The sequence below is a fragment of the Stenotrophomonas sp. YJH_SMC_16 genome (assembly GCF_059367875.1).
Window position 1 is genome coordinate 170895 of sequence record NZ_JCAFRH010000001.1, and the last position, 455149, is coordinate 626043.

The following is a 455149-nucleotide window of genomic DNA, read 5'->3' on the forward strand; positions in this document are numbered from 1 at the left end:
ACGCGAAGCCAGCACCAGCTCGATCAGGTAGCGTTCCAGCGCCGGCGCCATGTGCAGGTCCAGCACTTCGCGGCGGGCATCGAACACATCCTGCATCGGCAGCTTTTCCGGCGCCGGTGCGGCTTCGCCCAACGCGCCGCGGGCACGCTCGCGGGCCAGGCGCAGGATCTCCGATTCGGCGGCCTGGTCCGGGTAGCCGATGCGCACATGCATCAGGAAGCGGTCCAGCTGTGCTTCCGGCAGCGGGAAGGTACCTTCCTGTTCGATCGGGTTCTGCGTGGCCATCACCAGGAACAGCGGCGGCAGCGCGTAGGTGTGGCGGCCAACGGTAACCTGGCGCTCGCCCATCGCTTCCAGCAATGCGGACTGCACCTTGGCTGGCGCGCGGTTGATTTCATCGGCCAGCAGGATCGGGTGGAAGATCGGTCCGGGTACGAATTCGAAGCGGCCTTCCTGCGGGCGCCAGATCTCGGTGCCGGTCAGGTCGGCCGGCAGCAGGTCCGGGGTGAACTGCACGCGGGCGAAGTCAGCCTCCAGGCGCGAGGCCAGCGCACGGATCGCCGTGGTCTTGGCCAGGCCCGGAGCGCCCTCCACCAGCAGGTGGCCATCGGCCAGCAGCGCGATCAGCAGGCGTTCGACCAGTGCCGCCTGGCCGACGATCTCGGCCGACAGGGCATCGCGCAGCTGGGTGAAGGCGCCATGCAGGCGGGAGGTGGCCGGCGCGGGCGGCGGCGAGACGGTTTCGGGCATCGGCGGTGGCAGGTTCATGGGGGCCTTTGACCGGCGCGGGACGGCACGGGTTCCCGACATCATCGCAGGGTGCCTTGCGATTGGCATCAAGAACGGCTGAACGGCCCATCCACGCATGGCGTGGATCTCCGGGTGGAAACGAAGAAGGGCCGCGCATGGCGGCCCTTCTTCGTTTCGCGGGTGGCGCGGGCTTAGTTCTGCTTGGCCACGCGCAACACCTTCGGCGTCACGAACACCAGCAGCTCGGCCTTGTCCTTGTTGCGGCCACGCTTCTTGAACAGGTTGCCCAGGAACGGCACGTCGCCCAGGAACGGCACCTTGCTGATGCTGCTGCGGTCGGTGAACTCGTACACACCACCGATGACCACGGTCTGCCCATCCTCGACCAGCACCGCAGTGTTGACCTCGCGGCGGTTGATCGACGGCACCGTGCCGTAGCCCTGCAGCTCGATCAGGCGGTCGACTTCATCCTTCTTCACCTGCATGTTGAGGAACACGCGGTTGTCGTTGGTGATGGTCGGGGTCACCCGCAGTTCCAGCACCACTTCCTTGAACTGCACGTTCGGGGTGGAGCCAGCACCACCGGCAGCACCGGTGCCGCTGATGGTGACGTAGCCGATTTCCTTGCCCTGCTTGATCATCGCCTCGCGCTGGTTGGTGGTAACCACGCGCGGGTTGGAGATCACCTCACCTCGCGACTCTTCCTGCATGGCCGACAGCTCCACGTCCAGCAGGTAGCCAGCGTTGAGGATCGACAGCGCCAACGAACCCGGGTTGCTGGCCGTAGCCACCGGCAGGTTCCAGTTCAGGCCGCGCTTGATGGTCGGGCCGCTGGGAACCGGGGCCGGGCCGACGCTGCCACCCGCCTGCCACTCACGGACCGCCTTGGCGTTGGCCAGTGCCGTATCGACCTGCGACTTGCGGGTTTCCTCGTTGGCAGCGAGGCTGCCGCTGAAGTACACGTTGTCGCGGCTGCCGCTGATGCCGAACTTCGCACCCAGCTCGCGGGCGAAGGTATCGGTGGCGATGACAATGCGGCTTTCGATCAGCACCTGGTCGACCGGGCGGTCGATCACGCCGATCAGCTCACGCATGCGCGCGATCTTCTTCGGGATGTCGCTGATCATCAGCGTGTTGGTGCGCTCGTCGGCCACGATACGGCCGCGCGAGGACAGGAAACCACTGTCTTCCTGCGACGAACCGCCACCACCGCCATTGCCGCCACCACTCCCGCCACCGATGCCCTTGGCCTCGGTCAGCGCTTTGAAGATCTGCGTGGCGCTGTGGTAGTTGATCTGGACGTAATCGGTGACCAGGTCTTCGCGGTTCTCGATGGCGATGCGCGCGTCTTCCTTCTCCTGCTCGAACTTGGCCAGCTCAGCCTGCGGAGCGACCCAGATCACGCTGCCATCGCGACGCTTGTCCAGGCCCTTGGCACGCAGCACGATGTCCAGCGCCTGGTCCCACGGCACGTTGACCAGGCGCAGGGTCACATTGCCCTGTACCGAATCGGACGCCACCACGTTGAGATTGGATTCTTCGGCGATCAACTGCAGCACGGTGCGCACCGGCACGTCCTGGAAGTTGAAGGTCACCGGCTTGCCGGTGAAGCCACGCTGCCCCACGGCCTTGGCGGCCTGGGTGACGCTGCCGGCGGTGACCGCGCCCACCGCGGCGGGCGCCTGCCGCGGGCTGATCTCCACCACGTACTCGTTGCCGCTCTGGTAGGCCAGCGACTCCACCGCGCCACCGGTACTGAGCACCAGCTGGGTACCGGCACCGGACGGCTTGGCGTCGATGCGCTGCACCGGCGTGGCGAAGTCGGTGACGTTCATCGGCTTCTGCAGGTTGGCCGGCAGTCGGGCGTTACCGACATCGACCACCACGCTGCTGCCCTGCGTCCGCAGGTCCGGCACCGCGCCCTGGCCGTCGAACTGGACGATCAGGCGCCCGGCGCCATCATCGCCGCGCTTGAAATCGATCTTGGCCACCGACAGGCCCGCCGGCGCTGCCGCCGGTGCCACAGTGGCGCCCACCGGCTTCTCGGCCGGTGCGGCGGCCAGCGCCGGAGCGCAGGCCAGCATCAGCGCGACTCCCAACGCGCTGACACGGTTCAAGGTAGAGCGCCGGATGGGACGCAGCCCCTTGGCTTGGTGAAAGGTCATCGTGCTATCCCCAGTAAACGATCATTGATCTTCAAGCGAGAGCGTTGCCGGCCGTTCCAGCCAGCCGCCCGCGCCATCCGGCACCAGTTCGATCAGCTCCACGTGGTCCTCGAAGACCGCCGTGACCCGCCCGTCGCTCTGCCCAAGGTACCCACCCGGGCGTACCCGGTAGGTCACCTTGTCCGGCCCCATCACCAGCGCCACGGTAGCGGCGCCGGTGCCGATGGTACCGACCATGTCCAGTGCATCCAGCGGGAAGCCTTCCAGCGGCTCCTTGCGCCGGTTCGGATCCGGACGCAATCCGCCATTCCCCTGCTGCGGATTGGTCCAGGCATCGGTGAACGGGTCGCGCAGACCCTGTGCGGAGTATTCGAAGGTTTCGAACTGCTGCATCACCGGCAGCGGCTCCAGCGGCTGCGCCGGTCGGGCACGCTCGCCTTCCACCCACTTTTCAAGGTTCGGTGCATCACCCGGCGTGCTGGTCACATCGCGGCCGCACGCAGCCAGCATCAGCACGACGGCAGCCATCCCACAACGCGCAAAGAGGGAACGGATCACTTCTTCTCCTCCTTGCCGGCGTCAGCCGCCTGCTGTGCCTGCACCTCGGTCTCGTCCAGATAGCGATAGGTCTTGACCGTGCCGGACAGCTCCAGCGCACCGCTGCGGGCGTTGCCGCTGGCCTTGTCCTTGGGCTTGAGGTTGATGTCGTGCATGGTCAGGATGACCACGCGCGGCAGCGACGCCACGCCACTGACGAAAGCACCGAACTGGTGGTAACTGCCCACCATGCGCAGCTTGATCGGCTTTTCGGCGTAGAACTCCTTGACCTGCTCCTGCTCCGGCTCGAACAGCTCGTTGGTCAGGCCGCTGGACAACGCCGTCTGCGAGATGTCGATGATCAGGTCCGGCATTTCGGTCTTGCTGGGCAGCTGCCGCAACATCTGCTGCAGCACCTGTTCCATCTGTGCCAGCTGCTGCTTCAGCGGTGCCAGGTTCACCGCGCGCTCCTGCTGCTTGGTGAACTCGGCACGCAGGTCGACTTCCTTCGATTCCAGGCCGGCCAGTTCCTCGCGCTTGCCACTGATCAGCAGCATCCACGCAACGAACATGATCACCAGCGCCAACAGCGAGCAGAAGACGATCTTGGCCTTCTGCGGCCAGTTGCCGATGTCGTTGAAATCCAGGTTCTTCAGATCGATTTTCTGGCTCATGCGCGATCCCCCTGCAGCGGGGCGTTGAAGGCCTGCGGCGGCTGCGCCAGGCGGCTGCCCTCGGGCTTCGGCGCAGGCTTGGCAGCCGGGGCTGCCGGCTGGTTCGGCGCGGCCGGGGTGGCAGCAGGTGCGTTGACCGGAGCGGGTGCGGGTGCAGGTGCAGGTGCAGCCGGGGCAGCAGCGGGCTGGCCTGCGGCCGGTGCGGCGGGCGCTGCTGCATCCGGGCCGGCGGCAAGCGGGGCTACTGCAGGCGGAGCCGGCGTTGCCACCGAACCGTCTGCGTTGAGGCCTGGCGTACCGGCCACTTCCTCACTCTGTGCCGGCAGCTTCACCTTGACCACGAACACATAGGGCAGCGCCTTGATGTCGGCCAGCGGGCCAACCTTGCCGTCCTTGTCCTTCTCGGGATCACGCGCTTCGATGATCGACAGTTCCGGGTTGGTCATCCAGCCGGAGGTCTCCAGGTTGCGCATGTACGCCGAAACACGGGCGTTGGACTGGGTGCGCCCTTCCAGGGTCAGCACGTCGCCTTCCTGCTTCAGCGCGGTCAGCACCAGGCCATCGGGAATCGTGCGCACCAGCGCATCGAACAGGTGCACCATCTGCGAGCGCTTGGCCTGCAGTTCCTCAATGACCTTCTTGCGGGCCAGCAGGCGTTCCTTCTGCGCGTCGAGGCGGTCGATCTCCTTGTTCTGTTCCTTGACCTTTTCGATCTCGGCTTCCAGATAGGCGTTGCGGTCCATCTGGCCGCTCACCTGGCGGTCGTAATAGAACCAGATCAGCAGCGACAGCAGCAGGCCACCGACAGCGGCCATGCCCAGCATTGCGTAGAACTCGCGCTGGCGTTGCTTGCGCCGCTCGGCGCGCCAGGGCAATAAATTGATGCGTGCCATCAGTCGAAGCTCCTCAGCGCCAGACCGGTGGCGATCATCAGCGCGGGGGCATCCTGGGCCAGCGCATGTGCGTTCACCTTCGGCCCCAGGGTCATCTGCGCCAGCGGGTTGGCGACCACGGTCGGCACGCCCAGCTGTTCCTCGACCATTTCCGGCAGGCCGCCGAGCACGGCGCAGCCGCCGGCCAGCACGATGTGGTCAACGCGGTTGAACTCGCTGCCTGCGTAGAAGAACTGCAGCAGGCGGCTGATCTGCTGGACCGTGGCTTCCTTGAACGGCTCCAGCACTTCCATCTCGTAGCTTTCCGGCAGCCCACCCTGGCGCTTGGCCAGGCCGGCTTCCTCGTAGCTCAGGCCGTAACGGCGCATGATCTCGTCGGTCAGCTGCTTGCCACCGAACACCTGTTCGCGGCTGTACAGGCTGCGGCCGCCGCGCAGGACGTTGAGGGTGGTCATGGTGGCGCCGATATCGACCAGCGCGACCACGCCCTCGATGGACACCGGCAGCTCGCTGGCGACCAGGGCGTAGGCGTTCTCGACCGCGAAGGCCTCCACGTCCATCACCTTGGCCTGCAGGCCCCCCAGTTCCAGGGCCGACTGGCGCAGTTCCACGTTCTCCGAACGCGACGCGGCCAGCAGCACCTGGACCATCTCCGGGTTGTTCGGGATCGCCCCGATCACCTCGAAGTCCAGGTTCACTTCCTCGATCGGGTACGGAATGTAGTTGACCGCTTCCAGCTCGATCTGGGCTTCCATGTCGTTTTCGTCGAGCTCGGCCGGCATCGGGATCACCTTGGTGATCACCGCCGAACCGGCGACGGCGGCAGCGGCCAGCTTGGCCTTGCTCCCCGAGCGGTTCATCGCACGGCGGATGGCCTCACCCACGGCCTCCACTTCCACGATGTTCTTCTCCACCACCGCGTTCGGCGGAAGAGGTTCCACGGCGTAATGTTCCACACGAAAACGGTTGCCACTGCGGGACAGCTGCAAAAGCTTTACCGCAGTCGAACTGATGTCGACGCCTACAAGCGGCGACTGACTTTTTGGGATGAGCCCCACGGTTTCTCCCCTGCCGACGGGCACTTGGACGCAAGACCTGCGCCCGAGCATTAATAACGTATTCTTAGCAAATGGCAACGGCCCTGCTGTGAAGTCCCTCACGGATTCACCATGCAGCCCCTGACTGTTCCCCTTGCGCTCCCCGGCGACGACCCCAGCCGCCACCTTGCGTAATCTATACTCTGCGACCACGAAATTCGCAATCGGAATCTGAACCCGATGACTCGACTCCGCCGCTGGCTGCGCTGGATCTTCCTGATTGTCCTGGTCCTGGCGCTGATCGGCGCGGCCGCCGTAGGCGGTCTGTACTACGCCGTGTCCTCCAAGCTTCCCGACGTGCAGACCCTGCGCGACGTGGAAATGCAGGAGCCGATGTACGTCTACGCTGCCGACGGCAAGCTGATGGCGGTGTTCGGCGAGACCCGGCGTACCCCGATCACCATGAAGGACGTGCCCGAGCGCCTGAAGCAGGCCTTCCTGGCCACCGAGGACGCCCGCTTCTACGAGCACGGCGGCGTGGACTACATGGGCATCGGCCGTGCGGTGTGGCTGCTGGCCACCACCAACGACAAGCGCGTGCCGGGTGGCTCCACCATCACCCAGCAGGTGGCCCGCCAGTTCTTCCTCAGCTCCGAGTACAGCTACACCCGCAAGCTGGCCGAGATCCTGCTGGCGCGGAAGATCGAGTCCGAGCTGAGCAAGGACGAGATCTTCGAGTTGTACCTGAACAAGAGTTTCTTCGGCAACCGCGCCTACGGCGTGGCCGCCGCCGCCGAGTTCTATTACGGCAAGAAGCTGAACGAGCTGGACCTGGACGAGATGGCCTCGCTGGCCGGCATCCCCAAGTTCCCCTCGTCGGGCAACCCGATCTCCAACCCGGAGCGCGCCCGCCAGCGTCGTGACAACTATGTGCTGCAGCGCATGGCCGACCTGAAGTTCGTCAGCCAGGCCGAGGCCGACGCGGCCAAGGCCGTGCCGATGCACGCCACCGCGCATGAGCCGCCGGTGCAGGTCGATGCCCCGTACGTGGCCGAGCTGGTGCGCCAGGAAATGATCGCCCGCTTCGGCGGTGACGTGGTCAACAAGGGCTACCACGTCACTACCACTATCGATTCGACCCTGCAGACCGCCGCCAACCAGTCGGTGCGCGACGGCCTGCTGCTGTACGACCACCGCCACGGCTGGCACGGCGTGGAGAAGCAGGTCCAGGTGGGTGCCGGCGAAGACGCCGCCGCCCTGGCCGAGCACCTGCGTGGCCTGTACGGCCAGGCCGGCCTGCTGCCGGCCATCGTTGCCAGCACCGGTGCCGATGGCAGCGCCACCGTGGTGCTGGCCAACCGCAGCGAGATCGTGCTGCCGGCCGGTGCCGCCAAGTGGACCAACAAGACCCCGGGCAAGCTGGTGCAGCGCGGTGACATCGTGCGCGTGCGTGCCGGTGCCAAGGAAGGTGAGTGGCTGCTGGATCAGCTCCCGCGCGGCCAGTCCGCGCTGGTCTCGCTGGATGCCCACAGCGGCGCGCTGAAGGCGCTGGTTGGCGGTTTCAGCTTCTCCGGCAACAAGTTCAACCGTGCCACCCAGGCCCGCCGCCAGCCGGGTTCGAGCTTCAAGCCCTTCATCTACGCCGCGGCCTTCGACAAGGGCTACAACCCGGCCTCGATCGTGCTCGACGCACCGGTCGTGTTCCGCGACCGCCGCGGCAAGACCTGGGCGCCGCAGAACGACGGCGGCGGCTTCCGCGGCCCGATGCGCCTGCGTGAAGCACTGGTGCAGTCGCGCAACCTGGTCTCGGTGCGCCTGCTTGATGGCATGGGCGTGGACTACGCGCGCAAGTACATCAGCGAATTTGGTTTCGCCGAATCGGAACTGCCGCCGAACCTGTCGATGTCGCTGGGTACGGCGTCGCTCACCCCGCTGTCGGTGGCCCGTGGCTACGCTGTGTTCGCCAACGGCGGCTCGCGCGTGGACACCTGGCTGATTGATCAGGTCAATGACCGCGACGGCAACCTGGTGTTCAAGGAAAATCCTGCCCTGGCCTGCCGCGACTGCGCCGGCAGCAGCGACCAGCCGGTGAACCAGGTGGTGGACGGCTTCAACTTCGGCGCCCCGGCCCCGAAGGTGGACCCGGCCGCTGCGGCCAAGGCCGAAGCCAAGGCCGAGACCCCGGCCGCGCCGGTCAACCCCGATGCCCGCACCGCCCCGCGCGCGATCGACGCCCGCACCGCCTACCAGCTGGTGTCGATGATGCGCGACGTGGTCCAGCGCGGTACCGGTGCCCAGGCCAAGGTACTCGGCCGCGAGGACGTGGGCGGCAAAACCGGCTCCACCAACGACCACCGTGACGCCTGGTTCTCCGGCTTCGGCGGCCCGTACGTGACCACTGTGTGGGTGGGCCGCGACGACTTCCGCTCACTGGGCTACCGCGAATACGGTGGCAAAGCCGCCCTGCCGATCTGGATCGACTACATGCGCACCGCGCTGAAGGACACCCCGATCGCGCAGAACGATCCGCCCAGCGGCATGGTCCAGGCCACCCTCAATGGCGCGACCGAGTGGGTGAAGGTGGAAGACATGGACCGCCTGACCGACTACGACCTGAACCTCAATACGCCGCAGGCCGACGCCGCCGCGTTCGATATCTTCTGAGGAAGGGACAGGTGGGTGCCAACCTTGGTTGGCGCTGCCCTTTGTAGAGCCGAGCCCATGCTCGGCTTCGGGGGCCCGCGGTAGAGCAGCCGAGCATGGGCTCGGCTCTACAGGATCAACGGCACCCGTTTGCCGTGGTAGCTGCCAACCGTTGGTTGGCATCGCCGCGCCATACCCACGCAGATGTCACATCCCTGCGCTACTCTGTACCCAGGTCGCAACAGGGAGTCATCGCATGCACCGCGCCCGTCAGCATGCTGCCAGCCAGACCCGCGAGCGGCGCCACCGCCTCGCCCACGAAGCCGCCCGCCTGATGGCCGAAGGCGGCATCCGCGACTACCACCAGGCCAAGCTGAAGGCCGCCAGCCGGCTCGGCATCCACGACGATGCCTCCCTGCCCCGCAATACCGAGATCGAAGACGCCCTGCGCGAGTACCAGCGGCTGTTCTCCGGGCCCCAGCACGGCAACGAACTGCAACGCCGCCGCGAGGCCGCGATGCGTGCGCTGGAGTTCCTGCACGGCTTCTCCCCACGTCTGGCTGGCCCGGTGCTGGACGGCACCGCCGACGCCAACAGCCCCGTGCAGCTGCACCTGCACAGCGACGACCCGGAGGCCGTGCATCGCTTCCTGGACGAGCACGGCATCCCCGCCGAATCACGGACGCGCCGCCTGCGCATGGACCGCGAACGCTGCCTGGATGTACCGGTGTGGGTGTTCAGTGCCGAGGAACTGACCTTCGACCTGGCCGTACTGCCGTACGACGCCCTGCGCCAAGCACCGCTGTCGCCGGTGGATGAGAAGCCGATGCGGCGCGCGTCTGTCGCGCAGTTGCGGCAGGTGCTGGCCGAGGCGGAGATCACCGCGTACATCGGCGGATGACGGTAGCGCCGGCCCATGGCCGGCGAGCGCAGCGGTACCTGCCAGTGGTAGGTGCGGACCGTTGGTCCGCACCGTGCTTCAGGCAACCGATTGCCGACCGTAGAGCAGTCGAGCGCGGCTCGACTCTACAAAAGCTGCGCTACCTGCTCTGGCAGATGCCGCCCATCATGCTCCCGCTACCAGACGAAACGGGTATCGCGCAGCGGGTCGCTGAGCAACCGCGGCAACCAGGGCGCGGGGGCCCGCTGTGGATACTCCCGCATCATATGCGCATGCATGGCCTGCAGGTCCCGCAGCAAGCCGGCCTGAAAGTAGACGTCGTTGAACGTATCCGACCACCCACTCTTCACCCGCTCACGCTCGCCGCCCTTCAAGAGCGGCATCTGGTCCAGCGGCACGTCCAGGATCGTCGCCAGTGAGGCGTTGATCTGCGCATTCTCCACAGCGGCCTTGCGCACGGGATCCAACCGATCCCGAATCTGCCGGCAGTCGTAGGGAAAGCACCCGCCTGTGACGTTGATGTAGTCAGCGATGTCCGCCAGCATGTCGGCCTTCAGCCGCCACACCACTTCGCTGTCCATCACCTGCCGTACCCGCATCGTGCGAAGCGTACTCGCCCGCACGTCCTCCGGCGTGGTGAACTCGGCCCCCCGCGTGCTGCCAGCGTGGCGCACCAGCACGATGCGATGGATCGCCTCGTGGGTGACGCCCTCGATGCGCAGCGCCGCTGTATCCGGATGTATGCGCGGCGGCGGCACGCCCAGCATCTGCCACATGTACCACAGGACCAGCAGTAGACCGACGATGCACAGACCGCTCATCAGCGTCCACAGATCCAGGTTCCGTGTGTAGTACCGATAGCGCGCCCGCCAGATATAGAACGTGCGATAGCTGATGAAGCCGCTTACCCATCTGTACATTGCCATCTCCTTGGCCAGGACCCCGGCGCGACGGGGTGGATTACGCGCGTCACGCCGGGGCTCCATCGCTTACCAGCCGATGCCCACACCCACGCCCATGCTGCGTTCACCGCTGTTGGTGAACGCACCATTGAGGCTGAAGGTGGCTGAGCCCTTTTCGTTGAGCACGCGCTGGTAGCCCACCGCCATGGCCGATTCGCCTTCGGCATAGCCCACGCCCGCGCCGAGACGGTTGTAGGTGGCCAGGCCGGCGGTGTTCATGGCCATGGCCGTCTGCGCACTGCTCATCGCGGCCATGCGGTTGAAGCGCTTGTCCATCTTGTCCAGGCGGCGTTCGAAGTTGCTGATGGCGCCATCGGTGTACTCGTTGGCGCGGGCCAGCATCTTCTCCAGTTCAGCGGTATCGACCTGTGGCGTGGGCGACGGCGTGTCGTCCTTCTTCGACTTCGGCTGCGGCGTGGGCGACGTGCCCTCGCCTGCCGAAGCCACCTGCGGCGAATCGCCGGCTTCCGGCGTTGGCGTGACCTGTTCGGTGGGTGCGGCCGAAGCCGTAGCCAACGCACGCGACTGCGGCTGGCCGTCGACGCGCTGCTCCAGGCCATCCATGCGGCCATTGAGCTGCTGCTGCACGGCATGCAGCTGGCCACCGTTGACCGCTTCGCGGCTGCCGGCGGCAATCAGGCCGTTGGCCACGTTGGAGATGACCATGCCGTTGGCGCCGGCCAAGGTGAGCTGGGCGGAGCCGTCGCTGCGGGTGGACGGCGCTTCCTGGAAGACCGAGCGGAGCTGGGTTTCAACGCGGTCCATGCGGGAGCCTGTGCTGACTACGGCGGAGTCCAAGGTGGTGAGTGCGTCGTTGACGGTGCTCTGGTGCTGCCCCTGAACGGTGAAGCCGGGGGTGGTGACATTGCCGTTGGCGTCGATGTTGCCACCAAGGGTGGACAGGGCGCCGCGGAGCTGGCCGATGGTGGCTGCGTCGTTGGCGTTGCGGCCGTTGGCTACGTTGACGAGGCGGCGCTGGTATCGGCTGTTTCCGAAGGACGCCGTGTCAGCTTCCGTGGCGATCGCACCCATGCCAATAGCGACAGACCTGACCGCACCGACTTCTGTTCTGCTAACTAAGCCTAGCGCCACGCTATCAGCCCCTGCTGCACGTGACCCAGCACCGAGAGCGAATGCACCTTCTGCCCCCTCCTCAACCAAGGCACCTCTACCCAGCGCAACCGAATTCTTGCCCCAAGCAATCGCATAAGCGCCAAGGGCTGTTCCACCCTCGTTTCCATCCTGCGGTGTCGCCTGCGCGGATTCACCAATCGCAACACCAAACGATCCAGCCTTGGCGTCCTCACTCAGATCATCCCGACCGATCTTAAAGAATCGATGAGTCGATTCCACGCTCGCGATTCGATCATTGGTCGCATAAAGCTGACCACCGTTAACTGCATCAGTACTGAAGGCAGATGAGATGTCACCCGAATCAATCCCAGTCAATCGCGATCCAGCGAAATCGATCGGTCCACCGCGCAGATCAAGTACTTCCTGGAGGGCATGCTTCACACCTCCTTCTGAAATGCTCTTCATACGCTCGATTTCATCCCCATTCCTAGCGATTTCCTGCTTGGCTGCGTACAGCTGACTACCCGTAACTGCATCACGGCTACCTGCAGCAATACGCCCATCGGCCAGATTCGACAGAACCATGCCTTGCGCACCTGCCAGATTCAGCTGACCAACTCCATCCACCCGGGTCGAGGGTGATTGTTGGAACGTCGCACGCAGCTGACCTTCGAGGCCATCTACGCGACTGTCTGACCTGACGACTGCACCATCAAGCGTAGCCAAGGCATCTCCGACATTGTTCTGCACTCCGCCTTGCACACCATAGACAGGAGCAACAATATCGCCTCCTGGGCCAATGCCAGCGCCGCCTCCAAGCGCAGCTAGGGCGTCACTCAACTGACCAATTGTCGATGCGTCACTCTCACTCATACCCCGGGCAACATTTACAAGCCGGCGCTTCAATGCGCCCTCTCCAAAGGAGACCGTTAACACGTCATTCGCGATAGAGCCAGCACCAATCGCGACACTGTTGAATGCACCTTCCGCAACCGAACTTCCGGCGCCGATTGCAACACCCTTTGCCGACTCAACCGATGCCCTTACTCCCAGGGCGAAACCATCTTCAGCGTTAGCCGCGACACTGGCAGCCCTCCCGAGCGCGACGGAGTTCTTACCCTCTGCTACGGCGAAACTACCGAGTGCCACTGCCCCCTCGCCTTCGGCCCTTGTCGAATCACCGACTGCTACTGCAACCAAGCCTGTGACCGCCTCAACGCCCGGTCCACCACTGCCGACTGAAACAAGCTCTCCAGCTTCAGCGAGCTCCTCCAACCTTGCGTTGGTCGCAAACAACTGCCCTCCATTCACGGCATCCGTACTGGTCGCAGAACTGATATCACCCGCCGCCACGCCCGATACGCGCGCACCTTCCATATCCACCAAGCGACGATCAGCACTGAACTTAACCACGCCATCCAGATCCGGATCGAAGTTATCGAAGTCCGCACGCAGCGCATCCAGCTCGACCCGGTTGTCAGCGATACGCCCGTCTTGATCCGTCAGCTGCTGCGCATGCCCGGCCAGGGCCTGTCGCTGCGTCTCCACCAAGGCGTTGGTTGCAAACAGCTGCTGCCCAGTCACCGCATCCGTGCTGCCCACGCTCAGCGTGCCGTTGGCGATGTTGTAGATACGCCGCTTGCCACCGCTCTTGTTTGCGACATCCACGATGGTCCCAGTGTTCTCTGCACCCAAGCGAACGTTGCCGCTCGCAGATACCTGCCCCACCAGTCCGCCCAAGGCATCAGCCTTCTGCACAGCGCCATCGGCCACGCCACGGGCGGCGTCGGCCGCCGTCTTCGCCGCGGTTGCCGCCGTGCGCACGCTGGTCACTTCGCTGTTGGTGGCATTGAGCTGCTGCCCGGTCACTGCATCCGTGCTGGACGCACTGAGCACGCCATTGGCCAGATTCTGCAGTTTGCGCTTGGCGCCACTCTTGTTGGCCACGTCGACGACGGTGCCGGTGTTGTCTGCACCCAAGCGCACGTTGCCACTTGCCGACACCTGCCCCACCAGGCCATCCAGTACCGCCACGCGCGCCTGCGCACCGTCCGCGGTCGCCTTCACAGCAGCCACGCTGGTGTTGGTGGCATGCAGCTGCTTGCCGGTCACCGCTTCACTGCTGGACGTACTCAAGGCGGCATCCGCCACGTTGACCACTTTGCGCTTCAACGAGTCATTGCCCACCGAGACCTGATTGGTCCCAGTCGTTGCTGAGCCATTACCCAGCGCAACCGCGCCTGCATGTGCCGCATTGGCGCGATCACCTAGCGCCAGCGCGCTCTGTGCCTTAGCACTCGCCTGATTACCCAGTGCCGAGGCATACAGGCTGCTGGCAACCGCCCCGCGCCCGACCGCCGTGGCCTGGTTGGCCGACGCGTTGCTCTGGAAGCCCAGAGCGGTGGCGTGCGTGCCTTTGCCAGACGCCTCATGGCCGACGGCAACGCCTCGATCACCCGTTGCGACGGCATCCAATCCAAGCGCCACCGCACCGTTGCCACTGCGGGTTCCAGCACCGATGGACACACCCGCGTTGCCACTGATCTTGTTACCCGCGTCATCCACCGTCGCGCGAGCGTCTGCGCCCATGGCGACGCTCTTGCCGTTGTAGGCTTTGGCGTTGTTGCCCAGCGCGGTACTGATGCCGTAGCTGGCCTGCTCCGCGACAGCTCCCGCGCCAAGGGCCACTGCGCTGGCGTTCAGCCGTGTAGCCGTCGCGTCGGCTGCTGCCTGCGCCTTGCTGACATTGGCGTTGGTTGCATTGAGCTGCTTGCCCGTCACCGCCTCGGTGCTGGTCGTGCTCAGCGCCCCATCCTTCAGGCCAGTGATAGTGCGAACAGCATTGGACTTGTTGCGGACATCCAGCACGGTGCCGGTGTTCTCGCCGCCAAGGCGCACGTTGCCACTGGCCGAGACTTGGCTGACCAGGCTGCTGACCGCATTGGCCTTGGCCAACGCTGTGTTGGCATTGGTATTGGCCGTAGTGGCCATGGACTGCGCTGCCGTGGCCGTCGTCTTCGCCGCGTCGGCCGCCGTCTGAGCAGTCGCCACATTGGCGTTGGTTGCACTGAGCTGCTTACCCGTCACGGCTTCAGTGCTGGATGTAGAAAGCGCCCCATCCTTCAAGCCGGTGATGCTGCGAACAGCATTGGACTTGTTACGGACATCCAGCACGGTGCCGGTGTTCTCACCACCCAGCCTTACGTTGCCACTTGCTGATACCTGGCTGACCAGGCCGCTGACCGCATTGGCCTTCGCCAGCGCTGTGCTGGCGTTGGTGTTGGCCGTGTTGGCGGTGGATTGTGCTGCCGTGGCTGTCGTCTTCGCTCCATCGGCCGCCGTCTGGGCCTTGGTGACGTTGGAGTTGGTGGCATACAGCTGCTTACCAGTGACCGCATCACTGCTGGTCGAGTTCAGCCGCGCATCGGCCACATTGACTACCCGCCTTTTCACGCTGGCGCTACCGACCGAAACGGTGTTGGCCTCTGTGGCAAGCGATCCACGACCAAGTGCCACAGTGCCATTTGCCGATGTCTTTGCACCATAACCAACAGCCACACCGTCGTACTCTGCGAGCGATTCCCCGCCCAGTGCGATTGCACCCGTCCAGCCACTACTGCCCGCGTACGCATCACCACCGATGGCAATCTTGGAGATGCCTGCGCCGGGATTCGTCATGGAACCACTTCCCACGGCAATGGAGTTTTCGGTTTGAGCCTTGGCATTCTGCCCAAGCGCCGTTGCTCCAATCCCGTTGGCCCTACTGTAGGTGCCTACAGCAGTGCCATATCCACCGTTCTCGGTGACCGCATAGTGACCGAGCGCAATGCTGTTATCTCCCCATGCCTCCGAGAGACTCCCAAGTGTCACGCTTCTCGCACCCGCGGCACGGCTGCTGATACCTGCCGCGAGACTATGTTCACCGCTGGCACGTGCTTCCGACCCAAGTGCCATGGACTCCTTGCCGTCGATGACACTCCAGTTGGCCCGCGACGTGTTGCTGTACACATCGCCACGATTGACTGCCCGGGTCTCGAATGCGCGCCCACTGTCGCCAGCCGTTGCGACGAAGGCACTCATTGTCTGTCGTGCCCACCAGGCTGTGTCATCTTCGTCATCCTCGCGCGCGCCAGCAGTCGGCACCACCAGCAACGAAAGAAGCACAAGACCCCCTGCACGAACGGTGGAAGACGCTTTCCCGCGCGATGGCGCCAGTTCGCTGGCCACCACCCAGCACTGACGGGCGCGACTCCATAGACGGCGATAGATACGATTCATTGGATCTCCTTAACAAAGGTGTCAGAAAGAACCCCGCCAGCACCGCTGGCGGGGCTGGGAAGTCAACCGGCGCTGGGCGCCAGGGTCTGCACGTGCTCGCGATAACCATCGCGGGTCAGCCGGTAGCGCAGTTGCAGCGTGTGTCCCGGCTGCACGGGGAAAGGCAGTTCCAGTGCACTGCCCGGATACAGGCTTCGCGACACGTCGTGCGCGGTGCAGCGCGCACCATCGCAGTCCGCGATGCTGGTGATGCCCACGCGCACCGTGCCGGTGTTGCGCAGGCGATTGCCTTCCACCTGCACCGCCATGGCTGCCTGCGCAGGCAGCACATTGACCAGCGCGCCCCAGACCAGGCTGACGCCGATGTTGGCCTGTGCACGCTCACCCTCGCCTGCGCGTTCAATCCCTTCAGGGCCACGCACACCTTCGAAGTACACGCGGTAGGCGGTTTCCTTCTCGACTGGCTGCAGCGGAATCACCCGGATCAGGCGATTGCCGCCACCGGCCAGCGCGAACTTGCCGGGGGTGATGGCGATGGCGGCTTCGCCGGGCTCGACCTCGACCTCGTGTTCCTCTGCGCCGGCGGGATTGACGATGCGCTTGATCGAGGCCTGCACGTACTGCGGCTGGGTGGACTGCGAATAGATGCGGATCTGCGCGCCCTTCTTCACGTCTACCGATGTGCGCATGGGGTGCACGGTGAGATTGGCGTGGGCAGGCATCGCCATCAGCAGCGACAAGGGAAGCAGGCAGCGAATGAGAGGCTTCATCGGGGGCTCCATGGGAATCAGGGCGTGACAGTGGGAACGCGCAGTTCCACCTTGAGATCGCCGTCGTAATAGCCGGGGCGTTTGCTGCTGACCGGCACACGTGGGGTGTCCAGCGTCAAAGGCGTGGGCACGCAGAACACCGGCTGTGTCATGCCGGGTAACAGCACCAGGCGCAGCTTTGCGGTATCGATGCCATGCAGCAGCTGCTCCACGCCGTTGCGCAGGGGTATGGCGCTGCCGTTGTGATCGAGGGTGACGGTGTAGTCCACGCGCTGCGTGGCATCACTGCCGCCGTCGGTATGCCAGACCGAATAGCCGGAAGGCCCCGGAGGACGTGGCCCGCTATCGCGCACGGTGACGCCCAGGTACTGGCTTTGCGAACCCAGTCCGTCGTACAGGCACATGTCGAGTTGAGTTCGGCCGCCGACGGTCTGTGCGATCGGGTCGTACTGCAGGTTCAGGCCAACGTGCGGAGTGACCTGATCGAAGAGCGGGAAGTAGATGGAGACCGCGTTGTAGTCGGTGATGGCAAGTTCGAAATCGAACTTGTACGTTGCGATGCCCGAATGAGAGGGCGTGTGCAGCGAGAGAGCCAGTTGGGCCTTCCATTTTCCTGCAACCAATCTCTCAAGCTGCTGCCTCTGTATCTCCATCGATACAGCAGTGCCTACAGGCTTTCCGAAGCATGGCGTGAAAGTCGAAGACCATATGTAGCGAGTCGAGCTGTCCCAATAGTCCAGGCTGCAGTCAACTGTGGCGTCACCTCGACGCAGATCGGCTGTTACTTCAAGCTCCTCGGTCATTCCACTTCGCTGTTCGGTGAAACGAAGGGGGATAACGCTCTTGAGGTTTGTCGCATTCTCCAGCGTGTCATTGACCGGGCATCTTCCGGTCGCGGCGTCACTGCTCGAGTTGCACGTCAGATAGAGACTCCCGTAGTCAAGCGTCCCAGGCAGCTCATAGCCCAACACAGTCCTCGGCGCCCACAACTCGATATCCCCCGGAATCGCAGAGCGATCCCAGCCCATCACGATGTCGCGATGCTCACTCGTCGGATGCGTCTCCGGCGGCTGCTGCGCCATCGCCCTCGGCGCCAATACCACCAGCGCACACAGCACCGCCATCACCCACCACACCCGGCGGCTCACTGCGCACCTCCTGCGGCCGCGGTCTGCGGCGTGGCGGCAATCAATGCCTGCTCCTGCAGCAGTCGCGTCACCCGTGCCTGATGGCGGATGTCGGCGGGCAGCTGCGCCACGGCCAGCGGTTCGCACTGCACGGCGCCCACCAGCATCACCACGCTGCGGCGCTCGCGCACCTGCAGCGGGCAGTGCAGCAGGCGGTCGTCCTGCAGCAGGTACAGGGTCTTTTCGCGTCGTGGGAAGTCGGCCACGAAGCCTCCGTTGCTGCCGGTGCCGGGCACCGGCGCGTTGAGAATGCGGGCGCCGCGCAGCGGTGCGCCGGCGATGTCGTGGGCGTTGCCGATGAAGGTGTAGGTCACTTCAATCGGCACCGGCATGCGCACCAGCCGCCCGGGCGACAGGAACAGCGGGCGCGCGCCACCGACGCCGCTCACACGCACAGCGGCGATGCTGTCCAGTGCGCTGGCGTCCTGCACTTCGGCGCGGTGCGATTGGTAGGCCGACACCGGCAGCAGGCGGCGCTCGCCCAGCTTCAGCCGCTGCCGGCGCAGGCCGCCTACCTGCAGTTCGGCGGCCACGCCGGTCAGGTCCAGGTCGTCGGTGCCGTCCACCTGCACCGCCAGCCCGGCATCGGCGCCCACGCCTGCGCCCCAGTACAGCCCGCGCGAGCCGATGGCCAGGCCGGAACTGTGCGTAGCGCTGTACGCCACTTCATTGCCACCCTGGTGCTGGTAGCGCGATACCGTGGCGCCGGTCTGGCCGATGCGGTTCTGCAGCTGCCCGCTGAGCGTGGCGCTGTAGCGTTCGTTGTTGTTGCCGCGCAGTTCGCCCGACACTTCGCGGTACTGGTCTTCGTATTCCTGGCGCAGGGTCTGGCCGGCGCTGTAGTTGACGTCCGGTCGTGCGTGCTGCGGCTGGCGCACATCCAGGCCGTAGCGACGCTGCGAACTGCCGTGGTCGCCGCGCTGCAGGCGGTTAAGGCTGAAGTTGAAATAGATGCCGCGGTCGCGGCCATCGCGCAGGCCGCCGCCACTGGTCTGCTGCCACACGCCGATGCGGCTGGAGACACTGAACTCGCCCCAGCGCTGGCTGCGGCTGTAGCTGGCCTGCCAGGTACGGCTGAGCTGCGGCACGCGCGTGGGCTGTGGCATCCACGGCGGCAACAGCGGGTCGAGCCCGGCCAGCGGATCATCCCCCAACCCCGGCTGCAGCGTGCCTGCGCGCCAGGTCTGGCGGCGGGTATAGGCCACGTAGGCGTTGCCGCCCGCCACCGGCAGCGCCATCGAGGCGCTGAGCGAATCAGCACAACCGAGCCGGTCGCGTGCGTCGTCCTCGAACTGGCAGGCACGGCCGCGCATGCGCTGGTGGTACACATTCCACGAGGCGCGGCGACGATAGGACAGCTGATGCTGCTGGCCACGGCTGCCATCGCTGCCGTGCATGCCGCTGAAAGTGCCGCGGATCTCCTGGGTGGCGAACACATGGCGCAGGTCCAGCCGCAGTTCGCCATAGCTGAAGCCGCCGAGGTCGGCGACACCAGCCGTCACTGCCACGTTGCGCGACACCGGCACGCGCAGGCCGGCCATCGCTGCCAGCTCGTCGTTGAAACGGTCGCTGCGGCGCTCGTTACGGCGGCCGCCCTGCATGAACCACTGCACGCTGCTGTCGGTCCAGTCGCCGCCCTTGTCGAACGGCGCGTCCTCGCTGCGCACCAGCACGCCGTCTTCGTAGATGCGCAGGGTGACGGTGTAGTTGCCCAGCGGAAACCGGCGCGTATCGAGCTGGTTGATACCGGCCTGCAGGTAGAAGGTCTGCAGCAGGCGCTCGCCATCGAACGCATCCACCCGTGCATCGCGTGCCAGCAGCACGGTGAGCGGCGTGGCTTGTACGGCGGCCGCCGAATCCACGTAGGCCTGCGTGGTGCCCAGGCGCAGGCCCTGGAAGCGGTCCATCGGCAGCATGCTGAAGCTGAAGGTGCCGCCCTGCGGGCTGCTCAGGTTGCGGCGGTCCATGCGCCCGGCCTGCAGGTAGTGCTGCTGCCCCAGGTCATGGCGGTAATAGGCGTTGTCCAGCTGGAAGTCGCGGTTGGCGTGGCCGCCGCGATAGTGCTGCTGGCTGAAGGTCCAATCGGCAGACAGGTGCCCGCGCTGCAACACGCCCAGCGCGCCCATGCCCTGCGCGGCCAGCGACTGGTAGCCGCGGCCGCCGCTGACGTTGAGCGTGTGCTGGTGCAGGAAGGCATTTTCGGCATTGGCGCTGACCTGGTGGTAGCGCTCGGCGGCCGGTTCGCCGGGAATCCATTGGCGGGCGACGAACAGGCGCACGGCGCCCTCGCCTTCGTCATACAGCGCGCGCACGGCGGTGGGCTCCTCGGGGGGATCGATGTAACCGCAACCGGCGCTGGCGCCGCCATAACGGCAGGCCAGATGGCTGTTGCGCGGCAGCGGCTGCGACAGCGCCGGCAACAACGCGACCTGTGCCTCGGCCGGCAGCTGCAATGCCTGCAGCGCCTCGGCCGGGGCTTCCAGCTGCACGTGTTCCAGGGTCACGCGCACCGGCACCAGCCCGGTTGAACGGCCGAACAGGCGTACCTCGAGTTGTTCGGTCTGGCCTTCGACCAGATCCTCGAAACCGGCGGGAACGCCTCGCGCCGCGACCAGGGGCGTGGCCAACGACAGGGCGAGCGCGACCGCCAGCCGGGTGACGGCGGGTGCGGGAGATTTCATGGGGGTGTTACCGGAAGCGGCCGGCCCGGCATGCGGGCCGGCGCGGGCGCCTTACGGGCTGGTGGTCTTCTGCTGCATGGCGATGGTGACGATGCCTTCGTAGGTACCGCCCTTGGTGATCGGCGCCTGGTTGGTCTGCGCAATGCGCAGCGGCATCGGGATCGATGCGCCCGGCAGCGCGCCGTCGAACAGGTCGGAGGCGGTGAAGTCCTGTGCGGCCACGGTCAGCGCCTTGCCGTTGAGGCTGACGGTCAGTGGTACCGGGGCGCCGCTGCCATCGGTATTGAGCAGCTGCGGGGCGCTGCCGACGCGCACTTCGATGTCCTTGTCTTCGTCGTTGGAGTAGATGCGCACCTGCTGGGTCCAGGGCACCAGGCCGCTGACCGGGTTGTGGACCAGGTTCACGACGGAGTCCAGCGCGGTGCCATCGGCCTTCAGCAGGGCCAGGGTCGGGTCGACGTTGGCCCAGACCTTGATGTCGGCGTCGAACGCGTTGGCGGACAGCGAAACGGTGGCCAGCGCTGCAGCGAGCGTGGCCTTCTTCAGAATGGCGTGCATGTGTGTCTCTCTCGGACAGGGGGAATTTGAAAGCCCCCCTCCCCAAGGAGAAAGGGAGGGAGGCGCCGCCCGTGGAGGTGGTCACGGGCGACGAGAGAATGGTAGGTAGGCCTACCGCACGCAGGCCATGCAACAATTCCTAAATAGCTGGACGTTAAGAAGAATTCTTGAGGGCTTTCAATGTTTGAGGATTATGCAAATTTCCTCACGACTTGAATGCAAGAAACCTCATTGCGTTGCATTTGTAGCGTCGAGTGATACTCGACTATCGCTTGAGGCGCACCGTGTGCGCATGAGTCGAGCACGGCTCGACGCTACGTGTAGAAATCGCGAACGACCTTCAACGCGCGGGCACCACGGCGACGTGCTCCACGTCGATGTCGGTGGGCTTGAAGCGGTGCGTATCCACCTCACCGTGCAGCTCCACCACGGTGGTCGCGCTGACGGCCTGGTGGCTGGGCAGATCCTTGTCGTCGATTTCCACATCGATCTCGCCGGTGGCGTCCTTGAAGCGGTAGCGCTCGTGGCCGATCCTGGCCACCAGCGTGCCCCGCAGCACCACCGGCTGGTCGTCACGCTGGGCGCGCGCCTCGGCAACCGTGGTGACGGCATGGGTGGCGCCCGGGCCGGTGTACTGGGCAAAGGCCCCAGCGCTGAGCAGGCTCAACGTGGTGGCGATGAGCGCAAGGGTGAGTCGTCGGTTCATGGTGTTCTCCATGCAGGGATAAGTGCCCTCAGCTTCCTTCGCCTCGACTGTGACGCCCATGCAATAACTCCGAAAAGATGTGAAAACGACATCCCATGTCAGAAACCATTCATCGTGGACCCGACGCGTCTTTCAGGATCAATTCCGAGCGCATTTTCTGCGGCGTTCCGGCGTGCGCTGGGGTGTTCGCCGAGCCGGTGCGCGGAGTCGTAGTTCAGCTACCGAGGCTTGCTTTTGTAGAGTCGAGCAGGGCTCGACGCTGCACACATGCTCACGCACGACGGGATGGCATCAGGCCGCCTTACGGCGGCCTGACGGGTCCCACTCAACGATGCAATCTCAGAAGAAGATTGCGTACAGGATCAGCAGCGGAATCGGCACGCCCAACAGCCAGAGCAGAATCATTTTCATGGCAGGTCTCCTTGCATGGAATGCGGGTTACAGGTCGCGGCGGCGGCCGCCCCAGGTGGCGCTGAGGCTGGCGAAGAACGCGCCAATCAGCAGGGTGATGAACAGCCACAGCGCGGCATACGCTGCGGCCTTGCGGGCATCGTCGGCCGCCTGCTTGGCGGTGGTCTTGGCTTTCTCCAGCGCGGCACGCATGCGCGTCTGCACATCGGTCACACGGGCCTGCGCTTCGGCCTGGCTCATGCCGGTTTCGCGCGCGATGAGCTGCGACAGGTACTGGGTGTCGGCCGGGTCGAGGCCATCGCCCTGCAGGCTGTTGACGATGATGCGGTTCACTTCGGCGCGCAGTTCGCGACGGTCGCCGGCCGGTGCACGGCCCGGCATCGGGCGCGGCGGCGCCATGCCGGCCTCGCGCGGGCCCGCATTCGGTGCCGGCGGCGGAGCCGCGTTCGGATCCGACGGCGCGCCCGGCGGTGGCGGTGCCGTGGGATCGGCAGCACCGGCGTTGGTGGCATTGCGGAACAGGGAATCCACCCAATAGTTGAGGTCGCCTTCCGGTGCGGCCGCGACGGCGCTACCGGCACCTGCGGCCGCAACGCCGGCCGTGGATGCGGCAGCGCCTGCAGTGGCACCCGCCACCTTCGCGCCCGTGCCGAGCACGCCGCCGATGGCCGAGGTCAGCAGGCCCGCAGTCAGCAGCGTGGCCACGGCCCACGACACGAAGCCGTGCGCGGTATCGCGGAAATAGGTTTCATCGCCATGGATCTGCGTCCATTTGGTGCGCAGGCGGCCGGCCAAATAGCCGCCCAGACCCGATGCGGCCAGTGCGGTGAAGGTGAGCCAGGCGATGCTGGACCAGCCGAAGGTTTCCTTGCTGACGCCTTCGAACGACCACGGCGACACCGAGGAGAGGCCAAGGCCGACACCGAGGATGAGCAGGATGAGGGAGAGTGCGGCGGCAGCGGCGGCACCTGCGAAGATCGCGCCCCAGGAAACGGCGCTTTCTCTGGGAGGGGCGACGATGGGGGCGGTGACGACAGTGGCGACGTCGGGACCAAGCGGGCCGCGCTCGGGTGGGTCGAATCGGGTACTCATCGGGATGGACGCTCCATTTCAGGTGCTGCGGATGCAGCTGGCGTCCTGAGGCTGCGCGAGCGGTCGTGAAGCTGGCGAGACCCTTGAATCACGCGGTCTTGGCGCGGTGAAGCGCGTGCCAACCAAGGTTGGCACCTACCGAAGGCGGATGCGGTGGTAGATCCACGCCATGCGTGGATGGTTTTTCGCGGGCGCCGAAATCGTGCGGACCAACGGTCCGCACCTACCAGGTCCGCGCAAAAAAAAAACGCCCCGCGGATGCGGGGCGTTCTCAGCACAACCTACGCGGGCGATCAGCCCTGGTAGTCGCGCACGTCGCTGCCGGTGTAGACCTGGCGCGGACGGCCGATCTTCATTTCCGGATCAACCTGCTGTTCCAGCCAATGCGACACCCAGCCGGAGGTACGGCCCAGGGCGAACATGACGGTGAACATCTCGGTCGGGATCTGCAGCGCCTTGTAGATGATGCCGCTGTAGAAATCGACGTTCGGGTACAGCTTGCGGGCGACGAAGTACTCGTCCTGCAGCGCGGCCTGTTCCAGCTTCACGGCCACGTCCAGCAGCGGATCCTGCACGCCCAGCTGCTTGAGCACCTTGCTGGTCATCTCGCCGATGACCTTGGCGCGCGGGTCGAAGTTCTTGTAGACGCGGTGGCCGAAGCCCATCAGGCGGAAGCCGGAGGTCTTGTCCTTGGCCTTGACCACGGCGGACTCGACGTTGTCGGCAGTGCCGATCTCTTCCAGCATCTTCAGCACGGCTTCGTTGGCACCGCCGTGGGCCGGACCCCACAGCGCGGTGACGCCAGCGGCGACCGACGCGTACGGGTTGGCACCGGTCGAACCGACCAGGCGCACGGTCGAGGTCGAGGCGTTCTGCTCGTGGTCGGCGTGCAGGATGAACAGCAGGTCCAGCGCCTTGACCACGTCCGGGTTCAGATCGTACTGGCCGTCAGCCGACTCGAAGGTCTGCTTCAGGAAGCGGCTGACATAGTCCAGCGAGGTGTCCGGCTTGTTGGCCGGCAGGCCCTTGCCGTGGCGGTAGATCAGCGCCGACAGGGTCGGCACCTTGGCGATCAGGCGCACGGCGGCCTGGCGGCGCTGTTCGGCGTCGGACAGGTCCAGCGAGGCGTGATAGATGCCCGACAGCTGCGCGATTGCAGCGGTCAGGATCGCCATCGGATGGGCATCCTTGGCGAAGCTGCCGATCAGGGTGTTGATCGAATCGTCGACGTTGGCTTCGGCAGCCAGCTCATCGGTGAAGGCCTTCAGCTGCTCGGCGCTCGGGCGCTCGCCGTTGATCAGCAGGTAGGCCACTTCGACGTAGCTCGACTTTTCCGACAGCTGTTCGATCGGGTAGCCGCGGTACAGCAGCACGCCCTTGTCGCCATCGATGTAGGTGATGGCGGACTTGCAGCTGGCCGTCGCGGTGAAGCCGGAATCGTAGGTGAAATACCCCGTTTCCTTGGTCAGCTTCGCGATGTCGACGCAGTCGTTGCCAAGGGTGGGTTTGATGACGGGCAGAACGACCGACTTATCGCCGGCGTTGAGCGTGACCTGATCAAGATCGGACACTGTGTGCGCTCCTTCATGGGAAGGCGCCTGCCCAAGCGCATTGGTCAGGCACGTGAATGACGTCCTCGGCCTGTGCCGGGGATCAGGTCATTATCGCACAGCAGCATTTGCCCGGCGCTAGACAGAAGTCGTATACGACAGGCGGCCAGACGCCGGCCGTTGAGCGGCCCGGATCGGCAAAAGCGTTGTCACACGAACGCAGTGTTCCGTCCATCCAAACGCCCGTTGGGTTGGCGTTGGGGAAAAACAAACGGCCGCGCAGAGCGCGGCCGTCGGTTCGAAGCTGGATCGACAGATCAGCGCGCGTAGCGCTTCTGGAACTTGTCGATACGGCCCGAGGTGTCGATGACCTTGTGCTTGCCCGTGTAGAACGGGTGCGAAGCCGAGGAAATTTCAACCTTCACCAGCGGGTAGTCGTTGCCGTCTTCCCACTTGATGGTTTCCTTCGTCGCCATGGTCGAGCGGGTCAGGATCTTGAAATCGGAGGTGACGTCATGGAAGACGACGTCGCGGTAGTTCGGATGGATATCGGCCTTCATGGGCTCACACCGTAAATGGGCTGGTGGTCAAGAGCGGCATTATAAGCACCGGTTGCCGCTCGGGGCAACCGGTGCGGGTCAATCGGCTTCAGTCCGCGCCCAGGGCCTGGCGCACCAGGGCCTCGAAACGCTGCTGGTCGTAGGCCATCAGCAGATCGCAGTTGTCCGGCTGGCCGGTCTGGCGGTTCCAGTCGACGATGGTGGCACCGCGGCTGAACGTACCGTTCAGTTCCACGTTCAGCGGACGCGATTCCACCTGCAACTGCCCTTCCGGGTTCAGCGCCCAGGCCATGGCCACCGCATCGGCGGTGTACCAGCGGCCGCCCTTGCTGTCTTCGGACAGGCCACGGGTCTTGCGCGAGATCAGCTCGTAGAAACGGGCGCGATCGGAATCGGCCTGCAGCCACTTCTCGGCGTCCTGCAGCGGCAGGCCGTGGGCGACGGTAGCCTCCCAGTCCGACACCAGCAGGTGCTTGAACGAAGTGAACACCACGTGCGCCGCTTCCGGGTCGAAGGCGATGTTGAATTCGGCCGCCGGGGTGATGTTGCCGTGGCAGGTGACCGCGCCGCCCATCACCACGATGCGCTTGATGCGCTGTGGCAGGGTCGGGTCCAGCTTCAGTGCCAGGGCCAGGTTGGTCAGCGGGCCGAGCATCACCAGCATCAGTTCGCCGGCGTACTGGTGCGACAGGCGCAGGATGGCCAGCGCGGCGTGCTCGGCTTCGGCCTGGCGGCTCGGCGGCGGCAGGTCCACGTCGCCGTAGCCGTCACGGCCATGCACGTGGGCAGCGTCAACGGAGGGATGCAGCAGCGGATCCGGGCTGCCGGCAAACACCGGCACGTCGGCGCGGCCGACGATGTCGCAGAGCTTGAGGGCGTTGCGGACGGTGTACTCGAGGCCGACATTGCCGGCGGCGATGGTCAGGGCGACCACGTCGTGCCGTTCATCGGCGAAGGCCATCAGCAGGGCCAGGGCGTCGTCCACACCGGGGTCGGTGTCGATCAACAGCGGGATCTTGTGGGTCATCGTTGCCGTCTTCAGATCGGCAACGAAGTGTGGACCGGGTTGATGACCGTTGCAAGTACGGGGTGTTGGGGTTCTGGCAGGGCTGCGCCCTGCACCTGCAGAGGCAGGAGCAACGGCAACGGCAACAGCAACGTCGAAAGCTGGTTTCCTGGGGTATGGCGGGGTGGGTCCGGTGGCGGGGGACGCTGCAAGTACGTCCATGTAAGCTCGGTCGCCGCATCCATGCGGCTCACGCCCCCGCAACCGGACCCACCCCGCCTTCGACAGTTCTCCGCAGCTGTTAGTGGGTGTCGACCTTGGTCGACACATCCACGCGATGCGTGGATGAAGATGGAAATGATCGAAAGGCTCTCTGTAGAGTCGAGCCATGCTCGACTCACGCGCGCAGCGCGAACGGCAGCCGAGCGTAGGCTCGGCTCTACAGTAGATCCACGCCATGCGTGGATGGGCATGCCGGGAATGGGGTCAGAGCCCGTGCCTTACGCCGAGGCGTAACGCACGGCGGTGCCGATCCAGCGCTGCACCACGCGGTCGGCCAGCGTGGGTTGCTGGGCCAGCAGGCGCTCGGCCAGGTCGTGCACGCCGGGCAGCAGGCCGGCATCGCGGGCCAGGTCGGCGATGCGGAAACCGGCCAGGCCGGTCTGGCGGGTGCCGAGCAGTTCGCCGGGGCCGCGCAGCTCCAGATCCTTTTCGGCAATGACGAAACCATCGTTGGTTTCGCGCATGGTCTGCAGGCGCTCGCGTGCCATCTGCGAAAGCGGCGCCTGGTACAGCAGCACGCAGCGCGATACCGCCGAACCACGACCGACGCGGCCGCGCAGCTGGTGCAGCTGGGCCAGGCCGAGGCGCTCGGCGTTCTCGATCACCATCAGCGAGGCGTTCGGCACATCCACGCCCACTTCAATCACCGTGGTCGCCACCAGCAGATCGATGTCGCCGGCCTTGAACGCGACCATCGTCGCCAGCTTCTCGGCGGCTTTCAGGCGGCCATGCACCAGCCCCACGCGTACGCCGGGCAACAGCGCCTGCAGCGATTCGTAGGTGGCCTGCGCGGGCGTGGCATCCAGCTCTTCGCTTTCCTCGATGAGCGTGCACACCCAGTACACCTGCCGCCCTTCCTGGCAGGCCAGGGCGATGCGCTCGATCAGCTCCGGGCGACGATCGTTGTTCAATGCGACGGTCTGCACCGGGGTGCGGCCCGGCGGCAGTTCGTCGATGGCCGAGACATCCAGGTCGGCGTATTCGGACATCGCCAGCGTGCGCGGAATCGGTGTTGCGGTCATCACCAGCTGGTGCGGCACGCTGTTGCCGCCTGCGCCCTTGTCACGCAGCGCCAGCCGCTGGTGCACGCCGAAGCGATGCTGCTCGTCGACGATGGCCAGGGCCAGGTCCTGGAACACCACCGCCTCCTGCATCAGCGCGTGGGTACCCACCACCACCTGCGCTTCGCCGCTGGCGACCTGCTCCATCACCTTGGCGCGCGCCTTGCCGGTGACCTTGCCGGCCAGCCAGGCGATGCGCACGCCGAGCGGTTCCAGCCAGCCGCGCAGATTGTTGAGATGTTGTTCGGCCAGCAGCTCAGTCGGTGCTGCCAGCGCAACCTGTTTGCCCTGCTCCACCGCCAGCATCGCCGCCAGCGCGGCGACCACGGTCTTGCCGGAGCCGACATCGCCCTGCACCAGCCGCAGCATCGGGCTGGGGCGCGCGAGGTCCTCGCGGATCTGCTTGAACACGCGCGCCTGTGCGCCGGTCAGGGCGAACGGCAGCTGCTTCAGCAGCGCCTTGGCCAGCTTGCCGGGGCCGGCCAGCGGCGGCGCATGGTGCGCCTGCAGCGCGATGCGCTGGCGACGCAGGCTGAGGTGATGGGCCAGCAGTTCTTCCATCGCCAGGCGGCGCTGCGCCGGGTGCGTGCCTGCGGCCAGCGCGGCCAGATCGGCATCCGGCGGCGGCCGGTGCACGGTCAGCAGCGCGCTGCGCAGCGACGGCAGGCCGAGGCCATCGAGCCAGCCGCTGGGCAGCAGTTCCAGCGTGCCTTCCTCGGGCAGGCGGTCCAGCGCCTGGCCGATCAGCTTGCGCATGGTCATCGGGCCGACGCCTTCGACGGTGGGATACACCGGGTCGAGGCGGTCACCGAGTTCGGGATCGTCGTTGCGGCCCAGGACCTGGTAGCTGGGGTGGACGATTTCCAGGCCGAGCTGGCCCGGTTTGGGCGTGCCGAAGCAGCGCAGCCGGTTGCCGACCGCGAACTGGCCGACCTGCTGCTGGCGGAAGTGGAAGAAGCGCAGCACCAGGGTGCCCCGCCCTTCGTCTTCCACTGCCACTTTCAGCATCGGCCGGTAGCGCATGCCGCGCTCGACCGCGACCACGCGCCCTTCCACCTGCGCCGGCACGCCGTTACGCAGGTCTTCGATGCGGGTCAGCCGGGTCCGGTCTTCATAGCGCAGCGGCAGATGAAGCCAGAGATCCTGCAGGGTGGCCAGGCCACGCGCCTGCAGTTTGGCGGCCACGGCCGGACCGACGCCCGCGAGCATCGCCAGGGATGCTTCGCCGGACGGTGACAGGACCGGGGTGACCGCCGCCTTGCGTGCCACGTGGCGGTCAGTCGATGACCATCACCGCGTCGACCTCGAAGTTGGCGCCCTTCGGCAGGCCGGAGACTTCGATGGTGGAACGGGCCGGGTACGGGGCCTGGAAGTAGTCCTGCATGACCGCGTTGACCTTGGCGAACTCGCCCAGGTCGGTCAGGTACAGGCCCAGGCGCACGACCTTGTCCAGCGAGCCGCCGGCGGCTTCGGCCACGGCCTTGAGGTTGTCGAAGGCGCGGCGGGCCTGTGCTTCGACGTCACCGGCGCCGACGATGTCGCCGGTGGCCGGGTCGAGCGGGATCTGGCCGGAGAAGTACACGGTGTTGCCGGCGCGCACGGCCTGCGAGTACGGGCCGATGGCGGCGGGAGCCTTTTCGGTGTTGATGATCTGGCGGGACATGGGTCGCTCCGGTGCTTGGGGGAAAACAGAGCGGTGATTGTACCGGCTGGGCGCGGCATCGGCTGGGGTCGGATCCGTTTCCCGCCGGGAAACGGATCCGACCCCGTGCGTCGTGTGCGCGGAACATCATCCACGCATGGCGTGGACCTACTGGCGGCGTACCGACTGCACGACCGACAGGCGGCGCAGGCGGCGCATCACTTCGGCCAGGTGGTTGCGGTCGCGTACCTGGATGTTGAACGCCAGCACGGCGGCGTTGAAGTCGCGGTCCAGGTAATCCACGCGCTCGATGTTGGAATGGCTCTGCGCGATGGCGGCGGCCAGCTGCGCCAGCACGCCGGTGCCGTTCTCCACTTCCACCACCAGCGAGGTGTCGTAGTCGCCGGAAACGGTGGTGTCCCAGCCGATCGGCACCCAGCGCTCGGGCGACTTGCGCAGTTCGGCCAGGTTCGGGCAGTCCATGCGGTGCACCACGATGCCCTTGCCGGCGGTGTGGTAGCCCATGATCTCGTCGCCGGGAATCGGCTGGCAGCAGCCGGCGAAGGTGACCACGCCGCGCTCGCTGCCGTTGATCAGGATCTTTTCCTGCGAGTGGTGGCGCGAATGCGGGCCGCCACGCAGTTCGGCGTAGGCCATCAGCGCCTGCGCGGCCTGGGTCGGCATCCAGTTGCCCAGTGCGACCTCGGCCAGCAGCGCCTCCAGGCGTGGGAAACGATGCTCGGCCAGGAACGCATCCAGGCGCCCCTTCGGCAGCCGTTCCAGCGACGAATCCATCGCTTCCAGCGCGCGGTCGAGCATGCGGTGGCCCAGCTGCACGGCGTCCTCGTGCTCCAGCTGCTTGAGCTGGTGGCGGATGGCGGTGCGTGCCTTGCTGGTGACCACGAATTCCAGCCACTGCGGTTTCGGCGTGGCCGAGCGTGCGGTGATGATCTCCACCGACTGCCCCGACACCAGCTTGGTACGCAGCGGCACCAGTTTCTTGTCCACGCGCGAGGCCACGGCCATGTTGCCGACGTCGGTATGCACGGCGTAGGCGAAATCGAGCGCGGTGGAGTTGCGCGGCAGCGCCAGGATCTTGCCCTTCGGGGTGAACAGGTAGACCTCGTCCGGGAACAGGTCGACCTTGACGTTGTCGAGGAACTCCAGCGAGGAACCGGCAGCACGCTGCGAGTCGATCAGCTCGACGATCCAGGCGTGCGCACGGCTCTGCGCGCTGTTGGGTGAATCGCCGCCGAACTTGTAGGTCCAGTGCGCGGCCACGCCGCGTTCGGCGATCAGGTCCATTTCCTCGGTACGGATCTGCACTTCGATCGGCGAGCCATACGGCCCGAACAGCACCGTGTGCAGCGACTGGTAACCGTTGGCCTTGGGGATGGCGATGAAGTCGCGGAAGCGGCCATCCAGCGGTTTGAAGGTGGCATGCACCGACCCCAGCGCGTGGTAGCAGCTGGGCACGCTGCGCACGACCAGGCGGAAGCCGAACACGTCCATCACCTGGTCGAAGGATTTGTTCTCGTCGCGCATCTTGTTGTAGATGCTCCACGGCGTCTTGATGCGACTGACCAGGCGGTGCTCGATGCCTTCCTTCGCCAGCCGCTGCGACAGCTGTACTTCCACCTGCGCCAGCGCTTCACGGCGTACCACCGGCTGGCTGCGGATGTGCTTTTCCAGGATCGCGTGGCGCCACGGATACAGCGCCTTGAAGCCGAGGTTCTGCAGCTCGCTCTTGACCAGGCTCATGCCCAGGCGCTGGGCGATGGGCGCGTAGATCTCCAGCGTCTCGCGGGCGATGCGGCCGCGCGCTTCGCGGCTCTGCGCGCCCAGCGTGCGCATGTTGTGCAGGCGATCGGCCAGCTTGATCATGATCACGCGCAGGTCGCGCGACATTGCCAGCAGCATCTTGCGGAAGCTCTCGGCGGCCGCTTCCTGGCGGTCGCGGAACTTCAGCTTGTCCAGCTTGGTCACGCCGTCGACCAGTTCGGCCACGGCTTCGCCGAACTCGGCAGCCAGCGCCTCACGGGTCAGCGGGGTGTCTTCGATGGTGTCGTGCAGGATCGCGGCGATCAGCGCTTCCACGTCCAGGCCGAGCTCGGCCAGCACCTGGGCCACGGCCACCGGATGGGTGATATAGGGCTCGCCCGACTTGCGCGTCTGCCCAGCGTGCGCGGCGGCTCCGACTTCCCAGGCGCGGCGCAACAGCGGCAGCTGTTCCGGCGGCAGGTAATGGGCGGCGCGTTCAAGCTGGAGGACGTAGTCGGGTACGGCGGCAGCGGGGGCTGCGGCGACCTTGGCAGTGGGGCCTGGGTTCATGCCCGAAGCCTATTCCAGCGCGACGTTTACGGCAAATCCTGAATGCGAAACAGCCCGCACGGGGCGGGCTGTTCGGCGATCCAGCAATGACGTTGATCGATGCGATCAATCGTCGTTCTTGGACATGTCTTCGTCGGCGACCACTTCGGCGGCGGCCCACTCCAGCGCTTCGCGCTCGGCGCGCTCACGCTCGGCCTTCTCGACTTCGTCGATCAGCGCGTTGTCGATCTTGCGGGCGGCGATTTCGCGCAGCGCCAGCACGGTCGGCTTGTCCTCGGTCTCGCTGTTGTCCAGCGTGGCCTGCACGCCGTTGGCGAGCTGGCGGGCACGCTTGGAAGCCATCATGACCAGTTCGAAACGGTTGTTAACGACTTCCAGGCAATCTTCTACGGTGATGCGGGCCATACGGGCTCCCGGCGACCGGTCGGCCGCTCAGTCGAATGAGGGAAAGGGGACGGAGTGTACTGGCAGGGGCTGGACAAAATCAAGCCAACCCTCACCCGATTCTTTTGGAATCAGTCAGTTGCGCCCGAATCAGGGGTCAACAGGGCCTGGATCAGGCCGGCGTGGCGGACCTTCTGGGCCTCCCGGCGCAGGCGGCTGGCGGTGAAGATGGCGCACAGCTCGTCGACGGCGGTGTCGAACACCTCGTTGACGATGACGTAGTCGAACTCGTTGAAGTGCAGCATCTCGTCACGGGCCGCGCCCAGGCGCTGGGCGATGACCGCCTCGCTGTCCTGGCCGCGCTTGCGCATGCGGTCCTGCAGGGCCTGCTTGGACGGCGGCAGGATGAACACGGTGACCGTGCCCGGCACCAGCTGGCGCACCTGCTGTGCGCCCTGCCAGTCGATCTCCAGCAGCACGTCCTGGCCGGCGGCCAGCTGCGGTTCAACTGATTGGCGGGCGGTGCCCTTCCAGTCGCCATGCACCCAGGCATGCTCGAAGAAGTCGCCGGCGGCGATCATTTCCTCGAACTTTTCCGCAGAGACGAAATGGTAGTGCTGGCCGTTCACTTCACCCGGGCGCATCGCACGCGAGGTGAAGGAGATCGACAGGGCGATCTGCGGGTCACGCGCCAGGGTGGCATTGACGATGCTGCTCTTGCCGGCACCGGACGGGGCGGCAACGATGTACAGCGTGCCGCGCGCAACGGCCTCCGACGGCTTCGACGGTGCGCTCATGCGGGGGATCCAACGGGTTGATTTCGCAAAATTTTTCCTCGATGTTCCAGATCCGGCGCGGAGGATCGCGCCAGGACGGCGGGGGCTGCGCGGAACATCCTGGAACCAGGCCCGGCAGACGCTTTCCCCGGGGTGCGGGCACGCAACTTTACCAGAGCCGCCCCGTTGCGCGCCCGCCCGGCAGGCGCCGGGCCTTGTGCCACATGGGCGTGCGGGGGCCTGTGCTATAACCGGGCCGTACCCAACGACAGCCCGGAGGCCTGCGCCTCCCCGCCATCCCAGGAGAACGGCATGCCATCGATGAGCCGCCGCCAGTTCCTGAAAGTGACCGGGACAACCCTGGTCGGCTCCAGTCTGGCACTGATGGGCTTCGCGCCCGGCATCGCGCTCGCGGAGGTCAGGCAGTACAAGCTGACCCGCGCGACCGAGACCCGCAACACCTGTACCTACTGTTCGGTGGCCTGCGGCATCCTGATGTACAGCCTCGGCGATGGCGCCAAGAACGCCGAGCCGAGCATCTTCCATATCGAAGGCGACCCGGACCATCCGGTCAACCGCGGCACGCTGTGCCCGAAGGGTGCCGGCCTGGCCGACATCATCCACAGCAAGTCGCGCCTGCTCTACCCCGAGTACCGCGCGCCGGGCTCGAACGAGTGGAAGCGGCTGAGCTGGGACGATGCGCTGGACCGCATCGCACGGCTGATGAAGGACGACCGCGATGCCAACTTCGTGCAGAAGAACGAAGCCGGGCAGACGGTCAACCGCTGGCTGACCACCGGCATGCTGGCGGCCTCGGCCACCAGCAATGAAACCGCGGTGCTGACCCACAAGGTCGTGCGCTCCCTTGGCATGTTGGCATTCGACAACCAGGCACGTGTCTGACACGGCCCGACGGTGGCAGGTCTTGCCCCGACGCTAGGCCGTGGTGCGATGACGAATCACTGGGTCGACATCAAGAATGCCGACCTGATCCTGATCATGGGTGGCAATGCCGCCGAGGCGCACCCGTGCGGGTTCAAATGGGTGACCGAGGCCAAGGCACACAACAAGGCCCGGCTGATCGTGGTCGATCCGCGCTTCAACCGCTCGGCCGCGGTGGCCGACGTGTACGCGCCGATCCGCACCGGTACCGACATCGTGTTCCTGGGCGGCCTGATCAACTACCTGTTGACCGAGGACCGCATCCAGCACGAGTACGTGCTGAACTACACCGACATGTCGTTCCTGGTGAAGGACGAGTTCGCCTTCAAGGACGGCCTGTATTCGGGCTACAACGAAGAAAAGCGCAGCTACGACCGTTCCAGCTGGGACTACGCCTACGGTGACGATGGCTTCGTGCGCAGCGACCCGACGCTGAAGGACCCGCGCTGCGTCTACACCCTGCTCAAGCAGCACTACGCGCGCTATACCGTGGAGATGGTCGAACGCATCTGCGGCACGCCGGCCGACAGCATCCGGCAGGTCTGGGAGATGATCGCGTCCACCGCCGGCAAGGACAAGGCGATGACCATCCTGTACGCGCTGGGCTGGACGCAGCACTCGGTGGGTGCGCAGAACGTGCGCGCCGGCACCATGGTGCAGTTGCTGCTGGGCAACATCGGCGTGGCCGGTGGTGGCATGAACGCGCTGCGCGGGCATTCCAACATCCAGGGCCTGACCGACATCGGCCTGATGTCCGACCTGCTGCCCGGCTACCTGACGCTGCCGAAGCAGGACGAGCAGGACTACGACGCCTACATCGCCACGCGCACGCAGAAGCCGCTGCGCGCCAACCAGATGTCGTTCTGGCAGAACTACCCGAAGTTCCACGTCAGCCTGATGAAGTCGTGGTGGGGCGATGCTGCCACCGCCGACAACAACTGGTGCTTCGACCATCTGCCCAAGCTGGACAAGCCGTACGACATGCTGCAGGCGTACGAGCTGATGAACGAAGGCAAGATCCACGGCTACATCTGCCAGGGCTTCAATCCGCTGGCCTCGGCGCCGAACAAGGGCAAGCTGATCAGTGCGTTCTCCAAGCTGAAGTTCATGGTCAGCATGGACCCGCTGGAAACCGAGACCATCGCCTTCTGGCAGAACCACGGTGCGCTGAACGACGTCGACCCGAGCACGATCCAGACCGAAGTGTTCCGGCTGCCGACCACCTCCTTCGCCGAGGAGAACGGCGCGGTGGTGAACTCCTCGCGCTGGCTGCAGTGGCACTGGAAGGGTGCCAATCCGCCGGGCGAAGCGCGCAGCGACATCGAGATCATGTCCGAGCTGTTCCATCGCATCAAAGCGATGTACGAGAAGGACGGCGGCGCGTGGTGGGAGCCGGTGCGCGACCTGGCTTGGAAGTATTCCAACCCGGAACTGCCGACGCCGGAAGAACTGGCGATGGAATACAACGGCAAGGCGCTGGCCGATGTGTTCGATCCGAAGGACCCGACCAAACTGGTGCGCAAGGCCGGCGAGCAGCTGGCTGCGTTCGGCGACCTGCGCGACGACGGCAGCACCTCCTCTGGCTGCTGGATCTACATCGGTGCCTGGGGCCCGACCGGCAACATGATGGCGCGGCGTGACAACAGCGACCCCACCGGCATCGGCAACACGCTGGGCTGGGCCTGGGCGTGGCCAGCCAACCGGCGCGTCATGTACAACCGCGCTTCGTGCGACGTGGCCGGGCAGCCGTTCGATCCGCGGCGCACCCTGCTGGCCTGGAACGGGAAGAACTGGGGCAGCGTGGACGTGCCGGACTTCAAGGCCGACGAAGACCCGGCCGGTGGCATGGGCCCGTTCATCATGAACCCGGAAGGCATCGCGCGCTTCTTCGCCAAGGCCGGCATGGCCGAAGGCCCGTTCCCGGAGCACTACGAACCGTTCGATACCCCGCTGCGCAGCAACCCGCTCAGCCCGGGCCAGGCGCAGACGCTCAACAACCCGGCCGCGCGCGTGTTCGCCAGCGACCGTGCCCAGATCGGTTCGCCGGACGAGTTCCCGCACGTGGCCACTACCTACCGCCTGACCGAGCATTTCCACTTCTGGACCAAGCACGGCAAGCTCAACGCCATCATCCAGCCCGAACAGTTCGTCGAAATCGGTGCTGCACTGGCCGACGAGCTGGGCATCAACAACGGCAGCCGCGTGCGCGTGAGTTCCAAGCGCGGCCATATCGAAGCCGTTGCGATGGTGACCAAGCGCATCAAGGCCCTGCAGATCGATGGAAAGACCGTGCACCAGGTGGGCATTCCGATCCACTGGGGTTTCCTCGGTGCGGCCAAACCCGGCTACATCGCCAATACGCTGACCAACGCCATCGGTGACGGCAACTCGCAGACGCCCGAATCGAAGTGCATCCTGGTCAAGGTCGAGAAGGTGTAGGAGACACGCCATGTCACTGCAATCGCTGGACATCATCCGCCGCTCGGCCACCACCACGCCCTCGCCGGAAGCGCGCGGTGCGCACACCGGCCAGGTCGCCAAGCTGATCGACGTGAGCAAATGCATCGGCTGCAAGGCCTGCCAGGTCGCGTGCATGGAGTGGAACGACCTGCGCGACGAAGTGGGCAGCTGCGTTGGCAGCTATGACAATCCGCCGGACCTCAGCGACCAGTCGTGGACGGTGATGAAGTTCCGCGAGTACGAGGACGAGAAGGGCAAGCTGGAGTGGCTGATCCGCAAGGAAGGCTGCATGCACTGCAGCGATCCGGGCTGCCTGAAGGCCTGCCCATCGCCCGGCGCAATCATCCAGTACGCCAACGGCATCGTCGACTTCCAGGAAGAAAACTGCATCGGCTGCGGTTACTGCGTGACCGGTTGCCCGTTCGACGTGCCGCGCATTTCCAAGAAGGACCACAAGGCCTATAAATGCACGCTGTGTTCGGACCGGGTGGCGGTGGGCCAGGAACCGGCCTGCGTGAAGACCTGCCCGACCGGCGCGATCACCTTCGGCAGCAAGCAGGCGATGACCGAACATGCGGCCGGCCGTGTGGAAGACCTGAAATCGCGCGGCTACGAGAACGCCGGCCTGTACGACCCACAGGGCGTGGGTGGCACCCACGTGATGTACGTGCTGCAGCATGTGGACAAACCCGAGCTGTACGCCGATCTGCCCAAGGACCCACGCATCAGCCCGATGGTGGAGGTCTGGAAGGGCGTGGCCAAGCCGCTGGGCGTGCTGGCGATCGCCGCCACCGCCTTCGCCGGCTTCCTGCATTACATCGGCATCGGCCGCAACACGGTCAATGACGAGGAAGAAGAGGAAGCCGAACACGAGGCGAAGCAGATCGAAGAGGAGCAGCGGCCATGAAGTACGCCCCGCACCCGCGCCAGATCATCCGCTACCGTGCGCCGACCCGCATCAATCACTGGATCGTGGCGATCTGCTTCGTGCTGACCGCGCTGTCCGGGTTGGCGTTGTTCCACCCTGCTCTGTTCCCTTTGACCCAGCTGTTCGGTGGTGGACCGTGGACGCGCATCCTGCACCCGTTCGTTGGCCTGGCCATGGTGGTGGGCTTTGCCTTTCTGGCCTTCCGCATGTGGCGCGACAACCTGCCGACCGCCGACGACCGCGCGTGGATGCGCGGCATGCGCGATGTACTGCGCAACGAGGATGAGAAGCTGCCACCGGTGGGCCGTTTCAATGCCGGCCAGAAGCTGTTGTTCTGGGCCATCATCGGATGCCTGTCGGCGCTGCTGCTGACCGGCTTCGTGATCTGGCGGCAGTACTTCAGCCACTTCTTCCCGATCGGGGTGATCCGCTTCTCGGTACTTGCCCATGCGCTGTTCGGCTGGGTGCTGATCTGCGCGATCGTGGTGCACATCTATGCGGCGATCTGGATCAAAGGGTCGGTGCGGGCGATGACCCAGGGCAAGGTGACCTACGGGTGGGCGTACAAGCATCACCGGCAGTGGTTCCGGGACATCCTGCGCGGGCGCCGGGAAGAGGGGTAGCGGCAGGGCCTGCGGCCCTGCACCCGCAGAGGCAACGTCAACGTCAACGTCAAAAGCTGGCTTCCTGAGGGGTGGCCGGGTGGGTCCGGTTGCGGGGGACGCCGTAAACCCGTCCTTGGGGGCTTGGCCGCGGCATCCATGCCGCGGACACCCCCGCAACCGGACCCACCCCGCCTTCGACAGTTTCCCGCTGCTGTCGGAATGGCATGAGCTGCTCTTGGTGGGTGTCGACCTTGGTCGACACGATGAACATGGCAACGACCGAAACCGGTTTTTGTAGAGTCGAGCCATGCTCGACTGCTTTGCTCGACTGCGTTGTTTGAACACGCTGGACGCCAGCGACGACAACGGCGAGGATGGAGGCTGGTTCTTCTGGCTGGCCCTGCATGGCGCAACGCATCCTTGAACCCGGTGAGATCGAGACACTGGCCTCGCGCGATGTTCCGCGCATCATCCTGCCCGATGTCGCTTCCCTGTTCGCCGAGCGCGCGACGCGCCTGCGCAGCCTGGCTGCGCACAGTGCCATCGGCGGTTACCTGCAGCTGCTGGCGGCGTTGGCCGATGCACAGCAGGCGCTGCTGAACGAGCTGACACCACAGCAACGCGAGACGCTGCAGTCGCAGGCACGTGCGCAGCAGTCGAGTGCGGCGGCCGGTGCCGGCATGCCGTTGCGGCCGGCCAACACGCTTCAACTTGATGGACGCTGGCGCGACTGGCTGCGCACGCTGTGCCAGCACTGTGCCGACGAAGCCGGGCTGCCGGCGGAAACCCGCCAGGAGCTGCAGCGCGTCGCCGCTGCCGACGATGCCTGGCTGGAGGCGCAGGCCCATGCCGTGCTGGAGCGTGATGATGCGCCATCGGTGGACGCGGTCGCGGCGCTGCTGGTGATGAACGCACTGCAGGTCTACTGGGCGGTGCTGGCGGACAGCTTCCGCTCCACCGACCTGAAACCGCTGGCCGATGCACCCGGCCTGTGCCCGTTGTGCGGCTCGCTACCAGTGGTCAGCGTGGTGCAGGCACGCCCACCCTATGCGTCCTACCGTTACCTGTCGTGCTCGCTGTGCGCGTGCCAGTGGCACTACGTGCGCGTGCAGTGCAGCCAGTGTGGCACCGCCGGCAAGGACATCGCCTACCGCGCCCTGGCCGATGTGGATGGCGACAGCGGCGAGGCCGTGCGCGAGAGCGCGGTCCGTGCCGAGACCTGCGACCACTGCCACAGCTACCGCAAGATCCTGTACCTGGAAAAGGATCCCTCACTGGAACCGGTCGCCGATGACCTCGGCACGTTGGCGCTGGACCTGCTGCTGGGCGAAGAAGGTTATGCGCGCGCCAGCCAGAATCCGCTGCTGTGGCAATCCGACGGCGAGTGAGGCGATGACAGCCACGCCCTCCACCCCGGCATCGGTTTCCGCGCTGCCCTCGCTGGACCGGTTGCTGCGTCTGCCTGCCTTGGCAGCACTGATCGAGGGCCACGGCCGCAGCCGCATCACCCAGCTGCTGCGTTCGCACCTGCAGGTGCTGCGCGACCGTATCAGCGCCGGCCAGCTTTCGGCCGCGCAGCTGCAGGAAGCGGTTGGCGGTCCGGCGCTGGTCGCGGCGATCGAGTCCGCACTGGCGGCCGATGCCCGGCTGGATCTGCAGCCGATGTTCAATCTGACCGGCACCGTACTGCACACCAATCTCGGGCGCGCATTGCTCCCCGATGCCGCCGTGCACGCGGTCAGCCGCGCGATGACCGCGCCGGTGGATCTGGAGTTCGACGTCATCCGTGGTCGTCGCGGCGACCGCGATGCACGGGTGCAGGCATTGATCTGCGAACTGACCGGCGCTGAAGCCGCCACCGTGGTCAACAACAATGCGGCGGCGGTCCTGCTGCTGCTCAACAGCCTGGCCAACCGCCGCGACGTGGTGGTGTCGCGCGGCGAACTGGTGGAGATCGGTGGCGCCTTCCGCATTCCCGACGTGATGCGCAGCGCCGGTGCGCGACTGCTGGAAGTGGGCACCACCAACCGCACCCATCCGGCTGACTTCGCCAACGCCATCGGCGCGCGCACCGCACTGCTGATGGAGGTGCACGCCAGCAACTACGCGATCACCGGCTTCACCGCCAAGGTCGACACCGCGGCGATGGCGGCAATCGCGCACGAACATGGCCTGCCGCTGGTGGTGGACCTGGGCAGTGGCAGCCTGTGCGATCTGGCCACGTTCGGCCTGCCGCACGAGCCCACTGTGCAGGAAACGCTGGCAGCCGGCGCCGATCTGGTTTCGTTCAGTGGCGACAAGCTGCTGGGTGGGCCTCAGGCCGGCATCATCGCCGGCCGCGCCGACCTGATCGCGCGGATCAACCGCAACCCGCTCAAGCGCGCGCTGCGCATGGACAAGATGGGCCTGGCTGCGCTGGAAGGGGTGCTGGCCCTGTACCGCGAACCGGAGCTGCTGGCACAGCGCCTACCGACCCTGCGCACGCTGTCGCGCACGCAGGACGACATCGATGCGCAGGCCCAGCGCCTGCTGCAGCCGATGCGTGCCTCGCTGGCGGCGGACTACACCCTCGAGCCTGCTTCGATGCACAGCCAGATCGGCAGCGGCGCGCAGCCACAGGCGCAGCTTGCCAGCGCCGGACTGCGCATTGCCAGCGCACGCCGTGGCGGACTGGATCGCCTGGCCAAGCGCTTGCGTCAGCTACCGCGCCCGGTGCTGGGCCGCATTGCCGATGACGCGTTGTGGCTGGACCTGCGCTGCCTGGAACCCGGGGACGAAGCGGCCTTCCTCGCCCAATGGAGCGCGCTGCAGGCATGATCGTCGGCACCGCCGGGCATATCGACCATGGCAAGACCAGCCTGGTACGCGCACTGACCGGCATCGAAACCGATCGCCTGCAGGAAGAGCGTACGCGCGGCATTTCGATCGAACTGGGCTACGCCTATGTTCCGGTGGAAAGCAGGGACGTCGAAGGCCCGGCCGCGATGCTGGGCTTCGTCGACGTTCCGGGCCATGAGCGCTTCGTGCACACGATGGTGGCCGGCGCCACGGGTATCGATGTCGCCCTGCTGGTGATCGCTGCCGACGACGGCGTGATGCCACAGACCCGCGAGCATCTGGCCATCCTGCAACTGCTGGGCGTCGACCGTGGTGCGGTGGCGCTGACCAAAATCGACCGTGTGGATGTAGCGCGCATCGCCCGGGTCGAGATCGAGATCGCTGCGCTGCTGGCCGCGACACCGTTGCAGGATTCTCCTCTGTTCGCCTGCAACAGCACCGCACCCGACGATGCCGGCATCAGCGCACTGCGTACCCAGCTGCACGCGTGGGCGGCGGACGACGCCAGCGCGCGCCAGGCCGAACTGCGCAGCGAGCTGTTCCGCATGCCGGTGGACCGCGTGTTCTCGCTGGCCGGCCACGGCACGCTGGTGACCGGCGCGGTACATGGTGGCATCGCCTTGGTGGGTGAGCATCTGCAGCTGATGCCGGCCGCCACTGAAATACGCATACGCAGCATCCACGCGCAGAACCAGGCCAGCGACCACGCGATGGCCGGGCAGCGCTGCGCGTTGAACCTGGCAGCCATCGCCCGTGACGACATCCGCCGTGGCGACTGGATCGCCGACCCGCGCGCACTGCTGCCCACCACCCGCGTTGATGTGCGGCTGCGGCTGTCCGCGTTGGCCGCACCGTTGCGCGACTGGGCGCCGCTGCATGTCCACTGGGGCACGATGCACCGGCAGGCCCATGTGGTGCTGCTGGAAGATCGTGACCACGGCAATGGACAGCTCGTGCAGCTGGTGTTCGACGCGCCGGTCTGCGCGATGTGCGGCGATCGCTTCATTGCCCGCGACTCGGCGGCAACCCGTACGCTGGGCGGCGGTGTGGTACTCGATCCGGACCCGCCACAGCGGCGGCGGCGCAGCCCTGCACGCCTGGCGTGGCTGGTGGCGCTGGAACAGCTGGCCACCAGCGCAGATGTTGGCCCGCTGCTTCAGCAGGCGGCCACCGGAATTCCATTGGCCGCACTGCAGCGCTACTGCCGGCGCGCCGCCGACCGGATCGATCTTCCTGCAGGCGCACAGCGCATCGCCACCCGCGACGACACGGTGGTCATCCTCGCTGCGCACTGGCAGGTGCTACGCGAACAGGTAATCGCCTCACTGCGTGGCTGGCATGAACGACGCCCTGACGAACCCGGTGTCGACAGCGGGCGCCTGCAACGCAGCACCCTGCCTGCACTGGCAACGAGCCTGTGGAACGCGCTTCTCCAGGACCTGCTGGACGACGGCAGCGTGCAGCGCGTGGGCGCCTGGTGGCGCCTGCCCGGCCATGACCATGCGCCACCGGAACGCGAGCGTCTGCTGCTGGAACGCGTGCTGCCGCAACTGCACGCCGGTGGCTTCGATCCGCCGTGGGTGCGCACCCTGGCCGCCGACATCGGCCTGGCCGAAGACGAGGTCCGCGCCGTCCTGCGCCGCGCCACCACACGTGGCGAACTGTTCCAGGTGGTACCGGACCTGTTCTATGCACCGGCCCGCATTGCCGAGCTGGCCACGATCGTCGCGCAGCTGTCGCAGGCCAGCGGCGCGGTGGATGCGGCCGCTTTCCGCGATGCCATCGGCCTGGGCCGCAAGCGCAGCATCCAGATCTTGGAGTTCTTCAATCGCGTTGGCTACACTCGACGCGTCGGTGACCAGCATCGGCCGCGTGGCGACCTGCAGTGGAACGCAGCCCGCGACTGAGCCCACCGCTACCGCCGTACTTTCGGAAGGCATGCGCATCCGGGCATGCGGCTGGGCTTCAAACCCAGTAGGGGGCGTCGATCGTTCCCTGGTAGGTTCGACTCCTGCTGCCTTCCGCCATTCGTGTTTCCGCAGGAGATGTCGGCATGGCCACGCACGCGCAGTCCCCCGCCCCTTCGACGGCCGATGCCCCACAACGACTGACGTCTCTCGCGCATGGCGGCGGCTGCGGCTGCAAGATCGCGCCGGGCGTGCTGACCGAACTGCTGCGCGGCCTGCCGGCGCTTCCGGCACCGGCTGAGCTGCTGGTTGGTCGCGAGACCAGCGACGACGCCGCGGTGTACCGCCTTGATGACCGCCAGGCGATTGTCGCCACCACTGATTTCTTCATGCCGATCGTCGACGATCCATTCGACTTCGGCCGCATCGCCGCCACCAACGCGCTGTCGGACCTGTATGCGATGGGCGCGCGCCCGCTGTTCGCACTGGCCATCGTCGGCATGCCGATCAATACGCTGCCGCAGGACACCATCCGCGGCATCCTGCAGGGCGGCGAACGCGCCTGCGCCGATGCCGGCATCGTGGTGGCCGGTGGCCACAGCATCGATTCGGTAGAACCCATCTACGGCCTGGCCGCGATCGGCGTGCTCGACCCGCAGCGGCTCAAGCGCAATGCTGATGCCCGCACCGGCGACGTGCTGGTGCTGGGCAAGCCGTTGGGCGTGGGCGTGTACTCGTCGGCGCTGAAGAAGGACGTGCTGGATGCCGACGGCTACCGGCAGATGATCGAGTCGACCACCCGCCTGAACACCGTGGGCGTGCCGCTGGCCGCGCTGGACGGCGTGCATGCCATGACCGATGTCACCGGCTTCGGCCTGCTCGGCCACCTGCTGGAAGTGTGCCGCGCCAGTGGTGTCGCAGCCGAAGTGGACAGCGCACAGGTGCCACTGCTGCCACAGGCGCTGGAGCTGCTGCAGCGTGGCTGCGTGACCGGCGCCTCCAACCGTAACTGGGCCTCCTATGGCACCGAGGTGCACTTCGCCGAGGGGTTGCCAGCATATTGGCAGCCGCTGCTGACAGATCCGCAGACCAGTGGCGGGCTGTTGGTGTCCTGTGCCCCGGAAGCGGTGGATGCGGTGCTGGCCTGTTTCCACGACGCAGGGTTCGTCCAGGCAGCCGTGATCGGCCGCTTGAGCGCTGGAACACCGGGCGTCAGCGTGCGCTGATGCGCGGAAACGACAAGGGCGCCCGAAGGCGCCCTTGTCGTTTCGCCGGGTGCAGCATCACTCGATGTTCTGCACCTGTTCGCGGATCTGGTCGATCAGCACCTTCAGCTCCACCGCGGCATTGGACGTGCGGCTGTCCACCGACTTCGAGCCCAGCGTGTTGGCTTCGCGGTTGAACTCCTGCAGCAGGAAGTCCAGGCGGCGGCCGACCGGCTCACGCTGCTTGAGCACGCGGCGGATCTCGACGATGTGGCTGCCAAGACGGTCCAGCTCTTCATCCACGTCCAGCTTCTGCAGCCACAGCACCAGTTCCTGCTCGGCGCGGCCGGGGTCGACCGGGTGCGGCAGGTCAGCCAGGCGTGCGGCCAGCTTTGCGCGCTGGCCGTCGCGAATGGCCGGAATCAGCGTGCGGACTTCAGTAGCGATGCGTTCGATGCCGTCCACGCGTTCACTGATGGCGGCCGACAACTTGCCGCCTTCGCGCTCACGGGCCTCGACGAAGCCGTCCAGCACCTGGTCCAGCAGGGCCAGTGCCTCGACCTGCAGCGCGGCGGCATCGGTGGCCTCGCCACGGGTCACGCCCGGCAGCTGCAGCAGGTCGGTGAAGCTGACCTGCAGGTTGGGGAAATCGGAGGTCAGGCGGTGGGCCAGGCGGCCCAGCTGGCCCAGCAGGGCCTCGTCCACCTGCAGGTTGGCCGCCGCTTCCGGCGCGCGCAGGCGCATCACCAGATCCAGCTTGCCACGGCTCAGGCGTGCGGCGATGCGCTCGCGCAGCTGCGGTTCGAGCGCCCGCAGTTCCTCGGGCAGGCGGGTGCCGACCTCCAGGAAGCGGTGGTTGACCGAGCGCAGCTCGCAGCCCAGCGTGCCCCACGGGGTGACCCGCTCGCCGCCGGCATAGGCGGTCATGCTTCGAATCATGGATTGTGTCCGGTGCGTGCAAAGGGGGAATGGTACCCTAGCGCCCTCACCAGAGCCCCCTTGCCCGCCCCGTGAAGGCCGCGGGCGTGGCGGCGTACTCCCTCGCCATTACGGAACCCGCACCATGTCCGATTCCCGCCCCAGCGGCCGCCAGCCCGACCAGCTCCGCCCGGTCGTCATCCAACGCGGCTTCACCCGCCACGCCGAAGGTTCGGTGCTGGTGTGCTTCGGTGAAACCCGCGTGCTGTGCACCGCCAGCATCGAGAACCGCGTGCCGGGCTTCCTGCGCGGCAAGGGCGAAGGCTGGGTCACCGCCGAGTACGGCATGCTGCCGCGCGCCACCCACACCCGTAGTGACCGTGAAGCGGCCCGTGGCAAGCAGGGCGGCCGCACGCTGGAGATCCAGCGCCTGATCGGCCGCAGCCTGCGCGCGTGCGTGGACCGCAACGCGCTGGGCGAACGCACCATCACCCTCGACTGCGACGTGCTGCAGGCCGACGGTGGCACCCGCACCGCCGCCATCACCGGCGCCTACGTGGCCCTGGTCGATGCAGTGAACGTGCTGATGAAGCGCGGCGACATCAAGCGCAACCCGATCCTGGGCGCAGTGGCCGCCGTGTCGGTGGGCGTCTACCGCGGCACCCCGGTGCTGGACCTGGACTACGCCGAAGACAGCGACTGCGACACCGACATGAACGTGGTGATGAACGACGGTGGCGGCTTCATCGAGCTGCAGGGCACCGCCGAAGGCCATGCCTTCCGTCGCGACGAGCTGGACGCGCTGCTGGGCCTGGCCGAAAAGGGCGTGACCGAACTGCTGGCCGCACAGCAGGCGGCGCTGTCGGCATGAACCGGCGCCTTGCCCTGACCACCCTGGTGGTGGCCGATTACGACGAAGCCATCGCCTGGTACACCGGCAAGCTCGGCTTCGCACTGTTGGAGGACATCGACCAGGGCCACAAGCGCTGGGTGGTGGTCGGCCCGACCGATGGCAGTGCCGCCGCGCTGCTGCTGGCCCGTGCCAGCAATGAGGAGCAGCGCAGCCGCATCGGCAACCAGACCGGTGGCCGGGTCGCCTTCTTCCTCAACACCGATGACTTCCACCGCGACCACGCGGCGATGCTGGCCGCCGGCGTCGAGTTCCTGGAAGCGCCGCGCGAAGAACCCTATGCAACGGTTGCGGTGTTCCGCGATCTGTATGGCAACACCTGGGACCTGCTGGAGCCCCGTCAATGAAGAAACTGGTACTGGCCAGCCACAACGCCGGCAAGCTGGTGGAGATGCAGGAGATCCTCGCCGACCTGCCGCTGCAGATCACCTCGGCCGCTGAGCTGGGCCTGGGTGACGTGGAAGAGACCGGCCTGACCTTCGTCGAGAACGCGCTGCTGAAGGCGCGCGCCGCCTGCGAAGCAACCGGCCTGCCGGCGCTGGCCGATGATTCGGGCCTGATCGTCGATGCCCTCGGCGGTGCGCCGGGCCTGTACAGCGCGCGCTATGCCGGTCACCCGACCAACGCCGCGGCCAACAACGCCAAGCTGCTGGACGCGATGGCCGATGTTCCCGACGGCCAGCGCAGCGCCCGCTTCTATGCGGTGATCGTGCTGCTGCGCCACGCCACCGACCCGCAGCCGCTGATCTGCGAAGGCCGCTGGGAAGGACAGATCATCCGCGAACTGCGTGGCACCAATGGTTTCGGCTACAACCCGGTATTCCTGGACACCACCCACGGCCTGACCGCCGCGGAAATGGAGCCGGCACTGAAGAACGCCATCAGCCACCGCGCCATTGCCCTGCAGCAGCTCAAGCAACAGCTGGCGACGCTGTACTGACGCCACCCGATCAAACCAGGGAAGCCGGCCAGCGGCCGGCACTACCGAAGAAGCCCATGCCGCACGCCCACGACCACTGCAACCACCTGCCCGGCGAAGCCTGCTCCGCTGACCACGACAGCCCGCCGCGGCTGGTGCCGCCACCGCTGTCGCTGTACGTGCACCTGCCGTGGTGCGTGCGCAAGTGCCCGTACTGCGATTTCAATTCGCACCAGGCCAAGGGCGAACTGCCGTTCGATGCCTACATCGACGCGCTGCTGCGTGACCTGGACCAGGACCTGCCACTGGTCTGGGGCCGGGTGGTGCACAGCGTGTTCTTCGGTGGTGGTACGCCCAGCCTGTTCCCGCCGGAAGCGATCGACCGTTTCCTTCAGCAGGCCAGCGCGCGCCTGCGTTTCGCGCCCAATGCCGAGATCACCCTGGAGACCAACCCGGGCACCGCCGAGCATGGCCGCTTCGACCGCTACCGCGCGGCCGGCGTGAACCGCCTCAGCTTCGGCATCCAGAGTTTCGACGACGCCATGCTCAAGCGCCTGGGCCGCATCCACGACAGTGGCGAAGCCGAGCGCGCGGTGAAGATGGCGCAGGACGCGGGCTACGACAACTTCAACATCGACCTGATGTACGCGCTGCCGGAACAGACCCTGGCCGGCGCCGAGGCCGATCTGGAACGCGCCTTCGCACTGCAGCCGGCGCACATCTCGCACTACCAGCTGACCCTGGAACCGAACACGGTGTTCTTCGCGCGGCCGCCGCAGGGCATTCCCGATGAAGACAACGCCTGGGACATGCAGGAACACTGCCAGGCACTGCTCGCGCAGGCCGGTTTCGGCCAGTACGAAGTCAGCGCCTATGCGCGCCCCGGCCGGCAGAGCGCACACAACCTGAACTACTGGCGCTTCGGCGATTACCTGGGCATCGGTGCCGGTGCGCACGGCAAGATCAGTTCAGGCGCCGAAGAACACGTGCTGCGCCGCTGGAAGCTGAAGCATCCGCAGGCCTACCTGGACAGCGCGGGTACCCCGGCCTCGTTCGGTGGTGACGATGTGATCGCGCCCGAGCGCCTGCCGTTCGAGTACATGCTGAATCTGCTGCGCCTGCACGAAGGTTTCGGCCTGCGCGATTTCGAGTCGCGCACCGGCCTGCCGCGCAGCGTACTGGATGCCCCCCTGGCCGAGGCCGTGCAGCGCGGCTGGCTGGACGTGACGGATGGCCATGTGCAGCCGACCGAGCTGGGCCGCCGCTTCACCAACGATGTGGTGAGCCTGTTCCTGGAAGATTGATGCTCGCCTGGCAGAGCGTCGTGCCGGCCAACGGCCGGCACTACCGTTCATCGGTCGGGCCATGCCCGGCGAACGAAATGCACATCCACCCTAAAGTAGCGCCGACAGCAGCCGACACGGTAGATTCACCAGATCGATCCGCGGGAATCCGGGTACCGCCTGCCGATGTCAGCCGTCTTTTCCATCACTCCTGCCGACAAGAACCGACTGGCCGCCAGCGACCTGCCACCGCGGGTACGTGAGCTGTTGGGCGCGCTGATCGGCCTGTGCCGGCAGACGCTGGCCGCGCCCCTGATCCTGACGGTGGAGGCGCTGGAGCAGAATCTGCTTCACGACGCCGACCGCGCACGCAATCCGCAGCAGCAGGCCGAGCTGATGGCCCAGCGCGGGCAGCTGCATGCGTTCTCCGGCCACTTCGCCGACCGTATGCTCGACGCCGTGGCCGATGCCCTCGCACGGCTGCGCGAACCGGCCAGCGGTGTCAGCACCAGTGCTACGCCGCCAGCGCTGCCGGGCATGCTCGGGCTGTCGCTGGTCGATGAGCATGAAGTGGATCGCGACCTGCTGCTGACCGAGATGGTGCGGCGCGAGACGCTGCGTTCAACCAACACACTGAACCTGCTGGGCCAACGCTTGGGCGTACTGGCGGCGGCGCCGGCCTTCGAGGCCGACACCCTGCCACTGGCACCGCAGGCACTGTGCGCGATGGTGCGCCGGATTGCCGAACAGGACGCGCTGAGCGTCGAGGTACAGCTGGCGCTGTATCGCAGTTTCGAACGGCAGGTGCTGGAACGGCTGGGCGATATCCTTGACCGTGCCAATGCCCTGCTGGCCCAGTCCGGCGTACTGCCGGGGCTGGTCTACACCCCCTACCTGGCACGCTCGTCGAGCACGCGGCGGATCATCACCCAGTCGGTGGGTGGCGGCCGCACTACGCAGCCGGCCAAGCGCGCCGCAGCCCCGCTGACCGGCTGGAACGGTTCGGCACCGGCCGGCTCCTGGTCCAGCCTGGTACAGGACGCCTTCCACGGGGGCGGCGCAGCCGGCCCCGCCACGCCGGGCGTAACCACGTCCACCGGCGGTGCATTGCATGAACTGCTGCAGCAGGCACGGCATGCCAGCCCTGCCCCTGCGGACAGCGGCGCAGTGCCCAGCGCGGCAGTCGACGCAGTCCTCGCGCGCCTGCAGGCCCAGTCCAGTGCCGCAACCGGAGTGGCCGACCTGCAGGCTGCCGTGGTCGCGCAGCTGCGCAGCGAGCATGGTGCGCAGGCCCAGCTGGGCAGTCACGACCGTGACAACCTCGACCTGCTGCGCATGCTGATGCAGCAGGTGCAACAGCAGCAGCGTCCCGATCCGGTGCCGGCCGCCCTGCTGGCGCGCCTGCAGGTGCCCCTGGCACGCGCGGCCATGGCCGACCCGGGCTTCTTCGTGCGCGACGAACACCCCGCGCGTGAGCTGCTCAACCAGATCGCCGAAGTCGGCGCCAACTGGCTGGGCGATGACGATGTGGACCCACAGCTGCTGCAGCGCATGGCGCAAAGCGTGCAGGGCCTGCTGGGGCAGGATGCACGTGCGCCGGAGGCCTTTGCCGCCGCCAACGAAGACGTGCAGCAGCACCAGCGCGCGGCGGCCCATCGTGCCGAACTGGCCGAGCGCCGCCATGTGGAAGCCGCGCGCGGCAAGGAACGATTGGAACTGGCCCGTCGCCAGGCCACCGCACAGATCGACCAGTGCTGCGACACGCAGTCGCCGCCGCGCTTCGTGCAGACCCTGTTGCGCCAGGCCTGGGCCGATGCACTGACCCTCACCCGCCTGCGCCATGGTGACGATTCGCCACAGTGGCAGGAGCGCCTGCAGCAGACCGAGCGCATCGCCGCCATCACCGCACAGGCCATCGACGCCCCTGGCGGCACCGATACCGCGCTGGCAGCGGACGTGGAGGCCGCACTGCTGCAGGTCGGCTACCACGCCGAGGAAGCCGCCGCCGTCGCGCGCAGGCTGGCAACGCCCGGCGGCGAGGATGAAAGCACCTCGCGTACCGAGCTCAGCGCACGCCTGAAGGCACGTGCGCGCCTGGGCGAGCACGCCGGCACGAACAGTGGCACCGCGTCTGCCACACCACGCAGCAGCGCCGAAGAAGCGGCCTACCAGCAGCTGTCCACGCTGCCGTTCGGCAGCTGGTTCGACATCGACACGGGCGATGGCACGCTGCGCCGCCAGCGCCTGTCCTGGTACAGCCTGCTGACCGGCCACGCGTTGTTCGTCAATGCGCGCGGGCAGAAGACCACCGATACCGACCTGGATACGCTGGCACGGCAGATCAGTGCCGGGCGCGCGCAGCTGGTCACCGAAGACAAGGGCCGGCTGGTCGACCGTGCCTGGGAAGCCAGCCTCGGTGCGCTGCGTGCACTGGCCACGGGCCGCGCACAGGAGACCCCCGCATGAAAGCCGTACCGCCGCAGGACACCCGCCGCGCGCCGCGCCGCCAGGTCTCGGACCTGGTGCCGGTCACCGACCAGATGCGCGAGTGCGTGGTCGGGCGCCTCGGCAATGTCTCCGAAACCGGCATGCTGATGCTGGCCAGCGTGCCGCTGCGCGAGGATGCGCTGTACCAGCTGCGCTTCCCGTTGCCACTGGGTGATGGCCGCCAGCAGGCCATCGACGTGGGCGTGCATCTGCTATGGAGCGAGCCCGCGCACGTACCCGGGCAAAGCTGGACCGGCTTCCGCTTCCTCACCCTGTCACGCGAGCATCGGCAGCTGCTGCGGCAGTGGGTGGGCGAGGACAGCGACGAGGGACCGGTTTCGACGGCCTGAGTGCCGGTTCCGGCACAGCGGTTTTTCGCGGTATGCGGCAGAATCTAGGGCCGTTTTCCGTGTCGAGCCACCGCAATGATCCAGCAAGACCCCGGCGCCCTGTATTCCGACCACCTGGCCGTGCTGTGCCGACGTGCCGAACAGGCGCTGGCCCGCGGTGGCTTCGATCACCTGGTGGTGCCCAGCGGCACCCTGCACTACCAGGTGTTCGACGACCGCGACTACCCGTATGCGGTCAATCCGCAGTTCAAGGCCTGGCTGCCGCTGACCCGCGTGCCCAACAGCTGGATCGTGTTCACCCCGGGCAAGCGCCCGGCCGTGATCTTCCACCAGCCCTTCGACTACTGGCACGTGGTGCCGGACGCGCCCAGCGGCTGGTGGGTGGAGCACTTCGACATCCACATCATCCGCAAGCCCGAAGAGGCGCTGGCCCTGCTGCCGGCCGACCCGGCGCGCTGCGCCATCCTCGGCGAGCCGCAGAGCGCGCTGGGCAACTACGTGCCGAACAACCCGGCGCCGGTGGTGAATTACCTGGAATGGCACCGCGGCAGCAAGACGCCGTATGAGATCGCGCTGATGCGCCAGGCGCAGGTGCTGGGCGTGCGCGGCCACCGTGCCGCCGAAGCCGCGTTCCGCAATGGCGCCGACGAATTCAGCATCCACATGGCCTATTGCCAGGCCGTCGGCCAGGATGCCAACGAACTGCCCTACGGCAACATCGTGGCCCTGAACGAACACGCCGCCGTGCTGCATTACACCGAGCTGGGCCGCAAGGCGCCGCAGCCGCTGCGCAGCTTCCTGATCGATGCCGGTGCCAGCGCCTACGGCTACGCCAGCGACATCACCCGCACCTACGCCGCGCAGGGCCACGACGAGTTCGCGGCGATGATCGCCGCCGTCGACGCTGCCCAGCAGCAGATGTGCGCGGCGGTGCGGCCGGGCTTTGACTACAAGCAGCTGCACGTGGACGCGCATCTTTCGCTGATGGGCGTGCTGAAGGACTTCGGCGTGATCAAGGTATCGCCGCAGACCGCGCTGGAGACCGGCGTCAGCGCCGCGTTCTTCCCGCACGGCATCGGCCACCTGATCGGCCTGCAGGTGCACGACGTGGCGGGGTTCGCGGCCAGTGACGAAGGTGGCCGCATCGAGCGCCCGGCCGGCCACCCTTACCTGCGCCTGACCCGCGTGCTGGAACCGGGCATGGTGGTGACCATCGAACCGGGCCTGTACTTCATCGACATGCTGTTGAACGAAGTGAAGGACGCCGGTCATGGCGATGCGATCAACTGGGACCGCGTGGACTTCTTCCGCCCGTATGGCGGCATCCGCATCGAAGACGAAGTGCTGTGCACCGAGGGCGAAGCGGACAACCTGACGCGGCCGGCGTTTGCGGCGGCGAACGGCTGAGCCCCTCGTGGTTGCCCGTTGAATCAAAAGCCGCGCTTGGCCGGGCGGGGTGGGTTTGCAGGACACGCCGTAAACCCATCCATGGGGGCTCGATGGCGCCATCCATGGCGCCAACGGTCCTGCAAACCCACCCCGCCCAGCCCTTGACAGTTTCCTGCCGCGTCCAACCACGGAAAAGAAATAAAGAAAAGCAAAAGCGGGTCGCTCGCTGCGCTCGCTCTGTGCCGACCAGGGTCGACACCTACCAATCGTCGTTCGTTCCAACAACCGCAATTGCCAGTAGATCCACGCCATGCGTGGATGATTCATTCGATGTCTGATAGATGTGCCGACCAACGGTCGGCACCCACCAACAGCCCCGTGAACCTGTCGGAGGCGGGGTACTGTGGGTTTGCGGGGTGTGAGCGGCATGGATGCCGCGACCAAGCCCCCATGGACGGGTTTACGGCGTCCCCGCAAACCCACAGTGCCCCGCCATCCCACGGAATGCCCGCTGTTGCTGTTGCTTCGGATGTTGCCCTGGCTTGAAGCAGGTGCAGGGCTGCAAGCCCTGCCGATAACCCCTTACCCCGCCATCACCGCTTCGATCTCGTCGGCGCTGCGCGCCAGGCCTTCGGTCAGCACACGATGGCCGTCATCGGTGATCAGCACATCATCCTCGGTACGGATGCCGATGCCGCGCCAGCGCGGCTCCACCGTCGTGTCGTCCACGCCGATGTACAGCCCCGGCTCGATGGTGAACGCCATGCCCGGCTCCAGCAGGCGCGAATCGCCCGCCAAGCGGTAGTCGCCCACGTCGTGCACGTCCATGCCGATCCAGTGCCCGGTCTTGTGCCGGTAGAAGCGCTGGTACAGGCCTTCGGACAGGTTCTTTTCCAGCGTGCCCTTCAGCAGGCCCAGCCGCAGCAGGCCTTCGGTCAGGGTCTGTACCGCCGCCAGGTGGCCGGCCTCGTACGGTACACCCGGCTTGGCCTGGGCCAACGCGGCGGCCTGCGCATCGCCGACCAGGTCGTGCAGCGCACGCTGCTCGGCACTGAAGCGGCCATTCACCGGGAAGGTGCGGGTGATGTCGCTGGCATAGCCGCGGTATTCGGCACCGGCGTCGATCAACACCAGCTCGCCATCGCGCGAACGCGCGTTGTTGTCGCGGTAATGCAGGATGCAGCCGTTGCGGCCGGCACCGACGATGCTGCAGTAGGCCGGCACAGCGTCGCTGGCACGGAACACGCGTTCCAGTTCGGCCTGCAGTTCGTACTCGTGGATACCCGCCCTGGCAGCCTTCATCGCCGCCAGATGCGCACGCACGCTGATCTGCGCGGCGTGGTGCATCAACGCCACTTCGGCTCCGGACTTGAACAGGCGCTGCTCGTGCAGCAGGTGGCCCAACTCCAGGAACTCGTGCGGGGGCTGCGCGCCGTGGCGCACCTGCGAACGCACGCGGTTGACCCAGCCGATCAGCTTCAGGTCGAAATCCGCGTCGCGGCCGAAGTGGTAGTAGACGCGCGAACGGCCTTCCAGCAGGCCCGGCAGGATGTCGTCCAGATCGTCGATCGGGTAGGCATCGTCCATACCGTACTGCGATACCGCGCCTTCCTGGCCGGCGCGGCTGCCGTCCCAGGCTTCGCGCTCGGCATCGCGCTCGCGGCAGAACAGGATGGCCTCGCCGTGGCGGCGGCCCGGGATCAGTACCAGCACCGCTTCCGGCTCCGGGAAACCGCTCAGGTACTGGAAGTCCGAATCCTGGCGGAACGGGTAATGGGTGTCGAGGCTGCGCACCTTCTCGGCTGCGGCCGGCAGTACCAGGATCGCGTCCTCGCCGGCCATGTCCATCAGCTGGCGGCGGCGACGCTTGTATTCGCCGGCCGCGATGCCGGTGCGCTGCTTGATGTCCATCAGTTCAGGCGCTGCCGATGGCGCGAGGCCAGCACCACGTCACCGTGCAGCAGCAGCACCGCCACGCGGATGAATTCCTCGATCTCCGACAGGGCTTCGTCGTCATCATCGCCGCCGGCCTCGAAATCCTCGCTGGAGGCGCGGGCCAGGCTGGCCATGTCGGTCAGCGCTTCCTCGCCCTCTTCGGACAGGGCTGGCCGGTTGCCACCACTACCCAGACCGAAGCCGCCCAGGAACGAGCGGGTCCAGCTGAACATGGCATCGGCCTGCGCGGACACGTCATCGTTGTCGGTCAGCAGCAGTTCGAAGGCGAAGTCACGGTCTTCCAGCTGCTTGATGGTGACCTGCAGCAGCTGCGCCAGCACGCTGTCGGCAGCCACCGGCGCCAGGTTGTCGTCGGCCAGCACGCGCGCCGGCCAGTCGTTGCCGGGGGCGCCGCCGGCGGCCAGCCAGCCACACAGCGCGCCGTGCAGCTCGGCAGCGGTGGCGCCCAGGCCCAGTTCCTGGCTGGCGCGGGTAACGTCGTCGACGGAGGGAAGTTCGGTCATCGTGCGGCTCGTTCGGAAAGGAAACCCGGGACGCGCACGCGCGCGCCCGTGAGACCCCGTAGTGTAGCAACCCGACGGCATCCTCTCCGCAGCCGTCCAGCCTTGCTGCGACAACGCTTGACCGCCCTTACCCGGCTTGCCTATCGTGCCCGTATGGAACCCGCTGATCCCCTTGCCCAGCTGCAGGACTTCGCCGCCCGCGTGGAAGCGTTGCTTGAACGCAACCAGCGCCTGGCCGAGGAGAACCGCAGCCTGCGCCACCAGCAGGAACAGCTGGTGGCCGAGCGCTCGACGCTGCTGGCCAAGAATGAGCAGGCACGTTCGCGGGTGGAAGCAATGATCAGCCGGCTCAAATCCCTGGAGCAGCACACATGAGCGCCGAACCGGTCAGTGTCCGCATCCTCGATCGTGAATACACCGTGGGCGTCGGCGGCGATGAACGCGACAGCCTGATGGCCGCCGCGCGCCTGCTGGATGCGCGCATGCGCGAGATCCGCGGCAGCAACCGCATGGCCGCGGTCGATCGCGTCGCCGTGCTGGCCGCGTTGAACCTGGCCCACGAACTGCAGCTGCTGCGCGACGAAAACGCCCGCCAGGCGGTGGCCCTGCAGCAGACGCTGGCCGACCTGAACCGGCGCCTGGACCGCGCCATCGACGGCAACGCCTGAAGGTCGTGCACAACGCGTCTTCTCATATCTGAATTGGCACGGACTGTTGCCGACGAACGGCCTATCCAGATCCTGCGTGCTGGCTATAATGGCCACGCGTTCTCTGCGGTACTCGACGGCATGTGCAAACATTCGCCTTGTCCCTTAAGAACGACACCGGGAGCGCGACAGCGCCGGGAGTGCAGGTCCGCCTTGTAGCGGGAAGCCCGATGGTTCTCCAGCGTTCCCACTTGAGCCCCCGGGTTCAAGGTCGTTTCGCATGCATCGACATTGCGGAGAATGCAATATTCCAGCAAGGGCGGCGTCTTCGGGCGTCGCCCTTGTTCTTTCCGGCACAATGACGGCTGATCCTTGCCGCACGCTGCCATGACCGACCCGCGCCAGGCCCTGCGCCACGACCTGCGGCAACGCCGCCGCGACCTTTCCGCCGCTGAGCGCATCGCCGCCGCCGAATCGCTTGCCGATGCCCTGCTCGCCCTGCCGTTCGCCCCGCGCGAAGGCGCCGTGGCCGGCTACTGGGCGCTGGATGGCGAAATCGCCCTGCACCGCTGGCAGCTACAACTGCCCGAAGGCCTCACCTACTGCCTGCCGGTGCTGGCCGGTGAGGTGCTGCGCTTCGCACCGTGGCGGCCGGGGCAGCCGCTGACCAGCAACCGCTACGGCATTCCCGAACCGGACGTGGCGGTGGAAGACACCCTGGAACCGGCGCAGATGGCGCTGGTAGTGACCCCGCTGGTGGGTTTCGACGCGCAGTGCCGGCGGCTGGGCATGGGGGGCGGCTGGTATGATCGCAGCTTCGCCTTCCGCCACGATCGGCCGGCGCCGCCCTGGCTGGTCGGTGCTGCGTTTGCGGTGCAGCAGGTCGAGTCCTTGCCGGTGGCGTCGTGGGACGTGCCGGTGGATGCGATCTGCACCGAAGACGGCACCCTGTTCCCCTCCGCTGCCCCCGTGAACGCATGACCGCCCGCAAGCGCTACTGGCTGATGAAGTCCGAACCGGACGCCTTCTCCATCGATGACCTGGCCAAGGTCAAGGTCGAACCCTGGAACGGGGTGCGCAACTACCAGGCGCGCAACTTCATGCGCGATGGCATGCAGGTGGGCGACGGCATCCTGTTCTACCACTCCAATACCAAGGTGCCGGGCATCGTCGGCCTGGCCACGGTGGCCAGCACGGCCTACCCGGACGACACCCAGTTCGATCCGAAATCCGACTACCACGACCCCAAGAGCACGCGCGAGAACCCGCGCTGGATGCTGGTGGACGTGGCCTTCGACCGCAAGCTCAAGCAGGTGATCGCGCTGGACGAGATCAAGCTGCACGCTGATGAGCTCGGCGAAGGCTTCCCGCTGGTTGCCAAGGGCAACCGCCTGTCGGTGTTCCCGGTGACGGCCGCGCAGTGGAAGCTGCTGCTGTCGCTGGAAAAGAAATCCTGATTCCCTGCCTGAGAGTTCTCCCATGTCCGAAGCCAAGCGCCTGGCCGCCGAGAAAGCCATCGAGTACGTAGAAGACGGCATGATCGTCGGTGTCGGCACCGGTTCCACCGTGGCCTATTTCATCGATGCCCTGGCCCGCATCCAGCACCGCATCAAGGGCGCCGTATCCAGCTCCGAGCAGAGCACCGCGCGCCTGAAGCAGCACGGCATCGAGGTGATCGAGCTGAACCACAGCGGCAACCTGTCGCTGTACGTGGACGGCGCCGATGAGTGCGACGCCAACAAGTGCCTGATCAAGGGCGGCGGTGCCGCGCTGACCCGCGAGAAAATCATCGCCGAGGCCAGCGAGCGCTTCATCTGCATCGTCGACCCGAGCAAGCAGGTGCCGGTGCTGGGCAAATTCCCGCTGCCGGTGGAAGTGATCCCGATGGCGCGCAGCCTGGTCGCCCGCCAGATCCGCGACATGACCGGCGGCCAGCCGACCTGGCGCGAAGGCGTGGTCACCGACAACGGCAACCAGATCCTGGACATCCACAACCTGCAGATCACCGATCCGGAAAAGCTGGAGCGCGAACTCAACCAGCTGCCGGGCGTGGTCTGCGTCGGCCTGTTCGCACGCCGCCGCGCCGATGTGGTGATCGTCGGCGGCGAGCCGCCGGTCGTGCTCTGACCCTTTCGAAGGATCCTGACGATGTCGCTGTTGCGTTCGCTGCTGATGCTTCCGCTGCTGGCCCTGGCCGGCTGTGCCACCGACGCGGCCCGCCATTGGGTCGAGCTGGATGGCGCCCGCTACCAGGTCGAGCTGGCCACCAACGATGAAACCCGCGCGCGCGGGTTGATGTTCCGCGACCAGATGGCCGCCGACCACGGCATGCTGTTCATCCACGACCGCGAGGAAATGCAGGCGTACTGGATGAAGAACACGAAGATCGCGCTGGACATCCTGTACTTCGACAGCGAGCGCAGGCTGGTCAGCCAGCAGCGCGACGTTCCGCCGTGCTCGGCCGGCGACATGTGCCCGCCGTATCCCAGCGGTGGCCCGGCCCGGTACGTGCTGGAGCTCAATGCGGGCCAGGCCGAGAAGCTGAAGCTGAAGGACGGCACCGCGCTGACCTTCGGCCCGGGCATCGAGTAGATCCTCGCCCTGCGTTGAGGAGGAGCGGTAGGCGCCGACCTTGGTCGGCACTGACTTGCCGCGCGCTGGCTGGCTGTGGTGTGGACCAAGGTCCACACCCACCGGAAACCCATCGCCCCAGGCCGTGACTTTTTCACGCGGCACCGCTTGAAACCGCCTGCAAATGTCGCCAGTCTGTGGTCATGCAGGACCGGATCTCTCTCCCCGACTGGGATGCACTGGCCGACCTCGAAGACGAGGCGCTGCCACTGTTGCCGACCGCACTGCTGATCGCGCGCGATGAATACCCCGATCTGCAGCCGTCCACCTACGACGCGTTGATCCAGAGCCATGTCGACCACCTCCGCTCGGAAGTGGACAGCATCGACAACAGCCCGCTGAAGATGGCAGCGATCAACCGTCACCTGTTCGACGAGCTGGGCTACAGCGGCGACCACGACGAGTACTACGACCCGCGCAACAGCTACCTCAACCAGGTATTCGAGCGGCGCCTGGGCAACCCGATCTCACTGGCGCTGGTGCAGATGGAAGTCGCGCGCCGGCTGGGCATTCCGCTCGATGGCGTGTCCTTCCCCGGCCACTTCCTGGTGCGCCTGCCGGTGGACGACGGCGTGCTGGTGATGGACCCGTTCAACGGTGGCCGCCCGTTGGACGTGGACGAACTGCGCGAGCGGGCCAAATCACACTTGGGTGGGCAGATGCCGGACGACCAGGTGCTGGCGCAGATCCTTGACCCGGCGCCGGCGCGCGCGATCCTGATGCGCATGCTGCGTAACCTGCATGGCGTGTACGCCGAGGCCGGCGAGTGGGACCGCGCTGCACGCAGTGCCGATCGCCTGCTGAAGCTGGCCCCGGAGCAGGACGACGCGCTGCGGGATCGCGGCCTGGCCTATCTGCAGCTGGAATATCTGGCCGGTGCCCGCCACGACCTGGGGCAGTACCTGAAGCGCAATCCCGAGGCCAGCGATGCGCAGTGGCTGCGTGAGAAGCTGATCGACCTGGGCGGGCCTGTGCCGCGGCTGCATTGAGGGAGTCGGTGTGTGGACCAACGGTCCACACCCACCCCAACGGTCCGCACCCACAGAAGGGCCTGCAGGCCCTACCGGTCAATCGACTTCAACCATCTCGAAATCGGCCTTGGTCACCCCGCAATCGGGGCAGGTCCAGGTCTCGGGGATGTCCTCCCAGCGCGTCCCCGGCGCGATGCCCTCCTCCGGCAAGCCTTCCGCTTCGCTGTAAAGGAAGCCGCAGACCACGCACATCCAGGTGCGCAAGGTGGTGGGGGTGGCATCGCTCATCGGATAATCAGGGCTGGATTCACGGGCCGCCATTGTCCCATCGCGGCCCACGCACCGGTAGCCATCGATGACTTCTGCTTCCCCGGCGCCCCGCGGCGTCTACCTGATCACCCCGGACGAGCCCGATACCGCGCGCCTGCTGGCCCTTACCGCGCCGCTGCTGGCCGCTGGCGCCACCTGGCTGCAGTACCGCAACAAGACCGCCAACGACGCGCTGCGGCAGGAACAGGCCACCGCCCTGCAGGCGCTGTGCGCGGAGCGCGGCGTGCCGCTGATCATCAACGACGACCCTGCGCTGGCCAAGGCCGTGGGCGCGGCCGGCGTGCACCTGGGCGGCACCGACGGTGACATCCCCAGCGCGCGCGCCCTGCTCGGCCCCGACGCCATCATCGGCGCCTCCTGCTACGACCAGTTGGCCAATGCCGAGAAGGCCGTGGCTGCCGGCGCCAGCTACGTGGCCTTCGGCGCGTTCTTCCCGACCACCACCAAGATCACCACCAGCCGCGCCCATACCGACCTGCTGCGGCAAAGCGCCGCACTGGGCGTGCCGCGGGTGGCGATCGGCGGGCTGACGCCGGACAATGTCGGTCCCATCATCGATGCCGGCGCCGATCTGCTGGCCGTGGTCAGCGGCATCTATGCCGCGCAGGACCCGGTCGCGACCCAGCGCGCCTACCTCGCCCGATTCGATACGCAGCAGTAATCCCCAGGAAACCCCATGAACCACGACCAGTCCCACGCCCTGTTCTCCCGCGCCCAGGAACTGCTGCCCGGCGGCGTCAACTCACCGGTGCGCGCGTTCAAGTCGGTCGGCGGCGAACCCTTCTTCGTCGAGCGCGCCGACGGCGCCTACCTGTACGACGTCGACGGCAACCGCTACATCGACTACGTGGGCTCGTGGGGCCCGATGATCGTCGGCCACAACCACACCGCCGTGCGCCAGGCAGTGAAGAAGGCGATCGACAACGGCCTGTCCTTCGGTGCGCCGTGCGCAGCGGAAGTGACCATGGCCGAGACCATCACCCGGCTGGTGCCGTCGTGCGAGATGGTGCGCATGGTGAACTCCGGTACCGAAGCCACCCTGTCGGCGATCCGCCTGGCGCGCGGGGCCACTGGCCGCAACTGCATCGTCAAGTTCGAAGGCTGCTACCACGGCCACGGCGACTCGTTCCTGGTCAAGGCCGGCAGCGGCATGCTGACCCTGGGCGTGCCGACCTCGCCGGGCGTGCCGGCCGGCCTGAGCGAACTGACCCTGACCCTGCCCTACAACGACTTCGAGGCCGCCACCGCCCTGTTCGAGGCCCGCGGCAGCGAGATCGCCGGCCTGATCATCGAACCGGTGGTGGGAAATGCCAACTGCATTCCGCCGCGCGCAGGCTACCTGCAGCACCTGCGCGAACTGTGCACGAAGCATGGCGCGCTGCTGATCTTCGACGAAGTGATGACCGGCTTCCGCGTCGCCCTCGGCGGTGCGCAGGCGCACTACGGCATCACCCCGGACCTGACCACCTTCGGCAAGATCATCGGCGGCGGCATGCCGGTGGGCGCCTACGGCGGTCGTCGCGAGCTGATGCAGCAGATCGCCCCGGCCGGCCCGATCTACCAGGCCGGCACGCTGAGCGGCAACCCGGTGGCGATGGCCGCTGGCCTGGCGATGCTGGAGCTGATCCAGCAGCCGGGTTTCCACGCCGACCTGGCCGAGCGCACGGCACGCCTGTGCGCCGGCCTGGAAGCCGCCGCCGCCGAAGCCGGCGTGGCCGTGACCACCACCCGCGTGGGCGCGATGTTCGGGCTGTTCTTCACCAACGAGAAGGTGGAGACCTATGCACAGGCCACCGCCTGTGACATTCCGGCGTTCAACCGCTTCTTCCACGCAATGCTGGACCAGGGCGTGTTCCTGGCACCGTCTGCGTACGAGGCCGGCTTCCTGTCCAGCGCGCACGACGATGCCGTGATCGAAGCAACGCTGGCCGCGGCACGCGTGGCGTTCAAGGCAGCCAAGGGCTGATCGCAAAAAGGGGACGGAGCGGATCAAGTCGTTTGTGTACAAACGACTTGATCCGCTCCGTCCCCTTTTTTCAACCGAAGACGAACTTGCCCTTCATCATCGCGAAGTGGCCGGGGAACGAGCAGAAGAAGGTGTAGTCACCGCCCTTCTGCAGGCCCTGGGTAGAGAAACGCACACGCGTGGTCTCACCACCGCCGATCACCTTGGTGTGCGCCAGCACGCGCTTGTCGGCCTTCGGCAGGTAGCTGTCGGCCAGGGTCATGCGCATGCCCGCCATCGCCACCGGCTGATAGTCGGCGGTGCGGGTCAGCACCCAGTTGTGGCCCATCGCGGTAGTGGCCAGCTTGCCGGTGTGGCGCAGGGTCAGGTCCACGGCGGTGCAGTCGGCGGCGACCTTGATCTCGCGGCTGCTGAAGCTCATCTGGTCGGTGCTGTCGATGCTCACCGCACACACCCGCGCCATCGCCGACGGCGCCAGCATCAGCGCGCCCACTCCCACTGCCACCCTCCAAGCCTTCATCGTTGCATCTCCTGCGGATTCAAGCGCCATTCTAGGCAGGCCCCTGTGGCCGCGTCTGCGACCGTCTGTCGCATGGCTGCTCCAGGGTTTCCCGAGTGTTCACTGCAATGGCATGCTCGGCCGATGCGTATCGATCTGTTGCTGTTGGATGTGGATGGCGTGCTGGTGCAGTACCAGCGCGCGCAACGCGTGCTGCACCTGGCCCAGGCGCTGCAGGTTCCGGCGCAGGCCGTGCAGGCCGCGCTGTATGACAGCGGACTGGAAGCGGCGCATGACAATGGCACGCTGGATGGCCCGGCCTATCTGGCGCAGCTGGGGGAGCGTCTGGGCACGACGGTCGATGTGGCTGCATGGACCGCGGCGCGGCGGGCCGCCAGCCATCCGCAGGCTGCCGTGCTGCAGCGGCTGCAGGCCCTGCAGCTGCCGATGGCGGTGCTGACCAACAACGGCGCGCTGATGCAGCAGGCCTTGCCCGCCCTGCTGCCGGAACTGTTCCCGGCCCTGCGGGAGCGCGTGTTCTGCAGCGCCGGTTTCGGCCTGCGCAAACCCGCACCGGAAGTCTTCCTGCGCACGCTTGAGGTACTCGGCGTGGCGCCTTCGCACACGCTGTTCATTGATGACCTGTTCGCCAATGTGCGCGGCGCACGCGCTGCCGGCCTGCACGCGGAAACCGTGCGCGATGGCCGGGGATTGGGCAAGGTGTTGAAGCGCTATCGGATCGCATGACGCGCTGTAGAGCCGAGCCCATGCTCGGCTCCTGTTGCCTGACATCGCGATGAGCCGAGCGTAGGCTCGGCTCTACAGATGCCTCTGCAGGCTTCAGCGCGCGGCGATGAACGCAGCAATCGCTGCGCGCAGGCGCTTGAGGCCTTCGGCCACTTCTTCGTCGGTGATGTTCAGCGACGGCACGAAGCGCAGCACGTCCGGGCCGGCCTGCAGGGTCAGCAGGCCCTGCTCGGCGGCGTGGTCGAGGATCGCACCGGCCTGGCCGGCAAAGTCCTTGCTCAGCACCGCGCCCAGCATCAGGCCACGGCCACGCACGTCGCTGAACACGCCGAATTCTTCGTTGATGCGCGCAAAGCCATCGCGCAGCGCCTTCGACTGGCGGCTGACATTGGCGGCGATCTCCGCAGAGGCCAGCTTGCGCAGCGCAACGCGTGCGACCGCAGCGGCCAACGGGTTGCCACCGAAGGTGGTGCCGTGCGCACCGAACTGCATGGTTTCGGCCACCTTCGGGCCGGCCAGCATCGCACCGATCGGGAAGCCGCCACCCAGCGCCTTGGCCAGGGTGACCATGTCCGGCACCACGTCGTCCTGCCAGTGCGCGAACAGCGTGCCGGTGCGGCCCATGCCGGCCTGGATCTCATCCAGCACCAGCAGCGCGTTGTGCTGGTCGCACAGCTCGCGCACGCGCTTGAGGAAACCGGACTTGGCCGGCATCACGCCGCCCTCGCCCTGGATCGGCTCCAGCATCACCGCTGCCACGTCACCGGCGGCCATCGCAGTTTCCAGCTGCACCTCATCGTTGAAATCGATGTAGCGGAAGCCACCGGGCAGCGGCTCGTAGCCTTCCTGGTACTTCGGCTGGGCAGTCGCGGTCACTGCGCCCATGGTGCGACCGTGGAAGCTGCCGCGGAAGGTGATGATCACCCGCTTGTCGGCCGGGCGGCCCTGGCTGGAGGCCCACTTGCGGACCATCTTGATCGCCACTTCATTGGCTTCGGCGCCGGAATTGCACAGGAACACGCGCTCGGCGAAGCGGCTGGCCTTCACCAGCTCCTCGGCCAGGTGCAGTGGTGGCGCGCTGTAGAACACGTTGCTGGTATGCCAGAGCTTGCCGGCCTGTTCGACCAGCGCGGCCACCAGGTCCGGGTCGTTGTGGCCCAGGCCGCACACGGCGATGCCGGCGGCCAGGTCGATGAACTCACGGCCCTGGCTGTCCCACACGCGGGCGCCCTGGCCTCGCTCCAGTACCACCTGGCGGGGCTTGTAGACCGGCAGGTAATAGTGCGAAAGGGAGATCAGCGGATCGGTAGCGGCGGTCATGGCAGTCGGCAGGATTCAGGAATCCCCATTCTCGCGCCGGAACCCCTGCGGCACAATGCGCCCATGCGACCGTTTTCCGCCCCCCAGCTGAACCCCGCCACCGAGACCGGCTGGCGCCGCCGGTGGTTCGACATCATCTACCGCCACGACACCCGCCCTTCGCGCAATTTCGACCTGATCCTGGTGGTGGCGATCGTCGCCAGCATCCTGGTGGTGATGATCGACAGCGTGCAGCACCTGCACGCCGAATGGTCCACCGGCCTGTACATCCTGGAATGGGGCTTCACGATCATCTTCACCGCCGAGTACCTGCTGCGGCTGGCGGTGGTCAAGCGCCCGCTGCGGTATGCGGTGAGCGTCTGGGGCATCATCGACCTGCTGTCGATCCTGCCCGCCTACCTGTCGATGTTCATCCCCGGCGCGCAGAGCCTGCTGGTGGTGCGCGCACTGCGCATCCTGCGCGTGTTCCGCATCCTCAAGCTGACCCGCTACATCGAAGAAAGCGGCGTGTTGATGACGTCGCTGTGGCGCAGCCGGCGCAAGGTGCTGGTGTTCCTGTTCACGGTGATCACCATCACCATCATCGCCGGTGCGCTGATGTACGTGATCGAGGGCCCCGAACACGGCTTCACCAATATCCCGGCCAGCATGTACTGGGCGGTGGTGACCATGGCCACGGTCGGCTTCGGTGACATCGTGCCGCAGACCGTGCTCGGCCGCTTCGTCACCTCGGTGCTGATCCTGATCGGCTACAGCATCATCGCCGTGCCCACCGGCATCTACACCGCCGAACTGGCCAGCACCATGCGCGAGGCCGAACAGGCCGCGCGCCGCGATGCGCGTGGCTGCCCGGACTGTGGGCTGGAAGGCCATGAGCCGGATGCACTGCACTGCCGCAAGTGCGGTGGCAAGCTGCCGGATGCGTTCAACCATTGATGCAAGCGCCGGCGATGTACACCGGCGCTCGCCGATCACGCCATGAGCGGGAGCGCTACTGGCGGTTGCTCTGGAAAACGAGCGAGTTGTATTCCTGCATCAGCTTGCTGGCCGAACCGCGCGGCGCCATCGACGGCGAATCAAGCATGCGTCGTTCGAAATCGGTGTAAGGCTTTTTCTCACTGACGCGCTGCAGCCGCTCCTTGCCTTCGCGCCGGAAATTCTCGGCACCACGTTCGAAGCCTTCCCAGTCCGACTTGCCCGGCTCCAGGTCGGCAACCTTGGCGTGCGCTTCATCGGAAATGCGGTTGAAGGCATCCAGGCGTTCGCGGGCCTTGGCCTGATCGAAATCATCCTCGCTCATCAGATCCATGATGGCCTTGGCCTCCAGCATCATCGCCAGGCGGTAGTACTCGCGCGTGCGCCCCTCAGCCTGCTCCAGCGCCTTGAGCTGCTCGCGCTGGGCGGCGTCGTTCTGGCGCTCCAGCTCGGCATTGAACCTTTCGCTTGCAGCCACGAAATCCTTGAAGGCGGCCATCAAGGGCGCGTGCATCTGCTTGCCCTTGGCAAACTGATCGTCCTCGTAGTCCTGCCGATCATAGTAGTCGTGCGCGTCCTTGCTGACCGGCACCAGCGCCTTCAGCGCCTGCTGGTAATGGCCTGCAGCAGCATCGAGTTCGGCCAGCGCCGGCTTGGCAGCGATCGCCCCGGTCACCGGAGCGTCGCACTGCTTCATGTCGTAATCGCTGATCTCGAACGGTCCGTACACGTGCGTCTCGCGCCCGGTCGGGCCAGCGTCGACATCCTTGATCCAGCGCGTGTAGGACTGGATGCTGCCGTGGGTCTTCGAATCCAGCGCGTTGAAGCAGCCGATGTAGGCGTTGAGCTTGGCGGTCAACTGCTGCTGTGTGTCGGACGGCGCCGCGCTGGCGTCCGGCGTGCCGGAGGCAGCGGCGCCGCCCGCAGCTGCGGGGGCCTTGCCACCGCAGGCGGTCAGGATCAACGACAACGAAGCGGCCAGCGCCGCGACGGAAAGAGTGCGTGACATGTGTTCACATCCCTGTTGAAAACGATTACAGCCACGTATTCTAACGCAGCAGGCCAAGGGTCGCAGCCCTCGGCCTCTTCCGGCGATGCGCGATCAATCCAGGAACAGATCCGGCAACAGCGCGCGCGACGGATCCACCGCATAGCCCGAAAGATCGGTAATACCGGCCTGCGCCAGCACTTCATCGTCGATCAGGAACCGGCCGTGGAAGCCGGCCGCTTCGCGCACCAGCACCGCGTGTGCGGCATCGGCCATGATCTGTGGCGTGCGGCAGCCAGCCGCATCCACGCCCGGAATCATGTTGATCGCATCGGTGGCGATGACGGTGCGCGGCCACAGCGCATTCACCGCCACGCCCTGCGGGCCGAATTCCGCGGCCAGGCCCAGGGTGACGAAGCTCATGCCCATCTTCGCCAGCGTGTAGCCGGTATGTGCGCCCCACCACTTCGGCTCCAGGCTCGGCGGCGGTGCCAGGGTCAGGATGTGCGGGTTCGGCGCCTGCAGCAGGTACGGCAGGCAGGCCTGCGCACACAGGAAACTGCCGCGCGCATTGACCTGCTGCATCAGGTCGAAACGCTTCATCGGCGTATCCAGCGTGCCGCGCAGCCAGATCGCGCTGGCGTTGTTGATCAGGATGTCGATGCCACCGAAGGTGTCGACCGTGGCCGCCACCGCCGCCTGCACCTGCTCTTCCTCGCGGATGTCGCACTTCAGCGCCAGGCCCTGCCCGCCTGCAGCCGTCACCGCTTCGGCGGCGGTGTGGATGGTGCCCGGCAGCTTCGGATTCGGCACCGACGACTTGGCCGCAATGGCCACATTGGCGCCGTCGCGCGCAGCGCGCAGTGCGATGGCCAGGCCGATGCCACGCGAGGCACCGGTGATGAAAAGCGTTTTGCCCTGCAGACTGCCCACGTTCCACACTCCAGCGTATGCAATGAGCCGCTAGTATGCCGCGCCGACGCGGAGTTCACCCGCCCTTGACGATACTCGGGCCTCCAGACAACGCACGAGGTCCACGCCATGCGCCGTTCCCGCCTGTTGCTGCCTGCCCTGGGGCTTGCCCTGCTGACCGCCTGCCAGGGCCGTTCGCCGGAACCCGGAAAGGAGCCGCCCGCCGGTGACGCGCCCAGTGCGGAGAAGGCCGCCGCCGACGGCAAGATGCGCTGGAGCGAGGCGGTGGTCTGGGATGGCGACCTCAACGCCTGCCGCCAGGGCGAGAATGCGGCCACCCGGGATTGCCTTCGCGACGCGATGCGCGCCGGTGGCGCCAGTGCCGAGGCCATCACCGCCGCCGAGCAGTTGTCCACCGGCGGTGAGTTGGCCTATGTGACCGCATGGCACGAGAACGAAGGACTGGGCATTGCCACGGTCGAGTATCCGTTCCGCGCCAACACCAATGAAGGTACCCGCCTGGTCGATGCCAGCGGCAAGCGCATCGATGTGGATGCCGTGCAGTTGGACGACACCCTGCGTGCCGACCCCACTGTGCAGGAACTGCTGAAGGCCAACCCGCAAGCCACGCCGTTCGCACCGGCGCAGTCGGCCGGCGCCTCGCCGTTGGAGAATGGTGGCATCCGCCTGCTGTACCGCACGCCGCTGCGCGACTGCCACGCCTGCCCGGATGTCGGGCAGTTGCAGATCGCCTACGACTTCGACGCCAAGCGCAACTTCATTGGCCAGCAGGTGGTGCCGGCGACGCCGTAAGGCCACCGCCCCCTGTAGAGCCGAGCCATGCTCGGCTCTACATTTCTATTCCTGGTACAGCACTGCCACGCCATCACCACGGGCAAGCCGTTTCACCTGATCCAACGTATCCACCGCCATCACGGAGTACGTGACCTCCACGCCGGAGTGCAGGCGCCCCTCGGCGGTGTCCTGACCAGGCTCCACAGATATCAGCTTGCGGATTCCGGCGAATCGATAAAGGTACGGCCTACCGTCTTCACCCACCAGGCGACCGGTCAGATCCTCATACCCGGAAGCAAGCGCTTCTGCATTCTCAAGAGCGTGTTCATCGTTGTCGGCACTGATCAGGTACACGTTCTCATGCACCAGGAACGAGCCCTGGCTTGGGCTCTCGTAATAGAAAATTGCGTGCGCGCAATACCACATGCATCACCTCGATCATTCTCTTGCGGATTGTCCCTGGATGTCGCGAGCCTTCTGCTGCCGATGGAATCCACATTCATGCGGCACTGGGCAATGAGCCGTTTAGCCGTTGAGCAGCCCGCAGATCACAAACCACATCCACGCATGGCGTGGATCTAGCGGTACACCTGCACCTGCTTTTTCAACAGATGCGGCACGATCAACCGGTGCACCGGCGCAACCGGCAGCATGTACACGCGCCCGAACGCGTTGTGCGTATGCACCACGGTCGCCACTTCCAGCACGTCGCCCTGCCACTGCAGGGCCAGCTGCACACGCAAGTGGCGGTCGTTGTCCTCCAGCACGATGGCATCGTCATCCATCGACTGCAGGGTGAAGATGCCCAGCCGCTGGCCCGGTTGAGGATCTTCGACAACCTGCACCGCCCGCAACGAGCCCAGATGCTTCATGCCGAGCAGGCGCATGCCGTGGTTGCGCAGCGCCATCAGCCCATCGAACCAGCCGGGAATGGTCGCCGCCATGTCGCGGTAGGCCTGCAGTGCGGTACGCCCGTCGCGCCGGGTGGTGGCCTGACAGGCGTGCACGAAGTCGGCACCAGGCAACTGCGCACGCAACACATTGCCCGCGCTCGGCGGGCCGGTCACTATCCGCGAAGCCTTCACGGCTTGGGCCCCTGCCCTTCGTTGTCTTCCCAATGCAGGATGCGGCGGGTGACGAAGCGGTAGACCGGCTTGCCGGTAGCAAACCACAGTTCGCGCACCCACGAGGTGCGCTTGAGCAACCGCTTCTCCACCGGCGTAAGCAATTCACGGCAGTACATGCGCTTGTGCTTGAGCAGGTGGCGCAGGTCCTCGCGGGCCAGCAGGCGCATCCAGCGCGAGCGCGGGTTGCCGATCACCGCCAGCTGGAAGTCGATCAGCGCCGGCCGTCCATCTTCAGTGACCAGCCAGTTGGCTTCCTTGGCCAGATCGTTGTGGGCCACGCCGTTGCGATGCAGCTGCTGCAGCAGCCGGCGCGCGGCGCGGAACCAGGCCAGGTCGCCGCGCGGCGGACGCTGGTACATGGCGTCGCCGGCCATGAAGCTGCGATCCAGGTGATGGCCATTCCAGGCCAGCAGCTGCGGTACGTCGGCCATGCCGTGAATGTGCTGCAGCGCGCAGGCTTCACGGCGGGCCAGCCACCACGCAGGCAGCCGCAACCACAGCGGCGTGGCGCCCAGATCACGGCGCACGAAGGGGCCATCGAGCCCTTTCACAAGGAGGATCCGGCCGAAGCTGTCGGCCTTCAAAGCATGCGGTTGAGCGTCAGGCGTATGCGGCATGGGCCCATTCTAGGCGATGGCACTGGTTGCAAACGGTCACGAAGCGGCTGGGAACCAGTCACCTTCACGCCCCTATAATCGGGCAATGGACTCTTCATGGATCGACGCCACCCTCGCGTGGATTGCCGCTCATCCCGTGTTGGCGGGTGCGGTCATTTTTCTGATCGCCTTCTGCGATGCGGTCATCATTCTCGGCGCGATCGTGCCGGCGCTTCCGTTGCTGTTCGCGGTGGGCGTGTTCATCGGCCTGGGCCAGATCTCCGGGCCGTACGCGGTGGCGGCGGCAGCCCTGGGCGCGTTCGCCGGTGACGGCATCAGTTACTGGATCGGCCGCCGCTGGGGCGACCGGCTGCGTGGCGTGTGGCCGTTCAGCCGCTACCCGCAGCTGCTCGACCGCGGCGAGAACCTGTTCCGCCGCAACGCCTTCAAAAGCATCCTGATCGCGCGCTACGTCGGCGCGATCCGCCCGTTCGTGCCGGCCATCGCCGGCATGATGAAGATGCCGGCCAGCCGCTACGTACAGGCCAGCGGCATCGCCAGCATCTCCTGGGCCGTGTTGTTCCTGGCCCCGGGCTGGATCCTCGGTGAGGCGTATGACGCGGTGGCCGCCGTGGCCGGACGACTGGTGGTGGTGGTCGGCCTGCTGGCGGTGATCCTCGGCCTGGTCTGGGCCATCGTGCTGTATGGCTACCGCTGGTCGGCCGCGCGCATGGACAACTGGCTGGCACGCCTGCTGGACTGGTCCAACCGCCACCCCACGCTGGGCCGCTATACCGTCGGCGTGCTTGATCCCAAGCGCCGTGAATCGGTGCCGCTGGCGATGCTGGCGTTGATGCTGCTGGTATTGGGCTGGGGCTGGTTCGCATTGTTGACCGTGGTGGTCGCGCACGGCGAGCCGCTGGCGATCGACCTGCTGGTGCACCAGGCCATGCTGGCGCTGCGTAACCCGCTGGCCGATTACCCGATGGCCGCGCTGGCGTCGCTGGGCGCCTGGCAGGTACTACTGCCGGCCACCGCTGCAGCGATGGGCTACCTGATCTGGCGCCGGCGCTGGATGGCGGCCGCCCACTGGCTGGCCGCGCTGGCGTTCGGCCTGGCGCTGACCATGCTGCTCGGCGCCACCGTGGATGTGGTGCGCCCGGTCGACGCCAGCAGCGGCTTCGGCTTCCCTTCGGTGTCGGTGACCATGGCCACCATCACCTTCGGCTTCTTCGCAGTGCTGATCGCGCGTGAGATGCCCGGCCGCACCCGCGTCTGGCCGTACCTGGTGTCGGGCATCGTGGTCAGCCTGATCGGCTTCTCGCGCCTGTACCTGGGTGCGCATTGGCTGAGCGACGTGATCGGCGGCATGTTGTTCGGCACGTTCTGGCTGCTGGTGCTGGGCATCGCCTACCGCCGCCGCTTCAACCGCTCGTTCTGGGTGAAGCCGGTGGCGTGGCTGTTCTACGGCGTGTTCGCCGTCGCCGCGATGTGGTACGCACCGCGCAACATCCCGGTGAAGCTGGAACGCTTCGAGCCGACCCTGCCGGCCCCGCAGGCAATGGACACGCAGGCCTGGTGGCAGCACGACTGGGCCACGCTGCCGGCGCGTCGCAACGAGTTCGACGACGACCAGCGCTGGCCGCTGGACGTGCAGGTGGCCGGCCCGCTGGCACCGCTGCAGGCGCAGCTGGAAGCACGCGGCTGGAAGCGGCAGGAACAGGCGGGCTGGCAACAGGCGCTGCTGATGCTGGACAAGAACACCGGCGCCGACGAACTACCGGTGCTGCCGGCCACGCTGGACACCCGCGTGGAAGCACTGCTGATGGTGCGCCAGGGCGCGCAGCCGGATGAGCGCTATGTGCTGCGCCTGTGGCCGGCGCCCGCGCAGCTGCAGCCGGGCAGCACGCCGCTGTGGCTGGGCAGCGCGCAGACCCTGCGCTACGAGCGCCACTTCGAATGGATCGGCATGTGGCACCCGCTGCGTGGTGTCGACCCGGCATTGAATGCCGTGAAGGACGCCGTGCAGGACCTGCCGCAGCGCGAGGATGTGCACAGCGAAACCGGGTTGCCGGTGCTGCGGTTGAAGACCACCACGCCCTGACCGGTACCGGTGCGCGGCCACCCACTGTAGAGCCGAGCCCATGCTCGGCTGCCCTCCGCGGGATCCATCAAGCCGAGCATGGGCTCGGCTCTACAGCAGATCCACGCCATGCGTGGATGGCATTCCCCGCATACCCCAGCGTGTGCACCAAGGTGCACACCCACCCGGGGCGGGCTGCTACGGCATCCAGCCCAGCAACTGCTGCAGTCGCTGGTGCGGGTCGTCCATCTGCAGCAGCTGCAACCGCTGCTGCTCGCTCAGCGGCAACAGCTCGGCCAGCCGCCAGCCGACCCAGCTGGCCTGGTCCAGCAACGCCGGGTTGGCCGGTGCATAGGCTTCACCCGCCTGTTCGATGATGTGCCCCAGCACCGTGGCCAGCAGCGCATGCTGCGGCCGCAGTTCGTCGTCGGGGTCTTCCTCGCACCAGCGCACATCGGCCACCACCAGCCCGTTGTCGCGCACACGGGTGCGCTCGACATGGAAGCGGCGGGTGCCGCGCAGACGCAACTGCAGCACGCCGTCGGCGCCGACATCGAAGTCTTCGATGCGTACCTGCACGCCATACGCGGCCGGCGTTGCCGGGGCTCCCACTTCCTGGCCGTCGAGGATCAGGCAGACACCGAAGCCCTCACCACTGCGGCCGCTGTCGCGCACCAGATCCAGGTAGCGCCGTTCGAACACGCGCAGGCCCACCGCCGCACCTGGCACCAGCGTGGTGTGCAGCGGAAACAGCGGCAGCGAACCGTCGACGCTCATCGGGCCTGCAGCGCGGCAAGGAAGCGGCGCGGTGCGCCGTCGAAGCCACCGTTGGACATGAACACCACGTGGTCACCCCTGCGCGCGCTGGCCTGCAATTGCGCCAGCAGCGCGTCGGTATCGGGCACCGCGTGCGCTTCGCCACGCACTGCGGCGATCACCGCAGCAGCATCCCAGGCCAGTTCCGGGCGATGCAGGAACACCACTTCATCGGCCAGCGCCAGCGAGGGTGCCAGCGCCTGCGCGTGTGCGCCCAGCCGCATCGAATTGCTGCGCGGCTCCATCGCGACCACGATGCGCGCATCGCCCACCTTGGCGCGCAGCCCTTCCAGCGTGGTGGCGATTGCGGTCGGGTGGTGGGCGAAATCGTCGTAGACGGTGATGCCCTCGTGGCTGCCGATCACTTCCATGCGGCGCTTGACGCTGCGGAAGCGCGCCAGCGCCGGGATCACCTCGGCCGGCGCAACACCCACCGCATGTGCGGCTGCCAGCGCCGCCAGGCCGTTGAGCACGTTGTGGCGGCCCAGCAACGACCACTGCACATCACCCAGTGCCTGCCCGCGGTGGTGCACGCGGAACGCGCTGCCATCGGCAGCGAGCAGTTCCGCATGCCACTCCAGCGATGGATCGAAGCCGAAGCGCTCGATCGGGGTCCAGCAGCCCATCGCCAGCACTTCGGCCAGATGCTGATCCTCGCCATTGACGATCAGTCGGCCACGCGCCGGCACCGTGCGCACCAGGTGATGGAACTGGCGCTGGATCGCGGCCACGTCCGGGAAGATGTCGGCGTGATCGTATTCAAGGTTGTTGAGGATGGCCACCAGTGGCCGGTAGTGCACGAACTTGCTGCGCTTGTCGAAGAAGGCGGTGTCGTACTCGTCGGCCTCGACCACGAACTCGCGGCCCTGGCCCAGGCGGGCGGAGACGCCGAAATCCTCGGCGACGCCGCCGATCAGGAAACCGGGAGAACGACCGGCGCTTTCCAGCAGCCAGGTGAGGATGGTGGTGGTGGTGGTCTTGCCATGGGTACCGGCCACGGCCAGCGTGTCGCGGCCCGGCAGCACCTGTTCGGACAGCCACTGGGCACCGGAAATGTAGCGCTGGCCGGCGTCGAGCACGGCCTCAACGGCGGCATTGCCGCGCGAGAGTGCGTTGCCGATCACCACCTCGTCGGTGCCCGGTGGCACGCTGTCGGCGCGGTAGCCCTGGTCCAGGGTGATACCCAGCTGCTCGAGCTGGGTCGACATCGGCGGATAGATGGCCTGGTCGCTGCCACTGACCGTATGGCCCAGTTCCCGCGCCAGGGCGGCCACGCCGCCCATGAAGGTGCCGGCGATTGCAAGGATATGTACGCTGCTCATGACCGAGGATTGTGACCGATGACGGCTGTATAGGGCCAATGTCCGATCCGGGGTAAGACAAGTCCTACACAGGATGTGAGAAAACTCCAATCTTCTGTCAGGGAAATCCCGATAGCGATGTTCTGTGAACCCGGACACAATTCGAACTGCCAGCCGCAGTACCCGAACCGGTCCTACTCCCCAAGAGGCCATCCCCAAGGGAGCTCATGCTGCGGGGGCCCTGAGCAAGCCCTCTGCTGGCGCCTATCAAACGACACAGGCCTGGTCCTCGCGGACCAGGCCTGTGTTTTTTGCGCCCGAAGGGCCGGCAGTGCACCGGCCCTGCAGGATCAACCCTTGATCGCCGCCAGGATGCGGGCTTCGATCTCGTCCAGCTCGCCGACGCCATCGACGCGGGCCAGGGTGCCACGGCCGGCGTAGAAGTCCACCACGGGGGCAGTCTGGTCGTTGTAGACCTGCAGGCGCTGGCGCACCGCTTCCGGCGTGTCATCGGCGCGGCCCTGCTCCTTGGCGCGACCGGCGATGCGGTCGACCAGCAGCTCGGTGGCCACGTCCAGCTGCACCACGGCATCCAGCGGCTGGCCGATCTTGGCCAGCAGGCCGTCCATCGCATTGGCCTGGGCCACATTGCGCGGGTAACCATCGAGGATGAAGCCCTTGGCGACATCGGCCTGGGTCAGGCGCGACTCCAGCATGCCCAGCAGGATGTCGTCCGACACCAGGTTGCCGGCATCCATCACCGTCTTGGCCTGCTTGCCCAGCTCCGTGCCGGCGGCGATTTCCGCGCGCAGCATGTCACCGGTCGAAATGTGGGCGATCCCCAGCTTTTCCTTCAGGCGCGTCGCCTGTGTCCCCTTGCCCGAACCGGGCGGTCCCAACAGAACCAATCGCATTGACCTGACTCCAACGTGTTGAAAACAAAGAAGGTTCGCGTCCCGGACGGACCGGTATCGCTGCACCGCAATAGCGCCACTTTACCGCATCCGGGTAATGTCCCTGCAATGTCCCCTCCCCCGAGCAGGTAGAAGCATGCGCAACGGTACTCTCCTCTACGCCCAGTCCGGCGGTGTCACCGCGGTCATCAATGCCACGGCGGCAGCGGTGATCGAGCAGGCCCGGGCCAAGGGCATCAAGGTCCTTGCCGCCCGCAACGGCATCCTCGGCGCGCTGCGCGAGGAGCTGATCGACACCAGCAAGGAGAGCGCCGCCGCGATCCGCGCCCTGGCCCATACCCCGGGTGGCGCCTTCGGCTCGTGCCGGGTGAAGCTGAAATCGCTGGACGCCGACCGCGCCCGCTACGACCGCCTGCTGCAGGTGCTGCGCGCGCACGACGTGCGCTGGTTCCTCTACAACGGCGGCAACGACTCGGCCGATACCGCGCTGAAAGTCTCGCAGCTGGCCAAGGCCTCCGGCTACGACCTGACCTGCATCGGCGTGCCCAAGACCATCGACAACGACCTGGCAGTGACCGACACCTGCCCCGGCTTCGGCTCGGCGGCCAAGTACACCGCCGTCTCGGTGCGCGAAGCGGCGCTGGACGTGGCGGCGATGGCCGAGACCTCCACCCGCGTTTTCATCTACGAGGCCATGGGCCGCCACGCGGGCTGGCTGGCTGCGGCCGCGGGCCTTGCCGGCAACGGCGATGACGAAGCGCCGCACATCATCCTGCTGCCCGAACGCGCCTATGACGAGGCGGCGTTCCTGGCCAAGGTCAAGGCCGTGGTCGACCGCGTCGGCTACTGCATGGTGGTGGCGTCGGAAGGCATCGCCACCGCCGATGGCCGCTTCGTCGCCGACGCCGGTGGCGGCAAGGACTCGTTCGGGCACTCGCAGTTGGGCGGCGTGGCCGCGCACCTGGCCGGCCGGGTCAAGGACCAGCTGGGCCTGAAGGTCCATTGGGCGCTGCCCGATTACCTGCAGCGCTCGGCCCGCCACCTGGCCAGCAAGACCGACTGGGAGCAGGCGCAGGCGGTCGGCAAGGCCGCGGTGCAGCTGGCGCTGAAGGGCCAGAACGGCGTGATGCCGGTGATCGTGCGCAGCAGCGACGCACCGTACCGCTGGAAGATCGAAGCGGCGCCGCTGTCGAAGATCGCCAACCATGAAAAGAAGATGCCCGCCGGCTTCATCCGCCGCGACGGCTTCGGTATCACCGCCAAAGCGCGCGCCTACCTGTCGCCGCTGATCAAGGGCGAAGCCCCGCTGCCGTATGGCACCGATGGACTGCCCAAGTACGTCACCCTCAAGAACGTGGCGGTGAAGCAGAAGCTGCCGGCCTTCGAAGGCTGAGGTGCACCTGCGCCCTGTGCGGAGCGCAGGGCACATTGCAGCGACCACCGAAGCACCCCACAATCGGGCTCCGGCCCGGGGCAAAGGGGCCGCCGCAAGCCAGATTCGACGCTGCCCGGCCACCTGGCCTGGGCCTGTGCTGCCATTTCACAAGGACTGTAACCATGAAGCACCCGATCCTGATCGCCGCGCTGCTGTGCGGTGCTGCCGCACCCGCCTTCGCTGCGACCTGCGAAAGCAACTTCCAGAAGAAGGGCAATCCCTTCGTCGGCACGACCTTCACTTCATCGGTCACCCATCCGGACCTGACCGTGGCGAGTGCCATCGGCCAGATGCGGGTGATCGCCAAGAACGCCAACATGGACGTCCTCAGCGAGGACGTGGAAGGCGGCTCGATGCTGATCGAAGAGCCGGAATCCATGGCCCACAAGCCGATCCCGATGATCATCAGCGCCACTTCCGAAGGCGGCCAGGGCACCGTCGGCATGGTGGTGAAGGTCAACAAGGGCGCCATTGCCTCGGCCGATGGCGTGCGTGAAGAAATGTGCAAGCTGCTCAACCAGATCAAGCCGGGCAAGGCTGGCGAACAGGCAGCCAAGGCCACTCCGCAGGCGTCGGTGGTAACGATTGCCGCCGACCGCTTCGGCTTCCAGCTGCGCAACCAGAACAAGGACAACCCGGCCGCGGTCGAGCCGCGCTACAAGGGCAAGACCTACGCCATCACCGGTCGCATCACCACCGTGCTGCGCAGTGGCGGCACCTACAACACCAGCTTCGACCTGCCCAGCGATGGCAGCATCGACTTTGAGCGTGTGGCCATTTCCTGCTCGTTCGCAGCCAACCAGGCCGCGTATGCGCTGGCCCTGCGCCCGCGCGAGAAAGTGACGCTGACCGGCGTGGTCGACAGCTACGACCAGATTGGTCGTGTGCTGTGGCTGAAGGACTGCCGCGGCAACTGATCCGCTGCCGGCATTGGAAAAGGCCCGGGTGCGCAGGCGCCCGGGCCTTTTCGTTTCCACAGCGGTTCACGCCTGGCGCACGTGCATCGCTGGATGATGGATGCGCCGCCTGGAGATCATCATGGCATTGCGTGTTGTTCGACTGGGTATGCCGCGCCACCCCAGCGAGGGGCTGCGTATCGGTACCGTGCGGCGCCCGCCGCGTGGCGTGCCGCGCAGCGAGTTCGCCCGGCAGGACTGGTATGACGTCTGGTTCCCGACCCTGTCACCCAGCGCCGAGCTGGTGAAGCAGGCGCATGAGGCGAAGTCGGCCGCCGACTGGACTGCGTTCTTCCGCCACTACAAGGCCGAGATGAGGGCGCCGGATGCGGCCCACGCGCTGGACCTGCTGGCCGCGATGTCACGGCACAGCGACATCAGCGTAGGGTGCTACTGCGAGGATGAAGCGCATTGCCATCGCAAGGCATTGCGCGAGTTGCTGGTAGCGCGGGGAGCAATGCTGGCGGAGTGATCACCCAGATGCCGGCCAGCGGCCGGCACTACCGGGGGATGACTGCGTGGGTGCACCGCCCACGCAACTTCAATTGCAGGCCTTGCCTTCCATCTGCAGCTGCGCGGCGAACATGGTCACCTGCGGAATCTGGCCGGCCGCGGCCTGCTTCTTGGCTTCTTCCAGATAGATGCGCGACTGGCCCTGACCGTCCAGCTCGACCTTGTTGCTCGACGGCAGTCGCCACACGCGCACCACCGCCTGCTGTGCCGGGCATGCTGCGCTGGGCACGCGGATCACATCATTGAGCTTCCAGCCCTTGTCGGCACTTGGCTGTGCCTTGGCGTAGTCGACGAAGCGCGCGCGTGGCTGGCACTGCTCGCTGGTCCGCACCGGCGCAAAGCGGTACGGCTCGGCCGCCTGGCCGGTGAAGGCACCTTCCAGGCGCGCGCAGGCCTCGGGGATCTGCCGCAGGGTGTGCACTGCGCCCACTGCCTGGGGAGCACCCACGGCGCGCTGCAGCTCCGGGGTTTCCGCGGCGAGTGCCGGTACGGCCGGGACCAGGGCGGCAAGCATCAACAGGGACAGGCGCATGGGGAATCTCCTACGGGACTGTGCGCAGGCTTGCAGAGGCTGGCTTAACGGAGTGCAAAGGCCTGCGGCTCTCGAATCTTGCCCCTGGCCCGGCGCCATGCGCCGCGGCTCGCAGGAGCCAGTCGAGCACGGCTCGACTCTACAGTGCGCCGAACGCATACTGCGGGCACCAGGGAATGCTGAACACCGCCATACGTCGGACGACCACCAAGGTCGGTACGGGTTGGTTCCAGGCTGCAGCCCGTCGTCCCCCTCGTGGTGCCGTTCATCGCCACTGGATGCCTACATCCATTCTGCGGAGGGGTCTAATGCTGGAACGTCACGGGCTTTCATTGGCGCTGGGCTGCGCCATTCTCGCGATCCTGTTCGGAATCGTCTCGGCGCGCTGGATCCTGCGCCAACCCACCGGCAATGAACGCATGGTCGCGATCGCCACCGCGATCCAGGAAGGTGCGCGTGCCTACCTCAACCGCCAGTACCTGACCATCGGCGTGGCCGGCGTGGTGCTGTTCGTGCTGGTCGGTGTGTTCCTCAGCTGGTACACCGCGATCGGCTTCGCGGTCGGCGCGGTGCTGTCCGGCGCGGCCGGCTACATCGGCATGAACGTGTCGGTACGCGCCAACGTGCGCACTGCCGAAGCTGCACGCCACGGCATCAGCGCCGCAATGGACGTCGCCTTCCGCGGCGGTGCGATCACCGGCATGCTGGTGGTCGGCCTGGGCCTGCTGGGCGTGGCCGGCTACTACGCATTGCTGCTGCGGATGGGCCTGCCGATGGAACAGGCGCTGCACGCGCTGGTCGGTCTGGCGTTCGGTTCGTCGCTGATCTCGATCTTCGCGCGTCTGGGCGGCGGCATCTTCACCAAGGGCGCCGATGTGGGCGCCGATCTGGTCGGCAAGGTCGAAGCCGGTATTCCCGAAGACGATCCGCGCAACCCGGCGGTGATCGCCGACAACGTCGGTGACAACGTCGGCGACTGCGCCGGCATGGCCGCCGACCTGTTCGAGACCTATGCGGTCACCGTCATCGCAACGATGCTGCTGGGCAGCCTGATGCTGGCCGAGGCGGGCGCCAATGCGGTGCTGTATCCGCTGGTGCTGGGCGGTGTGTCGATCATCGCCTCGATCATCGGTGCGCTGCTCGTCAAGGTGAAGCCTGGCGGCTCGATCATGGGCGCGTTGTACAAGGGCGTGATCGTCTCCGGCGTGCTGGCCGCGATCGCGTTCTACCCGATCACCACCGGGCTGATGGCCGACAATGTGCATGGTCCCATCGCGCTGTATGGATGCGCGCTGATCGGCCTGGTCCTGACCGGCCTGATCGTGTGGATCACCGAGTACTACACCGGCACCCAGTACAAGCCAGTGCAGCACGTGGCGCAGGCGTCGACCACCGGCCACGGCACCAACATCATCGCCGGCCTCGGCATCTCGATGAAGTCCACCGCGCTGCCGGTCGTGGCCGTGTGTGCAGCGATCTGGGGCGCGTTCGCGCTGGGCGGCCTGTACGGCATCGCCATCGCCGCCACCGCGATGCTGTCGATGGCCGGCATGATCGTCGCCCTCGATGCCTATGGACCGATCACCGACAACGCTGGCGGCATCGCCGAGATGGCCGAGCTGCCCTCGGAGATCCGCGACATCACCGATCCGCTGGATGCGGTGGGCAACACCACAAAGGCGGTGACCAAGGGCTATGCGATCGGCTCGGCAGCGCTGGCCGCACTGGTGCTGTTCGCCGACTACACGCACAACCTGCAGGCCGCGCATCCCGGCCAGGAGTTCCGCTTCGATCTCAGCGACCACACGGTGATCATCGGCCTGCTGATCGGTGGCCTGATCCCCTACCTGTTCGGTGCGATGGCGATGGAAGCGGTCGGCCGTGCAGCAGGTGCGGTGGTGGAGGAGGTACGCCGCCAGTTCCGCGAGATCCCCGGCATCATGCAGGGCACCGGCAAGCCGCAGTACGACAAAGCGGTGGACATGCTGACCCGCTCGGCCATCCGCGAAATGATCGTGCCCTCGCTGCTGCCGGTGGCGGTGCCGGTGGTGGTCGGCCTGCTGCTCGGGCCGCGCGCACTGGGCGGCCTGTTGATCGGTACGATCGTGACCGGCCTGTTCGTGGCCATCTCGATGACCACCGGCGGCGGCGCCTGGGACAACGCCAAGAAGTACATCGAGGACGGCCACTTCGGTGGCAAGGGCAGCGAAGCGCACAAGGCCGCAGTGACCGGTGATACCGTCGGTGACCCGTACAAGGACACCGCCGGCCCGGCAATCAACCCGCTGATCAAGATCATCAACATCGTCGCGCTGCTGCTGGTACCGCTGTTGTAGATCCACGCCATGCGTGGATGGCGGCGCCGAATGGGGTCAGCGCCCTTTCCTGCGGAAAGGGATCCGACCCCATCGTCAATCACCGCCCGCGCAGGAAGAAGGACACCGGCACCATCACGTCCACCGGGTCGCCGGCTACCTCGGCCGGCGGCGCCGGTACCGGGCTGGCACGTCGCACGGTGTCCAGCGTCTCCTGGTCGAGCAACGCGAAGCCACTGCTGCGGCCCAGTGTCAGCCCCGAGACCGCGCCATCCCGGGCCACGGCAAAACGCACGTAGACCACGCCCTGCTGGCGCAGCCGCTCGGCCTGGCGCGGATAGCGCCGATGCTTCTGCAGATGCCCGAGCAGGCGCCCCTCCCAGGTGGCCTCGGCGCGACTGCGCTCGCCGGCGGTGGTCTGCGGTGCGGTGTAGCGTGCGGCCGCGTCGGCCGCCACCTGCGGCGGTGCGCTGGTCTGCGCGACATTGGCCTCGGCGGTGTCCGGCGAGGGCGTCGGCTCCGGCGTACGCGGCGGTGGCAGGTCACCCTGCGGCTGCACCGGTGCCTTGGGTTGCTCACGCAGGGCCGGTTTCGGCGCCTGTCGCTGCTGTTGCTGTTGCAGCGGCCCAGTGGCAACCTCGCGCGGCGGCACCGGAGGCGCCTGTGCCATCGGCGCCAGCTCCAGCATCAATGCAGCGGGCGGCGCTGCGGCGGCCACCGCCGGTGCGCGCGCCGCCCACCAGCAGGCCACGCTGACCAGCAACGCATGCACCAGCAGCACGATCGCCAGGCTGGTCGCCCAGCGCCGCAGTCCGCTCATCGCGCGCCCTGCTCCAGTCCAACCAGTGCCACCTTCAGGTAGCCCGCCGCACGCAGCGCATCCAGCGTTGCCATCAGTTCACCGTAAGGCACGCGGGTATCGGCACGCAGGAACAGGCGTTGCGAGGTGTCACCGTGGGTGGCTACCTGCAGCGCAGCGGCCAGCCCGTCGCGTGCCACCGCCTGCTCGCCGACACGCAGCGACAGATCGGCCTGCACGGTCACGTACACCGGCGCCTGTTCCGGCGGCGTGGCACTGGCACTGCTGGCCGGCAGCTGCACCGGTACCGACACGGTGGCCAGCGGTGCCGCCACCATGAAGATGATCAACAGCACCAGCATCACATCGATGAAGGGCGTGACGTTGATCTCGTGCGATTCTTCCGGCGTGTCGTCGCGGTCGGACGCGGTCCTGATGGCCATCGCCGCCTCTCAGTGCACCGCACGCAGCGACGCCGCTGCAGCGCGTGGAAGGGCGCGGTCGAGATCGCGCGAGATCAGCTGCTGCACGGCCGCCGACAGATCGCCGAGCAGGCCACGCAGACCGGCCAGCACGCGACTGAAGTGGTTGTAGACCAGTACCGCCGGGATCGCGGCGACCAGGCCGAGCGCGGTGGCCAGCAGCGCCTCGGCGATGCCGGGTGCGACCACCGCCAGGTGGGTGGTGTTGCTGTGGGCGATACCGATGAAGCTGTTCATGATGCCCCACACCGTGCCGAACAGGCCGACAAACGGCGCCACCGCGCCAATGCTGGCGAGCACGCCGATGCCGCGCCGCTGCACGCGTGCGGCTTCCAGTTCGATGCGGTCCAGGCGCGAGGCGATGCGTTCCTTGATGCCGTCGCGCCCTTCCAGATCCTGCGACAGGCGCAGTTCGGTGCGGGCCGCATCCAACATCGCCAGCGCAGTGCCCTGCTGCACACTGGTATCGGCGCTCTCGCCGGGCAGGCTCGGCGCCTGCAGCAACAGCGCGCGCGCCGCCCGCAGCTGCCGGGCCTGGCGGGCCAGCTCCCAGCCCTTGGCCAGCAGCACCGTCCAGGTGGCCAGCGACGCCAATGCCAGCGCGATCATCACGGCTTTCACCACCACGTCGGCGGCCAGGTACATGCCCCACGGGGTCAATGCGGGGGCGGCCACAGGAGCCAGGTCAGCAGGCAGCATCGTCTCGGTTTCCATCAGCATCAGGGGTCGCTGCGCGACGACGGGCCGCGCGCGGATCATGGGCGTCGTCCACTTCCACGACCGGATGGGGCTCCAGCCGCGGTGCGGGTCGACTGAGCACGTAGCCGGCGCTGACCGCGAAGAACAGGCCCACGCCCAGCAGAAGACGCCACGACGGGTGCGCACCCCAGCAGAACAGGGCAAAGCCCACCGCCATGCCGGCACTGGCGAACGCCTTGCCCTTGCGCGACACCGCCCCCTGCTCACGCCACAGCCGCAGTGACGGCCCGTAGCGCGGATGTGCCAGCAGGCGCTGCTCGAACTTCGGCGAGCTGCGTGCGAAGCAACCCACGGCCAGGATCAGGAAGATGGTGGTCGGCATCACCGGCAGCAACGCGCCGATCACCCCGAGGCCGACCATCAACCAGCCCAGCGCGAACCAGAGCCAGCGCATCAGCGTTGCGCCTGCGGGCGCGCGCCGTGCATCAGGCGAATTCCACTTCGACGTGGCCGTGCACGCTGCGGAACGCGGCATCGGCTGCGTCGATCACCTGCTGCTCCTGCTCGGCACTCAGCGGCACCGCGTCCAGCGCGGCGGTGAACTCACGCCAGTGGCGCGCCGCACCATCCGGGTGCGCGGCCAGGTGGCGGGCGCCGAAGTCACGGTCCAGCCCGAGCTTGGCGGCCATCTTGTAGAGAATGGTGCCGCCGAGGTTGGAACCTTCGGCTACGTACAGCCAGCCAAGGGCGGCCGGCAGCGCCAGGTCCGAGGGCAGCGCGTCGATGTCCGCGCCTGGCAGGGTCTGCTCCAGGTCCTGCAGGTCGCGCGCGATCTGGGCCAGGCGGCGGCGCTCACCGAGATCGGGCAGCAGTGCGTCCAGCGCAGGGTTGGCATACAGCGCATCGATGCTGCGGTGGAACCGATACTGCACGCGCAGGAAACGGGCGAAATTGCTGCGGTCGGCGAAGATGTCGCCGGCCATGATGCGCTTGTCCAGGGCACCGTGGCTGTCGCGGGTGGCGGCCTTGAGCCGCAGGCTGCGGCTGTCTTCGGGAGCGATGTGTGCGTTCATGGGGGATGCCAAGGGGGTCGTCGTGCTGTAGACGTTCGCCGCGGGGCTTTCCCCAAGGCCGTGTGCGCCGATAATGGACCATCCCTTCTTCCAGCAGGAACCGATGATGATCACCACCGAACCGCGCATGACCAACCTGTTCCTGCAGCTGGGCCTGGACGCCAGCGCCGAGGCCATCGCCCGTTTCATCCGCGAGCACCAGCTGGCCACCGACGTTGAAGTGGTCGAGGCACCCTACTGGAACGATGCCCAGCGCCAGTTCCTGTCCGAATCGCTGCAGGCCGATGCGGCATGGAGCACGGTGGTGGATGAGCTGAACGAGTCGCTGCACGAAGATGCGGTGAAGGCTTCGACCGGGCTGTAAACAGACGCCGGGCATGGCCCGGCGCTGGCGATCACACGGCGGAAGCGGTGCGAACCAAGGTCCGCACCCACCGAGGGCGGTCGGAGCCCGATGGGGTCAGAGCCCTCTCCTCAGGAAAGGGATCCAACCCCACCGCCCATCCGCGACCGATCAATACTTCCAGGTCAACGCCAGCCGCGCGGTGCGGCCCGGTGCCGGCATCACGCCCAGCGCCAGCGGGTCCAGGTAGTAGCGGTCGGTCAGGTTGTCCACGCCCGCTTCCACCGACAACTGGTCGTTGAAGCTCCAGCTGGCAAACAGGTCCACCAGCGTCGTTGGCCGGTACAGCTGCTGGATCGCCGACAGGCCCACGTTCCAGTCCTTGTCCAGCTTGCTGATCGGGCCGGCGTTGTGGACCACGCGGGTGCCGAAGGTCAGGCGCTCGTCGAACAGGCGCGAGCCCAGCGTCAGATTGACCATGTAGCGCGGCGGATTCTGTGTATTGGTGTACGACCCCTCGAATCCGCCGTCCACGCAGTCCGGCGTGTTGGCCAGTTCATCGTTCTTGCGCTGTGCACCATAGGCGCGGCGCTCTGCGGCGATGTCCGGCGCGCAGGTCTTGGCCTTGAAGTAGTAGTGCGCGGAAAGATCGGCAAACACCTTGCCGCTGTCATAGCTGGACTGGAACTCCATGCCCGAGACCTTGAACTGGTCGACGTTGCGGATCAGGCCTGCCGACAGCGTGCGGTAGTCACGGGTGATCAGGTCGTCGATGCGGGTATCGAAGTACGCCAGCTTCAGCGCAAGGCGGTCGCCAGCGGTGAACAGGTCGTAGCGGATGGTGCTGGCACCGATTTCCCAGCTGCGCGCACGCTCCGGCTTCAGCTCGCCCACCGGCTTGGCGGCAGTGAACAGGCCCAGCGTGGTCTCGAACAGGCTCGGCAGCTTGGTGCCTTCGGCGTACTTCACATAGACCATGGTGTCTTCGCTGAAGCGATAGGCCACGCTGGCCGTCGGCGAGAACGCGGTGTCACGACGGCGGATCGGCTGCGACCACGTCCAGCTGACCGGCACTTCCAGGTCCTGCGGCTTGCCGGCGTCGTAGAAGTTCCAGCCACCGATGTCGCCCACCGTGCCCTTCTTGTACGGTGAGGCCAGCAGTGATTCCTGGGTGAAGTTGCCGTTGGCGTCCGGGTACCAGTTCAGCAGCGCGATGCGCTTGGCCCGCCACGACGGCAGCGCCGGGTTGCCATTGAGCAGTTCGGTGTAACGGTACTGGCCCTGTACCTCATAGGCGTCGGGCGTGGCCAGGCGGTTGCGGTCATGCACATCCACGCGGTTCCAGCGTCCGCCGGCCAGCAGTTCCCAATGCTCATCGGGCTGCCACTTCAGCGAGGCCACGGCACTGTATTCCTTGCGCTCGGCGTTGCGCAGGAAGCGGTTGTTGACCAGATCGTCGTGCATGACCGGCCCCGAACTGCCCGGCGCGATGTCTTCGTCGCTGTAGGACAGGCCGTAGTCGAAGGTGAACGCACCAGCACGAGTGTCGAACTTCGAGGTGTTGCTGGCATCCAGGCCGAAGCGCTTCTGTCGCAGCGGATTGCGGTAGGCATCCTTGTAGCCGGGGTCGCCGCTGAAGCTGGGCGCGTCATACCACTCGGTGCGGCGGTCGAAGTACCACGGGGTGATGCCGGTCAGGCTGTTGTACATCACGCTGTCGGTATCGGTGTATGTGGCGTTGACACGCAGGTCGACCAGATCGCTGTCCGGATTGAAGCGGTAGCGCAGGGTGTAGCTGTCCATGTCGACGTGGCCCGGGTCCCACTGCGGAATGCGATCGCGGTCGACGCGGATGATCTGCGAGGCCATGATCTCGCCGGCGGTGCCTTCGTAGCGGCGGTAGCCCGCTTCCAGCGTCTGCGCATCGTCGATGCGCCAGGTGCCCTTGAGCAGCGCCGACTTCGAACGCGACGAGGTGTTGAACACTTCGGTACGCGGCGGATTCAGCGGTGCCAGCGTGCGACGGGTCTGCGGGAAGTCGTCGTAACCGTGCTTGCCGGAGAAATAGTTGCCGTTGTCGCGGTAAGCATAGGCGGCGACCAGATCGAAGCGGTCCCAGTGACCGGCTGCGGCCACGTTGAAGAACTGGCTGCCGGTGGCGCTGCGGTCGGAACGCGGCGCGGCGCTATAGGACGGCAGGTTGTTGGCGCTGGCGTTGGCCAGGCCGCCACGCACGCGCATGCCGAAGTCACGGCCTTCGCGCAGCACGTCAACGATCTTCAGCGTCTCCATCTCGACCACGCCACCGATGCCACCGGAGGCGTTGGCCTGCAGGCTCGGGCCCTTGGTGATGGTCAGGCTGGAGATCAGGTCCGGGTCGAGGTAGGTGCGCTGTGACTGGCCGGCATAGCCGCGGTAGGTGTCCATGCTGGACTGGCCACCGTCGATGATCACCGGCACGCGGCCCTGGCCCTGGATACCACGGATGTTGACGTCGAACCCATTGCCCACGCGCGGGTCACCGGCGGTGACACCGGCCACGCCCTTGACGATGTCGCCGTTGGAAGTGCCGCGGAAACGTTCCAGGTGCGTGCGGCTGAGCGTGGTGGTGGAGCCCACACTGCGATAGCTGTCGAGCAGGCGCGCCTCGTCGCTGGTCGCGCCACTGTCGACGCGGTCGCCGGCTACGCTGAGCGTGTCGGTGACGATCACACCGCTGTCGGCCTGCACCGGCGTCGCCGCTTCCAGAGTGACTGCATCTGCGCTGACGCGGCGCACCGCCAGGCCACTGCCCTGCAACAGCTGCTGCAGCGCCTCGTTGGCCGGCAGGCTGCCCTTGACCGCACGCGAGGTTACGCCCTGGGCCAGGGTGGCCGGATACACGACCTGCACGCCGGACTGGCGCATATAGCTGCGCAGCGCTTCATCCAGCGGCTGCGCTGGAATGTCGAAGCGCTGCACGGCAGCGTGGTTGCCGGTGGCGCTCTGTGCCAGCACGGACGGTGCGGCGCTGGCCAGGCCGGCGGCCAGCAGGGCGATGCACAGGCGGGACGGGCGCAGCACACGGCCCGGGCGGTGGGAGTCGAACATGGGGAACCTGTCAGGTAATCGGTGCCGCAGGCGCGGCGTCATCCGCAACACGGGCGGACACGGCGACGTACGTGGCGGCGGCGGGTACGTTCGCGTGGTAAGACGGTTGGGCGCGCGGCAACCCCAAGAGCGATTTGCGGTCGCGGCAGGTGCCGACCGGCCGGTGATCGTGGTGGGTGCCGACCGTTGGTCGGCACACTGGGACCTTCATCCACACATGGCGTGGATCTACTGGTGAATGATGGCGACGCCAAGCGGCAGGCGGGTGACCTGCAGACCTGCTGTTGCCGCCAGTGCATCCAGCGCCTGCTCCGGGCGATCGATGCGCAATGCGGCACTCACCGCGGGTAGTCGCGACAGATCGCCGCGCACGAAGGTCGGGCCGGCGCGGTAACGCCCCACCCATTGCACGGCGTCGGCGACGCTGGCCTGCTCAAGCAGCAGCTCGCCCTGCCGCCACGCGCCGACGCTGTCGGCAGCCACATCCCGCAGGCGCGTCACGCCGCTGTGCTCGCCATAGACCGCACGCTGGCCCACCTGCAGATAGGTCCAGCCACCGTCGGCCGGGCTGGCCACGCGCACCCTGCCCTGCCCGACCTGGGTTTCAACCTGGTCATCGCCGCGCGCGACGGTGAACGCGGTCGAGATGTCCTCGATCACGCCGTTGCCCGCACGCACGCTGAAACGTCGCTGCGCATCCGGGCTGACCTCGAACCAGGCACGCCCGCGCAGCAGCTCGATCTCGCGTGCATGTGCATTGAAGCGCACGGCAATCGCGCTGTCCGCATCCAGTACTGCGCGGCTGCCATCGGGCAGCTGCACGTTCTGCACGACGTGCGTGCTGCGATGGTCGGCCTGCAGCCGCAACCAGGCCTCCGGCCATGCCACCAGCATCGCCAGCGCGGCTGCAGCGGCCATTGCCCAGCGCATTCGATGCGGCCGCGGGCGTTCGGTGGGCCGGACCTGCGGGCGTGGCCCGACACTGCGCCACAGCGCGCGCTCGTGTTCGAAGGCGCGTCGGTGCCCCGGTTGTGCCAGCCAGCGCTCGAACTCGTGCATGCGCCCCTCGCCGATGTCACCCGAGGCCAGCCACGCGATCCAGCCCCGGGCCTGTTCAGCCAGGGCATCGTCATTGGCGGCGGGCAGCGTGTTCGGCGGGCTCATCGGCTGGCGGACAGGCGCATTCAAGCGCGGGCGGAGGAACTAGACCGCATCCACGGTCCAGTGATCAAGACGTTTCAGCGAGGGCCAGCCCCAAGCCGGGGCGATCATCGGCCGCTGCGTGCCCAGGCCAGGCGCTGCAGGGCGGTGCGCACATGGTTCTCGACGGTCGTCACCGACACCCCGAGACGGCGGGCGATCTCGGCCTGGGTCAGGCCCTGCAGGCGGTTGAGCCGGAAGATGGTGCGGGTCGGCTCCGGCAGGTGCCCCGCCGCGTCGAGCACACGCTGCAGCTCGTCCTGGGCCATGGCCCGTTCCTCGGTCGAGATGACCTCGTCCGGCCCCCACAGGTAGTGGTCGGCCAGCAGGCGGTTGCGTCGGGTCGATTCGCGGCCGTGGTCGGTGGCCAGGTTGGCGGCCAGCCGGTACAGATAGGCCCGCGGGTTATCGATGGCCTGGCTGTCGTCGACCCCACGGGCCTTGAACCATACGGCCTGGATCACGTCCTCGGCACCATTGTCTCCGCCGAGGATGCGCTGCACCCGGCGCAGCAGTGCCGGCCGCTCACGGATCAGCAGTTCGGTAAGTGAGGCGGCATTGGAGGACATGCGCGGAACCGGGACGACAGACGGAAGGCGCCGCGCATGCTACTCCGTTAATGAGAATCAGTCACGTTCGCATCAGTGGATGCAGCCGGTCAGCCCGTCATAGACGCTCTCCGACGTGCCGGGCAACGGATCATGCAGCGGATTACGGGCCGCCAGCGCCGCATGGAAGTCCTCAACCGGGGTGCCAGGCACCAGCGGCAGCCGGCATAGCCAGGTCGGTTGCCGGGCCACGATCGCACCGTCGTTCCGCGACACGGCCAGGTCACTGGCGGCAAATGCCCAGAGGCACTCACGCACCGTGCCGTGCACCGCATCCACTGAACACCGCAGGCGCAGCGCCTGGATGTCGCTGTACTCGCCCTCGCAGAAGGTGTCGCCGCAGATCCTGTCGAAGCCATGCTGCAACCGGCCTTCCAGGGCAAAGAAGCGGTCCCAGTTGGCTTCCTGGTGCGGGTAGTCGATCAGGTCCACGTAGGGAAAGGCCTGGGCGGCGGGCGCGATCAGCAGCGCGCAGAACAGGCCGAGTGACAGGGCGGATGGTTTCATGCGGGAACTCCTCGGGTAGGTGCATCCAGCCTGCACGCCCACGCCGCCCGGCCCCATCGGTCAACCCCGGCCCGCCGGGTCGGCGCCTTCCACGCCCTGCCGTCGGCCCCCTCCCCTGCACAGCGCCCGGCAAAGGCATAAAATGGGGGGCTATCCGTCTATATCCCCCACCTGGAGCACACCATGGGTCTGGAACTCGTCTCGCCCGGCAAGAACCCGCCGGAAGAAATCAACGTCATCATCGAGATCCCGAAGGACTCGGAGCCGGTGAAGTACGAAGTGGACAAGGAAACCGGCGCGATCTTCGTCGACCGCATCCTGTCCACCCCGATGCGCTACCCCTGCAACTACGGCTACGTGCCGAGCACCCTGTGCGGCGACGGCGATCCGGCCGACGTGCTGGTGGTGCTGCCGCTGCCGCTGGTGCCGGGCTCGGTCGTGCGCTGCCGTCCGGTCGGCGTGCTGAAGATGAGCGATGAGGCGGGCAGCGACGAGAAGATCCTGGCCGTGCCGGTGTCGAAGATCTTCAGTGGCTACGCCCACGTCGAAGACATCGCCCAGGTGTCCAGCCACTGGCTGGAGCGCATCGGCCACTTCTTCGAGCACTACAAGGACCTGGAGAAGGGCAAGTGGGTCAAGCTCGACGGTTGGGGCGGCGCCGCTGAGGCCAAGCAGATCCTGATCGAGGCGCACCAGCGCCATCTCGACAGCAAGGCCTGAGCCTGAACCGGATCGCTCCGGCGGCACCCCGCCGGAGCGATGCGGGTCACGTTTCATGACGACGGCACATCACTCTTGCCGCCGTATTAGGTAAATTGCGTCACTTCACACGTCGTCGACATCCATCGTCGAGACAGCCAGGGGAATGTGTCGTGCGTATTCTGCTTGTTGGGGATGCAGCCAGCCTGCCGGCTGAGCTGACCGAATTCATTGCCGATCTTGGGGAAGACTGGCAGCCGCTGACCGCCACCGATGGCCAGACCGCGATGACCGCGGTGGCCACGCAGGGCGTGGATGCGGTGATCGTCTGCCCGCAACTGCCGGATCTCAATGCCACCACGCTGCTTGGCCAGATCCGGACCTTGCGCCCGGAAACCATCCGCATTGCGCTGGTGGACGCCCAGCACGGCAACCGGCCGCCGCCGGCACGCCTGATCGGCGTGGCCCACCGCTTCCTGCCGTTGCCGCTGGCACCGGAAGTGTTGCTGGAAGCGCTGACCAGCCTGGAAGAGCTGCGTGAAGTGCTGGACAGCCCTCGCCTGCGCGACGCCATCGGCCGTATCGAGAAGCTGCCCTCGCCGCCGCACCTGTACCTGAGCCTGACCCAGGCACTGGAACATGACGACGACGCCGACAGCGCCGACGTCGCCAAGCTGGTGGCCGCTGACCCGGCGATCGCGGCCAAGGTGCTGCAGCTGTCGAACTCGGCGTTCTTCAGCCAGGGCCGCACCATCGCCGACCTGCGCACCGCCGTGACCCGCCTCGGCCTGTCGACGCTGCGCGATCTGGTACTGGCCAGCGAGGTGTTCTCGGCACCGACACTGTCCACGGCCGAGCGCAATTCACTGCAGCAGCGCGCCCTGCTCGCCTCGCGGCTGGCGGCACGCCTGCTGCCCGAATCCAGCGCCGAACTGGGCGCGACCGCCGCGCTGCTGGCCGACATCGGCCTGCTGCTGCCCGGCGTGCGCAACGAGCGCAGCGAACCATCGCTGGCCGGTGACACCCGCCCGGGCCACGCCGAAGCCGGCGCCTATCTGCTGGGCCTGTGGGGCCTGCCGATGCCGATCATCGAAGCGGTCGCGTTCCATCTGCAGCCGCAGCGTGCCAATACGCGCAGCTTCTGGGTGACCGGCGCGGTGCACGTGGCACTGGCACTGGTCAATGGCGATCCGGTGGACGAGGACTACCTGCAACGCGCGGGTGTACTCAACAGGCTGCCGCAGTGGCGGGAGCATGCCAATGCGTTGATGGGACTGGTACCCAGCGAGACCTGAGCGGTCAACGCAGGAAGAACCTTAAAGGCGCGCCCAAGGGCGCGCCTTTTTTGCATCAGCGCGCGCCGCAGGCATCCTGCACGCAGTGGCGATACTGCAGATCGCACAGGACCTTCGACTTGCCTGCAGCCAGGCATTCCTGACGCAGCTCCTGGCAGTACAGCCCGCCCCCACAGACGCCACCGGTCTGGGCGAACACCGCACCCACCAATGTTGCATAGATCAGTGCAGCAGCAGACAGTTTGTGCAACAGCGTGCTCTTCATCGCTCTCCCCATGTGCAAGGGTCCGCAAGTGGACCCAGCAACCGTGTTGATTACGACACGACGGGAACGTGACTTCCCTCATCTTCCAAGATATTTCGGAATTCCCCTACAAAGAAAGAGGGCGGACCTTGCGGTCCGCCCTCCTGGTACTGCTATAGCACTTCGAACTATCAGAAGCGCTGGGTGTACTTCATGTACAGGAAGCGACCGACGTCGAAGCCACCGTAGTAGGCGAAGCTCGAGTTCGGCGCCGAGTACTGCAGCGCACCGCGGTGATCGAACACGTTGTTCGCACCCAGGGCGATGGTGGCATCCCACGGAGCCTTCCAGCTGACCTGCACGTCGTGGAAGGTGTTGGAGCCGGTGTGGCGCAGCGGATCCGGCTCACCATTGGCGTAGTGGTTCGGAGCGTCGCACCATGCGTCGTCGATGCAGCTTTCCTTCATGCCCGAGTAGTAGCGGGCAGTCCAGTTGACGCCGAAGTCACCCAGCTCCCAGTTGACACCCAGGTTCGAACGGACGCGGAACAGGCCCGGCTCACCAACGCGACCGATGGTGATGTTCTCACCCTTCTTGTTCTGGCCGGCTTCGTCGTACTTGGCCAGGTAGCTGGTCTGCCAGTCGATGCTGAACTTGCCGATCGACAGTTCCGGCAGGCGGTACTTGACACCCAGATCGTAGCCTTCGGTCTCCATCGAGCCGAGGTTGGCCAGGCCGTAGGTCAGCGCCTCGATATGGCCATCAGCGGCACGGGTGACGCCTTCGCAGCGAGCTGCGTTGCCCAGCACGTAGCAGTCACGCAGGATGCGATCAACGCTGTCAGCGATGATCATGTTCTTCAGCTCGTAGCGGTACCAGTCGAGCGAGATGTCCAGGCCCTGCACCCAACGCGGGCTCCAGACCAGGCCAACCGTCTTGCTCTTGGAGGTTTCCGGCTTCAGAGCCGAATTCGAACCGCTGACGAACTGGTCCGGGGTCGCGCACGGGAAGGTGCTGCAAGGCGCGAAGCCCTGGCCGACCTGCACGTAGTTGGCCGGCACGCCAGCCGCGGCGCAGGCAGCATTGCCAGCGACGTTGCCCGGCGAGGTCGAACCGCACGGATCGGTATAACGCTCGAAGCTCGAGTTGGTGCCGCCGTACAGATCGTCAACGGTCGGTGCGCGGAAGCCTTCTGCGTAGGTACCGCGGACCAGCAGTTCGTCGATCGGGCGCCACACCAGGCCGAACTTCGAGTTGATCGTGTCACCGAAGTTGCTGTAGTCAGAGTAGCGGCTTGCGACGTTGAAGGTCAGTTCCTTGGCAAACGGCAGGTCCGACAGGATCGGCACGTTCAGTTCCAGGTAGAACTCATCCAGCGAGTAGTTGCCCGAGGTGGTGGTCGACGCCAGGCCGGTCGACTGGCCCGACTGACGGAAGGCGTCCGGCACGAAGCGGCCTTCTTCCTTGCGGTGCTCGTAGCCCATGGCCACACCCAGGTCACCGGCCGGCAGCTCGAACAGCGAACCGGACAGGTTGGCGGTGTAGCTGGTGGTCTTGGTCACACCAGTGTCGGTGTAGGTCGGGAACAGGAAGTTCTGCAGATCACGGTCGGCAAGCGAGCCCTGGCCGTTGACGCCGTAAGGCAGCAGCGGGTTCCACGGGCGACACTGGCTCAGCGGGATCGGATTGGCGGCGGTCCCGCACTGAGCAACGCCCTGGCCGTTGATGAACGACTTGCCAAGTGCCTGCTCGGAAGCGATCAGGCTCATGTCGCCGTAGCCGGTCTTGGTCAGCTCGTTGCGGTTCCACAGCGCGCCAACGTCCCAGTCCCAGGTCTTGCCGGCAAACTCGAAGAAGCCACTCAGGCTCGGCGCGAAGCGCAGGGTCTTGAGGTCGCTCTTGGTGGTACGCGGCACTTCCCACAGGCGGCGACGGAACTCAACGTCCTGGCCGATCGGGTTGAACGCGCTGTCCTTCGACAGCGGGGTACCGAACGACAGCGACTGGTACGGGTAACCCGCGATCTGCTGGTCGGTGGTGCGCTGGTTGTACAGCACGTCAGCATTGAAGGTGATCGAATCAGCCAGATCGTAGCTGCCGTTGACATACACGGACTTACGCTCGATGCCGGTCTGCACCATCATCTGCTGGTTGGCGTTGGAGTACTCGGCCGGAGTCAGCAGGTGGTAGTCGGCCGCATTCTTCGGGTCACCGCCCGGATTCAGGGTCTTCCACTCCGGCTGCGGCTGGCCTGCAGCGCGCGGCTTGCAGTCGCCCCACACGCGCGGGTCGCACCAGGTGCTGTTCTGGCTCAGCGGGCTCCAGTCGGCAGAGGTCGAATTCGGGCCCAGGCCGCCGTCGCGGCTGAACCAACGATCCTTCGCCCACACCGGATCCTGCTTGGAGTACTCGGCCGACAGGGTCACGCCGCCACGCTCGCCTTCAGAGCCGAGGGTGAACGAGTAGGTGTTGGTGTCGCCGTCGCCGCGGCCGTACTGGCCAACGTAGACGCTGGCTTCAGCACCATCGAAGCGCTTGCGGGTGATCACATTGACCACGCCAGCAATGGCGTCCGAACCGTAGATGGCGGAGGCGCCATCCTTCAGCACTTCGATGCGCTCGACGGCGGCCATCGGAATCTGGCTCAGATCCTGGTAGCCGGCAGTGGTCGCGCCCAGGCGCTTGCCGTTCATCAGCACCAGGGTGCGCTGCGCGCCAAGGTTGCGCAGGTCGACGTAGTAGCCGCCAACGTTTTCGCCGGAGGACAGCGAGTCCGCGCGGGAAATGGCCGGCGAACCTGCCGAGGTCAGGTTCTGCAGGACATCGGCGACGGTGGTGTAGCCCTGCTTTTCCAGGTTCTCACGGCTCAGCGTGAGGACCGGCTGCTGGGTCTCCATCGAGGCGCCGCGGATGCGCGAGCCCGTGATTTCGATGCGATCCAGGGTGGTCGCATCCTTTGCTTCCTGCGCAGAAGCAAAGGCGGGCGTCAGCGCCAACGCAATGCCAGCCGGCAGAAGGCCCAGCCGCACTGCGGGATTACGAACGTTCATCTATCTCTCCAAGGTACGTGTTAGCAGCGTGTTAAAACACCCCAGCACGTTACGATTGCGTTGCAGCGCTGTATTTGCGCGAGCCAACCGGAGACTTTGCAGATTGTGGCGGCAGCAAGCCGCCGTTTTCCCTGAAGCGCGATGCGGACTGGCCGTAGCGGGCGCGGAACGCACGCGCGAAGCTGCAGCAGTTGTCGAAGCCACTGGCCGCAGCGACCTCGCCAACCATCATGTCGGTGTCCCGCAGCAGGTCGGCCGCCCTTTCCAGGCGCAAACGTGCTGAAAGCGACTGCGGGCTTTCCTCGTACAGGCTCTGGAAGGTCTTGGAGAGATACCAGCTGGAGAAGTTGGTCAGCTCGGCCAGTTCACCGATGCGCACCACGCGGTGGCTGTTGCCTTCCAGGTACAGGCGGGCGCGCTGCATGCGGCCGAATACCTGGCGCTTGCGGCTGCGCGAGCGACCCGGGCAACGCTGCACGTTGTCGGCCAGCCCACGCTGCAGGCCCGCCAGATGCAGCAGCAGCGGGCGCAGTGCCTGTGCCGGCTGACCACTGGCCAGCGCATCGCGCCACAGGCGCAACGCAACGCGGGCATCGCCACGGCTCATGCGGCCACGCCCGGCGTACAGGCCGCAGTCGGCCATCTCGGCCAGCACGCGCAGCGCTTCGACAGTCAGGTTCAGGCCAACGCACAAGCCGTTGCGGCCTGCCTGCACCAGCGGCCGCGACTCTTTCTCGAAGGCGATCCACTCGCCCTGGCGCAAGCGGAAGCGTCCTTCCTTGGCTTCCACCCAGGAGCTGCCGCGCACCTGCATCCACACAGTGAAGCTGCTGCCTGCGGTCTGCAGGCTGCCGAGCCGGGCCACGCCCAGGCAGGTCGGCGCAGCATCGTCGAGCGACCGGTCCAGAGAGACGGTTTGGCCGCGATCGGCCAGCGAGAGTTGACGCATGGGGGGGCACCACGGTTTGCCTAGTACAGGCCTCCGTTTTGCCAAATCAGGCGGCACCACGTCAGGAAAGTCAGACGAGATCGCCACGAATTCGCGGCGAGGTCGCCACGAAGAAATTACGAAGGCCCATTTCCGTTGAACAACAACAACTTGGAGAACGCCGGAAGCAGCGTCGGCGAGCGCTCGGGCAAGCGCATCACGCCGATGTCGGCACCGTCGCTGACCGCCATTGCCACGAACAGCGTGTGCCCATCGGCGCCGGCACTCAGCCCGTTGCCGGCACTGAGGCGTTCCGCATCCAGGCAGCGTTCCGGCTCCTCGCGCCCGGCCTGGATCAGCACCAGTGTCGTGCCACAACGGGTGGACGTACCGAGGTAGCCGATCGCGTTGTTGCCGGCCACGGTCCAGGCCCGGTACCGCCACCGGCTGGGCCGGTCATCACTGATCTGCTGCACACTTGCCGGTGCCAACGCCGCATCCACCGACCACAGGCCTCCTGCGGCCAGGCGGGTGAACAGCACACGCCCGCTGCTGCGATCGAACCGCGCCTGCGAAACACCGTCGATGCTGGCCAGGCGGCGCCAGGGCTGCACGCTTCGATCAAACAGGCTCAGCCGGGTCTGTTGCTGGTCATCGCGCTCGACCACCAGCAGCTGGTCCGGGCGTGCCCCGTACAGTGCCTGCAGCGGCTGCTCCGACGGGACAGGCAACGGCTGGACGCGTTCGTCACGTGGGGCGATCTCATAGACCACCGTGCGTCCGTGCTCGTCGCGCCCCACCACCAGCAACCGCCGGCTGTCGGCCGACCAGTCCGGTGCCTGACGTGCCTCGGGCCGCAAGCCTTCGATCGGCCGCAGCGAATCGGGGCGCTCCATGTCCGCCCACCACAGCGCGAAGCTGCCTGAACGATCGGACGTGAACACCAGTTGGCGTCCATCCGGCGCCGCCATCGGCTGCCCATCCCGGCCACTGGACGCAAACAAGCGCTGCGGCGGCGAGCCGCCCTCCATCGGCACCTTGAAGATGCCGAACTGCGCGCGCCGATGGACGAAGGCCAGCATGCCCGCGCGGCGTGCAGTGGCCGGCCACTGTGCGTCGTCGAGCCCGGCATCGCGCAGCGTGCGGCTCTCGACGTCCAGGTAGTACAGGCGCACTTCACTGTCGACACGGCGTCCAAACACGATCGTCCGGCCATCACGCAACCAGGCCCAGCCACGCAGTTCAGCGGCCTCGCTGGTCAGCTGCTCGGGCGTGCCACCCGCTGCCGGCATGCGCCACAGGTCGCCCAGCTGCGGATTGCGCACGAACACCAGCCACTTGCCATCAGGCGAGTAGCGCGGCGCATAGTCGAAGTCATCCTCGGCAACACCGTAGTCCAGCGCCTCCCATTGGCCACTGGCCAGATCGAGCTTGCGGATGCCCCGATGGGCATAGCGCCCCACCATGCTGCCGAACACCAGGCCACGGCCGTCCGGCGTCCAGTCGAAACTGAGCAGCTCGGTGCCATCGCACCGCGTGGCCTGGCGCAGGGCACCACCGGTCGCGCTGGCGATCAGCACCTGGCAGCCGCCGTTGTTGCTGAACCGCGCGAAGGCGATCTCGCGTCCATCCGGCGACCAGCTCGGGAAGCGGTCAACCGAGCCGGCCGGCGGAGCCAGCAGCTGCCGCGCTGGCGCGTTGCCGGAGGTCTGCACCTTGATCGCCCCACCCCCTTGCCCGTCTTCGTTGGCGCCTTCATAGGCCACCAACGAACCATCGGGTGAAAGCGTGGGATAGGTTTCAAAACCGCTGGTTGCAGTGATCAACCGATAGGGGCGCTGCGGGCTGCCGATCACGCGCGTGCCGTTCTCCACGGCCGCATCCACCGCTGAACTGCTGGCCGGTGCCCGCCGCAGCAGCAGCGCGGCCAGCACCACCACCGTGGCCAGCATCAGCACGCCCAGCACCAGCAGCACGCGCCGGCGGACGTGGCGCCAGCGGCGGCGCGATGCCTGCACGTGTGCCGGCCTCTCCTCGGCGATGACCATCACCGGTTGCAGGTCCGCGATTTCGTCATCGGCTCCTGCGGACGGCGCCGGCTCGACATCGTCCAGTACCTGCACCGGCACCAGCAGGCGATAGCCGGTCTTGGCGATGGTCTCGATATAGGCCTGGCCGTTGTCGTCGTCGTTGCTGAACGCCTTGCGCAGCTGGGTGACGGCCTGGGTAAGCACATCATTGGTCGGCAGCGTGTCCGGCCAGACTTCCGCGAACAGTTCATCGCGGGTGACAACACGCCCTGGCTGGCGCAGCAGTACACGCAGCACGCCCAGCGCCTTCGGCGTCAGCCGACGCGGGCGACGCGCACCGACGACCTCGACTTCTCGCGAGGACAGAGTGACAGTGCACTCTCCGATCCGGATCCGATCGAATCCGGGGGGCTGGTTTTCACTGCTGTTCATTTTCCGCTACACAGTAGAGACAGGTCCGGGGCAGCGTTTGCCTTCGATACCCTCCCGTCCTGGGAACAGCAAAAAGCCAGACTCCGCACAAAGCATCGGCGCATACCGCAAAAACAATGAAGCGGGCGAATACTAGCCTATGCGGGTTACCTCGCCTATCGCGTGGTCGACATCCAGGCTCTCTCTCGCCGACGCATTCACATAATTTGCTGCACCATTCGCGCCCTGCGGGGCGCGGAATTTTTATCTGGCGTTCATTTTCACATGCGCCGCAGCATGGTCAATCCGACCAGTCGCGAAACCACCAAAGCCACGTACATCACGCCTGAAAACTGCTCCAGCATGACCAATGCACGCGCCTGCGGATGCAGTGGCACGACGTCGCTCAGGCCGACACCCGAGAGCAAACTGAAGCTCAGATAAAGCAGTTCCATCCAGGTGCGCTGTGCACCACCACCGGTGCCCTGGAAACTGCCCGGATACCACTGCTGGCACACGGCGAAAGCAAACGCGAAGGCCCAGGCCAGCAACGTGAATGTCGCACCTGCCGCGAACAGTTCATCGCGGGTGACTTTATGGTCCTGGAGCATGTAGGCGATGAGTGCACCGGCCGTATAGAAGTACAGCAGGCTTTCCAGCAGCTGCGCGGTGGTCAGCAGCGCACTGCGATCCAGCAATGCACCGGCCAGCGAGAACACCACCGAAGGAATGGCCAGCAGCAGCGCCAGCCAAGTGCCCAGCGGGCTGCGCTGGACCACCCACAGCGCCAGGCCCAGTACCGCCATGCCGAACATGCCCAGCGCCGCGCGGCCCGCAGCGGTGTCATCCAGCGCGGGGTATAGCAGCACGGCGATCAACTGGGCCCCCAGCAGCCAGGCCGAAGGATGACGGCGGGCAATGGCCAGCCAGCGGGTGGTGATGGCAACGGGCATGGCGTCCTTTCCCCAGGGTGGTGGGCCGAGGATAGCCGGGAGCGGTGTGATGAGCGGTAGTGCCGGCCGCTGGCCGGCACCCCCGCTTCCGCATCACCCCTGGCGGTAGACCTCGGCACCGGCCGCGCGGAACTCCGCCGACTTCTCCTTCATGCCGGCCTCGGCGTAGTCGCGCACGTCCTGAGTGATCTTCATCGAACAGAAGTGCGGACCGCACATCGAGCAGAAGTGCGCCAGCTTGTGCGCATCCTTCGGCAGCGTCTCGTCATGGAATTCCTTGGCCTTCTCCGGATCCAGGCCAAGATGGAACTGGTCTTCCCAGCGGAACTCGAAGCGCGCCTTGCTCAGCGCGTTGTCGCGCACCTGCGCGCCCGGATGGCCCTTGGCCAGGTCGGCCGCATGCGCGGCGATGCGATAGGCCATGATGCCGTCACGCACGTCCTGGCGATTGGGCAGGCCGAGGTGTTCCTTCGGCGTCACGTAGCAGAGCATGGCGGTACCAAACCAGCCGATCATCGCCGCACCGATCGCGCTGGTGATGTGGTCGTAGCCCGGCGCGATGTCGGTGGTCAGCGGGCCCAGCGTATAGAACGGCGCCTCGCCGCACTCGCGCAGCTGCTTGTCCATGTTCTCCTTGATCAGCTGCATCGGCACATGGCCGGGGCCTTCGATCATGGTCTGCACATCATGCTTCCAGGCGATCTTCGTCAGCTCACCCAGCGTTTCCAGCTCACCGAACTGCGCGGCGTCGTTGGCATCGGCGATGCAGCCCGGGCGCAGGCCGTCACCCAGCGAGAAGGTCACGTCATAGGCCTTCATGATCTCGCAGATGTCTTCGAAATGCGTGTAGAGGAAATTCTCCTTGTGGTGCGCCAGGCACCACTTGGCCATGATCGAGCCACCACGGCTGACAATGCCGGTCACGCGCTTGGCGGTGAGTGGCACGTAGCGCAGCAGCACGCCAGCGTGGATGGTGAAGTAGTCCACGCCCTGCTCGGCCTGCTCGATCAGCGTGTCACGGAAGATTTCCCAGGTAAGTGCTTCGGCACGGCCGTCGACCTTCTCCAGCGCCTGGTAGATCGGCACGGTACCGATCGCCACCGGCGAGTTGCGGATGATCCACTCGCGGGTCTCATGGATGTGCTTGCCGGTGGACAGGTCCATCACCGTGTCACCGCCCCAGCGGATCGCCCACACCAGTTTCTCCACTTCCTCGGCAATGCCCGAGGACACCGCGCTGTTGCCGATGTTGGCGTTGATCTTGGTCAGGAAGTTGCGGCCGATGATCATCGGCTCGCTTTCCGGGTGGTTGATGTTGTTGGGCAACACCGCGCGGCCGCGTGCGATCTCATCGCGCACGAACTCCGGTGTGATGATCTTCTGGATCGAGGCACCAAATGCCTCGCCGGGGTGCTGCTGCAGCAGGCCGGCATCGCGGATCGCGTCCAGGCGCTGGTTCTCGCGGATGGCGACGAACTCCATCTCCGGCGTGATGATGCCACGGCGCGCGTAGTGCATCTGGGTGACGTTGGCACCTGCACGCGCACGGCGCGGCAGGCTGCGCGCGGGAAATCGCACCGCATCGAGCTTCGGGTCCTGCTCGCGATCGCGGCCGAACGAAGAACTCAGTCCTTCGAGCTGCTCGGTATCACCGCGCTCTTCCACCCAGCCGCGGCGCAGTTCCGGCAAACCGGCCGACAGATCGATGCGCACCTCCGGATCGGTGTACGGACCGGACGTGTCGTAGACCGTGACCGGTGCGTTCTCTTCGCCGCCGAACAGCGTCGGCGTGCGGGTCAACGCGATCTCGCGCATCGGCACCTGCAGATCCGGACGTGAGCCGGGCACGTGGATCTTGCGCGAGCCGGGGATGGGCCGGGTCACGGATTCGGAGAGTTGCTGGGCCTGTTGCTGCAGGGCGGAGAGCTGTGCGTTCATCGGGCATCGTCCAGGAAGGTCAGGGACGAAGCGGCGGCGCACTGCTGCCGCTCCCGGACGGTCCTAGGGCGGAGTCCGGGCATGGCTGCACTGCAAAGCTTCCCTACGCCGGTATGAGCCGGATCAGGTTCCAAGGGACTGTCTCAACCGTGGCCACATGGCCGCGGTACCCCCGCTTCTTGGTGCGCATTAGACCATAGAACGCACCGCAGCTCCTGGCTGTTCCATCCACGCACGGCGTGGATCCGCTGTTTCTGTATTAACAGAACCGTGACATCGCATTCAGTAACGTGCACGCGCATCGTGCCGCTGCGGCCGGTGTTTCCTCGCCGCCTTCGCGGCCCCTGCCCGGCCTGTGCTGCATGTCGCCGGCCCCTCGCAGCAAGCTCTGCTCGCTCCCCTCAATCCCTTGATCGGAAAAGCCCCTTCATGGTGTTTCGCGTTTCCATTGCACTGGTTCTGCTGCTGGTGCTGCTCGCCGGTGTTGCACCCGGCCCCTTCAATACCGTGGTGCAGAGCATCCTCGGCGAACTCATCCGCGGCATCGGCTGGCTCTACCTGCTGGTCGTGTTCCTGGCCCTGGTATTCCTGACGTACCTGGCCTTCGGCCGCTTCGGCAACCTGCGCATCGGTGGCGAAGACGCCGAACCGGAATTCTCGCGGGCCAGCTGGATGTCGATGCTGTTCGCCGCCGGCATGGGCATCGGCCTGGTGTTCTGGGGCGCCGCCGAGCCCATTTCGCATTTCAGCAAACCACCGGAAGGGCTGGCACCTGAAAGCATGGATGCTGCGCGTGCTGCCATGCGCTACGTGTTCTTCCATTGGGGCCTGCACCCGTGGGCCATCTATGCGTTGATCGGCCTGGCAATGGCCTGGTTCCAGTTCAACCGCAACGGCCGTGGCCAGATCAGCGATATGTTGCAACCGATCATCGGCCGTCACCATCGTGGCTGGATCGGGCATGTGGTCAACATCTCCGCAGTCGTCGCCACTGCGATTGGCGTGGCTACAGCTCTCGGCTTCGGCACGGTGCAGATCGCAGCCGGCGTGGAACGCGTGTTCGGCGTGCAGGCGGGCGTGCCGCTGCAGCTGACCATCATTGCGGTGGCCTTCGTTCTGTACATGGCGTCCACGCTCAGCGGCGTCGGCCGCGGCATGAAATGGCTGTCCAACTTCAACCTTGCACTGGCGGCGCTGCTGCTGGCGCTGGTGCTGGTACTCGGCCCGACTGGCGCGATCTTCAACACGTTCACCACCACGCTGGGCTCCTATCTCAACCAGCTGGTGACGATGAGCCTGCGCATGTCACCGTTCTCGTCCAGCACCTGGGTCGCGGACTGGACGATCTTCTACTGGGCCTGGTGGATTTCCTGGGCACCGTTCGTCGGTTCGTTCATCGCGCGCATCTCGCGCGGGCGCAGTGTTCGGGAGTTCGTGATCGGCGTGGTGCTGGCACCGACGCTGCTGGGTTTCTTCTGGTTCTCGGTGTTCGGCGGCACCGCCATCTGGATGCAGATCTTCGGCCATGCCGACCTCCTGCAGGCGCTGGGCAACGGCTACGAGACAGTGCTGTTCACCATGTTCGACAGCCTTCCGTTGCCTCTTCTTCTGTCGAGCATCGCGTTGGTGCTGCTGATGATCTTCTTCGTGACCTCGGCTGATTCTGCGGTACTGGTACTGGCCAGCATGTCCACGGACGACGCTGGCGAGCCATTGCGCAAGCACAAAGTGGCGTGGGGTGTCGGCATTGCGCTGGTGGCGGGTTCCTTGCTGTTGGCAGGCGGGCTGGAGGCGCTGCAGGGCATGATCACCATCGCAGCGCTGCCGTTCGCGCTGCTGATGCTTCTTGTGATGGTGTCGCTGTACCGGGTGCTGGACCAGGAGTACACGCGTGAGCGGCGGCAGGCGCAGCGCCAGCGGCACATGATCGATGCGTGGATCGCACGCGAGATGGCGGCGCAGGAGGAGACCCAGGCGGAAGCAGCGCGCGCGCACGATCAGGATTGAGGGGGGTTTGCAGCCTGCGGCTGCACCGCTTTTCTCAAGCAACGGCAACAGCAACTTCAAAAGCGGCTCTGGATTTCTGCTGGTTTGGCGGGGAGGGGGCAGATGGCGGGACACGCCGCAAGTACGTCCTTGTAGGCTCGGCCACGGCATCCATGCCGTGGACGGTCCCGCCATCTGCCCCCTCCCCGCCTCCGACAATTTCCCGGTGACGGCAGTAGATCCACGCCACGCGTGGATCAGGTGTATCGGAAAACAAGAAGGGGTCGGATCCGTTTTCCTTCGGAAAACGGATCCGACCCCAACCCACAGCGCGCGGCTGTTGCTGTTGCCTTTGCTCTTGATCTTCTTCTTTCTCTTCCTGCGGTGGCGGCCGCAGGAAACTGTCAGGGGCCGGGCGGGTGGGTTGGCTGGGGGCGTGAGCCGCATGGGCAGGACGCCCAACCCCGGTCTTGCCGTGTGCGCAGGACAGCGCACACGAGCAAGCGGCTGCCAAGCCTCCAGGGACGGATTCACGGCGTCCCCCGAACAGCCCACCCGCCCGGCCCAATCACATGATCCCGCTTCCACGAACCACCACCGCAGAGGGGGCTCAGCCCGGTGGACGGAAAACCTCAATACCCCGCCGCCTGCCCATCCTTGCGGCTCTCCGACGCGCCGTAATAGACCCCGGTCTCGGGATCACGCATGATCGCCTGATACCCACCATACGGGCCGTCGGCGAACACGATGCGATGCCCCTTGCGCATCAGCGCGCGCACCGTTTCATACGGGAAGCCGGTTTCCAGATTCACTTCACCACCGTCGGTCATCGCCGTGGCCTGCCCGGTCGGTTCGGTTGAGCCTTCATGCTGGATGCGCGGCGCATCGCCGGCTTCCTGCAGGTTCATGCCGAAGTCCACCAGGTTCATCACGATCTGCGCGTGGCCCTGCGGCTGCATCGCGCCGCCCATCACGCCGAAGCTGGCGTACGGCTTGCCGCCCTTGGTGATGAAGGCCGGGATGATGGTCTGGAACGGGCGCTTGCCCGGCGCATAGCCGTTGGGATGATTCTTCTGCAACACGAACATCTCGCCACGGTCCTGCAGGATGAAGCCCAGCCCCGGCGGTGCCATGCCACTGCCCATGCCGCGGTAGTTGGACTGGATCAGCGACACCATCATGCCGTCGGCGTCGGCCACGGTCATGTAGATCGTGTCGCCCTCTTCCAGCTGCTTCGGCGTACCCGGCTGCACTTCCTTCAACGCTTTGTCCATCGAGATCAGCGCGCGACGCTGCGCGGCGTACTCTTTGGAAATCAGCTTCTGCACCGGTGCCGGCTGGAAGGCCATGTCGGCGTAGAAGCGTGCACGGTCGGCGAACGCGAGCTTCTTTGCTTCCACGAACAGGTGCACGTGCTCGGGTGAGCCGAACGGAATCTTCGAGAAATCGTAGCCTTCCAGCACGTTGAGGATCTGCAGCGCGGCGATGCCCTGGCTGTTCGGCGGCAGCTCCCACACGTCGTAGCCACGGTAGTTGCTGCTGACCGGTTCAACCCACTCGCCGTGATGGTCGGCCAGGTCCTGGTAGCTCAGGTAACCGCCATTGGCCTTGAAGTAATCACCGATCGTGCGGGCGATGTCACCTTTGTAGAAGGCGTCGCGGCCGCCGTCCGCGATCTTCTGCAGCGTGCTGGCCAGATTCGGGTTCTTCCACATTTCCCCCTTGCGCGGGGCGTGCCCGTTGATCGTGAACTGCTCCTTGAAGCCCGGGTACTGCGACAGCTTGGGCACAGAGCGGTCCCAGTAGTAGGCGATCACTTCAGCCACCGGGTGACCCTCGCGCGCGTAGCGGATGGCCGGCGCGAGGTTGTCGGCCATCGGCTTGCGGCCGAAGCGTTCGTGCAGCGCGAACCAGCCATCGACCGCGCCGGGCACCGACACCGGCAGCGGGCCGGTGGCCGGAATGTCCTTCAGGCCACGGCGCTGGAACTCGGCCAGGGTGAGCGATTTCGGCGAGCGGCCCGAGCCGTTGTAGCCATAGAGCTTCTGCGTCTTCGGGTCCCAGACGATGGCGAACAGGTCGCCGCCGATGCCGTTGCCGGTGGGCTCCATCAGGCCGAGCGCGGCGTTGGCGGCAATCGCCGCGTCCACTGCCGAACCGCCGCCCTTCATCACGTCCAGCGCGATCTGGGTGGCCAGCGGCTGCGACGTGGCGGCCATCGCGTGCGGGGCGATCACCTCCGAACGAGTGGCGAAGGTCTGGCCGGTAATGCGGTCGGCGGCGAAGGACAGTGCAGGCATGGCGGCGAGCACGGCGGTGGCGAGCAGGGAACGGGCAAGGCGTCGGGACACGGTCGGGTTCCGATGGAAGGGTGGTGCTCCGATCTTCGCCGCTGCGGCCTTCACGCGGTATCGGGCAGAGGTCATGGGCGATGGTCTTTCGGTGGGTGCGGACCCAGGCCCGCACCCAGCAAGGCGAAAACAGCCCGGATTCCGCGCAAAAACCGCCCTGAAAGGAGTGAATTCGGGTTCACCGAAACACTTTCAGCGGCAACCATCCTTGTGCCGCAAGCGATTGCGCTGGATGCGCCAGAAACCGATAGAAAATCCGTCGCGAGGGTTGACAGCGCCGAAATGGCTGTGTTTCTCTCGATCACATGTTGCATCACAACACACCACCGCGAACCCACATCGAAGCCGCCGACACCGGCGCCGCTTCGCTGCGTTCGATTCTTGTGCTCGTACTTATTACCCAACCAACAGGTGCGGGACGAGCCAGCGTGTAAGCAACAAACACACCGGAACTCATCAAAACCCGCACCCGCCAAGGTGCGGGTTTTTTCATTTCAGGACCTGGTTTCAGACGCAACCACCATGAACAACGCCAACTTCAAAACCTGGACCAGCACCGCCACGACGCCTCGTGGTGGCTGTGCCTGTGCGACGCATGGCGCCTCCTCCACCGCTTTCCCCTGACCGGCCGGTACGTCACCTCGACGACCGGCCGTTCTTTTTTCTTCCCACCGCAAGGAACCTCCCCCATGAGCACCAACGACCTGCCCCAGACCAAGATCGCCGTCATCGGCTACGGCAGCCAGGGCCGCGCCCACGCACTGAACCTGCGCGAATCCGGCTTCGACGTGGTGGTAGGCCTGCGTCCGGGCGGCCCGACCGAGGTCAAGGCACAGGCCGATGGCTTCACCGTGAAAGCACCGGCCGATGCGGTGAAGGATGCCGACCTGGTCGCCGTGCTGACCCCGGACATGGTGCAGAAGAAGCTCTACGACGACGTGCTGGCGCCGAACATGAAGCAGGGTGCGGTGCTGTTGTTCGCGCACGGCCTGAACGTTCATTTCGACATGATCAAGCCGCGTGACGATCTCGACGTGGTACTGGTCGCACCGAAGGGCCCGGGCGCGCTGGTCCGCCGCGAGTATGAAATCGGCCGTGGCGTGCCGTGCATCTGGGCGGTCTACCAGGACAAGAGCGGCAAGGCGGCTGAGTACGCCCTGGCCTATGCAGCCGGCCTCGGCGGCGCCCGCGCCAACCTGATCCAGACCACTTTCAAGGAAGAAACCGAGACCGATCTGTTCGGTGAGCAGGCGGTGCTGTGTGGCGGCGCCTCGGCGCTGGTGCAGGCCGGTTTCGAGACCCTGGTCGAAGCCGGCTACCAGCCGGAGATCGCCTATTACGAAGTACTGCACGAACTGAAGCTGATCGTGGACCTGTTCTACGAAGGTGGCATCTCGCGCATGCTGGAATTCATCTCCGAAACCGCGCAGTACGGCGACTACGTCAGCGGCCCGCGCGTGATCGATGCCGGCACCAAGGCACGCATGAAGGAAGTGCTGAAGGACATCCAGGACGGTACCTTCACCAAGAACTGGGTGGCCGAGTACGAAGCGGGCCTGCCGAACTACAACAAGTTCAAGCAGGCCGACCTGGAACACCCGATCGAGAAGGTAGGCAAGGAACTGCGCGCCAAGATGGTCTGGTTGCAAGGTCAAGCCGCGTAACAACGCGGCACCCCCACCCGCTCTGCAAGGTCCCCCATGAACTCTCCCACACACCGCAGCGCGCCGCCCAACGGCGCGCGCTGGCTGACCCAGGCGCTGGAGGCCGAGGGCGTCCGCACGCTGTTCGGCTATCCCGGCGGCACCATCATGCCGTTCTACGACGCGCTGGTGGATTCGTCGCTGAAGCACATCCTGGTGCGCCACGAGCAGGGTGCAGCGCTGGCGGCCAATGGCTTCGCCCGCGCCAGCGGCCAGGTCGGCGTCTGCGTGGCCACCTCCGGCCCCGGCGCCTCGAATCTGGTCACCGGCATTGCCGACGCGATGCTGGATTCGGTGCCGATGGTCTGCATCACCGGCCAGGTCGGCACGCCGCTGCTGGGCACCGACGCCTTCCAGGAACTGGATGTGTTCGGCCTGACGATGCCGATCGTCAAGCACAGCTGGCTGGTGCGCAGCGTCGATGATCTGCCGCGCGTGGTGGCCGATGCCTTCCGCATCGCCCGCGAGGGCCGTCCCGGCCCGGTGCTGATCGACCTGCCCAAGGATGTGCAGCTGGCCGATGCCAGCCATCTGCCGGTGCATGTGCCCAGCAGCGTCGAACCGCCGCCGGCGCCGGCCGAGGCCGCCATCGCCGAGGCGATCGCCGCACTGGCGGCGGCCGAGAAGCCGGTGGTCTACGCCGGTGGCGGCATCGCGCTGGGTGATGCGGTGCAGGACCTGCGCGACTTCGTCGAGGCCAGCGCCATCCCCACGGTGATGACCCTGCGTGGCCTGGGTGCGCTGCCGGCCAGCCATCCGCAGTCGCTGGGCATGCTGGGCATGCATGGCACCCGCGCGGCCAACATGGCCGTGCAGGAAAGCGACCTGCTGCTGGTGCTGGGGGCGCGCTTCGATGACCGCGCCACCGGCAAGCTGGCCGAGTTCGCGCCATTCGCCCGCGTCGTCCACATCGATGCGGACGCTTACGAGATCTCCAAGCTGCGCAGCGCCGACGTCGCCGTGCCTGGCAATGTCGGCCATGCCATCCGTGCCCTGCGTGCGGCCTTCCCCTCCCCCAGGGCCCACCAGGATGCATGGCGCAAGCGTTGCGCGCAGCACCGCGATCGCTTCGCGGCCCGCTACGATGCACCCGGCCAGCACATCTACGCGCCGGCGTTGCTGAAGCGCCTGAGCGAGCTGGCCCCGGCCGATGCGGTGATCGCCTGCGATGTCGGCCAGCACCAGATGTGGGTGGCCCAGCACTGCCGCTTCAACCACCCGCGCAACCACCTGACCAGCGGCGCGCTGGGCACCATGGGCTTCGGCCTGCCGGCGGCGATGGGCGCGCAGTTCGCCTGCCCCGACCGCACCGTGGTGCTGGTGTCCGGCGATGGCAGCTTCATGATGAACGTGCAGGAGCTGGCGACCATCGCCCGCTGCCGCCTGCCGGTGAAGATCGTGCTGCTGGACAACAGTTCGCTGGGCATGGTGCGGCAGTGGCAGGAGCTGTTCTTCGCCGAGCGTTACAGCGAGATCGACCTGTCCGACAACCCGGACTTCGTGGCATTGGCGCAGGTGTTTGGCATCGCCGCCACCCGCGTCGACAACCGCGACGACGTGGAAGGCGGCCTGGCCGCGCTGCTGGCCGAACCGGGCCCGGCACTGCTGCACGTGGCCATCGATGCACGCGCCAACGTGTGGCCGCTGGTGCCGCCGAACACCGCCAACAGCACGATGCTGGAAAGCAACCCCGCCCATGCCCGCCAGGAGACCCCCAATGCAATACCGGCTTGACCTGGTGCTGCACCCGGCCGAAGGCGCGCTGCTGCGCGTGATCGGCATGGCCGAGCGTCGCGGCTTCGCGCCGCGTGCGATCAGCGGTGCGCCGGTGGCCGCCGACGATGGCCGCTGGCACCTGCAGCTGGTGGTGGATGGCCAGCGCCCGGCGGAAACGCTGTGCCGGCAGATCGAGAAGATCTACGACTGCGTGTCCGTACAGGTCACCGCCGTGGAAGGAGTATCGCCATGAACACCCGTACCGTAGCGACCACGGTGCCGGTACGGAGGCGTCTTCTTCGTCGCCCGTGCCCGCACGCGGCGGTCTTCGGCACCGCGCTGGTGGCCCATGCCGGCCGCTGATGCCAGCCAGGAAAGCGATGTCGGCGACGTAAGCGTTGCCGACGTTCTGGCAGCGCAGGCCCGCCTGCGCCGCTTCCTGCCGCCCACCCCGCTGCACCATGCCGAGCGCTTCGGCACCTGGCTGAAGCTGGAGAATCTGCAGCGCACCGGTTCCTACAAGGTGCGCGGCGCCTTGAACGCTTTGCTGGCCGGCCGCGAGCGCGGCGACACCCGGCCGGTGATCTGCGCCTCGGCCGGCAACCACGCCCAGGGCGTGGCCTGGGCCGCCTACCGTCTGGACGTACCGGCCATCACGGTGATGCCGCATGGCGCGCCCGCCACCAAGATCGCCGGCGTCGCCCACTGGGGCGCGACCGTGCGCCAGCACGGCAACAGCTACGACGAGGCCTACGCCTTCGCGGTCGAACTGGCACAGCGCCATGGCTACCGCTTCCTGTCCGCGTTCGACGATGCCGATGTGATCGCCGGCCAGGGCACGGTCGGCATCGAGCTGGCCGCGCACGCGCCGGACGTGGTGATCGTGCCGATCGGCGGCGGTGGCCTGGCCTCCGGCGTTGCACTGGCACTGAAATCACAGGGCGTGCGCGTGGTGGGTGCACAGGTGGAAGGCGTTGACTCGATGGCGCGCGCGATCCGCGGCGATGTCCGTGAGATCGCCCCCGTCGCCTCGCTGGCCGATGGCGTGCGGGTGAAGATCCCCGGCTTCCTGACCCGCCGCCTGTGCACCTCGCTGCTGGACGATCTGGTGATCGTGCGCGAAGCCGAGCTGCGCGAGACCCTGGTACGGCTGGCACTGGAAGAACACATCATCGCCGAGGGCGCCGGCGCGCTGGCGCTGGCTGCCGGCCGCCGCGTTGCCGGCCGCCGCAAGTGCGCGGTGGTGTCCGGCGGCAACATCGATGCCGGCGTACTGGCCGGCCTGCTCACCGACATCCGGCCGCGCCCGCCACGCAAACCGCGGCGACGGCGCAGCGAAACACCCCGCTCGCCCGCCAGGGCCAGCGCGCCGTCCTCCCCCACCTCTCCCCCTTCCCACCTGCAAGCCGCAACGCCCGCTGTCGAGGAGATTTCCCTGTGACCACCATCGAACGAATTACCACCCCGCGCATCCGCATCTTCGACACCACCCTGCGTGACGGCGAGCAGTCCCCCGGCTGCAGCATGAGCCCGCCGCAGAAGCTGGTGATGGCGCGTGCGCTGGACGAACTGGGCGTGGACATCATCGAGACCGGCTTCCCGGCCAGCTCGCAGTCCGACCGCGAGGCAATGGCGCTGATCGGCCGCGAACTGCGCCGCCCGAGCCTGAGCCTGGCGGTGCTGTCGCGCTGCCTGCAGGCCGACATCGAAACTTCCGCACGGGCCCTGGAAGCGGCCGCCAATCCGCGCCTGCACGTGTTCCTGTCGACCAGCCCGCTGCACCGCGAGCACAAGCTGCGCATGACCCGCGAGCAGGTACTGGAGTCGGTACGCAAGCATGTAGCGCTGGCGCGTTCCTACATCGACGATGTCGAATTCTCGGCCGAGGATGCCACCCGTACCGAGCTGGACTACCTGATCGAGGTCTCGCGCGTAGCGATCGCCGCCGGCGCCACCACCATCAACCTGCCCGACACCGTCGGCTTCACCACGCCGGAAGAAATCCGCGCGATGTTCCAGCAGGTCATCGCCGGCGTCGCCGATGTACCGAACGCCGCCAACGTGATCTTCAGCGCGCACTGCCACAATGATCTGGGCCTGGCCGTGGCCAACTCGCTGGCCGCCATCGAAGGCGGCGCGCGCCAGGTCGAGTGCACCGTCAACGGCATCGGCGAGCGCGCCGGCAACTGTTCGCTGGAAGAGATCGCGATGGTGCTGAAGGTGCGCCAGGCCTTCTACGAGCAGGACAGTTCGATCAACACCCCGCGCATCGTCGGTACCTCGCAGCTGCTGCAGCGCCTGGTCGGCATGCCGGTACAGCGCAACAAGGCCATCGTCGGCGCCAACGCGTTCGCCCACGAATCGGGCATCCACCAGCACGGCATGCTGCGCCATCGCGGTACCTACGAAATCATGCGCCCGGAAGACGTGGGTTGGGAGGACTCGCAGATGGTGCTGGGCCGCCACAGTGGCCGCGCCGCTGTTGAAGCGCGCCTGCGTGCGCTGGGCTTCTGGCTGGACGAAGACGAACTGAAACTGGTGTTCGAGCAGTTCAAGGGCCTGTGCGAACAGCAGCGCGTGGTCACCGATGCCGACCTGCAGACGTTGATGCAGGGCGGCTCCAACGCGCAGGGCTACCGCCTGGCCTCGATGACCATCAGCGATGTCGGCAGCCGCGCCAACGCGCTGGTCGAACTGTCCGACCCGGACGGCAACCGCGTGGCCGAGACCGCGCAGGGCGATGGCCCGGTCGATGCGCTGTTCGGCGCGCTGTCGGCCGCCACCGGCGTGCAGCTGATGCTGGACAGCTACCACGTGCACAGCGTCGGCATCGGCGCCGATGCGCGCGGTGAGGCCAACCTGAGCGTGCGCCACGAAGGCGTGGAGTACGACGGCACCGGCACCAGCAAGGACATCATCGAAGCCTCCGCGCTGGCCTGGCTGGATGTGGCCAACCGCCTGCTGCGCCAGCGCCAGGCCACCGCCCACAACAGCACCGACGTTCCCACCCCTGCCACCGCCTGAGGAACCCGCCATGAGCGCCTTCGACACCTTCACCCCGGCCAGCGCCGCTGGCCAGCAGTGGAACGCCCAGGACTATGCGATCGACGCCGGCTTCGTCCCGCTGCTCGGCGGCGCGGTCTCGCGCCTGCTCGACCCGCGCGCCGGTGAGTGCATCCTCGACCTGGGCTGTGGCGATGGCGTGCTCAGCACCGAACTGGCCCTGAGCGGCGCACGCATCCACGGCGTGGATGCCTCGCCGGAACTGGTGATCGCCGCCCGCGCGCGCGGTGTCGATGCCCAGGTGATGGACGGCCACGCACTGTCGTTCGACAGCGAGTTCGATGCCGTGTTCAGCAACGCGGCACTGCATTGGATGGGCACCCCGGACCGCGTGCTGGAAGGCGTACGCCGCGCGCTGCGCCCCGGTGGCCGCTTCGTCGCCGAGTTCGGCGGCCATGGCAACGTGGCCACGATCATCGCGGCCGTGCAGGCCGCACGCGTGGCGCACGGCCATGGCGCCAGCGCCTTCCAGTGGTACTTCCCGACGGCCGATGCCTACGCCGACCGCCTGCGCCAGCATGGCTTCCAGGTGCAACTGATCGAGTGCACGCCGCGCCCAACGGCATTGCCGACCGGCGTGGCCGGCTGGCTGCGCGTCTTCGCCGCGCCGCTGCTGGACGACCTGCCAGACGAGGCACGCGCTACGGTGCGCGAGGCCGCCACCGCGCTGCTGGCCGAGCTGCCGCGCAATGCCGCCGGCCAGCCGCTGGCGGACTACGTGCGGCTGCGCGTGCTCGCCCGCCGTCGCTGACTTGACCGTTCCGCTTTCTTTACTGATGTTCGCTATTTCGTACTTCTGCCAGGCATACGCATGACTTCCGCACCCCGCACCCTGTACGACAAACTGTGGGACGCCCACGTGGTGGTTCCCGAATCCGACAGCGCGCCCGCCGTGCTGTACATCGACCTGCACCTGATCCACGAGGTGACCTCGCCGCAGGCGTTCACCGAGCTGCGCGAGCGCGGCTTGTCGCCGCGCCGCCCGGACCGCACCAAGGCGACGATGGACCACTCCACGCCGACCCTGCCGGCCGCCGCTGACGGCACGCTGCCCTATGCCAGCGCCGCCTCCGAGGCACAGGTCGCCACGCTGGCGCGCAACTGCGCCGAGCATGGCATCGAGCTGTTCGACATGGCCTCGGACAACCGCGGCATCGTCCACGTGATCGCGCCGGAACAGGGCTTCACCCAGCCGGGCATGACCATCGTCTGCGGCGACAGTCACACCTCCACCCATGGTGCGTTCGGTTCGCTGGCCTTCGGCATCGGCACCAGCGAAGTCGGCCACGTGCTGGCCACGCAGTGCCTGCTGCAGCGCAAGGCCAAGACCTTTGCCATCACCGTTGATGGCCCATTGGCGCCAGGCGTCGGTGCCAAGGATGTGGTGCTGCACATCATCGGCGTGATCGGCGTCAACGGTGGCACCGGCCACGTCATCGAGTTCCGTGGCAGCACCATCGAAGCGATGGACATGGAACAGCGCATGACCCTGTGCAACATGTCGATCGAAGCCGGCGCGCGTGCCGGCATGGTGGCGCCGGACCAGGTCACCTTCGACTTCGTCGCCCGCACGCCGCGCGGCCCCAAGGGCGCCGACTTCGACGCTGCCGTGGCGCGCTGGCAGCAGCTGCGCAGCGATGACGGCGCACGCTTCGACAGCGAAGTGCACATCCACGCCGCCGACATCCGCCCGACCCTTACCTGGGGCACCCATCCGGGCACGGCCATCGCAGTGGACGCGCCGATTCCGGCGGCCAACGATGCCGCCGCACAGAAGGGCCTGGACTACATGCACTTCCAGGCGGGCAAGGCGCTGGCCGGTACGCCGGTGGACGTGGTGTTCGTCGGTTCGTGCACCAATGGCCGCCTGAGCGACATGCGCGAAGTCGCGCAGGTCCTGCGCGGCCGCCGCGTCGCTGACCGCGTGCGCATGCTGGTGGTGCCGGGCTCGGAGATCGTCAAGCGCGAGGCCGAGGCCGAAGGCATCCACGAAATCGTGCGCGCGGCCGGTGCCGAGTGGCGCGAGCCGGGCTGCTCGATGTGCATCGCCATGAACGGCGATCTGGTCGCACCCGGCCAGCTGGCCGTGAGCACCAGCAACCGCAATTTCGAAGGCCGCCAGGGCCCCGGTTCGCGCACGCTGCTGGCGTCGCCGATGAGCGCGGCGTGGGCCGCTGTGAACGGGCACGTTGCCGATACCCGCGAACTGTTCGCACAGGAGGTGGCGTGATGGCCGGTTTCCGTACCCTGACCTCGGCCAGTGTGGTGCTGCGCCAGACCAACATCGACACCGACCAGATCATCCCGGCGCGGTTCCTGTCCACCACCGAACGTGCCGGCCTGGGCCGCAACGCCTTCAATGACTGGCGCTGGCAGGCCGACGGTTCGCCGGTGGCTGACTTCGCCTTCAACCAGCCGCACAACGCCGGCCGCAGCATCCTGCTGGCGGGCCGCAACTTCGGCTGCGGTTCCTCGCGCGAGCATGCGCCGTGGGCACTGACCGACCTGGGCCTGCGTGCCATCGTCAGCAGCGAGATCGCAGATATTTTCCGCGGCAACTCGCTGAAGAACGGCCTGCTGCCGATCGTGCTGGACGAGGCCGACGTACAGGCGCTGATGCAGCGCCCGGACGATGAGCTGACCATCGACGTGGCTGCGCGCGAACTGCGCGCGCCCGATGGCCGCGTCTATTCCTTCCCGCTGGATGGCTTCTCGCAGACCTGCCTGCTGGAAGGCGTCGACCAGTTGGGGTATCTGTTGGGCCGTGTCCCTGAAATCGAACGTTACGAGAGTGAGCATGCACGCTGAGATTGTTGTCCTGCCCGGTGATGGCATCGGCCCGGAAGTGGCCGCCGCGGCAGTGGCCGTCCTGAAGGCCGTCGCCGAACGCTTCAACCACACCTTCACCTTCAGCGAGCACGACATCGGTGGCATCGCCATCGACCGTCATGGCGAACCGCTGCCCGCCTCCACGTTGACTGCCTGCCAGGCCGCCAACGCCGTGCTGCTGGGCGCGGTTGGCGGCCCGAAGTGGTCCGACCCGAACGCCAAGGTGCGCCCCGAACAGGGCCTGCTGGCGATCCGCAAGGCGCTGGGCCTGTACGCCAACCTGCGACCGGTGCGCACCCACGAAGCCGCGCTGCATGCCTCGCCGATCAAGGCCGAGCTGCTGCAGGGCGTGGACTTCGTGGTGGTGCGCGAGCTGACCGGTGGCATCTACTTCGGCGACAAGACCCGCGACGCCGACAGCGCCAGCGACCTGTGCCGCTACACCGTGGCCGAGATCGAACGCGTGCTGCGCAGTGCCTTCCGCCTGGCGCAGCAGCGTCGCGGCAAGGTCACCTCGGTGGACAAGGCCAACGTACTGGAAACCTCGCGCCTGTGGCGTGACGTGGCCGCGCGCATCGGCCGCGAGGAGTTCCCGGACGTTGCCCTGGAGCACCAGCTGGTCGATTCGATGGCCATGCACCTGCTGGCCAAGCCGCGCGAGTACGACGTGATCGTGACCGAGAACATGTTCGGGGACATCCTCACCGATGAAGCCTCGATGCTGGCCGGTTCGCTGGGCCTGCTGCCGTCGGCCTCGCTGGGTGAGCCGGGCGCCGTGGGCATCTACGAGCCCATCCACGGTTCAGCCCCGGACATCGCCGGCAAGGGCATCGCCAATCCGTACGCAACGATCTTCAGCGCGGCGATGCTGCTGCGCCATTCGCTGGGCCTGGAAGCCGAAGCCGCCGCGGTGGAAGCGGCCGTGCATGCGGTGCTGGATGATGGGGTGTTAACTGCCGACCTCGCGGCCAAGGGCCAGGCGGTCAGCACCGCTGCAGCCACCGACGCGGTGCTGGCCAAGCTGCGCTGACCCATCGGGCAACGCCTGTAGAGCCGAGCCATGCCCGGCTCATTCAACAGCAGTCGAGCATGGCTCGACGCTACAGGTAGCAGGCAGCCACGCCATGCGTGGCTGCGTTACTTGGTGGTGTACCCACCATTGACCAGAATCGTCTGCCCGGTCATCCACCAGCCATCGGTGACCAGGAAGCGGATCCACGGCACGATATCGGTGATATCGGTCAGGCCAGTGCGGGTGAACGCCGACAGCGCGGCCGCGGTCTTGTGGTACGCCTGCGCATCGGCGCTCTCGGCCGGGTAGAAGAACGGCGTGTCCATCGGACCGGGGCCGATCGCGGTCACCGAAATGCCGCGCTCACCGAACTCCTTCGACGCCGCGCGGGTGAAGTGCTCGACTGGCGCCTTGGTACCGGCATAGCTGGAATAGAACGGCGTGAACGCGCCCAGCAGCGAGGTGACCAGGGTGCAGATGCGCCCACCGTCATTGACGTGGCGCCCAGCCTCCTTGAGGAAGAAGAACGCGGCCTTGGCGTTGACCGCGCTCATCTCGTCGTACTCCGCTTCGCTGATGTCCAGCAGCGGCTTCTTCAATACCTTGCCGACCGTGTTGATGGCGATGTCGGGACGGCCGACTGCGGCCACGGCATCGGCGAACAGACGCTCCATCGCTGCCGCCGAGGTCAGGTCGCCCTGCAGGGCCACCGCCTTGCTGCCGGCGGCCTGCACGGCGGCGACGGTCGCCTCTGCATCGGCCTGGGTGGCGGCGCTGTTGTAGTGGATGACGATGGCTTTGGCGCCCTGTGCGGCGAAGTCGCGGGCGATCAGTCCGCCCAGGTTCTTGGCGCCACCGGCAATCAGCACGGTCTTGCCCTTGAGGGAATGGTCGGTCATGGCTTCGGTCTCGGGGAGGAGGCTGCCCGGGGTGGCAACCCTGCCCTGACGACGATATCGTGCAGAAAATGCGGATAAAGCCCGCCACTTTGACTTAACTTTCCAGAGCCAGCGAACAATGGACCGGATCGATCGCTTCCGCATCTTCACCCGGGTGGTGGAGTGCGCCAGCTTCACCCGCGCCGCCGACCAGCTCGGCCTCCCCCGCTCCACCGTCTCGGCAGCCATTGCGGAGCTGGAGCAGCGGCTCGGCACCCGCCTGCTGCAGCGCTCGACCCGTCGGGTGTCCACCACCCATGATGGGGACGTGTTCCATGCCCGCTGCCTGCGCCTGATCGCCGAGGTTGAAGACGCCGAATCGCTGTTCCGCCAGGACGACGCGCAACCGGTCGGTTTGCTGAAGATCGACGTGCCCAGTCGCATCGGCCGTCGCATCATCGCTCCGGCGCTGCCAGGGTTCTTCACGCAGTATCCGCAGGTGGAAGTCGACGTGGGCATGACCGACCGCGCGGTGAACCTGATCGAAGACGGCTGCGATGCGGTGCTGCGGGTCGGCCAGCTGGGTGACTCCAGCCTGGTGGCGCGCACGCTGGGGCAGCTGGATTTCGTCAACGTTGCGGCGCCGGCCTACCTGCGCGAGCACGGTGTACCGCAGCATCCTGCCGACCTGCAGCAGCACCGCGCGGTGAACTATGCGTCGCCGACCACGGCACGGGTGGAACCGTGGGAGTGGCAGGACGGCGGCCAGCTGCGCACGCTGCCGATGCCCGGCTGGGTGCGGGTGAACAGCGCGGAGGCGTCGATCGCGTGCTGCGTAGCCGGACTGGGCTTGCTGCAGATTCCGCGCTACGACGTGCAGGCGGAACTGCAATCCGGCGAACTGGTGGAAGTGATGCCGCAGTATGTGGCGCAGCCGTTGCCGGTGACTCTGTTGCAACCGCATCGGCACCACCGTGCGCTGCGCGTGCAGGTGTTCATCGAATGGCTGCTGCCGGTGCTGCGGAGCGGCCTGCAGCTGCAGTAGCTCCACGCCATGCGTGGATGCATGCATCCGTGCCAACCAAGGTTGGCACCTACCGAGCGATGGCAAATCGCGGTAGATCCACGCCATGCGTGGATGCTTCTGTAGAGTCGAGCCATGCTCGACTCATCCCGTCATCGCGCGAAGAGCAGCCGAGCATGGCTCGGCTCTACAGAAAGCAGATCCCGCGAGCAGATCAATCCGCGCCATGCGTGGATGCAAGCCGCAGTGCCAACCAAGGTTGGCACCTACCAGAGGCGGTGGCCGTAGAACCCGGGGCGTTATGCCCCGGATTCGTCCGGCTTCACCCGGAACCATGCCGCATACAGCGCCGGCAGGAATACCAGGGTCAGCACCGTGCCCACGATCAGGCCACCCATGATCGAAATCGCCATCGAGCCATAGAACGCACTGCGCGACAGCGGAATCATCGCCAGCACCGCCGCCAGCGCGGTCAGCACGATCGGGCGGAAACGGCGCACCGTGGCATCGATGATCGAATGCCAGCGATCATGCCCGGCATCGATATCCTGCTGGATCTGGTCGATCAGGATCACCGAGTTGCGCATGATCATCCCCGCCAGTGCAATCGTGCCCAGCAGCGCCACGAAGCCGAACGGCGCGCGGAACAGCAGCAGGAACAACGTCGCACCGATGATGCCCAGCGGCGCGGTTACCAGCACCATCGCCGCACGCGAGAAGCTGCGCAGCTGCAGCATCAGCAGCGTGGCCACCACCACCAGGAACAGCGGCATGCCGGCCTTGATCGAGTTCTGGCCACGGGCCGAATCCTCCACCGTACCGCCGGTCTCCAGCAGGTAGCCACTGGGCAGTTCAGCGCGGATCCCGTCCAGCGTCGGCAGGATCTGGTGCACTACGTCCAGCGGCTGCATGCCGTCGCTGATGTCGGCACGCACGGTCACCGTCGGCAACCGGTTGCGGTGCCAGATGATGCCGTCCTCAAAGCCATACTCCATCGTCGCCACCTGCGACAGCGTGATGCTGCCGCCGTTGGCGGTCGGCATCGACAGGCTGGACAGCAGCTCCAGCTGGTTGCGCTCATCGGCCGGGCCACGCAGCAGCATCTCGATCTGGCGGTTGCCTTCGCGGTACACGCTCACCGACTGCCCGGCCAGCGAACTGGACAGGAACTGGCTGACCTGGGCACTGCTCACGCCCAGCGCGCGGGCGCGCTCCTGGTCGATCACCAGCCGCACTACCTTGCTCGGCTCGCTCCAGTCCAGGTTCACGTTCATCACGTGTGGGTTCTCACGCACCTTGGCTTCGACCTGGCGCGCGATCGCCTGCACCTTCTCGATGTGCTCGCCGGAAATACGCATCTGCACCGGATAGCCGACCGGCGGGCCGTTCTCCAGGCGGGTCACGCGCATCTGCACGTCCGGGAACTTCGGAATCACTTCGTGCAGCAGCCAGTCACGGGTGCTTTCGCGCGATTTGATGTCCTTGGCCAGCACCACGAACTGGGCGAAGTTGGTGGCCGGCAGCTGCTGGTCCAGCGGCAGGTAGAAGCGCGGCGAACCGGTGCCCACGTAGGAGACGTAGTTGGCAATGCCCTCGCGGCTGGACAGCAGCTTCTCCAGCTTCTCGGCCTGGGCCTGGGTCGAGCGCAGCGACGCGCCCTCGGCCAGCTCGATGTCCACCATCAATTCCGGCCGGGTCGAATCCGGGAAGAACTGCTGCGGCACGAAGCGGAACAGCATCAGCGAACCGATGAACAACGCGATGGTCGCGGCGATCACCCACCAGCGCCGGCGCAGGCAGGTATCCAGGAAGCGACGGAAGCTGCGATAGAACGGGCGCTGGTACGGATCATGGTCATGCCCGTGCTGCGGCGGCGCGATCAGGTTGGCCAGCGCGGGGTAGCGGTCGGCCCACTGCTGGCGCTTGGCATGCCAGCGCGCGGACAGGCTGCCCGGCTTCGGCGGCTGCGGATTGAACAGGTCCGGCAGCATCTTGTCGCCCAGGTACGGGATGAACAGCACCGCCGCGATCCACGACACCACCAGCGCGATGGTCACCACCTGGAACAGAGAACGGGTGTACTCACCGGTGCTCGATGCCGCTGTAGCGATCGGCAGGAAGCCGGCCGCCGTGATCAGCGTACCGGTCAGCATCGGGAACGCAGTTGATTCCCAGGCAAAACTGGCCGCGCGCAGGCGGTCGTAACCCTGTTCCATCTTGGTGGCCATCATCTCCACCGCGATGATCGCATCGTCCACCAGCAGGCCCAGCGCCAGCACCAGCGCACCCAGCGAGATCTTGTGCAGGCCGATGTCGAAGTAGTGCATGACGAAGAACGTCATCGCCAGCACCAGCGGGATGGTCACGCCCACCACCAGACCGGTGCGCAGGCCCAGCGAGAAGAAGCTGACCAGCAGCACGATCACCACCGCCTCGGTCAGTACCTGCACGAACTCGCCGACCGACTCTTCCACCGACTGCGGCTGGTCGGACACCTTGCGCAGCTGCATACCGGCCGGCAGGGTCTTCTGCAGGCGTTCGAACTCGGCATCGAGGTTGGCGCCGAGCTTGAGGATGTCACCGCCATCCTTCATCGCCACCGCCAGCCCAATCGCCTCTTCACCCATGAAGCGCATCTTCGGCGACGCCGGATCGGCGAAGCCACGCTTGACCTCGGCGATGTCGCCCAGGTGCACGGTGCGGTCACCGGCGCGGATCGGGAACTGGCGGATCGCTTCGATGTCGTTGAACTGGCCGGTCACGCGCAGCTGCACGCGATCGGTGGCGGTCTCGAAGAAGCTGGTGCCGGTCACCGCATTCTGGTCGGCCAGTGCCTGCTGCACCTGCTGCATCGACACGCCCAGCGTGGCCAGCCGGGTATTGGACAGCTCGATCCACACCTTCTCGTCCTGCAGGCCGACCAGGTCGATCTTGCCGACGTCGGGCACGCGCTGCAGTTCCAGCTGGATGCGGTCGGCGTAGTCACGCATCACCGCGTAGTCGAAGCCCTTGCCGGTCAACGCATAGATGTTGCCGTAGGTATCGCCGAACTCATCGTTGAAGAACGGGCCGACGATCTCGCGCGGCAGCGTCGGGCGGATGTCACCCACGCGCTTGCGCACCTGGTACCAGAGGTCCGGAATCTGCCTGGAACGCAGGCTGTCGCGGGCCATGAAGATGACCTGCGATTCGCCCGGGCGCGAGTACGAGCGGATGAACTCGTACTCGCCGGTGTTCATCAACGCCTTCTCGATCGGCTCGGTCACCTGCCGCGAGACCTGCTCGGCGGTGGCGCCCGGCCATAGCGTGCGCACCACCATCGCCTTGAAGGTGAACGGCGGGTCTTCGGACTGGCCCAGATGCTTGTACGACCATGCGCCGATGAGGGCGAAGGCGAGCATCGCGAACAGCACCAGCGGGCGGTTGGACAGCGCCCACTCGGAAAGATTGAAGCGGCGCACCGGCTTACTCCTTGGCCTTGGCGGCAGCCGCCGGCGTAGCCGGCTTCAGCACCGGGCGGTTCTGACGATCCACCGCGATCACCGGCTGGCCCGCCCGCAACAGGTGGCCGCCGGCAGCAACCACCCAGTCACCCGCGTTCACGCCGGACAGTACCGGCACCGTCTCGCTGCCAAACGCCCCAGTGGTGACCGCTGCGGCCTTCAGCGTACTGTTGGCCGGATCAACCACCCACACGCTGGCGGCACCGTTGGCACCGCGCTGCAGTGCGCCCAGCGGCAGCTGCAGGGTGCCGTGGCGGCCGGCGCTGCTGTAGACGCGCGCGCTCTGGCCCAGCTCGACATCGGCCAGCGCATCGGCGGCCAGGCTGACCCGCGTCGCGTAGGTGCGTGCCTGCGGATCGGCGGCGGCGGCAATCTCGCGGATCGTGCCTGGCAGGCGCTGCCCCGGGCGGTTCCACAACTCCACCTCGACCGGCTGGCCGACCGCGTAGTCGCGGATGGTGGCTTCGGGCAGGTCGATCAGCACTTCGCGGCCACCATCGGCGGCCAGGTTGAAGATGGTCTGTCCGGCGGACACCACCTGCCCGGCCTCGGCCTCGCGGCTGGCGATCACGCCGTCAGCCGGTGCGCGCAGCTGCGCGTAGTCGGCCTGGTTGCGCAGCACATCGAGGTTGGCGCGGGCAGCGTTGGCCTGGCCCTGCGCCGCTTTGAAGGCGGCGGACTGCTGGTCCAGCTGCGAACGGCTGACCAGTTGCTGGTCGGCCAGCACCTGGTAGCGCTTGAGGTCGTCGCGGGCACGCACCAGGTCGGCTTCAGCTGCGGCCAGCTGCGCCTGCGAAGCGCGGGCCTGCAATGCGAAGTCGGCTGCATCCAGCTCGGCCAGCACGTCGCCCTTCTTTACCCGCTGCCCGGCATCGACATGGCGCTTGACCAGGTTGCCGCCGACGCGGAACGACAGCGGGCTTTCCTGGCGGGCACGCACCGTGCCCGGGAACGCCGCCGGCGCCTGTCCGGCCTGTTCGCCGGGGTGAACCACCAGTACCGGCACGGCCGCCTGCGGCGCCTGTTCCTGTCCCGAACAGGCTGCCAGCGCAGCCACCCACACCATACCGCCCATCCAGCGCACGATCTTCATCGGTCAACGTCCTGAAAACGCAGGGTTGCAACAAGGGGGAGCCGCGACTGCCGGCCCAATTTAATAAACCGGCCGGTATAGTATAAATATCGAACCGCTTGGTCTAGTATTGTTGCGATGAGTTCTTCCACTTCCCGCAAGCCGTCGGCCAAGCCTGCTGCCAAGGCCGCCGGACCCGGGCGCCCCAAGGATCTGGGCAAGCGCGCGGCGATCCTTGAAGCAGCCAAGGTACTGTTCATCGAACAGGGCTATACCGGCGTGAGCATGGACGCCATTGCCGCCCAGGCCGGCGTCTCGAAGCTGACCGTGTACAGCCACTTCGGCGACAAGGAGACCCTGTTCTCCGAGGCCGTGCAGTCAAAGTGCATTGAAATGCTGCCCGATGCCCTGTTCGTGGCCGACGCGGACGGCCCGCTGCGCGACCAGCTGATCGGCATCGGACTGGCCTTCTTCGAACTGATCACCTCCGACGCGGCGATCTCGATCCAGCGCATGATGATGGCGCCGGAGACCGACGAACGCCTGCGCGAGCTGTTCTGGAAGGCAGGCCCGGAGCGCACCTGCGAGGCCCTGGCTGACTTCCTGCGGGCACGCGCCGAGCGCGGCGAACTGGACATCACCGACTATTCGCTGGCTGGCGAGCAGTTCCTGACCCTGGTCAAGGGCGAAGTGCACATGCATATGATGTGCGGCATGCCACTGTCACCGGTGGAGTGCGACCCTCTTGCCCATGTGACCGCCAGCATCGACTTCTTCCTGCGCGCCTATGCGCCGCGAGGGGCCGGGACGGCTGAATAACCAAAACTGAACGAACCGGAGGTCGCGATGACTTCCGGCACTGCGACCCCGGCCACCCGGCAGCTGATGCTCTGGGCGCGCCGCCGGCCTCCGGCACCGGTAAAATGGCCGGCCCACTGCGCTGGATTTGAACCTCATGACGATTGATTACGCCCACGCCCGCGAACTGATGGTGGAACAGCAGATCCGTCCCTGGGACGTGCTGGACATCAAGGTGCTCGACGTCCTGGCCCGCCTGCCGCGCGAGGCCTTTGTCGCCGATGCACACCGGGCGCTGGCCTACGCCGATGTCGAACTGCCGATCGGCCATGGCCAGAAGATGATGAAGCCGGTCATCGAGGGCCGTACCCTGCAGGCACTGGATCTGCAGCCGGGTGACGAAGTGCTGGAAATCGGCACCGGCAGCGGCTTCCTGGCAGCCTGCATCGGCGCGCTGGCGCGCGACGTGCTGAGCCTGGAGATCGACCCGGAACTGGCCGCCGCCGCGCGTGCCCGCCTGGATGCTTCCGGCCTGGGCACCAACGTCCGCGTGGAAGTGGCTGACGCCCTGTCCTGGCAGACCGAACGCCGCTTTGACGTGATCTGTGTCACTGGTGCGGTCGACGTGGTGCCGTCACAGTTCGCCTCGTGGCTGCGTCCGGGTGGTCGCCTGTTCGTGATCCACGGCCGCTCGCCGGCGATGGAGGCCCTGCTGGTCAAGGCCGACGGCAGCACCGAGTCCCTGTTCGAGACCGATATCGATTACCTGCGCGGTGCCGCCCCGGCACCCCAGTTCCACCTCTGAGTCCAAGGAAGCCGCAATGATCCGCCGATCCCTCGCTGTTGCGCTGGCCACTGCCCTGCTGCCGTTGTCCGCCCATGCCGCCGACCTGCTGCAGGTCTACGAAATGGCGCGCAACGGCGATCCGCAGCTGTCCGCCGCCGAATCGACCCGGCTGGTCGACAAGGAAGGCGCCGTGCAGGCGCGCGCCGCCCTGCTGCCGCAGATCAACGGCCAGGCCACGCTGAACCGCACGCGCAGCGAGCCGAACGCCGACATCAACTCCGGCTCGTTCACCAACAAGCGCCGCAATTACACGATCGATGGCAGCCAGACGCTGTTCAACTGGACCCAGATCAACAACCTGCGTTCGCAGCGTGAGCTGAGCAAGGCGGCGGACTTCACCCTCGATTCGGCCAACGACAGCCTGATCGTGCGCACCTCGGCGGCCTACTTCAACGTGCTGGTGGCGATCGAATCGCTGAACGCCGCACAGACCAACGAAGCGGCCGCGAAGAAGCAGTTCGACTTCGCCGACAAGCGCCTGGAAGTGGGCCTGGCGCCGATCACCGACGTGCACGAAGCCCGCGCCCAGTACGACCAGGCGCGCGCCAACACCATCGTTGCGCAGAACACCCTGGCCGATAACTACCAAGCCTTGACCGAACTGACCGGCCAGCCGGTGGTCAACCTGCGTGGCCTGCCGGCGGACTTCCGCCCGGAAGTGCCGGCCAACCGCGGCAACATCGACGAGCTGGTGCACCAGGCCACCACCCAGAATCCGGCGCTGAAGGCGCAGGAACTGAAGGTCAGTGCCGCCGAAGCTGGTGTGCAGGCCGCCCGTGGTGGCCACTACCCGACCCTGTCGCTGGGCGGCAGCTGGGGCAAGACCGCGACCTGGGGTGACAGCACCGGCGCCGGCTCGCTGTCGCCGGACGCGCGCACCAACAGCATCGGCCTGACCCTGAGCGTGCCGATCTTCGCTGGCGGTGCCACCCAGTCCAACGTGCGCCAGGCGCTGGCCCAGCGTGACATCGCCCAGGATGGCTACGAGCAGCAGAAGCGTGCCCTGGACCGCAACACCCGCAATGCCTACCAGACCCTGGTGCAGGGCATCAGCGAAGTGGAGGCCCGCCGCCTTGCGGTAGTCTCGGCGCAGAGTGCCTACGACGCGTCGCAGGTTGGCCTGGAAGTCGGTACCCGTACCGTGCTGGACGTGATCCAGAACCAGCGCATCCTGTTCTCGGCGCAGCTGGACTACGCCCAGGCCCGCTACACCTTCCTGCAGAACCGCCTGCTGCTGAGCCAGTCGCTGGGTGCGCTGGACGTGGCAGAGCTGCAGGACGTGAACCGCCTGCTGACCCAGGACGCCGGCAACCCGGCAACGACCACGCACTGAGTCGTCGCCCTGCCGGCAACGAAGAAGCCACCCGCGAGGGTGGCTTTTTTGTGGGCGGCGCGTACGGCCCGACCCACGCATGGCGCAGATCTGCCGGCCGTCAGCCCGGCCACGCGCCTGCCCGTTCCACTGCGGCCAGCACGCACAGCGCCGTGGCCAGGGGCGCAAGCACCATTGCAGCACCCGGCATCGGCGCACGGACACGCAGTGCCGCCGGGCACAAGGCCGCCATCACCAGCAGGGTTGCTGGACCCGGCAGCACCGGCAAGGCGCCGACCGGCGCTCCCAAGGCCAGCAGCGCCGCCGTCAGCACCACGGTGACCGGTATCAGCCGCGTCCGGAACGCGGGCGCTTCATCACCGGCCACAGGCCGGAGCTGCGCTGCCAGGTGTGCGGCCAGCGACAACAGCACCAGCAGCAGTGCTGCCAGCCCGGCCATGCCCGCCAGCGGCAGCAACGGCAGCAGCCACTGCAACTGCGGAAGGCCCTGCAATGCCACCGACAACGGCCGCGTACTGTCCAATACCGGGAACTCGACCAGGCCGGCCTGCAACGCGGCCAGCATGATCAGCAGCAGCATCGCCAGCAGCAGCGCGGCCGCCAGCAGCCCGGGTGATCGCGTGCGCGCCTGCCGGCCACGTCCGGGAAATCCCAGTGCCAGCCCCACACTGGCAAACACCCCCAGCAAGGGCACGCTTGCCGCCAGCACCCCGCCGGGGCCGAATCGATAGGGCGCGGTGGCGTCCGGCAGCCACGGAATCCAGTTGGCGTAGTGCACGTGGCGAACCGCCAGCGCCAACAGCAACAGCCCGACACCGATCTTCACCGTCAACAACACGCAGACCGTCAGCGCGATGCGACGCGGGGGCAGCAGCACGAACGCACCCAGCACCAGCAGACTGGTGACGGCCATCACCGGATCCGGCAGCGCGCTGCCGGTTTCAATACCGCGACTGGCAAACACGGCACGCGCGTGGCTGGCCGTGGACTGCGCCACGCCGGCGCTGGTCATCACCAGTTCCAGCAGCAGTGCAGTACCCAGCAGCCGCGCGGCTGCCGTGCCCCAAGCGGCCCGCAGCAGGCCGTGCAGGCCATCGGCTGCGGGCTGCTGCTGGTTCAGCACGTGCAGGCAATACAGCATCGGCGCCGTGCCCAGTGCGGCCAGCAGCAGACTCAGTACGATGGCCGGACCCGCCTGGGCGGCGGTGTACTGGCCAACCAGGGCGATCACGCTGCCACCCAGCAGCAGGGTCAACGCCACCATCGCGAAGTGATCCATTCCCAGCAGCGCGTGCCGGCCACGGCGGTTATCGCTGTCCATCGCAAGCCCTCTTGAATCCGCACAAGCGCGGTCGACAGGAGGCTGGCAGCGTGCGCCAAGTGGCGGTATCAGAATCCGTACTGTGCGCACCGCGATGTGACCACAAACACGTTCGCAGCCACGCATCCGGTCCTGCTGCGACAGGAATCCGGCTGCTAAGCAGAATTGATGCAGTCGATCACGTCAGTCGGTCCGCGTAGCATCCGCCCTGGCGGTGTTGCTGCCCGGCTCAGCTGCGCGGCGGCGGCAGATGTGGCGCGACCAGCGCCAGCGTGCGCTGCAGGGCACCGCGGCCATTGCTGACCAGCGTGCAACCGGCACGGGCCATGTCCTCGCGCGCCTGGGCGTCGCCCAGCAGGTGCTGCAGCAGGTCACCTACCGCCTGCACGTCCTCGCCGATCAGCAAGGCACCGGCCTCTCGCATGCGCCGTGAGATCTCGGCGAAGTTGTGCAGGTGCGGACCGGTCACAGCGGCAGTGCCCATCGCCGCCGGTTCCAGCAGATTGTGGCCACCGATCGGCTGCAGGCTGCCGCCGACGAAGGCGACCTGTGCACAGGCATAGAACGGCATCAGCTCACCCAGGGTGTCGATGACGAAAACATCCGTGCCGGCCTCCGGCCATTGCTTCGCGCGACGGGTCGCCACGTTCCAGCCCTGCTCGCGCGCCAGCGCCTCCACCTTCGGGAAGCGCTCGGGGTGCCGCGGTGCCCACAGCAACAACAGGTCGGGGTGCTGCTGGCGCAGGCGCCGATGCAGGTCGATCACCGCCTGCTCCTCACCATCGTGGGTACTGGCCGCGATCCACACCGGGCGCCCGGCGGGCACGCAGGCATGGAACTGCTCGACGAAGCCCTGCACATCCGGCGTGGCGATATCGAACTTGAGGTTGCCCAGCGCCTGCACCTGTTCCCGCGCAGCCCCCAGCTGCACGAAGCGCTCGGCGTCGTCCTGCGACTGCGCGGCCACGCAGGTAACCGTGCGCAGCGCACGGCGGATCAGCGCCGCCAGCACCCGGTAACCGCGCAGCGAGCGCGCTGACAGGCGGGCGTTGAGGATGTAGACCGGAATGCGGCGATCGCGGCAGCCGAACAGCATGTTCGGCCACAGCTCGGTTTCCAGGATCAGCGCCAGGCTGGGCTGGAAGTGGCCGAGGAAGCGGTTGACGCTGCCCGGTACGTCGTACGGCAGATAGACGTGGTCCAGCGCGTCTCCCCACAGCGCGCGCACGCGCTCCGAACCGGTCGGGGTGATGGTGGTGATGACCCAGCGGATGTCCGGACGCTGCTGGCGCAGGGCATTGACCAGTGGCGCGGCGGCGTTGACCTCGCCCACCGAGACCGCGTGCAGCCAGACCCGCGGCTGGCCGGTCGGCTGCGGATACGAGGCATAGCGCTCGTCCCAGCGCCGGAAGTATTCACGGACCCGGAAACCGCGCCAGACCAGGTGGTACACGGTGATCGGCAGCAGGATGTAGAGCACGGCCGAATACAGGCCGCGCAGGATCCATTCGACAGGGTCTTTACGCATGCGGCAAGGATACGGGAGCCCCCCGGGAAAGACACGCAGCCGGGTTGGTAGAATGGCGCCATGTCCGATGCCACCACCGCCATCCGCCCGTCGCTGCGCGATCCCCGCAACTGGCCGATGTTCACCGCCATGCTCGGCGCCTTCGCCATCGCCCGCCTGCCGTGGATGCTGCAGCGTGCGCTCGGCCGTGGCGTCGGCTGGATCAGCTGGCGCCTGCTCGGCAGCCGCCGTCGCGCCGCCGAGGTCAACCTGAAGTTGTGCTTCCCGGAGAAGGACGAGGCCTGGCGCCAGCGCCTGGTGCGCGACAGCTTCGACGCGCTGGGCGTGGGTGTGCTCGAGTGCATCCGCGCCTGGTGGGGCAGCATCGACCGCATCCGCCCACAGGTGAAGATCGAAGGCCTCGAGCATCTGCGGCAGATGCAGGCCGAAGGCCGCGGCGTGCTGCTGGTGTCCGGCCACTTCATGACCCTGGAGATGTGCGGCCGCCTGCTGTGCGACTACGTCGATCTTTCAGGCATGTACCGCAAGCACAAGAACCCGGTGTACGAGTGGGCGGTGAAGTTCGGCCGCCTGCGCTATGCCAAGGCGATGTTCGCCAATGAAGACATCCGCGCGACCGTGCGCCACCTGAAGAAGGGCGGCTTCCTCTGGTACGCGCCGGACCAGGACATGCGCGGCAAGGACACCGTGTTCGTGCCCTTCTTCGGCCATACCGCATCCACCATTACCGCCACCCACCAGCTGGCGCGGATGACCGGTTGTGCGGTGATTCCTTACTTCCACCGCCGCGAGGGCGGGAAGTACTTCCTGAAGATCGGCGCGCCGCTGGAGAACTTTCCCAGCGAGGATGTGGAAGCCGATACCACGCGGGTCAACCAGGCCATCGAGGAGATGGTGCGCGAGGCCCCCGACCAGTACCTGTGGATCCACCGCCGTTTCAAGCGCCAGCCGGGCGGGCGGAGCGATTTCTACAAATAACGGGATGCGGTGGAAGGGCCGGCGTGCTCATGGTAGTCGCCAACCTTGGCTGGCGCCGATGAACCGAGGCCGGTCCCGAGGCGCCAACCAAGGTTGGCAACTACTGCATCGGCGGAGATTCATCCGATTCGCGGGCCAACAGGCTGCCGGCGAACAACGCCGCCAGCAGCACGGTCAGGCCACCCCAGAACGCGGAATAGAACGCCAGATGCGTGTTGAGCGGGAACACGGTGACCGCCAGCGCCAGCATCGCCGGGCGGGCCCGCTCACGCGCGGCCATCGGTGCATAGCGCCAGGCCCGCCAGGCCTGGGCCACGGCTGCCAACCACAGCAGCAGGCCGAGCACGCCGGTTTCCGCCAGGATTTCAAGCACGATCTGATGGGCATGCAACGCCGGGGCATCGCCCCACACCGCCGGTTCGTCGCCAGACACGCAGGCTGGATAGGCATCGCGGAAGCCGCGTGCACCGACGCCATTGAGCGGATGTTGCTCGATCATGCAGGCCGCGGCGTCCCAGATCCGCGCACGCCCTGACAGTGCCTCGTCGACACCGCGCTCGCTTCCATCCCAGGCCAACGCCGTTCGCGCGAAGCGTTCGCGCAGCTGCGGCACGCTGGCGGTCAGCGCGCCCGCACCGAGGACAGCGACCAGCGCCAGCAGCACCAACCGTTTCCAGCCGAACTGGCGCACGCCGCTGTAGGCAAGCACCAGCGCGAAGGTGATCCACGATGCGCGCGAGCCGGCCAGCAGCAGCACGCAGCCCAGCGCCGCTGCGGCCAGTACCCAACCCGGATTGCCAAAGCGACGCGCCAGCGGCAACAACAGGAACGGTGAGAGACTGGCCAGGACCTGGCCGAACTTCAGGTTGCACGGCCCGAGAGCCCCACTGAGGCGATCGACCACGGCCGCCTCAGTGGCCGGGCACAACGGGTGACCACTCACCGCAAGCTTCAGCTGCTCAAGCGACCAGAACCACGGGCTGGTTCCGGCCAGCGCCTGCACCAGCGCATCCAGGGTCCATGCGCCGGTGATCAGCGCCAGGCCACCGAAGGTCAGCCGCCGCCGTTCGGGCGTGGCCACCGCGATCGCCACCAGCCACATGAAGGGCAGGTATCGCAGGCCGGCGGCCGCCTTCGTCCACGACGCTGCTGGATCGATCGCATCAAACGCCGAGAACGCCTGCGGCAGCCAATAGCCGAGGAACAGGATCGAGGTCAGCGCCCACGCTGCCGTGCTCAACAGGTGCGGACGACGCTGCAGTCGGCGCATGACCATGCGCGCGGCGGCGTAGACCGCGCCAAGACCGAGAATGGTTTCGGCGATGCCCGGCAACGGCCACATCGCCACGTACGCCAGCACCCACCAGGGCGCCCAGCGTCCGGCGCGGTCGTCGCGCACGGTGACGGCGGGGTCAGCCGGCGAGGTCGGCATAGAGGCGGAGGGTATCGCGCTGCATGGCCTGCAGGGTAAACGGGATGCGGGTCGGCAAGGACGGCGGCTGCGCCAGCAGGGCCAGCGCACGTTCACCCAGCGCGCGTGCATCGCCCAGCGGCACCGCGCCAGCGGGCTGCAGCTGCCGTAGCAGTTCGCCGACGCCACCATGATCCCAGCCCAGCACCGGGCGGCCCACCGACAGCGCCTCGACCACAGTACGGCCGAATGCTTCGGGCTTGTCCGACAGCTGCAGCACCAGATCGCTGGCCGCATAGGCCTGGGCGATGCGCGCGGTCGGTGTGCTGATCTGCACGGCATCCATCACGCCCAAAGCAGCGGCCTGCCGGCGCAGGTCGGCCACGTAGGCTTCGCGGCCCGGTTCATCGGTGCCCAGCATCCACAGCTGTGCCGGTACACCGGCCGCGCGCACATCCGCCAGCAACTGCAGCGCATGAGCATGTCCCTTCAGCCGGGTGCCCCGCCCCGGCAACAGCAGCAGCGGGCCCTCAACCTGCGCCAGCCACGGGTAGTCGGCTGCCAGCGCCAGTCGTGGCCGGCGGTCGGCGCGGGCCACGCGCGGAAACTGTGCGACATCGACGCCGCGCGGAATCACCTGCAGCTTCGCTTCGGGAACTGTCGGATAGTGCCGCTGCACGTAGTCGCGCACGCTGTTGGACACGCAGATCACGCGTTCACCGCTGGTCATCACCGCGCTGTAGCGACTGGGCGAATTCAATCCATGCACGGTGGTCACCCAGTGCGGGCGCTGTGCGGCGGGCATGGCACGGATCGCGTACAGGCCCAGCCAGGCCGGCAGCCGCGAACGGGCATGCACGATGTCCGCGCCAACCTCGGCGAACAGGCGGCGCAGGGTCGGCAGGTGGCGCAGGGTCAGCAGCGATTTGCGGCCGATGTCGAGGGTGAGGTGCTCGGCACCGCTATCGAGCAAGGGCTGCACCAGGCGGCCACCGGCGGAGACCACCAGCGCACGATGGCCGGCGGCGACCAGGGCCGCAGCGATTTCCAGGGTCGAGCGTTCGACACCGCCGGAGTGCAGCGCCGGCAGCAACTGCACCACGGTCAATCGGCGCATCGAAGGGGCGGCCGCTTAGTCGGCCAGCACGAACACGGAGCCGCAGTACGGGCACTGCGCTTCGCCATTAGGCTCGTCTTCGATCGGCAGGTACACGCGCGGATGCGAGTTCCACAGCGCCATTTCCGGGGTCGGGCAGCTCAGCGGCAGATCGCTGCGGTGCACGGTGTAGCGCTTCTCGGCGTTGGCGGGCGCAGTGGCGGTATGGCTCATGGCGGATGTCGATGAACGGGTTGCGAGGCCTGTGATTCTAGCATCCGGGCCGCCCCGACATTGCGCCGCAACGGGTCTTTACGAGTACCGGGCCGATTCCCTGCGACCTTGCATGCCACCTCGGGATGGGGTGCCGGTGGAAATTCCCGACCGAACCAGCAGAATCACGCCGGGAAACCGCCGACAACGATATTTCCCGCATTTGGATCGAACTAAATGGCACTTGTCAGGTTGCCACGGCTGTTGCAGGATCGGGCCAGGTCGTGAACCGGCCTGCCCCAATCCGACCCGATCGCATGGCCCGCCCCCACCGGACCGGCATCGCTTCTTCCACTGCCATCCCGGCGGGAGGAGCGATGCTGTCCGTGGTGTCCGCCGATGCGGGTTCTGCCCGCCGCCTGCCCTTCCGGGAGACCCTTGCATGACCCTGTCCGATCCACGCCGCGCCCTGCTTCCGCTCGCCCTGGCCCTGGCCTGTGCGACTACCGCGATGCCGGTGTTGGCACAGGGACTGCAGACCTCGTTCGAGCCCGGCGAACCTGCCCCGTCGCAGGCCGCGGGTGCACTGCAGGTCACGATCGGCAACGGCCCTGCTGCGCCTTACGCCGCCAAGCGCAATGTGGGCTACAGCGGCCTGCATGCACTGCGCTACAGCAGCGAAGGCGGCAGCGCGCGGCGCGAGCTGTTCAAGACAGATCTGCCGATCGAGGCCGATACCACCCTGTCGTGGCTGGTGCTGCCGGAGATCGTCGGCAAGGACACCGTGGCCTCGACCTATGTATCACTGGACCTGCTGCTGGACGATGGCAGCCGCGTTTCGGCCGGCGCGGCACGCGACCAGCACGGTATAGCCCTTGGCGCACACGCGCAGGGCGTGTCGAAGACGCTGTATCCGCAGCAATGGGCACGCAAGGCGGTGCGACTGGGCGACGTGCCCGCGCTGAACGGTCGCCGCGTGGTGGCGATCGAACTGGAGGTGGCGAGTGCCGACGGTGCACCGGTCGCCGGCTGGATCGACGACGTGCGCCTGGATGCTCAGCCGCGACAACAGCCGCAACGCGTCTCCGACTGGGTGCTGACCACCCGTGGCACCCAGGCCAACGGCACCTTCTCGCGCGGCAACAATTTCCCGGCCACGGCGGTACCCCACGGCTTCAACTTCTGGACTCCGGTGACCGATGCCGGCGCACTGAACTGGCTGTACCGCTGGAACGAACAGAACGACGCACAGAACCGCCCGCAACTGCAGGCGCTTGCGCTGAGCCATCAGCCCAGCCCGTGGATGGGCGACCGCCAGACCTTCCAGGTGATGCCCTCGGCCAGCCGTGGCGTGCCGGAGGCCGACCGCCGCAAGCGCGCGCTGTCGTTCGATCGCAGCCACGAGAGCGCCCGCCCTTACCGCTACGACGTGCGCTTCGACAACGGCATCGCCGCCGCCATCGCGCCGACCGATCATGCGGCGCTGTTCCGCTTCGATTTCCCCGAGGGCGGCGACGCCAACCTGCTGTTCGACAATGTCGATGCACGCGGTGGCCTGACTCTGGACGCCGCCACGCAGACGCTGTCCGGCTATACCGACACGCGCAGTGGCCTGTCCAACGGCGCCAGCCGCATGTACGTGGTGGCCCGCTTCGACAAGCCCTGGCGCAGCAGTGGGCGCCTCGACACCGGTCGCCCGACCGGTTACATCAAGTTCGATGCGGGCAGCGACCGGCGGGTGACCATGCGCATCGCCACCTCGTTGATCTCGGTGGAGCAGGCGCGGCACAACCTGGCACTGGAAATCGCCGCGGCCGACACGCTGGAAAGCGTGTCCGGCCGTGCGCAGGATGCATGGGACGCACGCCTGGCCCGCTTCGACATCGGCGATGCCAGCGACGACCAGAAGACCACGCTGTATTCCAGCCTGTACCGGCTGTTCCTGTACCCGAATTCCGGCCATGAGAACGTGGGCAGCGCCGCCGCACCGGAGTGGCGCTACGCCAACCAGGCCAGCGCCAGCGATGACAACACCGAGGGCAGCGCGACCCGCAGCTACGCCGCCGTGCGCGACGGCAAGGTATTCGTCAACAACGGCTTCTGGGACACCTTCCGCACCACCTGGCCGGCCTATGCGCTGTTCACGCCCGACGATGCCGGCCAGCTGGTGCAGGGCTTCATCGAGCAGTACCGCGCCGGCGGCTGGATCGCGCGCTGGTCGTCGCCGGGTTACGCCGACCTGATGGTCGGTACCAGCTCGGACGTGGCATTTGCAGATGCGTGGCTGAAAGGCATCGGCGGCTTCGATCCGGCAGAGGCCTACGCGGCCGCGCTGAAGAACGCGACCGTGGTCCCGCCTGACCGCCACGTCGGCCGCAAGGGCATGGACCGCTCGACCTTCCGTGGCTATGCCAGCGCCGACGTGCACGAAGGCATGTCGTGGACGATGGAAGGTGCACTCAATGACTTCGGCATCGCCAACATGGCCGACGCCCTGGCCAAGCGCGCGGCCACGCCGGCGGCACGCGAACGCTACAGCACCGAGGCCGACTACTTCCGCCACCGCGCCGCCAGCTACGCGACGATGTTCGACCCGGACGCAGGCTTCTTCCAGGGCCGCAAGGCCGATGGGCGCTGGCGCGTGGACGCCAAGGCCTACGACCCGCGCATGTGGGGCCACGACTACACCGAATCCAACGGCTGGACGTTCGCGTTCACCGCCGCGCACGACGGCGAGGGCCTGGCGGCGCTGTACGGAGGCCGCGAGAAGCTGGCGGCGAAGCTGGATACCTTCTTCGCCACACCGGAAACCGCGGACCCGGCACTGGCCGGTTCCTACGGCGGCACCATCCACGAGATGACCGAAGCGCGCGACGTGCGCATGGGCATGTATGCGCACAGCAACCAGCCGGCACACCACATCCCGTGGATGTACCTGTACGCCGGGCAGCCGTGGAAGACCCAGCAGCATGTGCGCGAGATCCTGTCGCGGCTGTACGTCGGCAGCGAGATCGGCCAGGGCTACCCGGGCGATGAGGACAATGGCGAGACCTCGGCGTGGTACGTGCTGGCCTCGCTGGGCCTGTACCCGCTGCGCATGGGCGCCCCGGAGTACGTGATCGGTTCGCCGGCATTCCGTCACGCGCGGGTGGAACTGCAGGGTGGCGCGGTGCTGACCGTGAACGCGGCCAACAACTCGCGTGAGAACGTCTACGTGCAGTCGCTGAAGATCAACGGTACGCCGTGGACGAAGACCTGGGTGCCGCACGACCTGATCGCCAAGGGCGCGACCCTCGACTTCGTGATGGGCCCCCGTCCCTCGCGCTGGGGCAGTGGCGTGGACGATGTGCCGCGCTCGTTGACCCCGCGCGGCCAGCGCCCCCAGCTGCTGCACGACCTGCTCGGCAGCGGCACCAAGGCGACGCTGGCCGATGGCCGTGCCCTGCCCGCGCTGCTCGATGACGATGCCGGCACGACGGTGGGCCTGGGTAGCGGCGCAACCATCGCGCTGACCGGCCTGGCCGAGGGCACCCCGACGATGTACACGCTGACCAGCGGCGACGGCCGCATCCAGGGCGGTGAGTGGACGCTGGAAGCGCGCAACGGCAGCGGCAGCTGGGCCGTGCTCGACCAGCGCAGCGGCGAAGACTTCGAATCCGCCCGCCAGACCCGTCCATTCCGGATCGCCAAACCCGGTCGTTACAGCGAGTACCGCCTGCGCCTGGCGGCACCGGCACGGCTGCCGCTGGCGGAGATCGAACTGCTGGCGGCCGGCACCGTACAATGAGCGGCATGCGCTTCCGTCTTCTGCCCTTGGCCCTTGTTGCCCTGTCCTTCTCCAGTTTCGGCCAGACCCAGGCGTTCGATACGCAGCTGACCCGCGACGGCGTGACGCTGAACTACCAGGACGCCCGTGGCGCGCTGGCCGCGCCGCAGCGCAAGCGGGTGATCGATACGTTCTTCTTCGCCTATCTGCGCGAACGTGCGGACTTCCATCCGGCGGCGCCGTCGATGGTGCGCATCGTGATCGATCCGGCCTACACCGGCATCGCCTTCGTCGGCGACAAGGACCACGCAGCGACGATCACCGTCAACCCGGGGTGGCTGGCGCAGCACCCGAACGACATCGACCTGGTCACCCATGAGGCCATGCACATCGTGCAGGGCTATCCGGGCTACGGCGACGCGCGGGTGCCGGGCTGGCTGGTGGAAGGCATCGCCGACTACGCACGTGACCGCTACGGCATGGACAATGCCGCCGCGGGCTGGGCACTGCCGGGCAAGGTCGAGAAGGGGCAGAACTTCGACAGTGGCTACCGGGTGACCGGTGCGTTCCTGAAGTGGGCCGACGCCGAACACCCGGGACTGGTGCTCGCACTGGACAAGGCCCTGCGCGACGGCCGCTATGCACCGACGCTGTGGCAGAAGCACACCGGCAAGGCACTGCCAGCGCTGTGGGCGCAGTACGCCAAGCCGCGTTCGGATGCACCGCCGCCAGCCCCTGCACGCCGCGGCAAGCGGCACTGAGCCCCCACGCACTTTACGTTCGCCGGGCATTGCCCGGCGCTACCGCATCGCGGCCTCAGCGCGACTGCACGAAGCCGGCGTACAGCGCGAACAACTGCTGGAAGTACCGCCGCGTCACTCGATTGCGCATGACACCCTCGCCCATGGAAAGTTGGTCGGGCCCAGGGTGGGAAGGCCGGTCCGGTCCCTTCCCACGGCCAGGCCGCGTGGGCGTATTGGGCCGCAGCGGCGTTGCAGGGAAATGACCGCCGGACTGCAATTCATCGGGTAGCGCCGGGCCATGCCCGGCGGAATGCGAGAAGCGCCGCGCTGCGCGCTCGCCGGGCATGGCCCGGCGCTACCCGATCCGGTTTCCGCTGGGCGGAAACGAAACGCGCCCCGAAGGGCGCGTTTCTGCAGATCGCAGCGGAACGAAGGCTTACGCCTTCTTCTCCGCTTCGATCTGCTTGCGGATCTGCGCATCGACCGCCGCAATGGCGGTCATGTTCAGGATCCGGCGCGAGGTCGCGCTGGTGGTCAGGATGTGCACCGGCTTGTTCACGCCCATCAGGATCGGACCGATCGCCACGCCATCGGTGAACACGCGTACCAGGTTGTAGGCGATGTTGGCCGCTTCCAGGTTCGGCAGCACGAACAGGTTGGCGCGGCCCTGCAGGGTCGAGCCCGGCAGCAGCTTCTGCCGCAGCGCTTCATCCCATGCGGTGTCGCCCTGCATTTCGCCGTCCACGTTCAGACGCGGGTTGCGCTTGAGCAGCAGCTCGCGCACCTGGCGCATCTTCAGCGCATCCTTCGAATCATGGCTGCCGAAGTTGGAGTGCGACAGCAGCGCCACCTTCGGCTCGATGCCGAACAGCTTCATGCGGTAGGCCGCCTGCAGGGTCGCTTCGCACAGCTGCTCGGCGGTCGGGTCTTCCTGCACGTGGGTGTCCACGAAGAAGAACACGCCCTGCTGGTTGATCACGCCGGTCATCGCCGAGGTCGAGGTGACCTTCGGCTCCAGCGGCAGCACGCTGCGCACGTAGCCCAGCTTCTTGTGGAAGCGGCCGACGATGCCGGTCAGCATCGCATCGGCTTCGCCACGGGCCACCATCACCGCCGCGATCAGGGTCGGGCGCGAACGCATCAGGTTCTTCGCCGCGGCCACAGTCACGCCACGGCGGCCGGTCAGGCCGTGGTAGTACTGCCAGTATTCGTTGAAGCGCGGGTCGTCGTTGATGTTGGTGACTTCAACGTTCTCGCCGATCTTCAGGCGCAGGCCGAGGCGCTCGATGCGCGATTCGATCACTTCCGGGCGGCCGATCAGGATCGGGTGCGCCAGGCCGTCATCGACCACGTTCTGCACCGCCTGCAGCACCACTTCCTCTTCGCCTTCGGCGTACACCACGCGCTGCTTGTCGCTGCGCGCGCGGTCGTAGACCGGCTTCATCATCAGGCTGGTGCGGTAGACGAACTGGGCAAGCTTGTCGCGGTAGGCACCCATGTCGGCGATCGGGCGCGAGGCCACGCCCGAATCCATCGCGGCCTGGGCCACAGCGGCCGACAGCTCCACCAGCAGGCGGCGGTCGAACGGGCGCGGGATCAGGTATTCACGGCCGAAGCTCGGCGTCTCGCCACCATAGGCCGAACCCATGTCGGTGGCCGCACGGCGCGCCAGCGCGGCGATGGCGCGCACGCAGGCGATCTTCATTTCCTCGTTGATCGCGGTCGCGCCCACGTCCAGCGCACCACGGAACAGGTACGGGAAGCACAGCACGTTGTTGACCTGGTTCGGGTAGTCCGAACGGCCGGTGCCGATGATCGCGTCCGGACGCGCGGCGCGCGCCAGTTCCGGCATGATTTCCGGGGTCGGGTTGGCCAGCGCGAAGATCACCGGATCCGGCGCCATGGTCTTGACCATGTCGGCGGTCAGGATGCCCGGTGCCGACAGGCCCAGGAAGATGTCCGCGCCGTCGACGATCTCGGCCAGGGTGCGCTTGTCGGTGTCGCGCGCATAGCGCTGCTTTTCCGGGTCCAGGTCGGTACGGCCGGTATGGATCACGCCCTCGCGGTCGAAGGCCAGGATGTTCTCCGGCTTCAGGCCCAGCTGCACCAGCATGTTCACGCAGGAAATGCCGGCTGCGCCCATGCCCGTGGTCGCCAGCTTCACTTCCTCGATCTTCTTGCCGGTGATCGCCATGGCGTTGAGCACGGCCGCGCCGACGATGATCGCCGTGCCGTGCTGGTCGTCATGGAACACCGGAATCTTCATGCGCTCGCGGAGCTTGCGCTCGACCACGAAGCATTCCGGCGCCTTGATGTCTTCCAGGTTGATGCCACCGAAGGTCGGCTCCAGCGAGGCGATGATGTCGACCAGCTTGTCCGGGTCGGTTTCATCCACTTCGATGTCGAACACATCGATGCCGGCGAACTTCTGGAACAGCACGCCCTTGCCTTCCATCACCGGCTTGCCGGCCAGCGCGCCGATGTTGCCCAGGCCCAGCACCGCGGTGCCGTTGGAGATCACCGCCACCAGGTTGCCGCGGGCGGTCAGCTCGCTGGCCTGCTGCGGGTCGGCCTTGATCGCTTCACAGGCGTACGCCACGCCCGGCGAATACGCCAGCGACAGGTCGCGCTGGGTCAGCATGGGCTTGGTAGCGGAAACCTTGATCTTTCCCGGCGGGGACATCCGGTGGTAATCGAGGGCGGCCTGTTTGAAATCTTCGTTGGACATCGATGTGGGTTACATGAATGGGCAGAAGGGACAGGGGATGATACCCCCGTTGGAGCGTCTGGACCTGTCGCTATCCTGTCGCAGGCATGCTGCGACCGCACAATTCCGTGCCGTATGCGACGGTACCGGGATACCAGCTTCGGCGTCTGCCATGACAGCCATGGGACGCCCTGAAACGCCGCGGGGCCGTACCACTGTCGTGATCGGCCCCGCGGTACCACACACCTGGATCAGCCCCTGGCCGGCAGCGCCTCGGGCACGGCATCGATCAGCGGCGGCAGTTCGCTTTCGCGGCCATCCAGCGCCAGCTGCAGGCGGTTGCGGTCCAGCGCACCCTCCCAGCGCGAGACCACTACCGTGGCCACGGCGTTGCCGATGAAGTTGGTCAGCGAGCGGCATTCGCTCATGAAGCGGTCCACGCCCAGGATCAGCGCCATGCCAGCCACCGGCACTTCCGGCACCACCGCCAGGGTCGCGGCCAGGGTGATGAAGCCGGCGCCGGTAACGCCAGCGGCACCCTTGGAGCTGAGCATGGCGACCAGCAGCAGGGCGATCTGGTGGCCCAGGGTCAGTTCGGTGTTGGTGGCCTGGGCGATGAACAGCGCGGCCAGGGTCATGTAGATGTTGGTTCCGTCCAGGTTGAACGAATAGCCGGTCGGGACCACCAGGCCCACCACCGACTTGCTGCACCCGGCGCGTTCCATCTTTTCCATCAGCGACGGCAGCGCCGACTCCGACGAGGAGGTACCCAGCACCAGCAGCAGTTCGGCCTTCAGGTAACGCGCAAGCTTGAACACCGAGAAGCCACACAGGCGGCAGACCAGGCCCAGGATCACCGCCACGAACAGGAACGCGGTGAGGTAGAACGAGCCCACCAGCCAGGCCAGGTTGATCAGCGAGCCGACGCCGTACTTGCCGATGGTGAAGGCGATTGCGCCGAAGGCACCGATCGGGGCGGCCTTCATCAGGATGTGCACCAGCTTGAACACCGGGGCGACCAGCGCCTCCAGGAAGTTCACGATCGGCTTGCCCTTCTCGCCCACCGATGCCAGCGCGATGCCGAACAGCACGGCCACGAACAGCACCTGCAGGATGTTGCCATCGACGAACGCGCTGAGCAGCGTCTTCGGGATGATGTCCATCAGGAAGCCGACCAGGGTCAGGTCATGCGACTTCTCGACGTAGCTGTGCACCGCGGTCTGATCCAGCTCGGCCGGGTTGATGTTCATGCCGGCGCCGGGCTGCACCACGTGCGCCACGATCATGCCGACGATCAGTGCCAGCGTGGAGAAGAACAGGAAGTACGCCATCGCCTTGGCGAACACGCGGCCCACCGTGCGCAGGTGGGTCATGCCGGCGATGCCGGTGACGATGGTCAGGAAGATCACCGGCGCGATGATCATCTTCACCAGGTTGATGAAGGCATCGCCGAGCGGTTTCATCTTCTCGCCGATCAACGGCTCGTAGTGGCCGAGGATGGCGCCCAGGACGATCGCCACGATCACCTGGAAGTACAGCTGGCGATAGATCGGCAACGGCTTTGCAGGCACCGGTGCTGCGGTCGGGATGTGCATGGCGGACTCCGGAAGGGGCGTTTTCAGGCACGTACGGCCCCGGGACTGCACGGGAACCGTAACCGTGGAAACTGATCGCAGGCCCTGTGCTGCACGCGCAGGGGGTGCGACCAATGGACGCCTTTGTACGCGCCGGGCACGCTGGCGCAGATAACCTATTGGTACTAGCCCCCCGGTTCAGGTGGCCGCGATGCCTACACTGGCGCCGCACCGCCCGATCACGGGGAGGCCGGTGGCCCGGGCTGAACGGCCGGGCGCGTCATTGCGAAAGTTCCGGCCCTTGCGGCCGTTGTTGTCCTGTCCACACGCAATCTGAGAGAGCCGCACCTAATGCGCCCGATTCCCACCTTGCTGGCCCTGTCGCTGGCCGCGCTTCCCGCCTTCGCTTCGGCTGCCGATTTCGACAACTGGCCGACCAGGTACGCCTTCGGCGACGGCACCGAATTGGCCGCGACCGCCAACATCGCCTACGACTACAACGATTTTTCCTCGGGCAGCGGCCTTGAGGACGATGACGCCGTGCGCCGCAAGGAGTTCGGCGCGACGCTGAAGAAGAAGGGCGTCTACGACGCGATGGTCTACTACGACTTCCAGTCCGACACCTGGCTGGACGTGTTCGTGCGCTTCGAAAGCAAGGCCTTCTTCGGCCGCGACATCGGCCGCTTCCGCTTCGGCTACATGAAGACCCCGGTTGGCCTGGACGCGAACACGTCTTCGCGCGCCGGCAGCTTCCTGGAAACCGCACTGCCCGTGCAGGCCTTCTACGCCGGCCGCCGCACGGGTGTGGAATGGGTGCTGGAGCGCCCGCAGTACCTGCTGCAGGCTGGCGCCTATGGCGGCAAGGACCTGCAGGGTGACAACCCCGGCACCACCCAGGCCGTGCGTGCGGTGTGGACCCCGGTGAAGGCGCCGGGTGATGTAATCCACCTGGGCCTGGCCTACTCGCAGGAAAATCCGCGTGGCTACAGCGATGGCCGCGACGTGCACCACGAGGCCAGCGCGCGCCTGCGCGCACGCCCGGAGGCCGGCCTGACCGACATCCGCTATGTCGATTCCGGCGCGCTGGTCACCGCCGACCAGATCCGCCGCACCGGCCTGGAAGGCATCTGGATCCGCGGCCCGTTCTCGCTGCAGGCCGAAGCCCTGCGCGCCACGGTCACCCGCCATGATGGCAAGCCCGACTACACCGGCAGCGGCCAGTACGCGATGGCCAGCTGGGTGTTGACCGGCGAATCGCGCCCGTACAACGCAGGTGCCGTGGCCAACATCAAGCCGGCGCACGACTACGGCGCGGTGGAACTGGTGGCCCGCTACAGCCGCATGGACCTCGACGATGGCAGCATCCTCGGCGGACGCCAGCACGACCTGACCCTGGGTGCGAACTGGTACCTGACCAGCCACTTCAAGTTCCAGGCCAATTACGTGAAGGTCGACGCCAGCCGTCGTGGTGTGCACAGCACGCCGGAGATCTTCGAACTGCGCGCGCAGATGCACTTCTGACCCCTTCCACGTCAGATCCCGGCGGGCGTGCATGCCACGCCCGCCGGCCCTGCGTAGACTGCCGCCATGTACTGGCTCAGCCGCCACCGGATGCTGTTGCTGACCATCGCGGTGATGGTCGGTGGCACCGTGCTGTCTGCAGTGGCCGCCGGCCACTACGCCTGGCGGCGTGCCCTGGGCGACGAAAGCAGCCAGGTGCAACGCCAGCTGCAGCTGTATGGCCAGGGCCTGCAGCAGCGCATCGACCGCTTCGGCACGCTGCCGCAGGTGCTGGCGCTGGACCCGGACCTGTTGCACGCCCTGCGCGTGCCACCCTCGCCCGCTGAACGGCAGCGGCTGAACCTTAAGCTGCAACGCGCCAATGAGGTCACCCGCGCCTCGACCCTGACCCTGGTCGGCCACGACGGCGTGGCGGTGGCGGCCAGCAACTGGGACCAGCCGACCACCAATGTCGGCGAGAACTACAGCTATCGCCCGTATTACCGGCAGGCGCTGGCCAAGGGCCGCGGCCGCTTCTACGGCATCGGCATGACCACCGGCGTGCCCGGTTACTACCTGTCGCAGGCGATCGAGGAAGACGGCCAGCGGCTGGGCGTGGTGGTGATCAAGGTCGAGCTGTCGGCGCTGGAACAGGAATGGTTGAGCAGCCCCGATGTGGTGCTGGCCAGCGACGACCACGACGTGGTGTTCCTGGCCAACCGTGACAGCTGGCGCTACCGGCTGCTGCGCCCGCTGGGCGCCGACGAGCGCCGCGAGATGCTCGATGCCCGCCAGTACGCCGACCGCGCATTGCAACCCCTGCGTGCGCGTACCGAAGACGTGCTGGCCGATGGCGGCCGCATGGTGCGCCTGCTGGACCCGACGTTGCCGCAGCCGATGCTGTGGCAGAGCCTGCCGCTGCCCGCTGAAGGCTGGAACCTGCACCTGCTGCACGATGCCAGTGCAGCCACATCTGCCGGACGCGCGGCCGCACTCACCGGCGGTGCCGCATGGCTGGCGCTGGGCTTCCTGGTGCTGTTCGTGCAGCAGCGCCGGCGCCTGGCCAAGCACCGCCTGCGCAGCCGCCGCGAACTGGAAACCCTGCTCAAGCAGCATGCACAGGAACTGCGCACCGCACAGGATGGCCTGCTGCAGGCTGCAACCGACGCTGACAGCGGCCTCAGCCGCAGCCTGGCGCACCTGCCGCAGGGCGTGGTGGTGATCGACCGCGAGCTGCGGCTGGTGGCATGGAATGCGCGCTATCTGGAACTGTTCCGGTTCCCGGCAGACCTGGTTCGCGTCGGCCGGCCGATCGAGGAACTGTTCCGTTTCAATGCACGCCGTGGCCTGCTCGGTCCCGGCCCGGTGGACGAGGCCATCGAGCGTCGCCTGAACCACCTGCGCAGCGGTCGCCCGCACATGCGCGAAAGCGAGAAGGACGACGGCACGGTGCTGGAGATCCGTGGCAATCCGCTGCCCGACGGCGGTTTCGTCACCAGCTATGCCGACATCACCAGCTACAAGAACGCCGCGCGCGAACTACGTTCGCTGGCCGATGCGCTGGAGCACCGCATCGCCGAGCGCACCCGTGACCTGGACGAAGCACGCCGCGAAGCCGAACAGGCCAACCGCTACAAGACCCGCTTCGTCGCCTCGGCCGTGCACGACCTGCTGCAGCCACTCAACGCTGCACGCATGTTCGTCTCGGTGCTGCGCGGCAAACTGAGCGACCCGGCGCAGCAGCAGACCAGCGACCACATCGACGCTGCGCTGGCCGCGCAGGACGCGATCCTCAACAGCCTGCTGGATATCGCGCGGCTGGAATCGGGCAGCCTGCCCACGCGCGTGCAGGCGTTCCGGCTCGGGCCGCTGCTGCAGACGCTGGCGCGCGAGTTCGGCATCGCCGCACAGTCACGCGGGCTGGTGGTCGACTGGGTCGATACCGATGCGGTGGTGGTCAGCGATGAAGCCCTGCTGCGCCGCATCCTGCAGAACTTCCTGTCCAACGCGCTGCGCTACAGCGAACGCGGCCGCGTGCTGCTGGGTTGCCGCCGCCGCGAAGGCCTGCTGTGGATCGAAGTGCACGACCAGGGCCCGGGTATTCCGGATGCGCTGCAGAGCGAGATCTTCGAGGAGTTCCGCCGCCTTCACGACGGCCAGCAGCGCGGCGCTGGCCTTGGCCTGGCGATCGTCGATCGCATCGGTCGTCTGCTCGGCCATCCGATCCGCCTGCGCTCGCAGCTGGGCCAGGGCAGCGTGTTCGCGGTGGGCGTACCGTTCGGCGACGCCAGTGCGATTCCTGCTACGGCACCTGCGCCGGTGCTGGTGCAGGAACCGGCCGCGGACAATCCGCTGCGCGGGCGCCGGGTGTGGGTGATCGATGATGATCCGCACGTCTGCGCCGCCAGCCGCGCGCTGCTGGAACGCTGGGGCTGCGAGGTGATGCTGGCCGATGGCCCGCAGGCCGCGTTGCAGCTGGCAGCGACAGGCGCGGTACCGGAGCTGGTGCTGCTGGATGTGCGCATGGGCGATCACCACGGACCGGTGCTTTACGAGACGCTGGCGGAACTATGGCAGGCTCGCCCTCCGGTGGTGCTGGTCACTGCCGAGCGCGATGCGGGATTGCGTGAGATGGCCGCCGAGCGAGGCTGGGGGATGATGGCCAAGCCGGTGAAGCCGCCGGCGCTGCGGGCGCTGATGAGTCAGTTGCTGATCCGGCATCGCGGGTAGTTTCCAGCAAACGGCGCAGCCCCTCGTGGGTGGTGTCTGGTTGGTCGCGGAAGGCCGGATTGCTGAGGGCTGGCCGGATGGGTGGGCAGTGCGGGGACGCCGTGAACCCATCCATGGGGGCTTGGCCGCGGCATCCTTGCCGCGGACACCCCGCACTACCCACCCACCCGGCCGCTGACAGTTCACAGGTGTTCTCCACCCACGGACAAGAAAAAGAAGATCAAAAGCGGGTCGCCCGCTGCGCTTGCTCGTGTAGAGCCGAGCCCATGCTCGGCTGCTTTCCGGCCGGTCCGCGAAGCCGAGCGTGGGCTCGGCTCTACAAAGGGCGGCCTGACAGCCTGCTTTTGCTTTTGATCTTTTTTCTTCTCCGTGGGTGGCAGGCCACCGAAATCTGTCAGAGGCCGGTCGGGTTGGGTGCGCGGGGGTGTCAGCCGCATGGATGCGGCTGCCAAGCCTCCAGGGACGGATTCACGGCGTCCCCCGCGCACCCAACCCGACCGGCCCGCTCGCAGCTTCTGCTTTCAGCGACCAACCCAAACCCACCCACGAGGGGCTGCGCCGTTGGCCGGAAACTACAACCCGATGCCGGCGTCGCCCTCGGGCTCCAGTGCCTTCACCAGCACCGCTGCCTGCGTTCGGCTATGGCACTCGAGTTTCTTCAGGATCGCGGTGACATGCACCTTCACCGTGTTCTCGGCCAGGCCCAACGTATAGGCGATCTGCTTGTTCAGCAGGCCATCGGCCAGGCACAGCAGCACGCGGAACTGCTGCGGGGTCAGCTGCGCCAGGCGGCTGGCCAGCAGTGCATCGGCCTCCGAACGCTCGGCGGCCATCGCCGGGAACCACAGGCCACCATCGAGCACCGCCTGCACGGCCTCGCCGATGGTCTCGGCCGGCGCCGACTTCGGGATGAACCCGGCGGCGCCGAACTGCTGCGCGCGGCGAATCACCCGCGGATGGTCGTTGGACGAGAGGATCACCACCGGGATGTCCGGATGCGAGCCACGCACGTGCAGCAGCGCGGAAAAACCGTGCGCGCCTGGCATGGTCAGGTCGAGCAGCACCAGGTCCACATCCGGATGTGCGTCGAGTGCTTCGGCCAAGGCCTCGGCGCTGGCGACCTCGCGCACCTGCGCCAGCGGCAGGCTCTGCCGCAATGACTGCACCACCGCCGAACGCAGCAGCGGGTGGTCATCGGCGATCAGGATGGTGTATTCGCTCATGCGGCCATTGTACGGGCAGGCCGGAGCCTCAGCGCCCTGCCGGCTCCACGCTGCTGCGCCAGGCATCGAGGAACTGGCGGCGCTTGAGCGCGTCCAGATACACCAGCAGGCCCGGACCCAGCTGGATCGGGCGGCGGCTGCGGCCCGGCGCATCATCGCCGCGCGCGTTGCCGGTCACGATCGGCATCAGCCGTGCCTCGCGCGACAGCACCTGCTGGCCGCGTGGCGACAGCAGGTAGTCGAGGAAGCGCCGGGCTTCTTCCGGGTGCGGGCCGGTGCGCGGAATCACTGCGGTGCGCAGCACCACCAGCGTGTAGTCCTCGGGCTCCACAATGCCCAGCGGCGCGCCGGCATCAACGCGCGCCTGCGCGTAGGAGCCGAGCACGTTGTAGACCAGCGACAGCTGTCCGCTGGCCACCTTGTCCAGCAGCACGCCGGTGCGCTCCTCGCGCACCACGTCGTTGTCGCCCAGCGCGCCCAGCAACGCACCGGCGATGCTGCCACGCTGCGCATCCTGGGTAGACAGCAGGTAGCCGACGCTGCTGCGCTCGATGTCATAGGTGCCGACCCTGCCGCGCAGCGGTGCTCCCTCGGCGCGCAGCCGGTCCAGCAGCTGCCGACGCGTGTGCGGCACCTTCGCGGCCGGCAGCATGCGGGTGTTGTAGACCATCACCACCGGCTCGTAGCTGATGCCGAAGGCCTCGTTGCGCCACTGTGCCCAGGCCGGCAGTGCAGCGGTCTGCGCCGAACGGTGTGGCAGCGCGTGGCCATCGTTGACCAGCTTGGTCTGCAGATCCATGCCGCTGGAGATCAGCAGGTCCGGCGATGCCGGCCCGCCGCGGTCGTACAGGTAACGCGCGTACAGGTCCTGGGTGATGATGTCCTCGTACACCACCTCGGTGCCGGGATGCAGGCGCTGGTAATCGGCGATCACCACCGCGAACACTTCGATGTCGGTGGTGCCGTGAATGCGCAGCTGCGCAGTGGCCTTTGCCTGGGCCGGGAAACGGCGTACGTCGCCGGGCGCGGCCAGTACCGGCAGGGCCAGCAGCAAGGCAACGGCAGCAGCGAACAGGCGGATCATGGACTGCTCCGTGGCAGGCGGATGGTGGCGATCAGCCCGCCCTGCGGGCGGTTGCTGAGGTCGATGCGGCCGCCATGGCTGTCGACCACGCGCTTGACGATGGCCAGGCCCAGCCCGGCGCCGCCGGACGGCGCGCCTTCGCCACGGGCGAAGCGCTCGAACACGCGTTCGGCATCAGCGGGGGCGATGCCTGCGCCATGGTCGGCAATGGTCAGCACCGCCTGACCGCCTTCCACGGTCAGCGCGATCTGCAACGGGCCCTCGCCGCCGTACTTCAGTGCGTTGTCGACCAGGTTCTTGATCGCCTCGCGCAGCAGCAGCGCGTCGCCGTGCACCTGCACCGGCTCGGCGGTCATCGCAAGTTGCACGCGCGGTGCCGGGCCGGCCTGCGGCAGGGCTTCATGCAGGGCCTGGTGCACGGTCTCGGCCAGGTCCACCGCCGCAAAGCGCTGCAGGTGCGAGCGATGGATCACGCTGGCATCGCTGAGCAGCTGGTTCAGCAACCGGCTCATGTGGGTGGCATTGCGCTCGATCGCCTGCAGGCTGCGCCGCATGTCTTCGGGGTCGTCGTCGTCCAGCGCCAGTTGTGCCTGCGCGCGCAGTGCCGCCAGTGGCGTGCGCATCTGATGCGCGGCCTCGGCCATGAACGCGCGCAGCGTCTCGTTGCTGCTGGACAGGCGCTCCATGAAGCGGTTCAACGCCGCCACCATCTGGTCCATCTCGCGCGGCACGCGCGCGTCCAGCGGCTTCAGGTCGGACGGTTCGCGCCGCGACAGCTCGCGTTCCACCCGCACCAGTGGGCGGAACGCGCGGTGCACGCCAAACGCCACCAGCGCCAGCAGCAGGCCGGACAGCACGCCGATCGCCAGCAGTGCGCGATTGACCATGTCCTGCGCGACGGCTTCGCGCGCACGCCGGGTCTGGCCCACCTGCACCTGCACCTCGCCCTGCGCCGAGGCCGCGGCGAAACTGCGGCCGACCACTACGAAGCGTACGGTCTCGCCGCTGTACGCCGCATCAAACAGTTGCGGCTGCGCGCCCGGACGGCGCGGCGGCGACGGCAGATCGCCATAACCTGTGATCAGGTTGCCGCGGCTGTCGGCCACCCGATAGAACACGCGGTCTTCCGGGGCCATCGCCAGCAGGTCCAGCGCCGCATAGGGAAGATCGACCTGCCACTGGCCGTCGACCAGCGCCACCGAATCGGCGATGGACAGCGCCGAAGACACCAGCAGGTGATCGTAGGAACGGTTTGCCGCACGCTGGCCATAGTCGCGCGCGGCGAACAGCAGCGCCACCGCGAACACCGCCAGCAGCGCGCCGAGGTAGAGCAGCAGCGTTCGCCGCAGCGAACCTGGTGCCGCGTTCGCAGCGCGTGCGTCAGCCATCGGCGTCGGCGCTGCCATCGCTGGCTTCCAGCAGGTAGCCGACACCGCGCACCGTGGTGATGCGCAGCGGTGCGCCGGCCAGCTTTCTCCGCAGGCGACCGACGTACAGCTCGATCGCATTCGGGCCGGCTTCGTCGTCGAAGCCGAACAGGCCGTTGCCGATCTCGTCCTTGCCGACCACCTGACCGAGGCGGCCGACCAGAATCTCCAGCAGCCGGTACTCGCGGTTGGGTAGCTCGATAGGCTCGCCGTCGAGACTGACCCGATGCGCGGCATTATCGAACTGGAAGCCGCCGATCTGCACCACTTCGCTGGCCTGGCCTCGTGCACGACGCAGCAGCACGCGGCAGCGCGCTTCGAATTCGCGGAAATCGAACGGCTTGCCCAGGTAGTCGTCGGCGCCGACATCCAGCGCCTGCACGCGGTCTTCGATGCCATCGCGTGCGGTCAGCATCAGCACCGGCGTGCTGTCGCCACGCTCGCGCATGCCGGCCAGCACGCGCAGGCCATCGAGCTTGGGCAGGCCGATGTCCAGCACCACCAGGTCGAAGCTCTGGTAGCGCAGCACGCTGGCGGCGGCCAGGCCATCGGCCTGCCAGTCCACGGCGTGCCCACTGCGGCGCATGCGGCGGATGATCGCATCGGCCAGATCCGGGTTGTCTTCGACCAGCAGCAGGCGCATGGGCACGAGGGTGGGAGGGGAAACGAATGCTACCGCATGCCGCTGCCGCGCTCGCCGGGCCCTGCCAGGAAGCAGCAGCGAGCCGCCTTACGCTGCACCGCACAATCCGTTGACAGGACCATGACAGCTTGCCCGACCCAGACTGCGGCCGCGCACCGTCCGGTGCCCACGATTGCCGCGCGCCTGGCGCGCACCTGGGAGGGTTTGTGGAATTCACGTTTGCCTGGCGGCGTCCTGCCGCCATGATGGCGCTGGCTGTCCTGTCGGCGCCGGCCTTCGCTGCCGAAGACGACCGTCCGGTCACCGCCACCCTGGGTGGCCGCCTGCACCTGGACTTCGCCACCTTCGATAATGACAACCGGGGCACCCCGAACAAGGACGACACCGAAATCCGCCGCGCGTGGGTTGACGTATCCGGCAAGTTCTTCGTGGTCGACTACAAGCTGGAAGCCGATTTCTCCGGCGACCGCGTCGAGGCCAAGGACGTGTACCTGGCGCGCAGCTTCGGCAAGGCCGGCAAGCTGACCGTCGGCCAGTTCAAGCAGTACTTCTCGCTGGATGACCGCACCAGCTCCAACTACGGCAGCTTCCTGGAGCGCGGCAATGCCGGCACCACGCTGGCGCCGCTGTACCGCCTGGGCGCGTCGTGGCAGGCCAATCCGGGTGACTTCACCTGGGCCGCCAGCATCTACAGCCTGGAAAGCATCGACGCCTGGCAGGTGAAGGGGCGTGCTGCCGGTGGCCGTGTCACCTGGGCGCCCTCGCCCGCCGATGGCGACGTGCTGCACCTGGGCCTGTCGCTGGCCCGCGAGGCCTATGACAACCCCGGCGCGAACGGCGTTCCGGGCCTGAAGATCCGACCACGCCCGGCCGGCCACCTGTCCGATGAAAGCCGCCTGACCCTGGTCGACTTCTCCGCCGGCCGCGATACCGACGTCAACAAGTGGTCGCTGGAATACGCGCAGGTGCGCGGCCCGCTGTCGTGGCAGGGCGAGTTCAGTGGCGCCACCTTCGATGACGGTGCGCAGCGTGGCGACGTGATGGCCGCCTACGGCATGGTCAGCTGGTTCATTACCGGCGAAAGCCGCGCCTACGACCGCAAGACCGGCCGCTTTGCGCGGGTGAAGGACATCCGCCACAAGGCCGGTGCCTTCGAAGTAGCGCTGCGCTACGACCAGATGTGGGGTGCGCAGCATCTCGATGGTGCGCCGGACCTGCGCCGTGGCAGCACCGACGCCTGGACGCTGGGTGGCAACTGGTACCTGCGCGACAACCTGCGCTTCATGCTCAACGTGATCGAAAGCCGCAACCGCGACCGCTTGGCCGGGGTGACGGTGGACCGCACGCGCGCGGTCACCGGACGCCTGCAGTACGACTTCTAAGCCCGAATTCCCGGGTATGCCGCCCGGGCCCCTTCCACTCCCCCACGTCCTGTATTCGCAAGGAGTCCGCAGATGATGCTGAGCATCCTCGGCTTTGGCATGGTCATTACGTTCATGTACTTGATCATGAGCAAACGCCTATCGCCGCTCGTCGCCCTGATCACCATTCCCATCCTGTTCGCGCTGATCGGCGGCTTCGGCGCCGGCATCGACGAGATGATGCTGGAAGGCATCAAGAAGATCGCGCCGACCGGCGTGATGCTGATGTTCGCCATCCTCTACTTCGGGGTGATGATCGATGCCGGCCTGTTCGATCCACTGGTGCGGGTGATCCTGCGCTTCGTCAAGGGCGATCCGATGAAGATCGTGCTCGGTACCGCGGTGCTGGCGATGCTGATCTCGCTCGATGGTGATGGCTCGACCACCTACATGATCACCGTCTCGGCGATGCTGCCGCTGTACCAGCGCCTGGGCATGAACGCGCTGAACATGACCTGCGTGACCATCCTCGCCGGCGGCGTGATGAACCTGACCCCGTGGGGCGGCCCGACCGCACGCGCGGCCACCGCGCTGCACGTGGACCCGGCCGACGTGTTCGTGCCGCTGATCCCGTCGATGGTGATCGCCTGTGCCGGCGTGCTGCTGCTGGCCTGGTACCTGGGCCTGAAGGAACGCCGTCGCCTTGGCGTGGTGACCCTGCCCAAGGGTGGCAGCTGGATGGACAACAGCGTGTCCGATGACAGCAACCCGCTGCCGACCGTGGAAGACGCCGAAGACATCAAGCGCCCGAAGCTGCTGTGGGTGAACCTGGCGCTGACCGTGGCGCTGATGACCGCGCTGATCATCGGCGTGCTGCCGATGCCGGTGCTGTTCATGGTCGGCTTCGCCATCGCCCTGGTGATCAACTACCCGAACCTGGCCGAGCAGCGCCGCCGCGTGGTCAACCATGCCGGCAACGTGCTGTCGGTGGTGTCGCTGATCTTCGCCGCCGGCATCTTCACCGGAATCCTCAACAACACCGGCATGGTCGAAGCAATGTCGCACAGCTTCCTGGCCGTCATTCCGGAATCGTGGGGCCCGTACCTGGCGGTGATCACGGCGGTGGCATCGATGCCGTTCACCTTCTTCATGTCCAACGACGCCTTCTACTTCGGCGTGCTGCCGATCCTGTCCGAGGCCGCCGGCAACTACGGCATCACCCCGGTGGAAATGGCGCGCGCCTCGCTGGCCGGCCAGCCGGTGCATCTGCTCAGCCCGCTGGTGCCGTCCACCTATCTGCTGGTGGGCCTGGCCAAGGTCGAATTCGCCGACCACCAGAAGTTCACCCTGAAGTGGGCCATCGCCATCTCCATGCTGCTGATGGTCGGCAGCCTGCTGTTCGGCCTGTACCCGCTCGCTGCCTGACCCTCTACCAAGGAGCCTTCTGCAATGACGCTTCGAATCGCTTACGTCACCAGTGGAATGGGCAGTGTCGGTACTGCCATCTGCCAGAGCCTGGCCCGCAGTGGCCACACCGTGGTCGCCGGTTGCGCGCCGAACTCGCCGCGCAAGGCCAACTGGCTGCGCGAGCAGCGCGAACAGGGCTTTGATTTCATCGCCTCCGAAGGCAACGCCACCGACTGGGCCTCGACCAGCGCCGCGTTCGCCAAGGTGCGTGCGGAAGTGGGCGAGGTCGATGTGCTGGTCAACAACTCCGGTGGCAGCCGTGATCTGCTGTTCCGGCAGATGACGGTGGAAGACTGGAACGCGGTGATCGCCTCCAACCTCAATGCGCTGTTCAACCTGACCAAGCAGGTGGTTGACGGCATGGCCACGCGTGGCTGGGGCCGCATCATCAACATCGGTTCGGTCAGCGCCCACAAGGGCCAGATCGGGCAGGTGAACTACGCCACCGCCAAGGCCGCGATGCACGGTTTCAGCCGTGCACTGGCTGCCGAAGTGGCCTCGCGCGGCGTCACCGTCAACACGCTGTCGCCGGGCTACATCGCCAGCCAGGCGATCAGCAGCTTCCCGCCGGATGTGCTGGACCGGCTGGCGGCGTCGGTACCGGTGCGTCGCCTGGGCCGCCCCGAGGAAGTGGCCGGCCTGTGCGCCTGGCTGGCCTCGGATGAAGCCTCGTATGTGACCGGTGCCGACTATCCGGTCAACGGCGGTCTGTACATGGGTTGAGCCCGTCTCCACGCAAGGCGTGGACCGCCTCACCCACGGAGTGCGCGGGGCCGGTGAACCTTCGCTTGCGAGGGGGATCCGGCCCCTTTTTGTTTCTGCATTTTCGGGACGTATTGCCCGATACATCGGCAGAACCGGTGCTATACCTGCCAACGCTCGCCGAGCCCGATGGATGAACGGCCGGAATCGCGGATCAAGGAGGTTGGCATGCGTGCATTGCTGATTGCGCTTCTCGTGGTCGCCACCCCGCCACTGGCGGCCACCCCACCTGCTGCCACTGCGGATGAGGCGGATGCAACCTGGCGGCTCGTGGAGCGCTGGTCCTTGCAGCTGTCACGCTCTGACCTTGTCGCGCAGCTATCACCCCTGGCTCCGGCCGGCTCGCGTTCGGAAGCAAGAATGGGCCGGGGCGACAGCGCCACCATCGATCTGGCGCCATTCGTGGTCGCTGGGAGGATCAAGGGGCCCTCTGGCCAGATCTACACCGACGCATCGGGGCGAATCATCAAAGGCATTACGCTGCGGCTGAGCGGCGCCTGCATCTCGCGAAAGCAGATGGGTCGTCGCTACCCCGACTTCAATGTCCTTTCCGTGCCGTCAGGGCATAGCCTGGACGAGTCGACGGTGTTCGGCACAGTAGTGAACGGCATCCAGATCGGGTTCTCATTCTCCGAACATGACCGTGACTGCATGGACCAGCTCAAATTGAGCTGGCCTGGGGAGCGCTTCTGATTCCCACCGGCCTACCACCATGACGAACATGTTGCAGGACACGCACCACTGCCCTGCATCGTTCGTTGGTTTTTCGTAAAGAAGGTTTCATGTTCCGTTCGCATAGTGGCCATGCACCGGCACGCGTGCCCGTGACCACCCCCAATGCAACGGACCACCATGCAGACCCGACACCTGACGATCGCCGTGGCGATCGCGCTCTCCGCCGCCAGCGCCCATGCCGCCCCCGCCGCCGATACCGGCGCCAGCACCGATGCCGCGCTGAGCGCGCAGACGCTGGATACCGTCTCCGTTATCGGCCAGGGCGAGACCCGCCAGGTGCAGCGCATCACCACCGTCGACAAGCAGGTGCTGCCGCCGGGCACCAGCGGCCAGAAGATCCTCGACCGCCTGCCGGGCGTGTCGGTGCAGTCCAACGACGCCTTCGGTGCCAACGAAGAATCGCAGACCATCAGCCTGCGCGGCTTCGACAAGAGCCGCCTCGGCTATACGCTGGACGGCATCCCGCTGGGTGACAACAGCTACGGCAACTACAACGGCCTGAGCATTGCCCGCGCGATCATCGCCGAGAACCTGGCCGGTGCCGAGCTGTCGCAGGGCATCGGTTCGCTGGGCGTGGCCTCGACCAGCAACCTGGGCGGCACCATCCAGTACTTCTCGATGGATCCGTCCACCGAATTCGGCGGCCGCGCCAGCGTCACCGTCGGCGACGACAGCCAGCGCCGTGGCTACCTGCGCGTGGATACCGGCGACATCAACGGTTTCTCGGCCTACGTGTCCGGCGTGCATCAGGACCAGGACATGTGGGCCGCGCCGTACCAGAACCAGACCACTCGCCAGTTCAACGCCAAGGCGGTGTGGAATGTCGGCGACCACCGCTTCGGCGCGTTCGTGGCGACTTCGCGCGCCAGCCAGGCCAACTATGCCTACCTGTCCAAGGACATGCTGGCGCGCGGCCTGGGTTATGACTGGAACATCTATGCACCGGACTGGGATCGCGCCGTGGCCGCCGCGTACTGCGCGCCAGGCACGCTGGACCGCAGCAAGTGCAAGTTCAGTGGCGGCGTCAACAGCATCGACGACGCCTACTACCAGAGCCGCGCACTGCGTGACGACAACCTCTATTCGGTCGATGCCGACCTGCGCCTGGGCGAACAGGGCCGCCTGAAGCTGCTGGCCTATCACCATGACAACCGTGGCCAGGGCCACTGGTGGGCACCGGGCCAGCCGTCCTACCCGGGCACCGACAAGATGCTGCCGATCTCCATCCGCAGCACCAACTACACGATCAACCGCGATGGCCTGACCGCCGCGCTGTCGTGGACGGTGGGCATCCACGAACTGGAAGCCGGCCTGTGGTACGAGCAGAACGACCATAACGTGTCGCGCAACTTCTACTACATCAGCGGCCCGTTCCTGGACGACCTGTACCTGAAGAACCCGGACCGCCTGCTGTTCAACCAGGACTTCGACATCCGCACGCGCCAGTTCTACGTGCAGGACCGCATGCGCTTCCTGGACCAGCGCCTGACCGTGGATGTCGGTATCAAGAGCCCGAACACCCGCATGCGCGCAACCGCCCAGCCGGGCGTGGAAACCAGCATCGCCTCGGGCACGCTGACCGCCAAGAAGTCGGTACTGCCGCAGCTGGGCCTGGGCTTCAAGCTCAACGCCAACAACGAGCTGTTCGCCTCGTACGCCGAGAACATCGCCGCCTTCGTCGGTGGCGGCAGCGGTGGCCCGCTGCAGGTATCGCCGGAATCGTTCGCGGCCAGCGCCGGGCTCGAGCCGGAGAAGTCCAAGAGCCTGGAAGCGGGTTTCCGTACCTTCGGCGAGAAATACCAGGCCTCGATCGCCGCCTACAACGTGAAGTTCGACAACCGCCTGCTGTCGCTGAACCCGTGCTCGAGCATCGAAGTCGGCACGCGTCCGGAGTGCGTGACGCGCTTCATCAACGTCGGTTCGGTGAAGAGCCACGGTGCCGAGCTGACCTTCATCCTCAAGCCGATCGACGGCCTGCAGTGGTACAACGCGCTGTCCTGGAACAAGACCACCTACGAGGATGACTACACCTCGGGCGGTGCGATCGTGCCGGTGGCCGGCAAGATCACCGTGGATACGCCGCAGCGCATGGCGTCCAGCGAGATCAGCTGGAACCGCGATGGCTTCTTCGCCAGCCTGCGCGCCAAGTACACCGGCAAGCGCTACTACACGTACACCAACGACCAGTCGGTGCCGGGCGTGACCACCTTCGACGCCGGTGCGGGCTACGACTTCGGCCCGGGCCTGGGCCTGCGCAACGTGCGGGTGTCGTTGAACGCGACCAATCTGACCAACAAGCGCTATGCGGGGCAGCTGAGTTCGTTCGCGCCGACCGATCCGAAGGGCACGCGGTATGCGATCCATGCGAGCGCGCCGCGGCAGTTGTTCATGACGGTGGCGGCGGAGTTCTAAATCGAAAGCGGGCGCTGCGGCGCGTTGATTGTTCCTGCATGGCGCGGGTAGGCAGGCCCATGCAGGACACGCCGTAAACCCATCCATGGGGGCTCGATCGGCGCATCCATGCGCCTCACGGTCCTGCATGGGCCTGCCTACCCCCGCTGGACAGTTCCCCGCGCCGGCGCGGAGGGAATGGAAAGCAAGAGCAACAGCAAAAGCAAAGAGCCGGGCAATGCCCGGCTCTTTGCTTTTCAAGCGCAATCCCTCTGGTGGACCTGCTGCCGCGCCCGCAGGAAATTGTCTGGAGGAGGCGGGGCACCCTGGTCAGGACCGTTGGCGCCATGGATGGCGCCATCGAGCACCATGGAGGGGCTTTTGCGTGTCCTGACCAGGGTGCCCCGCCTCCTCCCAGCCGATAGCAGGCAGGCGCAGGAGGATCCGCCAACGCATTTCATTCCGGCGCCAGCTGGTCCATCCGTATCCGGTTGGCGAACAGCGAAAACGCCAGCATGCCGGCCAGGCCGTTCGCCCGGCTCACCCAGTGCGGCAGCCAGCGCGGCGGCTTCAGCACACCCGCTTCGAACAGCGGCGCGAACGCGATCGCATCGGCCAGGCTCATCTTGCCGGCAAACAACCAGCGGCAGACCTGCAGGCGGTCCTCGGCCAACATGTGGCGGAAGAAGGTATGCACCGACACCAGGCCGCGCAGGTACACCGTGTCCTTGGTGAAGGCCAGGCCACCGCTGGGCGGCACGCCGCGGAACACGCGCTGTGCCGAAGCGAAGCTTTCTTCGGCGTTCTGCCCGGCATCGCAGAAGTAGCGGAACACTTCGATGAAATCGGCGCCTTCGCGTGCCATGGCAATCGCTTCGGTACGCAGGCTGATGCGTTTCAGGCGCTCGATGTCGATGCTGCCGGTGATCTGTTCGGCGAAGGTAGCCAGCCCTTCCTGGGTGGCCGTCACCCGCGGCGAGGACAACGCCAGGCTGGGCAGCACCGGTTGTTCGCGGCCATTCAAGGCCGTCAGCGAATGCACCAGCGCTTCGTGGTGGAACAGCTGCGCGCGGTCGTAGGCACTGAAGCGCGCACTGGTGCGCAGGCGGATGCGGGTCGGTCCGGCAGCGGCCTTGGACACCAGCTCTGGATCGAGCTGCACCTGGATGATGCGCGATTCGAAGAACGCATCCAGGTCATTCTGCAGCTGCAGCTGCAGGGCAATGGCCGAGACCGGCACCTGCTCTTCCGGCGCCAGCAGTTCGTGATCGAGTTCGGCAGCAATCTGGATGAAGTGACGCGCCGCTTCGCGCGTGCTCGGGCCATTGCCTGGCAACGGCTGCTCGGGCGCGCCGAACAACTGCACCGAACAGGTATCGACCGCCGCCGTGCCCAACCCTTCCAGCAGCTGCGCGGCCAGGTCCCAGCTCTGCGCCGACTGGCGCACGTAGTGGCCCAGCGGATGAGTATCATCGCAGTCGGCGGCGATCGCAGCCAATGCGCGGCGCTCCTCGCTGAAATCCAGCCTCGGGTAATCCACCTTCGGCAGCACCGGCTGTCCACGTGCCACGCTGTCCAGGAACGGTGCCTGCAGCGTGGCCGGCCAGCTGGTCAGGCCCAGCAGGCGGATGCCCCCCACGGCCTCGACCAGGCGCGCATCGAGCGCTGCATGGTGGGCCACGTCACGGTCCAGCGTCGCGGTCGGTTCCATGGGCGGACTATAGCGCCCTGCTGTGTCCGGCGCTGCGCGCCGCCGCCCGAGCATCGGCTCGGGCGCTACAGGAAATGACTCCGCCGCGGACCCACTGTAAAGCCGAGCCCACGCCCGGCTGCTGTGCTACCGCCGGCGGTTCTTGCTCGCCGGGCGGAACTGCTGGCCCTTGCCCTTCCTGCCGCCACGCTCCTGCGCGGTCTCGGCCTGGCGAACAGCCAGCTTGGCCGCGGCGGCGGCCACTTCTTCCTTCAGCTTGAAGTAGTTCAGCAGCCGGCTCTCTTCAATCTCGCCGGCCTCGATCGCGGCACGTACCGCACAGCCCGGTTCCTGCTGGTGCTTGCAGTCGTTGAAACGGCACTGTGCGGCCAACGCTTCGATATCGGCGAAGCCACCTTCCGACAGCGTCTCTTCACCGGTCGGCTTCAGCTCGCGCATGCCGGGGGTGTCGATCAGGCAGGCGCCCGACGGCAGCGGCATCAGCGCGCGATGGGTGGTGGTGTGTCGTCCGCGCGAATCGTTGGCACGCACCGCGTTGGTCTTCATCCGCTGCTCGCCGAGCAGCGTGTTGGTCAACGTGGACTTGCCGGCACCGGACGAGCCCACCAGCACCACGGTGCGGCCCGGGCCCAGCCACGGTTGCAGCACGGCAACGCTGTCGGCATCCAGGCCATTGATCGCATGCAGCGCGATGCCCTGCATCTCCAGCTCTTCCAGCACCGCCAGCGCATCCTCGCTGTACTCGGTCTGGTCGGCCTTGGTCAGCACCACCACCGGTTCGGCACCGCCACCGCCGACCAGCAGCAGGTAGCGCTCGATGCGGCGCGGATTGAAGTCAGCGTCCAGGCCACAGACGATGAACACCGTATCGATGTTGGCCGCGATCACCTGCTGGTGGTAGTGCTCACCCGCGGCACCACGCTTGATCGCGGTGCGCCGTGGCAGCAGGGCGACGATGCGGATGCCATCGAGCAGCACCCAGTCGCCCACCGCCGGCCGTTCATGGCTGGGGAAGCGCGGGCGCTGCCATTCGGGCAGCGACTCGGCCTTGATCGATGCATCCGGGCCATCGGCCACCACGTAGTGGGTGCGGTGCTGTTCGATCACCCGTGCCGGGCGGGCCTGCGGGTGCGCGGCCATCGCGGCCTGCCAGTCAGCCTGCTGTGGCGGGCCCGGCCAGGGCCAGCCGATGGTCTGCAGGGCGATGAAATCGGGGGTCTGGGTCATCGCCGCCATTCTACCTGTGCCAGCGCCCTGCCAGCCCAGCAGTGACGGGCCCGGAGCCCTTGCCATGCAGTGCAGCAATTCCGGTAGGATGGAAGCCCCATGCCTTTTGACGGCCCAGCTCCCATGTCCACCACCTCGCCCAAGCCCCTGGCCATCCGCGAGCGCCTTTCCGAAGTGCGCTACGAAATCCGCGGAGAACTGGCGCGGCGAGCCCGGGAGCTGGAGGCGCAGGGCCGCAAGCTGATCAAGCTCAACATCGGAAACCCGGGCGCTTTCGGCTTCCGCGCGCCGGAGCACCTGCAACGCGCGATCGCCGACGACATGGGCCGCACCGACCCATACACCCACCAGCAGGGCCTGCCGGTGGCGCGCGAAGCCATCGCCAGCTACTACGCCCGCCGTGGCGCGCCCGATGCGCACCCGGACCGCGTCTTCCTCGGCAACGGCGTCAGCGAGCTGATCGACCTGTCGCTGCGTGCGCTGCTCAACCCGGGCGACGAAGTGCTGGTGCCCTCGCCCGACTACCCGCTGTGGTCGGCTTCGACCATCCTCAACGATGGCCGGCCGGTGTACTACCGCTGCGCGCCGGAGAACGGATTCCAGCCGGACCCGAGCGAGATCGAGACGCTGGTCTCTTCGCGCACCCGCGCCATCGTGCTGATCAATCCGAACAATCCCAGCGGCGCCAGCTACCCGCGCGAACTGCTGGAGCGCGTGGTGGAAATCGCGCGCCGCCACAACCTGCTGCTGCTGGTCGATGAGATCTACGACCAGATCCTGTACGACGACGCGGTGTTCCAGCCGGTCGCGCCGCTGGCCGGTGATCATCCGTGCCTGACCTTCAGTGGCCTGAGCAAGGTGCACCGCGCCTGCGGCTGGCGTGTGGGCTGGGCCCACCTCAGCGGTGACGATGCCCGCCTGGGCGACTTCCGCGCCGCGCTGGACCTGTTGGGCGCACTGCGCCTGTGCGCCAACGTGCCGGGCCAGTACGCCATCGAGGCGGCGGTGAACGGTCCGGACACCATCTCCGAGCTGTGCACGCCGGGCGGCCGCCTGTATGAAACCCGCCGCGCGGTGATCGAGGCCTGCGAAGCCAGCGAGCACCTGTCACTGGTCGCGCCGGCCGGCGCGCTGTATGCGTTCCCGGCCGTGGTCGGTGCCGCTGCGAAGGGCTTCGACGACCACGATTTCGCGCTGGACCTGATGAACAACGAAGGCGTGCTGGTGGTGCCGGGCTCAAGCTTCAACGTGCCCTACCGCCATCATTTCCGCGTGACCCTGATGCCGGAAGCTTCGGTGATGCGCGATGTGTTCGCCCGCATCGACCGTGTGCTGGCGCGGCGTGCCGAGGATGCGACCAAGGTCGTGCCGCTGAAGCCGCGCCGTTCGGTGGCCTGAGCCGTGGCATTGTCCTACCTGGCGCTGGGCGATTCGTACACCATCGGTGAAGCGGTTGCAGTCGAAGGCCGCTGGCCGCACCAGCTGGCCGCCGCCCTGCGTGCGCAGGGCATCGACCTGTCCAACCCGCAGACCATTGCGACCACCGGCTGGACCACTGACGAGCTCGATGCGGGTATCGACGCGACCGCACCGCAGGGTCCGTTCGATTTCGTCAGCCTGCTGATCGGCGTCAACAACCAGTACCGCGGGCGTCCTCTGGACGAATACCGCAGCCAGTTCCAGGCCCTGCTGCAGCGGGCGATCGGCTTCGCCGGCGGTGATGCCGGCCGCGTGCTGGTGCTGTCCTTCCCCGATTGGGGTGCCACCCCGTTCGGTGCCGGCAGTGGCCGCGACCTGGCCGCGATCGAGATCCAGACCGACGAGTTCAATGCCGCCGCCGAGGTGATCAGTACCCGGCACGGCGTGGCCTTCGTCGACATCACCGACATCAGCCGCGCACAGGGCGAAGACCCGACGATGATTGCCGAGGACGGCCTGCATCCTTCAGCGCGGATGTACGCGCTGTGGAGCGCACGCGCCCTTCCGGTGGCCACGCATCTGCTTGGCGGCACGGACTGAAGCGATGGACGGCACGCCACGGAACGGCCCGCCCCTGCCCTGTACTCCCCTGACGTCCCCGCAGGCTCGCTTGATCGCCGAAGCGTTCCGCCCGGCGCAGGCCTGGGGCAGCCGCCGCGACTACTACTACACCCGTAGCAAGCTCGGCAGCGATCCGCTGTACGACGGCGTGCTGCAGCATCTGCCTGACGACGGGCAGCCGGTGCTGGACCTCGGCTGCGGGCTGGGCCTGTTCGCCCATGTACTGCGCCAGCGCGGCGGCACCCAGCGCTACCTGGGCGTGGACGTGGATGCGGGCAAGATCGCCCGCGCGCAACGTGCCGCCGTCGAGCTGCATGACGTGCGCTTCGACTGCGTGGACGTGCAGGCGCCACTGCCGGCGCAGGCCGGGCACGTCCTGCTGCTGGACGTGCTGCAGTACCTGGACGCGGGCCCACAGCAGGCACTGCTGCGCGCGGCCAGTGCGCGGGTGGCTCCCGGCGGCTGCCTGCTGCTGCGCACGCCGCTGGCCACCGGCGATGGCCGCGACCGCACCACGCGGGTGGCGGACCGGCTGGCCTGGCTGGTCGGCTGGATGGGCACGCGGCCGCGCCACTACCCCGATCCAGAGGTGCTGCAGACGACGCTTGCCGAAGCGGGATTGCAGGTGACCGCCCCCCGGCCGCTGCATGGGCGTACGCCGTTCAACAGCTGGCTGCTGGGGGCACGCCGGAACCTGTAGCGCCGGGCCATGCCCGGCGAGCGCAGCGGCACCTGTGGCATCCGCCGGGCATGGCCCGGCGCTACCGCATACGTATCAGCCGGTAGGCAGCTGCGCCTTCAAGCCGCGCTCTTCCAACGCCTGCAGCACGCGCTCGATGATCACCAGATTGTGGCCGTGGGCGGCGCCTTCGTGCAGCAGCACGATGGCTCCTGGCCGCAGGTCGGGCAGCAAACGCGCCAGCACGCCCTCCGGCGTGCAGCCGACGCCGTCGTAACCGCGTGCACTCCAGCCCACGCGCACCAGGCCGAGCGCCTTCAACACCGGCGCCACGAACGGGTTGGTCATGCCCACCACCGAGCGATACCAGCGCACCGGATGCCCGCTCAGCGCCTGCAGCGCATGCTGGCAGCCTTCGATCTCGGCCCGCATCGCCGCTGGGCCCAGGCGCCAGAAGCGGGCCTGCGGGTGGCTGAGACTGTGATTGCCGAGATCGTGGCCACGGCGCAGGATCTCGGCCACCAGTTCCGGCTGCGCCAGCGCACGGTCCCCCACCAGGAAGAAGGTCGCACGCGCCTGGTGGCGGTCCAGGAGGTCGAGCACGGCACGGGTTTCCGGGCCGGGGCCGTCATCGATCGTCAGCCAGACACTGTTGCCAGCGTCCGGCACCCGGCTCAATACCGGCGCGTAGAAACGGCTGTTGGGCAGGAATATCGGCACCATGAACAGCGCGTGGCTGGCCACCATCAGCGGCAGGGCCCAGTGCCAGCCTGCCAGTACCCATACCAGGATCACGGCCAACTGCGACGCCACCAGCCAGGGCAGCCAGCGCCAGGGCCGGGTCGGGATGCGATGCAATGTTCCTGCGTTGCTCATCCCCCATGATGCCATGGGGGGTAGAATTGATGATTCGAATTCCCGGAACCCCGACGTCCATGTCCCTCGATCCCGCCCTGCGTTCGCGCATCGAATCCATCCTCAACGCCAACCGCGTCGTGCTGTTCATGAAGGGCCAGCCGTCGATGCCGCAGTGTGGCTTCTCGGCCAAGGCCGTGGGCGCGCTGCAGGACCTCGGTGTCGAGTTCGCCCACGTCAACGTGCTGGCCGACCAGGAAATCCGTGAAGGCATCAAGGCCTACGGCGACTGGCCGACCATCCCGCAGCTGTACATCGACGGCGAACTGGTCGGCGGCAGCGACATCGTGCTGCAGATGGCCGCCAGCGGCGAACTGAGCAGCGTGCTGGGCCTGGCCGCACCGGACCGCACCCCGCCGAGCATCACCGTCACCCCGGCCGCTGTGGAAATGCTCAAGGGCGCGCTGGCCGACGCTCCGGGCGCTGCCCTGCAGCTGACCATCGACGCCGGCTTCCAGCCGAACTTCCAGCTGGCCCCGCATGACGAAGGCGCGATCGCTGCCGAATCCAACGGCCTGCGCGTGCAGTTCGACCTGTCCAGCGCCCGTCGCGCCAACGGCATCACCATCGACTGGGTGGACGACATCCGCGGCAAGGGCCTGGCCATCGACAACCCGAACGCGCCGAAGCCGGTGCAGGAAATCAGCGTGCGTGATGCCGATGACCTGGTGCGTGCCGGCAACATCACCCTGGTGGACGTGCGCCCGGCCGACGAGCGTGAGATCGCCGCCGTGGGCGTGCCGTTCAAGAGCTTCGACGGCAACGGCCGTGCCGAGCTGGAAGCCCTGCCGAAGGACACCGCACTGGCCTTCATGTGCCACCACGGTGGCCGCAGTGCGCAGGCCGCCGAGCAGTTCCGCGCCCTCGGCTTCACCAAGGTGTTCAACGTCACCGGCGGCATCAACGCCTGGTCCGAAGACGTCGACAACGGCGTGCCGAAGTACTGATCGGCACTGAAAAAGGGGACGGAGGGGATTAAGTCGTTTGTGCCATAAACGTCTTAATCCCCTCCGTCCCCATTTTCTTAGCCGGCAAACCCGCCTTCGGCCAGGTAATCCAGCTCTTCCGCCGTGGGCAAGCGACCGAGCACGGCATTGCGATGCGGGAAGCGCCCGAAGCGGCGGATGATGTCGCGGTGCAGTTCGGCGTACTGCAGGTACTCCTTGTCACCCAGCACGTCGAACATCGCCACCGAACGGTCCTGGTCCAGCGGATCCTCGGAGTGCTCGAACGGCAGGTAGATGAAGGCGCGCAGCTTCGGTACCAGCTGCAGGTCCAGGCCTTCCTCGATGGCGCGCATGGCGTAATGCCGGGCCAGGCCATCGGTGGCGTAGGAGTGGGCGGTACCGCGGAAGCAGTTGCGCGGGAACTGGTCCAGCAGCAGCATCAGGGCCAGCGCCCCTTCGGCACTGCCCAGCCAATGCTCACGCCCGCGCGAAGCGGCGGCGAAATGCTCATCCAGAAACAACTGGCGGAACTGCGCGTCGAACGCATCATCGCGGGCGAACCACTTTGCAGGGCCCGCCTCGTTCCAGAATTCCACCACTTGCGCGGCAACGTCCATTACCTACTCCCAGGCCCGGACGCCCCGCGCCCGGCCTTCATCATCATTCGTCGAAGCGCAGGTGGCGGACCGACTTGCCGTTGCGCCGGATAAGCTTAAGCGCCTCGATACCGATCTGGATATGGTTTTCCACGAACTGGGAGCTGACCTTGGCATCGGAGGCTTCGGTCTTGACCCCGTCGGGGATCATCGGCTGGTCCGAGACCAGCAGCAGCGCGCCACTGGGGATGTGGTTGGCGAAGCCGGCGGCGAACACCGTGGCCGTTTCCATGTCGATGGCCATGCAGCGCATCGCCCGCAGCCGCTCCTTGAAGCCCTCGTCGTGTTCCCACACCCGGCGATTGGTGGTGTAGACCGTGCCGGTCCAGTAGTCGTGGCCGAGGTCGCGGATCATGGTCGAAACCGCACGCTGCAGGGCAAAGGCCGGCAGGGCCGGGACTTCCGGCGGCAGGTAATCGCCCGAGGTACCCTCGCCACGGATCGCAGCGATCGGCAGCACCAGGTCACCCAGCTGGTTCTTGCGCTTGAGGCCACCGCACTTGCCCAGGAACAGCACCGCCTTGGGCATCACCGCCGACAGCAGGTCCATGATGATCGCGGCATTGGGGCTGCCCATGCCGAAGTTGATCATGGTGATGCCATCGATGGTGGCACTGGCCATCGGCCGGTCCAGGCCGATGACCGGCGCGCCGGTCAGCTCGGAGAACGTATGCAGGTAGCCCCCGAAGTTGGTCAGCAGGATGTGCTGGCCGAACTGGTCCAAGGGCACGCCGGTATACCGGGGCAGCCAGTTGTCGACGATTTCCTGCTTGCTCTTCATGGGCGGTCCGGTACGGCGGGGGACCGGGTATTTTCAGCCACCCGGCCGGTGCCGTCGAGCTACCGTCGGCAGGCCTGTGAAGAAGGTCACTTGGCAAGCCCGCCGCCTCCGGGCTAGCGTCGGCGGTTGGACCAGGCTGCAAGGGGAACTGCATGGCATCGACGTTGTTGCGCGCTGGGGTAGCCCTGGCACTGCTTTCATTGAGCACGGCTCCGGCGGTGGGCGCCTCGCGCTTCGTCGCCGATCCCTACCCCAGCACCTACCAGGCCCATCCTGATGCGCCGGTACTGATCCAGAACGCCACGGTGCTGATCGGTACCGGCCAGCGCCTGGACAACGCCGACGTGCTGCTGCGCGACGGCCGCATCGTCGCCGTCGGTCGCCAACTGCAGGCCGATGCCGGTGTCACCCGCATCGATGCGCAGGGCAAGTGGGTCACCCCCGGGCTGATCGACGTGCATTCGCATCTGGGTGTATACCCCAGCCCCGGCGTCGGCGCGCACAGCGACGGCAACGAGATGACCGCACCGGTCACCGCCAACGTCTGGGCCGAACACTCGGTGTGGCCTCAGGACCCAGGCTTCGCCACGGCACTGGCCGGCGGCGTGACCAGCATGCAGGTGCTGCCCGGCTCGGCCAACCTGGTGGGTGGCCGCGGCGTGACCCTGAAGAACGTCCCGGCCATCACCTACCAGGCGATGAAGTTCCCCGGCGCACCATGGGGCCTGAAGATGGCCTGCGGCGAGAACCCCAAGCGGGTCTATGGCGAAGGCAAGGGCGTCACACCGGCCACGCGCATGGGCAACGTGGCCGGCTACCGTGCCGCCTTCATCGATGCCGCCGACTACATCGCCAAGAACACGCCCAAGCCGGCCAAGCGCAAGGGCTGGTTCGGCAGCGACAAGGGCGACAGCGCCGGGGATGCAGGCGGCAAGCGCGATCTCAAGCTGGACACGCTGGCCGGCGCCATCGAAGGCGACATCCGCGTGCACATCCACTGCTACCGCACCGACGAGATGGCCACCATGCTCGATCTGGCCAAGGAATTCGGCTTCAAGGTGGCCGCTTTCCACCACGGCGTGGAGGCCTACAAGCTGGCCGACCGGCTGGCCGCCGACGGCGTCTGCGGCGCACTCTGGGCCGACTGGTGGGGCTTCAAGATGGAAGCCTTCGACGGCATTCCCGAGAACATCGCGCTGGTCGACCGGCCGAAGAACAGCTGTGCCATCGTCCATTCCGATTCACCCGAAGGCATCCAGCGCCTGAACCAGGAAGCGGCCAAGGTAATGGCGTCCGCGCGCCGCGCGCGCATGCCGGAGATCACGCCCGAGCACGCCATCACCTGGATGACCGCCAACGCCGCCAAGGCGCTGGGCATCGAGGACCAGACCGGCACCCTGGAGGCCGGCAAGATGGCCGATGTGGTGGTGTGGAACGGCAACCCCTTCAGTTCGTATGCACTGGCTGAGCAGGTCTTCATTGATGGCCGCAGGTTGTACGACCGCAGTGCACCGGCAGCGACGCCGCGTTCTGATTTCCAGCTTGGCCAGGAGGTGCGCTGATGGTGGTGCTCAAGCAGTTGACGCAGTCTGCCGCGAAGGGCAGCCGGGCATGGTTCGGCGCTACTGTCATGGTGCTGGCCTGCATCTCCGCATCCGCACAGGCACAGGACCTGCTGGTGCGCAACGCGACGGTGCATACGGCCAGCGCGCGCGGCAGCCTGCAGAACGCGGACGTGCTGGTGCAGGGCGGCATCATCCGCGCGGTGGGCAACGGCCTGTCAGCGCCTGCCGGCGCCACCGTGATCGAGGCCAATGGCCGCCCCCTGACGCCGGCGCTGTTCGGCGGTATCACCGAAACCGGCATCGAAGAGGTCTCGGGTGAATCGAGCACGGTGGACAGTTCGTTGAAGCTCGGTGAGCAACCACTGCGTCCGGAATTCGACGTCACCCTCGCCTACAACCCGGCCTCGGTGCTGATTCCGGTCACGCGCCTGGAAGGCATCGGCTTCACTGCGTTGGGCGCTGCCACCGGCGGTGGTTTCGTGGCTGGCCAGGGCGGCGTGATGCGGTTGGACGGCAGCGCCGACCCGATCGGCCCGCGCGCCCTGTTCCTGCGCATTGGCGCAGCGGCATCCGAGCTGACCGGGCATTCGCGCGCCGCGCAATGGATGCTGCTGCAGCAGATGGTCGACGAAGCACGCGGACAGGTGGCTGCGGACTCGCCGCATGCGCTGCTGACCCCGGCCGGGCGCCGCACGCTCAGCCGCTATCTGGCCGGCCAGGGCCGCATCGTGGTGGAGGTCGATCGTGCCTCGGACATCCGCCAGCTGCTGCGCTGGGCCGCGCGCGAGAAGGTGAAGATCGCCATCGCCGGTGCCAGCGAAGCGTGGCAGGTCGCGCCGGAGCTGGCCGCCGCACAGGTGCCGGTGTTCGTCGACGTGCTGGCCAACCTGCCGGCCAGCTTCGACCAGATCGGCGCCACCCTGGAAAATGCCGCACGCCTGCAACGCGCCGGCGTGCCGGTGTCGTTCGTGCAGCGCGGCGACGCCACCCACAACGCGCGCAAGATGCGCCAGCTGGCCGGCAACGCGGTGGCCAACGGTTTGCCGTGGGCCGATGGCCTGGCCGGGCTGACCCGGGTGCCGGCGCAGGCGTTCGGGGTGGCCGACCAGATCGGCAGCATCGAGCCGGGCAAGCGTGCCGACCTCGTGCTGTGGGAGGGCGACCCGCTGGATGTGGCGCACTACGCCGAACAGGTCTGGCTGGGCGGCCGTGCGATGCCGATGCGCTCGCGCCAGACCGACCTGCGCGACCGCTACCTGCAGCGCAACGCGCAGCCCTGACCGCACACGAGGACACACCGATGGCGACATTGCGCTGGTACTTCGACTTCGTCTCGCCCTATTCCTACCTGCACTGGCAGAAGCTGAAGCAGTTGCCACAGTTCGGGCAGATCCAGACCGTGCCGATCGCCTTCGGTGCGGTACTGCATCACCTGGGCAACCTGGGCCCGGCCGAGATTCCGGCCAAGCGTCGTTTCATCTACCGCCAGCTGCTATGGAACGCACAGGCCGAGGGCACGCCCCTGCACTTCCCGCCGGGCCACCCATTCAACCCGCTGTCCGCCCTGCGCCTGTGCCTGGCCGCTGGCGCCAGCACGCAAGCGGTGGACGTGCTGTTCGACTGGATCTGGCGCGAAGGCCACGCGGGCGACAGCCCTGAGGCCCTGCGCGAACCGGCCGCGCGGCTGGGTATCGAGGATGTCGCCAGTGCCACCGCCGACCCGGCGGTGAAGGAGCAGCTGCGGCGCAACACAGAGGCCGCGATCGCGGCCGGCGTGTTCGGGGTACCCACCCTGGCCATCGGCGACGAGCTGTTCTGGGGCAACGACGCGCACCCGCTGATGGCAGCGGTGCTGGCCGATCCGGGTCTGCTGCGGCAGCCCGAATGGCAGCGCTTGGCCAACCTGCCGGTGGCGGTGCAGCGCAGTCGCTGAACAGGGCGTGGCGCGTTTCCCTCGCGCGCCGCGCTGGGATTTGAGATAGATTTCACGTTTCCGAACCTACAACCGCCCTGGAGGGGGAGCCGCGGATGCGCATCGGAATCGTCGTCGACTCGGCCTGCGACCTGCCGCCGGACTTCATCGCCACACACAACATCGTGCTGCTGCCGATCACCGTACGGATCGGCGAAGCCGTGCTGGCCGATCACCGCGATGAGCAGGCCACGCTGAGCTTCCTGCACGCGCACGTGGCCGAGCACGGCGCTGAAGCGGAGACCATCCCCTTCAGCGTCAACCAGATCCGCGACCTGTTCCTGCAGCAGCTGGTGATCGATTACGACCACGTGTTCTGCATGACCATCACCAAGACCCGCAGCCCGATCCACGACAACGCGCTGCAGGCCAGCTTCGCCATCCTCAACGACTACAAACCGGTGCGTCAGGCAGCGGGCTACAACTCGCCGTTCGCGCTGCGCGTGCTCGATACCCAGAACCTGTTCGCCGCCCAGGCAGTGACCGCGGTGGAAGCCGTGCGCCTGCGCGACAGCAATGCCAGCGTGCAGCAGATCCGTGAGCGGCTGGAGGAACTGGCCAGCAACGTGCACGGCTACATGGTCACCCGTGACCTGTACTACATGCGCGCGCGTGCGCGGCACAAAGGTGACCGCAGCGTTGGCCTGCTCAGCGCGGCACTGGGCAGCGCACTGGACATCAAGCCGGTGCTGCATGGCTACCGCGGCGAGACCGGGCCGGTCGCCAAGATCAAAGGCTTCGACAACGCCGTGCAGAAGCTGTTCGCGGTGGTCGGTCAGCGCGTGCGTGCCGGGCTGATGACACCGACGGTGTGCGTCAGCTACGGCGGCGAACTGGACGAGCTGCGCACCCTGCCCGGCTATGCACAGATGAAGGAGGTCTGCGCCGGCCACGGCGTGACCGTGTACGAATCGGTGATGAGCCTGACCGGCATGGTCAACGTCGGCAAGGGCGCGGTCACCGTGGGCTTCGCCGATGGGCCACATCGGTTTGAATGAAGGCCAACCGTGGCGGGAATCTGCACATCGATTCCACCACGACTGTGCCAGCCTTGCCGCACTTCAAGGAGAACTCCATGCCTGCGCAGTACCACATCAGCCTGCCCGACCCGTCCAAGGCCCGCGGCAACGATCCTGACCTGTCCTTCCATTCGCAGGGCGCCGCCGGTTTCGCCGAAGAGCTGCAGGACGCCCTGCGCAGCGGCACGCTGTTCGAGCGCTGGAAGGCCAAGCAGCCCGACCCGGATGCGGTGGAACCGCAGTGGGGCGTGACCGATCCGGATGCCACCGTGACCGGCGAGCAGAAGGACCTGCGCATCAACCTCGTCGCCACCACCCGCATCGACAGCGACGTGTTCAAGCAGCGCCTGCGCCTGCTGGCCGGCAGCCACTGGGAACTGCGCGACGTGCGTTGAGGCACCCGCCCGCCGGGCATGGCCCGGCGCTACCTGCCCCGCCCTGGTAGATGCCAACCTTGGTTGGCGCTTCTGCAAAAACTGCCAACCAAGGTTGGCAACTACCGACGAACCGCCGGGCATGGCCCGGCGTTTCCATTTCCCTACCAGCCACCGCCCAGCGCGCGGTACAGCTCCACCCGCGCGATTGCCGCCGTAGCCTGGCTGTTGGCCAGTGCGGCCTGGTTGTCCAGTGCGATGCGCTGGGTGGTCAGCACGTCCAGCATGTCGACCACGCCGGCCTGGTACTGCCGGCGCGCCGCACCGAGCGCGGTCTCGCTTTCGTCCACCGCCACGTGCAGCTGCACGGTGCGCTGCTGTTCGGCGGCGTAGCCATCGATGGCGTCGTCCACTTCATGCCAGGCCTGCAGCACCGTGCGCTGGAACTGCAGCGACGACTGTTGCTGCTGCAGCTTGCTCAACGCGAGGTTGGCCTTGAGCCTGCCGCCTTGGAAGATCGGCAGGCTGATCGACGGCCCGATGCTGAAACGGTGTGCGTTCCAGCCATCCAGATCATCCAGCTGCCTGGCCTGGAAGCCAGCGTCGCCATTCAAGGTGATACGCGGCAGGAAACTGGCCTTGGCCACGCCGATGCCGGCCGTTGCGGCATGCAACGCCGCTTCGGCGCGACGGATGTCAGGGCGACGCTCGGTCAGTTCGCTGGGCAGCCCCACCGCCACGGCCGGCAGTGCGGGCCAGTCACGGCATGCATTCTGCAGCTGCGCATCCAGTGCCTGCGGAGGCTGCGCCAGCAGGAACGCCAGTGCATTGCGCAGCTGCGATTCACGATGCCGCAGCGGCGCGATGCGTGCCTGCAACGATGCCACCTGCGCGGACGCGCTGGACACCTGCAGCGTGCTGGCCACGCCCTGGCGTTGGCGTGCTTCGGTCAGGCGCTTGATGTCGTGGGCGATGCCGAGGTTGTCCTCGGTGATCGCCAGCAGCTGCCGCGTCGCGCGCAGCTGCAGATAATCACGCGCAGTTTCCGCCAGCAGCGCGATGCGCACTGCGTGTGCATCCTCCTCGGCCATCTGCACGCGTGCATCGGCGGCTTCCACCTGGCGGCGCACCCGTCCCCACAGATCCAGTTCCCAGCTCAGGCCGATGCCGGCCTGGAACAGCCCATAGTCATCACGACCGCCGTTGCCGGACGGATCGTTCAAGCCCACCTCGCTGTTGCGTGCGCGTGCGCCGCTGGCGGTTGCGCTGACGCTGGGCAGACGGTTGGCGGCGCTGATGCCACGCGCGGCGCGGCTCTGCTGCACGCGGTTGGCCGCCAGCTGCAGGTCCAGGTTGGCCTCCAGCACCTGGCTGGCCAGCTGTCCGAGCAGTGGGTCGTCGAAGCCGGCCCACCAGGCGGCGTCCTGATCGATCGCGTTGCCCGCGACGGCCTCGCCCCGCCAGTGACTGGGCAGTTCCGCCTGAGGACGTACGAAGTCCGGACCCATCGTGCAGGCAGCCAGGGCCGTGCACAGGCTGGCCGCAACGAAGGTGCTGCGGAACAAGGCAACTGCGCTCATGCGCCCTCCCCGGCCGCATGGCCCGGACTGTGCTTCACGCTCTGCGCGCGCGCGCGGCTGCCCAGGTCGACACTGGCTTCCACCGACATGCCGGCACGCAGCTGGTCCAGCAGCGGCTGGCCCGGCTCCAGCACGATCTTCACCGGAATACGCTGCACCACCTTGGTGAAGTTGCCGGTGGCATTCTCCGGTGCGACAGCGGCGAAGGTGACGCCGGTGGCCGGCGCGATGCTGTCGATGTGCCCGCGCAGTGGCTTGCCCGGGAACAAGTCCACCTTCAGTTCGACCTGCTGGCCGGACTGCATGCGGGTCATCTGTGTTTCCTGGAAGTTGGCGACCACGAAGGCACGCTTCAGCGGCACCACCGCGGCCACCGGTGTACCCGGGGTCAGGTAGGCACCTACGCGCACTGCTCGACGACCGACCACGCCGTCGATCGGTGCACGCAGCACGGTGTGCGACAGATCCAGTTCTGCGCGGGCCTGCGCCGCTTCCGCGCGTTGCACCGCGGCCTGCGCAGCCTGCACACCGGCGGTCAGGATGTCGGTGCGCTGGCGCGCGGTCGACAGCGCCGCCTGGCCCTGCTGCAGGTGGGCACTGGCCACGGCCTGCTTCGACTGCGCCTGCTGCGCGTTCTGCACGGTTCCGGCGCCGTCACGGGCCAGTTCGCGGTAGCGCTGCTGGTCGGCACTGGCCAGGGTCAGTTCGGAACGGCTGACATCGACACTGGCCCTGGCCTGCGCGATCAGCGAATCCTGCTGGGCCAGTGCGGCCTGTGCGTTGGCGAGCTGTGCGCGGGCATTGGCAAGGTCGGCACGGGCCGCCTGCAGGGCGACCTGGTAGTCACGGTCGTCGATGCGGGCAAGCACGTCGCCGGCCTTCACCGACTGGTTGTCCTCCACCTCCACGGCACTGACGAAGCCGGGAATTTTCGGAGCCACCAGGGTGTAGTCGGCCACCACGTACGCATTGTTGGTGCTCTGGTGGCCAGAGTCGCGCAGCAGCAGCCAGGCGCCGATGGCCAGGGCCAGTACGCCCAGGCCCAGGCCGGTGTGAAGAGTGGTTCGATTGATCGTCATGAGGGGTTCCTGCGAAAGGTTCAGGCCACTGCACGTGGCGGGTGGATGCGGGTGGGCATCCAGGCAATGAGGGGAATGAAGGCCAGCGCCACCAGTGCGACCACCCAGTACAGGTCGGCCGAGGTCAGCGCCTGCACCTGTGCATGCAGGCGCGCGCCGAGCTGCGGGCCATCGGCCAGCCACGGTTGCTCGCCCAGACGGTCGACCAGCACGGTGGAATGGAAATGACGGCGGCCTTGGGCGACGGCATCCAGTACGCCGCTGGCGAGCACCGCAGCGAAACCCTTGACCGTGTTGAACCACGCCGAGGCAAATGGGCCGTCCTGCGGCGCAAGGCCACCGGTGGCCAGCATCAGCAGCGGCAGCACCGCCATCGGTTGTGCGAACACCTGCAGCAGCTGCACCCACAGGAAGTTGTCGCGGATCCAGGCCACGTCCAGGTGCGAGCCCAGCCAGCAGGCCAGGGCCAGCATCGCCAGGCCGGTGGCCTGCACCCAGCGGCAGTCCACCGCGCGGATGTTCAGCAGCGCCGCCACCAGCGGCAGCGCGATCACCTGGGGCAGCGCCACCCACAGCAGCATCGGTGCGGTCTGCAGCGGCCGGTAACCCTGCACGCTGGCCAGGAACCCTGACGGGATCGAGATCACCGCCAGCAGCACGAACAGCACGCCGCCCAGCGTCACCAGCGAGTAGCTGAGATTGCGGTTGGCCAGCAGTTGCAGCTTGAAGAACGGCAAGGGGTGGAACCATTCATTGATCATGAACAGCACCATCAGGCCGGCGCCCCCCCCGATCATCAGCGTGATCATCGGCGAGTCGAACCAGTTCAGGCGCGGGCCCTGCACCAGGCCCAGCACCAGCAGCACCAGCGCTGGCAGGCCCAGCAGCAGGCCGACCGTATCGAACTGGGCGAAGCGTTCCAGCCTCAGCGGGTCCTGTGGCAGACCCCAGCTGACCATCGCCATGGCGGCCAGGCAGTACGGCACGATCTGCCAGAACGCCCAGTGCCAGCCCACCTGCTCGACCCAGAACGCGGCCAGCGGCGTGCCCATGCTCGGGCCGAACGTCGCCGTCAGAGCGTAGCCGGCCAGGCCGTACAGCTTGATGCCCGGCGGCAGGAAGCGCAGCGCCACGCTCATCAGCAACGGCGGCAGTGCACCACCGCACAGGCCCTGCAATGCACGCAGCAGCAGGAACACCTGCAGGTTCGGGGCGAGCGGGCACAGCACGCCCAGCACCATGAAGCCACCGATCATCGCCAGCGCGAAACGACGCAGCGAGAAGGTGGCGGCACACCACGGCGCAAAGGCCATCGCGCTGACCGACATCGCGCTGTAGAGGGCGATGATCCAGCTGCCGTCATCGACGCTGAAACCCATCACGCCACGGATGTCGGCCAATGCGACCTTGGTGATGTTCTCGTTGAAGCCCGACACCAGCACCGCCAGCAGCACGCCACACAGGCCGACCAGAATGCGGCGATCGAGCCCGGGGGCGGCGGCAGGACGGGGCGCTGCGGCGGCCGGGACAGCGGCGGCCGGCGTACTCATCGCCGGGCACCTATCCGTGCAGTGCACGGCATGTTGGGGGTCATTGGAATGCGCTCAGTGAAACTCAGGGGAGCGCAGTCTAGGGAGCCGGTACCCTGTGAAAAATGGCGTCGCCGGCATCCCAGGCGTGCGCCGGGCGCACGCATGCAGATGTCAGCGCGAGGCCTCCCCTGCGCTTTCGCACATGGTCTTGATCGAGCGCCGCAGCCACTGGTGCGCGGCGTCGTTGTCCAGGCGCGGGTGCCAGGCCTGCACGATGGCCGCGGTCCGCACCGGAATCGGCAGCGGGAACAGGCGCAACGGCAGGCGCATGTTGACGATCCGCTCCAGCATCACGCTTGGCATCTGCGGCAGGATCAGGTCCGATTCGGCCGCCGCGAAGATCGCACCGTGGAAGGTCGGGCTGATCAGCGCCACGCGACGCTGCAGGCCGAGCGTGGCCAGGTCATCATCGATCGGCCCACGTGGCAGGCCACGGCGCGACACCGCGATGTGGTCGCACGCGGCAAAGCGCTCGGCACTGATCTCCTCGTCGAACAGTGGATGGTCTTCGCGCGCTGCGCCCATGAACGAGGTACTGAACAGGTTCTGCACCTTGGTATCGGGCGCATGCTTGCCGGCCGTGCTGATGTACAGGTCGATCCGGCCCTGTGCCATCGCATCGTCGTCGGTATCGCCCTCGGGCACGAAGCGCAGCACTGCGCGCGGCGCCTGCTGGCGGAACAGCTCGCGCAGGCGTCCGCCGAAACCACCGACGAACACATCATTGGCACGCACGCTGAAGGTTCGCTCGAGCACGCGCATGTCTACTTCGCGACCGGCGTTGAAGACGCGGTGGGCCTGCTCGATCACATCGCGGACCTGCTCGCGCAGCTGCAGGGCGCGGGGTGTGGGCGCCAGACCGCGGCCTGCACGCACCAGCACCGGGTCGCCCAGCGCAGTGCGGATCCGGCCCAGGGTGCGGCTCATTGCCGGCGCGCTCAGGTTCATCCGGCGCGCGGCGGCGGCCACGCTGCACTCGTCAATCAGCACGTCCAGTGCCAGCAACAGGTTCAGGTCCGGCAGGGGCATGACAGTCTCCGGTAAATCAGATGACTCTACGGCACTTGCAACCACCATGGATTGCGTTCTACGCATTCATTGACTGCCGCGCACGGCATGGGTGCACGCGATGACATCGGCGACCATCCCCGGCCTGCCAAGGAGACATCCATGTTCAATACCCTGCTGGTCGCCCTGGACGGTGGCCCCCAGCACGCGCGCGTGCTGGACCTGGCCGCGGCCATTGCCGGCCCCCGCAGCCGCCTGCACCTGCTGTGCGTGCTCGACCCCGAATTCGCGCTGGCGGCCAATGCCAGCGAAGCCGACCGTATCGAGTACCCGGAAGCCGCCCGCCAGCGCTCCCGCGCCGAGGCGGTGCTGGCCGAAGCCCTGGCCGAGCTGCGCGAGCGCGGCGTCGATGCCATCGCGCAGATCCCCTCCGGCGACCCCGGCGAAGTCATCAGCGACCAGGCCAGGCGCCTGAAGTGCGATCTGATCGTGATCGGCCACCGCCACCTGTCCCGGCTGGAGCGCCTGTTCGAACCCTCGATCGGGCAATGGACCATCGATCACGCCCCCTGCCCCGTGCTGGTGGAAACCCGCGACCCACAACCCTAGCTGCCATGGCCTCCCGTTCCCCCTTGTTTCCCACCCGGGTCAGCTACCGTGCCTTCGGCCGCCAGTTCGGCCGTGGCGAGCAGGCGCTGCTGGCGGCGATACGCCAGCTGCGTGACCCCGATCTCGTAGCCGATGGACTCGCACAGCTGAGCGGCCTCGGCCTTGATCCTGAAGGCTGCGACGCGTTCATCAACCTGCTGCCGCTGCTGGCCGCGCCGACGGCACCGATCGACCTGTTGCCCGCCGGCTCTCCGTTCATTGCCGCCAGCGAACTGGACCTGCTGGTCTGCCTGCTGCGCATCGCACAATGGCGGCATGCGCGCCCGCGCGAAGACGACACGCTGGCACCGTTGCGCCAGCAGCTGGCGCGCTGTGCGATAGCCGTGCAGGCGGCAAAACTGCCGTTGCGACAGCGCTCGTTGTCACCGGTCGGGCTGAGGCTGCTCGATCCCACCGGCTGGCTGCGGCAGCGATGACCCGGCCGCGCCGACCGTGCGCAATCGCGCACAGGGAGCGGCTACCTGGCGCGCTCAGCAATCCATCCTGCCGTGCGCACTGCCTTCGTCGTCGAGCACGTGCGCATGCAGGATCACCTGGTTGCGACCGGCGCGCTTGGCGGCATACAGGCCGGCATCGGCGTCCGCCAGCAACTGATCGGCACTGGCCAGGGCCGGCGGATGCAGGTAGCCCACTCCGATGCTGATACTGACCGACCCTTCCGGCAGCGGCAGCGCTGCCACCGCCTCGCGCAGGCGCTCGGCCAGCGCCAGCACGCCCGAGAGCGGGCTTCCCGGCACGATCACGGCGAATTCCTCGCCGCCATAGCGAGCAACGCTGTCACCACCGCGACCGGCTATGGCCTTCAGCACCCCGGCCACCGCCTGCAGGCAACGATCACCAGCCGGATGGCCGTGCTGGTCGTTGAAGGCCTTGAAGTGGTCGATATCCACCAGCAGCAGGCCCAGCTCGGTGCCGCTGCGCCGTGCGCGATTCCACTCGGACATCAGCCGTGCGTCGAATTCGCGACGGTTGGCCACGCCGGTCAGGCCATCCTGCCGCGCAAGTTGATCCAGTGCTGCCTGGCGTTCCAGAAGATCCGCCTGGAGCAACACGCTGCGCAGGCCGAAACCAAGGGTAGCTACGACGAAGCCCGCGACCGCCAACGGCCGCGCATGATCGACCACCAACGTGCCGACCACCAGCAGCAGCAATGGCAGGATGATCGGACCGGCGGCCTGTACCGTCCGCGCCAGCCTCGGGTGTGCCGTGGTGCCTGTGTCCGGCGCCGTGTCCAGCGCCAAGCAGGCGATCAGCAGAAAAGGTACGTCGATCAGCAGATCGTTGAACGCACCGAATGCATCATCGGATGTGTAATGGTTGATGTAGTAGGCCACCAGCAGATAGGCCAGAGCGTACAGCGCCAGTGCGCGGAAGAATCTACGCCGTTCGGGCACGTCGCCGGCCAGCCATCGCACCACGGCGAACCCGGCGATACACAGATTCTGGATGTCGAACATGCGCTGCATGTTGGACATCGCCTGGGCGTCGACCTCGACACGGGCGGCAAACGATGCGGTGTGCACGAAGAACAGCACCCCCAGCAACGCCGCCATCGCCGCGTCGATCAGGCTGATGCTCAAGCGCTCGCGGCGTGCCCGGGCCAGGATGAACACCAGCGGCACGCCATACAGCACGTACAACAACAGGCTGACGCGCGGGGTGAAGTCAGCCCGGCCGGCGCCCAGCGCATCCACCATGTTGAACGTCATGCCGCCGGCCCACAGCAGCAGTGCCATCGCGGTAGCACGCCAGCCCAGAGCGGCGCGGTCACGTTGCGCCCGCACCAGGCACGCGGCAGCGGCCAGCAGCGGCGCACCGGTCAGGAATACGAAAGAGCCTACGCCCGCCGGGCTCGGCCAGAACGCCACGACCAGCCCATGGCAAAGCACGTACAGCATCGCCAGCACTACCGGCATGCATCCCCCCCGATCCGCAAGGCCGTATGGCCGCACCATAGCGCGCCTGCACGCCACAGCGGCGTGATCCACTGCGGCAAAACGACACTCCGCGTGCACCACCAGGGTAGTGCCGGCTGCTGGCCGGCAATCCCAGGGAATCACAGGGCGGCAGGTAGCCGGCCAGCAGCCGGCACCACCGGAACGCCCTCAGCCGTGCAGGGCGCGGGCGTGGTGGGCGATGTGCTCCCCGATGAAACTGGCGATGAAGTAGTAGCTGTGGTCGTAGCCGGGCTGCAGGCGAAGGGTCAGCGGATGGCCGGCGGCATCGCAGGCCTGCTGCAGGCGCTGCGGCTGCAGCTGGGTCTGCAGGAATTCGTCCGCCTCGCCCTGGTCGACCAGCAACGGCAGGCGCTCACGGGCCACGGCGACCAGCTCGCTGGCATCCCATTGCGCCCAGTCCGCCGGGTTGTCGCCCAGGTAGGCGTGGAAGGCCTTCTGCCCCCACGGCACGTGGCTGGGTGCAACGATCGGCGAGAACGCCGACACGCTGCGGTAGCGCCCCGGGTTGCGCAGCGCGATCACCAGCGCACCGTGACCGCCCATCGAGTGGCCGCTGATGCCACGCGCATCGGTGACCGGGAAATTCGCCTCGATCAGTGCCGGCAGTTCCTGTGTCACGTAGTCGTGCATGCGGTAGTGCTTCGCCCACGGCGCACGGGTGGCATTGAGGTAGAACCCCGCCCCCTTGCCCAGGTCATAGCCTTCGGCATCGGCCACGTCATCGCCGCGCGGGCTGGTATCAGGCGCAACGATGATCACACCGTGCTCGGCCGCATAGCGCTGCGCGCCGGCCTTGGTGATGACGTTCTGCTCGGTGCAGGTCAGGCCGCTCAACCAGTACAGCACCGGCAGCGCCTGCGTTTCCGCCTGCGGCGGCAGGTACACGGCGAACTGCATGTCGCAGCCCAGCGTGGTGGAATGATGGCGGTAGACGTCCTGCCAGCCGCCGAAACAGGCGCGGTGTTCAATGCGTTCCATGGTGCTCTCCTGCGCGGCGCGCCAGCGCACGCGTACTTCTGGTAGATGCCGACCTTGGTCGGCTTATCCACGCGCGGCGTGGATGCCTTTGTTGATCCGTTCATCCAGCTGCGCCAGCAGGCGCAGCAATGGTTCGACGCCAGGCTGGCCATCAAGATTGCGAAAGGCCGCCACCGCCACATCGCTGCGCGGCGGCCACTGCCCGGCCGCGCGCGCCTCGTAGAGGCGCGGCAGGAATACCTGCGCAAGCCATTGTTCGAATGGCATGCCATCGTCGCTGCCGAAGGCCGAGGTCACCGTACGCGCTGGCCCCACCTCGCCCATTACCCAGCCCAGCGCACGCAACGCCTGCTCGATCGGGGCCACCAGCGCCGCGCGCGGGTCTTCCGCACGCGGTCGGCGCAGGGCATCCAGCCAGCCCATGACGCGGCTCAGTAGTGGACCACCGAACGGATCGACTTGCCTTCGTGCATCAGGTCGAAGGCGTCATTGATCCTGTCCAGGTCCATGGTATGGGTGACGAACGGGGCCAGTTCGATATCGCCCTTCATCGCGTCCTCGACCATGCCGGGCAGCTGGCTGCGGCCCTTCACGCCGCCGAAGGCCGTGCCCATCCACTTGCGGCCGGTCACCAGCTGGAACGGACGGGTGGAGATCTCCTGGCCCGAACCGGCCACGCCGATCACCACGCTCTGGCCCCAGCCACGGTGCGCGCATTCCAGCGCCGCGCGCATCACGTTGACGTTGCCGATGCACTCGAAACTGTGGTCCACACCCCAGGTGGTCATCTCGACGATGACCTGCTGGATCGGCTTGTCGTAGTCCTTCGGGTTGATGCAGTCGGTGGCGCCGAATTCGCGCGCCAGCTCGAACTTGGACGGGTTGGTGTCCACCGCGATGATGCGGCCGGCCTTGGCCTGGCGCGCGCCCTGGATCACCGCCAGGCCGATGCCGCCGAGGCCGAACACCGCCACGCTGTCGCCTTCCTGCACCTTGGCGGTGTTGTGCACCGCGCCGATGCCGGTGGTGACGCCGCAGCCGAGCAGGCAGACGTGTTCCGGGTTGGCGTCCGGGTTGATCTTCGCCAGCGAGACTTCGGCAACGACGGTGTACTCGCTGAAGGTCGAGCAGCCCATGTAGTGGTACAGCGGCTCGCCGTTGTAGCTGAAGCGGCTGGTGCCGTCGGGCATCACGCCCTTGCCCTGGGTGGCGCGCACCGACACGCACAGGTTGGTCTTGCCACTCTTGCAGAACAGGCATTCGCCGCACTCGGCGGTGTACAGCGGAATCACGTGGTCGCCGGGCTTGACGCTGGTCACGCCCTCGCCCACGTCCACCACGATGCCGGCGCCTTCATGGCCCAGCACCACCGGGAACAGGCCTTCCGGGTCATCGCCGGACAGGGTGAACGCATCGGTGTGGCAGACACCGGTGTGGGTGATCTTGACCAGCACTTCGCCCTTCTTCGGCGGGGCGACGTCGATCTCGACGATCTGCAGCGGCTGGCCGGGACCAAAGGCGACGGCGGCACGGGACTTCATGGTGGCTTCTCCAGGATCAGGCGGGAATGGGATGGCAGGACGATCGACGCGATGTGGCGCCGATGCTTATTTCAGGTACGAGCGGATCAACGCGCTCATGTCGCGCACGCGTTCGGCGCGTTGTTCGTCGGAGGCTGCGGGTTGCCCGAACTCCTCGCGCAGATGGGCCTCCATCACTTCGGACATCAGGCCGTTGACCGCGCCACGGATGGCCGCGATCTGCTGCAGCACCGGCCCGCAGTCGGCACCGGCTTCCAGCGCGCGGTCCAGCGCATCGCACTGGCCGCGGATGCGGCGCACGCGGGCCAGGACCTTCTTCTTCTCCTCGGGGGAGTGCGGCATGACGGGGCCACCTCGGAACTATACTGGGGGATAGTATACATGGGCGAACGAAGGAAGCCAGATCGTGCAGCCGGCGCATGCGCTACGGACAGATCAGCCCCAAAATATGAATGAACATTAAATAGATTCATTTGTTACTTTTTCATGACCTAGGGTGTCGTATTCGCCCCTGCGTTTACCCCTGAGTCACATTGGCGTGACCAGGGAGAGATCATGTACCGACCGTTGTTCGCCCGCAGTCGCTTGTCTGTCGCGTTGGGTTCGGCATTGGTGCTGGTGGCCGCCGCACCGGCCATGGCGCAGCAGGCCGCCACGCAGGAACAGGGGGCCGAGCCCGCCAGCAGCAAGACCCCCGTGCAGCTGGACCGGATGACCGTCACCGGCTCGCGCATCTACCGCGCCGGCTTCGACACGCTGGAGCCCGCTGCGGTGGTCAGCCGTGAATCGATCGAGAACTATGGCGACACCAACCTCATCGACGCGGTGACCCGGATTCCCGGGGTCAGTGCCGGCGTCAGTTCACGCGGCGACCAGGCCGGTTTCGGTGCGGGCGTCAACTTCGCCAGCAAGTTCGGCCTGGGCAGCAATCGCCTGCTGACCCTGGTCAATGGACGCCGCTTCGTGACCTCTACACCGCCCACCATCTTCGGTGCCGGCGGCGGCTCCGGCATCCAGGTCGACATGAACGCCATTCCCAGCGTCATGGTGCAACGCATTGAAAGCCTGAGCGTTGGCGGTGCCCCCACCTATGGCTCGGATGCGATCTCCGGCGTCAACAACATCATCCTGCGCGACAAGTTCGATGGCGCCGAAGTCGAACTCGGCTATGGCAGAACCAGCAAGAACGACAACGAGCGCTACTCATGGTCGGCCATCTTCGGTACCGGATTCGCCGATGGACGGGGCCACATCGTGGTGGCGGCGGAACTGGACAATGCCGACGGCGTGAACGCGCTGCAACGTGATTTCTACCGCCAGGGCTACAGCCTGCAGGCCAACCCCACTGCAGCCAACGCTGGCAACTTCCAGCCCCTGCGCCGGCCAACCAATGATGGCCGCATCGACGGCAGCATTCCCTTCAATACCGGACCGGCCGACGGCATCCCCGACCAGGTCTGGATCCGCAACCGGCGCATCGCCAGCATGACCTTCGGTGGCCTGGTGATGCCGGCGACCGGCAGCTACACGCGCAACGGCCTGGGCGACATCCTTGGCTTCGGTCCGAACAAAGACAAACTGTGGCAGTTCAACAACGAGGGCAAGCTGGTCGAGTTCAATCCCGGTACCAGCTATGCGGGCGGCAACGCCTCCGGCGGTGACGGCCTGAACCTGTTCGAGACGGTGCCGCTGATCGCCGACCTTGAACGACGCTCGGTGTTCTCCACCGGCAGCTTCGACTTCACCGACAACGTGCGCGGCTTCTTCGAGCTATCGCGATACGAAGCGACCGCCCGCGAAACCCTAGACCAGAACGTCTACAACGCCGTGTCCTTCGGCAATGCACGCCTGGATGGCGGCGGTACCGCCAGCGGTGCGCTGACCTTCAGCGCCAGCAATCCGTTCCTGAGTGCGGAAACCCGCAGGATCCTCGCCGACAACGGCATCACCTCGTTCCGCCTGTCGCGCTCTTCGCGCGACCTGTCGATGAACAACGCCAGCACCGAGACCCGCCTGACCCGCGCGGTGCTTGGGCTGAACGGCTTCTTCGAGGTTGGAAAGCGCAGCTTCAACTGGGAAGCCAGCGTCACCCATGGCCGCGGTGACTTCGACTACCTCGGCACCGGCCTGATCCAGCAGAACTTCATCAATGCGATCAACGTCACCACCGACGCCAGCGGGCCCATCATCTGTGATGCCACCCGCCCGGGCACCACGGCCGATGCGAACTGCCGCCCGCTGAATCTGTTCGGCGAGAACCAGGCGTCGCGCGAAGCCCTGGACTACGTCTCCACCCGGACCGTGGCCAAGGCGCAGACCCGCCAGACCGTCATCAACGCGTCGGTATCCGGCGGCCTGTTCGATCTTCCCGGCGGCGAGCTGTCCGCCGCGGCCGGCTTCGAACACCGCCGCGAAGAAGGCTCCTTCACCCCCAGCGAGTACCAGCGCCTGGGCCAGGGTCGTTCGGTGCCGACCCAGGCGGCGGAAGGCAAATACCACACCAATGAAGTGTTCGCCGAAGTGCTGGCACCGTTGTTCAATCCCGACTGGGACATCCCGGGCCTGCATCGCCTGGACCTGACCGCCAAGTTCCGCCGCGTCGACAATTCCGTCGCCGGCGCGTTCAATGCGTTCACCTACGGCATCCAGTACGAACCTATCGCCGGCCTGCAGTTGCGCGGCAACAAGACGCAATCTCTGCGAGCGCCCTCCATCGCCGAGCTCTACACCACCCAGCAGCCGGCCTACTACAACATCCCGGAAGTGTGCTCGCTGGACAACATCAGCGGCGGCTCCAATCCTGCGGTGCGTCGCCGCAACTGCCAGGCGTTCTTCGCCGCCTACCCAGGCGCCGATCCGAACACCTTCCGCCAGCAGCCGACCAATACGCTGGGCTCGACCAACGGCAGCACCCGCCTGCAGAACGAAACGGCGAAGTCGTGGACGGCCGGCATCGTGTTCGCGCCGGAGTGGATCCCGGGCCTGCGCGTCGCCGCCGACTGGTATGACATCAAGATCAACAACGTGATCACGTCGCTGAGCGCCAACGACATCATCACCGGTTGCTTCGACACTGCCGACTTCAACGCCGCCAACGTGCCCAACGCCAACCGCTTCTGCGGCCTGGTGACGCGTGATCCGAACACCGGCGTGGCTACCAGCATCAAAACCGAGTATGGCAACGGCCCGGTGCTGATGTTCCGCGGCTGGACCGCCGAAGTCGGCTACCGTTGGGACCTGTCGCGCTTGGGCGTGCTGGACCTGGACTTCTACGGCTACATGCCGAAGAACCGTGGCCAGGCCGCGAACCGGGACGTGCCGTTCGTCGAACAGGCGGGCAGCTTCAACGAGCCCAAGCGCCAGTTCCGCTGGACCGCCCAGCATCGCATCGGCAACTGGAACTACGGCGTGGCCTCCAACTACACCAGCCGCGCCCAGTACACGATGACCGATACCCCGGAAAGCCGTCAGTACTTCTACCGCGACAGCTGGACCACCTGGGACGCCAACGTCACCTACCGCATCACCGATGCCGCACGCGTGACGCTGTCGGTGATCAACGTGGGCGACGACATCGGTCCGTTCCCCTATGTATTGGATGCACTGGGCCGTCGTTACATGGCCAGCCTGCGCTACAACTTCAAGTAGGCCAGCCACAGCGGTTTCACAGGCGGGGCCCGGTGTACGGGCCCCGCTCAATCAAACAGACCTTGTTCCGCCAACCGGGTCAGCTCGTCCACCACATAGCGCACCTTGGGCCGCAGGTGGCGCGTCGGTGGCCACAGCGCATGGATGTCGATGTGCCGCTGCATGTGCGCGTCAAGCACCAGTTGCAACGCGCCGGAATCCAGATGGCGGCGCACCAGTGAAATGGGCATCTGGCAGATGCCGAGGCCAGCGATGGCCGCTTCGATCACCGCATCGCCATCATTGAGTTGATAGGGCGCGCCGGGAATGAATGTTCCCTCGTCCTGCTCGCTGCCGATCCGCCACCAGACCGGCTGGCCATGACGGAAGCCGACGATGCTGCGGTGCTGCGCCAGTTCCTCGACCGTGCGCGGCACGCCGTTTGCCTGCAGGTATTCCGGCGATGCGCAGGTGACCAGCCGCTGGCGCCCCAGCCGCCGCGCCACCAGATGCTCGGCCTGGTGCAGCCCACCGAAACGGATCAGCAGGTCGATGCCTTCCTCGACCGGATCGACGAAGTGATCGGTGAAGGTCATCGTCAACTGCAGGTCCGGGTACTGCCGGCACAGCCGCAACAGCACCGGCAGCACCACTAGCCGCCCGAACGAGGACGGCATGTCGATGCGCAGCCGCCCGCTGGGCAGGCCGGCCGAACCCAGGCAGGCCTCGGCCGCGGAGATCTCTTCCAGCGCCGCCGCACAGGAGGCGTAGTACGCCTCGCCATCGGTGGTCAGCGCGATGCGCCGCGTGGTGCGATGGAACAGGCGCACACCCAGCCGTGTTTCCAGCCGCGCGATGGCCTTGCCCACTGCTGAGCGCGAGATGCCCAGCGCATCGGCAGCTTCGGTGAAGCTGCCCGAGCGTGCGGTGGTGACAAAGGTCACCAGGCCATTCAAGGACTCCAGCGGCAGCATCGTTCGCACTCCATTGGGGACAAATAGTCCCGCACCAAGGGAGATCGAAGCGCTTTATGCGCCTGCATGTCAACTCCATCCTGTGTGCATCGCGCCGCTGGCGCCCCTCCCCCGCACTGAGATGACCGACATGACCGCCGCCCTGTTCCACCCCTTCGACCTGGCAGGCACCGCCCTGCGCAACCGCATCGCGATGGCCCCGATGACCCGCGCCCGCAACCCCGGCGCGGTCGCCAACGCACTCACCGCGCAGTACTACCGGCAGCGGGCCAGCGCCGGCCTGATCATCAGTGAAGGCACGCCGGTCTCGCCGCAGGGCCAGGGCTACATCGACGTGCCGGGCATCTGGTCGGCCGAACAGGTGGCCGGCTGGAAGCTCGTCACCGAGGCGGTGCACGCCGCGCAGGGCACGATCTTCGCCCAGCTCTGGCATGTCGGCCGCATGTCGCACAGCTCGCTGCAGCCCGATGGTGGGCAACCGGTCAGCGCCGGCACGCGCCCGGTGGCCAGCGCACCGAAGAACACCTCGTTCGTGTACCTGGCCGATGGTAGCCGCGGCCATGCCCATCCCACCCCGGCACGTGCACTGGAGACCGCCGAGATCCCCGGCATCATTGCCGACTTCGCACGGGGCGCCGACAACGCGATCAGCGCCGGCTTCGATGGCATCGAGCTGCATGCGGCCAACGGCTACCTGTTCGAACAGTTCCTCAACCCGCTCATCAACCAGCGCGAAGACCACTACGGCGGCTCGCTGCCCAACCGTGCGCGCTTGATCCTGGACACCGTCGATGCGATGGCCCAGCGCATCGGTGCGCAGCGCATCGGCGTGCGCCTGGCACCGAACAATCTCACCTTCGACATGCCGTTCTACCCCGACAACGAAGCCACCTATCTGTACCTGGCCGAGGAACTGGGCACGCGCGGGCTGGCCTATGTGCATCTCAACGACAACCTGCAGGCGGGCCAGTCGGTGCTGGGCGAGGCGTTCCTGCAGCAGTTCAAGCAGGCCTACGGTGGCACCGTGATCCTGGCCGGCGGCATGACCCGCGAACGCGCCCTGCAGTTGGTCGAGGCCGGCACCATCGACCTGGCCGCGTTCGGCCAGCCGTTCATCGCCAACCCGGATCTGGTCGAGCGCCTGCAGCACAACGTCGCGCTGGCCACGCCGGACCGCAACACCTATTACGGTGGCGGCGAAGCAGGCTACCTCGACTACCCGGCCGCGGGCTGATCCCGCACGGGGCCCGCACGGGGTCGGATCCCTTTCCAACGGAAAGGGCTCTGCCCCCTGTTCGGCCAACAAGGAGTCAGAGCCACGCTGCGCGCGGATCCTCCCCGCCTTCAGGCGTCCTCGCGCACGTAGGCGAACGACTCGTCCAACCGCTCGAAGCCGATCACTTCAGCGACGATGGCCTGTGCCTCGTCTTCGCTGAAGTTTCCTTCCTCAATATCGCCAACGCGGGCGAACAGCCGCTGCAATGTCGCGTACTGGTCGCCGCGCAGGAAGGAATGGTGAGTCTGCAGCCAGCGCTGCAGATTCCCGGCCAGCTCGCCCTGCGACAGCAGCGTGTATGGCCGCTGATAGTCGGCAACCGCTTCGACCATCTTGCGGAACACGAAATCCTGGTAGCTGGCGGCCAGCACATCGGCACGGTCGTCGTCATGCCACGCCATCACCACCGGCGGTTCGCTGAAACCGGGCGCGTTGCTCCAGAAACAGTAGCTGTCACCCGCGCCAGTCCGCGCAAAGGGCAGCAACTGCAGGTCAGTGCGCAGGGGATTGTAATGATCCTCCGCGGTCAGCTCCTGCCACGCCTCGAGCAGTTCATCGTCCTCCAGGGGCTCATAGTCCTGGGCGTACAGCAGCACCGGCGGATCCGCCTGCAGCGCCGGGAATACCACCTCGGACCATTCCGGATGGGGAGCCCCCCAACTCAACCGACCCGCTGCATGCAACTGCTTGAACAGGGGCGGGAAGGACTGGCCGGTGGCCTGTTCGATGCCGGATAACGCGCTCATGGATGTCCTTGTCGATAGAGACCGCCCAGCTTGCCCGAATCCGCGCAGGAGATGAACCGGCCACAGCACGCGGCAGGACTAGACTGCGACCACCGGATGCCGCCCATCGCTGCCATGAACGCCACTGCCCACAGCTTCATCGTCAACCTCGACGTCCCCGACCTGGCCGCCGCCGAAGACTTCTACATCCGCGCCTTCGGCCTGCGCATCGGCCGCCGGCTCGGCCCGGGCGCGGTGGAGCTGCTCGGTGGGCCAGCGCCGCTCTACCTGCTGCACAACGACGCCGGCAGCGCCGCCACCGAAGACGGCGAAGTGCGCGACTACGAGCGCCATTGGACGCCGCTGCACCTGGATTGGGTGGTGGATGACATCGACGCCGCGCTGGCGCGTGCGGTTGCAGCCGGGGCGACACTCGAGCAGTCCGTGCGCGAGCGTCGCTGGGGCCGCATCGCCGTGCTGGCCGACCCGTTCGGCCACGGCTTCTGCCTGATCCAGTTCAGTGCTGAAGGCTACGACGCGCTGGTCGAATGACCGGCGCGCGGTTCACCACGGCAACGGTACCGCCTCGCCATTCGCGCGTTCGCCGTAGTACAGCGACGGCAGCAGCCGCGAGAGGAAACTGAACTCCGTGTAGCAGTGCTTGAGCAGGCCCAGGCCGACCGCATCGCCGGCATCGCGGTGCGGATCAGCGCTGTCCAGGCCCAGCACGAAGCGGCTGCGCAGCACACAGCCGAACGGCGTATCGCGTGCCACGTGCAGCATCTGCCCGTCGCAGGGATCACCGTTTACATCCAGGCGCACGTGGTCGCCGAAGCCGATGCGCGCGGCAATCACCGCCGATACATCGCCGGCATCCTGTGCCGCCTGCAGGCGCTCTGGCACCAACAACGTGCGCGGATCATGGAACTTCAGGCGCGCCGCCACCGGCGGAATGTCGGCCAGCGATTCCACCGCATGGATGCTGGCACCGTGGTAGCTGCGCCCGCGCTGCCACGCCGCGTCCCAGCCGCGATGCTCGACATGATCAACCGGATGCCACCAGCGGATGTGCTGGGTGGTCTCGAAGAAGGTGAACCACCAGTCCAGCATGCGGCCCTTGCAGCCGTGCAGATCGGTACGCACCGCGACAAGCAGGGTGCCGTCTTCGCGGCGCTGGATGCCGGTCTCCAGGTGCATCGGCGCCGGGTCGAGCAGATCGTGGTGGTCCAGCCAGGCGCGTGCGTTCACAGCGGTATCCATCGGGGTCTCCTGCGGTGTTGGGAGACCCGACAATACGGAAACGTCATTCGTTTCGCAATTAGCCGGATGCGGTAAGATGGGGGCAATGAACAGCCCTCCCCTGCCCGAGCCCACAACACCGAGCCGCCGCCGCGGCCGCCCCGCTCGACCGGAAGCCGAGGTCCGCCACGCCGTGCTGCAGGCCACGCTGGAGCTGCTGCTGGCACAGGGTTACGAGGCGACCACGATCGAAGCGGTGGCGACCCATGCCGGGGTGGCGAAGAAGACCGTGTACCGCCACGCCAGCAACCGCGAGGAACTGGTCGGGTTGGCGGTGCGCGAATGGACCGACGGCTTCGCGCCACAGTTGCAGCGCGATGCGCACGACACCGACGAGGTGCTGCCGTTGCTGCAGGACATCCTGCAGGCGGTGTGTGCGCAGGCGCTGTCGGCGCAGGCAGTTCAGGTGTTCCGGCTGCTGGCCACCGACTTTCCCGGCAAGCAGGCGCTGCTGCAGGCCTACCTGGACAACGGCATCGAGCGCGGCCGTGCGCTGCTGGCCGACTGGCTGGAACGGCAGCAGCAGCGTGGGCTGCTGCGTGAGGGGGATTGCCCGCGCATGGCGCGACTGATCCTGGCAATGGCCGTGGCCGAACCGCTGCGCGAGCGCGTAATCGGTGTAGTGGCCGAGGATGCGCCGGTGGATGTGCACCTGCGTGAGTGCCTGGCGTTGTTGGCGCCGGTGTTGCGGGTGCCGTAGTCAACCAGTAAGCCGCAGCTGTGTACCACGCATTCAGACGAAGTGGCCTCGCGGGGCTCTTTGCAATTTCTTGTATGGCCTACTGGAAAGACTGAAGGGACTATCCATGATCGATCTCTTCGGCGCGATCACATGCGATTTCTCTTTTCCGAACTCTGTAATCTCCTGGGACAACGAATCGATAGCGATCCGGTCCTCTCCATCGCCGAACGTATTGGCGCGAAGACACCGAAACCAACCTCCTTCGCATACTCCAACTCTATTGGCGAAATGTCTCACCGCCCCACGGGTCTGGAAATCAGCTGGAGTCACGAGGTTCTCGCACCCGAGTATTACCCGCCCCGGAAATCGGGCCGCCACTTCGTCTGCTGGGTAGACTCGATCTGGTTTGATCCGGCAACAGTAGACAACCTGCCTTTGCAGTTGTCTCCGACCTCCCTCGCTGAGGATTTGGTTGGGGCGGCTCCTCAGCTCATTGTCGAGGATATGCCCAAGAGAACAGCCGCGATGCTCACAAATCGTCCAGACTGCGTGCTTGCCCTCCCCAGCACGCCTAGGCGCTGGCAGATCAAGCTAGCACAGATGCACCGCTACTCCTTGCCAAGTTACGCTGCGGCTGGAAATGATCTTCCAGAGCAGAATGTCAATTCAGACAGGTGGGATTATTGGGATCAGGCTACCGCCTTCTTTCTCTACTGGTGCATTCTCAGAGGCTTCGCAAGCGAACGACATACTTCTGATCACGGCGCAGAAATCCAGAACCTACATCAGCAGCGCATGCCCGTGATGGACTACATCCGTGCGAACTGTTTTGAAGGCGAGCTGTGGAGCTGGGATATCCGCGAGCCCGTGCGCCATTTTACCTACATCTACTTTCATGCTCTCTGCAATCGCAACTCAGCACATCCTAGAATTGGAAGACCGGACAGGTGCCATCCCAACGACGATCTGAGCGCGGTGGTGAACCACCTGTCGAAGTGCGGGGTACCAACCGTAGATGACGAATGGCGGCTGTTCCGCCATTTCTCAACGATGCTGGACGCACGCTGGAAGGACTATCTTCTGACAGGACTTCAGACAGAAGTAAGCCGCCGCCAGACCGTCCAGCTCACGGCAATGTATCGGAAGATGGTGGACAACCTCTCCGCAGCCTCTGAACTGCCATAGAAGTCCGAGTATTTATAGGTCTCCACGTATTGCGCGGAGATTCCTGGAGAGGCATCCACGCATGGCGTGGATCTACTGGTCTGGTCCTGGTGGACGCCATCCCGGTGGGTGCCGACCGTTGGTCGGCACCACATCATCCATCGCAGCTCATTCGCGCAGCATATCCACGAACGCGCGCAGCGCACCGGGCATCTGCCGCTGCTTCGGGTAGTACAGCGCGAAGCCGGCGAACGGTTCGCTCCAGTCTTCCAGCACTGCCACCATCTGGCCGGATTCGATATACGGCCGCGCCGTGTCTTCCAGCACGTAGGCCAGGCCGATGCCATCAAGCACTGCACCCACGACGGTGCCCTGCTCACTCAACGTGAGCCGGCCTGGCACATCGATCTCCAGCGCTTGCCCGCTACGCTCGAACTGCCACTTGTAGAGATGCCCGCTGGCGAAGCGGAAGCGGATGCATTCGTGTGCCGCCAGGTCCCGCGGATGCTGTGGTGCCGGGTGTCGCCGCAGGTAGTCCGGCGAGCCGACAATCAGCCCGCGCAGCGGTGGCCCCATCGGCACCGCCACCATGTCCTCGGGCACGAACTCGTGCAGGCGCACGCCGGCGTCGTAGCCCTCGGCGACGATGTCGACCAGGCCATCGTTCTCGGTCAGCTCCACCCGCACGTCGGGGTGAGCGTGCAGGAAGCGCGCCAGTCGCGGCCCCAACTGGGTCGGTACCGCCGCGCGGGTGGCGTTGATGCGCAGCAGGCCGGCCGGGGCGGCACGGAATTGGTTCATCTCTTCCAGCGCGTCATGCACCTGGCCCAGCGCCGGCTGCAGGCGCTCCAGCAGGCGCTGCCCGGCCTCAGTCAGGGCCACGCTGCGGGTGGTGCGATGGAACAGGCCCACCCCCAACCGCTCTTCCAGCGCGCGGATCGCATAGCTCACCGCCGAGGTCGACAGCGCCAGCTCGGCACCGGCGCGGCGGAAGCTGCGGTGGCGGGCGACCGCGGCAAACGCGGCCAGGTGGGTGAGGTTGTCAGTGGCCATGATTGTGCAGTTCCACTTGATGAATCATGCCGATATCCGCGCTTTCTGCCGCTGGGAACGGGGCGTATTGTAAAACGCCTTTCGACAAACCCTGCCAAGGATTCCCCATGTCCCTCGCCCGTGGTTACGCCGCCCATTCACATACCGACCCGCTGATTCCGTACGAGTTCGAACGCCGCGCGGTCGGCCCGGACGATGTGCGCATCGAGATCCTCTACAGCGGCATCTGCCACTCCGACCTGCACCAGGCCCGCGACGACTGGGGTGGCTCGATCTACCCGATGGTGCCGGGCCACGAGATCATCGGCCGCGTGACCGAGGTCGGCAGCAACGTCACCCGCTTCAAGGTCGGCGACCACGCCGGCGTGGGCTGCATGGTCGACTCGTGCCGCCACTGCGACGCCTGCGAGCACGACCTGGAGCAGTACTGCGCCGAAGGCGCGACCTGGACCTACAACGGCCGTGAACGCGAAAGCGGCGCACCGACCTACGGCGGCTATTCCGACCACGTGGTGGTCGAGCAGCGCTTCGTGGTGAAGGTATCCGACACCCTCGACCTGAAGGCGGCCGCCCCGCTGCTGTGCGCCGGCATCACCACCTGGTCGCCGCTGCGCCACTGGAAGGTCGGCCCGGGCCAGAAGGTTGGCGTGATCGGTCTGGGTGGCCTCGGCCACATGGGCGTGAAGTTCGCCAAGGCACTCGGCGCGCACGTGGTGATGATCACCACCACCCCGGAAAAGGGTGCCGATGCCAAGCGCCTGGGCGCCGACGAAGTGCTGGTCTCGCGCGATGCCGCACAGATGAAGGCACATGCCGGCAGCTTCGACTTCCTGCTCAACACCATCCCGGTTGGTCATGACACCAACCCGTACATGGGCCTACTCAAGCGCGAGGCGACCATGTGCCTGGTCGGCGTACTGACCGAACTGGACCCGCCGCTGACCGGTGGCAGCGTGATCTTCGGCCGCAAGCACCTGACCGGCTCGGCGATCGGCGGCATGGCCGAGACCCAGGAAATGATGGACTTCTGTGCCGAGCACGGCATCGTCAGCGATGTGGAGATGATCGACATCAAGAACGTCAACGAAGCCTGGGAACGCATGGCGAAGAACGATGTGCGCTACCGCTTCGTGATCGACATGGCGACGATGAAGAACGCCGCCTGATCGCCCGGCGACTGTGAGCGAAGAACCCCGGCACTGCCGGGGTTTCTTTTGGGTCGTGCGTTGGGCATGACGAAGGTCAAGGAAGCAGCCACCGCCCCGGCGCAGACTCGCTGCATGGCCCGCCTGCCCTCCCCTGCGATGCTGATGCGTGCGCCGCACCGGCTGCTGTTCTTCATCGGCGCCAGCAACCTGCTGCTGGCGATGTTGTGGTGGGCCTTGTGGCTGGGCGCGCTGCGCGGGCTGTGGACGCCGGTGCCGCCGCCGCTGCCACCGGCCTGGCTGCACGCACTGCTGATGCAGTATCTAGTGCTGCCCAGTTTCATCTTCGGCTTCCTGCTCACCGTGTTCCCGCGCTGGATGGGGCAACCCGAGCTGCCACGCAGCCGTTATGCGCCGGTCGGTATCGGGCTGTTTGGCGGGCAGGCGCTGCTGATTGCCGCCGCCTGCGGGTGGACACCCGGGCTGTGGCCTGGCCTGCTGCTGGCACTGGCCGGCTGGAGCGCCGGGTTGATCGTGCTGGGACGCGTGCTCAAGGCCGCCGGCCCCAACCGCAACTGGCATGCGCGCGCCTGCTATGCCGCACTGCTGCTGGGTTGGCTGGGGCTGCTGCTGTTCATGGCGATGGTACGCGGCCACGCCACGCTGATGCCGGTCACTGTGGCACTCGGCACCTTCGGCCTGCTGCTGCCGGTCTACCTCACCGTCGCGCACCGGATGATCCCGTTCTTCGCCAACAACGTGGTGGATGGCTATGTGGCCTGGCGACCACTGCGCTGGCTGGCCGCGATGTGGGCACTGCTGATGCTGCGCCTGTTGTTGAGCGCGTTGCAGGTCGACCACCTGCTGTGGCTGGCCGATGCGCCGCTGCTGCTGTTGTCGCTGCAGGCGCTATGGCACTGGTGGCCACGCGGGCCGATGCCGGGCCTGCTTGCCGCCCTGTTCCTGGCGCTGGCGTGGCTGCCGATCAGCTTCGGGCTGTATCTGCTGCAGGACATCGGTCAGCTGCTTGGCCATCCGCAACTGCTCGGCCGCGCGCCGCTGCATGCTCTTGCCGTGGGGCTGTTCGGCAGCCTGCTGGTGGCGATGGTGACCCGGGTCACCCAGGGCCATTCCGGGCGACCGCTGGTGATGCCGGCAGTGGCCTGGTTCGCGTTCGTCGCGCTGCAGGCAGTGGCGATCATGCGCATCCTCGCCGAGCTGATGCCCGATGCCTATGCGTGGCATTTCGCCGCTGCCATCGGCTGGTTGCTGGCCTTGGCCCCGTGGGTGGCGCGGCTGGGCTGGATCTACCTGAGCCCACGGCGCGACGGCAAGCCGGGCTGACATCAACGCCGGGCATGGCACCATGGCGGGCATGTCCGATATCGCACTAGACCCCACCGCAATCACTACCTTTGCCGATGGCGACCCTGACGAGAATCCCTGGGTTCTCGGCGCACCGCAGCCGGAAGTGCTGCAGGTGGTGCCCTGGTCCGCGCTGTGGGCCGACCAGTTCGAGCAGCAGCGCACGCAGCTGCAGGCGGCACTAGGCAACATCGCGCTAGGCATTGAACACGTCGGCTCCACCGCGGTGCCAGGCCTGCCGGCCAAACCGGTACTGGACATCGACCTGCTGGTTGCCGATCCCGCCGACGAAGCGGCCTGGCTGCCACCGCTGCAGGCACTGGGCTACGTGCTCACCATCCGCGAACCTTCGTGGTATCAGCACCGCATGCTGCGGCTGGGCGTGCCGCGCGTGAACCTGCATGTGTTCGCCCCTGGTTGCGCCGAGCACATCCGCCACCGGCTGTTCCGCGATTGGCTGCGCAGCCATGAAGATGACCGCAGGCGCTATGCGCAGGCCAAGCAGGCAGCACTACAGGGCAATGCCAACGTGCAGGCCTACAATCGCACCAAGCAGGATGTGGTGCGCGGCATTTACTCGCGCCTGTTCGCAGCGCGCGGGTGGTAACGCAACGGCAGGTGCCGGGGTCGGCACCTGCCGAACAGTGTCAGTACGCGAACTCGCGGAACACCGGATCGACGTCGCCGTGCCAGCGGCCATGGAACAGCGCCAGCTTGCGCTCGGCCGGGGTCAGGCCGGACTCGACGATCTCCTGCAGCACGTCCAGGAACTTGCTCTCGTCCTGGCCGTCGGCATTGCGCGCCGCGCGGCGCTTGAGGCCTTCAACGGAAATCTTCACCGCTTCGCGGGCCAGGTCGCGCACCGTGCCGTTGCGGAACGGCAGGTTCATCGCGTACTTCGGCACCCCGTCGCGCAGTGCATGGCGCTCGGCCAGGGTGAAGTCACGCACCAGGTCCCAGGCGGCATCCAGCGCGGTGTCGTCGTACAGCAGGCCGACCCAGAACGCCGGCAGCGCGCACAGGCGGCTCCACGGGCCACCGTCGGCGCCGCGCATTTCCAGGTACTTCTTCAGGCGCACTTCCGGGAACGCGGTGGTCATGTGATCCGACCAGTCGCGCAGGGTCGGCAGCGCACCCGGCAGCACCGGCAGCCTACCCTGCATGAAATCGCGGAAGCTCTGCCCGCTGGCGTCGTGGTAGATGCCATCGCGGTAGGAGAAATACATCGGCACGTCGAGCAGGTAATCGACATAGCGCTCGTAACCGAAGCCATCCTCGAACACGAAGTCGAGCATGCCGGTGCGGTCGGCGTCGGTGTCGGTCCAGATGTGCGAGCGGTAGCTCAGGTAGCCGTTGGGCTTGCCTTCGGTGAACGGCGAATCGGCGAACAGCGCGGTGGCGATCGGCTGCAGCGCCAGCGACACGCGGAACTTCTTCACCATGTCCGCTTCGGTGGCGTAGTCCAGGTTCACCTGCACCGTGCAGGTGCGGGTCATCATGTCCAGGCCCAGCGAGCCGACCTTGGGCATGTACGCGCGCATGATCTTGTAGCGGCCCTTCGGCATCCACGGCATCTCATCGCGCTTCCACTTGGGCTGGAAGCCCATGCCGAGGAAGCCCAGCTGCAGCTCACCGGCCACCTGTGCCACTTCGTTGAGGTGGGTGCCGGTCTCCACGCAGGTCTGGTGGATGGTCTCCAGCGCCGCGCCGGACAGTTCCAGCTGACCGGCCGGTTCCAGCGTCACCGAAGCGCCGTCGCGCAGCAGGGCGATGGTGTTGCCGTTTTCCTGCACCGGCGTCCAACCAAAACGAACCAGGCCGTTGAGCAGCGCTTCGATGCCCCGCTCGCCTTCGAAGGTCGGCGGGCGCAGGTCATCCAGGCGGAAGCCGAACTTCTCGTGCTCGGTACCAATGCGCCACCGCGCGCGGGGCTTTTCGCCGGAGGCGATCTCCGCCACCAGCTGCGAGCGGTCGGTAATGGGGGTATCGGCGACGTGGCTGGGGCTCGACAAGGGAAGGCTCGCTGGACGGTGGCGGGGGATGTGGGGCTCGGAGCCTTCCATCGCAAGGGCGCACTATAGCGTGGTGACCCGTTGCGTCATGCGACGGAGACGGTTTTCAGCATCCTACCGACGCCCTCTTGACCCTCGTACACTCGGGGGCATGAGCCGCCATTCACGACACCCCGAACTGCACCGCTCCGAGCGCGTCGGCTGGCTGCGTGCCGCCGTGCTGGGGGCCAACGATGGCATCGTCTCGGTGGCCGGCCTGGTGGTCGGCGTAGCCGCCAGCGGCGCCTCCGCTGCGACCATCCTGGCCACCGGCGTGGCCGGCACCGTGGCCGGCGCGATGTCGATGGCGGCCGGCGAGTATGTCTCGGTGCAGACCCAGGCCGACACCGAAGACGCCGACCTGGCGATGGAAAAACGCGAACTGCACGAAGATCCGCACAGCGAGCTGGAAGAGCTGGCCGCGATCTACCGCCACCGTGGCCTGGAGCCGGCGCTGGCACGGCAGGTGGCCGAACAGCTCACCGCCCACGACGCACTGGGCGCCCACGCCCGCGACGAGCTGGGCATTACCGATACCCTGCGCGCCCGCCCGCTGCAGGCAGCGCTGGCCTCGGCCGGCGCCTTCACCTGCGGTGCGGCACTGCCGGTGCTGACCGCGCTGCTGGCGCCGGTCGACAAGGTCGCGATGATGACCACCGCCAGCACCCTGCTCGGCCTGTGCCTGACCGGCGCAATGGCAGCCCAGGCCGGCGGCGCACCGCCGGTACGCGGCGCGATCCGGGTGATGTTCTGGGGCGCGCTGGCGATGGCCGCAGCCGCCGGCGTCGGTCGCCTGCTCGGCGCACACGTGACATGACCGCCATGCTGCCCGCGGCCACCGCACTGCTGGCTGAGATGGCCAGTCTGGCCGGCTGCGAGCGCGCCGACGGCTATGCCTGCATCACCGCACGTCGCGAGCATGGCGCCAGCTCGGTGGAGATTCCGCAACCGCAGTTCGCGATCCTGCTGGAAGGCCGCAAGCAGGTGCGTACCGCTCATCAGTCTCTGGCGTTCGTTCCCGGCGACATCCTGCTGCTGACCCAGCGCTGCCGCATCGATGTGGTCAACACCCCCGACCCGCGCAGTGGCCGTTACCTCAGCGCCATCGTGCCGCTGTGTGCCGAAGTGCTGGCGGCCGCTCGCACGCTGTGGATCGAGGGGCTTCCCGCGCCTGGCCAGGCGATGGCGCGGTTGCCGTTGATCGAACATGGCGCGGTACTGCGCCAATGGCGGCAATCGCTGCAGGACGGGCGTTACAGCGAAGCACGATTGGCGCTGGCCTCGCTGGTACTGACCCTGTGCCGGCAGGGCCACGGCAACCTGCTGCTGCCGCAGGCGCCGAGCCTGGGTGAACAGATCCGCGACCGCATCGCCGCCGAACCGGCACGCGATTGGCAGTCGCGCGATGTGGAAGAACAGTTCGCGCTGAGCGGCGCGACCCTGCGCCGCCGGCTCGCTGCCGAGGACACCAGCCTGCGCCAGCTGCTCACCGAGGCACGGCTGGCGCATGGCATGCAGCTGCTCTACACCACGGACCTGCCGTTGAAGACCGTGGCCGCACGCGCGGGCTATCGGTCTGCGGCGAGTTTCAGCAAGCGCTTCGCCGAGCAGTACGGGCTGGCTCCCACAGACATCTGAGGGGGTTCGGCAGGGCTGCGCCCTGCACCCGCCGAAGCGAGTGCAAGAGCCAAAGCAACAGCAACAGCATGCATTCCGTGGGATGGCGGGGCGGTGTGGGTGGGCAGGACACGCCGTAAAGCCGTCCCTGGGGGCTCGATGGCGCCATCCATGGCGCCAACGGTCCTGCCCACCCACACCGCCCCACCTTCGACAGGTTCACTCGGCTGTTGGCAACTGCGGCTTTGTTCCGCGCGGCTGTTGGTAGGTGTCGACCTTGGTCGACACATCTGTCAGATATCGAATGAGTCATCCACGCATGGCGTGGATCTACTGTGTCGACCAAGGTCGACACCCACCAAGGCAATACGTCGTTCCGACAGATCGCGGCCAACTGTCGAAGGCGGGGTGGGTCCGGTTGCGGGAGTGTCCGCGGCATGGGCCCGAGGCATGCCTCGGGCGGGTTGGGCAGGACGCCCAACCCCGGTCTTGCCGTGTGCGCAGGGAAGCGCACACGAGCAAGCCGCGGCCAAGCCCCCATGGAAGGGTTTACGGCGTCTCCCGCAACCGGACCCACCCCGCCATCCCACAGGAAACCAGCTTTTGCTTCGGCCGTTGCCGTTGCTGTTGCCTCTGCGGGTGCAGGGCGCAGCCCTGCAGCCCCCCCCCCCCTTCCCTGAGCATTCCACGTAGTGGTTTGAGCGCCGCGCACACGCCAGCCACGGCACGCTAGGCCAACGGAACCACCCGTCATCCACCGAGAACCACCATGACCCTGCGCCACCTGCCCCTGCGCTCCGCCCTGCTGCTGGCCCTGTCGTCCCTGCCGCTGGCCGCGCTGGCCGAGGCTACTTCACCCGCCCCCACGCAGCAGGTGCCTGGCGTCTATCACCAGCGCGTCGGCGCACTGCAGGTCACCGCCCTGTTCGACGGCGTGGTCGCGCTGGGCCGGCAGGAAGTGGTGGACGTGCCGCCGACGCTGGTCAGCCGCCTGCTGGAAGGCCGCTACGTACCTGAGGACAAGAAAGGCCTGCAGACAGCGATCAACGCGTTCCTGATCCGCCAAGGCAACCACCTGACCCTGGTCGATACCGGCACCGCGCAGTGCTTTGGCCCCGGCCTGGGCCAGGTGCTGGGCAATCTGCGCGCCTCCGGCGTGGACCCGGCCGAGGTGGACGAGGTGCTGCTGACCCACGCCCATCCGGACCATCTGTGCGGGGCGCTCGACGCGCAGGGCAAGCCGGCCTATCCCAATGCCACGGTGTGGCTGTCCAAGGCCGATGCCGATTACTGGCTCAACCCGGCCAGCGAGGCCACCGCACCGAAGGGCGTGCGCTTCGCCTTCCCGTTGGCGCGCAACGCGGTCGCGCCGTACCAGGCCAGCGGCCACCTGCGCACCTTCAGCCCCGGCGATGCCCTGCCCGGTGGCGCGGTGGCGATGGACACCCATGGCCATACGCCCGGCCATGTCTCCTACCGGTTCGACAGCCAGGGCGAGTCACTGCTGGTATGGGGCGATGTGCTGCACTTCCATGCGGTGCAGTTCGCGCACCCGGAGGCGGCATTCGAGGCCGATTCGGACCGCAAGGCGGCCATCGCCAGCCGTCGCGGGCTGCTGCAGCAGGCCACCGTCAACGGTTGGTGGGTGGCCGGTGCGCACCTGCCGTTCCCCGGCCTGGGCCATGTGCGTGGCGAGGGCAAGGCCTATGCGTGGGCGCCGGCGGAGTATTCGCCGTTGAAATGAGCCGATGAGCCCTTGTAGAGCCGAGCCCATGCTCGGCTACCGGGGCCTGGCCGCGCTGCGCGCGGCAGCCGAGCGTTGGCTCGGCTCTACAGGAAAACCGGAAGCCTTATTCCAGCCCCAGCCAGCCGCCAATCACGCCGCGGGCTTCGTCCACACCGGTACGGTCTTCGCCTGAGAACACCTGCACGCTCACGCTGTCGCCATAGGCCGATTGCAGCTCCTTGCGCACCTTCTGCAGGGACTGCATCTGCTGGCTGCGGCTGAGCTTGTCGGCCTTGGTCAGCAACGCGTGCGCCGGCAGGCCACGCTGCACGGCATAGGACAGCATCTGCCGGTCGTAGTCCTTCAGCGGATGGCGGATATCCATCACCACCACCAGGCCCTTCAGGGCTTCGCGGGTACGGAAATACCTGTCGATGAAGGCCTGCCAGTGCGCCTGCAGGTCCAGCGGCACCTTGGCGTAGCCGTAACCGGGCAGGTCGACCAGATGCGCTTCAGGCGTGACCTGGAAGAACACCAGCTGCTGGGTGCGGCCGGGAGTCTTGGAGACACGGGCCAGGGCGTTCTGGCGGGTCAGCGCGTTGAGCGCACTGGACTTGCCGGCGTTGGAGCGGCCGGCGAAGGCCACTTCGGCCCCTTCGTCGGGCGGCAGCTGCCGCACGTTGTGGGCCGAAAGGTGGTAACGGGCGCGTTCGATGAGCAATGACATGTGCCTAGGATCGCATGTTGCGGCGCCGCGCGCCCGTGCCGGCGGCCGTTGCGGGCATTTTGCTGCAGTGCTGCGTTGACCGTGCGAGGAAACGGCGTTGATAATCCGGGCGACGCCGGCGGCCACCGCCCGGCCCGGTCCATACGGAGCTTCAGCATGCGCCACGCTCGCGTTCTTGCCGTATCCGCCCTTGCCACTGCTGTAGTCGTTGCCGCTGCTGCGTTCGCGCAGACCACGTTGACCCCGCTGCCCGACAACGGGCCGATCCGCACCGCCTCGCTGGAAGTGGATTTCAGCAAGACCACCTGGGGCGACGCCAAGGCCGGCCAGACCAAGGCCTCGGCCTGCGCGGCCTGTCATGGCGCCGATGGCAATTCCACGGTGGAGATGTACCCGTCCATCGCCGGCCAGAGCGAACGCTACGTCGCCCAGCAGATGGCCCTGATCGCCAACGGCCAGCGCAGCTCCGGTGCGGCGGTGGCGATGGTGCCGTTCGTGCAGAACCTCACCCCGCAGGACATGCGCGACATCGGCGCGTTCTTCGCCACCCAGAAGGCCACCGCCGGCATCGCCGATGACACGGCGGTCACCGACGGCCCCTACAAGGGCATGAAGTTCTACGAGATCGGCCAGCAGCTGTACCGCGGCGGCGACGCCAAGCGCGGCCTGCCAGCCTGCATGGCCTGCCACGGCCCCAGCGGCGCCGGTAATCCCGGCCCGGCCTATCCGCACATTGGTGGCCAGCACGCCAGCTATGTCGCGCGCCGCCTGCAGGAATACCAGGCCGGCCAGACCAACGAAACCGACAAGGCGCACTTCCAGATCATGGCCACGGTCGCGCAGAAGCTGAGCGAGCAGGAGGTGCAGGCACTGTCGAGCTACCTGCAGGGTCTGCACAACAAGGCCGACGACGTGGCCGTTGCCACCACGCCGGCACAACCGGCTGCCGCCCCCTGACCACCATTGGTCGGCCGGGGCCGCCACCGCGGCCCTCGCCTGCGGTATGTTTCCTTCACGCCGGCGACCGCGCCGGCGTTGCTTTTTTCAACGGAGATGCGTGTCGATGAGGTTGATTTCCCGCCTGCTGTTGTCTGTGCTGGTGCTGCTGCCGCTGGTAGCCTGCGCCGCAACCCCTGCCAATGCCCCGCTGGTCGAGGGCAAAGACTACGAGCGCATCGCCCAGCCGGGCCCGTTCCAGCCGCTGGCCGGCAAGATCGAGGTGGTCGAAGTCTTCGGCTACACCTGCCCGCACTGCGCCCGTTTCGAGCCGCAGCTGGAAGCCTGGGCAGCCAAGCTGCCGGCCGACGTACGCTTCACCCCGGTTCCGGCGGCCTTCGGCGGCGCCTGGGACGCCTGGGCCCTGGCCTACTACGCCGCCGACGAAGTCGGCGTGGCCAAGCGCAGCCACGGCGCCGTGTTCAAGGCCCTGCACCAGGACGGCTCGCTGCCGATGCAGAACGTTTCGGCCGATGAGCTCGCCACCTTCTACAAGGCCTACGGCGTGACCCCGGACCGTTACCTGCAGGCCCTGCGCGGCGATGCCGTACAGAAGAAGGTCGATGCCGCCCGCGCGTTCGCCCAGCGCACCAGGATCCCGGGGACCCCGGCGCTGATCATCAACGGCCAGTACCTGGTGCGTGGCGACAGCTTCGACGACCAGCTGCGCATCGCCTCGGCGCTGATCGCTCAGGCCCGCGCCGCCCGCGGCCGCTGAACCAACACCCACCACCGACACGGCGCTGTCGCCGCCGCGTGTCATCATTTCCCCCTGGCCGGCGCATGACGCCGGCCCCACCTTTCCAGATGCTGGAGACGTTTCCATGAAGATCCGTTACGCCCTCGCCCTCGCAGCGCTGCTGCCAATCCTGGCTGCCTGCAAGGCCGACGACGGCAGCACCAACACCACCGCGGCCCCGGCCGAACCGGCTGCAGCTCCGGCGACCACCGAACCGGCTGCGCCGGCCGCGGGTACCGAAGGCGCCGCACCGGCCGCTGCCGAAGGCGAGAAGGCCGCGGCTGAAGCCGCCCCGGCCGCTGCACCAGCCCCGACCACCGCCGCGCTGACCGGCCCGGCCCCGGTGGAAGGCGCCGACTACCAGGTGATCCCGAACGGCCAGCCGTTCCAGCCGGCCGCCGGCAAGATCGAAGTGACCGAGATCTTCGGCTACGTCTGCCCGGCCTGCGCCGCGTTCCAGCCGCTGGTCGGCCCGTGGAAGGCCGGCCTGCCGAGCGATGTGAACTTCGTCTACGTACCGGCCATGTTCGGCGGCACCTGGGACAACTACGCCCGTGCCTTCTACGCCGCGCAGACCCTGGGTGTGCAGGAGAAGACTCACGAAGCCCTGTACGCTGCCATCCATTCGCAGAAGACCCTGAAGGGTGAGCGCGGCACCGATTCAGTTGACGACATCGCCAAGTTCTACGGTGCCTACGGCGTGGATCCGAAGCAGTTCGCCGCCACCATGGGCAGCTTCGCAGTGAATGCCAAGACCAACTCGGCCAAGCAGTTCGCCCAGCGCAGCCAGATCAGCGGCACCCCGTCGATCATCGTCAACGGCAAGTACCTGGTGAAGGGCAAGAGCTTCCCGGACATGCTGCGCATTGCCGACCACCTGATCGCCCGCGAACGCGGTGCGGCCCAGGCTCACTGATCCAAGAGAAGCGTTTCCCGGCCGTGAATTCCCCCCGTACACGGACCCTGCGCTTGCTGACGGCCAACATCCAGGCCGGCTCAAGTACCCGCCGCTACAGCGACTATGTGACCCGCAGTTGGTCACATGCGCTGCCGGCGGGTCGCAAGCGCAGCAGCCTGGACGCGATCGCCACCCTGGCGCGCGAACATGACATCGTCGGCCTGCAGGAGGCCGACCCGGGCAGCCTGCGCTCGGGCTTCACCAACCAGACCCACTACCTGGCCCAGCGTGCCGGCTTCAACTACTGGAGCCACCAGCCGAACCGGCGCATGGGTGGGGTCGCCTCCAGCGCAAACGGCCTGCTGAGCAAGCTGGAACCGGTGGAAGTGCAGGACCACGCCCTGCCCGGCCGTATCGGCGGGCGCGGCGTGCTGCTGGCCAAGTTCGGCGATGGCGCCGACGGCCTGGCGGTGGCGGTGGCCCATCTGTCGCTGGGTGCAGGCTCGCGGATGTCACAGCTGGGCTTCATCGCCGAGCTGTTGTCCGACCACCCGAACGCCGTGTTGATGGGTGACTTCAACTGCCTGGCCGAGCGCCCGGAAATGCAGGTGCTGTACCAGAAGACCCGGCTGCAGCCCCCGGGCTGCATCGTGCCGACCTTCCCCAGCTGGCGCCCCGACCGCGCCATCGACCACATCCTGGTCAGCAGTGGCCTGCAGACCCGCACCGTGGAAGCCGTACCGGCCGCATTCTCCGATCACCTCGCCCTGGCGATGGCAATCGACGTCCCGGCTGACGCCCTGCGCTGAACGCTCCTGGCAGGTGCCAACCTTGGTTGGCACGCCGCTCTGGTGGGTGCGGACCGTTGGTCCGCACGCTCTCTGCCGCTACCCGGCCTGCACCACCGGCACCTTCAACCGCCGCGCGGTCATCGTGCTGCCCACCGAGGCCAGCACAGTGCAGCCGATCGCCAGCCACTGCAATCCATGCAGGTGCTCGTGCAGCAGCAGCATCGCCCACAACGCGGCCACCGCCGGTTCCATGCTGATCAGGATGCCGAACGTTTCCTTCGGCAGGCGCTTGAGCGCCATCATTTCCAGCGACATCGGAATCGCGCTGGAGACCAGCGCCACCAGCAGGCCGGCCGCCAGGATCTTCGGCTCGAGCAGCGCGGCGCCGGCATGCACCACGCCCACTGGCACCACCACCAGCGACGCGGCCAGCAGCCCCAGCGAGACCGAGTGCCCAGCGTGCAGATGACCGGCACGCTTGCCGAACACGATGTACAGGCCCCAGCACGCCGCTGCGCCCATCGCATACAGCACGCCAGCCGGATCCAGCGCCGGGCCACCGCCCAGCGGCAGCAGCAGCAACAAACCCACCACCGCGCAGCCCACCCAGACGAAGTCGATGGGGCGTCGTGACGACAGCATCGCCACCGTCAGCGGCCCGGTGAACTCGATGGCCACCGCGATGCCGAAGGGAATCGTGCGCAGGGCCATGTAGAACAGCAGGTTCATCAGGCCCAGGGTGAGCCCGTAGCGCAGGATGGTGATCGCGTCCACGCGGCTGGTCTTCCAGCGCCATGGCCGCCAGAACATCAGCAGCAACAGTGCCGAGAAGCCCACACGCAGCGCGCTGGTGCCCTGGGCGCCGATCAGCGGGAACAGGTGTTTTGCGTAGGAGGTGCCGATGGCCAGCGAGGTGACCGAGCCGAGCACCGCCAGCGCCGGCAACATCGGCGCGAGTCGTGAGGTCTGCATGCGCAAAGTCTATTGCGCCGGCGCCGAGCACTTGGCTCAATTGACAGCCTGTTCGTGCAACTTCTGCTCGCCATGGCCACCGCCCCCGTGCTCGACAGTTTCGACCGCGCCATCCTCGACCTGCTGCAGCGGGACAACACCCTGCCGCAGCGCGAAATCGCCGAGGCCGTGCACCTGTCCACCCCGGCCGTGCAACGCCGCATCAAGCGCCTGCAGGACAGTGGCGTGATCGCCGCCAACGTGGCGGTGGTCGCCGCAGCCAAGGTCGGGCGACCGCTGACCATCATCGTCGAGGTGCGCGTGGTCAGCGAACAGCGCGAACGCGTGGCGCCGTTCAAGCGCCGCGTGCAGGAGGACCCCGCCGTGCAGCAGTGCTACTCGATCACCGGCGATGGCGATTTCCTGCTGCTGCTTTCGGCGGCGTCGATGGAGGAGTACGAAGCGATCACCGAGCGCCTGTTCGGTGGCGATGACAACATCGAGCGCTTCCGCACCTCGGTAGCACTGGGCACGCTGAAGCGGAGTTTCGAGGTTCCGCTGCTGCCGGTCCTGTAGCGTCGAGCCATGCTCGACTGCCTTTTGACCGCAAAACTGAAGCAGTCGAGCATGGCTCGACTCTACACTCCGAAACCATGAGCACATCGCCCTCCCACGCCCACCGCCTGCGCCGCTGGCTGCTGCGCGGCCTGTGGCTGGCCATTGCCGTCGTTGCGATGATGGCGTTGTGGAACAGTCCCTGGGCCGCCGCACCGAAGATGCTGTGGGCAATCTCACGGATGCCGCCAGCCGCCGAACTGCCGGTGCCAGTGGACGGCGTGCGGCCACGCCAGATTGCCGATACCTTCGGTGCGCCGCGAGGCCGTGACCGCTCGCACGCCGGCATCGACATCTTCGCCAGCCGTGGTACGCCAGTGCGCAGCGCCACGGCCGGTGTCATCGCGGATGTCAGCGAACGTGGGCTCGGCGGGCGCCAGGTGTGGGTGATCGGGCCCGGACGCGAGCGCTACTACTACGCGCACCTGGAAAGCTGGGCCGATGGCCTGGCGCGTGGCCAGGTGGTCCAGCCCGGCGACCTGCTCGGCCATGTGGGCGACAGCGGCAACGCCAAGGGCACGCCCCCGCACCTGCACTGGGGCATCTACGGCGCAGACGGCGCCCGCGACCCGCTGCCACTGCTGCGCTGACCGCCATTGCGCACCCGCGCATCGATCTGCTCATGATTTGTAAATGGGAATAGTTCGTATTACTATTTCTTTCGTTTCCGGTGGTGCCAGGACGGCCTGCCCGTCCTCTCCCTACCCGTAGCGCCTCGCCTCCTGGATGCCGGCCGATCGCGCGTGCTCGCCCAGGACCCCCATGAACCGTTCCGCCTCCCGTACCCCGCCGCCGCAGCGGCTGTCCGTTGCCGTGTTTGCCGTTCTCTGCGCCGTGGCCCCGGCCGCCTTCGCCGACACCGCCGCCGACCCGACCACGCTGGACAAGGTCGTCGTCAAGGGCGAACGCGCCGAAGGCTACTCGGTGCGCCGCACCTCGGCCGGTACCCGCTTCGACCTGGCGCCGCGCGAGATCCCGCAGTCGGTCAGCATCATCAGCCACCAGCGCATCGAAGATCAGAAGCTGGACGACATCATCGACGTACTGGCCAACACCACCGGCGTCACCAGCACCCAGTCCGACAGCGAGCGCACCGAGTTCTATGCGCGCGGCTTCTACATCGATGCCTACCAGTTCGATGGCCTGCCGACGCAGATGGTGCAGAACTGGAGCTACGGCGATTCCGGCCTGGACCTGGCGCTGTATGACCGCGTGGAAGTGGTGCGCGGTGCCACCGGCCTGCTCAGCGGCGCCGGCAATCCGTCGGCGTCGGTGAACCTGATCCGCAAGCATGCCGACAGCGCCGAACTGACCGGCAGCGTCTCAGTGAACGTCGGCAGCTGGGGCCGCACCCGCACCACCGTGGACGTGGGCAGCGCGCTCAACGCCAGTGGCACGGTGCGCGGCCGGGTGATCGGCAGCTACCTGGACACCGACGGCCAGATGGACCGCTACAACCAGCGCAAGACGCTGGGCTACGCCGTCATCGACGCCGACCTGACCCCGGACACGCAGCTGAGCGTGGGCTACGACTACCAGCAGAAGCGCGCCAATGGCGCGACCTGGGGCGGCTTCCCGATGTGGTACGCCGATGGCAGCCCGACGAACTATCCGACCTCGTTCAATCCGTCGCCGGACTGGACCTACTGGGATACCACCAGCAAGCGTGCGTTCGCCACCCTGCAGCACGCCTTCAGCAACGGCTGGAAGTTCAAGATCGGCGCCACCCACGACCGCACCAAGGCCGACGACAAGCTGTTCTATCCGGCCTATACCGCATTCAACAAGACCACGGGCGCCGGCATCACGCCGATGGCCGGCTTCTACAACACCGAGCGCAAGGTCGACGGCATTGATGGCTACATCGACGGTCCGTTCCAGCTGTTCGGCCGCGAACACCAGTTCATGGCCGGCCTGAGCTACAACAAGCGCGAGTTCGCCAACTACGGTGACTTCCAGATGGGCGGTCCCGGCACCGGCTGGAATCCCTTCAGCTCCTATCTCGACTGGACCGGCAACATCGCCCAGCCGAACTGGAACCCGCTGGCGCTGGCCAGCCAAGGCACCATCACCCAGAAGGCCGGCTATGCCGCCGCGCGCCTGTCGCTGGCTGATCCGCTGAAGCTGATCCTCGGTGCGCGCTACACCCACTGGAAGAGCGAAGGCGAGAACGACGACCGCGAGCACAAGGTGACCACCCCGTACGCCGGCCTGGTGTATGACATCAACGATACCTACTCCGCGTACGCCAGCTACACCGAGATCTTCCAGCCGCAGACCGCGCGCGACCGCAACGGCCGTTATCTCGATCCGGTAGACGGCAAGAGCTACGAGGTGGGCGTCAAGGGCGCCTGGTTCGACAACCGTCTGAACGCCTCGCTGGCGGTGTTCCGCATCGAGCAGGACAACGTCGCCCAGGTCACCAGCGAACCGATCATCGGCCGCCCGGGCGAGTTCGCCTCGATCGCTGCGCGCGGCACCGTGAGCCGTGGCTTCGAGTTCGAAGTGAACGGCGAACTGGCCCCGGGCTGGAATGCGACCTTCGGTGCTTCGCGCTACGTGGCCAAGGACATCAACGGTGCCGACATCAACACCAACCTGCCGCAGACCGCGCTGAAGCTGTTCACCAGCTACACCCCGCAATCGCTGCAGGAATTGACCGTCGGCGGCGGTGCCAACTGGCAGAACCGCATCTACTACGCCGCACCGGTGGTGGGCCGCTTCGAACAGGAAGGGTATGCGCTGGTCAGTGCCTTCGTGCGCTACCGCATCTCGCCGGAGTTCAGCGTGCAGGCCAACCTCAACAACCTGCTGGACAAGAAGTACTACTCGCAGATCACCGGCTACGGTGCGTACGGCGATGGCCGGAATGGCTCGCTGACGTTCACCTGGGCGTTCTGATCAGGCGCGGGGCACGATCGCCCCGCACCTGTAGAGCCGAGCCCACGCTCGGCTGATTCTCTGAGCCGAGCGTGGGCTCGGCTCTACACCAGCAAGGCAGCGCCGGAACTGACCGGCACTGCCACCGTTACATCAGAAGCGCAGGTCCGCGCGCAGGTACCAGTAGCGGCCACGCGGGATGTCATAGGTCGAAGCGTCGTAACCGTTCAACGAGCACGACAGGCAGATCGGCGGATCCTTGTCGAACACGTTGTTCAGGCCGGCCGTCAGCTGCAGCCCCTTCATCCAGTCGATCTTGTAGCCCACCTGCATGTCATGGAAGGTGGTGGCCGACAGCGTATTGGTGCCCGCAGCCTGGTTGCTGCAGACCGGAAACACGGAAGCGTCACCGCAGTTTTCGGTCAGTTCGGAGATATGCCGCACGGTCCAGTTGGCGCTCCAGCGATCCAGCGTCCAGCCGATGCTGGCATTGCTGGTCCATTCCGGAATCGAGCTGTCGGCCACTTCCACGCCCGGCTTCTGCGGCTGCTTCTGGCCCGCCGCACCGGTGGCTTCGTAGCGACCCACGAAGGTGTTCTTCCAGCCCAGCTTGAACTGACCGATCGAGCTCTGCGGCAACGTCCAGAACAGATCCACATCCCAGCCATCGGTCTTGATCGAACCCAGATTGGTCAGGCGGTTGTTGAAGCTGCTGACCGCGCCGGTGCTGGCACGGGTGATGCCGTTGCAGTAGATCGGGTCCAGCGTGTCCACGCACAGGTCCAGCTGGGTCTGCGCGTTGATTGCCTGGATCGCGCCGTCGATGGCATGGCGGTAGAAGGTCACTTCCACATCGAAGCGTTCCGACCACGAACTGTTGCTGCCAAACCATGGGCTCCACACGAAGCCTGCGCTGAAGCTGCGCGAGCGTTCCGGATCCAGCTCGCGGTTGCCGCCAGTGGTCACCGAGATCTGCGAGTTGGCCTGCTGGAACCCGGCCGGTACGCCCAGCGCAGCACAGTTGGCCGCGCTGCCACGCGGCGGCGTACCGCCCAGGCCCACCGAGCACGGATCGAACAGCTGCAGGTCGGCACGCGCGGCCGAGCCGTACAGCTCACCGATCGATGGTGCACGGAAGCCTTCGGCATAGGTCGTGCGCAGCACGAAGTCATCGGTCACCTGCCAGCGCAGGCCGTACTTGGGCGTGAATTCACCACCGAAGGTGGAGTAGTCCGAGTAGCGCCCGGCCAGGCTCAGGTCCAGCTTCTTGCCGAAGGTCGAGTCGGCGAAGATCGGCACGCTCAACTCCAGATACGCCTCGTTGACGTCATAGGAGCCCGAGGTCGGCTGCGACGGCACGCCGTTGTAGTGGCCGGCCACCGTCAGCGGATCGGGCTGGTACGAACCCTCGTACTTGCGATACTCGAAGCCGGTAGCGAACGACACCGGCCCGGCCGGCAGCGTGAACAGGTCGCTGGACAGGTTGGCGGTGAACAGGCTCAGTTCGTTCTGGCTGCGGTCACGCACCACCGGCTGGATCCACTTCAGCATGTCCGGGGTGATCGAACCGACACCGCCGAAGATGTTCAGCGGCACGCAGCCCGGCGTCGCCGCACAGACCGACGGATCGCCCAGCGCCATGTTGACGTTGTAGATGTTGTAGCTGCCGTAGTTGGTCTGTTCGGCCTTGTTCTTGCTGTACATGCCGTTGACGTCCCAGTACCAGCTGCGGTCAGCCGCCTGGAAGTTGCCGACGAAGCCGGTGGCGAAATACGTGGTGTCCACTTCCTGCTTGAACACGCGCGCGCCGCCTTCCACCGGGCGGCGGCCGATCAGGCTCAGGTTGTCACCCGAGACCAGGTCGAAGCCGAACGGGTTGTACGGATTGAGCGCGGACACGGTGATGTTGTCGGCCAGCGGATTGCCGGTGGCGCCATCGGGGCCGAAGAACAGCGGCTCCGGGCCGGCCTGGTTGGTCGACTCACGACGGTTGCCCAGTGCCTTGACGTACCACTGCACGTTGTCGGTGATGTCGAAGCGGAACTGACCGAACAGGCCCTTGCGCTCCGAGGGCGTCAGCACCATGTTGTACTCGGCGAAATTGAACCGGTCGGCGCTGGTGAAGCAATGATAGTCATCGGTGCGCGCGCAGCCGGCGCTGCCGTCGTAGCGCGGGTTGCTCACGCCGGTATTGGGCACGATGTTCTGCACCGCGCCGGTGTTCGGGTCGGTGAACATGAAACGACCCTGCGGAATGCCACCGCTGCCGAACGCCAGCCCGGTGCCGGGAATCGGGAAGCGCGACTGCTCGCGGTCCTTGGCAAACACCGGATCCTGCTTGGTCCAGCTGGCGCCCAGGAACAGGCTGAAGCGGTCGCCGCTCTTGCCCCAGGCCAGGTCCACGCCCTTCTGCGTGCCATCGCCCTTGCTGTACTCGCCATAATTCAGGGTCACCTGGCCGCCATCGAAGTCACGGCGGGTGATGATGTTGACCACGCCGGCAATGGCGTCGGAACCGTACAGCGACGACGCGCCATCTTCCAGCACTTCGATGCGCTCGACGATGGCCAGCGGAATGGTATTGAGATCGGTGGCCGAGCCGACGCCGGATGCGGATGACTCATTGACCCAGCGGATGCCGTCGACCAGCACCAGCACGCGCTTGGCGCCCAGGTGGCGCAGGTCCACCTGCGCCGAACCGGCACCTACACCACTGCCATCGGGCGGGAAGCCGAAGTTGCCGGACGAGTTGAACTTGGCGTTGAGCGCCGAACCGGAACCGGTGAGCTGCTGCAGCACTTCGCCGATCGAAGTCAGGCCGGTGCGTTCGATATCGCCGCGCGTCAGCGTCTGGATCGGCACCTGGCCCTCCACCTCAGCGCGCTTGATGCGGGTACCGGTGACTTCCACCGCATCCAGGTTGGTGGTGGATTGTGCAGCGGCACCCAACGGTGCCAGGGTCATCACGCACAGCGCGACGGCAACCGCCAAAGGGCGGTGGTGCAGGTGATTCATTCGCTCTCTCCAAAGGAATGTCGGGACATGGGCCGCCGCACTCCCTCCCTGCATGGCGGCGCCGTCTCCTTTGTAAACAAGTGGTAAAAATCGCGGCGTGATGATCGACACTCTTTCACGCGGAATTGACGCAATTGCAGGCCGATTGCGTCAGATAGCTGCAGGTTATGACCGGACGATACTGTTCACCGCAGGCAGCCTTGATGCAGGCTGCGACAGCGCGCGCCGGTAGCTGCCGCAGCTCATCAAGTAGACAAGTCGGTGCCCCGTCCCTAGTTGCCTGGCGCGGCGACGCGCAGCCCATGCTGGCTTACGGCCAGCAGCACGCGTGCCATGTCTCCGTAGTCGGTGTCGTCGGCGGTCGCCAGGTGCACCCACGGGCGATGCTGCTGCGGCATCTGCTGCGCCTGCATCAGGTGCCGCTGCAACGCGGCAGCGTCCAGCGGCTGGCCATTCCAGAACACCGCCCCCGCTGCATCGATGCGCAAATTGATCGGCTGGGGCGAAGACGCCGGCCAGGGTGGGCACGAGGTGCGCTGCTGGAACGCCAGCAGGCCAGTTGCCTGCGCCATCGGCAGCGTGGCAATCACCAATGCCAGCAGCACCAGCATCACATCCACCAGCGGTGCCAGATTGGGGGTGGTCATCAGCGAGGTCGCGCGTTGTGTCCCGTATCGCATGCCACGTTCCCTCGCAGTAGGAGCGGCCTGCCGATGGCAGGCCGCCCGTTGCCGGACTCACCGCACGAACACAATGCGCTCCATGCCAGTGGCTTCGGCCGCAGCCAATATCCGCGCCATGCCTTCGTACTCGGCCGCCGGATCGGTGGCGATGCGCAGCTCCGGCAGGTTGCCGGCATGTTCGCCCGCCTGTGCCTGCAGGCGCGCCTGCAGTTCGCCGATCGCCATCGGCTGGCCATTCCAGCTGAGCTGGTTGGCAGCGTCCAGGCGCAGCTCGATCGGCGGTGGCGGTTCGGGACGGTCGACCACCCGATCGGTGGCCTGCGGCAATTGCACGGCAATCGGCCGGGCCACGATCGGCGCGGTCACGATGAAGATGATCAACAGCACCAGCATCACATCCACCAGTGGCGTGACATTGATGTCCGCCAGCGGGCCGCTTCTTCCTGCGCTACTGAACGCCATGTGCCGCTCCCTGCAGCCGGGCCGTTCGCCCAAGGCCGACGTTACGACGCCTCCCATCCGCTGCGGCAGTGGCCTGCGCGGGGTCATTCAGCTGTCGTTGCCGACGCTCGGCGTGCACGCAATGCGAAACTGAATTCAGACATCGCCCGCTATGCTGGTCGCCATGACCCGACGCACTTCAACTGCCCTGTCCCTGCTGCCCTTGGCCACCACGCTGCTGATCGGCTGCGCCAACGCCCAGTCCCTCGACGCCCAGAACGCGCAGCTGAAGGCTGCGATCGCGGCCGCCGAACGCGGCCAGTTCGATCCCGGCCAGGCCGCTGCACTCAGCCGCCATCCGGCTTACGGATGGCTGGAGTACGCCAACCTGCGCCGCAACATCGACACCGTCGATACCGCGCAGGCACAGGCCTTCCTCAAGCGCTATGACGGCCAGGCCGTGGCCAGCACGTTCCGCAGCGTGTGGCTGCCCTCGGTCGCACGCCGCCAGGACTGGCCCACCCTGCTCGCCAACTGGGTGCCCACCGACAACGCCGGCCTGCGCTGTGCGCAGCTGACCGCGCGCCAGGTGACGGGCAAGGTCGATCCGCAGTGGATCAGCGAGGCGCAGGACCTGTGGCGCAAGAACGGCAAGTCGCTGCCGGACGGCTGTGATGCCGTTTTCGCCGTGCTGCAGGCGCAGGGTGGCCTGAGCGACGCCCTGCGCTGGGAACGCATCGATGCCGCCGCCGACGCCCAGCAGCCGGCCGTGATGCGCAGCGCCGCACGTGGCCTGCCTGCCACCGACCTGGCGCTGGCGAACAATTACGCTGCCTTTGTCGACAAGCCCAATGCCAGCGCGTTGAACTGGCCGCGCAACGAACGCAGCCGACGCATCGCCACCGATGGCCTGGCCAAGCTGGCCAAGGCCGACCCGGCCGCCACCGAACAGCAGCTGCCGCAGTATGCCCAGGCGCTGGGCCTGAGTGCCGAGCAGCAGGGCCAGGTGCTGTACCAGATCGCATTGTGGACGGTGGCGTCCTATCTTCCGGATTCGGCGCGCCGCCTCAATGCGGTACCCGAATCAGCCTATGACGAACGCCTGCACGAATGGCGCGTGCGCGAAGCGATGTCGCGCGGCGATTGGCCAGCGGCACTGACAGCGATCCGCAAGATGGCCAGCAAGCAGCGCAGCGACCCGCGCTGGCGCTACTTCGAAGGCCGCATGCTGGAGAAGACCGGCCAGGCCCAGCAGGCGCAGCCGTTGTTCCGCGAGGCCGCACGCGCACCGACCTTCCACGGTTTCCTGGCCGCCGACAAGCTGCAGCAGGGCTACACGCTGTGCCCGTGGAAGCCGAATGACAGCGCGCAGGCACAGGCAGTAGTCGCGCGCGATCCGGCCATCCAGCGCGCGATGGCGCTGTACCAGATCGACCGTGCCGGCTGGGCCGTGGCCGAATGGAACAGCGCGCTGTCGCGCTTCGATGACACCCAGCGCCGCCTGGCGGTACGCGTGGCGCAGGACAACGGCTGGTTCGACCGCGCCGTGTTCGCGCTCGGCAAGCAGCCGCAGGAACAGCGCCTGTACGACCTGCGTTTCCCGCTGCACCACGACGCCACCATCCGCCGCGAGTCGGCACGCAATGCCATCGACCCGGCCTGGGTGGCTGCGGAGATCCGAGCCGAAAGCACCTTCACTCCGCGTGCGCGCTCGCCTGCCAACGCCATGGGCCTGATGCAGGTGCTGCCGGCCACCGGTGCCGGCGTGGCCAAGTCGATCGGCCTGACCGGCTACGGCGGCGCCGACAGCCTGTACGACCCGGACACCAACATTGCCATCGGCACCGCCTACCTGCGCCAGCTGATGAACAAGTACGACGGCCTGCCGTACGTGACCATCGCCGCCTACAACGCCGGCCCGACCCCGACCGCACGCTGGCAGGGGCAGCGCCCGGGCTTTGACCCGGACCTGTGGATCGAGACGATCAGCTACAAGGAAACCCGCGAGTACGTGGCCCGCGTGCTGGCCTTCAGCGTGATCTACGACTGGCGCCTCAATGGTGATGCCCTGCCGCTGAGCGACCGCCTGATGGGCCGCCTAGTGGACAAGCGCAAGAGCTTCAGCTGCGCGGCCAACGCCGACCAGGGCGGCGATTGATCGCACTGCGGTCGTGCCGGCTTCTGGCTGGCACGACCTGGTAGCCATTTCCCGGGGAGGGGAACGCAATGAGCCTGTTGGCCTGGATCGGGATATTCGCCGCCTGGAGCCTGTTCGCCACCTGGGTACTGCGCTGGGGTGGCGCGGCCTGGATGGAAGGCTGGAAGTCGCTGGCCTTCGTCGACAGCTGGGGCAGCCTGTGGGACGAAGCCCAGATCAAGCTGTACGTCCTCTGCCTGTGGATCGTCTACGGCCTATGGTTCCTGGCCGGCCTGTTCGTGCCGGAGTGGCGCGGCCTGCCGTGAGGCCTCAGCATCGGTCGTGCCGGAACATCTGCGCCGGCCATGCGATCATCCCCCCATGAAGATCTATCTTGTCGGCGGCGCCGTGCGCGACCGCCTGCTGCAGCGCTCTGCCGGCGACCGCGACTGGGTGGTGGTCGGCACCACGCCTGCGCAGATGGAAGCGCAGGGCTACACCGCAATCGGCCGCGATTTCCCGGTGTTCCTGCATCCGAAGACCGGTGAGGAATACGCGCTGGCGCGCACCGAGCGCAAATCCGGCCGCGGCTATCGCGGCTTCGTGGTCGATGCCGATCCGGCGGTGACGCTGGAAGAAGACCTGCAGCGCCGCGACTTCACCATCAATGCGATTGCCTGCGACGAAGACACCGGCACGCTGGTCGATCCCTATGGCGGTGTCCGCGACCTGGAACAGCGCGTGCTGCGCCATGTCGGGCCGGCCTTCGTCGAGGATCCGCTGCGCGTGCTGCGCGCGGCGCGCTTCATGGCCCGTTTTGCACCACTGGGCTTCAGCGTCGCCGAAGAGACCATGGCACTGATGCGCGAGGTCGCCGCCAGCGGTGAACTGGACGCGCTGGTGCCGGAACGCGTCTGGCAGGAACTGCGCAAGGCGCTGGTCAGTGAACGGCCCTCCGCCTTCCTGCGCACGCTGCACGATGCGCAGGCACTGGGCCCAATCCTGCCCGAACTGGAAGCACTGTACGGCGTACCGCAGCGTGCTGAATTCCACCCGGAAGTCGACACCGGCATCCACCAGGAAATGGTCAGCGACATGGCCGCGAAGCTCGCCCCCGGCGATGACCTGGTCGGCTTCGCTGCCCTCACCCACGATCTCGGCAAGGGCCTGACCCCGCCGGAGGAATGGCCGCGCCACATCATGCACGAGCAGCGCGGCATCAAGCCGTTGAAGGCACTGTGTGCGCGGTTGAAGATTCCCACCGAACACCAGCAGCTGGCCGAAGCGGTGTGCCGCGAGCACTTGAACGTGCACCGCATCGATGAACTGCGCGATGCCACCGTGCTGGAACTGCTGGGCCGCTGTGATGCGCTGCGCCGGCCGGAACGCGTGGCCCGCATCGCACTGTGCTGCGAGGCCGACAAGCGCGGCCGGCTCGGCTTCGAGGACGCCGACTACCCACAGGGCGAAACGCTCAAGCGCCTGCACCAGGCGGCGCTGTCAGTGCAGGCACGGGATCTGGATACGACACACCTGAAGGGGCCGGCCATCGGCGAAGCGCTGGCCAAGGCGCGGGTGAAAGCCATCGCCGCCGCCCGCTGAAGCACCTGGTGATGCCGGCTGCTGGCCGGCAACCAGACAATCGCGGGATCAGTGCGCCATCCCACGGGTGATCGCCGCAGCCCGCTGCTTCAGCTGCGCCACCGCATCGGGAATCATCTCCATGCCCACGTCCAGGCCCGGGTTCAGCACCAGGCCGACGCCGTCGCCGATACCGGCCAGCAGCGCGTGCACCGCGATCGGCATGGCATGCGCAAACTGCGGCAGCTGCTCGTGCCACAGGCCCGCGCGCTCGGGGGCGGTGAACACCGCGAACATCGGTTCGCCGCTTTCGCTGGTCAGCACCAGCGGCGAGATGCTCTCGTCCCAGGCGCCATCTTCGCCAATGGCCTTGTCCAGCAGCACGAACGCCGTCGAGGTCAGCAGGCCGTCGAGGAACTGCGACGCGGTCAGCGTGCCGTCCTGGGCCTGCAGCAGGCGCTCCTCGAGGTCGTTGAGGGGTTCGAACGGGGTGTCGTGGTCCATGGTCGGTTCCGGTACGTGATTGCAGGGCAGACTTTAACAGGCCCTGTCCTCAACCGAGGAATCCGTGCCGCCACAGCCAGCCCAACGCCGCCAGACCGGCCACCACCACCAGCATCAGTGGCAGGCCGAAGCGGTGCCGCCACGGGATCGGCACCCCACCCAGCTGCTGGTCCATGGTGTCGGTGTCCAGCACCCAGCCGTGCCCGCACCCGGTGCAGGCCAGCTCATAACGGCGGTGGTAAGTGAGGCCAAACAGCAGGTCGATGCGCGCCATCTTGTAGCGCAGCTGCGGCGCGAACTCACTTTCCGTCTGGCAGCGCAGGCAGTGGTGGGTTTCGGTTGGGCCGACGATCAGCACCCGTTCCTGCTGGCCGATCAGGATCATGGGTCAGCGCGCCTGGCAGGCGGGCTGGGCCAGCAGCCAGGCTTGGGCGGCGGCAAGGGTGGCCGGCCCGCTGGCCGTAGCCTGATCCGGCTGCATTCTGCCACCGTCGCCCTGCCCGTTACGATCGGTCATCACGTTGTGGGTCAACAACAAGGTGGTACCGTCCACCAGCGTCGTCGGTCGATTGCCGGTAGAAAAGCCCGCGCTCGGCTGACCGAAACTACGACTCCCAGGTTGCCCTCGAAACGCGAGTGCCACTGCTTCGCCGGAGCTTGCAGTGCCTGCCCCCATCACCACCGCCACCGGCGCCGTGCCCGCACGCAACCGATACGCGCCCTGTCGTGAACGCAGCATCGAGGCATTGCCTTGCACGACTTCACCTTCCGCCTGCCGCCACCACAGCAATCCATCGGCACTACGGAAGGCGCCGATCAACGCCCCCTGCGTATCCTGCGTTCCATGCAGCAATGGCAACAAACCAAACAACATCGGCCACATGTTGCCACCACCATTGCTGCTTACATCCACTACCCAGCCGCACCGCGTGCCGTCATCCAGGCCAGCGATACGCCCCTGCAACGCCAGCGCGTAGACCTTGCGTGCTTCATAGCGTTCCGATTCGCTGCGTTGCAGGTCTTCCACGAAGGGGCTCACCCGAAGCACGCCGATGCGGGGATTGGCATGACTGGGGGCAGCGAGGTCGGTCGCCTGACCGGCATTCAAGCGCTGAGCACGTTCGGAACGCTGACGCTGCTCGCTTGGTGAAAACCAACGGCCATGGCCTCCGCTGCTGCGTGCGGCGGCCTCATCCAGAACACGTCGCTGTTGGGCGCGGTCATCGCCTGCCGCGTTCAGGCGCGCGCGCACGTCGTTCCAATCTACGCGACCACGGTACAAGGACTGGGTTTCCAACAATTGCAGCATCTGCTCACGCGCTTCGGGCGACGGCAGCTCCACTGTCTCCTCCGCAACTGCGGCCGAAGAGGAAAGCAGCAGCGTGGTGAGCATGGTGGCACGAACATTCCTGAGGTCCAGCATCGACGACTCCTTGTCATGTATCGAAGCCGTAGGATAGCCATGGTGGGATCGATCTCGCCACCCGCTAGTGTTCTGTAGAGCCGAGCCTATGCTCGGCTTGGGGAAATTGCGACTGAAGCAGCCGAGCATGGCTCGGCTCTACAGAGTCATGACGGCGGCAGGGTTCGTGTCGACCAAGGTCGACACCTACCAGAGCGGGTCAATGGCGTCGGTTGGGGATGTGTGCCGACCAAGGTCGGCACCTGCCAGAGCAGGGTCATGCCGCCGGTGGAATCTGTGTCGACCAAGGTCGACACCCACCAGAGTGGGTCATGACATCTGCACCGCGCGCTACCAGTCCGCGCGCAGGCCGATGTTGCCTTCGATGATGCGGCGCTTCTCGTTGCGGTCACCGCCCAGCTCGCGCGTGTAGTCGGCCACCGCGTACGCGCTGATGGTGCGATTGAAGCGCCCTACCACGCCCACACCGGCTTCGAGTGCACGCGAGCGCTGCGAACTGATGATCGTGTCGTCGTCGAAGCGGATGCGGTCCTCGCCGGAGCGGCCATGCCAGTAATTGAGCTTGAAATACGGCTGCCAGCCGTTGTCGGCCAGCTGGTAATCGCCGGCCAGGCGCAGGCCGATGCGGCCGGTCCAGGCGTTGTCGTTGTCGAAACGCACGCTCGACACCTCATCGCGGCGGTCGTCCAGCGACGTGCGTTGCCAGATCACCTGTAGCTGCGGTTCCAGCCACCATGCGGACTGCCCAAACCGCAGCAGCGGCTTGCCGGCCTCCACAGACACGCTGGTGCCATCACCGCTCAAGCCGAAGCCAAGCCCGCGCGAGGAACGCACGCGGCCGTCGTAACGGCTCTGCATCGCTACGGCGTCGATATAGCCACCACTGCTGTCGGTGAGCGTCCAGTACAGGCCCACGTGCTTGTCGTCCAGGCGGTTCTGTCCCACCTGTACGTTCTCCCAGCCCAGTGCCAGGCCGGTGGTCTTGCCCTGCGCGCGGGTGCGGCCGACGAACACGCCGATCTGGTTGCGGTGGTTGTCGGAGGCAGCGGCCCACACGTCGAGACCAGCCTGCAGGCCCATCACATCGCCATCGAAGCCGGGCTGCGCATCGCCCTTCCAGTGGATCTCGCTGCTCTGCCCCACCAAGCGGCCCCAGGCGGTGCGGAATGCGCCCTGGTTGTACAGCAGGCGCTGCTCGCCCTGCCGCTCGTGGAAAGTGCCGAGGCTGGCCAGCGAGGTCTCGCGCAGGAGCGGCGGCACCACGGCATAGGTGGCAGTCTCCACGCGGTACAGCGGCACCACTGCGCCCTCGGCGGGGCGTGCACCCGGCGTCGGCGGGGCACCGGTTCCGGGCAGCGCACCGCCGGCCACGGGCACGTCCGGCACGGCCGGATCGCTGGGTGGCGCCACCGGCGCGGGTTCCGGTGGCGGTGGCGGCGGCGCGGTCTCGCCCGCGGTCAGATCCGGATCGGTGGCGCCTTCGGGCGGCGGCGGCGGTGCCGGGGTGATCGGCGGCGGTGGGGCCACTGGAGGCGTCAGCGGTGGCGGTGTCGCGCTGCCGCCACCGTTGGGTGCTGGCGTCGGCCCGGTCACCAGCGTCGAACGCAGGTACCAGTTCTCGGCGGTACCGGCACTGACACCGCCCTTGAACAGGAAGTACTCGTAGGCACCGGCCGCAACCGGTGCGAACAGCGAAAACGCACCCGGCGCGGTGCGGCCGCCATTCAAGGCCTGCACCACCAGGATGCCATCGGCCAGCGTGGCGGCGCCGCTGCCGCCGGCATTGAGCACGCCGATGCCGGTGGTCCCGGTGGCAGTACCGCCGTCGACCACCAGACGGTCGCTGGTGGAGTTGTCCGCGCCCAGCACGGTACGCAGGTACAGGCCACCACCGTCTCCGCGGTAGTTGCCACGCACGGTGAACACGTCGCCAGCGCCGGTACCGGTCAGGTCGATGCGCCCGGCATTGACCATCTCCACCAGTGCACCACTGTTGAATGGGCGGATGGCATGCCCCCCACTGCCCGCGTAGACGGTACTGGTGTCATCCACCGTAAGCGTGCCGGTGCCGCTACCGCTGTCGCCCAGCACCAGATCGCCATCGAAGCTCAGCTCGGTGCTGTTGGCCAGGCTGATCGCCTCCCAGTTCTGGAAGCGGCCCACGCCCGTGGTCTTGACGTTGCTCAGGTTGAGCTGGTCGATGCCACCGCCACCGTCGAACAGCGGAACCGCACCGAGGTTGCCCTGGTTGAGGTTGCTGAGGTTGGCCACGTCGTTGTCCGGGCCCATGTCGATCGCGCCGTAGACGATGCCACCGCCATTCCAGTTGAAGGTGTCATTGCCGGTACTGAGCAGTACCTGCCCGCGCACGGTGCCATCGGTGATGGTCACGCTGTCGTTGCCGCCGCTGACGCTGATGTTGCCGCCGATGTAGGCGGTACCCGAGATGATGATGGTATCGGTGTCGAAACCGGTCACCACATTGCCATCCACGGTGCCGCCGGACTGGTCCCACAGGTTCTTGTCCAGCTTCATGTTGACGCGGCCGATGCGGCCACCGGTCATCCAGGCCTGGTCGCCATCCTCGAACGCGCCGATGATGCGGCCACCGCTCATGCGGAAGGTATCGATGTTGTCGCCCTGCTGCAGCGCGCCGACCGTGCCGCCACTCATGACGAAATCATCGCGGCCACTGCCCTGCGCTACCAGGCCGGTGACGGTGCCGCCGGTGACGGTCATCTGGTCATCGCCACTGCCCTGGTCGACGCTGTCGATCGTGCCATCGCTCAACAGCAGCACATCATTGCCATCGCCCTGCTGGACGCCGCCGCTGATGCTGCCGGCCAGCATCTGCAGGCGATCGTTGCCGGCGCCGAACTGCACGCCACCGGTACCGCCGCTGATGGTGCCGCGGTTGACCACGCTGCTGTCGCCTGCACCTTTGAAGGCGATGCCCCAGCCAGCGGCTGCGCTGATCTGGCCGTCGTTGACGACGCCGCTGCCCCCCTGCAGATACAGCGCGTAGCCCTGTGCCGAGGAAATGCTGCCACTGGCAGCATTGTTGACCGTCACCACGGCGTCGGCATTGATGCCACCGGCGGTGCCGCTACCGACGGTGCCGCTGGCCGCGATGCTGCCCTGGTTGTTGATGGTGCCGCTGGCCGTCGGGGCGACGTAGATCGCATTGGCGTTGCTGCTACTCAGCTGTGCGCCGCTCTGCACGTTGATGGTAACGCCGGTGGCTCCGGCGCCAAGGGTGACTGGCGTTGCATCGGGGTTGGGCGCGGCCGCACTACAGGTGACGGTCTGCCCGGCGGCGGGGGCGGACGCATCGCATCCCGCCCAGGCTGCCGGGGCGGACAAGGCGAGCAACGACGGCGCCGCCAGGATCTGGACCAGGGAAACGGTCAAACGACGCCGGCGGAACCCGGGCGGGACGACATGGGACATACGGCACTCCTGGGTCGGGGATCAGGAACTGCGGATGCTATGTACGGCGCTACTCACGCAGTCTGCCACTGCCATGAATGGTTTCGATAGGTGAAATTGCAGGCAACCGGTCACGCTTTCGATGTGAAATCGGGAAGTGCTCACGCGCCCCGCATATCGATGAATGCGTTCACCATCATTGGCCCGCCAAGAGCATCCACGCATGGCGTGGATCTACTGCAATCCTGGCCCAGTAGATCCACGCCATGCGTGGATGAGCCGTTCGCTACTATCTTTGCCCGCGCTCAGATCTTCAGATAAATGCGACGTCGGTCCAGCCACCACGCCACGCCCCACCACAGCGCAACGAACACCAACGCCTGCAACATCGAGGCCAGCTCCAGCACCTGCGGCATGGCGGTGGCCAGCTGTTGCCAGATCCAGCTCCAGGCACCGCTGGCCATCAGCACCACCGACATCACCGATGCGCCCAGATACGCCGTGATCGCATTGACGCCGAAGCGCCGGCCCAGCGCCGGCCAGCCCTTCTGATCGATCAGCCAGTGCCCCAGCCATAGCGCCAGCGCCGCCAGGCCGCCCGTCCACAGCACGTAACTGGGCGTCCACAGCTGCTTGTTCAACGGCAGCACCACCGCCAACAGCAGGCCCAGCACAGCGGTCGCCACACCCAGCCCGGCCAGCGCCACGGCACGTCCGCTGCGCAGCAGGCCTCCGGCCAACAGACCGAGCACGGTACTGGCCAGCGCGCCCAGCGTGCTCAGCAACCCTTCCGGGTCATGGCCCAGCCCGGTATCGGCGTGCCATTGGTAGATCCACGGGGCGAACAGCGTGGTATCCAGGCGGCTGGCGGGGTTGGTCCATGGCGCCAGATCACCGATGCCCAGCAGCAGCACGGTGTACCCCACCAGCAGCGCGATCAGAGCGCTCACCTGCACGCGTGGCCGCGCATAGACCGCCAGCACGCCCACCAACGCCGCACACACCGCGATCCGTTGCAGCACGCCCCATATGCGGAAGTGATGGGTATCCAACGCCCACCAGATCAGCAGGTGCAGCAGCGCACCGGCCAGCAGGATGCGCAGCGCGCGTTCCAGCACGCCACGCGCCAGTGCAGGCCGCACCGACGCGTCCAGCGCGCGCGGCGCTACGCTGAACGCCATCGACACGCCCACCAGGAACAGGAAGAACGGGAACACCAGATCGGTGGGCGTGCAGCCATACCATTCCGAATGGCGCAGTGGTGCGAACACCGCACTCCAGTCGCCCGGGTTGTTGACCAGCAGCATCGCCGCCACGGTGATGCCACGCAGGGCGTCGATCGAGCCCAGCCGGCGTGGCGGCGTCGCGTTCATCAGGCGGCCTCGTACTGTCCGGCAATCCAGGTGCCACGCACCTGCAGGGCATCATCCAGCAGCACCAGGTCGGCCTGGTAGCCCTCGGCGATGTGCCCCAGGCGGTCGTCGACGTTGAGGAACTGCGCCGGGTAAGTCGAGGCCATGCGTGCGGCTTCGGCCAGCGGCTGGCCGAGCAGCTGCACGGTGTTGCGCACGGCGGTGGCCATGTCCAGCGCCGAGCCGGCCAGCGAACCGGCGGCATTGCGCACCACGCCGTCGATGGCAGTGATGGTTTCGCCGTAGAGCACGTAGCTGGGATCGTCGGCACCGACCGGCGGCATCGCATCGGTCACCAGCAGCAGGCGACCGCGCGGCTTGGCCGCCAGCGCCACGCGCAGGCTGGCCGGATGCACATGCACGCCATCGACGATGATGCCGATCCAGCTGTCGCGGTCTTCCAGCGCAGCGCCCACTGCGCCAGGCTCACGGCCCTGCAGCGGCGACATCGCGTTGTACAGATGGGTGAAGCCGCGTACGCCGGCATCCAGGCCGGCGCGGATCTCTTCGTACGTGCCTGCGGTGTGGCCGGCGGCCACGATCACGCCACGTTCGACCAGCGCACGGATGGTCTCCAGCGGCACGCGTTCCGGTGCCAGTGTCAGCAGGGTCACGCCGTTGTCCAGCGAGGCGGCCAGCGCGATTTCTTCTTCGTCCGGCACGCGGAACTTGCTGGCATCGTGGGTGCCCTTGCGCGCCGGCGCGATGTACGGGCCTTCCAGGTGGATACCGATCACGCCGGGCACGCCCTGAGCGATTGCTTCGCGCATCGCAGCGATTGCTTCGCGCATCACGTCCACATCGTCGCTGATCAGCGTCGGCAGCATCGCGGTGGTGCCGAAGCGCCGGTGCGCACGCGCGATGGTGCGCAGCGAGGCGACATCGGGCGTGTTGTTGAACAGCGCGCCGCCGCCGCCATTGACCTGCACATCGATGAAGCCGGGCAGCAGCCAGCCGCCGTCCAGATCGATCTGCTCGGCCGCCTGGCCCAGCTGCGGTGCAGCGTCAGGCAGCAGCGCGCTGATGCGACCGTCCTCGATCACCACCGCCAGATCGTCGCGGAACTCCTCGCCTGCCAGGATGCGGGCGTTGCGCAGGACCGTGGCCATCACACCGTCTCCGTAACCTTGTTCAGATGCGGCGGCAGATCCGGGTTGAAACCACGGCGCAGCGCCAGCGCGTTGATCGCGCGATAGAAGCTCTGCACGGTCAGCAGCGGGGCACACAGCGGATGCGGTGCGGCCGCCACCGGCAGGTTGCCACCGGCACCGGCCATCCACACCTGTGCACCGCGCGCGGTGAATTCTTCGACGACAGCACGAGTACCGGCGCCGGTCTCGTCGGGTTGGGCAAAGGCCAGCACCGGGAAACCACGGTCAACCAGCGCCATCGGGCCGTGCTTCACTTCAGCCGAGCTGTAGGCTTCGGCATGCAGGCTGCAGGTTTCCTTGAACTTCAGCGCCGCTTCCTGGGCCGCCCCCAAGCCCAGGCCACGGCCGAGCACGAACAGGTTGGTGGCCTCGACCAGGCCTTCGGTCACCGCGCTCCAGTCGCACTGCCACGCCTCGCGCATCGCGTCCGGCAGCAGGTCCAGTGCGGCGCGAAGGCTGCTGTCCTGCTTCCAGTACGCAGCCAGCTGCAGCAGTGCGGCCAGCGACGCCAGGTAGCTCTTGGTCGCCGCCACGCTCTTTTCGGCACCGGCATGCAGCGGAATGACCGTATCGGCCAGCAGCGCCAGCGGCGAATCCTCGACGTTGACCAGCGCGATCACGCGCGCACCGGCGGCCTTGGCGGCCTCGGCGTTGCGCAGCAGGTCCGGGCTCTTGCCCGACTGCGAGATGACGATGAACAGCGCACCGCGCAGCTGCAGTGGTGCGGCATAGACCGAACCCACCGACGGCGAGGCCGATGCGACCACCAGGCCCAGCTGGGTTTCCAGCAGGTACTTGCCATAGGTGGCAGCGTGGTCGGAGCTGCCGCGTGCGCAGGTGACCACGAACGGGGGTGGCGCAGCACGCAGGCTGGCGGCCAGGGATTCCAGGGTGGCGTGGTTGCGCGAGAACTGGCGGGCAACCACGTCAGCCGCTTCAGCGGCCTCGGCGAACATCAGGGTGGAAGTGGGGTCTGACAGCGACATGGCAGGCTCAGGCAGGATCGGAAGGAAGGGGGCGTACGCCGGCCGGGCGCATCGGCGCGGTCGAACCGCGCACCACCAGTTGCGGCACGAAGCCCTGGTTGTGCAGTGGTGCCGGCGCATCGTCGTAGGCGTCGCTGCGCAGCTGTGCGATCAGCAGGCGCGCGGCATGGCGGGCAATGTCTTCGGTGGCCTGCTTGGCGGTGGTCAGCGGCGGCCACGACTGGCGCGAGAACGGGCTGTCCTCGAAGCCGGCGATGGACAGATCGTAGGGCACGTTCATGCCGGCCGACTTGGCGGCGGCCAGCACGCCAGCGGCGATTTCGTCGTTGGAACCGAAGATGGCGGTGGGCGGCTCGCGCAGCGCCAGCAGACGGCGCGCACCGCGGAAACCGTCGTCGAAGGTGTAATCGCCCTGCACCACCAGGTGCTTGTCCACGGTCATGCCGTAGTCCTTCAGCGCGGCTTCGTAACCGGCGTAGCGTTCGCCCGACGAGCGGTGCGAGATGCCACCCCAGAGGAAGCCGATGCGCTGGTGGCCGAGCTGGATAAGGTGCTCGGTGATCTCGTAGGCCGCCTCGCGGTCGTCGACGAACACGCAGGCACCGTCGGCCGGGTCTTCGGTGGCGGCGATGATGCGCACCAGCTTGATGCCGCGCGCAGTCAGCGCCTGGATCAGGTCGCGGCGCTCGGACATCGGCGCGGTCAGCACCAGCCCGGCCAGCCGCGAACGCTGCACCCAGTCGGCCAGCTCATCGGCCAGCAGCGGTGAGCTGGAATCGCAGGGGTGGATCTGGAGGCCGAAACCGGTCTCGCGGCACGCGGCCAGCACGCCGTTCTGCACGCCGATGATGTGGTACGGGTTCGGGTTGTCGTAGACCAGCCCGATCACGAAGGTGGTGCCGCTGCGCAGGTTGCGCGCCGACGGATCGGGCTCGTAGTCCAGCTCGGCGATGGCTCGCAGCACCCGCGCACGGGTGGCCTGCATGACCGAGGGCTCGTTGTTGATCACCCGCGAGACCGTCTTCAACGAGACCTTGGCCTTCTCCGCAACGTCCTTGATGGTCGCTCTGCGCATGGGTTTTCCCTGGGGTTGGCTGCCGTCCATCATCGCCGATCAGGCCTTGTCCTGCGGCAGGCCGGCACGATGGCCGATCACCGAGTAGAACAGGATGTACAGGTAGCACGGCACCATCAGCAGCACGAACACCAGCTGGAAGTCGATGTGCTGCTTGAGCACGGCGAACAGCTGCGGAATGATCGCGCCGCCGGCAATACCCATCACCAGCAGGGCCGAGCCGGTCTCGGTGAAGCGGCCCAGGCCGCGGATCGCCAGCGGGAAGATGGCCGGCCACATCATGGCGTTGGCAAAGCCCAGCAGCGCCACGAAGGCCACCGAGACGTAGCCGTGGGTGGCCCAGGCGCCCAGGCAGAACACCACGCCCATCACTGCCGAAATGGTCAGGTAGCGCGACTGCGAGACCAGGCCAGGGATCGCCAGCAGGCCGACCACGTAGCCGGCCAACATCGCACCCAGCGTCAGCGAGGTGAACATCTTGGTCTGGTCCAGCGGCAAGCCGAAACCGTGGCCGTAGGTGCCGATCGCATCACCGGCCATGACTTCCACGCCTACGTACACGAACAGGCACAGCACGCCCAGCCACAGATGCGGGAACTGGAAGATGCTGCGGCGCTCGGCCGTTCCCGGTGCCCCTGACGGCGTTGCATTGGCTTCGGAGGACTTGATCTCCGGCAGCGGCGAGAACAGCACGGCCACCGCCAGCACCACCAGCAGCGCGGCCATCGCCAGGTACGGCGCATGGATCTTGGCGGCGAATTCGTTGAGCAGCGCGACCTTGGTGACCGCGTCGGCGGCCTGCACCTGCTTGTCCAGGTCGCCGATGCCATGCAGCACCAGGGTGCCGATCAGCACCGGTGCGAGCATGCCGGCGATCTTGTTGCAGATGCCCATCAGCGCGATGCGGCGTGCCGCAGTTTCAATTGGGCCGAGGATGGAGATGTAGGGGTTGATCGCGGTCTGCAGCAGCGCCAGGCCGCTGCCGATCACGAACAGGCCGCCGAGCGCGCCCGGGTACCAGCGTTGGGTGGCGAATTCGCCGAACAACGCGGCACCACCGGCCATCACCAGCAGGCTCAGGCTCAGGCCCTTCTTCATGCCGGTGCGGCGCAGGATCCATGACGCCGGCAGGGCCAGGAAGAAGTAGGACAGGTAGAACACCATCAGCACCAGGAAGGCGCCGACCTCGCTGAGTTCGAAGGCCAACTTGACGAAGGTGATCAGCGGGCCATTGAGCCAGGTGAAGAAGCCGATCAGGAAGAACAGCACGCCAACGATGGCGATGGAGGTGGCCACGTTCGGGCGCGCGCTTGCAGCGGGGACGGCGGACATCAGGAGGGCTCCTGCGGCGACGGCCGCAGAACGCGGCGTCGGAGAGTGGCTGGGAACAACGTTGTCACATTCTTTCGATGGACAGCCGCGGTTTGTCAACTTCCACGCGCAGCCCCGTGAACCTCGTGCTGCACTGCGCAACCCGATCGCAACGCATCGTGCTGAATGCGCCGGAGGCCTTGGCCCATGTGCGGCAATGGTTCCAACGTGAAACCCGCACTCACGCCATGTAAACGTTTACTGCATGTCGCATTCGTTGCGATGCAGCAACGAAAGTGTCACGAACTCGTTGACATCGTTGTCAGCGGGGTTACAGACTCCGCCCCAATCGCCGCCCCCGATCCCGGGGCCGGCCCCACCTGCAGCAGGAGCCCGCGTGACCGCCAGCCACCCCGCCCCGGCCCATGTCCTGTCCCGAGTCGCGCCCTCGTTCCTGGCCGCCGACGTCGGTGGCACCCATGTGCGCGTGGCCAGGGTCCAGGCCAGCGGTGATGCCGCCCACCCGGTGCAGGTGCTGGAGTACCGCAAGTACCGCAATGCCGACCATGCCGGCCTCAGCGCGATCCTGTCCGACTTCCTCGGCGAAGGCCCGCGGCCCACGCATTGCGTGGTCGCCAGCGCCGGCTACGCCCGCGAGGACGGCACGGTGATCACCGCCAACCTGCCGTGGCCGCTGTCGGCGCGCCAGGTGGAGGCCGACGTCGGCCTGCAGCGCGTCTACATCGTCAACGACTTCGAAGCGGTGGCCTATGCCGCCGCGCAGGTGGACGCCAGCGGCGTGCTGCACCTGTGCGGGCCGGACACCGCCACGCGCGGTCCGACCCTGGTGGTCGGCCCCGGTACCGGCCTCGGTGCAGCACTGTGGATTCCCACTGCGCATGGCCCGGTGGTACTGCCCACCGAAGCCGGCCAGCCGACCCTGGCCGCCAGCACCGAGCTGGAAATGGCCATCGTCCGCCACATGCAGCGCGACCGCGCGCACGTGTCGATCGAACATGCGATCTCCGGCCCGGGCCTGATGAACCTGTACCGCGCAGTGTGCGCACTGCAGGGACAGGCACCGACGCTGGCCAGCCCCGATGCGGTCACCGCCGCCGCCATGGCCGATACCGATGCGCACGCGCGCCAGGCGCTGGATGTGTTCTGCGGCCTGCTCGGCAGCACCATCGGCGACATGGCCCTGTTCTACGGCGCCCACGGTGGCGTCTACCTGGCCGGCGGCATCCTGCCGCAGATCCGCGAATACCTGCACGCCAGCACCTTCGTCGAACGCTACCTGCAGAAGGGACCGATGGGCGAAGCACTGGCACGCATCCCGGTGAAGGTCGTCGAACACGGCCAGCTGGGCGTGGTCGGCGCTGCAAGCTGGTACCTGCAGCAGCAGTCGGCCGCCTGACACCGCAACAGGCTTCAACGCAATCGCAGCACGCAGTACGTGGCACGCCAACGCACGGGACTTCGCCGCCGCCCCGCGCATGTCATCGCAACCGTAACCGAACACCGCCGCCGGCATCCAATCGAGTGATGAGGAGAGACATCATGAACACCCGCAAGACCCTGCTTTCGGCCGCCATCGTCAGCTGCATCGCCTTCAGTGCGCACGCGCAGCAGGCCGCCCAGACCGCCACCGACCTGGATACCGTGCAGGTCACCGGCATCCGTGGTTCGATGGAAAAGTCGCTGGATACCAAGCGCGAAGCCAATGCCCGCGTGGAAGTGGTCACCGCCGAAGACGTGGGCAAGCTGCCCGCGCACAACGTCGCCGATACGCTGCAGCGCCTGCCGGGCGTGAACATCAGCTCGTCCAGCGCCGACGAAGGCGGCTTCGACGAAGCCGACCGTGTCAGCCTGCGCGGTACCAGCCCGAGCCTGACCCAGACCCTGATCAACGGCCACACCGTCGGCACCGCCGACTGGTTCGTGCTCAGCCAGGGCAACAACGTCGGCCGCAGCGTCAGCTACTCGTTGCTGCCGTCGGAACTGGTGCGCTCGGTGGAAGTGAACAAGTCCTCGCAGGCCAAGCTGCAGGACGGCGGCACCACCGGTACCGTCAACATCCTCACCCGCAAGCCGCTGGAATTCTCCAAGCAGCTCACTGCGGAAGGCTCCATCGGCATGGTGCGTTCGGACCAGGCCAAGTCCAACGACCCGCAGCTGTCGGCACTGTTCAACTACAAGAACGACGAAGGCAACTTCGGCGTGATGGTGCAGGCCTTCAGCCAGAAGCGCGAGCTGCGCCGCGAAGCGCAGGAAATCCCGGGCGGCTTCTTCCAGATCGATCCGAATGGCACCGTGGCCAAGTCCAACCCGGACCTGGCCGGCGTGTACGCGCCGGGCCTGCTCGGCTCGACCCTGTTTGAACAGACCCGCGAGCGCAAGGGCGGTCTGGTGTCGCTGCAGTTCAAGCCGATGGACAACCTGACCCTCGGCCTGGAAGGCTTCAGCTCGGAACTGAAGGCGAACAACTACAACCGCAACTTCATGCTGTGGGGCGGCCGCATCCTCAACGACCGTACCGTTGAAGATGCCAATGGCAACAAGATCCTGATTCCGGGCCAGGCCCCGAATCCGGGTTACGTCGTCAAGGATGGCGTGCTGTCCAACGCCACCTTCGCCGGCCAGGCCGACCGCGACTACGCGGTGTACGACATGATCTACCGCGAGTCGAAGGCCAAGACCAACTACATCACCTTCGATGCCGACTGGCAGATCAGCGACAACCTGGGCATGAAGTTCCAGGCTGGCAGCACCAAGGGCACCGGCGAAACGCCGCGCCAGTACATCGCCGAAGTCAACCTGGCCCGTGGTGGCGGCGCCACCTGGGCAACCCACGGCAACGGCTCGCCGATCGACTGGAACGTCGGTGGCAACATCGGCCCGAGCGGCGTGACCGACTTCGGCACCTGGGGCAACCAGCAGGTCACCGCGATCGACAAGGAAAAGTGGGCCACGCTCGATTTCAACCAGTACTTCGCCGACGCTGGCGTATTGAACTCGATCGATTTCGGCGCCCGCTTCGGCGACCACAAGCGCGAGGCCAAGTCGCCGGAAGGCGCAACCCCGGGCGCGATCTGGAATGCGCTGAAGAACGGCGCTACCGCCAACTTCCCCGGCGGCTTTGCCAACGGCATCGGTGGCAGCTTCCCGCGTGACCTGTGGTACTTCACCCCGGGTGCGCTGAAGGAAGCGGTGACCAACAACTCCACTTGGCTGTCCGGCAATGACGGCCCGACCGGCCGCCACAACTACGGCGCCGAGTGGAAGGTGTCCGAGAAGAACTTCGCCGCGTACGTACAGGGCAACTTCAGCGGCGACCGCTGGAGCGGCAACGTCGGCCTGCGCTACGTCAACATCAAGCAGGATATCGATACCTACGCCGCCGCCACCGGCTCGACCGTGCCGGACGTGAGCAGCCTGTTCGGCGCGTGGACCCGCGAAGCTTTCGAGAACAAGCACAACCGCGTGCTGCCGAGCGCCAACTTCAAGTACGACCTGCGCGACGACCTGGTGCTGCGCGTGGCCGCCTCGCAGACCCAGACCCTGCCGGACTTCTCGGCACTGGGTGCCTCGTCCTACGGTTCGGACCTGAACCGGACTGGCGGTGGCGGCAATCCGAAGCTGAAGCCGGTGGTGTCGACCAACTTCGATGCCAACCTGGAGTGGTACTTCATGCCGCGCGGCATGTTGTCGATCGGTGCCTACTCGATGCGCCTGAAGGACTACGTGGCCTTCAGCACCGAAAAGGAGATGCTGTTCAGCGAGCTGACCAACCGTCTCGAGGAATACAACATCTCCCGCCCGCGCAATGCCGACGGCAAGGTCCGCGGTATCGAAGTGGCCTATGAGCAGCCGATCGGCGAGTACTTCGGTGTCAATGCCAACTACACCTACGCCGATGGCAGCACCGACCACACCTGGGCCGACGGCAGCGACAACCTGCTGGGCACTTCGAAGAACACCTACAACGTCGGTGCCTACTTCGAGAACGATACCTTCGGTGCACGCGTCAGCTACACCCGCCGTTCGTCGTTCCTGATCGGCCTGTCCGGCGCCAACCCGTACTACCAGGATGACTTCGGCACCCTGTCGGCGTCGCTGAGCTACAAGGCCACCGACTGGCTGAGCATCAGCTTCGATGCGCTCAACCTCAACAACCCGACCTACAAGTACTACCAGACCGCGGCGATCCCGACCTCGTTCTACAGCAACGGTCGCCAGTACTACCTCAACTTCCGCTTCAAGTACTGATCCAGCGGCAGCAACATCGCCGAGTCGTGCACGCACGCCGGGCCTGGGTCATTCCGGGCCCGGCGTTTTTCATGTATAGCGTTCATCGCACCGTTCCAAGGAGTCGTACCGATGGTCAAGCCTTCCCGCGCCCGGATGCGCAGCGCAGTGCTGCTGGGCAGCCTGCTCGCCCTGTTGCCGGCGCTGCCGGCACTTGCCGCCGACCCCACGCCTGCCGCTGAAGCACCCGGCCCGCAGCTGCGCGCCGGCAGCCTGATGCTGATTCCCGCCCCGGCCACCGTGCAGCGCGGCCAGGGCAGCGGCATCACCGTGCGCGCCGATACCGTGCTGCAGGCCGAAGGCGAAGCCGCGCAGCGCGTCGCCAACCAGTTCGCCGACCTGCTGGCCCGCAGCGGTGGCCCGCGCCTGGCACTGGCCAAGGGCAAAGCCAGCGCCAAGGCCGGCAGCATCCGCTTCCAGATCGTGCCCACCTTCCGCGACAGCGGTGAGGGCTACACGCTGGAAAGCACCGCACAGGGCGTGCTGGTGCAGGCTGGCAACGAAACCGGCCTGTTCTACGGCGCGACCACCCTCGCCCAGCTCGCCACCGGCGGCAGCAACGGCGTGCTGCCCGCAGTGCAGATCCAGGACGCGCCGCGCTTCAGCTGGCGCGGCTTCATGCTCGACTCCGCCCGTCACTTCCAGAGCCTGGACGAGATCAAGCACGTGCTCGACGCGATGGCCGCGCACAAGCTCAACACCTTCCACTGGCACCTGACCGACGACCAGGGCTGGCGCATGGAGATCAAGCGCTACCCGAAGCTGACCGACGTGGGCAGCTGCCGCCTGCCGGCCGGTGACGGCGGCATCGATCCGGTCAGCGGCCAGGAGCATCCGTACTGCGGCTTCTACACCCAGGAGCAGATCCGCGAAGTGATCGCCTATGCCGCGAAGCTGCATATCCAGGTGATTCCGGAAATCGATGTACCGGGCCACGCGACTGCTGCGATTGCCGCGTATCCGGAGCTGGGCACCATCGATACGCCGCTGAAGCCGATCAGCGAGTGGGGCGTGTTCCCAAACCTGTTCAACGTGGAAGACAGCACCGTCACCTTCCTCGAGAACGTGCTGGAAGAAGTGATCGCGCTGTTCCCGGCCAGGTACGTGCACGTCGGTGGCGACGAGGCGGTGAAGGACCAGTGGGAAGCATCCAAGCGGGTGCAGCAGCGCATGCGTGCGCTGGGCATCAAGAATGAAATGGCCATGCAGAGCCACATCATCAAGCGCCTGGAAACCTTCCTGGAGGAACACGACCGGCGCCTGATCGGCTGGGACGAAATCCTCGAAGGCGGATTGCCGCCGCAGGCCACAGTGATGTCGTGGCAGGGCACCGAAGGCGGACTGGCTGCGGCCAGCGCCGGCCATGACGTGATCATGTCGCCGGTCGGCTACCTGTACCTGGATTACCTGCAGACCGCCTCGCCAAATGAACCGCCGGGCCGTCCGACCCAGGTCAACCTCGGCAAGCTCTACAACTTCGAGCCGGTGCCGGCCGAGCTGGCCGCCGACAAGCGTGGGCACATCCTGGGCCTGCAGGCCAACATGTTCACCGAGCACACGCGCAGCTATGCACGCCTGCAGCACAACCTGTTCCCGCGCCTGGCCGCGGTGGCCGAGACCGGCTGGAGCACGCCGGAGCATCGCGACTTCCGCGATTTCCTCGCGCGCCTGCCCTCCCAGCTGCAGCGCTACCGTGCCTGGGGCCTGGCCTATGCGCAGACCCCGTTCGAAGTGGGCGTGGACTACACCGACAACCGCGCGGCCGGCACAGTGACCGTGTCACTGGCCAATCCGCTGGGTTATGAAGTGCGCTACAGCACCGATGGCCAACCGGTGACCGCGCAGTCGCCGCTGTACCAGCAGCCGCTGACCGGGAAACTACCGACCACCGTGCAGGCGGCGGCGTTCTACCAGGGGCAGATGCTGGCCGCGAAGCCGACCATCGCCGCATTCACCGCGCAGTCGCTGCTCAGCCGCCGCAGTGATGAGCTACTCAGCTGCGTGGGCACGAACGGCCTGGTATTGCGCCTGGAAGACGATGGCCCGCGTGAGGGAACGCGTGCGGTGTTCAACGTGGACATCTTCCAGCCGTGCTGGCGCTGGCCGCAGGCGCAGCTGGACGGCATCGGCAACGTGGAAGTGCGTGCGGGGCGTATTCCGTACTACTTCCAGCTGGCCCACGACGAGCCGAAGCGCCGCTTCGAAAAGGCCCGGAGCGCACACGGTGAAATACTGATCCGCCGCGGTGATTGCACGGGCAAGGTGCTGGCTCAGGTGCCGCTGCCGGCGCAGACCGATGCCGACGGCTTCGTGACCCTGCGCGCGGCGCTGCCGAAGGGCACCGCTGGCAACGGCGATCTGTGCATCAACTTCACCGGCGACACGCGCCCGGCGATGTGGGTGCTGGATGAGGTCACGCTCAGGTAGGTGCCAACCTTGGTTGCGCTTTGCGGCCGGATCCACGCATCGCGTGGATCTACTGTAGAGCCGGGCCCATGCTCGGCTGCTTTTCAACCGGAAAGCCGAGCATGGGCTCGGCTCTACAGGAACCTCACCCGCGCCAGCGCAGCAGCAGGTCGCGCAGCGGGGTCAGTGCGGTGGCCATGCCGGCGAGCACACCGATCGTGTTGGCGATGGCATCCATCGGGTCGGCCATGCGGTTGCTGGTCAGCGCGCCCTGCGCGAACTCGATGCCGATGCCCATCAGCACCAGGCCCACGCCCACCCACAGCAGCGGGCGGCCCCGACGGAACAGCTGCACCGCGCTGCCTGCCAGGATGAAATAGGCGAGGAAGTGTTCGCCCTTGTCGCTGTTTTCCGGCAACGGAATCGGCGGTGGCGGGATCAGGCAGACCACAATCACCAGCAGCACGGCCAAACCCCACAGCACGGCCCACAACCGCGGCCGCCGCAACGGCTTGATCACCGGCAACACCTCGCTCACAGGCGCCAGCTCAGGTCACCCAGTTCGAAGGCCGGTTCGAAATCGACGCCACGCTGCAGGCCGATGGCCTGGAAGCGCTCGCCCATCTCGGTCGGCAGGGTCAGCTTCTTCACCTGGTCGCGCAACTGGATGCGGCCGACCTCGTCGGTGCGTTCCTCGGCCAGCAGCAGCACCTGGTCCAGGCCATTACCGAGCAGGAAGCTGGCCTGGCTGCAGTAGCCAGCCAGCTCGAAACCGCCGTGCATGCCGGCCTCGGCCATCGCGGTGAAATCCACCGACGCCGTAATGTCCTGCAGGCCCGGCCAGCGGTGCACGTCGTTGTGCACGTGGTGGCGGTAGAACGCGCGCACGGTGCCATCGTCGCGGTCGTGCTGGTAGAACTCGCCGCGGTTGTAACCGTAGTCGACGAACAGCATCGCGCCACGCTGCAGGCCGCCGGCCACCGCCTGCAGCCAGTACGGCAGCTGCGGCAGCACCTCGGAGCGGTAGCCTTCGGCGAAGGGCTTTTCCAGGTAGCGCTCGATGTGGCGCACCGCACCGTTGAGCAGGATATCGGCCGGCTGCGCACCACGGATGAAGTTGCCTTCGGCATCCAGCTCGACGGTTTCCTCATAGACCTCGCCATCGCGGATCAGGAAGCGCGGAGTCGGCAGCGCGTCGATCACCTCGTTGGCGAACACCACGCCTTCCCAGTCCTCTTCGAACGGGCGGTCGACCCAGTCCACGCGCGCGGCCAGCTCGGCCGGCAGGTTCTGCTGCAGGCGCTGCTGCTGTCGCTCGCGCAGGTCGGCGCTGGGTTCGAGGATGGCATAGCGCGACGGCAGCGCGTCCAGTTCGGCCAGGCGCAGCAGCACGGCCTCGGCAAAGGCGCCGGTACCGCCGCCCAGTTCCAGCATCCGCGCCTGTGCACCCAGCTGCGCGAACACCGGCGCCAGCGCATTGGCCACGCTGCCGGCGAACAGGCTGCCAAGCTCGGGCGCGGTGGTGAAGTCACCACTGCCACCGAACTTGCTGGCGCCGGCACTGTAGTAACCCCAGCCAGGGGTATACAGGCACAGTTCCATGAAGCGCGAGAAGGGCATCGCCCCGCCCTGCGCGAGGATTTCAGCACGCAGGGCGGCCGCCAGCTGGTCGCTGTGGGCCAGGGCATCGGCTTCGGGCAGGGGGAAGGTGGGCTGCATGGCGTCTTCGAATGCGGTGACAATGGTGCACAGGATAGCCGAGCCTTGGAGGACCCTCGATGAGCGATACCCACCCCGTGGTCCTGATCACCGGCAGCGCGCGCCGGATCGGTGCGGCCATCGCCCGCCAGTTCCACGCCTGTGGCTGGTCGGTGGTGCTGCATGCCAACACCTCCAGCGCCGAGCTGCAGCAGGCCGCGTTCGATTTCGACAACGTGCGCCCCGGCAGCGTGCTGGCCCTGCAGGCCGACCTGCGTGACGCCGACGCCCTGCCCGACCTGGTGGAACAGGCCGTCACCCACTTTGGCCGCCTGGACGCGCTGGTCAACAATGCCTCCAACTTCTTCCCCACCCCGCTCGGTCAGGTCACCGCCGAGGCAATGGACGAGCTGTATGCGGTCAACGCGCGCGCGCCGCTGCTGCTGTCACAGGCGGCGGCGCCCTACCTGCGCCGCCAGCAGGGCTGCATCGTCAACCTGACCGACCTGCACGGCACCGACCCGATGCGGGACCACATCGCCTACACGATGGCCAAGGCCGCGCTGGAGATGGCCACCCGCTCGCTGGCGCTGGAGCTGGCGCCGAAGGTGCGGGTCAATGCGGTGGCGCCCGGCGCGATCCTGTGGCCGGAACAGGGCAAGGACGATTTCGCCCGCGAGGCGCTGCTGGCGCGCACGCCGCTGGCGCGGATCGGCACGGTCGAGGAGATTGCCGAAGCGGTGTACTGGCTGGTGGCCGAAGCCAGCTTCGTCACCGGCCACACCCTGCGCGTGGATGGCGGGCGCACGGTCAGTTGAAGCATTGCCGGCCAGCGACCGGCACCACCGGTAGCGCCGGGCCATGCCCGGCGAGCGCAGCGGCAACAACAACCGATCATTCCAGCTCCACGACCTCGAACGCTTCGCCAAACTGCGTGTGCGCACGCCACAGCGTGGCCAGGTCCAATCCGCTGACCGGGTCGATGAAGTCCGGGGCGATGTCGGCCAGCGGCTTCAGCACGAAGGCATGCTTCAGCTCCGGGCGCGGGATGCGCAGGTGGCCGGGGCCTTCCACCACCAGGTCACCGTAGAACACCACGTCGATGTCCAGGGTCCGGTCGGAGAAGCGCGGCCCGCTGCGGTCGCGGCCGTGCGCGTCTTCCAGCGCGTGCAGCCAGTCGTCCAGTTCCTGGAGCGGCAGGTCGGTGTCGATCGCCACGGCGTTGTTGAGGAAGGCCGGGCCGTCGAAGCCGACCGCGGCAGTACGGTAGGCCGGCGACACCCGCAGCGCGCCGAAGCGCTCGCGCAGGGCCGTCACCGCGGCGTGGAGGTAGCGGCGGGGCTGGACGTTGCTGCCCAGGCTCAGGAGCACGGTGGTCATGCGGTTCAGGTGACGGCACTTGGGGGGCGTGGACATGCCGTCGTCACGGCGGCCTGCCTACAATCCGGGACGCACATGATAGGGCACCGACATGACCTATTGCGTTGGAATCGAGGTGGACGAGGGCCTGGTCTTCGCTGCCGACACCCGGACCAATGCCTCGCTGGACGATGTGCGCGTGCACCGCAAGCTGCACGTGTTCGAGTACCCCGGCCAGGCAGCCTACGTGCTGATGGCGGCTGGCAACCTGGCCACCACCCAGCTGCTGGTGTCGCGCCTGGGGCGCGACGCCAGTGAACGACGCACGCCCAACCTGCACGACATGACCCACCTGTTCGAGGCTGCCGAGTACGTCGGCCAGCTGCTGGTGGACAGCCAGGTGCACAGCAGCCACAGCGAACATGGCCACGATGGGGTCAACACCCAGGCCACGCTGATCTTCGGCGGCCAGATCGCCGGCGAGCGGCCCGGTCTGTACATGATCTACCCGCTCGGCAACGCCATCGCCGCCTCGCCGGAGACGCCCTACCTGCAGATCGGTGAGTCCAAGTATGGCAAGCCGATCCTCGACCGCATTCTCAGCCCGACCACCCGCCTGGAAGACGCGGCGCGCACGGCGATCGTCTCGCTGGACTCCACCATCCGTTCCAACCTGTCGGTGGGCCTGCCGATCGATCTTGCGCTGCTGCGCGACGGCGAGCTGCGCATCGGCCAGCAGCTGCGGCTGGGCGCGGATTCAGCGTTGTATGCCGACATCCATCAGAACTGGTCGCGGCGGCTGGAACAGGCGGTGGACGCCCTGCCGCGGTTCCCCTGGGAAACCGTGGATTGATCGACCTGACCTGCCGCCGGGCACGGCCCGGCGCTACCGAAGGCGGTGGGTAGCGCCGGGCCATGCCCGGCGACGCTTACTCAGCCCAGCGCTTCGGCCACCGCGCGGAAGACCTGCTGCATCTGCAGCGGCTTGCGCAGCACATGCACCTCCACACCGGCCGGGAATGCATCGGCCGAGACCGGCACCGCAGGGTCCTCCAGCACCAGCGCCGGGCCGCGATAGCCCAGTGCCGCCATCTCGCCCAACAGCTGGCTGGCCGGCAGCAGCTTGGAGCCGGCGTCGGCGATCACCAGTGCCGGCAACGCCTCCTGCTGCATCCAGCGCAGCGCAGCCGGGCCGTCGGACGCCAGCTGCAGCTGGTAGCCCTGGCTGGACAGCGCATTGCCCAGCAGCGACAGGCGCGTGGCTTCGCCATCGACCACCAGGATCGACTGGCCACTGCCCAGTGCCACCAGCTGTTCGATCGGCTCACTGCCATCAATGGCGTCGTGCATCGGCAGGCGCAGCTCGAAGCAGGTGCCCTGCCCCGGCTGGCTGCTGACGTGGATGCTGCCGCCGGCGCCTTCAACAATGCGTTTGCAGGAGATCAGGCCCAGGCCGGTGCCATCGGCCTTGGTGGTGAAGAATGGATTGAACAGATGCGACAGTGTGTCCGCATCCATGCCGATCCCTTCGTCAGCCACCCGGATGTGCATCCAGTCCACGCCATCGCGCTGGCCGGCATGGCTGGCGGTCAGGCTCAGGCGACCGCCGTTGGGCATCGCCTGGATCGCGTTGAGCGCCAGGTTCAGCATCACCTGCTGCAGTTCGGTGTAGTTGGCGTCGACCACCAGGCCTTCGTCCTGCACCTGCAGTTCCAGGCGCACCGCATCGGGCACGTTGCTGCGCAACAGCAGCGCCACCGCATCGAACAGGCCATCGATCTCGATGCGTTCGCTCGGCTTGCGCGAACCGCGCACGAACGACAGCATCGATTCGGCCATCTCATGGCCACGGCGGCCGCACTCGGCGATGACATCGGCCAGATGGTGCAGCTGCGGATCGTCGGTTCGCGCCTTCAGCAGGTCCGGCATGATCAGCAGCGGCTGCAGGATGTTGCGCAGGTCGTGACTGAGGCCGGCGGCGAGCAGCGACAGGCTTTCCAGGCGCTGTGCGCGCATCAGTTCGGTTTCCACCCGAGCACGCTCGATCGCGCTGCGTGCATCGCGGATCGCACGCGCCACTGCCGACGGCAGGCGCGCCGGCAGGTGCTTGATGATGTAGTCATTGGCGCCCTTCTGCAGCGCCGCCACCGCGTTCTCCTCACCCATGGTGCCGGAGACGAAGATGAAGGGCACTTCCGGTGAGGTTTCGCGCACGATGCGCAGCGCGTCGTCACCGGAGAATCCCGGCATGCTCAGGTCGGACAGCACGATGTCCGGCTGGAACGCGACCAGTGCCTGGCGCAGTTCAGCCTCGCTCTCGACACGCTCGAAACGGGCCTCCAGGCCCGCATCAAGCATCTGTTCGGACATCAGCTCGGCATCTTCCGGTGAGTCCTCCACCAGCAGGATGCGCAGCGCCCCCAGGGCGGGACCGGTCAGGGGCATGGGCTCACTCGAGTTCCGGTGCCTGGTTGATCAACGCCCAGAACTTTCCCAGGGTCTGCACCGCGCCGAAGAACTGGTCCACGTCCACCGGCTTGACCACATAGGCGTTCACGCCCATGTCCCAGCTGCGGGCCAGGTCACTTTCCTCGCGCGAGGACGACAGGATCACCACCGGCAGGCGCTTGAGCTCTTCGTGCTCGCGGATCTGCCGCAGCACTTCCAGGCCATCCATGCGCGGCATCTTGATGTCCAGCAGCAGCACCGCCGGCAGGCCTTCCTCACGGTTGGCAAAGGCACCACGGCGCAACAGGTAGTCCATCACTTCCACGCCATCCTCGACGTGCACGATGGGGTTGGCCAGACGCGCCTCTTCCAGGGCGTCGATCGCCATTTCGGCATCAGCCGGGCTGTCTTCGGCGAGAAGAATGGTGCGCAGAGTGGTCATGCAGAAGGCCCTTGTTTGTCCGCATCGATCGCGGGAGGCAGGTAGAAGTGGAAGGTGGCGCCGACGTCCGGTTCAGCCTCGGCCCAGATACGGCCACCATGACGGGTGAGCACGCGGCGCACGCTGGCCAGGCCGATGCCGGTACCCGGGTAGTCGCTGGCCTTGTGCAGGCGCTGGAAGACACCAAACAGCTTGCCGGCGTAGGCCATGTCAAAGCCTGCACCATTGTCGCTGACCGTGAACTGATGACCGCCGTCAGGCTGCGGCTGGTAGTCCACGCGGATCTTCGCCGGTTCACGGTTGCCCGAGTACTTCACCGCGTTGCCGAGCAGGTTCAGCCAGACCTGGCGGATCATGTTCTCATCGCCCACCACGATCGGCAGCGGTGCGATGCTCCACTCCACATGGTGCGCATGGCCGCTGTTCTCGGCCTCGGCCTGCAGGTTGGAATCGAGCATGGCGCGGGTATCGGCCACCAGCGACTGCATGTCCACCGCCTGCTGGCGCATTGCCGCGCGGCCCAACCGCGAATACACCAGCAGGTCGTCGATCAGTGCCGCCATGCGCCGCGCCGAACTGGAGATCACCTCCAGGTAATGGCGGCTCTTGTCATCGGCGGCGTCGCCCAGATGGCGCGACAGCTTGTCGGAGAATCCGGCCACGTGGCGCAGCGGCGCGCGCAGATCGTGCGAGACCGAATAGCTGAAGGCTTCCAGTTCCCTGTTGACCTCGGACACCTGCGCAACCTTGCCTTCCAGCTGGCGGTTCAGTTCCTCCACCCGCAACTGCACGGCACGCTGCACGGTGACGTCGCTGACCGTGAGCAACACCACTTCGTCGTCGGTGTCCGGCAGCGGCATGCGCCGTGCATTGAGCAGCATGTAGCGCACCATGCCATCGGCAGCGCGCTGTTCATGCTCGAAGTCCCACAGTTCGCGGCCGCGCAACAGCACATCGGACAGTCGCTGGCGCATAACGGGATCTTTCCACGCGCCGTCGCCGACAGTATCCAGCAACAGGCCATCGGCGCGTTCATCCTGCAGCCCGTACAATTCGGCGAAGGCAGGGTTGTGCAGCTGCACGCGCAGGTCGCGGTCGAGCAGCACGATCGGTTCACGCACGGTCTGCAGCACCGAGGCTGCACGTGCGGCCGAGCGCAGCGACTGCCGTTCGGCATGCAGGCGTCGACCAATCTGCCGCTGCAGCAGCCACAGCACCAGGCCGAGCAGCGACAGCTGGATCACCAGCGAACTCCACGATACCAGCTCGGTCTGCTTGCGCTGGCGGGCAGCCTGCTCGGCACGCTGTGTCAGCAGTTTCTGCTCGCTGGCCTGCAGTTCCTCCACCAGGCCACGGATCGGATAACGCGTGCTCAGATCCTGCACCAGCTCGCGCTGATCACTGTTGGGCTCGGACTTTGCCAGTTCGCGGGCAAGCGCCATGCGCCCTTCCAGCATCGACTCGATGCGGCCGATGCGGATCAGCTGATCAGGATTGTCGCGGGTCATCCGCCCCAGTTCAGCCAGGCGCCCGGGAAGGTCATTGGCTTTGGCCATGCGCTCGCGCAGGCCAGGTGCGTCCACGCCCTTGGACAGGGTCAGCGCAGCCGATTCGACATCGCGTACATCGGCCTGCAGCTGTTGCAGCGCCACACCGACGGCCTGGGTATGGTTGACCCAGGCCATCGCCTCTTCGCTGTCCTGCTGCAGTTTGCGCAGGGTCAACCACGGCACCACGATGATCGCGGCAGCGGCCAGCGCCAGGGCCGGCAACCGCCAGCGGTCCCAGATGTCATCACTGAAAACCAGCGCCATAGTTCCTCGTCAGCACAGCCGCAAAGCGTCTGCCGTTACCGGCCCCACTGCGGCGGAACCGGCAATATAGCGCAGGCGGTCACGACTCTGGAATTTCCAGCGCGGTTGGCTGAACGGGTTCGGAATTCGATGCTGTAGAGCCGAGCCCACGCTCGGCTGCCTTGGAGTTCCAGCCGAGCATGGCTCGGCTCTACAGGTCAGTGGGCGCCCCGCATGGGGCGCCCACCGGGGTCAGCGCTTGGCAGCAGCACTGACCTTCAATGCAGCGGCATCGACGCGGGTCACGCCCTTGATGCCCTTGGCGGTGGTGACCGCCTTGTCCTTCTCGGCCTGGGTCGCCACGGCGCCACTGAGGCTGACCACGCCGTTCACCGTTTCCACCTTGATCTCCGTGCCCGGAACGTTGCTGCTGGCCAGCAGATCAGCCTTCACCTTGGTGGTGATCCAGCTGTCGGTCACCGGCTCGTTGGAATCATGGCGGTCGGCGTGGGTCATTGCCGAATGATCGGTCTTGGGGGGACTCTTCGCGGCCGGATCCTTGGCGAATGCGGCCGAGGAGGACAGCGCCAGGGCCAGCGTAAGGGCCGAGGCAATCAGCGTGCGGGTCGTATTGCTCATCGTGTCGTACTCCTGCGGAATGTGCTGCCAGTCTGGACAAGTAGGCGTAGAGCACGCGTGGCGCTGCGGTCACGCTGCCGTGAATCGACCCGCATTCAACGGCAACGGTTCAGTTTGGGGTTGCCGTCGCGGGTCGTTTACCCTGCCCTTCCCACTGCCGGAGCTCTGCCATGCGCCCCGACCTGCATCTGGCCCTGATCGGCTACGGCCTTGCCGGTCGCGTCTTCCATGCGCCCCTGATCCAGCACACGCCGGGCCTGGTGCTGCACAGCATCGTGAGCTCGCAGCGCGACACGCTGCTGCGCGCGTTCAGCGACGTGCACGTGCGTTCCACGCCGCAGGAGGTGTTCGACGATCCAGCCGTGGATGCCGTAGTGATCGCCACGCCGAATGAACAGCATGCGCCGCTGGCAATCGCGGCACTGGCTGCGGGCAAGCATGTGCTGGTCGACAAGCCGTTCGCGCTGGACGTGGCCCAAGCGGAAACGGTATTGGCTGCGGCACGCGATGCCGGACGCATCGCCACCGTGTTCCAGAACCGGCGCTTCGATGCCGACTTCCTCACGCTGCAGGCGCTGCTTGCGGACGGGACGCTCGGCAACATTGCCGAATGCCATGCGCACTTCGATCGCTACCGTCCACAGGTACGCGACCGCTGGCGCGAACAGGATGGCCCCGGCAGTGGCCTGTGGTACGACCTGGGCCCGCACCTGCTGGACCAGATGTTGGTGCTGTTCGGCTGGCCCGAGGCGGTCGATGCCGATCTGGCCGTGCAGCGCGAAGGTGGCAGCGGCATCGATTACTTCCACGCGGTGCTGCACTACCCGCGGCATCGCGCGATCATCCATTCCGGTTCGCTGGTGGCGGCGCAGACGCCGCACTTCAGCGTGCATGGCAGCAAGGCAAGCTGGATCAAGCACGGCCTGGACGTGCAGGAGGCGCAGCTGCGCCGCGGTGTGGCACCCGGTGCGCCAGGCTGGGGTATCGATCCGCGGCATGGTGAGCTGGTGCGCTGCGATGCCGAACACAACGTGCAGCGCACGACGGTCGACAACCTGCCCGGTGACTACCGGCGGCTGTATGCACAGTTCGCGGCGGCGATGCATGGCGACGGAGAAGCCACGGTCAGCCCGGTGCAGGCGTTGCAGCTGATGCGGCTGCTGCAGGCCGGCATGGACAGTGCGCGCGAAGGGCGGCGAATCGCGTTGGGATGATCGGCAGGGCTGCGCCCTGCACCCGCAGAAGCGGTAGTGCCGGCCGCTGGCCGGCAACCTCAACAGCAACAGCAAAAGCCGGCTATCCGTGGGATGGCGGGGTGGGTCCGGTTGCGGGGGACGCCGTAAACCCTTCCCTGGGGGCTTGGCCGCGGCATCCATGCCGCGGACACCCCCGCAACCGGACCCACCCCGCCTTCGACAGTTTCCCGCGGCTGTTGGTGGGTGCCGACCGTTGGTCGGCACAGTAGATCCACGCCATGCGTGGATGGCGTGGAAATGATCGGAATGCGCTCGTGTGGCCTCATGGGGTCGGAGCCCTTTCCTGCGGAAAGGGCTCCGACCCCAGCAAGGCTTACGACTTCTTGATGGCGTGGCCGCCGAATTCATTGCGCATCGCCGACAGCAGGCGGTCGGTGAACGAATTGGATTCACGCGAGCGAAGGCGTTCCAGCAGCGACAAGGTGATCACCGGTGCCGGCACATCCAGTGCAATCGCTTCGGCCACGGTCCAGCGGCCTTCACCAGAATCCTCCACGTACGGCACGATGCCATCCAGCGACGGATTGCGCTTGAGGGCTTCGGTGCTCAGGTCCAGCAGCCACGAGCGCACCACGCTGCCGTGGCGCCACACCTCGGCCACCTGGGCCAGGTCCAGCTCCATCTCCTGCTTGCGCTCCATCAACGCGAAGCCTTCGGCGTAGGCCTGCATCATTCCGTATTCGATGCCGTTGTGGACCATCTTGGTGAAGTGGCCGGCGCCAGACGGACCGACACGTGCCCAGCCGCGATCTTCAGCCGGTGCCAACGTGCGCAGCAGCGGTGCGATCTGCTCCACCACCGGCGCTTCGCCACCGACCATCAGGCTGTAGCCCTCCTGCAGGCCCCACACGCCACCGCTGGTGCCGCAGTCGACGTAGCCCAGATCGTCCTCGGCCAGCGCCTTGGCGCGGCGGATCGAGTCCTGGTAGTTGGAGTTGCCGCCGTCGATGACGATGTCACCCTCGGCCAGGTGCGGGGTCAGCTGGCCCAGGGTCTGGTCGACGGTTTCGCCAGCCGGCACCATCAGCCACACCACGCGCGGCACCGGCAGTGCGGCTACGGCCGCGGCCAGAGAATCAACCACCTCCAGGCCGGCCTCGGCGGCGCGCTGGCGGGCGCCTTCGCCCGGGTCGTAGCCGACCACGCGGTGGCCGCCGCGATGCAGGCGCTGGGCCATGTTGGCGCCCATGCGGCCGAGACCGATCATTGCAATATCCATTGTTTCACCTTCAGTTGGGGTCTAGGGTCAGGCTGCCTGGCCTGCCGGTAGCCGCGCAGTGGCGCAGCTGCGCCTCGCGCCAACGCCGGTAGAGCGTGGTATGCAGATTGTGCACCGCCAGGTCGATCGAAAACGGCGTTCGTGGGTTGCGATCAAGCAGGCGGGCGATGTGGTAGCCGATGGGACGTATACCGCGTGGATGCACATAGATCACGAACTGCTGGTAGAACGGATCGTCCAGCAGTTGGTCCATGCGTGCCAGCGTGGCGTGGTAGCGCGGTTCCAGCCGTGCACGAAGGTCCGGGTCGCGCTCGAACAGCAGGCGCTCGAAGTAGCGCTGGCCGATCCGCGGGATGTCCTGCGCGAGTTTCCATAGTTCGACATTGCGCTGGTCGTACCAGGCCAGGCCGCCGTGGGTGGCCAGGGCCTGCGCAGCGTCCGCGCCCACGTCAACCACCACGAAGTTCTCGGCCTGGTTGCTCAGGTCGTCCAGCGTGCCCTTGTCGTACACATGTTCGATGAAACCGGGCACGCCCACGAACGCCTGTTGCCCCATCGCCGAGGTGCGCACCGCCTTGCCATCGGCGAAGAAATCGCCGGAATGAGCGCCGAGCAGAATGCTGTCGGTACCGTGCAGGGCGAGGAACGTGCCGATCGACAACTCCTCTGCGGCAAATTCGGCGTCGAATGCAGCATCGCCATACAGCTCGCGCTGGGCGGACAGCTGCGCGACCTGGCGGCCGACTCCGCATTCGGCGCGCACATTGCCGCTGTAGAACGCCTGCAGCGCCTGGCTGTTGCTCGCAGTGGGCACGAAACCACGGCCGAAACTTCGCGTGCGCTGCCAGCCATGCGCGCGCGGCCCCTGCAGGCCGAAGCCGATCCAGCCCAGCTGCGGGCCGGAAAAGCGGAATTCTGGATTGCCCTGCAATGCAGTAGCGGCACGTTGCGTGGCTGCACCCAGCTGGAACGCATAGGCGCAGACCGTGGCCGGATCGTCCAGCAGCTGCTGCAGCAACGCCTGGCGCGCTGTAGCAGACATGTCTGCCGGCCAGCGCACGTGCAGGTCGCCGGCAGCCTGCGACTCGGCCAGCGACGCGCGCGTACACACTGCGCCGCCGTGGACCTGCGGCGTACTGAGCGCGGCTTCATCGAAACGCCAGCCCAGCCGCTGCAGCAGCCCCTGCGTACAGTCGGCGGCTGTGGCCGCCATGCCCAGCACGGGCGCCAGCAGCAGGGCCGCGCCCATCAACCCGCCGTGCACGTTCAGCCCTGGTCCGTGCGGGCGGGTGCGGGCTCAGGAACTGCAGAGGGCGGCGGCGGCAACGGTGATGGCATGCCCGCAGCCGGCGGCAGGTACTGCTGCAGGCGCTGGAAGAAGCGGCGATAGAAATCGGCGTCGGTGACCGTGCTGCTCGCCACTTTCACCAACGAATCGTCGTTGCTGCCGAACGGCAGCGATACCGAGCCCAGCGCACCGACACCGACACTGGCTGAGGTCGGGCTCTTCTTCAGCGCATAGCGGTCCTGCACCGCACTGACGAACACCAGCGTCTGGTTGCCACGCGGCGCGCAGGAGATGCGCAGCACCAGCTGCTCATGGTCGTCTTCGCGCGGCTGGAAGTTCTTGTTGCCTTCCACCTGTGCGTCATCGGCACGGGCGATGGCATAGCCCTGGCTGAGCAGGGTGCGTCGCGCGGCTTCACAGGCTTCGCCCGGGCGGCCATCGACGGTACGCGAGAACGTGTCGCCGGAGTCGAAGGATTCGCGCAGCAGGGTACTGTCGGCGGTGCGGCCACCACAGGCCGACAGGATCAGGGCACTGCCAAGCGCCACAACAGCACTGGAAAGACGGGAGGCCCGCATGGGTACTCCTGCGAGGACGGTACCGCCAAGGGTAGTCCTGCGGCCGTGTGCGGCGGGTCGAAACCGGCATGACCGCGCCACCCCGTTGCTGCCTGTTCATGCACAAAAAAGGGACGGAGGGGATTAAGTCATTTGTGGCATGTGGCTCGCCGGGCATGGCCCGGCGCTACCGGGACGGAGGCACCCAAACGAAAAGGGGCCGGCAATGCCGGCCCCCCTGCGGTATCGCATGCCGTCGCCGGCTCAGTCCGCCCAGCGACCGGCGCCGGTGGACTGCGGCAGCACCTGCGCCGACAGCGGGCGGTCGCTGGCCAGCAGGTTCACCGCATCGGCCAGGATCGAAGCCGACTCGCGCAGCAGCGGGTCAGGACGCTTCTCAGCAGCCTTCTCGCGTGCGGCATCCTTGACGATGTCGCGCTCGTTGCCCGTCAGGCCGTCGTCGTTGCTGTCATCGGCCAGCGGGTCCAGGGCCAGGCCCAGTTCCTTGCGCATTGCCTGGCGCTCCTTGCGCTGGGTGTCCTGGCGCTCACGCTCGGCGCGGCGGGTGGCCTCGTTGAGCGAGATGTACTTCTTCGCGGCCTCGGTGCGGAACTGCTGCACGTCCTCGTTCCACCACTGGAATTCCTTGTCGGCGGCAATGCGCGCGTCATGGCGGGTTTCCAGCTTCGGCAGCAGCGGCGCGAAGTTGCCGTACTGGGTGTGCGGCACGGCAGCGATGCGGGTCCACGGCAGCGCGTTGTCGTAGGTGCTCTCGCCGAACTCGGTGGCATCGACGCTGGCCGGGAAGGCCAGGTCCGGCACCACACCCTTGTGCTGGGTGCTGCTGCCGCTGATGCGGAAGAACTGGGCGATGGTCAGCTTGACCTGACCGAAGCGCTGGGTCTCACCACTCGGCCAACGGTCGAGGTCGACGATGTTCTGCACCGTGCCCTTGCCGAAGCTGGTCTCACCGATCACAAGGCCACGGCCGTAATCCTGGATGGCACCGGCGAAGATCTCCGAAGCCGAGGCCGAACCGCGGTTGATCAGCACCGCCAGCGGGCCATCCCATGCCACGCCCTGGTTGCGGTCGCTGTTGACGGTAACGCGGCCACCGGACTCGCGCACCTGCACCACCGGGCCCTGCTCGATGAACAGGCCGGTCAGTTCAATGGCTTCGTCCAGCGAACCACCGCCGTTGTTGCGCAGATCCAACACCACGCCATCCAGCTTGTCGTTCTTGAAGCCGGCCAGCAGCTTGGCCACGTCGCGGGTGGCCGAAGCGTAATCGGCCGCATTGCGGCGACGGCCTTCGAAGTCCTGGTAGAAGGTCGGCAGCTTGATCACGCCGACCTTGCGTGCCGGCTCCCCGTTGGCGGCCGGAATGGTCATGGTCTCGCCCTTGGCAGCCTGTTCGGCCAGGCGCACCTTCTGGCGGGTCAGCACCAGGGTGTGGTGCTTGCCGTCGGCACCTTCAGCGGCCGGAATGAATTCCAGCTTGACCTGGGTGTCCTTGGCGCCACGGATCTTGGCCACGACATCGTCGATGCGCCAGCCGATCACGTCCTCGACCAGGCCGGACTTGCCCTGGCCGACGCCGACGATACGGTCACCCGGCTTCAGCGTGCCGTCCACCGCAGCCGGACCACCGGCGATGATCTCGCGGATCACCACCACGTCGTCCTGGCGCTGCAGCTGCGCACCGATGCCTTCCAGCGACAGCGACATCGCCTGGTTGAAGTTCTCGGCGGTGCGCGGGGTGAAGTAATCGGTGTGCGGATCGACCGCGCTGGTGTACGAATTCATGAAGAACTGGAAGACGTCTTCGCCCTTCAGTTCATTGACCGACTTCTCCAGCGTCGCGTAGCGTTTGTCCAGCGTCTTGCGGATGTCGTCCGGCTTCTTGCCGGCCAGCTTCAGGCGCAGCCAGTCGTTCTTCACCGACTTGCGCCACAGCTCATCCAGTTCGGCGCTGCTGGCCGCCCACGGCACCTTCTTGCGGTCGTATTCGAAGCGCTCGTCGGTGGTGAAGTCCGGCTCCTGCTTGAGCAGCTTGCGCGCATAGGCCACACGTTCGCCGACGCGCTGCTTGTAGACCGCGAACACCTGGAACGCCGGCTCCAGCTCGCCGCCACGGATGGCCGAGGAGATGTTGGCTTCGAACGGCGCGAAGCGCGCCACGTCGGCCTGGGTGAAGTACTGCTTGCCGCCGTCCAGCGTCTCCAGGTAGCGCTTGAACACGTCCTTGGAGGTGGCCTCGTCCAGCGCGCGCGGGCGGTAGGCATAACGGCTGTCGGACAACAGGCCGTACACCAGCTTGGAGGTGGTCACCTGATCGGCGGTTGCCGCGGCGGGCAATGCCGGCGAGTCGGCCTTGGCCGCCAGCGCCAGCGGCGCAACCAGCGCCAGGGCCATCAGGAATGCGGGGGCTTTGAATTTCATTGACGTGCTCGAAGGCGCCTTGCCAAGGGGGAGACTGCGTGGTGTTCAGACACCACGACAGTGCCGAAAGTTGCCGGGTTTGTCACCCGGCCGCGCTCGGTGGAAAACCAGCCTAGCGGGGCCGGTGTAGCAAATTGTGAATGCAGGGCAAGGCGTGCGGACCAACGGTCCGCACCCACCGGTAGCGCCGGGCCATGCCCGGCGAGCGCAGCGGGAGGGAACCGCCGGGCATGGCCCGGCGCTACCGGTCAGGAAACCCCTGCGCCCTTGGCCTGGACATCGGCGTGGTACGACGAGCGCACCATCGGGCCGGAGGCCACGTGGCTGAAGCCCAGTTCGTAGCCGTAGACTTCCAGCGCCTTGTAGTCCTCGGGCGTCCAGTACTTCAGCACCGGGTGGTGGTGCGCGGTCGGCTGCAGGTACTGGCCGATGGTGATCATGTCCACGTCGTGCGCGCGCAGGTCACGCATGGTGGCCTTGATCTGTTCGAAGTCTTCGCCCAGGCCCAGCATGATGCCGCTCTTGGTCGGCACGTCCGGGTGCTGCGCCTTGAAGTTCTTCAGCAGGTTCAGCGACCACTGGTAGTCCGCACCCGGGCGCACGTTGCGGTACAGGTCAGGTACGGTCTCGATGTTGTGGTTGAACACATCCGGCGGGTTCTGCGCCAGGATCTCCAGCGCACGTTCCATGCGGCCCTTGCCGCGGAAGTCCGGGGTCAGCACTTCGATGCGGGTACCCGGCGACTTTTCGCGGATGGCGGTGATGCAGTCGACGAAGTGCTGGGCACCGCCGTCACGCAGGTCATCACGGTCGACGCTGGTCACCACCACGTACTTCAGGCCCATGTCGGCCACGGTCTGGCCGAGGCTGGCCGGCTCGTTGGCATCCGGCGGCTTCGGGCGGCCGTGGGCCACGTCGCAGAACGAGCAGCGGCGCGTGCAGACTTCACCAAGGATCATGAAGGTGGCGGTGCCGTGGCCGAAGCACTCGTGGATGTTCGGGCAGCTGGCTTCCTCGCACACCGTCACCAGGCGGTTCTCGCGCAGCTTGGCCTTCAGGTTCTGCACGGCATTGCCCGAAGGAATGCGCACGCGGATCCAGGACGGCTTGCGCAGCACCGGCGCGTCGGCGAACTGCACCGGCGAGCGGTTGATCTTGTCACCGCCCAGCTGCTTGACCCCGGCCTGCAACGGCGCGGCGGACGGAGAGTCGCCCTGCACGATCTGCAGGGGAATGGAACGGGCGGTGGTTTCAGTCATGGCAGTTCCGGGGGCGGTCAGGCGGCCGCAGAAAGATCAGGCAGTTCGGGCGTGGGCTGCAGCAGCAGGCCGAACTGGCGGGCCAGGTGGTCCAGCAGCACCGGCTTGACGGCCTCCATCCCGGAGGGCCCGCCCAAGTCTACTACCGAGGTCACCTGCAACCCCTGATAGCCACAGGGGTTGATACGGTGGAAAGGTTCCAGGTCCATGGCCACGTTGAAGGCCAGGCCATGGAAGGTACAGCCGCGGCGCACGCGGATGCCGAGCGCGGCGATCTTGGCGCCACCGACGTAGACGCCCGGGGCGCCCTCGCGGCGTTCGGCACCGATGTTCCACTCGGCCAGGGTATCGATGATGGCCTGCTCGATGCGGCATACGTAGTCGCGCACACCGATGCCCAGCCGTGGCAGGCGCAGCAGCGGATAGACCACCAGCTGGCCGGGGCCGTGATAGGTCACCTGGCCACCGCGGTCCACGTGCAGCACCGGGATCTCGCCCGGCGCCAGCACGTGCTCGTCCTTGCCGGCCTGGCCCAGGGTGAATACCGGGTCGTGCTCGACCACCCACAGCTCATCGGCGTCGGCCTCGCTGCGCTGGTCGGTGAAGCGCTGCATGGCGCGCCACACCGGCTCGTACGCCTGGCGGCCGAGGTCGCGGACCAGCGCCGGACGCGGCGCGCGGTCTTCCGGGGCGGCTTCGGCCGGGCAGCTGTCGGCTACAGCGTCCACTTCACTTCCGGGTGGTCGCGCAGCGCCTGGTGCGCCAGGTCGTACTGTTCGCGGCTCTCGGCCTTGAACACGATGCGGACGGACACGTACTTGCCGTTGGAGGAATGCTTCCAGCTGATGCGTTCATTGACGACATCGATGCCGGCAGCCAGCAGCAGGCGGGGGAGCTCATGTTCCAGGCCGCGGTTGGCCGGGCCCATGGCACTGAGCTCGAACTGGCCGGGGAACTGGAAGCCGTGGTCGGGGTTGTCGGACTTGATTTCCATGCCCCCCATTATCGGGCCGCAGGGCAACAAACCCAAGAGTATTCATCAACGTCAAACAGTGCACCGGTGAGTCGCTGCGTTGCAGCTGAACGGCCGTTCAGCATTGGCCCCGGCCCCGTGGCGCACCGCAGGACAGGGCAGGATTGTCTTCACGAGACAATGTCGTTTTCGGAACAGACAAGTGATCCGAACGCGCTCGTTCCATCACGTTCGCGCGAGTACCGTGTCGCAGCATATAACGACAGACAGAAACAACTTCTCACATGAGCCCCCCTTCCCAACGCCGCCTTGCAGCCCTCGGGCTGTCAGGCCTGCTGGCTGCTGCCCTCCCCCTTGCCGCCCAGGCGGCCGAACAATGTGGTCCGGACGCAATGCGCGACCACCCGCCGCAGGTCAATTTCCGCGTCGACAATGACCTGTTCGGCGGCCGCCACCAGGACCAGGGCTACACCAACGGTGCACTGTTGACCCTGGTCTCGCCCAATCTGGTCGATTACACCGACGACCCCTGCCTGCCGCGCATGGCGCGCTGGGTGAACCAGTACCTGGAAGGGCTGCACCCGGGCAAGTTCGAACAGCAGAACATGATCTTCAGCATCGGCCAGGGTATCTTCACCCCGACCGATTTCAGCCGCAGGGACCTGATCGAGGACGACCGCCCTTACGCTGGCGTACTGATCGCAAACTTCGGTTTCAATGCGCGCAGCGGCGACCGCCTGCAGACCACCCAGCTGACGCTGGGCGTGGTCGGCCCGTGGGCACAGGGCGAGCAGGTGCAGAACGCCGTGCACGACGTGCTGGGCGACGAGAAATTCAAGGGATGGGACAACCAGCTGCACAACGAGCCGCTGTTCATGCTGACCCACGAGCGCATGCGTCGCTGGCCGGGCGATGCCAGCGTCAATGCCGACGGCTGGGGTTGGGACGCCATCAGCCACTACGGTGGATCGATCGGCAACCTGGAAACCAAGGCCAACCTCGGCGGTGAAGTGCGCTTCGGCTGGAAGCTGCCGGACGACTTCGGCAGCACGCCGTTGCGCCCGGCCGGCGAGAACACGGCGCCGACCCGCGGTGGCCGTCCCAATGGCTGGTCCTGGCACCTGTTCGCGACCTCGGACGCTGCCTGGGTGATCCGCGACATCACGCTGGACGGCAACACGTTCCGCAACAGTCACAGCGTGGACAAGCGCCATGTGGTGGCTTACGGCGGCTACGGCGTGGCCGTGATGTACGGACGCTGGAAGTTCGCTGCGGCGCGTTACCACAGCACGCGCGAGTTCAACGGCCAGCGCGAAGCACCGGTGTTCGGCAGCTTCACCATCAGCCGGTCTCTGTAGGTAGGTGCCGACCGTTGGTCGGCACACCGGTTGATGGCAACGACAGTCGAGCATGGCTCGACTCTACAGAACGAAAAGGCCGGCATTCGCCGGCCTTTTCCTTCACCACGCCGGGGCGTGGATCATTCCGATTCCCACCACATCCAGAAGCTGTCCCACAGGCGCTTGAAGAAGCCGGCCTGTTCAACGGCAGCCACCGCCACCAGCGGCGCTTCAGCCACCAGCTTGCCATCCAGCATCACCTTCACGGTGCCGATCTGCTGGCCGGCGGTGAACGGTGCTTCCAGGGTCTTGGGCACATCGATGCTCGGCTTCAGGTCGTTGTAGCGGCCGCGCGGCACGCTCACCAGCATCGGCTGCGCCACGCCCAGCTGCACCTTGTCGGTGGTGCCCTTCCAGACCTTGTGCTCGGCTACGGCCTTGCCCGGTTCGTACAGGCGGTGGGTCTCGAAGAAGCGGAAGCCCCAGTTCAACAGCGCCAGGCTGTCATCGGCACGCTGCTTTTCCGACTGGCCGCCCAGCACCACGGCCACCAGACGCTGGTCACCACGCTGGGCCGAGCTCATCAGGCAGTAACCGGCTTCCGAGGTGTGACCGGTCTTGATGCCGTCCACGCTGCCATCGCGCCACAGCAGCAGGTTGCGGTTCGGCTGCTTGATGTTGCCGACCTGGAATTCCTTGATCTTGTTGTACGCGTAGGTTTCCGGGTAATCGCGCACCATCGCGCGGCCCAGCAGTGCCAGATCGTAGGCGCTGCTATGGTGGCCCGGAGCGGTCAGGCCATGGGCGTTCACGAAGTGCGAATTCTTCATGCCGATCTTGGCGGCATAGCTGTTCATCAGCGAAGCAAAGGCTTCCTCGCTGCCAGCCACGTGTTCGGCCAGGGCGATCGCGGCGTCGTTGCCGGACTGGATCGCCATGCCTTTTTCCATGTCTTCCAGGCGCGCGGTCTGGTTGACCGGGAAGCCGCTGTAGCTGCCATCGGTACCGGCGCCACCTTCGCGCCAGGCGCGCTCGCTCATCATCACCTGGTCATCCGCACGGACCTTGCCGTTCTTGACCTCGGCGGCGATCACGTAGGACGTCATCACCTTGGTGATGCTGGCCGGAGCCAGCTGTTCGTGGATGTTTTCACCGGCCAGCACCTGGCCGGTGGCGTAATCCATCAGCACCCAGGCCTTGGACACGCTGGGCGCGGGCGCCGGCGGAGTGGCAACAGTGGCCGGGGCGGCAGCGGCGGCAGGCGTCGGCGTGGCCGGGGTCGGCAGCGGCGTCTGGGCGGAAGCCAGGCCCACCACCAGGGTGGCGGCCAGGGCGGTGGCGGCGGAACGGAAATTCATTGGACAGCAGGCTCCAGGGGGACGGCCGGGAATGGAGGGTGGAACGTAACGGCCATTGTAAGGCCGGGGGAGCATGGGCCGGCAGCACCGGCCCGGGCGGATCAATCCTTCACGATCTGCGGCGAACCCAGGCCCAGACCGGCGATGCGGCCGGCAAGTTCCGCAGCACTGGCATGGTCGCTGGCGGGAACGCGCAGGCGGAACAGGGTGCGGCCACCGGCAGCGATGTCACTGATGGTCGCGCCGACGATGCCGGCGGCGTTGAGCTGGCCCATCGCGCGGTTGGCATTGTCGCGGCTGGAGAAGCTGGCGACCTGCACCATCACCGCGCCCACCACCTGCTGCGACAGGCTGGGTGCGGCCGGCGTGGTCGATGCACTGCGAACCGGTGCCGGTGCCACCGCGCGCGGAGTGGTGCTGGCCACGACAGCCGGAGCGGGCACCGTGCTGCGCACCGGCGGCGCGCTCGGCGGCAGGCTGCTGACCGCCACATCCGGCACGGTGCTGGCCACGCCCTGGGTGGTGGCCGGCTGGCCACGCGCAGGCATGCTGTCGCCCGGCAGGCGCTTGACCAGGCGATCGATGTCGCTGTCGGCTGTGGCGCGTGCAGCCGGCGTCGGGCGCGCGCTGGCCACGGTGGTGGTTGCGGCCGCTTCGGCAGCACGACGTTCGCGGCGCGAGGGCTTTTGCGCCAGCAGGTTGCCCTCGCCCGGCTGCAGCGCGCGCACCTCGACATTGCCGGTACCGCGCTGGGTGATGCCCAGGCGCACGGCGGCGGCGTAGCTGAGATCGACTACGCGGCCATCATGGAACGGGCCGCGATCGTTGACGCGCACGATCACCGACTCGCCGTTGTCGAGGTTGGTCACGCGGGCGAAGCTGGGCAGCGGCAGCGTCTTGTGCGCGGCGGTGAACTGGTACATGTCGTAGACCTCACGGTTCGAGGTCAGGCGGCCGTGGAACTTGGCGCCGTAGTACGACGCGGTGCCGCGCTCGACATAGTTGCGGGTGTCATCAAGCACTTTGTACGACTTGCCCAGCACCACGTACGGCGACTTGTTGCCGATCGCCGAGCGCTCCTCGGCGGTCACTTCCGGCTCGGGAATGCAGGCCACGTTGGGAATGTAATCCGGCGTGCTGTCGCGCACGCCCGGCTTGTACAGGCCACCGGCGGTGTAGTTGCCGCGGGTGCTCAGGTCTTCCTTGGCCGCCACGTACGGCGACCCTTCCGGGCAGTGTGCCGGGCGCGAGCCACGCCCCTGCACCAGGGTGCCGCCGGACTTGCCACCATGGCCGGCCGTGGCCGGCTTCTTCGGCGCGCTGCTGCAGGCAGCCAGCGCGAGGACGATCAAGCCTGGGACCAGCCATCTGATGTTCATGCCGGGGGCAGCTCCTGTCCGGCAATGGCCTGGGACAACTGGAACACGGCCATCGCGTACATCTTCGAGAGGTTGTAGCGGGTGATCGCGTAGTAGTTCTGGAAGCCCAGCCAGTACTGCTTGCCGGTGCTGCCTTCAAGCGTGATCGGGGTGGCGGTGGCGCCCGGCTGTACCGGCGCGCTCGGCTGGTAGCCGCGCTGCGCCAGGTCGGCCATCGACCAGGTCGGCATCCATTCGGTCGGATTGAACTCCTCGCGGCCCGGTGCCAGCGTGGCCGGCACGGCCACCTGGCCACCCCGCACCCAGCCGCCCTTCTTCACGAAGTAGTTGGCGATGGACGAGAACACGTCGTCGTAGCTGGTGAACAGGTCGCGACGGCCGTCGCCGTTGCCGTCCACTGCGTAATCCAGATAGCTGGACGGCATGAACTGGCCCATGCCCATCGCACCGGCATAACTGCCCTTGAGCGTGGTGATGTCCAGGTTTTCTTCGCGGCCCAGCTCGAACAGCTTGGCCAGCTCATCGCGGAAGAACAGCTCGCGGCGTACTTCGCGTTCCAGCTTGGCCGGGTCGCCGCTGCGCGGGTAATAGAAGGCCAGCGTGTACAGCGCATCGAGCACGCGATGGCTGCCGGCATTCTTGCCGTAGCTGGTTTCCACGCCGATGATCGCCACGATCACTTCGGCCGGCACACCGGTGCGCTGCTGCACGCGATCCAGCTCGGCGCGATGCTGGGCCAGGAACGCGCGGCCGCCATCGATGCGGGCCTTGCTGATGAACATCGGCCGGTATTCGTTCCACGGCTTGACCCGTTCGGCCGGGCGCGACATCGCGGCGATGATCGGCTGGCGCACCTGCGCCTGGTCGAGCACGCTGCTGATCTGCTCCGGCTTCAGGCCATAGCGCTTGGCGGTATCGGCAATGAAGCGGGCCCGTGCGACCTCGAACGGCACCGGGGTGAGATCGACCGGCGGCGCGGTGGCAGCGGCGGCTTCGGGCGCGGCCTCGGCCGGGCCATGGGCCTTGGCGGCGGGTTGGCGCGGCGTGCTGCTGGCCTGGGGCGAAGACGGTGGGGACTTCGGCTGGGTCGCGCAGGCGACCAGGCCGAGGGTGAGCATGCAGGCCAGAGTGCGTCGAATCATCGTCGCAGGTTAGCAGGTCATGGATGAATTAAAACCCCTAACACCATGAATCACAACGATTTGCCCGCGTTCAGCGGGAAATGTGAAGGCGTCGTGATCGCGCCTCCCCATTCAGATAGAGGTGGCCGGTTGCGTCCCCATCCCCGCAGACGCAACCGGCAACCGGATCCGGTCGATACCCGCGCGGCTGCCGCTCCCCAGTGGCAGTACCCCGCGCTCCCTGTATCCGTTGGATCAGTACTGCTCCCGCCCGACGCCCCCTCGCGCTGCAACGATTGACGGCGCGCCGTGCCGAACGGGCCGCCATTGTGCAGGCCGATTACGACAAGTCCATTGATCAGGATCAACGCGCTGTAAAAGTGTGAACCAGCTAACGTTTTTTCCGGACTTTGGTCAGCGGGTGTGCTGCCGTGCATCGTTGTGAGAACGCTTCCACAACGGGCGTTGCGCAGAGTCAGGAAGTTTCCAGCCAACGGCGCAGCCCCTCGTGGGTGGTGTCTGGGTGGTCGCGGAAAGGAGAAGCCGCGGGTGGGCCGGTCGGGTTGGGTACGCGGGGGACGCCGTGAATCCGTCCCTGGAGGCTTGGCAGCCGCATCCATGCGGCTGACACCCCCGCGTACCCAACCCGACCGGCCTCTGACAGATTTCGGAGGTCTGCCACCCACGGAGAAGAAAAAGAAGATCAAAAGCGGATCGCGACGCTGCGCTTGCTCGTGAGCCGAGCATGGATCGGCTCTACACAAGGCAATGAAGCGACCCGCCAGGCCGCCTTTGCTTTTGATCTTCTTTTTCTTCTCCGTGGGAGACGCGCACGGAACCTGTCCGTGGCCGGGTAGATGGGCTGCGCAGGGGCGTGAGCCGCATGGATGCGGCGACCGAGCTTACATGGACGTACTTGCAGCGTCCCCTGCGCAGCCCATCTACCCGGCCCCACCCATGAAGTGCTTTACGCGCCCACCCACGAGGGGCTACGCCGTTGGCTGGAAACCCTATCCCCCGTGCACGGGCCGGTGCCCACGCACCGCCATCACCAGTCCGATGCCGGCCAGCAACGAGACCGCCGATGTCCCGCCATAGCTGATCAACGGCATCGGGATGCCCACCACCGGCAGCAGGCCGGAAATCATTCCACCATTGACCAGTACATAGACGAAGAACGCCAACCCCAGGCTGCCGGCCAGCAACCGTGCATGCGTGTCGCGTGCGTGCACTGCGATCCACAGGCAGCGTCCGACCACGAACAGGTACAGCGCGAACAGCGTCGCCACACCGATCCAGCCGAATTCCTCGGCCAGCACCGAGAACGCGAAGTCGGTGGTGTACTCGGGCAGGAAATCCAGCGTGGCCTGCGTGCCCTGCCCCCAGCCACGCCCCTGCCAGCCACCGGAACCGATCGCGATGCGTGACTGCAGGATGTTCCAGCCGGTGCCGAGCGGATCTGCCGCCGGGTCGAGGAAGGTCAGTACGCGATCCTTCTGGTACTGCCGCAACAGCCCGAACCACGCCAGCGGTGCGGCCACCGCCAGCCCCGCCGCGCCCGTTGCCACCCAGCCCCAGTGCAGGCCGGCCAGCAACAACGCGAACACCCCGCTGGCAGTGACCAAGGTGGCGGTGCCGAGGTTCGGCTGCATCAGGATCAGCACGGCAGGAACGCCGATCAACACTGCGGCCGTCAGCACCGTGCGTGGCGAGGGCGGCAACGGCTGCCGGTGCAGGTACCAGGCCATCATCAACGGCAGGCTGAGCTTGAGCAGCTCCGACGGCTGCAGGTAGAAGACGCCCAGGTTGAGCCAGCGCTGCCCGTACTTGCCGGTGCCGATCACATACACCGCCATCAGCGGCAGCATCGACAGCGCATACAACGCCGGTGTCCACGCGCGCAGGCGCAGCAGCGAAACACGCGACAGCAGCCACATCGCCACCAGGCCACCGGCAAAGCGCGCCGCCTGCCCGGTCACTGGCCCGGACACGCTGTGCAGCACCGCCAGGCCCGCGCCCATCAGGATCAACAACGCGACCAGCAACGGCAGGTCGATCGTGCGCACCGCCTCACGGCAGCCGCCAAGCAGTCGTTTCCATTCCACGCGCGCCACGGTAGCAACGGGCGCTTGCGTGAAGCTGTCATGGTGGTCCTGCGCAGCCGGTGTTACCCGTAGCCGCCGTGCACCGGGTTGTGACTGCGCACGGCCATCACCAACCCGAAGCCGGCCAGCAGTGACACCGCCGAGGTACCGCCGTAGCTGATCAGCGGCATCGGCACGCCCACCACCGGCAGCAGGCCGGAAATCATCCCGCCGTTCACCAGTACATAGACGAAGAACGCCAGGCCGGTAGCGCCGGCCAGCAGGCGCGAGTACGAATCGCGCGACTGGCTGGCAATCCACAGGCAACGCCCGATCACCACAAGGTACAGCGCCAGCACGGTGGCCACGCCGATCCAGCCGAATTCCTCACTCAGCACCGAGAACGCGAAGTCGGTGGTCTGCTCGGGAATGAAGTTCAAGTGCGACTGCGAGCCTTCGCCCCAGCCCTTGCCATCGAAGCCGCCGGAACCGATCGCGATCTTCGACTGGATGATGTTCCAGCCGGCCCCCAGCGCATCCATCTCCGGGTCCAGGAACATCATGATGCGGTCCTTCTGGTACGGCCGCAGCAGCCAGAACCAGGCCACCGGCGCAACCGCGGCCACGCCGCCCACACCCAGGCCGACCCACCACCACGGCAGGCCTGCCAGCAGCAGCACGAACACGCCGCTGGCGGCGATCAGCACACCGGTGCCGAAGTCCGGCTGCAGCATCACCAGGCCGGTTGGTACGCCGATGATGACCAGGGCCACGAGCACGGTGTTGAAGCGCGGTGGCAACGGCATCTTGTGCAGGTACCAGGCCACCATCATCGGCAGGCTGACCTTCAGCAGCTCGGCCGGCTGCAGGTAGAAGAATTTCAGATCCAGCCACTGCCGGCCGTATTTGCCGGTACCCAGCACAAACACCGCCAGCAGCGGGATCATCGAGATTGCGTAGATCATCGGCGTGGCCGAGCGGATCCGCAGGATCGGTACCCGCGAGATGCCCCACAACGCGGCCATGCCCACTGCGAAGCGCGCGCCCTGTGCCATCACCAGGCCGTCGCCACCGGCACTCTTCAGCGTGGCCAGACCGATCACCATCAGCGCGCCCAGGGCCAGGCACAACACCCAGTCCAGCGTGCTGAAGAAGCGACGCAGCATGTCGCCGGCCCAACGCAGAAACACTCTCATCGTGCGGGCTCCACGGTGGTCGGGCGTGGCGTGGCCGGCAGCGCGGCCGCAGCCGGCGCCCCCGGCTGCGGCGGTGCGGGTGCCGGTTCCGGCGCGGGCACGCCGACCAGCACCGGGTGCTCGCCCAGCTGTGCCGCAGCAAGGTCACCGGCCTGGCGCGCGCCCACATCTTCGTTGTCGAACGCGGTGGCACCGATGGCGGTGGTGCCGCGCTCGCTGTCCAGCGGCTGCATGCCTTCAGGCATCTTGCCCAGCAGATAGGCGTCGAACACCTTGCGTGCGATCGGCGCAGCCGCCGCACCGCCGTAGCCGCCGCCCTCCACCGCGATCGCCAGCGCGATCACCGGCTGGTCGACCGGCGCGAAACCGACGAACAGCGCGCGGTGGCGCAGGTGCATCGGCAGGCTCTTCGGATTCACCGCGGCCGTGCCCTTGCGGCTGACGACCTGCGCGGTACCGGTCTTGCCGGCCATCGTATACGGCGCGCCGGCGGCCATGCGGGCTGCGCTGCCGCCAGGCAGCATGGTGGCCATCATGCCTTCGCGCACCGCCTGCAGATTGTTCGGGTTCGGGCTGACCGGTTTGCTTTCGCCCGGGTCGGTCGCCATCCAGTCATGGTCGAACCCCGCACGCTGCTGGATCACCAGATGGGGCGTGCGCAGCTGCCCGTTGGCCAGCCCACTGACACCCCGCGCCAGCTGCAGCGGGGTGACCTTCCAGTCACCCTGGCCGATGCTGATGTTGACTGTATCGCCCGGATACCAGGCCTCCTTGCGGCTCTTCCGCTTGTAGGCCGGCGACGGCAGGATGCCGCCGATCTCGCCGGTCAGGTCGATACCGGTCGGCTGGCCGAAGCCGTAGTACTCCATGTAGTGGTCGAAGCGCTCGATGCCCAGGTCCAGCGCCAGCTTGTAGTAATAGGTGTTGACCGACTGCGCGATGGATTTGCGCAGGTCGGTCCAGCCATGCCCACCGCGGTGCGAGTCACCCCAGCCACGCGAGGTGCCGGGCAGGTAAAACATGCCGGTGGACAGCACCTTGTCTTCCGGGCGGCGTACACCCGAATCCAGGCCGGCCAGGCCGATCAGCGGCTTGAGCGTGGAACCGGGCGCGACGCCACCGAGTACCAGGCGGTTGAACTGCGGCCGCGACGGGTTGTCGTTCAGCGCCTTGAAATCGGCATGCGAGATACCGTTGACGAACAGGTTGGGGTCGTACGACGGCAGGCTGACCATCGCCAGCACTTCGCCGGTACGCGGGTCCATCGCCACGGCCGAGCCTTCCTGGTCGCCGAACGCGGCCACCATGGCGCGCTGCAGGTCGGCGTCGATCGACAGCCGCAGGTCGGCGCCGGACTGCGCGGCAACGCGGCCGATGGTGCGGATGGCACGGCCCTGCACGTTGGTCTCGACCTGCTCGTAGCCGACCTTGCCGCGCAGCTGCTGCTCGTAATAGCGCTCCAGGCCGGACTTGCCGATGTGGGTCAGCGCGGCATTGCCTTCGCCGAGGATCTCCAGATCCTTGTCGTCGACACGGCCGACGTAGCCGATGATGTGCGCGAACAGGTCGCCATACGGGTAGCGCCGGGTCAGGTAGGGCTCCAGCTCGACGCCGGGGAAGCGCCAGCGGTCGACGGCGAAGCGCGCCATCTCCTCGTCGCTCATGCGCAGCTTCAGCGTGACCGGCAGGAACTTGCGGCGCGCCTTGCGCGACTTGTTGAACGCTTCCAGCTCTTCCGGGCTGATGCTGATGATCTTCGCTAGCCCTTCCAGGGTGGCGTCCATGTCCTTGACCTTGTCCGGGGTCACGTCCAGGCGGAACGCCGGCACGTTCTCGGCCAGCAGGCGACCGTTGCGGTCGTAGATCATGCCGCGCCCGGGCACTACCGGCCGCGGCTTGATGCGGTTGGCTTCCGAGCGCGTGGCGTAGACGTCGTGGTCCAGCACCTGCAGCTTGAAGTACCAGCCGCCCAGTCCCAGCAGGCAGACCAGCACGCCCAGGAAACCCAGCGCCGCGCGGCGGCGGAACTGTTCGGCTTCGGCGTGCGGATTCTTGACCTGGCGGCGCGGGATCATGGCTCAGCGCCCGCGCTTGCCGAAGCGCACCGCATCCAGCAGCACGAACACCAGCGGCCACAGGCCCATGCCCAGCAGCGGCGCCCACCAGTACGACCACGGCAGGGTGGGTTCACCCACCAGGATGTGCACCAGGGCGCTGACGATGCGATCGTTGAACAGCAGGCCGCCTATGGCCAGCATCTGCTGCGACATCGGGAAGAAGCGGATGCGGGCGCGGAAGCGCTGCAGGATGAAAGCCAGCATCACCAGGCGCAGTGCCTGTTCGCCCAGCACCCCGCCGTACAGCAGGTCGGCGATGACGCCACTGGCGAAAGCGACGCCCAGGCCGACGCGCTCAGGCGCTTCGATCACCCAGTACGCCAGCACCAGCGCCAGCCAGTACGGGCGCAGCGGCTGCAGCAGCGCCGGCAGCGGCAGCAGGCCCAGCAGCAACGCCACCACCAGGCTGGCCGGCAGCACCCACCGATTGTCGCGCAGGCGGCTCATCGCTGGGCCTCCGGCGTGGTCGGTTGCCGGCCAGCGGCCGGCACTACCGGAGCAGCAGGATCAGGGGAGGATGCGGGGGCAACAGACCTCGTTTGCGACGAGGGCTGTTGCCGGCCAGCGGCCGGCACTACCGGGGCGCTGACCGGAGCTGGCGTCGTTGCCGCTGGCGCGGTTCCCACGGGCACGGTGGCGCCGGTGGCCGGGCCACCCGGGGCGGTTTCTTCCAGCTGCAGGCGCAGCTCCGGCGGAATGCGGATCGCCGCGCCCGGGCGCAGCAGCAGCACGTCGCGGCCGCGGTCGAGCTGCGCCGCCGGCTTCAGTTCGCCGACCAGGAACGCATGGGTGTCGTCCGGTCGCAGGCCGGTGATGGTGCCGACCGGGAAGCCGGCCGGGAAACGACCGCCAAGACCGGAGGTGACGATCTCATCGCCCACTTCCACCCCGGCGCTGAGCGGAATATCGCGCAGTTCCAGCGTGTCGCCGCGGCCATAGACGATCAGGCGAACGCCGTTGCGGGCCACGGTCACCGGCACGGCATGGTCAGGGTCGGTCAGCAGCAGCACGGTAGAGGTGCCGCCGGTGACGCTGATCACCTGGCCCATCAGGCCGCCGGCGTCGATCACCGCCTGGCCGACATGCACGCCCTCGCGGCTGCCGGCATCGAGTACCAGGCGCTGTTTGACCGGGTCCAGGTCGATGTCCAGGATCGGCGCCAGCTGCACGTCCAGGCCACTGCGCTCGGCCACGTTCAGCAGTTCGCGCAGCTGGGCATTGTCCAGTGCGGCGGTCTGCAGGCGGGTCAGGCGCGCGTTGGCCAGCAGCAGCTGGTTGCGCAGTTCGCGGTTCTCGGCGACCAGCTGGCTGTGGCTGGCGGCAGAATCCTTGACCTGGTTGCCGAGCTTGCCGGGCAGGCCGGCCAGTGCCCAGACCGGCTGCACCAGGCTGTTGGCCTGCTCGCGCAGGCGCGCCAGCCAGCCGGCCTGGTCATCGAGCACGATCAGCGTGATGGCCAACGCGAGATAGGCCAGCAACCGCAGGGGGCTGGCGGCATCACCGGATCGGGAGGCGACGGGAGGACCGGCGTAGGGCGGCACGGCAACGATTCAACTGGCAGAAGGCGGAAGGGAAACACGCGGGCGCCCCGCCGGTGCCGGCCCGCCATCACGGCGGGCCGCACCCCGGAAGGGCGCGGCGGGCAGGAACGGCCGGGACGGCTTATTCCGGCGCAAAGAACTCGTTGCCGTGCATGTCCACCAGCTCCAGCGCACGACCGCCGCCGCGGGCCACGCAGGTCAGCGGATCGTCGGCCACCTGCACGTGCAGGCCGGTTTCCTCGGAGATCAGGCGGTCCAGGTCGCGCAGCAGGGCGCCGCCACCGGTCAGCACGATGCCGCGCTCGGCGACGTCGGCGCACAGTTCCGGCGGGGTCTGCTCCAGCGCCAGCTTCACCGCGCTGACGATGCCCGACAGCGGTTCGTGCAGGGCCTCGAGCACCTCGTTGGAGCTGATCTTGATCATCTTCGGCACGCCCTCGGCGAGGTTGCGGCCGGAGATTTCCATCTCGATCACTTCCGCCTGCGGGTAGGCACAGCCCAGCTCGACCTTGATGCGCTCAGCGGTGGCTTCACCGATCAGCATGCCGTGGTTGCGGCGCACGTAGTTGGTGATCGACTCGTCGAAGCGGTCGCCACCGATGCGGACCGACGCCGAGTAGACGATGCCGTTGAGCGAGATCACCGCCACTTCGGTGGTGCCGCCGCCGATGTCGATGACCATCGAGCCACGCGCTTCAGTGACCGGCATGCCGGCGCCGATCGCGGCCGCCATCGGTTCTTCGATCAGGAACACGTCACGGGCACCGGCTTCCTCGGCCGATTCCTTGATCGCGCGGCGCTCGACCTGGGTCGAGCCGGCCGGCACGCAGACCAGCACGCGCGGGCTCGGGCGCAGCACGCGCGATTTGTGCACCTTCTTGATGAAGTGCTTGAGCATCGCCTCGGTATAGGTGAAGTCGGCGATGACGCCGTCCTTCATCGGGCGGATGGTGGTGATGTGGCCCGGGGTACGGCCCAGCATCTGCTTGGCTTCGGCGCCTACGGCTGCCACCGAGCGGGTGCCACCGATGGCACGGTCCTGACGCACGGCCACGACCGATGGCTCGTTCAGCACGATCCCCTGCCCGCGCACGTAGATGAGGGTGTTGGCCGTGCCCAGGTCGATGGACAGGTCGTTGGAGAACATGCCACGGAGTTTCTTGAACATCTGAGGAAGGAGTCCTGAGGGGTGTCGTGCCCGCCGCGGGATGGCGAAAAAATGGGCAGAAATCGAGGCCGACAAGCCTAGCAACCCGCCTGCCGCCGAGCAAGGAAAAAACTAGCTGAACCCGCGTCTTCACAGGCTTTCGGCCTGATCGGGTCTCACCCGGTTCTGGCCCTGAGCGGCACCAGCGGGTAACCTTTGCGCCGTCGGGCGCCCAAGGGCGCCGTTTGCTTGCCCGCCGAACCGGGCCGGCCCACCCCAAAATTCACCGCATAGGCTTACATCGATGTCCGCTCTGATCTGTGGTTCTCTTGCCTTCGACACCATCATGGTGTTCCCGGACCAGTTCAAGAATCACATCCTGCCGGACAAGGTGCACATCCTGAACGTGTCCTTCCTGGTCCCGCGCATGCGCCGCGAGTTCGGCGGCTGCGCCGGCAACATCGCCTACAACCTGCACCTGCTGGGCGGCCAGCCGATCCCGATGGGCACCGTGGGTTCGGACTTTGGCCCGTACCGTGAGTACTTCGAAGGCCTGGGCATCGACCTGTCGCGCGTGCGCGTGATCGATGAGCTGTTCACCCCGCAGGCGTTCATCACCACCGATCACGACAACAACCAGATCACCGCCTTCCACCCGGGCGCGATGATGCGTTCCTACGAAAACCACGTGCGTGGCGTACCGGGCGTGACCCTGGGCCTGGTCGGCCCGGACGGCCGCGAAGGCATGATCCAGAACGCGCAGGAATTCCACGAAGACGGCATCCCGTTCATCTTCGACCCGGGCCAGGCCATGCCGCTGTTCAACGGCCCGGAACTGCGCGAGTTCATCGAGCAGGCCGACTACGTGGTGGTCAACGACTACGAGTCGAACCTGCTGCAGGAACGCACTGGCTGGGACGAGAAAGAGATCGTCAGCCGGGTCAAGGCCTACATCACCACCCGCGGCCCGAAGGGCGCGGTCATCCACACCCCGGAAAAGAGCTACGACATTCCGCCGGCGCATGAGCGCCGCGTGGTCGACCCGACCGGCTGTGGCGACGCCTTCCGCGCCGGCCTGATCTACGGCATCCAGAAGGGCTACGACTGGCTGACCATCGGCCGCATGGGCAACCTGATGGGCGCGCTGAAGGTCGAGCACCCGGGCACGCAGAACCAGCGCTTCACCTTCGATGAGTTCAACGAGCAGTTCAAGCAGCAGTTCGGTTACGCGCTGAGCGCGTAACCGAACTGCCCGCACATCTGATCGGTGGGTGTCGACCTTGGTCGACACTGCCGGCCAGCGGCCGGCACTACCGGAACCTCCGACCGACACGTGGCCTGCTCTCTGTAGAGCCGAGCCATGCTCGGCTTGCGCGCGCCAGCGCGATCTGACCGGAGGAGAGCAGCCGAGCGTGGGCTCGGCTCTACATCAGCAAGCGCCCTGCCAGGCAGCCAGCAAGGCGCGGCAATCAGCGAAATGCCAGTCGGCACGGCCCGGCCATGGGTTTTCCGGCAGGTTGACCAGCACGGTATGGGCGCCGGCCGCACGGCCGCACTCCAGGTCGTAGGCGTGGTCACCGACCATCACCGCCTCCGCAGCCCCGATCCCCCAACGCCGCAGATGCTGCTGCAGGCCATCCGGTGAGGGTTTGGGCACCGCTTCATCGCGGCCGATGATGTCGGCATCGTCGAACAACGCCCCGACCCCGATCGCGTCCAACGTCAGCTTCGCCAGCGCATGATCATTGCGGGTCAGGATGCCGAGCCGGCAGCCTGCCGCCGACAACGCGCGCAGCAGCTTCAGCGCACCCGGTGCCGGCAGTGCGTCCTCGGCCAGCGCGCGCTCATGATCCAGCAGCCACTCGCGCTTGGCCTGCGCCGGTGCGTCCGGCAACGCCGCAATATGGTCAAGGATGTCTTCCTCGGCCGCGATCTCCAGCGCGCGGCGGATCGCGGCGAAATCATGCACGGCGACGGTCAGCGTGCCATCCATGTCGAACACCCAGTGCCGGATCGCGGACAACGCGTGCACTGCGCTGCCCGCCGCAACCATCACTGCCACCACTGCGGCATGCGGCTGGCGTCGACGCCACCGGTTTCGAACACAGCGGTGCGGGTGCCACCGGCCTTGACCGGGAACTCGATGCTGATCGACTTGCCCTTGCGCGCCAGCTTCCACAGCGCCTTCTGGTCGGTGATGAACAGGGCAATGGCTTCATCGGTCTTCGGACGCCACGCCGCCATGGAAATCGGCTTGCCGTCGTCCACGGTTACTTTCACCGTGCACTGCGGGCAACGGAAATCGCCGGCCTGCAGTACCAGATACGCATGCCGCTTCCACTCCGGATGATCGCGGAACACCAGCTGCACCGGCTTGGCGCCGCTGCCATCCACGTCCACCCGTTCCTTGCTGTAGATCTGCGCCGAAACCTGGTTGCCCTTGTTGCCCACCGGGATCTGGTTGTACTGCCACAGCGCCTGCATGCGGCGCAGGTCGCGCGCGGCATCGCCCTTGGCCTTGACCGCGTCGAAACCTGCGGCGATGCGCTCGGCGGCCGCGGTGTCCTTGTACTGGTCCAGCAGCGAGGCACCATGCAGGCGCGCGCGCTCCCAGTCCTGCGCGGCCACGGCCATGTCGTACTGCTTGGCCACGTCTTCGGCCTTGGCCTCCTTCTGCGCCTGCACGGCGGCTGCGGCGGCTTCCTGCGCCTTGCGTTCTTCCTCGGGGTTGCTGCAGGCGGCCAGCGCCAGGGTGCAGGCGGTGAGCAGGATCAGTCGTTTCATGGCGGAGGTCCTTTGCGGGTGCATCCCGATTCTATCGGCAGCGAAAAGCGGATACACCAACGGCGGGTTTCCCCGCCGTTGGTGGTGAAGCAGTGACCGGTTGCCGGCCAGCGGCCAGCACTACCGCTTACTTGGCTTCAGCCTTGGCCAGCATGTCCTGGACCGAGGCGGTGGTGATCGGGTGGTAGCCCGGCTTGGCCTTTTCGAAGGCCTGCTTGGCCAGCTCCAGCCCCTTCGGGGTCTTCACCAGTTCGGCGTAGATCGGCAGGATCAGCTTGCGACGGCCGACGCGCTCGATGAATGCCGCCGCGCCTTCATTGGCCTGCTCGTAGCCGCTGCGGATCGCCAGCGGGTACCAGCGCATGGCGATCTCGCCATTCGGGGTGCCAGTGAAGTGGAAGGCCTTGTCCAGCGTGGCCAGCTTGTCCAGCGGCTGGGTCGCACCCAGGCCGTCGATGAAGCGCACCCATTCCTGCGTGCTCCAGTCGGCGATGACCTGGCTGCTCGGCACGGTGCCGGCGCTGGCGAAGGCGATGCGCGCGGTATCGACGCTGCTGAAGTTGCGCGACTGCGCCTTGGCAGCGAACGCCGGAATGCCCGGCTCGTCCAGCCACGCCTTCAGTTCGGCCTCGGTCACGGCCGAGGGATTCTTCGGCAGCAGGTTCTTCTTCATGTACGCGACGAACTGGTCGGTGTTCGCGCTCTGGAAGGCGTGGTCATCGAACCAGCCGCGCAGGAACGGATCGAAGGTCTCGCGGCCGAAGCGCTGCTCCAGGAATTCCAGGAACCACGCACCCTTGACGTAGGCGACCTGGCTGAGCGCTTCGTCGGGATCACGCTCGTTCAGCGGCGGCAGCGCCAGTGCCTGGTCAGCCGGGCTCATGTCCTTCACTTCGGCCAGCAGGTCGGTCTGGTCGATCTGCTTCTCCATCTCGGCCATTTCCTTGCCGTACAGGGCTTCGGTGATGCGGCCCTGGACGTAGGTGGTGAAGCCTTCATTGAGCCAGATGTCCTTCCAGCTGGCGTTGGTCACCAGGTTGCCCGACCAGCTGTGCGCCAGTTCGTGGGCGACCAGCGAGACCAACGACTTGTCGCCGACGATCACGGTCGGGGTGGCGAAGGTCAGGCGCGGGTTTTCCATGCCGCCGAACGGGAACGACGGCGGCAGCACCAGCATGTCGTAGCGGCCCCAGCGGTATTCGCCGTACAGCTTCTCGGCGGCACCGATCATCTTTTCGGTGTCTTCGAATTCCTTGGCGGCCTTGTTGACCATGGTCGGCTCGGCCCAGACGCCGGAGCGGCCGGAGATCGGCTCGAACACCAGGTCGCCGGCGGCGATGGCCAGCAGGTACGACGGAATCGGCTGCGGCATCTTGAAGGTGTAGTCACCGTCACGCGCGGCCTTCGGATCGTTGTCGGCGCTCATCAGCACCATCACATCCGGGCGCGAGACCACGTGCGCGCTGTAGGTGAAGCGAACGCTCGGGGTGTCCTGCAGCGGCACCCAGGAACGGGCGTGGATGGCCTGCGACTGGCTGAACATGAAGGGCAGCTTCTTGCCCTCGGTCATCGACGGTGCCAGCCACTGCAGGCCCGAGGCGGTCGGCGCGGTGTGATAGGTCACTTCCACCTTGGCCGGCTGTTCCGGAGCCTCGATGGTCAGCTTGCTGCCGAACACCTTGTCAGCGGCGGCCAGCTCGAACTTCAGCGGGCTGCGCGCGCCATCGGCGGCAACGGCCTCAACCTTGGACACGGTCAGCTCGCGGGTGTCGAGCACCAGCTGCTTGGCGTCCTTCTGCTTCCATTCCAGGGTGTAGGTGGCGGTGCCGCCGATCTGCTTCTGGTCGAAGTCCAGCTTCAGATCCAGCGCGATGTCCTTGATGACGACCTTGTCCGGCTCGGCGTACGAGCTTTCGTCGTGGCTGCGGTTCTCGGCGTTCACGGGGGCGGCGGGGGCCTTTGCGGCAGTCGGGGCGGCGGCGGGCGCGGCCGCCTCCTGGGAGCAGCCGGCGGCCAGGGCCACGGCCAGCGGAAGGAGCATCAGCGGATTACGCATGAATCGGGACCGTTACGGGGATCAAACCCCAATGGTACCTCCCTCCGGCCCGGCAGGCGTTGCGCGGTGCGGGGTAATGCGGCCAAGGCCGATCCTGCGGCGGCGCCCCGGGTAGGTGCCAACTTTGGTTGGCACGGATCTTTCATCGCATGTGGCAGGCCCGTGCCGACCAAGGTCGGCACCTACCAGAGCGGATGACCGCAGCGGCCGAGTGCCAACCAGGGTTGGCACCCACCAGGGCAAGGCCTACAGCTTGTAGCCGGAGTGGATCGAAACGATGCCGCCGGTCAGGTTCTTGTAGTGGCAGCGCTCGAAACCGGCCTGCCCCATCATCGCCTTCAGTTCATCCTGCGGCGGGTGCTTGCGGATGCTCTCAGCCAGGTACTGGTAGCTGTCCGAATCATTGGCGAACAACTTGCCCAGCTTGGGCAGGATCTTGAACGAGTGGAAGTCGTAGATCGGCTTGAACCAGTCCGCGGTGACTTCGGAGAACTCCAGCACGCGGGCCTGGCCGCCCACCTTCAGCACGCGGTACATCTCGCGCAGGCCGGCGTCCTTGTCGGTGACGTTGCGCAGGCCGAAGGCGATGGTGACCAGGTCGAAGCTGTTGTCCGGGAACGGCAGGGCTTCGGCGTTGCACTGCACGTAGTCCAGGCCGAGCACCAGGCCGCGGTTGGTCAGGCGGTCGCGGCCGACCGACAGCATGCCGGCGTTGATGTCGCCCAGCACCACCGAGCCCTCGGCGCCGACGCGCTCCTTCAGCAGGGCGGCGATGTCGCCGGTGCCGCCCGCCAGGTCGAGCACGCGGTCGCCCGGCTTCACCTGCGCGGTCGCCACGTAGTAGCGCTTCCACGCCCGGTGCACGCCCAGGCTCATCAGGTCGTTCATCAGGTCGTAGTTGCGCGCGACCGAGGTGAACACCTGGCCGACCAGCTTCTGCTTGTCCTTGGCGGCGACGTCGCGGAACCCGAAATGGGTGGTACCGGCTTTGTAGGGGGATTCGCTCATGGCCCCGATTATCGCACCGCCGGGGGCCAGCGGCACCCCCTGCCCGTATCATGGCGGGCCACGACTTACCGGAGCCCCGCATGATCACCACGCCCGACTACCAGGCCCTGCTGCAGACCGCCATCGCCGAAGCCCGCCAGGGCCTGGCCGAAGGCGGCGTGCCGATCGGCGCGGCGCTGTACCACAACGACGGCCGCCTGCTCGGCTGCGGCCATAACCGCCGCGTGCAGGAGGGCGACCCGTCGGTGCACGGCGAAACCGATGCGTTCCGCAAGGCCGGCCGCCAGCGCCGTTACCAGGACACGATCATGGTCACCACCCTGGCGCCGTGCTGGTACTGCTCGGGCCTGGTGCGCCAGTTCAACATCGGCACCGTGGTGGTGGGCGAATCGCGCACCTTCCAGGGCGGCATCGACTGGTTGCGGGAAAACGGCGTCAACGTGATCGACCTGGACAGCCAGGAATGCGTGGACCTGCTGGGCGGCTTCATTGCGCAGCACCCGGAGATCTGGAACGAAGACATCGGTGAATGATTACCACGCAGTGTCCTGTTGATCCCATTTAATGAACGCTTCAGCGCCGGCACGCCCTAGTGCCGGCAGCGTTTGCGGCCATTGCCGTGAACCCGTGCACAGTCAGCTGCGCAACGTGCACACGCTGCGATAACACCCCGCCCGGCTGCCGCGCCTAGGGTGGGGTTACCGGGACTTCTTTCCCCGGCGGAGCCAGCCATGTGCGCGCACGCCGTACGACCTACGCCTGACCCGATCCTCGACGCCATCCGCAAGCGCCTGCAGCAGCAGTACGCACTGCACCAGCGTGGCGCACTGTTCTGGACTGCCTACCAGGGCCTGCAGCTGGAGCTGGTGCGCGGCCACCCGCTCGACCATGAGCGCCTGTGCAATGCGATGGCCGACATCGCCGAAGATCTCGGTGCCGTCGAGCGTGCGCAGTTGATCGGACATGCCAACGCCAGCTCCACATCGCGCTGACGCGGCATGCACCGCCACATACGCCACACTCCGATGACCCCCACTCCCTTTCCACTCAACCGAACTGGATTGTCATGCACGCTGAAGTCCCCACCATTCCTCCGGTCATCAACGTTGACGCCGAGCTGGATCACTGGCGCCGCCAACATGCCGAAGGCGCACTGCCGCACAACTCGTTCGGCTCGTACGTGCCGTGGATCAAGTTTGCCTGCGATTCGCTGATCACCCAGCCGCGCGCCAGCGAGGCCGAACGTGACGAGATGTTCCAGACCCAGTACGCCCTGCAGATCATGCCGCGACTGAGCGAAGCACAGGCCCGCGAGTTCGTCGACCGTTGCTGGCAGCACGTCTACCAGAGCAGTCCGGTGCGCAGCCTGCAGGCACCGCGCCTGCAGCGCATGCGCGCCTGACTGCCGCTGCACGGCGCCTGCACGGGCCACTGCCGATCATCCTCGTCACCTGAGTGGGACGACGACGATGAAAGCACGCAACCTGTTCAATACGATCGCCAAGAAGGCCGCGGCCGCCACCGGCTCGCCGTGGACCTTCCTGGCCGCAGTAGCGATCGTGGTGATCTGGGGCATCAGTGGCCCGGTGTTCGGTTTCAACGACACCTGGCAGCTGGTGATCAACACCGGCACCACCATCATCACCTTCCTGATGGTGTTCCTGATCCAGCACACGCAGAACGCGGATACCGCCGCGATGCAGATCAAGCTGGACGAGCTGATCCGGGCGACAGCCGAAGCCAACAACGAACTGTTGGATCTGGAAGAACTGGACGAAGCGCGGCTGGAAGAGATCCGCGCCGAATACGAGCGCATGGCCCGCGAGGCCGGTGACGCGCTGCTGCGCGTGCGCGCCTGCCGCGCGGCCCCGCGCGATGATGAAGCGATCTGACGGTAGCGCCGGGCCATGCCCGGCGAGCGCGATACCCGGAAGAATCCCACACGGGCCATCGCCCTCGGCTGATAACGGCGGACATCCCATCAGTGCAGACTGGCGCCATGTCCAGCCGTCATCTGGAACGTGGCCGCCACTCCCATATCGGGGGCTACTACGTCCTCACCACGGTCGTACGCCACCGGCGCCCGGTCTTTGAAGATCCACGTTGTGCAACGTGTCTTGTGGATGCATTGAGGTATGTTGAACGCATGGGCCTCAGTCGGTCCTTTGCTTGGGTCGTCATGCCTGACCATCTGCATTGGCTGATGCAGCTGCGCGACGAATCACTGGCGCGCATGATGGGAACGGTGAAATCCCGCAGCAGCCGGTTGCTGGGGCAGCAGTTCGGCATACAGACGCCTTTGTGGCAGCCGAGCTATTTCGATCACGCGGTACGCAGCGAGGAAGCCTTGAGGCGCCATGCGTTGTACATCCTGGGCAACCCCATCCGAGCAGGATTGACCCTGCATCTCGATGAATATCCGTTTGCATGGTGCCGTTGGCCCATGCGGTAGCGCCTGGCCATGCCCGGCGAGCACGAAGTGCGGTCCGCCCAGCCGTCAGGCATGCAGGAACGAAAGGCCGCCGGGCGTGGCCCGGCGCTACCGGTATCGAATTGCTGCTCAGCTGCGCTCGTGCCAGCCGCCACCCAGCACCTTGTACAGGGTGATGCGGTTGGCCTGTTGCGCCAGCTGGGCCTGCAGCTGGGTCTGCTGCGCGTTGTAGGCGGTACGCCGCGCATCAAGCAGGGTGACGAAGCTGTCCAGCCCCGCGTCGTAGCGGGCCTGCGACAGGCGGTTGGCCTGTTCGGCCGCGTCCACCAGGCGCCGCTGTGAACTCACCTGCTCGTCCAGGCTGACATTCAATGCCAGCGCATCGGCGGTTTCGCGGAAGCCCACCTGGATCGACTTCTCGTACTGCGCCAGAGCGATATCACGATCTGCGTTGGCGATGGCCAGGTTGGCGCGCAGCTTGCCGCCCTGGAAGATCGGCAGGGTGATCTTCGGCAGGAAACTCCATACACGGGTGCCACTGTCGAACAGGTTGGACAGTTCGTTCGAACCACTGCCGATGCTGCCGGTCAGCGAGATGCTCGGGAAGAACGCTGCGCGTGCCGCACCGATGTTGGCGTTTGCGGCCAGCAGCTGGTGTTCGGCGGCCATGATGTCCGGGCGCTGCAGCAGCGCGTCGCTGGGCAGGCCGGCCGGCGGCGGGGCCAGTGCAAGCAGCTGCGGTTCGATGCTGTCCGGCAGCAGTGCCGGATCCAGCTGGCCACCGGCCAGCAGCGCCAGCGCATTGCGGTCCTGGGCCAGCTGGCCACGCAGGCGTGCAGCATCCGTACGTGCGGTCTCGACCAGGGTACGGGTCTGGGTCAGCTCCAGCGCCGAACTGCCACCACGTTCGTGGCGGGCCTCGGCCAGGCGCAGCGAATCCTCGTAGGTCTTCAGCGTGGCCTCGGCGATCTTCAGCTGCTGCGCATCGGCACCATAGGTCAGCCACGCAGTCGCGGTCTCGGCCACCAGGCTCAGCTGCGCGTTGCGGCGGTTGGCGGCCACGGCGAAGTACTGCTGCAACGCCGCTTCACTGAGATTGCGCACGCGGCCGAACAGATCCAGCTCGAACTCGGCCACGCCGACACCGGCGGTGAACTGCTCGGTGACGCCGGCGTCGGTGCCTCGGCGCTCCATCTGGCCGGTGACAGCCACGCCGGGCACGCGGTCGGCGCGTTGTACGCGGTACTGGCCGCGCGCGCGCTCTACATTGAGCACGGCCACGCGCAGGTCGCGGTTGTTCTGCAGCGACTGCTCGATCACCTGCTGCAGGCGTGGATCGGTGAAGAAGTCGCGCCAGCCGACGGCGGCGACATCGGCCACCTGGCCCTGCGCGGCTTCGGCCGGCCACTGCGCCGGAATCGCCGGAGCGACAGCGGTGTTCTTCGGCACCAGAGTGGAGCAGCCGGCCAGCGCGAGCACGCCGGCCAGGGATACAGCAAGAGAAGAGAATTTCATGGCGACACCTTGGGGGTCACGGTGGTAGCGCCGGGCCATGCCCGGCGGCTACGCGGTGAGGCATCCGCCGGGCATGGCCCGGCGCTACCGGATTTCATCACTCGGCGGTCTTGCGCTTGAACACGCGCTGCACCACCACGAAGAACAGCGGCACGAAGAACACGCCGAGCACGGTGCCGACGATCATGCCGCCGAGCACGCCGGTACCGATCGCCTGCTTGGCGCCGGAACCGGCACCGGTGGAGACCGCCAGCGGTACCACGCCCATGCCGAAGGCCAGCGAGGTCATCACGATCGGACGCAAGCGGTCGCGCACGGCATGCATGATCGACTCGATCAGGCTGGCGCCCTTCTCCAGGTTCTCCTTGGCGAACTCGACGATCAGGATCGCGTTCTTGCTGGTCAGGCCCACCGTGGTCAGCATCGCCACCTGGAAGTAGATGTCGCGTTCCAGGCCCTTGAAGGTATTGGCCAGCACGGCGCCGAGAATACCCAGCGGGGCCGCCAGCAGCACCGCGGTCGGCACGCTCCAGCTTTCGTACATCGCGGCCAGGCACAGGAACACGATCATCAGCGACAGCGTGTACAGCAGCGGCGTCTGCGAGCCGGCCTGGCGTTCCTGGTAGGACATCGCCGTCCACTCGATGCCGAAGCCCGCCGGCAGCTGCTTGGCCAACTGTTCGATCTCGGCCATGGCGTCACCGGAGGCCACACCCGGGGCCGGTTCGCCCTGGATTTCCATTGCCGACACGCCGTTGTAGCGCTCCAGGCGCGGCGAACCGTAGTCCCAGTGCTTGGTGGCGAACGCGCTGAACGGCACCATCTCGCCCTTGTCGTTCTTCACGGACCAGAGGTCGAAGTCTTCCGGGACCATGCGGAACGGCTGGTCAGCCTGCACGAACACGCGCTTGACGCGGCCGCGATCGACGAAGTCATCGATGTACGAGCTGCCCCACGCGGCGGCCAGGGTGCCGTTGATCTGGTCGATCGACAGCCCCAGCGAGGTCGCCTTGGCCGCATCGATGTCGATGCGGAACTGCGGCGTGTCTTCCTGGCCGTTCGGGCGCACGTTGGCCAGTTTCTTGCTGCCGGCGGCGAGGCCGAGCAGCTGGTTGCGCGCGGCCACCAGTGCCTCGTGGCCCTGGCCACTGTTGTCCTTCAGGAAGAAGGTGTAACCCGAAGCGGTACCCAGTTCCGGAATGGCCGGCGGCGGGAAGGCGAAGATGAAGGCATCCTTGATCTGGCCCAGTGCCGCCATCGCGCGACCGGTGATCGGCATCACGCCATTGTTGGCGTCACGCTCGCTCCAGTCCTTCAGCTTGACGAACGCCATGCCCGCGTTCTGGCCCATGCCGGCGAAGCTGAAGCCTTGCACCGAGAACACCGAGTCCACCGCATCCTTCTCGTTCTGCAGGAAGTGGTTTTCCAGTGCCGCGATCGATTCCAGCGTACGTTCCTGGGTGGCACCGACCGGTGCCTGCACCAGCGCCATCAGCACGCCCTGGTCTTCGTTGGGCAGGAACGAGCTGGGCAGGCGCACGAACAACACGCCCATCAGCACGAACAGTGCCGCCACGATGCCCATGAAGCGCCACGGACGATGGATGATGCCGCGCACGCCGCGCTGGTAGCTTTCGCTGGTGCGGTCGAAGCCGCGGTTGAAGCCATTGAAGAAGCGACCGGCCAGGCCGCGATGGGCGACGTGGTGCTCGCCCTTCTTCAGCGGCTTGAGCATGGTCGCGCACAGCGCCGGGGTCAGCACGATCGCGACCAGCACCGACAGTGCCATCGCCGAAACGATCGTGGCCGAGAACTGGCGATAGATCACGCCGGTGGAACCGCTCATGAAGGCCATCGGCACGAACACGGCCGACAGCACAAGGCCGATACCCACCAGCGCGCCGGTGATCTGGCCCATCGACTTGCGGGTGGCCTCGAGCGGCGACAGTCCTTCCTCGGACATGATGCGCTCGACGTTCTCCACCACCACGATGGCATCATCCACCAGCAGGCCGATCGCCAGCACCATCGCGAACATGGTCAGCATGTTCACCGAGAAGCCCAGCATCGCCAGCACGCCGAAGGTACCCAGCAGCACCACCGGCACGGCGATGGTCGGGATCAGCGTGGCGCGGAAGTTCTGCAGGAACAGGTACATCACCACGAACACCAGCACGATCGCTTCGATCAGGGTCTGCACCACACCCTTGATCGACACGCGCACGAACGGGGTGGTGTCGTACGGGATCTCGGCCTTCAGCCCGGCCGGGAAGAAGCTCTTCATGTCCTCCAGCGCGGCATCCACGCCAGCGGCGGTATCCAGCGCGTTGGCGCCGGTGGCCAGGGTGACCGCCAGGCCGCTGGCCGGCTGGCCGTTGTAGCGGGTGACGAAGTCGTAGGACTCGGCGCCCAGTTCGACGCGGGCGACATCACCCAGGCGCAGCTCGGCACCGTCCTGCGCACCGCGCACGATGATGTTGCGGAACTGTTCCGGGGTCTGCAGGCGCGACTGCGCGTTGATGGTGGCGTTGAGCTGCTGGCCCTTGATCGACGGCGCACCGCCGAGTTGGCCGATGGCGACCTGGGCGTTCTGTGCCTTGACCGCTGCGGTCACTTCCGCGACCGACAGGCCATAGGTATGCAGCTTGTTCGGGTCCAGCCAGATACGCATGGCGTACTTGCCACCGAACACCTGGATGTTGCCCACGCCCGGCACGCGGCTCAGACGGTCGACGACATTGGAACCGACGTAGTCGGCGATGTCGTTGGCGTCCATGCTGCCGTTCTCGGAAACGAACGCGATGACGTTCAGGAAGCCCGAGCTGGACTTGGCCACGTTGATGCCCTGCCGCTGCACTTCCTGCGGCAGCAGCGGCATCGCCAGCTGCAGCTTGTTCTGCACCTGCACCTGGGCGATGTCCGGGTTGGTGCCGCTCTCGAAGGTCAGGGTGATGGTGGCCTGGCCGTTGGACGAGCTGTTGGAGGAGAAGTAGATCAGGCCATCAAGGCCCTTCATGTTCTGCTCGATGATCTGCGTCACCGAGTCCTCGACCACCTTGGCCGATGCACCCGGGTAGGTGGCGCTGATTTCCACCGCCGGCGGTGCGACGTTGGGGTACATCGAGACCGGCAGCTTGAACAGGGCCAGGCCGCCGGCGAGCATGATGATGATGGCGATCACCCATGCAAAGATGGGTCGATCGATGAAAAAGCGTGCCATGGGGTTCTCCGCTTACTTCGCGTCGCCGGCCGGAGCGGCAGGCTGGGCGGCTGCTGCTGGCTTGGCCGGAGCAGCGCCCTTCTCGGTGGCCTTGACCGGCATGCCGGGGCCGATCTTCTGCAGGCCTTCGACGATGACCTTGTCGCCGGCCTTCAGACCGTCCTCGACCAGCCACTTGTCGCCAACCGTGCGGCTGACCTTGACCGGGCGCACTTCGACCTTGTTGTCCTTGTCGACCACCATCGCGGAGGTGTCGCCCTTCGGATCGCGGGCGATGCCGGCCATCGGTACCAGCACCGCATCGCTGCGCACGCCGCCGCCGATCACTGCGCGCACGTACATGCCCGGCATCAGCAGGCCGTCCGGGTTGTCCACCTTCACGCGCAGGCCGAAGCTGCCGGTGGCCGGATCGACGCTGACTTCGGAGAACTCCAGCGTGCCCTTGTGCTCGAAGGTGCTGCCGTCTTCCATCAGGATGCTGACCGGCAGCGTCTGGTTGTCCTGCAGGCGGCCGGCGGCCAGTTCGCGGCGCAGCTGCAGCAGCTCGGCCGAGGACTGGGTCAGGTCGACATAGATCGGATCCAGCTGCTGCACGGTGGCCAGCGCATTGGCCTGGCCGGCGTTGACCAGCGCACCCTGGGTGACGCTGGACTTGCCGATGCGGCCGCTGATCGGCGCGGTGATACGGGCATAGCCGAGGGTGACGTTGGCCGCATCCAGCGATGCCTTGGCGGCGCCGACGTCGGCCTCGGCCTGCTTCTGCGCGGCCACGGCGTTTTCCAGATCCTGCTGGCTGACCGCGTCGACCTTGGCCAGCTCGGTGATGCGCTTGGCGCTCAGGCGGGCGGCATTGGCGGTGGCTTCTGCGCGGGCCAGCTGGGCACGGGCATTGTTGGCCTGGGCGCGGTAGCTGGCGTCGTCGAGCTGGTACAGCGGCTCGCCGGCCTTGACCATGCCACCTTCCGTGAACAGGCGCTTGGCGACGATGCCATTGACCTGCGGGCGCACTTCGGCGACCAGGAAGGCATTGGTACGGCCCGGCAGTTCGCGGGTCAGGCCCACGGTCTCGGACTTCAGCGTGACCACGGTGACGTCACCGGGGCCCTGTTCGGGGGCCTGGGGTTGGCCGCCGCAGGCAGCCACGGTCGCGGCGATGGCCAGCGACAGCGCGATGGGTCGGATTCGGCTCAGCAACATGACGGAAAGGCTCTCAGGGGAAGGAATCTCAAAACGCGCTGATACAGGCCGAAAGCGCCAGCAGGCAACGCTCACCGGCGGGGAGAAGCAGCCGGCAACGGCCTGCCACGCACACGGCGGGAATGATGGGACGGAAATATACATACATGCGTGTTTGTTTGTAAACAGGTACAATTCAGCCACGTTTCACCCGCACTCGTACCCATCCATGGCCCGCAAGACCAAAGAGGACACCCAGGCAACCCGGGAAGGCATCCTTGACGCCGCCGAAGCCTGTTTCCATGAACACGGCGTGGCCCGTACCACGCTGGAGATGATCGGCGCCCGCGCCGGCTATACCCGTGGCGCGGTGTACTGGCACTTCAAGAACAAGAGCGAGGTGCTGGCCGCGATCGTTGAACGGGTGCACCTGCCCTTCATGCAGGAACTGGAGCGCACCTCCAGCGACCAGCGCGACACCCCCGTGCACGACCTGCGCGCGGTGATGATCCATTCGTTCATCGAGCTGTCCGAAGATGAGCGCCTGCGCAAGACCATGGAGATCATGCTGCGCAGCGACGCATCGGCAGACACCAGGGTGCTGACCGAACTGCAGCAGGCCGGTTTCCGCGATGCGCTCGACCGAATGGAACGTGCGCTGCGCCGGGCCCGCGATCTGGGCCAGCTGCGCGAGGGTGCCGACCCGAAGATCGCCGCACGCATGCTGCACGCCACCGTGCTGGGCGTGCTGCACGGCGCGATGGTCGAACCGGAACTGATGGACCTCAAGCGCGACGGCATGCTCGCGCTGGACATGACCCTGGCCGCCTACGTGAAGGATGGCGTGTTCGTGCCCGGAACGGTGCCCGAGCCGTTGCCGGAAGCGTGAGCGGCGCTGCCGCCACCGCCGCCGCACCCATCTGAGGACAGACCCATGATCCTGGACAATGTGGTGTGGGGCTTCATCGGCTGCGGCAGTGTCACCGAGAAGAAGAGCGGCCCCGCCCTGGCCAGCACACCCGGCTCACGCGTGGCAGCGGTCATGCGTCGCAATGCGGCGTTGGCCGAGGATTACGCGCGGCGCCATGCCATTCCCCGCTGGTACGCGGACGCCGATGCGCTCATCGCCGATCCGGAAGTGAACGCGATCTACGTTGCAACGCCGCCCTCCACGCACATGCAGTACGCGCTGCAGGCGATCGCCGCGGGCAAGCCGGTCTACATCGAAAAGCCGATGGCGATGGATCACGCGGAATGCGAACGCGTGCTGGAGGCCAGCGCGCGCAGCGGCGTGCCGGTATTCGTGGCCTACTACCGCCGCGCCCTGCCCCGCTTCGCACAGGTGAAGCAGCTGCTGGACAGCGGCGCAATCGGTACGCCGCGCAGCGTGCGCGCCACCCTGCATCGGCCGCATTCGGCGAATGCCGCCTCGCCGGACTTCTGGCGGACCAATCCGGCGATCGCCGGCGGCGGGCTGTTCGTCGATCTGGGCTCGCATACCCTGGATCTGCTCGACCATCTCCTGGGGCCGCTGAGCGATGTGCGTGGCCTGGCCAGTTCGTTGACCGGCGCCTACGCCGCCGAGGACAGCGTCTCGATGTGCTTCCGCACCGGGGCAGGGACGCACGGCATCGCGCAATGGAGTTTCTGCGCCTTCCGCCGCCAGGATGAGATCGAGATCACCGGCGACCGCGGGCAGCTGCGCTTTGCCACCTTCGAGGACGTTCCGGTGGTTCTGGAGACCAAAGCGGGCGTGCAGGCGTTCGATATCCCGAACCCGCCAGCGGTCCAGCAGCCGTTGATCGCTTCCCTCGTGGACGAGCTGCGCGGCAACGGGCGCTCACCGTCGACCGGCATCAGCGCTGCGCGCACCAGCGCAGTGATCGATCAGGTACTGCAGGCCTACCGCGCCCGGCACCCGCACTGACCGCCAACAAAAAGGCCGCCTTTCGGCGGCCCCATGGCTTTGCAGAGTCGGGCATTACAGGATGTAGCGGCTCAGGTCCGGATCCTGCACCAGCTCACCCAGGTGCGCATCGACATAAGCACTGTCGATGGCCAGGGTTTCGCCATCACGGTCCGGTGCCTCGTAGCTGAGCGAATCCAGCAGACGCTCCAGCACGGTATGCAGGCGGCGGGCACCGATGTTCTCCTGGCGCTCGTTCACCTGGAAGGCGATCTCGGCCAGGCGATCAATGGCGTCGGCAGTGAAGCTGACCTTGACGCCCTCGGTGGCCAGCAGCGCTTCGTACTGCTTGGTCAGCGCGGCCTTCGGCTCGGTCAGGATGCGCACGAAATCGTTCTTGCTCAGCGCCCCCAGTTCCACGCGGATCGGGAAACGACCCTGCAGCTCCGGAATCAGGTCGCTGGGCTTGGCCAGGTGGAACGCACCGGAGGCGATGAACAGGATGTGGTCGGTCTTGATCGTGCCGTACTTGGTGGACACGTTGGAGCCTTCCACCAGCGGCAGCAGGTCGCGCTGCACGCCTTCGCGGGAGACATCGCCACCGCCCACGTTATCACCCCGCTTGGCGACCTTGTCGATCTCGTCGATGAAGACGATGCCGTGCTGCTCACAGGCCTCGATCGCCGCCGTGCGGATATCGTCTTCGTTGACCAGCTTGCCGGCCTCTTCTTCCACCAGCAGCGGACGCGCGGCCTTGATGGTCAGCGTGCGCTTGTGCGCCTTGGCGCCGCCGCCCAGATTGGCGAACATCGACTTCAGCTGCTGGCCCATTTCCTCCATGCCCGGCGGGGTCATGATGTCCATGCTCACGTTCGCGGCCAGGTCGAGCTCGATCTCGCGCTCATCCAGCTCACCGTTGCGCAGCATCTTGCGGAACTTGATGCGGGTCTCGTTGTCCTGCGCCGACGGTTCGTTGCGGGCGACTTCCGGATCGAAACCGATGCCACCGCTGCGGCGCGGCAGCAGCGCATCGAGGATACGGTCTTCGGCACGTTCTTCGGCCTGGGTACGCACGCGCACCTTGGCCTGTTCGCGGTACAGCTTGACGGCCGTATCGGCCAGGTCACGGATGATCTGCTCGACGTCCTTGCCGACGTAGCCGACTTCGGTGAAGCGGGTGGCTTCAACCTTCACGAACGGTGCGTTGGCCAGCGTGGCCAGGCGGCGCGCGATTTCGGTCTTGCCGACGCCGGTCGGGCCGATCATCAGGATGTTCTTCGGCATCACTTCATTGCGCAGCTCCGGCACCAGCTGCATGCGGCGCCAGCGGTTGCGCAGGGCGATGGCCACGGCGCGCTTGGCGTCGTGCTGGCCCACGATATGCCGGTCCAGTTCCTGCACGATCTCGCGCGGGGTCATGGTGGCGGAGGAAACTTCGATCTTCGACATGGATGTGCTCACGGATTCGTTGTCGGTAGCGCCGGGCCATGCCCGGCGGATCGGGAGGCGTTACAGCTCCTCGACCACCACGTTGCGGTTGGTGTAGATGCAGATGTCGCCGGCAATGCCAATGGCTTCGCTGGCGATGGTGCGCGCATCCAGTTCGGTGTGCGCCATCAGCGCGCGCGCGGCCGACAGCGCATAGGAACCGCCGGAACCGATGGCGATGATGCCGTCCTCCGGTTCGATCACATCGCCGGTGCCGCTGATGATCAGCGAGGTTTCCTTGTCGGCCACCGCCAGCAGGGCTTCAAGCTTGCCCAGGCGGCGCTCGGTGCGCCAATCCTTGGCCAGTTCGACCGCAGCGCGCTGCAGCTGGCCGTGCTTTTCCAGCTTGGCCTCGAACAGCTCGAACAGGGTGAAGGCATCGGCGGCGGCACCGGCGAAGCCGGCCAGCACCTGGCCATCACGACCGAGGCGGCGCACCTTGCGCGCGTTGCCCTTCATCACGGTGTGGCCCAGCGTGACCTGGCCGTCGCCGGCAATGGCCACGTGCTCGCCGCGACGGACGCAGACGATGGTGGTGGCGTGGAAAACGTTGGGATTCTGACTGGGGTCCATGCGGCCTCCGATAGCTGTTCCCGGGACATGGGGACAGCGCCGGGTGCGATCAAGCCTGTGCGGATGGCTGCCGTTCAGCGCTTGGCTTGCGATGGCCGATCCGGATTGGGCTCGATGCCCCAGGCGATATACCAGTCTTCGCCCTGCGTCTCGATCGGATGCTGGGTGCGACCGGAGCCATTGCCGCAGGCCAGTGCGTCAGCTGCGCAGTAGCGGTCGCAGCCCCAGCAGATGCGCTCGGGATGCTTCGGATGCAGCGGAATGGGCTTCGCCATGGTGGCGGGTTCCTCGTGGCCTGCGGCCACGATGCGCCGGTAGCGCCCGCCCTGCCCTGATCCAGATCAAGGGCGGGCTATTCAGCCGTGTCGCCCTTGTTGCGGCGCTTCGCGCGTGGATGCGCGGCGTCGTAGACCTTGGCCAGGTGCTGGAAATCGAGGTGGGTGTAGATCTGGGTGGTGGCGATGTCGGCATGGCCGAGCAGTTCCTGCACGCCACGCAGGTCACCGGATGATTCCAGGATATGGCTGGCGAAGCTGTGCCGCAGCATGTGCGGGTGCACGTGCTTGAACAGGCCCTGGCGCTGCGCCAGCTGGCGGATGCGGATCTGCACCGCGCGTTGGCTGATCGGCCCGTTGCGGCCGGGGAACACTGGCGAGGCCGGGCCACCGCCACTTTCCGCGCGCCACGCCTGCAGCGCTTCGCGCGCCGGCCGGCCGAACGGCACCCGCCGCTGGCGATTGCCCTTGCCCAGTACGTTGACCAGACCACTGTCGAAATCCAGATCGCGCCAGGTCAGCGCGCAGACTTCGCTCAGGCGCAGGCCGGAGGAATAGAACAGTTCCAGCAGCGCGCGATCACGGCGGCCGAGCTCGCCTTCCGGTTCCAGCTCGACCAGCTGCACGGCTTCGTCGGCGTCAAGCACCTGCGGCAACCGGCGCGGCGCACGCGGCGCCTTCAGCGTCGCCGCCGGACTGACCTCGATGCGCCCGTGCTTGAGCAGCCAGGCATAGAAGCTGCGGCAGGCCGACAAGCGGCGCTGCAGGCTCTTGGCCGACAGGCCGCGGCGATGCTCGTCGGCGACGAACTGGCGCACCGCGTCAGCATCAAGCGCCTCCACCGCTACACCACGTGGCTCGGCCCAGACCGACAGCGCATCCAGGTCGCGGCGGTAGGCATCAAGCGTATGCGCCGACATCCGCCGTTCCACCTGCAGGTGCTGCAGGAAGGCCTGTACCGCGCTCATCGTCGTGTCCTGCTCAGCCCGGGAAGCGCTTCAGGCCGGTGACCAGCGCATCGCCCATCATGCGCAGGAACAGCGTGCCCATGCCCGGATAGAAGCGGTTCGGGTCGTGGCTTCCGACCGCAATCAGGCCCACGCCCGGTAGCGGCAGCAGTGCGGTGGTCTGCACTTCCTCGCTGCGCACGCCATACAGCACGGCATTCTTTTCCGGCTGCAGGCGGCCGCAGATCGGCTCGCCATCCTTCAGGCAGTCGCGGAACGGGCCCAGCTGCGGATCATCGGCGGCAATCACCTGCAGCCAGTCGGCCTGCTCCAGCCCGGCCACCGGCCTGTGCACCACCAGCCGTACCAGGTCGCCGGCGAAATCTTCCTGCAGCGAGGCAGCCATAGCACGCAGGGTATCGGCGGCGTTGTCCTGCTTCATCAGCGCCAGGGTCAGCTGATGCGTGCGCACTGCCAGGCGTTCATTGATCTGGGCGGTTGCGCCCAGATCGGCCAACCGTCGTGCCAGCTCGCGGTTCTTCTCGCGCAGCACTTCCAGCTGGTAGCTGGCCAGCGACGCGGTCGGACCGTCATCACGCGGCACCACCAGGGTCAGGGCCAGGTCCGGGAACTGCTTGAGGAAGCCCGGATGACGCCGCAACCAGGCAGCGACTTCATGGGCCCCGAGCTTGTCGACGGTTTCGGTCATGCGATCCACTCCCCTTCGAAGACGAATGCGGTCGGGCCGGCCATCACCACCGGCTGGCCATCGCCTGGCCACTGGATGCGCAGGTCGCCACCGGGCAGGCTGATGCGCGCGTCACGCTGCAGGCGGCCACGCTGCATCAGGGTCACCGCAGCGGCACAGGCACCGCTGCCACAGGCCAGGGTTTCACCGACGCCGCGCTCATTCACACGCAGACGCGCATGCGCCGGGCCCATCACCTGTACGAAGCCCACGTTCACCGAGCGCGGGAAAGACGCATGCTGCTGCAGCAGCGAACCGACGCGCTCGACCGGTGCGGCATCGATCAGGCCCACTTCAATCACCGCATGCGGATTGCCCATCGATACCGCAGCAAAGCGGACGCTCTCGCCCTGCAGCGGCAGCAGGTATTCCTCGCGCGCGTGGGCGAAGCCCATCAGCGGCACGTTGGCCGGCTCGAACGCAGGCACCCCCATGGTCACCGCGAACTGGCCCTCGCCCAGCATCTTCACTTCGTGGCTGGCCAACGGGCTGTCGATGACGAATGCACCGCCCTGCGCACTGCCCTCGCGCACCAGCCAGGCCGCGATGCAGCGCGCGCCGTTGCCGCACTGCTCGGAGTTGGAACCGTCGGCATTCCAGATGCGGTAGGACGCCACCGAGCCTTCCGCGCGCGGTGCTTCGATGGTCAGGATCTGATCGCAGCCGACGCCGGTGTGGCGGTCGGCCAGGCGCGCGGCCAGTTCAGGCGTGGGCGGCGCAGTGCCGTCACGCAGGTCGATCACTACGAAATCATTGCCCGCGCCATGCATCTTGCTGAAGCGCAGCGCCTTGGAACCGGCCTTACTCATTCCCGCCGCCCACCTTCTTCGCAGGCGCAGGCGCCGGTTGGGTGGTCGGTGCAGCCGGGTCCACGGTCGTGGCCGGCGTGCCGCTGCCCTGGGTCTCGGTCGGGGTCGCTTCGGTCGCGGGCTCGGCAACCGGTTCGACGGTTTCTTCCACCGGCACCGGCTTCTGCGGCAGTACCAGCGGGCCCTTGTTGCCGCAGGCGGCGAGGAACAGCAGCGAAGCCGCTGCCAGCGGAATCAGGATGGCGTTTCGATGGGGGGTCTTCATGCCCCGAGTATAGCCACTGGCGGCTGAGCGGTTGGTGCAGGGGATCGGGTTGCCGGCCAGCGGCCGGCACCACCGCAGGGGTTCAATCCGCGGGCGGCGGCAGCGGCCGGGTCCACAGCCAGATCGCCACCACGGTCATGCTGCCGATCGAGAACCACTTCACCCAGGTGATCGGCACGCACCACAACATGATGCCGGCGCATACCGCCATGGTGATCGTGGCCATCCACTTGCCGTAGCGGCTGACTGCACCATGCGCCTGCCAGTTGGCGATGGCCGGGCCAAAGCGTGGATGCTGCAGCAGCCAGCTGTGCAGGCGCTCGGAGCCGCGCGAGGCGGCCCACGCCGAGATCAGGATGAATACGGTGGTCGGCAGGCCCGGCACGAAGATCCCGACGATGCCGGTACCGAGGCTGACGTACGCCAGCAGCCACCACGCCCAGCGGAAACGCACCACGCGCGGTGGCGCGGTGGCGTCGCGAGGGGCGGAAGGATCTGGCGCGCTCATGGCCGCAAGGATACCGGTTCAGGGTGCCAGGCAGTGCCCGGCACCCTGTCGCCATCACGGCTGGGCGATGCCCAGCTGCTGCAGCACGAACGCATACGACTCGGACAGCTCGCGGTAACGCTGGAAGCGCCCCGACTTGCCACCGTGGCCGGCTTCCATGTTGGTGCGGAACAGGATCGGGTAGGGGCCGGTGTTGTCGTCACGCAGCTTGGCTACCCACTTGGCCGGTTCCCAGTACTGCACCTGCGAATCCCACAGGCCGGTGCCCACGAACAGCGCCGGATAGGCCTGCTGCTTCACGTTGTCATACGGCGAGTAGGACAGCATGTAGTCGTAGTACGGCTTCTGTTCCGGGTTGCCCCACTCGTCGTACTCGTTGGTGGTCAGCGGAATGGTCGGGTCGAGCATGGTGGTGACCACATCGACGAACGGCACCTGCGCCACCATCACCCGGTAATCCTGCGGGGCCTGGTTGGCCACCGCGCCCATCAGCAGGCCACCGGCACTGCCGCCGGATGCGGCGACGCGATCCTTCGCCGCCCAGCCCTGTGCCACCAGCCCTCGGGTGACGTCGATGAAGTCGTTGAAGGTGTTCTGCTTGTGCAGCAGCTTGCCGTTCTCGTACCAGTCGCGGCCCATTTCCTGGCCACCGCGGATGTGGGCGATGGCATACACCACGCCGCGGTCGAGCAGGCTCACCGCGGTCTGGTTGAAGTACGGGTCCATCGACATGCCGTAGCTGCCATAGGCGTACTGGAACAGCGCGCCCTTGCCATCCTTCTGGTAGCCCTTGCGGTAGACCAGCGACACCGGCACCTTTACGCCATCGCGCGCGGTGATCCAGACGCGATCGGTTTCGTACTTCGAGGCGTCATAGCCGATCACCGGCTGCACCTTCAGCTGGCGGCGCTCGCCGGTGGCGGTGTTCAGTTCGAACACCGTGGTCGGGGTGGTCATCGAGGTGTAGATGTAACGCAGCCACGGCGTATCGGCCTCGGTGTTGTCGCCCAGGCCCATCGAGTACGCCGGCTCGTCGGCCTTCACGTAGTCGCTGCGACCATCCTTGAACAGCAGGCGGATGCGTTCCAGGCCCTGCGAACGCTCGGCGATGGCGGTGTAGCCATCGAACAGTTCGAAGCCTTCGATGAACACCGCATCGTCATGCGCGATCCAGTCCTTCCACTGCGCGCGCGAGGTCGCATCGGTCGGTGCGGTGACCAGCTTGAAGTTCTTCGCACCATCGTTGGTACGGATCACCCAGCGGCCGTCGTAGTGATCGGCGTCGTACTCGACATCGCGCTGGCGCGGCGCCAGCACGGTGAAGGTGGTCGGGTCGCTGGCGGGTGCATAGCGCTCTTCCGAGGACACGGTGCTGTGCACGCCGATGGTGATGAAGCGATCGTCGCGGGTGCGGCCGATGCCCATGTAGAAGCTGTCGTCCTTCTCTTCGTAGACGACGGTGTCGGCGCTGGCCGGGGTACCCAGCACGTGCTTCTTCACGCGCACGGTCAGCAGTGTTTCCGGATCGTTCTCGACATACAGCACGGTGCGGTTGTCGTCGGCCCAGACCAGGTCGCCGGAGCTGCCGGTGATCACATCGGGCAACACCTTGCCGGTGGCCAGGTCCTTGAAGCGGATCGTGTACTGGCGGCGGCCCACATCATCATCGGCCCAGGCCAGCAGCTGGTTGTCCTGGCTGACCTCCATCGAGCCGACGCTGAAGTAGCCCTTGCCAGCGGCCATCGTGTTGACGTCCAGCAGGATCTCTTCGGCCGCGTCCATGCTGCCCTTGCGGCGCGCGTGGATGGGGTAGTCCTGGCCGGTCTCGAAACGGCTGTAGTACCAGTAGCCGCGCTCGCGCGCTGGCACGCTGGAATCGTCCTGCTTGATGCGGCCGACGATCTCCTTGTACAGGGTGTCTTCCAGCGGCTTCAGCGGTGCCAGCAGCTGGTCAGCGTAGGCATTCTCGGCCTGCAGGTAGGCCAGCATGTCCTTGTTCTCGCGCTTGTCGTCGCGCAGCCAGTAATAGTCATCGTTGCGGGTCGCGCCGAACGGCGCCTTGACCACATGCGGGTGCTTGGCGGCATCCGGCGGAACGGGCGGCGTGGCGGCGGTAGCGGTCGTGGTCATCAGGCTCGCAAGCAACAGGCAGAGAGTGGATTTCATGAGATAAGGCTCCAGGCGCATCAATGCAATGGTCTTCGGCGGGGTCAGATCCCTTTTCCCGAAAAGGGATCTGACCCCAATCCCTGCAATGCGGCAACCCTGCGGATCGTCATGGGTCATGCCGACCGGCGTACCATGGGCAGATGAGTACCCTGCCCCACACGCCGGGCTACAGCCGGCGCAGCCATGAAATCGCTCCGTTCCACGTGATGTCGCTGCTGGCCCGCGCACAGGCGCTGGAACAGGCCGGCCACGATGTGATCCACCTGGAAATCGGCGAACCGGACTTCACCACGGCCGAACCGGTCGTGCGTGCCGGCCAGGCCGCATTGGCCGCCGGCCATACCCGCTACACCGCCGCACGTGGCCTGCCGGCCCTGCGCCAGGCCATCAGTGGTTTCTATCGCAGCCACTACGGGCTGGACATCGATCCCGAACGCATCCTGGTCACCCCCGGCGGCTCCGGTGCGCTGCTGCTGGCCAGCAGCCTGCTGGTCGATCCCGGTCGCCACTGGCTGCTGGCCGACCCAGGTTATCCGTGCAACCGCCACTTCCTGCGCCTGGTGGAAGGCGGTGCGCAGCTGGTGCCGGTCGGGCCGGAAACCGCCTACCAGCTGACTCCATCGCTGGTGGAACAACACTGGAACGCCGACAGCGTCGGCGCGCTGGTTGCCTCGCCGGCCAACCCGACCGGCACCGTGCTTTCCGCCGACGAACTGTCAGCCCTGTCGCAGACCCTGCACGCGTGGGGCGGCCACCTGGTGGTGGACGAGATCTATCACGGCCTGACCTACGGCCTGGATGCGCCCAGCGTGCTGCAGGTGGACGACAGCGCGTTCGTGCTGAACAGCTTCTCCAAGTACTTCGGCATGACCGGCTGGCGGCTGGGCTGGCTGGTGGCACCGCCGGCGGCGGTGCCCGATCTGGAGAAGCTGGCGCAGAACCTGTACATCAGCGCGTCAAGCATCGCCCAGCACGCCGCACTCGCCTGCTTCAGCGAAGAATCGATGGCGATCTTCGAACAGCGCCGTGAAGCGTTCCGCCGACGCCGCGATTTCCTGCTGCCTGCACTGCGCGAACTGGGCTTCCGCATCGAAGTCGAGCCGCAGGGTGCGTTCTACCTGTACGCCGATGTGAGCGCATTCACCGACGACGCGCAGGCGTTCTGCGCGCACTTCCTGGAAACCGAGCACGTGGCATTCACCCCCGGGCTGGATTTCGGCTTCCATCGCGCCAACCAGCATGTGCGGTTGGCCTATACGCAGGAAGTGCCGCGATTGCAGGAGGCGGTGGCGCGGATCGCGCGTGGGTTGAAGAGCTGGGGCACCTGATCGCCCTGCGCGAACAGCATCCACGCATGGCGTGGATCTACTGGCTCCACGCCACGTGGATACGCGGACCCAACGAAAAACGCCGCCCGAAGGCGGCGTTTTTCATTCCGTCACTTACCGCCGAGGCGTTCCCACAGGAAGCTGTAGGCCAGCGCCGACATGTGTGCGGCCTGCGCGTTGTTGGCTGCACCGCCGTGGCCACCTTCGATGTTCTCGTAGTAGGTCACGTCCTTGCCGGCGTCGATCATCTTCGCCGCCATCTTGCGGGCGTGGCCCGGATGCACGCGATCATCGCGGGTGGAGGTGGTGAACAGCACCGGCGGGTAGTTCTTCTTCGCGTTGAACAGGTGGTACGGCGAGAAGGTCTTGATGAACTCCCAGTCGCTGGTATCCGGGTTGCCGTACTCGGCCATCCACGAGGCACCGGCCAGCAGATGGCTGTAGCGCTTCATGTCCAGCAGCGGCACCTGCACCACCACCGCACCGAACAGTTCCGGGTACTGGGTCAGCATGTTGCCGGTCAGCAGGCCACCGTTGCTGCCGCCCTGCACGCCCAGGTGCTTGGCGCTGGTGATCTTGCGCTTGACCAGATCGCGCGCCACCGCGGCCATGTCTTCATAGGCCTTGTGACGGTTCTGCTTCAGCGCTGCCTGGTGCCAGCGCGGGCCGTACTCGCCACCACCACGGATGTTGGCGACCACGTACACGCCGCCCTTCTCCAGCCAGGCGCGGCCCATGCCACCGGAGTAGTTCGGGGTCAGCGAGATCTCGAAACCACCGTAGCCGTACAGCAGGGTCGGGTTGGAGCCATCCAGCTTCATCGCCTTGTCGTGCACCACGAAGTACGGCACGCGGGTGCCGTCCTTGCTGGTGGCGAAGTGCTGCTCGATCACCTTGCCCTTGGCATCAAAGAAGGCCGGCATGGTCTTCAGCGTTTCCGGCGCCTGGCCGATCTCGGCCAGTGCCAGCGTGGTCGGGGTCAGGTAGTCGGTAGCGGTCAGCCACACCGCGTCGCTGTCGTTGCTGTCCACCGCGGCCACGCCCAGCGTGCCAAAGGCCGGCGCGCCGACGAAACGGCTGGTCTGCCAACCATCGGCGCCCGGGGTCAGCACCGACAGGCGGTTCTTGACGTCATCCAGCACGTTCAGCACCAGATGGCTCTTGGTCCAGGTGGCGCTGGCCAGCGAGGTGGTCGCGGTCGGGGTGAACAGCACCTCGAAGTCGCGCTTGCCCGCCAGGAAGTCATCCAGCTTGGTGGCCAGCAGCGAACCGGAGGCATAGGTCTTGCCGCCCACGGTCCACGGGTCGCGCAGCTCCAGGGTCAGCCACTGCTTGTGCAGGCCCTTCTCGGCCGAGTTCGGCGCATCAATCTTGGTCAGCGTGCCGTCGTCGCCGCGCAGGTAGATCTCGTTGTTGTAGAAGGCCAGGGTGCGGCTGACCAGGTTGCGCTCGAAGCCCGGGGTGTCATCGTGCATCGCCGCGATGTACATGTCTTCCGGCTTGCCTTCGTACACGGCCGTGGCCGAGGCCATCGGCGTGCCGCGCTTCCACAGCTTGGCCACGCGCGGGTAGCCGGAGGTGGTCATCGAACCGGCACCGAAGTCGGTGTAGACGAACACCGTATCGCGATCGATCCAGCTGAGGCCGCCCTTCGACTCCGGACGGAAGAAGCCGTCCTTGATCCAGCTCTTGTTGGACAGGTCGAATTCGCGGGTGACATCGGCGTCGGCGCCACCGCGCGACAGCGCGATCAGGCAGCGGCTGTAGTCCGGACGCAGGCAGTCAGCACCGTGCCAGACCCAGTTCTCGCCTTCGGCCTTGTTCAACGCATCCAGGTCAAGCACGGTTTCCCACTGCGGCGAGGCCTTGCGGTACTCGGCCAGGGTGGTGCGGCGCCACAGGCCACGCTCGTGCTGCTGGTCCTTCCAGAAGTTGTAGTAGTAGTCGCCGATCTTCTGCACGCCGGGAATCTTGGCATCGGAGTCGAGCACCTCGCGGATGCGGGTCTCCATCTGCTTGAAGGCCGGGGTCTGCGCCAGGCGCGCCTCGGACTTGGCGTTCTGTTCCTTGACCCAGGTCAGCGGCTTGTCGCCGGTGACGTCTTCGAGCCAGGCGTAACGGTCGGTGTCTTCAGCGGCCACGGCGGTCCCCACCGAGGCAGCGGTCATCATGCCGGCCAGCAGGCAGGCGGAAGCGAGTCGTGACATTGCAGCTCCAGGCAGTCATAAGCCTTGGAACGCTAGCACGGAATGTCGCGGTCTCCCCCGTGTCGAAGGTCAGGCCGTGGCCGCGGGGCTGCGCCGGCCACGGGTCGTGCCGCCGGTGCGGCGACGGGCCTGTCCACCGGTACGCCGGGCCAGCCGCAGCCACGACAGTCCAGGCAGCGGGAAGCGCAGCAACGCCCACCAGGCCACCAGCGGCATGCCCACCAGCCACATCGGCAGCCAGCCCAGCCAGGCGTTGCTGCCGCGCGCGGCTGGCCAGACCAGCACCAGTGCCAGGCCGGCCAGCGCCACCTGCTGCACGCTGCGCAGCAGGCGTGGATCGGCGCGTTCAATGATGACGCGTTCAGTTGCAGGGCGGCGAACGGAACGTGCGTACATGGGGCTTCTCCGGTGGACAATGCAACACAGTTTGGGCAAGGCCCTTCTCACAGGTTGCGACACCATTGACGGATCGCGTGCACACAGTCGACCATGCGCGTGCAAGCCCACTGGAGCCCGCTCCCGCATGACTTCGATCCGCCCGCTCTGCGCCGCGCTGCTGGCCCTTTCCCTGGCCGGCCCCGCCGTGGCCGCCAGTGAGCCGCCGTCGCCCCGTACCAGTGCCTCTGGTGCAGCTGCCCTGGACGCACCGATCGACCTGAAGCGCTTCATGGGCACCTGGTATGTGATCGGCCGCGTGCCGAACTTCATCGAACGTGGCCATGTCGCCAGCGTCAACGAGTACGAGCTGCGCGACGCGCACAAGGTCGGCATCACCTACCGCTACCGTGATGGCTTCGGCGAACCGCTGCAGGAAGTGCGTGCCCGCGCCAGCGTCGACCCGGACAGCGGCAACCACGGCTGGCGCACCTGGTTCTACCGCGTCGTGCCGACCCATTCGCGGGTGCTGGAAGTGGCGCCGGATTACTCGTGGGCGCTGATCGGCTACCCCGGCCGTGAGATGGCCTGGATCTTCTCGCGCACGCCGGACATGGACAAGGCGCTGTACAAGGAGCTGGCCGAACGCCTGCGCGACGAGTACGGCGTGAACACCGACAAGCTCAAGCGCGTACCGCAGCACCCGGAACAGGTCGGGAAGCTGGGCTACGAAGTGCCGAACGTGCGTTGAGAGAGCGCTCGCCGGGCATGGCCCGGCGCTACCGTAGCCGCGCGGCCATTCTGGTAGCGCCGGGCCATGCCCGGCGGACGCACCGATTACTTGCGGCTGTAATGCGCGACCAGGCGGTCGCCGAGCATCTGCAGCAGCTGCACCAGGATCAGCAGCAGGACCACGGTGACCAGGGCCACATCGGTGTGCGAGCGCTGGTAGCCGTCGCGGAAGGCCAGGTCGCCAAGGCCACCGGAGCCGATCGCACCGCCCATCGCGGTGAAACCAATCAGCGCTACCGTGGTGACCGTCGCACCGGCAATCAGGCCGGGGCGCGCTTCGGGCAGCAGCACGCGGGTGACCAGCTGCCAGGTGGTGGCACCCATCGCCTGGGTCGCCTCGATCACGCCCCGGTCGACTTCACGCAGCGCGGTCTCGACCAGGCGCGCATAGAACGGTGCAGCACCGATCACCAGCGGCACGATCGCACCGCGTACACCCAGCGACGTCCCCATCAGGAACAGCGTGACCGGAATCAGCACGATCATCAGGATGATGAAAGGCACCGAGCGCAGCAGGTTCACCACCAGCGCCAGCACGCCATAGGCGAACGGCCGGCGCTTCATCTGCGGCGCGCCGAACAGATACAGCAGCACGCCCAGGGGCAGGCCGATGGCCAGGGTAAGCGGCAGCGAACCGAGCAGCATCAGCAGGGTGTCGATGGTGGCCTGGCCGATGTCGGCCCACTTGCCCGCATCCAGGTGACGGAAGAAGCCGCCGGCAGTAGCGATGATCATCGACGCAGCTCCTCAACATGCACACCGGCGGCCACGAACGCGGCCTGCGCGGCGGACTGGTCGCCGCCCACCAGGGCGACCACCAGCTGGCCATACGGGGTGTCCTTGATCCGGTCGATACGGCCGGACAGGATGTTGTAGTCGACCCCGGTCTGCCGCGCGACGCTGCCAAGCAAGGGTTCGTAGGTGTCGCCGCCGAGGAAGGTCAGGCGCACGATGCGGCCGCCCACCACGTCGAAATCGCGGTGCAGCGCGCCCTCGTCCACATGCTCCGATTCGCTGACGAAACGGCGCGTGGTCGGGTGCTGCGGGTGCAGGAACACGCGGGTGACCGGCCCGGTCTCGACCATCTGGCCGGCGTCGAGCACGGCCACGCGGTCGCACACACGGCGGATCACATCCATCTCGTGGGTGATCAGCACGATGGTCAGGCCCAGCTCGCGATTGATCTTCGACAGCAGCGACAGCACCGAGGCCGTGGTCTGCGGGTCGAGCGCACTGGTCGCCTCATCGCACAGCAGGATCTGCGGGCGGGTCGCCAGCGCGCGGGCGATGCCGACGCGCTGCTTCTGGCCACCGGACAGCTGCGCCGGGTACTTCTGCGCGTGCGCCTCCAGGCCCACGGTCTGCAGCAACTCGGCCACGCGCGCGTCGATCTCCGCCTTCGGTGTGCCGGCCAGCTCCAGCGGGAAGGCGACATTGCCGGCCACCGTGCGCGAGGACAGCAGGTTGAAGTGCTGGAAGATCATGCCGATGCGCCGGCGCAGTGCGCGCAGGCCGTCCGCATCCAGTGCGGTGACATCCTCGCCACCGATCAGCAGGCGACCACCGCTGGGCTCTTCCAGGCGGTTGATCATGCGGATCAGGGTCGACTTGCCGGCGCCGGAATGGCCGATGATGCCGAAGACCTCACCGGCCTCGATGGTCAGGTCCAGCGGTTGCAGCGCGCTGGCTTCGCGGCCGGCAACGGCATAGGATTTGTGCAGGCGCTGGAACTCGATCACGGGCGTGGCTCACCGGCTGGGTGACGGAAGGGGGCGTGCAGCCTACCAGCGCAGGCGGTCGCGCGCCCGCGCCATGGGCCAGAATGTTATTCCTTTTGGTTCTAAGTCGCCCGCGCCGACGCATTGGCTGGGGTTAGAGCCCCTGCGGGGACCCGACCCCGGGGTCGGATCCTGGCCCAACCGGCTCAGGGGTGATCCAGCGGCTTCGGCGGCTCCTGCCGGTTCACCCGCTCGCGGTGCAGCAGGTACAGCCCCGAAGCCACGATGATCGCCGCGCCCACCCAGGTATAGCCATCAGGCAGCTGGCCCCAGAAGGCCAGGTCCCAGCCAATCACCCAGACCAGCCCGCTGTACTCCAGCGGCGCGATCATCGAGGCCTCGCCCAGCTGGAAGGCCTTGGTCAGGGCGATCTGGCCCAGTGCCCCGGCCAGTCCCATGCCGGCGATCAGCGGGGCATGTGCCAGCTGCAGCGGCACCCAACCGGGAATGGACAGCAGCCCGGCACCGATGGCCATGATCACCAGGAACCAGACCACCATCGACTGCGAGGTATCGGTGCGGGTCAGCAGGCTGACCGTGATCGCTGCCACGGCATAGGCGGTGGCCGCAGCAAGCACCATCAGCCCCGGTACCGAGATGAAGCCATCCACGCCCGGCCGCAGCACCACCAGCACGCCCACCAGGCCGATGCCGATGGCAACCCAGCGCCGCGGCCCGACCCGTTCACCGAGCAGCGGCACCGAGAGTGCAGCGATCAACAACGGGGCGACGAAATAGATGGTGTAGGCGGTGGACAGCGGCAGGTCGCGCAGGGCGAACACGAAGCAGCCGATCATCGCCATGCCCAGCCCGCCACGCAGCAGGTGCAGGCCCCAGCGGCGCGGGATCAGCGAGCGCGGGCCGGCGCTGACCAGCACCCACACCAGCACGAACGGCAACGAGGCCGCACCACGCAGGAAAGTCACTTCCAGCGTGGGATAGCTGGCCGACAGCTGCTTCATGCCAGCGTCCATCAGCGAGAAACAGGCGACCGCAGCGACCATCCAGGCCACCGCACGCGAAGGGGAGCGTTGCACGTTCATGGCCCATTATCGCCCGGTCGTCGCCTTCTGTAGAGCCGAGCCCACGCTCGGCTGCTCTTCACAAGGCAGCCGGGCATGGGCTCGGCTCTACACAAAGCGGGCGCGCGGCCCCGCACGATAGAATGGCCGCCACTGAAACCTGCGGAGCCCGCCCATGCCTTCCTTCGACGTCGTGTCCGAAGTCGACACCCACGAGCTGACCAACGCCATCGACCAGGCCAACCGCGAACTGGCCACCCGCTTCGACTTCAAGGGCGTGGACGCCAAGTTCGAGCGCGATGGCGATGTCATCAACCAGACTGCGCCGACCGAGTTCCAGCTCAAGCAGATGAACGACATCCTGCGTGCACGCCTGGCCGCGCGCGGCATCGATGTGCTCAGCCTGGAGTTCGGCGACATCGAGACCAACCTGGCCCAGGCCCGGCAGAAGATCACCGTCAAGCAGGGCATCGAGCAGAAGATCGCCAAGAAGATCGCTGCCGCGCTGAAGGAAGCCAAGCTGAAGGTCGAAAGCCAGATCAACGGCGACAAGCTGCGCGTGCAGGGCAAGAAGCGCGACGACCTGCAGGACGCCATTGCCGTACTCAAGGCAGGCAAGTTCGAGCTGCCGCTGCAGTTCAACAATTTCCGCGATTGATCTGCCCGCCGGGCATGGCCCGGCGGACTGCAACGTCAACCGCGCAGCAGCTTGTACAGCGTAGTGCGCGAGATGCCCAGCTGGCGAGCGGCCAGGCTCAGATTGCCGTCCGCCGCCTGCGCCGCACGGCGCGCCGCTTCACGCTGCTGATCACGCAGCAGCGGTGCATTCATCGTCGCCGCTGGAGGGCTTTGTGCGCTGCGGCCAGCGACCTTGCGCGGCGCCTGCAGGTGCTGCAGGTAAACCGCACTGCCCTCGCCTACCCGCACCCGATGCGGCGCCCCGGGTTGCAGCAGGCGCCGCCGCTGCGCGGCACTGGCGCCGGCAAACACGCTTTCCAGGTTCAACAACGGCAATGGCCCCCGACGCGGCAGGCCCAGCAGGCGCCGCGCAACACGGTTGGCCGCGCGCAGCTGGCCATCCTCCTGCACCGCCAGCAGCCCCTGCAATGGCGACGCCAGCCAGCGCGGATCATGCTGCAGCGCCAGCAGGTGCACGTCGGCAAGCGCGTGGAACAACCGGTTCTCGCTGGCCAGCGCGGCCTGCCGGAAGTAGCCCTGCAGCAACGAGGGATCGCGCTCACCCAGGCCGGTGATATCGATCACCCCGCATACCTGCCCATTGAGATCGTGCAGTGGCTCGCTGAGGCAGAACACCGGGGCGAACCGCTGCAGGTAGTGTTCATTGCCCCGTACCAGCGCAGGCAGGTCGTCGGCCAGGCTGACTGCCGGTGCCGTGGTGCCGATCTCGCCCTCGCCCAGCCTCCGCCCGACCTGGATCGGGCGCAGCAGCGGTGCATCTTCCAGGCCATGGGCCTGCTGCGCGATCACCATGCCCTCACGGTTGGCACAGAACATCGTCCAGCCACGCCCGCCAAAGGCGGCCCACAGCTGTTCCAGCTCCGGCCGCACGCAGCGCGCGAGCCGACGGTCGCCGGGATCGGAAAGATGCCGGCCATCACCCAGCAGCGGACGGTAGTCCGGCTCCTGCCCGGGCAGCAGGCCCGCCGCGCGCTGCAGCAGCCATGACTGCTGCAGCGGCAGCGGCAACACGCCCAATGAGCGCGCATCGCCCTCGGCGAAAGCGGCACGTGCCGCCACCAGTTGTTGCTGCCCGACTGTCGTGGCCATCATGGACGCAGCCTACACCCGTCGGCGGCAACGCCACGTTACGTTCCGACAACGGAATGTTTCCGCCAACGGTTCAAACACGGGGTCAGAGGCGTCTTCCATTGGAAAACGGATCCGACCCCGTGCCGACCAACAGCGGCGGGAACCTGTCGAAGGCGGGGTGGGTCCGGTTGCGGGGGTGTCAGCCGCATGGATGCGGCTGCCAAGCCCCCAGGGGTGAGGGCGCTTTGCTCGCGAAGCACTGCTTCGCAAGCGCGCGAACGCACAGCCGCCAGCGGCTGGGCCGGACCGCGGAGCGGGGTTTACGGCGTCCCCCGCAACCGGGCCCACCCCGCCATCCCACGGAATGCCCGCTTTTGCCGTTGCCGTGGACGTTGCTTCGGCGGGTGCAGGGCGCAGTCCTGCAAACCCTCCCCACCCTTACGCTGCGATGCGCAGGATCGGCTTGAGCGTGATTCCCTTCGTACTGTCCTCCGCCGCCTGGTTGATCTGTTCCAGCGGGTAGAACTTCACCAGCTTGTCGAACGGGAAGCGGCCCTGCAGGAACAGCGTGACCAGCTGCGGAATGAACACCTGCGGCACGCTGTCGCCTTCCACGATGCCGCGGATGCTGCGACCACCGAGCAGCAGGTTGTTCACATCGAAACTGGCGGTGGTGCCCAGCTTCGGTGCGCCGACCACGCCCATCATGCCCAAGCCGCCCAGCGCCTCGATACCCGCCGACAGCACCTCGGGGCGACCGGTCGATTCCAGCGCGAAGTACGCACCACCGCCGGTGATCGCGCGTACGGCCTCGATCACGTCGGTCTCGCGGCTGTTCACCACGTGGGTGGCGCCCAGTTCCAGCGCCAGCTCCAGCCGCGAGGGCACTACGTCGATGGCGATGATGGTGGTGGCACCGGCCACCTTCGCCGCCATCACCGCACTCAGGCCCACCGCGCCGGCACCGTAGCTGGCGAAACTGCTGCCCGAGCGCACCTGCAGCGAATTGAGCACCGCACCGGCACCGGTCTGGATGCCGCAGCCCAGCGGGCCCAGCAGTTCCAGCGGCGCATCGTCGGGTACCTTGATCGCGTTGATCTCGCGCGCGATGGCGAAGGTGGCAAACGAAGACTGCGCGAAGAAATGGTCGTGCAGCGGCTGACCCTGCGCATCGGTGATCGCGGTATGGCCGTGGCCATCGTCGCCACCAAAGTTCAGCGCAAAGAAGTCCTTGCAGTAGGCACCGTGGCCGCCCCGGCAGGGATTGCAGTGACCGCAGGCGCCATAGGTCAGCACCACATGGTCGCCCACCTTGAGGTCGCGCACGTTCGGGCCCACCGCCTCAACGATGCCAGCCCCCTCATGGCCGAGCACTGCCGGCAGCGGCACCGGGTAGTACTGGTCGCGCACGATCAGGTCGGTATGGCACAGGCCCGTCGCCACCACCTTCACCAATACCTCGTCGTCCTGCGGGCCACGCAGCCGGGCCTGCTCGATGACGAAGGGCTGTTCTTTGCCGCGGACCACGGCGGCGGTGATCTCGTGGGTTGTGGTCTTGTCGTTCATCGTGATGGCTCCTTCGATCAGATCGGGTAAGCGGGCGCTTCGCCCTTGACGGTCAACCACTGCCACTGGGTGAACTCTTCCCCGTTGGCGGGGCCACCGATGCTGGTGCCGTTGCCGGACGCACCGACGCCGCCGAAGGGATTGATCACCTCGTCATTCACGGTCTGGTCGTTGATGTGCAGCAGGCCGGTACGCAGGCGCTCGCCGATCTTCAGCGCGCGGCCGACGTTGCTGGACACGATCGCCATCGACAGCCCGTACTCGCTGTCGTTGGCCAGGCGCACGGCATCGTCGTCATCGTCGAACGGCACCACCACCGCCACTGGCGCGAAGATCTCTTCGTTGAAGGCTGGATTGTCGGCAGAGACGTTGCCAAGCACGGTCGGCGCGAAGAACAGATCGCGGTGCGTACCGCCTGCCTCCAGCGAAGCACCGGCCTGCAGCGCCTGCTCGACCACGCGCGCGGCGTGGTCACGCTGGCCGGCATTGATCAGCGGGCCGATGGCCACCTCTTCGCGTGCCGGATCCCCCACCTTCAGCGAATTGGCCTTGGCCACCAGCTTCTGCAGGAATGCGTCATGGATCTTCCGCTGCACCAGCACGCGGCCGGTCGCCATGCAGATCTGGCCCTGGTGCAGGTAGACGCCCCACGCGGTGTTGGCCACCGCCAGGTCGAGGTCGGCATCGTCGAGAATGATCAGCGAGTTCTTGCCGCCCAGCTCCAGCGAGACCTTCTTCAGGTGCCTGCCCGCCGCTTCGCCGACCTTGCGTCCAGCGGCGGTGGAACCGGTGAACTGGATCATCGCCACGTGCGGATCGCTGGTCAGCGCTGCACCGGCCGCGCCATCGCCGGGCAGCATGTGCAGCACGCCGGCCGGCAGACCGGCCTGTTCGAACAGGCGTGCGATCACCGCGCCGCCGCACACCGCCGTGCGCGGGTCCGGCTTGAGCACCACTGCATTGCCCAGCGCGATGGCCGGCGCCACCGCGCGCATGGCCAGGTACAGCGGGAAGTTGAAGGGCGAGATGACGCCGACCACGCCCAGCGGCCGGCGTCGCGCCAGGTTCAGCCGACCCGGCTCGGAGGGCAGGATCTCGCCGGTGCTGCGCGACGGTAGCGCCGCAGCTTCGTGCAGCGCCTTGATCGTCACCTTCGCTTCGAAGCCGGCCTTGAGCCGTGTCGAGCCGCTTTCGCGCACCAGCCACTCCACCAGGGTGTCGATGTGTTCCTCGGCCAGGCGTGCCGCGTTGCGCAGCACCTCCGCGCGCTGCTCGTAAGGCGCTGACGCCCACGCCTGTTGCGCCTGTGCAGCGGCCGCCGCCGAACGCGCTACCTGCGCCGGGTCGGCCAGGCCGATTTCGCCGAGGGTGTTGCCGGTGGCCGGCTCGATCACCGGCTGCCGTTGCTCGGCCGCCTGCCAGTGACCATCGAAGAAGGCGCCGGCCCAAAGGGCATCCGGCAGCCACGGAGAAGATGCAGTCATGGGTGTCCTCCTGTGTCGTGCGTCCATTCCACGCCCGCCGTCCGCGACAGGCAATCGGCCATCCAGCGGTCGCCCGCAAGGGCTTGAATCGGCGGGAATTTCCAGCATGGCGACTGTCCAGTTCCTGCACAGTGAACAGCGCGGCAGCGGCACACTGCCTACAATGTCCGCCCCGCCAGCCGACGTGCCCGCCATGACCGACACCCACCTGCCCACCGATGACCCGATCGCCGCCACCCGCCTGTGGCTGGAGCGCATCGTCATCGGCCTGAACCTGTGCCCGTTCGCCAAGGCGGTGTACGTGAAGGACCAGGTCCGTTTCGTGCTCAGTGATGCGACCACGCCCGAAGCGCTGGTCGAACAGCTGGCCGAGGAGCTGGTGCTGCTGCGCGATACGCCGGCCGAGCAGATCGACACGACGCTGATCGTGCATCCGCAGGTGCTGACCGACTTCCTCGACTACAACGATTTCCTCGACAACGCCGACGCGGCAATCGAAGCGCTGGACCTGCAGGGCATCCTGCAGGTGGCGAGCTTCCATCCGGACTACCAGTTCGAAGGCGTGGCCGCCAACGACGCCAGCAACTACACCAACCGTGCGCCCTTCCCCACCCTGCACCTGCTGCGCGAGGACAGCGTGGCACGCGCGGTGGACGTCTATCCGGACCCGGACGTGATCGTCGAGCGCAACATCCAGACCCTGGACCGCATCGGCGTGGACGGCTGGCATCGCCGCCTGCGTGGCGACGACCTATCATGAGCCGCGTGCCGCCGATTGCCGCATGGCCGGTCGCGCCGCTGTCGGGCAAGGTGGCGCTGATCACCGGCGGCGCCAACGGCATCGGCCGCGGCATCGCCCAGGCCGTGCTCGGTGCCGGGGGCCGCGTGCTGATCGGCGACCTGGACATGGAGGCCGGCGAGGCGTGCCTGGCGGAATGGCAGCGCGGTGATGACGCCGCGTTCCAGCGCCTGGACGTCACCGACGAAGCCAGCGTGCGCGACTTCATCGCCGTGGCGCTGCAGCGTTTCGGCCGCATCGACGGACTGGTCAACAACGCGGGCATCTCCGGCCCGCACGGCACGCGGCTGCAGGACATGGCGTGGGATGAGTGGCAGCGCCGGCTGTCCTCGCTGCACGGCGCGTTCCTGTGCAGCAAGCATGCATTGCCCGCGCTGACCGCCAGCGCTGCCGGTGCGATCATCAACATCGCCTCCACCCGCGCCTGGCAATCCGAAGCACATAGCGAAGCCTATGCCGCGGCCAAGGGCGGACTGGTGGCCTTTACCCATGCGCTGGCGATCAGCAGCGGCCCGGCGGTGCGGGTGAACAGCATCAGCCCTGGCTGGATCGGCACCACTGCGTGGCAGGCACCCTCACGGCGCCATGAGCCTGAGTACTCGGCCATCGACCATGCGCAGCACCCGGTCGGCCGGGTCGGCCAGCCCGAGGACATCGGCGCGCTGGCGGTGTACCTGCTGTCGTCACTGTCCGGCTTCACCACCGGCCAGGACTTCGTCGTCGACGGCGGCATGACCCGGAAGATGATCTACGCCGAATAAGCACCGCTTTCCGGTGGGTGCGGACCGTGGTCCGCACCATTGCCAGGAAGTGCCAACCAAGGTTGGCACCTACCAGAGCGGTTTACGCCATGCCCGAATGGCGCAACAGCGCGTCGATCTGCGGTGCGCGGCCGCGGAAGGCCTTGAAGTTCTCCGCCGCCGGGCGGCTGCCACCCCGCGACAGGATCTCATCGCGGAAGCGTGCACCGGTTTCCGCGAGCGCCTGCGGCGCTTCCTCGAACGCGGCGTAGGCATCGGCGCTCAGCACCTCGGCCCACTTGTAGCTGTAGTAGCCGGCCGCATAGCCCCCCGCGAAGATGTGGCTGAACTGGTGCGGGAAGCGGTTCCAGGCCGGCGGATGGTTCACCGCCACCTCCGCGCGCACCCGATCAAGCAGCGCCAGCACGCTGTCCTGCGCCGGCTCGAACTGGCTGTGCAGCAGCATGTCGAACAGGCCGAACTCCAGCTGGCGCACGGTCGCCATGCCGCTATGGAAGTTGCGTGCAGCCAGCATGCGTTCGTACAGCGCGCGTGGCAGCGGCTCGCCACTGTCCACATGCGCGGTCATCGCCTGCAGGTGCTCCCATTCCCAGCAGAAGTTCTCCATGAACTGGCTCGGCAGCTCGACCGCGTCCCACTCCACGCCGTTGATGCCGGCCACGCCCAGCTCGCCGATGCGGGTCAGCAGCTGGTGCAGGCCATGGCCCATCTCATGGAACAGCGTGGTCACTTCGTTGTGGCTGAAGGTGGCCGGCTTGCCATTGGCACCGCGACCGAAGTTGCACACCAGGTAGACCAGCGGGGTCTGCACGCTGCCGTCTGCGCGCTCGCGACGGTTGCGGCAATCATCCATCCACGCGCCACCGCGCTTGCCTTCGCGCGCGTACAGGTCCAGGTAGAACTGGCCAACCAGTGCGCCCTGCGCATCGACCAGACGGAAGAAGCGCACATCCTCGTGCCACACCGGCGCGCTGTCCTCCTGCACACGCAGGCCGTACAGCTGCTCGATCACCGAGAACAGGCCGCCCAGCACCTTCGGTTCGGTGAAATACTGCTTCACTTCCTGCTCGGAATAGCTGTAACGCGCCTGCTTCAGGCGATCGGCGGCGAACGCCAGGTCCCAGGCCTGCAGCTGCCCGATACCCAGTTGCTCGCGCGCGAACTGCTCCAGCTCGGCACGGTCCTTGGCCGCGAACGGTTTGGCGCGCGAGGCCAGGTCACGCAGGAAACCGAGCACTTCGGCAGGGTCCTGCGCCATCTTGGTCGCCACCGAATAATCACCATACGAACCGAAGCCGAGCAGCGCGGCCAGTTCCGCGCGCAGGGCCAGGATGCGGTCGATGTTGCCGCTGTTGTCCAGCGCGTCGTCGCCAAATTCGGACGCACGCTGCGCACTGGCGCGGTACAGGATCTCGCGCAGGTCGCGGTCCTCGCCCCAGGTCTGCACCGGCAGGTAGCACGGCATCTGCAGGGTCAGTTTCCAGCCGGCCTTGCCATCCTTCTGTGCTGCGGCATGCGCGGCGGCCTTCACATCTTCCGGCAGGCCCTTCAGTCGCGCTTCGTCCTCGATGATCAGCGACCACGCATCGGTAGCGTCCAGCACGTTCTGCGAGAACTTCGCCGACAGTGCCGACAGCTCTTCCTTGATCGCCGCGAAGCGCTGCTGCGCCTCCGGCGCCAGCTCGGCACCACCGAGGCGGAAATCGCGCAGGGTGTTGTCCAGCACCTTGCGCTGGGATTCGTCAAAGCCTGCGGCTTCCGGGCTGTCGGCCAGTGTCTGGTACTGCCGGTACAACGCCAGGTTCTGGCCCAGCGCGCTGGCGAAGCGGGTCACCCGTGGCAGGTTGCTGTTGTAGGCCTCACGCAGTTCCGGGGTGTTGACCACGCCCTGCAGGTGGCCGACCAGGCCCCAGGCACGCCACAGCCGCTCGGTGGCATCGTCCAGCGGGGCAACGAAGGTCTGCCAGGTGACCGGCTGCACCTGCTCGGCCGCGCTGACGGCGGCTTCGGCCGCGGCCAGCAGCACGTCCAGCGCCGGCGCCACGTGCTCGGGGCGGATGGCCTCGAAGCGCGGCAGGCCGGGAAAATCGAGCAGGGGGTTGGCAACGGTCACGGCAGATCTCCAGGGTACGGGCCCGGCAGGCGGGCAGCCCAGTAGATATGGCGCTGGCAGGCGGGGCTGACAAGGGGGCGCGGCCCGGTATTCACGTCGGCCTTACGGTCGCGGTTCGAAGCTCTGGCTGCGGGGGAGTCCGCAGCGGTACGCACCGAACGAGGCCCTACATGGAAGGTCTGGCTGCAGTTGCATCCGCCTCACCGGCCCGGTCACTGGCATTGTCCGCCAGCCCGGCCGAACTGACCTGGATCGCCGCATTGTGCGATGCCGACGACGACGCCCCGCGTCACCTGCAGCAATTGCAGGCTGTGCTGCAGCAGGGCGGCACGTTCAGCGATGCCCAGGAGTGGTACCCGTTCGAAGTGATCGAACGCGGCGCCAGCCAGCTGCGGCTGGGCCATGAGCGCGAGTTCGTGATCTGCGTGCTGCTGTGGCTGCAGGCGCTGGCCCAAGGCCGCGCCAGCATGCTGGACCCGAGCCTGCACCTGGATGATCGCGCGATGGACATCGAGGCCTTGCCCGATGCGCTGCGTGATGCGGTGCTGGATGCGTTCACCGCGGCGGGGTATTGAGACGCCCTCGTGATCGCCGGGCGTGGCCCGGCGACAACGTCGACCGACCTACAGCGCCTCCAGGCTGCACCACGGCAGTTCCGGCAACCCCTGCCCGGCCACTGCGGCGGCCAGCTGTGCATCGGCGCCCTCAACATCAATGCCCTGCCGCGCGTACCATGCCGGGTCGTAGTAACTCTGCGCGTAACGCTCGCCGCTGTCGCACAGAATGCTGACGATGCTGCCCTGATGGCCCGCCTCGCGCATCCACTGCGCGGCCTGCAGCACACCAATGAAGTTGGTGCCGGTGGAGCCACCGACGCGGCGGCCGAGCTGGCGGCTGACATGGCGCATCGCGGCCAGGCTCAGCGCGTCGGGCACCTTCACCATCGCATCCACACTGGTCGGGATGAAGCTCGGCTCCACCCGCGGCCGGCCGATGCCTTCCACGCGCGAACCGCCGCTGCAGGTCAGGCCACGCCAGTCCTGCTCACCGGCCACGGCGGACTGGTATCCGTCGAAGAACACCGATACTTCCGGGTCTGCACAGAGGATGCGGGTGTCATGCCGGCGGTAGCTGACATAGCGGCCCAGCGTCGCTGCGGTACCGCCGGTGCCGGGGCTGCACACGATCCATTCCGGAACCGGGCTCGGCTCTTCCGCCATCTGCTTGAAGATGGACTCGGCAATGTTGTTGTTGGCCCGCCAGTCGGTCGCGCGTTCGGCGTAGGTGAACTGGTCCATGAAGTGGCCGCCGGTTTCGCGGGCCAGCTTCTCCGATTCGCCGTTGAGTTCGCAGGCACGCTCGACCAGATGGCAGCGGCCACCGTGGAACTCGATGGCGGCAATCTTCTCCGGCGAGGTCGTGGCCGGGATCACCGCAATGAACGGCACCCCCAGCAGGCGCGCGAAATAGGCCTCGGACACCGCCGTCGAACCGCTGGATGCCTCGATCACCGGCCGCCCTTCGCGCAACCAGCCATTGGTCAACGCATACAGGAACAGCGAGCGCGCCAGCCGGTGCTTGAGGCTGCCGGTGGGATGGCTCGATTCATCCTTCAGGTACAGGTCGATGCCCTCGAACCCGGGCAGCGCCAACGGGATCAGGTGGGTATCGGCGGAACGGTTGAAATCGGCTTCGATCTTGCGGATGGCAGCAGCCACCCATTCACGCTGCGACATGGCGGGCAATGCTCAGAACGGAACGGTGCGATCCGCCCATTGTACGTCGCGGTGCCGTCAGGTGACGGCCGGTAGAATGACCCCATCCGGCCTGCAACGGCCCTGTCTGAAGGACCTCCCCCATGACCATTCCCGCCCTGCGCGATGTCCCCGGCGTCGCCGCCCAGGCCCCGGCCGAAACCACCGGCTTCGTGTTCAACCACACCATGCTGCGGGTCAAGGACATCACCGCCTCGCTGGACTTCTACACCCGCGTGCTCGGCTACCAGCTGATCGACAAGCGCGACTTCCCGGACGCCCAGTTCAGCCTGTACTTCCTGGCCTACGTACCGGCCGGTACGGTGGTGCCGGAAGACGATGCCCAGCGCCGCCTGTGGATGGCCGGCCTGCCGGGCGTGCTGGAGCTGACCCACAACCACGGCACCGAGACCCAGGACGGCGCGGTCTACCACGACGGCAACAGCGACCCGCGCGGCTTCGGCCACATCTGCGTGTCGGTGCCGGACATCGAGGCCGCCTGCCAGCGCTTCGAGGACCTGGGCGTGACCTTCCAGAAGCGCCTGACCGACGGCCGCATGAAGAACCTGGCCTTCATCAAGGACCCGGACGGCTACTGGGTCGAGATCATCGCCAACGTCTGACCCGGAAAGGGGCACAATTCCGGTAGCGCCGGGCCATGCCCGGCGGCCTTGAGCAGGCCGCGCTGCGCGCTCGCCGGGCACGGCCCGGCGCTACCGACTCCGTCCCCTTTTTGAGGTTCGTATGGAAACGATGGAACTGCACCGTGGGCGATTGATCGACCACATCCAGCTGGTGGTGCGTGACCTGGCCGCCAGCCGCCGCTTCTATCAGGCGGTGTTCGATACGATCGGCATTCCAATCGCCGGCGAAGGCGATGATTACTTCTGGGCCGATGAGCTGTTCATTTCCAGCGCCAGCAGCGAGGCTGCCGCCGGCCAGCTGACCGGCCGCCACCACCTGGCGTTCCAAGCGCGCGACAGCGCCACCGTTGATGCCTTCCACACTGCAGCCATCGCCGCCGGCGGCACCGACAACGGTGCACCGGGCGAACGCCCCTACCATCCGGGCTACTACGGCGCCTTCGTGCTCGATCCCGATGGCAACAACATTGAAGTGGTCTACCACGGCCCAGCCAACTACAGCGCCGACTCGGTGAAGGTCACTTTCTGATTTCACCGATGCCGTGAACGAAGAAGCCGGGCAATGCCCGGCTTCTCTGCGCCCAAGGATCCAGCCCTCAGTGCGCCGCCATGTAGATGTCCTGCAGCACGGCCTTTTCCAGTTCCAGCTCGCCCAGCAGGTTCTTCACGATGTCGCCCAGGCTGAGGATGCCGACCAGTCGGGTGCCTTCAGTGACCATCAGATGACGGCGCCGCGAGTACGTCATCAACGACATGGCCTGCTTCAGGGTGGCCTCCGGCGCAATGCCTTCCAAACCGGTGGACGGCAGGCTGGAGATCACCCGGCGGCCGGCCTGCGGGCCGTCGTCGGCCAGGGTACGCACGATGTCCTTTTCGGAAATGATGCCGACCGGGGCATCGTCCTTCATCACCACCAGCGCAGCGATCCTGTTCGCGCTCATCTTGTGGGCGGCGGCACCGATGGTGTCTTCGGCGTCGATGGTGATGACAGCTTCTTTCTTGGATTGCAGGAGTTCGCGGACGTTCATTCTTGTTTCCTGGTGCAGGTCACTAAGTCAAAAAGTGTGCTCTTCCGATACGCCCCCTCCCCGGGAACAGACCTTTCAGCGCACGTCTGGCGCACCCGGCTGCCGCTTGGAATGGATCGGCAGACGACGTGCTGCAACGCGAACGAGGTGGGCTCAACCCGGACCTCGGTCGAATCGATTCTACGACTGCGACCATCGGTCACTACCGGCATCGATAGGACAGTTCGTCGTGGGAACCAACTGACGATCCAGAGAATGGCACCGCGGCTGAAACCGCCGCTGAATACTGGCGGTGCCACGCGTTAAAGATTGAGTGCGCCCTGCCGAAGGCGGACAAAGCGCGCGGCAGCTGTCCCACTTTCCACGGCTACCGACGCAAACGAAAGGGGCCACGCAGGCCCCTTTCGCATACAGCATCCAACAGCGCCGGGAGTGCTTTACTCCACCGTCACGCTCTTGGCGAGGTTGCGCGGCTTGTCCACGTCGGTGCCACGTGCCAGCGCGGTGTGGTACGCCAGCAGCTGCACCGGAATGGTGTGCACGATCGGGCTGAGCACGCCGGCATGACGCGGCGTACGGATCACGTGCACGCCTTCGGACGCGTTGAAGTTGCTGTCCTGGTCGGCGAACACGAACAGCTCGCCGCCACGCGCACGCACCTCCTGCATGTTCGATTTCACCTTCTCCAGCAGGCTGTCGTTGGGCGCGATCACCACCACCGGCATGTCCTCGTCCACCAGCGCCAGCGGGCCATGCTTCAGTTCACCGGCCGGGTAGGCCTCGGCGTGGATATAGGAGATTTCCTTGAGCTTGAGCGCGCCTTCCAGCGCGATCGGGTAATGCAGGCCGCGGCCCAGGAACAATGCGCTGCTCTTGCGCGCGAAACGCTCGGCCCAGGCAGCGATCTGCGGCTCCATGTTCAGCGCGTGCTGCACGCTGCCCGGCAGGAAGCGCAGCTGCTCCAGGTAGTCCGCTTCCTGCGCGGCGTCGATGCGGCCATGCAGCTTGCCCAGCACCACGGTCAGCTGGAACAGCGCGGCCAGCTGGGTGGTGAAGGCCTTGGTCGAGGCCACGCCGATCTCGGCGCCGGCGCGGGTGTAGCAGACCAGTTCGCTGGCGCGCGGAATCGCACTTTCCGGCACGTTGCAGATCGACAGCGTGTGCTTATGGCCCAGCGACTTGGCGTACTTCAGCGCTTCCATCGTATCCAGCGTTTCGCCGGACTGCGAGATGGTCACGATCAGATGCTTGGGGTTCGCATAGGCCGCGCGATAGCGGTACTCGCTGGCGATTTCCACGCTGCAGGGCAGGCCGGCGATGGCCTCGATCCAGTAGCGCGCGGTCAGGCCGGAGTAATAGCTGGTACCGCAGGCGATGATCTGCACGCCTTCAATGCCCGACAGCACGGCTTCGGCGTTCTTGCCGAACAGCTCGGCCGGGAAACCACCGGCGTCGATCGCCGCTTCGATGGTGTCGCCCAGCGCGCGCGGCTGCTCGTGGATTTCCTTCTGCATGAAGTGGCGGTACGGGCCCAGCTCCAGCGAAGCCAGCGACACATCGGACAGATGCACGTCGCGCTCGATGGGCTGGTCATGCTCATCGAAGATGCGCACGCCGTCACGGCGGATTTCGGCGGTGTCGCCTTCCTCCAGGAAGATCACCTTGCGCGTGGCCGAGATCACCGCCGAGACGTCGGAGGCGACGAAGTTCTCACCCTCGCCCAGGCCGACCAGCAGCGGGCAGCCCATGCGCGCACAGACGAAGCGCTCCGGCTCGGCACGGCTGACCACGGCCAGCGCGTAGGCGCCGGTCAGTTCCTTCACCGTGTGCTGCAGCGCCACCAGCAGGTCGTCGCCGTCCTTCAGGTGGTGGTGGATCAGGTGCGCGATGACTTCGGTGTCGGTCTGCGACTCGAAGGTGTAGCCCAGCGCGCGCAGTTTCTCGCGCTGCTCTTCGTGGTTCTCGATGATGCCGTTGTGCACCAGCGCCACGCCGTGGCTGATGTGCGGATGCGCGTTGGCCTCGGTGACACCGCCATGGGTGGCCCAGCGGGTGTGGCCGATGCCCAGCACCGCGTTGAAGCCCTCGGCCTCGGCCGCAGTGGCCATTTCCGACACACGACCGGTACGACGCACACGACGCACATCGCGGCGCTCACCCTGGTCGATCACCGCGATGCCCGAGGAATCGTAGCCACGGTACTCAAGGCGCTTCAGACCCTCGATCAGCACCGGCACTACGTCACGATCAGCGATCGCACCCACGATTCCACACATGTCACGCATTTCCTTGAAGACGATCGGCGCATTCTAGCCTGCGGGCCCGCGCTCCCCCTCCTGTCCGCTTAATGAAAGTGTCCGGAAAGGTGTCCGCGGACACCCGGACACTTCAGCACGCCGCCCAACCCATTGACCTGAAAGGAAATAAACTTGGCACGCTACGTGCTTGGTACTGGCTACCACCGTCAGGCACGCACCCGATGATCCGCGACACTTCCGCACAGGACCAGATCGTTTCCTCCGCCCCGGCCGGCACCACCCGCGCCAACTGGCAGCGCTACCGCTGGCCGGCACTGGGCGCCATCGTGCTGCTCGCCGGCATCGGCTGGGCCGTGCACGCCTGGTCCAACGCCAGCCGCTCCTTCGACAGCAGCCGCGTGCGCATCGCCGAAGTGAAGCGCGGCGACCTGGTCCGCGACATCGCCGCCGACGGCCGCGTGATCGCCGCCAACAGCCCGATCCTGTACGCCATCTCGGCCGGTACCGTGGACCTGAAGGTGGTCGCCGGCGATGTGGTGAAGAAGGGCCAGGAGCTGGCCATCATCGACAGCCCGGAACTGCGCAGCAAGCTGGCCCAGGAACAGGCCACCCTGGCCGGCCTGGAAGCCGAGGCCAGCCGCGCCGCGCTGGACGCCACCCTGGCCCGCGCCAAGTCGCGCAAGGAAACCGACCAGGCCACCATCGAGCGGCAGGCCGCCGACCGCGACCTGCAGCGCTACCAGCGCGGTTACGACGGCGGTGCAGTACCGCAGATCGATCTGGCCAAAGCCAAGGACTCGCTGAAGAAGGCCGACATCACCCTGGCCAACGCCAACACCGACGCACGCCTGCAGAGCCAGGGCGCCGACCTGGATGCCCGCAACAAGCGCCTGCTGGCCGACCGCCAGAAGGCCGTGGTGGCCGAGGTGCAGCGCCAGGTCGATGCGCTGACTCTGCGTGCACCGTTCGATGGCCAGGTCGGCCAGGTGCAGGCCGTCCAGTCCACCAACCTGGCCGCCAATGCGCCGGTGCTGGGCGTGGTCGATCTGTCCAAGTTCGAGGTCGAGATCAAGGTGCCGGAAAGCTTCGCCCGCGACCTGGCGATCGGCATGCCGGCACAGCTGACCGGCGGCAATGGCCAGCCGTTCCCGGGTGAGATCAGCGCGGTGTCGCCGGAAGTGGTCAATGGCGAGGTCAATGCCCGCGTGCGCTTCGCCAGCGCGCAGCCGGAAGGCCTGCGCCAGAGCCAGCGGATGTCGGTGCGCGTGCTGCTCGATACCCGCAAGAACGTGCTGAAGGTCGAGCGCGGTCCGTTCGTCGAACAGGGCAACGGCGTGGCCTACGTGATGGATGGCCGCACCGCCGTGCGCCGTCCGGTCGAACTGGGCGTCAGCAGCCTGGGTGAAGTGGAAATCAAGTCGGGTGTGCAACCGGGCGACCGCATCGTGGTCTCCGGCAGCGACCTGTTCAAGGACGCCGAACGCGTCTCCGTCAACTGATACCTGAATCCTGAATCCTGGAGAGAGGACACCCCATGTACATGCTCGAAATGCGCTCGGTCGCCAAGGTCTTCCGCACCGAACAGGTGGAAACCCACGCGTTGCGCTCACTGGAACTGCAGGTCAAGGAAGGCGAGTTCGTCGCGGTCACCGGCCCGTCAGGCTCCGGCAAGACCACCTTCCTCAACATCGCCGGCCTGCTGGAAACCTTCACCAGTGGCACCTACATGCTGGACGGCCAGGACGTGAGCACGCTGGGCGATGATGCGCGCAGCCGCCTGCGCAACCAGAAGATCGGCTTCATCTTCCAGGGCTTCAACCTGATCCCCGACCTGAACCTGTTCGACAACGTCGACGTGCCGCTGCGCTATCGCAAGATGAGCGCCAACGAGCGCCGCGAACGCATCGAGAAGGCGCTGACCCAGGTCGGCCTCGGCTCGCGCATGAAGCACTACCCGAACGAGCTGTCCGGCGGCCAGCAGCAGCGCGCGGCGATCGCACGTGCCCTGGCAGGCAGCCCGCGCCTGCTGCTGGCCGACGAACCGACCGGCAACCTGGACACGCAGATGGCCCGCGGCGTGATGGAGCTGCTGGAGGAGATCAACGCTGCCGGCACCACCATCGTGATGGTCACCCACGATCCGGAACTGGCCGCGCGCGCCCAGCGCAACGTGCACATCGTTGATGGCCAGGTCACCGACCTGGTGCGCGAGCCGGTGCTGGCCACGCCGCCGCGCCACATCGTCGCCGTCAACGAGTGAGGGCCCTACCATGTTCGCCTACTACGCCCGACTGGCGGTGCGCAGCTTCCGCCGCAACAAGGTCCTGACCGCGCTGATGGTGGTTGCCATCGCGCTCGGCATCGGCGCCTCGATGACTACCCTGACCGTGTTCCACGTGCTGTCCGGTGACCCGATTCCCGGCAAGAGCGACCGCCTGTTCTACGTCCAGCTCGACGCCGCGACCGGCGCCTACGTCGCCGGCGAGGAACCGGAAACCCAGCTGACCCGCTTCGACGGTGAAGCCCTGCTGCGCGAAGCCAAGGGCGAGCGCCAGGCGCTGATGAGCGGCGGCGGCGGCACCATCGAACCGGACAACAGCACCCTCAAGCCCTTCAGCATCGACACCCGCTGGACCTCGGCCGACTTCTTCCCGATGTTCGAGGTGCCCATGCAGTACGGCCGCCCCTGGACGCGCGAGGACGATGAAGGCCGTGCGCGCGTGGTGGTCATCTCCAAGGCGCTCAATGACAAGCTGTACCAGGGCGCCAACAGCGTGGGCCGCGACCTGCGCATGGAAGGCCAGAGCTACCGCATCGTCGGCGTGATGAAGGAATGGAGCCCGGAGCCGCACTTCTACGACCTGACCACTGGCAGCTACGGCAAGAACGAAGACCTGCTGCTGCCGATCTCCACCTCCTTCGACCTGAAGCTGGGCAACAACGGCAACATGAACTGCTTCGGCGAGAATCCGGACGGCAACAGCTACTCGCTCAACGCACCGTGCGCGTGGCTGCAGTACTGGGTGGAGATGGACCCGGCCAAGGCCGACGACTACCGCCGCTACCTGGAGAACTATTCGACCCAGCAGCGCGAGGCCGGCCGCTTCAAACACCCGCCGAACGTGCGCCTGCGCACCGTGATGGAGTGGCTGGACTTCAATGGCGCAGTGCCCAGCGACGTGCGCCTGCAGCTGTGGCTGGCACTGGGCTTCCTCGGTGTCTGCCTGGTCAACACGGTGGGCCTGCTGCTGGCCAAGTTCCTGCGTCGCAGCGGCGAGATCGGCGTGCGCCGCGCGCTCGGCGCCAGCCGCGGACAGATCTTCCTGCAATGCCTGGTGGAAGCAGGTGCGGTCGGCGTGGTCGGTGGCGTGCTGGGTATCGGCCTGGCCCTGCTCGGCCTGTTCGCGGTGCGCCAGCAACCGGTGGAATACGCCAAGCTGGCCCACCTGGACGGCAACATGCTGCTGCTCGCACTGGGCCTGACCCTGCTCGCCAGCCTTGCTGCCGGTTTCCTGCCCGCCTGGCGCGCCATGCAGGTCACCCCGGCCATCCAGCTCAAGTCGCAGTAAGCACCCGAACGAGGACTCCCATGGACATCCGCCCCATCCTCAGCACGCTGCGCCGGCACAAGACTGCCGCTGCCCTGATCGTGCTGGAAGTCGCACTGACCTGCGCCATCGTCTGCAACGCGCTGTTCCTGGTCAGCCAGCGCGTGGAGAAGATCAGCATGCCCAGCGGCATCGCCGAGAGCGAACTGGTGATGCTGCGCGTCAGTGGCATCGGCAAGCAGACCGACGCCATGGCCCGCACCCGCGAGGACCTGGCATCGCTGCGCGCGATTCCCGGCGTCAGCAACGTCACCATCATCAACCAGGTTCCCTTCCGCAACGGCTCCTCCAGCAGCAGCATCTCGCGCGAGGTCGACCAGGAACGGCCGACCACCAACGCCTCGATGTACACCCTGTCCGAGAACGGGCTGGCCACGATGGGCATCAACCTGATCGCAGGCCGCGATTTCCTGCCCGACGAATACCAGAACTTCGAAGACGCCAGCAAGGGCGGTGCCAAGGAAAAGGCGATTCCGGTGATCTTCACCCAGGCCACCGCCGCCAAGATGGAACCCAACGACAGTGCGCTGGGCAAGACCTACTACATGGGCAAGCAGCCGCTGCATGTGGTCGGCATCGTCGACACGCTCAGCACGCCCAATGGCTGGAATGACAACTGGACCAACTCGATGCTGCTGCCCATGCGGCGCACCTTCGATGAAGGTGGCACCTATGTGCTGCGCACTTCGCCAGAGCGCCGCCAGGAGGTCCTCGATGCCGGTGCCGCCGCGCTGGAACGCAACGATCCCAACCGGCTGATGCGCGACAAGCTGACCTATGAAGACCAGCGCAAGGACTTCTTCAAGAACGACCGCGCGATGGTCGGCCTGCTGATCACCGTCAGCATCTCGCTGCTGGTGGTCACTGCGCTGGGCATCATCGGCCTGGCCAGCTTCTGGGTGCAGCAGCGCAGCAAGCAGATCGGCATCCGCCGTGCGCTGGGCGCGACCCGCGGGCAGATCCTGCGCTACTTCCAGACCGAGAACTTCCTGCTGGCCTCGCTGGGCATCGTGCTGGGCATGCTGGCGGCCTACGCGATCAACCTGGCGCTGATGAACCTGTACGAGCTGCCGCGCATGCCGCTGTACTACCTGCCGCTGGGTGCGCTGCTGCTGTGGGTGCTGGGCCAGATCGCGGTGTTCGGTCCGGCACGGCGTGCGGCGGCGGTACCGCCTGCGGTCGCCACCCGGGGCGCCTGAGATGCGTGCCTGCGCGATATGCCTGATGCTGCTCCTGCCGCTGCCGGCGCTGGCCGGCGGTGGCAACGCGCAGACACTGGAATGGCGCCAGGATGCCGCGCGGCTGTCACTGCGCTCGACCGAGGGCCAGGTGCGCGTGGAGGCTGCCAGCCCGGAAGCACGCTTCGGCGTGCGCAGCGGTGATCGCATCCTCCGCGTGGACGACACGGCGGTGCGCCGGGTCGAACATCTGGCCGAGGCACTGCGCCATTCCCACGCCGCCACCGCCTATCTGTTGCTGCGCCGCGACAGACGCGAACTGACGGTGGCGGTCGACGCCGCAGCCTGGCGCCAGGCACTGGAAGTGCCGCCGCCACCTGCGCCGCCAGCGCCCCCGGCGCCTCCCCGGCGCTGAGCAGGGGCCGCTCCTGCACAGCCACGGGTTTGGCTATGCTTGATGGGTGGCGCCGGGCTCTCCCGGTGCGTGGACACGAACGGCTCCAACGGCGCCGCCCATCCCTTTCTGCAGAACCGTTTGATGCCTGCGATCCTGATCATCGACGACAACGCCAGCGTGGGTACCGCGCTGGACGTACTGTTCTCCCTGCACGACATCGACACCCTGCAGGCGCAGACGCCCGCCGACGGGCTGGCGCTGCTCGAATCTCAGCCGGTCGACCTGGTCATCCAGGACATGAACTTCAGCGAGGACACCACCTCCGGCGAGGAAGGCGAGGCCCTGTTCGCGCAGATCCGCGCGCGCCATCCGGACCTGCCGGTGATCCTGCTCACGGCGTGGACCCATCTGAGCAGCGCCGTGGACCTGGTCAAGGCCGGCGCCGCCGACTACCTGGCCAAGCCCTGGGACGACCGCAAGCTGATGACCACGGTCAACAACCTGCTGGAACTGTCCGAGGCGCGCCGCGAACTGGACCGGCGCCGCAGCCGTGAACTGCACCAGCGCAACGCACTGGAAGAGAAGTACGACCTGTGCGGCGCGGTCTTCGCCGACCCCGCCAGCGAGCGCGTGATCGCGCTGGCCTGCCAGGTCGCACGCTCGGAACTGCCGGTATTGATCACCGGCGCGAACGGTGCCGGCAAGGAAAAGATCGCGCAGATCATCCAGGCCAATTCCCTGGTGGCCAAGGGGCCGTTCGTGGCGGTCAACTGCGGCGCGCTGCCCTCGGAACTGATCGAAGCCGAACTGTTCGGTGCCGAAGCCGGTGCGTATACCGGCGCCAACAAGGCCCGCGAAGGCAAGTTCGAGGCAGCCGATGGCGGCACCCTGTTCCTGGATGAGATCGGCAACCTGTCACTGGGCGGGCAGATGAAGCTGCTGCGCGTGCTGGAAACCGGCCGCTTCGAGCGCCTGGGCTCCAACCGCGAGCGCCAGGTCAAGGTCCGCGTGGTCAGCGCGACCAATGCCGACCTGCCGGCGATGATCCGCGACGGTACCTTCCGCGAAGACCTCTATTACCGCCTCAACACGGTGGAACTGGTGCTGCCGCCGCTGGCCGAACGACCGGGCGACATCGTGCCGCTGGCCGAGCGCTTCCTGACCGCTGGCAAGCCGTTGTCCACTGCGGCCACCGCGGCGTTGCAGCGGCACCCCTGGCCGGGCAACGTGCGCGAGCTGCGCAACGTGATCCAGCGCGCCGAGCTGCTGGCCACCGGCAACCGCATCGAAGTGGCCGATCTCAACCTGCCGCGCGCAGCCGCCACACCGCGCCCGGCCCCCAGTGCGGGCAATGATCCCGACCGTGCACGCATCGAGGATGTGCTGGCGCGCAACCATGGCGTCATCGCCCAGGCCGCCGCCGAACTCGGCCTGAGCCGCCAGGCGCTGTACCGGCGCATGGACCGCCACGGTATTCCCCGCGAATGAAACGGCGCTCGTTCACTTTCCGCCTGTTCCTGCGCCTGCTGCCGGTATTGGCACTGGCGGCGGCACTGCCGTGGCTGCTGGCCTACTGGATGGACCATGGCTGGGTGGTGACCACGGTGTCGGCGTTGATCCTGCTGTCGTTGATGTGGTGGACCCTGCGCCGGGCGACCGCCCCGGTGCGATCTCTGATGCGGGCCCTGGCGGGCACCACCAGCAGCTATCGCGACGGCGAGTACAACTTCGGCGTGCACTGGCCGGGGAACGACGAGCTGGGCGACCTGGTGCAGGCCCACCGCGAACTGGGCGATGTACTGCGTGAGCAGCGGCAGGGCCTGGTGCAGCGTGAACTGCTGCTGGACACGATGGTGCAGAACACGCCGGTGGCGATGCTGCTGATCGCCTCGGGCGGTGATGGCGTCGCCCGCGTGGTGTTCTCCAACCTGGCCGCGCGCAAGCTGCTGCACGGCGGCTGGAAGCTGGAAGGCCAGCGCCTGGAAGACGTGCTGGAACAGGTGCCGGTGGAACTGCGCGATGCCATCGCCCGTGGCGGTGACAGCCTGTTCGCGGTGCATGCCGAGGGCGAGGACGGCGACGAGGATGACGAGCAGGTCTACCACCTCTCGCGCCGCGCGTTCCAGCTCAACGGCCGCCCGCACGACCTGTTGCTGGTGCGGCTGCTGACCGCCGAACTGCGCCGCCAGGAAGTGCAGACCTGGAAGAAGGTGATCCGGGTGATCAGCCACGAGCTCAACAACTCGCTGGCGCCGATCGCTTCGCTCGCCCATTCCGGCGGCGTGCTGGTGCAGCGTGAGCGCTTTGACCGGCTGCCCGAGATCTTCACCACCATCGAGGACCGGGCGCGTCACCTGGAAGGCTTCATCCGTGGCTACGCACGCTTTGCCAAGTTGCCGCAGCCGCAACTGCAGACCGTGCACTGGGCCCCCTTCCTGTCCAGCCTGCGCCAGCAGATCCCGTTTACCATGGAGCGCGAGCCGGACGAAGAACTGAGCAGCCGCATCGACATCGCGCAGTTCGGGCAGGCGCTGCTGAACCTGTTGAAGAACGCGCACGAAGCCTGCGCCGAAGCAGAGCCCCCAAACGATGACGTACAGGTGCAGCTGACGCGGCTGCCGCAGTGGCTGCGGCTGGACGTGCTGGATCGTGGCAAGGGCATGAACGAGCAGGTGCTGCAGAACGCACTGATGCCGTTCTATTCGACCAAGCGCAATGGCACCGGGCTGGGGCTGGCCCTGACCCGCGAGATCGTGGAGGCCCACGGTGGTCGGGTGTCGTTGCAGAACCGCGGCGATGGCGGGCTGTGCGTGTCGATTCTGTTGCCGGTGGGCTGAGCGGGCAGATCCACGCCATGCGTGGACGTGCCGACCAAGGTCGGCACCTACCAGGCCTGCCGCATCGCCACCCGCAGGTGCATCGGGAACCCAAGCGCGGCTTCTTCGGCCATCACCGCACGCAGGCCATCGTTCCACTGCGCCTCGGGCACTACCTCGAACCCTTCACTGGCATAGAAGGCCGCATTCCACGGCACGTCGGACAACGTGGTCAGCACCGCTGCCGCGTAGCCGCCAGCCCTGGCCTGTGCCAACGCATGGCGCAACAACACGCGACCATGACCGCGGCGCGCGTGCGCGGGATCCACGTCCATCTGCAGCACATGGAAGTCACCGCACAGCTCACCGGCCAGCAGGTAGCCCGCGATGCCACCGTCAGCCGCATCCAGCACCCACAAATGGCCACGTTGAAGGCCATCCTGCAGAGTCGGCAGGTCCAGGCCATGCCCGGCAAATACCGGGTGGGCCTGGTGCCCCTTCAGCAGTTCACCGGCACGTTGCTCAATTGCCGGCAGCATGCCGAGTTCGTCGGCGTGCGGGATGCGTGGCTCAGGACTTCTTGAGCGGGCGCTTCCAGCCATCGATGGTTTCCTGTCGTGCACGTGCCAGCGTCAGCTTGCCATCCGGGGCGTTGCGGGTGATGACCGAACCGGCAGCGATGGTGGCGCCCTCACCGATCAGCACCGGTGCCACCAATGCGCTGTTGGAACCGATGAAGGCGTTGTCGCCGATGGTGGTGGTCGACTTGTTCACGCCGTCGTAGTTGCAGGTGATGGTGCCGGCACCGATGTTCACCTTGCTGCCGATCACCGCGTCGCCCAGGTAGGTCAGGTGATTGGCCTTGCTGCCAACACCGAGGGTGACCTTCTTGGTCTCGACGAAGTTGCCGACATGCACGCCATCGGCGAGCACTGTACCCGGGCGCAGCCGTGCGAACGGCCCCACCAATGCAGCACCTTCGGTGACCACGCCTTCCAGGTCACAATGCGCGCGCACTTCGGTGCCCGGGCCAAGATTGACGTCCTTCAGCCGGTTGAACGGGCCCACGGTGACGCCGTCGCCGAGCACGATATTGCCTTCCAGAACGACGTCGACATCGATCAGCACGTCGCTGCCCACGGTGACGGTGCCACGGATATCCAGGCGTGCCGGGTCACGCACGCGCGCGCCCTGCGCACACAGGGCCCGAACCGCACGGCGCTGCCAGGCACGCTCCAGCTGCGAAAGCTGCCAGGGATCATTTGCCCCTTCGGCTTCCTGCGCGTCGGCCACCAGCGCCATCTCGGCCGGGGTGTACTCGTGCGCTGCAAAGGCGAACACGTCGGTCAGGTAGTACTCGCCCTGCGCGTTGCTGTTGGACAGCTGCGACAGCCAGCGCCGCAGCGCGGTCGACTCGGCGGCAATGATGCCGGTGTTGATCGTGCGCACACGCAGCTGGTCGTCGGTGGCGTCCTTCTGTTCGACAATCGAGCCGACCTTGCCTTCGGCATCGCGCAGCACGCGGCCGTAACCGGTCGGGTCATCGACATCGGCGACCAGCACCGCCAGTCGACCCGGCTGTGCCAGCAGGTCGCGCAGGGTCTGCGCGCGGATCAGCGGCACGTCGCCGTACAGCACCAGCACCTGCGCGGCGTCGGGCACCTGCGGCATCGCCTGCGCGACGGCGTGCCCGGTACCGAGTTGCTGTGCCTGCTCGGCCCATTGTAGATCGGGCTGGTCGGCAAAGTGCTGGCGCACCGCTTCACCACCATGGCCGTAGACCACGTGGATCGCGGCCGGCCGCAGCTCGCGGGCGGCATCGATCACATGCGCCAGCATCGGCTGCCCAGCGATCGGCTGCAGCACCTTCGGCAGCACCGACTTCATGCGCTTGCCCGCGCCAGCGGCGAGGATGATGACGTGCAGGGCTTGGGTCATGGGAGCAGCAGTCCGTAGTTCGTTGCCGGTGATTCTAGAGCGTGGGCCGTTAACATGGGGATCTGCCCGCCCACACTCCGACCATGAGCCTGCTCCGCCAGGGAAGCGCCTACCTCATCATCGGCGTGCTGCAACTGCTGCTCGACTGGGCGGTGTTCGTGCTGGTCACGGCCGCCGGCCTGCCCGTGGTGCAGGGCAACCTGGCCGGGCGCGTGGCCGGCATGCTGCTGGGGTTCTGGTTGAACGGGCGAATCACCTTCGCCACTGCCGACGGCGAGCAACGGCTGGGCTGGCGACGCTTCGCACGCTTCCTGCCGCTGTGGTTGCTGCTCACCACCGCCAGCACGCTGCTGGTCTCGAGCGCCGACCATGCATTGGGCCTGCAGTGCGCCTGGTTGGCCAAGCCACTGGTGGAGGGCGGCCTGGCCGTGATTTCCTTCCTGCTGCTGCGGCACGTGGTGTACCGCTGATACGACGTCAGGATCGGGATCGGTAGCGTCGACGGTCAATCGACTGCCCTTCCATCAGATCGCGGAAATCCCTCGCTGCGCGCGACAGTCGACTCGACCCGCCGCCCAAACAAAAACGCCGGCACAGGGCCGGCGTTCTCGTGGGTGCAGCGCGAACCTCAGTGCTTGAGGTTCTTGCGCAGGCGCTCCAGCGCCTGCAGCTGGACAACGGCTTCAGCCAGCTTCTGCTGGGCCTCAGCCACTTCCATCGCCTCGCCGCGGTTGGCCAGGATGCGCTCGGCTTCTTCCTTGGCCTTGCGGACCGAGGCTTCGTCGATGTCCTGCGCGCGGATCGCGGTGTCGGCCAGCACGGTCACCACCTGCGGCTGCACTTCCAGGATGCCGCCGGAAATGGCGAAATCCAGCTGCTCGCCGTTCGGCGTGGTCACCACCACCTTGCCCGGCTTCAGGCGGGTGATCAGCGGCGCGTGCTTGGGCGCGATGCCCAGTTCGCCCAGCTCACCGGTGGCCACGACCAGGGTCGCTTCGCCACGGAAGATTTCCTGCTCGGCGCTGACGATGTCGCAACGGATCGTGCTCATGCAAATCTCTTCGCTGTTCGCGGCGGCGCAATGCCACCGTGGGGGTCCACCGGCGCGGGCGGTTGCCCGGCGCCGGCGTCAGGTCGGGCAGGATCGCTCCCGCCCGTCCCGGATCAGGCCTTCTCGGCCATCTTCTTGGCCTTCTCGACCGCTTCTTCGATGCCGCCGACCATGTAGAACGCCTGCTCCGGCAGGTGGTCGTACTCGCCATCAACGATGGCCTTGAAGCCACGGATGGTGTCCTTCAGCGGCACGTACTTGCCCGGCGAACCGGTGAACACTTCGGCCACGTGGAACGGCTGGCTGAAGAAGCGCTCGATCTTACGGGCGCGCGACACGGCCTGCTTGTCCTCTTCGGACAGCTCGTCCATGCCCAGGATCGCGATGATGTCCTTCAGTTCCTTGTACTTCTGCAGGGTCTGCTGGACGCGCTGGGCGGTGTCGTAATGCTCGTGGCCGATGACCAGCGGGTCCATCTGGCGGCTGGTGGAGTCCAGCGGATCGACGGCCGGGTAGATACCCAGCGAGGCGATCGAACGCGACAGGGTGACGGTCGAGTCCAGGTGGGCGAAGGTGGTCGCCGGCGACGGGTCGGTCAGGTCGTCCGCGGGAACGTAGACGGCCTGGATCGAAGTGATCGAACCGTTCTTGGTCGAGGTGATGCGCTCCTGCAGGACGCCCATTTCCTCGGCCAGGGTCGGCTGGTAACCCACGGCCGACGGCATACGGCCCAGCAGTGCCGACACTTCGGTACCAGCCAGGGTGTAGCGGTAGATGTTGTCGACGAACAGCAGGACGTCCTTACCCTTGCCGTTTTCGTCCTTCTCGTCGCGGAAGTACTCGGCCATGGTCAGGCCGGTCAGGGCGACGCGCAGACGGTTGCCCGGCGGCTCGTTCATCTGGCCGTACACCATCGCCACCTTGTCCAGGACGTTGGAGTCCTTCATTTCGTGGTAGAAGTCGTTGCCCTCACGGGTACGCTCACCCACGCCGGCGAACACGGACAGACCGCTGTGCGCCTTGGCGATGTTGTTGATCAGTTCCATCATGTTGACGGTCTTGCCGACGCCGGCGCCGCCGAACAGGCCGACCTTGCCGCCCTTGGCGAACGGGCACATCAGGTCGATGACCTTGATGCCGGTTTCCAGCAGTTCGGTGGCCGGGGACTGGTCTTCGTACGACGGGGCCGCACGGTGGATTTCCCAGCTGTCGCTGGCGGCCACCGGGCCGGCTTCGTCAATCGGACGGCCGAGCACGTCCATGATGCGGCCCAGGGTGCCAGCGCCGACCGGCACGGAGATGCCGCGGTTGGTGTTGGTGGCAACCAGGTTGCGCTTCAGGCCGTCGGTGGAACCGAGGGCGATGGTACGCACCACGCCGTCACCCAGCTGCTGCTGGACTTCGAGGGTGATTTCGGTGTTGTCGACCTTCAGTGCGTCGTACACCTTCGGCACCGACTCACGCGGGAATTCGACGTCGACGACCGCGCCGATGATCTGAACGATCTTGCCCTGACTCATTGCTGCATCCTCTAAATGTGTGCTTTGAACGAACGCGGTCAGACTGCTGCCGCGCCGCCGACGATTTCGGAGATTTCCTGGGTGATCGCTGCCTGGCGCGCCTTGTTGTAGACGAGCTGGAGGGTGCCGATCAGCTTGTTGGCGTTGTCGCTCGCCGCCTTCATCGCAACCATGCGTGCGGCATGCTCGGAGGCGACGTTTTCCAGCAGTGCCTGGTACACCAGCGACTCGATGTAACGCGTCATCACGTGCTCCAGCACGGTCGCGGCATCGGGTTCGTACAGGTAATCCCAGTCGTGGTGAGCGACCTGCTTCTCAGCCGGCGGCAGCGGCAGCAGCTGATCGAAGCTGGCCTTCTGCACCATGGTATTCACGAAGCGGTTGTAGACCAGGTACACGCGGTCGACCTTGCCTTCGGTGAAGGCGTCGAGCATGACCTTGATCACACCGATCAGCGATTCCAGCTTCGGCACATCGCCGATGTGGGTCACGCTGCCGACCATGTTGACCTTCACGCGGCGGAAGAAGGTCGATGCCTTCTGGCCGATGGTCACCAGGTCCACTTCCGCACCCTTGTCCTGCCATGCCTTGGCTTCGCCCAGCATCTTGCGGAACAGGTTGTTGTTCAGGCCGCCGGCCAGGCCGCGATCGGAGGAGATCACGATGAACCCGACCCGCTTGACCTGCTCGCGCTCGACCAGGAACGGATGCTGGTAGTCGGTGCTGGCCTGGGCCAGGTGGCCGATCACCTGCTTCATCGCCTGCGCGTACGGACGCGAGGTCTTCATCCGATCCTGCGCCTTGCGGATCTTGGAGGCCGAGACCATTTCCAGGGCGCGCGTCACCTTGCGGGTGTTCTGCACGCTCTTGATCTTGGTTTTGATTTCGCGTCCGCTTGCCATCTCTTGTTTCCCGTGGCGCGGGGCTGATGCCCCGCGTTGTTCAACCGTTTGAGCGGGGCGAGCCCCGCTCTACGAGCGCTGGATTACCAGCTGCCGGTGGTCTTGAACTCGGCGATGCCCTTCTTGAAGGCACCTTCGATGTCGTTGTCCCAACCGCCGGTGGCGTTGACCTTGCTGACCAGTTCGCCCTGGGTGTTGGCGAAGTGGGCGTGCAGGCCTTCTTCGAACGCCAGCAGCTTGTTGACCGGCACGTCGTCGAGGTAACCCTCGTTGACGGCGTAGATCGACAGCGCCTGGTTGGCGATCGACATCGGCGCGTACTGCTTCTGCTTCATCAGCTCGGTGACGCGCTGGCCACGCTCCAGCTGCTTGCGGGTCGCCTCGTCCAGATCCGAGGCGAACTGCGCGAACGCAGCCAGCTCGCGGTACTGGGCCAGCGAGATACGGATGCCGCCCGACAGCTTCTTGATGATCTTGGTCTGGGCCGAGCCACCGACGCGCGACACCGAGATACCGGCGTTCACGGCCGGGCGGATGCCGGCGTTGAACAGGTCGGTTTCCAGGAAGATCTGGCCGTCGGTGATCGAGATCACGTTGGTCGGAACGAACGCGGACACGTCGCCGGCCTGGGTTTCGATGATCGGCAGCGCGGTCAGCGAACCGGTCTTGCCGGTGACCTTGCCTTCGGTGAACTTCTCGACGTATTCCTCGGACACGCGGGCAGCGCGCTCGAGCAGGCGGGAGTGCAGGTAGAACACGTCACCCGGGTAGGCTTCACGGCCCGGCGGGCGCTTCAGCAGCAGCGAGATCTGGCGGTAGGCAACGGCCTGCTTGGACAGATCGTCGTACACGATCAGCGCGTCTTCGCCGCGGTCCATGAAGTACTCACCCATGGTGCAGCCCGAGTAGGCGCTGATGTACTGCATGGCAGCCGATTCGGAAGCGGTCGCGGCCACCACGATGGTGTGGGCCAGCGCGCCGTTCTCTTCCAGCTTGCGCACGATGTTGGCGATGGTCGAAGCCTTCTGGCCGATCGCAACGTACACGCACTTGATGCCGGTGCCCTTCTGGTTGATCACCGCATCGATCGCCATCGCGGTCTTGCCGGTCTGGCGGTCACCGATGATCAGCTCGCGCTGGCCACGGCCGATCGGGATCATCGAGTCGACCGACTTGTAACCGGTCTGCACCGGCTGGTCGACCGACTTGCGCCAGATCACGCCCGGAGCAACACGCTCCACCGGAGCGGTCAGGTCGGTGCCCAGCGGGCCCTTGCCGTCGATCGGTTCGCCCAGCGCGTTCACGACGCGGCCCAGCAGCTCCGGACCAACCGGCACTTCCAGGATGCGGCCGGTGGTCTTGGCGACGTCGCCTTCGCGCAGGTGCTCGTAGTCACCCAGCACCACGGCGCCGACCGAGTCGCGCTCCAGGTTCAGGGCCAGGGCGAAGGTGTTGTTCGGCAGTTCGATCATTTCGCCCTGCATCACGTCGGCCAGACCGAAGATGCGCACGATGCCGTCGGACACGCTGGTCACGGTGCCTTCGTTGCGCGATTCCGCGGCCAGCTTGACCTTCTCGATGCGGTTCTTGATCAGTTCGCTGATTTCGGAGGGGTTGAGCGTGGTTGCCATCGTCAAGTCCTAGTGCCGGCAGCGGGGCCGGACGTTAAATGAATTCAGTTAGCGAGCGCGGTCTGCAGACGGGCCAGCTTGCCCTTCAGCGAACCATCGATGACCACGTCGCCGGCGTCGATCACGGCGCCGCCGATCAGCGAGGCATCGACCGCGGTGGTCACATCGACCTCGCGGTTGAAGCGCTTGCGCAGCGCGACCTTGATCGCGTCCAGCTCACTGGCCGACAGTTCGGCGGCCGAGGTGACGGTGGCCTTGACCACGTGCTCGGCTTCGGCGCGCAGGGCGTCGAACATGCCGGAGATTTCCGGCAGCAGCGGCAGACGATGCGATTCGGCCAGGATGGCCAGGAAGCGCGAGTAGGTCTCGCCGTGCGACACCGGCGCCAGCAGGGCGACGGCGTCGTCACGACCCAGCTCCGGGTTGGCGAGCAGGGCCGCCACGCGCGGGTCGGCGGCGACGTGGGCGGAGAACGCCAGGGCGTCCGACCACGGCGCGAACGCGCCTTCGTCGCGCGCGGTCGCGAACGCGGCGCGGGCGTACGGGCGGGCAAGCGTGAGGGCCTGGCTCATCCTTAGATCTCCGAGGCCAGCTCGTCGAGCAGCGCCTTGTGGGCGTTGGCGTCGATTTCGCGCTTGAGCAGCTTTTCGGCACCGGTCACGGCCAGCGCGGACACCTGCTTGCGCAGATCTTCACGGGCACGGTTGGCGGCGGCGTCGATTTCAGCCTGGGCCAGTTCCTTCTGACGGGTGGCTTCGGTGATCGCTTCGTTACGGGCAGCATCAACGATCTGGTTGGCACGTGCGTGGGCCTGATCGATGATCTCGTTGGCCTTGGTGCGTGCTTCCTTCAGCGCTTCGTTGACCTTCTCCTGCGCCTGGGCCAGATCTTTCTGGCTGCGGTCGGCAGCAGCGAGGCCTTCAGCAATCTTCTGCTGGCGCTCTTCGATCGCGTTCATCAGCGGCGGCCAGATCTTGGTCGCGATGATCCAGATCAGACCAGCGAAGGCCAGCGCCTGCGCAAGAAGGGTGAAATTGATATTCATGGTTAGCTCGATCGCTGGTTTCGGGGTGGACGCGCCGCCGTAGCGGCGCATCCGGCCTTCATCCGAAACCGGGTGCATCAGCACCCGGTCGTCTCAAACCGCTGTATCAGCCGGCCAGAGCCTTGGTGACGGCGCCAGCGAAGGCAGCCGACAGCGGGTTGGCGAAGGCCAGCAGCAGGCCGACGGCGACCGAGATGATGAACGCGGCGTCGATCAGGCCGGCGGTGATGAACATGCGGACCTGCAGGACCGGGATCAGTTCCGGCTGGCGGGCGGCCGACTCCAGGAACTTACCAGCCATGATGGCCAGACCCAGACCGGCGCCCAGCGCGGCCAGGCCGATCATGATGCCGACGGCAAGGGCGGTGGAGCTCTGAATCTGCGCGAAGTTGGTCAGGACGGCGAAGTACATGGTTATCTCCAGGAACTTAAGTTGCTAAGGGTGATGAAACGGATGAAGGTTGAAACGCGTTGAAGCTTGAAACTCAGTGAGCGTCTTCCGACAGGCTCAGGTACACGATCGACAGCATCATGAAGATGAAGGCCTGCAGCGGGATCACCAGCAGGTGGAACAGCATCCAGCCGAGGCCGAACACACCACCGGCAATGGCACCGAAGAAACCGGCACCACCCAGCACCCAGATCAGCAGGAACACGATTTCGCCGCCGAACATGTTGCCGAACAGTCGCATCGCCAGCGAGATCGGCTTGCTCAGCCACTCGACGATGTTGAGGATCAGGTTGAACGGCATCATCCACTTGCCGAACGGCGCCGTCAGGAATTCCTTGATGAAGCCGCCCAGGCCCTTGGACTTGAGCGCGAAGAACAGCATCAGGAAGAACACGCTGATGGCCATGCCCAGGGTGGCGTTGACGTCAGCGGTCGGGACCGGCTTCCAGTAGTGCACGCCCACCCATTCCAGCGGCTTGGCGATGAAATCGGCCGGGATCATCTTCAGCAGATTCATCAGCAGAATCCAGAAGAAGATGGTGATGGCGATCGGCGTGACCAGCTTGCTCTTGCCGTGGTAGGTGTCCTTGGCCTGGCGGTCGACGAACTCCAGGCAGATTTCCACGAAGGCCTGCCACTTGCCCGGCACGCCGGCGGTGGCCTTGCGGGTGCCCAGCCAGAAGGCGACCACGATCACCAGGCCCATCAGGACCGCGGTGAGGAAGGTATCGACGTGGATATGCCAGAACATACCCTCGCCCTTGCCGACCGGAGCGGTCAGGTTCTGCAAGTGATGCTGGATGTAGCTGGTAGGGGTTAGAGCCTCGCCCGCCATGTGTCCGGAACCTTCAGTTAATTGAATTCTGTCAACGCCTGGCCATGGCCAGGACCTGGAACATCAAGCCGACGGCGATACCGGCCAACAGCGCCAATGCAGGCAGCTTGAAGACCAGGAACCCCACCAGCAGGACGCCGAAAACCACCACCCACTTGGCCACGATCGCAATGATCAGGCGAGCCATCGCCGATCCTGCGGCCAGTGCCCCACCACCCAATGCCATCCGTGCCGCCACCCAGCCACCGGCCGAAATGGCCACACCGGACGCCAGCGCGCCGAGGGCATATTTCGGACCTACCAGCAGGAAGGCCAGGGCCAGGACAGCCACTGCGGCCAGCGGGTAGACCGCGGCGCGCAGCATCAGTCGCCGACCCGCATCAACGGAGTTCAGCACAGGACGTCCCGCGTGGTTGCAAGTGGAGGGCTGAGGCGGCTACAGCAGGGGGGCCTCATCGAGCCGCCAAATTATAGCAATGGGACAATTTGCGAGACAACCGCTGCCTGTTCATCCCGGGAAGCCGCAAGTTGCGGTAACGGTTACATTTTTGCGTGCCACCCGGGGGACAATGACGTCCGTATGATGCTGCGGCGCAATATTGAACTTTGGTCGCATCCGGCGGAACTTTCGCCGAATGCGCCGGTCCGATCTTTCGACCTGCCTGCAGCAACCTCGTCGACGCTCCGCCCCGCAGGTCCCACGATGGCCCCGAAGCCCGGCTCCGGGGCCATCTTTTTGCATCGTCGCGACAGCGCTGAACCGTGCACACGCCGTGGACCATACGTTCACGGATGGTGGACGGGCCTGTCCGGCACAGTGGTCTTCATTCTGATGAACCACTGCAAGGACTCTTCGATGCGCCCTGTACCCACCCTGCTCGCCCTCTCCCTGCTCGCCGCCGGCGCCTCGTTCGCCACTGCCGCCCACGCCGCTGAAGGCGACGACCGCTTCGCCCTGCGCCTGGGTGCGATGAACATCGACTCGGACAATACCCTCCGCGGCAAGACCAACGTGGCCGGCCAGGACATCGGTTTCTCCGAGGACTTCAAGCTGGGTGGCAAGGAGTGGGAACCACGCATCGACGGCATGTTCCGCATCAGCAACCGCCAGCGCCTGCTGTTCAACTACTTCAAGTACGACAAGGACCGCCGCGAGACTCTCGGCCAGGACATTTCCTTCGGTGACGTCAACGTGCCGTCGGGCAGTTTCGTCAAGGGCGAGCTGAAGTACCAGGTCGCCAGCCTGGTCTATGACTACTCGGTGGTGGACACCGACACCTTCGACCTCGGCCTGCAGCTGGGTGCCGAGTACGCCAAGGTGAGCACCAAGGCCTACGCCGATCTGGGCACCGTCTACGAAGGCCAGTTCCTCAACGAGAAGACCGACGGCGTGGCGCCGGTGGTCGGTGCGCGACTGAGTTTCACCCCGTCCGAGAAGTGGATGATCACGCTGCAGGGCCAGTACCTCAACACGCGCTGGGGCAGCTTTGATGACTACAAGGGCGACCTGAGCCGCGCCAACGCCATCGTCGACTACCGCTTCACGAAGAACTTCGGCGTGTTCGCCGGCTACGACTGGTTCAAGCTCGATGCGGACAAGAAGGGCAGCGACGGCACCATCGGCCTGAAGCAGGAATTCAAGGGCCCGGTGGCCGGCGTCAGCTTCGTGTTCTGACACCCGCCCCTTCCACGGCATTCTCTCTCCTGGCGCGGCCTCCGGAACATCGGGGCCGCGCTTTTTTGTTTGCACGGTCAAGCAGAAGCGGGTTGGTCGAGCGCGGGGGGAGAGGGGCTTGCGAGCGAATGTCCCCCGGCGCTGGCCTGCGGCCGTCACCTCCTCCTTTACTTCGCACGCAAGCCCCTCTCCCCCCGCGTGTCAGGCATCCGGGCGGCTTTGGCACTGGCTCTTACTATCCGCAAGCCGAGCCGCTGCGTGGGTGGCAGGCGTTTGGACAAAGTAAAGGAGGAGGCGACCGCCACAGGCGGGCGACGGGGGACATTTGTCCAAATGCCTGCCACCCGCGCTGCGGCCCGAACGCTCGCAACGAGAGTGATCGAGGCTCAACAAAAAAACCCCGGCAAATGCCGGGGCTTTTCATTTGGAACGGCGCAGGCGCCTTACTTCTTCTTCGGCATGTACAGATCGGTGATCGTGCCGTCGTAGATTTCCGAGGCCATTGCCACCGATTCGCTCAGTGTCGGGTGCGCATGGATGGTGTGGCCGATGTCTTCGGCTTCGGCACCCATCTCGATCGCCAGGCCGATCTCGGCCAGCAGGTCACCGGCATGCACGCCAACGATCGCACCACCGATGATGCGGTGGGTCTCTTCGTCGAAGATCAGCTTGGTGAAGCCCTCGGTACGGCCGATGCCGATCGCGCGGCCACTGGCGGCCCACGGGAACTTGGCCACGCCGACCTTCAGGCCCTTGGCCTTGGCTTCGGTCTCGGTCACGCCGACCCAGGCGATTTCCGGGTTGGTGTAGGCCACCGACGGAATCACACGGGCCACCCACTCCTTCTTGTGGCCGGCAGCCACTTCGGCGGCCAGCTTGCCTTCGTGCGTGGCCTTGTGGGCCAGCATCGGGTTGCCGACGATGTCGCCAATGGCAAAGATGTGCGGCACGTTGGTGCGCATCTGGCGGTCAACCGGGATGAAGCCACGCTCGGTGACCTGCACGCCGGCCTTTTCAGCATCGATCTTCCTGCCGTTCGGCGAGCGGCCCACGGCCACCAGCACGCGGTCGAAGGTGCCCTGCGCCAGCGCAGGCGCCTGGCCTTCCTCGGCAGCTTCGAAGGTCACGGTGATGCCCTTGGCATCGGCGGTGACGCCCGAGGCCTTGGTCTTCAGGTGCACTTCGATGCCCTGCTTCTTCAGGCGGTCGGCCAGCGGCTTGACCAGGTCCTTGTCGGCGCCCGGCATCAGCTGGTCCATGAACTCGACCACGGTGACCTTGCTGCCAAGCGCGCCATACACGGTGGCCATTTCCAGGCCGATGATGCCGCCGCCGACGACCAGCAGCGAAGCCGGCACTTCGGCCAGCTCCAGCGCGTCGGTGGAATCCATCACACGCTTGTCGTCCCACGGGAAGTTCGGCAGCTTCACCGCCTGCGAACCGGCGGCGATGATGCACTTCTGGAAGCGCAGCAGCTGGGTGCTGCCGTCAGCAGCAGTGATTTCCAGTTCGTTGGCCGAAACAAACTTGCCGACGCCCTGCACGCTGCGGACCTTGCGCTGCTTGGCCATGCCGGCCAGGCCCTTGGTCAGCTGGTTGACGACCTTTTCCTTGTACTGGCGCAGCTTGTCCAGGGTGATGGTCGGCTTGCCGAACTCGACGCCGAAATCACCGGCATGGGCCACTTCGTCGATCACCGCAGCAGCATGCAGCAGCGCCTTGGACGGAATGCAGCCCACGTTGAGGCAGACGCCGCCGAGGCTGGCGTAGCGCTCGACCAGCACCGTATCCAGGCCGACGTCGGCGGCGCGGAAGGCGGCGGTGTAGCCGCCCGGGCCGGAGCCCAGCACGACCATTTCGCATTCGATGTCGGCCGGCTTGCCGCTGGACAGCGCCGGCTTCGGTGCAGCCGGTTCGGCCGGGGCACGGTGCGACGGGGTCACCGGCGGCTTGCTGGCCGGGGCGGCCGCAGCGGGAGCCGGCGCAGCGGCCTTGGCCGGGGCTTCGGCGGCGCCTTCAGCATCCAGCACGACCACCACGGCGCCTTCGGACAGGGTGTCGCCCAGCTTGACCTTGATTTCCTTGACCACGCCGGAGGCCGAGGACGGCACTTCCAGGGTGGCCTTGTCCGACTCCAGGGTCACCAGACCCTGATCCTTCTTCACCGTGTCGCCAACGGCGACCAACACTTCAATCACCGGCACATCGCTGTAATCGCCGATGTCGGGAACCTTGACTTCAATCGTGGCCATGGTGGGTTTTCCTCGTGCCCGCCCGGCATGGCCGGCGGGCTGTCACTGCATCTGTTCACGCGGCCGCGCCAGGGGCTGCGGCCGCACGGTGGGGGCGAAGCGGTGCCTTACAGCAGCACGCGGCGCATGTCGGCCAGTACCTGCGACAGGTACGTGGTGAAGCGTGCGGCCAGAGCGCCGTCGATGACGCGGTGGTCGTAGCTCAGCGACAGCGGCAGCATCAGCTTCGGTGCGAATTCCTTGCCGTTCCAGACCGGCTGGATGGACGACTTGGACACGCCCAGGATGGCCACTTCCGGTGCATTGACGATCGGGGTGAACGCGGTGCCACCGATGCCACCCAGCGAGCTGATCGAGAAGCAGCCGCCGCTCATGTCGGCCGGGCCCAGCTTGCCGTCGCGCGCCTTCTTGGCCAGTTCGCCGGTTTCCTGAGCGATCTGCACCACGCCCTTCTTGTCCACGTCGCGGATGACCGGCACGACCAGGCCGTTCGGCGTATCGGCGGCAAAGCCGATGTGGAAGTACTTCTTCAGGGTCAGGTTTTCACCGCTGGCATCGAGCGAGGCGTTGAACTCCGGGAACTTCTTCAGCGCCGCGGCGCTGGCCTTGATCAGGAAGGCGAGCATGGTCAGCTTGATGCCGGCCTTCTCGTTTTCCTTGTTCAGCGCCACGCGCAGGCCTTCCAGATCGGTGATGTCAGCCTGCTCGAACTGGGTGACGTGCGGGATCATGGCCCAGTTGCGGGCCAGGTTCGCACCCGAGATCTTCTTGATGCGCGACAGCGGCTGGACTTCGGTCTCGCCGAACTTGCTGAAGTCGACCTTCGGCCACGGCAGCAGGTTCAGGCCACCACCGGCAGCGACAGCAGCACCGCCGGCAGCCGGCACGCCACCGCTGAGTGCGGCCTTGACGAACTTCTGCACGTCACCCTTGGTGATGCGGCCACCCTTCTCGGTGCCGTTGATCTGCAGCAGGTCCACGCCCAGTTCGCGGGCGAACACACGCACCGCCGGGGTGGCATACGGCACCTTGGCCGGCAGCACGCCATCGGCGTTGAACTGCACCGGCGGGCTGGACGGGGTACCGGCCGAGGCGATCTCGCGGGCCGCCAGCCTGTCCGGCTGCGCCGGCACAGCGACCGGCTCGACCTTGGTGGCGGTCTCGGCGGCAGCCGGAGCGGCGGCTGCGGCAGCCTTGGTCGGCGCCGGTGCGCCAGCGCCCTCGGCTTCGATGATGGCGACCACATTGCCCTGCGACAGATTGTCGCCAACCTTGACCTTGATCTCCTTGACCACACCGGCCACCGACGACGGCACTTCCATGGTGGCCTTGTCGCTTTCCAGCGTGACCAGGCCCTGGTCCTTCTTGACCGTGTCGCCGACGGCGACCAGCACTTCGATGACCGGGATGCCGGAGTAATCGCCGATATCCGGCACCAGCGCCTCCACCGCGCCACCGCTGGCGGCCGGGGCAGCCGGGGCAGCAGCGGCCGGAGCCGGCGCGCTCTGGGTAGCGGCAGCCGGGGCAGCGGCCTTGGCCGGTGCCGGAGCAGCAGCGGCCGGCTTGGCGGCTTCGCCTTCGGCCACTTCGATCAGCGCCACGACCTTGCCTTCGGACAGGCTGTCGCCGACCTTGACCTTCAGTTCCTTGACCACGCCAGCCACCGACGACGGCACTTCCATGGTCGCCTTGTCACTTTCCAGCGTCACCAGGCCCTGGTCCTTCTTGACCGTGTCGCCGACGGCGACAAGCACCTCGATTACCGGGATATCGCTGTAGTCACCGATATCGGGGACAAGTGCTTCCTTGATTTCGGCCATGGGGATAACTCCGGCAATCTGGTGTAGGGAAACGTCTATTGTGCGGCCAGCGGGGGCCAGCGCCAACCGTTACAGGTGTTTTCAGTACTCACGCAGCCGGGACACGCTGTTGCTCATGGGTTGCGGCCGCGACCAGTCGGTAGCGTATTGTCCGGACGATGTCCGCTTCATGTCGCCAGTGCGTCGGCTACCGGCTGCCAGGCCTGGCGCAGCCGCGGCAGCGACCAGGCCGCGTTGGCCGGGCTGGTGGACGGCAGTGCCAGCAGCCTTGGCGGAGTCTCCAGGCAGGGCAGCACCCAACGCTGGAATGCCTTCAGCGAAGCGGCACCGTTGCAGCCGATCAGCTCCAGCTCAGGAAGCGAAGCGATCAATGCCGGCAGCGCATTGGGCACTTCCGTGCCACGCACGATGTCGGCATCCAGGCTGCCACGCCGCTCGCACTGGCCGATCACATCCCACAGGCCGATACCTGCCGCCTGTAGTGCCTGCAGTCGCTGCGCATAGGGCAGACCCGCGTCGAAGCCACAGATATCGGCCAGCACAGGCCAGAAGCGATTGCGCGGATGCGCGTAGTAGCGCTGCTCCTGCAATGACGCAACGCCGGGCATCGAACCCAGCAGCAGCACCCGGCACTTCATGTTCACCTGCGCTTGCAGGCCGATGCACACCGTTGCTTCGCTCACATCTTCTCCAACTGCATGAATGTCGCCGAAGGCCGAAAAGCCCATGAAAACAGGCTTTTCGCTCCGGTCGCTGAACAAGGAAAACTATTTTTTAACGTGCGTCGGATTTGATTCATGTTGGGGCGACTACGGTGTGCTCGCCCCGCAACCGGGGGCCCAAAACAAGAAACATTAGGAGATACCCCCATGCGCTCCATCCGTATCCTGAGTCTCGCCCTGCTGACCTCCGCCGCCTTCGCGCCGGCCGCTTTCGCCCAGGACAGCAGCAGCACCGACACCGCTTCGGGCAAGCATTTTGCCGTTGTCGGCGGCATCTCGCTGCTGGAACCGAAGAACGACCCGATCACCGGCGTGAAGAAGACCGATGGTGGCCCGGCGCCGACCGTCAGCTTCAGCTACTACATCAACGACAACTGGGCCGTTGAGCTGTGGGGCGCTGCCGACAAGTTCGACAACAAGTTCAAGGGCCCGGACAACGCCCGCCTGGGCTCGGTCGAGCAGCAGCCGATCGCGCTGAGCGGCCAGTACCACTTCGGTCAGGCTGACAACGTGTTCCGCCCGTTCGTGGGCGTGGGCTACTACCAGTCGAGCTTCAGCAACGAGAAGCTGGGCAACGGCGCTGACACCGACATCCGCTTCAAGGATGCCAAGGGCGTGATCGGCACCGTCGGTGTGGACATGAACATCAACTCCACCTGGTTCGCCCGTGCTGACGCCCGCTACATGCGTTCGCGCCCGGACGTGAAGGTGGGCGGCGAGAAGATCGGCGAAGCCAAGATGGATCCGTGGACCGTCGGCTTCGGCATCGGCGCCCGCTTCTGATCCAGGCTGCACCTGCTTCACTGATGTAACGCGACGGGCCCTTCGGGGCCCGTCGTCGTTTCTGTCACCCGCGTTCCACCTGTAGAGCCGAGCCCATGCTCGGCTGCTTTTATGTAGAGTCGAGCCAAGCCCCTATCCCGAGTCGAGCGGCGGGCTCCGCGCGCATTGCGATGCGTTACGTTCAATGGCGCCCACGGTAAATGGTGGCGCGGCTCGGCTCTACATAAACAGGACGCGGAGGCACGATGCACGACGTCGACCTGCTGGTGATCGGTGGCGGCATCAACGGCGCCGGCATCGCCCGTGATGCCAGCGGCCGCGGCCTGCGCGTGCTGCTGTGCGAACAGCACGACCTGGCCGCGCATACCTCCAGTGCCAGCAGCAAACTGGTCCACGGCGGCCTGCGTTACCTGGAACAGGGCGAGCTGGGCCTGGTGCGCAAGGCGCTGGGCGAACGCGAGGTGGTACGCCGGCAGGCGCCCCATCTGGTCCATCCATTGCGCTTCGTACTGCCGTGGGAACCCCACCTGCGCCCACGCTGGATGCTGCGCATGGGACTGTGGCTGTACGACCACCTGGGCCGGCGCAGCCCGGCATTTCCCGCCTCGCACGCCCTGGACCTTCAGCGTGATCCGCTCGGCCCTTGGCTCTCTCCGGACCTGCGGCAGGCCTTCAGCTACGCCGACGCGCAGGTGGATGACGCGCGCCTGGTGTTGCTCAACGCCCTGGACGCTGCCCAACGTGGCGCGCAGGTACATGTGCGCAGCCGCTGCATCGAGCTGCGCCCTGTACAGGGCCATTGGCAGGCCATGCTGGAATCCGCCGATGGACAGCATCATGTGACCGCGCGCGCCGTCGCCAATGCGGCCGGTCCATGGGCCGGCGGCCTGCTGGAGCAGATGGAGGCACGCAGCGGCGGCCCGTCACTGCGGCTGGTACAAGGCAGCCACATCGTGCTGCGCCGTCCCTGGCCCGATGACAGTGCCTGCCTGCTGCAGCAGCCCGATGGCCGCGTGGTGTTCCTGCTGCCGTTCGCCCACGATCATCTGCTGGTCGGCACCACCGACACCGACTACCGCGGCGATCCGGCACGCTGCAGCGTGCTGCCTTCCGAGGTGAGCTACCTGTGCGCGGCCGCCAACCGTTATTTGCGCGAGCCGATCACTGCGCAAGACGTGGTCTGGCAGTTCGCCGGCGTGCGCCCATTGCTGGCCGACCCGGACCCGCGTGCGGCGAAGCTGAGCCGCGACTACCGACTTCAGCTGCAGTCCTACCCGGCACCGGCGCTGCATGTGCTGGGCGGCAAGCTGACCACCTACCGGGTGCTGGCCGAAGAAGCGCTGAACCTGCTGCGCCCTGCCCTGCCACAGATGGGACCGGCCTGGACAGCAGGTGGAGACCCGCTGCCGGGCAGCGACTGGGGTGACGCCGCACAGGCGCGCTCCCGCCTGCAGGCGCTGGCACCGTGGTTGCCCGAGGAAATCGCACGCCGCTGGGCCGGCGCCTACGGCAGCCGCAGCGCGGAGCTGCTGCATGGCCTGCAGGGTGTGAACGATCTTGGCGAGGACTTTGGCGGCGGCCTGCATGCGCGGGAAGTCGCCTTCCTGCGTGAGCACGAATGGGCCCTGGATGCCGAGGACGTGCTGTGGCGGCGGAGCAAGCTGGGGTTGCGGCTGGATGCGGCGCAGGTGGCGCGACTGCAGGCGTGGATGGAGCAACCCACCCTGTAGAGCCAAGCCATGCTCGGCTGCGCTGTGCAAATGCAGCCGAGCATGGCTCGGCTCTACAGAGAGAAAGGTAAGTTACCCTGACCGTTCTACCGGAGACGCTGCATGACGCCCCGCTACGTGCTGGCCATCGACCAGGGCACCACCAGTTCGCGCGCGATCCTGTTCGACCGCGCTGGCGACATCGTCGGCAGTGCGCAGCGCGAGTTCGCGCAGATCTTTCCGCAACCGGGCTGGGTTGAGCATGACCCACGCGAGATCCTCACCAGCGTCTATGCCACGCTGACCGAACTGCTCAGCCGTGGTCAGATCGACCCGCGCCACATCGCCGCACTGGGCATCACCAACCAGCGCGAAACCACCGTGGTCTGGGACCGTGCCACCGGCCAGCCGATCCACAATGCCATCGTCTGGCAGTCGCGGCAGAGCCACGCCATCTGCGAGCGGCTGAAGTCCGACGGGCATGAAGCGCTGATCCGCGAGCGGACCGGCCTGCTGATCGATGCCTATTTCTCTGCGACCAAGGTGCGCTGGATCCTCGACCACGTGGAAGGTGCGCAGCAGCGCGCCGAGCGTGGCGAACTGCTGTTCGGTACCATCGACAGCTGGCTGGTGTGGAACCTCAGCGGTGGCCAGGCGCATGTGACTGACTACAGCAACGCGGCGCGCACGCTGCTGTTCAACATCCACACGCTGGACTGGGATGACGACCTGCTGGCCCTGCTCGACATCCCGCGCGCGATGCTGCCGCAGGTGCGCGATTCCAGTTCGGTGTATGCGCACACCCGGCCACAGTTCTTCTTCGACCACCCGATCCCGATCGCCGGCATCGCCGGTGACCAACAGGCGGCGCTGTTCGGCCAGGCCTGCTTCCAGCCAGGCATGGTCAAGAACACTTATGGCACCGGCTGCTTCATGCTGATGCACACCGGCACGCAGGCGGTGCGTTCGCGCAACGGCCTGCTGACCACCATCGCCTGGGGCCTGGATGGCCGCGTGGAATATGCGCTGGAAGGTTCGATCTTCATCGCCGGCTCGGTGGTGCAGTGGCTGCGCGACGGCCTGCGGATGATCGAGCGCGCCAGTGACAGCCAGGCGCTGGCCGCGCAGGTGCCCGACAGCAGCGGCGTCTATCTGGTTCCCGCCTTCGTCGGCCTGGGGGCGCCGTACTGGCGCAGTGATGTGCGCGGTGCGATGTTCGGCCTGACCCGTGGCACCCGCAAGGCGCACTTCGTGCGCGCGGCGCTGGAAGCGATGGCCTACCAGACCCGCGACGTGCTCGATGCGATGCAGTCCGATGCCGGTATCGCGCTGACCGAACTGCGCGCCGATGGCGGCGCGATCGGCAACGACTTCCTGGCCGGCTTCCAGGCCGACATCCTCGGCGTGCCACTGCTGCGGCCGCGGTTGACCGAGACCACCGCGCTGGGCGCGGCCTACCTGGCCGGTCTGGCAGTGGGGTTCTGGTCCAGCCGCGAACAGATCGCCGCGCAATGGGGCCTGGACCGGCGCTTCGAGCCACAGATGGACGTGGCCCGGCGTGAAAAACTGTATGCAGGATGGCAGCAGGCCGTTGCCGCCACCCTCGCCTTCCACGTCGACTGACTTTGTAGAGCCGAGCCATGCTCGGCTGCCGTTGGTGGGGTGCCGCAAAAAAGCAGAGCCGAGCATGGGCTCGGCTCTACAGGGACATTGGCGCCGGCAATCAGAACGCCGGCAGCACCGCGCCCTTGTACTTGGTCTCGATGAAGGCCTTCACCTGCGGGCTGGTCAGGGCCTTTGCCAGCTTCTGCACGCGGGCGTCGTCCTTGTTGTCCGGGCGCGCGACCAGGAAGTTCACGTACGGCGAGTCCTTGCTCTCGATCGCCAGTGCATCCTGGGTCGGGTTGAGGCCGGCGTCCAGCGCGTAGTTGGTGTTGATCAGGGCCAGGTCGACCTGGTCCAGCACGCGCGGCAGCATCGCCGAGTCCAGCTCGCGGAACTTCAGGTTCTTCGGATTGGCGGTGATGTCACGCAGGGTCGACAGCGCGTTGGTCGGATCCTTCAGCTCGATCACGCCGGCCTTGTGCAGCAGGATCAGCGCACGGCTGTTGTTGCTCGGGTCGTTCGGGATCACCACGTCGGCGCCTTCGCGCAGCTCGACCAGCGACTTGATCTTGCGCGAGTACGCACCGAACGGCTCGATGTGCACGCCGATCACCTTCACCAGATCGGTCTTGCGGTCGCGGTTGTAGGCGTCCAGGTAAGGCTCGGTCTGGAAGTAGTTGGCGTCCACCTGCTTCTGCACCAGCTGGTCGTTGGGCTGCACGTAGTCGTTGAATACGCGCACGTCCAGATCCACGCCTTCCTGCTTGAGGATCGGCTTGACCACTTCAAGGATCTCGGCATGCGGCACGGCCGTGGCGGCCACCACCAGCTTCTGCGAGGGCTCGCCGGACGTGCCGCAGGCGGTCAGGGCCAGCGCAGCGGCGAGCAGGGGCAGCAACAGGGTCTTCTTCATGGGCAGGAGGGTTCTCGGGGGGGAGTGTCAGGAGTTGTCGTAGTTGCTCAGGGCGAGCTCAAGCAGCGCCTTGGCCTGCTCGCGCAGCATCACCGGTTCGACGATCTCGGCATCCGAGCCGTAGTGCAGCACGTCCATCAGCAGCTCGCGCGAGACACTGTACGGCACCTTCAGTTCATAGCGGCCGTCGGCCAGGAAGCGGCCCTGCTGCTTGGAATGCCAGTGCTCGTCGGCCACCCAGCGCGCGGCCTTGGCGCTGAACAGGATGGTCGCCCAGCCCTTCGGCGCGCCGGAGAAGATGCCGTAGCTGGCCCCCAGCTGCTCGTCCAGTTCGCTGTCGGCCACGTCGCGGGCGGTGCTGTCGATCACCCGCGCCTTGTGGATGCGATCCACGGCAAAGCTGCGCAGCGCCTCGCGGTCATGGTCCCAGGCATCCAGGTACCAGTTGTCGCGGTAGTGGGTCAGGCGCTGCGGCGAAACGGTGCGCTTGGTCGGCTCGTCGGTGGAGCGGGCGCGGTACTCGAACGCCAGCTGGCGGCGCTCCAGCACCGCCGAAGCCACGCTGCGGAAGCTGCCTTCATCGAACTTGCGGCCACGGTGCGGAATTACCCGCACGCGGTCCACCGGCCAGCTGGAAACACCAGCCTGGGCTGCCAGCAGGCTCTCGATGCGCTGCTGCAGAGGTGCCAGCACCGAGGACAGCACGCCGCCGCCGGTCCGCGCCAGCAGGTGCTGCGAGGCCAGCAGGGCATGCAGTTCCTCCGAGCTCAGCCACAGGCCGGGCAGCTCGAAGCGGTCGCTCTCGTCGGCCTGGTAACGGAAGCCGGCCTCGCCGTCGCCCTCGATCGGTGCCATCAGCGCGTCGCGCAGGAAGGCCAGATCGCGGTAGACGGTGGCACGGGAGCAACCGAGCTTGTCCTGCAGGGTCGCCACCGTCACCGGATAGCGTGCGGACTTGAGCAGACGATGCAGGGCGGTGATGCGTTCGTATCGGTCCATACCCCCGATTATGTCCGAGTCGCGGGTCTTGTGTGGGACGTTTGGGCTATCGTGGTCGCCCCCACCCCTCTGGAACACCCGATGCGCCGGTTGCCTGCCCTGTCCCTGCTGGCCTGCCTGCTGCTGGCCGCCTGTGATCGCGCGCCCGCGCCGGCCAGCACCGACGCGCCCGTGCCTGCGGCGGATCCGGCGCAGGCGGTACTGGGCGCCAGCCAGCGCTTCTCGGCCCTGCGCAGCTTCCACGCCGAACTGGAGGTGCTGGGTGCACCGCAGCCGGTGCGCAGCGCCATGGACTTCGTCGCCCCCGACCGCTTCCGGGTGCAGACCCCGGCCGGTCCGCAGACGATCATCGGCGACACCATGTTCCTGCAAGCCGACGACGCGATCCGGCAGGTGCCGACCCCACCGGGCCTGCTCGAGCAATGGCGCAACCCGCTGCCGGCCGATGCCCTGCCCGCCGATCTGCAGGCCGAAGACCTGGGCAGCCAGTCGCTGGACGGGGTCGAGACGCGTCACTACCGGCTGCGTGGCGCGCAGCCCGGCGAACGCCTGGAGTACTGGGTGGACGCGCAGGGCCTGCCGCGGCAGATCGTCCGCAGCGGCAGCAGCAATGGCCGCAGCTTCCAGCTGCGCCTGCGCTATTCGCGCTTCAACGACCCGGCATTGCGCGTCGATCTGCCCTGAATAGGCGATCGCGGCAACGTCTGCTGAAGAAACCGTTTGGATCGATTCGGACCGCCATCACGCTTCCAGTATCATCACCGGCTGTCAACCGCTTCGGAGAAGCCCCGATGTCCCTGCGCGTGTCCCTGCTGATCCCCCTGCTGCTGTGCGCACCGCTCGCGTATGCGCAGGATGCCTCCGAACTGGCGGCGATGTCCTCGCCGTGGAGCGGCAGTGGCGGCGAGCTCGGCTTCGCTTCGGCACGCGGCAACAGCAGCACCGAGAGCTTCAACGGCCGCCTGCGCCTGCGCTACACCGATGGCGACTGGGTGCACAGCATGGACCTGGCCGGCCTGCGTTCCAGCTCCAAGGTGATCGAGACCCGCGACGACGGCTCCACCAGCCGCCGCAACAACACCACCGCCAACCGCTACACCGGCAGTGCCGGCAGCGCGCTGCAGCTGGGCGAGCACCGCCAGCTGACGGCCACGGTGCGTACCGAGCGCGATGACTTCGCCACCTACGACCGCCAGAGCTCGTTCGGTCTGGGTTACGGCACCCGCCTGTGGAACACCGAGCGTTTCTCGTTCGACGCACAGATCGGCCCCGGTGTGCGCCGCACCCACAGCACCGAGGACGACCGCACCCGCACCGGCATGATCGGCCGCGGCCTGTTCGACATGAAGTACTCGCTGACCGACAACACCGACCTGGTCAACACCCTGCTGGTCGAATCGGGTTCCTACAACACCTTCGGCCAGAACGACTTCGGGGTTTCGGTGAGCATGAACGAGCATCTGGCGCTGAAGGCCGGCTGGCAGGCGCGTTACAACAGTGACGTGGCCGAGGACAAGCGCAAGACCGATACGCTGACCACGATGAACGTGGTCTACAAGTTCAAATAAGCAGAACGGGCGCCGAGGGCGCCCGTTTCGTTTTTGTAGAGTTGAGCCATGCTCGACTTGAGCGCGAAGCCCGGGATTTTCCCGGCGAAGAGCAGCCGAGCATGGCTCGGCTCTACAGACATCGGGGCTCAGGCGTTCAGCAGTTCGCCGGCGCCATCGTCCAGCAGCAGCTTCGCCACGCGCTGGCCCAGCGCTTCCGGGGCATTGGCCGGGCCCACCGCCTCGGCACGCACCGCACGGCCATCGCTGGCGCTGCCAACCAGCCCCTGCAGGTGCAGGTCGTCGCCCTGCCACTGCGCGATGGCCGCAACCGGTACATGGCAACTGCCATGCAACGCACGGTTCATCGCCCGCTCGGCTTCCACGCAGGCACGCGTGGCCGTGTCATCAAGCGGGGCGAACAACGCCATCAGGCGCGCATTGCCGCCATCGCACTCCACTGCCACCGCGCCCTGCGCCGGGGCCGGCAGCCACTGCGGCGGTTGCAGGCGCGCGACGATGCGCCCGCCCAGGCCCAGACGCTCCAGGCCGGCCACGGCCAGCACGATGGCGTCGTAGCCGCCGTTGTCGAGCTTGGCCAGGCGGGTGTTGACGTTGCCGCGTAGGTCCAGCAGCTCCAGGTCCGGGCGCAGCGCGCGCAGCTGGGCCTGACGACGCAGCGACGAGGTACCGACCCGCGCGCCGATCGGCAGCGCGTCCAGCGAGGCGTACAGATTGGAGACGAAGCCATCGGCGGGATCGTGGCGGGTCAGCATTGCCGGCAACGCGAACGGCGCGTCCAGTTCCATCGGCACATCCTTCAGCGAATGCACGGCGCAGTCGGCCTCGCCACGCAGCATGGCCAGCTCCAGTTCCTTCAGGAACAGGCCCTTGCCACCAATCGCGGCCAGCGAACGGTCGAGCACCTCGTCGCCGCGGGTGCTCATCGGCACCAGTTCCACATGCAGGCCGGGGTGGGCCTGGCGCAGGCGGTCGGCGACGTGTTCGCTCTGCCAGAGGGCGAGCGGGCTCTTGCGGGTGGCGATGCGGACGGTTTCCATCCGGTCATTATCGCGCCTCCGGCGGGGATACGACCAACGGCGGAGCCCCTCGTGGCTTGGAGCAGCAGCTGGGCTTGGCCGTGCGGGGTGGGTTCGCGGGGGACGCCGTAAACCCATCCTTGGGGGCTTGGCCGCGGCATCCATGCCGCGGACACCCCCGCGAACCCACCCCGCCCGACCTCTGACAGTTTCCGTGCGCGTCAGCCACGGAAGATCAAAAGAAAAAAGCAGAAGCAAAGGCAACAGCCGGCAGCTTCGGGGGTCAGATCCCTTTTCCGCAGGAAAAGGGATCTGACCCCTGTTTCCAAGCCGATAACACCAATGCTCTTGCCGTCCGTCACCGGGAAATTCGCGAGGGTGAGGCGGGATGGGCGGGCGGGACCGTTGGCGCCATGGGCCCGAGGCATGCCTCGGGCGGGTTGGGCAGGACGCCCAACCCCGGTCTTGCCGTGTGCGCAGGACAGCGCGCACGAGCAAGGCGCCATCGAGCCCCCATGGATGGGTTTACGGCGTGTCCCGCCCGCCCATCCCGCCTCACCCAACACGCAACAGCACAGAGCCGACGACCCGCTGTTGCAGTTGCAGTTGCAGTTGCAGTTGCAGTTGCTGTTGATTTCACAGCAGTCGCGGCCGCAGGCCGCGCGGAACACTCACAGATGCCGCAATTCCTGCTTCAGCGTCGCCACGCAGCGGCGGCTGACTTCCAGCGGCTGCTTGCCATGCCGCAGCATCGCCTGCACCTGACCGCCCGTGCCTCGACGCAGCTCCACCAGCTCATGGCGTGCCACCAGGCAGTTGCGATGGATGCGGATGAAGCGGCTGGCGAACTCCTCCTCCAGCGACTTCAGCGACTCCTCGATCAGGTCTTCGCCGCGTGCGTGGTGCACCACCACGTACTTCTCTTCGGCCTGCAGGTAGTGGATGTCGTCCAGCGGAATCAGGCGCAGGCTGCCGCGCAGGCGCGCGCACAGCATGCTGCGGGCCTGCTGCCCGCGGTGGTCCTGCGGCTGGCCGTCGCGGCCGGCCAGGAACGTGCGTGCGCGTGCGATCGCTGCAGCCAGGCGCTCGGCACGCACCGGCTTCATCAGGTAATCGATCGCTGCCGCTTCGAAGGCCGACAGTGCATGCGCGTCGTAGGCAGTGCAGAACACCACCGCCGGGCGTGGCTCGAAGCTGGCCAGGTGGCGGGCCGCTTCCAGCCCATCCAGCCCGGGCATGGCGATATCCAGCAGGACCAGGTCCGGCTGCAGCTCCGCGCACGCGTGCAGGGCCTGCTCGCCGTTGCCGGCCTCGGCCACCACATCCACGCCGTCCTGCGCGGCCAACAGGCTGCGCAGGCGCTCGCGCGCCAGCGGTTCGTCATCGGCGATGACTACCCTCACGATCGCTCCCTCACTGGATCGGCACTGTCACCTGGCAGGCATAGTAGCCCTCGCTCCAGCCAGCCGTCATCCGCGCGGCGCTGCCGAAGCGCCAGGCCAGCCGATGGCCGATGCTGTGCTGGGCATGGCCGGCACCGCGCGCCAGGGCCAGCCCGGGGGCCTGCGGATCGGGCGCCGGATTACGCACGCGGATCTGCAGCTCATTGCCCTCGCGCGCCAGCTGCAGCTCGATGGTCCCACCCTCGGGCAGCCGCGAGATGCCATGCAGCACTGCGTTCTCCACCAGCGGCTGCAGTACCAGGCGAGGCAGGGGAAGATCCCAGGGCAGTGGCTCGTCGCGTTGCCAGCTCACCTGCAGGCGCTCGCCCAGTCGAAGTGATTCGATCGACAGATAGCGCTCGGCCAGCTCGCATTCGTCACGCAGGGTGGAATCGCCCTCGCCCGCCCCCAGCGCGGCACGGAACAGATCGGACAGGTCCAGCACCGCCCGCTCGGCCACCACCGGGTCGCGATGCAGCAGGCTGGCGATCAGGTTCATGCTGTTGAACAGGAAATGCGGGCGGATCCGCGCCTGCAGCGCGTCGGCCTGTGCGCGTGCGTTGGCCTGTACCTGCGCGGCCCAGCGATCACTCACATAGAAGTAGCGCAGGGCCAACGCCGTGATCAGCGCCGTCGTCGCGGCGCTGCCCAGCGTGAAGCGCCAGAAGCTGATGCCGCGGGCGAAGTTGTCGCCAAGCACCGCGTACAGGGCATGCACGATGCCCGCGCAGACCACCGCGATCAGCGTCGCCAGTGCGATGGCCGAGACCGCCCCCAGGACCTGTGGCAACCTCGACAACGCGTTCCGCAGCAGGCACAGGCTGGCCGTTACGGCCAGCGCCAGCCACAGCGCGAAACCACTGGCCGACAGCAGTTCGCCCACGGTCCAGTGGCGGCTGCCATCCGGGGCCAGGGCCAGCACCACCACCACCAGTTCGGCCAGGCCGAGCATCGCCGCCAGCCGCGGCAGGCGGCACAGTTCCGGCATCCAGGGCGGGGCGCTGGCCGGTGACATGGCTCAGGCAGCGCCCAGGCGTTCCTGCAACCAGTCACCCAGCGCCTGGATCTCTTCGGCGCAGACCTGGTGGGCCATCGGGTAGCTGTGCCATTCCACCTCCAGGCCCAGTGCCTGCAGGGCCTGCGCGCTGTGTACGGCCACCGCCTGCGGAATCACCGGGTCGCTGCTGCCATGGGCCATGAACACCGGCACCTGCACCGCTCCGTCAACGCGCTTGGCGCTCTCGGCTTCCGGCAGGTAGGTGGACAGTGCGATCAGGCCAGCCAGTGGCGCGGTGCGTGACAGCGCGGCGGTCAGGATGATCGCGCCCCCCTGCGAGAAGCCGGCCAGGAAGATCTTCTCCGGCGCGATGCCGCGCTCGACCTCCCGCGCAATCAGCGCATCCAGCTGCACCACCGATTCCTGCACGCCGGCCATGTCGGCGCGCGAACGGAAATCCATGCCGACGATGTCGTACCAGCCACGCATCGGCACGCCGTTGTTGATCGTGATCGGCCGCACCGGTGCATGCGGGAACACGAAGCGCAGCGCCGGCCAATGCGGACGCACCAGCTCCGGCACGATCGGTGCGAAGTCGTGGCCGTCGGCGCCGAGGCCGTGCAGCCAGATCACCGACCACTGCGGCGAGGCGCCGGTTTCCTGTTCCACCGTTTGCAGCATGATGCGGCTCCTTCAAGTTCGAGCCGCATTATGCCGCTGCCGCGGGACGATCAGTACAGCGTCGGTTGTTCGGCGGCTTCCCGTCGCAGCTGCGCGGCGCGTACCAGCACCGGCGGCGGGATGTTCTCCTCGGGAATATCGAGCAGGCCGAGGCGATGCAGGAAGACACCCGGGCCGCGCGAAGACGTCAGCGCCACCACCGGTACCGCCAGCACCATGCCGATCACCACCGGCGCCATCCACGCGGCCAGCGAGGGCGATACCGCCCAGGCCAGCACGCCCATGAAGGCACCGAACACGCCCAGGCCGCCGTAGCCGCGGATCAGCGCCAACCACGAGATGCCGCCATCGTCGCGCTGCTGTGCGTCCCAGCCGGAATCGCGGCCGGACAGCACTTCGGCCACGCCGCGCGACTGCACGTACATCACCACCGGTGCCATCAGTGCCGCCAATACGGTTTCCACCAGCATCGAGACGAACGCGCGGATCGCACCACCGCAGCCGCGGCGGTCGACCGGGTCCAGCAGCATCGCCAGGTAACCCAGCACCTTGGGCAGCAGCAGCACCGCCATGGTCGCCGCGAACAGGCGCACCACCTGTTCCTCGTCCTGGGCCCGCCAGTACACGCTCGGCGACAGGTGCAGCAGGGCGTTGAAATCGATGCCTTCCTGGAACAACGGGATGGCGATGCCGATCAGCATCAGCATCGCCCACATCGGCGCGGTGAAGTAATGACCGATGCCGATCAGCATGTGCATGCGGCTGATCCAGTGCAGGCCGCGGCTGCCGACCACCTTGCCGTGCTGCAGGTTGCCCTGGCACCAGCGGCGGTCGCGCACCAGCAGATCGGTCAGCGTCGGCGGACCTTCTTCATAGCTGCCCCCCAGGTACGGCACCATGTGCGCGGCCCAGCCGCCCCGACGCATCAGCGCCGCTTCGACGAAGTCATGGCTGAGGACGTGGCCACCGAACGGCTTGCGCCCCGGCAGCGCCGGCAGCCCGGCCTGATCGGCAAAGGCGCGGGTGCGGATGATGGCGTTGTGACCCCAGTAATTGCTTTCGGCACCGTGCCACCAGGCCACACCGCGGGCGATCACCGGACCGTACACGCGGCCGCCGAACTGCTGCATGCGCGCGAACAGGGTGCGCCCACCGATCACCGACGGCAGGGTCTGGATCAGGCCGACATCGGCGTTGTGTTCCATGCCCGCGACCAGGCGCACGATGCTGTCGCCGGTCATCAGGCTGTCGGCGTCGAGGATCAGCATCTGCGGGTAGGCGCCGCCGAAGCGACGGACCCAGTCGGCGATGTTGCCGGCCTTGCGCCCGCTGTTGTCGCCACGGCGGCGGTAGAACAGCCGCGCCTGGCCATCGGTCACGCGCTCGCGCAGTTCGGCGAACACCTGCTCCTCGGCCCGTGCGATGTCTTCGCGGCGGGTATCACTGAGCACAAAGAAGTCGAACCGGTCGAGCTGGCCGGTGGCGGCCACCGACTCGTAGATCGCCTGCAGGCCGGCCAGCAGCCGGCGCGGGTCTTCGTTGTAGGTCGGCATCAGCAGCGCGGTGCGGCTGTGAACCGCCGGCAGCGGCTTATCCGGGTCGATGCCGAGGCGGTAACCCCGGTCGAACACGGCGGTCAGGAAGCCGGCCACTGCACTGGCGAAAGACAGCGCGATCCAGGCAAACAGGCCGACAAACAGGACCAGCAGGCAGGCTTCGAGCACGCTGATGCCATTGGCCGACAGCACCCGCCACATCATCCGGGTGGCGATGGCGGTCATCGCCAGCGTGCCGCCGAAGATGTAGAACCGGCGCAGGCCGATCAGTCGCGGCGAGGTGCGGTGGCGGCGAACCTTCAGTTGGCCTTCGCGCAGGGTCTGCTCGGGCATCTGCAACGGCGATTCGGCCGGCAGCAGCGTCCAGCCGGCATCACGCCGGGACGTATCTGCTTCCGCATGGATGGTCTGCACCCCCATTGCCGCCTACTCCGCGCAGTCGGCACGGCCGGCCATCCCGGCCGGGCTGCATGCACCAAGGTTCCCGGCGCGCTTTCCCGGCGCCCGCACTTGTCCTGGCTGCGTCGGCCTCACGCCACGCAGTCGCTGTCTGTCACTACCGGAACCCACACGATCTCCAACGGGGCGGAATCGAAAATGCGGCTCAGTCTAGGGCGCCGGATGTAAGCCGAGTGCGAAGGTCTACGCCGGGATTTATCCCCATTCAGCAAACAGCAGGCGAGTGCCGGGGCGTGGGTACGGATGTCACTTGGTCGCCCCAGGTACTGGATCGTAACAAACGCGAACGGTTATCATTTCATTAACCAGGCAGGTCACCGTCTTCCGCACGGCCGAGACCCACCCAGCTGCGCCGGTTCGAGCCGCGCGCCCAACGACCCATGGAAGGGGGGCCTGCCTGCTTGTCTGCTTGCGCCCGTTGCTTCCATCCGGTCCCCCTCATCCGATGGAAGCCGTCATGTCCCAGCTGTTCCGTTCCCGTTCCGCGCGCCTGCCGCGCACCCGCCTGGCCAGTGCCCTGGCCACCGCCTGCCTGCTGGCCCTGCCCGGCCTGGCCGCCGCCGAGGCCAGCGCCGATGCCTCCACCAAGGATCTGGATACCGTGGTGGTCACCGCCTCGGGCAACCAGCAATGGATCAAGGATGCGCCGGCCAGCATCAGCGTGATCAGCCGCGAGGACATCGAGCGCCAGCCGGTGCACGACCTGGCCACCCTGCTCAGCCGTGTGCCGGGCGTGACCGGTGGCCTCAGTGCGGTCGGCGAGCAGTCCAAGATCAAGCTGCGCGGCATGCCGTCCAATTACACGCTGGTGCTGGTGGACGGCAAGCGCATGGGCAGCTCGGCCTCGACCAACTACCGCCCCGACCTCGGCCGCCAGGATCTGAACTGGATCTCGCCCGACCAGATCGAGCGCATCGAAGTGGTGCGCGGACCGATGTCGTCGCTGTACGGCTCCGACGCCATGGGCGGCGTGATCAACATCATCACCCGGCGCATCGGCGATGACTGGAACGGCAGCGCAACGCACAGCTATACCCGCCCCGGCGATGACAAGCGCGGTGATACCCAGCAGATCGGTGCGACCTTCTCCGGCCCGCTCGGCGAGCGCTTCGGCCTGCGTATCGGTGCCAACAGCATGCGCCGCGACTCGGACCGCTCCAACGGCGGTGTCTACGGCAACGCCTACGCCGGCGAGAAGGACCGCAACGTCGACGCGCTGCTGCAGTGGAAGCTCAGCGATGCGCAGGAACTGTCGCTGGAAGCCGGCCATGGCGTGCAGCAGGCCTTCATCGATGCCTCGCTGGAGAAGCAGGACGAAGGCGCCTGGGGTGCCAGCGAACTCAAGCGCAGTTCGCTGGCGCTCAACCACGACGGCAAGTGGAGCTTCGGCAACTCGAAGATCAGTGCGTACTGGACCGAGTACAAGAACGACATCGGTGCCACAGGCCGCTCCGAAGCCACCGATACGATCATCGAGGGCAGCCTGACCACGCCCTTCACCCTGGGGGTTGAACACCAGTTCGCCGTGGGCGGCCAATGGAAGCGCCAGGAACTGACCAACACCGACACCATCGGCCGCGCGCCGATCGACTATGCCGGCAATGCCGTCAGCGGCTCCGATCTGGAAGTGGATACCTGGGCCCTGTTCGTCGAAGACGAACTGAAGCTGCACCGCACCTTGGCGCTGACCCTCGGCGCACGTCTGGATCACCATGAGAAGTTCGGCGGCCACGTCAGCCCGCGTGCCTACCTGGTCTGGCATCCGGCCGAGCAATGGACCATCCGCGGTGGCGTTTCCAAAGGCTTCCGCGCACCCAGCCTGACCGAGAATTCGGCCACCGCCGCCACCCAGTCCGGCGGCCGAGGCTGCACCTCGCTGATCCCGCTGGGCTATACCCGCGGCGGCTGCTACATGGCCGGCAACCCGGACCTGGACCCGGAAACCAGCACCAACCGCGAGATCGGCATCAGCTTCGACAACGACCTGGTCGATGCGGGCCTGACCTACTTCCATACCGACTTCAGGAACAAGATCGAGTACGCACCGCTGGGCAGGTTCAACGGCATCTGGTGGACGCGCATGAGCAACGTGCAGCGCGCACGCACCAGCGGCATGGAAGGCAACCTCAATTTCCGCTTCGGCGAGCACTGGCGCTGGCGCACCTCGGCGACCTGGATGAAGGAAGCCAAGAACCTGACCACCGGCCGCAACCTGATCGATACTCCGGAATTCTCTGGCTATTCGTCGCTGGACTGGACGCCCAGTACGGTGTTTTCCAGCAGCCTGTCGGCGCAGTACACCGGCAAGCAGACCGGCACGGCGACGACCTTCCTCAAGGCCTACACGTTGTATGACCTGACCGCGGCCTGGAACGTCAACGAGGTACTGACCCTGCGTGGCGGCGTCAGCAACCTGGCCGACAAGAAGCTGTATGCCGAAGGCTCCACCGACTACTTCGTGGCCGGGCGCAGCTACTTCATGAGCATGACCGCGCGGTTCTGACCGGCGGCGCGCGCCGCGATCGCGCTGGCAGCACGCCAGCGCGATCGGCGGTGTTGCGGATTACTCGCTTTCCAGCGCGGCCGCGGCCGCGTTCTGCGTAGCGGCCGTGCGTGCACGGTCCATCGCTACCGCCAGTTGCTGGCGTGCGAGCAGTTGTTGAGCCTGCACCACTTCAGGTGTCGGCAGGAGCACCGGTCCCGGTGCGTTTTCCGGTGTAGCAGGTGTGGTCATGCAACCTCCATGGACATCCCGCCGCCGCCCGGGTTCAGCTGGGGTGGCAGCGGAACTGCGCACCCTATCCTAAAAACAAGGCGGATGGGTGACGGTGCGGCGCCCCGCCGCACCACAACGAACAAGGCGGGCGTCACATTTTTGACGCCGAAGCTTGGATCCTGAATAGGACTTGTCCTATCATGAAAACGTTTTCCAACAGGGATGTTTCCCATGAATACCACTGACCTGTCCCAGTTCAGCCCGAAGTGGCAGTTCCGCTTCAACTTCTTCCGCCAGCACGGCGCCCCCAAGAATCCCGGCTTCAAGCAGGCCTGGAAGGCGCTGTCCTTCGGTGACCGCCTGAAGATCAACCTGAACTTCTTTGCGCTGTTCTTCGGCGCCATCTACCTGTTGATCCTGGGCATGTGGCGCAAGGCACTGGTGCTGATCGGCATCAACATCGTGCTGGCCATCGTCTCCATGTTCCTTCCGGACGTCGTGGGGCGGATGTTGTTCATCGCCATGAACCTGCTGGTCGCCTCCAGCACCAACTACAGCTATTACCTGGAGAAGGTGGAAGGACGCGCCAGCTGGAACCCGTTTGAAGGCATGTTCTGAGCCCTCAGAACTGCGCAGGGATGCGCGGCAAGGATGCAATCGACGCCCGGCCCCCGCCGGGCGTCTTCGTTTGCGGGGTCAGGCCGCGCGGCGTGCCACGGCTGCCGGTTCGGCGTGCAGACGGAAGCGCGAGACCGCCACCGCCAACTGCTCGGCCTGTTCTTCCATCGCACGCGCGGCGGCACTGGCTTCCTCCACCAGCGCGGCGTTCTGCTGGGTGGTTTCGTCCATCTGCACCACGGTCTGGTTGACCTGCTCGATGCCGGCCGACTGTTCGCGTGACGCGGCCGAGATCTCGGCCATGATCTCGTTGACCCGACCGACCTGACCCACGATCTCCTGCATGGTGCGGCCCGCGCCGTGCACCAGCTGCGCACCGGCACCGACCTGCGCCACCGAGGCGTCGATCAGCGCTTTGATTTCCTTCGCAGCGCCCGCCGAGCGCTGTGCCAGCGCGCGCACTTCGCTGGCGACCACGGCGAAGCCACGGCCCTGTTCACCGGCACGCGCCGCTTCCACCGCCGCGTTCAACGCCAGGATGTTGGTCTGGAACGCGATGCCATCGATCACCGAAATGATCTCGGCAATGCGCTGCGAAGAGGATTCGATCTGCTCCATGGTCTGCACCACCTGGCTGACCACTTGGCCGCCTTCGCTGGCCACGCCGGCCGCGGAACCGGCCAGGGTATTGGCCTGCAGCGCATGGTCTGCATTCTGGCGCACCGTGGAGGTCAGCTCCTCCATCGAGGCCGCGGTCTCTTCCAGGTTTGCCGCCTGCTGCTCGGTGCGGCGCGACAGGTCACTGTTGCCCGCGGCAATCTCACCCGCCGCCAGCCGGATGCTGGCTGCCGACTGCTGGATCTGTCCGACGATCTGGGTCAGCTGCTGCACGGTGCTGTTGGCGTCATCGCGCATCACCGCGAACACGCCGTGGAAGTCGCCCTGCATGCGCGCGCTGAGGTCGCCTGCGGCGATCGCGCGCAGCAGCGTCGACAGCTCGGCCAGGTTGTGATCGCTGACCTGCATCATGGTGTTGAGGGTTTCCACCATGCGGCGGAAGTCGTGGTCGAAGCGCAGTGCATCACCACGCACCGCGAAATCACCGGCGGCGGCGGCAGCGGCCAACTGCTGGATCTGCTCGTTGATCGCGGCCAGGTTGCTCTTGGTGGTGGCCATTGCAGCGGTGAAGACCGCCTTCTCGCCCGGCAGCGCTTCCATGTCCACGCTGAGGTCGCCCACGGCGTAGCGCTGCATCACTTCAACCAAGCGCTGGGTGACTGCATTGCTGGACGCCACCAACTGGTTGCTGTCGGCCACCATGCGACCGTATTCGCCCGGGAACGCCGAGGCATCCATGCGGTAGCTGAGCTCGCCGGCATCGTGGCGGCGCGCCATCTCCGCCTGCGCAGCCATCACCGCCTGCAGCTGGCCGCGCATGCCCTGCATCGCCTCCAGCAAACGCCCCACTTCATCGTCGCTGCGTGCCGGCAGGGTGCTGTCCAGCTTGCCCGCAGCGACATCGCCGGCCACACGCACGGCTTCGGCCAACGGGCGGATCGCCAACCGGCGCAGCAGCACATAGACACCGGCACTCAGCGTCAGCGCGGCCACAACGCCAACCAGCAGGGTCAGCCACAGAAGCTGGCGCGCCTCGGCCACGATCACCGCATGCGGCATCACCACGCCCAGCGCGAAGCGCTGAGGGGCGTCTCCCACGCGCAGCGGCACATACACGCGCACGTTGCCGGCCGCATCGGGGCTGAAGGCCTCGAACGGACGATCGGCGGCGATGTCGGCCAGCATGCTGCGGGTCAGGGCATCGTTGCGCGGCTTGCCGATCTCGGCGGCATTGGCCGAAGCCAGCACCACGCCCTTCGGCGACAGTAGTTCGACGCGGCCGGCCCCCATCGGCTTCAACGTGGCCAGGTGCTTCTGCAGCGCTGCCAGCGAAAAGTCCACGGTGAACACGCCAAGGAACCTGCCGTTCTCGATGATCGGCGTGCTCAGCGTACTCATCAGCACCTGCTGCCCGGCGATGTCATAGGCATAGGGTTCGCTGACCTTCGGCAGCTTGTCGCGGCTGGGCACCATGTACCAGTCACCGGAACCGCTGGCGGTCTCGGTGTAGTCGGTCATTGTCGACTGCTGCGGCTTGCCGTCGTGCCAGGCCCAGTAGCTCATGTAACGACCGGTAGCATCGTGCGCTTCGGTGTTGACGAACTCGGCATCCTTGCCGTCGAAGGCATCGGCCTCCCACATGGTGCTCTTGCCCAGCCACTCCGGGTGGGTACGCAGCTGTTCGCCAAGCACTGCCGCCAGGCTGGCGCGATCGGGCACGTCACCGCGTGCACGTTGGGCGAGCACGGTTTCGACCATGGCATCGTTGCTGGCGAAGGCGGTTCCCAGGTCGGCCGAAACCTGGCGCGCTTCGGCGTTGGCCTCGCTGGTCATGGTCTGGCGCGAGGCGCTGATCAGACTGGCGCTGGCCTGTCGGTAGATCAGGAATGCGGTCAGGCCGAAGCACAGCAGTGCAATCACAGCGGTGCCCAGCATCAGCTTGTGGGCAATGCTGCCCGAGCGGCGGGCAGCGGCGGAGCGGGAAGGAGGCATGGAAAGGTCCGCAAGGCAGTTCAGGACGACCGGCGCCGCGAGGGCACCGCGCAGGTGCGCGATCCGTCGCGCAGGCCACCGGCCGCCGGGACCCGCCCGGCGCAGGAAGCGCACCGGGTTAGCGGCCGCCTGCGAACGAGGTTGAGGCGCTCCGCCTGCACATTCCTGAACCTGCTCAGGGTCGGGTCAGGAACCCGCCCCGTTCCGTCCTATTCGGCAACCCGATCCTTGATCCACTGCGCCCGAGGCAGCACCTCGATGCTGCCAGCCGCGTACTGCTGCAGCACGTCGTCCGGGCCGAAGCGCGGCTGCCAGCCCAGTGTGCTGCGCATCAGTGCACTGTCGTAGACGCGGTCGATGCTCAACGGCAGCGGCCAGCCGCGGCGCTCGAACTCGGCCAGCAGCAGCGGGGCGCGGCGGGCCAGCACCCGGCGGGGCTGGGTCGCCAGTTCCAGGCAATCCTCGCGCAGGAACGGTGTCGGTGCGCAGGCAATATAGCGTGCGAAGGCAGCGCCCTCATCGTGCAGCAGCGCGGCATGTGCACTGGCCACGTCGCGCGCGTCGATGCCGCGGTGCAGGCGGAACATCGCCATCCGCTCCGGTGGCTCGGGGAAGCAGCGGGCCATGCGCAGCACGCGCACGCTGAAGCCCGGTGCCGCAGCGGCTTCGGCCAACGCCTCTGCCTGCAGCTTGCTGCGATGGTAGATCGTGCGCGGCAACGGCTCGGTATCTTCATCGATCCAGCGGCATCCGCCCGCCACTACCGCATGGCCATACAGCGCCGTGGTGCTGGTCAGCACGAAGCGGCGTGCACCGGCCTCGCGGGCAGCCTGCAACAGGTGTGCGGTCGCCTCCACATTGATCTGCTGGAATACCGCATCCGGCACCAGGCCGACATGAGGTGCGTGCAGGGCGGCGGTATGGATCACCGCATCGACCCCCTGCACCGCCCGCGTCACGGCCTGACGATCGGTGACATCGGCAATGATGCGGGTGGTGGCAAATGGGCTGCGATCCAGCCCCACCACTTCGTGGGCCGCCGCCAGCGCGCCGAAGATCGCACGCCCGATCCGCCCGGAACTGCCGGTCAACAGAATCTTCATTGAGTCCATTCACTCGAAGCGCCCGGGAACTACCGGGATGCTTCGATTCTAGGCACGCTGCATGTCGTCTGCGATAGGGCGCGGTTGCAATTGTGCGTTCATTTTGGCGATGCCGATCGGGCCAGCAGCTGCCGGGCGACGAACAGCGGATCGTCACCGCCTGCCGCATCAGGCGTGACCCCGGTACCTTCCCAGTTGGTTCCGGTACGAAGGTTGATCGGCTGCCGGTCGGGAATGCTGATCTGATAGCCATCCGGCAGCAGCACAGGATCATCGAACATATGTGCCGCGCCGCCACTTCGACTCCCAACGACACGTGCCCGCCCCTGCGCCTGCAGCGAGTACGCGACGAATTCGGCGGCCGAGCCGGTGCGGCGGTCGATCAGCACCACCAGCGGCTTCAGGTACAGCCCCAGGCTCGCCGGTGGCAACGGTACCGGACTGCGTTGGCCACGTTGTTGCAGTGACTGCACCTGGGTGATCTCCGCCGCCAGCAGGGTCCGCACCAGCAGGTCCGCACTGCCGTCATCCCCCCCCCCGTTCTGGCGCAGATCGAGCACCAGGCCATCGGTGTCGGCCAGCAGGGTGAAGGCCGCGGCCAGCTTCGGCCGGGCCAGATCGAGCGGATAGAAGGTGCTCAGGCGCAGGTAGCCGATGTTGCCTTCCAGCACCCGCACCTCGCGCACGCCCGCACCATTGCTGCGTGCATCCGCGCGCCAGGCCATCAGCCAGTCATCCTGGCCGGCGCTGGCATCCACCCGCTCGACATGGAAGTGGCCATCGAACACGTCCAGGTCCTGGTTCAGGCGTGCGCTGAACACCTTCGGGTCCGCGCAGCTGTCCGCATAGCGCTGCTGGGCGGACCAGCCGCGCACCACCTCGGCAATGCGCGCGCCTTCGGCCACGTCCAGGTACTGCGCCTGTATCGCCGTGGCCGCCGCCTGCAGCACCGCGTCCTGGGCCGGGCAGGACGCCGCCAGCAGCGCGCCCAGCATCCACGAAACCACCATGACCGCACTCCACGTTGATGATATGTAAGTGCTTATATATCATCGCGACCATGGATCTCCAACATGCCTCCCTGGGAACGCTGCTGCGGGCCCTGCTCGACCAGCTCGACCCGGCGGTCGAGCAGGCCTACCGCGACCTGAAGCTGGACTACCGGCCGCGCTACACCCCGGTGCTGCGCACGCTGATGGCGCAGGGCCCCTGCCGCATCAAGGACCTCGCACTGGCCTGCGGGCTCAGCCATTCGGCACTCAGCCAGACGGTTTCAGCGATGGTGCGCGACGGTTGGCTGCACGCTGCGGTCGGTGAAGACAGCCGTGAGCGCATCCTGCAGTTGAGCCCGCGCGCACTGCAGGCGCTGCCGGCGCTGCAGACGCAGTGGCAGGCCACGGCTCGCGCGGCGCGCAGCCTCGATGCCGATCTTGGACAGTCGTTGGAGCAGGTGCTGCGCGACGCACTGCAGGCGCTTGAGCAGCGGCCGTTCGCGCAGCGACTGCGCGACACACCCCAGCGCTGAGGCACCTACTGTTCGGCTGCCATCTCGATTTCACTGAGGAAGGTCCAGCTGCCATTGGCCAACCGCAGCTCGAGCGTGCGGCACTGCGCGGCCAGCGGCGCGGCATTGCCCAGCACGTATTCCTCTTCGGTCGAACCGCTCAGCCCGGCCTGGGTGAATGGCGCCGACAGCACGCCGATGCGGGTTGCGGCAGAGCCCGGCTCAGCGCACATCACCTCCACCGACGTCGGCGTGACGATGCCCCAGGCCGGGCGGGTCATCGTGTGCAGGCCGATCCAGTCCACCCGCCGGCGCTGGCCGAGGTCGATGGTGATGCTGACATTGCCGTGCACGCCCACCCAGCCGGCATCCATCGGGTTGCGCGGATCCCCCACCCGGCGATCGAACAGTTCATGCCCGGTGCTGTCGGGATAGTTTGCGTCCGGCGCCGTGCTGTAGCTGTAGGTGGTCTGCACCGGATCGACACTGTAGGACGCACCGAGGCCATACAACCCGCGATAGGTGTTCATCATCCGCGGCGATTCGCCATACCCCTGGCCGGGGCCGACCACCTCGGACATGTGGTACTGGTTGAGCCAGGCAACGCGCTTGCCGGCCGAACGCGCACTCCACAACTGCTGGTTGATGCGCTGCACCGACGCGGAGCGATAGGCACCGGACAGCCCGTTGCCGGTCTCCAGGAACAAGGGGCTGCCATGGTTGAACAGTTCGATGTCGGCCCACAGGCCGCTGGCACCCAGCGCCGCCGACAGCGCCTCGTAGTACGCCTCGGTGGAATGACCCGCGCGATCCCACTGGAACAATCGGGCATGCGAGGCAGCACCGATGCCGTCCTGCCAGATCTGCACGTCCACGCCGGTGGCTGTACGGAACTGTGCAGCAGCCCGGCCCACGCTGACCGGATCCACGCTGGATGACGCCAGGTAGGGTGCCACCATCACCGGCCGCGAGGGTGTACTGCCTTTGAGCGCCGTCACGATCGCGCGATAGAACGGTGCGCGATCAATCGGCACCTGTGCCGGCTCGTCGGTGATGTACCAGCCGGCGAACGCCGGATGCGATCCGTACTGCTGGCCAAGCTGCGCCAGCGACTGCGCCAGCGACTGCGCCGCATCCTGTGCCACGGCCGTTGCATTCTGGCCCTGCCAGAAGGTGGCGCACTGCCCCGAACTGTAGGTGGTGCCCACCACGACCTTCATGCCGCGCGCGGCTGCCGCATCGAGCACGGTGCCGAGCTTGCCGGGAAAGCCGGCAATCCATTCGAAATCCTGCACACCGCTGGCGCATCCCACGCCGGCACGGGTGGCACGCACCTGACCGAGGATGATCGTGTCGTTGCCGAGGTCCTGCAGTTCATCCAGGAACAGCGGCAATTGCGCGGCTGGCAGCTGTTCGTCGGTGGCCGAATAGCCGACGTGAACAAAGCTGCCGGACAACAGGGGGCTGGCTGCATGGACGGGGGCGATACAGGCCAGCAATGCGATCACTCCAATCCTGTTCATGTTCTACGTCCCTGTGGTGGCCAGGCGAGTGGCGTTGTCGCGCATGCTATCAACAGCGGCGGTGACCTCGGTTGAGCGAAAGCGCTTACGGGTTGCGCCACCCGCCTGAATGGCTGCGCCATCAGCCCCGTGCGCAGGGCGCGTGAAAACCGTGGCGAAGATGGCGACCTGGACTTAGCGTGCGATGGCCAAGCATGGATGCTGCCGTCTACGAAGGCGGCGTCCACACTGCAGGAGATTTCACATGACTGAGCAGAACCCGCGCAGCTCCAACCGGGGCTTTGCATCAATGGACCAGGACAAGCAGCGCGCGATCGCTGCCAAGGGCGGGCGTGCCGCACATGCCTCCGGCAACGCGCATGAATTCAGTCCGGCCGAAGCACGTGTCGCAGGCCGCAAGGGCGGCGAGGCGATCAGCCGCAACCGCCAGCACATGGCCACGATCGGTCGTGAAGGTGGGCACGCTCGCCACGCCAATGCGCGCCAGCAGCAACAGCAGCAACAGCAGCAACAGCAGCCACACGAGATCGAACGCACGGCAGAGGGCCCGCAGCGCCAGCAGGGCTGACCGCTGCGCGTCAGGCCGGTGCGCGCTGGCGATACAGACCCAGCGCAGCAAGCAGGACCAGCGCACCGGCCACAGCCATCGCCCAGCCGAAACCACTGGCCATCGCACTGCGATACCACGCCAGTGTCTGCGGCGTGGCGTGCATCGAGCTTGGTTGCAGGATGAGTTCGCGCGCCTGTGCCACCAGCCCCCGCTGCCCGGCCGCCTGCGCGGAAACGGCGAAGTGCTGCACGGCGCGCCGGCCCATCAAGCTGCCCAGCAGCGCGATGCCCAGGCTCATGCCTGCTTGGCGTAACGCGTTCATCGTGGCTGAGGCGATACCCGCGCGCTCGACCGGCGCGCTGGCCATGACCGCCATGCCGGTCGCCGGCACTGCCAGCCCCATGCCAATGCCAAGCAGCACCAGCACAGCGCTGGCAAAAGCACGCGACGTAGCCGGTTCGAACGTGGCCATCGCGCACAGCGCTATCCCGGCCAGGGCGTAGCCCAGCACCAGCGCGGCATGCAGCCCGAGGTGGACGACCAGACGACCGAACAACAGCGAGACGACCCCCATCAACAGGAACTGCGGAGCCAGCTGGGAGCCGGCCTGCGCAGCGCTGTGGCCCTGCGCCTGCTGGAAGAACAGCGACAGGAAGAACAGGCTGGCATAGGCAGTGAAGCCCAGCACGAACGATGCCAGGTTGAACATGCCGAAGCGGCGGTCGGCAAACAGGTCCAGCGGCAGCAATGGGCGTACGACCCGGCGTTCAACGATGCCGAACAGGATCAGTCCGGCGGCTGCGACGCCCAGCGCCAGCAGGGCCACCGGCGCCAGCAGGCCATGCTCGCCGATCGCGATCAGGCCATAGCTCAGCGCACCCAGCGCGACGATGCTGAGCAGCTGCCCGGCGGGGTCCAGTGCGGCGTGCTGCGGATGCCGCCGCTCCGGAATTCCCCAGACGCCCAGCGCCAGCGCGAGCAGGCCCAACGGCAGGTTGATCAGGAAGATGCTGGGCCATCCGGCGCGCTGCACCAGCACGCCGCCCAGCAGCGGGCCCAGCACCAGGGCCAGCGCACTGAACGCGGACCAGCCACCGATCGCACGTGCACGCTGGCGCGGGTCGGGAAACGCGTGGCTGAGGATCGGCATTGCGGCGGGAATCAACAATGCGCCCGCGATGCCCTGCACTGCGCGCCCGGCCACCAGAGTTACAAGATTGCCGGCACAAGCGCACAGCAGGGACCCCAGCGTGAAGGTGGCGACGCTGAGCAGCCACATCCGCCGATGACCGTAACGATCCCCAAGCGGCCCCGCCGACAGCATCAGCGCCGACAACGCGATCGCGTAGGCGTTGATCACCCATTGCAGGCCGGCCATGTCGGTGTGCAACGCCTGCTGCAGGGTCGGCAGGGCGACGTTGACGATGCTGATGTCCAGCGAGGCGAGGAATGTGCCGAGGTAGGCGGCCAACACCAGGGCCGGACGTTGGAAACGCTGCATGGGTGGATCCCGGGGGAGGACGTGCGCGCATCGTAGCCACTGACTGACCGTCGGTCAATGACCGGCGGTCAGTCAATGCCAAAGGACAGCTAGAATGGCCACCGTCGCACCCGGACCTTGCCCACCATGCAGACCCCAGCTGTCGCCAGGCCTCGCACCAAGCCTGCGGAAACCCGCCAGGAAGAACTGATGGACGCCGCGCAGGCACTGTTCCTGTCAAAGGGAGTGGACGCCACCACCATCAGCGACATCGTCGCCGCGGCTGATGTGGCCAAGGGCACCTTCTATACCTACTTCGCCTCGCGCACCGAGATCCTGCAGGCGCTGGCACAACGCTACACGCGGCAGTTCATGGAAGCGGTCGACCAGGCCGTGCAGCAGCACCCCGTAGGCGATGGCGTAGCACGCCTGCGCGCCTGGATCCGCGCCAACATCGAACTTTACGTGCGCACCCATGCACTGCACGATGTGGTGTACGCCAACCATCACCATCATCAGCGCGGCAACGCCGAACGCAACGCAATCCAGCAGCAACTGCTGGGCATCCTCGAAGCGGGCAACGCCGCCGGTCTGTGGCAGCTTCCGGCGCCGCAGGTTACCGCCTCGTTGATCTACGCCGGCGTGCACGGCGCTACCGACGACCTGATCGCCATACCCGCACAGGATGCCGATGCGTTCATCGAAGCCGTGCAGGCCAATTGCCTGCGCATGGTCGGCGTGCCACCGGCCGGTGCCAAGCGGCGCTGACGAACCGTCTGTCGCTCAGGTATGGGCGAGGATGTTCAACAACCGCCCGAACGGGTCACGGACGAAGAAGCGACGCACGCCCCAGGGCTCATCGACCGGGCCATATTCCAGCGGGATGCCGGCCGCACGCATGCGCTCCAGTACCTGCTGCAGATTGTCCACTTCGATCGACAGATCCGGCACTGCGGTGCCGGAACCCCCTTCACTGGCAAAGCTGACCTGCGCCGGCGCGCTGCCCTCGCCGCCGTGGGTGACGATCCAGCCGTGGTCCATCACCACCGGCATGCCCAGCAGCTCGCCATAGAACACTGCGGCACGCGCAGGATCAGGCGTGGCGATGTTGGCGACGACACGTTTGACGGCCATGTGCAGCGGCTCCGATGCGATTCCCCATCCTCGCCGCTGCGTGCATGGCCTGCAAGCGGGCTGCGCTGAAACAGAAGAGCCCCGTCGGTGACGGGGCTCTTCATCAGTCCTGCATTGCCACTGCTTACACGGCGCCGCAGCGATCCATGACGCAACGATCGTATTCGTACTGGCATTCCATCGCATCACCGCCACCGGACAAACAGGCCTGGTAAGCCTTCCAACAGGGAAGATCGCATGGCGGAATCGGCCCGGCCACAGCAACCGAACCGCTGCAGGCCAAGGCGAACACGGCACCCACGATCATTTTCCTGAAAGTACGCATCGACATCACTCCTTGATAGGCCTGGTGAGCCCAGGCCGGGCCACGGTAGCGGGGTCTCCGGGAGATGGAGTGAACACGCGCGTCACGGAACATTAACCTGTTCATTAAATTTCCTTCACACCACTGGGGGTGATCGGCGCGCTGCGGGGTTAACGGCCTTGTTGTCCGTCAATCAAGGAAGTTGTCCGATGAATCACCCGCTGCACGGCCGTTCGTCCCGCTCCCGTTCTCCGATGCACAGCCGCCTCGCACTGGCGGTCACCAGCACATTGCTGCTTGCCAGCACGTTGCCCGCCATGGCCAACGACTCATTCGAGGTCTGGCAACAACAGCGCCAACTGCAGGTGGCGTGGGCACAACCGGCCACTGCGGCGATCCCGTCCGCAACCACCCCGTTGCCGATTGCAGCCCCCGCAGCGGCGGCCAGCAGCACGACGACCCTCGGCAATCCGGGCGATCCAGCCAGCTGGCGTACGAACGAATTCAATGCCGACTGGGGCCTGGCCGCGACCAACGCGGACCACGCCTATGCGCGGGGCCTGACCGGTACCGGCATCCGCCTGGGTGTGTTCGACAGCGGCACCGGCCTGGACCATCCGGAGTTCGCCGGGAAGAACCATCGCAGCCTCCGTCTGGCCGATGTGTTGGCCGATGGCAGCCTGTGCGGAAGCGAGGTACTTGCCGGCCCGGATGCCTGCTTCACCAGTGACGGCAATCAGGTCGCCATCGATTACACCCTCATTGATCCGGCCTACAGGGACCTGCTCAATCGCAACGGCTACTTCGAGGGCCCGGGCTACAACGTGCACGGTACCCACGTATCCGGAACCATCGCCGCCAACCGCGACGGCAACGGAATGCACGGCGTCGCGTTCGGGGCGGACCTCACCGTGGCCCGCCTGTTTGCCAACAGCGTGAACTACCTGACCGTCGTCGAGCGCAATGGCGGACTGTATCTGGACAGTAAATCGGTTGCCGGGCTGGGAGCCTCCGACTCGATCTTCCCGCAGCTATACGCACAGCTCAACGAACAGCACGTCCGCGCAGTCAACCACAGTTGGGGCCTGACCAACGAACCGGACACTGCCGAGAAGCTCGACTTCTATCTGTCGCATCCGGATCTTGCGGACAGCCTCGGCGCGATAGCAGAAGGCTCACGTACCCGCGGCCTGATCCAGGTATGGGCTGCGGGAAACACCGACTCGGTCAATCCCTCGCCAGAGCAGGCGCCGATCGCGGGCATGTATGCATCGATGCCACGCGAATTCACTGACGTCGAGCCGTACTGGTTGGCCGTAGTCAACGTCAACCAGGCGCTGGAGCTGAGCAATCGCTCGATGCGCTGCGGCCTGGCCGCGAACTGGTGCCTGGCCGCGCCTGGTTCGAACATCAATTCGACCGTCTATGGCGAAGATTCGGTCATCGATGCCAGCCCCCGCGAGGACAATGGGAATGTGATCCTCGAGGTCTCCGGCCAGGCCCCAACGTATGCCTACGGGAACCTGAGCGGCACCTCGATGGCCGCACCGCACGTCACCGGTGCACTGGGCCTGTTGTTCGAACGCTTCCCTTATCTGGACAGCGCCCAGGTGCGCGACGTACTGCTGACCACCGCGCGCGATCTTGGCGCACCGGGCATCGATGATGTCTATGGCTGGGGCCTGATGGACCTGCGCAAGGCCATCGAAGGCTACGGCTCGCTGCGCGTGGATACCAACGTGGTGATGAACCAGAAGGCCGGTGGCCTGAAGGTCTGGGAAGGCGATGCCTGGGACGACTGGACCAACGACATCGGTGGCCCCGGCAAGCTGACCAAGTCCGGCATCGGCTGGCTGCGCCTGAGCGGTGACAACACTTTCAACGGCGCGGTACTGCAGGACGGTACGCTGGAATTGAATGGCGCCAACACGCTCACGTCTGCGGTCGAGGTCCAGGGTGGCCAGTTCCTGCTCAATGGCAGCCTGGTCTCCACCGCGCTGAACACCACCGGGGGCGTGAGCACGGTCAGCAGCAGCGGCCTGCTGAAGGACAGCAACCTGACCGTCAACGGTGGCGTGGTGTCCTTCAACGGCACGCAGACCGGCGGCACCACCACGGTCGGTGCCAACGGCCTGCTGAAGGGTGTCGGTACGCTCGGCAGCACCCACGTCGACGGCATCATCGCGCCCGGCAATTCGATCGGCACGCTGACCATCAACGGCAACTACGTACAGGGTGCAACCGGCGTCTATGCTGCCGAACTTGCTCCGGGCGGGCGCAGTGACCAGCTGCACGTGACCGGCACCGCCACCCTCGGCGGCACCCTGGTCGCACTGCCGGAGCCGGGTACCTACTACCTCGGCGAGCAGTTCAGTTTCATCCGCGCCGACGGCGGTGTCAGCGGCCAGTTCGCGAAAACCGACTTCAGCGCGTTCTCGCCGTTCCTGCAGTTCAGCCTGGCTTACGGTGCCAATGGCACCCGCATCGACGTGGCCCGTGGTGCGTCGCTCGCCAGTGCCGCCGCCACGCCGAACCAGCGTGCGGCCGCGGCGGCGGCCGATGGACTGGCGATCAACCAGGGCCTGCCCAAGCCGCTGACCCAACTCTTCCCGCAACAGGTCGGCGGCGTGCTCGATGGCCTCAGCGGCGAGCTGCATCCGGCCACGGCACTGGCCCTGGTCGAGGGCAGCCGCCATGTGCGCGATGCCGCACTGTCACGCCGTGCCGGTGCAGCCGCACCGGGATCCGATACGGGTGATGCCACCGGTGCCTGGGTGCAGGCGCTGGGCGGCAACAGCAAGCTGGATGGCAACAGCAACACCGCGCGCACTGACGCCAACAGCAATGGCCTGCTGGTCGGCATCGACCGCGAGTTCGGTGGCTGGCAGATCGGCGTGCTGGCCGGTACCGGCCGCACCGACGTGAAGCAGCAGGAGCGTCGTGCCAAGTCGAAGATCGACAACACGCACTTCGGCGCCTACGCCAGCCACACCTGGGGCGGGTTCGGCCTGCGCGGTGGCGTGGCATGGAGCCGCAATGAAGTGAAGAGCACGCGTGATGTTGCCTTCGCAGGCTTCAGCGACAGCCTGAGCGCGCGCTACAACGCACATACACGCCAGGCCTTCATCGAAGCGGGCTACCGTTTCGGCAATGCGGAAGGTGGGCTGGAGCCGTACCTGCAGGTCGCCCGCGTGGAAGTGGACCTGAAGCAGATCAACGAGCGTGGCGGCGCGGCGGCACTGCACGGCAAGGTGGACGACACCGGCACCACCATCGCCACCGCTGGTCTCCGCTTCGACAAGGGTCTGAAGGCATCGTTCCAGCAGGACAGCTGGTTGCACCTGCGTGGCGGTGTCGGCTACCGCCGTGCCTCCGGCGACCGCAGCCAGGTGGCCAACCTCGCCTTTGCCAACAGCAGCACCACGTTCGCGGTCGAGGGTGCTCCGATTGCCGACAACGCCGTCGTGGCCGAGCTGGGCCTGGCGGCGTGGCTGACCCCGCGGCAGCAGCTGGAGCTGGGCTACAGCGGTCAGTTCGGCAGTGAAAGCCGCGACCATGGCGCCACTGCACGCTGGTCCGTCCGCTTCTAAACACGTGTTCTCTTGACGGGTTGGGGCGGCCTCGCGGCCGCCCCTTTTTTTGCCCGCCATCCAGCGCTATGTGCGGTGCCGCAGCGCGGCGGTACCTGCCAGGCTGGCAAGTGGCAGCAGCAACCCGTAGGCCACCAGCGGCCACACGGTATCGCCGGGCAGCACCAGGGTAACCAGCGTGCCGATGCCTGCCACGATCAGGCTCTGCACCGCGTAGTACAGAGCCACCGCCGTACCCGACGCATCGGCGAAATCACGCAACGCGCCGCTTGCGGCCACCGAAACCACCATCACCAGCCCCACCGCGATGCCCCACATGGGCAGCACCACCGCGATGAACGAGGGAGGCCACGCTGCGGCCAACGCCATCAGCAGCACCCCGGCCACCATCACCCACAGGCCGCGCAGGAAGGTACCGCGCACGTTCCAGCGGGCAATGCACACGTGCGCCATCCGCGCCGTGACGATCATCACCAGCGCCACCGTGGCGAAGGCAAGGCTGAACGACAGGGGCGAGTACTGCATGCGCCCGACCAGCAGCCGGGGCGCGACCGAGAAGAACACGAAGAACGTGCCCATGCCCGCACTGAAGCCCAGCGTGTAGACCCAGAACGCGCCGCTGCCGAGGATGCGTCGTACCGCCGGTCGCGACGCGTCATGGCACCGCGGGCGGGTTTCCTGCCAATGCCGTACCGCGCGCATGCCGGCGATCATGCCCAGTGCGCCGAGCAGAACGAAGATCGCGCGCCAGCCAACCGCGCCTGCCAGCAGTGCGCCGAGGATCGGTCCCAGTGCCGGCACGAAGGCCAGCATCGAGGCGAACAGCCCATACAGCGACGCACCTTCGGGTGTATCGGCATACACGTCACGGACCGTGGCAAAGGTCGCCACCAATGCCGCCGACGCCCCCACCGCCTGTACGGTCCGCCAGGCCAGGAATGCTGCGCCGCTGCTGGACATGGCCAGCGCAAACGACGAAAGCGCGAACAGCAACGCCCCCAGCAACAGGACCGGCCGCCGCCCGATGCGGTCGGACAACGGGCCGAACAGCAACTGGCCCAGGCCGAGCACCAGCAGGTAGATGCTCAACGTCAGCTGCACCACCGTCGGTGATGTCTGCAGTGCCCGCGGCATCACCGGCACTACAGGAAGATAGATATCCATGGCCAGCGAGGCCAGGAGGTCGAACGGCGCCATCAGCACAATGGCCGATGGCAGCGGGTGGGCCCAACGCGGGGCCTGTCGATTGAACATGGGGAGTCTCCGCCCAGAGTGAATCCGGCGGTGATCCATCCACTTCGCGTGCATCGCAGGGATGATCACCGCAACAACGTCTGCATCGTTGTTGCGGCTCAGCGAACTGTCTGCGGACCGTTCCCGTTGTTCATGATGTCCATCGAATGCAAATGCAGGTGGCGCAAGTGTAGCAATCGTCCACCTGCCGCGCGGCGCTCAGGCCAGGGGCAACATGTCGATGCGCCGGCACGGCGTCTCCTTCACCTGCTCGATCAGCCGTCGCACCACAGGCGAGGACTCCGCCCGCCGGTACTGCACAGCGATGGTCGAGACGATGGTGGGGCCGGCCAGTGGCAGATAGATCATTCCGGGCAGCACCAGCGTGCGTTGCAGTACCGATGGCACGATCGCCACCGAACCAACGCCGACCGACACCTCGGCCAACACCGCCGCCAGATGCCCGGGCTGGGAACGGATACGTGGAATGAACCCGCCGCGGCGCCCGACTTCCATTGCGCCCACCGGCTGCTCCGGCATGACGAAGCTTTCCCGGGCCAATGACGCCGGCTGTACCGGCGCGCGGGCCTGCGCCAGCGGATGGGTTTCCGGCAGGGCCACGCAGAACTGGTCTTCGACCAGGGTGTGTTCGCCGAAACTGTCGGGTACATCCATCGGAGGCCGGCAGAACACCACATCCACCCGGCCTTCCTGCAGCAGCTGCGGGAGCTCGCCCATCGGCCATTCGCTTACCTGCAGTTCCACGCCCGGGTAGCGGCTGCGGAACCGGCTGAGCTGATCCTGCAACGCACCGGCATACAGCGCCGAGCCGACGTAGCCGATCTCGATCTTGCCGATCTCACCCCGCCCGGCGCGCCGGCCCAGGGTTTCGGCCTGTTCGAACCGGCGCAGCACATCGCGGGCTTCCGCCAGGAACACCTCGCCTGCGGAGGTCAGCAGCACTTCGCGCCGGCTGCGGTCGAACAGGCGCGTGCCGAGGCGACGCTCGATGTCCTGGATCTGCACGCTCAGCGTGGGAGTGGCGATCCCCAGCCGCAGGGCCGCGCGACCGAAGTGCAGTTCCTCGGCCAAGGTGACGAAGTACTCCAGGTGACGGCGTTCCATGGGCGGCATTTCGTTAGGTTCAAGCTAACGTAACCAGAAAACACCGAGAATGAAACAAACACCTATCATTGCTGGAATGGCGGTCCTCTCTTCGTGCGAGTGACCGGTGCCGCCCTCCCCTCCCTCTTCGCCTGCACGGCACACGCTGCCTGACGCGATCCTGCTGGTGGCCTCGCTGGGCTGCACGATGACCGTGCTGGAGACCAATGCCGTGGCGGTCGCACTGCCCAGCATCGCGCGCGACCTGCACGCCGGATTCGCCGATATCGAGTGGGTGATCAGTGCCTACATCCTGTCCTTCACCTCACTGCTGCTGCCCGCCGGTGCTGTCGCCGACCGCTACGGCCGCCGCCGGGTGCTGCTGATCGGCATCAGCCTGTTCGCCCTCACTTCTCTGCTCTGTGCACTGGCGCCCGGTGCCACCCTGCTCTACCTGGCGCGGGCACTGCAGGGCATCGGTGCTGCTTTCCTGCTGGCGCCCTCGCTGTCGATCATCGGCCACACCTACCACCAGGGGGCCGCCAAAGACACTGCATGGGCGTTCTGGGGCACAGCCATGGGCGTGATGATGGTGCTCTCGCCACTGATCGGCGGCCTGCTGTCCGCGCTCTGGGGCTGGCGCGCGGTGTTCATTGCGATCCTGCCGTTCCTGGGCCTGCTCGGCTACGGCACGCTGCGCTGGATACCCGAGTCGTCCGACAGCGCGGTCCGCCCGCTCGACCCGCCCGGCATCATCACCTTCAGCGTTGCCATCTTCGGCATCGTGTTCTTCCTGGTCGAAGGACTGGCAAAAGGATGGTCATCGGCGCCGGCGCTGAGCGGGCTGGGCCTGGCCATCATCATGGCCGCCGCCTTCGTCATCGTTGAGCGGGCACGGTCACATCCCATGGTCGATCTCGGGCTGCTGGCCAGTCCACGTTTCATCGGCGCACTCATTGCCATGGTCGGCTATTCGGTCAGCGCACAGGTGATGGCGTCGATGCTGCCGCAGTACCTGCAGAACGGCATCGGCCTGGGCGTACTGGCTGCGGGTGCCGGCATGCTCCCGTTCGCTGCGGCGATGCTGCTGTTTCCCAGCGTGGGCCGCCGGCTCGGTCGCCATCTGAACAGTCCGGCGGTGCTGGCGATCGGGCTGTCGATCACTGCCGCGGGCAATGCCGTGGCCGGACTGGCCGCGTGGCAGCATCTGCCCTGGCTGGCATTCGTCGCAATGGTGGTGATCGGTGCCGGCGGCGGCATCCTCAATGGCGAGACATCCAAAGCCATCATCGGCGCGGCACCGCGCGAGCGGGCCGGCATGGCCTCCGGCATCAGCGCGACCACGCGCTTTGTCGGCATCCTGCTCGGATTCACCGTGCTGTCCAGCGCCTTGAGCCTGGGCATCCGCAACGCACTGTCGGCTGTGGTTCCCGCGCGCGAGGTACTGTCGATGGCCGATGCGATCGCTACCGGCACCTTCACCAGTGCGCGCAACATGGCCTTCGCACAGGCGATCTACAGCCACGGATTTGCCAGTGCACTGTGGACGTCGGCCATTGCCGCGCTGCTGGCCAGCCTTGCGGTGTTGCTGCTGGGCCGTAGTCCCGCACAGCGATGACGCTGGAGCGCGGATTACGAAGTTGGCCGGGGCAGCCACGCTGCCCCGACCGTGGCGGCCCCGGGGAGAAGGCCGCCGATGATCGTCAGGCCGCCTTCATGGCGTGCTTGCGCGCCCGCATCACGTTGTGGCATTCCTGCACTTCGGGCAGCAGCTGGGTGACTTCCTGGCGCACGGCCGGCGGCAGTTCGTTGTCCTTCAGCACGTCCTTGAACGCGCCAAGCAGCCTGTCTTCCGACTCTTCCAGCTCGGCCACGTAACCATAGTTGGTGTCGCCGAATGCAGCGCGCACCTTGCCGTAGAACTGCTGCATCGACCCGACCATGGTGCCGTGCTCGGCGGGCTTGCCGCCGCTGGCGGCGACCGAACTGCTCAACGCGGCGACGATGCGGCCCTTGACGCCGGCAATGCGGGTGAACAGGGCCGACAGTTCGGCATCCTTCACCTTGGTCGCAGCTTCTTCGTAGAACGACTTTCCGTCCCGGGCAATCTCGATCAGGTCGTTGAGGCGATGTTCGATGGTGGACTGGGTGCTCATGGAATCGCTCCTGTGTGCTCGATGGTCTATGGAGAATGACAGCGCGAGTGCGTTGCCTTCGGGATCACTGTGGAGGTTTGAATGTGCCGGTTGGGTGAGTACGAATTGATGCATGCATCACCACCCTCAACGCGTCCTGACTCCTTCATCCCATCGCATTTCCGCGTTCACGGCGTCTGAGCAGAACGCCCACGATTCACCAGGGCGCGATGACGATGATCAGCGCCACCAGCAGTGCGATGGCAAGCACCAGCAACAGCACATGCCACTGCTTCCACGTGGGTTTTGGTTTACCGGGGGTATTCATCGGATGTCTCCTGGAGTCTGTCATCGGCCCGCAGCCAGACTGAAGCAGGGCACCCCCGGTGCGCGTCGCGGTTTCGTGCATGGCTTGTGCATGAACGCTGTATCCAGCGCGCGACGATAACGCGTCCATAACGTAATCGAGTTGTAAACGGAATGTTAGGTTCCTTCCGATTCCGCACAGCGGAGTTTCAGATCGGTTTCCACGCAGCTATGCGGAAACCCATTCAACTGGATTTGGAGAGAGCCAAATGCATTACAAGTACACCCTGCTTTCCCTGGCAGTGGGCACGGCCCTGGCCGCCGCCTGGTCACCGGCCGCGCATGCGCAGGATGACGACGACAAGACGCCGAAGAACCTCGATCGCATCCAGGTTACCGGCTCTGCCATCCGCAGCGTGGATATCGAAACGCAGCAGCCGATCATCGCCATCACCCGCACGATGATCGAGCAGCAGGGCTTCACCACGATCGCCGACCTGCTGCAGAACCTGACGTCCACGGGCGCGCCGGCGATCTCCCGCGCACGCGCATTGTCGTCCGGTGAAAATGTCGGCGGTTACTACGTCGACATCCGCAATCTGGGCGCCACGCGCACGCTGGTGCTGGTCAATGGCAAGCGCCTCGGTGCGACCACCAGCGGCCTGCAGGATCTCAGCCAGATTCCGATGAGCGCGGTGGAACGCATCGATGTCCTGAAGGACGGCGCCTCCTCGCTGTACGGTTCGGATGCGATCGCTGGCGTGGTCAACATCATCACCCGCAAGAACTACGAAGGGCTGGAAGTGTCCATGCAGCACGGGCAGTTCAGCCAGGGCGATGGCAAGGACAGCACGTTCTCGCTGGTGACCGGCGCCCGTGGAGAACGTGGCGGATACACCCTCGCACTGGAATACCAGAAGTCGGATCCGGTATTTGCCCGCGACCGCGAGTTCTCCCGGTACGGCGGCGCCGGCCCCAATTACCCGGGCGCGGACTGGAGCAACATCAGCCAGAACGGTTCGTGGTGCGACCCGGCGCTCTACAAGTGCAACACCGGTGACGCGGTGTTCAAGACGCTCAACCGTGGCGGCGACCCGAAGAATCCGAACGACTACCACCCGATCACGCCGGCCGAGTTCGCCAACGGCAACGACCAGATGCACCTGCAGACCGGCATCGAGCGTCGCTCGCTGTTCCTCAGCACGGACTACGCGCTGAGCGACCAGATCAAGTTCGCCGCCGACATCGGCTACAACGAGCGCACCACCGACCAGCAGATCGCGGGCTACCCGTACCAGTCGACCAAGTTCGGCACGCCCCTGGACGCAGCCAGCGTATTCAATCCGCTCGACCACGGCATCGCGTTCAATCGCCGCCTGTGGGAAGTGCCGCGCACGACCGAAAGCAAGCTGAAGTCGCTGCGCATTGCACCAAGCCTGTCCGGCTACTTCGAACTGGGCGCCAAGACGTACGACTGGGAAGTCGGTGCGCTGTTCAACCGCAATGAAGTCACAAAAACAGGCCGTGGCGACATGAGCCTGATCGCTTCCCGGCAGGCATTGGGGCCCTCCTACCTCGATGCCAACGGTGTGGCCCGGTGTGGCACGGCGGCATCGCCGGTCACGGGCTGCCTGGCCTGGAATCCTTTGCTGCCATACGGTGTCGCGGGGGCTGGCTCTCTCTCCGATCCCGAACTGCAGCGCTTCTTGTTCCCGACGTTCAACGATACCGGCATCACCAAGACCCGCAGCTATTTCGCCAATATCTCCGGGCCAGTGATCGAACTGCCTGCCGGTGACCTGTCCGTCGCTCTGGGTTACCAATACCGCAAGGAAGAAGGCCGCTTCGTGCCCGACGCCTTTGCCCAGTCGCGCCAGAGCACGGCGCTGGGCGCGTCCACCACCTCGGGTGAGTACAGCCTCAATGAGTTCTTCGCCGAAGTGAACGTGCCGGTGCTGCGTGACCTGCCGTTCGCCAAGGAACTGACCGTGAACCTGGCCACGCGCTATTCCGACTACAGCAATTTCGGCAATACCACCAATTCCAAGGCCAGCTTCGCCTGGCGCCCGATCGAGGAATTGATGATCCGCGGCACCTTCGCCGAAGGCTTCCGCGCACCGAGCATCTCCGACCTGTATGGTGGAATGGGGACCAGCTTCGAAACCTATGTCGATCCCTGCGGCACCGGCGCCACCAACAGCGTCAACGGCAACGCTGCATGCAACGCTGCCGGCGTCCCGCTGGGCTACCAGCAGCTGAACCAGAGCCTGAAGCCCTGTGCCAGCTATCCGTGTGCCACGCCCGACGAATTCACCACCGGCTCCAACGCGAAGCTGCGACCGGAAGAGTCCAAGAGCAAGACCGTGGGCGTGGTCTGGAGCCCGCGCTGGGTCGATGGCCTGGACATCAACCTCGACTGGTACAGCTACAAGATCACCAACATGATCATCGAGGACAGCGTCGACCGCATCCTGCGTGACTGCTACGTGCTGGGCAATTCCTCGCGCTGTGGCAGCATCAAGCGCGCTGGCGATGGCCACATCACCAGCATGTTCTACGGCCTGGCCAACCTGGGCTCGATGGAAACCGAAGGCTGGGACCTGGGCATCCACTACCGCCTGCCCGAGTTCTCGTTCGGCCGCTTCACCATCGACCTGCAGAACAGCTATGTCTCCAAGTACGACGAGGAGAACCAGAACTCGGCCGGCGACACCATCATGATGGGCCGGATCGGCCGGCCGGGCATCTTCCGCCTGCGCTCGAACCTGGGTGTGAACTGGCAGCTTGGCAACTTCAGCACGCAGTACACGGTGCGCTACTACTCCGGCATGGCCGAAAGCTGCGTGCCGAACCGACCGTGCTCGCTGCCCGATCGCTACGCCTACGGAGAACCGGATGCCCTGCGCAAGGTGGGCTCCAATGCCTTCCATGACATCCAGGTCAGCTATAAGCTGCCGTGGGACGGTACCGTGGCGCTGGGTTCGAACAACGTGTTCAACCACCAGGGCCCGATCATGTTCTCCAAGCCGTCCAGCTCCTTCCCCTACTACGGCGGCTTCGATATCGGCCGCACCGTGTACGTGAAGTACTCCCAGCGCTTCTGACGGGCATGTCCGTGCTCGTGGCCGGCGGAAGGGGAGTCCGCCGGCCACGATGCACACCACCTCCACCCAATCTCCATCGTTTTTCGACGGAATCTCCAAGGTTCCCGGCAACACTTGATGTCATGACGGCTAAGGAGCAGGACCGCATGGATCGCCACGCGCCCCGACGCTGCACACCCGTCTCCAGGTTCACCACTGAATGTGGCGATGTGGCCGGGTTCCGACCCTCCGGACGTGCCGCCGCAAGGGAAGTACGAGATGACGACGGCAGTTCGCACCGGCCTGACCGACCTGGTCGCTGACGCGCAGCGGTACCTGCGCAGGATTCTCCCCGGGCTGGCCTCGGCAGTGCATCCACTTGCTTCATTGCACGCCATTCCCCACGCAATGGCATCGCGCTACCACCTCGCCGGACTGATGCTGTACGGGGAAACCCCCGCCATGCTCGCCGTGGCCCGCGAGCCCGGCGAATCCAGCACCCGTGTGATCCAGGATGTACGCTGCCTGCGCTCTGCTGCGAATGCACTGGTGCTGTACGTCTCGCCCTATCTCACGCCGACCCAGCGTCGCTTCCTGGTCGAGAACCACATCGACTTCGTGGTCCCGCACACCCAGTTGTTCGCGCCCAGCCTGGCCATTGAGTTCCGCGACGACCCTGATCATGAGAAGAAGGCCATCTCGCTGCTGCCTTCGGCGCAGGCCGTGCTGATCCACGTGCTGCTGAGCGGCCAGTCGCGCTGGTGGTCGCCGCGCGAGATCAGTGCTGCCGCCGGCTACACCTCGATGACGGCGTCGCGCCTGTCTGCCGAACTGGTTGGTCGCGGCCTGGTTGAACGCTCCACCGGTGGCCGCGAGCGCTTCCTGAAGCTGGCCGGCAACCGCGACGAGGTCTGGGCCAGGGCGCAGCCGTTCCTGCGTTCCCCCATCCTGAAGGAAGTGGATGTCTGCTGGGGCCCGACCGCCGAGGCGCTCCGCGATGCCGGGCACCCGGCGCCGACGGCGGGCCTCGATGCGCTTGCTGACACGTCACCGCCCGCGATCGGCGGCACCCGCGCGCTGCACATCGATGCGTGGCGGTTGCTGGGTGCACTTCCCATGCCCGGCCCGGACTGCGTCCAGAGCGCACGGCTGCAGATCTGGGCCTATCCGCCGGCATTCACCAGCATCGGCGATGTGGTTGACCCGCTTTCGCTGTATCTCAGCCTGCAGGGCAAACGCGGCCATGATGCAGAGGCGCTGGAACAGCGGGTGGAACAGGCGCTGAGCGGGAACACATACCCCGCATGACCGAAGCCCTAGGCGGGCTGCTCGCTCGGCACCGCAGCAGCGCGCCTGGCGCTGTACTCGGCGAATACCACGCCGGACACCGCCAGCAGGCCACCGCCCAGTACCCAGCCACTGAGCGATTCGCCCAGCAGCAGCACAGCCAGCGCGGCGGTCACGATCGGCACCAGGTTGAAGAAGCCAGAGACGCGCGCAGCGCCCAGACGTGAAAGTCCGGTCATCCAGGTCAGCGGCGCCAGGATCGAGGCACAGACCGCCGCGAAGCCGATGCAACCGACGGCGGTCAGATTGCTCACCCCGGTACCGACCAGCAACTGCAGTGGCAGCAGGATCAGCGAGGCCGCCGTGGCCTGCAGGAACAGCGACTCCAGCACCGACAGCGGAATCTTCCAGCGCTGCATCAGCACGTTGTAGGCGGCGAAGGCCAATGCGCCGATCAGCATGATCGCGTCTCCGCGGTTCAGGCCCTGCGCCGCCAACCGTGCCAGGTCGCCCTGCGATACCACCGCCACCACGCCGGCGGTGGAGATCACCGCGCCAAGAATGGAAGTACCACGCACCGGATGGCCCATGAACACGCGTGACAGCGCCAGCGCGATCAACGGAATCAGCGCCTGGATCACCCCCATGTTGATGGCCGAGGTGAAGTGCGCCGCATGGTAGGCCAGGCACTGGTACATCACCCCACCCAGGCAGCCCAGCACCAGGAAGCGCCCGAGGTTGGCGCGCACGGTCGGCAGATTGCCGCGCAGCCGCGGCAGCGCGAATGGCAGCAGGACCACCGCCGCGACCAGCCAGCGGAAGAAGCCGATATCGATGGGACCGACCGAGCCCGAAGCAAGCTTGGTCACGATGGTGTTCGCGCCCCACAGCAGGCAGGCGAGGATCGGGAAGAGATAGTTCACGCGTGCAGGTGTACGTGAGGGAATGGCCAGCGTACGCTTGGCGTATATCGAGGACATCCCGAAAATGCGCCACCCCGACCCCGGCTTGCGGCAATCGATGGAGCCGATCCCCACCTTCCGCCAGCTGCCCGGCCCGATCTACTTCCGGCAGGGCGCGATGGAGCCCACGGACTGGGGCACGCACAGCCATCCGTGGGGTCAGTTCAACTTCGTCGCGCAGGGGGTGATGGAGATGAAGATCGACGGCGAGTGGATGGTTTCGCCGCCGCACTACGCGATCTGGATTCCACCAGGAATGGCGCACTATTCACGCAACCGCTCGCAGCTGGCCTACCGCTCGGCCTATCTGTCGGCGGCGCTTTCACGCCGGCTGCCCACGCGTTGCAGTGCGCTGGAAGTCAGCCCGCTGCTGCGCGAACTGCTGCATGAACTGGCACGACAGGGCGTGACCGATCCGCAGACACCGGTCCAGCGGCGCATGGCCGCCGTGGTGATCGACCAGATCGTCAACGCCGCTGTGCTGCCCAGTTTCCTGCCGATCGCCAGCAGCGATGCCTTGAAGCAGGTGATGGCGTACATGGAGAAACACCTGTCGGCGGCCGAATCGGTTGCCGAGATCGCGCGGCGGCACCACATGAGCGTGCGCAAGCTGGAGCGCCTGGCACGCAGCGAACTGGGCATGTCGCTGGGCGACTGGCGTGGGCGGGTGAAGTTCGTGCGCGCCACCGAGGCGCTGTGTACACGCCGGCCGATCAGCCGGATCGCCGAAGAGCTGGGCTATTCCGGCGTCAGCGCCTTCGCCGAGATGTTCAAGCGGCACGCGCAGTGCACGCCGGATCAGTACAGGAAGCTGCATCGGGCGGGGTGAGCGCGGCCTAGAGAGCGACCAGCAGGTCCACAAGCAGCCCCGGCAGGAACAAGGCGGCCAGAACGCTGGCCAACAGGATCAGCAGGACCTTCGCCGTCAAGGGGCGACGGCGCGGATTGCTGAAGTACAGGTGCAGATCGCGCAGTTCATCTTCCAGCTCCTTCCGCACGCCTGCGCTCTGTGCACCGGGTTCGAGCAGCTGTCGCTCAAGCGCCTTCAGGCGCTTCATCAGTTCACGCGGCGGTGTAGCCCGCAGGATCAGCTGATTGAGCTCCTGGAGCCGGTGCGCCTGCGGCATCAGCGCTGCCACGAGATCATCCGGCGGAAGCCGTGAGACCCGTCGCTGGGCGTCCGCATCCATCTCAGCCTGCAGCACATCGCGTTGCCGCTGCAGTTCGGCCAGGGAGGTGCGGCGCTGCCACATGAGGAGGCACAGGATTGATGGGTGGCGGGCAGTGTATCGCCCGGCGCCCCGGGAAGGTTGTCGATTTCCCGCCCCATCGTTCGTCGGAGAAGGAAAGGCGGGTCTTTCAGCCTGCAGGAGTGCCCCGATGTGCCCGATCCTCACCGCCTTCGCCACCTCTCCCGACCGCGGCCAGGGCCTGGCCCGTGACATGCGCGTACGCTGGGCGCTGGAGGAACTGGCCGTGCCCTATGACGTGCAGCTGCTCAGCTTTGCCGAGCTGAAGCAGCCCGTCCACCTGGCGCGCAACCCCTTCGGGCAGATCCCCACCTGGCAGGACGGCGACCAGGTCCTGTTCGAATCCGGCGCAATCGTCCTGCACCTGGCCGAACAGCATGCCGGCCTGCTCCCCGCTGATCCGGACGCACGCATGTGCGCGATCATGTGGGTTTTCGCTGCGTTGAACACGGTGGAACCGCCCATCGTCGAACGCTCGATGGCCTGGGTGCTGGAACGCGAACTACCTTGGTATTCACAGCGGCTGGTGATGCTGGACGAGCGCGTGCGGATGCGTCTCTCGCAGCTGTCTGCGTGGTTGGGCACGGTGGCGTGGCTGGATGGCGACTTCAGCGTGGGCGACCTGATGATGGTCTCGGTGCTGCTGCGCCTGAAGAGCAGCGGCCTCCTCGACGAATACCCGAAGGTGGCTGCCTATGTGGGCCGTGCAACGCAACGCCCCGCCTACCAGCGTGCGTTTGCCGCGCAGCTGCAGGTGTTCCGGCAAAGCACAGACGCGCCATCACCAAAGGATGACTGAGGCAGCCTCCTTCGGCATTCGAAGGTCCCCGGCCGCGCGGGAAACCGGAAGGCAGCCGTGTCGTGTATACACGGTCTTCACTGCCTGTGGGCTCCGATCGCGGGAGTCGGACACCCTCAAGGACTTCACTGTGAGCACTTCCTCGCACTCGCTTGCTTTCCTGCTTGCGCGCATCCTGCTGATGGCACTGTTCCTCGTCTCCGGCCTGGGCAAGCTTGGCGACCTCAGTGGTACCCAGGGCTACATGGAAGCAATGGGAGTGCCCGGCATCCTGCTGTGGCCGACCATCGCCTTCGAGATCGGCAGCGGCCTGTGCATCCTGCTCGGCTTCCAGACCCGGCTGGTATCGATCGTCCTGGCGGGCTTCAGCCTGGTCACCGCCTTCATCTTCCACCACAACTTCGGCGACCAGACCCAGCAGATCATGTTCCTGAAGAATCTGGGCCTGGCCGGTGGCTTCCTGTTGCTGGCCTGCACTGGAGCCGGGCGCTACAGCATCGACGGCCGGGGACGCGGCGCATAGGTACCGGCCAGCAGGCTCGCCACGCTAGCGACGGAGCTCCGCCTCCGGCGCCAGCGTGTGGACCACCTTGCCCTGCGCATCGAGGAACTCGATTGCCCCGTAGCCCTCCGGCGTGACGGTCAACCGCAGTCGCGGCCGATCCGCCTTGTCATTCAGTGCAATGGCCGGCGTTCCATCGGCGCCGACCACCAGGCCGATGCGGGTCGGCGCCTGCACACCGGGAATCAACGCATTCCCGAGCGCGGGTTCGCGTATCAGCTTCGGTGCCTGGTTGATCGAGAAGCTCACCTGGCCATCGGGAGACACCCGCCATCCGATCGCATCCATCGCCGGGTGATCCAGCGCCAGCACCGCCATGCCGCCGTCGACATCAGCGGTGCCGAAACCACCGCGCTCGCTGCCCTTGTCGTCGTACAGCACCATGCCGGCCACGTTGAAGGCGCGTTTGTACTGGATGCCATCGATGATCGGCGCCGGCGTCTTCCCGGACAGCGTCATGCGGATCACGCCCTGGTCATCGACGATATCGATGCGACGCGCGGTGATGCGCTCCCTGTCGGGCGTCCCGATCCGCGTCTGCGGAGCCTTGTCCACGATCAGGCGCTGCAGGGTTTCCACCGAAGGCCGCTTGGGCGCTCCGGCATCTTCGGCCGCACGCGCCGGAATGCTGTGGAATGCAATCAGCAGGACCAGCGCGCAGGCAGGGCGCATCATGCGGCCTCCAGAGCGGCGTGCACCGGGCGCCGGCAGGCGGCCTGCACCAGCATCAGCTGTGCCACCAGGATCAGCATCGCGCAGCCGGACAGCAGCCATGGGTCGATGTACCACTGGGCATTGAAGCTGAATTCGCCGGCGGAGATCCGCTTCCAGCCGTTGAAGTGCTGCATCGCCGCGACCACGAACGCGAAACCACCCATCGCGTTCGAAAGCCACGGCACGACGATGCCACCCGGCCGTGCAGACATCATCAGTAGACCCAGCACGCCGATGACGGTGCGCTGCACGCGGCAGTAAGGGCAGACATAGGCCAGCCCACTCCATTCCACCGACCAGGCCAACAGGCTGATCAGCACCGCTGCCGCCCCCGCGACGTACAGGACCCTCGGCGCGATCGCCGTGCTGCCGTTATGTGCCATTGCGTGCCTCCCTCCAGTGCGGACCCCTGCAGGGTAGCGTGAAGCGGACACGGGCGCGGCAGGCGTCGCCCTGCGGGCCTCAGTCCTTCTTGAACACGGTGCGCTGGCCGATCGGGCTTCCCTTGCGGGCGGTTGGACGGGCCAGGCCGGGAATCAGGAAATCCGTCACCTTGTGGCCCTTCTGGACCTTGGCGGCCAGCCAGCGCGGCATGCGCCCGCGGCCGGACCAGGTCAGGCGCTTGTATTCCGGGTCGCGGTATTTGGCAGCAACCTTGCCGGCTTTGCGGCGGCTGGATTTCCGCGGCGTCGCGGGTTCTTCGACGGACGCATCGCCAAAGAGTTCTTCGAGCGTATAGCCCGCTTCGGCGGCCGCCGCCTTCAGCATGCGGCGCACCGCACTGGCCGGACGACGGCTGGAAATGAGCTGCCTGCGCTGTTCAGCGGCAACCACCAAGGCGCCCAGCTCCCGCAGGCTGAGCGATTCGATATCGATAGTCATGCCGGGAAAGGTCCACTCCGGCAGGGTGGTCTGTCAAGAGCAATGAGCGCGCGGGTGGCGAGCCGCCATTATCGTGTCAGGTCCTTCAGCAGCTGATTCATGTGTGTTGACCAGTGCGTTGCAGACGCAACTTCATCGAGCAGTTTGTTGCGCAACTCAATCAGGTGCATTGGAAGATCCATTACTGGAATCCTGAGATCCTCCTGTAGGAGTTCTTCCGAAAATGCGCCAGCCTGTTCATTCCACAACAGGATGGTCTCGCGCGCCTGCTCGATTTTCTCATCATACGTGTGAGATGCCTTCATCCAGATTCGCGCTATCAGCACACCCTGCGCCAATGTTCCCGAAAGAACACTGAAAATGCCTCCATCTCGTCGCGAGCAGCCTTGTTCGCGCGCTTGGCTTCATCAATCCAGCTCGCAATATCTTTTTCCAGAAACTTTCCAGGTGCGAAACGTGTAGTGGCAGTTGAAATGCCAAGCGCCACCTCCTGAAAGTGCCGGAAACTGACAAGAGACACATTGCATCAACACTGGCGTGACTCAGCGTTGCCCGCCCCGCCTGATCCGGAAGTGATCGCGATACGCGGACGGTGACATGCCGACAACGCTCTGGAATGCCTTGCGGAATGAAGCCGCGTCGTCATAACCCAGGCGCGAGGCCACCTGTGCGATGGGAAGATCGCCGAGCTGCAGCGCATCCTTGGCCTTGGCCATCCTGGCCTGACGGATGTAGTCGGCGGGATTGCGTTCCGTGGCCTTCTGGAAGCGCCGGATGAATGTTCGTTCGGTCAAATGGGCACGTTGGGCAAGCCCGGCCACGGTGTGGCGCAGCCCAGGTTCTGCAAGGATCAGATGCTGGGTCGCCAGGATGGCGGCATCATCGTGATCGAGCCGGGGCAGGAATCCCTGCAAGGGACGCTGGTCCTGCCGGATGCCGTCACTGAGCATGAAGCGGGCCGTGGCCAGCATGACACTGGAACCCATGACGCGATCGACGATCAGCAGGCCGAGATCATTCCACGCGAGGATCGCCCCGGAAGTAATGACGTCACCGTCATCGATGACGACATTCTCGGTCGTCACCTGGACATCGGGATGCGCGCTGGCGAGCAGCCCTGCAAAGGCCCAGTGGGTGGTAACCCGCCGTCGCGCAAGCAGGCCGGTCTGGGCGAGCACGAACGCCCCTGCGCAGACCGAGCACATGATTGCGCCACCGGCATGGAGTTCCTTGAGCCACTGCGCCTCACGCGGCATCGCCGACATCCGCTCGGGCATCGCGACGCTGGGCGGCGAGATCACGAACGCGGGGGCGTTCACCTCGCCTGGATCGCTGTCCCAGCAACATTCCATTTGCGCCGACACCGGGTCCAGCTGCCAATGCGTTACCCGCAGGGAACACCGCCGGTCATCTTCGTGGGGATACGCCGCCCACTCATTTGCAATCCGGAACAGATCCGTCAGGCCATGGATCGCCGCCATCTGGCAATCCGGATAGATCAGCAGGGCCACTTCGACCCGCTTGTCAGTTTCGATACCCATGAATGTCACCTCCGCCAATTTCAATTGATGCAACGCTTCCTAGAATGGATTCGGACGGAGTGATGGCCGCCTCAGGATAGAAGGAAATGCCGCCCTGGGGCCACTTCTGCAACACGCACTGACAGCGCCCTTCCTCCTGCACCGATGCAAGGTTGCCGGTAGGCAGGACGCCCCCAACCCCAACTGCGAGGAACCCGGAAATGGCTACGGTTACTACGAAAGACGGCGTCGAAATCTTCTACAAGGATTGGGGCCCGCGCGACGCCAAGGTCATTCATTTCCATCATGGCTGGCCCCTCAGCGCCGACGACTGGGACGCGCAGATGCTGTTCTTCGTCAACAAGGGATATCGCGTGGTTGCCCACGACCGCCGCGGGCATGGCCGCTCCAGCCAGGTGTGGGACGGCCACGACATGGACCACTACGCGGACGATGTTGCGGCGGTAGTCGAGCAGCTGGGTACCCACGGCGCGATGCACGTGGGCCATTCCACCGGCGGTGGACAGGTGGTCCGCTACATCGCTCGCCACGGCGAGAAGAACGTGTCCAAAGCGGTGCTGATCAGCTCGGTGCCGCCGCTGATGGTCAAGACCGCGGCAAACCCGCAGGGCACGCCCAAGGAGGTCTTCGACGATTTCCAGGCGCAGCTGGCGGCCAACCGCGCGCAGTTCTACCACGACGTGCCCGCAGGTCCCTTCTACGGTTACAACCGGCCCGGCGCGCAGCCTTCAGATGCGGTCATCTGGAACTGGTGGCGGCAGGGCATGCAGGGTTCGGCCAAGGCGCACTACGATGGCATCGTGGCGTTCTCCCAGACCGACTTCACCGAAGACCTGAAGGGCATTTCCATTCCTGTGCTGGTGATCCATGGCGATGACGACCAGGTGGTCCCGTATGCCGACTCGGGCGTCCTTTCCGCGAAGCTGGTAAAGAACGGCACGCTGATCACCTACGAAGGTGCGCCGCACGGCATTCCGACCACGCATGCCGACCGGATCAACGCCGACCTTCTGGCGTTCCTGGAAAGCTGATCGTGAAGGATCCGGGAAGTGCCTCAGGCACTTCCCGGACCACCCGGCAGGCGAATTCCATTTGCGGCAACGAATGCACGCGACGCATGCCAATAGGCCTGTGGTGGCGTATGCAGCTCCGGCTGCGACCAGTAGTCATCGAGGTGCAGCGCACCCATCACGCCGCCCCATGCAGCACGCGCATCGTGGACGCGCATCCGCCAACGATGATGCGGCGGAAAGTAGGCGTAGTGTTCGAGCGCCTGCTGCTGCGCCTGCTCTTCAGCAATGCCTGCCTGATGGATCAGCGTCCACGCATGCATATGGCGGGCGTGGGCAAGCGCACCGAGATACTCATTCTCATCCAGCAAGGGAACCGACTCACCGCGAGCCAGGCACAACGCATCCGACTCGGTGTCGTACGCCAGCGACGGCTGCGCCAGTTCCGGGTTCTGGTGCCAGTACCCTTCACCCAACACGTGCAGCATCGCCCAGTGCCAAGGCTCGTCGTGGAAGATCAGTGCATGCTCGTACTCGCAGCCGGGGGCCTGGTTGGGATAGCGTTGGCGTGCCTGTTCGATTGCCAGCGCTTCAGGAACCTGGCCGTAGCGCACCAGGCACCAGGCGAACAGATGCCGGCTGTCTTCGATTTCAGTGGCGAAGTCTTCCACCGGGGCGTGGGTGCCGGGCATGTTTGATCCTTGCGTTCGGACCAGATGTTGCCCTAAAGGGCAAACGCGCGGGGAGGAGGAGACCGGCAGTCGATCATGCGAACTGGGTTGGTGGGCCCATCATCAACCAAAAACAAACCGTATCTCACTGTTTTTACTTTATTTTTCAATATTCGACAAAGCCCCTTACCGCCATAGTTACCGCCATAATTCAGCGCTACGGAAGTACGTGAAGGAAAATGCGTGGGGTCAACCGGCCGATCAAACTAACGCCATTGACAGCCAGCGCAGCTTGTTCGGTACCTGTACTGGTCATAAGATCCAGCGGCGAGCGGAGCTATCGCCGCCACAAGCGTCATGGACCAAGTACTGACGCGCAGTTCCTACGATTGGACTGATGCACCACACAGGGAGGCTAGGGTGTCTTTTTCAGCAAACGTTTTTAATGTTCTCATCGCTTCACCGTCAGACGTTCCTGAAGAACGGGAAGCCATTGCAGCCAGCCTGCACGAATGGAACGCCTTAAATTCGGCAGAGACGGGAAAAGTGCTTCTACCTGTCATGTGGGAGTCCCACAGCGCGCCCAGCATGGCTGACCGCCCTCAGGCACTTATTAATGAACAGGTTGTCAAATCGTGCGACATGTTGATCGGCGCATTCTGGACAAGGCTGGGCACCCCAACCGGCGTCGAAGATAGCGGCACGGTGGAGGAAATCAAGCTGTTCCTCGCCAAGCAGAAGCCGGTGATGCTGTACTACTCTGATGCCCCGGTACCTCGAGGAAAGATAGACACAAAGCAGTTCGATAAGCTGGAGGAATTCAAGGCCAGCATAAGGAACAAGGGCATCCAAGAAGAGTACAGCTCTATTGAAGAGCTGAAGGCCAAGCTTTCTCGCCAGCTCACCATTGTGATGCGAGGGATGACGGTAGACGTGGTAGTGAATGCCAAGGTCGTCAAGGAAGCCAAGGCATCAACCAAGGAGCCCTCAGAGCCGAAGGTATCACCTGCGCCTAAGAGCGCGAACAAAAGACGTCGAGGCGCAAAGCCCAACCACGACTGCCGTCTTGAAGAGTATTCGGACAGATCGTTTGTGGTTCGAGGCGATTCCACAGAGTTCAAGGATGACCTCAAGACGCTAGGTGGAAAATGGATTAGAACTCGCGACGGCACCTTTGCTTGGAACTTCTCTAAGAAGAAGCTTCCTCAAGTAGCTGAACTGCTATCGCTTGGCCCCGCATTGAACTAGCTGCCGAGGTCCGTCGCGAGTACAGCCCGTGGCTGGCTCGCGACCCCTCATAGCTCTGCGCGCGCACTTGTCTCCCCGCCACACCTGCACACTTCATAGGGTGGTTTTTCTGCACTACCTGCACACGGGCCCATGACAGGCCCAATAAGGCTGTCCGGGGCATCGAGAGGCAATGTCACTACCTGCGAATCCCTGCGCAGAAGGGTCGCCTAGCGGAGCGTTGAGCGGCGAGAGGGAAGCCAGACTTAGGCAGCCAGGTAGGAGATAAAAAGTAGGCGTCCAATAGCGTCCAAGAAGAACAATCCACTACTTACAGTGTTTCAGTAAGGCTATGAAAAGGGGGTGTGGCACACTTTTTTGGTTACAGGTCTCGTGCAGGCACCGCTGTCTTACTTTCCCTACGCCCCCCCCTGTCTCCCAAGGGTTTCGCCGGTCCAACTGCTGTCTTGCCGCCTCCCATCCTCCATGTGATATTCCTGACCAACAGTATTTGCTGGTTACATTGGTACGATGGTTACACCATCCGTGCACACCTTGGCTATCAATGACTTACGATTACCACCGACTCGTACCAGCCCGTGGACACGACTGGTTACACTGGTTACAGCCAGTGCCGCAGAGAAGCGCGTGGGTTATAGAGCAAGGAAGACACGATGATCACTAGAGCTCCGATTCTGACGAGACTGGCCATATGGGCAGTCCCGTTCTTCAGCGCCACTCTGGCTGCACCCCTTAGCGCGCAGAATCCCGTTGGGATCCAACTCATGAACGATTTGGCCTGGCATGGCGTGTCTGATCGTGTCCAAGTTCATCAGCCATCTGTGCAAGGAAAACCTCCCCACATCGACGTGTGGGAACGAATTGCCATAGGGAATACATACGGCAACTGGGCTTACGTGAAGAACCTCATCGATTGCCAGCAGTGGACTCAAGTTCCGTTCTACACGATCGACCGGAATGGCTACTTTGTCCTATGGTCGGAGGCTCCTAGCTCCGCAAAGGCAGCTTGGGACGCGCACGGCCAAGGCAATGAGACGGTAATTGCAGGGGTCTGTGCACTTTACGGATTCAGGAAGCCGCTTCCAAACACGGCTGCACCAGACAAAAGCGGGAACTTCGTAGAGCGCTAGCAGCAATGTGGGGGACGGGGGCATCCCATCGATGATGGGGCCGCGTCAGCGGCCCGCTGTGGCCGCTGTGGGGCTATCCCGCTGTCCAGCACACGGTGGTCGCGACAATCGCACCTGCAGTCCTGTGCTCCCGCTCTTTGCAGCCGGCATCAGCGCAACAGACAGAGCATCAGCCTTTCAGCAGCGCTCGCTCAGTCGTACACATCAGCATGAAGGCATCTCCTACTGATCTATTGACACGTACGATGTCGCGGAGCGGGAAAGCTTCGGGCCCATCTTCTAAAATCAGACCGATGTCGAGTTTAAGCACGGTCGGCATAGATATCTCGTCGCCGTTCTTGATTTCCGTTGCCCACACACCCGGTGCGCCGTCTATGTCCTCGACAATGGCGCCTGTATTGGTGGCCTCATCGATCGCAATCTTCATGGGCATCTGCCTAACGGCTACTGGTAGCAGAAGCCTGTGCTTGTCCTGATTGCTCATGCGCATGAGCAGATGAAGGTCAGTACCATACGCAGCTCGAATCTCTTCTATTCGAGCAATGGCTTGCCCTCCTAGCCCGCCGATTCTCCTGCGTTCCTTCGAGTTGAGGGATTGCCCAAAACGACCGAACGGAAACTGGATATCTTTTAGGTCAGCCCTGGGATCAGCGACTTCAATCATTCCGCACGTCGCGTAGTCCAAGCAGCCACGAAGGTTGTGGACCAGGTCGCCGACGACGAGGCTCCAGTCGATAGTCGGCTCGCGCAAGAGCTCGATGCGAACCTTGCCACGGGGCTCCTCATCCACTTTCTCTGGCCGCCACCAGCTCTCCTGGTGCAATTCATTAAAAAGTCCGACGAGCGTTGCTAGGTGGGTCTGAGCATGGGTGTACTTTGAATATGCGTCTTGGAAACGACCGAGAAATTTGAATTCCATGCTCGCCTGCCCGCTCATGCTTCGACCCCTGTCTTGCCCGCTTCTGATACGTAATTGCGATCAACCATCAGTCTTCACAATAGAGAGCTAAAGACCCTCGGTGCTTCGCGCCATTGTAGACCCCCGGCAGTACAGGTCGGCGGCCTAGACCTTCTGAACGTGCCTCGTTCATTGCGACTATCTGGACTGAATTCCCATAGCTGCTAAGGCCGGCATCACCACGAGCGAGTGAGCATCAGGCCGCTCAGGGGTTCAGGTCAAACGAGGTGAAGGCAATGACCTCCTCGCCGATCCACTCGTTCACCATGGCCATGCGCGATTGCAGGGGTGCCAGTTCCATAGACGCCCACACCGTGGCCGCATCCCGAATCGATCCGAATCCACCCGCATTCTGAGGCACGATGCCCAGCAGCTGCGGGGGGATGCGCAGCGCCGCCAGAATGTCATCGCGGGTCACGCGCTTGATTCCAGTGAACTCATCCTTTGCGGCCACTTCGCTGATCGGGATCAGCTGCAAGCCATCCTTCTTGCCATTGGGCGAATGCACGAACAGGTTGCGGAAATTACCTGGCCCACGCGAGTCTCGCAGCGCCTGGCGGAGGGCGTCCACGTCCATGCCCTCCGGCTGCGGGTCGGTCATGTAGAGGATGAACCCAGCATGCGAGCCGTTGGTGTAGTACCTGCGGCGGAACAATGTGGCCGATTCGTTGAGCAGCGCCGACTGCACAACGGCCAGCCATTCCGGCAACCCGTAGATTTCCTGATCGGTATCGGCCTCGCGCAGCTGGTGCACCGAGCCAGGTGCAAATTCACGCTCGGCCCGTCCGGCTCGCACCTGAAAGAACTCACCGGGTTGCACACCGCGACGCATGTACTGCGCCATCAGCGGGTGCAGCTGCAACAGCCGCCCGGAGTGCGAGATTTGCCGCCCCAAGTAGGCCATGCCGAACACCAGGTAATCCAAGGCCATCTGCGAGAACGCGGTGCGGTCCAGCAGTCGATGCGGCACAAAGGTCCGCACTAGCATGTTGCGCTTAAAGATCAGACCGCTGTGCAGGAACGGATTGGAGCGCGTGGTGCGCGACAGACCACTGAGGGTGATCGGAGGTTCGTAGTAGCGACCGTTGCGCCAGCACTCCAGGTAGTCGAACAACCCGCGCGAGTCCAACACGGGCATTGGATCGCCAATGGAAAAGGTTGTGACAGCTCCGGCAGTGCCCACGCTACGCGCGGGCACGACCTCACCGATAGCAGCATCGGCAGGGGGATGCATCACGCTGCCTCCCCAGCACTGATCTTCTCTCGCAACTGTGAAAAACGAATCGGGCTACGCACCAGCTGCATATCCACCGCGCTCAGGTCCATCGACGGCAGCGCCAACACTTGCGTCACTTGTTCCGTCACTGCGGCATCGTCCAGGCGACGGCGCACCTCATTGCCGATTCGGTCAAAGAACCGGCTTGCCAGTGCGCCTGTATCGCCGGAGCCCTCCGCTCTCGAGAACAAAGCAAAGGCGAAGACCAGGCTATCCCCAGCCTGTAGCAGCAACTGCTCGTAGGCCTGATCGGCCACTTCCCTGGTGACGCTGCTTCTTGCGTTGAGACAGTGGCCCGCCACCTCAGCCAATTCCAGCTCCAGGCGCGGCAGCTCGACCGCAATCTCACCCTCCATCGCCTCATATTCCTCAGCCAGCGACAGCGCCGAGCGCTCATTCGCGCGAAGCTTCTGAATGTCGCGGGTCAGCGTGCCATCGCTCTCGCGCAGCTTGGCACCCCACTGCTGGCGGGCAGCAGCGGCATCGCCCTGTGCAGCCTGCTTGGCGCGCTGCATCGTATCGACCTTACCCACCAAGGCGCGCTTGCGCTGCACCGCGCTGGCCAGCTGCTGCGCCAGCTCGTTCAGCCGCTGCCTGTTCTCCGATACCGGCGCAGCCTCGCTCCCTTCGCAGGATTGAATAGCCAGGTCGGCGGTGGTGGTGTTGATGCTCCGGTTGTCGCTCATGTTGAATCTCCATTGAAAAGATCTGGCGGGGGTAGGCTCGCCCGACACTGTGTCGGCTAGCTGTATGAAAGACAGCACTGCTCACAGGCCGCTGTCGTGAACCTTGCGGGGATCGAAGACGAAGACGCGGATGGCGCCCAAGCCTGGGACACGTACGGTTTGGGAGGGCCTGCCGTCAGCGCTACGCTTAAGCCATCCGGTCTCAGCCAGCGTGCGTGCGGCCAAGCGCACATCGAAGCCCGCACATAGCTCCCGTCTGAACGCTTCCTGCAGCACCAGGTATTCCGTCAATCCAACTTCATCGAAGCGCCGGAAACCTACGCGATCGCGCACTGGCACAGTGCCTTCAGGGCTGCGCAGCGGCTCAAGACGGCTTTCGCCGTGGGCCTCAAAGAACGCACGCACACGCGAGAGCAGTTCGTCGGTGTCGGCGCTGCCGGAACCGCCCCTACGTTGCAGCCAAGCCTGGAAGCACGCGGCGACGCCGCGTGTGGCCTCACCCTTGGGCCAGCCGGTAATGCGGTGGCGACAACTACTGGCCAACTCCCCGGCAAAGGCGACAACAGCAAAGCGCTCGGCCACCCGGCGCACCTCCCCGGAGGCATCTTCGGGTACGTAGGTGGCTAGGAATCGGTCGGTGGATTCGCGCAGCTGGGCGGTCAGCGTCGGGCTGTCCTGCTGGGTCAGGTAGCCCATCCAGAGCGGCCATGGTGCGCCGTATGTTCGTGCGGCGGCGTCCTTAAGTAGAGCCGACAGCGCCGCTCCGTCGCTGGCATCGTGTAGGCGCTCAAACACGCCGTGCCCACCCTCGGCCTCGGCTGGTACGTCGGCCAAACGCACGGACTGGCCCGCCCGTGCCTGTTTGCCCGCCTCGGCCATGTGCTGGGCCAGTCCGACCTCGCCAGCCGACAGGATCAGCACCCGCCAGCGTGCTGCCGCACGGGCCTCACCGGCCCGGTTGGCGCGGCTCTTGCCATTGCCGTTGGCCAGCAGGTAGGCGGCATCACCGGCCTGCTTGGGATCGATCTGCGCCAGTTCATCCAGAATGAGCGTCGCATCGTTGTGCAACACCGCCACGCCTTCCAGACCATTGGCCGTGCTGCGCCACTCGCGGGCATATTCCGGGGGACCGACCACGCTGGCCGCCACGCGTAGCGCGGTGCTCTTGCCGCTGCTGCTGCCGCCGACCAGGTGGAACCCACCGCCCGTTGCGCCGGTGAAGTGCAGCAGCGGCCCGGCGAACATGGCTGACACAGCCAGCACCAGACGCGAGTTGTCCTGACAACGTCGGGCCACGTCGCGTCGCCAGTCATCCAGCGAGCCAACGGCCGCATAGTGATGTTGCAATCCACCGCTGTGCTGATAGACCAGCCGCTCCACGCCATTGCCGTAGCTTTCGCCATTGGGCAGTACGTAGCGGCCCTCATGCCAGCCCGGCACGGCGACGTTGCGCGCGCGGGTGTCGATACGCTCCTGAATGATGTAGGCCAGCAGCCGCTGCATCGTGTTGCGGTGGGCTGACATTTCCACACCACCTGCGGCCAGCTGGCGCACGAACTCGCGCGGATCGCCCACCAACATTTCCGCAGGTGCCGCCCACTTGTGAGGATGGCCATCGGCGTCGGTCCAGGTCAGCAACCTCCCCCATTCCTCGCTCTGGCTGTTACGAGTCTTGGCCTCGACCTTCAACGGCGAGCAGACAAACACGGGCTCGGCCAGGTCACCATCCTCGGTGACCCCGACGTAGTACACGCCGCTCTCGTTGAGCTGGTAGTGCGCTCGCGCCGCACCGCCTCTGGCACTGCCACTGGTGCAGTCAGCGGCGTCCTTGTTGCTCTTCGTCTTGCCATTGGCGCCCTTGCGCACGGCGCGCTGAATCGAGCCGCGTACGGCGCCGGTACCGGCGTCCTTGGCGGCATCATTGAAATCGACAGAGGTGACGTTGCTCATGCACGGGGCTCCGGTGCCGCGTCGGCGCGCTGCGCCTTCGGGATAAAGAGAGGGATCATCAGGAAGTAGCCTCATGGCGTGGCCGCGGCGGCATGGCCACGACCCCGCCCACGGCATCGGCGGCGCGCTGGGCGTTGGCTACGCCCGGATTGATGCCCAGCCGCGCGGCGGTGGCCGCATCGTCATCGGCGCACACCACGATCACCGCCGAGGGGAACTTGGCACGCAGGGCGCAGGCCACTGGCTCAAGGTTCCCAGCATCAAAGGCCACGGCGGTGGGGTGGCCAGTGGCCTCATGGATGCTGGCGGCGGTGGCATAGCCTTCGGCGATGCACACCACGTCGCTGACCGTGCGTCCCACGGCGTAGTAGAGCCCGCGTTTACGGCCACCGGCGAGGAAGCGCTTGCTGCCATCGGCGGCGATGGTTTGCAGGCTCCACAGCCGCCCCTGTGCATCGCGCAAGGGCACCAGCAGCAAGCCATCCAGCTGTCGCAGGCCGTGCACGCCCACGCCCTTGGCCACCAGGTAGGGATGATCGGGCGTAGCAGCGCTGGCGCGCTGCCAGCGCTCACGCGCCTGCTGCCGGGCCACCGCCTGGCGCTGAGCGCGCTCGGCCTGCTGCTGGCGCTGCGCGCGCATAACGGCCTCGTGCAGCATCGCGCGGTCGGCCTCGCTCAGCGCCTCAGTTCCGCCCTCGCACCAGGACTCATTGAGCCCGGTCTTCCAGTTGCCGTAGGCACCGGCCTGCGGCGGGCCTGCGTGCAGCACATACCAACCACTGCGCTGGCCGCTACCATCGCCCTCGGTGCGTATGCGTCGCAGACGGCCATCGGCCACCGACACATCCAGCATCAGCCCCGCTGCGCGCAGGGTGGTCAGAAATCCGTCAGCCCGCGCCATCGTCGGCCTCCAGCTGGCTGCTGTGCCGGGCGCTGGCTACCACAGCGGCCAGATCCTCATGCACGTAAGCAGCGCTGAACGCTACAGCGTCGAAGGGCACCGCCATGCGCTCATCGACGCTGGCCAGCAACAGCGCCGCCGAACGTGCACGCTCCACGCGATTGAAGCTGTCCTCGCTGATCCAGTAGCCGTAGGGCATGTGTCCAATGCGGGGCGCGACCTGCTGCGGCGGCTCGGCAGCAGGCTGCTCGGCTTGCAGGTCCGCCAGCTGCAAGGCCATACCTCGATCAAACTGCTCCTGCGATTGCGCAGGTGCGAACAAGGAGAGGCGCACACGCACCCGCGCCGCAACGGTTGCCAGCTCCGAGCAATCGCGCTCTAGCGGCCACAGCAGATGCTCGCGCAGGCGGTCTTCCAATGGGTGGCCTTCCAGCGCCTCATCCAATTCGTCACTGAGCATGGCCAGACGGCGCGAGGCCTTGTTGTGGAGGCGCTCGACGCGACGGGCCTCCTCGACAATATGGGCGGTACGCTCGGCACCGAACCAGGTATCGGTGATGGTGGCGCTGAGTACGCCATCGGCTACGCCCGGCACGCCGGACACGCTCACGGTTTCGGTACTCATGCAGCCACCTCCGCTTCGCGGACCATCGCCAGCAGCTGGCCTACAGATAGGTCTTCCAGTGCACCAGGGTGGCGCTCGAGTGCGGCTACCAGCTGCGACAGCGCAGCCATCGGCATCGTGCGGATGCGCTGCAACAGGCGCACAGCGCTGAACAGGTCATGCGTGGTGGCATCGTCGTTGGCCGCAGCGGCATTCAATGCAGAGACGTTCATTGCGCTGCCTCCTGGACCGTGGCGACAATGGCGTGCTGCACCTCCCCCAGCGTCAGCGCATCAGGCGCTTTGCCGGTGGCCTCCAGCCGCGCAGTCAGCACCAGCCAGCGGCAATGGTCCCAATCGAGGGTGTCGGCGATTTCGCCAAGATGGTGGGCAATACGGGTGGCAAAGCGCGTCGGCGCGGCCAAAGCGTCGTGAGACATGGCTGATTCCTTGTGTAAGTTGGAATCCGCCGCCCCAACGCCAATTGGGGTGACGGACGGTACGCGGTTGGCGTGCCGGCACAAGGACCGGTGGGGCCGAAGCCCCCCGCGCACCGCCCGCCATAGAACTGGCAAGCAATCGCCCGCGACAACACAGCGAGCAATAAAAAAGCGCCATGCATCGGTCGATGGGCGCTGGTGCGCCTTGTGATTCGGGACGCCAATCCCGGTCGCCGATTGTGCGGCGACGGGGCAATGCTGCACCGGTTGAGCTGGTGCTGTCAACATGCGCATCATCGCCGTGCGCTGCGCTTGGCGCGCGGTGCTTCAGTGGCGTTCTCACTGAGCGCGCGGCGTTCTGCGGAGTCGCTGAGCGGCAGGCAAATCTCGGCGCTCGGACAGACGCTTGGCACATGTGTGCGCACGATTTCGGTGTAGGCCGAGAACGTGTGACCGCACAGCGCATTGCGGCACTGGAGCACGGATTCGCGCAGCAGTTTGGAATGCAGCACGCTGGTGCGCACGATGGCAGGCGTATCGCAATGCGGGCAGCGCAGGAAGGCTCTTGAACTGGTCATCGCAATGCCTCAGCAGTCAGTGGTGGAACGGCTACCCGCGACACCACGCGAGAGTGCAATGCGGCCACCTTGCGCAGTCCGGCTCTGGGAGAAATTCAGCGCGAGATTCGGCTGTGCCACAGCCGTTCGCAGATGCTCAGCCAGGAACTTGGCTTCTGCCGGGCTGAGGCTGAATTTCTGGTTGGAGATGGTCAGGATGAGGGTGTCTTTCATGGCTGCACTCGCAAGTGGGTGTCGGGAATGTGGGTGGCAATCCACGCGTCCACGTCCGACTCCAACCAGACAGTTACGCGCGGGGAAAGGGGGATCGATGCGGGGAACCGGCCGCGCTTCATCAGCCAGTACAGGTGCGAGCGGGAAATGCCGGTACGACTAAGCACCTCGCGCTTGCGCAGGAAGCGTTCACCGCGTGCGGCATCGGGCCGAGAATGATCGGCAGGCTGACCAGGTGCGGTCGCCTGAGGGGCTGGGGAACCAAGCATGTGAGAGGTCGCGGGGCTGACGTTTCGTCAACCGCCGCCCTGTGTTGTGGGCTTGGTTAGAAGGCTAGAGACAGCTGCCGCTCAACTCACGCAGCTCGATGTGTAGGGAAAATTTTTACAGTATTTTGTAAAATTACACATGACGAATTCCCCTTGACGGTGCAACCTTGCGACGTTCCATCCAACTGGCGGGAGCTGACAAGCGAGCGCAGCAGTCAGGCCGCCCGACTGGTTGCGCAGGACAAACGGACGCGCCTGGCAACCTGCTGCTCCAGGCCAACGGCGCAAAATGTGCGGCGAGCGAACCATCGATTACCGGCGGGTTCGGTCTGGTCATCGGCCGTCATGGCGACAACTCGGCGGCCTTCAAAGCCACCCGCTGGCCGGAAAGAGGCTGCGGCAGAGCCATTCAATCGGCGCGCGCTATCGATCCGCATACGTCCAATGTGGATCGATGGGGCGCCGCTGTAACCAGCGTAACCAGCTGTAACCAGTGAATGCGGCGCTCCGACAATGGACGCAACCCACTGATGCATAGGACGTTTCGCGGCGGTGTAACCAGTGTTACCACTGTAACCAGCAAAAACAGTAAGTCAGAAATGAAAGATGGAAGAACGGGAGGTCAGCTGGAGGCTCTCAGGCCGTCTAGATAGTCCGCCCACGCCTGCATCATTTTTGCCCGCTCAACCAGGTGAGCCGTACGGTTGTATGCCCGTCCGTTGGGGTCACGCACAGCGTGTGCAAGCTGGTGCTCGATGTAGTCCGGACGGAAGCCCAGCACCTCATCCAGCACAGTGCGTGCCATCGCGCGGAAGCCATGCCCGGTCATAGTGTCGGAGTCGTAGCCGAGGCGACGTAGCGCTGCGTTGATCGTGTTCTCGCTCATGGGTCGCCCCTTGCCACGCACACTAGGGAACACGAACTCCTTCCGTCCAGTCAGCGGGTGCACAGACCTAAGAATCGCCACAGACTGCGAAGCCAATGGAACAACGTGCGATTGGCCGGTCTTGCTTGCCGTGAACCGCCATTCGCCATTGTCCAGGTCGATGTCCGACCATCGTGCACGACGAAGCTCGCCAGGGCGAACGAATACCAGCGGCGCTAGGCACAGGGCCGCCATGACAATCGGTGATCCTTGATAGCCGTGTATTGAGCGCAGCAGTTCTGCGATCTGCTTGGGCTCAGTCATGCTGGCGAAGTGACGACCTTCGGGCGAAGTGAGCGCTCCTTTCAGATCCTCTGCCACGTTCCTGTCTGCACGTCCTGTCGCTATCGCGTATCGAAGAACCTGGCTGACCAGCATCCGCGCCCGATGTGCAGTTTCGACCGCGCCGCGCCCCTCGATCTTGCGCAGCGTCTCCAACAGTTCACGTGCTGTGATCGCTGCAATGGGTCGTTGCCCGATGTACGGCGTCAGATCTTTCTCGATCAAACGTGTCTCTCGTTTCACCGACCCTGCAGACAGCTTCTTGGCTCTCATCGCCAAGTGTTCGCGCGCCAGCGCCTCGAATGTGTTGGTGGCCAGTTCCAAGCTGGCCACTTTCTGCGCCTTGCGCTGCTCGCCCGGATCAACACCTTCGGCCAACAGCTTTCGCGCAGCAGCATGGCGCTCGCGCACGGACGCCAGGCTCACCTCTGGATAGGTACCAAGCGACAGCGTGTTGCGCTTGCCGGTCACAGGACGCCGATAGTCCCAGCGCCACCATCTGGCGCCATCAGGCTTCAGCAGCAGGTACAGGCCTCCACCGTCTCGCAGCTTCTGCACGGCAGCGGTGGGCTTGGTTCTGCGAATGGCGGTATCGGTCAATGACATGGTGGCGGCAACTGATTTGGCGGTAACAGGTGTAGAGCGGGTGGAGGTTACCGCCAAAGATACCGCCAGAGAAGTCTGGATTCTGCTGGATCACATAGGACGCAATCAGACACAAAAAAGGCCGAAACCCCTGTTTTTTCAGGATATTTCAGCCTTCATAGGACGACATAGGATCATCAATTGGTGGGCCCACCAGGATTCGAACCTGGAACCAAGGGATTATGAGTCCCCTGCTCTAACCGTTGAGCTATAGGCCCGGCGCAGCGTCACAGTGTAGTAGAGCCTGTGCTTGATCGGCTACCCGGTAATCGCAAACGGCAGCCGAGCATGGCTCGGCTCTACAGAAAGCACACACACCCCAAAAAGAAAAACCCCGCCGAAGCGGGGTTTCTCTCAACGCTTCAACAGCCGCTGGAAATCAATCGATATCCAGGAAGCTGCGCAGCTGCTCCGAGCGGCTCGGGTGACGCAGCTTGCGCAGGGCCTTCGCTTCGATCTGGCGGATGCGCTCGCGGGTCACGTCGAACTGCTTGCCGACTTCCTCAAGGGTGTGGTCGGTGTTCATGTCGATGCCGAAGCGCATGCGCAGCACCTTGGCTTCCCTCGGGGTGAGGCCGGCCAGCACGTCGCGCACGGTTTCAGACAAGTTGATGTTGGTGGTGTTCTCGATCGGGGACTCCACGTTGGTGTCCTCGATGAAGTCGCCCAGATGGGAATCCTCGTCGTCGCCGATCGGGGTTTCCATCGAGATCGGCTCCTTGGCGATCTTCATCACCTTGCGGATCTTGTCTTCCGGCATGTCCATTTCCTTGGCCAGCTCCTCCGGCGTAGCCTCGCGGCCGTACTGCTGGAGCATCTGGCGGGAAATGCGGTTCAACTTGTTGATCGTCTCGATCATGTGCACCGGAATACGGATGGTGCGCGCCTGGTCGGCAATCGAGCGGGTGATCGCCTGGCGGATCCACCAGGTGGCGTAGGTCGAGAACTTGTAACCGCGGCGGTACTCGAACTTGTCCACGGCCTTCATCAGGCCGATGTTGCCTTCCTGGATCAGGTCCAGGAACTGCAGGCCGCGGTTGGTGTACTTCTTGGCGATCGAGATCACCAGGCGCAGGTTGGCCTCGACCATTTCCTTCTTGGCCTTGCGCGCCTTGGCTTCACCGTAGGCCATGGCACGGCTGATTTCCTTCAGCTCTTCCAGGTCCAGCTGGGTCAGCTTCTCGATGTCGATCGTCGCCTGCTGTTCGGCGATGATCTGGTCCTTCACTTCGCGCAGGGCCGACGACCACTTCTGCTTGCGCTTCAGTGCGTCTTCCACCCACTCCAGGTTGGTCTGGTTGCCTTCCCAGGAACGGATGAAGTCCTTGCGCGGCATGCGTGCAGTGACGGTGGCCAGGTTCAGCACGCGGCGCTCATGGGCCTTGATCGACGCCATGGTGTCGCGCAGCTGCTTGGTCAGCACATCGGTCAGCGGCAGCGGCAGCTTCAGGGTGACGAACACCGCCGACATTTCTTCGCGCAGGCGCGGCAGGTTCTTCTTGTCGCCCTTGGTCGCGGCCTTCTTGAAGGCGTTGAAGGCATCGCTCAGCGCCTGCATGCGCGCGGCGACTTCCTCCGGATCCGGACCGGTCGGTGCGGCTTCTTCATCGCCACCGTCGACATCGTCGTCCTCGTCCTCGTCGCCTTCGGCGTCGGCATCGGCGCTGTCATCGGCAGCGGCCGCCGGCGGTGCCGGCTCTTCATCGGTCAGATCGTTGAAGCCGACGATCACTTCGGCCAGGCGCTTCTTGCCTTCCTTGTGGGCTTCGTAGTCGGTCAGCAGCGACTCGACCGAGACCGGGAACTGGCCCAGGGCCGCCTGGACCTGCGAAAGGCCTTCCTCGATGCGCTTGGCGATGGCGATTTCGCCTTCGCGGGTCAGCAGCTCGACGGTGCCCATTTCGCGCATGTACATGCGCACCGGGTCGGTGGTACGGCCACCTTCGGTGTCGAGCGCGCTCAGTGCGGCGGCGGCTTCTTCGGCCGCGGTGTCATCGACTTCGCGGTTACCGGTGTTGCCGTCGTTGAGAAGCAGGGTTTCCACATCCGGCGCAACTTCATGGACATCGATGCCCATGCCGTTGATCATGCCGATGATGTCTTCGATCTGTTCCGGGTCGACCATGTCGTCCGGCAGATGGTCATTGACTTCGGCGTAGGTCAGGTAGCCCTGTTCCAGGCCCTTGCTGATCAGTTGCTTGATTTCGGATTGGGCAGGACGTTCGTTGGCCATGTAGTGCTCGCGCCACCGGCTAGGGAGAAATAGGGAACGTAGCATTATACCAGCCCGGTGCCCGGCCTGCCGGGCGGTGGTCCCGGCGGCTTAGGGCCTGAGAAGGAAGGTCACGGGACCGTCATTGACCAGGCTGACGACCATATGGGCACCAAATCGGCCCGTTTCCACCCCTGGCGCGTGATTTTCACGACAGATCTCGACAAATCGATTGAACCCGCGTTCAGCCTCGTCCGGCGGGGCGGCGCTGGTAAAGCTGGGGCGCATGCCCGACCGGGTGTCGGCGGCGAGGGTGAACTGGCTGACCAGCAGCAGGCCGCCGGCGGTATCGCGCAGCGACCGGTTCATCTTCCCGGCCTCGTCGGCGAATACCCGGTAGCCCAGCAGGCGCTCGGCCATTCGCTGCAGCTGGGCCTCGCTGTCGCCCGGCTCCATGCCGACCAGCGCCAGCAGGCCCGGACCGATCTGGCCAACCGCTTCATCATCGACATGGACGGCGGCCTGGCTGACGCGCTGGATCAGGACGAGCATGCGGGGGCTTCCAATGAACACGGCCGGCCACGATAGCAGCGCCCTTGGCTAAACTGGCGCCGATGAATCCGCAACGCAAAGCCCGGCTGGTCTACCGCGCCACCACCCTGTTCGCCCGCCTGCCCTGGCCGCTGCTGCGGGGAGTCGCCCGTGCCCTGTCCTGGACCTGGATCAGTCTCAACGCCCGTGAGAGCCGCGTCACCCGGCGCAACCTGGAGCTGGCCTACCCGGACCTGGAGGGCGCCGCGCGCGACCGCCTGCACCGGGAGCTGCTGCGCTCCACCGCCCTGCAGGCCATCGAAACCCTGCGACTGTGGAGCCAGGCGCCGGCCGACAACCTGCGCCTGCACCTGAAGCAGCGCCACGGCGAGGCCCTGTACGACGCGGCGCTGGCCAGCGGCAAGGGCGTGATCGTGGCGGCGCCGCACTTCGGCAACTGGGAGCTGCTGAACCAGTGGCTGGCCTCGCGCGGGCAGATCGCCATCGTCTACAAGCCACCGGAAGACGAGGCCAGCGATGCCTTCCTGCAGCTGGTGCGGGGCGGCCAGAACGTACAGCAGGTGCGTGCCGAAGGCCCGGCCGTGCGCCAGCTGTTCAAGGTGCTCAAGGACGGCGGTGCCACCGGCATCCTGCCCGACCAGCAGCCCAAGGCCGGCGATGGGGTGTTCGTGCCGTTCTTCGGCGTGCAGGCGCTGACCATGACCCTGGTCAACCGGCTGGCCGAGCGTACCGGCGCCACCGTGCTGTATGGCTGGTGCGAGCGCATCGGGCCGGACATGGAGTTCGCCCTGCACATCGAACCGACCGACCCCGCCGTGGCCGACCCGGACCCGCAGGTGGCCGCTACCGCGCTCAATGCAGGCATCGAGCGCATCGCCCGCCGCGACCCTGCGCAGTACCAGTGGACCTACAAGCGCTATACGCTGCGACCATCGGGCAGTGGCGAGGAAGACCCCTACGCGACCGAGGAACACCCGCACTGACGGCCGCTCCACTCAGGCCACCGGCCCCTGCGACCGGCGGCCGCACCACGTTGAATACGACGCCGGCGCCCCCATAGAGACTGCGATGTCCGCCTCCCCCGGTCCTGCCATGCCTGCTGCTTCTTCCCTGTTCGGCGATCCGGCCGCGATCCGCTGCGAGCGCGCGGTTTCCGAACTGCGTGCCGGTCGCCCGGTGCTGCTCCACGATGGCCAGGGCCAGCGCCTGGCGGTGATCGCGCTGGACAGCGCCACGGCCAGCAGCTTCGCTGCCTTCGCCAATGCCGCCCACGAGCGGCATTACCTGTTCCTGACCGCCACCCGCGCCCGCGTGCTTGGCGTGGAGGCCCCGCAAGGTGCGCGCCTGCCGCTGGCCGGTGTTGCCTTCGACGCCCTGCCCTCGCTGGGCTATCTGCGCGAACCGGGCCCGATGCCGGACGGCTGGAGTGCCGGTGACGCCTTCGATGCAGGCGCCGTGGAACTGGCCCGCCTTGGCCTGTTGCTGCCGGCCATGGTGGCGGTGCGCCTGGACGCCGAAGACCGCACCTTCGATGGCGCTTCCGAGGTGGCGCTGTGCGACCTCGCCGAAGGCGCAGCACATGCGGCCCACGACTACGAACTGGTGGCGCGTTCACCGGTGCCGTTGCGCGACGTCGGCATGACCACGTTCGCGGTGTTCCGCGGCGGCGTCGCCCAGCGTGACCAGGTCGCGATCGTCGTCGGCGAACCCGACCTGTCGGCGGTGGTGCCGGTGCGCGTGCACTCCTCGTGCCTGACCGGTGACCTGTTCGGCTCGCTCAAGTGCGACTGCGGCGACCAGCTGCGGCGCGGCCTGCGCAAGCTGAAGGAACTGGGGGGCGGCGTGCTGCTGTACCTGGACCAGGAAGGCCGTGGCACCGGCATCGCAGCCAAGATGCGCGCCTACGGCTACCAGCACGACGGCCTGGACACCATCGACGCCGACGCACAGCTGGGCTTCGGTGCCGACGAGCGCCGCTACGGCAGCGCGGTGGCCATGCTGCGTGGCCTGGGCATTTCGCGCGTGGCCCTGCTCAGCAACAACCCGACCAAGGCGCAGCGCCTGCGCAATGCCGGCATCGAAGTGCTGGACTGCATTCCGGTCACCGGCGAAATCACCGCCGAGAACGAACACTACCTGCGCACCAAGGCCGATCGTGCCGGCCACATGCTGGATGTGGACGCGCTGATCCAGGCTGCCCAGTAACGCAGCCGACCTGCTACCGTCTGCGCGGTGCGGCCACGGCCGCCACCGCCCGCCCTGCCACCTGACGGAGCCCGCGTGACCGACGTTCCCCTTACTGCTCCGCCCACCGATGCCTGGCAGTCGCTGCCGCGCCGCGCCTCGCGGCTGGCCGCACTGGAAGGTGCCTTCGGTGGCCTGTTTGTGCCAGGCCTGCCGCTGGCCGCTGCATGGTGGTTCTTCGATCTGCCCGGTGGCGTATGGGTCGCAGCCCTCGGGCTGCTGGTGGGGGCTGCATGTGGTGCGTGGCTCGGCCACCGCCGCCTGGTCCGCACCCGTTGGCGGCTGGACGCACAGGGCCTGGGCCTGCGACGAGACCTGATGTGGCAGCTGGAAACGCGCATTCCCCTGTCGCGCGTGCAGCACCTGGACCTGCGCCGCGGGCCACTGGAACGCCGCGCCGGTCTGGCCACGCTGATCGTGCACACCGCCGGCACCCGCATGAGCGCGGTGACCGTCAGCGGCCTGGACGAGGCGGATGCCGAGCGCCTGCGCGACACCCTGTCCCATCAGCTCGACCAGGACGCCGACGCCCTGTGAGCCTGCCACCACCTCTGCCTGCAGCGCTGCCCACCGGTGGCGAGGACCACCGCCTGCATCCGTGGTCATGGTTGTTCGTACTGTTGATGCAGCTGCGCCATTACTTCCTGCCGCTGGTCGCGCTGCTGGTGTTCGGCCAGCGGGGTGACCGCGACCCGATGTGGGCGCAGCTGATTCCGCTGACGGCGATTGCCGCACTGGTACTGGTGTCGGTGCTGCAGTACCTCAGCTACCGCTACCGCATCGGCAGCGATGCGATTACCGTGCGCAGCGGTCTGCTGGCGCGCAACCGGCGCGAGATTCCGTTTGCGCGCATCCACAACGTGGAGGTCCGGCAGAACCCGCTGCACCGCCTGTTCGGTGTGGCCGAGCTGCGCCTGGAATCGGCCGGCGGCGTGCGTCCAGAAGCCGAAATGCGGGTGCTGAAGCTGGACCAGGCGCTGGCGCTGGAACGACTGGTGCGCCAGCGCGGGCAGGCGCCGCAGGCCGCCGACGTTGTCGCCGCCGCCTCGATCACCGAGGCCGACACCGAACAGGTACTGCTGCGCCTGTCGAGCTGGGACGTGGTGCGCATGGGGCTGCTCTCCAACCGTGGCTGGGCGCTGGCGATCGCCGCGTTCGGTGTCCTGTTCCAGACCGTCCCGCGGCCGGTGATGGACGATGCCCTCCAGCGCGGTGGCCGCGAGGCCTTCGGCTACGCCAGCCACCTGCACCCCGGCGTGGCCGGCGCGTTCCTGCTGCTGGCTGCGGCTCTGTTGCTGGGCTGGCTGGCGCTGCGCGTGTTGTCGGTGGTGCTGACCCTGCTGCGCTACCACGGCTTCACCCTCAGCGAGCAGGATCGCCGCCTGACCGTTTCGGCTGGCCTGCTCAGCCGCACCCGCAGCAGCGTGGCGCGCCGGCGCATCCAGGCCTGGACGCTGCGCGAAGGTACGTTGCAGCGCTGGTTCGGTCTGCGCCAGCTGCGCATCGACAGCGCCGCCGGTGGCCCTGCGCGCGATGAGGACCGCGCCCTGCGCGAACTGGCACCGCTGGCGTCAAGTACGCGTTGCGAGCAGCTGGTGCAGCACCTGCTGCCACAGTTGCAGTGGCCACCCGCGCAGTGGCAGTCCATTCCGCAGCGCGGCTGGTGGCGGCTGTGCCTGGGCGCGCTGCTGCTGGTGCCGCTGCTGGCTGCGGCCGCGTACTGGCGCTGGGGCCCATGGGGCCTGCTGGTGCTTGCGTGGCTGCCGGTGGCGCTGCTGGTCGCGCACCGGCAGATGGCGCGCATGGGCTGGTCCCTGGACGAGCACTATGTGGCGGTGCGCGGCGGCTGGTGGAAGCGCTGGTGGCGCTGGGCCGAGCTGGACAAGGTGCAGGGCCTGCGCCTGCAGCGCTCGCCGCTGGACAGGCTGCTGGGCACCAGCAGCCTGCAGCTGGATACCGCCGGCGCGCATGGCGATGTGGCGCTGACCCTGCACCATCTGCCGCAGGCACAGGCGCAACAAGTGATGGAGCAGCTGGCCGCAGCACTCGCGCGGCGCAAGCTGCGCTGGTGACGGCGGGGCCGGATCCCGGCCGCGCATCCACGCATGGCGTGGATCTACTGTAGCGCCGAGCCCATGCTCGGCTTGACGCAGCCGAGCATGGGCTCGGCGCTACATCACCCCCGTTACCGCTGCGAGGGGCCCCAATAGCCCAGGTCCTTGCGGATCTGCAGATCGCGCACCCAGCTGCCGAACGGCTTGCGCCGCAGCGCGCCCATTTCACCCGACAGGAAATCCTCGGTGGCCGCGATCACGCGCTCGCTGGACAGGCCATCGCGGTACGGGTGGATGGCATCGGCGTAGCGCACGATTTCCGCCTGCAGCGCCGCGTCCGGGTGCAGCGCGCGCTGCAGCATCGCCTGCAGCTGCGCAGGATCATCGAAGTCGATCATGTGCGGCTTGGGCACGCGGTTGCGGAAAGTCACCACTGGCTTGTGCTGGACAATGAACTCCGAAACGATCGACGAGGTATCCGATACCAGCACATCGGCGGCGCGCTGTGCGGCCATCACCTGCTCGGGCTCGATGAAGCGGGCATTGGCACCGGCCAGCGCGCGGTAGCGTTCGAACAGTTCCGGCGGGCACTTCGGGTGCAGGGTCAGCAGCCAGTAGTGATCACCAGCAGCGATATCGGCGGCGATCTGCGCGTGCAGGTGCGGGGCCGCGCTCAACCGTTCAGTGAAGGTCGAGCCGAACAGGATCACCGGGCGCTCGCCGGCCGGAGCACGCAACGCGGCGCTCTCGCCACCGTCATCGCGGAACAGCGGGTCCAGCTTCGGCCAGCCGGTCTCTGCCACCGCGAAATGGCCATGCAGGACAGCGATCTCGCGGAACGGCGCAGTGGTGGCCGGCCCCTGCGTGCAGTACAGGTCGAACATGCCGCGCACCCGGAAGTGGCCGCGCGCACTGTCCCGCTTTTCCACGTTGAAGCCATGGAACAGCTGCACCTTGGCCCCCGAAAGGAACGTCGGCACCCAGTTGGCCGCGCTGAATACCGCCCGCGGACGCATCGCCAGGGCCTGCTTCAGGCCAATGTTGGGCACCCCCGGCAGGCTGCTGCCGGCCGCTCCGCCCTCGAACCAGGCGGCCACCTCCTGCCCGGACGCGTGCAAGGCCTGCGCCAACGGGGCGAGAATAGGCAGCGCATAGCGCTCCGTCGCAAACAACAGGTACCCGGCCATCATGTCCTCCACGACCGCTCCCATCGAACGGCCTTGCATCTCGGCGTGCATTATCGCGTTCAACGAGGCCGGGCGCATCGGCGACTGCCTGGCCTCGCTGGCCTTCTGCGATGAGATTGTGGTGGTGGACTCGCAGTCCACTGACGCCACCGTAGCCATCGCCGAGGCCGCCGGCGCCCGCGTGCTGCAGCGCCGGTTCGAGGGCTTCCGCAGCCAGAAGGCGTTCTGCGTCGAGCAGGCCAGCCATGACTGGGTGCTGTGCCTGGATGCCGATGAACGGATCAGCCCGGAACTGCGCGCGGCCATCGAACAGGCCCGCGACGGCGGCTTCAGCGGCCACGCCGGCTACCGATTCGCCCGCCTCTCGGAGTATTTCGGCAGGTTCCTGCGCCACGGCAACGCCTATCCGGACCGGGTGATGCGGCTGTTCGACCGCCGCCAGGGCGGCTGGCGCGGCAAGCGCGAGATCCACGAGGCGGCCAGCGTCGACGGCAGCGTCGGTACGCTGCGCGGCGACCTGATCCACTACCCGTACCGGTCATTGCAGCAGCAGCTGGCCAAGACCGAGAAGTATGCGCGGATGATGGCCGAGCACGAGTTCGCACGGGGCAAGCGGGCCACCCTGGGCAAGCTGGTACTGGCGCCGGCCTGGCGGTTCTGGCGCGGCTTCCTGTTCCGTGGCGGCTTCCGCGATGGCTGGCATGGCCTGGTCTACGCCTACGTACGCGCCAACTACGTGCGGCAGAAGACCATCATGCTGTGGATGCTGGGCAATGGACAGGCGGTGGCCGATCCGGCGCCTTCCGCGGACCGGCCGTGACCACGCTGTGTCACACTTCGCGGGCGTTGCCTGAAGATCCCCCATGAAAATCCTGTACACCAACTTCCACTATGGCGACGGTGGCGGCCACACCACGTACATCGTCTCGTTGGCGCGTGCGTTGCACGGCCAGCACACGCTCCATGTCGCCGCGCCGGCCGACAGCCGGCTGCTGCGGACCATGGCCGATGAAGGCCTTGCCCGCACACTGCCGATTGCGTTCGGCAGCGGCCTGCCAACGCTGCCCCGGCAGCTGGCCGAACAGCGTGCACTGCGCAGGCTGGTGCGCGATGAAGGCATCGACCTGATCCACGTCAACGGTGCGCGCGACCACCGCTTCGTGATGCAGGGGCTGCTTGGCATGCGCCGCCCGCCGATCGTGCTGACCAAGCACAACAGCAAACCCACCGACACCTTCGGCAATGTGCTGCGCGCGCGCTGGGCCACCGATCGGCTGATCGCAGTCTCGGCCGACACCAAGCGCCTGCTGGAACAGGGCCCATACCGTCGCTGCCCGATCGACGTGGTCCGCAACGGCGTGGACCTGGAGCGCTACTCGCCACAGCCGGCCGGCACCGGCAGCGCGCTGCGCCAGCAATGGACGCAGGATCCACAGGCGCTGGTGCTGGTCAGCAATGCCGGCACCGACGATTACAAGGGCTGGATCGACCTGGCCCAGGCCATCGCGCGGCTGCCCGATGCGGTACGCCCGCACGTGCACATGGCCGTGGCCGGCCACCTGCCCACCGCGCAGCAGCGCGAACAGGTGCAGGCGCTGGGCGAGGTGGCCGCGCAGGTGCACTTCACCGGCCTGCTGGCCGATACCCGCGTACTGATCGCGGCCGGCGATGCTGGCTTCGTGCTGTCCCATGACGTCGAGACGATCTCCTTCGCCTGCCGCGAGATGATGGCCAGCGCCAAGCCGATGCTGGTCAGCGATTACGCGGGCCTGCCGGAAAACATCGAACAAGGCGTCGATGGCTGGGTCGTTGCCACCCGCGACATCGACGCCATCGCCGCACAGGTGCAGGCGCTGTACGCACAGCGCGATGCGCTGCCGGAACATGGCCGGGCAGCACGCCGCCATGCACAGCGGGAGTTCGGCCTGCAGACATTCGCCGACGCCACGCTGGCCAGCTACCACGCCGCCCTGGCCAGCCCCTGAGCCAGGTTGCCCGAACGCTCAATCGGTGATGCCGGGCCCCTGCAGGCGGCGCTCGTGCTCGAGTTCCGCCGCCGACGGCCGGCAGGTGCCGGCGACCGCGTCGGCAGGCACCAGCCACCAGCGGCGACGATTGGAAATGCCCGCCATTTCGGCCTGCGCACGATCAATGCAGGCCTGCATCGCATCTTCGTTCACCAGCAGCCAGCGGTGCTGCGGAACCAGCCGCTGCCAGCGCACGGCTGCCTGCAGCTGTTGATGCCAACGCGCTTCGAATCCAAAGGTGGCCGCAGGACGATCGGCCATCAGCAGGTTCTGCTCTTTCCATGCCACCAGTCCCAGCTCGGCCTGCGGGCCGATGCGTGCGCTGACCTCGCGCATCAGGCCACGGGCCGAGCTGGAATCGTTCAACACCGGATAACCGACCAGGCTGTACAGCACCCAGACCCCGGCCAGAGTAGCGACCAGGGCAACGTGCCTGCGCCGGCGCCCGCACACCCACAGGCTCAAGGCCGACCAGGCCGCCATCGCCAGCGCCGCCCAGGCCAACGCATCGGTGGCACCGGGAAGCAACCCGCGGCCATGGGTAAGGCGCACTTCGAAATCCGGATCACCCAGCAGCGCCAGCGCACCGACCAGGCCCAGCGCCAGTGCCAGCAACGCGGTGAATGCGCCCAGCACACGCTGCACATCGCGCCGCCTCAGCAGCCCCGGCAGCAACGGCGCCAACGCCAGGCAGAACATCGGCAATGCCGGCAGGATGTAGACGTCGCGCTTGCCGTGCGGAATGGAGAAGAACAGCACGACCAGCAGCCACCAGGCCAACGGCAGCAGGTAGCGCGCATCGCGCCGGCGCAGCCGCCGGAACCAGGCCGGAAGCGCCCACGGCAGCAGCAGGAACGCGGGGATCCACATCGACGGCATGATCGCCAGGAAGTACCACCACGGCTGGTGATGGTCCCAGGACTGCGTATAGCGCCGTGCCGTCTGCCGGAACAGGATGTCGTCGATGTAGGCGCGGTACGGCTCCGAGCCGGTGGCCAGGCCGGCCAGCAGCATCGGCACCAGCCACAACGACACCGCCAGCAGGAAGGCCAGCGGTGCCAGCCAGAAGCGTAGGTCACGCACGTGCAGGCTCACCCGCGGCCAATGCAGCATGGATGCGACTGCGGCCGGCACGATCATCATCAGCGCCAGCACGCCTACGCCCTTGGTGATCACCCCGATGCCGGCGAAGAACCAGCCCATCCACCACCAGCGCCAGGCCGGGCCCAGCAGCAGATGGCGCAGCAGGCCGTAGTTGGCCAGGGTGATGAACAGCACCACCAGCGGATCGATCTGCGCCTTCTTCGCCTGGAAGGTGAAGTGCAGCGCGAACAGCAGTGCCCAACCCGCGTACAGCCCCACCTGCCGCGTCCACAGGCGGCGGCCGAGATCGACCACGCACCACAGCGTGCCCAGCGCGGCCAGCAGCGAGGGCAGCAGGAACGCCATCCGCCAGTGGCCGACCAGGCTGTACAGCGCGGCCTGCCACCACATCAGCATCGGCGGCTTGTCCGAATAGAGTTCGGGGCCGCGATGCGGGAACAACCAGTAACCACTGTCGACCATCTGCTTGGCCACCAGCGCGAAACGTGGCTCATCCGATGGCCACGGATCACGGAGGCCCAGGCCGGCCCCCAGCACCAGCAGGGCCATCACCACCAACAACCACGTCTGGCGCGACGCGTGGGTTTTCAGCATGGGACTCGAAACGGCAGCGGGGGTCAGGCTGCTTTTAACAGACGCGCGTAGAAGAAACCGTCAGCATCGTTTTCACCCGGCAGCCGCTGGCGTGCCACCCCTTCGCAATCGACGCCGAACGCGTCGCCCAGTGGCTGCGCCACGGCATCCGGATGCCACTTCAGGAACGCGCGCACCTGATCGATGTTCTCGGCGCGCAGGATCGAACAGGTGGCATACAGCAGCACGCCACCCGGGCGCAGCATCGACCAGCAGGCTTCCAGCAGGCGCGCCTGCACGCCAACCAGTGCATCGATATCTTCAGCGCGACGGTGGAACATCACATCCGGCTGGCGGCGGATCACGCCAGTCGCCGAGCACGGCGCATCCAGCAGGATCGCGTCGAACGGCACGCCATCCCACCAGGCACCGGGATCACTGGCATCGGCAGCCAGGGTCTGCGCATGTTCGCCCACGCCGGTGCGGGTGTAGGTATCGCGTGCGCGGGCCAGACGGCGCGCGTCGATATCCAGCGCCAGCAGGCGCAGGCTGGGGTCGCGCTCCAGCAGGTGCGCCGACTTGCCGCCGGGTGCCGCGCAGGCGTCCAGCACGCGGGCACCGGCCACCGGGGCCAGCGCATCGGCCGCACACTGCGCCGACAGGTCCTGCACCGAGATCGCGCCCTCGGCGAAGCCGGGCAGCTGATTCACGGCAACCGGAGAGGCCAGGCGCAACGCGTCGGCGCTGAGCGGACTGGCTTCCGCGGCGATGCCGGCTTCGGCCAGCGCTGCCAGTGCCTTGTCACGGCCGCCCTGCTGGCGGTTGGCGCGCAACCACAGTGGCGCCGGTTGCAGGCTGGCGCTGAAGATCGCGTCGGCCTGCGCCGGCCAATCGCGTTCCACAGCATCGGCCAGCCATTCCGGGAAGGCATCGCGCGCGGGCTGTTCCGGGAAACCTTCGCGCTGCGCGCGGCGCAGGATCGCATTGACCAGGCCTGCCTGGCGCTCACGGCCCAGTGCACGCGCGGCATCAACCGTGGCCGACAGCGCCGCGTGCGCCGGCAGCTCGAGCACGTCCAGCTGGGCGAACCCGACCATCAGCAGCGTGCGCAGGTCGGCATCACGCGCCGACAGCGGCTTCTGCATCCACGACTGCAGCGCCGCGTCATAGGTGCTGCGACGACGCAGGACGGCAAAACACAGGGCTTCCAGCAGCGCGCGGTCGCGGCTGTCGGCCAGCTTCGGCAGCGCCCAGGCCAGCTCGGCCTTCAGCGAACGGCCACGGGTGAACACCTGTGCCAGCACACGTGCGGCCAGCATGCGCGTGGCCGCGCCCGGCGCCGCCTTGGCGACGGAGAAATCGTTCTGCTTCGACACCGCTTATGCCCCCACGCGCAGATCGCGGCGGGCGTTGAGGTAGTCGGCCGCAGTAATCGCCTTGCCACCTTCCCGCTGCAGCACTCGCAGGCGCAGCGCGCCCTGGCCACAGGCGATGTCGATGCCATCGCGGCTGGCGGCCAGTACGGTGCCCGGTGCCTGGCCGTGGTCCGCCTCCAGCGCCACCGCACCATGGATGCGCACGCGTTCACCGGCCAGCGTCGCCTCGGCGATCGGCCACGGATTGAACGCGCGCACGGTTCGCGCCAGCGCGCCGGCGTCCTGCGCCCAATCCAGCTTCGCTTCGGCCTTGTCCAGCTTGTGCGCGTAGGTCACGCCCTGCTCCGGCTGCGGCCGCGCGATCGGCTTGATGCCGGCACGCAGCAGGCCCAGGCCATCGGACAGCACCTGTGCGCCCAGCTCGGCCAGCTTGTCATGCAGCTGGCCACCGGTATCGGTGGCCGCGATCGGCAGTTCCTGGTGCAGCAGCACCGGGCCGGTGTCCAGGCCGGCCTCCATCTGCATCAGGCAGACGCCGGTCTTGGCGTCGCCGGCCTGGATCGCGCGCTGGATCGGCGCGGCACCGCGCCAGCGCGGCAGCAGCGAGGCATGCACGTTCCAGCAGCCGTGGGTCGGAATGGCCAGCACCGCCTTGGGCAGGATCAGGCCATAGGCCACTACCACCATCAGATCCGGCTGCAGGTCGCGCAGCTGCTGCTGGGCGGCCGCGTCCTTCAGCGACTCCGGCTGGTAGACCGGAATGCCACGGGCCACGGCTTCCAGCTTGACCGGCGACGGCGCCAGGCCACGGCCACGGCCGGCCGGACGATCAGGCTGGGTGTAGACGGCCACGACCTCATGATGGCGCGCAGCCGCGCGCAGCGATGACACCGCGAATTCCGGCGTACCGGCAAAGACAATCCTCATGGCTACCCCACTTGCAGGATGGATTCGTGCAGGAAAGAAAACGGCGCCGTCGGCCGGCGCCGTACAGCCCGCGCGTGCCGCGCAGGCGCGGGCCACCCGAAGGGTGGCCCGGATTGGCGATCACGCCACGTGCTTGCGCTGCTTGGCCAGCTTCTTGCGCACCATCTCGCGCTTGAGCGGCGACAGATAGTCGATGAACAGCTTGCCGTCCAGGTGATCCATCTCATGCTGGATGCAGGTGGCCAGCACTTCGCCGGCTTCCATCTGCTGTTCCTGGCCGTTGCGGTCCAGGTACTTCACGGTGATGGTATCGGCACGGGTGACGTCAGCGAAGATGCCCGGAACCGACAGGCAGCCTTCCTGGTACACCCGGCCCCCGTCCTTGGCGACGATTTCCGGGTTGATGAACACATGCGGTTCATTCTTTTCTTCGCTGACGTCGATGACCATGAAGCGCTTGTGCACGTCCACCTGGGTGGCGGCCAGGCCGATGCCCGGGGCGTCGTACATGGTCAGGAACATGTTGTCGATCAGTTCCTGGAAGGCCGGCGTGGTGACTTCGGCGGCTTCGATCAACGCAGCCTTGGTACGCAGGCGCGGATCGGGGAACTCGAGAATGGGGAGAAGGGCCATGGCTGTTTCCGGATAGGGGGCCGGCACGCCGGCATACGTCGCAGATTCTAGCTCCAACGCTTGCCTTGCGCCCCGGTTTCTGGACTATAGTGCGCGAACCTGTTGGGGAATCAGGGCTTCACACCTATGTTGCTTCGTTTTCGTACGGTCGTCGCCGCGGCGATGCTGACCGTGGCTGCCTATGCTACCGCCGTGGAAGTGAATGGCGGGCACCCGGACACCTATGTGGTCCGAAAAGGGGATACGTTGTGGGATATCGCCGCACGTTTCCTGCAGAAGCCGTGGCTGTGGCCGGAGATCTGGCAGGCCAATCCGCAGATCGCCAATCCGCACCTGATCTATCCCGGTGACGTGCTCAGCCTGGCCTATCTGGACCGGGTGACCGTCGCTGCCAAGCCCGGCCCGCGCCAGGAAGCCCCGATCGATGCCATTCCGCTGGCCCAGGTCGAGCCGTTCCTGAAGCAGCTGAGCGTGGTCGACAGCATCGAGCAGCTGCCCTACGTGGCCGGCCTGGAGGAAGAACGCCTGCGCGTCACCAGCGGCAGCGCGGTGTACGTACGCCTGGCTGACGCCCAGCTGGGCCAGCGCTGGGCCGTGGTCCGCCCGACCGTGCGCTATGCCCAGCCCAAGCCGACCGAGGACCTGACCGCCAACGGCGACGTCACCCCGGGCAGCGGCAACCTGTGGCGGGCCTACAACGCCCCCAACCACCGCCGCGGCGTGCTCGGCTATGAGCTGGCCCAGGTCGCCACCGGCACCATCACCCATGTCGCCGGCGGCAAGGTCGAGGCGTCCACCCTGGTGCTGGACAAGAACGAGGGCGGCCGCGAGGTGCGTGCCGGCGACCGCCTGGTCCCGGTCGAGGCCAAGCCGTACGACCTGCAGTTCATTCCCCATGTCCCGGCCGCCGGTGTGGAGGGCGTCGACGTGCGCGTGCTGGCCGTCACCGACATGTTCACCGCCGCCGGCCCGCGCGATGTGATCGCGATCTCGGCAGGCCGCGCGCAGGGCGTGGACAACGGCACCGTGTTCTCGTTGTGGCGCCCAGGCCGCCACGTGGCGCACCGCATGAAGTACCCGACCTCGTCGCGCATGGACGATTCGCTCAGCACCGGCGCAGGCCGGGTCTCGCTGCCGGACGAATACGCCGCGCACGCCATGGTGTTCCGTACCTTCGACAACGTCAGCTACGCGCTGGTGATGCAGGGCGTGAAGCCGGTGCGCGTGGGGTTCAACGCACTGCACCCGGACGCGAAGTAGCCATCGCCAGGCGGCCCGGCCACTGCGTGTAGTGCCGGCCTCTGGCGGGCAGGCACCTCCGGCAAAGTCTGACAGCCACATGCGAAGGCGCCCTAGGGCGCCTTTGTTGTATGCGCTCGATAGTGGGGGGATGACCAACCCAACTGACGAGGCGCTGCTGCGCCTGTTGATGGCAGGCGGCGCGCTGGCACCACGTCGGGCGCTGCTGGAGGCCGCAGGCAATGCGGAAATCGCGATCGCGCAGGGCACCGCGAACTGGCGCGCCCACGGCTGCACGCCAGAGCAGTGCGCCGCACTGGAACGCCCGGACGCCCGGGCCTCGGCCGTGGCACGGCGCTGGCTGGAAGACGACAACCAGCACCTGCTGGCCTTCACCGATCCGGCATTCCCCCCGGCCCTGCTGAATGTCCCCAACCCACCCCTTGCGCTGTTCATCGCCGGTGACCCCAGCCTGGCCTGGCGCCCGTCGGTGGCGCTGGTCGGCAGCCGCTCGCCAACGCCGGGCGGACGCGCGCTGGCAGCCCGCTTTGCCGGCTGTTTCGTCGAAGCCGGACTGACGGTGACCAGCGGCCTGGCGGCGGGCATCGACGCCGCCGCCCACCAGGCGACACTCGACGCCGGTGGTTGCACCGTGGCGGTCATCGGCACCGGCCCGGACCGGGCCTACCCGGACAGCCACGCCCGCCTGCAGGCCCGGATCGCTACCGAAGGCGCGGTGCTCAGCGAGTACCTGCCAGGCACGCCGGCACGCCCCGGCCACTTTCCCGCCCGCAACCGGCTGGTGGCCGGGCTGGCACTGGCGACGGTGGTGGTCGAGGCCGCCCAGCGCTCCGGCGCCCTGATCACCGCACGCCTGGCTGCCGAAGCCGGCCGCGAGGTCTGCGCCCTGCCCGGCTCGGTGCTCAATCCACGCGCGGCGGGCTGCCATCGGCTGATCCGTGAGGGTGCTGCATTGGTCGAGCGCCCGGAGGAGGTCCTGGAACTGCTGGCCCCCGCCCTCCGCCAGCAGCTGCCGGGCTTGCAATCACGGTTGGCCACCCCCACTGAACAGGCACCGCCGGTACTCCTGCCGGCGCGCTGGGCCGACGACCCTGACTACCAGTGCTTGTGGCGGGCCCTGGACCACAACCCAAGCAGTATGGATTCACTGATCACGCGCTGTGGATTGACGGCGCCCCAGGTGTCCTCCATGCTGCTGGCCATGGAACTGGCGGGAATCGTGGTGTGCGTACACGGCCGCTACTGTCGAACTCCCTAGTTTCTTCACCTCCACAGCGTCGCGCGACGCAGGCCGAGGGGCAATGAAAGAGAGCATCCTGGACGTACTGCTGTACCTGTTTGAACACTATTTCAGCGAAGATGCGGACCTGATCCGTGACCGCGATTCGCTCCAGAACGGCCTGATCCAGGCCGGTTTCAGCCCAACCGAGATCAACAAGGCATTCGACTGGCTCGATGCCCTGGCCGCGCAGCGGCCGAGCGTGGCCCAGGCACGGGTCGATGGCCCCGTGCGCGTCTACCACGGTCCCGAGCTGGACAAGCTGGACGTGGAATGCCGCGGCTTCCTGCTGTACCTGGAACAGCACGGCATCCTCGACGCCGACCAGCGCGAGCTGGTGCTGGACCGGGCGATGGCCCTGGACCAGGACGAACTGGACCTGGACGACCTGAAGTGGGTCGTACTGATGGTGCTGTTCAACCAGCCTGGCTCCGAGGCGGCGTATGCCTGGATGGAGACGCAGATGTTCATGGACGAGCCAGAACCCCTGCACTGACCGTACACTTGGGGGCATAGCGCATTCAGGAGCGTCCCCGTGAGCGAGTGGTTCCATGCAGAAGGCAACCGGCAGCAGGGTCCGCTGCCAGCGGAACAGTTGGTCGAGTTGTTCCGCAACAACCAGATCTCCCTGGACACCCTGGTCTGGCGCGACGGCCTGCCGCAATGGCAGCCGTTGCGCACCGTGGTCGACGAACTCGGCCTGATCGTGCCGGCGCTGGACGCTGCCACGCCACCCGTGGAACCCGAGCCCGAACCGGAACCGGTGGCACCGCCTCCGCCGCAGCCGCCGGTACTGCCGCCGTCCACCCCCTACACCACCAGTGCATCGGCCACCGCCCTGCCGGCGCCGAAGAAGAAGCTGTCCGGTTGCGCACTGACCGCCATCATCGGCGGCGGCCTGCTGCTGGTGCTGGTACCGATCGTGGCCATCCTGGCCGCCATCGCGCTGCCTGCCTACAACGACTACACCGTGCGCGCCAAGGTCGCCGGCGCAGTGACCGCACTGCAGCCGTTGAAGGACCAGGTGCAGCATTTCGCCGATGACGAAGGCCGTTGCCCCGGTGCCAACGACGCCGGCTTCCCGGCCCCGGGTGACTTCGCCCATGCAGGGCTGTCGGCGGTGAACATCGGTCGCTTCAACAACGGCCACTGTGGCATCGAAGCCACCCTGGCGCTGCCCGGCAAGAGCCTCGATGGCGACCTGCTGTGGCTGGAATACGATCGCGACAGCGGCCGCTGGGAATGCAGTGGCGAAAGCAACGACAAGTACCTGCCGCCGTCGTGCCGCGGCTGAGCCACGCGCACGCCAGCACCTCCAAGGATGATTCAACAGGGAACATGCAATGACTGAGTGGTACTACGCCGAAGGACAGCAACGCCAGGGCCCGCTGCCGGTCCAGGAGATCCGCCAGCGCTTCCAGCGTGGCCAGCTCAACCTGGACACCCTGGTCTGGCGCGAGGGCATGGCCCAGTGGGCTGCACTGCGCCAGGTGGTCGACGAGCTCGGCCTGCAGACGCTGGCCGATGCCAGCACTGCCACCAGCAGCGGCGGCTTCGACCTGCGTGGCGACTATGCCGCCATCGACAACGGCAGCGCCCCGCTGCCCGGCACCGGCGCACTCAGCAGCTCGCCATACAGCGCTCCAGCCGCCGCCGGCGGCGGTGGCCACGCACAGCCGGTGGTTGGCGGTGAAGTGGTCTACGCGGGCTTCTGGAAGCGCGTGGCGGCCTACATGATCGACTACTTCGTGCTGGTCATCCCCGGCAGCATCATCGGTGCCATCCTCGGTGCGATCCTCGGCGCCAGCATGGGCGCGGTGGGCAGTGGCGAATCGGCCATCGAGATCGTGGCGCAGCTGGCCAGTGCCCTGATCAACCTCTGCATCGGCATGGCCTACTACACCTGGTTCCACGCCTCGCAGGGCGGCGCCACGCTGGGCAAGATGGCGGTCGGCATCAAGGTCGTGCGCGGCAACGGCGAGCGCCTGACCAAGGCGCGCGCATTTGGCCGCTACTGGGCCATGCTGCTGAGCAGCTTCACCCTCGGCATCGGTTTCCTGATGGCGGCCTTCACCGAGCGCAAGCAGGGCCTGCACGACATGATCTGCGACACCCTGGTAGTCGACCGCTGGGCCTACACCGACCAGCCGCAGCTGCAGCGCCGCGAGCTGGGCACGGTGACCGTGCTGGTGCTCGTGCTGACCGGCCTGCTGTCGCTGGCGGGCCTGGTCCTGCTGGTGTTCGCGGTCGGCTTCATCGCCAAGATGGCCTCATGAACGGCCATCCTCACGCCTGGCTGCTTGACATGGGCTGGCCGGGCGTGATTCCTCTAATAAGGTGAAACCTGAACGCCCGGCACATTACCGGGCGTTCAGTTTATGGATTTGCCCGTGGCCGCTTCACTAATGCGGCCGTTTGCTCCACCCTAGCGGCCCCTCTCCCCCGGTCCGCCCACAGACCTTTCCTGACATGCCCAAGCACCTGCTCATCGTCGAATCGCCGGCCAAGGCCAAGACGATCAACAAATACCTCGGCAAGGACTACACGGTCCTGGCCTCGTATGGGCACGTGCGCGACCTGATCCCGAAGGAAGGCGCGGTCGACCCGGACAACGGGTTCGCCATGCACTACGACGTGATCGACAAGAACGAGAAGCACGTCGATGCGATCGCCAAGGCCGCCAAGGGCGCCGACGACATCCTGCTGGCCACCGACCCGGATCGCGAGGGTGAGGCGATCAGCTGGCACATCGCCGAAATCCTGAAGGAACGCGGGCTGGTCAAGGACAAGCCGATGCAGCGCGTGGTGTTCACCGAGATCACCCCGCGCGCCATCAAGGAAGCGATCAGCCAGCCGCGCGCGATCGCCAGCGACCTGGTCGATGCCCAGCAGGCGCGCCGCGCGCTGGACTACCTGGTCGGCTTCAACCTGTCGCCGGTGCTGTGGCGCAAGGTCCAGCGCGGCCTGTCCGCCGGCCGCGTGCAGAGCCCGGCACTGCGCATGATCGTCGAGCGCGAGGAAGAGATCGAAGCCTTCATCGCCCGCGAATACTGGTCGATCGCCGCCGAGTGCGCACACCCGTCGCAGCACTTCAACGCCAAGCTGATCAAGCTGGACGGGCAGAAGTTCGAGCAGTTCACCATCACCGATGGCGACACCGCTGAAGCAGCGCGCATGCGCATCCAGCAGGCCGCGCAGGGCTCGCTGCATGTCACCGATGTGGCCAGCAAGGAGCGCAAGCGCCGCCCGGCGCCGCCGTTCACCACCTCCACCCTGCAGCAGGAAGCCTCACGCAAGCTCGGCTTCACCACCCGCAAGACCATGCAGGTGGCGCAGAAGCTGTATGAAGGCGTGGCCATCGGCGACGAAGGCACCGTCGGCCTGATCTCGTACATGCGTACCGACTCGGTGAACCTGTCGCAGGACGCGCTGGCCGAGATCCGCGATGTGATCGCCCGCGACTACGGCATCGCCTCGCTGCCGGACCAGCCGAACACCTACCAGACCAAGTCCAAGAACGCCCAGGAAGCGCACGAAGCGGTGCGCCCGACCTCGGCGCTGCGCACGCCGGCCCAGGTCGCACGCTTCCTCACCGACGACGAGCGCCGCCTGTACGAGCTGATCTGGAAGCGTGCGGTGGCCTGCCAGATGATCCCGGCCACGCTCAACACCGTCAGCGTCGACCTCTCGGCCGGCAGCGAGCACGTGTTCCGTGCCAGCGGCACCACCGTGGTGGTGCCCGGCTTCCTGGCCGTGTACGAAGAAGGCAAGGACAACAAGAGCGCCGAGGACGAGGACGAAGGCCGCAAGCTGCCGGCGATGAAGCCCGGCGACCGCGTGCCGCTGGAACGCATCCAGGCCGAACAGCATTTCACCCAGCCGCCGCCGCGCTACACCGAAGCGGCGCTGGTGAAGGCGCTGGAAGAGTACGGCATCGGCCGTCCCTCGACCTACGCTTCGATCATCCAGACCCTGCTGTTCCGCAAGTACGTGGAAATGGAAGGCCGCAGCTTCCGCCCGTCCGACGTCGGCCGCGCAGTGTCCAAGTTCCTGTCCAGCCACTTCACCCGGTACGTGGACTACGACTTCACCGCCAAGCTCGAAGACGAGCTCGACGCCGTCTCGCGTGGCGAAGAAGAGTGGATCCCGCTGATGGCCCGCTTCTGGGAGCCGTTCAAGGAGCTGGTGGAAGACAAGAAGGAATCGGTCGACCGTGCCGAGGCCAGTGGCGCGCGCGAGCTCGGCACCGACCCGAAGACCGGCAAGCCGGTCAGTGTGCGCCTGGGCCGCTTCGGGCCGTACGCCGCCATCGGCAGCACCGCCGAAGATGCCGAAGAAAAGCCCAAGTTCGCCTCGCTGCGCCCCGGCCAGTCGATGCACACCATCTCCCTGGAAGACGCGCTGGAGCTGTTCCTGATGCCGCGCGCGCTGGGTGAGGACAAGGGCGAGCCGGTCAGCGTCGGCATCGGCCGCTTCGGCCCGTTTGCCAAGCGCGGCAGCACCTATGCCTCGCTGAAGAAGGAAGACGACCCGTACACCATCGACCTGGCCCGCGCCGTGTTCCTGATCGAAGAGAAGGAAGAGATCGCGCGCAACCGGATCATCAAGGAATTCGAGGGCAGCGACATCCAGGTGCTGAACGGCCGTTTCGGCCCGTACATCAGCGACGGCAAGATGAACGGCAAGATCCCCAAGGATCGCGAGCCGGCATCGCTGACCCTGGCCGAAGTGCAGCAGCTGATGGAAGAAACCGGCAAGCCGGTGCGCAAGGGCTTTGGCGCCAAGAAGGCCGCCGCGAAGAAGGCCCCGGCCAAGAAAGCAGCGGTGAAGAAGGAAGCGGCGCCAAAGAAGGCCGCTGCAAAGAAAGCGCCTGCCAAGAAGGCCCCGGCCAAGAAAGCAGTAAAGAAGGCCGCCGCCAAGAAGGCCCCGGCGAAGAAGGCCGCTGCAAAGAAGTAGATCCACGCCGTGCGTGGATGAGGGGCAAGGTGTGCGGACCAACGGTCCGCACCTACCGTCCGCGCCGACCACCCCTTCTGCACGCAGCCGGGGGATAATGAAGGCCCACGCCGGGCCGGTCGCCGCCATGAAAGAACTCACCCTGGACTCTGCTGTCGCCACGCTCCGCGCGGGCGGCGTGATCGCCTACCCGACCGAAGCGGTCTGGGGCCTGGGCTGTGATCCCTCGCACGAAGCTGCGGTGCACATGGTGCTGCGGCTGAAGCAGCGCCCGATCGAAAAAGGCATGATCCTGGTCGCGGCCGAGCTGGCGCAGCTGGAAGGCTGGGTGCGCCTGCAGGCGCTGCCCGACGCCCGCCAGCGCGCAGTACTGGCCAGCTGGCCCGGCGCCAACACCTGGATCCTGCCCGCCGGCCCGCGCGCGCAGCCCTGGGTCACCGGCGAACACAGCGGGATTGCGGTGCGCATCAGCGCACACCCGCTGGTGGCCGAACTCTGCCGCGCCTGGGGTGGCCCGCTGGTCTCCACCAGCGCCAATCTGGCCGGCGAACCACCGGCGCGCAGCCGCGAAGAGCTGGATCCCCGCCTGCTGCGCCTGCTTGACGGCATCCTTGACGGACAGACCGGTGGCCTGGCCCAACCCACCCCCATACGCGACGCGCTCAGCGGCAACGTGCTGCGCTCCTGAGCTGCCGATTGCACTGCCGCGGACAATCACGCACGCTGCCGCCATGAGCCTGCTCCGCGCCACCTTCAGCCTGTGCCTGCTGCTGCCGTGGACGTCGTCCGCCGCCGGGGCCGAGGACGTGCGGGTGTACCGCTGCGTTGCCAGCAACGGCGCCGTTGCCCTGCAGGACACGCCCTGCAACAGCGGCCGCCAGCAGGTACGCGACCTGCAGCGCCCGCGCGATCCCGCTCCACGGGTGGTACGCAGTGATGCCACGCCTCCGCCGCCCAGCGAACCCCCGGTCATCCGCGAGCGCGAAGTCCGCCACGTCTACATCCAGCCGCCGCAGCCGATGTACGAATGCGTGAGCGAGGATGGACGCCGCTATACCAGCGACAACAACGAAGGCAATCCGCGCTGGGTGCCGCTGTGGACCAGTGTCTGGCTGCCACACGGCCATCGGGGCCCGGCCTACCCGGGTCCGCGCCCGGCCATCGGCACGCCGATCGGCGAAGGCGCGGGTTATCGCCCTCCCTCGATCGGCATGGGCGTGCAGGTCCCGGCCGGCAGCGTGCTGGTTCGCGACAGCTGCCATGCGTTGCCGCCGCAGGAAGTCTGCGCGCGACTGAGTGACCGCCGCTGGGAGCTGGATCGCCGTTACAACAGCGCACTGCAGAGTGAACGCACCGCCATCAGCAACGAACAGCGCGGCATCGATGCGCGCCTGTCGCGCGATTGCGAACGCTGAGCGCAGCAGGCCGTCGCAGCCTGTACGCTGTGCGCATGAACCGAGTGATCTGGCTGCTTCTGGTGCTGCTGCCTGAAAGCGCGTTGGCCGAAGAGGGCGTGATCTACCGCTGTACCTCCAGCAGCAGTGACGTCCCTACCCTGCAGCGCACGCCGTGCCCCACCGGCAGCAAGCAGCAGGTGCTGCGCATACCCGACCCGGCCAACTCGCAGCCGGCCGCCGCTGCACCTGTGGCGGCCGAACCTGCACCCGCCCCTGTCGAAACACCCGCGCCGGTGCCGGCCGGAGCGGCCGTTGCCCCTGCGGCCCCAGCGAAACCACGACGCGCGGATGAAGGACGCACGATCATGGAAGCAGGCATGGTCGAACACGAAGGAGACGACCAGATCCTCGACAGCGCGACGCTGCGGCGCGATGCCGAAGCCCGCGCCACCGCAGGTGACGGTCCACCGAAGCCGCCGCTTCCTCCGATCTTCCAGTGCACCGACAGCCAGGGCGGCGGCTACCTGTACGAGTACGAGGCCGCGCCCGGCCGCTGCGAGCTGATGACGGTACAGGGCCTTGGTGGAGTGACGCCGGTGAATGCCGCCAGCTGTGAAGTGGTGCGCGACCACTGCGAAGCGCTTCCCGAAGCGCAGCGCTGCGGTGGTTGGCAGCAGCGATTCCGCGATGCCCGCGGCCGTGAGCGCTTTGCCGCGCCGGAGAACCGCGATACCGCGCGCGGTGAACGCAAGCGGCTGCAGGACGTGCTCGAAGCCAGCAACTGCCCGGTACCGGGGTGACAGCGGCGGCATGGCCGCACCTGCCCAAGGGGTGGATCTGTTGTAGAGCCGAGCCAGGCTCGGCTGCCGTTGGCGGAGTGCAGCCGAGCAAGGGCTCGGCTCTACAGCAGAGCGATCAGAACCCGTAGCGCAGGAATCCACCATCCACCGCGATGCACTCGCCGGTGACATAGCTGGCCGCCGGCAGGCACAGGAAGCCCACGGCTGCAGCCACTTCCTCCGGCTCGCCGATGCGGCGCATGGGGGTGCGGTTGATCACTTCCTCGTAGTAGTCCGGGTCCGCCAACGGCCCGGACGTGCGCCGCGTGCGGATGTACCACGGCGCCACCGCGTTGACCCGGATGCCATCCTCGGCCCACTCGACGGCCAGGTTGCGGGTCATCTGGTGCATCGCCGCCTTGGTCATGCCGTAGACCACGCCGCTGCGCACATGGGTCAGGCCGGACACGCTGCCGACGTTGACGATGGACGACGACGCGTGGCGGGCCAGCAACGGATGCGCGTAGCGCGACAGCTCGAATGCCGAGAACAGGTTGGTCTCGAAGATCTTCCGCCATTCATCCTCGGAATACTCCGTGGCCGCCTTGGTGACGTTGCCGCCGGCGTTGTTGACCAGGATGTGCAGGCCATCGCTGTGGTCCTCCACCCAGTCCAGGATCTGGCGGCGGTCCTCGTCGTCGGAGACATCGGCAGCCAGTGCATGCACCTGCATCTGCGGATACACGTCCAGCAGTTCGTCGCGCGCCGTCTCCAGCATGTCGATATCACGGCCGACGATCATCAGATCGGCGCCGAAGCCGGCCAGTTCATGCGCGATGGCAAGGCCGATGCCGGCGCTGGCGCCGGTGATCAGGGCGGTCTGGCCGTCCAGGCGCCACCGTTGCTGGGTCATGTGCTCTCCGGGGCCGCGCCCGCTGTGTTTCGATGCGGCAAGGATACGCGCTCACGGCCGCCCCCTGCCGAGGATGCGACACTGCCCGCACGCCCATCACGGAGTGCCGCCATGCGCATCCTGATCCTGTCCACGTCCCTGCTGGCCACCGTGCTGCTGTCCGCTTGCCAGCGCCCGCCCACGCCGAATCCGGAGAAGCCGCCGGAACCGCAGGCCATGGCCCGTGCGATCCAGCAGCCACTGGACCGCGCCAAGCGCGTGCAGAAAACCGTCGATGACGCTGCTGCGAGCGAGCGCAAGGCCGACGCTGACGCCACGCAGTAACCCCGCGAACGAAAACGCCCGGCCAAGGCCGGGCGTTTCCAGTCGATCCACGCCATGCGTGGATGGCTTCCGGTTAGAACCCGCAGAAGCAGTACGCCAGCGCCTTCACCGGCGTGCCGTTGCCCTTCTCGCGGGCCGCGTTCTCGACAAAGCGCAGCTGCGTATCCACTTCCGGCATCGTGCGCGCCAGCACCATCCGCGCCATGCCCGAGTCGGACAGCATCCAGGCACCGGCACGGCTGCCGGCGAAACCGCTGACGAACTGCGCGAACGGCGTTGCCGCCTTCTCGATGTAGCGCACGCGATAGGCATCGGCCTTGCCCAGCTTGGCGCGGCTGGCGGCATCGGCCACGGCATCCTTCAAGCCACCGAAGGCATCGACCAGGCCACGTTCCTTTGCCTGCGCACCGCTCCACACGCGGCCACGGGCCACTTCGTCGACGGCCTCGACCGGCTTCTTGCGGGCGTCGGCGACGCGACCGGTGAAGTCGGCGTAACCCTTGTTGATCACCGACTGGATGACCTGGCCCACAGCCGGATCCATCGGGCGGGTGACATCGAACGCCCCGGCGAAACGGGTGGTGCCGACACCATCGGTGTGCACGCCGATCTTGTCCAGCGCGCGGCTGAAGTTCGGCACCATGCCGAAGATGCCGATCGAACCGGTGATGGTCGACGGATCGGCATAGATGCGATCGGCGTTCATGCTGATCCAGTAGCCACCGGAGGCGGCCAGGTCGCCCATCGACACCACCACCGGCTTGCCGGCGGCCTGCAGGGCCACCACTTCACGGCGGATCTGCTCGGAGGCGAACACTTCACCACCCGGCGAATTGACACGCAGCACCACGGACTTCACGTTCTCATCGTCACGCGCGGCACGCAGCAGCGCCGAGGTCGATTCGCCACCGATGCGGCCGGCCGGGAGATCGCCGCCGCTGATTTCGCCGGCGGCCACCACCACCGCCACCTGCGGACGGTTGTCGACCGGGTTGCGGCGCGCATCAAGCTGGCCCAGGTAGGTGCCGAAGTCGACGTTGCGGAAACCACCGTCGGCATCGTCGTCGGCCACGCCGCGCTCGATCATCAGATCCTCGAATTCCTCGCGGGTCTTCAGTGAAGTCACCAGCTTCTGCTGCAGGGCGAACTTGGCCAGGTCACCACCGGCAGCGGCGATGCCTTCCGGCAGCGTGTCGATGCCGGCGGCCAGCTGTGCCGGGTCCAGGCGACGGGCCTTGGCGATGTCGCCCAGGTAGCGCTGCCACACGTCGTTCATCCAGAACAGGTCGGCTTCCTTGGAGGCCGGCGACGCAGCATCGAGCACGTACGGCTCGGCCGCGGACTTGTACTCGCCCACCTTGAACAGGTGCACGTCCACGCCCAGCTTGTCCTGCAGGCCGGAGCGGAAATACTGCCGGTAGCGGCCCAGGCCCTCGAGCACCACCGACCCCATCGGATCCAGGTAGACCTCGTCGGCCTGCGCGGCCAGCAGGTACTGCGACTGGCCCATGCTCTCGCTGTAAGCCACCAGCTGCTTGCCGGAGGCGCGCAGGTCCTGCAGTGCGGCGGCGACTTCACGCAGCGAGGCGAAGCCCGACGGCTGCAGCTTGTCCAGCTCCAGCACCACGCGTTCGATCTTCTTGTCTTCCTTGGCCGACTCGATCACCCGCAGCAGGTCGCGCAGCTGGATCTCTTCGGCACCGTTGTCGCCCACCGCCTTGGCCAGCGCACGGCTGACTGGATCAGCGCTGAACTGCTCGACCAGGCGGCCTTCCGGCGCGATCACCAGGGTGGTGCGGTCCTGCAGCGATTTGCTGGCACCGGCGCCCATGCCGGCAGCGATGACGAACATCACCAGCAGCAGGAACAGCAGGCCGAAGAACACCAGGTTGAGGATCAACCGGCGGGTGAAGTTCATGACGTCCCACAGCCCGATGAAGAAACTGGCGACGGGGTTGCGACGCGCCGGGGGCAACGGGGGCACGGGTTGATTCATGGAACGCTCCGGATGGCTTCTTGCCGTGGTGCCAGCATAGCCGGTGCCGCGTGATGCGGCATCGGACACAAGTCAGGGGATCGCCCGCCACGGGTCATCGCGGCGGGCGGGGCAAATCAGGACAGTACGGACTGGCCGATGCGCAGGCTGCTGCGCCGCAGGCGCCAGCCCATCAGGATGGCGGCGGCGGTCAGTCCGACGATCAGGCCGATCCACATGCCCTGCGGGCCCATGCCCAGCCCCAGGCCGAGCCCGGCGCCGAGCGGCATGCCCAGGCCCCAGTACGCGAACATGGCGATGAACATCGGCACGCGGGTGTCCTTCAGGCCGCGCAGTGCGCCGGCGGACAGTACCTGGATGCCATCCGGGAACTGGAAGGTGGCCGCGTACAGCAGCAGGGTGGAGGCCAGGCCGGCCACCGCCAGGTCGTTGGTGTAGACACCGACGATGGCATCGTGGCCGAACAGCAGGACCGCCGCCGACAACGTCTGCGTGCCCATGATGATCGCGTAGCCAGCCCACGCCGCACGGCGCACGCCGAAGCCATCGCCACGGCCGACTGCATGGCCGACCCGCACGGTGGTGGCTTCGGCCACGCCCATCGGGATCATGAAGCACAGCTGCGCCACGTTGATCGCGATCTGGTGCGCGGCCGCTTCATTGGCACCGAGGCGGCCGATCAGCAGCGCGGTGACGATGAACAGGCCGCCCTCCATCAGCACGGTGATGCCGATCGGCAGGCCGGTGCGCAGCAGATCCCAGATCGCCTTCCAGCGCGGCCCTTCGAAGTGCGAGAACAGCTGCAGGTGGGCGAAGCGCTTGGTGAACCACAGGTAGGTGGCGAAGGCGATCGCCTGCAGCCACATCATCACCGCCGAGGCGATGCCCAGGCCCTCGGCACCCATTTCCGGGAAGCCCAGCTTGCCGTTGGCCAGCACGTAGCCCATCGGCGCCAGCACCAGCAGGCCGCCGAAGCCGAGCAGCATGGTCGGCAACGTCCAGTGCATGCCCTCGCTCAGATAGCGCATGCAGAAATACAGGGTCAGCGCCGGGCCGCCCCAACGCACCGCATGCAGGAACGCGGTGGCGCCCGGCACGATGTCCGGCGCGATGCCGAAGGCCGGCAGCAGCGGCGGCACCACGGTGAGGAAGGTGAACATGATCAGGCCCAGGCCCAACGCCAGCCACAGTGCCTGGCGGAACAGCGGGCCGATCTCGCGCTCGCGGCCGGCGCCATGCAGCTGCGACACCGAGGCCGTGAGCGAGATCAGGGTGCCGATCGGGATCAGCATCGGCAGCCACAACAGCGCCGTGCCGATGGTCACCGCGGCCAGGGTCGCGGTGGCGTGGTGGCCGGCAATGACGTTGTCGACGAAGGAGATCAGACCGGTGGATACATGCCCGAGCACAAGCGGCAGGGCGAGCAGACCGGTGGCGCCGACTTCCTTGCTGAAGCGCGGCGTGGAGGTTGCAGTAGACATAAGGTGCTTGACGCGAACTGCGGTTGCGCGCGAAGGGCACAGGCACCGGGTTGCGGCCGGTCATCTTACGCGTGCAGCGCGCGCATTCCCATGACATGGCGTGAATGCTGGGTTCCGGCAGGCCCCAGCATCACGCGTTGCGATCGCGTTACGAACAGGAAAGGGGACGGAGGGGATTAAGTCGTTTCCAGCCCGACTGTGCCGAATACGACTTAATCCCCTCCGTCCCCTTTGTTTACTGACCCGCCTGGCGCTTGAGCCAGGTGTCGCGCTCGGCGGCCGGCACCGCGAGGAACGCGCTGCGAACCGTGTCGCGCTCCTGCGGCGGCGTGCGCTGCGCGACCAGGGTGAGCTGGGCCAGCTGCGCCGGGCTGAGCTGGCGCAGCACGGCCAGCGCGGCCTCGCGCTGTTGCGGCGGCACGAACCCGAACAGGCCGTGCAGCTTGGGGAACTCCAGGCCCAGCTGCGGGCCCAACCGCCAGCCATCGCGGAACGCCTGGTCCTGCGCCTGGAACTGCTGGCGCAGGCGCTGCTGCTGGTCGGCTGGCAGTGCATTGAATCGCGCAGCGGCCTGACGGATCCGCTCGCGCTCGCCCTCCGGCAGGGCGCGCCAGGCCGCGTAATCGGCCCGACGCTGGCGCTGCTGCGGGGCGTCAAGCTGGGCGAACGCGGCGGGTGTCGTGCTTGTGGTGGCCGGGGCCGTAGCCGCCGGTGAACTGCCCGGCACTGGCGGCGGCAGCGGCACGTTCAAGGTCTGCGGCGCGGCGGACAGCGACAACGGCAGGGTCAGCAGCAGGCTGGCGAGCAGGGTCTTATTCATCGGCGGCAGCGGTTTCCAGCGTGGCACTGGCCGGCTCGGGCCGGCTCGGCTTGGATTGTGATTCGTCCACCGGCAGCGGGCCGCCAGCAGCGGTCCACGCATACAGATCAGCATCGGCCACCAGCGGATAGTCGCGGTCGGCCAGCATGGTGGCGTCGTCCGTAGCCTGCGCAGGGGTCGCGTCCGGCGTGGCGTTGACCTTGCTTGGCGGCAGTGCTTCCACCGTGACGGGGCCCGCCTCACCGACCACGCCGTCCGGCAGCGGTGCGTCGCTGCCAGACGAATGGCCCTGCCAATAGCGCCAGCCCAGCGCGGCTGCCAACAGCACAACCACGGTCACCAGCAGGATCAATGGACCGCGCCAGCGCGGCTTTGCGTTCGAACGGCGGCGCTTGCGATTGGCAGCCGTGCGATCTTCACGCTGCGGCGCACGCCAGCCGGAGGTCGGGGCTTCATTGTTGGCCGCCGGCGCGGCCGGCTGCTGCAGCTGCTGCAGGCGTTTGGCGGGCAGGTCGCGGATGCGCAACTGCACCTGTTCGGCCAGCTGGCGCCAGGCCGAGGCATCGGGTTGGCCGTGCGCGTCACGCGGGCAGGCCTCGGCCAGCAGGTGCTGGTAGCCGGCTTCATCCTGGTCAAGCACGCGCATGGCGATACCTTCATCCAGGCTGCCGCCCACCCGCAGCAACAGCGCCAGGCGCGGCAACGGTCCCATCTCGCCCAGCGCGGCCAGCGGCGGTTCCCACTGGCCGCCCACCGGCTCGCGCAGCGCCTGGCGCTGGCCCAGCAGGGTCCAGAAGCGGGTCGGCCACTGCGCCATCGGCAGGTCACTGGCGACCGCGGCAAAGGCACGCATCACCGCCACCAGGGTCTGCTCGGCACGCGCGGCATCGCCGCACTGCAGCTCAGCCACCACCAGGGCGCGGCGCTCGACGCCACGCAGGAACGCCGACAGCGCGCCGGCCGCGGTCGAGGAAACAGGGGCGGGCACAGCCGTCATCGGTCACTCCAAAGGTCTGGGGGAATGATAGCGGCAGGCAATCGACGCCCGTAGGACTTGCGCCCACGGATACTTCGTGCTGCAGGTTGTGCACAGCACCACGCTCCCGGCGCGGGAAACTGCGGCGTGCAGCTGAATTCACTCTGTTTCAGCAATGTTTCACACTTAAGTCCTTGATTTTGAATTCTTTTTAAGTATGGCGATTTTTTGACCAACCCAAGCGTGAGCTCGTCGCCATCGGCCTCCTGCGTTCCCGTCGACCGGTAACGCACAACGTTATCCACAGAACATGTGGATAAGCCTGAATCTCCAATGGACACCGATATTTAGGTGACATTTATGATTCAACGGGCGCCGCTCCGCCGTCTCCCACCCCGCCATTCGCGCGCGCATGGCCCGGTACACTGGCCCGATGCTTTCACCGATTCCGACCCTGCAGGTCGCCCTGCCCGTCCCCCTGCCTCGCCTGTTCGACTACCTGTCGCCGGAGGGCGATGGCCCCACGGTTGCGGTCGGCTGCCGCCTGAAGGTGCCGTTCGGCAACCGCGAGCTGGTCGGGGTGGTGGTGGGGCACGGCCAGACCGACGACGGCCAGGGACTGCGCCAGGCGTTGGCCTGGTGCGACCCGCAGCCGCTGCTGCAGGGGGAGCTGTGGCAGAGCCTGCAATGGCTGGCGCGTTACACCCACGCACCGCTGGGCGAAGTACTCAGCACCGCCCTGCCCGGCCCACTGCGCCATGGCGACACCCTGCCTGACACCCATCACTGGGGCTGGCAGCTGACCCCCGAAGGCCATGCCCAGCGCGGGAAGCTGCGCGCCGGCAGCCGCCCGCGACAGTTGGCAGAACTGCTGGCCGAAGCCGTCGTGGACGAGGACGTGCTGGGCGAACGCATGGAGGACTGGCGGACCGCCGCGCGCAGCCTGGCCAAGCGTGCGCTGGCCGAGCGCGTGGCGATGACGGTGGCACCGCAGCATGCGCAGCCACCGCCCGGCCCCACGCTCAACCCGGACCAGGCCGAGGCCGTGGCCGCGATCAACGCCGCTGAAGGCTTCCAACCCTTCCTGCTGGATGGCGTGACCGGCAGCGGCAAGACCGAGGTCTACCTGCAGGCCATCATCCACTGCCTGGCACAGGGCAGGCAGGCGCTGGTGCTGGTGCCGGAAATCGGCCTGACCCCGCAGACCCTGGCACGCTTCCGCGGCCGCCTCGGCATCGCCGTGCATGCACTGCATTCGGGGTTGAACGACAACGAGCGCGCGCGCGTCTGGGCTGCGGCTTCGCGTGGCGAGGCACGGGTCATCGTCGGCACCCGCTCGGCGGTGTTCACGCCATTGCCGCAGGCCGGGCTGCTGATCATCGACGAGGAACACGACGGCAGCTACAAGCAGCAGGACGGCATCCGCTATCACGCGCGCGATTTCGCTCTGGTGCGCGCCAAGGCGCTGGGCATTCCGGTGCTGCTCGGCAGTGCCACCCCTTCGCTGGAAACGCTGCACAACGCCTATGCCGGGCGCTACACCCACCTGCGCCTGAAGCAGCGTGCCGGTGATGCACGGCCACCGCGCGTGCGCATCCTCGATGTGCGCAAGCGGCCGCTCCACGATGGCCTCTCGGCTGATGTGCTGGCCGGCATCGGCGAGCACCTGCAGCGCGGCCAGCAGGTGCTGGTGTTCAAGAACCGCCGTGGCTACGCGCCGGTATTGCTGTGCCACGACTGCGGCTGGACCGCGCCGTGCAACCGCTGCGATGCACCGATGACCGTGCATGGCGGCGGCCGTCGCCTGCAGTGCCATCACTGCGGCGCACGGCAACCGGCGCCGCTGGCATGCCCGGCCTGCGGCAGCCTGGCGCTGCAGCCGCAGGGCATCGGTACCGAACGCCTGGAAGAGCATCTCACCGCGGCCTTCGCCGACGTCCCTGTGGTGCGCATCGACCGGGGTACCACGTCGCGACGTGACGCGCTGGAACAGCAGCTGGCGAAGCTGGGCGACCAGCCCGGCATCCTGGTCGGCACGCAGATCCTGGCCAAGGGCCACGACCTGCCGAAGCTGACCCTGGTAGTGGTGGTCGGCATCGACGAGGGCCTGTTCTCGGCCGATTTCCGCGCCAGCGAGAAGCTGGCGCAGCAGCTGATCCAGGTGGCGGGCCGTGCGGGCCGTGCACGTGATCCCGGCGAGGTCTGGCTGCAGACCCATCACCCCGGGCACCCGTTGCTGGAAACCCTGGTGAGTGGTGGCTACCACCCGTTCGCGCAGGCCGAGTTGAACCAGCGACAGGCCGCCGGATTCCCGCCGTTCGCGCATCTGGCACTGATGCGCGCCGAGGCGCAGCAGGTGGAGCATGCCAATGCATTCCTGCTGGCAGCGCGGCAGCTGCTGGGCGAGCAGAACGTGGTGGAGGCGTATGGGCCGATGCCGGCGCCGATGCCGCGGCGGGCCGGTTACCAGCGCACGCAACTGCTGCTGTCTGCCGTGCAGCGGCCGCCATTGCACGGCGTGCTCGGGCAACTGGTTCCGCAGCTGTATGCGCTGCCGGAAGCACGCAAAGTGCGCTGGTCGCTGGATGTGGATCCGACGGACCTGTATTGATCCGGTCGGTGCTGCCGGGCATGGCTCGGCACTACGGTAGAGCCGAGCCATGCTCGGCTGCTTCTCTTTCCAGGAAAAGACCCGTCCCCGCTTACGTCAGCGGCGACATCACGCCGCGCTGGTAGGCCGGCCGCTCGCGCAGGCGCGCATACCAGTCGGCCAGGTGCGGCAGTTCCGGGCGCTGGATCGGCAGTTCGAACCAGGCATAGATCAGCGAGCCCAGCGGGATGTCACCCATCGCGAATTTCTCACCCGACAGCCACGGCTGTTTGGCCAGCGTGGCATCGGCCATCGCCAGGTAGTCACCGGCACGCACGATGGCGGCATTGATGCGCGATTCGTCACGGTCGGCCGGGGCGGTGCGCATGATGCCCCAGATCAGGTCGGTGTACAGCGGCGCCATGCGCGAGGTGCTCCAGTCCATCCATTTCTCGGCCTGGGCACGCTCCATCGGGTCTTCGGCGTACAGCGTGCCCAATGCGTAGCGTGCGCTCAGGTAGCGCACGATGGCGTTCGATTCCCACAGCGGCAGGCCGTGGTCTTCGATCACCGGCACCAGGCTGTTGGGATTCATCGCCTGGTACTCCGGCGTCTGCGTGCCGCCGTGGCTGCCACCAACTTCGATGGATTCATACGGCAGGCCGATCTCCTCGGCGCACCACAGCACCTTGCGGACGTTACTGGAATTGCGGCGGCCCCAGATCTTCAACATGCGGGTTTTTCCTTGCTGGCAATGCGAGCGGCAACGATACGCCTGATCGGGTGGGGTGTGTGCGTGCCGGATGCGGGATCTTGCATCCGGCGTTGCCGGCCAGCGGCCGGCACTACCGGTTCTTCTTCGGCAGCGCGCGCACGTAGGATGACTTGCCGTCCTTCTTCAGCTCGAACAGCCCGATCGCTGCCAGCAGATCACTGAGCTTGCCGTAACCGTAGTTGCGCGGATCGAACGAAGCCTGGTTGCCGATCTGGCTGCCAACCGGCCCCAGATGCGACCAGCCATCCTCGCCCTCGGCCGAGGAGACCGCGCGGCGCAGCATCTTCACCAGCCGTGTGTCGCTGCGCATCTCCGCACCGCTCTTGCGCGGCCGCGCATCGTCGTTGGCTACCGGCTCGTTCGAGGCCTGTTCGCTGGAGGCCTGTTCGGTATCCGGCACGCTGGCGTGGGTCTGGCCCAGCGCTTCCAGATAGGTGAACTTCGAGCACGCGTTGACGAACGGTTCCGGCGTTTTCTTCTCGCCAAAACCATACACCTTCACGCCATCGGTCAGCAGGCGCATCACCATCGGGGTGAAATCGGCATCGCTGGAGACGATGGCGAAACCATCGAGGTTGCGCGCGTACAGCAGATCCATGGCGTCGATCACCATCGCCATGTCCGAGGCATTCTTGCCCTTGCTGTAGGCGAACTGCTGGATCGGGCGGATCGCGTACTCGTGCAGCACCGCCTCCCAGCCCTTCAACCGCGGACTCTTCCAGTTGCCATAGGCGCGGCGCACGTTGGCCACACCGTAGCGGGCGACTTCGGCCAGGACCTCGTCGATCTTCGAGGCCGGCGCGTTGTCGGCGTCGATCAACAGGGCGATGCGCTTTTCCGGTTCGCTCATGGGCTCCTCACGGGCCGTTGCCTGAACCCGAGTATCGCCGATCCACGCGGGCGCTGACGTGACAGGGGGCCATCATGCGAAGATGCCAGGCGCTTCCCCCAATGCCCCCACTGGAGTAAGTCGATGAGTCGCGAGCGCGTTCCCCACCTGGTTGTTGTCGGCGGCGGTTTTGCCGGTCTCTGGGCCACCCGCGCCCTGGCCCGCGAGCGCATACGCATCACCCTGGTCGACCGCCGCAACCATCACCTCTTCCAGCCGCTGCTGTACCAGGTGGCCACCGCCGGCCTGTCCGCCCCGGATATCGCCGCACCGCTGCGCCACATCCTCGGCCACCAGCGCAATGTGGAAGTCCGCCTCGGCGAAGTGGTGGCCATCGACAAGCAGGCCCGGCAGATCCGCATGGCCGATGGCAGCACGCTGGACTACGACAGCCTGCTGCTGGCCACCGGCGCCACCCACGCCTACTTCGGCAACGACCAATGGGCCGATGATGCGCCCGGGCTGAAGACGCTGGACGATGCCATCGCGCTGCGCCGCAAGCTGCTGCTGGCGTTCGAGCGCGCCGAAGCAGAACCGGACCCGGCGAAGAAGGCCGCATGGTTGAGCTTCGCCGTGGTTGGCGGTGGACCTACCGGCGTCGAACTGGCCGGCACGCTGGCCGAGATCGCGCGCCATACCCTGCGCAACGAGTTCCGCCACATCGACCCGGCCAGCGCCAAGGTGCGGCTGGTCGAAGCCGGGCCGCGCGTACTGTCCTCGTTCCCGGAAGTGCTTTCGCTGAAGGCGCGCCGGCAGCTGGAAAAGCTGGGCGTGGAAGTGCTGACCGGCACCCCGGTGAGCGACATCGACAGCCAGGGCTTCAGGCTCGGCGATCAGTTCGTGCCGGCACGCACGGTGGTGTGGGCCGCCGGTGTGGCCGCTTCACCGCTGGCGCGCACGCTGGAGGTGCCGCTGGACCGCGCCGGGCGCGTGCAGGTGCAACCCGACCTCACCCTGTCTGGCCACCCGGAACTGTTCGTGGCTGGCGATCTGGCCGTATTGAACCAGGCCAACGGCAAGCCGGTGCCTGGCGTGGCGCCCGCGGCCAAGCAGATGGGCAAGTACGTGGCCGAGGTGATCCGCGCGCGCCTGCACGGCAAGCCCGAACCCGGCCCGTTCAAGTACGCAGACTTCGGCAACCTGGCCACGATCGGCCGCATGGCTGCGATCGTGCACCTGGGCCGGCTGCAGCTGTCCGGTGTGCTGGCGTGGTGGTTCTGGCTGGCCGCGCACGTGTTCTTCCTGATCGGCTTCCGCAACCGCATCGTGGTGCTGCTGAACTGGGCCGTGGCGTACTGGAGCTACCAGCGCAGCGCGCGCATCATCTTCGGTGATGACCAGGACGACCGGCGACCGAAGCGCTAGGGCCGCACGTATGCTCCTGTAGCGCCGAGCCATGCTCGGCTGCACTTCGCGCGGTTTGCAGAAGCCGAGCATGGGCTCGGCTCTACGGCGCCTTCGGTTTCGGGTACCACAGTGCGTTGACGATGACCCAGCGCTGGTCGAAGCGCCCCATGTGGAAGTAGTCGACAAACCACGGCGTTTCCAGCCGCACCGACGCCGCGTTGCCGGTCACGTCCAGCACCGTGCAGCGGCGGTCCCATTGATCCTTCGGGGTCTTCAACGCGCCCTGCTTCGTCAGCGAGACCAGTTCTTCCTTCGACATCCGGCGCAGGCCCAGGCGTTCGTCGGGCGTATCGCCGAGGACCGCGCGCTTGGCCAGGTCCGGGTGCAGGGAGCGGGCGACGCGCTGCGGGTCGGCCTCCAGCTGGCCGTCGACGTAATCGTGGCAGGTGGCTTCGATGGCCGCGAGGGTGGCCGGATCGGCGGCGGGGCTCGTTGCTGCGGAGAGAGCGAACAGCAGGGCGGTCGTGGACATCCGGGTCTCCAGCGCTGAGGGCTGGGCGATCATGGCATGGCTGGAAGCGCCCATCCACGCATGGCGTGGATCTACTGTAGAGCCGGGCCCATGCTCGGCTTCACCATCAGGCAGCAGCAACAAAAGCCGAGCGTGGGCTCGACTCTACAGAAGCGCAGGATCCGGTGCCTGCAGCCAGGCCAGCTTGCGTTCGCGCGGCTGCTGCTTGAGCTGCCACTCAGCCCGCGAGGCGGCGGCCCGGTCCGGGTACTCGCGCACGGCCAGCACGCGCAGCGGTGGCCGCGCCCGGGTGTAGCGCGCGCCCTTGCCGGCCTGGTGGGCGGCGAAACGCGCGTCCACGTCGGTGCTGATGCCGGCGTAATAGCTGCCATCCCGGCATTCGAGCAGGTACAGGAACCAAGGGCGGAGGGACGGGGCCATGCCCGGATTATGCCGTGCTGCACTGCAGCGGATATACTGGCGGCCGAATGCAGGAGAGAGGCGCCGCGCTGGCGCCCGCCGAAGGCGCAGGCTCCCATGATCGCTCAGGCCGGTGGGCTGGAATCCCACCAACCATGCATTCGACTCGCCGAGCTGGAGAGAGGTCACCGGGCACGCCCGGGACGATCCGCCGAAGGGGCACGCGGCCTACGCCGCTGAACTCTCAGGCAAAAGGACAGCGGGAGCGGCACCGGTCATCGTCATCCCGTCATTGCGCAGGCAGTGGCGGTAGTCGCGCATGGCCGGCCCCACCGCGCCCGGAGCCTGTCCCATGCTGCTGTCCATCATCTACCTGATTGCCATTTCCGCCGAGGCCATGACTGGCGCACTGTCCGCAGGCCGCCGCCGCATGGACCTGTTCGGTGTGGTCATGATCGCCTGCGTCACCGCCCTCGGCGGCGGATCACTGCGCGACATCCTGCTCGGCCACTATCCGCTGGGCTGGGTGAAGCATCCCGAGTACCTGGGCTTCACCGTATGCGCGGCGCTGATCGCCACCTGGGTCGCACGTTGGATGCACCACTTCCGCCGCACCTTCCTGGTACTCGACGGCCTGGGCCTGATCGCCTTCACCCTGATCGGCTGCTCGATCGCGCGCGAAGCCGGCCATGCGATGCCCATCGTGCTGATTGCCGGCATGCTGACCGGCGCGTTCGGCGGCGTGCTGCGCGACATCCTCTGCAACGAGGTACCACTCATCTTCCAGAAGGAGCTGTACGCGATCATCGCGCTGCTGACCGGCGCGGCCTACCTGTTGCTGCTGCACTGGGGCGTGGCCGATGCCACCGCAATCCTGTGCTGCCTCGGCGGCGGCTTCGCGCTGCGCCTGCTGGCGATCCACTACCGCTGGGAAATGCCGAAGTTCGTGTACCACGACGAAGTGCATTGAACGATGGCGTGTTCGCCGGGCATGGCCCGGCGCTACAGAAGAGCGGTATCCACGCATGGCGTAGATCTAGAGCACGAACTTCATGGGGCTGCCCCCCGCGCGTATCCGCTCTGGATAGTCAGCCGACGGATACCGTTGGCGTCCGCATCTCCAATCGCCGTCGGAATCGTCGGCTTCCAGCAACACAGGATCGATCCATTCGCACAAGTAGTCGCTATCAGACCGTCTTTCGAAGCCTGGACAGTTCACTTTGCCCTCCACGTCAATGGAGTTGTGGGTGCTGCCGAGGTAGCTAGCGGTCAGGTGCCCCGCCACTTGTGTGTAGGTGCCGGTCTCGAGGAAGGTCTGAACAGTGATGTTGCCACCTACGGACAGAATCCCATCATTGAGTGAGCACGCGTACAGATGATCGCATTCCAGCTCATCACGCACGAACACCCAACCACCACAGTCGAGATTCCGGGCCCTGAGGCTCCCCAGTACGATCACGCAGAGCGTCTCGCTCAGATCGTTCAGTATCAGCGTGCCGTCTGCGATCAGATCACCATCGACAATCACGCAGTCGGTCTCGCAGTCGGATTTCCAGTCGCCACCTAGCGTTGTCGCAGGCACTACTTTGAATGAAGGCTCGTAGTCATCGGGCGCGGGCTCGGGAGATGCCGCGATCACCGCCCGGGCCTTCAGCGCAGGCCGCAGCAGCCCCTGGTCCCCTTCGCTGCTGTGGATCCTGATTCTTTCATCAAGATCCGCCAGCAGGCGCGCCTTCTCGAGGGACGGCTCAAACCAGTCTTCGATGACAGATACGGCATCTTCAGCGATTCGCCCGCCTTTCAAGCTCACGAGCGCCTTGGCAGCTTCACCGGAAATCGACCGACAAGCTGAATCCAGAAAGTTGTCATCCGGGAAAACACGCATCGGCGGGGTCCAGTCAGGCGAGGAACCCCATCTTCGGCCGAAATCGCAGGAGGACTCCATACAACTCTTCCGAAATCCTGCCGTGTGGCTCGCTGATATCCACGCATGGCGTGGATCTACGTCTCACACCACCCCGGCGATGTACCTGGCGCTGTCGCTCATGCGCAGCGCCAGGCGCATCGCCGGTGCAGATGGGCCGGTCTCCAACTCCGACCGGCCCTGATCGCGGCCGCACCCCCGCAGGCGCTGGCCACCATCCACACACGTGCCGCACTCAAGCGGCTTCGGACACCTTTACGTCGCGACGGGCACGCACGGCCGCGGCCAGTCGCTCCAGCACCGTCACGGTGGTGTCCCAGTCGATGCAGCCATCGGTGATGCTCTGCCCGTAGACCAGCGGCTGGCCTTCCACCAGTTCCTGGCGGCCACCGACCAGATGGCTCTCGATCATCACGCCAACGATGCGCTGTTCGCCGTCTTCCAGCTGAACGGCGATGTCGTCGATCACCTTCGGCTGGTTCTCCGGGTTCTTCAGGCTGTTGGCATGGCTGGCGTCGATCATCAGGCGCGCCGGCAGCTTGGCCTTGGCCAACACCTGGCAGGCCTCGGCAACACTGCCTGCGTCGTAGTTCGGCTGCTTGCCGCCGCGCAGGATCACATGGCAATCCGGGTTGCCGGTGGTCGACACGATGGCGGTGCCGCCCTGCTTGGTGACCGACAGGAAGTGATGCGGATTGGACGCCGCACCCACTGCGTCAGCGGCGATCTTCACGTTGCCATCGGTGCCGTTCTTGAAGCCGACCGGGCACGACAACCCCGAGGCCAGCTCGCGATGCACCTGGCTTTCAGTGGTGCGTGCGCCGATCGCGCCCCATGCCACCAGGTCGGCGATGTACTGCGGCGAGATCACGTCAAGGAACTCGACACCGGCCGGCAGGCCCAGCTTGTTGATGTCGCGCAGCAGGCCGCGTGCGATGCGCAGGCCCTTGTCGATCCTGAAGCTGCCGTCCAGGTCCGGATCGTTGATCAGGCCCTTCCAGCCCACCGTGGTGCGCGGCTTCTCGAAGTACACGCGCATGACGATTTCCAGTTCGCCGGCCAGCGCGTCGCGCAGCGGCTTCAGGCGCTGGGCGTACTCGATGGCGGCCTTCGGGTCGTGGATCGAGCACGGGCCTACCACCACTGCCAGGCGGTCGTCGCGGCCATGCAGGATCTGGTGCAGGGCCGCGCGCGAGGCGCTGACGGTGTCGGAGGCTTCATCGTCACAGGGCAGCATCGCCAGCAGCTGGGCAGGCGGTGTCAGCGGTTCGATGGTGCGGATACGCAGGTCGTCGGTGTGCGGGGGCATTGCGGGAGATCTCCGGAACGTTGGGGGTCCCCAGCGTGGCGGCATGAAAAAAGCCGCCAGGTTCGCTGGCGGCTTTCGGGAATGCGTCTGAAGCTTTCTTCAGGGTGAGCGCAATCCTTCCTCCGCCGGTGGCTTCGGAAAGTAATACCAGTAAAAGCTGGTGGGGGCTGCGTTCATGGGATCTATTGATAGCACAGCTTTTGCGCAGTGCAAAATGTTTCATACGCAACTGGGGACGCGGTTCAGCGAGATGCGCGCCAGCCCGGCCTACGCGGCGGCAACCACGCAAAGTCGCTCATTTGCCATGCACTTCCACGTCCAGCAGCAGGCCCTCATGGATGTCGGCCCAGCGTTCCAGCACGCGATCCAGTTCCCGCCGGGCCTCGTCCAGCTGCTCGGGGTTGAGCAGGGAACGCGCGGTGTAGAGGTCGGAAACCAACCGCCGCAGGGCCGATTCCTGGATGGCCACCGACGGCCCCTCCAGCCCCGGCAACTGCAACGCCGGGCTGTCGCCAAGAGGGCCGAACAGCGTGACCTGGAGCGTGCTCTGCATGATCGACTTCCCTGCGGATGGACATGGGCAATGTCCTGTTTACCGCGTCCGGGTGACAGGCGCATGTGCCACCCATGCCGAGGACCGGGATCTGCCGGCGTCTGCCGCCCCGCTACAAGGCGGCCAGGTCGGCCAAGTGCTGGGCCATGCTGTCCATCGCGCCTACCGCATGGGTGGTGGTGAAGTACTCATGCCAGCCGGTAGCGGCAATGCCAGCCACCAGCGCATCGACCTCCTCGCGGCTCGCGCAGCGCCAGACCGCATAGAACTGTTCATCGCTGCTATGCGGTACGTCCCTGGCAATGCGGCCCATCGCCAGCGGCGTGATGCGGGCTGGATCGAACTGCTGCATGCCGGCGCCAATACGGGCGAAGAAGGCATTCCGCTGCTCGGGCGGCAGTGTGGTCCAGGCCGGCGTGGCGGTATAGAGCTCGATGAAGGTGTGCGACATGGTGGTTCTTCCTTGAGGTTGACGGGGTTGCGGGTTTGTCGGCCAGCATCCGGCACTACCGGAGCGAGCGCAGTGCGCGTTTGCGGATGTAGGCGTTGGCGTCGCTGTGGCGCTCGTGCTGCCAACGCGTGCACAGCACGCGCAGCCACTTCGGCTGAGTCTTGCCGGCATCATTGAGCCAGTTGCCGACCGAATCCTGCACGTAGCGTTCCGGGTCGTCAGCCAGTGCTTCCAGCATCGGCAATGCATGTTCAGGGTGCTGCTTGAACAGCGCGATATGTGTGGCCCAGACACCGCGCGGACGCAGTGCTTCGCAGGCGAAGCGGCGCAGGTACGGCGAAGTTTCCTGTGTCCACGGTTGCAGGTACCCAAGCGCCTGCATCGGCGCGGCAACGATGTCCGTGCGTAGCGCCAGCCACGCCCATTCGCGCACACCGAAGTGTGGATCGTCGGCCAGCGTGCGCATCTGCTGCAGCTTCTCTGCCAACGTCGCGCGGGCATCGCTGCCGATCAGGTAGCAGGCCCACCCGCGCACGGTGTCGGACGCATGGTCCTGCCATTGCACGGGATCGCCCTGCCCCGCCTCACGCAGCAGTTGCGCAGCCAAGGCCATGCGCAGTGTGATGCCCTTGCCTGAGGCATCCTGCATGCGTTGCAGCGCTTCCGGTGCTAGCGCAGGCGCCACCACCTGCAGCAGCGCGGCGAAATCCACTGCCAGGCATTCGGCCAGATGGGTGGTGGGGGCATGGCCGGTGTTGAGTGCATGCAGCCGTTGCGCCGCGATCGCCGGGCTCATGCTGCACGTTCTCGTCCAGCATCGGTGTGCTGCCAGACCTTGTGCAGCAACTGCGACAGCTGTTGCTGTTCATCCGCGTCCAACCCGCTGAACAAGCCCCCTATCCATTGCGTGTGCTGGTTGAACAGCGTCTCGGCCAGGCACTTCCCCTGTGTGGTCAGCACGATCTGCAGGCGCCTGCCGTCTTCGGCGTCACTGCGCCGCTGCAGCAGCCCTTCGCGCTGCAGGCCATCAATCAGGCCACTGATCGTGGCGCGGGTGACACCTGCGCGCTCGGCCAGTTCATGCGGAGGCAGCGTGCCACCCGCGCCGTGCAGCAGGAAAAGCACGATGAAACGCCCTTCACTGAGCCCGTGCGGCGCCAGGCGCGTGGCGCAGTCGCGGTCGATGGCCGATGACAGCGACAGCAGCTGGAAACACAGGCGCAGCTGCGCGACGCCGGTATGGCCGCGTCGTTGCGCTTCATCCAGAAGGGCACTGTGCTTGGCTTCCAGCATGGCTCTCCCCAACATGATTAGGTGCCTAATCATATTGCAAAACAAGGCTCCAACGCCAGTATCAAGGCGATATCAGGAAACCGGCCCCAGCAGCAGGCGTGCGATCAGTCCGCCGCCGTCACGCTGCAGCAGCAGAAGCTCGCCCCCATGCCGTCGTGCGACGTTGGCCGCCACCGCCAGGCCCAGGCCGGTCCCTCCCGTGGCGCGGCTGCGCGAGCTCTCGCTGCGTTGGAAGGGTTGCAGCAGGCGTGCGCGGTCGTCCTCGGCGATGCCCGGACCGCGGTCCATCACATCCAGCTGCATGCGACTGCCTTCCATGGCGATGTGCAGGTCTACGGCACCGGCGTAGCGGTCTGCGTTGTCGATGAGGTTGTCGATCGCCCGCCGCAGCAGGAGCGCGTCGCCCTGCCACGGCAAGGTGTCCGGTCCCTCGATGGAGATCTCGACGCCGCGCAGCAGGGCACCCTGCACGCATTCCTCCAGCAACGCGGCAAGGTCCAGCGGCCATAACTGCAGTGGTTGCAGTTCGCCGCGTGCGTAGTCGAGCACCTGCTCGATCATCGTATCCATGCGTTCGATGTCGGCCACCATCCGCGCCGCCTGCGGTGGCGGTGCGAACTCCGCACGCAGACGCAGGCCGGTCAACGGCGTGCGCAGGTCGTGCGCTACTGCGGCCAGCATGCGCGTCATGTCCTGGGCCTGTTCGCGCAGGCGCACGCGCCCGGTGCTGATCGCTGCAGCCAATATCTGTACTTCGCGTGGGCCATCATCCGGCAGGGGCGTTTCGGCCTGCAGGTCCACACATGCACTGGCATCGGCCAAGCGTCGTAGTGGACGCACCAGCCGGATCGATGCCCACGCCGCCAGCGGCGCCAACAATAAGGCACCGCCCAGCAGCGCCAGCACGACCTGCCGGCGCCACGCCGCCAGATCGCTGTGGTCACTACCCACCACCTGCCATCGGCCATCGGCCTGGCGCATGCCCAGTTCAAACGGCGGCCATTGCATCGCGGTCAGCAGCGCGGCCTGCGCCTTCAGTACGCCGGCCCGCGCCGTGGCATCCAGCACCGCGCCGTCTTCAATGATCTGCACATCGGGCGCCTTGCCTTGTCCACTCCATACCAGCCGAACATCCTCCACCGGCAAGCCCAGCTGCAGCGCCGCCAGCTGCGTAAGCCAGTCGCTGGCGTTGCCCTGCGGCGGCGCTGCCTGCGTCGCCAGATGCAGGCCCAGCGACGCCGGCGCCTGTTCCCCTCGCAGCACCTGCACGGCCTGGTCCAACTGCATCGGTGGCGGCGCGGGCCGAGGCATCCAGCCAACCACGGCCACGCTGACCAGTGTCGCCAGCAGCAGGCTGGCCAGGGCCAGCATCGTGATCCAACGCGCGGTCGGCCACCGGCTGCTCACAGCAGCTGTACCTCGGCGTCGAAGCGATAGCCTTCGCCACGCGATGTCTGCACCAGCGATTCCGCACCGGGTGAAGCCTGCCCGAGCTTGCGGCGCAGGCGGCTGATCGCCAGGTCGACCGCGCGGTCGACGCTGTCACTGGGCTCGCCACGGCTCAGCTGCAGCAGCTGCTCGCGCCCCAGCACCCGCCCGGGGCGTTCGGCCAGCGCCAGCAACAAGCTGAATTCACCACGGCTGAGCACCAGCTCGTTGCCATCCGGGGCCAGCAGGCGACGTTGTTCCGGCAGCAACCGCCAACCAGAAAAGCGCAGTTCACTGGCGACCTGCGCGCGCAGCTTGTCCTGCCGGCGCAGCAGCGCACGTACCCGCGCCAGCAGCTCGCGCGGATCGAACGGTTTGGCCAGATAGTCGTCCGCGCCCATCTCCAGGCCGATCACCCTGTCCGGTGCGCTGCCCATCGCCGACAACATCAGGATCGGGATCGCCCGCGCCTGCAATCGGCGGCAGACCGAAAGTCCATCCTCGCCGGGCATCATCCAGTCAAGCACGATCAGGTCCGGACGTTCGACCTGCAGCAGCACATCCAGCGCCGCTGCGTCGGCAGCCACTCGCACCTGGTAGCCGTGCAGCAGCAGGCAATCGGCGATGGCATCACGGATGCTGGCGTCGTCATCGACAACGATGACACGGGCGGGAGTCGTCATGCGGGCAGTATCAGGCAGGTCTGTATCAGGACGGTATCAACGCCGATATTCCCGCGATACGCCGCTGCGCGCCAATGGTCACCCATGATCACTGCGGAGACTTCCCTTGCGCCTCATCCCATTCTTCCTGCTTGCTGCCCCGCTGCCTGCGCTGGCGTCCGATCCCCCCGAACACATCCTGCCGATGTGGATGCAGGGCGGTCATCCGGCCGTGGCCGTGTCGCTGGACGGGCGTGCCGAACCGCTGCGCTTCGTGGTCGACAGCGCGGCAGGCGCCACTCTGGTCGATGACCGCGTCGTGCGACGCTATGGTCTGGAGGATGCGGATGCAGAGGTATCACAGGCCCAAGGGGCCAGTGCAGCGTCCGCGCGGCTGCAGCGCATACGCAGCACGTCCTGGCAGCTGGGCAGTTGGCAGCTGCAGGCCCAAGCCATGAAGGTCGATCTATCGTCGTTGCCGAAGGAGGATGATCCGGCCATTGACGGCTTGATCGGCAACGATCTGACCGGACGCTGGGACACCCGTTGGGATTTCGGCCGCAATCAACTGGCGCTGTGGACACCCGGTGGATTGAACCTGGAAGGACCGGGTTGCCAGCCCAATGCGCTGCCCGGCCGCACTGACGGCCTGCGCCAGTTCGGCTTCATCACGCTTGCACTGGGCGCGCCTGCGGTGGACGCCATCGCCGTGGTCGACACCGGTGCCGCGCAGACCGTCCTCAACGCCGAAGCAGCCCGCGCACTGGGGCTGCGCACCGACGGCAGCGACGCGCGGGTGCGGGTGCGTGAAAAGGGCACCGAAGGCCTGGGCGGCGGAAAGCAGGCAACCTGGCTGTACACCCTGCCCGGCATGACCGGCGGCGGCTGGCAGCACCCGTCGATGGAGGTCCGCATCAGCGAACTGCCAGTGTTCAAGGCGATCGGCCTGGAGGGTCGGCCGGCGCTGATCCTTGGTGCGGATGCAATGCGCGGCGGCCAGGTGGACATCGGTGCCGGCGCGGCCCGGATCTGCCTGCGCCGGCCGCAGGCCAGTTGACATCTGGCAATGACGCCAGCGGCAGCCTGGCGTAGCATCGCCGTGCGCCCCACCAGGAGTTCCACGCATGTGCCGTGCCACCCTGATGTTGCTGACGCTGCTCCCGCTGGCGGTACTGGCCGCGCCGCCACCCGTGCCCTCGCCCACTCGCATCGATGCCGAAGCACAGCGGCTGATGCAGGCGGCCCACGCGCGCGGCATGGCGCTGGCGGTGATCGATGGCGGCAAGGTGGTGCATGTGGCCGCCTACGGTGAACGCAACGCCGCAGGCGAGCCGCTGCGCACCGACACCGTGATGTACGCTGCGTCACTGACCAAGATGGCTTTCGGCCACCTGGTCGCACAGCTGGCGCAGGACGCGCGGATCGATCTGGATGCGAGCATCGCTACCGCCCTGGACAAACCGCTGCCGGACTATCCACCGGAACCGAAGAAGTACGCCGACTACAGCGTGCTGGCCGGCGATGCCCGCTGGCGCCAGCTCACCCCACGCCTGCTGCTCAACCATTCCAGTGGCTTTGCCAACTTCGGCTTCCTGGAGCCCGATGGGCGCCTGAAGTTCCACTTTGATCCGGGTAGTCGATATGGGTATTCCGGAGAGGGACTGATCCTGCTGCAGTTCGTGATCGAACGCGGGCGGCTGGGCGAGGATGTGGGCGCGTTGATGCAGCAGCGGGTGTTCGACCGCTTCGGCATGACCCGCACCAGCATGATGTGGCGCGAGGATTTCGCCGCCAACCTGGCCGATGGCTGGACGGCGGAAGGTGTGGCCGAACCGCATGATGAGCGCAGCCGCGTACGTGCGGCAGGGTCCATGGATACCACCATTGCCGACATGGCCCGCTTCGCCGCCGGTTACGTGCGTGGCGACGGGCTATCCGCACCGATGCGCAGGGAGCTGGTGCGGCCGCAGCTGCCCATCACCACGGCCAGCCAGTTCCCCACCCTGCAACCGGAGTTGCCGAAGGCGCAGCAACGCAAGGACCTGGCGGCAGGTCTGGGCGTGGTGACGTTTCTCGGCCCGCAGGGCGCAGGCTTCTACAAGGGCGGCCACGACGATGCAGTGGGCAACACGCTGGTATGCGTGGAGCAGCACCAGCGCTGCGTGGTGATTCTGGGCAACGATGTGCGGGCAGAGGCGGCCTTCCCGGCCCTGGTAGCGTTTGTGCTGGGCGACACCGGCGTGCCGTGGCAGTGGGAGTACGGCGCGGCGAAGGCGTTCGTCAGATGATCGAAGCGTTGCCGTTGCACACAGGTCCCGCAGTCGTGCAGCATGCAGACACGGACGCAATGCAGGAGACAGGATGAATCGCCCAGAGATCGATGCCATTGCCGAAGCGGTGTTGCAGCCGGATGCACGGCGCCTGCGCATCGCCGCACGCCATCGCCAGGCTGCACATCGGCAGCGGCGGCAGCGGGTGGGCGCCGGCGCCAGCCTGATCGGCATGGCGGCGGGCCTGCTGCTTGCGCCGATCACGGAGCTGCCGTGGGTACAGGGCATGATCGCGGGTGGCGCGCTGGCCCTGCTGGCGGCCCACCTGTGGCTGCAGCGGCGCGAGGGCCGCGCGTAGATACCCGCCTGGGAGCGGTATCCACGCATGGCGTGGATCTGATTCGATTCCGACCGGCCCCCAAAAAAAACCCCGCCTTCCGGCGGGGTTTTTCATTGCATCGGTAACGCGGGGACTTAGAAGTCCATGCCGCCCATGCCACCCATGCCGCCCATGCCACCGGCGCCGCCCATGGCCGGCTCGTCCTTCTTCGGAGCTTCGGCAACCATGGCTTCGGTCGTGATCATCAGGCCAGCGATCGAGGCTGCGTTCTGCAGCGCCGAACGGGTCACCTTGGTCGGGTCCAGGATGCCGAACTGCAGCATGTCGCCGAACTCGCCGGTGGCGGCGTTGTAGCCGAAGCTGCCGGTGCCTTCCTTGACCTTGTTGATGATGACCGACGGCTCGTCACCGGCGTTGGCAACGATCTCGCGCAGCGGGGCTTCCATCGCACGCAGGGCGATCTGGATGCCGTGGTTCTGGTCTTCGTTGGCGCCCTTCAGGCCGGCCAGCGCGGTGATCGCGCGGACCAGCGCAACGCCGCCGCCCGGAACCACGCCTTCTTCAACGGCCGCACGGGTGGCGTGCAGGGCGTCGTCGACGCGATCCTTCTTTTCCTTCATTTCGATTTCGGTCGAGGCGCCGACCTTGATCACGGCAACACCGCCGGCCAGCTTGGCCACGCGTTCCTGCAGCTTCTCGCGGTCGTAATCCGAGGAGGTGTCCTGGATCTGGGTCTTGATCTGCGCCACGCGTGCATCAACGTTGGCCTTGTCGCCGACGCCATCGATGATGGTGGTGTTTTCCTTGGAGACCTGCACCTTCTTGGCGCGGCCCAGGTCCTTGATGGTGGCCTTCTCGAGCGACAGGCCGACTTCTTCGGAGATCACGGTGCCGCCGGTCAGCACGGCCATGTCTTCCAGCATCGCCTTGCGACGGTCGCCGAAGCCCGGCGCCTTGACGGCCACGACCTTGACGATGCCACGGATGGTGTTGACGACCAGGGTGGCCAGCGCTTCGCCTTCAACTTCCTCGGCCACGATCAGCAGCGGCTTGCCGGCCTTGGCGACGCCTTCCAGCACCGGCAGCAGGTCGCGGACGTTGGAGATCTTCTTGTCGTGCAGCAGGATGAACGGGTCATCCAGGTCAGCGGTCTGCGACTGCTGGTTGTTGATGAAGTAAGGCGACAGGTAGCCGCGGTCGAACTGCATGCCCTTGACCACGTCCAGCTCGTTGTCCAGGCCCGAGCCTTCTTCAACGGTGATGACGCCTTCCTTGCCGACTTCCTTCATCGCGTCAGCGATGATCTGGCCGATCGACTCGTCCGAGTTGGCCGAGATGGTACCGACCTGGGCGATCGCCTTGTCGTCGGCGGTCGGCTTGGAGATGTTCTTCAGCTCGGCCACGGCGGCCGAAACGGCCTTGTCGATACCGCGCTTGAGGTCCATCGGGTTCATGCCGGCGGCCACAGCCTTGGCGCCTTCGCGGATCAGGGCCTGGGCCAGCACGGTGGCGGTGGTGGTGCCGTCGCCCGCGTCGTCGTTGGTGCGGGAAGCAACTTCCTTCACCATCTGCGCGCCCATGTTCTCGAACTTGTCAGCCAGTTCGATTTCCTTGGCGACGGAGACGCCGTCCTTGGTGATGGTCGGCGCGCCGAAGCTCTTTTCCAGCACGACGTTGCGGCCCTTCGGGCCCAGGGTGGCCTTGACGGCATTGGCGAGAACGTTGACGCCGCGCACCATGCGCGAACGGGCGTCTTCACCGAAACGAATATCCTTGGCAGCCATTGCGATTACCTCGATGTTTGCGCCGGGCCGGGCCCGGCGACGAAAAGGGATGTCTTACAGAAAAGCAGGTCGCGCCGAGGCTCAGCCGATGATGGCGAGCACGTCGTCTTCGCGCAGGACCTTGTACTCGACGCCTTCGCTCTTGTACGAGCTACCGGCGTACTGGCCGTAGATGACCTTGTCGCCAACCTTCAGCGACGGCGCGCGCACGTTGCCGTTGTCCAGCGGCTTGCCCGGGCCGACGGCCACAACTTCACCCTTGGTGGACTTTTCCTTGGCCGAGTCGGGGATGACGATGCCACCGGCGGAGATTTCGTCGGCTTCGATCGGCTTGACCACAACGCGGTCGTGCAGCGGCTTGATGCTCATGAGAGACCTCTTAAGTTATTGATTGGTCTGAAAAAGTCCGGCGATGTTAGCAGTCACACCAGGCGAGTGCCAGCAACGCGCGTGAAAAAGCCCGACAAGTCGGGAGCACGACAGAGATGGAGACCTCCACAGGCCTTTCAAGGGCCGATCCCGAAATTTTTCTCCGGACCCGCAAACCTCCTTCCCTGCGTGGACGCCTGTATAGGGATGCAACGCGGCAAGCCAAGGGGGGAACGGGTGACATTTGGTGACCAATGTCCCACTGTCAGATATCTGACGTTCATTTACGACAAAGTGTCACTGGATCGGCCTTAGGCTCGGCCGCGCATTCCCAATCAAGGAGTTGTCGATGCGATTGCTGTCCCCGCTTGCCGCCGCCTGCCTGCTGGCGCTGGCCGCCGCGCCGGCCCAGGCCGAGGTCTTCATCAATGAACTGCACTATGACGACAGCACCGCCGCCGGTGACGTCGGCGAAGCGATCGAGGTCGTAGCCACCGCCGGTGAGGATCTGTCCGGCTACCGCCTCTACCTCTACAACGGCAGCAATCCTTCGGCCGCCACGGTCTACGCCAACAACCCGGTTCCGGCCGGCACCGCCGCCGGTTGCGGCAGCGCCACCCTGGCCGTGGTCAGCTACCCGACCAACGGCCTCCAGAACGGCCCGAACGACGGCATCGCCCTGGTCGATGCCAGCGGCAAGGTGGTCCAGTTCCTCAGCTACGAGGGCGCCATCACCGCCTCCGGTGGCCCTGCCGCCGGCATGACCAGCCAGAACATCCCGGTGGCCGAGACCAACAGCACCGCGCCGGGCACCTCGCTGCAGCTGACCGGCAGCGGCAGCCAGTACGCCCACTTCACCTGGGCCGAATCGGCCGGGCAGACGTTTGGCAGCTGCAACAACGGCCAGACCTTCAGCGGCGGCGGCACCCCGGGCCCGAACACGCCGCCGTCGGTCTCCACCACCACCCCGGCACAGGGCAGCAGCACCTTCCCGGCCGCGGCCGATCTGGAAGTGGTGTTCAGCGAAACCGTGAACCTGGCCAGTGGCGCCTTCGCGCTGAGCTGCGGCACCTCCGGCAGCGTGCCGCTGACCTTCCCGGCCAGCGGCCGCAGCGTGAAACTGTCCACCAACACCGCGCTGTTGGCCGGTGAAGCCTGCCGCTTCGATATCCGCGCCGCGCGCATCACCGACCTGCAGGGCGCGCATCCGGCGGCCGACAGCCGCATCGCGTTCACCGTGGCCAGCACCGGCGGCAACCCCGACCCGGGCAATCCGGGTGTACCGGCCGGCTATTACTCAAAGGTCAACACCAGCAGCCCCAGCCAGCTGCGTTGCTCGCTGCACGCCACCATCAAGGGCCATACGGCCTATCCGTACAGCGGCTCGGGCACCAGCACCTGGACCATCCTGGAAATCGCCGACGAGGATCCGAACAATTCCGGCAGGATCCTGGATGCGTATCGCAACCGCAGCTACGCCAAGGTGACCGACCGCGCCGGCAGCGGCAGTGGCCTGAAGTACAACCGCGAGCACACCTGGCCGAACTCGCTGGGCTTTGCCACCACCACCGGTGACAAGGGCCTGCCGTACGCGCCGTATACCGACACCCACATGCTGTACCTGACCGACGCGCAGTGGAACGCCGACCGTGGCAACAAGCCGTTCGGCAAGTGCGACGCCAACTGCGGCGAGCGCGCCACCGAGGCCAACAACGGCCAGGGCGGCGGCAGCGGCGGTTACCCGGGCAACTCCAACTGGGTACGCACGCCGGACGGCAACACCGGCACCTTCGAGGTGTGGGGCAAGCGCAAGGGCGACATGGCGCGTGCGGTGCTGTACATGGCCATCCGCTACGAGGGCGGCAAGGATGCGGCGACCGGCCAGTCCGAGCCGGACCTGGAGCTGACCGACGACCGCAGCAAGATCGTCAAGACCAGCAGTTCGCCGGCCTACATGGGCCTGCTGTCCACGCTGATCGACTGGCACCTGTCCGACCCGCCGGATGATGCCGAACGTGCACGCAATGACGTGATCTACAGCTTCCAGGGCAACCGCAATCCGTTCATCGATCACCCCGAGTGGGCGACCCCGGGCCTGTTCACCTCGGCCAAGCCGGCAACCTGCCAGCTGGCCAACTGACCGCGCAACGCAGCGGTCCATCGCCGCCGCCGGGCCCTGACCCGGCGGCGGCCCTATACTCGACGGTCATGTCGACCGTCGATCCCGTCCTGCTGCTGTTGACCACCTGCCCGGACCGGGCCAGTGCCGAGCGCATCGCGCACGCGCTGGTCGGCGAGCGCCTGGCCGCGTGCGTGACCCGCCTCGATGGCGCGCAGTCGACCTACCGCTGGCAGGGCGAGGTGACCACCGACGCCGAGCTGCAACTGCTGGTGAAGACCACCGCAAGCCGCGTCGATGACGCGATTGCCCGGATCGTCGAACTGCATCCGTATGAACTCCCGGAGTGCATCGCGGTCGAAACCCGGGCCGGCCTGCCGGCGTATCTGGACTGGATCCGGGCACAGACCCGGGAGGACACTGATTGAAGACTCTGTTTGCGCGTGGCGCCGCCTTGTGCGCCCTGATGTGGCTCTCGCTGCCCGCCTTCGCCCTGGATGAGAAGGACCTGCTGCCGGTGGACCAGGCGTTCGCGCTGACCGCCACCGCCCCCGAGCGCGGCCAGGTGCAACTGCAGTTCAAGATCGCACCCGGCTACTACCTGTATCGCCACCGCACCAGCGTCAAGGCTGATCCGGCGTTCAACGCCGGCGCGCTGCAGATGCCCAAGGGCGACAAGCACCACGACGATTTCTTCGGCGAAGTCGAAACCTATCGCGAGCGCCTGCAGGCCACCCTGCCTGGCACGCCGACCGACGCCGCCGGCACCATCAGCCTGGAAGTGCGTTACCAGGGCTGCGCCGATGCCGGTGTGTGCTACCCGCCGCAGAAGCGCGTGGTGCAGGTCACCCTGCCCGGTAGCGGCGCACAGGCCGCGGCGCCGGCCACGCGTACCGGCGCCGCCAGCCCGTTCAACAACCCGCTGGCCGGTGCCGGCAACAGCGGCGGCCTGCGCCTGCCGGGTGCCGCCAGCAACAGCCAGGCGCTGCCGCTTCCTTCGGAGCAGGCGTTCGGCTTCGACGCCATCGCCAGTGACGGCAACACCCTGCTGCTGCGCTTCAGCCCGGCGCCGGGCTACTACCTGTATCGCGACCGCACTTCGGTGAAGCTGGACGGCAGCACCGGCGTGCTGGCCGACAAGCTGCGCTGGCCGGCCGCACAGTCGCATCGCGACGAGCATTTCGGCGATGTCTCGGTCTACTTCAACCAGGTGGAAGTGCCGCTGCCGCTGCGCCGCGCCGTCGCCGATGCGGTCGACAGCACCCTGGTGGTGACGTTCCAGGGCTGCCAGACCGATGGCATCTGCTACCCGCCGATGACCCGCCGGGTGAAGCTGTCGATCCCGGCCGGCAAGATCAACGCCAGCACCGATCAGTCGCCGCCGCGCAACGAGGTGATCAGTCCGCTGCCTACCGCCAGCGGCGCACCACGCGAAGCCGCCAACGGCGCCCCGTTGCGCCTGCTGCCGACGGTGCCCAATACGGATGCCAGCACCCCGGCCGTTGCAGGCGCCGAAAACGGCAATGAGTTCGCTGCCGATGCGCGCGGTGACAACGCCCTGCGCACGCGCCCACCGGCGACCACGCCGAATCCGGACCGTTCGTTCGTTTGGGTGCTGCTGCTGGCCCTGGCCGGTGGCCTGGTACTGAACCTGATGCCCTGCGTGCTGCCGATCCTCTCGCTGAAGGTGCTGAGCCTGGCGCAGAGTGGCGAAAGCCCGCAGCGCGCGCGCAGCCACGCCCTCTGGTACACGTTGGGCGTACTGGTCGCGTTCGCGGTGATCGGCGCGTTGATGGTCGGCCTGCGCGCGATCGGCAACGCCGTCGGCATCGGCTTCCAGCTGCAGCACCCGGGCGTGGTCGCGGTGCTGGCCTACATCATGTTCGCGGTGGGCCTGAGCCTGTCCGGCGTGTTCACCCTCGGCGGCGGCATCGGCAACCTCGGCCAGTCGCTGGCCAGCCGCAGTGGCCCGGCCGGTGATTTCTTCACCGGTGCGTTGGCCTGCGTGGTCGGCAGTGCCTGCGTCGGCCCGTTCATGGGCGGCGCGATTGCCTACGCGTTCATTGCCCCGCCGCTGAAGGCGATGACCGTGTTCCTGTTCCTCGGCCTGGGCCTGGCGCTGCCGTTCCTGCTGATCGGCTTCGTGCCGGCACTGGCGCGCCGCCTGCCCAAGCCGGGCCCGTGGATGGAGACGCTCAAGCACGTGCTGGCCTTCCCGATGTACGCCACCGCGCTGTGGCTGCTGTGGGTGCTGGGCAAGCAGCGTGGCGTGGACGGCATGGCGCTGGTGCTGGGTGGCCTGCTGCTGCTGGCCTTCGGCCTGTGGCTATTCGAGCGCAACCGCTGGACTGGTTCGCGTGCAGTGACCCTGCTCGGCGTGCTGCTGGCGATCGGTGCACTGGTTCCCGCCTGGGGCGTGACCCAGCTGGCACCGCCGGCACGCGCCGCACAGGCCGCCAGCGACAACGTGGTCGAGTACTCGCCGCAGTTGCTGGACCGCCTGCGCGCCGACAACCGCGTGGTGTTCGTGAACATGACCGCCGACTGGTGCGTGAGCTGCAAGGCCAACGAGCGCGCCGTGCTGTCGCGGCCGGAGTTCAAGGAACTGCTCAAGCGCACCAACGCGGTGTACATGCGCGGGGACTACACCAACGTCGATCCGCAGATCACCACGTTCCTGGAAGAGCACAAGGCCGTGGGCGTGCCGCTGTACGTGGTGTATGGCCCCGGCGCGCCGCCGACGGTGCTGCCGACCCTGCTGACCCAGGCGGTGGTCGAGGAAGCGCTGCTGCGCACCGCGCGATGAAGTGGCAACGGCCAGCGCTGCTGTGGACAGCGGTGTTGGCCGCCGGCCTTGGCCTGTGGGCCGGCCATCGATTGGCACCGGCGCCGGCTGCGCCTGAGGCCGTGCCAGCGGCGCCCGCCGTTGCGGCTGCGGCACCCGCCTTGCAGGTTGGCGACAGCCTGCCCGCATTGTCGCTGCCCGATCTTGATGGCCGGCCGCTGGACCTGCGCCAGCACGCTGCCGGTCGCCCGCTGTTGATCAATGTCTGGGCCAGCTGGTGCGCTCCGTGCGTGGAAGAAATGCCGGAGCTTGCCCGCTTCGCCCATGCCCAGGGCGACAACGGCGTGCAGGTGCTGGGCCTGGCACTGGATACCCCGGAAGACGTGCGCGGTTTCCTGCAGCGTGTCCCGGTGGATTACCCGATCGTGATCGAGACCCCGGGGCCGCGCGATGCCAGCGTGCTGCTGGGCAATACACAGGGCCTGCTTCCCTACAGCGTGCTGTTCGATGCACAAGGGCGGCTGGTGAAGGCAAAGCTGGGACCATTCGCCCACGGCGAGATCGACAGCTGGGTGAAGTGAGGGGGTTTTTGCAGGGCTTGCAGCCCTGCACCCGGCTCAATGCAACGCCAACAGCCAAAGCGGGCGTTCCGCGGGTTGGCGGGGCGATGTCGGAGTGCGGGGACGCTGCAAGTACGTCCCTGTAAGCTTGGCAGCCGCATCCATGCGGCTGACACCCCGCACTCCGACACCGCCCCACCTCTGACAGATCTTCGCGGCTGTTGGTAGGTGTCGACCTTGGTCGACACATCTGTCAGATATCGATATTCAGAACGGAATCAGACCCCGTGCCGACCAACGGTCGGCACCCACCAAAGCAGAACGCCGTTCCGACAGATCGCAGGAAACTGTCGAAGGCGGGGTGGGTCCGGTTGAGGGGGACGGCGCAAGTACGTCCCTGTAGCCTTGGCCACGGCATCCATGCCGCGGACACCCCCGCAACCGGACCCACCCCGCCAGCCCACGGAAAGCCAGCTTTTGACGTTGACGTTGCTCCGGCTTGTAGCGGGTGCAGGGCTGCAAAGCCCTGCAACAAAACCCTCCTTGACCGTAGCCCGTCCGCCACGGAGAATTCCGCGACTAATTCTCATTTGCTGTTGCGCAGGATGCGGGCGGCAGCCTTCCTGGCCCTCCTCCTTCGATGTTCAAGAACGTCCTGTTCCAACTGCACTGGCTGCTGGGCATCACCGCCGGCGCCGTACTGGCCGTGATGGGCCTCAGCGGCGCCGTGCTGTCCTTCGAGGACGAACTGCTGCGGGCGGCCAATCCCGGTTTCGCCGAGATTGCCGAGCACCATGCCGACGGTCAGCTTCCGCTTGAACTGAGCGAGCTGGTGCCGCTGCTGCAGGCCGACAGTAATCGCCCCCTGCAGCGCCTGCGCGTGGATGCCACCGGGCTGCGGCCCTCGGTGGCACGCTTCGCCGGTGGCAAGGAACACTGGGTCTACTTCGATCCGTACAGCGGCGAGCGATTCAGCGCCCTGCGCGGGCAGGCGTTCTTCGATTTCGTCGAGGACCTGCATCGCCACCTCGCCGCCGGCGAGCGCGGCAAATGGATCACCGGCAGCTGTGCGATCGCCCTGCTGTTCTTCACCCTGTCCGGCCTCTATCTGCGCTGGCCGCGGCGCTGGTGGCACTGGCGCAGCTGGTTGGCGGTGGAATGGAAGCGCAGCGGCCGTGGCTTCCTGTGGAGCCTGCACTCGGTGGTCGGCACGTGGGTGCTGCTGATCTACCTGATGAGTGCGCTGACCGGCCTGTGGTGGTCCTTCGACTGGTATCGCAGCGCCGCCAACACCCTGCTGGGCGTCGCACCGGCCGCCAAGCACAAGATCGCCACCGGCGCCGCCCTGAACCTGGAACGCGTCGAAGCCACGCTGTACGCACTGCCCGGCGTGCGCACCGGCTACATCGACCTGCGCCTGCCGGAGAAGCCCGGGCAGGCACTGAATGTACGCGTGATGGCCGGTGATCCGTCGCAGCGCGGCGGCCAGCATGACCGCGCGCATGATCTGCTGCAGCTCGACCCAGGCACGGGTGCCACGCTCGATGCCCGCCCCTATGCACGCCAGGGCGTCGGCGCGCAGCTGGCCACCAGCGTGTTCGCGCTCCACTCGGGCAGCTACTTCGGCGTGCCCGGGCGTGTCGTGGTGATGCTCAGCAGTTTGGGCATGAGCCTGTTCTTCATCACCGGCTGGATGCTCTATCTGGACCGCCGACGCAGCCAGCGCGCTGCGCGTGGCCTGCGCCAGTCGCTGCCAGCAACGCCTGCCGATGGCGGTGGCACGCCGTGGCTGGTGGTGCATGCCAGCCAGAGCGGACTGGGCGAACAACTCGCATGGCGCGCAGCCGCGCAGCTGCAGGCATCCGGTCATGCGGTGCAGGTGCTGCCGCTGGCCCGCGTCGATGCCGTGCAGCTGGCACGCACCGCGCAGGCGCTGTTGGTACTGAGCACCTTCGGCGATGGCGAACCACCGGATGCGGCGCGAGGTGCTGCACGACGGCTGATGCCACAGACACTCGACCTGTCAGGCCTGCAGTTTGGACTGCTGGCGCTGGGTGATCGACAGTACCCGCATTACTGCGGCTTCGGCCGCCAGGTTGATGGCTGGCTGCTCGGCAACGGCGCGCGCCCGTTGTTCGACCGCATCGAAGTCGATGCCGCCTCGGTCGCGGCGCTGCGCCAATGGCAGCTGCAGCTGGGCGCGCTGACCGGCATCGCCACCGATGACAGCGTGCTGCCGGCGGCCACGCAGATGCATGAGTGGCGGCTGCTCGGCCGCGACCGGCTCAACCCGGGCAGCGTGGGCGGCGCCATCTGGCGCATCTGTCTTGCGCCACCGGCCGAGGTGCAGTGGCAGGCGGGCGACATCCTGCATATCGCGCCCCGGCACAACGCGCGGCATGCCAGCGCGGTGTTGAAGGCACAGGGGCTGGATCCGCTACAGCCGCTGCTGGTGGACGGCCACCCACGCACCCTGCTGGCGCTGGCCAGTGAACGCGAGCTGCCCGAGGCCGACGCCGCGCTGGCGGTGCAGGATCCGTGCCTATGGCTGGCCGGCCTGCCGATGCTGCCCGGACGCGAATATTCAATCGCCTCGTGCACCGAGGATGGCGCGGTGGAACTGGTGGTACGACTGGTGCACGACGACACGGGCCGCGCCGGGCTCGGCTCGGGCTGGCTGTCGCTGCATGCACCGATCGGTGCCAGTATCGTCGCCCGCGTGCACCGCAATCCCGGGTTCCACCGCGTCGCCGGTGCACCGATGGTGCTGATCGGCAACGGCACCGGCATCGCGGGCCTGCGCAGCCTGTTGCGCGAAGCCGCGCATGCAGGCGAGCACGGGCACTGGCTGCTGTTCGGCGAACGCCAGCGCGCGCATGACTTCCTGTTCGCCGACGAGATCGAGGCCTGGCAGGCCAATGGTCATCTTGCGCGGGTGGACCTGGCGTTCTCGCGCGATGGCGACGGTGGCTATGTACAGGATCGCCTGCGTGCGGCGGCCGATGCCCTGCGCAACTGGATGCAGCGTGGTGCAGTCATCCACGTGTGCGGTTCGCTGCAGGGCATGGCCGAAGGCGTGGACCAGGTGCTGCGTGAAGCACTCGGTGATGAGGCGGTGGAAACACTGCTGGAGAACGGCCGCTACCGCCGCGACGTGTATTGATTCCTGCCAGCGCGCATTGGCCTGAGCAGAGCATGGGCTCGGCTCTACAGTGTGCCTGCAGCCGATGTAGAGCCGAGCCGACGCTCGGCTGATTCCCGGCCAGCCGACAAGGAACCGCAGGCTAGGCCGCCGCAACGCGCGCCTGTGGCATCGACTGCAGACGGAACGCGCCCACCGCTTCCGCCAGCGCATGCACCTGCGCCTGCATCTGCGCTGTCGAAGCACCCGCCTCTTCCACCAGGCTGGCGTTGCGCTGGGTACTGGCTTCCATCTGCACGATGGTCTGGTTCACCTGGGCGATGCCGGCATGCTGGTCCTGCGACGCGCTGCGGATACCAGCCAGCAGATCCGCCAGTTGCTGCACGCTGCCGACAATCTCGCCCATCGTGGTGCCGGCCTGTTCGGCCTGCTGGTTGCCCTGGCCCACACGCGCCACCGAATCCTCGATCAGGCCCTTGATCTGTTTGGCCGCCTCCGCGCTGCGTTGTGCCAGCAGGCGCACTTCTGCGGCCACCACGGCGAAGCTGCGGCCCTGCTCACCCGCGCGCGCGGCTTCCACCGCAGCATTCAACGCGAGGATGTTGGTCTGGAAAGCGATGCCATCGATCAGCTGGGTGATGTCGCCGATCCGTCGCGAGGCCTCGCTGATGCCCTGCATGGTCGCGACCACCTGGCCAACGGCCTCGCCACCGCGCTGGGCCACTGCCGCCGCGCCCTTGACCAGCACGTCGGCACGGCCCGCGGCATCAGCATTGCGGCCAACGGTGTCGGTCAGCTCGTGCATCGACGCTGCCGTCTCTTCCAGGTTGGCCGCCTGCTGTTCGGTACGCTGCGACAGGTCATGGTGACCGGCAACGATCTCGCCAACGCCGGCATCCAGGCTGGACGTGGCGTGCTGGATGCGGGTGACGATGCGGCCCAGTTGCGCGACGGTGGCGTTGGCATCGTCGCGCATGCGTGCGAACACGCCCTGCAGCTCACCTTCCATGCGCACGCTGAGGTCGCCGCGGGCCAGCGCGGCCAGAAGCGCCTGCAGATCGCCGAGGTTGGTCTCGAAGGTGGTCAACAGGCGATTGATGCTGGTCGACAACGTACGCACAAAGCCCTGCTTTCCCTCCAGCGCGATGCGCCCGTGCAGGTCGCCATGTGCGGCGGCGTCGACCAGTGCGGCCACTTCGGTTTCCAACAGGGTTTCCAGCGCACGGCTGCGCCACTCCACCGCCACACCAAGGAACTGACCTTCGTCGATGATGGCGTTGGCAATCAGCTGGTAGCGCACCCCTGCATGGCCGATCTCGCGCTCCTCGCGCTGGCGCACACCGGCCAGGCTGGCCAGTGCCGGATGCAGGCGTACCGCATCGCTGCCCACCAGATCTTCAAGCCGGAGTGCAAGCTGCTCCAGCAGCGCCGGATTGGCGTAGGCGACCTGCCCTTCCGCATCAATCACCATCAGCCCGGTCTGCGCGCTGTCCAATGCCTGGCGCACCCGGGTATTGCCGCGCGCCACGGCACGCTCGGTCTCGATGCGCGCACGCAGGCGCTGCTGCATGTCGACCAGGCGCTGGGCCAGCTGGCCGATCTCATCATTGGCGTTGTAGACGCGCAGGGTGGTGTCGAGGCGGTCGTCAGCGATATCGCTGGCGAAACGCAGGGTGTCCTGGATCGGCTGGCGCACCGCACGCAGCACCAGCATCAGGCTGGTGATCAGCACGCCGGCCACCAGCAGCAGGGTCAGTGCGAACAGCACGCTCATCGTGCGTGCGCCGGCCTGCTGGCGCGCCTGCGCCGTGGCCAGCGCCGCCACCTGCGCCTGCTGGAAGGCGGCCAGCGCCGGTGCTACGCCCGCGGCGGTATCCAGCAGCGACTGCGCTTCCACATCCAGGCCGACGCGGGCAGCGGTATACCCCAGCAATGCGGCCTGATACGCCTCCATCCCGGTGCGCAGGGTGTCCTGCGCATCTGCGGGAAGGCCCGCCAGCGCGAGGTCGAACGGCAGCTTTTCCTCGCTGGCGCGGTCGGCGTGAGTGGAGTCACCGTCGAGCAGCAGCAGTGCCTCCTGCCTTCGCATCTTCTGCAGTGACAACGCCAACGACGGCCGCTGCAGCGCATCCACCTGTACCTGCAGGGTATCGGCGGCCTGCTGCAGCTGCGCGGCGAGGCCGGCATCACCACGACCCATCTCGTCGACACGTTCGAACAGGGCGGCCACACCCTGCGAGAACGCGTCGGCGGCTTCGGTCAGCGCCTGCAGGGCCTTGCGCCGGCCAGTATCCATCGGCGTCGCGCGCAGCGCCTGCAGATCGACCTGCAGTGCCTTCTGCGTGGCCAGCAGCTGCGCGCGGTCGGCATCATCGAAACTGCGTGCATACTGGGTCTGCAGGCGACGCGCTTCGGCCACCCGCGTAGACAGGCTGGCGGCCAGATCGCTGCCGCGCTGGTAGCTGGCCTGGCTGCGCGCAGCCAGTGCGTTGGCATGGCCGGTCCAGGCGTAGACAGCGGCGATCGCGACCAGGCCCAGGCCACAGACCCACAGGGTCGCCTTGAGCTTGTTGGCCACGCTGAGCCGATGCGGCTGCAGCCAGCGCAGCAGGCCGGGGGACGCCGAGTGCAACGCGGCAAGGCGCGTGCGCAGGGACCGGAGGTGGGGGACAACGGCCGACATGACAGACTCCAGGCGGAAAGACGCACCTGTATCGGCCGGATTCAGGGCAACTTTAGCGCCTTCTTCGTCCGGGTCCCCCCGTCGCGGGTGGACGCGGCCTTTGTACAGGGTGCAAGCGACGGGGGCATGACACGGGCGCCGCGCTTGACCTCAACCCCGGTTGGGGGAGCACAGTGGACGTTCCTCCCCGCCCGGTGCCTCCATGACGACGCTCGATGTCCCCCGCTACCTGCAACGCCTGCAGCTGGATGCGCCGCCACCGCGGACCCTGGCCGGCCTGACCCTGCTGCAGCAGCGCCACAACGCACTGCTGCCCTTCGAGACCCTCAGCTGCCTGCTGCGCGACGCGGTGCCGATCGACCTGGACAGCGTGCAACGCAAGCTGCTTGACGACCGCCGCGGTGGGTACTGCTTCGAACTCAATGGCGGCCTGCTGGCCCTGCTGCAGGCACTGGGCTTTGATGCGCAGCCGCTGAGTGCGCGCGTGCTGCTGGCAGCGCATGACGGCGAACTGACCGCGCGTACCCATCTGCTGCTGCGCGTGCATGTGGATGGGGACGACTGGCTGGTGGATGCCGGTTTCGGCAGCCTGACCCCGACCGTGCCGCTGCGGCTGCACGATGCGCAGCCGCAGGCCACGCCGCATGAGCGCTATCTGCTGCAGCGTCTGCCTGACGAGGGCGACTTCGTGCTGTCAGCCGAATCCAGCGACGGCTGGCGGGCGATGTACCGCTTCGATCTGCAGGCGCCTGCACCGATCGACAACGTGGTGGGCAACTGGTACGTATGCACCCACCCCGATTCCAGCTTCCCGGGCCAGCTACGCGTGTCGCTGACCGGACCGGACTGGCGCCGTA

Annotated in this window: 401 protein-coding genes, 2 tRNA genes, 1 other RNA gene and 3 riboswitches (2 of these 407 only partly in view); of the genes, 173 read left to right on the forward strand and 231 right to left on the reverse strand. The window is 66.7% G+C overall.

Features of this window, described 5'->3' with window-relative positions; translation table 11 throughout:
- The 6 genes from AC5P6E_RS00750 to AC5P6E_RS00775 form a co-directional block, all read right to left on the reverse strand.
- Nucleotides 1–768 carry the 5' portion of an AAA family ATPase gene (locus tag AC5P6E_RS00750; protein ID WP_019659996.1) on the reverse strand. 258 nt of this gene lie to the left of the window's left edge, so the window shows 768 of its 1026 coding nt (coding positions 1–768); its start codon is at nucleotides 766–768; the stop codon falls past the left edge of the window.
- Nucleotides 769–941: 173 nt separating this feature from the next.
- Complete coding sequence (locus AC5P6E_RS00755; protein ID WP_312250923.1) at nucleotides 942–2915, reverse strand: type IV pilus secretin PilQ; 1974 nt, start codon at nucleotides 2913–2915, stop codon at nucleotides 942–944.
- A 21-nt stretch (nucleotides 2916–2936) separates the two neighbouring features.
- Nucleotides 2937–3443: a pilus assembly protein PilP gene (locus AC5P6E_RS00760; RefSeq protein ID WP_010484064.1), complete on the reverse strand. Its 507-nt coding sequence runs from the start codon at nucleotides 3441–3443 to the stop codon at nucleotides 2937–2939.
- A 26-nt stretch (nucleotides 3444–3469) separates the two neighbouring features.
- On the reverse strand, nucleotides 3470–4126 hold the full coding sequence (locus AC5P6E_RS00765) for a type IV pilus inner membrane component PilO (protein ID WP_049410131.1): 657 nt from the start codon (nucleotides 4124–4126) through the stop codon (nucleotides 3470–3472).
- A complete protein-coding gene (locus AC5P6E_RS00770) occupies nucleotides 4123–5019 on the reverse strand; it encodes a PilN domain-containing protein (RefSeq protein ID WP_329835457.1) in 897 nt (298 codons plus the stop codon). Before AC5P6E_RS00770 ends, AC5P6E_RS00765 begins: the two co-directional genes overlap by 4 nt.
- Nucleotides 5019–6077: a pilus assembly protein PilM gene (locus AC5P6E_RS00775; protein WP_010484061.1), complete on the reverse strand. Its 1059-nt coding sequence runs from the start codon at nucleotides 6075–6077 to the stop codon at nucleotides 5019–5021. Before AC5P6E_RS00775 ends, AC5P6E_RS00770 begins: the two co-directional genes overlap by 1 nt.
- Nucleotides 6078–6296: 219 nt before the next feature.
- Between AC5P6E_RS00775 and AC5P6E_RS00780 the strand changes: the two genes are divergently transcribed.
- Nucleotides 6297–8720, forward strand: coding sequence for a penicillin-binding protein 1A (locus AC5P6E_RS00780; protein ID WP_191863580.1), 2424 nt, complete (start codon nucleotides 6297–6299; stop codon nucleotides 8718–8720).
- Nucleotides 8721–8955: 235 nt separating this feature from the next.
- Entirely contained in the window at nucleotides 8956–9600 is a 645-nt protein-coding gene (locus AC5P6E_RS00785) for a hypothetical protein (RefSeq protein WP_010484059.1), read from the forward strand.
- Nucleotides 9601–9776: 176 nt separating this feature from the next.
- Here the strand turns inward: AC5P6E_RS00785 and AC5P6E_RS00790 are convergent, their stop codons facing one another.
- From AC5P6E_RS00790 to gmk, 16 genes are all read right to left on the reverse strand, one after another.
- Complete coding sequence (locus tag AC5P6E_RS00790) at nucleotides 9777–10520, reverse strand: hypothetical protein (protein ID WP_241874204.1); 744 nt, start codon at nucleotides 10518–10520, stop codon at nucleotides 9777–9779.
- A 69-nt stretch (nucleotides 10521–10589) separates the two neighbouring features.
- A complete protein-coding gene (locus AC5P6E_RS00795; RefSeq protein ID WP_329835459.1) occupies nucleotides 10590–15914 on the reverse strand; it encodes an ESPR-type extended signal peptide-containing protein in 5325 nt (1774 codons plus the stop codon).
- Between the two features lie 62 nt (nucleotides 15915–15976).
- Entirely contained in the window at nucleotides 15977–16684 is a 708-nt protein-coding gene (locus tag AC5P6E_RS00800; protein ID WP_019338756.1) for a giant cable pilus chaperone protein, read from the reverse strand.
- 17 nt (nucleotides 16685–16701) lie between these two features.
- Nucleotides 16702–17832, reverse strand: a complete 1131-nt coding sequence (locus AC5P6E_RS00805; protein WP_019338757.1) for a CblD like pilus biogenesis initiator family protein — start codon at nucleotides 17830–17832, stop codon at nucleotides 16702–16704.
- Nucleotides 17829–20552: a TcfC E-set like domain-containing protein gene (locus AC5P6E_RS00810; protein WP_483698172.1), complete on the reverse strand. Its 2724-nt coding sequence runs from the start codon at nucleotides 20550–20552 to the stop codon at nucleotides 17829–17831. Before AC5P6E_RS00810 ends, AC5P6E_RS00805 begins: the two co-directional genes overlap by 4 nt.
- 51 nt (nucleotides 20553–20603) lie before the next feature.
- Nucleotides 20604–21110: a CS1 type fimbrial major subunit gene (locus AC5P6E_RS00815; RefSeq protein ID WP_019338759.1), complete on the reverse strand. Its 507-nt coding sequence runs from the start codon at nucleotides 21108–21110 to the stop codon at nucleotides 20604–20606.
- A gap of 340 nt (nucleotides 21111–21450) precedes the next feature.
- Complete coding sequence (locus AC5P6E_RS00820; protein ID WP_029550882.1) at nucleotides 21451–21816, reverse strand: NirD/YgiW/YdeI family stress tolerance protein; 366 nt, start codon at nucleotides 21814–21816, stop codon at nucleotides 21451–21453.
- A gap of 438 nt (nucleotides 21817–22254) precedes the next feature.
- Nucleotides 22255–23319: a hypothetical protein gene (locus tag AC5P6E_RS00825; RefSeq protein WP_191863576.1), complete on the reverse strand. Its 1065-nt coding sequence runs from the start codon at nucleotides 23317–23319 to the stop codon at nucleotides 22255–22257.
- Between the two features lie 293 nt (nucleotides 23320–23612).
- Entirely contained in the window at nucleotides 23613–24890 is a 1278-nt protein-coding gene (locus AC5P6E_RS00830; RefSeq protein ID WP_019338763.1) for a citrate synthase, read from the reverse strand.
- A 296-nt stretch (nucleotides 24891–25186) separates the two neighbouring features.
- Nucleotides 25187–25429: a type B 50S ribosomal protein L31 gene (locus tag AC5P6E_RS00835; protein ID WP_010484049.1), complete on the reverse strand. Its 243-nt coding sequence runs from the start codon at nucleotides 25427–25429 to the stop codon at nucleotides 25187–25189.
- 88 nt (nucleotides 25430–25517) lie between these two features.
- On the reverse strand, nucleotides 25518–26456 hold the full coding sequence (locus AC5P6E_RS00840) for a nucleoside hydrolase (RefSeq protein WP_019338764.1): 939 nt from the start codon (nucleotides 26454–26456) through the stop codon (nucleotides 25518–25520).
- A gap of 479 nt (nucleotides 26457–26935) precedes the next feature.
- Nucleotides 26936–29047, reverse strand: a complete 2112-nt coding sequence (recG, locus tag AC5P6E_RS00845) for an ATP-dependent DNA helicase RecG (protein ID WP_019338766.1) — start codon at nucleotides 29045–29047, stop codon at nucleotides 26936–26938.
- 7 nt (nucleotides 29048–29054) lie between these two features.
- Nucleotides 29055–29441, reverse strand: a complete 387-nt coding sequence (locus AC5P6E_RS00850) for a RidA family protein (protein WP_005410875.1) — start codon at nucleotides 29439–29441, stop codon at nucleotides 29055–29057.
- Between the two features lie 147 nt (nucleotides 29442–29588).
- Nucleotides 29589–31751, reverse strand: a complete 2163-nt coding sequence (locus AC5P6E_RS00855; RefSeq protein ID WP_010484045.1) for a RelA/SpoT family protein — start codon at nucleotides 31749–31751, stop codon at nucleotides 29589–29591.
- Nucleotides 31752–31856: 105 nt separating this feature from the next.
- Nucleotides 31857–32156: a DNA-directed RNA polymerase subunit omega gene (gene rpoZ, locus AC5P6E_RS00860; protein WP_005410877.1), complete on the reverse strand. Its 300-nt coding sequence runs from the start codon at nucleotides 32154–32156 to the stop codon at nucleotides 31857–31859.
- Nucleotides 32157–32266: 110 nt separating this feature from the next.
- On the reverse strand, nucleotides 32267–32932 hold the full coding sequence (gene gmk / locus AC5P6E_RS00865) for a guanylate kinase (protein ID WP_010484044.1): 666 nt from the start codon (nucleotides 32930–32932) through the stop codon (nucleotides 32267–32269).
- 291 nt (nucleotides 32933–33223) lie between these two features.
- Between gmk and fdnG the strand changes: the two genes are divergently transcribed.
- The 8 genes from fdnG to selD all read left to right on the forward strand — a co-directional run bounded on the left by fdnG (nucleotide 33224) and on the right by selD (nucleotide 43817).
- On the forward strand, nucleotides 33224–36292 hold the full coding sequence (gene fdnG / locus AC5P6E_RS00870; RefSeq protein ID WP_495230608.1) for a formate dehydrogenase-N subunit alpha: 3069 nt from the start codon (nucleotides 33224–33226) through the stop codon (nucleotides 36290–36292).
- Between the two features lie 10 nt (nucleotides 36293–36302).
- Nucleotides 36303–37220, forward strand: coding sequence for a formate dehydrogenase subunit beta (gene fdxH / locus AC5P6E_RS00875; protein ID WP_019338770.1), 918 nt, complete (start codon nucleotides 36303–36305; stop codon nucleotides 37218–37220).
- Nucleotides 37217–37864 (forward strand): formate dehydrogenase subunit gamma, encoded by a 648-nt coding sequence (locus AC5P6E_RS00880; RefSeq protein WP_019338771.1) that lies wholly within the window; start codon nucleotides 37217–37219, stop codon nucleotides 37862–37864. The genes fdxH and AC5P6E_RS00880 overlap by 4 nt, the downstream gene beginning before the upstream one ends.
- 386 nt (nucleotides 37865–38250) lie before the next feature.
- Nucleotides 38251–39234: a formate dehydrogenase accessory protein FdhE gene (gene fdhE / locus AC5P6E_RS00885; protein ID WP_495230610.1), complete on the forward strand. Its 984-nt coding sequence runs from the start codon at nucleotides 38251–38253 to the stop codon at nucleotides 39232–39234.
- A gap of 4 nt (nucleotides 39235–39238) precedes the next feature.
- Nucleotides 39239–40663: an L-seryl-tRNA(Sec) selenium transferase gene (gene selA, locus AC5P6E_RS00890; protein ID WP_313270173.1), complete on the forward strand. Its 1425-nt coding sequence runs from the start codon at nucleotides 39239–39241 to the stop codon at nucleotides 40661–40663.
- Nucleotides 40660–42591 carry a selenocysteine-specific translation elongation factor gene (gene selB / locus AC5P6E_RS00895; RefSeq protein WP_313270171.1) on the forward strand — a complete coding sequence of 644 codons (1932 nt, stop codon included), beginning with the start codon at nucleotides 40660–40662 and terminating at the stop codon, nucleotides 42589–42591. The genes selA and selB overlap by 4 nt, the downstream gene beginning before the upstream one ends.
- 24 nt (nucleotides 42592–42615) lie before the next feature.
- Nucleotides 42616–42711, forward strand: a tRNA-Sec gene (locus AC5P6E_RS00900).
- Nucleotides 42712–42737: 26 nt separating this feature from the next.
- On the forward strand, nucleotides 42738–43817 hold the full coding sequence (gene selD, locus AC5P6E_RS00905; protein ID WP_329835471.1) for a selenide, water dikinase SelD: 1080 nt from the start codon (nucleotides 42738–42740) through the stop codon (nucleotides 43815–43817).
- A gap of 57 nt (nucleotides 43818–43874) precedes the next feature.
- Here the strand turns inward: selD and AC5P6E_RS00910 are convergent, their stop codons facing one another.
- The gene (locus tag AC5P6E_RS00910; protein ID WP_019661992.1) at nucleotides 43875–44735 is read right to left on the reverse strand and encodes a YicC/YloC family endoribonuclease; all 861 of its coding nucleotides are present in this window, start codon (nucleotides 44733–44735) and stop codon (nucleotides 43875–43877) included.
- 124 nt (nucleotides 44736–44859) lie between these two features.
- Here AC5P6E_RS00910 and rph point away from each other — a divergent pair, with 124 nt between their 5' ends.
- The 7 genes from rph to pepQ all read left to right on the forward strand — a co-directional run bounded on the left by rph (nucleotide 44860) and on the right by pepQ (nucleotide 52070).
- Nucleotides 44860–45585: a ribonuclease PH gene (gene rph, locus AC5P6E_RS00915; RefSeq protein WP_329835473.1), complete on the forward strand. Its 726-nt coding sequence runs from the start codon at nucleotides 44860–44862 to the stop codon at nucleotides 45583–45585.
- On the forward strand, nucleotides 45582–45971 hold the full coding sequence (locus AC5P6E_RS00920) for a VOC family protein (RefSeq protein WP_019661993.1): 390 nt from the start codon (nucleotides 45582–45584) through the stop codon (nucleotides 45969–45971). The genes rph and AC5P6E_RS00920 overlap by 4 nt, the downstream gene beginning before the upstream one ends.
- On the forward strand, nucleotides 45968–46564 hold the full coding sequence (gene rdgB / locus AC5P6E_RS00925; protein ID WP_010484033.1) for an RdgB/HAM1 family non-canonical purine NTP pyrophosphatase: 597 nt from the start codon (nucleotides 45968–45970) through the stop codon (nucleotides 46562–46564). The genes AC5P6E_RS00920 and rdgB overlap by 4 nt, the downstream gene beginning before the upstream one ends.
- 56 nt (nucleotides 46565–46620) lie before the next feature.
- Complete coding sequence (gene hemW / locus AC5P6E_RS00930) at nucleotides 46621–47847, forward strand: radical SAM family heme chaperone HemW (RefSeq protein ID WP_043400308.1); 1227 nt, start codon at nucleotides 46621–46623, stop codon at nucleotides 47845–47847.
- 165 nt (nucleotides 47848–48012) lie between these two features.
- On the forward strand, nucleotides 48013–50292 hold the full coding sequence (locus AC5P6E_RS00935; RefSeq protein ID WP_329835475.1) for a DUF1631 family protein: 2280 nt from the start codon (nucleotides 48013–48015) through the stop codon (nucleotides 50290–50292).
- Nucleotides 50289–50663, forward strand: a complete 375-nt coding sequence (locus AC5P6E_RS00940; protein ID WP_010484030.1) for a PilZ domain-containing protein — start codon at nucleotides 50289–50291, stop codon at nucleotides 50661–50663. The genes AC5P6E_RS00935 and AC5P6E_RS00940 overlap by 4 nt, the downstream gene beginning before the upstream one ends.
- 75 nt (nucleotides 50664–50738) lie before the next feature.
- A complete protein-coding gene (gene pepQ, locus AC5P6E_RS00945; protein WP_049437173.1) occupies nucleotides 50739–52070 on the forward strand; it encodes a Xaa-Pro dipeptidase in 1332 nt (443 codons plus the stop codon).
- Nucleotides 52071–52634: 564 nt separating this feature from the next.
- Here pepQ and AC5P6E_RS00950 read toward each other — a convergent pair.
- Nucleotides 52635–53957 carry an aminopeptidase P N-terminal domain-containing protein gene (locus AC5P6E_RS00950; protein ID WP_152906278.1) on the reverse strand — a complete coding sequence of 441 codons (1323 nt, stop codon included), beginning with the start codon at nucleotides 53955–53957 and terminating at the stop codon, nucleotides 52635–52637.
- Between the two features lie 5 nt (nucleotides 53958–53962).
- Complete coding sequence (locus tag AC5P6E_RS00955; protein WP_049437176.1) at nucleotides 53963–54511, reverse strand: YecA/YgfB family protein; 549 nt, start codon at nucleotides 54509–54511, stop codon at nucleotides 53963–53965.
- Nucleotides 54512–54664: 153 nt separating this feature from the next.
- Between AC5P6E_RS00955 and AC5P6E_RS00960 the strand changes: the two genes are divergently transcribed.
- The 8 genes from AC5P6E_RS00960 (at nucleotide 54665) to AC5P6E_RS00995 (ending at nucleotide 58778) form a co-directional block, all read left to right on the forward strand.
- Nucleotides 54665–54886, forward strand: a complete 222-nt coding sequence (locus AC5P6E_RS00960) for a TIGR02449 family protein (protein WP_005410898.1) — start codon at nucleotides 54665–54667, stop codon at nucleotides 54884–54886.
- A complete protein-coding gene (locus AC5P6E_RS00965) occupies nucleotides 54883–55179 on the forward strand; it encodes a cell division protein ZapA (RefSeq protein WP_010484026.1) in 297 nt (98 codons plus the stop codon). Before AC5P6E_RS00960 ends, AC5P6E_RS00965 begins: the two co-directional genes overlap by 4 nt.
- A gap of 97 nt (nucleotides 55180–55276) precedes the next feature.
- Nucleotides 55277–55462, forward strand: a non-coding RNA gene (ssrS, locus tag AC5P6E_RS00970) — 6S RNA.
- 83 nt (nucleotides 55463–55545) lie between these two features.
- Nucleotides 55546–56139 carry a 5-formyltetrahydrofolate cyclo-ligase gene (locus tag AC5P6E_RS00975; protein WP_019338637.1) on the forward strand — a complete coding sequence of 198 codons (594 nt, stop codon included), beginning with the start codon at nucleotides 55546–55548 and terminating at the stop codon, nucleotides 56137–56139.
- Complete coding sequence (locus tag AC5P6E_RS00980; RefSeq protein WP_019338636.1) at nucleotides 56136–56615, forward strand: EVE domain-containing protein; 480 nt, start codon at nucleotides 56136–56138, stop codon at nucleotides 56613–56615. The genes AC5P6E_RS00975 and AC5P6E_RS00980 overlap by 4 nt, the downstream gene beginning before the upstream one ends.
- 22 nt (nucleotides 56616–56637) lie before the next feature.
- The gene (rpiA, locus tag AC5P6E_RS00985; RefSeq protein WP_006389802.1) at nucleotides 56638–57285 is read left to right on the forward strand and encodes a ribose-5-phosphate isomerase RpiA; all 648 of its coding nucleotides are present in this window, start codon (nucleotides 56638–56640) and stop codon (nucleotides 57283–57285) included.
- Between the two features lie 21 nt (nucleotides 57286–57306).
- Nucleotides 57307–57750: a DUF192 domain-containing protein gene (locus tag AC5P6E_RS00990; protein WP_010484023.1), complete on the forward strand. Its 444-nt coding sequence runs from the start codon at nucleotides 57307–57309 to the stop codon at nucleotides 57748–57750.
- 182 nt (nucleotides 57751–57932) lie between these two features.
- Nucleotides 57933–58778 (forward strand): SirB1 family protein, encoded by an 846-nt coding sequence (locus tag AC5P6E_RS00995; protein WP_010484022.1) that lies wholly within the window; start codon nucleotides 57933–57935, stop codon nucleotides 58776–58778.
- Nucleotides 58779–58856: 78 nt separating this feature from the next.
- Here AC5P6E_RS00995 and AC5P6E_RS01000 read toward each other — a convergent pair whose 3' ends face one another.
- Nucleotides 58857–59081, reverse strand: coding sequence for a rubredoxin (locus AC5P6E_RS01000; protein ID WP_014038358.1), 225 nt, complete (start codon nucleotides 59079–59081; stop codon nucleotides 58857–58859).
- 34 nt (nucleotides 59082–59115) lie between these two features.
- Between AC5P6E_RS01000 and thiE the strand changes: the two genes are divergently transcribed.
- Both thiE and hemL read left to right on the forward strand, forming a co-directional pair.
- Entirely contained in the window at nucleotides 59116–59751 is a 636-nt protein-coding gene (thiE, locus tag AC5P6E_RS01005; RefSeq protein ID WP_495230613.1) for a thiamine phosphate synthase, read from the forward strand.
- Nucleotides 59752–59766: 15 nt separating this feature from the next.
- Complete coding sequence (gene hemL, locus AC5P6E_RS01010; protein ID WP_495230614.1) at nucleotides 59767–61056, forward strand: glutamate-1-semialdehyde 2,1-aminomutase; 1290 nt, start codon at nucleotides 59767–59769, stop codon at nucleotides 61054–61056.
- 70 nt (nucleotides 61057–61126) lie between these two features.
- Here the strand turns inward: hemL and azu are convergent, their stop codons facing one another.
- Entirely contained in the window at nucleotides 61127–61576 is a 450-nt protein-coding gene (azu, locus tag AC5P6E_RS01015) for an azurin (protein ID WP_019338772.1), read from the reverse strand.
- Between the two features lie 123 nt (nucleotides 61577–61699).
- Between azu and AC5P6E_RS01020 the strand changes: the two genes are divergently transcribed.
- Complete coding sequence (locus AC5P6E_RS01020) at nucleotides 61700–62302, forward strand: HAD-IA family hydrolase (RefSeq protein ID WP_049453666.1); 603 nt, start codon at nucleotides 61700–61702, stop codon at nucleotides 62300–62302.
- A gap of 93 nt (nucleotides 62303–62395) precedes the next feature.
- On the opposite strand, the gene AC5P6E_RS01025 is transcribed toward AC5P6E_RS01020, so the two are convergent.
- The gene (locus AC5P6E_RS01025; protein ID WP_010484016.1) at nucleotides 62396–63622 is read right to left on the reverse strand and encodes an acetylornithine transaminase; all 1227 of its coding nucleotides are present in this window, start codon (nucleotides 63620–63622) and stop codon (nucleotides 62396–62398) included.
- Nucleotides 63623–63685: 63 nt separating this feature from the next.
- Here AC5P6E_RS01025 and AC5P6E_RS01030 point away from each other — a divergent pair, with 63 nt between their 5' ends.
- Nucleotides 63686–64558, forward strand: a complete 873-nt coding sequence (locus tag AC5P6E_RS01030; protein ID WP_010484015.1) for an ion transporter — start codon at nucleotides 63686–63688, stop codon at nucleotides 64556–64558.
- Between the two features lie 55 nt (nucleotides 64559–64613).
- Here AC5P6E_RS01030 and AC5P6E_RS01035 read toward each other — a convergent pair whose 3' ends face one another.
- Nucleotides 64614–65606 (reverse strand): YiiG family protein, encoded by a 993-nt coding sequence (locus AC5P6E_RS01035; RefSeq protein ID WP_478413798.1) that lies wholly within the window; start codon nucleotides 65604–65606, stop codon nucleotides 64614–64616.
- Between the two features lie 93 nt (nucleotides 65607–65699).
- Nucleotides 65700–66518 carry an SDR family oxidoreductase gene (locus AC5P6E_RS01040; RefSeq protein WP_329767144.1) on the reverse strand — a complete coding sequence of 273 codons (819 nt, stop codon included), beginning with the start codon at nucleotides 66516–66518 and terminating at the stop codon, nucleotides 65700–65702.
- A gap of 108 nt (nucleotides 66519–66626) precedes the next feature.
- Between AC5P6E_RS01040 and AC5P6E_RS01045 the strand changes: the two genes are divergently transcribed.
- Complete coding sequence (locus AC5P6E_RS01045) at nucleotides 66627–67310, forward strand: hypothetical protein (RefSeq protein WP_019338777.1); 684 nt, start codon at nucleotides 66627–66629, stop codon at nucleotides 67308–67310.
- Nucleotides 67311–67355: 45 nt separating this feature from the next.
- Here AC5P6E_RS01045 and AC5P6E_RS01050 read toward each other — a convergent pair whose 3' ends face one another.
- The 3 genes from AC5P6E_RS01050 to AC5P6E_RS01060 form a co-directional block, all read right to left on the reverse strand.
- The gene (locus AC5P6E_RS01050) at nucleotides 67356–67718 is read right to left on the reverse strand and encodes a DUF4288 domain-containing protein (RefSeq protein ID WP_019338778.1); all 363 of its coding nucleotides are present in this window, start codon (nucleotides 67716–67718) and stop codon (nucleotides 67356–67358) included.
- A gap of 152 nt (nucleotides 67719–67870) precedes the next feature.
- The gene (locus AC5P6E_RS01055) at nucleotides 67871–68377 is read right to left on the reverse strand and encodes a DUF2867 domain-containing protein (protein WP_019338779.1); all 507 of its coding nucleotides are present in this window, start codon (nucleotides 68375–68377) and stop codon (nucleotides 67871–67873) included.
- Nucleotides 68374–69036: a phosphotransferase gene (locus AC5P6E_RS01060; protein WP_019338780.1), complete on the reverse strand. Its 663-nt coding sequence runs from the start codon at nucleotides 69034–69036 to the stop codon at nucleotides 68374–68376. The genes AC5P6E_RS01055 and AC5P6E_RS01060 overlap by 4 nt, the downstream gene beginning before the upstream one ends.
- An 85-nt stretch (nucleotides 69037–69121) precedes the next feature.
- Between AC5P6E_RS01060 and AC5P6E_RS01065 the strand changes: the two genes are divergently transcribed.
- Nucleotides 69122–71119, forward strand: coding sequence for a bifunctional DedA family/phosphatase PAP2 family protein (locus AC5P6E_RS01065; RefSeq protein ID WP_329835482.1), 1998 nt, complete (start codon nucleotides 69122–69124; stop codon nucleotides 71117–71119).
- A 177-nt stretch (nucleotides 71120–71296) separates the two neighbouring features.
- On the opposite strand, the gene AC5P6E_RS01070 is transcribed toward AC5P6E_RS01065, so the two are convergent.
- The 3 genes from AC5P6E_RS01070 to AC5P6E_RS01080 all read right to left on the reverse strand — a co-directional run bounded on the left by AC5P6E_RS01070 (nucleotide 71297) and on the right by AC5P6E_RS01080 (nucleotide 74129).
- Entirely contained in the window at nucleotides 71297–71875 is a 579-nt protein-coding gene (locus AC5P6E_RS01070) for an LON peptidase substrate-binding domain-containing protein (RefSeq protein ID WP_019338782.1), read from the reverse strand.
- Nucleotides 71872–73236: a UDP-N-acetylmuramate:L-alanyl-gamma-D-glutamyl-meso-diaminopimelate ligase gene (gene mpl / locus AC5P6E_RS01075; RefSeq protein ID WP_019338783.1), complete on the reverse strand. Its 1365-nt coding sequence runs from the start codon at nucleotides 73234–73236 to the stop codon at nucleotides 71872–71874. The genes AC5P6E_RS01070 and mpl overlap by 4 nt, the downstream gene beginning before the upstream one ends.
- 329 nt (nucleotides 73237–73565) lie before the next feature.
- Nucleotides 73566–74129, reverse strand: a complete 564-nt coding sequence (locus AC5P6E_RS01080) for an adenylate kinase (protein WP_010484004.1) — start codon at nucleotides 74127–74129, stop codon at nucleotides 73566–73568.
- A 136-nt stretch (nucleotides 74130–74265) separates the two neighbouring features.
- Here AC5P6E_RS01080 and AC5P6E_RS01085 point away from each other — a divergent pair, with 136 nt between their 5' ends.
- The 3 genes from AC5P6E_RS01085 to AC5P6E_RS01095 all read left to right on the forward strand — a co-directional run bounded on the left by AC5P6E_RS01085 (nucleotide 74266) and on the right by AC5P6E_RS01095 (nucleotide 76992).
- Nucleotides 74266–75522, forward strand: coding sequence for a diphosphate--fructose-6-phosphate 1-phosphotransferase (locus AC5P6E_RS01085; RefSeq protein ID WP_019338784.1), 1257 nt, complete (start codon nucleotides 74266–74268; stop codon nucleotides 75520–75522).
- Between the two features lie 164 nt (nucleotides 75523–75686).
- Nucleotides 75687–76481, forward strand: a complete 795-nt coding sequence (locus tag AC5P6E_RS01090; RefSeq protein ID WP_019338785.1) for a hypothetical protein — start codon at nucleotides 75687–75689, stop codon at nucleotides 76479–76481.
- Nucleotides 76482–76602: 121 nt separating this feature from the next.
- Nucleotides 76603–76992, forward strand: coding sequence for a DUF488 domain-containing protein (locus AC5P6E_RS01095; protein ID WP_029550884.1), 390 nt, complete (start codon nucleotides 76603–76605; stop codon nucleotides 76990–76992).
- Between the two features lie 69 nt (nucleotides 76993–77061).
- On the opposite strand, the gene AC5P6E_RS01100 is transcribed toward AC5P6E_RS01095, so the two are convergent.
- A complete protein-coding gene (locus tag AC5P6E_RS01100; protein ID WP_010484000.1) occupies nucleotides 77062–77565 on the reverse strand; it encodes a hypothetical protein in 504 nt (167 codons plus the stop codon).
- 308 nt (nucleotides 77566–77873) lie between these two features.
- Between AC5P6E_RS01100 and AC5P6E_RS01105 the strand changes: the two genes are divergently transcribed.
- Nucleotides 77874–79901, forward strand: a complete 2028-nt coding sequence (locus AC5P6E_RS01105) for a sodium-translocating pyrophosphatase (protein WP_019338787.1) — start codon at nucleotides 77874–77876, stop codon at nucleotides 79899–79901.
- A gap of 79 nt (nucleotides 79902–79980) precedes the next feature.
- Here AC5P6E_RS01105 and AC5P6E_RS01110 read toward each other — a convergent pair whose 3' ends face one another.
- From AC5P6E_RS01110 to AC5P6E_RS01130, 5 genes are read right to left on the reverse strand one after another with little or no spacing between them, the layout of a single operon-like run.
- On the reverse strand, nucleotides 79981–80700 hold the full coding sequence (locus AC5P6E_RS01110) for an energy transducer TonB (RefSeq protein WP_057502939.1): 720 nt from the start codon (nucleotides 80698–80700) through the stop codon (nucleotides 79981–79983).
- Complete coding sequence (exbD, locus tag AC5P6E_RS01115) at nucleotides 80697–81122, reverse strand: TonB system transport protein ExbD (protein ID WP_010483997.1); 426 nt, start codon at nucleotides 81120–81122, stop codon at nucleotides 80697–80699. The genes AC5P6E_RS01110 and exbD overlap by 4 nt, the downstream gene beginning before the upstream one ends.
- Nucleotides 81123–81131: 9 nt before the next feature.
- Complete coding sequence (gene exbB / locus AC5P6E_RS01120) at nucleotides 81132–81860, reverse strand: tonB-system energizer ExbB (protein WP_029550885.1); 729 nt, start codon at nucleotides 81858–81860, stop codon at nucleotides 81132–81134.
- A complete protein-coding gene (locus AC5P6E_RS01125; protein ID WP_019338794.1) occupies nucleotides 81847–82314 on the reverse strand; it encodes a YbaN family protein in 468 nt (155 codons plus the stop codon). The genes exbB and AC5P6E_RS01125 overlap by 14 nt, the downstream gene beginning before the upstream one ends.
- 31 nt (nucleotides 82315–82345) lie before the next feature.
- Nucleotides 82346–82933, reverse strand: a complete 588-nt coding sequence (locus AC5P6E_RS01130; RefSeq protein ID WP_019338795.1) for a biliverdin-producing heme oxygenase — start codon at nucleotides 82931–82933, stop codon at nucleotides 82346–82348.
- A gap of 106 nt (nucleotides 82934–83039) precedes the next feature.
- Between AC5P6E_RS01130 and AC5P6E_RS01135 the strand changes: the two genes are divergently transcribed.
- Nucleotides 83040–83297 carry a DUF2789 domain-containing protein gene (locus tag AC5P6E_RS01135; protein WP_029550886.1) on the forward strand — a complete coding sequence of 86 codons (258 nt, stop codon included), beginning with the start codon at nucleotides 83040–83042 and terminating at the stop codon, nucleotides 83295–83297.
- A 150-nt stretch (nucleotides 83298–83447) separates the two neighbouring features.
- On the opposite strand, the gene AC5P6E_RS01140 is transcribed toward AC5P6E_RS01135, so the two are convergent.
- The 4 genes from AC5P6E_RS01140 to AC5P6E_RS01155 all read right to left on the reverse strand — a co-directional run bounded on the left by AC5P6E_RS01140 (nucleotide 83448) and on the right by AC5P6E_RS01155 (nucleotide 88681).
- Nucleotides 83448–86366 carry a TonB-dependent receptor domain-containing protein gene (locus AC5P6E_RS01140; RefSeq protein WP_019338797.1) on the reverse strand — a complete coding sequence of 973 codons (2919 nt, stop codon included), beginning with the start codon at nucleotides 86364–86366 and terminating at the stop codon, nucleotides 83448–83450.
- A gap of 228 nt (nucleotides 86367–86594) precedes the next feature.
- Nucleotides 86595–87530 carry a FecR family protein gene (locus AC5P6E_RS01145; protein ID WP_019338798.1) on the reverse strand — a complete coding sequence of 312 codons (936 nt, stop codon included), beginning with the start codon at nucleotides 87528–87530 and terminating at the stop codon, nucleotides 86595–86597.
- 104 nt (nucleotides 87531–87634) lie between these two features.
- On the reverse strand, nucleotides 87635–88135 hold the full coding sequence (locus tag AC5P6E_RS01150) for an RNA polymerase sigma factor (RefSeq protein WP_010483990.1): 501 nt from the start codon (nucleotides 88133–88135) through the stop codon (nucleotides 87635–87637).
- A 72-nt stretch (nucleotides 88136–88207) separates the two neighbouring features.
- Entirely contained in the window at nucleotides 88208–88681 is a 474-nt protein-coding gene (locus AC5P6E_RS01155; protein ID WP_019338799.1) for a hypothetical protein, read from the reverse strand.
- A 183-nt stretch (nucleotides 88682–88864) separates the two neighbouring features.
- On the opposite strand from AC5P6E_RS01155, the gene ppa reads away from it, so the two are divergent.
- The gene (gene ppa, locus AC5P6E_RS01160; protein ID WP_005410935.1) at nucleotides 88865–89401 is read left to right on the forward strand and encodes an inorganic diphosphatase; all 537 of its coding nucleotides are present in this window, start codon (nucleotides 88865–88867) and stop codon (nucleotides 89399–89401) included.
- Between the two features lie 152 nt (nucleotides 89402–89553).
- Nucleotides 89554–90675: an HDOD domain-containing protein gene (locus AC5P6E_RS01165; protein ID WP_019338800.1), complete on the forward strand. Its 1122-nt coding sequence runs from the start codon at nucleotides 89554–89556 to the stop codon at nucleotides 90673–90675.
- A gap of 55 nt (nucleotides 90676–90730) precedes the next feature.
- Here AC5P6E_RS01165 and AC5P6E_RS01170 read toward each other — a convergent pair whose 3' ends face one another.
- The 6 genes from AC5P6E_RS01170 to thiC all read right to left on the reverse strand — a co-directional run bounded on the left by AC5P6E_RS01170 (nucleotide 90731) and on the right by thiC (nucleotide 100229).
- Nucleotides 90731–90940, reverse strand: a complete 210-nt coding sequence (locus AC5P6E_RS01170; RefSeq protein ID WP_019338801.1) for a hypothetical protein — start codon at nucleotides 90938–90940, stop codon at nucleotides 90731–90733.
- 170 nt (nucleotides 90941–91110) lie between these two features.
- Complete coding sequence (locus tag AC5P6E_RS01175; protein WP_010483986.1) at nucleotides 91111–93969, reverse strand: TonB-dependent receptor; 2859 nt, start codon at nucleotides 93967–93969, stop codon at nucleotides 91111–91113.
- Nucleotides 93970–94018: 49 nt separating this feature from the next.
- A complete protein-coding gene (locus tag AC5P6E_RS01180) occupies nucleotides 94019–94918 on the reverse strand; it encodes a helix-turn-helix transcriptional regulator (RefSeq protein ID WP_010483985.1) in 900 nt (299 codons plus the stop codon).
- A gap of 116 nt (nucleotides 94919–95034) precedes the next feature.
- Nucleotides 95035–97359, reverse strand: coding sequence for a winged helix-turn-helix domain-containing protein (locus AC5P6E_RS01185; RefSeq protein WP_019338802.1), 2325 nt, complete (start codon nucleotides 97357–97359; stop codon nucleotides 95035–95037).
- 260 nt (nucleotides 97360–97619) lie between these two features.
- Complete coding sequence (locus AC5P6E_RS01190; RefSeq protein ID WP_010483983.1) at nucleotides 97620–98291, reverse strand: ion channel; 672 nt, start codon at nucleotides 98289–98291, stop codon at nucleotides 97620–97622.
- Between the two features lie 93 nt (nucleotides 98292–98384).
- Entirely contained in the window at nucleotides 98385–100229 is a 1845-nt protein-coding gene (thiC, locus tag AC5P6E_RS01195) for a phosphomethylpyrimidine synthase ThiC (protein WP_010483982.1), read from the reverse strand.
- 82 nt (nucleotides 100230–100311) lie between these two features.
- Nucleotides 100312–100413, reverse strand: a riboswitch (TPP riboswitch).
- Between the two features lie 245 nt (nucleotides 100414–100658).
- Here thiC and AC5P6E_RS01200 point away from each other — a divergent pair.
- Entirely contained in the window at nucleotides 100659–102236 is a 1578-nt protein-coding gene (locus AC5P6E_RS01200; RefSeq protein ID WP_019338803.1) for a BCCT family transporter, read from the forward strand.
- Nucleotides 102237–102847: 611 nt separating this feature from the next.
- Here AC5P6E_RS01200 and ggt read toward each other — a convergent pair.
- A complete protein-coding gene (ggt, locus tag AC5P6E_RS01205) occupies nucleotides 102848–104566 on the reverse strand; it encodes a gamma-glutamyltransferase (RefSeq protein ID WP_029550887.1) in 1719 nt (572 codons plus the stop codon).
- Between the two features lie 689 nt (nucleotides 104567–105255).
- Here ggt and ilvC point away from each other — a divergent pair.
- The 9 genes from ilvC (at nucleotide 105256) to leuB (ending at nucleotide 114907) form a co-directional block, all read left to right on the forward strand.
- Entirely contained in the window at nucleotides 105256–106230 is a 975-nt protein-coding gene (gene ilvC, locus AC5P6E_RS01210; RefSeq protein WP_010480761.1) for a ketol-acid reductoisomerase, read from the forward strand.
- Nucleotides 106231–106266: 36 nt separating this feature from the next.
- A complete protein-coding gene (ilvG, locus tag AC5P6E_RS01215) occupies nucleotides 106267–108003 on the forward strand; it encodes an acetolactate synthase 2 catalytic subunit (protein ID WP_043400196.1) in 1737 nt (578 codons plus the stop codon).
- Nucleotides 107987–108238 carry an ACT domain-containing protein gene (locus AC5P6E_RS01220; protein ID WP_005410947.1) on the forward strand — a complete coding sequence of 84 codons (252 nt, stop codon included), beginning with the start codon at nucleotides 107987–107989 and terminating at the stop codon, nucleotides 108236–108238. The genes ilvG and AC5P6E_RS01220 overlap by 17 nt, the downstream gene beginning before the upstream one ends.
- A 96-nt stretch (nucleotides 108239–108334) precedes the next feature.
- Complete coding sequence (locus tag AC5P6E_RS01225) at nucleotides 108335–109426, forward strand: threonine dehydratase (RefSeq protein WP_019338808.1); 1092 nt, start codon at nucleotides 108335–108337, stop codon at nucleotides 109424–109426.
- The gene (locus AC5P6E_RS01230) at nucleotides 109423–111009 is read left to right on the forward strand and encodes a 2-isopropylmalate synthase (RefSeq protein WP_019338809.1); all 1587 of its coding nucleotides are present in this window, start codon (nucleotides 109423–109425) and stop codon (nucleotides 111007–111009) included. The genes AC5P6E_RS01225 and AC5P6E_RS01230 overlap by 4 nt, the downstream gene beginning before the upstream one ends.
- Before the next feature lie 10 nt (nucleotides 111010–111019).
- Nucleotides 111020–111799, forward strand: coding sequence for a class I SAM-dependent methyltransferase (locus AC5P6E_RS01235; RefSeq protein WP_329836022.1), 780 nt, complete (start codon nucleotides 111020–111022; stop codon nucleotides 111797–111799).
- Nucleotides 111800–111859: 60 nt separating this feature from the next.
- On the forward strand, nucleotides 111860–113278 hold the full coding sequence (gene leuC / locus AC5P6E_RS01240) for a 3-isopropylmalate dehydratase large subunit (RefSeq protein WP_049413322.1): 1419 nt from the start codon (nucleotides 111860–111862) through the stop codon (nucleotides 113276–113278).
- Nucleotides 113278–113856, forward strand: a complete 579-nt coding sequence (leuD, locus tag AC5P6E_RS01245; RefSeq protein ID WP_043400186.1) for a 3-isopropylmalate dehydratase small subunit — start codon at nucleotides 113278–113280, stop codon at nucleotides 113854–113856. Before leuC ends, leuD begins: the two co-directional genes overlap by 1 nt.
- Nucleotides 113846–114907, forward strand: coding sequence for a 3-isopropylmalate dehydrogenase (gene leuB, locus AC5P6E_RS01250; protein WP_495230618.1), 1062 nt, complete (start codon nucleotides 113846–113848; stop codon nucleotides 114905–114907). Before leuD ends, leuB begins: the two co-directional genes overlap by 11 nt.
- A 107-nt stretch (nucleotides 114908–115014) precedes the next feature.
- Here the strand turns inward: leuB and AC5P6E_RS01255 are convergent, their stop codons facing one another.
- Nucleotides 115015–115788 carry an SDR family oxidoreductase gene (locus AC5P6E_RS01255; RefSeq protein ID WP_019338817.1) on the reverse strand — a complete coding sequence of 258 codons (774 nt, stop codon included), beginning with the start codon at nucleotides 115786–115788 and terminating at the stop codon, nucleotides 115015–115017.
- 118 nt (nucleotides 115789–115906) lie between these two features.
- Here AC5P6E_RS01255 and AC5P6E_RS01260 point away from each other — a divergent pair, with 118 nt between their 5' ends.
- Nucleotides 115907–116812 carry a LysR family transcriptional regulator gene (locus AC5P6E_RS01260; protein ID WP_495230619.1) on the forward strand — a complete coding sequence of 302 codons (906 nt, stop codon included), beginning with the start codon at nucleotides 115907–115909 and terminating at the stop codon, nucleotides 116810–116812.
- 278 nt (nucleotides 116813–117090) lie between these two features.
- Here the strand turns inward: AC5P6E_RS01260 and AC5P6E_RS01265 are convergent, their stop codons facing one another.
- Together AC5P6E_RS01265 and AC5P6E_RS01270 are read right to left on the reverse strand one after the other, a co-directional pair.
- A complete protein-coding gene (locus AC5P6E_RS01265; RefSeq protein WP_495230620.1) occupies nucleotides 117091–120252 on the reverse strand; it encodes an efflux RND transporter permease subunit in 3162 nt (1053 codons plus the stop codon).
- Nucleotides 120253–120256: 4 nt separating this feature from the next.
- A complete protein-coding gene (locus AC5P6E_RS01270; protein WP_010480785.1) occupies nucleotides 120257–121387 on the reverse strand; it encodes an efflux RND transporter periplasmic adaptor subunit in 1131 nt (376 codons plus the stop codon).
- 117 nt (nucleotides 121388–121504) lie between these two features.
- Here AC5P6E_RS01270 and AC5P6E_RS01275 point away from each other — a divergent pair, with 117 nt between their 5' ends.
- From AC5P6E_RS01275 to AC5P6E_RS01285, 3 genes are all read left to right on the forward strand, one after another.
- Nucleotides 121505–122185 carry a TetR/AcrR family transcriptional regulator gene (locus AC5P6E_RS01275; RefSeq protein ID WP_019338820.1) on the forward strand — a complete coding sequence of 227 codons (681 nt, stop codon included), beginning with the start codon at nucleotides 121505–121507 and terminating at the stop codon, nucleotides 122183–122185.
- 136 nt (nucleotides 122186–122321) lie between these two features.
- Nucleotides 122322–122969: a protein-L-isoaspartate O-methyltransferase family protein gene (locus AC5P6E_RS01280; RefSeq protein WP_049398378.1), complete on the forward strand. Its 648-nt coding sequence runs from the start codon at nucleotides 122322–122324 to the stop codon at nucleotides 122967–122969.
- Nucleotides 122970–122985: 16 nt separating this feature from the next.
- A complete protein-coding gene (locus AC5P6E_RS01285) occupies nucleotides 122986–124344 on the forward strand; it encodes a TolC family outer membrane protein (RefSeq protein ID WP_010480790.1) in 1359 nt (452 codons plus the stop codon).
- Nucleotides 124345–124444: 100 nt separating this feature from the next.
- Here AC5P6E_RS01285 and AC5P6E_RS01290 read toward each other — a convergent pair whose 3' ends face one another.
- Together AC5P6E_RS01290 and waaA are read right to left on the reverse strand one after the other, a co-directional pair.
- On the reverse strand, nucleotides 124445–125665 hold the full coding sequence (locus tag AC5P6E_RS01290; protein WP_312661891.1) for an APC family permease: 1221 nt from the start codon (nucleotides 125663–125665) through the stop codon (nucleotides 124445–124447).
- A gap of 229 nt (nucleotides 125666–125894) precedes the next feature.
- Complete coding sequence (waaA, locus tag AC5P6E_RS01295; protein WP_010480795.1) at nucleotides 125895–127193, reverse strand: lipid IV(A) 3-deoxy-D-manno-octulosonic acid transferase; 1299 nt, start codon at nucleotides 127191–127193, stop codon at nucleotides 125895–125897.
- A gap of 60 nt (nucleotides 127194–127253) precedes the next feature.
- Between waaA and AC5P6E_RS01300 the strand changes: the two genes are divergently transcribed.
- The gene (locus AC5P6E_RS01300) at nucleotides 127254–128171 is read left to right on the forward strand and encodes an LpxL/LpxP family Kdo(2)-lipid IV(A) lauroyl/palmitoleoyl acyltransferase (protein ID WP_010480797.1); all 918 of its coding nucleotides are present in this window, start codon (nucleotides 127254–127256) and stop codon (nucleotides 128169–128171) included.
- Nucleotides 128172–128271: 100 nt separating this feature from the next.
- Here AC5P6E_RS01300 and AC5P6E_RS01305 read toward each other — a convergent pair whose 3' ends face one another.
- Genes AC5P6E_RS01305 through AC5P6E_RS01315 form a run of 3 tightly spaced genes read right to left on the reverse strand, consistent with a single transcriptional unit; the run spans nucleotide 128272 to nucleotide 130912 of the window.
- Nucleotides 128272–129603 (reverse strand): O-antigen ligase family protein, encoded by a 1332-nt coding sequence (locus tag AC5P6E_RS01305; protein ID WP_010480798.1) that lies wholly within the window; start codon nucleotides 129601–129603, stop codon nucleotides 128272–128274.
- The gene (locus AC5P6E_RS01310) at nucleotides 129584–130699 is read right to left on the reverse strand and encodes a glycosyltransferase (RefSeq protein ID WP_043400167.1); all 1116 of its coding nucleotides are present in this window, start codon (nucleotides 130697–130699) and stop codon (nucleotides 129584–129586) included. The genes AC5P6E_RS01305 and AC5P6E_RS01310 overlap by 20 nt, the downstream gene beginning before the upstream one ends.
- Before the next feature lie 15 nt (nucleotides 130700–130714).
- Nucleotides 130715–130912 (reverse strand): zinc-finger domain-containing protein, encoded by a 198-nt coding sequence (locus AC5P6E_RS01315; RefSeq protein WP_005410967.1) that lies wholly within the window; start codon nucleotides 130910–130912, stop codon nucleotides 130715–130717.
- 421 nt (nucleotides 130913–131333) lie between these two features.
- Here AC5P6E_RS01315 and AC5P6E_RS01320 point away from each other — a divergent pair, with 421 nt between their 5' ends.
- A complete protein-coding gene (locus AC5P6E_RS01320) occupies nucleotides 131334–134678 on the forward strand; it encodes a GH92 family glycosyl hydrolase (RefSeq protein ID WP_235650717.1) in 3345 nt (1114 codons plus the stop codon).
- Nucleotides 134675–135418: a basic secretory protein-like protein gene (locus tag AC5P6E_RS01325; RefSeq protein ID WP_010480809.1), complete on the forward strand. Its 744-nt coding sequence runs from the start codon at nucleotides 134675–134677 to the stop codon at nucleotides 135416–135418. Before AC5P6E_RS01320 ends, AC5P6E_RS01325 begins: the two co-directional genes overlap by 4 nt.
- 418 nt (nucleotides 135419–135836) lie before the next feature.
- Here AC5P6E_RS01325 and AC5P6E_RS01330 read toward each other — a convergent pair whose 3' ends face one another.
- Entirely contained in the window at nucleotides 135837–138128 is a 2292-nt protein-coding gene (locus AC5P6E_RS01330; protein WP_043400158.1) for an NADP-dependent malic enzyme, read from the reverse strand.
- A gap of 230 nt (nucleotides 138129–138358) precedes the next feature.
- A complete protein-coding gene (locus AC5P6E_RS01335; protein WP_010480813.1) occupies nucleotides 138359–139702 on the reverse strand; it encodes a dicarboxylate/amino acid:cation symporter in 1344 nt (447 codons plus the stop codon).
- A gap of 330 nt (nucleotides 139703–140032) precedes the next feature.
- On the opposite strand from AC5P6E_RS01335, the gene AC5P6E_RS01340 reads away from it, so the two are divergent.
- Together AC5P6E_RS01340 and AC5P6E_RS01345 are read left to right on the forward strand one after the other, a co-directional pair.
- The gene (locus AC5P6E_RS01340) at nucleotides 140033–141202 is read left to right on the forward strand and encodes an OprO/OprP family phosphate-selective porin (RefSeq protein ID WP_010480815.1); all 1170 of its coding nucleotides are present in this window, start codon (nucleotides 140033–140035) and stop codon (nucleotides 141200–141202) included.
- Between the two features lie 66 nt (nucleotides 141203–141268).
- Nucleotides 141269–143911 (forward strand): hybrid sensor histidine kinase/response regulator, encoded by a 2643-nt coding sequence (locus tag AC5P6E_RS01345; RefSeq protein WP_313207860.1) that lies wholly within the window; start codon nucleotides 141269–141271, stop codon nucleotides 143909–143911.
- 572 nt (nucleotides 143912–144483) lie between these two features.
- On the opposite strand, the gene AC5P6E_RS01350 is transcribed toward AC5P6E_RS01345, so the two are convergent.
- From AC5P6E_RS01350 to AC5P6E_RS01365, 4 genes are read right to left on the reverse strand one after another with little or no spacing between them, the layout of a single operon-like run.
- On the reverse strand, nucleotides 144484–145134 hold the full coding sequence (locus AC5P6E_RS01350) for a response regulator (protein ID WP_005414428.1): 651 nt from the start codon (nucleotides 145132–145134) through the stop codon (nucleotides 144484–144486).
- Nucleotides 145135–145162: 28 nt separating this feature from the next.
- On the reverse strand, nucleotides 145163–146218 hold the full coding sequence (locus AC5P6E_RS01355; RefSeq protein ID WP_329836038.1) for an ABC transporter substrate-binding protein: 1056 nt from the start codon (nucleotides 146216–146218) through the stop codon (nucleotides 145163–145165).
- Nucleotides 146215–147606, reverse strand: a complete 1392-nt coding sequence (locus AC5P6E_RS01360; protein WP_495230730.1) for a sensor histidine kinase N-terminal domain-containing protein — start codon at nucleotides 147604–147606, stop codon at nucleotides 146215–146217. Before AC5P6E_RS01360 ends, AC5P6E_RS01355 begins: the two co-directional genes overlap by 4 nt.
- Nucleotides 147599–148288 (reverse strand): response regulator transcription factor, encoded by a 690-nt coding sequence (locus tag AC5P6E_RS01365; protein ID WP_019337115.1) that lies wholly within the window; start codon nucleotides 148286–148288, stop codon nucleotides 147599–147601. Before AC5P6E_RS01365 ends, AC5P6E_RS01360 begins: the two co-directional genes overlap by 8 nt.
- 242 nt (nucleotides 148289–148530) lie before the next feature.
- Between AC5P6E_RS01365 and AC5P6E_RS01370 the strand changes: the two genes are divergently transcribed.
- The 5 genes from AC5P6E_RS01370 to AC5P6E_RS01390 all read left to right on the forward strand — a co-directional run bounded on the left by AC5P6E_RS01370 (nucleotide 148531) and on the right by AC5P6E_RS01390 (nucleotide 155025).
- Complete coding sequence (locus AC5P6E_RS01370; protein WP_057503955.1) at nucleotides 148531–149670, forward strand: OprO/OprP family phosphate-selective porin; 1140 nt, start codon at nucleotides 148531–148533, stop codon at nucleotides 149668–149670.
- Nucleotides 149671–149745: 75 nt separating this feature from the next.
- Nucleotides 149746–151074: a CitMHS family transporter gene (locus AC5P6E_RS01375; RefSeq protein ID WP_012481220.1), complete on the forward strand. Its 1329-nt coding sequence runs from the start codon at nucleotides 149746–149748 to the stop codon at nucleotides 151072–151074.
- Between the two features lie 24 nt (nucleotides 151075–151098).
- A complete protein-coding gene (phbB, locus tag AC5P6E_RS01380; RefSeq protein ID WP_005419193.1) occupies nucleotides 151099–151839 on the forward strand; it encodes an acetoacetyl-CoA reductase in 741 nt (246 codons plus the stop codon).
- A gap of 207 nt (nucleotides 151840–152046) precedes the next feature.
- On the forward strand, nucleotides 152047–152571 hold the full coding sequence (locus AC5P6E_RS01385) for a hypothetical protein (protein WP_010480836.1): 525 nt from the start codon (nucleotides 152047–152049) through the stop codon (nucleotides 152569–152571).
- 159 nt (nucleotides 152572–152730) lie between these two features.
- Nucleotides 152731–155025, forward strand: a complete 2295-nt coding sequence (locus AC5P6E_RS01390; RefSeq protein WP_495230622.1) for a TonB-dependent receptor — start codon at nucleotides 152731–152733, stop codon at nucleotides 155023–155025.
- A 436-nt stretch (nucleotides 155026–155461) separates the two neighbouring features.
- Here the strand turns inward: AC5P6E_RS01390 and AC5P6E_RS01395 are convergent, their stop codons facing one another.
- Both AC5P6E_RS01395 and rsgA read right to left on the reverse strand, forming a co-directional pair.
- On the reverse strand, nucleotides 155462–156715 hold the full coding sequence (locus AC5P6E_RS01395) for a flavohemoglobin expression-modulating QEGLA motif protein (protein ID WP_049411678.1): 1254 nt from the start codon (nucleotides 156713–156715) through the stop codon (nucleotides 155462–155464).
- 126 nt (nucleotides 156716–156841) lie between these two features.
- Nucleotides 156842–157951, reverse strand: coding sequence for a ribosome small subunit-dependent GTPase A (gene rsgA / locus AC5P6E_RS01400; protein WP_010480839.1), 1110 nt, complete (start codon nucleotides 157949–157951; stop codon nucleotides 156842–156844).
- Between the two features lie 114 nt (nucleotides 157952–158065).
- Here rsgA and AC5P6E_RS01405 point away from each other — a divergent pair, with 114 nt between their 5' ends.
- From AC5P6E_RS01405 to AC5P6E_RS01415, 3 genes are read left to right on the forward strand one after another with little or no spacing between them, the layout of a single operon-like run.
- Nucleotides 158066–159340, forward strand: coding sequence for a pyridoxal phosphate-dependent aminotransferase (locus tag AC5P6E_RS01405; RefSeq protein WP_010480840.1), 1275 nt, complete (start codon nucleotides 158066–158068; stop codon nucleotides 159338–159340).
- A 3-nt stretch (nucleotides 159341–159343) separates the two neighbouring features.
- Complete coding sequence (locus tag AC5P6E_RS01410; RefSeq protein ID WP_019338543.1) at nucleotides 159344–159961, forward strand: SGNH/GDSL hydrolase family protein; 618 nt, start codon at nucleotides 159344–159346, stop codon at nucleotides 159959–159961.
- A gap of 4 nt (nucleotides 159962–159965) precedes the next feature.
- Nucleotides 159966–160682, forward strand: a complete 717-nt coding sequence (locus AC5P6E_RS01415) for a class I SAM-dependent methyltransferase (protein WP_313412826.1) — start codon at nucleotides 159966–159968, stop codon at nucleotides 160680–160682.
- A gap of 75 nt (nucleotides 160683–160757) precedes the next feature.
- Here the strand turns inward: AC5P6E_RS01415 and AC5P6E_RS01420 are convergent, their stop codons facing one another.
- Entirely contained in the window at nucleotides 160758–161537 is a 780-nt protein-coding gene (locus tag AC5P6E_RS01420; RefSeq protein ID WP_019336485.1) for a polysaccharide deacetylase family protein, read from the reverse strand.
- A gap of 59 nt (nucleotides 161538–161596) precedes the next feature.
- On the opposite strand from AC5P6E_RS01420, the gene grxD reads away from it, so the two are divergent.
- Nucleotides 161597–162523: a Grx4 family monothiol glutaredoxin gene (gene grxD / locus AC5P6E_RS01425; protein WP_029550659.1), complete on the forward strand. Its 927-nt coding sequence runs from the start codon at nucleotides 161597–161599 to the stop codon at nucleotides 162521–162523.
- Between the two features lie 77 nt (nucleotides 162524–162600).
- On the opposite strand, the gene AC5P6E_RS01430 is transcribed toward grxD, so the two are convergent.
- Nucleotides 162601–163140 (reverse strand): DUF924 family protein, encoded by a 540-nt coding sequence (locus AC5P6E_RS01430; protein ID WP_019336483.1) that lies wholly within the window; start codon nucleotides 163138–163140, stop codon nucleotides 162601–162603.
- Between the two features lie 43 nt (nucleotides 163141–163183).
- On the reverse strand, nucleotides 163184–163960 hold the full coding sequence (locus AC5P6E_RS01435; protein ID WP_010480853.1) for an AMP nucleosidase: 777 nt from the start codon (nucleotides 163958–163960) through the stop codon (nucleotides 163184–163186).
- Between the two features lie 152 nt (nucleotides 163961–164112).
- Here AC5P6E_RS01435 and AC5P6E_RS01440 point away from each other — a divergent pair, with 152 nt between their 5' ends.
- The 5 genes from AC5P6E_RS01440 (at nucleotide 164113) to AC5P6E_RS01460 (ending at nucleotide 168911) form a co-directional block, all read left to right on the forward strand.
- The gene (locus tag AC5P6E_RS01440) at nucleotides 164113–165522 is read left to right on the forward strand and encodes an amidohydrolase (protein ID WP_495230624.1); all 1410 of its coding nucleotides are present in this window, start codon (nucleotides 164113–164115) and stop codon (nucleotides 165520–165522) included.
- The gene (locus AC5P6E_RS01445; protein WP_019336481.1) at nucleotides 165522–166805 is read left to right on the forward strand and encodes an amidohydrolase family protein; all 1284 of its coding nucleotides are present in this window, start codon (nucleotides 165522–165524) and stop codon (nucleotides 166803–166805) included. Before AC5P6E_RS01440 ends, AC5P6E_RS01445 begins: the two co-directional genes overlap by 1 nt.
- Nucleotides 166806–166825: 20 nt before the next feature.
- Nucleotides 166826–167458, forward strand: a complete 633-nt coding sequence (locus AC5P6E_RS01450) for a DsbA family protein (RefSeq protein WP_019336480.1) — start codon at nucleotides 166826–166828, stop codon at nucleotides 167456–167458.
- Nucleotides 167459–167553: 95 nt separating this feature from the next.
- Nucleotides 167554–168495: a DegV family protein gene (locus tag AC5P6E_RS01455; protein WP_019336479.1), complete on the forward strand. Its 942-nt coding sequence runs from the start codon at nucleotides 167554–167556 to the stop codon at nucleotides 168493–168495.
- 77 nt (nucleotides 168496–168572) lie between these two features.
- Nucleotides 168573–168911 carry a hypothetical protein gene (locus tag AC5P6E_RS01460; protein WP_005414449.1) on the forward strand — a complete coding sequence of 113 codons (339 nt, stop codon included), beginning with the start codon at nucleotides 168573–168575 and terminating at the stop codon, nucleotides 168909–168911.
- A gap of 143 nt (nucleotides 168912–169054) precedes the next feature.
- Here AC5P6E_RS01460 and AC5P6E_RS01465 read toward each other — a convergent pair whose 3' ends face one another.
- From AC5P6E_RS01465 to AC5P6E_RS01480, 4 genes are all read right to left on the reverse strand, one after another.
- Nucleotides 169055–170470 carry an efflux transporter outer membrane subunit gene (locus AC5P6E_RS01465; RefSeq protein WP_019336477.1) on the reverse strand — a complete coding sequence of 472 codons (1416 nt, stop codon included), beginning with the start codon at nucleotides 170468–170470 and terminating at the stop codon, nucleotides 169055–169057.
- The gene (locus AC5P6E_RS01470) at nucleotides 170467–171549 is read right to left on the reverse strand and encodes an HlyD family secretion protein (protein WP_019336476.1); all 1083 of its coding nucleotides are present in this window, start codon (nucleotides 171547–171549) and stop codon (nucleotides 170467–170469) included. The genes AC5P6E_RS01465 and AC5P6E_RS01470 overlap by 4 nt, the downstream gene beginning before the upstream one ends.
- Nucleotides 171550–171569: 20 nt before the next feature.
- Nucleotides 171570–173099 carry an MFS transporter gene (locus AC5P6E_RS01475; RefSeq protein WP_329836101.1) on the reverse strand — a complete coding sequence of 510 codons (1530 nt, stop codon included), beginning with the start codon at nucleotides 173097–173099 and terminating at the stop codon, nucleotides 171570–171572.
- Between the two features lie 153 nt (nucleotides 173100–173252).
- Nucleotides 173253–174170: a LysR family transcriptional regulator gene (locus tag AC5P6E_RS01480; RefSeq protein WP_010480868.1), complete on the reverse strand. Its 918-nt coding sequence runs from the start codon at nucleotides 174168–174170 to the stop codon at nucleotides 173253–173255.
- Between the two features lie 141 nt (nucleotides 174171–174311).
- Between AC5P6E_RS01480 and AC5P6E_RS01485 the strand changes: the two genes are divergently transcribed.
- On the forward strand, nucleotides 174312–174758 hold the full coding sequence (locus AC5P6E_RS01485) for a universal stress protein (RefSeq protein WP_010480869.1): 447 nt from the start codon (nucleotides 174312–174314) through the stop codon (nucleotides 174756–174758).
- A gap of 5 nt (nucleotides 174759–174763) precedes the next feature.
- Complete coding sequence (locus AC5P6E_RS01490; RefSeq protein WP_019336474.1) at nucleotides 174764–175234, forward strand: hypothetical protein; 471 nt, start codon at nucleotides 174764–174766, stop codon at nucleotides 175232–175234.
- A 54-nt stretch (nucleotides 175235–175288) separates the two neighbouring features.
- On the opposite strand, the gene AC5P6E_RS01495 is transcribed toward AC5P6E_RS01490, so the two are convergent.
- The 5 genes from AC5P6E_RS01495 to frmR form a co-directional block, all read right to left on the reverse strand.
- Nucleotides 175289–176734: a GGDEF domain-containing protein gene (locus tag AC5P6E_RS01495; RefSeq protein ID WP_019336473.1), complete on the reverse strand. Its 1446-nt coding sequence runs from the start codon at nucleotides 176732–176734 to the stop codon at nucleotides 175289–175291.
- A gap of 189 nt (nucleotides 176735–176923) precedes the next feature.
- Nucleotides 176924–177754: an S-formylglutathione hydrolase gene (gene fghA, locus AC5P6E_RS01500; protein WP_019336472.1), complete on the reverse strand. Its 831-nt coding sequence runs from the start codon at nucleotides 177752–177754 to the stop codon at nucleotides 176924–176926.
- Nucleotides 177755–177817: 63 nt separating this feature from the next.
- Nucleotides 177818–178177 carry a YqcC family protein gene (locus tag AC5P6E_RS01505; RefSeq protein ID WP_019336471.1) on the reverse strand — a complete coding sequence of 120 codons (360 nt, stop codon included), beginning with the start codon at nucleotides 178175–178177 and terminating at the stop codon, nucleotides 177818–177820.
- Nucleotides 178178–178185: 8 nt separating this feature from the next.
- Nucleotides 178186–179295 (reverse strand): S-(hydroxymethyl)glutathione dehydrogenase/class III alcohol dehydrogenase, encoded by a 1110-nt coding sequence (locus AC5P6E_RS01510; protein WP_010480874.1) that lies wholly within the window; start codon nucleotides 179293–179295, stop codon nucleotides 178186–178188.
- A 66-nt stretch (nucleotides 179296–179361) separates the two neighbouring features.
- On the reverse strand, nucleotides 179362–179637 hold the full coding sequence (gene frmR, locus AC5P6E_RS01515) for a formaldehyde-responsive transcriptional repressor FrmR (protein WP_005411009.1): 276 nt from the start codon (nucleotides 179635–179637) through the stop codon (nucleotides 179362–179364).
- Between the two features lie 213 nt (nucleotides 179638–179850).
- Here frmR and AC5P6E_RS01520 point away from each other — a divergent pair, with 213 nt between their 5' ends.
- The gene (locus AC5P6E_RS01520; protein WP_329836106.1) at nucleotides 179851–182943 is read left to right on the forward strand and encodes a TonB-dependent receptor domain-containing protein; all 3093 of its coding nucleotides are present in this window, start codon (nucleotides 179851–179853) and stop codon (nucleotides 182941–182943) included.
- Nucleotides 182944–182990: 47 nt separating this feature from the next.
- Here AC5P6E_RS01520 and AC5P6E_RS01525 read toward each other — a convergent pair whose 3' ends face one another.
- The gene (locus AC5P6E_RS01525) at nucleotides 182991–183896 is read right to left on the reverse strand and encodes a LysR family transcriptional regulator (protein WP_019336469.1); all 906 of its coding nucleotides are present in this window, start codon (nucleotides 183894–183896) and stop codon (nucleotides 182991–182993) included.
- Between the two features lie 130 nt (nucleotides 183897–184026).
- Here AC5P6E_RS01525 and AC5P6E_RS01530 point away from each other — a divergent pair, with 130 nt between their 5' ends.
- Nucleotides 184027–185130: an alkene reductase gene (locus AC5P6E_RS01530; RefSeq protein WP_483697207.1), complete on the forward strand. Its 1104-nt coding sequence runs from the start codon at nucleotides 184027–184029 to the stop codon at nucleotides 185128–185130.
- 110 nt (nucleotides 185131–185240) lie between these two features.
- On the opposite strand, the gene AC5P6E_RS01535 is transcribed toward AC5P6E_RS01530, so the two are convergent.
- Entirely contained in the window at nucleotides 185241–185918 is a 678-nt protein-coding gene (locus tag AC5P6E_RS01535; protein WP_029550656.1) for an SMI1/KNR4 family protein, read from the reverse strand.
- A 114-nt stretch (nucleotides 185919–186032) separates the two neighbouring features.
- Between AC5P6E_RS01535 and AC5P6E_RS01540 the strand changes: the two genes are divergently transcribed.
- Complete coding sequence (locus AC5P6E_RS01540; RefSeq protein ID WP_495230625.1) at nucleotides 186033–186449, forward strand: VOC family protein; 417 nt, start codon at nucleotides 186033–186035, stop codon at nucleotides 186447–186449.
- 12 nt (nucleotides 186450–186461) lie between these two features.
- Here AC5P6E_RS01540 and AC5P6E_RS01545 read toward each other — a convergent pair whose 3' ends face one another.
- Nucleotides 186462–187157: a DAPG hydrolase family protein gene (locus tag AC5P6E_RS01545; RefSeq protein ID WP_019336465.1), complete on the reverse strand. Its 696-nt coding sequence runs from the start codon at nucleotides 187155–187157 to the stop codon at nucleotides 186462–186464.
- A 76-nt stretch (nucleotides 187158–187233) separates the two neighbouring features.
- Here AC5P6E_RS01545 and AC5P6E_RS01550 point away from each other — a divergent pair, with 76 nt between their 5' ends.
- Nucleotides 187234–187896 carry a TetR family transcriptional regulator gene (locus AC5P6E_RS01550; protein ID WP_019336464.1) on the forward strand — a complete coding sequence of 221 codons (663 nt, stop codon included), beginning with the start codon at nucleotides 187234–187236 and terminating at the stop codon, nucleotides 187894–187896.
- 132 nt (nucleotides 187897–188028) lie between these two features.
- The gene (locus tag AC5P6E_RS01555) at nucleotides 188029–189063 is read left to right on the forward strand and encodes a DUF7832 domain-containing protein (RefSeq protein ID WP_019336463.1); all 1035 of its coding nucleotides are present in this window, start codon (nucleotides 188029–188031) and stop codon (nucleotides 189061–189063) included.
- 147 nt (nucleotides 189064–189210) lie between these two features.
- Here AC5P6E_RS01555 and AC5P6E_RS01560 read toward each other — a convergent pair whose 3' ends face one another.
- Nucleotides 189211–190095 carry a LysR family transcriptional regulator gene (locus AC5P6E_RS01560; RefSeq protein WP_019336462.1) on the reverse strand — a complete coding sequence of 295 codons (885 nt, stop codon included), beginning with the start codon at nucleotides 190093–190095 and terminating at the stop codon, nucleotides 189211–189213.
- A gap of 107 nt (nucleotides 190096–190202) precedes the next feature.
- On the opposite strand from AC5P6E_RS01560, the gene AC5P6E_RS01565 reads away from it, so the two are divergent.
- The 3 genes from AC5P6E_RS01565 (at nucleotide 190203) to AC5P6E_RS01575 (ending at nucleotide 193212) form a co-directional block, all read left to right on the forward strand.
- On the forward strand, nucleotides 190203–191261 hold the full coding sequence (locus AC5P6E_RS01565) for an NAD(P)-dependent alcohol dehydrogenase (protein ID WP_005419275.1): 1059 nt from the start codon (nucleotides 190203–190205) through the stop codon (nucleotides 191259–191261).
- Between the two features lie 66 nt (nucleotides 191262–191327).
- Nucleotides 191328–192584, forward strand: a complete 1257-nt coding sequence (locus tag AC5P6E_RS01570) for an NnrS family protein (protein WP_029550654.1) — start codon at nucleotides 191328–191330, stop codon at nucleotides 192582–192584.
- Between the two features lie 31 nt (nucleotides 192585–192615).
- Entirely contained in the window at nucleotides 192616–193212 is a 597-nt protein-coding gene (locus AC5P6E_RS01575) for a GrpB family protein (protein ID WP_237706982.1), read from the forward strand.
- 40 nt (nucleotides 193213–193252) lie between these two features.
- Here the strand turns inward: AC5P6E_RS01575 and AC5P6E_RS01580 are convergent, their stop codons facing one another.
- Nucleotides 193253–194617 carry a glutamate--cysteine ligase gene (locus AC5P6E_RS01580; protein ID WP_019336459.1) on the reverse strand — a complete coding sequence of 455 codons (1365 nt, stop codon included), beginning with the start codon at nucleotides 194615–194617 and terminating at the stop codon, nucleotides 193253–193255.
- 151 nt (nucleotides 194618–194768) lie between these two features.
- On the opposite strand from AC5P6E_RS01580, the gene AC5P6E_RS01585 reads away from it, so the two are divergent.
- The 3 genes from AC5P6E_RS01585 to AC5P6E_RS01595 all read left to right on the forward strand — a co-directional run bounded on the left by AC5P6E_RS01585 (nucleotide 194769) and on the right by AC5P6E_RS01595 (nucleotide 198017).
- Complete coding sequence (locus AC5P6E_RS01585) at nucleotides 194769–195473, forward strand: VIT1/CCC1 transporter family protein (RefSeq protein ID WP_032129894.1); 705 nt, start codon at nucleotides 194769–194771, stop codon at nucleotides 195471–195473.
- The gene (locus tag AC5P6E_RS01590; protein WP_010480900.1) at nucleotides 195470–196294 is read left to right on the forward strand and encodes a helix-turn-helix transcriptional regulator; all 825 of its coding nucleotides are present in this window, start codon (nucleotides 195470–195472) and stop codon (nucleotides 196292–196294) included. Before AC5P6E_RS01585 ends, AC5P6E_RS01590 begins: the two co-directional genes overlap by 4 nt.
- Before the next feature lie 748 nt (nucleotides 196295–197042).
- Nucleotides 197043–198017 (forward strand): MBL fold metallo-hydrolase, encoded by a 975-nt coding sequence (locus AC5P6E_RS01595; protein ID WP_019336688.1) that lies wholly within the window; start codon nucleotides 197043–197045, stop codon nucleotides 198015–198017.
- A 106-nt stretch (nucleotides 198018–198123) separates the two neighbouring features.
- Here AC5P6E_RS01595 and yihA read toward each other — a convergent pair whose 3' ends face one another.
- Nucleotides 198124–198726: a ribosome biogenesis GTP-binding protein YihA/YsxC gene (gene yihA / locus AC5P6E_RS01600; RefSeq protein ID WP_014038472.1), complete on the reverse strand. Its 603-nt coding sequence runs from the start codon at nucleotides 198724–198726 to the stop codon at nucleotides 198124–198126.
- Between the two features lie 156 nt (nucleotides 198727–198882).
- On the opposite strand from yihA, the gene AC5P6E_RS01605 reads away from it, so the two are divergent.
- The 4 genes from AC5P6E_RS01605 to AC5P6E_RS01620 all read left to right on the forward strand — a co-directional run bounded on the left by AC5P6E_RS01605 (nucleotide 198883) and on the right by AC5P6E_RS01620 (nucleotide 202168).
- Nucleotides 198883–199683: a c-type cytochrome gene (locus tag AC5P6E_RS01605; RefSeq protein WP_010480905.1), complete on the forward strand. Its 801-nt coding sequence runs from the start codon at nucleotides 198883–198885 to the stop codon at nucleotides 199681–199683.
- A 106-nt stretch (nucleotides 199684–199789) separates the two neighbouring features.
- Complete coding sequence (locus AC5P6E_RS01610) at nucleotides 199790–200440, forward strand: thiol:disulfide interchange protein DsbA/DsbL (protein WP_010480907.1); 651 nt, start codon at nucleotides 199790–199792, stop codon at nucleotides 200438–200440.
- Nucleotides 200441–200546: 106 nt separating this feature from the next.
- A complete protein-coding gene (locus AC5P6E_RS01615; RefSeq protein ID WP_010480908.1) occupies nucleotides 200547–201377 on the forward strand; it encodes a thiol:disulfide interchange protein DsbA/DsbL in 831 nt (276 codons plus the stop codon).
- Between the two features lie 53 nt (nucleotides 201378–201430).
- Nucleotides 201431–202168, forward strand: a complete 738-nt coding sequence (locus tag AC5P6E_RS01620; protein ID WP_008267450.1) for an endonuclease/exonuclease/phosphatase family protein — start codon at nucleotides 201431–201433, stop codon at nucleotides 202166–202168.
- Between the two features lie 78 nt (nucleotides 202169–202246).
- Here AC5P6E_RS01620 and AC5P6E_RS01625 read toward each other — a convergent pair whose 3' ends face one another.
- On the reverse strand, nucleotides 202247–203122 hold the full coding sequence (locus AC5P6E_RS01625; RefSeq protein ID WP_029379718.1) for an EamA family transporter: 876 nt from the start codon (nucleotides 203120–203122) through the stop codon (nucleotides 202247–202249).
- A gap of 72 nt (nucleotides 203123–203194) precedes the next feature.
- Here AC5P6E_RS01625 and AC5P6E_RS01630 point away from each other — a divergent pair, with 72 nt between their 5' ends.
- The 3 genes from AC5P6E_RS01630 to fhuE all read left to right on the forward strand — a co-directional run bounded on the left by AC5P6E_RS01630 (nucleotide 203195) and on the right by fhuE (nucleotide 206617).
- Nucleotides 203195–203677 (forward strand): Lrp/AsnC family transcriptional regulator, encoded by a 483-nt coding sequence (locus tag AC5P6E_RS01630; protein ID WP_019336685.1) that lies wholly within the window; start codon nucleotides 203195–203197, stop codon nucleotides 203675–203677.
- A 77-nt stretch (nucleotides 203678–203754) separates the two neighbouring features.
- On the forward strand, nucleotides 203755–204306 hold the full coding sequence (locus AC5P6E_RS01635) for a M23 family metallopeptidase (protein ID WP_019336684.1): 552 nt from the start codon (nucleotides 203755–203757) through the stop codon (nucleotides 204304–204306).
- A gap of 172 nt (nucleotides 204307–204478) precedes the next feature.
- Nucleotides 204479–206617 (forward strand): ferric-rhodotorulic acid/ferric-coprogen receptor FhuE, encoded by a 2139-nt coding sequence (fhuE, locus tag AC5P6E_RS01640; RefSeq protein ID WP_329835955.1) that lies wholly within the window; start codon nucleotides 204479–204481, stop codon nucleotides 206615–206617.
- Nucleotides 206618–206749: 132 nt separating this feature from the next.
- On the opposite strand, the gene AC5P6E_RS01645 is transcribed toward fhuE, so the two are convergent.
- The 3 genes from AC5P6E_RS01645 to AC5P6E_RS01655 form a co-directional block, all read right to left on the reverse strand.
- Nucleotides 206750–209611, reverse strand: a complete 2862-nt coding sequence (locus AC5P6E_RS01645) for a TonB-dependent receptor (protein ID WP_010480916.1) — start codon at nucleotides 209609–209611, stop codon at nucleotides 206750–206752.
- 272 nt (nucleotides 209612–209883) lie between these two features.
- Nucleotides 209884–210291 (reverse strand): ExbD/TolR family protein, encoded by a 408-nt coding sequence (locus AC5P6E_RS01650; RefSeq protein WP_029550848.1) that lies wholly within the window; start codon nucleotides 210289–210291, stop codon nucleotides 209884–209886.
- A 57-nt stretch (nucleotides 210292–210348) separates the two neighbouring features.
- Nucleotides 210349–210756 (reverse strand): ExbD/TolR family protein, encoded by a 408-nt coding sequence (locus AC5P6E_RS01655; protein ID WP_109814544.1) that lies wholly within the window; start codon nucleotides 210754–210756, stop codon nucleotides 210349–210351.
- A gap of 151 nt (nucleotides 210757–210907) precedes the next feature.
- Between AC5P6E_RS01655 and AC5P6E_RS01660 the strand changes: the two genes are divergently transcribed.
- The 3 genes from AC5P6E_RS01660 (at nucleotide 210908) to AC5P6E_RS01670 (ending at nucleotide 214474) form a co-directional block, all read left to right on the forward strand.
- Entirely contained in the window at nucleotides 210908–212893 is a 1986-nt protein-coding gene (locus tag AC5P6E_RS01660) for a transglycosylase SLT domain-containing protein (RefSeq protein WP_019338424.1), read from the forward strand.
- 68 nt (nucleotides 212894–212961) lie between these two features.
- The gene (locus tag AC5P6E_RS01665) at nucleotides 212962–213198 is read left to right on the forward strand and encodes a hypothetical protein (protein ID WP_019338423.1); all 237 of its coding nucleotides are present in this window, start codon (nucleotides 212962–212964) and stop codon (nucleotides 213196–213198) included.
- A 55-nt stretch (nucleotides 213199–213253) separates the two neighbouring features.
- Complete coding sequence (locus AC5P6E_RS01670) at nucleotides 213254–214474, forward strand: multifunctional CCA addition/repair protein (protein WP_019338422.1); 1221 nt, start codon at nucleotides 213254–213256, stop codon at nucleotides 214472–214474.
- Between the two features lie 48 nt (nucleotides 214475–214522).
- On the opposite strand, the gene AC5P6E_RS01675 is transcribed toward AC5P6E_RS01670, so the two are convergent.
- The 9 genes from AC5P6E_RS01675 to AC5P6E_RS01715 form a co-directional block, all read right to left on the reverse strand.
- Nucleotides 214523–214957 carry an SseB family protein gene (locus AC5P6E_RS01675; protein ID WP_019338421.1) on the reverse strand — a complete coding sequence of 145 codons (435 nt, stop codon included), beginning with the start codon at nucleotides 214955–214957 and terminating at the stop codon, nucleotides 214523–214525.
- Nucleotides 214958–215006: 49 nt separating this feature from the next.
- Nucleotides 215007–215342 (reverse strand): hypothetical protein, encoded by a 336-nt coding sequence (locus AC5P6E_RS01680; protein WP_329835949.1) that lies wholly within the window; start codon nucleotides 215340–215342, stop codon nucleotides 215007–215009.
- 3 nt (nucleotides 215343–215345) lie between these two features.
- Nucleotides 215346–216380, reverse strand: coding sequence for a S41 family peptidase (locus AC5P6E_RS01685; RefSeq protein WP_109814546.1), 1035 nt, complete (start codon nucleotides 216378–216380; stop codon nucleotides 215346–215348).
- A gap of 330 nt (nucleotides 216381–216710) precedes the next feature.
- A complete protein-coding gene (locus AC5P6E_RS01690; RefSeq protein WP_329835948.1) occupies nucleotides 216711–219830 on the reverse strand; it encodes an autotransporter outer membrane beta-barrel domain-containing protein in 3120 nt (1039 codons plus the stop codon).
- Nucleotides 219831–220114: 284 nt separating this feature from the next.
- Nucleotides 220115–221182: an acyltransferase family protein gene (locus AC5P6E_RS01695; RefSeq protein ID WP_495230628.1), complete on the reverse strand. Its 1068-nt coding sequence runs from the start codon at nucleotides 221180–221182 to the stop codon at nucleotides 220115–220117.
- A complete protein-coding gene (nagA, locus tag AC5P6E_RS01700) occupies nucleotides 221182–222330 on the reverse strand; it encodes an N-acetylglucosamine-6-phosphate deacetylase (protein ID WP_049481520.1) in 1149 nt (382 codons plus the stop codon). Before nagA ends, AC5P6E_RS01695 begins: the two co-directional genes overlap by 1 nt.
- Nucleotides 222330–223358, reverse strand: coding sequence for an SIS domain-containing protein (locus AC5P6E_RS01705; protein ID WP_019338836.1), 1029 nt, complete (start codon nucleotides 223356–223358; stop codon nucleotides 222330–222332). Before AC5P6E_RS01705 ends, nagA begins: the two co-directional genes overlap by 1 nt.
- Before the next feature lie 7 nt (nucleotides 223359–223365).
- A complete protein-coding gene (locus AC5P6E_RS01710; protein ID WP_100446739.1) occupies nucleotides 223366–224433 on the reverse strand; it encodes a LacI family DNA-binding transcriptional regulator in 1068 nt (355 codons plus the stop codon).
- Between the two features lie 39 nt (nucleotides 224434–224472).
- Nucleotides 224473–225765 carry a sugar MFS transporter gene (locus AC5P6E_RS01715; protein WP_005419333.1) on the reverse strand — a complete coding sequence of 431 codons (1293 nt, stop codon included), beginning with the start codon at nucleotides 225763–225765 and terminating at the stop codon, nucleotides 224473–224475.
- Nucleotides 225766–226141: 376 nt separating this feature from the next.
- Here AC5P6E_RS01715 and AC5P6E_RS01720 point away from each other — a divergent pair, with 376 nt between their 5' ends.
- From AC5P6E_RS01720 to AC5P6E_RS01730, 3 genes are all read left to right on the forward strand, one after another.
- Nucleotides 226142–227161: a glucokinase family protein gene (locus AC5P6E_RS01720; RefSeq protein WP_019338839.1), complete on the forward strand. Its 1020-nt coding sequence runs from the start codon at nucleotides 226142–226144 to the stop codon at nucleotides 227159–227161.
- Between the two features lie 143 nt (nucleotides 227162–227304).
- On the forward strand, nucleotides 227305–230013 hold the full coding sequence (locus AC5P6E_RS01725; RefSeq protein WP_010480947.1) for a TonB-dependent receptor: 2709 nt from the start codon (nucleotides 227305–227307) through the stop codon (nucleotides 230011–230013).
- 111 nt (nucleotides 230014–230124) lie between these two features.
- On the forward strand, nucleotides 230125–232479 hold the full coding sequence (locus AC5P6E_RS01730; protein WP_495230631.1) for a beta-N-acetylhexosaminidase: 2355 nt from the start codon (nucleotides 230125–230127) through the stop codon (nucleotides 232477–232479).
- Between the two features lie 124 nt (nucleotides 232480–232603).
- Here AC5P6E_RS01730 and AC5P6E_RS01735 read toward each other — a convergent pair whose 3' ends face one another.
- Both AC5P6E_RS01735 and AC5P6E_RS01740 read right to left on the reverse strand, forming a co-directional pair.
- Entirely contained in the window at nucleotides 232604–232996 is a 393-nt protein-coding gene (locus AC5P6E_RS01735) for a VanZ family protein (protein WP_010480949.1), read from the reverse strand.
- On the reverse strand, nucleotides 232993–234177 hold the full coding sequence (locus AC5P6E_RS01740) for a class I SAM-dependent methyltransferase (RefSeq protein ID WP_010480950.1): 1185 nt from the start codon (nucleotides 234175–234177) through the stop codon (nucleotides 232993–232995). Before AC5P6E_RS01740 ends, AC5P6E_RS01735 begins: the two co-directional genes overlap by 4 nt.
- Before the next feature lie 59 nt (nucleotides 234178–234236).
- Here AC5P6E_RS01740 and AC5P6E_RS01745 point away from each other — a divergent pair, with 59 nt between their 5' ends.
- Complete coding sequence (locus tag AC5P6E_RS01745) at nucleotides 234237–234974, forward strand: pteridine reductase (RefSeq protein WP_008265570.1); 738 nt, start codon at nucleotides 234237–234239, stop codon at nucleotides 234972–234974.
- Between the two features lie 76 nt (nucleotides 234975–235050).
- On the opposite strand, the gene folK is transcribed toward AC5P6E_RS01745, so the two are convergent.
- A complete protein-coding gene (gene folK / locus AC5P6E_RS01750; RefSeq protein WP_019336898.1) occupies nucleotides 235051–235536 on the reverse strand; it encodes a 2-amino-4-hydroxy-6-hydroxymethyldihydropteridine diphosphokinase in 486 nt (161 codons plus the stop codon).
- Between the two features lie 91 nt (nucleotides 235537–235627).
- Here folK and AC5P6E_RS01755 point away from each other — a divergent pair, with 91 nt between their 5' ends.
- Nucleotides 235628–236368: a proteasome-type protease gene (locus AC5P6E_RS01755; protein WP_164193314.1), complete on the forward strand. Its 741-nt coding sequence runs from the start codon at nucleotides 235628–235630 to the stop codon at nucleotides 236366–236368.
- A gap of 80 nt (nucleotides 236369–236448) precedes the next feature.
- Here AC5P6E_RS01755 and AC5P6E_RS01760 read toward each other — a convergent pair whose 3' ends face one another.
- The 4 genes from AC5P6E_RS01760 to AC5P6E_RS01775 all read right to left on the reverse strand — a co-directional run bounded on the left by AC5P6E_RS01760 (nucleotide 236449) and on the right by AC5P6E_RS01775 (nucleotide 240837).
- Complete coding sequence (locus tag AC5P6E_RS01760) at nucleotides 236449–237960, reverse strand: hybrid sensor histidine kinase/response regulator (protein ID WP_010480961.1); 1512 nt, start codon at nucleotides 237958–237960, stop codon at nucleotides 236449–236451.
- A 4-nt stretch (nucleotides 237961–237964) separates the two neighbouring features.
- Complete coding sequence (locus tag AC5P6E_RS01765) at nucleotides 237965–238405, reverse strand: response regulator (protein WP_005411057.1); 441 nt, start codon at nucleotides 238403–238405, stop codon at nucleotides 237965–237967.
- A complete protein-coding gene (locus tag AC5P6E_RS01770) occupies nucleotides 238402–240219 on the reverse strand; it encodes a sensor histidine kinase (RefSeq protein WP_313470902.1) in 1818 nt (605 codons plus the stop codon). The genes AC5P6E_RS01765 and AC5P6E_RS01770 overlap by 4 nt, the downstream gene beginning before the upstream one ends.
- A 231-nt stretch (nucleotides 240220–240450) precedes the next feature.
- Entirely contained in the window at nucleotides 240451–240837 is a 387-nt protein-coding gene (locus AC5P6E_RS01775; RefSeq protein WP_010480966.1) for a BON domain-containing protein, read from the reverse strand.
- A gap of 170 nt (nucleotides 240838–241007) precedes the next feature.
- Here AC5P6E_RS01775 and AC5P6E_RS01780 point away from each other — a divergent pair, with 170 nt between their 5' ends.
- The gene (locus tag AC5P6E_RS01780) at nucleotides 241008–242051 is read left to right on the forward strand and encodes an oxidoreductase (protein ID WP_043401642.1); all 1044 of its coding nucleotides are present in this window, start codon (nucleotides 241008–241010) and stop codon (nucleotides 242049–242051) included.
- A gap of 355 nt (nucleotides 242052–242406) precedes the next feature.
- Here the strand turns inward: AC5P6E_RS01780 and gnd are convergent, their stop codons facing one another.
- The 7 genes from gnd to AC5P6E_RS01815 form a co-directional block, all read right to left on the reverse strand.
- Nucleotides 242407–243312 (reverse strand): phosphogluconate dehydrogenase (NAD(+)-dependent, decarboxylating), encoded by a 906-nt coding sequence (gene gnd / locus AC5P6E_RS01785; RefSeq protein WP_010480971.1) that lies wholly within the window; start codon nucleotides 243310–243312, stop codon nucleotides 242407–242409.
- A gap of 10 nt (nucleotides 243313–243322) precedes the next feature.
- A complete protein-coding gene (locus AC5P6E_RS01790; protein ID WP_495230633.1) occupies nucleotides 243323–244561 on the reverse strand; it encodes a hypothetical protein in 1239 nt (412 codons plus the stop codon).
- Nucleotides 244562–244578: 17 nt separating this feature from the next.
- Nucleotides 244579–245178: a DUF2242 domain-containing protein gene (locus AC5P6E_RS01795; protein ID WP_049452827.1), complete on the reverse strand. Its 600-nt coding sequence runs from the start codon at nucleotides 245176–245178 to the stop codon at nucleotides 244579–244581.
- A gap of 243 nt (nucleotides 245179–245421) precedes the next feature.
- Nucleotides 245422–247599, reverse strand: coding sequence for a carboxy terminal-processing peptidase (locus AC5P6E_RS01800; protein WP_010480977.1), 2178 nt, complete (start codon nucleotides 247597–247599; stop codon nucleotides 245422–245424).
- Nucleotides 247600–247847: 248 nt separating this feature from the next.
- Nucleotides 247848–248858, reverse strand: coding sequence for a lipoyl synthase (gene lipA / locus AC5P6E_RS01805; protein WP_057504306.1), 1011 nt, complete (start codon nucleotides 248856–248858; stop codon nucleotides 247848–247850).
- Between the two features lie 17 nt (nucleotides 248859–248875).
- Nucleotides 248876–249586, reverse strand: coding sequence for a lipoyl(octanoyl) transferase LipB (lipB, locus tag AC5P6E_RS01810; protein ID WP_032130311.1), 711 nt, complete (start codon nucleotides 249584–249586; stop codon nucleotides 248876–248878).
- On the reverse strand, nucleotides 249574–249852 hold the full coding sequence (locus tag AC5P6E_RS01815; RefSeq protein ID WP_005411067.1) for a YbeD family protein: 279 nt from the start codon (nucleotides 249850–249852) through the stop codon (nucleotides 249574–249576). The genes lipB and AC5P6E_RS01815 overlap by 13 nt, the downstream gene beginning before the upstream one ends.
- 263 nt (nucleotides 249853–250115) lie before the next feature.
- Here AC5P6E_RS01815 and AC5P6E_RS01820 point away from each other — a divergent pair, with 263 nt between their 5' ends.
- Complete coding sequence (locus AC5P6E_RS01820; protein WP_329835934.1) at nucleotides 250116–251189, forward strand: lipid A deacylase LpxR family protein; 1074 nt, start codon at nucleotides 250116–250118, stop codon at nucleotides 251187–251189.
- Between the two features lie 122 nt (nucleotides 251190–251311).
- Here AC5P6E_RS01820 and AC5P6E_RS01825 read toward each other — a convergent pair whose 3' ends face one another.
- The 9 genes from AC5P6E_RS01825 to AC5P6E_RS01865 form a co-directional block, all read right to left on the reverse strand.
- On the reverse strand, nucleotides 251312–252529 hold the full coding sequence (locus tag AC5P6E_RS01825) for a D-alanyl-D-alanine carboxypeptidase family protein (protein ID WP_010480982.1): 1218 nt from the start codon (nucleotides 252527–252529) through the stop codon (nucleotides 251312–251314).
- 101 nt (nucleotides 252530–252630) lie between these two features.
- The gene (locus AC5P6E_RS01830) at nucleotides 252631–253908 is read right to left on the reverse strand and encodes a septal ring lytic transglycosylase RlpA family protein (RefSeq protein ID WP_329835932.1); all 1278 of its coding nucleotides are present in this window, start codon (nucleotides 253906–253908) and stop codon (nucleotides 252631–252633) included.
- A complete protein-coding gene (mltB, locus tag AC5P6E_RS01835; RefSeq protein WP_043401630.1) occupies nucleotides 253905–255050 on the reverse strand; it encodes a lytic murein transglycosylase B in 1146 nt (381 codons plus the stop codon). Before mltB ends, AC5P6E_RS01830 begins: the two co-directional genes overlap by 4 nt.
- A gap of 989 nt (nucleotides 255051–256039) precedes the next feature.
- Complete coding sequence (gene rodA, locus AC5P6E_RS01840; protein ID WP_171954641.1) at nucleotides 256040–257134, reverse strand: rod shape-determining protein RodA; 1095 nt, start codon at nucleotides 257132–257134, stop codon at nucleotides 256040–256042.
- Nucleotides 257135–257196: 62 nt separating this feature from the next.
- Nucleotides 257197–258309 (reverse strand): rod shape-determining protein RodA, encoded by a 1113-nt coding sequence (gene rodA, locus AC5P6E_RS01845; RefSeq protein WP_010481418.1) that lies wholly within the window; start codon nucleotides 258307–258309, stop codon nucleotides 257197–257199.
- Nucleotides 258306–260384 (reverse strand): penicillin-binding protein 2, encoded by a 2079-nt coding sequence (mrdA, locus tag AC5P6E_RS01850; protein WP_010481416.1) that lies wholly within the window; start codon nucleotides 260382–260384, stop codon nucleotides 258306–258308. The genes rodA (AC5P6E_RS01845) and mrdA overlap by 4 nt, the downstream gene beginning before the upstream one ends.
- Before the next feature lie 3 nt (nucleotides 260385–260387).
- Entirely contained in the window at nucleotides 260388–260873 is a 486-nt protein-coding gene (gene mreD, locus AC5P6E_RS01855) for a rod shape-determining protein MreD (protein WP_191863197.1), read from the reverse strand.
- A complete protein-coding gene (mreC, locus tag AC5P6E_RS01860; protein WP_049481455.1) occupies nucleotides 260870–261967 on the reverse strand; it encodes a rod shape-determining protein MreC in 1098 nt (365 codons plus the stop codon). The genes mreD and mreC overlap by 4 nt, the downstream gene beginning before the upstream one ends.
- 121 nt (nucleotides 261968–262088) lie before the next feature.
- Entirely contained in the window at nucleotides 262089–263135 is a 1047-nt protein-coding gene (locus AC5P6E_RS01865; RefSeq protein ID WP_005419402.1) for a rod shape-determining protein, read from the reverse strand.
- 283 nt (nucleotides 263136–263418) lie between these two features.
- On the opposite strand from AC5P6E_RS01865, the gene AC5P6E_RS01870 reads away from it, so the two are divergent.
- Nucleotides 263419–264357: a carbohydrate kinase family protein gene (locus tag AC5P6E_RS01870; RefSeq protein WP_010481412.1), complete on the forward strand. Its 939-nt coding sequence runs from the start codon at nucleotides 263419–263421 to the stop codon at nucleotides 264355–264357.
- A gap of 186 nt (nucleotides 264358–264543) precedes the next feature.
- Here AC5P6E_RS01870 and AC5P6E_RS01875 read toward each other — a convergent pair whose 3' ends face one another.
- The 4 genes from AC5P6E_RS01875 to ubiE all read right to left on the reverse strand — a co-directional run bounded on the left by AC5P6E_RS01875 (nucleotide 264544) and on the right by ubiE (nucleotide 268962).
- A complete protein-coding gene (locus AC5P6E_RS01875; RefSeq protein WP_010481411.1) occupies nucleotides 264544–265167 on the reverse strand; it encodes an HAD family hydrolase in 624 nt (207 codons plus the stop codon).
- The gene (locus tag AC5P6E_RS01880) at nucleotides 265167–265898 is read right to left on the reverse strand and encodes a hypothetical protein (RefSeq protein WP_109814554.1); all 732 of its coding nucleotides are present in this window, start codon (nucleotides 265896–265898) and stop codon (nucleotides 265167–265169) included. The genes AC5P6E_RS01875 and AC5P6E_RS01880 overlap by 1 nt, the downstream gene beginning before the upstream one ends.
- Before the next feature lie 127 nt (nucleotides 265899–266025).
- Complete coding sequence (locus AC5P6E_RS01885; RefSeq protein ID WP_019337677.1) at nucleotides 266026–267954, reverse strand: M1 family metallopeptidase; 1929 nt, start codon at nucleotides 267952–267954, stop codon at nucleotides 266026–266028.
- A 246-nt stretch (nucleotides 267955–268200) separates the two neighbouring features.
- Nucleotides 268201–268962: a bifunctional demethylmenaquinone methyltransferase/2-methoxy-6-polyprenyl-1,4-benzoquinol methylase UbiE gene (gene ubiE / locus AC5P6E_RS01890; RefSeq protein WP_005411082.1), complete on the reverse strand. Its 762-nt coding sequence runs from the start codon at nucleotides 268960–268962 to the stop codon at nucleotides 268201–268203.
- 80 nt (nucleotides 268963–269042) lie between these two features.
- Here ubiE and AC5P6E_RS01895 point away from each other — a divergent pair, with 80 nt between their 5' ends.
- The 5 genes from AC5P6E_RS01895 (at nucleotide 269043) to AC5P6E_RS01915 (ending at nucleotide 271414) form a co-directional block, all read left to right on the forward strand.
- Nucleotides 269043–269495, forward strand: a complete 453-nt coding sequence (locus AC5P6E_RS01895; protein WP_005411083.1) for a nucleoside deaminase — start codon at nucleotides 269043–269045, stop codon at nucleotides 269493–269495.
- Between the two features lie 198 nt (nucleotides 269496–269693).
- The gene (locus AC5P6E_RS01900; protein WP_010481405.1) at nucleotides 269694–269954 is read left to right on the forward strand and encodes a hypothetical protein; all 261 of its coding nucleotides are present in this window, start codon (nucleotides 269694–269696) and stop codon (nucleotides 269952–269954) included.
- Nucleotides 269955–270028: 74 nt separating this feature from the next.
- A complete protein-coding gene (locus AC5P6E_RS01905) occupies nucleotides 270029–270364 on the forward strand; it encodes a hypothetical protein (protein ID WP_005411085.1) in 336 nt (111 codons plus the stop codon).
- Nucleotides 270365–270431: 67 nt separating this feature from the next.
- Entirely contained in the window at nucleotides 270432–270854 is a 423-nt protein-coding gene (locus tag AC5P6E_RS01910; RefSeq protein ID WP_010481401.1) for a low affinity iron permease family protein, read from the forward strand.
- 107 nt (nucleotides 270855–270961) lie between these two features.
- Nucleotides 270962–271414, forward strand: coding sequence for an REP-associated tyrosine transposase (locus AC5P6E_RS01915; RefSeq protein WP_329834985.1), 453 nt, complete (start codon nucleotides 270962–270964; stop codon nucleotides 271412–271414).
- Nucleotides 271415–271522: 108 nt separating this feature from the next.
- Here the strand turns inward: AC5P6E_RS01915 and smeF are convergent, their stop codons facing one another.
- From smeF to smeD, 3 genes are all read right to left on the reverse strand, one after another.
- Nucleotides 271523–272908: a multidrug efflux RND transporter outer membrane subunit SmeF gene (smeF, locus tag AC5P6E_RS01920; protein WP_495230635.1), complete on the reverse strand. Its 1386-nt coding sequence runs from the start codon at nucleotides 272906–272908 to the stop codon at nucleotides 271523–271525.
- A gap of 97 nt (nucleotides 272909–273005) precedes the next feature.
- Nucleotides 273006–276128 (reverse strand): multidrug efflux RND transporter permease subunit SmeE, encoded by a 3123-nt coding sequence (gene smeE / locus AC5P6E_RS01925; protein ID WP_312720061.1) that lies wholly within the window; start codon nucleotides 276126–276128, stop codon nucleotides 273006–273008.
- 12 nt (nucleotides 276129–276140) lie between these two features.
- A complete protein-coding gene (smeD, locus tag AC5P6E_RS01930) occupies nucleotides 276141–277325 on the reverse strand; it encodes a multidrug efflux RND transporter periplasmic adaptor subunit SmeD (protein ID WP_049413310.1) in 1185 nt (394 codons plus the stop codon).
- A 208-nt stretch (nucleotides 277326–277533) separates the two neighbouring features.
- Between smeD and smeT the strand changes: the two genes are divergently transcribed.
- Both smeT and AC5P6E_RS01940 read left to right on the forward strand, forming a co-directional pair.
- Nucleotides 277534–278193, forward strand: coding sequence for an efflux transporter SmeDEF transcriptional repressor SmeT (gene smeT, locus AC5P6E_RS01935; RefSeq protein ID WP_197578810.1), 660 nt, complete (start codon nucleotides 277534–277536; stop codon nucleotides 278191–278193).
- A 45-nt stretch (nucleotides 278194–278238) separates the two neighbouring features.
- Nucleotides 278239–279231 carry a Gfo/Idh/MocA family protein gene (locus AC5P6E_RS01940; RefSeq protein WP_313269653.1) on the forward strand — a complete coding sequence of 331 codons (993 nt, stop codon included), beginning with the start codon at nucleotides 278239–278241 and terminating at the stop codon, nucleotides 279229–279231.
- Nucleotides 279232–279285: 54 nt separating this feature from the next.
- Here AC5P6E_RS01940 and hslU read toward each other — a convergent pair whose 3' ends face one another.
- The 9 genes from hslU to AC5P6E_RS01985 all read right to left on the reverse strand — a co-directional run bounded on the left by hslU (nucleotide 279286) and on the right by AC5P6E_RS01985 (nucleotide 286989).
- A complete protein-coding gene (gene hslU, locus AC5P6E_RS01945) occupies nucleotides 279286–280659 on the reverse strand; it encodes an ATP-dependent protease ATPase subunit HslU (RefSeq protein ID WP_019337671.1) in 1374 nt (457 codons plus the stop codon).
- Between the two features lie 60 nt (nucleotides 280660–280719).
- Complete coding sequence (gene hslV / locus AC5P6E_RS01950) at nucleotides 280720–281271, reverse strand: ATP-dependent protease subunit HslV (RefSeq protein ID WP_005411093.1); 552 nt, start codon at nucleotides 281269–281271, stop codon at nucleotides 280720–280722.
- Nucleotides 281272–281345: 74 nt separating this feature from the next.
- Nucleotides 281346–281546 (reverse strand): DUF3079 domain-containing protein, encoded by a 201-nt coding sequence (locus tag AC5P6E_RS01955; RefSeq protein ID WP_006393300.1) that lies wholly within the window; start codon nucleotides 281544–281546, stop codon nucleotides 281346–281348.
- Between the two features lie 77 nt (nucleotides 281547–281623).
- On the reverse strand, nucleotides 281624–282514 hold the full coding sequence (xerC, locus tag AC5P6E_RS01960) for a tyrosine recombinase XerC (RefSeq protein ID WP_126560762.1): 891 nt from the start codon (nucleotides 282512–282514) through the stop codon (nucleotides 281624–281626).
- Nucleotides 282515–282527: 13 nt separating this feature from the next.
- On the reverse strand, nucleotides 282528–283202 hold the full coding sequence (locus AC5P6E_RS01965) for a DUF484 family protein (RefSeq protein WP_010481384.1): 675 nt from the start codon (nucleotides 283200–283202) through the stop codon (nucleotides 282528–282530).
- A complete protein-coding gene (dapF, locus tag AC5P6E_RS01970; protein WP_043401027.1) occupies nucleotides 283199–284050 on the reverse strand; it encodes a diaminopimelate epimerase in 852 nt (283 codons plus the stop codon). Before dapF ends, AC5P6E_RS01965 begins: the two co-directional genes overlap by 4 nt.
- Nucleotides 284043–284315 (reverse strand): LPS translocon maturation chaperone LptM, encoded by a 273-nt coding sequence (lptM, locus tag AC5P6E_RS01975; RefSeq protein ID WP_019337667.1) that lies wholly within the window; start codon nucleotides 284313–284315, stop codon nucleotides 284043–284045. Before lptM ends, dapF begins: the two co-directional genes overlap by 8 nt.
- Nucleotides 284316–284397: 82 nt before the next feature.
- The gene (locus AC5P6E_RS01980; protein ID WP_019337666.1) at nucleotides 284398–284823 is read right to left on the reverse strand and encodes a YbaN family protein; all 426 of its coding nucleotides are present in this window, start codon (nucleotides 284821–284823) and stop codon (nucleotides 284398–284400) included.
- A 54-nt stretch (nucleotides 284824–284877) separates the two neighbouring features.
- Nucleotides 284878–286989 (reverse strand): S9 family peptidase, encoded by a 2112-nt coding sequence (locus AC5P6E_RS01985; RefSeq protein ID WP_019337665.1) that lies wholly within the window; start codon nucleotides 286987–286989, stop codon nucleotides 284878–284880.
- Between the two features lie 143 nt (nucleotides 286990–287132).
- Here AC5P6E_RS01985 and AC5P6E_RS01990 point away from each other — a divergent pair, with 143 nt between their 5' ends.
- Nucleotides 287133–288320, forward strand: coding sequence for a pyridoxal phosphate-dependent aminotransferase (locus tag AC5P6E_RS01990; protein ID WP_019337664.1), 1188 nt, complete (start codon nucleotides 287133–287135; stop codon nucleotides 288318–288320).
- A gap of 110 nt (nucleotides 288321–288430) precedes the next feature.
- Here AC5P6E_RS01990 and AC5P6E_RS01995 read toward each other — a convergent pair whose 3' ends face one another.
- Together AC5P6E_RS01995 and AC5P6E_RS02000 are read right to left on the reverse strand one after the other, a co-directional pair.
- Entirely contained in the window at nucleotides 288431–290527 is a 2097-nt protein-coding gene (locus AC5P6E_RS01995; RefSeq protein WP_019337663.1) for a prolyl oligopeptidase family serine peptidase, read from the reverse strand.
- A 69-nt stretch (nucleotides 290528–290596) separates the two neighbouring features.
- A complete protein-coding gene (locus AC5P6E_RS02000) occupies nucleotides 290597–290923 on the reverse strand; it encodes a hypothetical protein (RefSeq protein WP_010481372.1) in 327 nt (108 codons plus the stop codon).
- 127 nt (nucleotides 290924–291050) lie between these two features.
- Here AC5P6E_RS02000 and AC5P6E_RS02005 point away from each other — a divergent pair, with 127 nt between their 5' ends.
- Nucleotides 291051–291653, forward strand: a complete 603-nt coding sequence (locus AC5P6E_RS02005) for a lipocalin family protein (RefSeq protein WP_010481371.1) — start codon at nucleotides 291051–291053, stop codon at nucleotides 291651–291653.
- 86 nt (nucleotides 291654–291739) lie between these two features.
- Here the strand turns inward: AC5P6E_RS02005 and AC5P6E_RS02010 are convergent, their stop codons facing one another.
- The 3 genes from AC5P6E_RS02010 to AC5P6E_RS02020 form a co-directional block, all read right to left on the reverse strand.
- Nucleotides 291740–292429 carry a methionine ABC transporter permease gene (locus tag AC5P6E_RS02010; RefSeq protein ID WP_010481370.1) on the reverse strand — a complete coding sequence of 230 codons (690 nt, stop codon included), beginning with the start codon at nucleotides 292427–292429 and terminating at the stop codon, nucleotides 291740–291742.
- Entirely contained in the window at nucleotides 292426–293433 is a 1008-nt protein-coding gene (locus AC5P6E_RS02015) for a methionine ABC transporter ATP-binding protein (protein WP_495230639.1), read from the reverse strand. Before AC5P6E_RS02015 ends, AC5P6E_RS02010 begins: the two co-directional genes overlap by 4 nt.
- A gap of 185 nt (nucleotides 293434–293618) precedes the next feature.
- Nucleotides 293619–294515: a DMT family transporter gene (locus tag AC5P6E_RS02020; RefSeq protein WP_010481368.1), complete on the reverse strand. Its 897-nt coding sequence runs from the start codon at nucleotides 294513–294515 to the stop codon at nucleotides 293619–293621.
- A gap of 154 nt (nucleotides 294516–294669) precedes the next feature.
- Between AC5P6E_RS02020 and AC5P6E_RS02025 the strand changes: the two genes are divergently transcribed.
- On the forward strand, nucleotides 294670–295152 hold the full coding sequence (locus tag AC5P6E_RS02025) for a YajQ family cyclic di-GMP-binding protein (RefSeq protein WP_010481366.1): 483 nt from the start codon (nucleotides 294670–294672) through the stop codon (nucleotides 295150–295152).
- A 35-nt stretch (nucleotides 295153–295187) separates the two neighbouring features.
- Here the strand turns inward: AC5P6E_RS02025 and AC5P6E_RS02030 are convergent, their stop codons facing one another.
- From AC5P6E_RS02030 to AC5P6E_RS02040, 3 genes are all read right to left on the reverse strand, one after another.
- Nucleotides 295188–296285, reverse strand: coding sequence for a helix-turn-helix domain-containing protein (locus AC5P6E_RS02030; RefSeq protein ID WP_495230640.1), 1098 nt, complete (start codon nucleotides 296283–296285; stop codon nucleotides 295188–295190).
- Between the two features lie 417 nt (nucleotides 296286–296702).
- Complete coding sequence (locus tag AC5P6E_RS02035) at nucleotides 296703–297830, reverse strand: zinc-binding dehydrogenase (protein WP_019338847.1); 1128 nt, start codon at nucleotides 297828–297830, stop codon at nucleotides 296703–296705.
- A gap of 17 nt (nucleotides 297831–297847) precedes the next feature.
- Entirely contained in the window at nucleotides 297848–299314 is a 1467-nt protein-coding gene (locus AC5P6E_RS02040) for an aldehyde dehydrogenase family protein (protein WP_043401043.1), read from the reverse strand.
- A 193-nt stretch (nucleotides 299315–299507) separates the two neighbouring features.
- Between AC5P6E_RS02040 and AC5P6E_RS02045 the strand changes: the two genes are divergently transcribed.
- Both AC5P6E_RS02045 and AC5P6E_RS02050 read left to right on the forward strand, forming a co-directional pair.
- Nucleotides 299508–300074, forward strand: coding sequence for a DUF1415 domain-containing protein (locus AC5P6E_RS02045; RefSeq protein WP_029379749.1), 567 nt, complete (start codon nucleotides 299508–299510; stop codon nucleotides 300072–300074).
- Nucleotides 300071–300874 (forward strand): SDR family oxidoreductase, encoded by an 804-nt coding sequence (locus AC5P6E_RS02050; protein WP_329834992.1) that lies wholly within the window; start codon nucleotides 300071–300073, stop codon nucleotides 300872–300874. Before AC5P6E_RS02045 ends, AC5P6E_RS02050 begins: the two co-directional genes overlap by 4 nt.
- Nucleotides 300875–300956: 82 nt before the next feature.
- Here AC5P6E_RS02050 and AC5P6E_RS02055 read toward each other — a convergent pair whose 3' ends face one another.
- Nucleotides 300957–302987: a M3 family metallopeptidase gene (locus AC5P6E_RS02055; RefSeq protein ID WP_495230641.1), complete on the reverse strand. Its 2031-nt coding sequence runs from the start codon at nucleotides 302985–302987 to the stop codon at nucleotides 300957–300959.
- Nucleotides 302988–303157: 170 nt separating this feature from the next.
- Here AC5P6E_RS02055 and AC5P6E_RS02060 point away from each other — a divergent pair, with 170 nt between their 5' ends.
- The gene (locus AC5P6E_RS02060) at nucleotides 303158–303562 is read left to right on the forward strand and encodes a hypothetical protein (RefSeq protein ID WP_010481352.1); all 405 of its coding nucleotides are present in this window, start codon (nucleotides 303158–303160) and stop codon (nucleotides 303560–303562) included.
- Between the two features lie 48 nt (nucleotides 303563–303610).
- Here the strand turns inward: AC5P6E_RS02060 and AC5P6E_RS02065 are convergent, their stop codons facing one another.
- The gene (locus tag AC5P6E_RS02065) at nucleotides 303611–304723 is read right to left on the reverse strand and encodes a PLP-dependent cysteine synthase family protein (RefSeq protein ID WP_043401049.1); all 1113 of its coding nucleotides are present in this window, start codon (nucleotides 304721–304723) and stop codon (nucleotides 303611–303613) included.
- Nucleotides 304724–304845: 122 nt separating this feature from the next.
- Here AC5P6E_RS02065 and gloA point away from each other — a divergent pair, with 122 nt between their 5' ends.
- Both gloA and AC5P6E_RS02075 read left to right on the forward strand, forming a co-directional pair.
- Nucleotides 304846–305364 carry a lactoylglutathione lyase gene (gene gloA / locus AC5P6E_RS02070; RefSeq protein WP_057503091.1) on the forward strand — a complete coding sequence of 173 codons (519 nt, stop codon included), beginning with the start codon at nucleotides 304846–304848 and terminating at the stop codon, nucleotides 305362–305364.
- Between the two features lie 121 nt (nucleotides 305365–305485).
- The gene (locus AC5P6E_RS02075; protein ID WP_049404183.1) at nucleotides 305486–305914 is read left to right on the forward strand and encodes a VOC family protein; all 429 of its coding nucleotides are present in this window, start codon (nucleotides 305486–305488) and stop codon (nucleotides 305912–305914) included.
- A 67-nt stretch (nucleotides 305915–305981) separates the two neighbouring features.
- Here AC5P6E_RS02075 and AC5P6E_RS02080 read toward each other — a convergent pair whose 3' ends face one another.
- Nucleotides 305982–306413 carry a CBS domain-containing protein gene (locus AC5P6E_RS02080; RefSeq protein ID WP_005411115.1) on the reverse strand — a complete coding sequence of 144 codons (432 nt, stop codon included), beginning with the start codon at nucleotides 306411–306413 and terminating at the stop codon, nucleotides 305982–305984.
- Nucleotides 306414–306850: 437 nt separating this feature from the next.
- The gene (gene glmS, locus AC5P6E_RS02085; protein WP_010481343.1) at nucleotides 306851–308689 is read right to left on the reverse strand and encodes a glutamine--fructose-6-phosphate transaminase (isomerizing); all 1839 of its coding nucleotides are present in this window, start codon (nucleotides 308687–308689) and stop codon (nucleotides 306851–306853) included.
- Nucleotides 308690–308892: 203 nt separating this feature from the next.
- Here glmS and AC5P6E_RS02090 point away from each other — a divergent pair, with 203 nt between their 5' ends.
- From AC5P6E_RS02090 to AC5P6E_RS02120, 7 genes are all read left to right on the forward strand, one after another.
- On the forward strand, nucleotides 308893–310170 hold the full coding sequence (locus AC5P6E_RS02090) for an efflux RND transporter periplasmic adaptor subunit (RefSeq protein ID WP_329834996.1): 1278 nt from the start codon (nucleotides 308893–308895) through the stop codon (nucleotides 310168–310170).
- 35 nt (nucleotides 310171–310205) lie between these two features.
- On the forward strand, nucleotides 310206–310931 hold the full coding sequence (locus AC5P6E_RS02095; protein ID WP_014038558.1) for an ABC transporter ATP-binding protein: 726 nt from the start codon (nucleotides 310206–310208) through the stop codon (nucleotides 310929–310931).
- 10 nt (nucleotides 310932–310941) lie between these two features.
- Nucleotides 310942–312240 (forward strand): ABC transporter permease, encoded by a 1299-nt coding sequence (locus AC5P6E_RS02100; protein WP_010481337.1) that lies wholly within the window; start codon nucleotides 310942–310944, stop codon nucleotides 312238–312240.
- 20 nt (nucleotides 312241–312260) lie between these two features.
- A complete protein-coding gene (locus AC5P6E_RS02105) occupies nucleotides 312261–313478 on the forward strand; it encodes an ABC transporter permease (RefSeq protein WP_483697264.1) in 1218 nt (405 codons plus the stop codon).
- Between the two features lies 1 nt (nucleotide 313479).
- Nucleotides 313480–313872 carry a PDZ domain-containing protein gene (locus tag AC5P6E_RS02110; protein ID WP_057503095.1) on the forward strand — a complete coding sequence of 131 codons (393 nt, stop codon included), beginning with the start codon at nucleotides 313480–313482 and terminating at the stop codon, nucleotides 313870–313872.
- A gap of 123 nt (nucleotides 313873–313995) precedes the next feature.
- Entirely contained in the window at nucleotides 313996–315342 is a 1347-nt protein-coding gene (locus AC5P6E_RS02115; RefSeq protein WP_010481334.1) for a sigma-54-dependent transcriptional regulator, read from the forward strand.
- Nucleotides 315339–316691 carry a sensor histidine kinase gene (locus AC5P6E_RS02120; protein WP_329835001.1) on the forward strand — a complete coding sequence of 451 codons (1353 nt, stop codon included), beginning with the start codon at nucleotides 315339–315341 and terminating at the stop codon, nucleotides 316689–316691. The genes AC5P6E_RS02115 and AC5P6E_RS02120 overlap by 4 nt, the downstream gene beginning before the upstream one ends.
- Before the next feature lie 47 nt (nucleotides 316692–316738).
- Here AC5P6E_RS02120 and AC5P6E_RS02125 read toward each other — a convergent pair whose 3' ends face one another.
- Nucleotides 316739–317272: a GNAT family N-acetyltransferase gene (locus AC5P6E_RS02125; protein WP_329835003.1), complete on the reverse strand. Its 534-nt coding sequence runs from the start codon at nucleotides 317270–317272 to the stop codon at nucleotides 316739–316741.
- Entirely contained in the window at nucleotides 317241–318608 is a 1368-nt protein-coding gene (glmU, locus tag AC5P6E_RS02130) for a bifunctional UDP-N-acetylglucosamine diphosphorylase/glucosamine-1-phosphate N-acetyltransferase GlmU (RefSeq protein WP_329835005.1), read from the reverse strand. Before glmU ends, AC5P6E_RS02125 begins: the two co-directional genes overlap by 32 nt.
- A gap of 83 nt (nucleotides 318609–318691) precedes the next feature.
- On the opposite strand from glmU, the gene AC5P6E_RS02135 reads away from it, so the two are divergent.
- Nucleotides 318692–319078: a GtrA family protein gene (locus AC5P6E_RS02135; RefSeq protein WP_019338860.1), complete on the forward strand. Its 387-nt coding sequence runs from the start codon at nucleotides 318692–318694 to the stop codon at nucleotides 319076–319078.
- 158 nt (nucleotides 319079–319236) lie between these two features.
- Here the strand turns inward: AC5P6E_RS02135 and AC5P6E_RS02140 are convergent, their stop codons facing one another.
- From AC5P6E_RS02140 to AC5P6E_RS02180, 9 genes are all read right to left on the reverse strand, one after another.
- Nucleotides 319237–319659: a F0F1 ATP synthase subunit epsilon gene (locus tag AC5P6E_RS02140; protein WP_005419509.1), complete on the reverse strand. Its 423-nt coding sequence runs from the start codon at nucleotides 319657–319659 to the stop codon at nucleotides 319237–319239.
- Between the two features lie 113 nt (nucleotides 319660–319772).
- Nucleotides 319773–321179: a F0F1 ATP synthase subunit beta gene (gene atpD, locus AC5P6E_RS02145; RefSeq protein ID WP_010481327.1), complete on the reverse strand. Its 1407-nt coding sequence runs from the start codon at nucleotides 321177–321179 to the stop codon at nucleotides 319773–319775.
- 38 nt (nucleotides 321180–321217) lie between these two features.
- Entirely contained in the window at nucleotides 321218–322081 is an 864-nt protein-coding gene (gene atpG / locus AC5P6E_RS02150) for a F0F1 ATP synthase subunit gamma (RefSeq protein ID WP_010481324.1), read from the reverse strand.
- A gap of 83 nt (nucleotides 322082–322164) precedes the next feature.
- Nucleotides 322165–323712: a F0F1 ATP synthase subunit alpha gene (atpA, locus tag AC5P6E_RS02155; protein ID WP_005411130.1), complete on the reverse strand. Its 1548-nt coding sequence runs from the start codon at nucleotides 323710–323712 to the stop codon at nucleotides 322165–322167.
- A 44-nt stretch (nucleotides 323713–323756) separates the two neighbouring features.
- Entirely contained in the window at nucleotides 323757–324284 is a 528-nt protein-coding gene (locus tag AC5P6E_RS02160) for a F0F1 ATP synthase subunit delta (protein WP_010481321.1), read from the reverse strand.
- A 2-nt stretch (nucleotides 324285–324286) separates the two neighbouring features.
- Entirely contained in the window at nucleotides 324287–324757 is a 471-nt protein-coding gene (locus tag AC5P6E_RS02165; RefSeq protein ID WP_005419512.1) for a F0F1 ATP synthase subunit B, read from the reverse strand.
- 106 nt (nucleotides 324758–324863) lie between these two features.
- Nucleotides 324864–325169, reverse strand: coding sequence for a F0F1 ATP synthase subunit C (gene atpE / locus AC5P6E_RS02170; protein WP_005411133.1), 306 nt, complete (start codon nucleotides 325167–325169; stop codon nucleotides 324864–324866).
- Between the two features lie 73 nt (nucleotides 325170–325242).
- Nucleotides 325243–326043: a F0F1 ATP synthase subunit A gene (atpB, locus tag AC5P6E_RS02175; RefSeq protein WP_019338861.1), complete on the reverse strand. Its 801-nt coding sequence runs from the start codon at nucleotides 326041–326043 to the stop codon at nucleotides 325243–325245.
- 31 nt (nucleotides 326044–326074) lie between these two features.
- On the reverse strand, nucleotides 326075–326440 hold the full coding sequence (locus tag AC5P6E_RS02180; RefSeq protein WP_006394654.1) for a hypothetical protein: 366 nt from the start codon (nucleotides 326438–326440) through the stop codon (nucleotides 326075–326077).
- Between the two features lie 459 nt (nucleotides 326441–326899).
- On the opposite strand from AC5P6E_RS02180, the gene AC5P6E_RS02185 reads away from it, so the two are divergent.
- Nucleotides 326900–327718 (forward strand): hypothetical protein, encoded by an 819-nt coding sequence (locus AC5P6E_RS02185; RefSeq protein ID WP_010481314.1) that lies wholly within the window; start codon nucleotides 326900–326902, stop codon nucleotides 327716–327718.
- A gap of 443 nt (nucleotides 327719–328161) precedes the next feature.
- On the opposite strand, the gene lpdA is transcribed toward AC5P6E_RS02185, so the two are convergent.
- The 3 genes from lpdA to AC5P6E_RS02200 form a co-directional block, all read right to left on the reverse strand.
- Nucleotides 328162–329970, reverse strand: a complete 1809-nt coding sequence (gene lpdA / locus AC5P6E_RS02190) for a dihydrolipoyl dehydrogenase (protein WP_495230647.1) — start codon at nucleotides 329968–329970, stop codon at nucleotides 328162–328164.
- A gap of 107 nt (nucleotides 329971–330077) precedes the next feature.
- On the reverse strand, nucleotides 330078–331790 hold the full coding sequence (gene aceF / locus AC5P6E_RS02195; protein WP_126560089.1) for a dihydrolipoyllysine-residue acetyltransferase: 1713 nt from the start codon (nucleotides 331788–331790) through the stop codon (nucleotides 330078–330080).
- A 167-nt stretch (nucleotides 331791–331957) separates the two neighbouring features.
- On the reverse strand, nucleotides 331958–332473 hold the full coding sequence (locus AC5P6E_RS02200) for a DNA-deoxyinosine glycosylase (RefSeq protein ID WP_029379745.1): 516 nt from the start codon (nucleotides 332471–332473) through the stop codon (nucleotides 331958–331960).
- A gap of 186 nt (nucleotides 332474–332659) precedes the next feature.
- On the opposite strand from AC5P6E_RS02200, the gene AC5P6E_RS02205 reads away from it, so the two are divergent.
- From AC5P6E_RS02205 to glpK, 3 genes are all read left to right on the forward strand, one after another.
- Nucleotides 332660–333295 carry an OmpW/AlkL family protein gene (locus tag AC5P6E_RS02205; protein WP_010481310.1) on the forward strand — a complete coding sequence of 212 codons (636 nt, stop codon included), beginning with the start codon at nucleotides 332660–332662 and terminating at the stop codon, nucleotides 333293–333295.
- A 245-nt stretch (nucleotides 333296–333540) separates the two neighbouring features.
- Nucleotides 333541–335025 carry a glycerol-3-phosphate dehydrogenase gene (glpD, locus tag AC5P6E_RS02210; RefSeq protein ID WP_329835010.1) on the forward strand — a complete coding sequence of 495 codons (1485 nt, stop codon included), beginning with the start codon at nucleotides 333541–333543 and terminating at the stop codon, nucleotides 335023–335025.
- A gap of 102 nt (nucleotides 335026–335127) precedes the next feature.
- Nucleotides 335128–336627, forward strand: coding sequence for a glycerol kinase GlpK (glpK, locus tag AC5P6E_RS02215; protein ID WP_049411058.1), 1500 nt, complete (start codon nucleotides 335128–335130; stop codon nucleotides 336625–336627).
- 100 nt (nucleotides 336628–336727) lie between these two features.
- Here glpK and AC5P6E_RS02220 read toward each other — a convergent pair whose 3' ends face one another.
- Both AC5P6E_RS02220 and AC5P6E_RS02225 read right to left on the reverse strand, forming a co-directional pair.
- A complete protein-coding gene (locus tag AC5P6E_RS02220) occupies nucleotides 336728–337522 on the reverse strand; it encodes a MetQ/NlpA family ABC transporter substrate-binding protein (RefSeq protein ID WP_495230648.1) in 795 nt (264 codons plus the stop codon).
- Between the two features lie 27 nt (nucleotides 337523–337549).
- On the reverse strand, nucleotides 337550–338521 hold the full coding sequence (locus tag AC5P6E_RS02225) for a helix-turn-helix transcriptional regulator (protein ID WP_010481302.1): 972 nt from the start codon (nucleotides 338519–338521) through the stop codon (nucleotides 337550–337552).
- 81 nt (nucleotides 338522–338602) lie between these two features.
- On the opposite strand from AC5P6E_RS02225, the gene AC5P6E_RS02230 reads away from it, so the two are divergent.
- Entirely contained in the window at nucleotides 338603–339205 is a 603-nt protein-coding gene (locus tag AC5P6E_RS02230; RefSeq protein WP_010481299.1) for a LolA family protein, read from the forward strand.
- Between the two features lie 107 nt (nucleotides 339206–339312).
- Nucleotides 339313–340089: a DUF481 domain-containing protein gene (locus AC5P6E_RS02235; RefSeq protein WP_010481298.1), complete on the forward strand. Its 777-nt coding sequence runs from the start codon at nucleotides 339313–339315 to the stop codon at nucleotides 340087–340089.
- Nucleotides 340090–340217: 128 nt separating this feature from the next.
- Here the strand turns inward: AC5P6E_RS02235 and hemC are convergent, their stop codons facing one another.
- The 5 genes from hemC to mdoH all read right to left on the reverse strand — a co-directional run bounded on the left by hemC (nucleotide 340218) and on the right by mdoH (nucleotide 346204).
- Nucleotides 340218–341129, reverse strand: a complete 912-nt coding sequence (gene hemC / locus AC5P6E_RS02240) for a hydroxymethylbilane synthase (RefSeq protein ID WP_071305890.1) — start codon at nucleotides 341127–341129, stop codon at nucleotides 340218–340220.
- 650 nt (nucleotides 341130–341779) lie between these two features.
- The gene (locus AC5P6E_RS02245) at nucleotides 341780–342511 is read right to left on the reverse strand and encodes a LytR/AlgR family response regulator transcription factor (RefSeq protein WP_010481294.1); all 732 of its coding nucleotides are present in this window, start codon (nucleotides 342509–342511) and stop codon (nucleotides 341780–341782) included.
- A gap of 10 nt (nucleotides 342512–342521) precedes the next feature.
- Nucleotides 342522–343565 carry a sensor histidine kinase gene (locus tag AC5P6E_RS02250; RefSeq protein ID WP_043397582.1) on the reverse strand — a complete coding sequence of 348 codons (1044 nt, stop codon included), beginning with the start codon at nucleotides 343563–343565 and terminating at the stop codon, nucleotides 342522–342524.
- Nucleotides 343566–343568: 3 nt separating this feature from the next.
- Complete coding sequence (locus AC5P6E_RS02255) at nucleotides 343569–344228, reverse strand: alpha/beta hydrolase (protein WP_100050030.1); 660 nt, start codon at nucleotides 344226–344228, stop codon at nucleotides 343569–343571.
- 50 nt (nucleotides 344229–344278) lie between these two features.
- On the reverse strand, nucleotides 344279–346204 hold the full coding sequence (gene mdoH / locus AC5P6E_RS02260) for a glucans biosynthesis glucosyltransferase MdoH (protein ID WP_495230649.1): 1926 nt from the start codon (nucleotides 346202–346204) through the stop codon (nucleotides 344279–344281).
- A 496-nt stretch (nucleotides 346205–346700) separates the two neighbouring features.
- Between mdoH and AC5P6E_RS02265 the strand changes: the two genes are divergently transcribed.
- Nucleotides 346701–348746, forward strand: coding sequence for a TonB-dependent receptor domain-containing protein (locus AC5P6E_RS02265; protein WP_010481289.1), 2046 nt, complete (start codon nucleotides 346701–346703; stop codon nucleotides 348744–348746).
- 60 nt (nucleotides 348747–348806) lie between these two features.
- Here the strand turns inward: AC5P6E_RS02265 and AC5P6E_RS02270 are convergent, their stop codons facing one another.
- Nucleotides 348807–348977: a hypothetical protein gene (locus AC5P6E_RS02270; protein WP_167345305.1), complete on the reverse strand. Its 171-nt coding sequence runs from the start codon at nucleotides 348975–348977 to the stop codon at nucleotides 348807–348809.
- A 213-nt stretch (nucleotides 348978–349190) separates the two neighbouring features.
- Between AC5P6E_RS02270 and AC5P6E_RS02275 the strand changes: the two genes are divergently transcribed.
- The gene (locus tag AC5P6E_RS02275) at nucleotides 349191–349577 is read left to right on the forward strand and encodes a DUF2628 domain-containing protein (RefSeq protein WP_049436940.1); all 387 of its coding nucleotides are present in this window, start codon (nucleotides 349191–349193) and stop codon (nucleotides 349575–349577) included.
- A 78-nt stretch (nucleotides 349578–349655) separates the two neighbouring features.
- Here AC5P6E_RS02275 and AC5P6E_RS02280 read toward each other — a convergent pair whose 3' ends face one another.
- The 3 genes from AC5P6E_RS02280 to AC5P6E_RS02290 form a co-directional block, all read right to left on the reverse strand.
- Complete coding sequence (locus AC5P6E_RS02280; protein ID WP_321210415.1) at nucleotides 349656–352187, reverse strand: methyl-accepting chemotaxis protein; 2532 nt, start codon at nucleotides 352185–352187, stop codon at nucleotides 349656–349658.
- 209 nt (nucleotides 352188–352396) lie between these two features.
- Nucleotides 352397–353290 (reverse strand): NAD-dependent epimerase/dehydratase family protein, encoded by an 894-nt coding sequence (locus AC5P6E_RS02285; protein ID WP_049480185.1) that lies wholly within the window; start codon nucleotides 353288–353290, stop codon nucleotides 352397–352399.
- Nucleotides 353291–353388: 98 nt separating this feature from the next.
- The gene (locus tag AC5P6E_RS02290) at nucleotides 353389–354300 is read right to left on the reverse strand and encodes a S41 family peptidase (protein WP_495230651.1); all 912 of its coding nucleotides are present in this window, start codon (nucleotides 354298–354300) and stop codon (nucleotides 353389–353391) included.
- Between the two features lie 50 nt (nucleotides 354301–354350).
- Here AC5P6E_RS02290 and AC5P6E_RS02295 point away from each other — a divergent pair, with 50 nt between their 5' ends.
- Nucleotides 354351–354815, forward strand: a complete 465-nt coding sequence (locus AC5P6E_RS02295; protein WP_049452889.1) for a MarR family winged helix-turn-helix transcriptional regulator — start codon at nucleotides 354351–354353, stop codon at nucleotides 354813–354815.
- A 5-nt stretch (nucleotides 354816–354820) separates the two neighbouring features.
- Here the strand turns inward: AC5P6E_RS02295 and AC5P6E_RS02300 are convergent, their stop codons facing one another.
- Nucleotides 354821–356317, reverse strand: coding sequence for a DUF4434 domain-containing protein (locus tag AC5P6E_RS02300; RefSeq protein WP_495230652.1), 1497 nt, complete (start codon nucleotides 356315–356317; stop codon nucleotides 354821–354823).
- 244 nt (nucleotides 356318–356561) lie between these two features.
- Here AC5P6E_RS02300 and AC5P6E_RS02305 point away from each other — a divergent pair, with 244 nt between their 5' ends.
- The gene (locus AC5P6E_RS02305; protein WP_413409076.1) at nucleotides 356562–356885 is read left to right on the forward strand and encodes a KGG domain-containing protein; all 324 of its coding nucleotides are present in this window, start codon (nucleotides 356562–356564) and stop codon (nucleotides 356883–356885) included.
- A 10-nt stretch (nucleotides 356886–356895) separates the two neighbouring features.
- Here the strand turns inward: AC5P6E_RS02305 and AC5P6E_RS02310 are convergent, their stop codons facing one another.
- A complete protein-coding gene (locus AC5P6E_RS02310) occupies nucleotides 356896–358368 on the reverse strand; it encodes an MFS transporter (RefSeq protein WP_495230653.1) in 1473 nt (490 codons plus the stop codon).
- A gap of 126 nt (nucleotides 358369–358494) precedes the next feature.
- Here AC5P6E_RS02310 and AC5P6E_RS02315 point away from each other — a divergent pair, with 126 nt between their 5' ends.
- Nucleotides 358495–359115, forward strand: a complete 621-nt coding sequence (locus AC5P6E_RS02315; RefSeq protein ID WP_029550895.1) for a TetR/AcrR family transcriptional regulator — start codon at nucleotides 358495–358497, stop codon at nucleotides 359113–359115.
- 15 nt (nucleotides 359116–359130) lie between these two features.
- Here AC5P6E_RS02315 and AC5P6E_RS02320 read toward each other — a convergent pair whose 3' ends face one another.
- Nucleotides 359131–359481: a VOC family protein gene (locus AC5P6E_RS02320; protein WP_495230655.1), complete on the reverse strand. Its 351-nt coding sequence runs from the start codon at nucleotides 359479–359481 to the stop codon at nucleotides 359131–359133.
- A gap of 124 nt (nucleotides 359482–359605) precedes the next feature.
- Nucleotides 359606–359806: a hypothetical protein gene (locus AC5P6E_RS02325; protein WP_029550896.1), complete on the reverse strand. Its 201-nt coding sequence runs from the start codon at nucleotides 359804–359806 to the stop codon at nucleotides 359606–359608.
- Nucleotides 359807–359994: 188 nt separating this feature from the next.
- On the opposite strand from AC5P6E_RS02325, the gene AC5P6E_RS02330 reads away from it, so the two are divergent.
- Nucleotides 359995–363375 (forward strand): autotransporter domain-containing protein, encoded by a 3381-nt coding sequence (locus AC5P6E_RS02330; RefSeq protein WP_495230656.1) that lies wholly within the window; start codon nucleotides 359995–359997, stop codon nucleotides 363373–363375.
- A 66-nt stretch (nucleotides 363376–363441) separates the two neighbouring features.
- Here the strand turns inward: AC5P6E_RS02330 and cml are convergent, their stop codons facing one another.
- Together cml and AC5P6E_RS02340 are read right to left on the reverse strand one after the other, a co-directional pair.
- Nucleotides 363442–364629 (reverse strand): CmlA/FloR family chloramphenicol efflux MFS transporter, encoded by a 1188-nt coding sequence (cml, locus tag AC5P6E_RS02335; RefSeq protein WP_099559933.1) that lies wholly within the window; start codon nucleotides 364627–364629, stop codon nucleotides 363442–363444.
- Nucleotides 364630–364827: 198 nt separating this feature from the next.
- Nucleotides 364828–365733, reverse strand: coding sequence for a LysR family transcriptional regulator (locus AC5P6E_RS02340; protein WP_043397606.1), 906 nt, complete (start codon nucleotides 365731–365733; stop codon nucleotides 364828–364830).
- A 106-nt stretch (nucleotides 365734–365839) separates the two neighbouring features.
- Here AC5P6E_RS02340 and AC5P6E_RS02345 point away from each other — a divergent pair, with 106 nt between their 5' ends.
- Nucleotides 365840–367330 (forward strand): MFS transporter, encoded by a 1491-nt coding sequence (locus AC5P6E_RS02345; protein WP_478407239.1) that lies wholly within the window; start codon nucleotides 365840–365842, stop codon nucleotides 367328–367330.
- An 85-nt stretch (nucleotides 367331–367415) separates the two neighbouring features.
- On the opposite strand, the gene AC5P6E_RS02350 is transcribed toward AC5P6E_RS02345, so the two are convergent.
- Nucleotides 367416–367868 carry a PA2169 family four-helix-bundle protein gene (locus tag AC5P6E_RS02350; RefSeq protein ID WP_010481259.1) on the reverse strand — a complete coding sequence of 151 codons (453 nt, stop codon included), beginning with the start codon at nucleotides 367866–367868 and terminating at the stop codon, nucleotides 367416–367418.
- A 554-nt stretch (nucleotides 367869–368422) separates the two neighbouring features.
- On the opposite strand from AC5P6E_RS02350, the gene AC5P6E_RS02355 reads away from it, so the two are divergent.
- Together AC5P6E_RS02355 and AC5P6E_RS02360 are read left to right on the forward strand one after the other, a co-directional pair.
- Nucleotides 368423–371257: a TonB-dependent receptor domain-containing protein gene (locus tag AC5P6E_RS02355; RefSeq protein WP_197617730.1), complete on the forward strand. Its 2835-nt coding sequence runs from the start codon at nucleotides 368423–368425 to the stop codon at nucleotides 371255–371257.
- A 258-nt stretch (nucleotides 371258–371515) separates the two neighbouring features.
- On the forward strand, nucleotides 371516–372544 hold the full coding sequence (locus tag AC5P6E_RS02360) for a hypothetical protein (protein WP_495230657.1): 1029 nt from the start codon (nucleotides 371516–371518) through the stop codon (nucleotides 372542–372544).
- An 8-nt stretch (nucleotides 372545–372552) separates the two neighbouring features.
- Here the strand turns inward: AC5P6E_RS02360 and AC5P6E_RS02365 are convergent, their stop codons facing one another.
- Complete coding sequence (locus AC5P6E_RS02365) at nucleotides 372553–373503, reverse strand: DMT family transporter (RefSeq protein WP_173581538.1); 951 nt, start codon at nucleotides 373501–373503, stop codon at nucleotides 372553–372555.
- Between the two features lie 7 nt (nucleotides 373504–373510).
- On the opposite strand from AC5P6E_RS02365, the gene AC5P6E_RS02370 reads away from it, so the two are divergent.
- Nucleotides 373511–374314, forward strand: coding sequence for an AraC family transcriptional regulator (locus AC5P6E_RS02370; protein ID WP_049436921.1), 804 nt, complete (start codon nucleotides 373511–373513; stop codon nucleotides 374312–374314).
- 7 nt (nucleotides 374315–374321) lie between these two features.
- Here the strand turns inward: AC5P6E_RS02370 and AC5P6E_RS02375 are convergent, their stop codons facing one another.
- A complete protein-coding gene (locus AC5P6E_RS02375; protein WP_019336342.1) occupies nucleotides 374322–374738 on the reverse strand; it encodes a hypothetical protein in 417 nt (138 codons plus the stop codon).
- A gap of 127 nt (nucleotides 374739–374865) precedes the next feature.
- Here AC5P6E_RS02375 and AC5P6E_RS02380 point away from each other — a divergent pair, with 127 nt between their 5' ends.
- The gene (locus AC5P6E_RS02380) at nucleotides 374866–375534 is read left to right on the forward strand and encodes a glutathione S-transferase family protein (protein WP_495230659.1); all 669 of its coding nucleotides are present in this window, start codon (nucleotides 374866–374868) and stop codon (nucleotides 375532–375534) included.
- A gap of 130 nt (nucleotides 375535–375664) precedes the next feature.
- Nucleotides 375665–376057 (forward strand): DoxX family protein, encoded by a 393-nt coding sequence (locus AC5P6E_RS02385; protein ID WP_049413075.1) that lies wholly within the window; start codon nucleotides 375665–375667, stop codon nucleotides 376055–376057.
- A 24-nt stretch (nucleotides 376058–376081) separates the two neighbouring features.
- Here the strand turns inward: AC5P6E_RS02385 and AC5P6E_RS02390 are convergent, their stop codons facing one another.
- The 5 genes from AC5P6E_RS02390 to AC5P6E_RS02410 all read right to left on the reverse strand — a co-directional run bounded on the left by AC5P6E_RS02390 (nucleotide 376082) and on the right by AC5P6E_RS02410 (nucleotide 379233).
- Nucleotides 376082–376768 carry a hypothetical protein gene (locus tag AC5P6E_RS02390; RefSeq protein ID WP_100050682.1) on the reverse strand — a complete coding sequence of 229 codons (687 nt, stop codon included), beginning with the start codon at nucleotides 376766–376768 and terminating at the stop codon, nucleotides 376082–376084.
- Nucleotides 376768–377193: a hypothetical protein gene (locus tag AC5P6E_RS02395; RefSeq protein ID WP_010481243.1), complete on the reverse strand. Its 426-nt coding sequence runs from the start codon at nucleotides 377191–377193 to the stop codon at nucleotides 376768–376770. The genes AC5P6E_RS02390 and AC5P6E_RS02395 overlap by 1 nt, the downstream gene beginning before the upstream one ends.
- Before the next feature lie 79 nt (nucleotides 377194–377272).
- Nucleotides 377273–377692, reverse strand: a complete 420-nt coding sequence (locus AC5P6E_RS02400) for an H-NS histone family protein (protein ID WP_010481241.1) — start codon at nucleotides 377690–377692, stop codon at nucleotides 377273–377275.
- 68 nt (nucleotides 377693–377760) lie between these two features.
- The gene (locus AC5P6E_RS02405; RefSeq protein ID WP_149866613.1) at nucleotides 377761–377997 is read right to left on the reverse strand and encodes a hypothetical protein; all 237 of its coding nucleotides are present in this window, start codon (nucleotides 377995–377997) and stop codon (nucleotides 377761–377763) included.
- Between the two features lie 237 nt (nucleotides 377998–378234).
- On the reverse strand, nucleotides 378235–379233 hold the full coding sequence (locus AC5P6E_RS02410) for a GlxA family transcriptional regulator (protein WP_173581537.1): 999 nt from the start codon (nucleotides 379231–379233) through the stop codon (nucleotides 378235–378237).
- Between the two features lie 200 nt (nucleotides 379234–379433).
- On the opposite strand from AC5P6E_RS02410, the gene AC5P6E_RS02415 reads away from it, so the two are divergent.
- The gene (locus tag AC5P6E_RS02415) at nucleotides 379434–380264 is read left to right on the forward strand and encodes an alpha/beta fold hydrolase (RefSeq protein ID WP_049413071.1); all 831 of its coding nucleotides are present in this window, start codon (nucleotides 379434–379436) and stop codon (nucleotides 380262–380264) included.
- A gap of 23 nt (nucleotides 380265–380287) precedes the next feature.
- On the opposite strand, the gene AC5P6E_RS02420 is transcribed toward AC5P6E_RS02415, so the two are convergent.
- Entirely contained in the window at nucleotides 380288–380935 is a 648-nt protein-coding gene (locus AC5P6E_RS02420; RefSeq protein WP_010481232.1) for a hypothetical protein, read from the reverse strand.
- A gap of 336 nt (nucleotides 380936–381271) precedes the next feature.
- On the opposite strand from AC5P6E_RS02420, the gene AC5P6E_RS02425 reads away from it, so the two are divergent.
- Entirely contained in the window at nucleotides 381272–382162 is an 891-nt protein-coding gene (locus AC5P6E_RS02425) for a DUF4062 domain-containing protein (RefSeq protein ID WP_495230662.1), read from the forward strand.
- 1299 nt (nucleotides 382163–383461) lie between these two features.
- Here AC5P6E_RS02425 and AC5P6E_RS02430 read toward each other — a convergent pair.
- The 15 genes from AC5P6E_RS02430 to dtd all read right to left on the reverse strand — a co-directional run bounded on the left by AC5P6E_RS02430 (nucleotide 383462) and on the right by dtd (nucleotide 395782).
- On the reverse strand, nucleotides 383462–384211 hold the full coding sequence (locus tag AC5P6E_RS02430; RefSeq protein WP_495230663.1) for a hypothetical protein: 750 nt from the start codon (nucleotides 384209–384211) through the stop codon (nucleotides 383462–383464).
- A gap of 244 nt (nucleotides 384212–384455) precedes the next feature.
- A complete protein-coding gene (locus AC5P6E_RS02435; protein ID WP_495230665.1) occupies nucleotides 384456–385484 on the reverse strand; it encodes a phage portal protein in 1029 nt (342 codons plus the stop codon).
- A complete protein-coding gene (locus AC5P6E_RS02440; RefSeq protein WP_495230667.1) occupies nucleotides 385484–386212 on the reverse strand; it encodes a hypothetical protein in 729 nt (242 codons plus the stop codon). The genes AC5P6E_RS02435 and AC5P6E_RS02440 overlap by 1 nt, the downstream gene beginning before the upstream one ends.
- 81 nt (nucleotides 386213–386293) lie before the next feature.
- Entirely contained in the window at nucleotides 386294–388162 is a 1869-nt protein-coding gene (locus AC5P6E_RS02445; RefSeq protein WP_495230669.1) for a DUF927 domain-containing protein, read from the reverse strand.
- A gap of 58 nt (nucleotides 388163–388220) precedes the next feature.
- On the reverse strand, nucleotides 388221–389063 hold the full coding sequence (locus tag AC5P6E_RS02450) for a toprim domain-containing protein (protein WP_495230671.1): 843 nt from the start codon (nucleotides 389061–389063) through the stop codon (nucleotides 388221–388223).
- On the reverse strand, nucleotides 389050–389688 hold the full coding sequence (locus tag AC5P6E_RS02455; RefSeq protein ID WP_495230672.1) for a hypothetical protein: 639 nt from the start codon (nucleotides 389686–389688) through the stop codon (nucleotides 389050–389052). Before AC5P6E_RS02455 ends, AC5P6E_RS02450 begins: the two co-directional genes overlap by 14 nt.
- Entirely contained in the window at nucleotides 389685–389900 is a 216-nt protein-coding gene (locus AC5P6E_RS02460; RefSeq protein WP_099539923.1) for a hypothetical protein, read from the reverse strand. Before AC5P6E_RS02460 ends, AC5P6E_RS02455 begins: the two co-directional genes overlap by 4 nt.
- Nucleotides 389897–390106 (reverse strand): hypothetical protein, encoded by a 210-nt coding sequence (locus tag AC5P6E_RS02465; protein ID WP_495230673.1) that lies wholly within the window; start codon nucleotides 390104–390106, stop codon nucleotides 389897–389899. The genes AC5P6E_RS02460 and AC5P6E_RS02465 overlap by 4 nt, the downstream gene beginning before the upstream one ends.
- Before the next feature lie 293 nt (nucleotides 390107–390399).
- Nucleotides 390400–390684, reverse strand: a complete 285-nt coding sequence (locus AC5P6E_RS02470; protein ID WP_099539925.1) for an Ogr/Delta-like zinc finger protein — start codon at nucleotides 390682–390684, stop codon at nucleotides 390400–390402.
- A 9-nt stretch (nucleotides 390685–390693) separates the two neighbouring features.
- Nucleotides 390694–390897 carry a hypothetical protein gene (locus AC5P6E_RS02475; protein WP_099539926.1) on the reverse strand — a complete coding sequence of 68 codons (204 nt, stop codon included), beginning with the start codon at nucleotides 390895–390897 and terminating at the stop codon, nucleotides 390694–390696.
- Nucleotides 390894–391166, reverse strand: coding sequence for a helix-turn-helix transcriptional regulator (locus AC5P6E_RS02480; protein WP_099539927.1), 273 nt, complete (start codon nucleotides 391164–391166; stop codon nucleotides 390894–390896). The genes AC5P6E_RS02475 and AC5P6E_RS02480 overlap by 4 nt, the downstream gene beginning before the upstream one ends.
- 622 nt (nucleotides 391167–391788) lie before the next feature.
- Nucleotides 391789–392979 (reverse strand): tyrosine-type recombinase/integrase, encoded by a 1191-nt coding sequence (locus AC5P6E_RS02485; RefSeq protein WP_099539928.1) that lies wholly within the window; start codon nucleotides 392977–392979, stop codon nucleotides 391789–391791.
- A 181-nt stretch (nucleotides 392980–393160) separates the two neighbouring features.
- Nucleotides 393161–393236, reverse strand: a tRNA-Ile gene (locus AC5P6E_RS02490).
- Nucleotides 393237–393397: 161 nt separating this feature from the next.
- Nucleotides 393398–395251: an RNA polymerase sigma factor RpoD gene (gene rpoD, locus AC5P6E_RS02495; RefSeq protein ID WP_010481200.1), complete on the reverse strand. Its 1854-nt coding sequence runs from the start codon at nucleotides 395249–395251 to the stop codon at nucleotides 393398–393400.
- Between the two features lie 90 nt (nucleotides 395252–395341).
- Nucleotides 395342–395782 carry a D-aminoacyl-tRNA deacylase gene (dtd, locus tag AC5P6E_RS02500; RefSeq protein ID WP_010481198.1) on the reverse strand — a complete coding sequence of 147 codons (441 nt, stop codon included), beginning with the start codon at nucleotides 395780–395782 and terminating at the stop codon, nucleotides 395342–395344.
- Between the two features lie 62 nt (nucleotides 395783–395844).
- On the opposite strand from dtd, the gene AC5P6E_RS02505 reads away from it, so the two are divergent.
- The 4 genes from AC5P6E_RS02505 to AC5P6E_RS02520 all read left to right on the forward strand — a co-directional run bounded on the left by AC5P6E_RS02505 (nucleotide 395845) and on the right by AC5P6E_RS02520 (nucleotide 400098).
- Nucleotides 395845–396765: a lauroyl acyltransferase gene (locus AC5P6E_RS02505; RefSeq protein ID WP_010481197.1), complete on the forward strand. Its 921-nt coding sequence runs from the start codon at nucleotides 395845–395847 to the stop codon at nucleotides 396763–396765.
- A gap of 85 nt (nucleotides 396766–396850) precedes the next feature.
- Entirely contained in the window at nucleotides 396851–397987 is a 1137-nt protein-coding gene (ribA, locus tag AC5P6E_RS02510; RefSeq protein ID WP_143994293.1) for a GTP cyclohydrolase II RibA, read from the forward strand.
- A gap of 75 nt (nucleotides 397988–398062) precedes the next feature.
- Nucleotides 398063–398563 (forward strand): PH domain-containing protein, encoded by a 501-nt coding sequence (locus tag AC5P6E_RS02515; RefSeq protein WP_043397520.1) that lies wholly within the window; start codon nucleotides 398063–398065, stop codon nucleotides 398561–398563.
- Nucleotides 398560–400098, forward strand: a complete 1539-nt coding sequence (locus AC5P6E_RS02520; protein ID WP_053443573.1) for a PH domain-containing protein — start codon at nucleotides 398560–398562, stop codon at nucleotides 400096–400098. Before AC5P6E_RS02515 ends, AC5P6E_RS02520 begins: the two co-directional genes overlap by 4 nt.
- 113 nt (nucleotides 400099–400211) lie before the next feature.
- Here the strand turns inward: AC5P6E_RS02520 and AC5P6E_RS02525 are convergent, their stop codons facing one another.
- Nucleotides 400212–401270, reverse strand: coding sequence for a CDP-glycerol glycerophosphotransferase family protein (locus AC5P6E_RS02525; protein ID WP_224329417.1), 1059 nt, complete (start codon nucleotides 401268–401270; stop codon nucleotides 400212–400214).
- Here AC5P6E_RS02525 and AC5P6E_RS02530 point away from each other — a divergent pair.
- Nucleotides 401269–402087 (forward strand): glycosyltransferase family 2 protein, encoded by an 819-nt coding sequence (locus AC5P6E_RS02530; RefSeq protein WP_100446813.1) that lies wholly within the window; start codon nucleotides 401269–401271, stop codon nucleotides 402085–402087. The genes AC5P6E_RS02525 and AC5P6E_RS02530 overlap by 2 nt on opposite strands.
- Before the next feature lie 43 nt (nucleotides 402088–402130).
- A complete protein-coding gene (locus AC5P6E_RS02535; protein ID WP_043397511.1) occupies nucleotides 402131–403252 on the forward strand; it encodes a glycosyltransferase family 4 protein in 1122 nt (373 codons plus the stop codon).
- A gap of 18 nt (nucleotides 403253–403270) precedes the next feature.
- On the opposite strand, the gene AC5P6E_RS02540 is transcribed toward AC5P6E_RS02535, so the two are convergent.
- The 4 genes from AC5P6E_RS02540 to def all read right to left on the reverse strand — a co-directional run bounded on the left by AC5P6E_RS02540 (nucleotide 403271) and on the right by def (nucleotide 407907).
- Nucleotides 403271–404992: an ArnT family glycosyltransferase gene (locus tag AC5P6E_RS02540; protein WP_248854044.1), complete on the reverse strand. Its 1722-nt coding sequence runs from the start codon at nucleotides 404990–404992 to the stop codon at nucleotides 403271–403273.
- A 23-nt stretch (nucleotides 404993–405015) separates the two neighbouring features.
- Entirely contained in the window at nucleotides 405016–406347 is a 1332-nt protein-coding gene (gene rsmB, locus AC5P6E_RS02545) for a 16S rRNA (cytosine(967)-C(5))-methyltransferase RsmB (RefSeq protein WP_010481181.1), read from the reverse strand.
- Nucleotides 406348–406350: 3 nt separating this feature from the next.
- On the reverse strand, nucleotides 406351–407274 hold the full coding sequence (gene fmt, locus AC5P6E_RS02550) for a methionyl-tRNA formyltransferase (protein ID WP_010481179.1): 924 nt from the start codon (nucleotides 407272–407274) through the stop codon (nucleotides 406351–406353).
- 120 nt (nucleotides 407275–407394) lie between these two features.
- A complete protein-coding gene (gene def, locus AC5P6E_RS02555) occupies nucleotides 407395–407907 on the reverse strand; it encodes a peptide deformylase (RefSeq protein WP_010481177.1) in 513 nt (170 codons plus the stop codon).
- A 126-nt stretch (nucleotides 407908–408033) separates the two neighbouring features.
- On the opposite strand from def, the gene AC5P6E_RS02560 reads away from it, so the two are divergent.
- From AC5P6E_RS02560 to AC5P6E_RS02600, 9 genes are all read left to right on the forward strand, one after another.
- Nucleotides 408034–409167, forward strand: a complete 1134-nt coding sequence (locus AC5P6E_RS02560) for a LysM peptidoglycan-binding domain-containing protein (protein WP_010481176.1) — start codon at nucleotides 408034–408036, stop codon at nucleotides 409165–409167.
- A 130-nt stretch (nucleotides 409168–409297) separates the two neighbouring features.
- Nucleotides 409298–410425: a DNA-processing protein DprA gene (gene dprA, locus AC5P6E_RS02565; RefSeq protein WP_312719554.1), complete on the forward strand. Its 1128-nt coding sequence runs from the start codon at nucleotides 409298–409300 to the stop codon at nucleotides 410423–410425.
- A gap of 43 nt (nucleotides 410426–410468) precedes the next feature.
- A complete protein-coding gene (locus AC5P6E_RS02570; protein WP_005411195.1) occupies nucleotides 410469–410942 on the forward strand; it encodes a DUF494 family protein in 474 nt (157 codons plus the stop codon).
- A gap of 39 nt (nucleotides 410943–410981) precedes the next feature.
- Nucleotides 410982–411740 (forward strand): pilin, encoded by a 759-nt coding sequence (locus AC5P6E_RS02575; RefSeq protein ID WP_019338922.1) that lies wholly within the window; start codon nucleotides 410982–410984, stop codon nucleotides 411738–411740.
- Between the two features lie 49 nt (nucleotides 411741–411789).
- On the forward strand, nucleotides 411790–412722 hold the full coding sequence (locus AC5P6E_RS02580; protein WP_019338923.1) for an RDD family protein: 933 nt from the start codon (nucleotides 411790–411792) through the stop codon (nucleotides 412720–412722).
- Between the two features lie 193 nt (nucleotides 412723–412915).
- Nucleotides 412916–415402 carry a DNA topoisomerase I gene (locus AC5P6E_RS02585; protein WP_019338924.1) on the forward strand — a complete coding sequence of 829 codons (2487 nt, stop codon included), beginning with the start codon at nucleotides 412916–412918 and terminating at the stop codon, nucleotides 415400–415402.
- 97 nt (nucleotides 415403–415499) lie between these two features.
- Nucleotides 415500–416090, forward strand: a complete 591-nt coding sequence (tsaC, locus tag AC5P6E_RS02590) for an L-threonylcarbamoyladenylate synthase type 1 TsaC (RefSeq protein WP_019338925.1) — start codon at nucleotides 415500–415502, stop codon at nucleotides 416088–416090.
- A gap of 43 nt (nucleotides 416091–416133) precedes the next feature.
- Nucleotides 416134–416817 (forward strand): DUF4124 domain-containing protein, encoded by a 684-nt coding sequence (locus AC5P6E_RS02595; RefSeq protein WP_019338926.1) that lies wholly within the window; start codon nucleotides 416134–416136, stop codon nucleotides 416815–416817.
- Between the two features lie 35 nt (nucleotides 416818–416852).
- A complete protein-coding gene (locus AC5P6E_RS02600; RefSeq protein ID WP_029550904.1) occupies nucleotides 416853–417599 on the forward strand; it encodes a hypothetical protein in 747 nt (248 codons plus the stop codon).
- 115 nt (nucleotides 417600–417714) lie between these two features.
- Here AC5P6E_RS02600 and AC5P6E_RS02605 read toward each other — a convergent pair whose 3' ends face one another.
- Nucleotides 417715–418491 (reverse strand): SDR family oxidoreductase, encoded by a 777-nt coding sequence (locus AC5P6E_RS02605; RefSeq protein WP_010481164.1) that lies wholly within the window; start codon nucleotides 418489–418491, stop codon nucleotides 417715–417717.
- Between the two features lie 111 nt (nucleotides 418492–418602).
- Between AC5P6E_RS02605 and AC5P6E_RS02610 the strand changes: the two genes are divergently transcribed.
- Entirely contained in the window at nucleotides 418603–418815 is a 213-nt protein-coding gene (locus tag AC5P6E_RS02610; RefSeq protein ID WP_019338928.1) for a hypothetical protein, read from the forward strand.
- A gap of 73 nt (nucleotides 418816–418888) precedes the next feature.
- On the opposite strand, the gene sppA is transcribed toward AC5P6E_RS02610, so the two are convergent.
- The 4 genes from sppA to AC5P6E_RS02630 all read right to left on the reverse strand — a co-directional run bounded on the left by sppA (nucleotide 418889) and on the right by AC5P6E_RS02630 (nucleotide 424109).
- Nucleotides 418889–420811 (reverse strand): signal peptide peptidase SppA, encoded by a 1923-nt coding sequence (gene sppA / locus AC5P6E_RS02615; RefSeq protein WP_019338929.1) that lies wholly within the window; start codon nucleotides 420809–420811, stop codon nucleotides 418889–418891.
- A 116-nt stretch (nucleotides 420812–420927) separates the two neighbouring features.
- Nucleotides 420928–422292: an MATE family efflux transporter gene (locus tag AC5P6E_RS02620; RefSeq protein WP_010481157.1), complete on the reverse strand. Its 1365-nt coding sequence runs from the start codon at nucleotides 422290–422292 to the stop codon at nucleotides 420928–420930.
- A 235-nt stretch (nucleotides 422293–422527) separates the two neighbouring features.
- Nucleotides 422528–423112: a DUF3106 domain-containing protein gene (locus AC5P6E_RS02625; RefSeq protein ID WP_019338930.1), complete on the reverse strand. Its 585-nt coding sequence runs from the start codon at nucleotides 423110–423112 to the stop codon at nucleotides 422528–422530.
- Entirely contained in the window at nucleotides 423105–424109 is a 1005-nt protein-coding gene (locus tag AC5P6E_RS02630; protein ID WP_019338931.1) for a hypothetical protein, read from the reverse strand. The genes AC5P6E_RS02625 and AC5P6E_RS02630 overlap by 8 nt, the downstream gene beginning before the upstream one ends.
- Nucleotides 424110–424521: 412 nt before the next feature.
- On the opposite strand from AC5P6E_RS02630, the gene AC5P6E_RS02635 reads away from it, so the two are divergent.
- A complete protein-coding gene (locus AC5P6E_RS02635; protein WP_329835041.1) occupies nucleotides 424522–426699 on the forward strand; it encodes a primosomal protein N' in 2178 nt (725 codons plus the stop codon).
- A 91-nt stretch (nucleotides 426700–426790) separates the two neighbouring features.
- Here AC5P6E_RS02635 and AC5P6E_RS02640 read toward each other — a convergent pair whose 3' ends face one another.
- Both AC5P6E_RS02640 and AC5P6E_RS02645 read right to left on the reverse strand, forming a co-directional pair.
- A complete protein-coding gene (locus AC5P6E_RS02640) occupies nucleotides 426791–427411 on the reverse strand; it encodes a glutathione S-transferase family protein (protein ID WP_010481150.1) in 621 nt (206 codons plus the stop codon).
- Between the two features lie 112 nt (nucleotides 427412–427523).
- Nucleotides 427524–428303 carry an NYN domain-containing protein gene (locus tag AC5P6E_RS02645; RefSeq protein ID WP_010481148.1) on the reverse strand — a complete coding sequence of 260 codons (780 nt, stop codon included), beginning with the start codon at nucleotides 428301–428303 and terminating at the stop codon, nucleotides 427524–427526.
- A 123-nt stretch (nucleotides 428304–428426) separates the two neighbouring features.
- On the opposite strand from AC5P6E_RS02645, the gene AC5P6E_RS02650 reads away from it, so the two are divergent.
- Nucleotides 428427–429707 (forward strand): NAD(P)/FAD-dependent oxidoreductase, encoded by a 1281-nt coding sequence (locus AC5P6E_RS02650; RefSeq protein ID WP_049452933.1) that lies wholly within the window; start codon nucleotides 428427–428429, stop codon nucleotides 429705–429707.
- An 82-nt stretch (nucleotides 429708–429789) separates the two neighbouring features.
- On the opposite strand, the gene AC5P6E_RS02655 is transcribed toward AC5P6E_RS02650, so the two are convergent.
- A complete protein-coding gene (locus AC5P6E_RS02655) occupies nucleotides 429790–430221 on the reverse strand; it encodes a nuclear transport factor 2 family protein (RefSeq protein ID WP_049480212.1) in 432 nt (143 codons plus the stop codon).
- A gap of 144 nt (nucleotides 430222–430365) precedes the next feature.
- On the reverse strand, nucleotides 430366–430641 hold the full coding sequence (locus tag AC5P6E_RS02660; protein ID WP_012481382.1) for a GIY-YIG nuclease family protein: 276 nt from the start codon (nucleotides 430639–430641) through the stop codon (nucleotides 430366–430368).
- A 40-nt stretch (nucleotides 430642–430681) separates the two neighbouring features.
- Nucleotides 430682–430771, forward strand: a riboswitch (glycine riboswitch).
- Nucleotides 430772–430784: 13 nt separating this feature from the next.
- Nucleotides 430785–430888, forward strand: a riboswitch (glycine riboswitch).
- A gap of 84 nt (nucleotides 430889–430972) precedes the next feature.
- On the opposite strand from AC5P6E_RS02660, the gene AC5P6E_RS02665 reads away from it, so the two are divergent.
- Nucleotides 430973–431590 (forward strand): trimeric intracellular cation channel family protein, encoded by a 618-nt coding sequence (locus AC5P6E_RS02665; protein ID WP_005411215.1) that lies wholly within the window; start codon nucleotides 430973–430975, stop codon nucleotides 431588–431590.
- Nucleotides 431591–431656: 66 nt separating this feature from the next.
- Here the strand turns inward: AC5P6E_RS02665 and AC5P6E_RS02670 are convergent, their stop codons facing one another.
- The 8 genes from AC5P6E_RS02670 to AC5P6E_RS02705 form a co-directional block, all read right to left on the reverse strand.
- A complete protein-coding gene (locus tag AC5P6E_RS02670; protein WP_109815013.1) occupies nucleotides 431657–432505 on the reverse strand; it encodes a hypothetical protein in 849 nt (282 codons plus the stop codon).
- 274 nt (nucleotides 432506–432779) lie between these two features.
- Complete coding sequence (locus tag AC5P6E_RS02675; protein WP_010481143.1) at nucleotides 432780–433853, reverse strand: 3-deoxy-7-phosphoheptulonate synthase; 1074 nt, start codon at nucleotides 433851–433853, stop codon at nucleotides 432780–432782.
- 295 nt (nucleotides 433854–434148) lie between these two features.
- Complete coding sequence (locus AC5P6E_RS02680) at nucleotides 434149–434406, reverse strand: hypothetical protein (protein WP_223009776.1); 258 nt, start codon at nucleotides 434404–434406, stop codon at nucleotides 434149–434151.
- Between the two features lie 112 nt (nucleotides 434407–434518).
- Nucleotides 434519–434857 carry a DUF6616 family protein gene (locus tag AC5P6E_RS02685; protein WP_010481139.1) on the reverse strand — a complete coding sequence of 113 codons (339 nt, stop codon included), beginning with the start codon at nucleotides 434855–434857 and terminating at the stop codon, nucleotides 434519–434521.
- A gap of 55 nt (nucleotides 434858–434912) precedes the next feature.
- On the reverse strand, nucleotides 434913–435653 hold the full coding sequence (locus tag AC5P6E_RS02690; protein ID WP_262102385.1) for a DNA alkylation repair protein: 741 nt from the start codon (nucleotides 435651–435653) through the stop codon (nucleotides 434913–434915).
- The gene (locus AC5P6E_RS02695) at nucleotides 435650–436150 is read right to left on the reverse strand and encodes a MarR family transcriptional regulator (protein WP_241885975.1); all 501 of its coding nucleotides are present in this window, start codon (nucleotides 436148–436150) and stop codon (nucleotides 435650–435652) included. Before AC5P6E_RS02695 ends, AC5P6E_RS02690 begins: the two co-directional genes overlap by 4 nt.
- Before the next feature lie 72 nt (nucleotides 436151–436222).
- The gene (locus AC5P6E_RS02700) at nucleotides 436223–437521 is read right to left on the reverse strand and encodes a sensor histidine kinase (protein WP_495230731.1); all 1299 of its coding nucleotides are present in this window, start codon (nucleotides 437519–437521) and stop codon (nucleotides 436223–436225) included.
- Between the two features lie 32 nt (nucleotides 437522–437553).
- Nucleotides 437554–438261 (reverse strand): response regulator transcription factor, encoded by a 708-nt coding sequence (locus tag AC5P6E_RS02705; protein WP_010481131.1) that lies wholly within the window; start codon nucleotides 438259–438261, stop codon nucleotides 437554–437556.
- A 106-nt stretch (nucleotides 438262–438367) separates the two neighbouring features.
- On the opposite strand from AC5P6E_RS02705, the gene AC5P6E_RS02710 reads away from it, so the two are divergent.
- The 3 genes from AC5P6E_RS02710 (at nucleotide 438368) to AC5P6E_RS02720 (ending at nucleotide 440868) form a co-directional block, all read left to right on the forward strand.
- On the forward strand, nucleotides 438368–439297 hold the full coding sequence (locus tag AC5P6E_RS02710) for a pepsin/retropepsin-like aspartic protease family protein (protein WP_010481129.1): 930 nt from the start codon (nucleotides 438368–438370) through the stop codon (nucleotides 439295–439297).
- Nucleotides 439298–439364: 67 nt separating this feature from the next.
- Nucleotides 439365–440528: a serine hydrolase domain-containing protein gene (locus AC5P6E_RS02715; protein WP_053443581.1), complete on the forward strand. Its 1164-nt coding sequence runs from the start codon at nucleotides 439365–439367 to the stop codon at nucleotides 440526–440528.
- Nucleotides 440529–440601: 73 nt separating this feature from the next.
- The gene (locus tag AC5P6E_RS02720; protein WP_049413040.1) at nucleotides 440602–440868 is read left to right on the forward strand and encodes a hypothetical protein; all 267 of its coding nucleotides are present in this window, start codon (nucleotides 440602–440604) and stop codon (nucleotides 440866–440868) included.
- A 116-nt stretch (nucleotides 440869–440984) separates the two neighbouring features.
- Here AC5P6E_RS02720 and groL read toward each other — a convergent pair whose 3' ends face one another.
- Both groL and AC5P6E_RS02730 read right to left on the reverse strand, forming a co-directional pair.
- The gene (gene groL, locus AC5P6E_RS02725) at nucleotides 440985–442634 is read right to left on the reverse strand and encodes a chaperonin GroEL (RefSeq protein ID WP_005411226.1); all 1650 of its coding nucleotides are present in this window, start codon (nucleotides 442632–442634) and stop codon (nucleotides 440985–440987) included.
- Nucleotides 442635–442715: 81 nt separating this feature from the next.
- Complete coding sequence (locus AC5P6E_RS02730) at nucleotides 442716–443003, reverse strand: co-chaperone GroES (RefSeq protein WP_019338944.1); 288 nt, start codon at nucleotides 443001–443003, stop codon at nucleotides 442716–442718.
- Nucleotides 443004–443352: 349 nt separating this feature from the next.
- Between AC5P6E_RS02730 and AC5P6E_RS02735 the strand changes: the two genes are divergently transcribed.
- From AC5P6E_RS02735 to AC5P6E_RS02755, 5 genes are all read left to right on the forward strand, one after another.
- Entirely contained in the window at nucleotides 443353–445143 is a 1791-nt protein-coding gene (locus AC5P6E_RS02735) for an endonuclease (protein ID WP_329835044.1), read from the forward strand.
- Between the two features lie 68 nt (nucleotides 445144–445211).
- Nucleotides 445212–445550 (forward strand): divalent-cation tolerance protein CutA, encoded by a 339-nt coding sequence (gene cutA / locus AC5P6E_RS02740; RefSeq protein ID WP_010481118.1) that lies wholly within the window; start codon nucleotides 445212–445214, stop codon nucleotides 445548–445550.
- Entirely contained in the window at nucleotides 445547–447928 is a 2382-nt protein-coding gene (locus tag AC5P6E_RS02745) for a protein-disulfide reductase DsbD domain-containing protein (RefSeq protein ID WP_191863098.1), read from the forward strand. The genes cutA and AC5P6E_RS02745 overlap by 4 nt, the downstream gene beginning before the upstream one ends.
- On the forward strand, nucleotides 447925–448488 hold the full coding sequence (locus AC5P6E_RS02750; RefSeq protein WP_495230677.1) for a TlpA family protein disulfide reductase: 564 nt from the start codon (nucleotides 447925–447927) through the stop codon (nucleotides 448486–448488). Before AC5P6E_RS02745 ends, AC5P6E_RS02750 begins: the two co-directional genes overlap by 4 nt.
- 619 nt (nucleotides 448489–449107) lie before the next feature.
- Nucleotides 449108–451630 carry a PepSY domain-containing protein gene (locus AC5P6E_RS02755; RefSeq protein ID WP_495230678.1) on the forward strand — a complete coding sequence of 841 codons (2523 nt, stop codon included), beginning with the start codon at nucleotides 449108–449110 and terminating at the stop codon, nucleotides 451628–451630.
- Between the two features lie 121 nt (nucleotides 451631–451751).
- Here AC5P6E_RS02755 and AC5P6E_RS02760 read toward each other — a convergent pair whose 3' ends face one another.
- Nucleotides 451752–454292, reverse strand: coding sequence for a methyl-accepting chemotaxis protein (locus AC5P6E_RS02760; protein ID WP_483697292.1), 2541 nt, complete (start codon nucleotides 454290–454292; stop codon nucleotides 451752–451754).
- A 202-nt stretch (nucleotides 454293–454494) separates the two neighbouring features.
- Here AC5P6E_RS02760 and AC5P6E_RS02765 point away from each other — a divergent pair, with 202 nt between their 5' ends.
- Nucleotides 454495–455149: the 5' portion of an arylamine N-acetyltransferase family protein gene (locus tag AC5P6E_RS02765; protein ID WP_019338949.1), read on the forward strand. It continues 185 nt past the right edge of the window; the window shows 655 of its 840 coding nt (coding positions 1–655); its start codon is at nucleotides 454495–454497; its stop codon lies beyond the right edge, outside the window.

Excerpts from the sequence above, each read along its gene's own strand:
- AC5P6E_RS00755 (WP_312250923.1), bottom strand. The coding sequence starts at position 2,915 with ATGACCTTTCACCAAGCCAAGGGGCTGCGTCCCATCCGGCGCTCTACC.
- AC5P6E_RS00760 (WP_010484064.1), bottom strand. The coding sequence starts at position 3,443 with ATGGCTGCCGTCGTGCTGATGCTGGCTGCGTGCGGCCGCGATGTGACC.
- AC5P6E_RS00765 (WP_049410131.1), bottom strand. The coding sequence starts at position 4,126 with ATGAGCCAGAAAATCGATCTGAAGAACCTGGATTTCAACGACATCGGC.
- AC5P6E_RS00770 (WP_329835457.1), bottom strand. The coding sequence starts at position 5,019 with ATGGCACGCATCAATTTATTGCCCTGGCGCGCCGAGCGGCGCAAGCAA.
- AC5P6E_RS00780 (WP_191863580.1), top strand. The coding sequence starts at position 6,297 with ATGACTCGACTCCGCCGCTGGCTGCGCTGGATCTTCCTGATTGTCCTG.
- AC5P6E_RS00785 (WP_010484059.1), top strand. The coding sequence starts at position 8,956 with ATGCACCGCGCCCGTCAGCATGCTGCCAGCCAGACCCGCGAGCGGCGC.
- AC5P6E_RS00790 (WP_241874204.1), bottom strand. The coding sequence starts at position 10,520 with ATGTACAGATGGGTAAGCGGCTTCATCAGCTATCGCACGTTCTATATC.
- AC5P6E_RS00795 (WP_329835459.1), bottom strand. The coding sequence starts at position 15,914 with ATGAATCGTATCTATCGCCGTCTATGGAGTCGCGCCCGTCAGTGCTGG.
- AC5P6E_RS00800 (WP_019338756.1), bottom strand. The coding sequence starts at position 16,684 with ATGAAGCCTCTCATTCGCTGCCTGCTTCCCTTGTCGCTGCTGATGGCG.
- AC5P6E_RS00810 (WP_483698172.1), bottom strand. The coding sequence starts at position 20,552 with ATGAAATCTCCCGCACCCGCCGTCACCCGGCTGGCGGTCGCGCTCGCC.
- AC5P6E_RS00815 (WP_019338759.1), bottom strand. The coding sequence starts at position 21,110 with ATGCACGCCATTCTGAAGAAGGCCACGCTCGCTGCAGCGCTGGCCACC.
- AC5P6E_RS00820 (WP_029550882.1), bottom strand. The coding sequence starts at position 21,816 with ATGAACCGACGACTCACCCTTGCGCTCATCGCCACCACGTTGAGCCTG.
- AC5P6E_RS00825 (WP_191863576.1), bottom strand. The coding sequence starts at position 23,319 with ATGAGTACCCGATTCGACCCACCCGAGCGCGGCCCGCTTGGTCCCGAC.
- AC5P6E_RS00835 (WP_010484049.1), bottom strand. The coding sequence starts at position 25,429 with ATGAAGGCCGATATCCATCCGAACTACCGCGACGTCGTCTTCCATGAC.
- AC5P6E_RS00840 (WP_019338764.1), bottom strand. The coding sequence starts at position 26,456 with ATGACCCACAAGATCCCGCTGTTGATCGACACCGACCCCGGTGTGGAC.
- AC5P6E_RS00850 (WP_005410875.1), bottom strand. The coding sequence starts at position 29,441 with ATGTCCCGCCAGATCATCAACACCGAAAAGGCTCCCGCCGCCATCGGC.
- AC5P6E_RS00855 (WP_010484045.1), bottom strand. The coding sequence starts at position 31,751 with ATGAACCCAGGCCCCACTGCCAAGGTCGCCGCAGCCCCCGCTGCCGCC.
- rpoZ (WP_005410877.1), bottom strand. The coding sequence starts at position 32,156 with ATGGCCCGCATCACCGTAGAAGATTGCCTGGAAGTCGTTAACAACCGT.
- gmk (WP_010484044.1), bottom strand. The coding sequence starts at position 32,932 with ATGAGCGCACCGTCGAAGCCGTCGGAGGCCGTTGCGCGCGGCACGCTG.
- fdxH (WP_019338770.1), top strand. The coding sequence starts at position 36,303 with ATGTCACTGCAATCGCTGGACATCATCCGCCGCTCGGCCACCACCACG.
- AC5P6E_RS00880 (WP_019338771.1), top strand. The coding sequence starts at position 37,217 with ATGAAGTACGCCCCGCACCCGCGCCAGATCATCCGCTACCGTGCGCCG.
- fdhE (WP_495230610.1), top strand. The coding sequence starts at position 38,251 with ATGGCGCAACGCATCCTTGAACCCGGTGAGATCGAGACACTGGCCTCG.
- selA (WP_313270173.1), top strand. The coding sequence starts at position 39,239 with ATGACAGCCACGCCCTCCACCCCGGCATCGGTTTCCGCGCTGCCCTCG.
- selB (WP_313270171.1), top strand. The coding sequence starts at position 40,660 with ATGATCGTCGGCACCGCCGGGCATATCGACCATGGCAAGACCAGCCTG.
- selD (WP_329835471.1), top strand. The coding sequence starts at position 42,738 with ATGGCCACGCACGCGCAGTCCCCCGCCCCTTCGACGGCCGATGCCCCA.
- AC5P6E_RS00910 (WP_019661992.1), bottom strand. The coding sequence starts at position 44,735 with ATGATTCGAAGCATGACCGCCTATGCCGGCGGCGAGCGGGTCACCCCG.
- rph (WP_329835473.1), top strand. The coding sequence starts at position 44,860 with ATGTCCGATTCCCGCCCCAGCGGCCGCCAGCCCGACCAGCTCCGCCCG.
- AC5P6E_RS00920 (WP_019661993.1), top strand. The coding sequence starts at position 45,582 with ATGAACCGGCGCCTTGCCCTGACCACCCTGGTGGTGGCCGATTACGAC.
- rdgB (WP_010484033.1), top strand. The coding sequence starts at position 45,968 with ATGAAGAAACTGGTACTGGCCAGCCACAACGCCGGCAAGCTGGTGGAG.
- hemW (WP_043400308.1), top strand. The coding sequence starts at position 46,621 with ATGCCGCACGCCCACGACCACTGCAACCACCTGCCCGGCGAAGCCTGC.
- AC5P6E_RS00935 (WP_329835475.1), top strand. The coding sequence starts at position 48,013 with ATGTCAGCCGTCTTTTCCATCACTCCTGCCGACAAGAACCGACTGGCC.
- AC5P6E_RS00940 (WP_010484030.1), top strand. The coding sequence starts at position 50,289 with ATGAAAGCCGTACCGCCGCAGGACACCCGCCGCGCGCCGCGCCGCCAG.
- pepQ (WP_049437173.1), top strand. The coding sequence starts at position 50,739 with ATGATCCAGCAAGACCCCGGCGCCCTGTATTCCGACCACCTGGCCGTG.
- AC5P6E_RS00955 (WP_049437176.1), bottom strand. The coding sequence starts at position 54,511 with ATGACCGAACTTCCCTCCGTCGACGACGTTACCCGCGCCAGCCAGGAA.
- AC5P6E_RS00960 (WP_005410898.1), top strand. The coding sequence starts at position 54,665 with ATGGAACCCGCTGATCCCCTTGCCCAGCTGCAGGACTTCGCCGCCCGC.
- AC5P6E_RS00965 (WP_010484026.1), top strand. The coding sequence starts at position 54,883 with ATGAGCGCCGAACCGGTCAGTGTCCGCATCCTCGATCGTGAATACACC.
- AC5P6E_RS00975 (WP_019338637.1), top strand. The coding sequence starts at position 55,546 with ATGACCGACCCGCGCCAGGCCCTGCGCCACGACCTGCGGCAACGCCGC.
- AC5P6E_RS00980 (WP_019338636.1), top strand. The coding sequence starts at position 56,136 with ATGACCGCCCGCAAGCGCTACTGGCTGATGAAGTCCGAACCGGACGCC.
- rpiA (WP_006389802.1), top strand. The coding sequence starts at position 56,638 with ATGTCCGAAGCCAAGCGCCTGGCCGCCGAGAAAGCCATCGAGTACGTA.
- AC5P6E_RS00990 (WP_010484023.1), top strand. The coding sequence starts at position 57,307 with ATGTCGCTGTTGCGTTCGCTGCTGATGCTTCCGCTGCTGGCCCTGGCC.
- AC5P6E_RS00995 (WP_010484022.1), top strand. The coding sequence starts at position 57,933 with ATGCAGGACCGGATCTCTCTCCCCGACTGGGATGCACTGGCCGACCTC.
- AC5P6E_RS01000 (WP_014038358.1), bottom strand. The coding sequence starts at position 59,081 with ATGGCGGCCCGTGAATCCAGCCCTGATTATCCGATGAGCGATGCCACC.
- thiE (WP_495230613.1), top strand. The coding sequence starts at position 59,116 with ATGACTTCTGCTTCCCCGGCGCCCCGCGGCGTCTACCTGATCACCCCG.
- hemL (WP_495230614.1), top strand. The coding sequence starts at position 59,767 with ATGAACCACGACCAGTCCCACGCCCTGTTCTCCCGCGCCCAGGAACTG.
- azu (WP_019338772.1), bottom strand. The coding sequence starts at position 61,576 with ATGAAGGCTTGGAGGGTGGCAGTGGGAGTGGGCGCGCTGATGCTGGCG.
- AC5P6E_RS01020 (WP_049453666.1), top strand. The coding sequence starts at position 61,700 with ATGCGTATCGATCTGTTGCTGTTGGATGTGGATGGCGTGCTGGTGCAG.
- AC5P6E_RS01025 (WP_010484016.1), bottom strand. The coding sequence starts at position 63,622 with ATGACCGCCGCTACCGATCCGCTGATCTCCCTTTCGCACTATTACCTG.
- AC5P6E_RS01030 (WP_010484015.1), top strand. The coding sequence starts at position 63,686 with ATGCGACCGTTTTCCGCCCCCCAGCTGAACCCCGCCACCGAGACCGGC.
- AC5P6E_RS01035 (WP_478413798.1), bottom strand. The coding sequence starts at position 65,606 with ATGTCACGCACTCTTTCCGTCGCGGCGCTGGCCGCTTCGTTGTCGTTG.
- AC5P6E_RS01045 (WP_019338777.1), top strand. The coding sequence starts at position 66,627 with ATGCGCCGTTCCCGCCTGTTGCTGCCTGCCCTGGGGCTTGCCCTGCTG.
- AC5P6E_RS01050 (WP_019338778.1), bottom strand. The coding sequence starts at position 67,718 with ATGTGGTATTGCGCGCACGCAATTTTCTATTACGAGAGCCCAAGCCAG.
- AC5P6E_RS01060 (WP_019338780.1), bottom strand. The coding sequence starts at position 69,036 with ATGCCGCATACGCCTGACGCTCAACCGCATGCTTTGAAGGCCGACAGC.
- AC5P6E_RS01065 (WP_329835482.1), top strand. The coding sequence starts at position 69,122 with ATGGACTCTTCATGGATCGACGCCACCCTCGCGTGGATTGCCGCTCAT.
- AC5P6E_RS01070 (WP_019338782.1), bottom strand. The coding sequence starts at position 71,875 with ATGAGCGTCGACGGTTCGCTGCCGCTGTTTCCGCTGCACACCACGCTG.
- mpl (WP_019338783.1), bottom strand. The coding sequence starts at position 73,236 with ATGAGCAGCGTACATATCCTTGCAATCGCCGGCACCTTCATGGGCGGC.
- AC5P6E_RS01080 (WP_010484004.1), bottom strand. The coding sequence starts at position 74,129 with ATGCGATTGGTTCTGTTGGGACCGCCCGGTTCGGGCAAGGGGACACAG.
- AC5P6E_RS01085 (WP_019338784.1), top strand. The coding sequence starts at position 74,266 with ATGCGCAACGGTACTCTCCTCTACGCCCAGTCCGGCGGTGTCACCGCG.
- AC5P6E_RS01090 (WP_019338785.1), top strand. The coding sequence starts at position 75,687 with ATGAAGCACCCGATCCTGATCGCCGCGCTGCTGTGCGGTGCTGCCGCA.
- AC5P6E_RS01095 (WP_029550884.1), top strand. The coding sequence starts at position 76,603 with ATGGCATTGCGTGTTGTTCGACTGGGTATGCCGCGCCACCCCAGCGAG.
- AC5P6E_RS01100 (WP_010484000.1), bottom strand. The coding sequence starts at position 77,565 with ATGCGCCTGTCCCTGTTGATGCTTGCCGCCCTGGTCCCGGCCGTACCG.
- AC5P6E_RS01105 (WP_019338787.1), top strand. The coding sequence starts at position 77,874 with ATGCTGGAACGTCACGGGCTTTCATTGGCGCTGGGCTGCGCCATTCTC.
- AC5P6E_RS01110 (WP_057502939.1), bottom strand. The coding sequence starts at position 80,700 with ATGAGCGGACTGCGGCGCTGGGCGACCAGCCTGGCGATCGTGCTGCTG.
- exbD (WP_010483997.1), bottom strand. The coding sequence starts at position 81,122 with ATGGCCATCAGGACCGCGTCCGACCGCGACGACACGCCGGAAGAATCG.
- exbB (WP_029550885.1), bottom strand. The coding sequence starts at position 81,860 with ATGCTGCCTGCTGACCTGGCTCCTGTGGCCGCCCCCGCATTGACCCCG.
- AC5P6E_RS01125 (WP_019338794.1), bottom strand. The coding sequence starts at position 82,314 with ATGCGCTGGCTCTGGTTCGCGCTGGGCTGGTTGATGGTCGGCCTCGGG.
- AC5P6E_RS01130 (WP_019338795.1), bottom strand. The coding sequence starts at position 82,933 with ATGAACGCACACATCGCTCCCGAAGACAGCCGCAGCCTGCGGCTCAAG.
- AC5P6E_RS01135 (WP_029550886.1), top strand. The coding sequence starts at position 83,040 with ATGATCACCACCGAACCGCGCATGACCAACCTGTTCCTGCAGCTGGGC.
- AC5P6E_RS01140 (WP_019338797.1), bottom strand. The coding sequence starts at position 86,366 with ATGTTCGACTCCCACCGCCCGGGCCGTGTGCTGCGCCCGTCCCGCCTG.
- AC5P6E_RS01145 (WP_019338798.1), bottom strand. The coding sequence starts at position 87,530 with ATGAGCCCGCCGAACACGCTGCCCGCCGCCAATGACGATGCCCTGGCT.
- AC5P6E_RS01150 (WP_010483990.1), bottom strand. The coding sequence starts at position 88,135 with ATGTCCTCCAATGCCGCCTCACTTACCGAACTGCTGATCCGTGAGCGG.
- AC5P6E_RS01155 (WP_019338799.1), bottom strand. The coding sequence starts at position 88,681 with ATGAAACCATCCGCCCTGTCACTCGGCCTGTTCTGCGCGCTGCTGATC.
- ppa (WP_005410935.1), top strand. The coding sequence starts at position 88,865 with ATGGGTCTGGAACTCGTCTCGCCCGGCAAGAACCCGCCGGAAGAAATC.
- AC5P6E_RS01170 (WP_019338801.1), bottom strand. The coding sequence starts at position 90,940 with ATGAAGAGCACGCTGTTGCACAAACTGTCTGCTGCTGCACTGATCTAT.
- AC5P6E_RS01175 (WP_010483986.1), bottom strand. The coding sequence starts at position 93,969 with ATGAACGTTCGTAATCCCGCAGTGCGGCTGGGCCTTCTGCCGGCTGGC.
- AC5P6E_RS01180 (WP_010483985.1), bottom strand. The coding sequence starts at position 94,918 with ATGCGTCAACTCTCGCTGGCCGATCGCGGCCAAACCGTCTCTCTGGAC.
- AC5P6E_RS01185 (WP_019338802.1), bottom strand. The coding sequence starts at position 97,359 with ATGAACAGCAGTGAAAACCAGCCCCCCGGATTCGATCGGATCCGGATC.
- AC5P6E_RS01190 (WP_010483983.1), bottom strand. The coding sequence starts at position 98,291 with ATGCCCGTTGCCATCACCACCCGCTGGCTGGCCATTGCCCGCCGTCAT.
- thiC (WP_010483982.1), bottom strand. The coding sequence starts at position 100,229 with ATGAACGCACAGCTCTCCGCCCTGCAGCAACAGGCCCAGCAACTCTCC.
- AC5P6E_RS01200 (WP_019338803.1), top strand. The coding sequence starts at position 100,659 with ATGGTGTTTCGCGTTTCCATTGCACTGGTTCTGCTGCTGGTGCTGCTC.
- ilvC (WP_010480761.1), top strand. The coding sequence starts at position 105,256 with ATGAGCACCAACGACCTGCCCCAGACCAAGATCGCCGTCATCGGCTAC.
- ilvG (WP_043400196.1), top strand. The coding sequence starts at position 106,267 with ATGAACTCTCCCACACACCGCAGCGCGCCGCCCAACGGCGCGCGCTGG.
- AC5P6E_RS01220 (WP_005410947.1), top strand. The coding sequence starts at position 107,987 with ATGCAATACCGGCTTGACCTGGTGCTGCACCCGGCCGAAGGCGCGCTG.
- AC5P6E_RS01225 (WP_019338808.1), top strand. The coding sequence starts at position 108,335 with ATGCCGGCCGCTGATGCCAGCCAGGAAAGCGATGTCGGCGACGTAAGC.
- AC5P6E_RS01235 (WP_329836022.1), top strand. The coding sequence starts at position 111,020 with ATGAGCGCCTTCGACACCTTCACCCCGGCCAGCGCCGCTGGCCAGCAG.
- leuC (WP_049413322.1), top strand. The coding sequence starts at position 111,860 with ATGACTTCCGCACCCCGCACCCTGTACGACAAACTGTGGGACGCCCAC.
- leuD (WP_043400186.1), top strand. The coding sequence starts at position 113,278 with ATGGCCGGTTTCCGTACCCTGACCTCGGCCAGTGTGGTGCTGCGCCAG.
- leuB (WP_495230618.1), top strand. The coding sequence starts at position 113,846 with ATGCACGCTGAGATTGTTGTCCTGCCCGGTGATGGCATCGGCCCGGAA.
- AC5P6E_RS01255 (WP_019338817.1), bottom strand. The coding sequence starts at position 115,788 with ATGACCGACCATTCCCTCAAGGGCAAGACCGTGCTGATTGCCGGTGGC.
- AC5P6E_RS01260 (WP_495230619.1), top strand. The coding sequence starts at position 115,907 with ATGGACCGGATCGATCGCTTCCGCATCTTCACCCGGGTGGTGGAGTGC.
- AC5P6E_RS01270 (WP_010480785.1), bottom strand. The coding sequence starts at position 121,387 with ATGAAGATCGTGCGCTGGATGGGCGGTATGGTGTGGGTGGCTGCGCTG.
- AC5P6E_RS01275 (WP_019338820.1), top strand. The coding sequence starts at position 121,505 with ATGAGTTCTTCCACTTCCCGCAAGCCGTCGGCCAAGCCTGCTGCCAAG.
- AC5P6E_RS01280 (WP_049398378.1), top strand. The coding sequence starts at position 122,322 with ATGACGATTGATTACGCCCACGCCCGCGAACTGATGGTGGAACAGCAG.
- AC5P6E_RS01285 (WP_010480790.1), top strand. The coding sequence starts at position 122,986 with ATGATCCGCCGATCCCTCGCTGTTGCGCTGGCCACTGCCCTGCTGCCG.
- AC5P6E_RS01290 (WP_312661891.1), bottom strand. The coding sequence starts at position 125,665 with ATGGACAGCGATAACCGCCGTGGCCGGCACGCGCTGCTGGGAATGGAT.
- waaA (WP_010480795.1), bottom strand. The coding sequence starts at position 127,193 with ATGCGTAAAGACCCTGTCGAATGGATCCTGCGCGGCCTGTATTCGGCC.
- AC5P6E_RS01300 (WP_010480797.1), top strand. The coding sequence starts at position 127,254 with ATGTCCGATGCCACCACCGCCATCCGCCCGTCGCTGCGCGATCCCCGC.
- AC5P6E_RS01305 (WP_010480798.1), bottom strand. The coding sequence starts at position 129,603 with ATGCCGACCTCGCCGGCTGACCCCGCCGTCACCGTGCGCGACGACCGC.
- AC5P6E_RS01310 (WP_043400167.1), bottom strand. The coding sequence starts at position 130,699 with ATGCGCCGATTGACCGTGGTGCAGTTGCTGCCGGCGCTGCACTCCGGC.
- AC5P6E_RS01315 (WP_005410967.1), bottom strand. The coding sequence starts at position 130,912 with ATGAGCCATACCGCCACTGCGCCCGCCAACGCCGAGAAGCGCTACACC.
- AC5P6E_RS01320 (WP_235650717.1), top strand. The coding sequence starts at position 131,334 with ATGACCCTGTCCGATCCACGCCGCGCCCTGCTTCCGCTCGCCCTGGCC.
- AC5P6E_RS01325 (WP_010480809.1), top strand. The coding sequence starts at position 134,675 with ATGAGCGGCATGCGCTTCCGTCTTCTGCCCTTGGCCCTTGTTGCCCTG.
- AC5P6E_RS01330 (WP_043400158.1), bottom strand. The coding sequence starts at position 138,128 with ATGTCCAACGAAGATTTCAAACAGGCCGCCCTCGATTACCACCGGATG.
- AC5P6E_RS01335 (WP_010480813.1), bottom strand. The coding sequence starts at position 139,702 with ATGCACATCCCGACCGCAGCACCGGTGCCTGCAAAGCCGTTGCCGATC.
- AC5P6E_RS01340 (WP_010480815.1), top strand. The coding sequence starts at position 140,033 with ATGCGCCCGATTCCCACCTTGCTGGCCCTGTCGCTGGCCGCGCTTCCC.
- AC5P6E_RS01345 (WP_313207860.1), top strand. The coding sequence starts at position 141,269 with ATGTACTGGCTCAGCCGCCACCGGATGCTGTTGCTGACCATCGCGGTG.
- AC5P6E_RS01350 (WP_005414428.1), bottom strand. The coding sequence starts at position 145,134 with ATGAGCGAATACACCATCCTGATCGCCGATGACCACCCGCTGCTGCGT.
- AC5P6E_RS01355 (WP_329836038.1), bottom strand. The coding sequence starts at position 146,218 with ATGATCCGCCTGTTCGCTGCTGCCGTTGCCTTGCTGCTGGCCCTGCCG.
- AC5P6E_RS01360 (WP_495230730.1), bottom strand. The coding sequence starts at position 147,606 with ATGGCTGACGCACGCGCTGCGAACGCGGCACCAGGTTCGCTGCGGCGA.
- AC5P6E_RS01365 (WP_019337115.1), bottom strand. The coding sequence starts at position 148,288 with ATGCGCCTGCTGCTGGTCGAAGACAACCCGGATCTGGCCGATGCGATC.
- AC5P6E_RS01370 (WP_057503955.1), top strand. The coding sequence starts at position 148,531 with ATGATGGCGCTGGCTGTCCTGTCGGCGCCGGCCTTCGCTGCCGAAGAC.
- AC5P6E_RS01375 (WP_012481220.1), top strand. The coding sequence starts at position 149,746 with ATGCTGAGCATCCTCGGCTTTGGCATGGTCATTACGTTCATGTACTTG.
- phbB (WP_005419193.1), top strand. The coding sequence starts at position 151,099 with ATGACGCTTCGAATCGCTTACGTCACCAGTGGAATGGGCAGTGTCGGT.
- AC5P6E_RS01385 (WP_010480836.1), top strand. The coding sequence starts at position 152,047 with ATGCGTGCATTGCTGATTGCGCTTCTCGTGGTCGCCACCCCGCCACTG.
- AC5P6E_RS01390 (WP_495230622.1), top strand. The coding sequence starts at position 152,731 with ATGCAGACCCGACACCTGACGATCGCCGTGGCGATCGCGCTCTCCGCC.
- AC5P6E_RS01395 (WP_049411678.1), bottom strand. The coding sequence starts at position 156,715 with ATGGAACCGACCGCGACGCTGGACCGTGACGTGGCCCACCATGCAGCG.
- rsgA (WP_010480839.1), bottom strand. The coding sequence starts at position 157,951 with ATGGCGGCGATGACCCAGACCCCCGATTTCATCGCCCTGCAGACCATC.
- AC5P6E_RS01405 (WP_010480840.1), top strand. The coding sequence starts at position 158,066 with ATGTCCACCACCTCGCCCAAGCCCCTGGCCATCCGCGAGCGCCTTTCC.
- AC5P6E_RS01415 (WP_313412826.1), top strand. The coding sequence starts at position 159,966 with ATGGACGGCACGCCACGGAACGGCCCGCCCCTGCCCTGTACTCCCCTG.
- AC5P6E_RS01420 (WP_019336485.1), bottom strand. The coding sequence starts at position 161,537 with ATGAGCAACGCAGGAACATTGCATCGCATCCCGACCCGGCCCTGGCGC.
- grxD (WP_029550659.1), top strand. The coding sequence starts at position 161,597 with ATGTCCCTCGATCCCGCCCTGCGTTCGCGCATCGAATCCATCCTCAAC.
- AC5P6E_RS01430 (WP_019336483.1), bottom strand. The coding sequence starts at position 163,140 with ATGGACGTTGCCGCGCAAGTGGTGGAATTCTGGAACGAGGCGGGCCCT.
- AC5P6E_RS01435 (WP_010480853.1), bottom strand. The coding sequence starts at position 163,960 with ATGAAGAGCAAGCAGGAAATCGTCGACAACTGGCTGCCCCGGTATACC.
- AC5P6E_RS01440 (WP_495230624.1), top strand. The coding sequence starts at position 164,113 with ATGGCATCGACGTTGTTGCGCGCTGGGGTAGCCCTGGCACTGCTTTCA.
- AC5P6E_RS01445 (WP_019336481.1), top strand. The coding sequence starts at position 165,522 with ATGGTGGTGCTCAAGCAGTTGACGCAGTCTGCCGCGAAGGGCAGCCGG.
- AC5P6E_RS01450 (WP_019336480.1), top strand. The coding sequence starts at position 166,826 with ATGGCGACATTGCGCTGGTACTTCGACTTCGTCTCGCCCTATTCCTAC.
- AC5P6E_RS01455 (WP_019336479.1), top strand. The coding sequence starts at position 167,554 with ATGCGCATCGGAATCGTCGTCGACTCGGCCTGCGACCTGCCGCCGGAC.
- AC5P6E_RS01460 (WP_005414449.1), top strand. The coding sequence starts at position 168,573 with ATGCCTGCGCAGTACCACATCAGCCTGCCCGACCCGTCCAAGGCCCGC.
- AC5P6E_RS01465 (WP_019336477.1), bottom strand. The coding sequence starts at position 170,470 with ATGAGCGCAGTTGCCTTGTTCCGCAGCACCTTCGTTGCGGCCAGCCTG.
- AC5P6E_RS01470 (WP_019336476.1), bottom strand. The coding sequence starts at position 171,549 with ATGACGATCAATCGAACCACTCTTCACACCGGCCTGGGCCTGGGCGTA.
- AC5P6E_RS01475 (WP_329836101.1), bottom strand. The coding sequence starts at position 173,099 with ATGAGTACGCCGGCCGCCGCTGTCCCGGCCGCCGCAGCGCCCCGTCCT.
- AC5P6E_RS01480 (WP_010480868.1), bottom strand. The coding sequence starts at position 174,170 with ATGCCCCTGCCGGACCTGAACCTGTTGCTGGCACTGGACGTGCTGATT.
- AC5P6E_RS01485 (WP_010480869.1), top strand. The coding sequence starts at position 174,312 with ATGTTCAATACCCTGCTGGTCGCCCTGGACGGTGGCCCCCAGCACGCG.
- AC5P6E_RS01490 (WP_019336474.1), top strand. The coding sequence starts at position 174,764 with ATGGCCTCCCGTTCCCCCTTGTTTCCCACCCGGGTCAGCTACCGTGCC.
- AC5P6E_RS01495 (WP_019336473.1), bottom strand. The coding sequence starts at position 176,734 with ATGCCGGTAGTGCTGGCGATGCTGTACGTGCTTTGCCATGGGCTGGTC.
- fghA (WP_019336472.1), bottom strand. The coding sequence starts at position 177,754 with ATGGAACGCATTGAACACCGCGCCTGTTTCGGCGGCTGGCAGGACGTC.
- AC5P6E_RS01505 (WP_019336471.1), bottom strand. The coding sequence starts at position 178,177 with ATGGGCTGGCTGGATGCCCTGCGCCGACCGCGTGCGGAAGACCCGCGC.
- AC5P6E_RS01510 (WP_010480874.1), bottom strand. The coding sequence starts at position 179,295 with ATGAAGTCCCGTGCCGCCGTCGCCTTTGGTCCCGGCCAGCCGCTGCAG.
- frmR (WP_005411009.1), bottom strand. The coding sequence starts at position 179,637 with ATGCCGCACTCCCCCGAGGAGAAGAAGAAGGTCCTGGCCCGCGTGCGC.
- AC5P6E_RS01520 (WP_329836106.1), top strand. The coding sequence starts at position 179,851 with ATGTACCGACCGTTGTTCGCCCGCAGTCGCTTGTCTGTCGCGTTGGGT.
- AC5P6E_RS01525 (WP_019336469.1), bottom strand. The coding sequence starts at position 183,896 with ATGCTGCCGCTGGAGTCCTTGAATGGCCTGGTGACCTTTGTCACCACC.
- AC5P6E_RS01530 (WP_483697207.1), top strand. The coding sequence starts at position 184,027 with ATGACCGCCGCCCTGTTCCACCCCTTCGACCTGGCAGGCACCGCCCTG.
- AC5P6E_RS01535 (WP_029550656.1), bottom strand. The coding sequence starts at position 185,918 with ATGAGCGCGTTATCCGGCATCGAACAGGCCACCGGCCAGTCCTTCCCG.
- AC5P6E_RS01540 (WP_495230625.1), top strand. The coding sequence starts at position 186,033 with ATGAACGCCACTGCCCACAGCTTCATCGTCAACCTCGACGTCCCCGAC.
- AC5P6E_RS01545 (WP_019336465.1), bottom strand. The coding sequence starts at position 187,157 with ATGGATACCGCTGTGAACGCACGCGCCTGGCTGGACCACCACGATCTG.
- AC5P6E_RS01550 (WP_019336464.1), top strand. The coding sequence starts at position 187,234 with ATGGGGGCAATGAACAGCCCTCCCCTGCCCGAGCCCACAACACCGAGC.
- AC5P6E_RS01555 (WP_019336463.1), top strand. The coding sequence starts at position 188,029 with ATGCGATTTCTCTTTTCCGAACTCTGTAATCTCCTGGGACAACGAATC.
- AC5P6E_RS01560 (WP_019336462.1), bottom strand. The coding sequence starts at position 190,095 with ATGGCCACTGACAACCTCACCCACCTGGCCGCGTTTGCCGCGGTCGCC.
- AC5P6E_RS01565 (WP_005419275.1), top strand. The coding sequence starts at position 190,203 with ATGTCCCTCGCCCGTGGTTACGCCGCCCATTCACATACCGACCCGCTG.
- AC5P6E_RS01570 (WP_029550654.1), top strand. The coding sequence starts at position 191,328 with ATGACGAAGGTCAAGGAAGCAGCCACCGCCCCGGCGCAGACTCGCTGC.
- AC5P6E_RS01575 (WP_237706982.1), top strand. The coding sequence starts at position 192,616 with ATGTCCGATATCGCACTAGACCCCACCGCAATCACTACCTTTGCCGAT.
- AC5P6E_RS01585 (WP_032129894.1), top strand. The coding sequence starts at position 194,769 with ATGAGCCGCCATTCACGACACCCCGAACTGCACCGCTCCGAGCGCGTC.
- AC5P6E_RS01590 (WP_010480900.1), top strand. The coding sequence starts at position 195,470 with ATGACCGCCATGCTGCCCGCGGCCACCGCACTGCTGGCTGAGATGGCC.
- AC5P6E_RS01595 (WP_019336688.1), top strand. The coding sequence starts at position 197,043 with ATGACCCTGCGCCACCTGCCCCTGCGCTCCGCCCTGCTGCTGGCCCTG.
- yihA (WP_014038472.1), bottom strand. The coding sequence starts at position 198,726 with ATGTCATTGCTCATCGAACGCGCCCGTTACCACCTTTCGGCCCACAAC.
- AC5P6E_RS01605 (WP_010480905.1), top strand. The coding sequence starts at position 198,883 with ATGCGCCACGCTCGCGTTCTTGCCGTATCCGCCCTTGCCACTGCTGTA.
- AC5P6E_RS01610 (WP_010480907.1), top strand. The coding sequence starts at position 199,790 with ATGAGGTTGATTTCCCGCCTGCTGTTGTCTGTGCTGGTGCTGCTGCCG.
- AC5P6E_RS01615 (WP_010480908.1), top strand. The coding sequence starts at position 200,547 with ATGAAGATCCGTTACGCCCTCGCCCTCGCAGCGCTGCTGCCAATCCTG.
- AC5P6E_RS01625 (WP_029379718.1), bottom strand. The coding sequence starts at position 203,122 with ATGCAGACCTCACGACTCGCGCCGATGTTGCCGGCGCTGGCGGTGCTC.
- AC5P6E_RS01630 (WP_019336685.1), top strand. The coding sequence starts at position 203,195 with ATGGCCACCGCCCCCGTGCTCGACAGTTTCGACCGCGCCATCCTCGAC.
- AC5P6E_RS01635 (WP_019336684.1), top strand. The coding sequence starts at position 203,755 with ATGAGCACATCGCCCTCCCACGCCCACCGCCTGCGCCGCTGGCTGCTG.
- fhuE (WP_329835955.1), top strand. The coding sequence starts at position 204,479 with ATGAACCGTTCCGCCTCCCGTACCCCGCCGCCGCAGCGGCTGTCCGTT.
- AC5P6E_RS01645 (WP_010480916.1), bottom strand. The coding sequence starts at position 209,611 with ATGAATCACCTGCACCACCGCCCTTTGGCGGTTGCCGTCGCGCTGTGC.
- AC5P6E_RS01650 (WP_029550848.1), bottom strand. The coding sequence starts at position 210,291 with ATGCGATACGGGACACAACGCGCGACCTCGCTGATGACCACCCCCAAT.
- AC5P6E_RS01655 (WP_109814544.1), bottom strand. The coding sequence starts at position 210,756 with ATGGCGTTCAGTAGCGCAGGAAGAAGCGGCCCGCTGGCGGACATCAAT.
- AC5P6E_RS01660 (WP_019338424.1), top strand. The coding sequence starts at position 210,908 with ATGCTGGTCGCCATGACCCGACGCACTTCAACTGCCCTGTCCCTGCTG.
- AC5P6E_RS01665 (WP_019338423.1), top strand. The coding sequence starts at position 212,962 with ATGAGCCTGTTGGCCTGGATCGGGATATTCGCCGCCTGGAGCCTGTTC.
- AC5P6E_RS01670 (WP_019338422.1), top strand. The coding sequence starts at position 213,254 with ATGAAGATCTATCTTGTCGGCGGCGCCGTGCGCGACCGCCTGCTGCAG.
- AC5P6E_RS01675 (WP_019338421.1), bottom strand. The coding sequence starts at position 214,957 with ATGGACCACGACACCCCGTTCGAACCCCTCAACGACCTCGAGGAGCGC.
- AC5P6E_RS01680 (WP_329835949.1), bottom strand. The coding sequence starts at position 215,342 with ATGATCCTGATCGGCCAGCAGGAACGGGTGCTGATCGTCGGCCCAACC.
- AC5P6E_RS01685 (WP_109814546.1), bottom strand. The coding sequence starts at position 216,380 with ATGCTGGACCTCAGGAATGTTCGTGCCACCATGCTCACCACGCTGCTG.
- AC5P6E_RS01690 (WP_329835948.1), bottom strand. The coding sequence starts at position 219,830 with ATGTCCCATGTCGTCCCGCCCGGGTTCCGCCGGCGTCGTTTGACCGTT.
- AC5P6E_RS01695 (WP_495230628.1), bottom strand. The coding sequence starts at position 221,182 with ATGAACGCGACGCCGCCACGCCGGCTGGGCTCGATCGACGCCCTGCGT.
- nagA (WP_049481520.1), bottom strand. The coding sequence starts at position 222,330 with ATGGCCACGGTCCTGCGCAACGCCCGCATCCTGGCAGGCGAGGAGTTC.
- AC5P6E_RS01705 (WP_019338836.1), bottom strand. The coding sequence starts at position 223,358 with ATGTCGCTGTCAGACCCCACTTCCACCCTGATGTTCGCCGAGGCCGCT.
- AC5P6E_RS01710 (WP_100446739.1), bottom strand. The coding sequence starts at position 224,433 with ATGCGCAGAGCGACCATCAAGGACGTTGCGGAGAAGGCCAAGGTCTCG.
- AC5P6E_RS01715 (WP_005419333.1), bottom strand. The coding sequence starts at position 225,765 with ATGTCCGCCGTCCCCGCTGCAAGCGCGCGCCCGAACGTGGCCACCTCC.
- AC5P6E_RS01725 (WP_010480947.1), top strand. The coding sequence starts at position 227,305 with ATGAACACCCGCAAGACCCTGCTTTCGGCCGCCATCGTCAGCTGCATC.
- AC5P6E_RS01730 (WP_495230631.1), top strand. The coding sequence starts at position 230,125 with ATGGTCAAGCCTTCCCGCGCCCGGATGCGCAGCGCAGTGCTGCTGGGC.
- AC5P6E_RS01740 (WP_010480950.1), bottom strand. The coding sequence starts at position 234,177 with ATGCAGCCCACCTTCCCCCTGCCCGAAGCCGATGCCCTGGCCCACAGC.
- AC5P6E_RS01745 (WP_008265570.1), top strand. The coding sequence starts at position 234,237 with ATGAGCGATACCCACCCCGTGGTCCTGATCACCGGCAGCGCGCGCCGG.
- folK (WP_019336898.1), bottom strand. The coding sequence starts at position 235,536 with ATGACCACCGTGCTCCTGAGCCTGGGCAGCAACGTCCAGCCCCGCCGC.
- AC5P6E_RS01755 (WP_164193314.1), top strand. The coding sequence starts at position 235,628 with ATGACCTATTGCGTTGGAATCGAGGTGGACGAGGGCCTGGTCTTCGCT.
- AC5P6E_RS01760 (WP_010480961.1), bottom strand. The coding sequence starts at position 237,960 with ATGCCCCTGACCGGTCCCGCCCTGGGGGCGCTGCGCATCCTGCTGGTG.
- AC5P6E_RS01765 (WP_005411057.1), bottom strand. The coding sequence starts at position 238,405 with ATGACCACTCTGCGCACCATTCTTCTCGCCGAAGACAGCCCGGCTGAT.
- AC5P6E_RS01770 (WP_313470902.1), bottom strand. The coding sequence starts at position 240,219 with ATGGCGCTGGTTTTCAGTGATGACATCTGGGACCGCTGGCGGTTGCCG.
- AC5P6E_RS01775 (WP_010480966.1), bottom strand. The coding sequence starts at position 240,837 with ATGAGCAATACGACCCGCACGCTGATTGCCTCGGCCCTTACGCTGGCC.
- AC5P6E_RS01780 (WP_043401642.1), top strand. The coding sequence starts at position 241,008 with ATGCGCCCCGACCTGCATCTGGCCCTGATCGGCTACGGCCTTGCCGGT.
- gnd (WP_010480971.1), bottom strand. The coding sequence starts at position 243,312 with ATGGATATTGCAATGATCGGTCTCGGCCGCATGGGCGCCAACATGGCC.
- AC5P6E_RS01790 (WP_495230633.1), bottom strand. The coding sequence starts at position 244,561 with ATGGGCGCGGCCCTGCTGCTGGCGCCCGTGCTGGGCATGGCGGCCACA.
- AC5P6E_RS01795 (WP_049452827.1), bottom strand. The coding sequence starts at position 245,178 with ATGCGGGCCTCCCGTCTTTCCAGTGCTGTTGTGGCGCTTGGCAGTGCC.
- AC5P6E_RS01800 (WP_010480977.1), bottom strand. The coding sequence starts at position 247,599 with ATGAAATTCAAAGCCCCCGCATTCCTGATGGCCCTGGCGCTGGTTGCG.
- lipA (WP_057504306.1), bottom strand. The coding sequence starts at position 248,858 with ATGACTGAAACCACCGCCCGTTCCATTCCCCTGCAGATCGTGCAGGGC.
- AC5P6E_RS01815 (WP_005411067.1), bottom strand. The coding sequence starts at position 249,852 with ATGGAAATCAAGTCCGACAACCCCGACCACGGCTTCCAGTTCCCCGGC.
- AC5P6E_RS01820 (WP_329835934.1), top strand. The coding sequence starts at position 250,116 with ATGAGCCCCCCTTCCCAACGCCGCCTTGCAGCCCTCGGGCTGTCAGGC.
- AC5P6E_RS01825 (WP_010480982.1), bottom strand. The coding sequence starts at position 252,529 with ATGAATTTCCGTTCCGCCGCCACCGCCCTGGCCGCCACCCTGGTGGTG.
- AC5P6E_RS01830 (WP_329835932.1), bottom strand. The coding sequence starts at position 253,908 with ATGAACATCAGATGGCTGGTCCCAGGCTTGATCGTCCTCGCGCTGGCT.
- mltB (WP_043401630.1), bottom strand. The coding sequence starts at position 255,050 with ATGATTCGACGCACTCTGGCCTGCATGCTCACCCTCGGCCTGGTCGCC.
- rodA (WP_010481418.1), bottom strand. The coding sequence starts at position 258,309 with ATGAGAGTGTTTCTGCGTTGGGCCGGCGACATGCTGCGTCGCTTCTTC.
- mrdA (WP_010481416.1), bottom strand. The coding sequence starts at position 260,384 with ATGATCCCGCGCCGCCAGGTCAAGAATCCGCACGCCGAAGCCGAACAG.
- mreD (WP_191863197.1), bottom strand. The coding sequence starts at position 260,873 with ATGAGCCGCCTGCGCGACAATCGGTGGGTGCTGCCGGCCAGCCTGGTG.
- AC5P6E_RS01865 (WP_005419402.1), bottom strand. The coding sequence starts at position 263,135 with ATGTTCAAGAAACTCCGTGGCATGTTCTCCAACGACCTGTCCATCGAC.
- AC5P6E_RS01870 (WP_010481412.1), top strand. The coding sequence starts at position 263,419 with ATGTCCGCTCTGATCTGTGGTTCTCTTGCCTTCGACACCATCATGGTG.
- AC5P6E_RS01875 (WP_010481411.1), bottom strand. The coding sequence starts at position 265,167 with ATGGTTGCGGCGGGCAGCGCAGTGCACGCGTTGTCCGCGATCCGGCAC.
- AC5P6E_RS01880 (WP_109814554.1), bottom strand. The coding sequence starts at position 265,898 with ATGAAACGACTGATCCTGCTCACCGCCTGCACCCTGGCGCTGGCCGCC.
- AC5P6E_RS01885 (WP_019337677.1), bottom strand. The coding sequence starts at position 267,954 with ATGCGTAATCCGCTGATGCTCCTTCCGCTGGCCGTGGCCCTGGCCGCC.
- ubiE (WP_005411082.1), bottom strand. The coding sequence starts at position 268,962 with ATGAGCGAATCCCCCTACAAAGCCGGTACCACCCATTTCGGGTTCCGC.
- AC5P6E_RS01895 (WP_005411083.1), top strand. The coding sequence starts at position 269,043 with ATGATCACCACGCCCGACTACCAGGCCCTGCTGCAGACCGCCATCGCC.
- AC5P6E_RS01900 (WP_010481405.1), top strand. The coding sequence starts at position 269,694 with ATGTGCGCGCACGCCGTACGACCTACGCCTGACCCGATCCTCGACGCC.
- AC5P6E_RS01905 (WP_005411085.1), top strand. The coding sequence starts at position 270,029 with ATGCACGCTGAAGTCCCCACCATTCCTCCGGTCATCAACGTTGACGCC.
- AC5P6E_RS01910 (WP_010481401.1), top strand. The coding sequence starts at position 270,432 with ATGAAAGCACGCAACCTGTTCAATACGATCGCCAAGAAGGCCGCGGCC.
- AC5P6E_RS01915 (WP_329834985.1), top strand. The coding sequence starts at position 270,962 with ATGTCCAGCCGTCATCTGGAACGTGGCCGCCACTCCCATATCGGGGGC.
- smeF (WP_495230635.1), bottom strand. The coding sequence starts at position 272,908 with ATGAAATTCTCTTCTCTTGCTGTATCCCTGGCCGGCGTGCTCGCGCTG.
- smeE (WP_312720061.1), bottom strand. The coding sequence starts at position 276,128 with ATGGCACGCTTTTTCATCGATCGACCCATCTTTGCATGGGTGATCGCC.
- smeD (WP_049413310.1), bottom strand. The coding sequence starts at position 277,325 with ATGTTGCTGAGCCGAATCCGACCCATCGCGCTGTCGCTGGCCATCGCC.
- smeT (WP_197578810.1), top strand. The coding sequence starts at position 277,534 with ATGGCCCGCAAGACCAAAGAGGACACCCAGGCAACCCGGGAAGGCATC.
- AC5P6E_RS01940 (WP_313269653.1), top strand. The coding sequence starts at position 278,239 with ATGATCCTGGACAATGTGGTGTGGGGCTTCATCGGCTGCGGCAGTGTC.
- hslU (WP_019337671.1), bottom strand. The coding sequence starts at position 280,659 with ATGTCGAAGATCGAAGTTTCCTCCGCCACCATGACCCCGCGCGAGATC.
- hslV (WP_005411093.1), bottom strand. The coding sequence starts at position 281,271 with ATGGACCCCAGTCAGAATCCCAACGTTTTCCACGCCACCACCATCGTC.
- AC5P6E_RS01955 (WP_006393300.1), bottom strand. The coding sequence starts at position 281,546 with ATGGCGAAGCCCATTCCGCTGCATCCGAAGCATCCCGAGCGCATCTGC.
- xerC (WP_126560762.1), bottom strand. The coding sequence starts at position 282,514 with ATGAGCGCGGTACAGGCCTTCCTGCAGCACCTGCAGGTGGAACGGCGG.
- AC5P6E_RS01965 (WP_010481384.1), bottom strand. The coding sequence starts at position 283,202 with ATGACCGAAACCGTCGACAAGCTCGGGGCCCATGAAGTCGCTGCCTGG.
- dapF (WP_043401027.1), bottom strand. The coding sequence starts at position 284,050 with ATGAGTAAGGCCGGTTCCAAGGCGCTGCGCTTCAGCAAGATGCATGGC.
- lptM (WP_019337667.1), bottom strand. The coding sequence starts at position 284,315 with ATGAAGACCCCCCATCGAAACGCCATCCTGATTCCGCTGGCAGCGGCT.
- AC5P6E_RS01980 (WP_019337666.1), bottom strand. The coding sequence starts at position 284,823 with ATGAGCGCGCCAGATCCTTCCGCCCCTCGCGACGCCACCGCGCCACCG.
- AC5P6E_RS01985 (WP_019337665.1), bottom strand. The coding sequence starts at position 286,989 with ATGAAATCCACTCTCTGCCTGTTGCTTGCGAGCCTGATGACCACGACC.
- AC5P6E_RS01990 (WP_019337664.1), top strand. The coding sequence starts at position 287,133 with ATGAGTACCCTGCCCCACACGCCGGGCTACAGCCGGCGCAGCCATGAA.
- AC5P6E_RS01995 (WP_019337663.1), bottom strand. The coding sequence starts at position 290,527 with ATGTCACGACTCGCTTCCGCCTGCCTGCTGGCCGGCATGATGACCGCT.
- AC5P6E_RS02000 (WP_010481372.1), bottom strand. The coding sequence starts at position 290,923 with ATGTACGCACGTTCCGTTCGCCGCCCTGCAACTGAACGCGTCATCATT.
- AC5P6E_RS02005 (WP_010481371.1), top strand. The coding sequence starts at position 291,051 with ATGACTTCGATCCGCCCGCTCTGCGCCGCGCTGCTGGCCCTTTCCCTG.
- AC5P6E_RS02010 (WP_010481370.1), bottom strand. The coding sequence starts at position 292,429 with ATGATCATCGCTACTGCCGGCGGCTTCTTCCGTCACCTGGATGCGGGC.
- AC5P6E_RS02020 (WP_010481368.1), bottom strand. The coding sequence starts at position 294,515 with ATGAACGTGCAACGCTCCCCTTCGCGTGCGGTGGCCTGGATGGTCGCT.
- AC5P6E_RS02025 (WP_010481366.1), top strand. The coding sequence starts at position 294,670 with ATGCCTTCCTTCGACGTCGTGTCCGAAGTCGACACCCACGAGCTGACC.
- AC5P6E_RS02030 (WP_495230640.1), bottom strand. The coding sequence starts at position 296,285 with ATGATGGCCACGACAGTCGGGCAGCAACAACTGGTGGCGGCACGTGCC.
- AC5P6E_RS02035 (WP_019338847.1), bottom strand. The coding sequence starts at position 297,830 with ATGAACGACAAGACCACAACCCACGAGATCACCGCCGCCGTGGTCCGC.
- AC5P6E_RS02040 (WP_043401043.1), bottom strand. The coding sequence starts at position 299,314 with ATGACTGCATCTTCTCCGTGGCTGCCGGATGCCCTTTGGGCCGGCGCC.
- AC5P6E_RS02045 (WP_029379749.1), top strand. The coding sequence starts at position 299,508 with ATGACCGACACCCACCTGCCCACCGATGACCCGATCGCCGCCACCCGC.
- AC5P6E_RS02050 (WP_329834992.1), top strand. The coding sequence starts at position 300,071 with ATGAGCCGCGTGCCGCCGATTGCCGCATGGCCGGTCGCGCCGCTGTCG.
- AC5P6E_RS02060 (WP_010481352.1), top strand. The coding sequence starts at position 303,158 with ATGGAAGGTCTGGCTGCAGTTGCATCCGCCTCACCGGCCCGGTCACTG.
- AC5P6E_RS02065 (WP_043401049.1), bottom strand. The coding sequence starts at position 304,723 with ATGTCGCAGCGTGAATGGGTGGCTGCTGCCATCCGCAAGATCGAAGCC.
- gloA (WP_057503091.1), top strand. The coding sequence starts at position 304,846 with ATGACCATTCCCGCCCTGCGCGATGTCCCCGGCGTCGCCGCCCAGGCC.
- AC5P6E_RS02075 (WP_049404183.1), top strand. The coding sequence starts at position 305,486 with ATGGAAACGATGGAACTGCACCGTGGGCGATTGATCGACCACATCCAG.
- AC5P6E_RS02080 (WP_005411115.1), bottom strand. The coding sequence starts at position 306,413 with ATGAACGTCCGCGAACTCCTGCAATCCAAGAAAGAAGCTGTCATCACC.
- glmS (WP_010481343.1), bottom strand. The coding sequence starts at position 308,689 with ATGTGTGGAATCGTGGGTGCGATCGCTGATCGTGACGTAGTGCCGGTG.
- AC5P6E_RS02090 (WP_329834996.1), top strand. The coding sequence starts at position 308,893 with ATGATCCGCGACACTTCCGCACAGGACCAGATCGTTTCCTCCGCCCCG.
- AC5P6E_RS02095 (WP_014038558.1), top strand. The coding sequence starts at position 310,206 with ATGTACATGCTCGAAATGCGCTCGGTCGCCAAGGTCTTCCGCACCGAA.
- AC5P6E_RS02100 (WP_010481337.1), top strand. The coding sequence starts at position 310,942 with ATGTTCGCCTACTACGCCCGACTGGCGGTGCGCAGCTTCCGCCGCAAC.
- AC5P6E_RS02105 (WP_483697264.1), top strand. The coding sequence starts at position 312,261 with ATGGACATCCGCCCCATCCTCAGCACGCTGCGCCGGCACAAGACTGCC.
- AC5P6E_RS02110 (WP_057503095.1), top strand. The coding sequence starts at position 313,480 with ATGCGTGCCTGCGCGATATGCCTGATGCTGCTCCTGCCGCTGCCGGCG.
- AC5P6E_RS02115 (WP_010481334.1), top strand. The coding sequence starts at position 313,996 with ATGCCTGCGATCCTGATCATCGACGACAACGCCAGCGTGGGTACCGCG.
- AC5P6E_RS02120 (WP_329835001.1), top strand. The coding sequence starts at position 315,339 with ATGAAACGGCGCTCGTTCACTTTCCGCCTGTTCCTGCGCCTGCTGCCG.
- AC5P6E_RS02125 (WP_329835003.1), bottom strand. The coding sequence starts at position 317,272 with ATGGCTGGAAGCGCCCGCTCAAGAAGTCCTGAGCCACGCATCCCGCAC.
- glmU (WP_329835005.1), bottom strand. The coding sequence starts at position 318,608 with ATGACCCAAGCCCTGCACGTCATCATCCTCGCCGCTGGCGCGGGCAAG.
- AC5P6E_RS02135 (WP_019338860.1), top strand. The coding sequence starts at position 318,692 with ATGAGCCTGCTCCGCCAGGGAAGCGCCTACCTCATCATCGGCGTGCTG.
- AC5P6E_RS02140 (WP_005419509.1), bottom strand. The coding sequence starts at position 319,659 with ATGAGCACGATCCGTTGCGACATCGTCAGCGCCGAGCAGGAAATCTTC.
- atpD (WP_010481327.1), bottom strand. The coding sequence starts at position 321,179 with ATGAGTCAGGGCAAGATCGTTCAGATCATCGGCGCGGTCGTCGACGTC.
- atpG (WP_010481324.1), bottom strand. The coding sequence starts at position 322,081 with ATGGCAAGCGGACGCGAAATCAAAACCAAGATCAAGAGCGTGCAGAAC.
- atpA (WP_005411130.1), bottom strand. The coding sequence starts at position 323,712 with ATGGCAACCACGCTCAACCCCTCCGAAATCAGCGAACTGATCAAGAAC.
- AC5P6E_RS02160 (WP_010481321.1), bottom strand. The coding sequence starts at position 324,284 with ATGAGCCAGGCCCTCACGCTTGCCCGCCCGTACGCCCGCGCCGCGTTC.
- AC5P6E_RS02165 (WP_005419512.1), bottom strand. The coding sequence starts at position 324,757 with ATGAATATCAATTTCACCCTTCTTGCGCAGGCGCTGGCCTTCGCTGGT.
- atpE (WP_005411133.1), bottom strand. The coding sequence starts at position 325,169 with ATGTACTTCGCCGTCCTGACCAACTTCGCGCAGATTCAGAGCTCCACC.
- atpB (WP_019338861.1), bottom strand. The coding sequence starts at position 326,043 with ATGGCGGGCGAGGCTCTAACCCCTACCAGCTACATCCAGCATCACTTG.
- AC5P6E_RS02185 (WP_010481314.1), top strand. The coding sequence starts at position 326,900 with ATGCGCCCTGTACCCACCCTGCTCGCCCTCTCCCTGCTCGCCGCCGGC.
- lpdA (WP_495230647.1), bottom strand. The coding sequence starts at position 329,970 with ATGGCCACGATTGAAGTCAAGGTTCCCGACATCGGCGATTACAGCGAT.
- aceF (WP_126560089.1), bottom strand. The coding sequence starts at position 331,790 with ATGGCCGAAATCAAGGAAGCACTTGTCCCCGATATCGGTGACTACAGC.
- AC5P6E_RS02205 (WP_010481310.1), top strand. The coding sequence starts at position 332,660 with ATGCGCTCCATCCGTATCCTGAGTCTCGCCCTGCTGACCTCCGCCGCC.
- glpD (WP_329835010.1), top strand. The coding sequence starts at position 333,541 with ATGCACGACGTCGACCTGCTGGTGATCGGTGGCGGCATCAACGGCGCC.
- glpK (WP_049411058.1), top strand. The coding sequence starts at position 335,128 with ATGACGCCCCGCTACGTGCTGGCCATCGACCAGGGCACCACCAGTTCG.
- AC5P6E_RS02220 (WP_495230648.1), bottom strand. The coding sequence starts at position 337,522 with ATGAAGAAGACCCTGTTGCTGCCCCTGCTCGCCGCTGCGCTGGCCCTG.
- AC5P6E_RS02225 (WP_010481302.1), bottom strand. The coding sequence starts at position 338,521 with ATGGACCGATACGAACGCATCACCGCCCTGCATCGTCTGCTCAAGTCC.
- AC5P6E_RS02230 (WP_010481299.1), top strand. The coding sequence starts at position 338,603 with ATGCGCCGGTTGCCTGCCCTGTCCCTGCTGGCCTGCCTGCTGCTGGCC.
- AC5P6E_RS02235 (WP_010481298.1), top strand. The coding sequence starts at position 339,313 with ATGTCCCTGCGCGTGTCCCTGCTGATCCCCCTGCTGCTGTGCGCACCG.
- hemC (WP_071305890.1), bottom strand. The coding sequence starts at position 341,129 with ATGGAAACCGTCCGCATCGCCACCCGCAAGAGCCCGCTCGCCCTCTGG.
- AC5P6E_RS02250 (WP_043397582.1), bottom strand. The coding sequence starts at position 343,565 with ATGTCACCGGCCAGCGCCCCGCCCTGGATGCCGGAACTGTGCCGCCTG.
- AC5P6E_RS02255 (WP_100050030.1), bottom strand. The coding sequence starts at position 344,228 with ATGCTGCAAACGGTGGAACAGGAAACCGGCGCCTCGCCGCAGTGGTCG.
- mdoH (WP_495230649.1), bottom strand. The coding sequence starts at position 346,204 with ATGGGGGTGCAGACCATCCATGCGGAAGCAGATACGTCCCGGCGTGAT.
- AC5P6E_RS02265 (WP_010481289.1), top strand. The coding sequence starts at position 346,701 with ATGTCCCAGCTGTTCCGTTCCCGTTCCGCGCGCCTGCCGCGCACCCGC.
- AC5P6E_RS02270 (WP_167345305.1), bottom strand. The coding sequence starts at position 348,977 with ATGACCACACCTGCTACACCGGAAAACGCACCGGGACCGGTGCTCCTG.
- AC5P6E_RS02275 (WP_049436940.1), top strand. The coding sequence starts at position 349,191 with ATGAATACCACTGACCTGTCCCAGTTCAGCCCGAAGTGGCAGTTCCGC.
- AC5P6E_RS02280 (WP_321210415.1), bottom strand. The coding sequence starts at position 352,187 with ATGCCTCCTTCCCGCTCCGCCGCTGCCCGCCGCTCGGGCAGCATTGCC.
- AC5P6E_RS02285 (WP_049480185.1), bottom strand. The coding sequence starts at position 353,290 with ATGAAGATTCTGTTGACCGGCAGTTCCGGGCGGATCGGGCGTGCGATC.
- AC5P6E_RS02290 (WP_495230651.1), bottom strand. The coding sequence starts at position 354,300 with ATGGTGGTTTCGTGGATGCTGGGCGCGCTGCTGGCGGCGTCCTGCCCG.
- AC5P6E_RS02295 (WP_049452889.1), top strand. The coding sequence starts at position 354,351 with ATGGATCTCCAACATGCCTCCCTGGGAACGCTGCTGCGGGCCCTGCTC.
- AC5P6E_RS02300 (WP_495230652.1), bottom strand. The coding sequence starts at position 356,317 with ATGAACAGGATTGGAGTGATCGCATTGCTGGCCTGTATCGCCCCCGTC.
- AC5P6E_RS02305 (WP_413409076.1), top strand. The coding sequence starts at position 356,562 with ATGACTGAGCAGAACCCGCGCAGCTCCAACCGGGGCTTTGCATCAATG.
- AC5P6E_RS02310 (WP_495230653.1), bottom strand. The coding sequence starts at position 358,368 with ATGCAGCGTTTCCAACGTCCGGCCCTGGTGTTGGCCGCCTACCTCGGC.
- AC5P6E_RS02315 (WP_029550895.1), top strand. The coding sequence starts at position 358,495 with ATGCAGACCCCAGCTGTCGCCAGGCCTCGCACCAAGCCTGCGGAAACC.
- AC5P6E_RS02320 (WP_495230655.1), bottom strand. The coding sequence starts at position 359,481 with ATGGCCGTCAAACGTGTCGTCGCCAACATCGCCACGCCTGATCCTGCG.
- AC5P6E_RS02325 (WP_029550896.1), bottom strand. The coding sequence starts at position 359,806 with ATGCGTACTTTCAGGAAAATGATCGTGGGTGCCGTGTTCGCCTTGGCC.
- AC5P6E_RS02330 (WP_495230656.1), top strand. The coding sequence starts at position 359,995 with ATGAATCACCCGCTGCACGGCCGTTCGTCCCGCTCCCGTTCTCCGATG.
- cml (WP_099559933.1), bottom strand. The coding sequence starts at position 364,629 with ATGTTCAATCGACAGGCCCCGCGTTGGGCCCACCCGCTGCCATCGGCC.
- AC5P6E_RS02340 (WP_043397606.1), bottom strand. The coding sequence starts at position 365,733 with ATGGAACGCCGTCACCTGGAGTACTTCGTCACCTTGGCCGAGGAACTG.
- AC5P6E_RS02350 (WP_010481259.1), bottom strand. The coding sequence starts at position 367,868 with ATGAGCACCCAGTCCACCATCGAACATCGCCTCAACGACCTGATCGAG.
- AC5P6E_RS02355 (WP_197617730.1), top strand. The coding sequence starts at position 368,423 with ATGCATTACAAGTACACCCTGCTTTCCCTGGCAGTGGGCACGGCCCTG.
- AC5P6E_RS02360 (WP_495230657.1), top strand. The coding sequence starts at position 371,516 with ATGACGACGGCAGTTCGCACCGGCCTGACCGACCTGGTCGCTGACGCG.
- AC5P6E_RS02365 (WP_173581538.1), bottom strand. The coding sequence starts at position 373,503 with ATGTCCTCGATATACGCCAAGCGTACGCTGGCCATTCCCTCACGTACA.
- AC5P6E_RS02370 (WP_049436921.1), top strand. The coding sequence starts at position 373,511 with ATGCGCCACCCCGACCCCGGCTTGCGGCAATCGATGGAGCCGATCCCC.
- AC5P6E_RS02375 (WP_019336342.1), bottom strand. The coding sequence starts at position 374,738 with ATGTGGCAGCGCCGCACCTCCCTGGCCGAACTGCAGCGGCAACGCGAT.
- AC5P6E_RS02380 (WP_495230659.1), top strand. The coding sequence starts at position 374,866 with ATGTGCCCGATCCTCACCGCCTTCGCCACCTCTCCCGACCGCGGCCAG.
- AC5P6E_RS02390 (WP_100050682.1), bottom strand. The coding sequence starts at position 376,768 with ATGCGCCCTGCCTGCGCGCTGGTCCTGCTGATTGCATTCCACAGCATT.
- AC5P6E_RS02395 (WP_010481243.1), bottom strand. The coding sequence starts at position 377,193 with ATGGCACATAACGGCAGCACGGCGATCGCGCCGAGGGTCCTGTACGTC.
- AC5P6E_RS02400 (WP_010481241.1), bottom strand. The coding sequence starts at position 377,692 with ATGACTATCGATATCGAATCGCTCAGCCTGCGGGAGCTGGGCGCCTTG.
- AC5P6E_RS02405 (WP_149866613.1), bottom strand. The coding sequence starts at position 377,997 with ATGAAGGCATCTCACACGTATGATGAGAAAATCGAGCAGGCGCGCGAG.
- AC5P6E_RS02410 (WP_173581537.1), bottom strand. The coding sequence starts at position 379,233 with ATGGGTATCGAAACTGACAAGCGGGTCGAAGTGGCCCTGCTGATCTAT.
- AC5P6E_RS02415 (WP_049413071.1), top strand. The coding sequence starts at position 379,434 with ATGGCTACGGTTACTACGAAAGACGGCGTCGAAATCTTCTACAAGGAT.
- AC5P6E_RS02420 (WP_010481232.1), bottom strand. The coding sequence starts at position 380,935 with ATGCCCGGCACCCACGCCCCGGTGGAAGACTTCGCCACTGAAATCGAA.
- AC5P6E_RS02425 (WP_495230662.1), top strand. The coding sequence starts at position 381,272 with ATGGACCAAGTACTGACGCGCAGTTCCTACGATTGGACTGATGCACCA.
- AC5P6E_RS02430 (WP_495230663.1), bottom strand. The coding sequence starts at position 384,211 with ATGGAATTCAAATTTCTCGGTCGTTTCCAAGACGCATATTCAAAGTAC.
- AC5P6E_RS02435 (WP_495230665.1), bottom strand. The coding sequence starts at position 385,484 with ATGCATCCCCCTGCCGATGCTGCTATCGGTGAGGTCGTGCCCGCGCGT.
- AC5P6E_RS02440 (WP_495230667.1), bottom strand. The coding sequence starts at position 386,212 with ATGAGCGACAACCGGAGCATCAACACCACCACCGCCGACCTGGCTATT.
- AC5P6E_RS02445 (WP_495230669.1), bottom strand. The coding sequence starts at position 388,162 with ATGAGCAACGTCACCTCTGTCGATTTCAATGATGCCGCCAAGGACGCC.
- AC5P6E_RS02450 (WP_495230671.1), bottom strand. The coding sequence starts at position 389,063 with ATGGCGCGGGCTGACGGATTTCTGACCACCCTGCGCGCAGCGGGGCTG.
- AC5P6E_RS02455 (WP_495230672.1), bottom strand. The coding sequence starts at position 389,688 with ATGAGTACCGAAACCGTGAGCGTGTCCGGCGTGCCGGGCGTAGCCGAT.
- AC5P6E_RS02460 (WP_099539923.1), bottom strand. The coding sequence starts at position 389,900 with ATGAACGTCTCTGCATTGAATGCCGCTGCGGCCAACGACGATGCCACC.
- AC5P6E_RS02465 (WP_495230673.1), bottom strand. The coding sequence starts at position 390,106 with ATGTCTCACGACGCTTTGGCCGCGCCGACGCGCTTTGCCACCCGTATT.
- AC5P6E_RS02470 (WP_099539925.1), bottom strand. The coding sequence starts at position 390,684 with ATGACCAGTTCAAGAGCCTTCCTGCGCTGCCCGCATTGCGATACGCCT.
- AC5P6E_RS02475 (WP_099539926.1), bottom strand. The coding sequence starts at position 390,897 with ATGAAAGACACCCTCATCCTGACCATCTCCAACCAGAAATTCAGCCTC.
- AC5P6E_RS02480 (WP_099539927.1), bottom strand. The coding sequence starts at position 391,166 with ATGCTTGGTTCCCCAGCCCCTCAGGCGACCGCACCTGGTCAGCCTGCC.
- AC5P6E_RS02485 (WP_099539928.1), bottom strand. The coding sequence starts at position 392,979 with ATGTCATTGACCGATACCGCCATTCGCAGAACCAAGCCCACCGCTGCC.
- rpoD (WP_010481200.1), bottom strand. The coding sequence starts at position 395,251 with ATGGCCAACGAACGTCCTGCCCAATCCGAAATCAAGCAACTGATCAGC.
- dtd (WP_010481198.1), bottom strand. The coding sequence starts at position 395,782 with ATGCTCGTCCTGATCCAGCGCGTCAGCCAGGCCGCCGTCCATGTCGAT.
- AC5P6E_RS02505 (WP_010481197.1), top strand. The coding sequence starts at position 395,845 with ATGAATCCGCAACGCAAAGCCCGGCTGGTCTACCGCGCCACCACCCTG.
- ribA (WP_143994293.1), top strand. The coding sequence starts at position 396,851 with ATGTCCGCCTCCCCCGGTCCTGCCATGCCTGCTGCTTCTTCCCTGTTC.
- AC5P6E_RS02530 (WP_100446813.1), top strand. The coding sequence starts at position 401,269 with ATGTCCTCCACGACCGCTCCCATCGAACGGCCTTGCATCTCGGCGTGC.
- AC5P6E_RS02525 (WP_224329417.1), bottom strand. The coding sequence starts at position 401,270 with ATGATGGCCGGGTACCTGTTGTTTGCGACGGAGCGCTATGCGCTGCCT.
- AC5P6E_RS02535 (WP_043397511.1), top strand. The coding sequence starts at position 402,131 with ATGAAAATCCTGTACACCAACTTCCACTATGGCGACGGTGGCGGCCAC.
- AC5P6E_RS02540 (WP_248854044.1), bottom strand. The coding sequence starts at position 404,992 with ATGCTGAAAACCCACGCGTCGCGCCAGACGTGGTTGTTGGTGGTGATG.
- fmt (WP_010481179.1), bottom strand. The coding sequence starts at position 407,274 with ATGAGGATTGTCTTTGCCGGTACGCCGGAATTCGCGGTGTCATCGCTG.
- def (WP_010481177.1), bottom strand. The coding sequence starts at position 407,907 with ATGGCCCTTCTCCCCATTCTCGAGTTCCCCGATCCGCGCCTGCGTACC.
- AC5P6E_RS02560 (WP_010481176.1), top strand. The coding sequence starts at position 408,034 with ATGTTGCTTCGTTTTCGTACGGTCGTCGCCGCGGCGATGCTGACCGTG.
- dprA (WP_312719554.1), top strand. The coding sequence starts at position 409,298 with ATGACCAACCCAACTGACGAGGCGCTGCTGCGCCTGTTGATGGCAGGC.
- AC5P6E_RS02570 (WP_005411195.1), top strand. The coding sequence starts at position 410,469 with ATGAAAGAGAGCATCCTGGACGTACTGCTGTACCTGTTTGAACACTAT.
- AC5P6E_RS02580 (WP_019338923.1), top strand. The coding sequence starts at position 411,790 with ATGACTGAGTGGTACTACGCCGAAGGACAGCAACGCCAGGGCCCGCTG.
- AC5P6E_RS02585 (WP_019338924.1), top strand. The coding sequence starts at position 412,916 with ATGCCCAAGCACCTGCTCATCGTCGAATCGCCGGCCAAGGCCAAGACG.
- tsaC (WP_019338925.1), top strand. The coding sequence starts at position 415,500 with ATGAAGGCCCACGCCGGGCCGGTCGCCGCCATGAAAGAACTCACCCTG.
- AC5P6E_RS02595 (WP_019338926.1), top strand. The coding sequence starts at position 416,134 with ATGAGCCTGCTCCGCGCCACCTTCAGCCTGTGCCTGCTGCTGCCGTGG.
- AC5P6E_RS02600 (WP_029550904.1), top strand. The coding sequence starts at position 416,853 with ATGAACCGAGTGATCTGGCTGCTTCTGGTGCTGCTGCCTGAAAGCGCG.
- AC5P6E_RS02605 (WP_010481164.1), bottom strand. The coding sequence starts at position 418,491 with ATGACCCAGCAACGGTGGCGCCTGGACGGCCAGACCGCCCTGATCACC.
- AC5P6E_RS02610 (WP_019338928.1), top strand. The coding sequence starts at position 418,603 with ATGCGCATCCTGATCCTGTCCACGTCCCTGCTGGCCACCGTGCTGCTG.
- sppA (WP_019338929.1), bottom strand. The coding sequence starts at position 420,811 with ATGAATCAACCCGTGCCCCCGTTGCCCCCGGCGCGTCGCAACCCCGTC.
- AC5P6E_RS02620 (WP_010481157.1), bottom strand. The coding sequence starts at position 422,292 with ATGTCTACTGCAACCTCCACGCCGCGCTTCAGCAAGGAAGTCGGCGCC.
- AC5P6E_RS02625 (WP_019338930.1), bottom strand. The coding sequence starts at position 423,112 with ATGAATAAGACCCTGCTCGCCAGCCTGCTGCTGACCCTGCCGTTGTCG.
- AC5P6E_RS02630 (WP_019338931.1), bottom strand. The coding sequence starts at position 424,109 with ATGACGGCTGTGCCCGCCCCTGTTTCCTCGACCGCGGCCGGCGCGCTG.
- AC5P6E_RS02635 (WP_329835041.1), top strand. The coding sequence starts at position 424,522 with ATGCTTTCACCGATTCCGACCCTGCAGGTCGCCCTGCCCGTCCCCCTG.
- AC5P6E_RS02640 (WP_010481150.1), bottom strand. The coding sequence starts at position 427,411 with ATGTTGAAGATCTGGGGCCGCCGCAATTCCAGTAACGTCCGCAAGGTG.
- AC5P6E_RS02645 (WP_010481148.1), bottom strand. The coding sequence starts at position 428,303 with ATGAGCGAACCGGAAAAGCGCATCGCCCTGTTGATCGACGCCGACAAC.
- AC5P6E_RS02650 (WP_049452933.1), top strand. The coding sequence starts at position 428,427 with ATGAGTCGCGAGCGCGTTCCCCACCTGGTTGTTGTCGGCGGCGGTTTT.
- AC5P6E_RS02655 (WP_049480212.1), bottom strand. The coding sequence starts at position 430,221 with ATGTCCACGACCGCCCTGCTGTTCGCTCTCTCCGCAGCAACGAGCCCC.
- AC5P6E_RS02660 (WP_012481382.1), bottom strand. The coding sequence starts at position 430,641 with ATGGCCCCGTCCCTCCGCCCTTGGTTCCTGTACCTGCTCGAATGCCGG.
- AC5P6E_RS02665 (WP_005411215.1), top strand. The coding sequence starts at position 430,973 with ATGCTGCTGTCCATCATCTACCTGATTGCCATTTCCGCCGAGGCCATG.
- AC5P6E_RS02670 (WP_109815013.1), bottom strand. The coding sequence starts at position 432,505 with ATGCGTGTTTTCCCGGATGACAACTTTCTGGATTCAGCTTGTCGGTCG.
- AC5P6E_RS02675 (WP_010481143.1), bottom strand. The coding sequence starts at position 433,853 with ATGCCCCCGCACACCGACGACCTGCGTATCCGCACCATCGAACCGCTG.
- AC5P6E_RS02680 (WP_223009776.1), bottom strand. The coding sequence starts at position 434,406 with ATGCAGAGCACGCTCCAGGTCACGCTGTTCGGCCCTCTTGGCGACAGC.
- AC5P6E_RS02685 (WP_010481139.1), bottom strand. The coding sequence starts at position 434,857 with ATGTCGCACACCTTCATCGAGCTCTATACCGCCACGCCGGCCTGGACC.
- AC5P6E_RS02690 (WP_262102385.1), bottom strand. The coding sequence starts at position 435,653 with ATGAGCCCGGCGATCGCGGCGCAACGGCTGCATGCACTCAACACCGGC.
- AC5P6E_RS02695 (WP_241885975.1), bottom strand. The coding sequence starts at position 436,150 with ATGCTGGAAGCCAAGCACAGTGCCCTTCTGGATGAAGCGCAACGACGC.
- AC5P6E_RS02700 (WP_495230731.1), bottom strand. The coding sequence starts at position 437,521 with ATGCTGGCCCTGGCCAGCCTGCTGCTGGCGACACTGGTCAGCGTGGCC.
- AC5P6E_RS02705 (WP_010481131.1), bottom strand. The coding sequence starts at position 438,261 with ATGACGACTCCCGCCCGTGTCATCGTTGTCGATGACGACGCCAGCATC.
- AC5P6E_RS02715 (WP_053443581.1), top strand. The coding sequence starts at position 439,365 with ATGTGCCGTGCCACCCTGATGTTGCTGACGCTGCTCCCGCTGGCGGTA.
- AC5P6E_RS02720 (WP_049413040.1), top strand. The coding sequence starts at position 440,602 with ATGAATCGCCCAGAGATCGATGCCATTGCCGAAGCGGTGTTGCAGCCG.
- groL (WP_005411226.1), bottom strand. The coding sequence starts at position 442,634 with ATGGCTGCCAAGGATATTCGTTTCGGTGAAGACGCCCGTTCGCGCATG.
- AC5P6E_RS02730 (WP_019338944.1), bottom strand. The coding sequence starts at position 443,003 with ATGAGCATCAAGCCGCTGCACGACCGCGTTGTGGTCAAGCCGATCGAA.
- AC5P6E_RS02735 (WP_329835044.1), top strand. The coding sequence starts at position 443,353 with ATGCGATTGCTGTCCCCGCTTGCCGCCGCCTGCCTGCTGGCGCTGGCC.
- cutA (WP_010481118.1), top strand. The coding sequence starts at position 445,212 with ATGTCGACCGTCGATCCCGTCCTGCTGCTGTTGACCACCTGCCCGGAC.
- AC5P6E_RS02750 (WP_495230677.1), top strand. The coding sequence starts at position 447,925 with ATGAAGTGGCAACGGCCAGCGCTGCTGTGGACAGCGGTGTTGGCCGCC.
- AC5P6E_RS02755 (WP_495230678.1), top strand. The coding sequence starts at position 449,108 with ATGTTCAAGAACGTCCTGTTCCAACTGCACTGGCTGCTGGGCATCACC.
- AC5P6E_RS02760 (WP_483697292.1), bottom strand. The coding sequence starts at position 454,292 with ATGTCGGCCGTTGTCCCCCACCTCCGGTCCCTGCGCACGCGCCTTGCC.